325 protein-coding genes, 3 tRNA genes and 1 other RNA gene (2 of these 329 cut by a window edge) are annotated in these 461373 nt (G+C 61.3%); 194 read left to right on the forward strand and 135 right to left on the reverse strand.

Annotated features, from left to right (window positions below):
• A protein-coding gene (locus R3F07_01500; protein ID MEZ5275037.1) for a prolyl oligopeptidase family serine peptidase crosses the window boundary here: on the reverse strand, positions 1-354 show its 5' portion. It extends 1467 nt beyond the left edge of the window; 354 of the gene's 1821 nt are visible here — the first part of the coding sequence; it begins with the start codon at positions 352-354; its stop codon lies beyond the left edge, outside the window.
• 288 nt (positions 355-642) lie between these two features.
• Positions 643-2547: a prolyl oligopeptidase family serine peptidase gene (locus R3F07_01505; GenBank protein MEZ5275038.1), complete on the reverse strand. Its 1905-nt coding sequence runs from the start codon at positions 2545-2547 to the stop codon at positions 643-645.
• A 103-nt stretch (positions 2548-2650) separates the two neighbouring features.
• Here R3F07_01505 and R3F07_01510 point away from each other — a divergent pair, with 103 nt between their 5' ends.
• From R3F07_01510 to R3F07_01535, 6 genes are all read left to right on the forward strand, one after another.
• Positions 2651-3508 (forward strand): histone deacetylase, encoded by an 858-nt coding sequence (locus R3F07_01510; protein ID MEZ5275039.1) that lies wholly within the window; start codon positions 2651-2653, stop codon positions 3506-3508.
• A gap of 86 nt (positions 3509-3594) precedes the next feature.
• Positions 3595-4728 (forward strand): HRDC domain-containing protein, encoded by a 1134-nt coding sequence (locus R3F07_01515; GenBank protein MEZ5275040.1) that lies wholly within the window; start codon positions 3595-3597, stop codon positions 4726-4728.
• A 117-nt stretch (positions 4729-4845) separates the two neighbouring features.
• Positions 4846-5583, forward strand: coding sequence for a hypothetical protein (locus R3F07_01520; protein ID MEZ5275041.1), 738 nt, complete (start codon positions 4846-4848; stop codon positions 5581-5583).
• A 113-nt stretch (positions 5584-5696) separates the two neighbouring features.
• Positions 5697-5957, forward strand: coding sequence for a hypothetical protein (locus tag R3F07_01525; GenBank protein ID MEZ5275042.1), 261 nt, complete (start codon positions 5697-5699; stop codon positions 5955-5957).
• Positions 5958-5973: 16 nt separating this feature from the next.
• On the forward strand, positions 5974-7623 hold the full coding sequence (locus tag R3F07_01530; protein ID MEZ5275043.1) for a fatty acid CoA ligase family protein: 1650 nt from the start codon (positions 5974-5976) through the stop codon (positions 7621-7623).
• Positions 7624-7761: 138 nt separating this feature from the next.
• Positions 7762-8856 carry a Gfo/Idh/MocA family oxidoreductase gene (locus tag R3F07_01535; protein MEZ5275044.1) on the forward strand — a complete coding sequence of 365 codons (1095 nt, stop codon included), beginning with the start codon at positions 7762-7764 and terminating at the stop codon, positions 8854-8856.
• A gap of 81 nt (positions 8857-8937) precedes the next feature.
• On the opposite strand, the gene R3F07_01540 is transcribed toward R3F07_01535, so the two are convergent.
• On the reverse strand, positions 8938-10323 hold the full coding sequence (locus R3F07_01540; protein ID MEZ5275045.1) for a hypothetical protein: 1386 nt from the start codon (positions 10321-10323) through the stop codon (positions 8938-8940).
• A gap of 108 nt (positions 10324-10431) precedes the next feature.
• Between R3F07_01540 and R3F07_01545 the strand changes: the two genes are divergently transcribed.
• Complete coding sequence (locus tag R3F07_01545; GenBank protein MEZ5275046.1) at positions 10432-11460, forward strand: NAD-dependent epimerase/dehydratase family protein; 1029 nt, start codon at positions 10432-10434, stop codon at positions 11458-11460.
• A 35-nt stretch (positions 11461-11495) separates the two neighbouring features.
• On the opposite strand, the gene rarD is transcribed toward R3F07_01545, so the two are convergent.
• Entirely contained in the window at positions 11496-12398 is a 903-nt protein-coding gene (gene rarD, locus R3F07_01550) for an EamA family transporter RarD (protein ID MEZ5275047.1), read from the reverse strand.
• A 121-nt stretch (positions 12399-12519) separates the two neighbouring features.
• Between rarD and R3F07_01555 the strand changes: the two genes are divergently transcribed.
• Positions 12520-12897, forward strand: coding sequence for a hypothetical protein (locus R3F07_01555; GenBank protein ID MEZ5275048.1), 378 nt, complete (start codon positions 12520-12522; stop codon positions 12895-12897).
• Positions 12898-12973: 76 nt separating this feature from the next.
• Here the strand turns inward: R3F07_01555 and R3F07_01560 are convergent, their stop codons facing one another.
• A complete protein-coding gene (locus R3F07_01560) occupies positions 12974-13798 on the reverse strand; it encodes an RNA methyltransferase (protein MEZ5275049.1) in 825 nt (274 codons plus the stop codon).
• A gap of 88 nt (positions 13799-13886) precedes the next feature.
• Here R3F07_01560 and R3F07_01565 point away from each other — a divergent pair, with 88 nt between their 5' ends.
• The 6 genes from R3F07_01565 to R3F07_01590 all read left to right on the forward strand — a co-directional run bounded on the left by R3F07_01565 (position 13887) and on the right by R3F07_01590 (position 22268).
• The gene (locus R3F07_01565) at positions 13887-15128 is read left to right on the forward strand and encodes a class I SAM-dependent RNA methyltransferase (GenBank protein ID MEZ5275050.1); all 1242 of its coding nucleotides are present in this window, start codon (positions 13887-13889) and stop codon (positions 15126-15128) included.
• 126 nt (positions 15129-15254) lie between these two features.
• Positions 15255-16040, forward strand: a complete 786-nt coding sequence (locus R3F07_01570; GenBank protein MEZ5275051.1) for a PIG-L family deacetylase — start codon at positions 15255-15257, stop codon at positions 16038-16040.
• Between the two features lie 35 nt (positions 16041-16075).
• Positions 16076-17014: a glucosamine-6-phosphate isomerase gene (locus R3F07_01575; GenBank protein ID MEZ5275052.1), complete on the forward strand. Its 939-nt coding sequence runs from the start codon at positions 16076-16078 to the stop codon at positions 17012-17014.
• 46 nt (positions 17015-17060) lie between these two features.
• Positions 17061-18092 carry a Gfo/Idh/MocA family oxidoreductase gene (locus tag R3F07_01580; protein ID MEZ5275053.1) on the forward strand — a complete coding sequence of 344 codons (1032 nt, stop codon included), beginning with the start codon at positions 17061-17063 and terminating at the stop codon, positions 18090-18092.
• Positions 18089-18940: a sugar phosphate isomerase/epimerase family protein gene (locus R3F07_01585; GenBank protein ID MEZ5275054.1), complete on the forward strand. Its 852-nt coding sequence runs from the start codon at positions 18089-18091 to the stop codon at positions 18938-18940. Before R3F07_01580 ends, R3F07_01585 begins: the two co-directional genes overlap by 4 nt.
• 238 nt (positions 18941-19178) lie before the next feature.
• Positions 19179-22268, forward strand: a complete 3090-nt coding sequence (locus R3F07_01590; GenBank protein ID MEZ5275055.1) for a glycoside hydrolase family 2 TIM barrel-domain containing protein — start codon at positions 19179-19181, stop codon at positions 22266-22268.
• Between the two features lie 221 nt (positions 22269-22489).
• On the opposite strand, the gene R3F07_01595 is transcribed toward R3F07_01590, so the two are convergent.
• Positions 22490-24112, reverse strand: a complete 1623-nt coding sequence (locus tag R3F07_01595; protein MEZ5275056.1) for a sulfatase — start codon at positions 24110-24112, stop codon at positions 22490-22492.
• A gap of 27 nt (positions 24113-24139) precedes the next feature.
• On the opposite strand from R3F07_01595, the gene R3F07_01600 reads away from it, so the two are divergent.
• On the forward strand, positions 24140-26263 hold the full coding sequence (locus tag R3F07_01600) for a hypothetical protein (protein MEZ5275057.1): 2124 nt from the start codon (positions 24140-24142) through the stop codon (positions 26261-26263).
• Positions 26264-26494: 231 nt separating this feature from the next.
• Here R3F07_01600 and R3F07_01605 read toward each other — a convergent pair whose 3' ends face one another.
• Together R3F07_01605 and R3F07_01610 are read right to left on the reverse strand one after the other, a co-directional pair.
• The gene (locus tag R3F07_01605; protein MEZ5275058.1) at positions 26495-28240 is read right to left on the reverse strand and encodes an alkaline phosphatase D family protein; all 1746 of its coding nucleotides are present in this window, start codon (positions 28238-28240) and stop codon (positions 26495-26497) included.
• Entirely contained in the window at positions 28237-29712 is a 1476-nt protein-coding gene (locus tag R3F07_01610) for a metallophosphoesterase (GenBank protein MEZ5275059.1), read from the reverse strand. The genes R3F07_01605 and R3F07_01610 overlap by 4 nt, the downstream gene beginning before the upstream one ends.
• Before the next feature lie 161 nt (positions 29713-29873).
• On the opposite strand from R3F07_01610, the gene R3F07_01615 reads away from it, so the two are divergent.
• Positions 29874-31181 (forward strand): enolase C-terminal domain-like protein, encoded by a 1308-nt coding sequence (locus tag R3F07_01615; protein MEZ5275060.1) that lies wholly within the window; start codon positions 29874-29876, stop codon positions 31179-31181.
• Positions 31182-31205: 24 nt separating this feature from the next.
• Here the strand turns inward: R3F07_01615 and R3F07_01620 are convergent, their stop codons facing one another.
• From R3F07_01620 to R3F07_01645, 6 genes are all read right to left on the reverse strand, one after another.
• A complete protein-coding gene (locus R3F07_01620) occupies positions 31206-33224 on the reverse strand; it encodes a hypothetical protein (protein MEZ5275061.1) in 2019 nt (672 codons plus the stop codon).
• A gap of 80 nt (positions 33225-33304) precedes the next feature.
• Positions 33305-35242, reverse strand: a complete 1938-nt coding sequence (locus tag R3F07_01625) for a DUF1565 domain-containing protein (GenBank protein ID MEZ5275062.1) — start codon at positions 35240-35242, stop codon at positions 33305-33307.
• A gap of 161 nt (positions 35243-35403) precedes the next feature.
• On the reverse strand, positions 35404-37389 hold the full coding sequence (locus tag R3F07_01630) for a M56 family metallopeptidase (GenBank protein MEZ5275063.1): 1986 nt from the start codon (positions 37387-37389) through the stop codon (positions 35404-35406).
• A 9-nt stretch (positions 37390-37398) separates the two neighbouring features.
• Positions 37399-37863, reverse strand: coding sequence for a BlaI/MecI/CopY family transcriptional regulator (locus R3F07_01635; protein MEZ5275064.1), 465 nt, complete (start codon positions 37861-37863; stop codon positions 37399-37401).
• Complete coding sequence (locus tag R3F07_01640; GenBank protein ID MEZ5275065.1) at positions 37860-39446, reverse strand: TolC family protein; 1587 nt, start codon at positions 39444-39446, stop codon at positions 37860-37862. The genes R3F07_01635 and R3F07_01640 overlap by 4 nt, the downstream gene beginning before the upstream one ends.
• 110 nt (positions 39447-39556) lie before the next feature.
• Positions 39557-40915, reverse strand: coding sequence for a sulfatase-like hydrolase/transferase (locus R3F07_01645; protein ID MEZ5275066.1), 1359 nt, complete (start codon positions 40913-40915; stop codon positions 39557-39559).
• 70 nt (positions 40916-40985) lie between these two features.
• Between R3F07_01645 and R3F07_01650 the strand changes: the two genes are divergently transcribed.
• From R3F07_01650 to R3F07_01670, 5 genes are read left to right on the forward strand one after another with little or no spacing between them, the layout of a single operon-like run.
• Positions 40986-44309, forward strand: coding sequence for an ABC transporter substrate-binding protein (locus R3F07_01650; GenBank protein ID MEZ5275067.1), 3324 nt, complete (start codon positions 40986-40988; stop codon positions 44307-44309).
• The gene (locus R3F07_01655; GenBank protein ID MEZ5275068.1) at positions 44309-46099 is read left to right on the forward strand and encodes a hypothetical protein; all 1791 of its coding nucleotides are present in this window, start codon (positions 44309-44311) and stop codon (positions 46097-46099) included. The genes R3F07_01650 and R3F07_01655 overlap by 1 nt, the downstream gene beginning before the upstream one ends.
• On the forward strand, positions 46096-49425 hold the full coding sequence (locus tag R3F07_01660; GenBank protein MEZ5275069.1) for an ABC transporter substrate-binding protein: 3330 nt from the start codon (positions 46096-46098) through the stop codon (positions 49423-49425). The genes R3F07_01655 and R3F07_01660 overlap by 4 nt, the downstream gene beginning before the upstream one ends.
• Positions 49422-50582 carry an ABC transporter permease gene (locus R3F07_01665; protein MEZ5275070.1) on the forward strand — a complete coding sequence of 387 codons (1161 nt, stop codon included), beginning with the start codon at positions 49422-49424 and terminating at the stop codon, positions 50580-50582. Before R3F07_01660 ends, R3F07_01665 begins: the two co-directional genes overlap by 4 nt.
• A 19-nt stretch (positions 50583-50601) precedes the next feature.
• The gene (locus tag R3F07_01670; GenBank protein MEZ5275071.1) at positions 50602-51414 is read left to right on the forward strand and encodes a hypothetical protein; all 813 of its coding nucleotides are present in this window, start codon (positions 50602-50604) and stop codon (positions 51412-51414) included.
• A gap of 545 nt (positions 51415-51959) precedes the next feature.
• On the opposite strand, the gene R3F07_01675 is transcribed toward R3F07_01670, so the two are convergent.
• The 9 genes from R3F07_01675 to R3F07_01715 all read right to left on the reverse strand — a co-directional run bounded on the left by R3F07_01675 (position 51960) and on the right by R3F07_01715 (position 63296).
• The gene (locus R3F07_01675; GenBank protein MEZ5275072.1) at positions 51960-52871 is read right to left on the reverse strand and encodes an HNH endonuclease signature motif containing protein; all 912 of its coding nucleotides are present in this window, start codon (positions 52869-52871) and stop codon (positions 51960-51962) included.
• Positions 52868-54034 carry a DNA cytosine methyltransferase gene (locus R3F07_01680; protein MEZ5275073.1) on the reverse strand — a complete coding sequence of 389 codons (1167 nt, stop codon included), beginning with the start codon at positions 54032-54034 and terminating at the stop codon, positions 52868-52870. Before R3F07_01680 ends, R3F07_01675 begins: the two co-directional genes overlap by 4 nt.
• A gap of 895 nt (positions 54035-54929) precedes the next feature.
• Positions 54930-56846, reverse strand: coding sequence for a hypothetical protein (locus R3F07_01685; protein ID MEZ5275074.1), 1917 nt, complete (start codon positions 56844-56846; stop codon positions 54930-54932).
• Between the two features lie 161 nt (positions 56847-57007).
• Positions 57008-58171: an enolase C-terminal domain-like protein gene (locus R3F07_01690; GenBank protein MEZ5275075.1), complete on the reverse strand. Its 1164-nt coding sequence runs from the start codon at positions 58169-58171 to the stop codon at positions 57008-57010.
• A gap of 9 nt (positions 58172-58180) precedes the next feature.
• Positions 58181-59632 (reverse strand): aldehyde dehydrogenase family protein, encoded by a 1452-nt coding sequence (locus R3F07_01695; protein MEZ5275076.1) that lies wholly within the window; start codon positions 59630-59632, stop codon positions 58181-58183.
• A complete protein-coding gene (locus R3F07_01700; GenBank protein MEZ5275077.1) occupies positions 59629-60441 on the reverse strand; it encodes an SGNH/GDSL hydrolase family protein in 813 nt (270 codons plus the stop codon). Before R3F07_01700 ends, R3F07_01695 begins: the two co-directional genes overlap by 4 nt.
• 60 nt (positions 60442-60501) lie before the next feature.
• Complete coding sequence (locus R3F07_01705; protein MEZ5275078.1) at positions 60502-61374, reverse strand: carbon-nitrogen hydrolase family protein; 873 nt, start codon at positions 61372-61374, stop codon at positions 60502-60504.
• A gap of 31 nt (positions 61375-61405) precedes the next feature.
• The gene (locus R3F07_01710) at positions 61406-62194 is read right to left on the reverse strand and encodes a carbon-nitrogen hydrolase family protein (protein ID MEZ5275079.1); all 789 of its coding nucleotides are present in this window, start codon (positions 62192-62194) and stop codon (positions 61406-61408) included.
• A gap of 46 nt (positions 62195-62240) precedes the next feature.
• On the reverse strand, positions 62241-63296 hold the full coding sequence (locus tag R3F07_01715) for a hypothetical protein (GenBank protein MEZ5275080.1): 1056 nt from the start codon (positions 63294-63296) through the stop codon (positions 62241-62243).
• Between the two features lie 222 nt (positions 63297-63518).
• Here R3F07_01715 and R3F07_01720 point away from each other — a divergent pair, with 222 nt between their 5' ends.
• The 10 genes from R3F07_01720 to R3F07_01765 all read left to right on the forward strand — a co-directional run bounded on the left by R3F07_01720 (position 63519) and on the right by R3F07_01765 (position 76046).
• Positions 63519-64481: a sugar phosphate isomerase/epimerase family protein gene (locus tag R3F07_01720; protein ID MEZ5275081.1), complete on the forward strand. Its 963-nt coding sequence runs from the start codon at positions 63519-63521 to the stop codon at positions 64479-64481.
• Entirely contained in the window at positions 64478-65815 is a 1338-nt protein-coding gene (locus R3F07_01725) for an arylsulfatase (GenBank protein MEZ5275082.1), read from the forward strand. The genes R3F07_01720 and R3F07_01725 overlap by 4 nt, the downstream gene beginning before the upstream one ends.
• A 14-nt stretch (positions 65816-65829) precedes the next feature.
• Complete coding sequence (locus tag R3F07_01730) at positions 65830-67593, forward strand: hypothetical protein (GenBank protein MEZ5275083.1); 1764 nt, start codon at positions 65830-65832, stop codon at positions 67591-67593.
• A gap of 2 nt (positions 67594-67595) precedes the next feature.
• A complete protein-coding gene (locus tag R3F07_01735) occupies positions 67596-69020 on the forward strand; it encodes a sulfatase-like hydrolase/transferase (protein MEZ5275084.1) in 1425 nt (474 codons plus the stop codon).
• Between the two features lies 1 nt (position 69021).
• Positions 69022-70110, forward strand: a complete 1089-nt coding sequence (locus R3F07_01740; GenBank protein ID MEZ5275085.1) for a metallophosphoesterase — start codon at positions 69022-69024, stop codon at positions 70108-70110.
• Entirely contained in the window at positions 70085-71617 is a 1533-nt protein-coding gene (locus R3F07_01745) for a sulfatase-like hydrolase/transferase (protein ID MEZ5275086.1), read from the forward strand. Before R3F07_01740 ends, R3F07_01745 begins: the two co-directional genes overlap by 26 nt.
• Complete coding sequence (locus tag R3F07_01750) at positions 71614-72513, forward strand: dihydrodipicolinate synthase family protein (protein MEZ5275087.1); 900 nt, start codon at positions 71614-71616, stop codon at positions 72511-72513. The genes R3F07_01745 and R3F07_01750 overlap by 4 nt, the downstream gene beginning before the upstream one ends.
• Before the next feature lie 11 nt (positions 72514-72524).
• On the forward strand, positions 72525-73661 hold the full coding sequence (locus R3F07_01755; protein ID MEZ5275088.1) for a hypothetical protein: 1137 nt from the start codon (positions 72525-72527) through the stop codon (positions 73659-73661).
• A complete protein-coding gene (locus R3F07_01760) occupies positions 73658-74998 on the forward strand; it encodes a hypothetical protein (GenBank protein MEZ5275089.1) in 1341 nt (446 codons plus the stop codon). Before R3F07_01755 ends, R3F07_01760 begins: the two co-directional genes overlap by 4 nt.
• Before the next feature lie 136 nt (positions 74999-75134).
• Positions 75135-76046: an NAD(P)-dependent oxidoreductase gene (locus R3F07_01765; protein MEZ5275090.1), complete on the forward strand. Its 912-nt coding sequence runs from the start codon at positions 75135-75137 to the stop codon at positions 76044-76046.
• Positions 76047-76122: 76 nt separating this feature from the next.
• Here R3F07_01765 and R3F07_01770 read toward each other — a convergent pair whose 3' ends face one another.
• From R3F07_01770 to R3F07_01785, 4 genes are all read right to left on the reverse strand, one after another.
• Positions 76123-76893, reverse strand: a complete 771-nt coding sequence (locus R3F07_01770; GenBank protein MEZ5275091.1) for an SDR family oxidoreductase — start codon at positions 76891-76893, stop codon at positions 76123-76125.
• Between the two features lie 41 nt (positions 76894-76934).
• Positions 76935-78941, reverse strand: a complete 2007-nt coding sequence (tkt, locus tag R3F07_01775) for a transketolase (protein MEZ5275092.1) — start codon at positions 78939-78941, stop codon at positions 76935-76937.
• A gap of 121 nt (positions 78942-79062) precedes the next feature.
• The gene (locus R3F07_01780) at positions 79063-80427 is read right to left on the reverse strand and encodes a hypothetical protein (GenBank protein MEZ5275093.1); all 1365 of its coding nucleotides are present in this window, start codon (positions 80425-80427) and stop codon (positions 79063-79065) included.
• A gap of 158 nt (positions 80428-80585) precedes the next feature.
• Entirely contained in the window at positions 80586-82286 is a 1701-nt protein-coding gene (locus R3F07_01785) for a hypothetical protein (GenBank protein ID MEZ5275094.1), read from the reverse strand.
• A 53-nt stretch (positions 82287-82339) separates the two neighbouring features.
• Here R3F07_01785 and R3F07_01790 point away from each other — a divergent pair, with 53 nt between their 5' ends.
• Entirely contained in the window at positions 82340-83905 is a 1566-nt protein-coding gene (locus R3F07_01790) for a metallophosphoesterase (protein MEZ5275095.1), read from the forward strand.
• A gap of 27 nt (positions 83906-83932) precedes the next feature.
• Here the strand turns inward: R3F07_01790 and R3F07_01795 are convergent, their stop codons facing one another.
• Complete coding sequence (locus R3F07_01795) at positions 83933-84745, reverse strand: FadR/GntR family transcriptional regulator (protein ID MEZ5275096.1); 813 nt, start codon at positions 84743-84745, stop codon at positions 83933-83935.
• A gap of 237 nt (positions 84746-84982) precedes the next feature.
• On the opposite strand from R3F07_01795, the gene R3F07_01800 reads away from it, so the two are divergent.
• The 5 genes from R3F07_01800 (at position 84983) to R3F07_01820 (ending at position 91392) form a co-directional block, all read left to right on the forward strand.
• On the forward strand, positions 84983-86317 hold the full coding sequence (locus R3F07_01800) for a divalent metal cation transporter (protein MEZ5275097.1): 1335 nt from the start codon (positions 84983-84985) through the stop codon (positions 86315-86317).
• A 196-nt stretch (positions 86318-86513) separates the two neighbouring features.
• Entirely contained in the window at positions 86514-89885 is a 3372-nt protein-coding gene (locus R3F07_01805; GenBank protein MEZ5275098.1) for a TonB-dependent receptor, read from the forward strand.
• Between the two features lie 207 nt (positions 89886-90092).
• Positions 90093-90791, forward strand: a complete 699-nt coding sequence (locus R3F07_01810; GenBank protein ID MEZ5275099.1) for a thioredoxin domain-containing protein — start codon at positions 90093-90095, stop codon at positions 90789-90791.
• Positions 90788-90967 (forward strand): hypothetical protein, encoded by a 180-nt coding sequence (locus tag R3F07_01815; protein ID MEZ5275100.1) that lies wholly within the window; start codon positions 90788-90790, stop codon positions 90965-90967. Before R3F07_01810 ends, R3F07_01815 begins: the two co-directional genes overlap by 4 nt.
• A complete protein-coding gene (locus R3F07_01820) occupies positions 90964-91392 on the forward strand; it encodes a MauE/DoxX family redox-associated membrane protein (GenBank protein ID MEZ5275101.1) in 429 nt (142 codons plus the stop codon). The genes R3F07_01815 and R3F07_01820 overlap by 4 nt, the downstream gene beginning before the upstream one ends.
• A gap of 55 nt (positions 91393-91447) precedes the next feature.
• Here the strand turns inward: R3F07_01820 and R3F07_01825 are convergent, their stop codons facing one another.
• A complete protein-coding gene (locus R3F07_01825) occupies positions 91448-93247 on the reverse strand; it encodes a VCBS repeat-containing protein (protein MEZ5275102.1) in 1800 nt (599 codons plus the stop codon).
• Between the two features lie 2 nt (positions 93248-93249).
• The gene (locus tag R3F07_01830) at positions 93250-94308 is read right to left on the reverse strand and encodes a VCBS repeat-containing protein (protein ID MEZ5275103.1); all 1059 of its coding nucleotides are present in this window, start codon (positions 94306-94308) and stop codon (positions 93250-93252) included.
• 202 nt (positions 94309-94510) lie between these two features.
• Here R3F07_01830 and R3F07_01835 point away from each other — a divergent pair, with 202 nt between their 5' ends.
• The 3 genes from R3F07_01835 (at position 94511) to R3F07_01845 (ending at position 98290) form a co-directional block, all read left to right on the forward strand.
• Positions 94511-95416: a dihydrodipicolinate synthase family protein gene (locus R3F07_01835; protein MEZ5275104.1), complete on the forward strand. Its 906-nt coding sequence runs from the start codon at positions 94511-94513 to the stop codon at positions 95414-95416.
• 87 nt (positions 95417-95503) lie between these two features.
• Positions 95504-97018: an alkaline phosphatase D family protein gene (locus R3F07_01840; protein ID MEZ5275105.1), complete on the forward strand. Its 1515-nt coding sequence runs from the start codon at positions 95504-95506 to the stop codon at positions 97016-97018.
• 27 nt (positions 97019-97045) lie between these two features.
• Positions 97046-98290, forward strand: a complete 1245-nt coding sequence (locus R3F07_01845) for a mandelate racemase/muconate lactonizing enzyme family protein (protein MEZ5275106.1) — start codon at positions 97046-97048, stop codon at positions 98288-98290.
• A 67-nt stretch (positions 98291-98357) separates the two neighbouring features.
• On the opposite strand, the gene R3F07_01850 is transcribed toward R3F07_01845, so the two are convergent.
• Complete coding sequence (locus tag R3F07_01850; GenBank protein MEZ5275107.1) at positions 98358-101219, reverse strand: VCBS repeat-containing protein; 2862 nt, start codon at positions 101217-101219, stop codon at positions 98358-98360.
• Between the two features lie 105 nt (positions 101220-101324).
• On the reverse strand, positions 101325-102416 hold the full coding sequence (locus R3F07_01855) for a sialidase family protein (GenBank protein MEZ5275108.1): 1092 nt from the start codon (positions 102414-102416) through the stop codon (positions 101325-101327).
• A gap of 390 nt (positions 102417-102806) precedes the next feature.
• Between R3F07_01855 and R3F07_01860 the strand changes: the two genes are divergently transcribed.
• The 3 genes from R3F07_01860 to R3F07_01870 are packed head-to-tail and all read left to right on the forward strand — an operon-like array spanning position 102807 to position 108805.
• Positions 102807-105656, forward strand: a complete 2850-nt coding sequence (locus R3F07_01860) for a VCBS repeat-containing protein (GenBank protein MEZ5275109.1) — start codon at positions 102807-102809, stop codon at positions 105654-105656.
• 55 nt (positions 105657-105711) lie between these two features.
• Positions 105712-107358: a right-handed parallel beta-helix repeat-containing protein gene (locus tag R3F07_01865; protein MEZ5275110.1), complete on the forward strand. Its 1647-nt coding sequence runs from the start codon at positions 105712-105714 to the stop codon at positions 107356-107358.
• Between the two features lie 58 nt (positions 107359-107416).
• Positions 107417-108805: a four-carbon acid sugar kinase family protein gene (locus R3F07_01870; protein ID MEZ5275111.1), complete on the forward strand. Its 1389-nt coding sequence runs from the start codon at positions 107417-107419 to the stop codon at positions 108803-108805.
• A 160-nt stretch (positions 108806-108965) separates the two neighbouring features.
• On the opposite strand, the gene R3F07_01875 is transcribed toward R3F07_01870, so the two are convergent.
• From R3F07_01875 to R3F07_01885, 3 genes are read right to left on the reverse strand one after another with little or no spacing between them, the layout of a single operon-like run.
• On the reverse strand, positions 108966-110918 hold the full coding sequence (locus tag R3F07_01875) for a hypothetical protein (GenBank protein ID MEZ5275112.1): 1953 nt from the start codon (positions 110916-110918) through the stop codon (positions 108966-108968).
• A gap of 2 nt (positions 110919-110920) precedes the next feature.
• Positions 110921-111901, reverse strand: coding sequence for an amidohydrolase family protein (locus tag R3F07_01880; protein ID MEZ5275113.1), 981 nt, complete (start codon positions 111899-111901; stop codon positions 110921-110923).
• A gap of 10 nt (positions 111902-111911) precedes the next feature.
• The gene (locus R3F07_01885; protein MEZ5275114.1) at positions 111912-113285 is read right to left on the reverse strand and encodes a right-handed parallel beta-helix repeat-containing protein; all 1374 of its coding nucleotides are present in this window, start codon (positions 113283-113285) and stop codon (positions 111912-111914) included.
• A gap of 439 nt (positions 113286-113724) precedes the next feature.
• Here R3F07_01885 and R3F07_01890 point away from each other — a divergent pair, with 439 nt between their 5' ends.
• The 5 genes from R3F07_01890 to R3F07_01910 are packed head-to-tail and all read left to right on the forward strand — an operon-like array spanning position 113725 to position 121310.
• Positions 113725-115239, forward strand: a complete 1515-nt coding sequence (locus tag R3F07_01890; GenBank protein ID MEZ5275115.1) for a sodium/solute symporter — start codon at positions 113725-113727, stop codon at positions 115237-115239.
• The gene (locus R3F07_01895; GenBank protein MEZ5275116.1) at positions 115236-116201 is read left to right on the forward strand and encodes a dihydrodipicolinate synthase family protein; all 966 of its coding nucleotides are present in this window, start codon (positions 115236-115238) and stop codon (positions 116199-116201) included. The genes R3F07_01890 and R3F07_01895 overlap by 4 nt, the downstream gene beginning before the upstream one ends.
• Positions 116202-116221: 20 nt before the next feature.
• On the forward strand, positions 116222-117316 hold the full coding sequence (locus R3F07_01900) for a Gfo/Idh/MocA family oxidoreductase (GenBank protein MEZ5275117.1): 1095 nt from the start codon (positions 116222-116224) through the stop codon (positions 117314-117316).
• Positions 117317-117336: 20 nt separating this feature from the next.
• A complete protein-coding gene (locus R3F07_01905) occupies positions 117337-118803 on the forward strand; it encodes a Gfo/Idh/MocA family oxidoreductase (protein ID MEZ5275118.1) in 1467 nt (488 codons plus the stop codon).
• Positions 118804-118859: 56 nt separating this feature from the next.
• Positions 118860-121310, forward strand: coding sequence for a LamG-like jellyroll fold domain-containing protein (locus tag R3F07_01910; GenBank protein ID MEZ5275119.1), 2451 nt, complete (start codon positions 118860-118862; stop codon positions 121308-121310).
• Between the two features lie 332 nt (positions 121311-121642).
• Here the strand turns inward: R3F07_01910 and R3F07_01915 are convergent, their stop codons facing one another.
• On the reverse strand, positions 121643-123349 hold the full coding sequence (locus tag R3F07_01915) for a hypothetical protein (protein MEZ5275120.1): 1707 nt from the start codon (positions 123347-123349) through the stop codon (positions 121643-121645).
• Between the two features lie 252 nt (positions 123350-123601).
• Between R3F07_01915 and R3F07_01920 the strand changes: the two genes are divergently transcribed.
• The 5 genes from R3F07_01920 to R3F07_01940 all read left to right on the forward strand — a co-directional run bounded on the left by R3F07_01920 (position 123602) and on the right by R3F07_01940 (position 133239).
• Positions 123602-126142, forward strand: coding sequence for a LamG domain-containing protein (locus tag R3F07_01920; GenBank protein ID MEZ5275121.1), 2541 nt, complete (start codon positions 123602-123604; stop codon positions 126140-126142).
• Positions 126143-126330: 188 nt separating this feature from the next.
• Positions 126331-128814 (forward strand): PA14 domain-containing protein, encoded by a 2484-nt coding sequence (locus R3F07_01925; GenBank protein MEZ5275122.1) that lies wholly within the window; start codon positions 126331-126333, stop codon positions 128812-128814.
• Between the two features lie 13 nt (positions 128815-128827).
• Positions 128828-130237: a hypothetical protein gene (locus R3F07_01930; protein MEZ5275123.1), complete on the forward strand. Its 1410-nt coding sequence runs from the start codon at positions 128828-128830 to the stop codon at positions 130235-130237.
• A 146-nt stretch (positions 130238-130383) separates the two neighbouring features.
• The gene (locus tag R3F07_01935) at positions 130384-131616 is read left to right on the forward strand and encodes a hypothetical protein (protein MEZ5275124.1); all 1233 of its coding nucleotides are present in this window, start codon (positions 130384-130386) and stop codon (positions 131614-131616) included.
• Positions 131617-131802: 186 nt separating this feature from the next.
• Entirely contained in the window at positions 131803-133239 is a 1437-nt protein-coding gene (locus R3F07_01940) for a hypothetical protein (protein MEZ5275125.1), read from the forward strand.
• Between the two features lie 31 nt (positions 133240-133270).
• Here R3F07_01940 and R3F07_01945 read toward each other — a convergent pair whose 3' ends face one another.
• The 13 genes from R3F07_01945 to R3F07_02005 all read right to left on the reverse strand — a co-directional run bounded on the left by R3F07_01945 (position 133271) and on the right by R3F07_02005 (position 151455).
• Positions 133271-134533, reverse strand: coding sequence for an SGNH/GDSL hydrolase family protein (locus tag R3F07_01945; GenBank protein ID MEZ5275126.1), 1263 nt, complete (start codon positions 134531-134533; stop codon positions 133271-133273).
• Positions 134534-134537: 4 nt separating this feature from the next.
• Positions 134538-136106, reverse strand: coding sequence for a hypothetical protein (locus R3F07_01950; GenBank protein ID MEZ5275127.1), 1569 nt, complete (start codon positions 136104-136106; stop codon positions 134538-134540).
• A gap of 40 nt (positions 136107-136146) precedes the next feature.
• Positions 136147-137010, reverse strand: coding sequence for a fumarylacetoacetate hydrolase family protein (locus R3F07_01955; GenBank protein ID MEZ5275128.1), 864 nt, complete (start codon positions 137008-137010; stop codon positions 136147-136149).
• A 146-nt stretch (positions 137011-137156) separates the two neighbouring features.
• Positions 137157-140006 carry a TonB-dependent receptor gene (locus tag R3F07_01960; protein MEZ5275129.1) on the reverse strand — a complete coding sequence of 950 codons (2850 nt, stop codon included), beginning with the start codon at positions 140004-140006 and terminating at the stop codon, positions 137157-137159.
• Between the two features lie 349 nt (positions 140007-140355).
• Positions 140356-141618 carry a four-carbon acid sugar kinase family protein gene (locus R3F07_01965; GenBank protein ID MEZ5275130.1) on the reverse strand — a complete coding sequence of 421 codons (1263 nt, stop codon included), beginning with the start codon at positions 141616-141618 and terminating at the stop codon, positions 140356-140358.
• A 200-nt stretch (positions 141619-141818) separates the two neighbouring features.
• A complete protein-coding gene (locus tag R3F07_01970) occupies positions 141819-142736 on the reverse strand; it encodes a dihydrodipicolinate synthase family protein (GenBank protein ID MEZ5275131.1) in 918 nt (305 codons plus the stop codon).
• Between the two features lie 129 nt (positions 142737-142865).
• Positions 142866-144011, reverse strand: coding sequence for an iron-containing alcohol dehydrogenase (locus R3F07_01975; GenBank protein ID MEZ5275132.1), 1146 nt, complete (start codon positions 144009-144011; stop codon positions 142866-142868).
• On the reverse strand, positions 144008-145381 hold the full coding sequence (locus R3F07_01980; protein ID MEZ5275133.1) for a sulfatase: 1374 nt from the start codon (positions 145379-145381) through the stop codon (positions 144008-144010). The genes R3F07_01975 and R3F07_01980 overlap by 4 nt, the downstream gene beginning before the upstream one ends.
• Before the next feature lie 17 nt (positions 145382-145398).
• Positions 145399-146988, reverse strand: a complete 1590-nt coding sequence (locus tag R3F07_01985; protein MEZ5275134.1) for a sodium/solute symporter — start codon at positions 146986-146988, stop codon at positions 145399-145401.
• Between the two features lie 33 nt (positions 146989-147021).
• Positions 147022-148008, reverse strand: a complete 987-nt coding sequence (locus R3F07_01990) for an aldolase/citrate lyase family protein (GenBank protein ID MEZ5275135.1) — start codon at positions 148006-148008, stop codon at positions 147022-147024.
• Positions 148005-149723: a right-handed parallel beta-helix repeat-containing protein gene (locus R3F07_01995; protein ID MEZ5275136.1), complete on the reverse strand. Its 1719-nt coding sequence runs from the start codon at positions 149721-149723 to the stop codon at positions 148005-148007. The genes R3F07_01990 and R3F07_01995 overlap by 4 nt, the downstream gene beginning before the upstream one ends.
• A 49-nt stretch (positions 149724-149772) precedes the next feature.
• Positions 149773-150870 (reverse strand): LacI family DNA-binding transcriptional regulator, encoded by a 1098-nt coding sequence (locus tag R3F07_02000; protein MEZ5275137.1) that lies wholly within the window; start codon positions 150868-150870, stop codon positions 149773-149775.
• A gap of 294 nt (positions 150871-151164) precedes the next feature.
• A complete protein-coding gene (locus R3F07_02005; GenBank protein ID MEZ5275138.1) occupies positions 151165-151455 on the reverse strand; it encodes a glutaredoxin family protein in 291 nt (96 codons plus the stop codon).
• A 303-nt stretch (positions 151456-151758) separates the two neighbouring features.
• Between R3F07_02005 and R3F07_02010 the strand changes: the two genes are divergently transcribed.
• On the forward strand, positions 151759-152568 hold the full coding sequence (locus R3F07_02010) for a YbaY family lipoprotein (protein MEZ5275139.1): 810 nt from the start codon (positions 151759-151761) through the stop codon (positions 152566-152568).
• A gap of 61 nt (positions 152569-152629) precedes the next feature.
• On the opposite strand, the gene R3F07_02015 is transcribed toward R3F07_02010, so the two are convergent.
• The 3 genes from R3F07_02015 to R3F07_02025 form a co-directional block, all read right to left on the reverse strand.
• Entirely contained in the window at positions 152630-156340 is a 3711-nt protein-coding gene (locus R3F07_02015) for a carbohydrate binding domain-containing protein (protein ID MEZ5275140.1), read from the reverse strand.
• Positions 156341-156425: 85 nt separating this feature from the next.
• Positions 156426-158288, reverse strand: a complete 1863-nt coding sequence (locus tag R3F07_02020) for an endo-1,4-beta-xylanase (GenBank protein MEZ5275141.1) — start codon at positions 158286-158288, stop codon at positions 156426-156428.
• A gap of 53 nt (positions 158289-158341) precedes the next feature.
• A complete protein-coding gene (locus tag R3F07_02025; protein MEZ5275142.1) occupies positions 158342-161290 on the reverse strand; it encodes an endo-1,4-beta-xylanase in 2949 nt (982 codons plus the stop codon).
• A 302-nt stretch (positions 161291-161592) separates the two neighbouring features.
• On the opposite strand from R3F07_02025, the gene R3F07_02030 reads away from it, so the two are divergent.
• Positions 161593-162063 (forward strand): GNAT family N-acetyltransferase, encoded by a 471-nt coding sequence (locus tag R3F07_02030; protein MEZ5275143.1) that lies wholly within the window; start codon positions 161593-161595, stop codon positions 162061-162063.
• 106 nt (positions 162064-162169) lie between these two features.
• On the opposite strand, the gene R3F07_02035 is transcribed toward R3F07_02030, so the two are convergent.
• The 4 genes from R3F07_02035 to R3F07_02050 form a co-directional block, all read right to left on the reverse strand.
• Positions 162170-162937 carry an SDR family oxidoreductase gene (locus R3F07_02035; GenBank protein MEZ5275144.1) on the reverse strand — a complete coding sequence of 256 codons (768 nt, stop codon included), beginning with the start codon at positions 162935-162937 and terminating at the stop codon, positions 162170-162172.
• Positions 162938-163136: 199 nt separating this feature from the next.
• Positions 163137-163871: an SDR family oxidoreductase gene (locus R3F07_02040; protein MEZ5275145.1), complete on the reverse strand. Its 735-nt coding sequence runs from the start codon at positions 163869-163871 to the stop codon at positions 163137-163139.
• Positions 163864-164901 carry a galactitol-1-phosphate 5-dehydrogenase gene (locus R3F07_02045; GenBank protein MEZ5275146.1) on the reverse strand — a complete coding sequence of 346 codons (1038 nt, stop codon included), beginning with the start codon at positions 164899-164901 and terminating at the stop codon, positions 163864-163866. Before R3F07_02045 ends, R3F07_02040 begins: the two co-directional genes overlap by 8 nt.
• 179 nt (positions 164902-165080) lie before the next feature.
• Positions 165081-165164: transfer RNA gene (locus tag R3F07_02050), tRNA-Leu, on the reverse strand.
• Positions 165165-165331: 167 nt separating this feature from the next.
• On the opposite strand from R3F07_02050, the gene nadD reads away from it, so the two are divergent.
• Together nadD and rsfS are read left to right on the forward strand one after the other, a co-directional pair.
• On the forward strand, positions 165332-165919 hold the full coding sequence (nadD, locus tag R3F07_02055; GenBank protein MEZ5275147.1) for a nicotinate-nucleotide adenylyltransferase: 588 nt from the start codon (positions 165332-165334) through the stop codon (positions 165917-165919).
• A 22-nt stretch (positions 165920-165941) separates the two neighbouring features.
• Positions 165942-166508, forward strand: a complete 567-nt coding sequence (gene rsfS, locus R3F07_02060) for a ribosome silencing factor (GenBank protein ID MEZ5275148.1) — start codon at positions 165942-165944, stop codon at positions 166506-166508.
• 113 nt (positions 166509-166621) lie between these two features.
• Here rsfS and R3F07_02065 read toward each other — a convergent pair whose 3' ends face one another.
• Positions 166622-167593 (reverse strand): DUF481 domain-containing protein, encoded by a 972-nt coding sequence (locus tag R3F07_02065; GenBank protein MEZ5275149.1) that lies wholly within the window; start codon positions 167591-167593, stop codon positions 166622-166624.
• A gap of 242 nt (positions 167594-167835) precedes the next feature.
• Between R3F07_02065 and R3F07_02070 the strand changes: the two genes are divergently transcribed.
• From R3F07_02070 to R3F07_02105, 8 genes are all read left to right on the forward strand, one after another.
• Positions 167836-168180 carry a prepilin-type N-terminal cleavage/methylation domain-containing protein gene (locus R3F07_02070; GenBank protein MEZ5275150.1) on the forward strand — a complete coding sequence of 115 codons (345 nt, stop codon included), beginning with the start codon at positions 167836-167838 and terminating at the stop codon, positions 168178-168180.
• Positions 168181-168303: 123 nt separating this feature from the next.
• A complete protein-coding gene (locus R3F07_02075) occupies positions 168304-170106 on the forward strand; it encodes a glycosyltransferase family 39 protein (protein ID MEZ5275151.1) in 1803 nt (600 codons plus the stop codon).
• A 5-nt stretch (positions 170107-170111) separates the two neighbouring features.
• A complete protein-coding gene (locus R3F07_02080) occupies positions 170112-170864 on the forward strand; it encodes a methyltransferase domain-containing protein (GenBank protein ID MEZ5275152.1) in 753 nt (250 codons plus the stop codon).
• Positions 170865-170947: 83 nt separating this feature from the next.
• The gene (locus R3F07_02085) at positions 170948-172375 is read left to right on the forward strand and encodes a glycosyltransferase (GenBank protein MEZ5275153.1); all 1428 of its coding nucleotides are present in this window, start codon (positions 170948-170950) and stop codon (positions 172373-172375) included.
• A gap of 189 nt (positions 172376-172564) precedes the next feature.
• On the forward strand, positions 172565-173296 hold the full coding sequence (locus tag R3F07_02090) for an ABC transporter permease (protein ID MEZ5275154.1): 732 nt from the start codon (positions 172565-172567) through the stop codon (positions 173294-173296).
• Positions 173297-173309: 13 nt separating this feature from the next.
• Positions 173310-174587, forward strand: coding sequence for a polysaccharide ABC transporter ATP-binding protein (locus tag R3F07_02095; GenBank protein ID MEZ5275155.1), 1278 nt, complete (start codon positions 173310-173312; stop codon positions 174585-174587).
• Entirely contained in the window at positions 174571-175584 is a 1014-nt protein-coding gene (locus tag R3F07_02100) for a sulfotransferase (GenBank protein MEZ5275156.1), read from the forward strand. The genes R3F07_02095 and R3F07_02100 overlap by 17 nt, the downstream gene beginning before the upstream one ends.
• 662 nt (positions 175585-176246) lie before the next feature.
• On the forward strand, positions 176247-176885 hold the full coding sequence (locus R3F07_02105) for a glycosyltransferase (protein MEZ5275157.1): 639 nt from the start codon (positions 176247-176249) through the stop codon (positions 176883-176885).
• Here the strand turns inward: R3F07_02105 and R3F07_02110 are convergent.
• The 4 genes from R3F07_02110 to R3F07_02125 are packed head-to-tail and all read right to left on the reverse strand — an operon-like array spanning position 176876 to position 180978.
• Complete coding sequence (locus R3F07_02110) at positions 176876-177997, reverse strand: glycosyltransferase family 1 protein (GenBank protein ID MEZ5275158.1); 1122 nt, start codon at positions 177995-177997, stop codon at positions 176876-176878. The two genes, R3F07_02105 and R3F07_02110, sit on opposite strands and share 10 nt — an antisense overlap.
• Positions 177994-178830 carry a class I SAM-dependent methyltransferase gene (locus R3F07_02115; protein ID MEZ5275159.1) on the reverse strand — a complete coding sequence of 279 codons (837 nt, stop codon included), beginning with the start codon at positions 178828-178830 and terminating at the stop codon, positions 177994-177996. Before R3F07_02115 ends, R3F07_02110 begins: the two co-directional genes overlap by 4 nt.
• Positions 178823-180034 carry a hypothetical protein gene (locus R3F07_02120; GenBank protein MEZ5275160.1) on the reverse strand — a complete coding sequence of 404 codons (1212 nt, stop codon included), beginning with the start codon at positions 180032-180034 and terminating at the stop codon, positions 178823-178825. The genes R3F07_02115 and R3F07_02120 overlap by 8 nt, the downstream gene beginning before the upstream one ends.
• Positions 180031-180978: a hypothetical protein gene (locus R3F07_02125; protein MEZ5275161.1), complete on the reverse strand. Its 948-nt coding sequence runs from the start codon at positions 180976-180978 to the stop codon at positions 180031-180033. Before R3F07_02125 ends, R3F07_02120 begins: the two co-directional genes overlap by 4 nt.
• A 161-nt stretch (positions 180979-181139) precedes the next feature.
• Between R3F07_02125 and R3F07_02130 the strand changes: the two genes are divergently transcribed.
• From R3F07_02130 to R3F07_02140, 3 genes are all read left to right on the forward strand, one after another.
• The gene (locus tag R3F07_02130; protein ID MEZ5275162.1) at positions 181140-181961 is read left to right on the forward strand and encodes a glycosyltransferase; all 822 of its coding nucleotides are present in this window, start codon (positions 181140-181142) and stop codon (positions 181959-181961) included.
• 146 nt (positions 181962-182107) lie between these two features.
• Positions 182108-183022 (forward strand): glycosyltransferase family 1 protein, encoded by a 915-nt coding sequence (locus R3F07_02135; GenBank protein MEZ5275163.1) that lies wholly within the window; start codon positions 182108-182110, stop codon positions 183020-183022.
• Complete coding sequence (locus R3F07_02140) at positions 183019-183927, forward strand: glycosyltransferase family 2 protein (protein MEZ5275164.1); 909 nt, start codon at positions 183019-183021, stop codon at positions 183925-183927. Before R3F07_02135 ends, R3F07_02140 begins: the two co-directional genes overlap by 4 nt.
• On the opposite strand, the gene R3F07_02145 is transcribed toward R3F07_02140, so the two are convergent.
• Both R3F07_02145 and R3F07_02150 read right to left on the reverse strand, forming a co-directional pair.
• Positions 183809-185371: a sugar transferase gene (locus R3F07_02145; protein MEZ5275165.1), complete on the reverse strand. Its 1563-nt coding sequence runs from the start codon at positions 185369-185371 to the stop codon at positions 183809-183811. The genes R3F07_02140 and R3F07_02145 overlap by 119 nt on opposite strands.
• Positions 185368-187788, reverse strand: a complete 2421-nt coding sequence (locus tag R3F07_02150) for an O-antigen ligase family protein (GenBank protein MEZ5275166.1) — start codon at positions 187786-187788, stop codon at positions 185368-185370. Before R3F07_02150 ends, R3F07_02145 begins: the two co-directional genes overlap by 4 nt.
• 700 nt (positions 187789-188488) lie before the next feature.
• Between R3F07_02150 and xseA the strand changes: the two genes are divergently transcribed.
• Entirely contained in the window at positions 188489-189928 is a 1440-nt protein-coding gene (xseA, locus tag R3F07_02155) for an exodeoxyribonuclease VII large subunit (protein MEZ5275167.1), read from the forward strand.
• Positions 189929-190166: 238 nt separating this feature from the next.
• Here the strand turns inward: xseA and R3F07_02160 are convergent, their stop codons facing one another.
• The 6 genes from R3F07_02160 to R3F07_02185 form a co-directional block, all read right to left on the reverse strand.
• Positions 190167-191333 (reverse strand): Gfo/Idh/MocA family oxidoreductase, encoded by a 1167-nt coding sequence (locus R3F07_02160; protein MEZ5275168.1) that lies wholly within the window; start codon positions 191331-191333, stop codon positions 190167-190169.
• A gap of 769 nt (positions 191334-192102) precedes the next feature.
• The gene (locus tag R3F07_02165; GenBank protein MEZ5275169.1) at positions 192103-193185 is read right to left on the reverse strand and encodes a Gfo/Idh/MocA family oxidoreductase; all 1083 of its coding nucleotides are present in this window, start codon (positions 193183-193185) and stop codon (positions 192103-192105) included.
• Between the two features lie 110 nt (positions 193186-193295).
• Positions 193296-194339, reverse strand: a complete 1044-nt coding sequence (locus R3F07_02170; protein MEZ5275170.1) for a sugar phosphate isomerase/epimerase family protein — start codon at positions 194337-194339, stop codon at positions 193296-193298.
• Between the two features lie 159 nt (positions 194340-194498).
• Positions 194499-195833 (reverse strand): DUF1343 domain-containing protein, encoded by a 1335-nt coding sequence (locus tag R3F07_02175; protein MEZ5275171.1) that lies wholly within the window; start codon positions 195831-195833, stop codon positions 194499-194501.
• On the reverse strand, positions 195830-196342 hold the full coding sequence (locus R3F07_02180; protein ID MEZ5275172.1) for a DUF2062 domain-containing protein: 513 nt from the start codon (positions 196340-196342) through the stop codon (positions 195830-195832). The genes R3F07_02175 and R3F07_02180 overlap by 4 nt, the downstream gene beginning before the upstream one ends.
• A 67-nt stretch (positions 196343-196409) precedes the next feature.
• Positions 196410-197558, reverse strand: coding sequence for a glycerate kinase (locus R3F07_02185; GenBank protein MEZ5275173.1), 1149 nt, complete (start codon positions 197556-197558; stop codon positions 196410-196412).
• A gap of 144 nt (positions 197559-197702) precedes the next feature.
• Here R3F07_02185 and R3F07_02190 point away from each other — a divergent pair, with 144 nt between their 5' ends.
• Complete coding sequence (locus tag R3F07_02190; protein MEZ5275174.1) at positions 197703-199004, forward strand: DUF4038 domain-containing protein; 1302 nt, start codon at positions 197703-197705, stop codon at positions 199002-199004.
• 61 nt (positions 199005-199065) lie between these two features.
• Here R3F07_02190 and R3F07_02195 read toward each other — a convergent pair whose 3' ends face one another.
• Positions 199066-199866 (reverse strand): hypothetical protein, encoded by an 801-nt coding sequence (locus R3F07_02195; GenBank protein ID MEZ5275175.1) that lies wholly within the window; start codon positions 199864-199866, stop codon positions 199066-199068.
• Between the two features lie 311 nt (positions 199867-200177).
• On the opposite strand from R3F07_02195, the gene R3F07_02200 reads away from it, so the two are divergent.
• On the forward strand, positions 200178-201368 hold the full coding sequence (locus R3F07_02200) for a hypothetical protein (protein ID MEZ5275176.1): 1191 nt from the start codon (positions 200178-200180) through the stop codon (positions 201366-201368).
• A 27-nt stretch (positions 201369-201395) separates the two neighbouring features.
• On the opposite strand, the gene R3F07_02205 is transcribed toward R3F07_02200, so the two are convergent.
• From R3F07_02205 to R3F07_02215, 3 genes are all read right to left on the reverse strand, one after another.
• A complete protein-coding gene (locus R3F07_02205) occupies positions 201396-202088 on the reverse strand; it encodes a hypothetical protein (GenBank protein MEZ5275177.1) in 693 nt (230 codons plus the stop codon).
• A gap of 130 nt (positions 202089-202218) precedes the next feature.
• Positions 202219-204252 carry a sulfatase-like hydrolase/transferase gene (locus tag R3F07_02210; protein ID MEZ5275178.1) on the reverse strand — a complete coding sequence of 678 codons (2034 nt, stop codon included), beginning with the start codon at positions 204250-204252 and terminating at the stop codon, positions 202219-202221.
• A gap of 170 nt (positions 204253-204422) precedes the next feature.
• Positions 204423-205979 (reverse strand): NAD(P)/FAD-dependent oxidoreductase, encoded by a 1557-nt coding sequence (locus tag R3F07_02215; protein MEZ5275179.1) that lies wholly within the window; start codon positions 205977-205979, stop codon positions 204423-204425.
• Positions 205980-206109: 130 nt separating this feature from the next.
• Here R3F07_02215 and R3F07_02220 point away from each other — a divergent pair, with 130 nt between their 5' ends.
• Both R3F07_02220 and R3F07_02225 read left to right on the forward strand, forming a co-directional pair.
• On the forward strand, positions 206110-207222 hold the full coding sequence (locus R3F07_02220) for an ATP-binding protein (protein MEZ5275180.1): 1113 nt from the start codon (positions 206110-206112) through the stop codon (positions 207220-207222).
• A gap of 58 nt (positions 207223-207280) precedes the next feature.
• Complete coding sequence (locus R3F07_02225; GenBank protein MEZ5275181.1) at positions 207281-208093, forward strand: phytanoyl-CoA dioxygenase family protein; 813 nt, start codon at positions 207281-207283, stop codon at positions 208091-208093.
• Here R3F07_02225 and R3F07_02230 read toward each other — a convergent pair whose 3' ends face one another.
• Complete coding sequence (locus R3F07_02230) at positions 208094-209569, reverse strand: sulfatase (protein ID MEZ5275182.1); 1476 nt, start codon at positions 209567-209569, stop codon at positions 208094-208096.
• Positions 209570-209783: 214 nt separating this feature from the next.
• Here R3F07_02230 and R3F07_02235 point away from each other — a divergent pair, with 214 nt between their 5' ends.
• From R3F07_02235 to nagB, 3 genes are all read left to right on the forward strand, one after another.
• The gene (locus R3F07_02235; protein ID MEZ5275183.1) at positions 209784-209948 is read left to right on the forward strand and encodes a hypothetical protein; all 165 of its coding nucleotides are present in this window, start codon (positions 209784-209786) and stop codon (positions 209946-209948) included.
• Between the two features lie 7 nt (positions 209949-209955).
• Positions 209956-212664: a choice-of-anchor I family protein gene (locus R3F07_02240; GenBank protein ID MEZ5275184.1), complete on the forward strand. Its 2709-nt coding sequence runs from the start codon at positions 209956-209958 to the stop codon at positions 212662-212664.
• A 119-nt stretch (positions 212665-212783) separates the two neighbouring features.
• Complete coding sequence (nagB, locus tag R3F07_02245) at positions 212784-214748, forward strand: glucosamine-6-phosphate deaminase (protein ID MEZ5275185.1); 1965 nt, start codon at positions 212784-212786, stop codon at positions 214746-214748.
• An 8-nt stretch (positions 214749-214756) separates the two neighbouring features.
• Here nagB and R3F07_02250 read toward each other — a convergent pair whose 3' ends face one another.
• Together R3F07_02250 and R3F07_02255 are read right to left on the reverse strand one after the other, a co-directional pair.
• Positions 214757-217153: a hypothetical protein gene (locus tag R3F07_02250; GenBank protein ID MEZ5275186.1), complete on the reverse strand. Its 2397-nt coding sequence runs from the start codon at positions 217151-217153 to the stop codon at positions 214757-214759.
• Positions 217140-217841: a protein-L-isoaspartate(D-aspartate) O-methyltransferase gene (locus R3F07_02255; protein MEZ5275187.1), complete on the reverse strand. Its 702-nt coding sequence runs from the start codon at positions 217839-217841 to the stop codon at positions 217140-217142. Before R3F07_02255 ends, R3F07_02250 begins: the two co-directional genes overlap by 14 nt.
• A 142-nt stretch (positions 217842-217983) precedes the next feature.
• Here R3F07_02255 and R3F07_02260 point away from each other — a divergent pair, with 142 nt between their 5' ends.
• Positions 217984-218841, forward strand: a complete 858-nt coding sequence (locus R3F07_02260) for a sugar phosphate isomerase/epimerase family protein (GenBank protein MEZ5275188.1) — start codon at positions 217984-217986, stop codon at positions 218839-218841.
• Between the two features lie 341 nt (positions 218842-219182).
• On the opposite strand, the gene R3F07_02265 is transcribed toward R3F07_02260, so the two are convergent.
• Complete coding sequence (locus R3F07_02265; protein MEZ5275189.1) at positions 219183-219950, reverse strand: glycerophosphodiester phosphodiesterase family protein; 768 nt, start codon at positions 219948-219950, stop codon at positions 219183-219185.
• Positions 219951-220082: 132 nt separating this feature from the next.
• Here R3F07_02265 and R3F07_02270 point away from each other — a divergent pair, with 132 nt between their 5' ends.
• The 4 genes from R3F07_02270 (at position 220083) to R3F07_02285 (ending at position 224681) form a co-directional block, all read left to right on the forward strand.
• A complete protein-coding gene (locus R3F07_02270) occupies positions 220083-221528 on the forward strand; it encodes an RNase adapter RapZ (GenBank protein ID MEZ5275190.1) in 1446 nt (481 codons plus the stop codon).
• 5 nt (positions 221529-221533) lie between these two features.
• Positions 221534-222232, forward strand: coding sequence for a nucleotidyltransferase family protein (locus R3F07_02275; protein MEZ5275191.1), 699 nt, complete (start codon positions 221534-221536; stop codon positions 222230-222232).
• Between the two features lie 109 nt (positions 222233-222341).
• Positions 222342-223604 carry a glutaminase gene (locus R3F07_02280; GenBank protein ID MEZ5275192.1) on the forward strand — a complete coding sequence of 421 codons (1263 nt, stop codon included), beginning with the start codon at positions 222342-222344 and terminating at the stop codon, positions 223602-223604.
• A gap of 279 nt (positions 223605-223883) precedes the next feature.
• Complete coding sequence (locus tag R3F07_02285) at positions 223884-224681, forward strand: M55 family metallopeptidase (protein ID MEZ5275193.1); 798 nt, start codon at positions 223884-223886, stop codon at positions 224679-224681.
• Between the two features lie 304 nt (positions 224682-224985).
• Here the strand turns inward: R3F07_02285 and R3F07_02290 are convergent, their stop codons facing one another.
• Entirely contained in the window at positions 224986-229665 is a 4680-nt protein-coding gene (locus tag R3F07_02290; GenBank protein MEZ5275194.1) for a hypothetical protein, read from the reverse strand.
• A gap of 343 nt (positions 229666-230008) precedes the next feature.
• Here R3F07_02290 and R3F07_02295 point away from each other — a divergent pair, with 343 nt between their 5' ends.
• The 8 genes from R3F07_02295 (at position 230009) to mazF (ending at position 240553) form a co-directional block, all read left to right on the forward strand.
• A complete protein-coding gene (locus R3F07_02295; protein ID MEZ5275195.1) occupies positions 230009-233767 on the forward strand; it encodes an ATP-binding protein in 3759 nt (1252 codons plus the stop codon).
• A gap of 80 nt (positions 233768-233847) precedes the next feature.
• Positions 233848-237729: an ATP-binding protein gene (locus R3F07_02300; GenBank protein MEZ5275196.1), complete on the forward strand. Its 3882-nt coding sequence runs from the start codon at positions 233848-233850 to the stop codon at positions 237727-237729.
• Between the two features lie 108 nt (positions 237730-237837).
• Positions 237838-238842 (forward strand): response regulator transcription factor, encoded by a 1005-nt coding sequence (locus R3F07_02305; protein MEZ5275197.1) that lies wholly within the window; start codon positions 237838-237840, stop codon positions 238840-238842.
• A gap of 67 nt (positions 238843-238909) precedes the next feature.
• Positions 238910-239194 (forward strand): hypothetical protein, encoded by a 285-nt coding sequence (locus R3F07_02310; protein ID MEZ5275198.1) that lies wholly within the window; start codon positions 238910-238912, stop codon positions 239192-239194.
• On the forward strand, positions 239191-239625 hold the full coding sequence (locus R3F07_02315) for a TA system VapC family ribonuclease toxin (protein ID MEZ5275199.1): 435 nt from the start codon (positions 239191-239193) through the stop codon (positions 239623-239625). The genes R3F07_02310 and R3F07_02315 overlap by 4 nt, the downstream gene beginning before the upstream one ends.
• A gap of 202 nt (positions 239626-239827) precedes the next feature.
• A tRNA-Glu gene (locus tag R3F07_02320) sits at positions 239828-239902 on the forward strand.
• A gap of 55 nt (positions 239903-239957) precedes the next feature.
• On the forward strand, positions 239958-240200 hold the full coding sequence (locus tag R3F07_02325) for an AbrB/MazE/SpoVT family DNA-binding domain-containing protein (protein MEZ5275200.1): 243 nt from the start codon (positions 239958-239960) through the stop codon (positions 240198-240200).
• Positions 240201-240208: 8 nt separating this feature from the next.
• A complete protein-coding gene (gene mazF / locus R3F07_02330; GenBank protein ID MEZ5275201.1) occupies positions 240209-240553 on the forward strand; it encodes an endoribonuclease MazF in 345 nt (114 codons plus the stop codon).
• A gap of 57 nt (positions 240554-240610) precedes the next feature.
• On the opposite strand, the gene R3F07_02335 is transcribed toward mazF, so the two are convergent.
• The gene (locus tag R3F07_02335) at positions 240611-241975 is read right to left on the reverse strand and encodes a transglutaminase-like domain-containing protein (protein MEZ5275202.1); all 1365 of its coding nucleotides are present in this window, start codon (positions 241973-241975) and stop codon (positions 240611-240613) included.
• Positions 241976-242270: 295 nt separating this feature from the next.
• Between R3F07_02335 and R3F07_02340 the strand changes: the two genes are divergently transcribed.
• From R3F07_02340 to rpiA, 8 genes are all read left to right on the forward strand, one after another.
• Complete coding sequence (locus R3F07_02340) at positions 242271-244037, forward strand: hypothetical protein (protein ID MEZ5275203.1); 1767 nt, start codon at positions 242271-242273, stop codon at positions 244035-244037.
• An 18-nt stretch (positions 244038-244055) separates the two neighbouring features.
• Complete coding sequence (locus tag R3F07_02345) at positions 244056-245114, forward strand: isocitrate/isopropylmalate family dehydrogenase (protein ID MEZ5275204.1); 1059 nt, start codon at positions 244056-244058, stop codon at positions 245112-245114.
• Positions 245115-245362: 248 nt separating this feature from the next.
• Positions 245363-245986, forward strand: coding sequence for a lipid-binding SYLF domain-containing protein (locus tag R3F07_02350; protein ID MEZ5275205.1), 624 nt, complete (start codon positions 245363-245365; stop codon positions 245984-245986).
• Between the two features lie 224 nt (positions 245987-246210).
• Positions 246211-247296, forward strand: a complete 1086-nt coding sequence (locus R3F07_02355; GenBank protein MEZ5275206.1) for a uroporphyrinogen decarboxylase family protein — start codon at positions 246211-246213, stop codon at positions 247294-247296.
• Between the two features lie 192 nt (positions 247297-247488).
• Positions 247489-248205 carry an N-formylglutamate amidohydrolase gene (locus R3F07_02360; GenBank protein ID MEZ5275207.1) on the forward strand — a complete coding sequence of 239 codons (717 nt, stop codon included), beginning with the start codon at positions 247489-247491 and terminating at the stop codon, positions 248203-248205.
• 494 nt (positions 248206-248699) lie between these two features.
• Positions 248700-250769: an isoamylase gene (locus R3F07_02365; protein ID MEZ5275208.1), complete on the forward strand. Its 2070-nt coding sequence runs from the start codon at positions 248700-248702 to the stop codon at positions 250767-250769.
• Between the two features lie 71 nt (positions 250770-250840).
• The gene (gene pgi, locus R3F07_02370) at positions 250841-252484 is read left to right on the forward strand and encodes a glucose-6-phosphate isomerase (protein MEZ5275209.1); all 1644 of its coding nucleotides are present in this window, start codon (positions 250841-250843) and stop codon (positions 252482-252484) included.
• 16 nt (positions 252485-252500) lie between these two features.
• Positions 252501-253217, forward strand: coding sequence for a ribose-5-phosphate isomerase RpiA (gene rpiA, locus R3F07_02375; protein ID MEZ5275210.1), 717 nt, complete (start codon positions 252501-252503; stop codon positions 253215-253217).
• 348 nt (positions 253218-253565) lie between these two features.
• Here the strand turns inward: rpiA and R3F07_02380 are convergent, their stop codons facing one another.
• Complete coding sequence (locus R3F07_02380; GenBank protein MEZ5275211.1) at positions 253566-254186, reverse strand: hypothetical protein; 621 nt, start codon at positions 254184-254186, stop codon at positions 253566-253568.
• Between the two features lie 365 nt (positions 254187-254551).
• Here R3F07_02380 and R3F07_02385 point away from each other — a divergent pair, with 365 nt between their 5' ends.
• The 7 genes from R3F07_02385 (at position 254552) to R3F07_02415 (ending at position 261642) form a co-directional block, all read left to right on the forward strand.
• On the forward strand, positions 254552-255082 hold the full coding sequence (locus R3F07_02385) for a DUF3302 domain-containing protein (GenBank protein ID MEZ5275212.1): 531 nt from the start codon (positions 254552-254554) through the stop codon (positions 255080-255082).
• A 3-nt stretch (positions 255083-255085) separates the two neighbouring features.
• The gene (locus R3F07_02390) at positions 255086-256267 is read left to right on the forward strand and encodes a biotin/lipoyl-binding protein (GenBank protein ID MEZ5275213.1); all 1182 of its coding nucleotides are present in this window, start codon (positions 255086-255088) and stop codon (positions 256265-256267) included.
• A 9-nt stretch (positions 256268-256276) separates the two neighbouring features.
• Entirely contained in the window at positions 256277-257683 is a 1407-nt protein-coding gene (locus R3F07_02395; protein MEZ5275214.1) for an efflux transporter outer membrane subunit, read from the forward strand.
• Between the two features lie 64 nt (positions 257684-257747).
• Positions 257748-258566, forward strand: a complete 819-nt coding sequence (gene ppk2, locus R3F07_02400; GenBank protein MEZ5275215.1) for a polyphosphate kinase 2 — start codon at positions 257748-257750, stop codon at positions 258564-258566.
• 29 nt (positions 258567-258595) lie between these two features.
• Complete coding sequence (locus R3F07_02405; protein MEZ5275216.1) at positions 258596-259258, forward strand: VIT1/CCC1 transporter family protein; 663 nt, start codon at positions 258596-258598, stop codon at positions 259256-259258.
• 6 nt (positions 259259-259264) lie between these two features.
• The gene (locus tag R3F07_02410) at positions 259265-260386 is read left to right on the forward strand and encodes a BamA/TamA family outer membrane protein (protein ID MEZ5275217.1); all 1122 of its coding nucleotides are present in this window, start codon (positions 259265-259267) and stop codon (positions 260384-260386) included.
• 23 nt (positions 260387-260409) lie between these two features.
• Positions 260410-261642 (forward strand): cation:proton antiporter, encoded by a 1233-nt coding sequence (locus R3F07_02415; protein MEZ5275218.1) that lies wholly within the window; start codon positions 260410-260412, stop codon positions 261640-261642.
• A 411-nt stretch (positions 261643-262053) separates the two neighbouring features.
• Here R3F07_02415 and R3F07_02420 read toward each other — a convergent pair whose 3' ends face one another.
• Both R3F07_02420 and R3F07_02425 read right to left on the reverse strand, forming a co-directional pair.
• The gene (locus R3F07_02420) at positions 262054-264507 is read right to left on the reverse strand and encodes an arylsulfatase (GenBank protein MEZ5275219.1); all 2454 of its coding nucleotides are present in this window, start codon (positions 264505-264507) and stop codon (positions 262054-262056) included.
• A 183-nt stretch (positions 264508-264690) separates the two neighbouring features.
• On the reverse strand, positions 264691-264948 hold the full coding sequence (locus R3F07_02425; protein ID MEZ5275220.1) for a hypothetical protein: 258 nt from the start codon (positions 264946-264948) through the stop codon (positions 264691-264693).
• A gap of 177 nt (positions 264949-265125) precedes the next feature.
• Here R3F07_02425 and R3F07_02430 point away from each other — a divergent pair, with 177 nt between their 5' ends.
• A complete protein-coding gene (locus tag R3F07_02430) occupies positions 265126-266112 on the forward strand; it encodes an SDR family oxidoreductase (GenBank protein MEZ5275221.1) in 987 nt (328 codons plus the stop codon).
• A 199-nt stretch (positions 266113-266311) separates the two neighbouring features.
• The gene (locus tag R3F07_02435; GenBank protein MEZ5275222.1) at positions 266312-267529 is read left to right on the forward strand and encodes a DUF4872 domain-containing protein; all 1218 of its coding nucleotides are present in this window, start codon (positions 266312-266314) and stop codon (positions 267527-267529) included.
• A gap of 247 nt (positions 267530-267776) precedes the next feature.
• Here R3F07_02435 and R3F07_02440 read toward each other — a convergent pair whose 3' ends face one another.
• Positions 267777-268619: a 3-methyladenine DNA glycosylase gene (locus tag R3F07_02440; protein ID MEZ5275223.1), complete on the reverse strand. Its 843-nt coding sequence runs from the start codon at positions 268617-268619 to the stop codon at positions 267777-267779.
• Positions 268620-268845: 226 nt separating this feature from the next.
• Between R3F07_02440 and R3F07_02445 the strand changes: the two genes are divergently transcribed.
• The gene (locus R3F07_02445) at positions 268846-269421 is read left to right on the forward strand and encodes a methyltransferase domain-containing protein (protein ID MEZ5275224.1); all 576 of its coding nucleotides are present in this window, start codon (positions 268846-268848) and stop codon (positions 269419-269421) included.
• Positions 269422-269783: 362 nt separating this feature from the next.
• Here the strand turns inward: R3F07_02445 and rsmG are convergent, their stop codons facing one another.
• Positions 269784-270449, reverse strand: coding sequence for a 16S rRNA (guanine(527)-N(7))-methyltransferase RsmG (gene rsmG, locus R3F07_02450; protein ID MEZ5275225.1), 666 nt, complete (start codon positions 270447-270449; stop codon positions 269784-269786).
• A 333-nt stretch (positions 270450-270782) separates the two neighbouring features.
• On the opposite strand from rsmG, the gene R3F07_02455 reads away from it, so the two are divergent.
• The 3 genes from R3F07_02455 to R3F07_02465 all read left to right on the forward strand — a co-directional run bounded on the left by R3F07_02455 (position 270783) and on the right by R3F07_02465 (position 275486).
• The gene (locus R3F07_02455) at positions 270783-273347 is read left to right on the forward strand and encodes a GH116 family glycosyl hydrolase (GenBank protein ID MEZ5275226.1); all 2565 of its coding nucleotides are present in this window, start codon (positions 270783-270785) and stop codon (positions 273345-273347) included.
• Positions 273348-273673: 326 nt separating this feature from the next.
• A complete protein-coding gene (locus R3F07_02460) occupies positions 273674-274768 on the forward strand; it encodes a glycoside hydrolase family 172 protein (GenBank protein MEZ5275227.1) in 1095 nt (364 codons plus the stop codon).
• Positions 274769-274952: 184 nt separating this feature from the next.
• The gene (locus tag R3F07_02465) at positions 274953-275486 is read left to right on the forward strand and encodes a hypothetical protein (GenBank protein ID MEZ5275228.1); all 534 of its coding nucleotides are present in this window, start codon (positions 274953-274955) and stop codon (positions 275484-275486) included.
• A 534-nt stretch (positions 275487-276020) separates the two neighbouring features.
• Here the strand turns inward: R3F07_02465 and R3F07_02470 are convergent.
• The 5 genes from R3F07_02470 to R3F07_02490 all read right to left on the reverse strand — a co-directional run bounded on the left by R3F07_02470 (position 276021) and on the right by R3F07_02490 (position 285651).
• Complete coding sequence (locus R3F07_02470; protein MEZ5275229.1) at positions 276021-278027, reverse strand: hypothetical protein; 2007 nt, start codon at positions 278025-278027, stop codon at positions 276021-276023.
• Positions 278028-278133: 106 nt separating this feature from the next.
• Complete coding sequence (locus R3F07_02475; GenBank protein ID MEZ5275230.1) at positions 278134-279243, reverse strand: peptidylprolyl isomerase; 1110 nt, start codon at positions 279241-279243, stop codon at positions 278134-278136.
• 43 nt (positions 279244-279286) lie between these two features.
• Complete coding sequence (locus R3F07_02480) at positions 279287-281986, reverse strand: bifunctional YncE family protein/alkaline phosphatase family protein (protein ID MEZ5275231.1); 2700 nt, start codon at positions 281984-281986, stop codon at positions 279287-279289.
• 308 nt (positions 281987-282294) lie between these two features.
• Positions 282295-284562: an MFS transporter gene (locus tag R3F07_02485; protein MEZ5275232.1), complete on the reverse strand. Its 2268-nt coding sequence runs from the start codon at positions 284560-284562 to the stop codon at positions 282295-282297.
• Positions 284563-284658: 96 nt separating this feature from the next.
• On the reverse strand, positions 284659-285651 hold the full coding sequence (locus tag R3F07_02490; GenBank protein MEZ5275233.1) for an aldo/keto reductase: 993 nt from the start codon (positions 285649-285651) through the stop codon (positions 284659-284661).
• Between the two features lie 111 nt (positions 285652-285762).
• On the opposite strand from R3F07_02490, the gene R3F07_02495 reads away from it, so the two are divergent.
• Positions 285763-286221: a hotdog fold thioesterase gene (locus tag R3F07_02495; protein MEZ5275234.1), complete on the forward strand. Its 459-nt coding sequence runs from the start codon at positions 285763-285765 to the stop codon at positions 286219-286221.
• A 200-nt stretch (positions 286222-286421) separates the two neighbouring features.
• Here R3F07_02495 and R3F07_02500 read toward each other — a convergent pair whose 3' ends face one another.
• From R3F07_02500 to R3F07_02510, 3 genes are all read right to left on the reverse strand, one after another.
• Positions 286422-288083 carry a Na/Pi cotransporter family protein gene (locus R3F07_02500; protein MEZ5275235.1) on the reverse strand — a complete coding sequence of 554 codons (1662 nt, stop codon included), beginning with the start codon at positions 288081-288083 and terminating at the stop codon, positions 286422-286424.
• Positions 288084-288256: 173 nt separating this feature from the next.
• Positions 288257-291703 (reverse strand): hypothetical protein, encoded by a 3447-nt coding sequence (locus R3F07_02505; protein ID MEZ5275236.1) that lies wholly within the window; start codon positions 291701-291703, stop codon positions 288257-288259.
• A 249-nt stretch (positions 291704-291952) separates the two neighbouring features.
• Positions 291953-292852 carry an aldo/keto reductase gene (locus R3F07_02510; protein MEZ5275237.1) on the reverse strand — a complete coding sequence of 300 codons (900 nt, stop codon included), beginning with the start codon at positions 292850-292852 and terminating at the stop codon, positions 291953-291955.
• 225 nt (positions 292853-293077) lie between these two features.
• On the opposite strand from R3F07_02510, the gene R3F07_02515 reads away from it, so the two are divergent.
• From R3F07_02515 to R3F07_02560, 10 genes are all read left to right on the forward strand, one after another.
• Positions 293078-294487, forward strand: coding sequence for an outer membrane protein transport protein (locus R3F07_02515; protein MEZ5275238.1), 1410 nt, complete (start codon positions 293078-293080; stop codon positions 294485-294487).
• A gap of 32 nt (positions 294488-294519) precedes the next feature.
• Complete coding sequence (locus R3F07_02520) at positions 294520-295749, forward strand: FAD/NAD(P)-binding oxidoreductase (GenBank protein ID MEZ5275239.1); 1230 nt, start codon at positions 294520-294522, stop codon at positions 295747-295749.
• 2 nt (positions 295750-295751) lie between these two features.
• Positions 295752-296450, forward strand: coding sequence for a DUF1641 domain-containing protein (locus R3F07_02525; GenBank protein ID MEZ5275240.1), 699 nt, complete (start codon positions 295752-295754; stop codon positions 296448-296450).
• 45 nt (positions 296451-296495) lie between these two features.
• Positions 296496-296813, forward strand: a complete 318-nt coding sequence (locus tag R3F07_02530) for a TusE/DsrC/DsvC family sulfur relay protein (GenBank protein ID MEZ5275241.1) — start codon at positions 296496-296498, stop codon at positions 296811-296813.
• A gap of 49 nt (positions 296814-296862) precedes the next feature.
• Positions 296863-297372, forward strand: coding sequence for a DsrE/DsrF/DrsH-like family protein (locus R3F07_02535; protein ID MEZ5275242.1), 510 nt, complete (start codon positions 296863-296865; stop codon positions 297370-297372).
• Positions 297373-297776: 404 nt separating this feature from the next.
• Entirely contained in the window at positions 297777-298553 is a 777-nt protein-coding gene (locus R3F07_02540; GenBank protein ID MEZ5275243.1) for a cytochrome c3 family protein, read from the forward strand.
• Positions 298554-298584: 31 nt separating this feature from the next.
• Positions 298585-300681 (forward strand): hypothetical protein, encoded by a 2097-nt coding sequence (locus R3F07_02545; protein ID MEZ5275244.1) that lies wholly within the window; start codon positions 298585-298587, stop codon positions 300679-300681.
• Positions 300682-300723: 42 nt separating this feature from the next.
• Positions 300724-301065: a c-type cytochrome gene (locus tag R3F07_02550; GenBank protein ID MEZ5275245.1), complete on the forward strand. Its 342-nt coding sequence runs from the start codon at positions 300724-300726 to the stop codon at positions 301063-301065.
• A gap of 82 nt (positions 301066-301147) precedes the next feature.
• The gene (locus R3F07_02555; GenBank protein ID MEZ5275246.1) at positions 301148-302623 is read left to right on the forward strand and encodes a NapC/NirT family cytochrome c; all 1476 of its coding nucleotides are present in this window, start codon (positions 301148-301150) and stop codon (positions 302621-302623) included.
• 65 nt (positions 302624-302688) lie between these two features.
• Positions 302689-303045: a cyclic nucleotide-binding domain-containing protein gene (locus tag R3F07_02560; protein ID MEZ5275247.1), complete on the forward strand. Its 357-nt coding sequence runs from the start codon at positions 302689-302691 to the stop codon at positions 303043-303045.
• A 54-nt stretch (positions 303046-303099) separates the two neighbouring features.
• Here the strand turns inward: R3F07_02560 and R3F07_02565 are convergent, their stop codons facing one another.
• Positions 303100-306819, reverse strand: coding sequence for a tetratricopeptide repeat protein (locus tag R3F07_02565; protein MEZ5275248.1), 3720 nt, complete (start codon positions 306817-306819; stop codon positions 303100-303102).
• Between the two features lie 309 nt (positions 306820-307128).
• Here R3F07_02565 and R3F07_02570 point away from each other — a divergent pair, with 309 nt between their 5' ends.
• Both R3F07_02570 and R3F07_02575 read left to right on the forward strand, forming a co-directional pair.
• Positions 307129-314139, forward strand: a complete 7011-nt coding sequence (locus tag R3F07_02570; protein ID MEZ5275249.1) for a DUF5011 domain-containing protein — start codon at positions 307129-307131, stop codon at positions 314137-314139.
• A 173-nt stretch (positions 314140-314312) separates the two neighbouring features.
• Positions 314313-314663, forward strand: a complete 351-nt coding sequence (locus R3F07_02575; protein MEZ5275250.1) for a DUF3307 domain-containing protein — start codon at positions 314313-314315, stop codon at positions 314661-314663.
• A 13-nt stretch (positions 314664-314676) separates the two neighbouring features.
• Here R3F07_02575 and R3F07_02580 read toward each other — a convergent pair whose 3' ends face one another.
• Positions 314677-315492 carry a phytanoyl-CoA dioxygenase family protein gene (locus tag R3F07_02580; GenBank protein MEZ5275251.1) on the reverse strand — a complete coding sequence of 272 codons (816 nt, stop codon included), beginning with the start codon at positions 315490-315492 and terminating at the stop codon, positions 314677-314679.
• Positions 315493-315617: 125 nt separating this feature from the next.
• On the opposite strand from R3F07_02580, the gene R3F07_02585 reads away from it, so the two are divergent.
• The 5 genes from R3F07_02585 (at position 315618) to R3F07_02605 (ending at position 324416) form a co-directional block, all read left to right on the forward strand.
• On the forward strand, positions 315618-316454 hold the full coding sequence (locus tag R3F07_02585; GenBank protein MEZ5275252.1) for a DUF1080 domain-containing protein: 837 nt from the start codon (positions 315618-315620) through the stop codon (positions 316452-316454).
• Between the two features lie 60 nt (positions 316455-316514).
• Positions 316515-318809, forward strand: a complete 2295-nt coding sequence (locus tag R3F07_02590; protein MEZ5275253.1) for a cation:proton antiporter — start codon at positions 316515-316517, stop codon at positions 318807-318809.
• Positions 318810-319035: 226 nt separating this feature from the next.
• The gene (locus R3F07_02595) at positions 319036-322788 is read left to right on the forward strand and encodes a PAS domain S-box protein (protein ID MEZ5275254.1); all 3753 of its coding nucleotides are present in this window, start codon (positions 319036-319038) and stop codon (positions 322786-322788) included.
• Complete coding sequence (locus R3F07_02600; protein MEZ5275255.1) at positions 322785-323159, forward strand: Hpt domain-containing protein; 375 nt, start codon at positions 322785-322787, stop codon at positions 323157-323159. Before R3F07_02595 ends, R3F07_02600 begins: the two co-directional genes overlap by 4 nt.
• A gap of 42 nt (positions 323160-323201) precedes the next feature.
• Positions 323202-324416 carry a response regulator gene (locus tag R3F07_02605; GenBank protein ID MEZ5275256.1) on the forward strand — a complete coding sequence of 405 codons (1215 nt, stop codon included), beginning with the start codon at positions 323202-323204 and terminating at the stop codon, positions 324414-324416.
• 103 nt (positions 324417-324519) lie between these two features.
• On the opposite strand, the gene recQ is transcribed toward R3F07_02605, so the two are convergent.
• On the reverse strand, positions 324520-326352 hold the full coding sequence (gene recQ / locus R3F07_02610; GenBank protein ID MEZ5275257.1) for a DNA helicase RecQ: 1833 nt from the start codon (positions 326350-326352) through the stop codon (positions 324520-324522).
• 255 nt (positions 326353-326607) lie between these two features.
• Here recQ and R3F07_02615 point away from each other — a divergent pair, with 255 nt between their 5' ends.
• The 12 genes from R3F07_02615 to R3F07_02670 all read left to right on the forward strand — a co-directional run bounded on the left by R3F07_02615 (position 326608) and on the right by R3F07_02670 (position 341419).
• The gene (locus R3F07_02615) at positions 326608-327681 is read left to right on the forward strand and encodes a Gfo/Idh/MocA family oxidoreductase (protein ID MEZ5275258.1); all 1074 of its coding nucleotides are present in this window, start codon (positions 326608-326610) and stop codon (positions 327679-327681) included.
• 156 nt (positions 327682-327837) lie between these two features.
• Positions 327838-328950 carry a Gfo/Idh/MocA family oxidoreductase gene (locus R3F07_02620; GenBank protein ID MEZ5275259.1) on the forward strand — a complete coding sequence of 371 codons (1113 nt, stop codon included), beginning with the start codon at positions 327838-327840 and terminating at the stop codon, positions 328948-328950.
• A 76-nt stretch (positions 328951-329026) separates the two neighbouring features.
• Positions 329027-329566 carry a hypothetical protein gene (locus tag R3F07_02625; protein MEZ5275260.1) on the forward strand — a complete coding sequence of 180 codons (540 nt, stop codon included), beginning with the start codon at positions 329027-329029 and terminating at the stop codon, positions 329564-329566.
• Positions 329563-331215, forward strand: coding sequence for a GxGYxYP family putative glycoside hydrolase (locus R3F07_02630; GenBank protein ID MEZ5275261.1), 1653 nt, complete (start codon positions 329563-329565; stop codon positions 331213-331215). Before R3F07_02625 ends, R3F07_02630 begins: the two co-directional genes overlap by 4 nt.
• A 111-nt stretch (positions 331216-331326) precedes the next feature.
• Positions 331327-332367, forward strand: a complete 1041-nt coding sequence (locus R3F07_02635) for an SAM-dependent methyltransferase (protein MEZ5275262.1) — start codon at positions 331327-331329, stop codon at positions 332365-332367.
• A 251-nt stretch (positions 332368-332618) separates the two neighbouring features.
• Positions 332619-333401, forward strand: a complete 783-nt coding sequence (locus R3F07_02640) for an RNA methyltransferase (GenBank protein MEZ5275263.1) — start codon at positions 332619-332621, stop codon at positions 333399-333401.
• Complete coding sequence (locus tag R3F07_02645) at positions 333394-334779, forward strand: sigma-54 dependent transcriptional regulator (GenBank protein ID MEZ5275264.1); 1386 nt, start codon at positions 333394-333396, stop codon at positions 334777-334779. The genes R3F07_02640 and R3F07_02645 overlap by 8 nt, the downstream gene beginning before the upstream one ends.
• Before the next feature lie 343 nt (positions 334780-335122).
• Positions 335123-335584 carry a hypothetical protein gene (locus tag R3F07_02650; GenBank protein MEZ5275265.1) on the forward strand — a complete coding sequence of 154 codons (462 nt, stop codon included), beginning with the start codon at positions 335123-335125 and terminating at the stop codon, positions 335582-335584.
• 188 nt (positions 335585-335772) lie between these two features.
• On the forward strand, positions 335773-336210 hold the full coding sequence (locus tag R3F07_02655; protein MEZ5275266.1) for a hypothetical protein: 438 nt from the start codon (positions 335773-335775) through the stop codon (positions 336208-336210).
• 183 nt (positions 336211-336393) lie between these two features.
• Positions 336394-337689, forward strand: a complete 1296-nt coding sequence (locus tag R3F07_02660) for a hypothetical protein (protein ID MEZ5275267.1) — start codon at positions 336394-336396, stop codon at positions 337687-337689.
• Between the two features lie 45 nt (positions 337690-337734).
• Positions 337735-339165: a HAMP domain-containing sensor histidine kinase gene (locus tag R3F07_02665; protein ID MEZ5275268.1), complete on the forward strand. Its 1431-nt coding sequence runs from the start codon at positions 337735-337737 to the stop codon at positions 339163-339165.
• 34 nt (positions 339166-339199) lie between these two features.
• Entirely contained in the window at positions 339200-341419 is a 2220-nt protein-coding gene (locus R3F07_02670) for a PQQ-binding-like beta-propeller repeat protein (GenBank protein ID MEZ5275269.1), read from the forward strand.
• Positions 341420-341560: 141 nt separating this feature from the next.
• Here R3F07_02670 and R3F07_02675 read toward each other — a convergent pair whose 3' ends face one another.
• Both R3F07_02675 and rodA read right to left on the reverse strand, forming a co-directional pair.
• Positions 341561-343303 (reverse strand): Rne/Rng family ribonuclease, encoded by a 1743-nt coding sequence (locus R3F07_02675; protein ID MEZ5275270.1) that lies wholly within the window; start codon positions 343301-343303, stop codon positions 341561-341563.
• Between the two features lie 108 nt (positions 343304-343411).
• The gene (gene rodA, locus R3F07_02680) at positions 343412-344638 is read right to left on the reverse strand and encodes a rod shape-determining protein RodA (protein MEZ5275271.1); all 1227 of its coding nucleotides are present in this window, start codon (positions 344636-344638) and stop codon (positions 343412-343414) included.
• Between the two features lie 340 nt (positions 344639-344978).
• Between rodA and rny the strand changes: the two genes are divergently transcribed.
• Together rny and queF are read left to right on the forward strand one after the other, a co-directional pair.
• Positions 344979-346562 carry a ribonuclease Y gene (rny, locus tag R3F07_02685; protein MEZ5275272.1) on the forward strand — a complete coding sequence of 528 codons (1584 nt, stop codon included), beginning with the start codon at positions 344979-344981 and terminating at the stop codon, positions 346560-346562.
• A gap of 128 nt (positions 346563-346690) precedes the next feature.
• Entirely contained in the window at positions 346691-347038 is a 348-nt protein-coding gene (queF, locus tag R3F07_02690) for a preQ(1) synthase (protein ID MEZ5275273.1), read from the forward strand.
• A gap of 92 nt (positions 347039-347130) precedes the next feature.
• Here queF and hisN read toward each other — a convergent pair whose 3' ends face one another.
• Positions 347131-347895 (reverse strand): histidinol-phosphatase, encoded by a 765-nt coding sequence (gene hisN / locus R3F07_02695; protein ID MEZ5275274.1) that lies wholly within the window; start codon positions 347893-347895, stop codon positions 347131-347133.
• A 142-nt stretch (positions 347896-348037) separates the two neighbouring features.
• On the opposite strand from hisN, the gene R3F07_02700 reads away from it, so the two are divergent.
• Together R3F07_02700 and R3F07_02705 are read left to right on the forward strand one after the other, a co-directional pair.
• Complete coding sequence (locus R3F07_02700) at positions 348038-348703, forward strand: 3'-5' exonuclease (protein MEZ5275275.1); 666 nt, start codon at positions 348038-348040, stop codon at positions 348701-348703.
• Between the two features lie 113 nt (positions 348704-348816).
• Entirely contained in the window at positions 348817-349683 is an 867-nt protein-coding gene (locus R3F07_02705; GenBank protein ID MEZ5275276.1) for an SMP-30/gluconolactonase/LRE family protein, read from the forward strand.
• Between the two features lie 207 nt (positions 349684-349890).
• Here R3F07_02705 and R3F07_02710 read toward each other — a convergent pair whose 3' ends face one another.
• The 3 genes from R3F07_02710 to gyrB form a co-directional block, all read right to left on the reverse strand.
• Entirely contained in the window at positions 349891-350541 is a 651-nt protein-coding gene (locus tag R3F07_02710) for an HAD-IA family hydrolase (protein MEZ5275277.1), read from the reverse strand.
• 87 nt (positions 350542-350628) lie between these two features.
• The gene (gene gyrA, locus R3F07_02715) at positions 350629-353064 is read right to left on the reverse strand and encodes a DNA gyrase subunit A (GenBank protein MEZ5275278.1); all 2436 of its coding nucleotides are present in this window, start codon (positions 353062-353064) and stop codon (positions 350629-350631) included.
• A gap of 91 nt (positions 353065-353155) precedes the next feature.
• Positions 353156-355669: a DNA topoisomerase (ATP-hydrolyzing) subunit B gene (gene gyrB, locus R3F07_02720; GenBank protein MEZ5275279.1), complete on the reverse strand. Its 2514-nt coding sequence runs from the start codon at positions 355667-355669 to the stop codon at positions 353156-353158.
• Positions 355670-355797: 128 nt separating this feature from the next.
• On the opposite strand from gyrB, the gene R3F07_02725 reads away from it, so the two are divergent.
• From R3F07_02725 to rnpB, 3 genes are all read left to right on the forward strand, one after another.
• On the forward strand, positions 355798-356211 hold the full coding sequence (locus tag R3F07_02725) for an Rrf2 family transcriptional regulator (protein ID MEZ5275280.1): 414 nt from the start codon (positions 355798-355800) through the stop codon (positions 356209-356211).
• Between the two features lie 316 nt (positions 356212-356527).
• The gene (locus R3F07_02730) at positions 356528-357244 is read left to right on the forward strand and encodes a C4-type zinc ribbon domain-containing protein (protein ID MEZ5275281.1); all 717 of its coding nucleotides are present in this window, start codon (positions 356528-356530) and stop codon (positions 357242-357244) included.
• 4 nt (positions 357245-357248) lie between these two features.
• Positions 357249-357662, forward strand: an RNA gene (gene rnpB / locus R3F07_02735) — RNase P RNA component class A.
• A 263-nt stretch (positions 357663-357925) separates the two neighbouring features.
• On the opposite strand, the gene R3F07_02740 is transcribed toward rnpB, so the two are convergent.
• From R3F07_02740 to R3F07_02760, 5 genes are all read right to left on the reverse strand, one after another.
• Positions 357926-359236 (reverse strand): hypothetical protein, encoded by a 1311-nt coding sequence (locus tag R3F07_02740; GenBank protein ID MEZ5275282.1) that lies wholly within the window; start codon positions 359234-359236, stop codon positions 357926-357928.
• A 34-nt stretch (positions 359237-359270) separates the two neighbouring features.
• Positions 359271-359825 carry a prepilin-type N-terminal cleavage/methylation domain-containing protein gene (locus R3F07_02745; protein MEZ5275283.1) on the reverse strand — a complete coding sequence of 185 codons (555 nt, stop codon included), beginning with the start codon at positions 359823-359825 and terminating at the stop codon, positions 359271-359273.
• Positions 359822-360259 (reverse strand): type II secretion system protein, encoded by a 438-nt coding sequence (locus R3F07_02750; protein MEZ5275284.1) that lies wholly within the window; start codon positions 360257-360259, stop codon positions 359822-359824. The genes R3F07_02745 and R3F07_02750 overlap by 4 nt, the downstream gene beginning before the upstream one ends.
• Before the next feature lie 545 nt (positions 360260-360804).
• The gene (locus R3F07_02755; GenBank protein ID MEZ5275285.1) at positions 360805-362664 is read right to left on the reverse strand and encodes an ABC transporter ATP-binding protein; all 1860 of its coding nucleotides are present in this window, start codon (positions 362662-362664) and stop codon (positions 360805-360807) included.
• Positions 362665-362711: 47 nt separating this feature from the next.
• The gene (locus R3F07_02760; GenBank protein MEZ5275286.1) at positions 362712-364622 is read right to left on the reverse strand and encodes an ABC transporter ATP-binding protein; all 1911 of its coding nucleotides are present in this window, start codon (positions 364620-364622) and stop codon (positions 362712-362714) included.
• A gap of 571 nt (positions 364623-365193) precedes the next feature.
• Between R3F07_02760 and gluQRS the strand changes: the two genes are divergently transcribed.
• Both gluQRS and R3F07_02770 read left to right on the forward strand, forming a co-directional pair.
• Positions 365194-366045, forward strand: a complete 852-nt coding sequence (gluQRS, locus tag R3F07_02765) for a tRNA glutamyl-Q(34) synthetase GluQRS (GenBank protein ID MEZ5275287.1) — start codon at positions 365194-365196, stop codon at positions 366043-366045.
• A 174-nt stretch (positions 366046-366219) separates the two neighbouring features.
• Entirely contained in the window at positions 366220-367221 is a 1002-nt protein-coding gene (locus tag R3F07_02770) for a vitamin K epoxide reductase family protein (protein ID MEZ5275288.1), read from the forward strand.
• Between the two features lie 93 nt (positions 367222-367314).
• On the opposite strand, the gene R3F07_02775 is transcribed toward R3F07_02770, so the two are convergent.
• A complete protein-coding gene (locus tag R3F07_02775) occupies positions 367315-368484 on the reverse strand; it encodes an amidohydrolase family protein (protein MEZ5275289.1) in 1170 nt (389 codons plus the stop codon).
• 141 nt (positions 368485-368625) lie between these two features.
• Here R3F07_02775 and R3F07_02780 point away from each other — a divergent pair, with 141 nt between their 5' ends.
• Complete coding sequence (locus R3F07_02780; GenBank protein MEZ5275290.1) at positions 368626-368988, forward strand: hypothetical protein; 363 nt, start codon at positions 368626-368628, stop codon at positions 368986-368988.
• Positions 368989-368994: 6 nt separating this feature from the next.
• Here the strand turns inward: R3F07_02780 and R3F07_02785 are convergent, their stop codons facing one another.
• Positions 368995-369969 carry a carbon-nitrogen hydrolase family protein gene (locus R3F07_02785; GenBank protein ID MEZ5275291.1) on the reverse strand — a complete coding sequence of 325 codons (975 nt, stop codon included), beginning with the start codon at positions 369967-369969 and terminating at the stop codon, positions 368995-368997.
• Between the two features lie 229 nt (positions 369970-370198).
• Complete coding sequence (locus R3F07_02790) at positions 370199-371827, reverse strand: peptide ABC transporter substrate-binding protein (GenBank protein MEZ5275292.1); 1629 nt, start codon at positions 371825-371827, stop codon at positions 370199-370201.
• Between the two features lie 260 nt (positions 371828-372087).
• On the opposite strand from R3F07_02790, the gene R3F07_02795 reads away from it, so the two are divergent.
• Positions 372088-373893 (forward strand): carbohydrate porin, encoded by a 1806-nt coding sequence (locus tag R3F07_02795; GenBank protein ID MEZ5275293.1) that lies wholly within the window; start codon positions 372088-372090, stop codon positions 373891-373893.
• Between the two features lie 184 nt (positions 373894-374077).
• On the forward strand, positions 374078-374761 hold the full coding sequence (locus R3F07_02800) for a DapH/DapD/GlmU-related protein (protein MEZ5275294.1): 684 nt from the start codon (positions 374078-374080) through the stop codon (positions 374759-374761).
• Positions 374762-374794: 33 nt separating this feature from the next.
• Here the strand turns inward: R3F07_02800 and R3F07_02805 are convergent, their stop codons facing one another.
• The 3 genes from R3F07_02805 to R3F07_02815 all read right to left on the reverse strand — a co-directional run bounded on the left by R3F07_02805 (position 374795) and on the right by R3F07_02815 (position 376933).
• Positions 374795-375124: a cytochrome c gene (locus R3F07_02805; GenBank protein ID MEZ5275295.1), complete on the reverse strand. Its 330-nt coding sequence runs from the start codon at positions 375122-375124 to the stop codon at positions 374795-374797.
• Between the two features lie 160 nt (positions 375125-375284).
• A complete protein-coding gene (locus R3F07_02810) occupies positions 375285-375701 on the reverse strand; it encodes a DUF4242 domain-containing protein (GenBank protein ID MEZ5275296.1) in 417 nt (138 codons plus the stop codon).
• A gap of 266 nt (positions 375702-375967) precedes the next feature.
• On the reverse strand, positions 375968-376933 hold the full coding sequence (locus R3F07_02815) for a helix-turn-helix domain-containing protein (GenBank protein ID MEZ5275297.1): 966 nt from the start codon (positions 376931-376933) through the stop codon (positions 375968-375970).
• Between the two features lie 123 nt (positions 376934-377056).
• On the opposite strand from R3F07_02815, the gene R3F07_02820 reads away from it, so the two are divergent.
• Both R3F07_02820 and R3F07_02825 read left to right on the forward strand, forming a co-directional pair.
• Positions 377057-377419 carry a hypothetical protein gene (locus R3F07_02820; GenBank protein MEZ5275298.1) on the forward strand — a complete coding sequence of 121 codons (363 nt, stop codon included), beginning with the start codon at positions 377057-377059 and terminating at the stop codon, positions 377417-377419.
• A 375-nt stretch (positions 377420-377794) separates the two neighbouring features.
• Positions 377795-378292: a DUF3795 domain-containing protein gene (locus R3F07_02825; GenBank protein MEZ5275299.1), complete on the forward strand. Its 498-nt coding sequence runs from the start codon at positions 377795-377797 to the stop codon at positions 378290-378292.
• A 46-nt stretch (positions 378293-378338) separates the two neighbouring features.
• Here R3F07_02825 and R3F07_02830 read toward each other — a convergent pair whose 3' ends face one another.
• The 3 genes from R3F07_02830 to R3F07_02840 form a co-directional block, all read right to left on the reverse strand.
• Positions 378339-378731 carry a type II toxin-antitoxin system VapC family toxin gene (locus R3F07_02830; GenBank protein ID MEZ5275300.1) on the reverse strand — a complete coding sequence of 131 codons (393 nt, stop codon included), beginning with the start codon at positions 378729-378731 and terminating at the stop codon, positions 378339-378341.
• Complete coding sequence (locus tag R3F07_02835) at positions 378722-378949, reverse strand: hypothetical protein (GenBank protein MEZ5275301.1); 228 nt, start codon at positions 378947-378949, stop codon at positions 378722-378724. Before R3F07_02835 ends, R3F07_02830 begins: the two co-directional genes overlap by 10 nt.
• Positions 378950-379099: 150 nt before the next feature.
• Positions 379100-380392 (reverse strand): alpha-L-fucosidase, encoded by a 1293-nt coding sequence (locus tag R3F07_02840; GenBank protein ID MEZ5275302.1) that lies wholly within the window; start codon positions 380390-380392, stop codon positions 379100-379102.
• A gap of 137 nt (positions 380393-380529) precedes the next feature.
• Here R3F07_02840 and R3F07_02845 point away from each other — a divergent pair, with 137 nt between their 5' ends.
• The gene (locus R3F07_02845; protein ID MEZ5275303.1) at positions 380530-380985 is read left to right on the forward strand and encodes a YhcH/YjgK/YiaL family protein; all 456 of its coding nucleotides are present in this window, start codon (positions 380530-380532) and stop codon (positions 380983-380985) included.
• A gap of 168 nt (positions 380986-381153) precedes the next feature.
• Here the strand turns inward: R3F07_02845 and R3F07_02850 are convergent.
• Positions 381154-381243, reverse strand: a tRNA-Ser gene (locus R3F07_02850).
• A 438-nt stretch (positions 381244-381681) separates the two neighbouring features.
• Between R3F07_02850 and nuoB the strand changes: the two genes are divergently transcribed.
• From nuoB to R3F07_02930, 16 genes are all read left to right on the forward strand, one after another.
• On the forward strand, positions 381682-382191 hold the full coding sequence (gene nuoB / locus R3F07_02855; protein ID MEZ5275304.1) for an NADH-quinone oxidoreductase subunit NuoB: 510 nt from the start codon (positions 381682-381684) through the stop codon (positions 382189-382191).
• 4 nt (positions 382192-382195) lie between these two features.
• Positions 382196-382816 (forward strand): NADH-quinone oxidoreductase subunit C, encoded by a 621-nt coding sequence (locus R3F07_02860; GenBank protein ID MEZ5275305.1) that lies wholly within the window; start codon positions 382196-382198, stop codon positions 382814-382816.
• A gap of 18 nt (positions 382817-382834) precedes the next feature.
• On the forward strand, positions 382835-384067 hold the full coding sequence (gene nuoD / locus R3F07_02865; GenBank protein MEZ5275306.1) for an NADH dehydrogenase (quinone) subunit D: 1233 nt from the start codon (positions 382835-382837) through the stop codon (positions 384065-384067).
• 26 nt (positions 384068-384093) lie between these two features.
• On the forward strand, positions 384094-384606 hold the full coding sequence (locus R3F07_02870; GenBank protein MEZ5275307.1) for an NAD(P)H-dependent oxidoreductase subunit E: 513 nt from the start codon (positions 384094-384096) through the stop codon (positions 384604-384606).
• A 5-nt stretch (positions 384607-384611) separates the two neighbouring features.
• Entirely contained in the window at positions 384612-385961 is a 1350-nt protein-coding gene (gene nuoF, locus R3F07_02875) for an NADH-quinone oxidoreductase subunit NuoF (protein ID MEZ5275308.1), read from the forward strand.
• Positions 385958-387655 carry a 2Fe-2S iron-sulfur cluster-binding protein gene (locus R3F07_02880; GenBank protein MEZ5275309.1) on the forward strand — a complete coding sequence of 566 codons (1698 nt, stop codon included), beginning with the start codon at positions 385958-385960 and terminating at the stop codon, positions 387653-387655. The genes nuoF and R3F07_02880 overlap by 4 nt, the downstream gene beginning before the upstream one ends.
• A gap of 1 nt (position 387656) precedes the next feature.
• Positions 387657-388787: a complex I subunit 1 family protein gene (locus R3F07_02885; GenBank protein ID MEZ5275310.1), complete on the forward strand. Its 1131-nt coding sequence runs from the start codon at positions 387657-387659 to the stop codon at positions 388785-388787.
• A gap of 297 nt (positions 388788-389084) precedes the next feature.
• Complete coding sequence (locus tag R3F07_02890; GenBank protein MEZ5275311.1) at positions 389085-389618, forward strand: NADH-quinone oxidoreductase subunit I; 534 nt, start codon at positions 389085-389087, stop codon at positions 389616-389618.
• A 9-nt stretch (positions 389619-389627) separates the two neighbouring features.
• Complete coding sequence (locus R3F07_02895; protein ID MEZ5275312.1) at positions 389628-390140, forward strand: NADH-quinone oxidoreductase subunit J; 513 nt, start codon at positions 389628-389630, stop codon at positions 390138-390140.
• Positions 390141-390151: 11 nt separating this feature from the next.
• Entirely contained in the window at positions 390152-390457 is a 306-nt protein-coding gene (gene nuoK, locus R3F07_02900) for an NADH-quinone oxidoreductase subunit NuoK (protein ID MEZ5275313.1), read from the forward strand.
• A 46-nt stretch (positions 390458-390503) separates the two neighbouring features.
• A complete protein-coding gene (gene nuoL / locus R3F07_02905; protein ID MEZ5275314.1) occupies positions 390504-392378 on the forward strand; it encodes an NADH-quinone oxidoreductase subunit L in 1875 nt (624 codons plus the stop codon).
• 2 nt (positions 392379-392380) lie between these two features.
• The gene (locus R3F07_02910) at positions 392381-393919 is read left to right on the forward strand and encodes an NADH-quinone oxidoreductase subunit M (GenBank protein ID MEZ5275315.1); all 1539 of its coding nucleotides are present in this window, start codon (positions 392381-392383) and stop codon (positions 393917-393919) included.
• Positions 393920-393947: 28 nt separating this feature from the next.
• Positions 393948-395471, forward strand: a complete 1524-nt coding sequence (locus R3F07_02915; GenBank protein MEZ5275316.1) for an NADH-quinone oxidoreductase subunit N — start codon at positions 393948-393950, stop codon at positions 395469-395471.
• A 181-nt stretch (positions 395472-395652) separates the two neighbouring features.
• On the forward strand, positions 395653-396447 hold the full coding sequence (locus R3F07_02920) for a thymidylate synthase (GenBank protein ID MEZ5275317.1): 795 nt from the start codon (positions 395653-395655) through the stop codon (positions 396445-396447).
• A 174-nt stretch (positions 396448-396621) separates the two neighbouring features.
• Complete coding sequence (locus R3F07_02925) at positions 396622-397125, forward strand: dihydrofolate reductase (GenBank protein ID MEZ5275318.1); 504 nt, start codon at positions 396622-396624, stop codon at positions 397123-397125.
• A gap of 46 nt (positions 397126-397171) precedes the next feature.
• Positions 397172-397726, forward strand: coding sequence for a hypothetical protein (locus R3F07_02930; GenBank protein ID MEZ5275319.1), 555 nt, complete (start codon positions 397172-397174; stop codon positions 397724-397726).
• Between the two features lie 215 nt (positions 397727-397941).
• On the opposite strand, the gene R3F07_02935 is transcribed toward R3F07_02930, so the two are convergent.
• The 4 genes from R3F07_02935 to R3F07_02950 all read right to left on the reverse strand — a co-directional run bounded on the left by R3F07_02935 (position 397942) and on the right by R3F07_02950 (position 402284).
• Positions 397942-399975, reverse strand: coding sequence for an alkaline phosphatase (locus tag R3F07_02935; protein ID MEZ5275320.1), 2034 nt, complete (start codon positions 399973-399975; stop codon positions 397942-397944).
• 41 nt (positions 399976-400016) lie between these two features.
• Positions 400017-400703: a hypothetical protein gene (locus R3F07_02940; protein ID MEZ5275321.1), complete on the reverse strand. Its 687-nt coding sequence runs from the start codon at positions 400701-400703 to the stop codon at positions 400017-400019.
• A 444-nt stretch (positions 400704-401147) separates the two neighbouring features.
• Positions 401148-401462 carry a hypothetical protein gene (locus R3F07_02945; GenBank protein MEZ5275322.1) on the reverse strand — a complete coding sequence of 105 codons (315 nt, stop codon included), beginning with the start codon at positions 401460-401462 and terminating at the stop codon, positions 401148-401150.
• Between the two features lie 18 nt (positions 401463-401480).
• Positions 401481-402284 (reverse strand): AraC family transcriptional regulator, encoded by an 804-nt coding sequence (locus tag R3F07_02950; protein MEZ5275323.1) that lies wholly within the window; start codon positions 402282-402284, stop codon positions 401481-401483.
• A 70-nt stretch (positions 402285-402354) separates the two neighbouring features.
• Here R3F07_02950 and R3F07_02955 point away from each other — a divergent pair, with 70 nt between their 5' ends.
• Positions 402355-403344 (forward strand): phytanoyl-CoA dioxygenase family protein, encoded by a 990-nt coding sequence (locus R3F07_02955; GenBank protein MEZ5275324.1) that lies wholly within the window; start codon positions 402355-402357, stop codon positions 403342-403344.
• 491 nt (positions 403345-403835) lie between these two features.
• On the opposite strand, the gene R3F07_02960 is transcribed toward R3F07_02955, so the two are convergent.
• Positions 403836-405788 (reverse strand): ComEC/Rec2 family competence protein, encoded by a 1953-nt coding sequence (locus R3F07_02960; protein MEZ5275325.1) that lies wholly within the window; start codon positions 405786-405788, stop codon positions 403836-403838.
• A 140-nt stretch (positions 405789-405928) separates the two neighbouring features.
• Here R3F07_02960 and R3F07_02965 point away from each other — a divergent pair, with 140 nt between their 5' ends.
• From R3F07_02965 to R3F07_02995, 7 genes are all read left to right on the forward strand, one after another.
• Entirely contained in the window at positions 405929-407275 is a 1347-nt protein-coding gene (locus R3F07_02965) for a replication-associated recombination protein A (protein MEZ5275326.1), read from the forward strand.
• A gap of 316 nt (positions 407276-407591) precedes the next feature.
• On the forward strand, positions 407592-411266 hold the full coding sequence (locus tag R3F07_02970) for a TonB-dependent receptor (protein ID MEZ5275327.1): 3675 nt from the start codon (positions 407592-407594) through the stop codon (positions 411264-411266).
• A gap of 213 nt (positions 411267-411479) precedes the next feature.
• A complete protein-coding gene (locus tag R3F07_02975; protein ID MEZ5275328.1) occupies positions 411480-413516 on the forward strand; it encodes a hypothetical protein in 2037 nt (678 codons plus the stop codon).
• Positions 413513-414745, forward strand: coding sequence for a Gfo/Idh/MocA family oxidoreductase (locus tag R3F07_02980; protein ID MEZ5275329.1), 1233 nt, complete (start codon positions 413513-413515; stop codon positions 414743-414745). The genes R3F07_02975 and R3F07_02980 overlap by 4 nt, the downstream gene beginning before the upstream one ends.
• Positions 414746-414755: 10 nt before the next feature.
• Positions 414756-417527 carry a twin-arginine translocation signal domain-containing protein gene (locus R3F07_02985; protein MEZ5275330.1) on the forward strand — a complete coding sequence of 924 codons (2772 nt, stop codon included), beginning with the start codon at positions 414756-414758 and terminating at the stop codon, positions 417525-417527.
• Between the two features lie 28 nt (positions 417528-417555).
• Entirely contained in the window at positions 417556-418992 is a 1437-nt protein-coding gene (locus R3F07_02990; protein ID MEZ5275331.1) for a hypothetical protein, read from the forward strand.
• 1 nt (position 418993) lies between these two features.
• Positions 418994-419170: a hypothetical protein gene (locus tag R3F07_02995; GenBank protein ID MEZ5275332.1), complete on the forward strand. Its 177-nt coding sequence runs from the start codon at positions 418994-418996 to the stop codon at positions 419168-419170.
• On the opposite strand, the gene R3F07_03000 is transcribed toward R3F07_02995, so the two are convergent.
• A complete protein-coding gene (locus tag R3F07_03000; protein MEZ5275333.1) occupies positions 419167-420240 on the reverse strand; it encodes a LacI family DNA-binding transcriptional regulator in 1074 nt (357 codons plus the stop codon). The two genes, R3F07_02995 and R3F07_03000, sit on opposite strands and share 4 nt — an antisense overlap.
• A gap of 106 nt (positions 420241-420346) precedes the next feature.
• On the opposite strand from R3F07_03000, the gene R3F07_03005 reads away from it, so the two are divergent.
• The 9 genes from R3F07_03005 to R3F07_03045 all read left to right on the forward strand — a co-directional run bounded on the left by R3F07_03005 (position 420347) and on the right by R3F07_03045 (position 439971).
• On the forward strand, positions 420347-423250 hold the full coding sequence (locus R3F07_03005) for a glycosyl hydrolase (GenBank protein ID MEZ5275334.1): 2904 nt from the start codon (positions 420347-420349) through the stop codon (positions 423248-423250).
• A gap of 18 nt (positions 423251-423268) precedes the next feature.
• Positions 423269-424960: a beta-xylosidase gene (locus R3F07_03010; protein ID MEZ5275335.1), complete on the forward strand. Its 1692-nt coding sequence runs from the start codon at positions 423269-423271 to the stop codon at positions 424958-424960.
• Positions 424961-425321: 361 nt separating this feature from the next.
• Positions 425322-427535, forward strand: a complete 2214-nt coding sequence (gnpA, locus tag R3F07_03015) for a 1,3-beta-galactosyl-N-acetylhexosamine phosphorylase (protein MEZ5275336.1) — start codon at positions 425322-425324, stop codon at positions 427533-427535.
• A gap of 154 nt (positions 427536-427689) precedes the next feature.
• Positions 427690-429297 (forward strand): hypothetical protein, encoded by a 1608-nt coding sequence (locus R3F07_03020; protein ID MEZ5275337.1) that lies wholly within the window; start codon positions 427690-427692, stop codon positions 429295-429297.
• 482 nt (positions 429298-429779) lie between these two features.
• Positions 429780-431126, forward strand: a complete 1347-nt coding sequence (locus R3F07_03025) for a hypothetical protein (GenBank protein MEZ5275338.1) — start codon at positions 429780-429782, stop codon at positions 431124-431126.
• An 85-nt stretch (positions 431127-431211) separates the two neighbouring features.
• A complete protein-coding gene (locus tag R3F07_03030; GenBank protein MEZ5275339.1) occupies positions 431212-432642 on the forward strand; it encodes an arabinose isomerase in 1431 nt (476 codons plus the stop codon).
• A 50-nt stretch (positions 432643-432692) separates the two neighbouring features.
• Entirely contained in the window at positions 432693-436772 is a 4080-nt protein-coding gene (locus tag R3F07_03035; protein ID MEZ5275340.1) for a DUF1961 family protein, read from the forward strand.
• A 167-nt stretch (positions 436773-436939) separates the two neighbouring features.
• On the forward strand, positions 436940-438268 hold the full coding sequence (locus tag R3F07_03040) for a rhamnogalacturonan acetylesterase (GenBank protein ID MEZ5275341.1): 1329 nt from the start codon (positions 436940-436942) through the stop codon (positions 438266-438268).
• A 20-nt stretch (positions 438269-438288) separates the two neighbouring features.
• On the forward strand, positions 438289-439971 hold the full coding sequence (locus R3F07_03045; GenBank protein MEZ5275342.1) for a rhamnogalacturonan acetylesterase: 1683 nt from the start codon (positions 438289-438291) through the stop codon (positions 439969-439971).
• 100 nt (positions 439972-440071) lie between these two features.
• Here the strand turns inward: R3F07_03045 and R3F07_03050 are convergent, their stop codons facing one another.
• Positions 440072-441604, reverse strand: a complete 1533-nt coding sequence (locus R3F07_03050) for an alpha-N-arabinofuranosidase (protein ID MEZ5275343.1) — start codon at positions 441602-441604, stop codon at positions 440072-440074.
• A 269-nt stretch (positions 441605-441873) separates the two neighbouring features.
• Between R3F07_03050 and R3F07_03055 the strand changes: the two genes are divergently transcribed.
• On the forward strand, positions 441874-442317 hold the full coding sequence (locus tag R3F07_03055) for a hypothetical protein (GenBank protein ID MEZ5275344.1): 444 nt from the start codon (positions 441874-441876) through the stop codon (positions 442315-442317).
• Here R3F07_03055 and R3F07_03060 read toward each other — a convergent pair.
• The 5 genes from R3F07_03060 to R3F07_03080 are packed head-to-tail and all read right to left on the reverse strand — an operon-like array spanning position 442262 to position 448103.
• Complete coding sequence (locus R3F07_03060) at positions 442262-443164, reverse strand: transglutaminase family protein (protein MEZ5275345.1); 903 nt, start codon at positions 443162-443164, stop codon at positions 442262-442264. The two genes, R3F07_03055 and R3F07_03060, sit on opposite strands and share 56 nt — an antisense overlap.
• 8 nt (positions 443165-443172) lie before the next feature.
• Positions 443173-445671: a circularly permuted type 2 ATP-grasp protein gene (locus R3F07_03065; GenBank protein ID MEZ5275346.1), complete on the reverse strand. Its 2499-nt coding sequence runs from the start codon at positions 445669-445671 to the stop codon at positions 443173-443175.
• Position 445672: 1 nt separating this feature from the next.
• Positions 445673-446881 (reverse strand): ABC transporter permease, encoded by a 1209-nt coding sequence (locus R3F07_03070; GenBank protein MEZ5275347.1) that lies wholly within the window; start codon positions 446879-446881, stop codon positions 445673-445675.
• Positions 446878-447651 carry an ATP-binding cassette domain-containing protein gene (locus R3F07_03075; protein MEZ5275348.1) on the reverse strand — a complete coding sequence of 258 codons (774 nt, stop codon included), beginning with the start codon at positions 447649-447651 and terminating at the stop codon, positions 446878-446880. Before R3F07_03075 ends, R3F07_03070 begins: the two co-directional genes overlap by 4 nt.
• Positions 447648-448103 (reverse strand): ABA4-like family protein, encoded by a 456-nt coding sequence (locus R3F07_03080; protein ID MEZ5275349.1) that lies wholly within the window; start codon positions 448101-448103, stop codon positions 447648-447650. The genes R3F07_03075 and R3F07_03080 overlap by 4 nt, the downstream gene beginning before the upstream one ends.
• A gap of 183 nt (positions 448104-448286) precedes the next feature.
• Here R3F07_03080 and R3F07_03085 point away from each other — a divergent pair, with 183 nt between their 5' ends.
• The 5 genes from R3F07_03085 to R3F07_03105 all read left to right on the forward strand — a co-directional run bounded on the left by R3F07_03085 (position 448287) and on the right by R3F07_03105 (position 451711).
• Positions 448287-448484, forward strand: coding sequence for a hypothetical protein (locus R3F07_03085; protein MEZ5275350.1), 198 nt, complete (start codon positions 448287-448289; stop codon positions 448482-448484).
• Between the two features lie 107 nt (positions 448485-448591).
• On the forward strand, positions 448592-449074 hold the full coding sequence (ribH, locus tag R3F07_03090; GenBank protein MEZ5275351.1) for a 6,7-dimethyl-8-ribityllumazine synthase: 483 nt from the start codon (positions 448592-448594) through the stop codon (positions 449072-449074).
• Positions 449071-449514: a transcription antitermination factor NusB gene (gene nusB, locus R3F07_03095; protein ID MEZ5275352.1), complete on the forward strand. Its 444-nt coding sequence runs from the start codon at positions 449071-449073 to the stop codon at positions 449512-449514. Before ribH ends, nusB begins: the two co-directional genes overlap by 4 nt.
• 31 nt (positions 449515-449545) lie before the next feature.
• Positions 449546-450463 (forward strand): signal recognition particle-docking protein FtsY, encoded by a 918-nt coding sequence (ftsY, locus tag R3F07_03100; protein MEZ5275353.1) that lies wholly within the window; start codon positions 449546-449548, stop codon positions 450461-450463.
• A gap of 24 nt (positions 450464-450487) precedes the next feature.
• The gene (locus R3F07_03105) at positions 450488-451711 is read left to right on the forward strand and encodes a sulfatase-like hydrolase/transferase (GenBank protein ID MEZ5275354.1); all 1224 of its coding nucleotides are present in this window, start codon (positions 450488-450490) and stop codon (positions 451709-451711) included.
• A gap of 72 nt (positions 451712-451783) precedes the next feature.
• On the opposite strand, the gene R3F07_03110 is transcribed toward R3F07_03105, so the two are convergent.
• The 7 genes in view from R3F07_03110 to R3F07_03140 are tightly spaced (at most 49 nt apart) and all read right to left on the reverse strand, a layout consistent with a single transcriptional unit that may run on beyond the window.
• Positions 451784-454504, reverse strand: a complete 2721-nt coding sequence (locus tag R3F07_03110) for an AsmA-like C-terminal region-containing protein (protein MEZ5275355.1) — start codon at positions 454502-454504, stop codon at positions 451784-451786.
• 35 nt (positions 454505-454539) lie between these two features.
• Complete coding sequence (locus tag R3F07_03115; GenBank protein MEZ5275356.1) at positions 454540-456636, reverse strand: DUF4340 domain-containing protein; 2097 nt, start codon at positions 456634-456636, stop codon at positions 454540-454542.
• Positions 456637-456641: 5 nt separating this feature from the next.
• Complete coding sequence (locus R3F07_03120) at positions 456642-458120, reverse strand: GldG family protein (GenBank protein ID MEZ5275357.1); 1479 nt, start codon at positions 458118-458120, stop codon at positions 456642-456644.
• A gap of 6 nt (positions 458121-458126) precedes the next feature.
• Positions 458127-458888 (reverse strand): ABC transporter permease subunit, encoded by a 762-nt coding sequence (locus R3F07_03125; protein ID MEZ5275358.1) that lies wholly within the window; start codon positions 458886-458888, stop codon positions 458127-458129.
• A gap of 3 nt (positions 458889-458891) precedes the next feature.
• Entirely contained in the window at positions 458892-459938 is a 1047-nt protein-coding gene (locus tag R3F07_03130; GenBank protein ID MEZ5275359.1) for an ABC transporter ATP-binding protein, read from the reverse strand.
• A gap of 49 nt (positions 459939-459987) precedes the next feature.
• Positions 459988-460818 carry a type III pantothenate kinase gene (locus tag R3F07_03135; protein ID MEZ5275360.1) on the reverse strand — a complete coding sequence of 277 codons (831 nt, stop codon included), beginning with the start codon at positions 460816-460818 and terminating at the stop codon, positions 459988-459990.
• Positions 460815-461373: the 3' portion of a biotin--[acetyl-CoA-carboxylase] ligase gene (locus R3F07_03140; protein MEZ5275361.1), read on the reverse strand. Its footprint extends 440 nt past the window's final position; 559 of the gene's 999 nt are visible here — the last part of the coding sequence; the start codon falls outside the window, past its right edge — the gene reads right to left on this strand; the stop codon is at positions 460815-460817. Before R3F07_03140 ends, R3F07_03135 begins: the two co-directional genes overlap by 4 nt.

The raw sequence follows: 461373 nt of genomic DNA on the forward strand, positions 1-461373 counted from the left end.
CATCAGGTTGGTGCGGCCCTCAAAATCGGTGACGCGGAATTTGTCCGAGTCCCGTCGGGCAACGAAAGAATCAACCATCCCCCGCGATGGCCGGGCGGAGGTGAAATACAGCCATTCGTTGCTGGTCCAGAAATACGAGTTCACGTAGGCGTTGCCGCCTTTGAGCGTCCACGAGTGAGTCTCACCGTTATCCAGATCGCGGGCGTAGAGGGCTCGTCTGTGCTCCGGGTTCTCGGCGATCAGGGCTATATAGCGCCCGTCCGGTGACAGAGTGAAATTGTCGGCTTTCGATTCCTTGAAGAGAGTCTCTACCGCAATCGGATCGGCGAAAGCCGGGCCGAATAGGACCAGCATGGCGACTCCGCGAAGAATACGTTGAAGTGGTGGGAGGGCAGTGACAGACCGTAGCCTCATCCTGGACGGGAAACAGCCGTGGCGGTCGTCCAGGAGGGTTCCGCGCCTCTTTTCCGGACTCTTCTGTGTCCGGGCACGCCTATCCCGCTGAATCGGGCTTATCGTCCCGGGTCTCGCATCTGCTTTGCCTGGGTAGGTTGCTTCCCCTTGTTCCGGCGGTGACACCACCGAAAGCGTCGGGCCCGGGACGAGTGCCAAGAGTGATCGGGAGAGGAACATCGACGTTTTTCAGAGGTTCTTTTTTAGGAAGGCTTCGATCGCCCGGTAGTAGCCGAATTGGACATCCTCGTCGAAGAAACCATGGCCTTCCCAGGATTTTGAGAAGACCTCGGGCTCATTTCCGGCCTTCTTCAAGGCCGCGATCATCAATTTCGATTGCTCGGGCTTTACCCGCCGATCATCGCGGCCATAAGCAATGAAGACGGGTGCCTTGATCTGAGCGGCCCGGTAAAGTGGAGAGACCTGCTCCAGATGTTCCCGGTAGTCTTCACCCCAGATGTCTTGGTAATAGTCAAAGACGTAGTTGGAGAGATCGCCCTTCTTCTCGTCGACATGGCGGGGCCAGTCGTAGACGCCGACATTGCCGATCGCGCATTTGTAGAGGTCCGGTTTGAAGGCAACCCCGTAAAGGGCGGCATATCCTCCGAAACTCCCGCCCATGATGCCGACACGGTTGGCGTCGGTGTGCCCCTGGGCAATCGCCCAGCGGACGCCGTCCTCCAAGTCATTGTTCATCCCTTCCAGGTCACCCTTGAGTCTCTCGCTGATCGGGAAACCAAACCCGGTGGAGCCGCGGAAGTTGATCTGGAGGACCGCGTACCCCCGATTGGCGAGAAACTGAACCTCGGGATCAAATCCCCAGGTATCACGGGCCCAGGGACCGCCGTGAACCATGACAACGGTGGGATACGGCGGACTTCCGGAGATCGGCCGGGTCAGGTAGCCCCGGATACTGAGGGCATCGCGGGTGACGAATTGGATGGACTCGGTCGGGGCCATCGTCCCCGGATCGATCTGTGGCCGAGTCGGCCACAGATCGGTGATCCGACGTTGCCCATAGTCGAGCATGCGATAGATCGACGGTTGCCGGTCGCTGTAGCATTGGAAGAGGAACCGGCCGGCTTTCAGATTGGCACTGACGATCCGGTTGATGGTATCCGGATTGTGGTGATCGCAGATCGCCTGAATCTGCTGCATTTCCGGTGAGAACCAGACCGTCTTTTCGTGATCTGCCTGGTAACGGAACCCCAGGGGAACCTTCCTTTCCACATCGAGGATCACTTGAGCGGAGGTGTGCAGATCGTAATCGGGATCCTCATAGATCAACGTTCCGGGTTGTTCTCTATCGAGCTCATACCGATAGAGACCCGAATGATCCTTGCCGAAATAATGGGAGAGAAGAATGGTTTCTCCGCTCGGTCCAAAACTGAGCAGATTGACATCGTGCGGAAAGTCCAGGGAACTCCAACCATTGTGGAGTTGGGAACGGAGACGAAACTGGTATTCTCCCTTTTCGAAAGTCTGAATGAGTCGAACCCGCCCAGACAGGTCGGTCATGGTGTTCAGAGGCAGGCCGTCATTGTAAGTCCAGACGGTTTCAATCGGGTATCCGTTGACAGAATCGATTTCGACCAGAGAAGACTTGAAAGGGGTGATCTCACCATCACCAATGCGTCGGAGGACGAGGACCGAATCGCGCCCCATCAGAGGATCAACCACAATGTTGACCGCTTCAAAATCAAGTTGGTTGATGGTGTCTCTGTCACGCTGCACCGAATAAAGACCGCGGAAGTAGTACTGATAACGGCTGACCCGGTAAACGAGTCTCTCATTGCTGATCCAAGAGTATTCAGCGACTTCGTTGCCTCCTCCGTCAATCGTCCATGACTGGGTGGCGCCGGTTTCAAGATTCCGGGCGTAGAGGCACTTCTTTCCCTTCGGGTTGCGGCCAATCAAGGCGATATACTGCCCGTCCGGCGAGAGGCTGAAAGCGGCTGCCTGAGACTCTCTGAAAAGGTCCTCGACGGGAATGCGACTTCCGGAGACAGGAATCCAGCCCAACGGAAGAAGACAGCTCAGAATCAGAAGACGGCAGAGTCGGGAGGGATTGGTCGAAACGGATCGGCTTGACATCGAAGGGGGGTGCTTTCGGGCAAGCCTACCGAGTGATCTCAAGTAGGACACGTCTTTTTCTGTTCAAGGGCAGGTATTTCTGGCTCAATGCGGGTTCTCGAACATGGTCTTCTTTTATCACCCAGAGTGCGCGGGCTATGCCATGCGGGGTCATCCCGAGCGCCCGGAGCGGGTCACCCAGACGGCTTCGCTCCTCGAGGAGACGGTCAAACCGGCCGATTGGCGCCGGCCGGAACTCATCCCGGAATCGGAGTTGCTTCTGGCCCACTCAAGGCGGCATTGGGAGCGGATTCATGAAGCCCGGCCGTTCGATGCCGACACGCCTCATTACGAGGGCATCGCCGATATTGCCCGGCGTTCGGCCGGTGCCGCGGTATCGGCCATGCGCACCGCCCTGGCCGGTAACCTTGTCTTCTCGCTGATGCGCCCCCCGGGACACCATGCGACGGGGGATCAGGCCATGGGATTCTGTTACCTGAGCAACGTGGCCATCGCGGCCCTCGTCGCCCGGGCCGAAGGGGTGGGGCGGGTGGCCATCTGGGATTTTGACGCCCATCACGGGAATGGAACCGAGGCCATCGTGCAGGGTGTCGAAGGGATCCGCTTCGCTTCGGTCCATCAGCTTCCGGGCTATCCGGGAACCGGCGCGGAAACATTTGCCAACTGTTTCAACTTCCCGGTGGCGCCGGAGACTCCCGCCACGACGCATATGGCGATTCTCAGGAAATCGTGGGAGGCGGTTCTTGCCTTCGAGCCGGATCTTCTGCTGGTATCGGCCGGATTTGATGCCTACCGCAACGATCCCATCACTCAGATGACTCTGGATAAGAACGACTTCGGTATCCTGGGCCAATGGTTGGCCGAGGCCCATCTGCCAACCGCGGCCATCCTCGAGGGAGGCTACAGCTCCGAACTCCCCCTCCTTATTTCGGAGTTTCTGGAAGGGTGGATCCACGGATGATCCGCCGGTTCTTCCGAGCGCTAAATGCAGCATTGGCAAATCAGTCGGGATCTGGACATATAGCCGACGTGTCTCCGACTGCGTCCATGCCCGACTTCGTCTTCATCGATCAACAGGCCGATCTCAAGGTTCTCCTGAATGACCTCGCCAAGGTCCGGGAAGTCCCGATCGATACGGAAGCGGACAATCTTCATCACTACGAAACCCGCGTCTGCCTGATTCAGCTACGGGCCGGCGACAACGATTACCTGGTCGATCCGCTCTCAGGCATCGACCTCCATCCTCTCTGGACGGCCCTGAAGGACAAGGTCCTCATCATGCACGGGAGCGATTTTGATCTCCGTCTCCTTTGGGAACTGGATCGGTTTCAGCCGGCCCAGGTCTTCGATACCATGCTGGCGGCCCAGTTGATCGGGATGAAGCGGATCGGGCTCTCCTCGCTTCTTGAGGAATGCCTGGGTGTGCACCACCCGAAAGACAGCCAGAAAAGCGATTGGTCGAAACGACCGCTGACCGACAAAATGCTCAGCTACGCGGTCGGCGATGTCGCTCACCTGCCGGCTCTGAAGAAGATCATCGAAGACCGGTTGCGCCAGCTTGGTCGGCTGGATTGGCATCGGCAGAAATGTGATTGGCAGATCGAGGCCGCCAAGTCCGGATTTCCGAAGCAGGATGAGTTTGCCTGGAAGGTGGGCCCCCACCATCGGCTGCCGCCGAAGGCCCTGGTGGCCCTGTATGAACTCTGGCATTGGCGGGATGGAGAGGCGCGGCGTCTGGATCGTCCTCCGTTCAAGGTCATGAGCAACGATTACCTGATCAAGCTCTCCAACGCGGTGGCGGATGGCACCATCGGCAAGGTCTACGAGGGACTTCCTGCTGGTTTCAAACGTGGTCGGGCCAAGGGTCTGAAAGAAGCCCTGAAGCGCGGTGAACGCCGCGACCCCAAGTCCCTCCCGCGCCGTCCCCGCAATTCCAGCGACCGACAGCCGCTCTCCCATGAGGAGCTGCGCCGGCAGGACGCCCTGAAGGCCTGCCGCGACAAGGAAGCGAACCGGATCGGGATCGATCCCACCCTGATCGCGAGTCGTTTTCAGCTGGCCCAGCTGGCCCGGGACCCCGGTTCCACCTCCGGAGTGCTTCTGGGATGGCAGGCAGATCTCCTTAAGCCTGCGCTGGATGCTCTTCTCGCCGAGGTGGGCAGTGCGGAGCTGGAGTCGTAGGCTCTGAGAGGTCCGGACCCGGACTCGCGGTCCGCCGGACCAGTCCGATGGAACTTGGGTTGCCTTCGGCCGGTCGATGAGTATGCGTCTTATTCCCAGCCCGTTGCTGTCTGCGTGATGATCTCATCCTTCCTGCGCTTCGCTCTCCCCATCTTCGTCCTCCTCATGGGGCGGAACGTGGCGGACGCGGGAATCGCGGAGGATCTCGTTGTCCTTCACCTTGATGCCATCGGTGGGCGCGCGGTAGTGGATGATCTCAAGGCGGTTCACAAGAAGGGATACAACCAGTTCGGGGAACGCCGGATTCCCATCGAGATCTGGAGCGCCTATCCCGACCTCATTCGAATCGAGACCCGCCTGAGCGAGACGACCACCCTCATACAGGGGTTCAACGGGCATGAGGCCTGGCAGGTGCGCGTCGTCGATGGACAGGTCCGGCCCGAATCGATGTCGCCCGACGAGGAACGGCAGTTTGTGGATGAGGCCTGGTTTCGGGGACCCCTCGTGGATGCCGAGTTGCGGGGCTTCGAGCTCGACTACAGCGGGATCTCCACCATCGGCCAGGACCGGGGTTTTCTCATCCGGGTCAATCGGAACGGCGAATTGTGGTGTGAGGTTCTCCTCGCTGACGATACCTACCAGATCGCCGCCAAGCGGCTCGAACCGGTCATCCGGGGACGAAAAGTCAAGGTTCTCCAGCAATACAGCGATTTCCAGCCGGTGGCCGGCGTCTGGTTGCCCCACAGGGTTGAGATGGTCCAGGATGAACACCTCTCGGTCATCACTGTCTATGAGTCGATGGACGGGAACCCCGAACTGGGCGAGGGATTCTTTGAAGCCCCCGGGAAGCGTTGAACCGCTTCTCTTCCGGGTCTTTCAGACCAAAAATGGGGCTTGATCGGTCCGGGCATTCGGGTTGATCTATGAAGGTGGTTTCTGTGGTAGAAACCCTCCTGCACCCTGTCGCCATGAAGATCTTCCGTGCCCTCTCTCTCCTCCTGCTCACCACAACCTTCGCCTGGATCGGGAGCGGATGTACGACCCATACGGCAAATGGCAAGTCGTCCACGATCCTGCTCGGCGGTCTCTATGAATCGAGGGAAGGGGCATTCGAGAAGCAATCCCACAATTCGTTCCCGATCAACGGTGAGCGTGAGTCACCGTCCAGCCGGTTGACCGGGAACAAGGTTTCCATCCTGTGGGGACTGGTTACCTACGTCGATCAGTAGGCCGGCTACGGATCCTATGGTCGTCGGCAGACCCGCCAATGTGGCGCGGTATCTCCCGGATGGTGCGGTCCGTCAGCCCCACTCTCCGGCCTTGCTCGTTCCCAGGGGACGCCGGCCGGACGGGTCGATTCATTACCTGGCCCTCACCCGAGCCGAGCTGAACGCGGAGGCCGATGCCTGGGCCCAGCGCCTGACTGAGGCCGGGGTCCGACCCGGCATGCGGATCCTTCTCATGGTAAGGCCGGGACTTTCCCTGATTTCGATCTGCTTCGCCCTTTTCAAGGCGGGCGCCGTCCCGGTGGTCATCGATCCGGGGATGGGGCTGCAGGGCTTTCTCCGCTGTGTCGAACGTTCGCAACCAGAGGCGGTCGTCGGGACCACTCTCGCGATCGTCGTCTCGCGGGTTTTTGCCCGAATGTTCCGTTCCGTGAAGATTCGTTCCCGGGTCGGGCACGACCAGCCGATCGCCGGTCGGGAGCCGCTGTCACCGTTTCCCATTGCCCCGACGACCGATCGGGACCTGGCGGCGGTGCTCTTCACTTCGGGCTCCACCGGTCCGGCCAAGGGGGTCTGCTATGAGCACGGCATGTTTGAGGCCCAGGTCACCGCCGTCCGCGAAACCTACGGCATTTGCCCGGGAGAGATCGATCTTCCCATGCTCCCCATCTTTGCCCTTTTCAACCCGGCGCTGGAAATGACCACCGTCGTCCCGGAGATCAATCCAAGCCGGCCGGCCACGGTCGATCCGGCGGCGATCGTGCAGGCGATCCGCCAATGCGCGGTCACCAACAGTTTCGGGTCCCCGGTCCTCTGGAAGAAGATCGCCGATCACTGCATCCGGATGGGCGAAACCCTGCCCTCCCTGAAACGGATTCTCATGGCCGGGGCCCCCGTACCGCCCGATCTGATGCGGGATTTTCGCAAGATCGCCCCCAACGGGCATACCCACTCGCCTTACGGCGCGACCGAGGTGCTGCCGGTCGCCAGCATCCGGGACACCGCTGTCCTGGAGGAGACCGCAGCGCGCACCCGGTCCGGCGCAGGCACTTGTGTGGGTCGGCCACTGCCCGGAGTCGAGGTCAGGATCATCCGGTCGACTCCCACCGTGCTGGCGTCCATCGACGACGTCGTCAGCCTGCCGGCCGGAGAGATCGGCGAGATTCTCGTGACCGGGCCGACCGTCACCCGCAGTTATGACCATCTGCCCGAGGCCACCGCCCGGGCCAAGGTTCGGGACGGGGACCGCGTCTGGCATCGGATGGGTGACCTCGGGTATCTCGATACCGAGGGCCGACTCTGGTTCTGCGGTCGTCAGGCCGAAGCCGTCCAGACCGTGGACGCGATCTTCCATACCGATTGCTGTGAAGCGGTCTTCAACGCACATCGCGAGGTCCGGCGCACCGCCCTGATCGGATGGAAGGACAAAGGCTCAGTCGTCCCGGCCATCGTGATTGAGCCCGTTCGGGGCACGGTGATCGGAAACCGTCGCGCCGAGCAACGCCTGGTCGAAGAGCTTGCCGAACTGGGCCGGTCCCAAACCCATACCGCCTCGATCCGCCGTTTCTTCTTCCACCCGGGATTTCCGGTCGACGTCAGGCATAACGCCAAGATCCACCGGCTCCAACTGGCCTCCCATTTCGCAGGGAAGAAACCGATGGAGGCGTGATCCGGATCGCCTCGCTGGCTCATCCGGACGTTCCTCTTTTCCATTCTCCAGACCCGGAAGAGCCCGATCAAGGCGCTCAACGGGTTAAGGGGACAAAGGGTTTGACGAGAGTGTTTGATTCCCAACTGACTGACGATCATGCATTCCAGGGTGAAAGTCGGACTCGTCGGGTGCGGAGCGATCGCCCCGGCCTATATGGAGAATCTCGGTGGGAACCTTTCATCGGGTTTGGAGGTGGTGGCCTGTTCGGACCTGAATCACGAGCTGGCGGTCAAGCTGGCCGAGAAATACGGGATTGCGAAAGCCTGCCCGACCGAAGTCCTCCTGGCCGATCCGGAGATCGACCTGGTCCTCAATCTCACCCCCGCCCCGGCTCATCTGGCGGTCAGCACGATGATTCTGCAGGCGGGAAAACACCTCTTTTCGGAAAAGCCGCTCTGTTTGGATCTCGGCGATGCGGCCCGCCTCCTTGACCTGGCCCGAAGCCGCGGCCTCTCGGTTGGGGGAGCGGCCGATACCTTCCTCGGCGCGGGACTGCAAATGGCCCGGCGGCTGATTGAAGACGGGCGTATTGGTGAACCGGTCGCCTGCACCACCCTGGTATCCATTCCGATGAGACAGAATCGGCGCTACCATCAGGTCTTCAAGGGAACCGTTCTCGATCTCGGGCCCTATTATGTGACCGCGCTGGTCCATCTCTTTGGTCCCGTCCGGCGCGTCGTCGGGCTCGCGCCGGTGCGTTCGCCGACAAAAATCGATGCGGCCTCGGGAGAGACTTTTGAACTGGAACGCGCTTCCACCGCCGCCGCAGTCCTGGAATTCGAGTCGGGGGTGACCTCGACCTTTCTCGCCTCGGAGGACGTGCATGGCTACTTTCCCCGGGTCGAGGTCTTTGCCACGACGGGTCGAATGACCTTGAGCGATGCCAATGCCTATTCCGGACCAATCAAGGTGGAGACCCACTCGGGGTCGGAAACCATTGAACCAGGACCCGGAGATGGTTATGTCTCGCCCAAGCGGGGCCTAGGAGTGGCCGAGATGGCCGCCGCCTTGAAGGCCGGTCGGGAACCCCTCGCCAACGGGGATCTTATGCTCCACACCCTCGAAATCCTTCTCGCCATTCACCGGGCCTCGGAAACTCGCACCTGTACGGAGATCGCCAGCCGCGCGAAGCAACCTCGTCTCTTGGCGCAAGGGGAGATTGTCGTTGTGCCCGCCGGGCCGGATCAGTGAGGCAAAGCCTCGTTGAAAGGCAGACCTGGGATTCGGATCAGGCCTGTCTGAATTGGTTCGGTGCCGGGCGAGCCGGCCCTTTCAGCCCCGGGGTTTCGGAAGGGCAATCCGGGGTGGAAAGGGCAAACCCTGCAATTTCTCCATCAAAGCGCGGGTTCGGCCTTCGTGACGGGTGGATGATTCGGTCACCCACTTCTTGAAGCCGGGATTGGTCCTCAGCGCCTCCGAGGTTCGGCTTCCTGCTTGATTGATGGCGTCGACGGAACCGGTAATGCCGCCGGCAAGGTGACCGCCGCTGCCGGTCGTCATGCTGTCGAAGCCCGCTTTGCTCTTCTCCCTGTTGGCCGAGACCAGGCCGGTCGCCATCTGACCGGCGCCCTTGATCAATGAACCGGTCGCATGGACGGCACCCTTGGCCATTGAGGTCGCCGTGCCAACCGCTCCGACCAGCACCTCCCTGCCTGAGGTCAAGGTGGAGTTCAAGAGTCGGCCGATACCTCCCGTCATTCGTGTGGCGACGCTGGCCAGGACTTCGGGCAACTCAAACACGGGCGCATCGATCGGGCCCTGGACCCGGAATGGATAGGCACTCCTGTTCGAGGTGGTGACCGTTCCGGTCACCTGAATAACCCCTGCGGATGTGGCGAAGTCCACATCGAGATCGAAGCCTTCCCCGCCCAACAGTTTGTCGGTGTTGTCGGGAATGGCCGGCACAAACGTTTCATAGAGGCACCCCGTGATCCGAACGGCTCCCAGTAGGACGGGGATCCCGGTGGCCAACGGGCCGAAACGTGAGGCAACCGCGATCCGTGCACCTTCGACCTCCGGTTGGACGATCTCGCAGTGAATCTCCAGAGACCCGATCGAGTTGTCGGGATAGGGACCGACGATGAGATCGTTGATCTCAAGCGTCCCCCGGTCAATGGTCAGCAGGAAATCGGGAACTCCAAGCGAACGATCCCGGCGGACAATGCTGATGCCGTCCGCCTCAATCCGGTCAACCTTCATGGCAAATGGGTTGGCCGGTTCTTCCGGCGTGGCGGGCGAGACCGGATCCGATGTCTTCTTTCTTTTGGCGGTGAGCGACTCGATCCAGACGCTGAGGTTTGTCCGACCGTCTGCCAGAGTCGTGACGTCGACGGTGAGGTCGTTCACCCGCAGTTCCTTCAAGTGGCGATCGGGAAAGATGGCGCCCCTCCAGCCGGCGATGTCGATCCGGGCCACCGAAACCATCGGCTCGGCGCCGAATCCATCGGGTTGACCCAAGCGAAGACCGGTCACTGAACAGGTGTCTCCAGATACGGAAAGATCCAGGGCACCGATCTGCACGGGAACCTTCAGCTGTTGCTCAAGGACCTTCGAGACGATCCACTCCGCGTTGGCGCGGAGAGCCAGAAAACCGGCCAGAAGCAGCATCAGGACAGATGCCCCACCGATCAGTAACCATCTGGTCCTCCTCGGTTTCATGGCTTTCGGTATCCGGCCAAATGTCGGCCTGATTCCCGCCACTGGCAAGCGCATGGAGAGTCTCATCCGGGGTTGCGAAGCGATGCGCCGCAACCATGCTGGCCGCCAATGCCGGATCCTTCACCACCTTTCGACAGCACTGTCCTCGTGACGGGTGCCAGCGGTTTTGTCGGCGGCGCTCTGGCCAATCGACTCCTCGACCAGGGACGAAAGGTCCGGGTCGTCTGCCGTTCACCGGTCCCGGCATTGCAGGCAAGGGGTGCCGAATGGGTGCGGGCGGATCTGGCTGATCCGGCTGCGATTCGCGGATCCTGCCAGGGGATGGGGACGGTCTTTCATGTCGGGGCCAAGGTGGGGATCTGGGGCCGGTTGGCCGATTTCCAGTCGATCAATGTCGAAGGAACCCAGGCCCTGATCAATGGATGTCGGGATTTCGAGGTGCCGCGCCTCGTCTTCACCAGTTCGCCCAGTGTCGTCTTCAACGGTCAACCGTTGCAGGGTGCCGACGAGTCGCTCCCCTATGGTAGGAGGATTCCCGCCCACTACGCCGCGACCAAGGCCCTCGCCGAAGCAGCTGTCCTCAAAGCGGACGACCCGGGCGGATTGCGGACCATCGCCCTCCGACCGCACCTGGTCTGGGGTCCCGGTGACACCAATCTTGTTCCAAGAGTGATCGAGAGAGCCCGGGCGGGTCGGCTCCGCATCGTTGGAGATGGGAAGAATCGGGTTGATCTGACCCATATCAACAACGTGGTTGAGGCCCACCTTCAGGCGGAACGTCGCCTCTTCGAAACTCCGGACCGTGTCGGGGGCCGTGCCTACTTTATCACCAATGATGAACCGGTCGTCCTCTGGGACTGGATCAGTCAATTGCTCGAACAGTTGAACATCCCCCCGATCCGCAAACAGATCAGCTACCGATCCGCCCGTCGCCTCGGAGCGGCCTGCGAAGGCCTCTGGTCGACCCTCCGATTGCCCGGTGAACCGCCCATGACCCGTTTCGTTGCTTCCGAACTGGCCAAAGACCATTGGTTCTCCATCGGACGTGCCCGGGCCGATCTGGGATACGTTCCGGGCGTCTCGATGGCGGAGGGACTGGAGCAATTGCTCGTCAATCTCTCGAACCGGTCCCTTTGACCCGACCCGCCGGAAGCTTGACCGGGAGACTTCGCCTACTCCGGCACAACCGGAATCGGCCTCCTCCGCTCGAACCAGAGGCCGTTCCACGAGTAAATGGCGAGGGCGGTCCAGATGAAGACGAAGCCTGCCAGCTGTGTCATGGTGAACGGTTCGTGATAGATCCACAGGCCGATGACGAATTTTACCGTGGGCGCGAGATACTGAAACAGGCCGATCGAGGTCAGGGTGATCCGCCCGGAACAGTAGCCGAAGAGGACGAGCGGGATCGCCGTGATCACCCCCGTGCCGACCAGAAGGAGGTCCACCCGGGTCGATTCGTGCAGGAATACGCCTTCGCCGCGGACCTGAAGAATGAGCAGCCCGATGAAGGCAATCGGCAGGAGGGCATTCATCTCGATCGCCGCCCCGCTGAGGGCACCGACCGACGCCCGCTTCCGAAGCAATCCGTAGAAGCCAAAGGAAAAGGCGATGACCAGCGGGACCCAGGGCAGGCCACCCGTCTGGAAGGCGAAGAAACCCACTCCGATCACCGCAAAGCCGACCGCGATCCATTGAGGGAGGTTCAACCGTTCCTTCAGGAAGATCATCCCGAGAGCCACATTGACAAGGGGGACCAGGAAATAGCCGAGGCTGGCCTCGAGAATCCGTTCATGAAAGACCGCCCAGACATAGGTCAGCCAGTTGGTCGCCAACAGGACGGCACGGATCGCGTGGGAGGCGAAAATCGGAGCGGACCGGAATTCCGCCCGGAGCAGCCCGAGCCGGCCGGTTGACGCCAGGATTCCCGTCAACAGGAGCGCCGTCCAGAACCAGCGGTGGGCAATCACCTCAAACGCCGGTTCGGCCGCCAGTTGCTTCCAGTAGATGGGCAGAAATCCCCAGAGCAGAAAAGCCGAAGCGGCCGCAACCCCCCCTTTGACATTCTCAGGACGCATCAATCCCGCGCACTCTGATTCCCCCGCATCTCCCAAGCAAGCCGGATGGCACAACCCGACCGTTTGTAACATAATGCGTTACAAACCAGCCCCGGCGGTTTAGGTATCAGGAATGCCGGATATGATTCCTCTCCCTGCCAGGTTCACCCTCTACTCCGATCTCATCGAAATGCTGGCCGAGGCGGCCGTTGACCACGCAAAGCGAGTCGCCGCCAACCGGAAGTTTGCCCGTAGGAAAGGGATCGGAGACGCGCGGAAACCGGGACCGGATACGCCCTTGTGGAATGCCCTCGTCCTGTGGGTTCAGCCCCATCTGGCCAAGCGCGGTGCCAAGAGCAATCTGGCCCGGGTTCTGGGTCTGCCCCGCCAACGGATCTATGACTATTTCACCCGCCGGACGATGATGCCGGACAGTGAAGGCATCCTCCACATCCTGCTGTGGCTGGCCGCTCAGGAGTCGACCCTCAAGCCCGGACGACATGCCCAACCAGTGAGCTGAACCGGTCGGCGGGACCCGAACGCCGACGGATCCCTGCGGGTTTGTAACGTATTATGTTACAAACCCGCAGGGAAGATCAGGTGGAGGGAGCGGCGGTGCGTTGGCGGACAGCTTCGAAGAGGGTGATGAGGGTGGCCATGGCGACGTTGAGGGAGTCGGCCTGGCCGGCCATGGGGATTCGCAACGGAAGATCGCAGGCTTCGAGCCAGGTTCTGCTGAGTCCGAATTGTTCACTGCCCATGACGACGGCGAGGGGTCCGGTCAGATCGGCTGCGGTGTAGAGGGTATCGGTATGGGGCGTGGTCGCCGCGGTCCGGATGCCCCGGCTCCGGAGCCAGGCGATGACTTCCTCGGACGAGGCCACAGCGACGTCGACCGCGAAGAGGACGCCGGTCGAGGACCGCACGACATTGGGGTTGAAGAGGTCGGTCACGGGATCGCAGACGATGACGGCGTCCACCCCGGCGGCATCGGCGCTGCGCAGGATGGTGCCCAGGTTTCCCGGTTTTTCGATCGATTCAACGACGAGAAGGAAGGGCGGCCGGCCCAATTCGAGATCGTCGAGGGCGTTCTGCCATTGGTCCACGATGGCGAGAAGGCCTTCCGGGCGGTCGCGGTAGGCGACCTTGGCAAAGACGGGCCTGGTCAGTTCAAAGAGGCGGGCCCCGGCGGTTTCCGCCGCTTGGATCAGTTCACGTTCGTTGGTGCCGAGAAACCATTCGGGTGCGTAATAGAGCTCCCGGATGGGCACCTTCTTCTCCAGCGCCCGGCTGATGGCCCGGTAGCCTTCGACCGGGAAGACCCTTTGTTCGTCACGGGGACGACGATCCCGCAGCCGGACCAGATTCTTGATCCGCGGATTCTGCAGACTGGTGATGATCTCGACCGCCATGCCGGTCATGGTGGAGGCCGTGGCGCGGAAGGAAAGACCGAATCGTTGTGGCTGTCCGGAAGATTGACCCCGGGCGTCGGCGCGTTCTTCTGGGAGGGTGCGCCGCCGTAAACCCTTCAATGCCTTCCCTTTCGATTACCATGCGGAGATCGAAGTGGAAATCCGGAGTCTGACCAATGAAGGCCAGGGCCTCGGGCGGATTCAGTTGCCCGGAAACGAACCGGAACGGGCGGGGTGGGTCGTCCTGGTGCCCTTCGCCTTGCCGGGCGACCGGGTAAGGGCGCGGGTCTGGCGCAACCAGAAGAATTTCTCCGAGGCCGACCTGATCGAGGTTCTGGAACCTTCGGTCAACCGGATCGAGCCGCCCTGCCCGGTCTTCGGGAGGTGTGGCGGTTGTCAGTACCAGAATCTCGAATACTCAAGCCAGCTTGAATGGAAACGCCGACAGGTGGGCGAGTTGCTCCGACATCTGGCCCGGATCGAGGTGGAGGTGGATCCGGTCATCCCCTCGCCGAAAGCCTACGGTTACCGGTCGAAGATCACCCCGCATTTCGAGCGTCCGAAGCCGGGCGAGGAACTGGCCATCGGTTTTCGGCCCGAGGGCCATTTCCGAGGGGTGGTCGACGTATCGCGGTGCCTCCTGGCGACGGACGCGATCAATGAACGGTTGGTGACACTCCGGCAGGAAGTGGAGGCTCAGCGGGAAAGCTATGCCCGCGGGGCCACCCTGCTACTTCGGGATGCCCGGGAAGGCGTGACCACGGACCCCAAGGCGATCATCCACGAGAAGATCGGCGATCTGATCCTGCATTTTCCGGCCGGGGAGTTTTTTCAGAACAATCCTTTCATCCTGGAGGCGTTCACCGCCCATGTCCGTTCGGAGGCGGCCGCGGGCGGCCGACGCTGCCTGATCGACGCGTATTGCGGGAGCGGGCTGTTCTGCCTGACCGCGGCCCGGTCTTTTGAGCAGGCGACCGGCATCGAAATCAGTGAACTCTCGATCCGTTGGGCCCGGGAGAATGCCGAGGCCAACGGAATCACCAATTGCCATTTCGAAGTCGGGGATGCGGCCGGGATTTTTGGCACGGTGACCTATCCCCCCGGGGAAACCACGGTGGTCATTGATCCGCCTCGGAAGGGCTCGACTCCGGAGTTTCTGGAGCAGTTGATCGCCTACGGTCCGGGAACGGTGGTGTATGTTTCCTGCAATCCGGCCACCCAGGCCCGGGATCTGGTCCGGCTTCATCAGGCGGGTTACGGGGTCGAACGAGTTCAGCCCTTTGATCTGTTCCCTCAGACCCGGCATCTCGAGTGTGTCGTCACCCTCCGACGACGATAGCCAGAGAGGGGCATGGATGGATCGAGGCGGGATGCATTCGGGCCTTCGGGACTGCCTTCGACCCATCACGGGTATTGTCTTTGCGCGGACGATCGACCAAGGTCGGATCCGTGGCCCCGTTGACCGATGCCTTCCTGCCTAGCCATTTTCGCCCATCCCGATGACCTGGAATTCGTGGGTGCCGGCACCTTGCTTCTTCTGGGTGAGGCGGGGTGGGATCTTCACGTCACCCACCTCTGCAATGGCAACTGCGGTTCCATCGAACGTGACGCGGAAACCATAGCGGGGATTCGGCTGGCTGAGGCCAAGGCCGCTGCCCGCCTGCTGGGGGCCCGACATTATCCTCCGATTGCGAACGACCTGGAACTCGCCTACACGACACCGATGCTCCGCCGGGTGGCTTCGATTGTCCGGGAGGCTAGCGCCGACATTGTCCTGACTCATGCCCCATCCGACTATATGGAGGACCATATGATGGCGTGTCGGTTGGCGGTCTCGGCGGCGTTCGCGCGCGGCGCGCCCAACTTCGAGACGGATCCCCCGAGGGCGGGTTACACCCATGACGTCACCATCTACCACGCGATGCCGCACGGCCTGAGGGATCCGTTGAGGAAACGGGTGGTGGCGGAGGCGTATGTGGACACGACCTCGGTGCAGGAAAGGAAGGCGGAAGCGCTGGCGTTGCACCGGAGCCAGCGGGAGTGGCTGGATGTTTCCCAGGGGATGGACTCCTACGTGGAATCGATGCACGAGATGGCCCGCGAAGTCGGTCGGATGTCCGGCAGTTTTGCCTATGCGGAAGGATGGCGCCGCCATCTTCACCTGGGTTTCAGCGCCAGGGAGATCGATCCGCTGCGGACGATCCTGGGGGAACGTTACCGGATCAACCCGGCTTATGAAGCGGCGCTCTGAGGCGGGCGCCCGGTAGCAGAAAACCAAACCCGATCATGCCACGAAAACTCAGCCACCTCGCACCGGACTGGTGGGACTACACGACCCTTGAGGACGAACTGATCAACGATGCCGCCCGCATGAAGGAGCGCGGTCTGAGGCAATTGTCACGTCCGGGCTTCAAGGTTGTCCTCTACGACACACTCGAGGAGTTCTACCTTGCCGAGGCACTGGAGTACGTCAGCGCCTGGAAGGCAGCGACGGCCGACAATCCGGTCGGCATCTGTGGTCCGATCGGCCCGACCGAGCAACTGCCCCTGGTGGCGCGGCTGGTCAATGAGCTCGGTCTTTCCCTCAAGCACGCTCATTTCTGGGGAATGGACGAGTGGTTTGACGAGACGACCGGACGCGAGGTGCCCGTCACGCATCCGCTGTCCTTTGAGCGGGCGGATCGCGAACTCTGTTTCAACCGCATCGACAGGAGGCTGCGGATGCCGGAGTCCCACCTTCATTTTCCCAAAGCGGACGTGGCCGCCTACCGAGCCTCCTGGAATACCGGGGTGCGCTGCGCGGTCATGCAGGGCGGGCAGGGTGAGATCAAGCATTGGGCCTTCAATGATCCCCTGCCGCGACGGGGCCGTTACCGGAACCGACCGCCGACCCCGGCCGAATACCGCAGGCTGGAGACCCGGGTGGTGGACCTTCATCCGGCCACGCTCTCCCAGAACGCCAGGACCTCGGGGGGAGGCAACATCACGATGGTTCCGAAGAAAGCGATTTCGGTGGGTCCGCGCGAAACCTGGATGGCGGAGAAAGTCTCCATCTGGCACGCCGGCGTGCATGACAACCCGCTCGGGCAGCGCCTGACCGCGCTGATGATCTCGAAAGGCATCGCGGATTCGGCCGTTCCCATGTCTCTGCTTGCCGATCATCCAAACGTTCAGTTCAACTATTACCGCGGTGGTCTGGGATCCTGTTCGGTCGAGATGCATTGAGGGGAGGGGTTCCGAGTCCGGTCAACCTGCAGTCGTTTCAAAAGTCATGAAAAAAGGGATACTTGTTGGTTTCGGGTTCATGGGTGGCATGCACGCCCAGATTTACAGGAATCTGCGGGAAGCGGAGATCGTGGCCGTGGTGGATACGGATGCGGCGACGGCCCGGGCCAAGATCGAAAAGCTTGGCCTGAAAGCCGGACACTTCCTCTCCCTCGGTGAAGCGCTCGCCGCGGTGGAGGCGGACTTTGTCGACGTCTGTCTGCCGACTCATCTTCACGCCGGCGCCGTCCTTGAGGCGGTCGCGGCGGGGAAACACGTCTTCTGCGAAAAGCCGCTTGCCATGAGCGTGACCGAGGGCGAGAGCATGGTCAGGGCCGCCGAAACGGCCGGGATCATCATGATGGCCGGTCATTGCATCCGCTTCTGGCCGGAATACGTCGCGCTCAAAAGACTGATCGATTCCGGCGAGGCCGGTCGGCTGCTCAGCCTGACTCTCCAGCGGCGGTCTGCCCGTCCCGGCTACACGGTGGACAACTGGATCAATGACGCCTCACTTTCCGGCGGCGCGGCGCTCGACCTGCACATCCATGATACGGATTTTGTCCTCCACCTGCTCGGGCTGCCCCGTTCCGTGGTTTCGCAGGGAACGTGCGACCACGGCGGGTGGAGCCATATTTTCACCCGTTACGATTTCCCGGATGGACCCGAGGTCCGGGTGGAGGGGGGGTGGAATTACCCGCCCAAGTGGGGATTCCAGATGGCTTTCCAGGCGATTTTTGAGAACGGCGCCATGGAATACGATTCCAATACCGTTCCGACCACCCGGGTCACCCTGGCCGAGGCTGCGACCAGGCCGGCCGAGCTGGCCAAGGCGGAAGCGGGATCCTCGACCCTGGGCGAGGGAAATGTTTCGGATCTCGGAGGTTATTTCTTTGAATTGACCCATTTCATCGAATGCCTCGAGGAGGGCCAGGCTCCGCGCACCAGCACCGGTCGGGATGCGTTTGACTCACTTCGGGTCACCCTCGCGGAAATCGAGTCGGCCGAATCCGGTCAGCCCACGGTCATCCAATCATGAAGAAATCCATCAATATCTGGTCCTTCCCGGCGGAGTGGAGCCTGGAACGGAAAGTGAAGACAGCCGCGGAAGCAGGCTTTGCCGGTTTCGAGCCGGACCTGACCGAGGACGGCCCGCTCAATCTGAAATCGACCGCCGGGGAAGTCCGCGAAGCGGGCCGGCTCATTCGAAGTCATGGCCTCGAGGTGTCTGCTCTCGCGACCGGACTTTATTGGGGGGCGAATGGGGCCAGTGACAAGCCTGCCGTCCGCAGGTCGGCCGCCCGGATCCTGCGCAAGCAGATTGAGACCGCTGCGAGGCTGGAGACGGATGCCATCCTGGTCATCCCCGGGGCGGTCGGGGCCGACTTCATCCCGAATTGCGAAGTGGTGCCCTATGATCTGGCCTGGGCGCGGGCGATCGAATTGATCGGCGAGGCACTCCCGCTGGCGCGCCGCTATGGGATCTCCCTCTCGATCGAGAACGTGTGGAACAAATTCCTGCTTTCCCCCCTCGAGATGGTCTCCTTCATCGACGGATTCAACGATCCCTGTGTGGGTGCCTATTTCGATGTGGGCAATGCGCTGGCGACCGGCTACCCGGAGCAGTGGATCCGGATACTGGGTCCGCGGATCCGCCGTATCCATTTCAAGGATTACCGCCGTGCGGTCGGTTCGGTGGACGGCTTTGTCGACCTGCTCTCTGGTGACGTGGATTGGCCTGCGGTAATGACTGCCCTGAAGTCGATCGAGTATGGAGGATGGATTGCGGCGGAGATGATTCCTCCGGTTCCCTTCTACAAGCATTGTCCCGAAACCCTGATCGAGAACACGTCGCGGGCTCTGGACGGCATCTTCGCCCTCGCCTAGGACGCAGGTCGGGAAGGTCGGGGCGTGGCTCGTCCGCGCCCATCGGCAACGCACTCCGGTCCGGGTGACCGGGGCGTGGAAGGCGCACAGGAGGTGCACCCCCGCCTGGGACCGGACCGGGTTGGTCCTGACAGGCTCCAGGGTTACGGCGAGGATTTGCCCTCCTGCCCGGCAAACGGCCGGGTTGGGGGTGTCTGCCGTCTTGCCTTGGAACGGAACGGCTTCACCCTTTTGGGGTATGGACACCCGCTTTTGGGAAGACCCCGGATTCACGGGATTCAACCGGGTCCCGGCCCGCACCACCTTCACTTCCTTTCCGGATCTTGAGACGGCGCTTTCCGGATCAGAGGACTCCGCTTTCGTGCGGTCGCTGAACGGGACCTGGCGTTTCAAACTGGCCGCCCGGCCGGAGGCGTCACCCGACGGATTCGCCGAGCCCGGCCTGGATGACGCCTCTTGGGATGAAGTCGACGTGCCCGGTCTCTGGACCATGCAGGGGTACGACATACCGATTTACACGAACATCCGGATGCCCTTTGATGCGGAACCGCCGAAAGTCCCCGCGGCGTCCAACCCCACCGGTCATTACCGGACCACCTTCAATCAACCCCGGGGCTGGAAGAACCGGCGAACCATCCTGCACATTGGCGGCATCGAGAGCGTGGTCGAAGTCTGGTTGAACGGGCACAGGATCGGGATGAGCAAGGACTCCCGCCTGCCGGCGGAATTCGACCTGAGCGACCGTCTCGTCTCCGGGGTCAATACCCTGGCGCTGCGGATCATCCGCTGGTCGGACGGCAGTTACCTTGAGGACCAGGATCATTGGTGGCAGGCCGGAATCCATCGCGGGATCAAGTTGGTCTCGATCGGGCGGCCGGGCCTCCAGGACCTGGTCGTCCGGCCCGAACTGAATGACGATTTCTCGATCGGCACCCTTGGAATCGAGGTCGATGTGTCCGGTCTCGACGGGTTGGAACCCGGCTGGCGGGTGGAGGCGGTCCTGCTCGGACCGGATGGGAAGGGAGTCTGGAAGGAACCGCTGCGGGCGGAGGTCATTCCCTTTGATCCGGGGGAGATGCACGGCGGTCGACCGCTCGTTCGGTTGACGGGGGAGGTCCGCAAGCCGCGGCTCTGGTCGGCGGAAGTCCCCGAGCTCTACCGGTTGGGGATCAGCTTGATCCGGCCGGACGGCTCCCTCGCTGAGGCGGCTTCGATCCGGTCCGGGTTCCGGCGGCTGGAGGTCAGTGACCGGCAGTTGCTGATCAATGGCCGGCCGGTCCTGATCAAGGGGGTGAATCGACACGATCACGATGACCGCACCGGCAAGGTGATCAGCCGTGAGTCGATGCGGGCCGACGTCCTCCTGATGAAGCGGTTCAATTTCAACGCGGTGCGGACCAGTCACTACCCCAATGATCCCCACTTCTATGACCTCTGCGATGAATACGGGCTCTATGTGATCGATGAGGCCAATATTGAGGCCCACCATCACTACAACCGCCTCTGCCAGGATCCGGCCTGGGCGGCCGCCTTCCTCGATCGGGGATCGCGGATGGTCTTGCGGGACCGGAACCACCCATCGATCATCGCCTGGTCCCTCGGCAATGAGAGCGGTTACGGGCCGAATCACGACGCCCTGGCCGCCTGGATCCGGGGGGCGGACCCCTCCCGTCCGGTCCACTATGAGGGGGCGATCAATGATTGGATGGGCAAGGGTTGGAATGCCGGTCATGCGGCGACCGACCTGGTCTGCCCGATGTACCCACGTATTGAGGACATGATCAGGTGGGCGAAGGAAGCCTCCGATTCCCGGCCATTCATCATGTGCGAGTATGCGCACTCCATGGGCAACAGTACGGGCAACCTGAAGGAATACTGGGAGGCGATCGAGACCCATCGGGGTCTGCAGGGGGGGTTCATCTGGGATTGGGTTGACCAGGGACTCATCCGCAAGGACGAATCCGGACGCGACTATTGGGCCTTTGGCGGCGATTTCGGCGATGAGCCCAATGACCGGAATTTCTGCATCAATGGGTTGATCTGGCCGGATCGACAGCCCCACCCGGCCATGTTCGAATTCAAGAAGATCGTGCAGCCGGTCCGGTTCCGGGCCGAGGACCCGGCAAAGGGCCGGATCGTGGTGACCAATCGCCATGACTTCACGGACCTGCGGGGCATGACCCTGCTCTGGGAGTTGATCGTTGATGGTCGGGTTGTCCGGAAGGGCCGGCTGCCGGGTCTGCCGCTTGAACCCGGTGCCTCCCGGACAGTCGAGGTGCCTTATGCGGCGGGCAAGGAAATGCCGGAGGGCGAAGCTCTGATCACGGTGACGGCGGTTCTTTCCCAGAAGACCGCCTGGGCGGAAGCCGGACATGAAGTCGCCTGGGAGCAGTTTCCGGTGCCGGGGCGCCGCCGCCGCTCCCGCAGTCTGCTGAAGGGCCGGGCGAATCTTCTGGTCGAGGATTCCGGCAATACGATAACGGTGCGCGACGGAGATCGTGAGATCACTCTGGACCGCAGGAAGGCCGGCATTTCCCGGATGCTTGCGGGTGGAGAGGTCCGGGTGGAGTCGGGGCCGGTGCTCAACCTCTGGCGGGCGCCGACCGACAATGACGGAATCAAGCTGAAACCGAGGGATGCCCGCAAGATGCTCGGGCAGTGGCTCGAAGCGGGCATCGATCGTCTCAGAACCGGAGAGTCGTCACTGACCATCGGTTCGACCTCGAAACGGCGGGTGGTCCTGATCGCGGAGAGGACCTATCGGACGCGTCGCCTGGACGCTCCGGTCGTGCATCGCTGCGAGATGATCGTTCGGCCCGGCGGTCGTATTGAATTTCGGAATACAGTGGTCGTTCCGGAGAGCTGGCCGGAGCTGCCCCGGATCGGGGTGGTCATGACGCTGAGGCAGACTCTGCAGCGGTTGTCCTGGTATGGACGAGGGCCACACGAGTCTTATATCGACCGGAAGGAGGGCGCCCGGGTCGGGCTGTATGAGGGAACGGTCGACGGACAGTACGTGCCCTATATCCTGCCTCAGGAACACGGCAACAAGACGGACGTGCGGTGGCTTCGGCTCGTCGATGGAGAAGGGGGAGGCCTCCGGGTGATCGGACGCCCGTTGCTGGAGGCGGGAGTCTCGCGCTTCAGTGCGGCGGATCTGACGAAGGCCGCCCATACCTGCGAGTTGGCGCCCCGGCCCTCCATTTTTCTGACGCTAGACATGAAGCAGCGCGGGCTTGGAGGGGCGAGTTGCGGGCCGGACACCCTGCCGGAGTATCGGATACTGCCGGGAATCCATCGTTTTGCTTTCTCGGTGGAGCTGGTGTGAGCTCGGAGCGATCCGGCCGCTGCCGCAAAACGAGTCGTGTTTCATGCGGAAAGAGACCGGGCCGCTCTCTTTGGGTTGTAGCCGCGGCAGTCTCTTGCCGCGCATCCACGTCGCGTACGCCCCAAGAGATCCGGCTTCGCTGGAGCTGTGGCGCGACACTCGGGGGCGCCTCCACCCGAAGAGCCTCGATCCGCCGCCGCGATGGGGCGAGGCACCACGCCTCAACTTACCGTCACCTCGAGTGCCGCTTCCGCGCTGGGTTTGAAGCCGATGCGGTGGGCGACGGCCCGCAGGGTGGTCGTGCCGGATTCCAGTCGGACGGGCCCGGTGTAGAGCTGCCAGCGAGAATGCTCTTCCGTCCCGGTTGTCCACGCGATGGATCCACCCTGGGTGGCGCAGTGGAGCTGGAGGTGAAGGGGGCCCCGGGTCTCCAATCGGTCAGTGGCGGTTTCCATTCCCGGCCGGTCGGGTCCGATCGGGATGAAGACCGGCGTGGCGGTGACGGGTTGGGTGCCTCCCGGCCACCAGCGGCGGACCATTTCCGCTTCGGAAAGATCCCCCATGTCCTTCACCTTGCGCTGCCACTTCTTCATGACCTCGCGCATCTCCTCAAGTTCGGCCCGATGGGAGGGATTGAGAGCGAGATTGTTGAGTTCGAAAGGGTCTGCTTCGGTATCATAGAGTTCCTCGACCGGCCTCCGGTTCTGCAGGAGCAGCTTTTGTGGGCCCTCGAGCCGGTCCTCGCCGTGAAGCCGCCAGATCTCCTGCATGATCGGGTGTCGGTTCCGGTAGGGAATCCAGAGCAGATAGGGTTGTTCGGGACGGAAATTGCAGATGTACTTGAACCGTCGGTTGCGAACGGCGCGGACCATGTCGTAGGCCTCGTCGAAGCGGTCGCGAGTGGCGTAGACGTAACGGCGGGGATCGCGGCGCTGGGGGCCCAGAAAGGCCCGGCCCTGCATGTGGGCGGGAACGGACAGGCCGGCCACCGAGAGCATGGTCGGTCCCAGATCCAGCAGGCTGACCAACTGGTCGCGTTGACTTCCGGCCTTCAGTTGTCCGGGCCAGCGGATGATCATGGGGATGCGGATACCGGCATCGTAGAGCCAGCGCTTGCCGCGGGGGAGTCCCTCGCCGTGATCGCTCCAGAGAACCACGATGGTGGACTCGGCTAGACCATCCTCCTCGAGCTGATCAAGCAGTTGCCCGACAATGGTATCGGACCGGGCAATATGGTCGTAGTGACGGGCCAGGGCGAGTCGGGTGACCGGGGTATCCGGCAGGTAAGGCGGGAGACTCACGGATTCCGGGTCGGTCTCGATCGTCTCGTCATCCCTGGGCCACATGCCGCTCTCATGGGTCAAGGTCGGGTTGAATACGGCGAAGAAGGGCTGGCCGGGCCTGCGGTGACGCCAATGGGCGTTGGGGTTGCACTCATCCCAGGCGGTCACCGGTGGTTCAAACTGGTAGTCGGTTTTGTGGTTGTTGGTGCAATAATAGCCGGCGGCGCGCAGGTATTCCGGGAACGCCTTGACGAAATGCGGGGGAACCGCCTCGTAAGGGGTCGGCAATTCGGGAGTCGCCGGATGGGTGTGGGCGGTCCGCATATGGTGACTGCCGATGGAGACGGCATACATGCCGGTGATGACGGCGGATCGGCTGGGTGCGCAGACCCCGGCGGTGGAAAAGGCATTGGGGAAACGGCACCCTTCGGCGGCCAGCTGGTCGATATTCGGGGTTCGAGCCAGGGAATCTCCATAGCAGCCGAATCGGGGACTGGTGTCTTCAAGTGAGATCCAGAGGATATTGATTGGTTTGGATCCGTTTTCGCCTGATGCTGTCATGATTGTTTTCGAGAATGCGGAAGAGCGATGGGTAGAACAAAACTATTTCTTTCCTTGGGTCGGTTCCGGGCTCCGGGATTGGTTGCCTGCCTGCTCGGAGTGACCGTGTTGGCAGGGTGCGGGCGCAAAGACGGAGAGGTGGACTCGACAGGGCCTGTCTTCGCCGCGTGGGAGTCGGCAGAGGTGGCTTCGGCGACGGTGCAGGCTCCGTTCTCCAAGGAGGCTTTTCGAGCCGAACTGGTGCGTGTGCTTTCTCTCGGGTCAATGGTGGCCCGCCATGCCGGCATGGCGGAGGCGGCCGTCGCAGTGCCGACGGATTCGCTGGAAGCGGCCATGGATGTGGTCATGGACATGGAGGTCGCATTCCGTGATCTCGATCTGCCCATCCTCCTCCTCCTCCGTTGGGTGGAGAGCGAACCGGGATCGGCTGTCCAGTGGATGGCCCGGCAGCCGCAGACCGACCGGTTTGTCCTGGTCATCGAGAATGTCTTCTTCAATTGGACGCTCAATGATCCGGAAAAGGCGCTCGCACTGGCCCAGGTCCACGGCGATCGGGGTTTTCGTTACGTGGCCGTCACTTCCTCGATCAGTGCCTTGGGACGAATCGATCCTGAAGCAGCCCGGCTCCAAACCGGGAGGTTGGCCGCCCTGCTTCAGAAGGCGCCACGGATGGATCCGATTGCCTTGATCACGCGTCGCGATCCGGATGCCGCCTGGCGGCAGATTCAGCAGGACTGGGCCGGCGGGAACAAGGACTTTCGGTCGTGGCAATCCTTCTTCGACGTGCTGGCTGAGACAGACCCCCGGCGGGCGGTGGCCCTTCTCTCGGAGCTTCCGGACGAGGGCCTTGCGAACATGGCGGCTATTGCGGCTTATGGGTCGTGGGCGAATAAGGATCCCTGGGCGGCGCTCGAAGCGGCTGGACGGATTTCGGATCAGGGCCGGGTTTATGCCGTCGTCATGCAGGTGATCGAGACAGCCTCGAAGACGGACCCGCAGAGGGGGTTGGACATGGCCAGCTCGATTGAGGATCCGGGTCAACGGCGCCAGGCGATCTTGCGGGCGGTCCGGAGTCTGGATGCCGTTGATCCCGCGTCGGCGCTCGCCGCGATTGCGGGACTCACGGACGTGATATCGCGGCAGGCCGCCTATGAGCAGTTCCTTCCCACCATGGCCGCCTCCGATCCCGACGGGACCATTGCGTGGATCCAGTCCAACCTCGACGGTCAGGTTCAGGCACGAACCCTTGTGGCGGTGCTGGCCAACGAATCGACCCGCGATCCGGAGAGTGCCGCCCGTCGGATCGACCAGGTGCCCCCGGGTCAATACCGGACGAATGCCATCGGTCAGGTGGTCCGGGTCTGGGCGGAGAAAGACCCTCTGGGGGCGTTCAGGTGGGCCTCCGGCCTGGATTCCGAAAGCGACCGGAACCAGGCCCTCTCATCGCTGGCACCGGTGATGACCCGCAAGGACGTCGATCAGGCGATGGTCCTCGCGTCAGAAATGCCACCCGGACAGTCGAGGGATATGTTTGAGCATCAGGTGGCGATGCAGCTGGCCCTGGAAGACCCCGAAACCGCCCTGGACTGGACCAATCGGATCGTCACGCCCAACACCCGCCGCCAGGCCACCGGCAATGTCCTCTACCAGTGGGCCCAGCAGGATCCGCAGAGTGCGTTTCTGCATGCCATGGCGGAGGCGGATCCTGAAGCGAGGGACAACTACGTCTCGCGGGTTGCCTCCGCCTGGGCCAACCAGGATCCGGAAGCGGCGGTCGAGACCCTCGCAGCCTTCAGCGATCGGGGAATCGAGCCGCATCTTTTCTCAGGGGCGCTTTCCCAGTGGATACACAGTGACGAAGCCCGGGCCTCGGATTGGTTGAAGTCGGAAGCACCGCCCGGCGTGAAGGATCAGGGACTGGCCATGCTGGTCGGCACCCGTCTCCAGCACAATGCTCCGGCCGCGGTGGCCGATGCCCTCCAGATCGGAAGCGAGGCGCAGCGCCGGCAGGCTCTCCGGCAGATCCTTGCCTGGTCGCAGCATTTTGATCCGGCTTTCGGCCAGTCACTCCTCCAGGATGGCTCCCGCCTCCCCGCCGCGGATCGGGCCGATCTGCAGCGGGAATTCGGCGACCGTCTCGGCGGCGGCTGAAAGAAACCGTAGCATGCTGGAATGGCGGTTGGTTTAGGGTGTTGGTCGTTGTTTTGTCTCGGACAATCGTTGCGGCTGGCCGGGGACGTCCAGCCCTGCTACCATGCATGCTCCGTTTTCAGCCGTCGAAGAGCAAACAGAGCTTTGTTGGCTCATTGCGCCTTGGCGCTAACCAAGCGCTATTCCAGCATGCTACCGTTTGTTTTGCGCGCGAAAACCCTACGTAGTATGCTACGGTTGGTTTGAGTCGGTTCCGGCTTGATCCTGCAGGGCGCTCAGGGGCACGCTGGAGGTGAAGATCTTCTCGCCGTCGATCGTCCAGAATTCATTCGTCACGGTTGGATCTTCAAGGGTCGTGTCAAAACGGAGCAGGCCGAAGGTGTTCTTGTCGCTGTAGCTGAAGATGGCCTCGGGGATGGGTTCGTGGGTATGGATATTGGTCAGCTTGCCGCTGCCGAATTCGTAGAACCTGTAGCCGAGGGGCCGATCGATCACCCAGGCGTCGGACCGGTGGCGGTCGGAAGAAATCAGGACGATGCCGGAAATGCCCCGCTCATGGATGAAGTCGAAGATTTCGTCCCGTTCGGCCTTGAATCCGCTCCAGGTATCGAAACTGCCCTCCTTGGAGAGATCGGACCAGGCGACGGGCGAGGCGAGGACCTTGAAGGTGGCGGTCGAGCCGGCCAGGGCGTCGAGCAGCCACGCCTTTTGGACCGGCCCGAGCATGGTGCGCTCCGGGGCGTAGGGATTGGTCCGGTAGCTGCGTCCGTCCAGCATGAAGAACTCGACATCCCCGATGGTGAAGCGGAACCAGACGCCCGGGAAAGCGGAGTCGCCGCTGGCCGGGTTGTTCCAGTTGCGTTTGAAGAACTCAAGATTGGGCAGTTTCCAGTCGGGACGGTCCGGATAGGGGCCCAGCCAGAGATCATCCATTCCGGCATCGTGATCGTCCCAAATTGCGTAAGTGCTTACAGAACTCACGAGGCGGCGGAATTCCGGCCGGGACTGGCGCCGGAAGTAGGTGTACCGATGAAAGGCCCCGGGTGTCTCCGGGAGGTCAAGATAGACATTGTCGCCGAGCAGGAGCAGGGCATCCGGTCTGCGCTCAAGAATGGTGTCCCAGACCGGTTCAAAGACGGGGGTATAGCCCGCGCATCCGCCGAAGGCCACGGTGAGGGAGCCGCGGGTGCCGGTTTCGGGTGCCGTCCGGAAAGTGCCTTCCCCGGGAAAGGAGGCTTCAAGGCCGTCGACAAAGACCCGGTAGTGGTAGACGGTGGCGGCCTCCAGGCCGGTCAGGATACCGACGCCGCTCTGATCCTGTGGATCGGTCGTCTCGAAGGTTGTGCTCACGGCGTCTCCGCGGCGGCTGAGAGGGACGGCATCCACCCGGACCCGGGCCGGGTTTGCGGTGCGGACCCAGATCTGGACGGAATGGGGGGTCATCGCGCCGAGCATGGGGCCATGGACCAGTTGGATGCCCATTTCGCGTTTCAGCCCGATGAATTCGGGATGGGCGTAGAGGGGAGCAAGCAGATCGCGCGGACCGGCGATGAACCGGGCAAAGGGCAGTCCGCAATTGAGCGCGCCCCGCAAGGCGGCGATCATCTCATCGGTCTGGCCCAGCTGGCCGAGCGCCACAACCAGATTGAACCAGGATTCCTGATCGGTCGGGTCGATGGCGAGACGTTCCCGGCACCACTGGGCGGCATCTTCCGGATGGCCTTCAAGGGTCGCGAGGATCTGGCGTTGTCCGCGCCGTTTGTAGAAGAGTTCGGCCGGTTGCTCGCCGAACATGCGACGATTCCAGGGATTCTCACTCCCGAAGTAGGGGAAAGGGTTGCCGGGTTCGTAGGCTTCCGGTGGGGCGGACATCCCTTGTTCGCCTTCGGTCTGTGCGAACGTTCCGAGGAGCAGGATTTGCGTAGCGGCAAGGACCGCGATCAGTCTGCGGCTGTTGGCGTTCGGTGGTCTCTTCATGGCTTTGATGCGGCGGACGCCTGACGAATGATCTCATCGAGGCTGATGCCGCCCTTGATTCCGGGTTCAAGATACCTCGTAACGGCTTCGGTGAACGAGGTGGCGACCGGGTGGGCTGGGGGTGCGGTCTCGGGCAGGTTCAGGTTCCATTCCCCGGCATTCTTTTGTGCCCGGTCAAGCAGACGGAGAAACCGGGTATCCCATTCGAGCTTCGGCAGGACGACCCGATAGGTCCGGTCCGGATCCAGGTCCGTCGAGACGCGGGGACCCTCTGGTCCCTTGTCGATCGAAGCGCGAAATCCGGACCATGAGGTCTGGTACCAATCACTCTGCTCCAGGCCCCGGAGATAGGACTCGATGGTCGAACCGAGGAGTCGGGTCTCAACAACCTCGTGGGCGCGTTCGCCGCCGGTGCGGAAAACGGCGTTGACGTCGATCAGACCGATGGGAAGTGAGTCGCGAATGATCTGACCGGGTGCGCAGAAGGCGATTTCGGCTCCGGTCGCCGAACGGAGTGCCGCCGCCCCGAGATCGGCCAGTTGGCGGTAGTCGAAAGTCTGGTCGGTCCAGGCCACGAGACGGCGGGCTTCCGGAGTCAGTCGGGTCTCGGTTTCGCGTATCCACTCGAGCATGCCAATATCGCAGGGCACCGAGTCATGCTCCATTGCGACGAGACGGCTCTCGGCCTGGACGATTTCCTTTGTGTCGAGGTCGATGACGAGCTCGACCCGGCCGACGTATTCCGCGTAGCTCCCGGCCTGGACGATGCGGGCGCCGGTCTCCGGAACCACGACGGCTTCGTGGAGTGCCTCATGGGAATGGCCGGAGACGAAGAGATCAATCAGGGGGGCCAGGCGGGAAAGCGCGGCGCAGGCTTGGGCACCGTCGTGACAGACTGCGATGGTCAGATCGACCAGGGGTTCGAGTCGTTCCGCCTCCTTGGACATGGCGATTCCGGTTTCTTCGTCGTCGAGGCAGTTTTCATTGCGCGGAACGATCATGCCGATCACTCCGACCTTGACCCCGTCGATGTCGAAGATGGCGGAGGGTTGAAAGCTGGTGGTGCCGTCGTCCTCGAGGAGATTGATGCAGAGCATCTGCATGGGATGGGCCAGGGAGGCAAAGCGCCGCAGTTGGGGCAGACCGAAGTCGTGATCGTGATTGCCGGGTGCGCCTGCGTGGTAGCCGATGCGTCCGAGGGCTTCGTAGACGATCTCGCAATCGGTGGCAAAGGCCACGAGATCCCCTTTCTCCGCCACATCACCGGCATCGACGACGAGGACATCGGGCCGGAGGGAGCGTTCCTGCCGGATATAACCGGAGACAAAGGGCAACCCGCCGCTGCCGTCGTAGTCGTCACGCAGATGGGCGTGAAGGTCATTGGTGTGGAGGATAACCAGGGTATCGGTTCGGGCCGGGGCCGAAGAGATGAGGAGCAGTGTGAGAACAAGGGCGGTGGAGACTCGGGGCATGGGTGTGAGATTTCCTCGTAGTGCTGATGAAATAAGCATGAAAATAGAATAACCTTGATGAAAAGACCGGGGCGGGGTTGATTCGATCCAGCGCTGATGGAGTCTTTCCAGGCCTTACAGTCAACACCCGTTCCCCCTGCGAACTCAATCGGAATTTCACGATGAAACGTCGTCACTTTCTCGGACTTGGCCTGGCCACCGGTGCCGGTGTGGGGTTGAACCGCCTCCTGGGCGAATCGCCCACGGTGGGTCATCACTACGAAGCCGCCCAACCGCTCAACCTGAAGATCACCGATCTCCGGACCTTTGTGGTGGATGCCCGCAACGACGAGAATTTCGTCTACGTGAAGCTTTACACCAACCAGGGTCTGGTCGGGCTGGGGGAGGGCACTCTGACCGGCAAGGCCAGGACGGTGGAGGCGGCCATTCAGGAACACAAACGCTACCTGGTGGGCAAGGATCCGTCCGAGATCGAGCGCCATTGGCAGGGGATGTTCCGGGGGCCGCGTTACCGCGGCGGCGCGGTCATGATGTCGGCCATCAGCGCGATCGACATCGCGCTTTGGGACATCCTCGGGCAGGCGCTCGGGCAGCCGATCTGGCAGCTGCTCGGGGGGCGGGTGCGGGACAAAGTCTGGGTTTATCCGCATGAATGGTCGGGTAACATGCTGACGAGGTTCCACTATCCCCCGGGCGCCTCCATTCCGGAGAAGCCGTCCTATCCCGAGATGTTCCTGAGGCGGAAGGAACAGGGCTGGACGGCCTGCAAGGCCACCTTCATGGAGGTGGAGGACAACCGGGTGGAGCCCTCGAAGATGGTGCGTTCGGGCTTGGAGAATCTGAAGAAGGTCCGGGAGGCGGTCGGTCCGGATTTCGCCATCCTGATCGATCTGCACGGAAAGCCGACCACGGCGATGGCCATCGACTTCTGCCGGCGGTCCGAGGAATACAGTCCCTACTTTGTGGAGGAGGCCACGCAGCTCGAAGACCTGGGCGAACTGGCCCTGCTGCGCTCCCAGACTGCGGTGCCCCTGGCCACGGGAGAGCGGCACCTTTCAAAGTACGATTTCAGCGAAATCTGTGCGCGGTATCTCGTCAACGTGATCAATCCGGATGTCGTGCACTGCGGCGGCATCACGGAAATGCGCAAGATCGCCGCCCTGGCCGAGGCTTTCCGGATCGATGTGTCGCCCCACAACCCCCAGAGCGAAGTGTCGACCATGGCCAGCCTGCACGTCTGCATGGCGACGCCCAATGCCAATCTGCTGGAGATCGGTTCGGGTCAGTCCCCTTATTTCGAGGATCTCTTTTACGGAGGCGGCGTTGTCTTTGAGAATGGATTTGCGTTGCCCCCGACCCGACCGGGCCTGGGACTCGAGCTCGATGAAGCGGTCGCGGCGCGATCCCCGTATCAGCCGAAGGACTGGCAGGCCCACGAGTGGCCGGACGGTTCGTTCGGGGATCGATGAGGACCGCGACGGTTGGGCCGCCGGTCAGAAGGCTTCGGTCGTCACGTCGTCAATCAGGTAGATCGAGGCTGCCGTCTTGGTGTCCGCTCCGGGCAGATCGGCATCATATACCCCGGGCGCGCCGGGTTCGCCCTTGTCCATGATGGATTGACGCACGTCCATCCGCCACGCTCCGGTCCGGAAGACGAGGCGGTCGATCGACTCGGGGTTATCCTCGAGGTCGAGATCGGAGTGAATGACGACCCCGTCGACCGAGACGGAATAGCGTTCCTCCCCGCAATCCAGTTCGAGGTCGATCCGGTGCCAGCGGCCCGTTTCGATGGAGGTGCGTTCCACCTCCGTCCCGGCCACGTCGAAGCCCAGCTGGCCGGGTGACCACCAAAGCCGCAGCGGTCGGCCTCCCCGTGCGGTCTGGGCCTCAAATTCGAGTCCGTTCAGACCGAATTGCGCCTGCATCACGCGAAAGCTGATCCGGACGCGTTGGCTGGAGGGGATGACGTGCTCGGCCTTGGCATAGTCGTAGGGTTCCTCATCCCGGAGCTCGAGGACCTGGTTCTGCCTGTCCCAGGGATCCGACACCAGGGACAAGGGCGCCCACTTCGGGACATAGAGATTCCAGGATTCGAGATCGGCCAGGGTTTTTGCCGATTCGAAGGTCTCGTTCAGGTGTTCCGGCTGGATCCCTGTGATGGGCGTGCGGATACGGGCGATCCAGAGGTCCTCCTTGTTGCCGCTGTAGGTGACCCAGAGGTGGTCTCCTGGAGGATTGCCGTTGCCCGGGATGATGCCGCGGATGTATTGCGGCCCGACGGCCTTGTTGACCCCGCGGTAACGCATGGGCGGGACCTCGGTATGGACGGTGAGGAGGTTGTCAAAGGCGTAGCCGTCGTCGCCGGTGACAACGACGAGCGGGAAGCGGTTGCGGTTGGTCGCGCTGTGCGAGTAGACGAGGGCGTAGCGGCCGTCGTCGGTCTGTTGACCCCAGATCTTGGCCGCACTTTCGGGAAACGGATGGCGGCCCTTGGTCCAGGTCAGGCCGTTGTCCGGACTCAGGGCGGCCAGGCCGCTCTTGAAGAGGCCGACCGTCACGCCGTCTGGCCGGGTGTAGAAACTGAAGGCCTTGGGTTCGATATAGTTGACGTCTTCCTCGTAGTTCGGCCCGAAGGTCAGGTCCGATGTCCTCAGGTTGATGGGAACCCGAAAGGTGAAGAACCCGTCATCACCACGGTCGTCCTCCCACCATTGCAGGGTGACGAGTTTGTCGGCCAGCAGGGCCTCGCAGGCTTCGACCAGTCCGGGATCATCACTCTCGGTGTAGAAGGGGAAGGGCGTGTTCGATTCGTCCCAGCCCGCATGCCGGTTGTAGCGGACAAAGAAGATCGGTCCGAGGCTGCCGTCGGGGTAGACCTCGCGGATGACCCGTCCGAGCCCCTGCCCGCGATTGGGACCCCAGCGGACGTTCGGGCAGTAGCTGTAGAATCCGGAGGTGAGCAGCCGGCCGCTCGGGGCCACGTAGAATCCCATCCGCTGATGCATGATCGACTCCGTGCCCGCCGGCTGGACCGGAAGGTCGCGATCCCCGAAATAGCGGGGCGGGGGTAGGATCTCCGGAAGGCGCACCACCGGAAAGGCCACACCGGGATTCTCCCAGTTGTATCCGTCAATAGAAGACAGGAAGCCGGTGCGGCCCGGCCGCCCGTGCTCCTCGACCAGGTTGGAGACATAGTTCATCCAGAACCGTCCCTGCCACCAGGCCAGCATGGGCGCGTGGTTGTAGGTCCAGCCGACCGCGCCCCCTTCGGGTGCCAGGGTGCGGTTGGCCCGGAAGGCCTGGATCTTGTGCACGCCCACGGCCGGGGCAAAGCCTCCGTCGTACCTGCGTTTGTCGCCGGTTTCGGACCCGGTATAGATGACGGGATGATCGGCGATCTCGGAGATGGGCGGTGGAGTGGCACCGGCGGCTCCGGCGGGAATCACCGGCAGCAAGGCGATCAGGACAAGAGCGAAGCGGCGGGACGGGTTTGGGCTTTTGTGAGTATTCATGGTGAATGGTTGAGGTTGGCTCCGGTCGAGGTTGAGGAGGATCTGCGAATGGAAGAGCCGGTGACTCCTTCGGGAGTGGACTAATCCGGCCCGGACGTCCCTGACTCCTCGGGCACATATTCATCGGCTCCAAAATCGATGGTCGGGGTGTAGCGGGGTTGTCCGTCGAAGTCGTCGGCCGCATAGTCCTGATAGAGGCCGTTGTTGATGGCAGGGGATTCGGGCGAGAGGTGAAAGGTCTTGATCACCTCGAGTTGCCCGCCGGCCGTCAGCTCGAGGGGTCCCCAGGCACGGATCCAGTCGGTGCCATTGTCGATGATCAGACTCCAGACAGCGGCCTGTTGCTGGCGGAATTGGGGACGATTTTCGGTCACGCCGTCCTCGGCGGTCATCTGGTCCGGATTATCTCCCGATCCGGCAGTTTCCACTTCGTCTTCCACGGCCGGATCAAGGCAGGCGAGCAGTCGGAAGACTCTCCCTTTGAGTGAGCCGGCTGCGAGCGGGGTTTCCGATTTGACCTGGATCCGGGTCTGGTGAAGGCCCGCAGCCGGGTCGGTCCGCACCACCTCAACAAACACTTCATCCCGGCGGAAGGCGGGATCCATGTCGTACCAACCGTATGCGCGATCATGGCCGCCCTCGACGATATTGTAGTGAACGTCTCCCCCCGACTCGAGAAAGAGTTCGTCGGGCCGGTTTCCCCAGAATATGTTGTTCCGGAGAAGGATCGGTTTGAGGTAGGGGTTTTTCATGTTGTAGTGGTGGACGGCTCCTCCGCCTTTTCCGACGGCCCGGTTCTCCACCACCGTGTTGTTGACCGCTCGAATCCATCCGTGAGAACCACCGAAGGCCCCGGCTTGAGAGTGGGCGGCATTATAGGCGAAGACGTTGTTCTCGAGTTCGACCGCCGCATCATCGTGGTGGACGGCGCCGCCCGACCCGTCGACCTGGTTGCCGAAGAAGAGGTTGTACTTCACCTTGGGATGGGAGAATTTCTGCGAGTCGAGAGCTCCTCCGTCATCGCCGGCATAATTGTTGAGGAAGACGTTCCACCGGATCTCCGGCCAGGAAAAGTACTCGCAGAAGATCGCGCCTCCGTCGCTGCCGCCCTGCGCCTGGTTGCCGGCGAAGAGGTTGTGGATGATGGCGGCCCGGGAGGAATTCAGCAGGCCGATGGCTCCCCCGTTGGAGGACCGGGTGATCGCGTCATCGTTGGTGCCGCAGATATTCTCCCAAAAGACATTGTAGCCGATCTTGGGAATGCAGTCGTCGCGTGCGGAGATGGCGGCGCCGTAGCCGACACCGGTGCTGTTGCGGATGAAAAGGTTGTTCAGGATCGCGGGGTTCGCATAGTTGACCAGGGCGATGGCACCGCCGTCATGGCCGCGTTGTCGACGGCGGTTCTTGTCGTGGCTGTAGTCCGCGGGCTCCGCCGCATGGTTTCCGAGGAAGACGTTGTTGGTGACTGTCGGCGAGGATTCGTGGCAGTAGAGTCCGGCGCCATGATCCGCCACCTTTCCGTGAGCGACCACGAAACCGTCGATGGTCGAATCATCCGCCCCGATGAGCACGCGGCGACTGCCGCCGCCATCAAGGACGGTCGGGTTGAGATGAATATCACGCTCCCAGGTCTCCGGGTTGAAGCCACCGTATAGGTGAATGCCCGCCTGCAGGGTGTAAGGTGTCTCGGAATAGGTGCCCTCGGCCACAAAGATGCCGACCGATCCAACCGATTCGAGAAGGGTCGAGGCCCGGCTGATTGCCTTTGCCAGGCCGGCCAGCGGGGCCGTGGCGGAACCGTCGCCGGTCGCGTCGTCGCCGGTTCCGGCGGAGACATGCAGAACGACGGCAAAGGCGTTGGCCGAAACGGCGCGGGTGGTCGGGCCCAGCTGGTCCAGGTGCCAGCCATGAGGGGCGCTCGTCCAGGCATTCCGGTCTTCAGGAGGGTCGGCCGGGGCATGGGTCGCCAGGATGAGACCGGCGAGCGAGGAGATGGCAACGCGGGGTAGGATTTGCATGGATACAGGAAAGACGATCCGTGGAGCCGCCTAAAGGCGAAAACGCCGAAGAGGCGGACTTTTGGTGACGATCACGGCCGGTTTTGTGGTCCGCGGTCGGCAAAATGCTTTGTTTCATGAACTAAACAGGGAGTCGGAAAAATCGACTCCGCTCTCACTGATCAGATCCCGCCCGAAATCAGCGTTCCGTCCGGGTCAAAAACCAGGCGTTGACGCTCTCCGTCGATCCGCGTGTCGATTTCATAGGTCTGCTGACCTTGAACGGTCACGCACCGCACCCGACGGAGTTCGATCGGTTTACCGGAATCGATGAGAATTCTCGCGATTGCCTCGGGAACACGATCGGCCGCGATCTCCTCGCTCCGTTCAACGAGAACGCCGTCGGGTTGGATTTCCAGTTCCAGATCACCTTGTGCCGTGTCCGCATCCACCGAATACACGAGATCGCCGTTGCGTTCGCGGCGTCGGACATCGTCGAGTTTCGCGTCTGCCAACTCCCGTGCGATGGTGGCCTGAACAGGATCCGGGGCTTCGGTCAGGTTGATCTTGCCCAGCTGGATATCTCCGGACCATCGGGTCGGCCCGGACAGAACCAGCCCGTTGAGCCAGATCTCACCCTCCCGTCGCGCCAGTTCCACCACCACGTCGTGGCCGTCGCTCGAGAGCGTGACGGGTGGAAGCTTCGCCCCGGACGTGGATCCCCGCCGGGCCGTCACCTGATCGGCCAGCATGACCCGCCCGTCAATCACCAGGTCAAACCGTCCGGTCGATCGGGTCTGATCCGCGCCTCCATTGAAGCTGTAGAGTTCCAACAGGTAGTCGCCGGCATCGAGGCCCTTGAGCTTGATCCGGATCGCGTCGTCATCACGCTCCCGCATGCCGTCTCGGAGCAATGATCCCCAGCGGATCGATTCCTCAAGGGCTCCGTTATCCCTCCAGGCCGGTCCGCGGTCGATCTCGATCTCAAACTTGAGATCGAAGCCGCAGGAATAATCCTGATCCCGGTCGTCGGACCAGCGTTCCCACCCGGGTTCGACCCGTTGATCGTCCGGACCGAAGTCGATCTTCAGTTCGGTGCGGGCTGATGGCGCCGTCCCGGCGCCCGCCTCGACCGATTCGAAGCCGAACAATCCGACGGCGATGGCACCCGCTCCCCAGGCAGCCAGGGCGAGCACACCTGTTTTCCGCGCATTCAGTTCGTCGCGCCTGAGCAAACGTCCGATCCGATTTCCGATCTCCGTTCGAGTTGCCGCGAGGCCCGCGAGTGGCGTCCTGCTGCCATGCGCATTGAGACGGTTGACCAGGACGGAATAGAGGGCCTCCGCATAGTGTCTGGCTTCGGAAGGACTCCCGGCTACCGCGTCGTCGCAGGCCTTTTCCATTTCGTGTCGCCATTGCCGGTGAGCCCACCAGATGGCCGGGTGAAACCAGAAGATCGCCTCGGCCATCGACCAGGCCACCATGCTGAGGTGGTCGAGATGACGGATGTGGACAAGTTCGTGCCTGAGGATCCAGCGCATCCTGGACGGGATCGTGTGTTCAACCAGTTCAACCGGCAGAAGGAGGAAGGGCCGCAGGCCGCAGGTCACCAGCGGACCAACCGCCCGGGTGTTGACGATCAGAGTCGGCGGGAATTTGAGTCCGCATCGACTGACTTCCTCTCGGTAAAGCCGGGCGAGATCTGGCGGCGGGCGAATCGAGGATGATCGGACCTTGCGGATCTGGATCCGCCCATAGAGATGCCAGGTCAAGACGGCGAGCAGACCGGAGAGCCAGATCGGGAGAATCGGGAACGACCCGGAATCAAGGCGCCGGGCTTGGTCGGGAGTGAAGGTTGAGAGGGGCGCCGGGGCGGGCTCGGCCCCAAGGGATTCGGCCAGCGGCTCAAGCCCGGCGGGTCTTGCCGTGATCAGTCCCGGCTCGGGCCGGCCGGAGGATGTTGTCAACCTGTCCGGAATGGACAGTGCGAACGGGCTGCCGGAGAGCGGGATGAAGACGAGGCAGGCCTTCAGCGGGACCAGCAGCCAGAGCCAGCCGCAGAGGCGGGCGCGCTTTTTCCCGGCGAGCCGGGTCAGGCCGGTCACCACCAAAGCAACCAGGGTCACCTCGACGCAGACCCGGACAAGCTGGTGCTCCAACCCACTCATACGTCTATCCTATAGTCCCGAATGCGGTCGATGGCCAGCTTTCCCGGTCAAGTCTGAGCCGGGTCCAGACTGGTCCAGGAGCCGACGGATCTCGTCGAGTTCGGCCTGATCGACCTCGCCACTGCGCAGCAGATGGGCGAACATCGAAGCCGAGGACCCTTCGAAAAACTGTTTCCGGACCCGGCGCAGCAGGCGATCCGCGACTTTCTCCCGTTTCAGAACAAACTTGTAGGATTTGGCCTTCGAGTGTCGATCAACCCGGCGAACGACGCCTTTGTCGCACATGCGGTCGAGCATGGTGATGACAGTCGTGTGCGCGAGTGGACGCGACCTGGCCAGGTGTTCCCGAACCTGGGCGACGGTGGATTCGCCCTGCTCCCAGAGAACCAGCATGATTTCGGTTTCCAACTCGGTCAGACCGGCGGCACTCCTCCGGGGGGGAGTGGCCAGGGCCTTGTGCCGATTGTTCTTCATGGGTTCCTGACCTCCTGCTCACTCGAATCTTTCCGGCCGGCCGGGTCTCCCAGATTGCTCAACCGGGCCAGTTCATCTTCAAGTTGAGCGTAATAGGCTCCTGAGGCCACATCCAGGTCGACGATGACCTCAAAGAAATCGTCCAGGGTGTCCAGGAGATCCTGCTCCGTACTGAACAACTCACCCCGGGCGCGAAGGACATTGTCCAGCGATTCGTCCGATTCGAGATAGGCACTCCGTTTCTCCTCGAAGACCGCCCTCCGCGAGTCCCGACTCAGCTTCAGCTCCCGGACCACTCCGCGCAGATTGGTGGCCTGACCGAACCGCCGGTCAATTTCATTCTCCAGTTGACGTTCACGGTACTTGGCCAGGGCCGTGAACTTCCGCTCTTCCGCCTGGGCGCGCCGCAACGACAACATGAGCAGCTTGGGATCATTGCGTTCAATCGAGAAGGCGATGCCCGCCTGATAGGCTCGCTGGCGCGACGGATTGTCTCCGTGTGAATCGAAATCGTAGGAGCCGAAGATGTGACCGATGATGTCCCACTTCCCCCGTTCGGCCAGGCTGATCTTCAATCGGGCATTGTCCCGGGCGGTCTTCATCACCTGCATCTCCACGTCATTGCCCAAAGCCTGCTCGAGGACTTCGGCCGGACTGCTTGCGAGATACTGGCCTCCGTGGAATCGATCGGAGTAGAGATCCAGGACCTCGATCTTTTCCAGAGGAAGGGCGTTCAGGCCGATGCGGTCGAGCAGTTCGATCCGCTTGGCGGCGATATCGCCTTTCCTCTCCACCAATCTCGACTGATAGGCCTGCAGCTGGTCCCGCATCTGGCTCAGATCCCTCTCCGGTTTCAACCCTTGCGATTCGCCGAGCAACGCCTCGATGTCATCGTAGGCACTCTGGGCGACGGACTGAACGGCGAGCAGGCTCTGAAGCTCGAAATAGGTCTGGTGGCTTTCGGAGATGGTATCGCGGACGGTCTCGATGAAATCGAGCCATGAGCCCAGCATCTCGCTCTCTTCGAAACTTCGTTCGGTCACACGTTCCAGCCGGGTGAAAGAACTGAAGAGGGGAAACCGCCCGGCAAACTCGACAAATGGATTCCGGTTGGTCTGGTCCTGGTCCCAGGTCGAGCGATAGCCCGTGCTTCCTCCAATGCGAGTGCCGTCGAAGAACTCCTTCTCCATGCCGACGGCCACCCGCCCGACATCCTCGTATTCTTCCCTGCGATCGCCGGCGATGATCTCGCTCTCGAGATCACGAGTGATCCCGGATTCCAGAATGAGTGGCCGGAATTGACTCACATTCCGTTCGTATCGAAGAAACTGGAATTCGGATGCGTCCACGTCATAGCGGGCGGCCGTGACCTTGAGGTTGTGCTCGAAGGTCAGTCGCACGATGGTATCCAGACCGACGATCGGCAATTCCTCGGGTGCCTCCGGGAGCTGAACCTCGTCGGCGAAGACCACTGCCGGGATGAGCAGAAGTCCGGTAGCGATCCACGACGCCAGGATGGAGCGGGGTCCGTCGTGCGGACACCGGATCGGCACCTCTGGCCGGCGGGGTGAGTGTTTGTTCATGGCTTTCCCTTCTTCTACAATTGTAGAAGAAAGGAGGGACGGATGTCAACCCGCCGTTCGGGGCCGGCAGGGGGATTCCCGTCCGGACCGGTTGATGCCGTTTCCGGACTTCAGGGTTCGGTCTCGGGGTTGTCCACGTCGGGTCCGGTGACATCGGGGCGGGCGCTGGCGCCGTCCCTCGAGCGCTGCATTTGTATCCACTCCTTGAGACGCCGGACCGTTTCCGGTTCTCGTTCGGCGAGATTGGTGGTTTCACCGGGATCGGCTTCGAGGTCGAAGAGTTCGACGGGGATGCCGCCTGGATTCTCCCGCAGGATCAGTTTCCACCGGCCATTGCGCGCGGCGAACTGGTTGCCCCGCAGATTCCAGTAGAGGGACCGGTCGGTCAGTTCGGGAGGCCGGACCCGGGAGTCGGTGGCGAGGAGCGGCCAGATATTCCGACCGTCCCATTGGGGATCGGCCTTCGGCGGGCTGTCGGTCAGCGCGCAGACGGTCGGCATCCAGTCGGCCACGGAAACGGGAAGGCTCATCCGGCCGGGAGTGAGGCGTCCGGCCCAATTGACCAGGGTGGGGGTGCGGATGCCTCCCTCATAGAGCTGGGCCTTCTGTCCCCGCCAGGGCAGGTTGCTGCCGAGTCTCGGCGACGGTGGCTGAAACCCCGGGTACTTGGCGGTGGAGGAAGCCGGGACTCCGGGGGTCGCTCCATTGTCGGAGGTAAAGAAGATCAGGGTGTTCTCCCGCAGGCAGAGTCGTTCGAGGGTCTCCACCAGGCGACCGATGGCGGCATCCATGTGGCTGGCGTAGGCGGCGTAGGTCCGGTAGGAACGATCACGTTCGGGGTCATCATCGAAGTGGTCTGCGGCATAGCGGTCGAGCCATTCCTGGGGAGCCTTGACCGGGAAGTGCACGGCGGTGAAGGGCACGTAGGCGAACCAGGGATTCGTGCGTTGTCCGATCCATTCGATGGCTGCGTCGGTGATCAGGTCGGTGATATGGCCGTGGTCTTCGACGAAGGTGCCGTCGCGATGCCAGGTGACGCTGTACTGGCCCTTTTTGTAGCGGTGATTGTAGGGATCCACACCGCCGGCGAGGCTTCCGTAGGCGGTATCGAAGCCGAACTGGTTCGGTCCATACTCCGGTTTCGAACCGAGGTGCCATTTGCCGAAGAGACCGGTCTCATAGCCATGGTCCCGCAGAGCGCCGGCGAGGGTCGAATACCCGTCGGGGAATACGGGAGCGTTGGAGGGCTGGGTGGCGTGGGTTCCGAAGCGTCCCGGGTATCTTCCGGTGAGCAGCGAGGCCCGGGTGGGCGTGCAGACCGGGCAGACGTAGTGCTGGTCGAGTTCGAGGCCGGTTGCGGCGAGCCGGTCGAGGTTGGGTGTGCGAATGGCGGATCCGTGCCAGCCGACATCCCCCCATCCCAGGTCGTCGGCAACGAGAAAGAGGATATTCGGCCTTTCAGTTTTCATCGGGAAAGCCATGCTGATTCCGAAACCCTCCTGAGGCAAGCACCCTGCGCTCATGGCACCCCGCATTCCGATGCGTATTCCGAAACCGGCACTGACACGCCTATTCACTGTTTTCCTGATTGTCCTTGGCCTGGTCTGGCTCTGGGGGCGGTTGCTCCAGCCCGGGAATGCCCTTCCGGAAACCCTGAGCGATCAGGAGAAGGCGGTGCTCGAAGCCGAGCGTCAGCCCCGGCTGGATCCGGATCGCGACGATCGGATCGTTCGCGATGTCGATTACTCCGAGGGGGCGGCCGCTGACTGGTTTCCCAGGAATGAAGCGCCGGTTCTGAAAGAACTGGTTGCTTCCGGGGTCCTGCCGCCGGTGGCCGAAAGGGTGGGTTCGGAACCCCTTGTTCTTGAGGGGCCTGACGGGATCGGGAAGTATGGTGGCTATTGGGCGGACGCCGTCACCTGGGAGTCGGAAGTCTTTGACCGCCTTTACCGGCATATCGCCGGAGTCACCCTTCTGCGCTGGTCGCCCTCGGGCTACCCGATCGTGCCTCACGTCGCGCGGGACTACGAGGCATCCGATGACTTGCGGGTGTGGACGTTTCACCTGCGAAGGGGGATGCGCTGGTCGGATGGTTACCCCTTTACCACGGCAGACATCGACTATTGGTACCGCTGGGAGCTTCTTTATTTCCAGGAGATGGGCGATCCGGTGAACATGCTGGGCTACCGGGTGTTGCGGTCGGCGGACGGGATGGGGCGGCTCGAAGTGATCGATGACCTGACCTTTCGATTTGTCTTTCCCAACCCGGCTCCCTTTTTTCCCGAGATTCTCGCCAGCACCTCGCTCAAGGAGATCTTCGCCCCGCGCCATTATCTCGAGAGGTTTCATCCGGAGCTGGGTGACGCCGAGCTGATTGACGGCATCATGAAGCGGCGCGGGCTCAATACCCGTACCCAGGTCTACCGTGAAATCCGGCGGGACGACAACCCGGAGCACCCGCGGCTCAATCCCTGGCTTTACCGGCGCTACAAGACGAACTCGCCCCAGGTGTTTGTCCGCAATCCCTATTTCTGGGCCGTGGATCCCGAAGGCAACCAATTGCCCTATATCGACCGGATCACCTTGGACATCGACACCCCGGAACTGTTCGCGCTGAAGACGGCGGCCGGTGGTTACCCGGCCGTGTTCGAGACGGAAAACCTGCGGCTGTCCAACTACGGGCTCTACATGAACTCGCGCGATTCGGGCAACTTCGACGTCCGGCATTTCTATTCCGGGCAGCGCAGTCTCTGGACCATCATCTTCAACCTCAACCTGGTGCATGCGGACGATGACAAGCTGGGGGCCCAGAAGGCAGTGCTGCTCAATCGTCGCGAATTCCGCCGGGCTCTTTCCCTGGCCATCAACCGCGAGGCCATCATCAAGGCCGAGTTCCTTGGCATGGGCGAGCCGGCCCAGGCCGATCCGGGACTGGATTCGCCGTTCCACAATGAAGACCTTTATCGCTCGGCGATTGAGTATGATCCGGAGGAGGCCAATCGCCTCCTGGACGAAGTCGGACTGACCGGGCGGGATGCCGATGGCTTTCGAACCCTCCCCGATGGATCGCCCATGGTCTGGTTCATCCCATACCGATCGAATACCCTCCCCGGTCCGTTTCAATTTGTCATCGACGACTGGGCGGCCGTCGGCATCCGGGCCATTGCCCGGCAGGTCTCGGATGGCCTGATCAGTGCCCAGCGCATGGCGGCCAACTACGAGATCTACATCCATTCGGCGTACGTCGACTTTGTTCCCATCTGGGATCCGACGCCCTTTGTCCCGTTTTCCGGAGGCGGATTGCATGCTCCGCTCTGGGCCATCTGGTTTGAATCGCGATTTCGCGCGAGTCACCATATGGCGGCCCCCGAGGTCGAGCCGCCTCCCGAAGGACATTTCATCCGCAGGATCTTCGACAATTACCTGAAGGCGATGACCGCCCCGTCGCGGGAGGAAGGCCTGCGGTATTTCCAGGAGATTCTGGAAACGACCTCAGAGGAACTCTTCATGGTCTCGATCGCCTCGCCTCCGCCGGCCATCGCCGTGATCCGCAATGACTTCATGAATGTTCCCCGGCAGGGCATACGCGGCAATTTCCTGCACACGCCCCTGAACATGGGATCCGAAACCTTCTTTTTTGAGAAGCCGACGGATTCGGCGGGAGCCATCGCGCAGCTGAAGAGCGACCTGGTGAAGCCATCCTCCTCCCCCGTTCTGTCCGCGGTGGAATCCGGAGTTTCGGAATCCCATCGCCTGGGCGGTTTTCTGCGGTTTGTCAGCCTCGGCATTGTGCTCCTGGGAGCCGTCATGGTCGGGGTGCGGCACCCCTACGTCGGCCGGCGTCTTCTCATGTTCATACCGGTTCTCCTGGTCATCTCGGCGGCGACCTTCGTCATCATCCAGATCGCCCCGGGCAACATCATCGAGACGCGCCTGCTGGCACTGGAACAGAGCGGCACGCCGGTCGACCGGGATGAGATCGAGCGGATCAAGTCGCAATTCCATCTCGATGAGCATCCTGTCCATCGGTATCTGCGTTGGATCGGGGCCGTCTGGTTCACCAGTTTCTCCAGTGAGGACAAGGGCCTGTTGCAGGGCGACCTCGGCGTGTCATTGACTGATCCCCGGCGCCCGCAACCGGTCAACGAACTGGTCGGCGACCGCATCCTCTTCACCGTGCTGATATCGCTCGGGACGATCCTCTTCACCTGGTCGCTCGCCCTCCCCATCGGCATTTTTTCAGCGGTCCGCCAGTATTCGATCGCCGACTACGCACTGACCTTTCTCGGGTTCATCGGCATGAGCATTCCCGGCTTCCTCCTGGCGCTCCTCATCATGTACTGGGGCGGGCGCTTTTTCGGCCTGGACCTGACCGGACTGTTCTCGCCCGAGTTTGAAGCCCAACCGGAATGGACCTGGGGCAAGGTCGCCGACCTGATGCGGCACATCTGGGTGCCTCTCGTCGTTCTCGGGGTTCAGGGCACCGCCTCCATGATCCGCATCATGCGGGGCAACCTCCTCGATGAATTGCGCAAGCCCTACGTGACCACGGCCCGGGCCAAAGGGGTTCGTCCATTCCGTCTCATTGCCAAGTATCCGGTCCGGGTGGCGCTCAACCCCTTTGTTTCGACCATTGGCAGTCTCTTTCCCGAGTTGATTTCGGGTGGGGCCATCGTAGCCGTGGTCCTGGGGCTGCCCACCGTCGGGCCGATGCTGCTCGGGGCGCTTCTGAGTGAGGATATCTACATGGCGGGTTCGATGCTGGTGGTGCTCAGCCTGCTGGGCGTGTTGGGGACGCTGGTCAGCGATCTCCTGTTGATGTGGCTGGATCCGCGGATCCGAATGGAAGGAGGAACACGGTGATGAATGATTCGACTCCCCCGACACTGGTCTTTTCCGATCTGTCGGCATGCCGGCCGGAAACGAGATTGTCTCGCGAGCGGAAACCCGGGTGCTGGCGACTGGTGGATTACGCCACTGACGATGGCATCAAAGGGACGATGATCTTTGCCTATCCCAATGAGGGAACCCGGGAGGTGACCCTGCCGATCGATGTGCGGGGACGCTATCGGGTCCATGTCGGTATCAACTACCAGCGGGTTCCCGGCGGTGATTTTCTCCACCATTCTCCGTGGCCCATTTACGGGCAGGTCCAGTTGAAGCTCGAAGGCGACCCCGGATTCACGCGGTTTGCCCTTGAGGTTGGATGGAAGGTGGATTCGGGGTGGAAGCTGAAGGGTGGGATGGAAGGGGAGGTCGGCGGCAGCGGGGTCGGCAAGAGCATGCAGATCTACCTCAGCATCCAGGAGAGCTTCTGGCGGATCAAGGACTTCACAGGACCCACCCGGCTGACCATCGCCGGGATGGAACCGCCCTACTCCGATGAAGCGGGATCCCGTCTTGCCAACCTGGCCTACCTGAAACTGGTCCCCATCGGGGAGGACGAGGGAGATGCCTGGGACCGGCTCCGGCCACGACCGGATACCCGCAGGCTGGCCATCACCTGGTGCAGTGGAATGCTGACCGGTCACGCAATCGGTTCCGCCATGTACCATCCCACTTCGATGGACTGGTTCCGGGATGAAATCGCTCCCTTCGTCGACACCGATGTGGGTGTCTTCGCCTTCGAATGCATCCGGGGGAATCTCTGTGCCTATCCCACCCGTATCGGCGATTTTGATCCGCCGGCAAACCACTGGGAGCCTTCATGGATCGATCCGTTGGCTGCTTTTCGGGATCTGGCGCGGCATCACGGAATGCGGATCTTCGCCGCCCTGCGCATGATGGGCCGCGGCTTGCCCATGGTTGATGCGCCGATCGGAAGGGCCAGTTTCGTGGTCGCTCATCCGGAATGGGCCCGGCGGGACCGTGATGGCACACCCACCAACAATGTGAGCCTGGCGTTTCCGGAAGTGCGCCGGCACTGGCTGAGCCTGCTTCGCGAGACCCTCGACTACGGAATCGACGGAGTGATGGTCTATTTCCATCGTGGGCAGCCCTTCGCCCTCTTTGAGGCACCCGTGGTGGAAGCGTTCCAGCGGGAATTCGGAATGGACCCGCGGGAGTTGCCGATGGACGACGAACGGCTGCTGCGCCACTGGTCGACATATGTGACGCAGTTCCTGCGCGATGTCCGGAAACTCGTGGATGAAAAGCCCGGGCGACAGCTTGCCGTATCCGTGTATGGCCGACCCTACAAATTCGACGCGGTCGAGAACTTCGATCCGATCCGCTACAATTGTGACGTTGATACGTGGATACGGAAAGGATTGATCGACTACCTCATGCCGACCCCTACGGTCGAACCCGGTCTGGTCCGGCGCTGGCGGGAACTCGCCGGTGACCGACTGCACATCTGGCCCGATCTTCAGCCGCGGGTGATGCCGGGCGCGGTATCCGTTCCCATGATGAGGGAGATGTACGAGGCGGGCGCCGACGGGGAGCCATGTGGGATGGCGAGCGCCGACCGCCCCATGCCAGCCACTGGGCGATCATGCGCCACCTGGGTCATCGCGATGAGCTGGACCTGCTGGAGGAGCTTTCCCGCGGATTGCACCGTCGCGTCCCCCTCAGCAAACTGGCGGGGTATTCAGCGGCCTTTTCCTACAAGGATGGCTAGACGTTTTCAGTCACCCCGGGCGTGCCTGCCATGACAACCCTGCGGCATCCGTTTCTCAGGGTTCTGGTGGTGGCCGCCGGCTTGGGCATGGCCTTGTGGGGGTGGGGGAGGTTCACCCGGCCCCCGGACTTCCGGGCCGATGTCCGATCAAGCAAAGAGATTGAGGAGTTGGCGACGATCCGGGCGTCTTATCTGGATCCGGCCAAGGCCCATCATCCGGTTGTGGAAGTGGATTATGGAGAAGGCCGTCACGCGGATTGGTATCCCAAGGCGGAGGCTCCGGTTCTGGCGGAATTGGTGAGTGAGGGAGCGCTTCCTCCGGTTGACGAGCGGACGGGACCCGAGCCGCTGGTCCTGCGCGGTCCCGACGGGATCGGAAGGTATGGCGGAGACTGGGCCGATGCCGTGACCTGGGATTCGCAGGTCTGGGACCGGATGAACCGCTACAACGCCGGAGTCACCCTGGTTCGGTGGTCACCCAACGGCTACCCGATCCTTCCGCATGTCGCCCGATCCTGGGAATCATCTCCCGATCTCAAGACCTGGACGTTTCATCTCCGGCGCGGGATGAGATGGTCGGACGGTCATCCGTTTACAGGCGGGGACTTCGTCTATTGGTACCGTTGGGAGGTTCTTTATTTCCAACGTCTGGGCTACGCCCTCAATGATGAGGGCTACCGATTGCTCAGAAGCGGAAATGAGTTCGGCAGAGTCGAGAGCGTCGACGACCTGACCGTGCAGTTCATCTTCCCCCATCCCAACCCGTTCTTTCTGGAGATGGTGGCGGGAACCTCGGTCAAGGAACTGTTTGCCCCGCGGCACTATCTCGAGCGGTTTCATCCGGAACTCGGCGACAGGGAACTCATCGCGGAGATCATGACACGCCGGAAGTTCTCGGAGGCCCCGCAGGTCTATCTCGAGGTCAAGCGGGAAGACAACCCGGAGCATCCGCGGATCAACCCCTGGATCTACCGCCGTTACTCGCCGTATCCGCCGCACCGATTCGTGCGAAATCCGTATTACTGGGCGGTCGACCCGAAAGGAAACCAGCTTCCCTACATCGATCAGATTACCGAGGACGTGATGACGCGGGAGCTCCTCTCCCTCAAAGCTTCATCCGGGGGATTCGGAGCCATCTTTGAATCCGACGACCTCGATCTGTCCAACTACGCCCTCTACATGGAGGCACGCGGTCCGCACGGGTTCGACGTCCGCCATTTCATGTCCGGATTGAGCAGCCTCTGGTCGATCGGGATCAATCAGGACCTTCACCACGCCGGAGATGACGAAGCGGGCAGACAGAAACGGGAGCTGCTCAAGAACAGGGATTTCCGGCAGGCCCTCTCGATCGCGATCAACCGGAACGCGATCATCAGGGCGGAGTTCCACGGATTCGGGGAACCGGCACAGATCTCTCCGGGTCCGGGCTCCCCGTTTCACCATGAGGGCCTCTACCGCAGCTTTACCGAGTACGATCCGGACAGAGCAAACCGGCTGCTTGATGGGATCGGTCTGACCGGTCGTGACGCCGACGGTTACCGGACGCTTCCGGATGGCTCACCGATGGTCTGGTCGATCCTCCATCCGGAGAACGTGGCACCCGGGCCCTTCCAGTTCGTCATCGACGATTGGGCGGCGGTCGGGATTCGCGCAATCGAGCGTTACGTGAACCGGGGTCTCCTCTTCACCTTGCGCATGTCGGCGACCTTCGAATTCCTGGCGTCGCCCAGCTATGCCGATTTTGTTCCGGTCATCGATCCCAAGAGCTATGTTCCGGTTGATCGATTCTCGGTCTTTGCCCCGGTCGCGGGAACCTGGTATGAGGGTCAGCTCCGGCTGGGGGCCCCCTACACCGGGGTCCCGGTCGAACGGCCGCCCGTCGGCGGTCTGTTTGATCGGGTGATCCAGCTCTACGACCAGGCCATGACCGCACCTACACGGTCGGAGGGCATGATGAGGTTTCGGCAGATCTTCGACCTGGCCGCCGAAAACACCTGGACGATATCCGTCGCTTCGGCGCCTCCGGGCATTGCGGTCATCTCCGACGGATTCCGCAACGTACCCGAGCACGGATTGCGGGGAAACATTTTCCACACTCCGCTCAATCTCGGATCCGAAGCCTTTTTTCTGGCCGAGCCTGCCATGTCGCGGAGTTCCCTCGCACAGCTGAAGCGGGATCTTGCGGCACCCGGATCGTTCAGCTTACTCGGCCTTTCAGGGGTGGATCCGGTTTCGAGAGGGGCGCAGGGATTGAACCGACTTCTTCAGTGGGTGATCGGGCTTCTCGGGTTGGTCGGCCTGGTCATGGTCTGCGTGCGCCACCCGTTTGTCGGCAGGCGTCTCCTGCTGTTTCTGCCGATGCTACTGGTCATCTCCTTCATGACCTTCACCATCATCCAGATCCCGCCCGGCAACATCATCGAGACGCGACTGCTTTCTCTCGAGCAAAGCGGCACCACGGTGAGTCAGCAGGAAATCGACCGGATTCGGGCGCAATTCCACCTCGGTGATGGATTCCTCACCCGTTATCTGCGGTGGATCGGGATTCCCTGGTTCGTCAGCTTTGCCGAGAACGATCGCGGACTGCTGCAGGGTGACCTGGGTGTCTCCCTCAGCGACCCCCTGCACCCCCGGCCGGTCAATGAGCTGGTGGGTGACCGGATACTCTTTACCGTCCTCCTCTCGGCGGGAACGATCCTGTTCACCTGGACGCTGGCGTTGCCCATCGGCATCCTTTCCGCAGTCCGCCAGTATTCGCCTCTCGACTACGCATTGACCTTTGTCGGTTTCGTGGGAATGAGCGTGCCCGGGTTCCTGCTCTCGCTGCTCATCATGTACTGGGGCGGGCGGTTTCTCGGGATCGATCTGACGGGTCTGTTCTCGCCGGCTTACGAGAGCCAGGCCGGCTGGACCTGGGGAAAGGTCCTCGACCTGCTGAAGCATATCTGGGTGCCGTTGCTCGTCCTGGGGGTGGAAGGAACGGCCGTCATGATCCGGGTGATGCGGGGCAATCTGCTCGATGAGCTCAACAAGCCCTACGTGGTGACCGCGCGGGCCAAGGGACTCCGTCCGTTCAAGCTTGTCCTGAAGTACCCGGTCCGTATGGCGGTCAACCCGTTCGTGTCCGGGGTCGGGAGCCTGCTCCCGGAGTTGATCTCCGGGGGGGCTATCGTCTCCGTCGTCCTCGGGCTGCCGACCGTCGGTCCGCTCATGTTGGGTGCCTTCCTCAATGAAGACATCTACCTGGCCGGTTCGATGCTTGTCGTGCTCAGTCTCCTCGGCATCATGGGAACCCTGATCAGTGACCTGCTCCTCATGTGGCTCGATCCCCGAATCCGAATGGCAGGTGTTTCGTCATGAATGACCGCTCCCCAATGGTCCAGGCCGATCCGGGTGTCGCCGATGCGGCCCGGGAGTTTGCGCAATTGTCCCAATGGCAGCTCATCTGGAGACGGTTTTCGCGGCACCGGATCGGTCGACTGGCCCTCGATGTGCTGATCTGCTTCTATGTCGTGGCGTGCTTCGCCGAGTTTTTTGCGCCGCTCCATCCACAGAGTCGGGATCTTGACCATCTGTTCTGTCCGCCCCAACTGCCCCGGTTCAGTTTTTCCCAAGGCCTGCACGCTCCGTTGATGATGCGTGAGCAGGATCCGGTCACCCTCCAGAACCGCTACCACGAGGATCCGGAGCGGGTTTTGCCGCTGAAAATCCTGGCGGCCGGAACGCCCTACAGACTCCTGGGATTGATTCCCTGGGACCGTCATCTGCTGGGCCTGGATCGCGCGGCCTATCGTGCGGAGTACGGAACGGACTCGCCGCTTCCCTCGATCCATTTCCTCGGCGCTGACAAATACGGAAGGGATATCCTCACCCGCGTGATCTACGGATCCCGGATCAGCCTTTCGATCGGCCTGATATCCATCGCCATCACCCTCATGCTGGGCATCACGGTTGGCGGAGTCTCGGGCTATCTCGGAGGCGGGGTGGACAATGTGATCCAGCGGGGCATCGAGATCCTCAACAGCTTCCCGCGACTGCCGCTCTGGCTGGCGCTCGGGGCGATCATGCCTCGGGAGTGGTCCGCCCTGGCCGTCTATTTTGCCATCACCATCGTCCTCAGTCTGCTGGGCTGGACTCAGTTGGCGCGGGTGGTTCGCGGCAAGATCCTCTCGCTGAGGGAGGAGGACTACGCGGTGGCCGCCCGGCTGCTTGGCGCGAGCCACCGGCGGGTGCTTATCCGGCACCTTCTTCCGGGATTCACCAGCCATATCATCGTGGTCATCACCCTCGCCGTTCCAGGCATGATTCTCGGTGAGACAGCCCTCAGTTTTCTCGGACTCGGCCTGCGCCCGCCCATCGTCAGCTGGGGGGTGATGTTGCAGGATTGCATGAATGTCCAGGTCATCGCCACCGCGCCCTGGCTCCTCACCCCGGTCATCAGCATCATCGTCACGGTGATGTCCTTCAATTTCCTCGGCGATGCCCTCAGGGACGCCGCCGATCCCTACAGTCGCTGAACCACAACCCAGGCCTGTCATGATCCGTCGCCGGTTACCCCTACCTTTTGCCCTCCTGTTCGTCAGCGGGGTCCTGTCATTGGCCGAAGGGCGGCAGCATCAGGAAATCAGGCGTTACCAGGCGCCCGAAGCGCGTCAGGGGGTCGCGGTGGACGAGGTCTTCTTTTACGTGGTTAACAATTCCGCCATCGGCAAATACCGGCGGGATACGGGTGAAAGGGTCGCGGAATGGTCCTGTCCGGAAGGGGAACCGATGATCCACTTCAATGACGGGATGCTTTTTGAGGGTCGGCTCTACCTGTCGCACTCCAACTATCCCGGCGTGCCCTCCACCAGTTCGATCGAGATCTTCGATGCGGAGACCCTGGAGCCTGTCGACTCGATCAGCCTGGGCCATGGCTTCGGTTCCTTCACGTGGCTGGACCGGTGGAATGGTGAATGGTTCGCCTGCTTCGCTTTCTACGGCAACCGGGCGGCGGAGCCCGCACGGGATCCATCCTGGACCCAGATCATCCGTTTCGACGAGCGGTTCCGAAGACTGGAAGGCTGGGTCTTCCCGGACGGCCTGATCGAGAAATTCGCCAACTACAGCTGTTCGGGCGGGGCCTTCGGACCGGACGGGCGCATGTATGTGACCGGTCACGACGAGAAGGAACTCTACGTCGTTGAGTTCCCGGAGGCCGGTTCGATCCTCAAGTGGGTCGATACCATCCCAATCGAGGCCGAGGGCCAGGCGCTCTGCTTTGACCCGGCAGATCCCTGGGTTCTCTGGACAATACTCAAGCGCAACAAGGAAGTTATCGTGGGCCGGATCGACCCTCCGGTCGACTGATCTGGTTGGGGGATAGCGGAGGGAATGGTAGAATATGGCAGATCGGATTTCAGCTAAGCAGCGGAGCCGTAATATGGCACGGGTTCGCGGCATGAACACTAAGCCCGAATTGGCGGTTCGATCTCTACTCCATCGGATGGGATTTCGGTTTCGGGTAGGTGTAAGCAGCCTGCCTGGGTCTCCGGACATCGTCCTTCCAAGGTATCGGACCGTGATATTCGTTCATGGATGCTTCTGGCACCGTCATCAGGGGTGCAAAAGAGCGTCCATGCCTTCGGCGAACCGTTCAGCTTGGACTCGGAAATTCACGGCCACCGTTGAGCGGGATCAATTTGCTCGCGAGCGACTTATCGCATTGGGTTGGAGAGTTCTGACTGTCTGGGAGTGCGACCTCCTGAAGGATTTGAAGGCAGCCGTGATCGAGTTAGGTCGAGCCTTGGATTCCAGTAGAGACCTTAATCCGGATTATCTGCCATCAAACAAAAGAGTATTAGAGACTGCGGAAGAGAGAATGCGTCTCGAATGTAACCGCAGAGAACAACAGATTACTTCGCGTGCTCGAGGTCGTGGCAGACGTTGCAGAGTGTGATAAGATTCTCGGTCTCATTGGCGCCGCCTTTGGCATGATGTTCGATATGGTGGAGTTCAAGATGCCTTGGATCGTCACGGGTCCACTGCTTCCTTGTCCACCTGCATTTCTGGCATTCGTAACCGTCTCTCACGAGCGCCGCTCGCCGCATCGGATCGGGGATTCTCCTGTCGTGGGGCGGCGTTTGTCGATCCTGCTCGAGGAGATAAAGCCCCGAGCGCAATTCTGGTCTACCGTTCCAATAGCTGCTGATAGGCCAGCCTTCTTCCGTCCTGAGTTCCCGAACTCGTCGAGCCCATTCGGTCTTGTTTTTCGCGACGTAGCGAAGTTCTTCGCCTGAGACCGGTTTCCCAATATTCATCCGCAGGTATTCGAGAATCTTGTTCCGAACGCTGAGCTTCTTGTTTCGGATTTCCTTGGCGACTTTCCATCTGAATGCTGCTTCTCGGTCCTGCTCAGTCGAGACCATGATGTAGTCGTCGGCATGAATGTTGTCTTCGGAATCGAGGACCGACGAATCCAAGTCCCCTTCTTTGATCATCTCGCGAGCTGCAGTTCCACTGACAATTGACCAGCCGAATTCTACCCGCAGTTCCCTTACCCGGCGTGCCCACTCACTGATCCCGGCAACGATTGCCAGTTCGTTTTGGGATAAGACTGTCATCGGGTAACGGCGGAAATAGTAAAGAAGCCGATCACGGGCGGCAGAGCGAACTTCATGGGGTAGGAGAGCGCTGCCGATTTCATTGAGCTTATTCCAGATCGGGATCAGGGCTCGCACCTGATCTCGGAGGTCCGTATCGACGACTGTCTCGAAGCGGTTGAGAAGGCCGATGACCTCTTCGCGCAATTTCTCTACCTTTTTCATGGGATCTTGCCGTTCTTCATGACCTCATAGGCCGCTCGGGTCTCTGCGACATAAGAGGGAGTTGTCCTTCCTTCGAGGCAAGAGGTGACCTGCCGCGCGATCGCTTTTGCCATTCTTGGCGGCACCGCGTTTCCAATCTGGCGAGCGATCTCGATTTTTGAGCCGCGAAAGGCGAAATTGTCTGGAAACGACTGAATCCTGGCGGCTTCGCGATGGGTGATCGGTCGATCTTGATCGGGATGCAGATATCGACCTTTCTCCGGTTTGAAGAATTCCGTCCGAATCGTGACCGAAGGCCGGTCCCACCAAAGGCGACCCATCAAATCCGTGCCGCCGGAGGTCTTTCTTATCCAACATCCAGGAGTAAGGTCCGGCCTGTTCTTCTGGAGATCAAAGCGATTGCCTCCTGCTGGGATGGCACGATAGCGCTTGACGCTAACCGGAGTGGGGTTCCTTCCGAAATGGAGATCGAGCGGTGGATGGTCTGGCCGAATCTCGGTACCTAAGGGAGGCGGTAAATCTGCGATCACGTCATGAACCGTGCTCCAACTCTTGAGGGTCCTTTTTCCGAAGAAATCTGATTGCTGTCGGAGCTGCGAAACCAGCTTAGGGTCGCAGTGAGTGGGTCGTGGTAGAGAAATTGGATTGGCGCGACTCGCCATGATGATGGTGCGGTAACGCATTTCGGCCACTCCATAATCAGCTGCGAGAAGGACTCTGGCTTCGACATGCTCGAACCCGAAGTCATGGAGCGTGTCCTTGATTTGCAGAAACTCAGGTGAAGTGAGGAGCTGACGGACATTTTCCATCACGATGACCTGAGCTTCGCTCGCTTCGACCACTCTCATAAACTGATACCAGAGAGCTCGGCGTGGGTCATCGAGACGCTGTTTGTTCAGAAGAGAAAAGCCCTGGCATGGAGGACCGCCTATAACGACATCGGCTTTCGGAAAGGAAAACCCCGGATCATCGACCAGGTTAACGATGTCACCCGGAAAGCTGTGCTTCCCTGAACAGTCGAAGTTCGCACGGTAAGAGTCGATTGCGTCGGAGTTCCAATCGTTCGCGAAGACTGAAATGTACTTCCCCGTCTCGGCGAAACCTTGGGTCATCCCGCCGCAGCCGCAAAAAAGATCGATTAGTCTGTATTTTCCGTAAACCACTCTTGATTGTCGGGCTACATGCATGCGTCTCCAGTCTCCTGCCGTCAATCTCTGCCGAATGCGAATTTCGGAATCTTGCAACCCCGGTTCGGAAGCCCGTTGGGTGTCAACGAATTGAGGTGTCGACCGCTATTTCGAGTGGCAATGTCCGAAGGTTGATAGAGATCTTGTGTCGTGGGTCGAAGCGAATCTCTGGGGGAATCGCGTGCGGATCGTATTCAAACAAACCGTATTATGCTAGAATGGCGCTCAGTTAAGGGTGCTTATCGTTGTTAGGTCTCGGACAACCGTTGCGGCTGGTCGGGCCTCCGGCTCGTCGAGCCTACGCCTCGGAGAGGACGTCCAGCCCTGCTGCCTTGTGTTGGCCTATCCAGTCGATCGCACGATCCCAGCCAAGCATTTGAGCCGGTTGGGGTAAGCGACCTCCCAGCTGACGGCACACCGTTGTCTGCGCCTTGTGGACTTCCAAACCGAACTTGATCACGTCTGCCGTCTCGACTGACAGCCGACACCTGTGTATATCCGTTCTTCGTTTTGACATAACAGTCGGCAGGTTGACGCATTTTGCGTCGCCTGTCGGCTACATGTCATCTACCACGGATGCTCCGATTTCAGGTGGTAGGGCGCGGGCCTCCGGACCCGCCGTTGAAAAGCAGTCAACACCTCGTTGATTGATCCGATTCTTTCGCCAACAAAGCGCCATTCTAGCATAGTTCGGTTTGTTGACTCGCATCCTGCGGTTTGTTTTGGATGCGGGGTTTCCGCCCCGGCCCTGTTGCAGCCACGTCCCACTCTGCGCCGCCGGAAGATGGAAGACATGCTGCCCGGACGGCCTGCCTGCCTGCCCGACCGTTGCTCCTGATCCCCGGGGTCTTCCCCCGCGGCGGAAGCCCCTTCAGCGTTCAATCCTGACAAACACGGCCGACTCGAGGTTGGTCAGGGCGAATGAGGCCCGGTAGAGGCCCGGTGTTTCCGTGCTCTCCATGATGGTCGTCGTCCCGAGGAGGGTGAGATCCGTTGTAAAGGTGCCGCCCGGGTTGGTGTCCTGCGTCAGTCGCCAGCCGGCCACACCGGGTTTCGACTCGAAGTCGATCGTGACCGTTTCGTCCGCATAGTGGACATCGGTGATCGTGACGTCGGTGGGAGCGGTGAAGAACTCCGAGACCCGGCCGAGGGCGTAGAAAGTCTCCTCGCCGTTGATCGACTCAACCACGAAGTAGATGGCGGCGTCCGCCTGATCGAGGGACGGAAAGCTCCGGTAGTCGGATCCGTCGAGGAGATCGAGGTCCCGGGAGATCAAGCTGATGCCAAACTCGATCGTCCGGTTGCCCTCGGAGATCCGGGTTTCGATTTCGGCGAGGTCGAAAGCTGTTCCGGTGGGCAGGCTGGCCCCCAGGACATCATTGATCAGAGCCCAGTCGTCCTCTTCGGGAACTGTGTCGTCGCTGAACCGGACCTCCAAGGGATCGGTCGATCCCTCGGTGCTGGTTTCAATGCCGTCACCCAGGAGCGTGCCGAAGAATTTTGAGCCGCCGAAGAGAAAGCTGCCGGGGCCGTCCGTTACCGATCCGGCGTCAGTCGCGCCGATGGTGAACCGGCCGCTCATGGTCGCATCGATGGCAACTCCCGAGTAGGTGGCTGTCCCGATTGCGTCTTCTTTCAGGAGAAGCGGTCCCGAGAATTCCAGGGTCGTGGTCGACGGAACAACGACCGTCACCGGTGTGACTTCGACCCGCCAGGCTTCCACCTTGAAAGCCGGACTGGTCCCACGGCCGACAATGACGCTGCCGTCGTCGGAGATCCCGGTTGCCGCATCGAGAACCCATCCTTCGAGGTTCAGGCCATGGGCGGCTTCGAGTTCCTCTTTCAGGCTGCGCATCCCGTTCACCTCGTCCCAGATGAACGCTTCGTATCCGGTATCGACGTTGAGTGACGAAGTCTGTCCGACCACAGTTTGGCCATCGGCAGTCACATCGTAAGCCTGGCTGAAGGCTCCTGCTCCGTCCCGGAGTGAGCCGAGGCCGACCATTCCGCTTTCGCCGGACCAGCGAAAGGCTTCTTGGGCCCCTTGTGCACGGGTGCCGTTACCGACTATGACAGAACCATCAGGTGTCGTCTTCTTTGCTATGCCGCCAAGGAAGCCTTCGCCCAACTCAAGTCCAACCAATTCATCGCTCGTCCATCGGATCGGGATCTCCGCCTGAAAGATGTAACTGGACCCAACCACGATACTCCCGTCGAACGAAGCGGCCTGTGCGTTGCTTTGGGTGACGCCTCCCGGAAGGTCACCGATCGATACCATGCCGTCTTCGCTTGTCCACCTGAACCCGATCGATTGGTTGAGTGGGCTGCCGCTTCCGACGATAACTGTCCCATCGTTGGAAACACCGCTGGCGGTGCTCGCAAAGTTGCCGCCGTCAAAATCTCCCAATCCGACGATTCCGGTCTCGCTGGTCCAACGGAAGGCCTCCTGTTCGAAAGAAACGGGATTAACGATGATCCCCACGATGACGGAACCATCTCCTGAGACGGCGTTCGCATGAGTATTGTTGCCGGTGAGGGATCCCAGGCTCACCATGCCCGTTTCTTCCGTCCAGCGGAACGCTTCGATGACCACACTGCCGATGGATCCGCCGGCCGCGCTCCGACCGACAACCACTTTGCCGTCCGCCGAGACGTCCGAAGCCCAACTTGATTCGATGTCGGGATCGTCGGACAGGTATCCGAGAGGGGTGAAGGTTCCGCCAGTCAAGGCGGTGGCAAAGCAGGCCGCTATCGATCCTGCTGCGATGACGAGGGGTATTCTGTTCATGTGCTTGGGGGCTTCCCGGCCGTCTATCGATTCACGATGATGGACTCAGTCCAGCGGAGCCGATTGTAGACGCCCCAAGCTGGGCTGGCGTTTTCTTCGGGTATTCTGGTCGAAGATCCGGGTGTGTGGCAACCGGAAACCTGCCGATTGCCACCCGCCGCTCAGATGAGCGTCTGGAAGATCCCGAGAAGATCCGGCTTTGTCTCCCAGCCGATACCCGGGACAGTCGGGATGTTGGCGGTTCCATCGATCACCCTGACCTCGTCGCCGAATCCTCCGAACGGGGCAAAAACGCCCGGGTAGGCCTCGGTGCCCCCCAGACCGAGTCCAGAGGCGACGTGGAGGTTGAAGAGATTGCCGCCGTGGGGAAAGCAGCAGGCCGGATTCCACCCGAACGCTTTCATCTCGACCATCATCCCGAGGTACTCCGGAAGCCCGTAGGAAAGGCCGGGATCCATCTGCAGGATGTCGCGGCCGGGCCTGAGTCCGGCATGGCGGAGAAGATTGCGCACATCCTGCCTGGAGAAGAGGTTTTCACCGGTTGCCATCGGGTGGGGGTAAACTTCACCGAGCGCCCGTTGCAGTTCGAAATCGAGCGGGTCGCCCGCCTCTTCGTACCAGCGAAGCCCATACGGTGCCATGGCGGCCCCCCGGGCCATGGCCTCGTCAAGGCCGAAGCGGCCGTTGGCGTCGACGGCCACCCGACCGGGATCACCGGTGACTTCAATGGCCGTTTCGACCCGCTGGAGATCCTCCCCGATTTCGGCGCCGCCGATCTTGATCTTGACCGCTTTGAATCCGTCCCGCAGGTAGCCGGTCAGTTCGGCTTTCAGCGATTCGAGACCGCCGTCGGCATGATAGTAGCCCCCTGCGGCGTAGACCTCGACCTCCGTCGCCGGGGGCCGGTCGGAAAAGCGTCCGGCCAGGAGCGATGCGAGCGGCCGGCCGGCCACCTTGGCGGCCAGATCCCAGGCCGCCATGTCGACCGCGCCGACCGCGACGCTGCGCTCGCCATGGCCGCCGGGTTTTTCGTTCCGACGGAGGATGGCCTGCATCCGGACCGGATCGGGTTGACCTGCGTTGTCGCAATAGTCCCCGGGGTCGGCGTCCAGGATGCGCGGGGCAAAGCGCTCGAGAATCATCTCCGTCTGGGCGTAGCGGCCGATCGAACCGAACCCGTAACCGACAACCGGGGCCGCCGATCCCTTTCTTTCCGCGACGAGGGCAACCACGGATCCGGTCATGCCGGCGAAGTTGACCAGGGCGTTGCTGATTTCCGCCCGGAGGGGAACCGTCCGTGCAAGAATCCTGGTGATCCGGGTCATGACGGGATTTCAGTCATTGAGATAGACGGCCCGCGGACGGGCGAAGAAGCTCGCAGAATAATGACCGCACTCCGGGATGCCTCGACCCGAGTCACGCCAGGCCGAGACAGGCAGGTCCGAAGTCCGGAAGGCGGTGTGCAGATTGTGATGAACAATGCCAGCCTCGACTCCGCGGATAAACCGCCCGGCCTTTTTCGGGCTGGATGTGAAGACCGAGGCCGACAGCCCGAATCGCCCAAGGTTGGCCAGTCGGAACGCGTCGGCTTCGTCCTTGGCCGGGGTCACCGGAAGGACCGGCACGAAGAGTTCTTCGTGGAAGACGGCCATCGTCTCCAGGACATCGGCCAGGACGGTCGGGGTGACATAGTTGCCGGACCGGCCCCGGGTCGTCGGAAGCGGGGCGGCGCCACCGCAGACAAGGCGGGCCCCCGCGGCGACCGCCTCCCGGATGGACCGGCGGGCAAAGCGGACGCGTTGAGCGGAGATGACCGGTCCGACCCGGGTGCTTTTGAGATCACCCGGTCCCGTCCTCAGGGCCCGGACAGCCCTGCCCAAGTTGTCACAAAACAGTTCATACACAGAGCGCTCGACGATGACCCGGCCGGTTCCGGTACACCACTGGCCGGCGCAGCTGAAGCCGCCGGTCAGAGCGGCCTCGACCGCCGCGTCCAGATCGGCATCGGCCAGCACGACGAGGCTGTTCTTGCCCCCCATTTCGAGTTGCAGGCGCACGTCCCGGCCCGCGGTCTGTTCGGCCAGCCGGAGCCCGACCCGGTTTGAACCGGTGAAGGAGATGAGACGCAGGGCCGGGTGTCCTGTCAGGGTCGGGCCAACTCCGGCGCCGGTCCCGAGCACCAGGTGGATCACCCCGGGGGGGAATGGAATGGACTGAAGGATCCGGACCAGGCCCACCGCCGGGCCGGGCGTCAGTTCGGAGGGCTTCAGGACGACGGTATTTCCGAACGCCAGGGCCGGAAGGATCTTCCGCACGATGGTGGCCAGCGGGAAATTCCATGGGGTGATCAGGAGGGTGACTCCGACCGGTTCATGAATCAGGGCCTTCTTCGGATTCCCGGATGACCCGGGTGACCGGAGCAGATCGTTTCGGACCTGGTCGAGCAGATACCGTCCGTCGGCAAGAGCCGCCCTGATCTCCGCCCCTGATTCCTCCAATGTCTTGCCGTTCTCCCGTGTGATCATTCGGGCAAGGGGTCCGGCCTGTCCTTCCAGCCGTTTCAGGAATTCGCGTAGAAGCCCGAGTCGGGTCTTCGGGCCTTTCGACGACCAGTGGGCGGCCGCCCGGGCCGCTCCGTCCATGGCTCTCCGGGCCTGGGACCGGGTGGCCGGCGACCAGCGAGCGGCGATCCGGTCCGTCCGTCCGGGGTTTCGCCGTTCGTGAACCCGCCGGCCGGGCTGTTGCCAGACGCCGTCGATTGAACTGGTCAGGATGGGCTGGCTCATTGGTCTTTGCGGTCCGCCCATTTGGCGGGATGGTCCGGGTGGAAGTCGCGGATGAGCTTGTCTTCCCAGCGGCAGTCGGCGCCGGGTTTCCACGGCTGGTAGCGCCAGGGACTCTTTCCGACGCGACGACGGTCCCTTTGCGCTTTCAGGCTCAACCCGCTGCAATTCGTGGCCAGGACTTCGAAGATCCGGTTCGCGATGATCCGGTGTCCCAGATCGTTGGCGTGGATATCGCCCTTACCCGACGGTGTGCAGATCAACCATTCCGCGGCTGCTTGTGCGGCATAGACGTCGGCAAAAAGCACGTCATGGGCGCGGGCAGTCCGGCGCAGGATCTGGTTGAAGCGGGCCTGAACCCGCAGCCCGCCTCGATCCCAGGCCGAGCCATCCTCGGTTCCGCCGGTCCGGTGTCGAAGTCCGGCTTCCGGACAGAAATAGGTGCTGAGCAGGACGATGACGGCCCCGGTCCGTTTCCTGACGTCGCCGACCATCGTGTTCAGGTCCCGCTCGAAGGCGGCGGCGGGCGTGCCCCCCCGCAGGTCGTTGTAGCCGTAGCTGATGATGACAAGATCAGGCTTCGGATCGATGACGTGCTTTTCATAGCGTTCGAGGCCGATTGGTCGTCGGCCCCGGAACTCAGCGTAGATCGGGCAGCTTGGCGAAAGGATGTCGCCTCCGATCCCGTGATTGAGCAGGGTCACCGGCTTGTCCTGAAACTGGTCGATCAAGCCCTTTACGACGGGGGCCCAGCCCCATTCTTCCCGTGTTGCTGAAATACCCGAGGTGTGGCTTTCTCCAATGGTGACCATCTTCCGGAATGGCCTTGAACGGTGATCGCGTTTCATTCGGTGATTTTCCAGGTGTTCCGACTATTTGATGACGGTGACGTGACGCAGACCCTCGCGCCACCAACGGTCAAGAGGGCTGAGCTCGAGGGAGCGGAGGGCATTCTCAGCGGTCGCTTCCGGCAGGTGCAGGTCAGCGATGAGGACCTCCTCCCCGAACTGGGAGGCTTCGCGAAGGACGGTTCCGTTTGGATCAACAATCCGGCTTTGGCCGTGGGAGGCGGTCAGGTCGGCGTTGGCCGGGGCGTTGGCATGAACGACAAAAACGCTGTTCTCGGCAGCCCGGGCCTGGACCTGAGCACGGTAGGGGTTCATCTTCCACTCCTTCTTCAGTGAGGCTTCATGGGACAGGTAGAAAACGACACGCGCTCCGGCCAGAACCGGCAGTCGGGTGAGTTCCGGGTAACGGGAGTCGTGACAGATCACCACGCAACAACGGGCCCGGCCAATCGGAAGAACCGGAGACGGCATGGTTCCGGGAGTGCAGTTCCAGGCCCGGTCCTGACCGACAAGGTGCACCTTGAGATGTCGGGCCACGAGCCGCCCGGTCCGATCGATAACGATGACGGAATTGTGAATCCGCCCGCGGGAACGCCAGGGAATTCCGATCAGGGCGTGGATCCGGAGTTTCCGGCAGGTTTCCGCGAGCTCGAGCTCGGTCCGGCGCAGTTCCCGGAGGGTCGGCCGAAGGATGGCTTCGGCGTCGTACCCGGTGACCGCGCATTCAGGGAAGGCCGCGACCTGCACGCGCTGGGAGGCGCATTCGGCGAGGATGGTCTGAATCTGCCGGACGTTGCGTTCGTAATCATCGGTGGACCGAAGCTGAACGGCCGCCACCCTGAGATCGGACGGTCGGCGGACCGGCGAGGCCGGGGAGTTTCTGGTTTTCTTGGCCATTCCGTTGGATGGTTGAAATCCTATACAGGGATCAGAGCCGATAGATGTCGGGGCGGCGCTGGTTGAGGAAGGAGTTTTTGTCTGCCCGGAGTTTGCGCACGTTGGACAGATTGACCTCGCAGACGGAAAAGGGGGGAACCGCGTAGGTTTCATTGATCAGGATCTCTCCCTTGGCATCGGTGACCAGTGACTGGCGGGGGTGGGTGAAGACGATGGGGATCTCGCTTTCGAAAGAACGGGTCCGCATGACCCAGCTGTTCTTTTCGTCGTGTTGTCCGTAGGTCGGATTGAAAATCACCTCCGCGCCTTTCAGGGCCAGGGTGCGGATCGTTTCGGGCCACCGCCGGTCGGCGCAGATGACAATACCGAAGGTTCCAAAATCGGCTCGAAAGACCATCAATTCGCGACCGACCACGAATTTCCGGTCATGTCCCCGGCAGTGGGTCTTGTCGTAGTGCCCGACAAATCGACCCTCACGATTGTAGACCACCGCGGCATTGGCCGCACCTCCGGGAACCTGCATGGTGCAACCGAGCACGACCCAGGCGCGGTTCTGCCTCGCCCAGGCTGAGACGGCCCGGCCGATTTCGGAGGTCTTCGGGTCGATCGCGTAGCTCGTGATGTTCCTTCGGTTGACGTCCGGCCGGGTCACCACGTATCCATCGAGGAAGCATTCCGGTGTCACCACGACATCCGGATGCTGGGGGGCGATCTGCCCGAGAATCTCGAGCAGGCGCGCGCCGTTTGCGCCGATGTCGCCTTTCTTTGGATACGCACGGACCTGGGCGACTCGGATCTTGAACATTTCGGAATGGCGCATGAAGGGGGTGGGTTTGAAGGCCGGGCCTCAATGAACGGGAAATCGATCAGGTCTCGATGGTGTAGACGCGCACCTCGTCAACCCCGTGGGCGGCCACGTAAAGGACCGCCTTGTGGTCACCCTGGGGCAGCACCGCGATTTGGGTCGGGCCGATGCCTTCGGCGATGAGTGCATAGTCCGGATCGACGCCGCCGTCCGGAGTGGGGCGGTAGAGGCGCAGTTCCCGGTGGTCGCGCCGGCTGCCCGCGAGGAGAGCGGGGCCGCCCAGCAGATCTCCCGCCCAGACGATGTGACCCATGGAAAGGTCGTCGTGGATGACCTTCTTTTCCCATCCGCCGGACCCATTCTTGTGCAGGGCCAGGACATGACCGTGGAACGGGCTGATGGAGAATATCTCCGGGACTCCGTCTCCATCCCAGTCAAAGGCGATCGCATCGCTGGTTTCCGCGGCATCGACGGGTTCGGTCTTCCATTCTCCATCGGGATCATCGGGTATGGGCAGAAAGGTCAGTCCTTCCATGCAGGAGAGAAGGAAACCATCGCGATGGTCCTTCCCCAGCCGGGCCCGGTCCATACCGTGGTTCTTGTTCATCCCGGTGACGATCTGGCGGAAGGGCCATGGTTGCGTCGGATCGTCCGGGACCCGGGCCAGGTGGATGCCCCCGGGCTGGGTCCAATCCTCCTTGAATGCCTTGGCCGCGCAGAGCGTGGAAGCGAGCAGGTAGTTGACCCCGTTCTTCTCAAATACCGTGACCCGGTGGGTGTAGGGCAGGTCGCCGATCAGGGTCGGTTCCGGCTTCTCCCCGCGGTCCAGCGGGTAGAGCATGAGGCTCGCGCCGGCGGCGTCGAAACCGGGCTTGAAGAGCGTTGAGCTTGCCAGAAAACGTCGGCCCCCCTGGGTCACCGGCCAGGTGCTGATGAAGCCGCCCGGGGTTTCCGCCAGGACGATCGGTTCGAAATCGGGCGGTCTGAAGAGAAGCAGGCGATCATCGCCTTCACTTCCGGCGACGAAGGCAGGGAGCCCTTCAGCCGAGTCGTCGGCGAGAACAGCGATGCTGTAACCGCGGGGCAGCGTCGCGAGAGTCTGATGGGAGATTTTCATGATTCGGTTTGGGCCGGGTCGGGGTTTCTGTCCGGAGCCCGGGGGGATTCAGTCGACGGATACAGGCCGGATGATCCGGCCGGCTTGAATGTGAAGAATTGAAATATTCATGAAGTAACGCAATCTCTCAAATGAAATAATTGCCCGTTGCCTTAATCGAAAGATGCCTTCTAATCAAGCGACGCAGAACCCCTGTCTCCATCCCCCGCGTTACCTTGTTTCATGAAACAAAAAAAGAACTCTCCAACTCACCCCCGAGCCGGTTTTGCCGCAGTGGCCACGCCCGGGGTGATGATTTCCAATGCCTGGCCGCAATCGCGCCTCGAGGAGGGAGCGACGGTTGCCGCGACGCGTCAGGTGCTGGAGCGTCACCCTTTCTTCGAAGCCTTCCAGACGGTGGACATTCCTTATGCCGGCGAGCGGCGTGCGTTCCGGAAGTTGATCGGCGACCAGGGCCACTCGCACACCTATACCCTGACCCGGATCTTCGCCGAGCAGAACCTCAATCCGTCGTCACTCGATGCCGAAATCCGCAGAAAGACCTGGGAAGCGGTGATCCGGCAGATGGACGATGCGGTTGAAGCCGGTGCCCAATCGATCACCGTGGTCAGCGGATCAAGACCGGAGGACCCGTCCGAGCGGATGGGGGCCCTGGCCGGCCTTGAAGAGACCATGACGAAGATCTGCGAGGCCGCGGCTCGACGTGGAGACCTCTACGTCGTGATCGAGCCATTGGACTATGAGGCGCACAAGCGGGCTACCCTGGGATCGACGGAAGAAGCGCTGGAGCTGTGCCGAAGGCTGGCGGGAGCCGATCTCCGTCTGAACCTCTGCATTGATACCGCCCATCTCATCCTGAACAGGGAGGACGTGGCCGGGGCGGTGGAAAAAGCACGACCACGGATGGTTGATTTTCATTTCTGCAATGCGGTCACGGATCGCGCCCATACCCTGTTCGGGGACCGTCACCTACCCTTCGGGGAGCCCGGGGTGGTCGATGTGAACCGGATTGCCGAATTGATGGTCGCCTTCGCGCGTTCCGGATTCCTGTCCGAGATCAGTCGCCCGAGGGTCTTCTGTGAAGTGATGACCACGAGTTCGATGCAGCCGATGGAAGTGGTGGCTCACTGTCACGATACCCTGGAACAGGCCTGGTCACGGGCAAGTGAGATTGTCTCAGGATGAAGCCGTTCCTGTTTTCCCTGATCGTCCTGGCCGTTGGCCTCACCGGCCATTCCCGGTCGCCGAATATCATCTTCATCATGGCCGACGATCTCGGTTATGGCGACCTCGGCTGCTACGGCGGGACGATGATCAAAACGCCGAACATCGACCGGTTGGCGCGGGAAGGAACACGTTTCACCGAGGCCTACTCCGGATCACCGGTCTGTGCACCGGCACGTTGTGTCCTCATTACCGGCGTCCACACGGGCCATGCCCGGATTCGAGACAACAACCCCATCGTCGGCGGGCAGATTGAAGCTTTCGGTGAGGGCGGGGTCCGGTTGTCCCTGACGGGAGAGGAGGCCTCGATCGCGGCAGCTTTGCGCGAGGCGGGTTACCGCACGGGCGCAGCGGGCAAATGGGGTCTGAGCGAGCCGGATACACCGGGAACGCCGAACCGGATGGGCTTTGATGAGTGGCTCGGCTACCTCAACCAGAACCACGCCGCCTACTACTACACGGATTACCTATGGAGGAACGAAGAAAGGATGGAGATTCCCGGCAATGACGGGGTGAAGGGAACGGTCTACAGCAACGACCTCTTCCGGGATTTTGCCCTCGATTTCATCCGCCAGAATCGCGACCGGCCGTTCTTTCTCTACCTTCCGGTGACGATTCCCCATAACCGCATGGAGGTCCCCGATCTCGGAAGCTATGAAGGCAACGGATGGCCTGAACCCTGGCAGGCCTATGCGGCGATGGTCACGCGGCTCGACAACTATGTGGGTCAGATCATGGCGAAGCTGGACGAACTCGATCTGGCGGGTGATACCCTGGTCATCTTCACCTCGGACAACGGTCCCCTTCGCGGGGACCGGACCACCTTTCTGAATTCGGCGGGTGGTCTCAGGGGTTCGAAGGCGACGGTTTACGAGGGCGGCCTGCGGGTGCCGCTGATCGCCCGCTGGCCCGGTGTCGTTCCTGCCGATGAGGCCAGGGACGGTCCGTGGATGTTTGTCGATGTCTTTCCCACCCTGCTGGCGGTGGCTGGGGCCGAAGTGCCGGGCGGTCTTGATGGGATCAGCGTCCTGCCGCTGCTGACCGGCGAACCGCAGGACCTTTCGGAACGCGCCCTTTACTGGGAGTTCCCGAAGGATCGGCTCTGGCAGGCGGTCCGGTTGGGCCCGTGGAAAGCGGTCCGGCAAGGAACGGACCAACCCCTCGAACTTTACAACCTTGAGGACGATCCCGCGGAGACGCATGACGTCGCCTCCGAATACCCGGAGACCGCCTCATCCCTGGCTGCGGTCATGGATGCCAGCCATACACCTGATCCCCATTGGCCGGTGGATTGACGGCCCATCCCTGAATGACCGAGAACGGCATCCTTCTGACCGATCTGTCGCGCTGTGAACCGGGCGGCGCCCTTAGTCGTCAGCGGAAACAGGGACACTGGAGGCTTGTCGACTACGAGACCGTGGACGGGGTGAGGGGACAGATGGTCTTTGCGGATCCGGAATTGGGCGCGCCCGAACTGACCCTGCGGCTCGGCCTGACCGGGCCTCACCGGGTCTTTCTCGGGATCAACTATTCGAAGTCTTCCTACGGCGACCGGCTGCATTACCTGGAATGGTCGCTCTACGGTCAGCTTGAGGTCCGCCTCAGTGATGACCCGGGCTTCACCCGCGTGGCGGCGGAACAGGGCGCCCTCGACGAGGGGGAAGCCACCGGCAAAATGGGCAAGGGCAAGCTGATCAACCGATCCATCCAGGAAAGCTACTGGAAAACGGCCGACCTGACGGGACAGGACCTGGTCTTCCGTCTGCCGGGGCCCCCATACAATCGGGAGGAGCTTCGGGATATCGCGAACCTGACCTGGGTGCGGCTCGAACCCCTGACCCGGGACGAAATTGAACGCTGGAACCAGTGGCAACCGACCGGGCAGACCCATTGCGGGGCCTTCATCTACTGCAGCGGAATCCTGACCGGGCATATCCGGGGCACCTTTGATTTCCACCCGACATCCGAAGACTGGTTCGCCCACGAAATCCAGCCCTGCCTCGACTCCGATCTGTCGGTTTTTATCTTCGAGGCCGTCCGCGGACACCTCTGCGCCTACCGCACCCGTATCGGTGATGTCGGGACAGAAGACAATTCCTGGCCGGAGGGCTGGATCGATCCGCTCGATGCCTTTTCCCGGGCCTGCCGCCGACATGGCCTGAAGATCATGGCCAGCCTGCGCATGATCGGGGCCAACTACCCGATGCAACGGTACCCCATTTCGTGGTCGCGTCACTTTTTTGCCCATCCGGAGTGGGTCAAGCGGGACCGGGAGGGCAACCCGACGACCAGCCTCAGCCTGGCCTTCCCGGAAGTCAGGCGCTATTGGCTTTCCCTGCTCCGGGAAACACTGGAACGGGACATCGACGGGGTCGTTCTTTATTTCCATCGATTTCATCCTTTCGTCCTCTACGAAGAGCCGGTCGTGGCCGCGTTCCGCGACAGATATGGGGAGGATCCCCGACAGCTCCCCGAGGACGATCCGCGCTGGATCGGGCATTGTGCCGGCTATGTCACGCAGTTCGTCAGGGAGGCCCGCCAGCTGGTCAATGAATTCTCCGGCCGGACACTTGGCGTCACGTTCTTCGGTTGTCCGACCCGCTACGATCGTCGGTTCAAGGATGAAAAAGATTTCGGCTCGACCAGGCACCAGCCGATCCCCGGCGGCTTCGACCCGGTTGTCTACACCTGCGATGTCAAGACCTGGGTCCGGGAGGGGCTGGTCGACTCTGTCTACCCGATGGGGCATGTGGATCCGGAGTTGATCAGCGCGTTGCGGGCGATCGGCGGAGCCGGCCTCTCCATCTGGCCGGACCTGATGCCCCGGGCTCAGCCGGGCGCCGCCTTTGTCCGCCTGGCGCGAAGCTACTACGAGGCGGGCGCCGATGGCTATTGCCTCAACGACGCAGAACGCCGGACGCCCCGGCTTTCGGAATGGGCCGTGCAGAGGCGACTCGGGCACCGAGATCGGCTCAACCAGCTGGAGGAGGAGGCACCGACCCTCTACCGACGTCACGAGCTGAAGACATTGATGGGCTACGCCACGCGGTATTCATTCAACAACTTCGGATAACCATGGCCGACCGATCTCCCAATATCCTTCTCCTTTGGACCGACCAGCAGCGAAATGACACCCTTCCCTGCCATGGCAATGAGTGTATCCGGGCCCCGAACCTGAAGCGCCTTGGTGAGGAGAGTTTCGTTTTCCGGCAGGCTTATTGCACGCAACCGGTCTGCACGCCTTCGCGTGCGTCGATCCTGACCGGTCTCTGGCCGCACACCCACGGGTGTGTGACCAACAATATCGCGCTCCGTCGTGACACGGCGACTTTGGCGGAGATGCTTCCTTCGGATTACGAATGTGCGTATTACGGGAAGTGGCATCTCGGCGATGAGCTGTCGGCCCAGCATGGGTTCTCCGATTGGCGCAGCATCGAGGACGGCATCTATCGGGACTATTATTCCAATCCCGACGACCTCAAACGGCGGAGCAGTTACCATGAGTTCCTCCTGAGGGAAGGATTCCCGCCGGACACGGCCGACGCGGAGGGCGCCACCCTCTATTCGCGTACCTTCGCGGCCGCCATGGCGGAGTCCTTCACCAAGGCTTCCTATCTGGCCGGCGAAGCCGAGAGGTTCCTGCAGAATCGCGGCAAGGGTGACCGCCCGTTCCTGCTCAGCGTCAATTTCCTCGAACCCCATCCGCCGCTGTTCGGTCCCCTCAACCGGCTTCACGATCCGGCGGAGGTCCCGGCCGGTCCCGCTTTCGGCCGGGAACCGGCCGAACGGTCAATGCATGTTCGACGGGTTCTGGCGACCATGCATGAAAAGGGGTTCAAGAACCATCCGCTGGAGTCTGAGTGGGACTGGCGCAGGCTGAAGGCCAATTACTACGGCCAGGTCGCGCTGGTCGATCGGGCCCTCGGGCGTATCCGCGCGGCACTTGAGGCGTCGGGTGAGGCGGAGAACACAATCATCATCTACACCTCCGATCATGGGGAGATGTTGGGTGACCATGGGCTTACCCAGAAGAGCGTCTTTTTTGAGGAAGCGGTCCGTATCCCCTGGATGATCCACGTTCCCTGGCTATCGAAGAGACAGATCATGGTGACGGGACCGGTCAGCCAGATCGATCTGGGGCCGACGGTTCTCGACTTGGCCGGAGTCGAGTGCCCGGATCATCTTCAGGGAACGACGCGGGCCGGGATGCTGCGTGATGCAGTGGAGGGTGGGCCTGCGCGGATTGACGGCTCAGTGGTGGTCAGCTGGAATGATCCGGACTACCTGGAAGAAGAGGGCCGAAGCCTGGTCACACCGGATGGATGGAAACTCAATCTCTACCATGATGACCGGCCGGAGTTGTTCAACCTGAACGAGGACCCGGCCGAGCTGAACAACCGGGCGGGCGAGACTTCCACGGAAGGACGATTTCGGCAGATGGCTGCGGATCTGAAGAAATGGCAAGCGAGATTCAATGACAGGCTTGAGTTGAGGGTTTGAGATGAAAGTTCCACGACTGATTGCGGCCCGGACATGGCTGGCTTTTCCAGTGTCGGTCCTCCTTTTCCTGGTGTCGCCTGGCTTCGGCGCCGAGCCCGATCCGGGTGATCCCACCGCTGAACCGTTCCAGCTTTCGGTCGACCCGGCGCAGGGCGAGTTCACCCTGATCGTGGTGCCGGACACTCAGCGCTATGCCGCCTACTTTCCGGAGATTCTCCTGAGGCAGTTTGAATGGATTCGCGATTCACTGGACTTGCTGAACGTCAAGTATGTCATCCATCTCGGCGACCTCGTCGAGGAGGGTCACGAAGACGAATGGCGGGTGGTCGACCAGGCCTTTTCCATGCTTGACGGACGGATTCCCTACCTGGTGGTTCCCGGCAATCATGACCTGGACCGGGCGCCGGCCAGACAGGGCCTGCGGGCCTCCACCCGGTTCAATGCGGTCTTTTCTCCGAAACGTTTTGCCGGAAGGCCCTGGTATGGTGGTTCGTATGGCGTGACCGGTGACAACAGCTTTGGCTACTTCAAGGCGGCGGATCGTGAGTTCCTTGTTCTCGGTCTGGAATACGGGCCCTCCGACGAAACCCTGCAGTGGGCGGATTCCCTGGTGAGCAACCACGAACAGCGGGTTATCCTGGCCACCCATTGTTACATGTATGATGACGACACCAGGCTGGGTGAGGGCGACCAATGGAATCCCCACAAGGTCAACGAGTACTGGAACGACGGCGAGCAGATCTGGCAGAAGCTGGTCGCCGGCAGGGAGAATATCGTCATGGTTCTCTCGGGCCACGTCAAGGGAGACGGAACCGGTCTGCTGGTGTCGGAAAACAACGAAGGCGGCCCGGTGGTCCAGATGCTCTCCAACTACCAGTTTCTGTCCCACGGCGGACAGGGCTTTCTTCGCATCCTCAAGTTCAATCCCGCCGATGACACCCTCGATGTCCACACCTACTCTCCCTGGCTTGACCAGTGGCGCGATGAGGAGGACCAGCGGTTCAGCCTGCCTGTCCCGGGCATCCTGGGTGAGGAGTCGGCCCCAACCCCTGAAATGATCGATCATGAAAACACCACAGACCCGTCGTGAATTCCTGCAGAAGGCCACCCTTGGGACCGCCACCCTGGCTGCGGCTGCCCGGTTGTCGGGCCAGTCCTCCGAAGCCGCGCGACCGGCCGTATCCGAACGCCCGGTACGGCCCAATCTGCTCTTTCTCTGGACCGACCAGCATCGCGGCGACGCCGTTCCCTGGGCCGGCGACCGGGTGCTGAACGCCCCCAACCTCAAGGCCCTCGGCGAACGCAGCTTCTGTTTCCAGCGGACCTATTGCACCCAACCGGTCTGCACGCCGTCCCGGGGATCGATCATGACCGGTCTGCTGCCGCACAACCATGGTTCCTACACCAACAATATCCGCCTGGATCCGGCCGTGCGCACAATCGCCGAGTACCTTCCGGACGACACCCGCACGGCCTATTATGGTAAATGGCATCTTGGCGACGAAGCCTTCGCCCAGCACGGATTCGATGAGTGGAAGAGCATCGAGGACAATTACCGGCAGTATTACACGGATCCGTCGAAGATGACGACGCCGAGTGACTACCACCGGTTTCTCGTCAGCCGGGGTTTCCCTCCCAGCGAGATCGACGAAGATTCAAACCAGCCGGTCTTTCCCCGTTCCATGGCGGCGGCCATGCGGGAGAAATACACCAAGGTCTCTTTTCTTGCGAATGAAGGGGAACAGTTCATCCGGAGCCAAAAGAGCGGTAAACCGTGGATACTCAGCGTGAATACCCTGGAGCCGCACCCGCCGACCTACGGGCCGCTCAATGAATTGCACGACCCCGCCGCGATGGCAACCGGCCCCGCCTTCAACCAACCGCCGGGTCCCGGCGCGTCCCGGCTTCACCGCGAGACCTACACCGCGTTCCGGAAGAAGGGATACAAGAATCACCCAATCGACACGGATGATGATTTCCGGCGCCTCAAGGCGAACTACTACGGCCTCATCACGATGGTCGACAACGCCTACGGCCGGATCCTGAAGGCCCTTGAGGAGTCCGGCCAGGCCGACAACACCATCGTCGTTTACACCTCCGATCACGGCGAGATGCTGGGCGATCACGGACTGATGCAGAAGAGCGTCTTTTACGAGGCGGCGGTGACCGTTCCGCTGGCCATTCATGTTCCGTGGCTTTCGCGGGAGAGGATCGATTTCAATGGTCCCTTCAGCCAGATCGACCTGGTGCCCACCCTGCTCGAATTGATGGGTCAGGAAGTACCGGATGGACTCGATGGAGTTTCGCGGGCCGGCTGCCTGGCCGATCCATCGAGTTGGAAGGATGAGGACATCGTGGTCGAATGGAATGACGGAAGTGATCCGACGATCAGCGGGCGCAGCCTCGTCACGGCGGATGGCTGGAAGCTCAATCTCTATAATGGCGACGGGCCGGAGCTCTATGACCTGAAGGCCGATCCGGGGGAATTGACGAATCTTGCTTCGGAGCCGGCCCAGAAGGAGCGGCTTCGCCGGTTGAGTCGGAAAATCCTTACCTGGCAGGCGGGCCATGGCGACAAATTGGAGCTGATGGCATGACCCGGGTTGACGGAATCATCGCGGTTCCGGCTACGCCGTTTACGGATGACAATCGGATCGATGAGGCATCCCTGCGCCGTTATGCCCGTCGGGTTCTGGGCCAGGGTGCCGTTGGGTTCCTGGCTCCGGCAGTGGCCGGCGAGGTCGATACCCTGACCGAAGCCGAACGCGAGCAGATCGTCTCCATTCTGATTGAAGAGGCGGCGGGGCGGGTCCCGGTGATCGGTGGCGCCACCGATCATGACCCGGAAGCCCGGCTTCGTCACGTCCGGAGATTTATCGAGATGGGTTGCACGGGTGTCCTCGCCTATATCAAGTATGAGAACGATGCCTCCTACGAAGCGGCCGTCCGGGATCTCGACCGGCTTTCGCCGGGCTTCCTCATGATTCAGGATCTTGATCTCGGCGTGGCCCCGCTCCCGGTGGCATTGATCGCCCGGCTGCACCGGGAGGTTCCCTGTTTCAAGTGGATCAAGGTCGAGACGGCAGACCGCTGTCGAAAGATCAGCGCGATCCATCAGGCGACCGGAGGATCGCTGGCGGTCGGCACGGCCGGTCCGGACCTGATCGAGCTGCTCGACCGGGGGGCCCGGGCCTACCTTTCGACCTACACCACGGGTGTCTATCGGGCGATCTGGCAGGCCTATCGAAGGAATGATCGTGAAGGGGCGGTGAGCCTTTACCGACGATTGCTGCCCTGTCTCACCTTCATGGCCACCCATCAGAACATCCAGTGGCGCTTCACCAAGGCTCTGCTTCAGACGGATGGTGTTTTTTCCACGACCCGCATCCGCACTTCGGCACCTGAATCCGATGCGATTGAACAACAGTTGATCGGTGAACTGGCCCGGTATGCCCGGGATCTGGCCGCCGAAGTCACCGCATCCGGTTCCTGAACCCAATTACGATGAAGACACTCTCTGCCGCCTGCTCCCGCCGGACTTCCGATCACCGCAAACCGGTCGCTTCAATGCTCTGGAACTGGCGGGTACTCGGGCTGACCTGTCTGCTTGGCTGGTTTCCAACGGTGTCGGGCGCCGCCTCGCCGGGGGTGGATGAACATACCTTGGCGCTCTGGCTGTTCGACGAACCCACCTACCCGAATGTCATTCTGACCGACGCCGGTCCCCACGGTTACGATTTGCGTCTCCAGTCGGCCTATGGTGAATGGGCTGTCCGTGCTGAGGGCAAGGGTGAGCCTCCAGCGAGACCGCTCCATGTGGACGGCCGATACGGACTGCTTCCCGGGAAATTCGGCCGCGCCCTCTACGTTCCGGATCCCTCGATCGCCCGGGTCATCTGGCCGGACAATCGTCAGCGCTACAGCTCGGCTTCCATGCTCGGGGAAGTCGACCAGGTGCCCGAACGCCTCAACCTGGGCTATTTCGACTGGACGATTGAGTTCTGGTTCAAGGCGGAAGGTGCCCAGCCGATCGAGGCCACCGTCTTTGAGGTCCGCAACGAGCAGGACTACCCGCGCGGTCTGCCCATGCAGAACGCCCTGCGCCTCGAACCGGGCCGATCGAGCTTCCGTCTGGTCAGCGAAACCACGATGTCGACCGCGGCGGCGAACGGGGAACCGGCCAATACCTTCCGCTTCGAATTGACGGTCCCGACCGATGCCGACCTCCTGAACGACGGCTCCTGGCATCATCTTGCGTTTTGCTTCAGCGCCCCCGATCGTCAGTTGCGGCACTTCCTCGACGGCAGCCTACAGCCATTGCCCGGAAAAGGCGGCTTCCTGCCGATGATCGGGGTCCTGAAAGAGTTGACCATCGGGACCTACCAGCAGGGATGGCTCGATGAGTACCGGATTTCGGATACGGCCCGTTATGCCGGCGGGTTCGAGCCCCCGGAAGTTTCTCGAGCCGTTTCGGGGCAGTCGCGCGTCCGGTCAACCAACCCGACGGCCCGCCGCTTCTCTTCGGGTCGAACAAAGACCTGGACGTCCCGGTCGATCTCGGTTCCCGCAAGCACCTGTTCATCGATGGAGCCCTGGTCGAATCCTCGACCAACCTTGCGTTTCGTCCACAGCCACCGGTGACGATGGAGGAGACCGATTTTCGCAACACCAGACCCTGGGAGCCCAACCCGCGTTTTGGCTCAACCATTCCCGACATCAGCACCATCTGGGATGAGGGTGACGAGTTGCGCATGATCTACACCAATGGAGGCATGTGGGGCGGGAAACCCCATGTGGTCTGCCTGGCGACATCCGCGGACGGTCTGCACTGGGAAAAGCCCGACCTGTTCCTTCATGACTGGAACGGTGAACTCCCCACCAATATCGTCATCCCGAATGCCGGTCAGGGGGCCTTGATCAAGGATCCCAACCCTCTGGCTCCGTCCAGTGAACGATACAAAATGCTCCAATGGACCTATTACCGGGGATACTATCTCTACACCTCGCCGGACGGGGTTCGTTTTCAACGCAACGAAACGGTCGGCCTCCCGTTCGACACCGACGGCAGCACGACGTTCTTCTGGGACGATCAACGCGGATTTTACCATGCCTTTTTCCGCGCGATTTCCGAAGATGCGAGGATCAAGCGCCGAACCGGTCATGTGGTGATCCCCGACCTGTTTGAGCCGTGGCCCTTCACCCCGGTGGAGTGGCCCTGGATCGATGACCTGGTGCTGGCGCGCCCGGCCCGCGGTGAAATCCCGGTCATTGAAACCGGTGGCCAGGTATACCGATTCAAGGCTCACAAGTATGCCTGGGCACCGGACGTGTATCTGGCCTTCCCCTGGCGCTATGTCGGCGAGACGAATATCCGGCCGGGCAGCTTCCTCATGGTCAGCCGGGACGGGACGGACTGGACCCGCTACGAGGAACCCTATTATTTCCCGGGAGGCTGGGAACTGGACGGCCGGGAGGTGCTCGAGGCCTTGACCGAACACGGCCTGATTCGACGGGGCGACGAAATCTGGCAGTACGGGACGGTGCGTTTCACCGAGCATGGGGGTGCTCTGTATGGTGGGGTCGAATACGACGGGGGGATTCACGACCGCCTGCTTCGCCTGGCTCAGCGCCTCGATGGCTTTGTCGCGGTCCAGCCGATGGACCCGGCGGCCGGGCCTGGCCGGTTGGTGACCCGTCCTTTCACCTTCAGCGGAGAACGCCTCGAGCTGAACCTGGACGCCTCGGGCGGATCGGTCCGGGTCGGGCTGGAGGAATCCGACGGAACGCCGATTCCCGGATTCGGGTTGGACGAATGCCTGCCCCTGGAGGGCGACGGGACCGCCGAAACGGTGAGCTGGCGATCCGGCGCGGCCCTGGGAAACCTGGCCGGTCGTCCGGTCCGGTTGAAGATCGAGATCCGGAACGCCCGCCTCTTTGCCTTTCAGTTCCGCGAAGGAATCCCGGCTCAATCAGACTGAATGAGGTCTCCTTTAATGCGGGTTGATCGAGGCACCGGCTGCCGACGGACCCCGGCTGTGGCCGGTCGTCCGGAACCGTTTTGATGGAGTGAGTGTTTGCCACTTCCAGAAAGGCCGTTGATAAAGAGGGTGAATCATGCAGGTAACGGTCATCGGTCTTGGCTCAATCGGTATGGGAATCGCGACTTCGCTGCTCCGCGACGAACATGACGTTGTCGGTGTCGATATCGTCTCGGCGCGGCGCGGGGAGATTGAGCGGATGGGGGGGCGCTTTGAGGCGGGAATCCGACAGGCCTGCCGGAAGGCGGAGGTTGTTATTTCGGTTGTGGTCGACGCGCTGCAGACCGAATCGGTGATCTTTGGCGAGGATGGGGCCGCGCAGGGCATGCCACCGGATTCGGTGCTTTTGTCTTGCGCCACGTTGCCTCCGGAAAAGACCCGTGACTTTGCCCGGCGCCTGGAGGTGACCGGGCGCCACTATCTGGATGCGCCGACCAGCGGCGGACCGGCCAAGGCGCAGTCGGGCGAAATGACGATCATGGCCTCGGGCTCTGCGACGGCTTTTGAGAAGGCGGGCCCCGTCCTGGAATCGATGGCATCGAAGGTCTACCGATTGAGCGATGAACCCGGTGTCGGCTCGGCCATGAAGCTGATCAACCAGCATCTGGCCGGCGTCCATATCGCGGTCGCCTGTGAAGCGATGGCCCTGGCGATTCGATTGGGACTGGATCCCAGGCAGGTCTACGAGGTCATATCGAATGCGGCGGGTTCGTCATGGATGTTCGAAAACAGGGTTCCGCATATACTGGAGGGCGACTATTCTCCGAAGAGCGCGACGTCCATCTTCACGAAGGATCTCGGAATCGTCATGGATACCGCCCGTGCGAACCATTTTCCCGTCCCCATGGCGGGCACGGGTCTGCAGATGTTCGAGATGGCCGCCGCCGCGGGCATGCAGGGGGATGATGATACCTCGATCATCCGGGTATTCGCGAAGCTGACCGGGATTTCCCTGCCCGAAGCCGGTAAGCCGGACGACGGGGGATGATCGCGGAGGTTGTCTCCTGGTGTGGTGTCAGAGAAATACTGAGTCCCAAAGCCGGAGCGATTTCTCTGACACGACACTAGACGCAGGCTGTCATACCGCCGTCGACATAGAGCATGTGCCCGTTGACGTAGCTGGAAGCGTCGGAAGCGAGGAAGATGGCGGCCCCTTTCAGTTCGTCGGGGTCGCCCCAGCGGTTGGCGGGCGTCCTCGCGCAGAGCCAGGCATTGAATTTCTCATCTTCGACCAGGGGACGGGTGAGTTCGGTCGAGAAGTATCCGGGACCGATGCCATTGACCTGGATATTGTATTTGCCGTATTCGGTGGCCATTCCCTTGGTCAGCATCTTCACCCCGCCCTTGGTGGCGGTGTAGGGGACAATGGTCGGCCGCCCCAGTTCGCTCTGGACTGAACCGATATTGATGATCTTGCCCGATCGTCGGGCCATCATGCCGCGCACTACGTGCTTGGAAACATAGTACATGGAGCTGAGGTTGATCCTCAGGATACGTTCCCAGTCGGCATCGTCAAATTCGTGCATGGGGGCCCTGAGCTGTATCCCGGCGTTGTTGATGAGCACGTCGATCGGGCCGATGCCGGCTTCGATCCCGGCAATGCTCCGTGCGCAGGCTTCGGGGTCGCCGATGTCGAAGGCCCGTCCGTGAGCGGCGAAGCCATCCGCCTTCATCTGCTGCACCGCCGCCTCGAGAGTCGAAGCGTTGGTTCCGTTGAGCACGACAGTGGCGCCGGCCTCGGCCATGGCCCGGGCAAAAACGTTGCCCAGCCCCCGGCTGGAACCGGTGACGAGTGCGATTCTGTCATTCAGGGAGAAGAGTCCGCTGCGGTTCATGGTTCGATCTGATATCTTCCAAGGGTGAGTCCGCACATGGGTCAGGTCCGGTTGAGTGCCTGTTTGATCCGGGCGTAGATCTTCTCGTCCGTAAAGCCGTAGTGATCGGCCAGGACCCCGGGAGGCGCCGATGCGCCGAAGGTGTCCACGGAAACAGTCAGACCATCCGGGCCCACGTACTTCTGCCAGCCGAGCGAAGCTCCGGCCTCGATACTGACCCGCAGGCGAAAGCTCCCCTGCATCACTTCTTTGCGGTAAGCCGGGTCCTGGCGCTCGAAGAGTTCCCAGCTGGGCATCGAAACGACGCGGACCTTGATCTTGTCGGTCTCGAGTTTCTTCGCGGCTCCAACCGCCTGGTGGATCTCTGAACCGGTGGCCAGAATGAGGATTTCGGCATCTGGTCCCGCTTCACCATAAAGCACATAGGCGCCACGGGAGACGCCGGTCCGGGCGTGCCTTGCGGTGCAGGCGCTGACGGTGCTCTTCACCGGCTGGCGGGTGAAGCAAAGGGCGACAGGGCCGTCGGTTATCCGGAGGGCTGCGGCCCAGGCCATCTTGACCTCGTTCTCATCGCCGGGGCGAATCAAGGTCAGGTTCGGCATCAGGCGCAGGGACATCAGGTGTTCAACCGGCTGGTGGGTGGGCCCGTCTTCCGCCAGGAAAATGGAATCGTGGGAATAGACGAAGATGACGGGCTGCTTCATCAGGGCGGCCAGGCGCATGGCGTTCCGCATATAGTCGGAGAAGGTGAGGAAGGTGCCCACCGCGGGTCTCAGGAAACCGTGCAGGGTCATGCCGTAGGCGGCGGCTGCCATGCCGAACTCGCGCACCCCGAATTTGATCTGCTGGGGTCGCCACTTCCCTTTGGCCGCGATGTCCGAACCCAGTAACCAGGTGAAATCGCAACTGGACACGTCGGCTGATCCGCTGATGACCCATGGCAGAAGGGAACAGACCTTGTTGATGGCATACTCGTTGGCCTTTCGAGTGGGAAGGTCCTTTGGGATGTCGAGTCCCCACATCTGCGCCTCCCAGTCTTCCGGAAGTCTCTTTTCTCGATGAATCCGCCACAGGGCCGCTTTGTCCGGATCGGCGGCGACGGAGGCCGCGAACCGGGCATTCCATTCCTCTTCCAGTGCTGCCCAGAGCGGCAGACAGGCCTCGCAGGTCGCCCGAACATCCTCGGGGACGGTGAAAGGCGGTTCGGTCCAGCCGATGGCCTTCTTGATTCCCTCAATCTCGTCCAGGCCGAGCGGGCCGCCATGGGCTTTGAGGGTTCCCTGTTTGGCGGGGGCGAAGCGACCAATGACGGTGTGGACGATGATGAAGACCGGTTTTGCGGTCTCTGCCCGGGCGGTGGCGCAGGCCTCCTCGATCTGATTCCAATCGTATCCGTCTATGTCCAGCACCCGAAAGCCATAAGCTTCGTAGCGTTTGGCCGTGTCCTCGAGGATCACTTCGTCGATCGGTCCGTCCAGGCAGACCCTGTTGGCGTCGTAAAGCACCACGAGGTTGTCGAGACCGAGGGTCCCGGCCAGGCTGCTTGCTTCGGAACTGATGCCTTCCATGATGCACCCGTCGCCGGCGAGGACCCATACCTTGGAGTCGAACAGGCCGGTGCCAAAGCGATCCGCCATCATCTTCTGGGCGATCGCCATGCCGACCCCGCAGGCGACGCCTTGCCCAAGCGGGCCGGTGGTGGTTTCCACTCCCGGAGTCTCTCCGACTTCCGGGTGTCCAGGCGTCCTGGAGTGCAATTGCCGAAACGCCCTGATGTCGTCCATGGACAGGTCGTAACCGCAGAGGTGCAGTAGGGAGTAAAGGAGCATGGACCCATGCCCGGCCGATAGCACGAAGCGGTCCCGGCCCGGCCAATCCGGGTTCGCGGGATTGTGCCGCAGAACCTTCAGAAAGAGAAAGGCGCCAAGCTCGGCTGCCCCCAGCGGCAGGCCCGGGTGGCCGGACTGGGCCTTTTCGATCGCGTCTGCACTCAAAGCCCTGATGGTATGGGCCACTCTCTGGAGTTCTGCTTTTTCCGTGTCAGTCATCGGCTCTGCCCGTATCCGGGTCTTGGGTGCGTCTGCGGTTGGCCCGTCCGGTCCGGACAAGGCGGAAGATGGTTTTCTGAGATCGTCAACGTCTCGGGATTTGCGGGGTGGGGAGGTGGTCTCATCTCAGGTCGAAGCCATAGAGGCATGTGTCGGTGAGTTCGTACTCAAGGCGAACGGCCTTTCCGGTCAGCGAGGAGAGGGGTTCCTTCCAGTTGGCGGGAATCGCGATCGAATCCCCCGAGAGTTCGGTCCAGCCGAATCCGGGCAGAGGTTCGAAATCCCGGTCAAGCAACCGGACCCGGAGCCCGCCGACCACCCGGGCGTTGACCGTCAGTGAGGATCCGTTGAGGAGCAGCGGCCTGGTCACGAGGCGGCCCGGGTTGAGATCGGCCTCACGGGCGACGTAGCGGTCGCGAGGCATGATGGCCAGTCCGATCTGTCGTTCATCGAAGCGGGCCACCTTGTGTCCCCGTGCGTAGCCGCCGTAGTAGACGAAGGTTTCGTCGCCGACCACGATCTGCTCGTCGCCCCAGGCCATGGCGTGATCCCATCGACCCGGCACGGGATCATTCGGGATGAAGGGCTGATCGTCGCGCTGCCAGCGGACGCCGTCGCGGGTCCATGCCAGCACGGTGTAGCCCAGGCCGGCGGCCTTGCGGTCCATCTCGCCCATCTCGGCGGCCGTCATTCCCGGGGTTGCGTTCAGGTCGTCGCGCAGCACCTTGACCAGACCGATCAAGAGGTCGCCCCGGGTGATGACACCTGACATCGAGTAGAACTGGGTTTCCCCGCGCTCGATCGGCGCCCCTATCTTCGGAGTGATGATCGGCCACATCGGCTCCCAGTTGAGGAGATCCGGGCTGACGCTCTGGTGCGGGATGCGCAGTCGGGATTCCCCTCCGGGCGGTCGGACAAGGACCGAGCCGATGGCCAGAAACCGCCGTCGGATCGGATCCCAGTGCAGGGAGTTGATATCGTGGTTGTGTTTCCAGACTGAATCGGTGGTCAGCATCCGCCATTCGAGACCGTCGGGTGAAAGGGCGATCTTCATGCCGTCGTTTTCATAGAACGCGAAGAGGTAACGTTCATCTGCCGGCAGGAAGTCACGCCCCCGGTCAAGGACGCTGACTCCGAAGCGAATCCGATGAGGATCGGCCAGGACGCGGTGCGGACGGATCCAGTTGATCCCGTCCGGTGAGTCCATGGTGGCGAGGTGTGACTGGTTGCTGTTTTCCGGGGTTCCATACCAGATGCGGAAGCGCCCGGTTTCCGGATCGCGCAGAACGCTCATGTAGGGCTGGAAATTGTCATCACCGCCTGCACCGCCGGTGATCACGGGCTCGGGCAGCTTCGCCGGGTGATTGACCGTGCGGGTCAGGAATGACTGGTCGGCGATGAGATGGTCGTCGATGAAGAGATGCGGACCGGGTCCGGCGGTGATCGGGGTGTCCATGGTTGCGGCGGCGCAAGGGTTCAGGATCATCGGGAGGACGCAAAGGACCCCAAAGGCGGCGACCGACGGGAGGGACAGAAATCGCGATGAAGGAAACGGCGACATGATGAGGTTTGGCCGGTTGGCGGTCGCAGGTCGGGCCGGGGCGATCAGGTTTCGGGCTGTTCGGGGTTTTGAATGTGTATGGTCTACTGGAACTGAAGGCCGAAGATCTTGCCGCGATCGATTCGGAACTTGATGACGAGGGTCTCGCCCGGGGCGGTCTTGACGTCGGTTTCCCCATGCCAGGAGAGCGTCTGCCAGAAAGCATCGCCCTGGATCGGGTCACTGTCGCTGAAGGCGCGTCCCGGAATGGGACGATCATCCGCGGTGCTGAGTTCGACCCGGACGCCACCGGCCCTTTCGGTCAGGGCATTGATCTGGATGGTTCGGCCTGGAGGCAGAATGCCGACCGTGGCGAACTCGCCGATTTCCTCGGCTTCGACCGCCACGATGCGTCCCTTGGGCCAGATGGCATAGCCGGCGTAGAGCTCCATGGTGCCCCGTGGGTACTTGTGCGGCAGGTTGTAGCCCTTGTAGGGCAGGGCGAAATCCCCGTTGGGAAGTTCGATCAGACTCGGGAAGGAGAAGATACAACCGCCATCCCATTCCCCGAATGGGGCGGTATCCAGAACGGCCCCTCCGGGAAGACGGTTCCAGATCCTTCCATCGTGACTGGACCAGAGCCCGATGGAAGTGGAATCGTCGCGGGTGTCCCAGACGGTGGGAAACATGAGATGAATATCCGGAGCTCCGGGCATCGTGGTGTGGATGCTGGTGTAGAACGATTCGGACGGCAGAGTCTCGCCGGGGACCGGCACGATCACCGGCTCAGAAACCTCGAACTCTCCGAAGACCCCACTTTCCATCCTCCCGATGACCCGGCGACCGGAACCGTGGAATTCCCCGGCCCAGGTCATCTTGCGACGGTCACCGGTCCATTTCGGGGAGCGGGCACCCACCATCCAGGTGCGGGTGTAGATCACATACTTTCCGAGGTCCGGATCGTAGTATCCGGTTTCCATTCCGTCGGAATGTTCGAAGGTGAAGGGCTCGGGCAGGGTCGTCCAGTGCAGTCCATCGGGAGAAACGGATCCGCGGATACAGTAGTAGGCCTCGGTTTCGTCCCAGTCGCCGCGCAGGATGCGTGTCTCCCAGCGATCCGGGTGCTTCTCCACGAACGCCTTGAATTCGTCAAAGTGCTTCTTTGTGCCTCCCACCGCCTTGTAGCGCTCCTCCGGCGGTCCGGCCGGATCAATGAAGACGGTGCCGTTGGGACCGCCTTGCAGCAGGTTGTTCTCGAGACTGCCGTTGAACTCGCGCTGGCGCAGGATGGGCCGTTCCCAGTTGATGCCGTCCACCGACTCGAAATAGCAGTCCCCGCCCGGCACGCTCTTGCCCCAGGCCCGGTAGAGATCGCCGTCCCTGATGACCGTCTTGAAGATTACGTAGTGTTCTTCCCAGGGTTTTTCGCGCTGGATGATCGGCCCCATGCGGGTGGCCGGTTGGGCGACAATGCTGATCCCGTAGGGTGAAGACGGACGGCTGATCTGGGCATCCCGCGGGCCGTAGGTCGGATTCTCGGACCTTTCCTCCGCGGTGTAGACACTCTCTCCATCGGAATTGAGCCAGTCGAGGACACCGGGACGGATATGGAAATAATCGGTGAAGTAGAGTCGAGTGCCGGCGAGTTCGTAAGGCTCGCCCCAGAATGTCTTGTCGGCGGTGGATTCTTCCAGAAAGGTCCGGGTCGCCTCGTCGGCGAAGAGATGCCCGATGCCCGGGCCCAGGCCCAGGAAGACCAGCACGGGCAGGGACGGAAGCCGGAGGACAGGGATGTATCTTGACATGGTTGAACGGGGTTCGCTATCCAGACATAAACCCTGCTCATATGATGAGTACAATGACAAGTTCATTTTTTACACCGCGGGCTCAGTCCTTTTCCCGGCACCCCGGATCCGGACCGGCCGGGCGGAGCGGGAAGTGGGGCGGAAGGGGCCTGGCGATTCTCACCTTGGTCGCCACTCTGGTGCCCGGAAACCTGGTCGGCGCAAACCGGGCGGACCTTGTGATTCTGCACACGAACGATGTGCACGACCATGTCCGCCCGGGTTATAATGGATCGGGAGGCCTGCCCTATGTCTCGGGTTACGTGCATGCGGTGCGCGAAGAAGAGACCAACGTGCTCGTGCTCGACGCGGGAGATGTGACGGAAAAGGGGGATCAGGTTGCGCACGTGGTTGGGGGAGAATTGACTTACCGGGCCATGCGCCGCGTCGGTTATGACGCGGTGACCATCGGGAACCATGACAATGACGCAGGCCTGGATGTCTTGCGCCGTTATGAAGAGGCCCTCGGGCAGTCGCTTCTGTGCCTGAACCGGGTCGACGGGACCGGCGAAAGCCTCTTCCCCGGTTCGCGGGTCTTGAAGATCGGTGAGGTCCGGGTGGGTATCATCGGATTGATGGTACCGCAGGACTCCGGCACGCTTGACCAAGCCGCTTCCGGGCGCGCGTTGGCCGCTGAGAGTGAGCGTTTGCGGGGGACGGTGGATCTGTTGATCGCGCTCTGCCATGAATCGGCCGAAGAATGTCGTCAATGGTCCCTGGAAGCACCGGAGATCGATTTGTTTGTGACGGGGCACTCGCATCATCCGCTGGAAGCGCCGGTGCAGGTTTCCGAGACCGGAGCCTGGATGGTGCAGGCCGGCTTCTATGCGAGCGCCGTCGGCCGGGTGGACCTGGAGGTGGATCTGGACAAAGGAGGCATCGCCGCCATCGATGGCCGCCTGGTCGAGATGCGGCACGAAGCGATACCTGTCGACCGCGCAATGATGGACTGGGTCGCGGAAGAAGAGAAGACCCATTGCCCGGAAGCGAGTGAGTTCCTCTTCGACAACAGCGAGCTGCTGTCGGGTGAAGCGCTTGCCTGGCTCGGAGCCGAAGCGCTGAGGCGGGCGGCCGGCACGGAGATCGCCTTTTGCCACGAGGGCCAGGTTATTCGGGATCGCCTGCCATTGGGACCCGTTGACGTGAACGCCGTATTCCTGACCGGGGGGTTCCGGGCTGATGAGAATCTACTCTTCCGGTTGACCGGTCGGGAGGTCGAATCCTACATCAAGGCACTGGCCGCCGAAGGTCGGGAACCCACGCGTTGGTCGGGATTCACCGCCCGGACGGTGAAAGGAGTGTTCGGGGATCTGTCGGTGGTCTCGGATCTGGAGCCCGATCGGGCCTATTCGGTGATCATGCCCGAGATTGAGTGGCGCACCCGGTTCATGCGAATGGTGCGGCGTCATCGCGAGCGGGGTGTGGCCGGCCCATTGGCAGATGTCGCGGTTGATCCGCTGGAAAGTCAGGTGACCTTCACCGATGCCATGACGGTTTTTCTGGCCCGGATAGCGGGCAACGGCTGGTCCCTTCAGGGCGTAGCCGACGAAATCAGGAATGGGATTGGGCCTGGAGGGTGAGGCGCCCCGGGAGTCCGGAGCCCTGACTCACCGGCCGGCAACGGCGGGCGACTTTCTGCGGCCCTTGATCGAGGGCGAAATCCTGGCTGCCGGTGGTGATTGTCCGGAAGGGGTATCGCCGACCGGAACTCCCGTCGTTTCGTCTGAGGTTGTAACGATGCCCTTCAGACAGGGCTGCAGATGTTCACGGGCTTTCTGGGCGGCCAGCAGGGGATCGCGCGATTTGATCGCCTCGAGGAGAGCCTGATTCCTCTTGTGGGCGCTGGCCCGGTCCTTCTCCGAGTTGGCATAGGCCATGATGAAGGACCGGATATGGGGTCCGAGCGCCTCATGCATGAGCAGAAGGAAGCTGTTGTTCGCCAGAATGGCCACCTCGTGATGGAAGGTGTAGTCGTGATTCGCGAAGTCTTCGGGGTGCTTGATCGCCTTCTTTCCGGACCGGATGATCGCCTCGAGCCTGTCGAAGTCCTTCTCGGTCGCGTTCTTGCTGGCCAGGGCAGAAATCTCGGATTCGAGGAGACCCCGGGCTTCGACCAGTTCGCGCAGCCGCTCGGAATTCTGATGCGGGAAAAAGGCAATGAGGACATCGCGCAGTGCCGTCTTGCTCACCTTTTCCACCACCCGGCTTCCCTTGCCATGGCGAATCCGGATCAGGCCGAGGGCCTGGAGACGGGCCAGTGCCTCCCGCAAAGGCAGCCGGCTCACGCCGAGGCTGTCCTGCAATTCACGCTCGCTGGGCAGTTTCTGGCCCGGTTCCAGTTCACCGCTGACGATCATGGCCTTGAGATGGCCTTCGATGGCATCGACGATACTGACGGATTTGATTGATTCGTTTGTCACAGTGCAGGGAAGGCGTCTTCGGGTGATCTTGAGCGGGATCGGATATGGAAAATCATCTGACCAGTCGACTCAATAGAGAAGGTGGGTTTTGGGACATTACGATGACTCGGCCGATCCGCAAGGCCCGGTGCGTGATGGTGGGGAATCGGTCCACTCATAATATGAGTTGACAAAGATGATGAAGGGTCAAGCATCGAGTTGAAATCCGGCCAGACCCGACTTTGGCAGTCATTTCCGATGTCCCCACCCCCCCCAGTCTCATCGACGGTTCCGCCTCTTGACGGGTCGCCCCCTCCCGCTGAAATCCCGAGAAGCTTCTGGCAGTATGTCCGGTCTTTCGGCCCCGGTTTCATCGCCGTTCTGACCTGGTTGGGGGCCGGAGACATTGTCTCGGCGGGTGTGGCCGGCGGCAACTACGGTTATGCCCTTGCCTGGGCCATGGTGCTGGCCCTCGCGGTCCGCTACGCCTTCGTCTCGATGATCGCCCGCTTCCAGTTATGCAATCCGCGCGGGGAGGGGGTCCTGGATGGACTGGTGCGTTTCCATCGCTATTACGGTCCTTTTCTCTTCGTTGCCGTCCTTTTCTGGGGCCACCTGAGCACTTCCTATATGCTGGCGGGAGTGGGTGAAATCTCCGCGAAGATCTTCGGATTTGGCGGCAATTACCTGTGGCAGATCTTCTGGGTGGCAATCGTTGTATCGATCATCTTCCGCCCGGCCTACCACCGGGCTGAGCTCCTGTTCAAGTTTCTGCTGGCCCTGCTCGCAGCGTCGTTTCTCGGCTGTGCCATCTGGGTCGGTCTCGAACCGGTTTCGTTGCTCAAGGGCGTCTTTGCCTTTGATGTGCCGGCCGACACCGGGCCGTTCGGCGCCTTGGTGGTTGCCTTGGGCATGATTGGAGCGGTCGGGGGATCCCTGGTGAACCTGGTCTATCCTTACTTCCTCGAACAGAAGGGGTGGAAAGGGCCCGAGTATCGACGGGTTCAGCGATATGACTTCCTCCTGGCCATCATCGTCCTGGTGGTCTTCAACCTGGCCGTCTGGACTCTGGGCGCCGAACTCGTCTTCAAGACGGGCGGCAGTATCTCATCGATTGATGACATGGCCGTTCTGCTCGGGGGAGTGCTGGGTGAGCCCGGTCGCATCCTGTTTCTGCTGGGCGTGTTCGCCGCGGTCTTCACTTCCATCCTCGGGGCAGGTCTGGGCCTAGCCTACCTGGGCAGCCATGCCTGGTATCGCTGGCGCTCCGGGCACCTCGATCCTCTCAACATCGATTTCCGAAACTCGAAGGTCTACCGCTATATCGTCCTCTGGATCATCGTATCGCCGTTGATCTGGGGTGGAAAGGCGGAGTTCATTTCGTTGACGCTCATCGCGAATACCTTCACAGTGGTTCTGATTCCGGCGATTTCCGGCGGACTCTGGTGGATCACGGCCCGGGCGGATTTCATCGGGGCGGAAAACAGGAATCGCTGGTGGGAAAACGCGATCATGGCCTCGGTCTTTCTCCTCGCCTTGTATGGCATGGTCGGGGCGGCCCGTTCCATCATCACTCAAATCGGCAACCTTTGATTCGAGACGACGACGCAACCCTACTTGCCCTGGCGTTCTCCATGGAAAAACGATCAACCGGTGAATTCGCCCATTCCATCTCCGGCCTCAACTCCGGCGGTCGGCCCTTTCGGAAGATGCCCCCCTTCATCCATCGTCCGCATATCCAACAACCCTGGGGCGTGAAGCCCTGAAAAACCTGAACGACACCAGTACTATGAATACTCGAAGCATACGGCACATGTTTGTGCTCGGTCTTCTGGCTCTGAGCACGAGTCTCAGCTCCCGCGCCGGAGACATCATCGGCTACGTCAAAGACGCGAACACGGGCAGAAACCTGCCCGGTGTGAATGTCAAGATACCCGGCACCAACCGGAATACGACAACCGACCGCGAAGGCCGTTTCCGGTTCGGCGACCTGGATGCGGGCAACTATGCGGTCCAGGCCGAATTCATGGGTTACGACCAGGTTTCGAAGACCATTGCCGTTCCCGGCATCGGCACGGTCAACCTGGACATCACGGTTGGAGAGGAAGTGGTCGAGCTCGAGGCCGTCGAGGTCGAGGGTTACCGCGAAGGCCGGTCTCTTGCTCTACAGCAGAAACGGACCGCCGAGAACATCCGGGACATCCTTTCTTCCGACTCGGTCGGTCAGATGCCTGACCGCAACGTAGCCGACGCCCTCGTGCGTTTGCCCGGTGTCGCCGTTCAGATGGACAACGGTGAGGGCCGCTTTGTCTCGATTCGGGGTATTGCTCCGGACCTCAACAACGTCACCGTGAACGGGGCGACCGTCGCCAATCCCGGCGTCGACGGCCGGGCCGGACGCGCCATGCCCCTGGATGTCATCGGATCGGCTCAGATTTCCCAGCTCGAGGTGATCAAGACCAACACGCCTGACATGGACGCACAGGGCCTGGGGGGAACGGTCGAAATCAAGACAGTGAGCGCCTTCGACCGGGAAAAGGGATGGTTCACCGGGTCACTGGAAGGTGCCTACAACGAGCAGCCCGATCGTTACGGCTACAGCGGACAGGTCCAATGGGCGGACCGGATCGGAGCCGACAAGAAGTGGGGCATTGCCATCGGGGCGTCCTACGAATTCCGACCCTTCAAGAACGACTCCATCATGCTTCGCTGGGACAGGGACGACTTCCTCACCGACTACAACAACGACGGTGTCTTCGAGGGTGAAGCCGAGGACTACCCCTATGCGGTCGACCTTTCGATCGATCCCGAGGAGGGAGAACGCACACGGGTTGGACTCAATACGCGGATCGAATTCCGTCCAGACGAGAACACGGAGTTTTACCTCAACGGCATTTGGAATCAGTTTTCGGAAAAGGTGGACAAGCTCGAGGTCGTCCTTGGCGGCGACAGGCTCGATTACGATGAGGATCAGGACTACCTGACCGACGGTGGCTCCCGGGATGACCGGCTGGAACCTTTCCTGACTTCCCCCACCACGCTATGGTTCCCCTCCACGGATGCCATTGACCAGCGCATCGGCCTCGAAGATCGGGAACAGACCCTGATCAATCTGACCCTGGGCGGCAGGAAGAGATGGAACAGCTTCACCCTGTCCGGCGAACTCACCTACAGCAATGCCAAGGAGAATCTGAAGCAGGAAGGACAGATCCAATTCCGCGGCCGCTCCGGAAATGACGCCAGCATGGTCATGCGCGACGGAGATGCGGTGATCAACGATTTCAATGGAACGGCGCTTCCATTCTTCCTCGATCCCGAAGGAGACGGCCTGCGCTATGACGAAGACAACCAGCGCCTCGCCGAAATCGACGGACCGACGGGCGGTGACCCCGTCCCGGTTCTCTTCGACATGTCCGGCGAACTGCCCAATCTGACCCTTCCGCGTCAGGTGGCCGTCGATGGCTCGCGCTGGGCTCACCGTCGGAACCGCATCGACTCCTCGCTGGTTGAGGAGAATACCTATATCCCGAGAGTCGACCTGCAGTGGGATACCGACAGTTTCCTGGGAACCGAAAACTCCGGTTTTCTCAAGGGAGGCATCAAGTATTTCAGCCGGAACCGGACAATTGATGATAATTCCTTCCGTCCCAATTTCTGCGATGAGTCGGTGGATCTGCAGGAATGCCTCGATCGAGGGGACATCCTCTTCCGGAGAGGCAACCCCATCCGGCCATCAGCCGCGGCGTTCCCGGGCCTGGTTGTGCCCGGTCAGGAGGTTCTGGGGCAGTACAACTCGGTTTCTCAGCTCTCGTTTGAGCCCGCCTGGGACAGTTCGATGGGCGGCTTCGACCCAAGGAACAACAACACCCTTTACCCCTGGGCCTTTGATTCGGTGGAGAGTTCCGAAAACAACATTGAGGATGATTACGATCTCGATGAAAAGATCACGGCCCTCTACCTGATGTTCTCCACTGATCTCGGAGAAAAGTTCACCCTGATTGGTGGTGTCCGCTACGAAAAGACGGACGTGGATATCGCGGCCAATACCTGGATCCGTTTCGATGACTTCGGCGAAGATATCGAGCCCCCGTGTGCCAATTATGATCCCAATGCGGACTCGAATTTCTGTCTGGAGTCTTCGGAATCGAACTTTGATTACACGGACTTCTTCCCGAGTATTCAGGGGATCTACCGGTTCAACAATAACCTGCAGCTCCGCGCCGCCTTCACCACGACAACCGGTCGTCCAAACTTCGAGGACGCCGCGCCCATCACCCGCATGGAAACCGAACTCGCGGAAGCCCGGCAGTATGACGATGAAGGTGCGCTTGTGGAGGTGGGTGAGATCGAGGCTCGGGCCCGCATACGCAACCCTGAACTCCAGCCCTATTACTCGAAGAATTTCGACGTATCCATCGAGTATTTCACCGATTGGGGCGGCGCTTTTTCCGTGGCTGCGTTCTACAAGGACATCGCGGATCCAATCTTCTCGTTTTCCACGGATGATCGCTACGACACCGAGTTGGACATCAGCAATCCGGATTTTGCCAACAACTTCACGGTGGCGGATGCCGTCGCGGTGGTCGAGGACTCCTGCAACTGCGATGTGAGCAGCAGTTTTCTGCCCCAGGACGACGCGGTGGCGCGCCTGAGGATGGAAGGCTGGGACAATGCGGAGGGCGGCAAGGTCTCCGGCATCGAGCTCTCGGCCGGAATGCCGCTCTTCTTCCTGCCGGACTTCCTCGACGGATTGGGGGTCGACGCCAACGTGTCCTTCATCGACTCGGAAATCGATATCCTGGAACGACAGGATGATGAGGAGAAGACACCGTTCTTCCAGCAGCCCTCGACCATTGCGAATGTGGCCCTCTGGTACCAGAGGAGCGGATGGCAGGCCCGTATCGCGTGGCGCTACCAGGACGAGAGCTTCAACGAAGTCAGCGATCCCAATGACAACTTCGGCGACCTCTACAAGGCGCCCCGCAGCCAGTTCGACGCGCAGGCCAGCTACCGTTTCAACGAGAACTGGACCGCTTACGTCAATGTGAAGAACCTCACCAACGAGAGAGATGTCCGTTGGTTTGGCAATACCTCCAGCCGAATAAACAAGGTTGAGGAATTCGGCCGGACCTGGCGCCTGGGCGTGCGCTGGAACTACTAGCCTGACGACCGGGTCTCACTGTTTGCCCAATGGCCCTTCCCGTTTGTTCGGGAAGGGCCTTTTTTCGCCGCGAAAGATGCAGGCGCCCGGACACGAACAGACGTTGGGATCAAGGTGCGGAGCCTCTCCCGCCTTTTGTCTGCGTTTCGGGTACCTCGCCCCCGACCTTGACCCTCGACTCTATCGATTTATGGGTAGGTCCTGACCATGGCTACGCTTCGTTTCATCCGGAAGGCCGCCGTTATCGGCTTCACTTTGCTCTTGTCGATCGGGTTCTCCGAATCAACTCCTTCCGACACGCAGTCGGCCATCGAGACCCTTGATTCCAACACGATCGAAGATTTCGACTTCGGCATTCCAACCGTCCACAGTCTTGGCAGCGCTGATGCCCCCCTGGTCCTGATCGAGTTCTCTGATTACCATTGTGCGCATTGTTCCCTGTTTCACGAAATGGTTTTTCCCAATGTCCTGAGCCAGTACATCGACACCGGAAAGGTCTTTTACGTGGCCCTGCACTTTCCCAGCAAGAAATACCCCATCGCGTCAACGGCGGCCGAAGCGGCCTATTGCGCCGGCGAGCAGGGACGGTTTTGGGAGATGCGTGAGCTCCTCTTTGCGAACAGTCTCTTCCTGAGTGAGGACGAGATCACCGAAATCGCGAGGGGTCTCGCCATCCACATGGGGGACTATGAGGATTGCATGCGCTCCGGTGCCTATCGAGAGCTTGTGGCAGCGGAGAAACGCTGCGGCCAGAACTCGGGCGTGACCGTCACCCCCAGTTTCATCCTCGCTCAGAAGCAGGGGCAACATGCGGACAACGGGCGGGTGATCAAAGGACTGCTCAAATGGTCCAAATTCGAAGCGGAGATCCTGGAAATGCTGAAAATCGCGGACGAGAATCCTTGAACCGCACGGACATGACGTCGTTGCCCAAAGGCACCTCTCCCGGTTTCCTCGCTCGAAGAAGCGTCCAGCTCGCCATCATCCTCGCGGTTGGAGTCGCGCTTGGCCTGATCTTCAACGCCCTGAACCCCGACGGGATTCCCCTGGTCAAGCAAAGGCCCGTCCTGCACCAGCCATGAACTGCAAGGTCGTGTTCCTACTACGGTGTCTGCTCGGAGGAATTTTCATCTGGGCCGGTCTGGTCAAGGTGGGAGGGCCGATGGACTTCCTGGTTTCAATCTATGGCTATGACCTGGGCCTGCCGGAAACACCGGTCCGAATTACCGTGGTCGTTCTGCCCTGGATTGAGATCCTTTCGGGAATCGCCATTGTTACGGGGATCTGGCAGCAGGCAGGCCTGATCCTGTCGGCGCTGATGCTGGCCGCTTTCCTGGCCTTCACCGGCCAGGCCTGGCTGAGAGGACTCGATATATCCTGTGGCTGCTTCGGGAGTTTGCTCGAGGAAGAATCCATTCTGGGAAGTGTGCAGTTCGCCTTTCTCAGGAATCTCGTGCTCATGGCCATCACCGTGACCCTTCTGGTCCGGGGACGCGGCCAGCGCTGAAGGGAGGCCCTCTCTTCCGATCCCGGTGCCCGGGTTGCCTGGAGCCGACCGGTTCCTATTCGAAGTGGAGCGTGACCCTTGAAAGAACAGGCGATGGTCCGGCATTCGGGCTCAGGAGCCTCGCCCGGTACTGAATCCAACCGCCTTCCAGTGGATTGTCGATCGGACCGGGTTCGGTCCACCAGGTATAGGCTCCGTCAGGACCCATCCACGGAGAGGTCGCCAGTCCCGCTTCGGAGGTTGCGGTTCGTATCTGAAACTGCACGCCTGTGCCGAAAGGCGACTCCGCCTCCCAGTCGATCGAGGATGGCTTTTCCCGATCGGGCAGGTGATGACCTGAAGAGATATAGTCTTCATAAAACCCGCGGTCGTAGCTGTTGCCCGGATCGCGCAGGTTGAGTCCTGAGGGACCGCGACTGGGAATGTCGAAGCGGCGATCATCCGAATAGCCATTCGGTCCACCCCAGAATAGCATCGAATCCGTGCTGTGCCGGTGTGGTTCGGCCACGAGGGTGGAACCGGACCGACGGTGGTTGGCGAAGAAGAGATCGAGCCATCCATCGCGGTCAAAATCCAGGGCAACCGAACCGGAGGATCCATAGCTGAGCAGCTCGGTTCGTGGTCGGGTGGAGAAGCCGTCCTGATTTCCCCAGTAGATCAACGAGGGTCGATTGCCGGAGACCTCGCCCCCATAGGCCATCAGGACGAGGTCGAGCCACCCGTCGCGATCGAGGTCTGCGATCGTGTTCTGGTAGGCCACATAGGAGGCTACCGTCGCCCGGCGGTCGTTGCTGAAGCCTTCAGCCCCGCCATAATAGATGAAGGAGGAGGTCTCCGTGCCGTCGGCCGGACCGCGTTGCGGGAGGAGAAGATCGAGCCAGCCATCGCGGTTGAGATCGGCCGCCTGGATGTACATGAGTTGATCGGGGCGACCGAGTTCGAAGGTCCGGTGCCGGCCGGTGTCGAACCCCTCCGCTGAACCGTACCAGATGGAGAAAGTGCCGTTCTCCTCCTGCGCGGCAACGTCGAGCCAACCATCCTTGTCGAGGTCGGCCAGCAACGGTCCCCGAGTCTTTTCCTTCCGGGAGGGGATGATGGATCGGTTTTCGCGGCGAAAGCCATCAGCGGATCCCCAATGGATCGGTATCCCATTGGTCTCGGGGTATTCAGGGTCAAAGGTGGTTCCGCCGGTCAGCATGTCGAGGAAGCCATCCTTGTTGATATCAGCGATGCGAACACCACCATAGGATGATTCCGAGGTGATCTCACTGGTCCGTTGAAAACCACGGTCACTGCCCCAGTGCACGGTGATGCCGCTCTGCTCGTGCGCGACGCCCTGGATGAAATTTTCGCGGGTGAGGATGAGGTCGACATATCCGTCGTCATCGAGATCCGCCTGGCCGATGCCGAATATCTGGTGGGTGGGAAAAGAGACCGCCGGCCTGGCGGCGAAGGAGCGGGTGCCGTCGCCCCAGTAAAGATCGGTCTGGGAAGCCCCGTCGCGAAAACCGCCCTCATCGTTGAAGAAGACGACATCTGGTGCGCCGTCATTGTTCAGGTCGCCGACGGTGTTGGCCACTGAGCCGGCAGTGGGCAGTTGCGAGTGATTGCCGAAGCGGAAGCGGCCCTCCTCATTCCAGTAGATGTAGGAAAAGATGCTGCGCTGATTGGTGACATTGGCGTTGCTGAAAACCAGTTCGGGATAGCCATCCTCGTTCAGGTCGCGAGCGCTGACCCAGCTGGCCCCCAGGGTCGGCAGTCTGAGGACGTCGTTGTGGCTGAGGCGGCCGAGTGTCGAGTAGAAGACGAGGGAATCCGTCCAGGTGGCACCGCCCTCGCTCTGGTAGTTGGCCACAATCAGATCGTCGTTCCGTCCCGGTCCACATCCGCGGCACAGAGCCTGCGGGGCATTTGCACAGCGAGTTCAAGGGAATCGTCCCTGGAAAACCGACCATCGCGGGCATACAGGATGGTCACTGTCTCCGGCCTGCCGATCGCGAGATCCCGAGCGCCGTCGGCATCGAAATCACCGAGGGCGAGGACATCGCCGGCCATCTCGAGATGTGCCTTTGCCACGCCCGTGGCAAAGGCGCCGTCAACCGATCTCAGCAGATGGATTCTTTCCGAGGTCTGGACGATCAGGTCGTCCTTTTCGTCGCCATCGAGATCGGCGGTGAGAACGAAGCGGGCAGGTTCGCCATCGAGCGGCAGTGTCAGACGATGGGCCGGATCGAAGCCCTCGGGGGAATTCCAATAGATCAGGCTGACTTTTCCCTTGGAGTCTCCCTTCGGATCCATCCATTCGCAGGCGATGGCAAGATCCGCCCAGCCGTCACCGTTGAAGTCGCCGGAAGTGATCATCCGGCCGGAAAAGGCGGGGAGGGCGGTTCGCTGGTGGGCTGAAAAACCGGTTGGCGTGCCCCAATAGATCCAGGAACTGACTTCCTTGACGTGGCTGTCGGCAGCGTTGGACACGATCAGGTCGTTCAGTCCATCCTTGTTCAAGTCGGCCACCAGGCCCGAACTGGACCCGCCTCCCGGCAGTTCGATGCGGGTGCGGGCGTCGACTTCACCGTGCCGATTGATATAGAGATAGGTGTTTTCCTTTTCTGTCTGGGAGTGACCGGATGGCACAACCAGATCGACGAAGCCATCCTGGTTCAAATCCCAGCGGCTGATCATCTGGATCCGGCCCCGGGCGGAGACATACAGGTTGCTGCCGCCGTCGAGAAACGTGCCATCACTGAAGCCTTCAAAAGTTTCCTCGGTCCAGGTGGAGGCCGCCCGGATCTCCGGTGTCAGGTTGAGCAGGCAGAGGGAGAGCGCAAAGAGTCCTGCTTCGAAGGGTCGACGGCAGAAGGGACGATTGGACGGACGGTAGGTCCTATGGTCGTTTTCGGGGCAGGAATTTTTCATGGGGCGGGATGGACCGGAAAGAGAAGGGGCGGCCTGTCGGCGGGCACTGGGGATGCGCGTGATGGGTGCCCATTTAGCACTCGACAGGGTTTACTGAGAATGTACTGATATGATGAGTTGAGTCGCAATGGCAAACCCGTTTTCCAATTCCCGGCCGTCATCCGATGCCTCTCCAATCCAGGCAGCCAGGCCTCGGGGAATCGTGACTGCGTTGATCACTCCGATGACGGCAGACCACGGTCTGGACAGACCTGCCCTTGAAGGTCTGCTCGAACGACAGATTCAATCCGGTGTCCACGGTATCTTCGTGCTGGGATCGGTGGGCGAAGGTCCCCTTCTGACGGAAACCATGTCGGCCGAGGTGGCCCGCTGCACAACCGAGGTGATTGGCGGGCGTTGCCCGGTCCTCGGGGGCGCCATCGACAATTCGGTGGAGCGGTGCCTGCGACGGTTGGATGCCCTGGCTGAAGCGGGAGTGGATATCGGGGTGCTGACCCTGCCCTGCTACGGCTGGCCTCACCGGGTGGCGGAGAGTGTCTCGTTCTTCAGCGACGTGGCGAAGCGCTCACCATTGCCCATCATGGCTTACGACCTGCCCAAAGTGGTCGGGTGGCGGATGCCCATCGAACTGATCGAAGCTCTCTTCGAGATCAGGAACCTGATCGGACTGAAGTGCACCCACGCAGACGCTCCTGCGATGCTGGAGGCGTGTTCATCGCCCAGGAGACCGGCCGGCTTTGCGTTCCTTCCCGGGAATTCAGCGCTGGTTCTGCCCATGCTCCAGGCGGGGGCCGACGGTCTGGTCTGCACTCCGTCAAACGTTTTTCCGGAGCCCTTTGTGGAGCTCTACCGGGCCTTCGAAGAGCAGCGGCTGGATGCGGCCCAGGCGATCGCGGATCATGTCCTGCCCGGATTGGTGGAACTCTTGGGTATTCTGCCCAATGGAGCGGGCAGCATCAAGGCGGTGCTGGAGGTTCAGGGGCTCGCCTGGAGGTACACCGCCCCTCCGTGGCCGCAGGCTTCCGGGAAGGAGATGGAGGTGGCGAAGAAGATTCTCGAAAAGATCAACCGTTCACTGAAAATCGGCGAGGGATTGCCAGTGGAATGAGACGGGGGGCGCCTCCTGGAGAGTTTCCTGACCCGCGCCCCCGGATCCCAGCTTAAGTTTTCAACCCAGCCTCAGGAAAGCAGACACATGCATGACTTGAACACCAATCCGCGCCGGGCGATTCTTACCGCCCTGCTTTTGAGTCTGTTGCCGTTGACCTTGAAGGCGGCGGCTCCCTACTTTGCCACAGGGGCGCGAGTAGGCGAGGTTTCCCAGGATTCCGCCATCATCTGGAGCCGGCTGACCGCCGAGAAGGACCGGCGGTGGGATGGCGTGGTTCCGATGCCCCTGATGAGCCCCACACGGGTCATTTCTGAATCGCCGGATATCCCGGCCTCCGAATGGGAAGGCGCCGTGCCGGGCATCGCCGGGGAGATCCGGGTGGCGTTTTCGGTGAACCCCGTTTGCGGCGAAGAGGCTCAGCGTACTGATTGGGTGAAGGTCGATGAAGGCACCGACTTTTCCCACAGCTTTCACCTGCGCGGATTGCAGAGTGGAACGCGCTATTATTATGTGATCGAAGGTCGTTTGACCGTGGATGCCCCGGTTTCCCGGAGTGAGGTGGGGACTTTCGGGACAGCGCCCGATCCGGATGAATGGGAGGATGTCTGGTTCTCGGTCATGACCTGCCAGCTCTACTACCAGCGCGACGATCGCAACGGGTTTCGTCTTTACCGCTCATTGGCCCACCTGAGCCCGATCTTTCTCGATTACCCCGACTTCATGGTGCGGACCGGCGACAACGTTTATTACGACAGGGATAATCCGCGGGGCAGCACCGTCGATCTCTGCCGCTTGCATTGGCAGCGGATGTTCTCCCTGCCCCTGTTGCTGGACTTCCTGCGCCAGGTACCAAGTTATTGGCAGAAGGACGACCACGACGCTTTCTTTGATGATTCCTATCCGGGATTGAAGGCCCCGTGGATCGAGCCGTTGACCTATGAGGACGGGGCACGTATCTTTCGGGAACAGACGCCGGTCGGGGACGATCTTTACCGAACCTACCGATGGGGCAGGGGTATCCAGATCTGGCTGACGGAAAACCGTGATTTTCGAACGCCGGACACCATGCCTGACGGGCCGGACAAGACGATCTGGGGACGGGAACAGAAGGAATGGCTGAAGCGGACGCTTCTCGAGAGCGATGCCCCCTTCAAGATCATTGTCAGTCCGACTGCGCTGGTCGGTCCCGACAACCGCGACCAGGCCGACAATCACGCCAACGAAGCCTTCCGACGCGAGGGCGACGAGTTTCGCCAGTGGGCGTACGCCAATGGCCTGACGAAGAATCTGTTCATCCTGGCCGGCGACCGTCACTGGCAGTACGCCTCGACGGATCCCAAGACGGGTCTGCGCGAGTTTGCCTGCGGTCCGGCTTCCGATGAGATGGTTCTCAACGGCCCGGGATACGACTCCAATTATCACTCTTTCTACCGATCGGGCGGCGGCTTCATCACGGTCAGCTTCCGTAAAGGAACCAAGAAGGTATTGGCGAATCCGCAGCGGGTGGTGGTCGAGGATGGCGCCCCGATCCTGACCATCCGGATCCATGATGTGGACGGCAAGGTGGTCCATGAGGTTCGCGAGGTCGCGACTCTCTAGAAGAGGTTCGCCAACCAGAAAAAACACATGATCAGTCGCCGACAGTTCTTACAGGGATCCGGTTTGCTGGCCGCTGGCGCGCTCGCCGGGCCGATCCGCGCAGCCGGTTCCGTCCTGGCCGCTCCATCCGGCAAGGTCGGTTCGATGAAGATCGCCTCTGTCAAGACGGCGGCCATCGACATCAAGTACAAGACGCACCTGGTCAAGGTGACGACCGACTCCGGTCTGTTCGGAATCGGCGAGGCCTATCCCAAGGCCGAAGTCGCCGATGACATCGCGCTGATGGGCCGGAAGATTATCGGCGAGGATCCGCTCAATGTGGAATCGCTCGTCTTCAGTCTGACCCAGCAGTTCTGGTCACGGGGGTCGCGGACCGGTTCGCTCTGCGGCGCCATCGCGGGCATTGAGACTGCCCTTTATGACCTGGCCGGCAAGATTCTGGGCATTCCGGTCTATGTCTTGCTCGGAGGCACCTACCACGACAGGATTCTGCTCTACAACGACGCAGATTCGCCTGACAGCAAGACCTTCGATGCCCAGGCCTGGGCGGCGACCGCCCTCGCCTCAAAGGAGGCGGGATTCCGGGCGGTCAAACACAGCCTGCCGAAGTACGACAGCTCCATCAACGGCACCATCACGCCGGGCACCCTGCGCAAGTGGGTCCGTATTCTTGAGGCGACGGTGGACGCATTGGGAGACGATACCCGGATTGGCGTCGACCTTCACTGGAAGTATCAGTCGGTTGATGTCCTGCGTTTCACGCATATGATCCGCGACTTGAATATCTGGTTTCTCGAGGATCCCATTCAGCCTGAGGATATCGAGGGACACCGTCGGATCAAGGAGAAGAGCGTGGTCCCGATCCTTACCGGGGAAAACCTCTACCACCGCCAGGGGTTCAGGCAGTTGATTGAGACGCAGGCCTGCGACATGGTGCACATAGACGCGCAGAAGTCGGGTGGTCTGTTGGAGATGAAGAAGATCGCAGACTGGGCCGACCTCTATTCCATGCCCATGATCTGTCACAACGGTGCGACTCCGGTCGGAACAATCGCATCGGCCCATGCCTGCAGGGCCATCAAGTCATTCGTGGCTTTGGAGGCGGATACGGCCGAGGGCGACAAGGCTCACTGGCCGGACCTGATCCACCATGAAGGCCCGCTCTTCAGGGACGGCTACCTCGAGGTTTCCGACCGACCCGGTCTCGGGATCGAATTGAATGAGGACGTCTGCCGCGAACACCTGGCGGACGATCGTGGTTTCTTCGAATAGACGTGGGTTCTCCCGGGGCGATCGCCATCCCCGTTCCCGCGTGAGATGGCCGGGACGAGCTAAAGGCCTATTCGAAAGTAATGCTGACTTCCGTGAGGTAGGGGGTCGGACCGGCATTGGGCGTCCTGAGACGGGCGCGGTATTGGATCCATCTTCCTTTCAGTTCCGGCAGGGCGGACGGGTTCTGGGTGAACCAGCTGCCTCGTCCCGAGGCACCGAACCAGGGGACTCGCTCGAGATCTTCCCGAGTGTCGGCGAGTCGGATCTGGAACACCACGGATGTGTTGTGGGGTGTATCTGCGTTCCAGGCAATCGTCGCGGGTTGCTCGCCGTCGGGAACCGGAAAAGCGGAGGATAGATAGTCCTCATACAACCCCCGGTCATAGCTGTTTCCCGGATCCCGGAGATTGAGTCCGCTGACCCCGACCGCCTCCACTTCCCAGCGCCGGTCGGCCCGGAATCCGTCTGCACCTCCCCAATAGAGCATGGCCGGAATGGTGTGCCGGTCCGGAATCGGTTCATCGAGGGATCCGGCTTTTCGATGATTCGAAACGAGCAGGTCGATCCAGCCATCGCCGTCGTAGTCGACCGCCTCGCTCCCGGATGCGCCGTAGGTCTCGACCTGCAGCGGCTCCCTGGTCCTGAAGCCGGCCGGGCTGCCCCAGTAAACCAGTGACGGTTGATTGCCTTTCACGGTTGCCGCGTAGCTGGACAGGAAGAGATCGAGCCAGCCGTCCTGGTCGAAGTCGGCGATGCTGTTGTCGTAGGGCGTGGTGGACGGCAGGAGCTCGCGCCGGTCGTTGGAGAATCCTTCCGCTCCGCCATAGTAGACATAGGAATTGATTTCGGCTCCATGCCGGGGACCCCGATGGGGAAGAAGCAGGTCGATCCAGCCGTCGCCGTTGAGATCGGCTCCCTTGATGTACATGAGCTGTTCATCATCGGCAAAGCGGAGGGTGGTCTCGCGGTCGGCCGAGAAACCGTTTTCGTCACCCCACCAGGTCGTGAATGTTCCCCATGCCAGTTGCCCGGTGATATCCAGCCACCCGTCTTTGTTCAGGTCCATCAGGAGGGGCCCCCGGATTTTCTCCTGGTCAAAGGGAATGATCGATCGACGGTCGTGCCGGTATCCCTCGCGAGATCCCCAGAAGATGGGGATGCCGTGGACACCGGGTGAAGATGGGTCGATGCCGGCGCCTCCCGATACGATATCGAGATAACCGTCACGATTGAGGTCGGCCAGGCGCACGCCGCCGTAGGCGGATCCGAGCGAAAGATTGGTTGGCGCTTCGAAGCCGGATTCACCACCCCATTGAATGGCGATACCGCTCTGTTCATGATCGACGCCCGAGATGAACCGGTCCTCGCAGAAAAGCAGATCAACCGCTCCATCATCGTCCAGATCCGCGTGGCCATACCCGAAGACGTGATGGGTCTGGAATTCGGTTCGCCTGGTGATCGAGAAATTGCGGGTTCCGTCGCCCCAATAGACAGGGGATTTCTGGGGTCCGTCGCGAAAACCACCCTCGTATTGCAGGAAAACAATATCGTCCCATCCGTCGTTGTTCACGTCGCCGAGGGCGTTGGCCACGGATCCTTCAGTCCGCAGCTGGGAGTGGTTCCCGAAGCGATAGGAACCTCCCTCGTTCCAGAAAATATAGGAGAGGAGGGTCAGCTCGTTGGTGACGCGGCCGTTGCTGATGACGATCTCTGGCCGCCCGTCACCATTCAGGTCGCCCGCACTGACGCCGCTGGCGCCGAGCGTCGGCAGGCTGAGCGGTTCCCGGGTGGTGAAGTCGCCGCCGTCGGAATAGTAAACATGGGAATCGGTCCACGTTGCTCCGCCCGGGGTCGCAAAGTCCGCGATGACCACGTCGTCCCGGCCATCGCCGTCGACATCGGCGAAGATGGCCTCCTTGGGCCGGGAGGCATCAAGGAAGACCGCGTCCGAGGGCTCAAAGCGGCCTTCGCGACCGTAGAGGAGGGCGACCCGGTCAACCAGGCAGATCAGCAGATCGAGGTCCCCGTCCCCGTCCGCATCACCGAGCGCCACGCTCTGCCCGGCAAAGGGCATGGCCTGCCGCCCCGCCGAATTGGCAAACGCATCCTTCGATGACAAGAGCGTCCAGGTCATGCCGGCGGCGATCATCACAAGATCATCGCGTCCGTCGTGATCGAGGTCGGCGGCGGCGACGTCAAGGGCTCCTTCGTCAGCAAAGCTCAGGGGAAGCAGGTTCTTGCCGCTGAATCCTTCCGGCGAATTCCAGTAGATGAAGCTCATCCGGGGTCCATGGGGGATGGGGTCACCGCCGTCCTGCCATTCACCACCCGCCTGCCATTCGCAGGCCGCAGCGAGATCCAGCCACCCGTCTCCGTCGAAGTCGCCCGCGGCCACGCCGCGGTTCCGGTAGGCGGGGAGTTTGACCCGGTGTCCCGCATCGTAGCCGGTCTCGGTGCCGTAGAAGATCCATGTATCCAGATCATGGTAGTGATTGTCGGCATAGTTGGCGATGACCAGGTCGTTGCGCCCATCCTGGTCAAAATCGGCCACCAGGCCGTCCAGTGCGTAGTTGCCCGGCAACTCGATGCGGGTCCGTCCGTCGATATCGCCGCCCCTGTTCAGATAAACGAATGTCCGTTCATGCTCGGTATGGCCGTGGCCGGAAGGAAGGACCAGGTCGGGGTGGCCGTCATTGTTCAGGTCCCAGCGGTTGATCATCTGGATACGACCGCGGGCCGAGACGTAGAGATTGCTGCCGGCGTCGAGGAATTCACCGTCGCGGAAATCCTGAAAGGTGTTCTCGGTCCAGACCGTGCCGGCGAGTCCGGATGTGACCCACCACAGGGCAAGGCCGCCCGGTCCGAGCAGGGCGGGCCAGCTTGCGGTTGAAGCCCGTAGGTGGGCGGGGTGGTGGCGGCGGTGGATCATGGCGATCGACAGGGTCCGGGTGGGCGGGGATGAGAGATGGATGATTGGCTGGAGTTTCCTGAGGGAATGACGCCGGCCCGGATCCGTCGAATGTTCAACAGGGTCTCAGGTCCGGCGGGCCGTGAAGAAGGTACCCTTGACCACCGTGTGACCGTCTTCCTTGACCTCGTTGAAGACGACAAATCGCCCGGGACCCGCGTGAGCGAGATATCCGTAGGCGTCGGACGGACCGAACTGGAAGGGTCCCTCCCAGGTGGCTCCGTTGTCGACGGAAAAGATCAGCCAGCTTCCAGGCCGGTTGTAAGTGCAGACAGTGACCCCGTTTTCGAGCAGGAGAAGATCGGGGCCGACACCCCGATCGGCGATTTGAGCCGGAGGCGACCAGGTCTGCCCAAGATCCCCGGAGCGTGCGCAATAGAGCGGGGTGGGGAAGAGTGTTCCTGCCCCCGGATTTCGTCCGCCCGACCGCATCACACAAAGAAGGTCGCCGTTGGGTGCCTCAATCAGATCTGCCTCCCTGAATCCTTCCTGGGTGATGGCGGGACCGACCCGCAATGGAAGCGTGTCCTCAGTCTCGTAGCCGAGCTCGGCACGGGGATGCCCTGAAGGTACACCCCGGACGAGCATGCGGTCATAGGCCACCAGGACCGGATTCCCCCAGGTGCGACCATGGTCGGCCGAAAAGACAACGATGGTCCGGTACTTGAGTTGGCCGAGTTCGGGCGGATAGCCGTCACAGAGCATGGTGTCGCCCCGGTAGTTGCCATACATCGATGCGATCAGGCGGCCGTCATTGAGCTTGAGGATCCCGTGATGAAAGAGGAAGCCGTCGATGATTGCGCCGCCGCCCAGAACGGTGGGAGCGGCCTCCGGGACATCGATCACCGGGGTCTCCTTCTGGAAAGTCACCCCATTGTCCAGAGAACGTCGCAAGCCGCCCGAGAAGAGATCATCCTCGCGCCGTCTTGTATTCCTCTCCAGTGCGATGACTTCGCCGTCACCCAGGTCGATCGCGACCTTCTCGCTCGGGCCTTCCGGACCGATCTGCCAGGTTTGCCCCAGGTCCGTTGACCAACTGCAATTGCCCTTCGTTCCCACCACGATGGTTCCATTGTTGAACTGGAAAGCCAGCGAACTCTCGATTCCCGGAATGCTGACAGAACCCTCCTGTTCAACGATCAGGCCACTGGCTTCCATGGCGGCAGTTGGGGCTGCCCGGCCGATGGGGCCGAGTGAGAGAACGAGTACCCAGGTGAAACGGGTCAGTCGAGCCGCCGCGTAGCCGGAAAAGGTCCCCGGGCTGGACGGATTTGGGTTGCCTGAATGCACAACAACTCATCATATAAGTACAATACCTGAGGCAAGCGTAATTGATCGGATGGAATGGACAATTCCCGGGACCCCGGCAGGCGTTGGATCCGCATCGCCGCTGCCTGGCCATGAGGCCGTCCGTCCGAACTCGGAGCCCCACCGGTCCACCGACGCCGCCGGAAAGGCAAAGATGGCTTGACTCATTGGAAATCCGAAGGGTAACACATCATATAAGTTTAATGAGTTTATAGTCATCTTCCGCTCATTGCTTTCTTCATGACCGGCGACCGCCCACTCCTGATCCTCCTTTCCCTGGCCTGTTGTCTTCTGAATCCGGCAGGGGCGCAGGAATCCGAATCCTGGAAAGAGTCCGGATTCGAAGCCTTTGCGGACGGGACCTTCTCTGACGGCGGTGCCAACACTTACGTTTCGGCCTCCGGTCGTCTGCAGCTCGTCAACCGTTGGGATGTGAATGGGGACGGTTTCATCGATCTGCTTTGCCCGAACTCGCATCCCCTTCTCGAGATGCTCGACATGTCGATCTACTGGGGGAACGGCAGGGATTTCAGCATTCGCCGGCACAGCTATGTCCCGGCTGACGGGCCGATGTGGGTGGCCCCCGGCGACCTCGATCTCGACGGCTCGATTGATCTGGTGGTCGCCAACTATTCCAATGGCACCTGGACCAGCATGGATTCGGCCATTTACTGGGGTGGTGAAAGGGATCCTTCTGCGATGGATGTTGCCGACTGGGTGAGCCCGCCGTTCCGCGGCAAATCCATGCTCCCGACAAAGAACGCCCAGGGGGTGATTCAGGCGGACCTGAACCGCGATGGGTACCCGGAGATCGTTTTTGCCATGTCCGCCGGTTTCTGGGAATATCGGGGCACGGGTCCGGTCCCGGGATCGCGCATCTACTGGAACCGCCAGGGACGGTTTGCGCGCGACGACTTTACGCCGTTCGACACGCAAGGTGCGACCGACGTCGCGGCTGCGGACATCAACGGTGACGGCTGGCCGGATCTGGCGTTTTCCAACGGTCTGGGGATAGAGTCCTACATCTACTTCGGTGGCGCTGACGGTTTCTCGGAGCAGCGACGGGTCGGTCTGTTAACCGCGGGCGCCCAGGCCACCTGCCTGGCGGATATTGATGGCGATGGTGACGTTGATGTCTTGTTCGCGAACGAATCCGGACCGGTATCGACCGCCTACCTGAACGTGTCCGGCGACTTTTCGCCCGACCACCGCGTGGATTTTCAAACCCACTATGCGAAGGATGTCGTGGTGGCGGATTTCAACCGCGATGGCGCGGCGGATGTTTTCTTCACCAACCACCTGTTTGCCGAGGAGGGAAAAGAGCGGTTCGGCACGCGTATGACGACTTCGTTCCTCTATTTCGGCGGAGCAGACGGCTTTGATCCGGTTCGCCGGCAGGAGCTCCAGACGATTGGGGCCTGGGGGGCGAGTGCCGCGGATTTGAATGAGGATGGCTGGGTCGATCTGCTGGTCTGCAATTTCCAGGAACACTACTCGTTTGAGGTCCCCTCGTTCATTTATTGGAACGGTCCTGACGGCTTTCAGACGAACCTCAGAACCCCTCTCTACGAGCATGGCGCCCAGGGCAATGCCATCGCCGATTTCGATGGCGACGGGCATCCGGATGTCCTGATCACATCGATGATGGGGCGGTCCCGGGGCGACTATGATCCCTCTTACCTCTATTTCGGAAATGCCCGGGGCGAATACTCGACGACGGACCGGATTCTCCTTCCGGGTCGCGAGCCCTATGAGCAGGCCATGGCCGACATCGACGATGATGGCCGGGTGGACATTGTCCTCCTCAACCAGGGAGAGGTCACGCGTTACGAAAACGAGGCGTTCATCTACTGGAATCAGGAAAACCAGTTTGATCCCTGGCGGGTTTCGGGGCTGCCGGCCCATGCCGGGGTGGGGGTGGAGATCGCGGACCTGGATCGGGACGGCTATCTGGACGTGATCATTGCCAACAACAAGCCTTATGCCTCCTCCCGGGATGAAGACGGCAGGGAGACACCTTCGCTCGGCTCGTTCATCTATTGGGGCGCGCCCGGAGGTTTTGTGGTGACCGACCGGTTGGAACTGCCGATCTGGCAATGCCGGTCACCGTCGATCGCGGATCTGAACGGAGATGGACACCTGGACCTGGTCTTTGCCGGAGAGGGAGCGTCCATCTTCTGGGGTGACGGCTCGCGACGCTACGGCAATGAGCGCCGCCAGTTTCTCGAGGGCACCCTCGGCACCGCCAACCATCAGACCGAAGTGGCCGACCTGAACCGGGATGGCTTTCTCGACATCATTTTCGCCGGAAGCAAGGTCCTGATCTACCATGGGGATGCGGGGTCCGTCTATTCGCAGGACGATCACGTCGAGTTGGCCATCGACTCGAAGACGATGACGGTGGCGGATGTCGATCAGGATGGATGGCTCGACTTGGTCTGCCCTCTTTACAAGCAGGGGGGAAGTCGATCGCTGGATTCGAGCGTCCTGCTCGGCGGACCGACGGGCTTCGATCTCAACCGCCGAATCACCCTGCCCACGGACGGTGCCACCGGCAGCCTGGTCAGCGATTTCAATTCCGACGGCTACCAGGACATCTTCTTCTTCTGTCACCGGACGGATGGAGACGCGAACACGCCGGGGCAGTATGCCGACCACCAGACCGATTCACGTCTGTATTGGGGAAGTGCGGAAGGCTTCAGTGCCGGGAAATACCTGCGTATTCCCACGGTGGGCGTCCATTACGACATGGGCATGGACATCGGCCGGATCAACGATCGGCGTTTCCAGTGGGAATACACATCGTCCGCTTATGAGGCCGGAGATGCGGTCTGGAAGCGCCTGCTCTGGGAGGCGGAAACACCCGGGCAAACCCGGATCCGTTTCCAGGTTCGATCGGCACCGACCGCGGAGGCGTTGGCCGCGGCGGAGTGGCGTGGACCGGACGGTCCGGACAGTTTCTACGACAGGACCGGGGCTGAACTGCCGGCCCCGGATGCCGGGCGCTGGATCCAGTATAGGGTAATTCTGGATACGGCAAACGGTGCCGCCTCGCCGGTGCTGACCTCGGTAGAGGTCGAATTTCGCTAGTGGCGCCGGCTGGCGCCCAAATCCCGTTCCTCGAACCGAACCCCCTGAAGAAGCCATGAAACTCACCTTTGATTCAATCCGCCGATTCATTTCTCTTCCGGCAGCCATGATGGTGTGGATGGCCTGCCTGCCCGTGAATCCTGCCTTCGGCCGTCCGGTGGGCGACATGTCGCGGGTTGGCCCGCGCACGGAAGCCGTGGCGATCGGGAACTTCGCCAGAGTCTACTACGTTTCCGCCTCCACCGGAAGCGACGCCAAGGGGGATGGATCTGTCGAACGACCCTGGGCTTCCGTTTCGGGGGCACTCGCGGCGGTGGAGGATGCGACCATGGATTCCCCGGTCGCCCTGCTCGTGGCCGCCGGCGAGTACCGTGGCCGGACCCTGGTCTGCCGGTCCTTTGTCAGCCTTTACGGCGGATTTTCGCCCGTTACCTGGGACCGCGACATATTCGAATTCGAAACGATCCTGGACGGTCAGCAGGCCCGTCGGGTTCTGGTCGGTGCCAACGGATGTCAGGTGGATGGATTCGTGATCCGGAACGGCCGCGCGGACGGACCGGGCGGGGGCTTTTTCTGCGACAATACCTCGCCTCTCATTTCGAACAATCAGTTTCTGGGCAATCACACCCTGTCTCCTCCGAACGTCCGTGCGGACCGGATCCATCAGGAGGGTAACCGGGGTGGCGCATTGGCGGCCTGGTATGACGCGGCTCCCGTTGTCCGGAACAACCTCTTCTCGGGAAACTGGACGGAATTCGGAGATGGCGGCGCTGTCGCCGTCTATGGATGGTCGCGGTTGGAGGGACGCCCGCAGCCGCTGATCAAGGACAATGTCTTTGTGGGGAACCGCTCCGGAACGAAGGACTTCTATCGGACCCGCAGCAGCAGCGGCGGGGCCATTGTCTGCAGTCATGAGTCGGATCCGGAGATTCGCAACAACGTCATCGCCATGAACCGGGCGATGGGACGCAGCGATGCCGGTGGCGTCTACGTGGAATACTATTCCGCTCCCCGGATCCTCGGAAACTGGATTGTCGGCAATGAAGGTGATGACGATGGAGGCGGCATCTACTCGATGCGGGACGGAGAACCTCTGATCGAGGGCAATTTGATCGCGGGCAACTGGACAACCGGTGGAGGGGTCGGTGGTGTTCGCCTGAGCAAGGAGGGTCGGATGCGCCTGATCGGCAATATCATCGTGCGGAACCAGTCGGGCGGGGGCGTCTCCCTTGTCGACGGACACGCCCTGGTGGAAGGAAACCTGATCGCGGAGAACCGGGGGGGGGCCGGCCTGGTCTACCGCCAGACATTCGTCCACTACCAGCCGTCCGTGATTCGAGCCAATCACGTATCGGGGAATGAGTCGGGTGAGATTTCAATCGAACCTCACGCCGGTCTATCACCGATCGTGGAAGGCAATACCGAAGAGCCCGTCGCGACGGATATCGAGGCTCCGGGCATTGAATTTCCGATCCAGGGTGCGGTTTATGACGAACGCCTCCACCAGACCGAGTTCGTGGTCGATGAGGCCTTACCCGCTGCGGGATTGGTCGGCCGGGCGATGCGGGTGGGTGACCGGTGGAGCGTGATCTGTTCGTCTTCCGGAAACACCCTGCGGGTCTGGGGCGAAATCACCGGTGAACGGGACGACCGCGGCGGCGGGACCCTCGCCGTCTTGCCGGATTATTCGCTGGAGCGCTGACGGGATGCTCGACGGAGGTGTCCAATGATCACAGGATACCTCCCGATACCTCAAGCAGATGGCTCATCTTCCCTTGCCTGCTCCGGCCGGTCGTGCGGCCGGCGACGACTTCGACGCGGTCTGTCGGTTGATCCGTGAAGAATCGCGCAAGATCGTGGTCTTGGACGATGATCCCACCGGGACGCAAACCATTCATGGACTTGAAGTGCTGACGGAGTGGTCGGTTCCCGCACTCGAGCGGGGACTGAAGGATGTGCGCCCCGGATTCTTCATCCTGACGAATTCGCGCGCATTGAGCGAACCCGCAGCGGTTGCCCTCAACGCCGGGATTGCCGACAACCTTCGGAAGGCGGCCGTCACTTCTGGAGTCGACTTCTCCATCATCAGCCGAAGCGATTCGACCCTGCGTGGGCATTTCGCGGCCGAGATCAACGTCTTGGCGGAAAGATCCATCGAACCGGTCGATGGCATTGTGGTCATCCCGGCCTTCTTTGAGGGCGGCCGGTATACCATCGAAAACGTCCATTACGTTGCCCAGGGCGATGTCCTGATCCCGGCCGCCGAGACCGAGTTCGCCCGGGATGTCACCTTCGGTTTTCGCCATTCGGATCTGACCCGATGGATCGAGGAGAAGACCAGGGGTGTGGTGAAGGCCGGCCAGGTTCGGTCGATTTCCCTGGAGACACTGCGAACGGCCGGGGCGGAGGGTGTCCGGGCCCGGTTGGCTCTCGTCCATGGGACCGGGCTGATCATCGTCAACGCGGAGAATTACCGGGACATGGAGGCTTTCGTTCACGGGTTGTTGCTGGCTGAGCGCGACGGGAAGCGCTTCCTCTTCAGGACCGCGGCGAGCTTCGTCCGTATTCGTGCTGGAATCACGGAACAGCCGCTGTTGGCCGCGGGAGAGATCAGGGACGGAAGTGGAAATGGAGGATTGGTGGTCGTCGGATCCTATGTGAAGAAGACCTCGGAACAGCTGGAACAGGCGTTGTCGTTGCCCCGAGTGGAGCCGATTGAACTGGTCGTGGACCGATTGATCGATCGCCGGCAGGGCGATCTTGAGATCGCAAGGGTCGCGGCAGCAGCCGGCGAGGCCATCGGCCGTGGTGTGACCGCCCTGGTCTTTACCAGTCGGTCGGAGAAAAGTGCGCTGGGTCGGGCAGGATCACTTGAGGTGGCCCAGGTGGTCTCGAACGCATTGGTCGGTGTCCTGCGCTCGGTCCGATTGCGCCCTTCGTTTGTCTTGGCCAAGGGAGGCATCACCTCCAGTGATCTCGCGGTCAAGGGATTGGGGGTCCGCAGTGCGCTGGTTCTGGGTCAGGTCGCCGCCGGTGTTCCCGTCTGGCAGATCGGCGAGGAGAGCCTTTATCCGGGACTCAAATACATCATCTTCCCGGGAAATGTGGGCTCCCGTGATTCCCTTCGCAAGTTGCTGACGGACCTTTAGCCACCTTAGCGGATCAACACACACCCAAAGATGGAAGGCTTGGTGACCCTGCGGCTGCTCGGGAGAATTGTCCGCGTACAGGAGAAACGGAGTCCGAGCACTCCAAACGCATCGTGGCCTGTCAGCTCAAGGCTGGAAACCGGCCGTCAGCCGGGAGATCTCAGCGCGGACGGATGACGACGTCGTCGATCAGGTAGCGGCTGCGGGGGGCGCGGGTTCCCGCGCCGGGAAGGTCCTCCTGGTCGAGGCCGGGATTGCCGGGGTAACCATCCCGGAGGGCGGCCCGCACATCCATCCGCCAGGGTCCGGTTCGGAGCACGAGTCGCTGCAGCGTCTCGACGGACCCGTTGAAAGAGATCGCTTCCGGAAGAGAACGTCCGTCGACCGTGCAGCGGTACTCACCGGCTTCACAGTCGAGGTCCAGCTCGATCGTGATCCAGCGCTGGGTTTCGATCCGGGTTGGACTGGCTTCGACCGTTCCGTGATCGAACATCAACCATGCCGGGTCCAGACGAAGACGCACGGGGCGTTCGCTGCGGGCTCCCTGGACTTCGATTTCCAGAGCGCCGTGTCCGATCTCGGCGAGAAAGACCCGAAAGGAGGCTCTCAGGCGGACCGATTCGGGGAAGAACCGCTCGACCTTGGCATAGTCCCACGGTTCATCGTCGATCAACTCAAGGCAGCGGTTGGAAGGATCGAGAGGATCGCCGACGATCGAGGCCGGCGCCCACTGCGGCAGGTAGAGGTTCCAATCCGTCAGGTCGCGGATTGAGCCCACACTGTCGAAAGCCTCATCAACCGGATCTTCCACCCGGTCCGTGACCGGCACCCGGACGCGGGCGACCCAGATGTCCTCCTTGTTCACGCTGTAGGTCACCCAGAGATTGCCGTCGGGTGCTTCGCCGTTGCCCGGGATGATCCCGCGGACATACTGCGGTCCCTGATTCTTGTGAATGCCCTGGTAACGCATCGGCGGGACTTCCGGGTGGACAGCCAGGAGGTGGTCGAAGGACCGTCCGTCGTTCCCGGTGACGATGGAGAGCGGATAGCGACTGCGACCGGAGGCGCTGTGGTCGTAAACCAGGGCATAGGTGCCATCACTCAGGCGCTGACCCCAGACCTTGGCGTTGATCTCGGGAAGATTGTGTCGGCCCCATTGCCAGGTCCGGCCCCTGTCGGCGGTCAGGCCGGCGAATCCTCCTTTCCACAAGCCGACGGTCATCCCGTCGGCGCGCTCATAAAAGCTGAGGGCCTTGGCTTCGATCCCGTCGGGGAACTCAGGGAAGAATCCATCCTTCTGTCGGTCGTCCTCCCACCACTGCAGGGTCATCAGCCGGTCCGCCAGCAGGGCATCACAGGCCTCGATGAAACCGGTGTCCGGACTCGAGGTGTAGAAAGGGAACGGCAGGTCCGATTCCTTCCAGCCCGCCTCCCGGTTGAGACGGATGAAATGAACGGGGCCAACCGATCCATCGGGGCCGACTTCGCGAACGACCCGCCCCAAGCCCTGCCCTCGATTGGGTCCGTAACGCGGCGTTGGTGAGTACCCGTAGAATCCTGACATGAGAAGCCGGCCGTTTGGAGCCACGTACCAGCCCATGCGCTGGTGCATGATGCCGGGAAAACCCGCCGGGATGGGCTCGAGTTGCTCTCCGTCAAAATAGCGTGGCGGGGGCTGGAAGGCCTGGAGGTGCAGAACGGGGAAGGCGACCTCGGGCCGTGTCCAGTGGTATCCGTCCAGAGATGACAGAAAGTCGGTCCGGCCGGGCACCCCGTGTTCTTCCTTCAGGTTGGTCACGTATTCGACCCAGAAGCGGCCCTGCCAGTGGGCCAGCATCGGGGCGTGGTTGTAAGTCCAACCGACGAGGTCGCCGGTCGCTTCGGGAGGGGCCATCCGGTTGGCCCTCACCGCCTGGATGCGATGGACGCCCACGGCATGACGAAGGTTGCCGTGATAGACGTCGCGGTCGGTGTTCTCGGTGCCCATATACTCGGCGATGAGGGGTCCGGACAGATCGAGTTTGGGCGGCACGGCGTCGGCCGGAGACAGGAGGACGGACAGAGCGAGGAATGCGGCGGCCGGCGGAGGAAAGGCTCGGGATTGGGTTTTCATTTTCAATCAAAGAGGCGTTGGGCGTTTTCGAAGAGGATGGCTCGAAGCTCGGCCGGTTTGAGCCGGAGGGACTCGAGGGTGTCGAGAACGAGCGAGGGCTGGACCCAGGGGTAGTCGCTTCCGAAGACCAGTTGTCCGGGGCCGACCAGATCCAGCATCAGGCGGATGGCCGAGGGCTGGGGCGAGACGATGTCAAAGGTCACCTGCCGCAGGTAATCGACGGGTCGCTTCTTCAAGTGGCGCGGACCGCGTTTGAGCACCGTCATCTGATGCTCGATCCGGCCAATGAGAAAGGGGAGGGCACCGCCGAGGTGAGGACAAACCAGCCTGAGACCGGGATGGCGGTCGAGCACTCCGGAGAGGATGAGGCGGAGCAGGGCCACCGTGTCCTCGAACATATTGCCCACTGCGGCGATCATTTCCAGATCGGCCAACGGATCAACCCAGACCGGCTTGGCCGGGTGGATGAAGAGGGGGAGTCCAAGGCTTTCCAGACGGGCGAAAATCGACTCGAAGCGAGGATCATCGGGTAACCGGCCCTTCAGGTTTGAATAAAGGAGGAACCCCTTCAATCCGAGTTCGTCAACCGCGTGGTCGATTTCGCGCAGGCTTGGCTCCACGGCCGGCAGCGGGAGAACGCCCAGTCCGATGAGGCGGTCGGGATGGCGCTCAACCGACCGGGCGATGAAGGTGTTCGTCTCGCGGGCGACCTTGGGTGCGTCGCGGCCGAACCATTCGGGTCCGGGGTCGTTGGGACTCAGGGCGGTCCGGGTGATGCCGGCTGCATCCATCGTGGCGACCAGCCGGTCGAGCCGTTTGTGTGACGGGCTGAGACGCCGTCTCCAGGCGCCCATCACGAGAGTCTCTCCGTTGCCTTCCCGAATGAGGCGGGGGTCGGTTGTCCGGCTGCGAAGGCGGGTCAGCGTCTTCGGTGGGAAGAGGTGGCACTGGCAGTCGATGATGGTGGTATTCTTCCTCAACACGGTGGTTGGCTCACGGGGTGACCGGCAGATTCGAGACGCCCTCCTCACCGGGATGGAAGATATTGTTGGCCATCCGGACGTTTTCGGCACGCCACGCATCATCGAACCAGATCGCCCATTTGTAGCGGGGCGGGGGGCGGACGGCATGGTCGTTTTCCAGAACAAGGTCGCGGCCTCGGTCGTAGATCATGTTGCCCTCAATGATCAGGTCGATCAGGCGGGGGTTGGATTCGAGCGGGCCGGTTCCGATCTTGATCCCGACGGGAGAGGTCTCGGAAGGATCCGCATTCCAGAGCCGCCAGCTCTCCTGGTCGTAGCCCTGATCGGTGATGAGGTTATGGGCGATGATGATGCCGCGCTCCACGTTCTCGTCGCGGACCTCTCCGTGCCTTCCGGTTGAACCGGCTTCCCAGGATTCGCTTCCGGGACGCAGCAGGATTCCGTACTTTCCCGGCTTGTGGAAGACGTTGTTGGAAATGATGACCCCGCGGGCACCGTGGAACGCTTTCATCCCCATGTAGCAGTTGGTGACATGGTTGTTGGTGACGATCATGAAATCGCCGTGGAGGTCCATGCCTTGGGCGGCGTTCTCGATGTAGTTTCCATCGAGCAGGGTAAAGGCGGTCCGGGTGGCGTCATTGACAAGGATGCCCCCGCCCTGGTGCCAGATGAAGACAAAGCCGTCGGCCGAAACCCCATAGGAGGCGAGTTCCCCGAGTTCATCGGCCCGTTCGACGACCTGCCCGAGTTCATACTTTTCCATCACCTCCCGGGTCGGCAGCAGTTCGGTCTCGATGACGCGGTTTCGGATGATCCGGGCTCCGCGGCACCCGACGATCCAGATGCCGTGACCGTTGATGGCATTGAAGGCGTAGCGATAGAGGTCGTTCGTCATCCGGTTGTCCACCGCGACCGTCTTGAAATCGACGACCGAGCAGGACTCCACCGTGACGTAGTCGGATTCACGTATCTCCACCGCGGCCTGTGCAGCCCGGTTTCCGAGAACCGAGATGTTTCGGAGCACGAGGTGGTCGGCCCGTTGGGCCCGGATCGCTCTCTGGTCTTTGCCCAGTTTCGGCTGCGACCGTTTCAGGGTGATCCCCTCGATTTGGACGCGGGTGGCATCCCGGATCTGCAGGATATCCGCATCGTCGTTGGTCTGGATGACCGTGCCCTGGCCGATGAGTCCGGAATCGGCACTGGAAATGACCAGAGGCGCGTCGATCAAGTAGAGCCCCGGCGGCAGATGGACCGGCTGGCCCGGATGGGCGTCGAGGGCTCTCTGGATCGAGGAACCGTCGTTGGGGACGATCTCGGTGGTCGAGGCTGGGGCAGGCGAGGCTGCGAAGACCAGGGCGAGCAAGGGAAGCCAGGTACGTTTCATGGGAAATCAGGTTCGGAGGAGGACTTGGGGACCATCCGGCTGCTTGTTTGAAATAGCGATCTATTTCAAATTTGATCCGATGATATATTCGCGGAAGTGGCAAGACCTATCTTACCCCTGTTGCCAGGGGATGGCATCGTGTCCGTAGATTGTGGAAACCGTTCGGAGCGGATTCCGATATCCGGCAGGTATTTCTTTATAGTCTGTATATCAGCATCTTAATCACAAGAGAGAACCGGCTCGACTGCCCGCCGGGAAGTTTCCAGTTCCGGGATGGTTTGCGGTCTACCCAAGGTCGTCTTCTTCATGAAATAAATCGAATGAACTAAATTCGAGCTTGTCACGATCCGTCAGGATCTCAGTCTTGGAGGTGGGCACGACGCGCCTGCCTGACGCATTCTGTGTCGGCATCCCTGTCCGCAAGACACTTTCAACCCCGATGTCTGCCGGTATCCTGAAACCTCTCGATTGGTTTGTGGTCTTCCTTTACCTCGGCGTGATCGTCTGGCTGGGGGCCCGTTTTGCGCGTCGGCAGGTGAGTTCGGGTCACTATTTCCTCGGGAGCGGGCGCCTCCCGGGGTGGGCGGTCGGCATGTCGATGTTCGCCACCATCATTTCGAGCTGGGCGTTTCTCGCGCTTCCCGGAAAGGCATTTGGCAGCGACCTGCAGTACCTGATGGCGGTGGCCGCAGTGCCCGTGGTGACCTGGATCTCGGTGCGGTGGATCATCCCGATCTTTCGGGGAAAGATCCGGCTCAGCGCCTACGAATACCTGGAGACACGTTTTGGCCGGATCGCCCGGGCCTATGGCAACCTGGCCTTCCTCATTGTGCATTTCGGCAAGATGGCGGCCATCCTCTACCTGCTCTGTCTGGCCCTGGCGGAGATGACGGGATGGAGCATTTTCCTCCTGATCGCCCTGATCGGGGCCGCCACCGTGGCCTACACCTTTGTCGGCGGGATTGAGGGGGTGGTCTGGACGGATGTGGTCCAGGGCGGATTGCTCCTCTTTGGAGGTCTTCTCAGTATCGGGTTCATTTTCCTGCAGGCACCGGGCGGAGCGGGGGCCGTGCTCGAGACCGCCTGGGAGGGGGGCAAGTTCCGGCTGGCGGCCGGTGGCTTTGAGTGGAACCGGCTCGGAGCGGTTGTCCTGGTCTGTTTCGGATTCAATTTCTATCTGCAGAAGTATGTGGCCGACCAGACGGTGGTTCAGCGTTATCTGGTCGCGGGCTCGGCCCGCGGTGCCGCCGGTGCGCTCTGGATGTCCTCCTGGGTCATTCTCTTTGTCTGGATCCTTTTCATGGGATTGGGGGCGTTGCTCTGGTCGTTTTACGAACTCAGGCCCGACCTTCTTCCGGAGGTCACGCGTTCGACGCCGGACAAGGTCTATCCCTTCTTCATCGGTCATCAACTCCCGGCCGGGATATCCGGGTTGGTCCTCTCGGGGCTGGTTGCCGCGACCATGTCCACCCTCTCGTCGGACCTGAACAGCCTGAGCGCCGTGGTCCTGGATGACTACTGCCGGAAACTCAAACCGGGAGGGAGCGACAGGCGGGACCTGGTCACCTCCCGATCGATTGTCGTCCTGGCGGGTGTGCTCGGGGTGGCACTGGCGATGGGTATGACCCGCATCCATTCGATGGCGGATGCGGCCCTGAATTTCGTCTCGATTGTCGGTGGCGGTGTCCTCGGGATGTTTCTCCTTGGATTGACCGTCCCCAAGTGCACCGCGCGCAATCTTCACTGGGGTCTGATCGCCGGTCTCCTGGTGATCCTCTGGGGATTCTTCGGGCGGTCCGGTCCGTCGACGCCGTCCTGGCTGCCGGTCTTTCCCCTGCACCCGCTGTGGATCGGTCTCCTGGGCAACGCGGTGGTTTATACCGTCGGTCTGCTGGCGACCCTTCTTTTCGGGAGCGGGCGATCCGAGCCTTCCCTGACAAGCGAACGATCATGAATGAAACGATGAACACCTACCATGAGCACCCCTGGATGGGGGTTTTTGCGGCGACGCTCTGCCCATTCCTCGCAGATGAGCGGATTGATGAAGAGGGCTTGCGTGCCTATTATGCCTGGCTGTGTGGAATTCCGGGACTCAAGGGCCTGGTCTGCAACGGCCATACGGGTGAGATCATGGCTCTCCGGCCCGAGGAGCGGGTTCGCGTCACGACCATTCTGGCCGAGGAGGTCCGCAAATCCGGGCGGCCGCTCAAGGTGATCTCGGGGATCGCCGCGGAGGGAAGTCTGGTCGCGGTGGAACACGCCCGGGCGGCCCGTGAGGCCGGGGCGGACGCGATCCTCCTGATGCCGCCCCATTACCAGCTTCGGTTCGGCCGGCCGGCTTCGACTGCGATCGGTTTTGTTGAGGATGTGGCCGAGGCGGCCGACATCGACATTGTCATTCACCAATACCCGTCCTGGACCAAGGTCGGCTATTCGCTCAGTGAGATGCTGGAGATGGTCAAGCTGCCCCGGGTCGTCTGCATCAAGATGGGCACCCGTGACATGGCCCGCTGGCTTTACGACTACGAGCAGCTGAAGGCGGCCGCCCCACGCGTGACCATCATCACCTGCCACGACGAGTATCTCCTGCCAACCCTCCTGGAAGCCGGCGATGGCGCCCTGATCGGGTTTGCCGGATTCGCTCCCGAACTGATGGTTGCCCTGGTTGATGCCTGCGTGGCCGGCGACCTGAAAGCGGCCAAGCAGGCGCAGCAGACGGTCGCTCCCCTGGCACGATTGATCTACAACTTCGGGGAGCCCGGGTGCTCGGCTCATCAACGGATGAAGGTCGCCCTCTGGTTGATGGGCCGGATCTCCAGTCCTGTTTTCCGGAGGCCGACCCGCCCCTTGAGCAGGGACCAGGTCGACCGGATCCGCGACGACCTTCATGCCATCGGCTGCCCGACGGTCCGCTGAAAGTTGCAGGTTTTCCTCCCATGCCCCCACCCATCGACCGTCGCTCCTTCATCCGATCCGCCTCGGTGGCGGCGCTGGCCGTGGCCGGTGCCGGACGACTCTCCGGAGCGACGTTGCCCGCCCGCCCGATTCGCGTGGCCCAGATCGGCACGGACCATTCCCATGCCGGAGCCAAGTGGCGGACCCTGCAGGATCTTCCGGAGTTCTTCGACCCGGTCGGGATCTTTGAGCCCGTTCAGGTCAATCGCGAGGGGGCCATGGAGGATGGGGACTTCGAGGGGGCTCGCTGGCTTTCGGAGGAGGAGCTGTTCACGGGTGGGGGAGTGGACGCTGTTCTGATTGAGACAGATCTTCCCGGCCTGGTCCATTGGGCCGATCGCGCCCTGGCACAGGGTTGGCATGTTCACATCGACAAACCGCCGGGTCGCGATCTGGCCGGTCTGGCCGGGCTCCAGGAAAAGGCCCTTGAGATGCACCGCACTCTCCAGATGGGCTACATGTTCCGCTACCATCCCGCCTTCACCTTCTGTCTCCAGGCTGTACGAAGCGGATGGCTGGGGAAAATCCACGCCATACACGGGGACATCGGAAAGGCAATCGGTGCGGAGCGCCGCCCGGGACTGGCTGAAAGCTACGGAGGGTCCATGATGCTGTTGGGGTGTCATCTTCTCGATCTGGCAGTGGCCATTCTCGGACGACCGGAAAACGTCCGCTTTTTCCGTCGAAACTCGCATCCCGAACACGATGCTTTCATGGACAACGAAACGGCGGTTTTGGAATATTCCGATGCGGTGGCCACCATCCGCAGCCTTCTCTTCGAAGTGGGTGGAGGCGACCGGCGTCAATTTGTCGTTTTGGGCGAAAAAGGGACAGTTGAGATCCGGCCCCTGGAGCCGGCCAGGCTCCGCTTGGTCCTTGCTGAACCGGCCGGAGCGTATCCGGCCGGCGAGCACGCGGTCCCGATCGCATCCGTGAATGGCCGCTACCGGACTCAGCTCGAAGACTTTGCCCGGATGGCACGAGGCGCCCCCACCATCCTCACCGGCTTTTCCCCGCAACATGACCGGCTCGTCCAGGAAGTGCTGGCGCAGGCGTCGGGCCTCCCTTTCCGATAACCCCAACTCCGGCTGATATCATGCAGAACCTCTCGCGAAGGACTTTCCTCAAGTCGGCCACTGCCCTGGGGGCGCTCTCTCTCGGCCTTGGCCGCCGATCGGCCTGGAGCCAGCCGGGCGGATCAAACGAGGCCATCCGGATCGCCGTCATCGGCCTTGGCCGCAAGGGCTCGAATCATCTTCAGAATGTGCTGACCACGCCGGGAGTGCGGCTGGCCGCCCTCTGCGATGTCGATCCGGTCGTGCTGGCCCGTGCCCGGGAGGCGCTGCCGTCGTCGGCTTCCGGTGTCTTCCTGACGACCGACGCCCGACAGGTGCTCGAACGCAAGGACGTGGATGCCTTGCTCATTGCCACGACCGATCACTGGCATGCCCTTCTCACCGTCTGGGCCTGCCAGGCCGGTAAGGATGTTTATGTGGAAAAACCGCTGTCCCAGACGGTGCGGGAAGGGCGAAGAATGGTCGAGGCCGCCCGGAAGTACGGTCGAATCGTGCAGCACGGGACCCAGGCCCGTTCGGACATCGCGAATCCCGAAGTGGTGGCCTACCTGAGGGAAGGAAACCTGGGGGCGATCCAGTTTGTCCACGCAGTCTTTTTAAAGCCGAGGGACGATATCGGGCACCCGCTGCCCTGGTATCCGGACTGGCTGGATTACGATCTCTATTGCGGTCCCGCCCCGGTCCGTCCGCTGGTGCGCCGCGAGCTGCATTACGACTGGCACTGGTTCTGGGACACCGGCAACGGGGACGCGACCAATATCGGGGTCCATGTCTTCGACCTGGCGCGCTGGATGGCCGGACATTCGGAGCAGCCCCGCCGGATTCTCAGCCTGGGCGGCCGATTCGCCATCGGGGACAGCGCCGAGACTCCCAACACCCTCCTGACCGTCTTCGATTATGCGGACATACCGGTCTTTCACGAGATACGTGGCCTGCCGGCTTCACCGGGAGATGAGACGATGGACCACGTGCGCGGACTGCGCAGCGGCGTGATGGTGCAGTGTGAGCACGGCTACTTTGCCGGACGCAACGGAGGCTGGGTCTATGACAACGCCGGAAAACGGATCAGGGGTTTTCCGGGTGACGGGGGGGCGGGCCACCTGTCCAATTTCCTCGGAGCCGTGCGCAGTCGCCGGGAGGGGGAACTGGCCGCGTCCATACAAACCGGGTACACCTCGACCACGCCCTGCATCCTGAGCACCCTCTCGCAACGGGTGGGCAGACCCGCGATGCCCGATTCCATTCGGGCCGAATTGGCATCCTTTCCCTATGCGGCCGGGCGCCTGGATTCGATCGAGAAGCACCTTGGGCGGCACGGAGTCGATCTGCGGTCCAACCCGCTGACTCTGGGCCGATGGCTCGAGGTTTCCCCTCTGGATGGAACGATCGAGGCGGTCGGTGGCGGGGACGACGGGGACGCGGCTCTTGTCCATCATCTCTTTGACGGCATTTCCCGCCCCGGCTATGAATTGCCTGACCTGACCTGAACGAAATCTCTCCTTTTCAGACTCTGCAGCCTGTCTCCTCAATCAGACCACACCAAATGAAACAAACCCATCTTATCTGTCGCTTGGCGTGCGTGCTCGCCGCCGTCACTCTTGTCCCTTGCGCACGCTCGGCTGAGACGGTCGCCTTCTGGGCATTCGATGAACCGGTCGGCATGTACCCGAGCAGTGTCCTCTCCGACCAGGGGCCGGAGGAATTCACCCTGGCTCTGGGATTGGGCGGCAGCGTGGTGCCGGGCCGTTTCGGCAATGCCCTAGCGCCGCTCCCGCAGCTGGTTCCGGAACTGCCGGAGGGCAGCGTCCTTTTCGGCCTGACCCAGCTGCCGACTCCGCCGGACCGGACGGTTCCGCCCATGAGCTGGATGAATGCGCGGTTCGCCGCTCTGATGACGCGCGGTGAGAGACACCTGCGTCAGGAGTTTGAATACGCCAATGTCACACAAACCGGCGTCAATCTCGGCGATTTCGACTGGACGGTTGAATTCTGGCTTTACCCTCAATCCTGGGGCGGGACCGATCGGGACGGAGTGGTCTTTGAGATTGGCGAGGGCCCGCGGGGAGAGAACGATCGGCTGACCGCCCTCATCCTGCGGGGAGACCGGACCGGATTTGTCCTGCTCAATCAACCCACGGACACGGAAGTCGTTCTGCCTTCGGACGCGGCCAGTCTCCGGGAGCCCGGACGGTGGATTCACCTGGCCTTTGTTTACGATGCCGGGCGCCGCCAGATGTCCCATTTCGTCAACGGCCGACTGCAGGAACGAGTCCCGGGGGTCAGGCTGAAGAGCCTGGCCGAAGGCGAGGAGGCCTACTTCAGTCTGCTGCGCGATGGTCTCTGGAACCAGCCGTTGCCGGGATCGATCGACGAGTTGCGCTTTTCCCGCGGATTGCGCTATGGCGACGATTTCCAACCTCCGGGAAGCCTGGTCGGGAATGCCGCCTGTGGCCAACCGGAGCTGGAGGCGTCAATTATCCGGCCTCTGCTTTTCGGAAGCTCGGATCAATCGGATAACGGGGTGCTCGACCTGGGCAACCGGAAGCACCTCCTGATTGACGATGCCCTCTTCTCCGAGTCCCGGAATGTGGAATTTCGTCCGAATCCGCCCGAGAAGGTGGAACTGGTCTATGAAGTGAAGGGTGCCTTCCGCAAACACCTCACCGTGATCGAAGATGAAGACGGTCTGATCCGAATCTACAATCCGATCGGTCAGGAGGACCGGTTGGGGGTGCGGACCTCGCGCGATGGCGTTCACTTCGACATTCCCGAGATTTCAACTATCGAACCGGACTTCCCCAATATCGTGACGACGGATTCGGTCGGGACGCCCTCCGTATTCATTGACCCCCTGGCACCGCCCGCCGAGCGCTGGAAGCTGGTCAGCGGGACGAACGAACAGGGCATCTTTCTCTTCACTTCTCCGGATGGGTATGCCTGGACCAAGTGCCCGACCGCGGCGCTTTCGTCGTGGTCCGGCTCCCAGTCCAATATGTTCTATGACGACCAGAAGGGCGCCTACGTCGGCTACCACCGCACCGACATCGGGGAGACCGTTCATTCACGGACGGAGCGGCGCTTTGTCATGACCGAGGTGAAGTCTTTGGCACCGCCCTGGCCCTTCCAGGCGCTCACCCAGGCCGACTACGACCGGGTGGGGGAATCGACCCGCCTGGATCGCAACCGGCCCTGGTTTCTCGACAATGGTCCGCTGACCCCCGGAGGCATAGGCATCGAATACCCGACGGTTTTCGCGCTCCGCGATGGCTTCGACCCGGATTCGACCGACATCTATGTGCCGAAGGCAGTCAAGTACCCATGGGCTCCGGACACCTATCTCGCCTTTCCGTGCGTCTACTACCACTACGAGGAGGGTCCGGCCGGGCGACGGGCACTGGGGACCGAGGAACAAGCGCGCGGATCCGGACCATTGGAGATCCAGTTGATGTCGAGCCGCAACGGTGTTGACTGGAGCCGGCATCCGCGGCCGGTCTGGCTCAATGTCGGCCGGACCGACGGTCTTGACATCCACCAGAACTACATCGCACACGGAATGGTGCGACGCGGCGACGAGATCTGGATGTACTCCTACAACACCGAGGAATACCATTCGGGCCGCAAGTCGCGACCGGACGGGCGTCGCGGCGTCTTCCGGACGGTCAACCGGTTGGACCGGTTTGTCGCGGCCGAGGCCCCCTACGATGAGGAAGGCCTGCTGATGAGTCGTCCCCTGATTTTTGATGGAAGGCGCCTGAGTCTGAACGTGGATACCGGGGCGACCGGATTTCTGCAGGTCGGGCTGGTCGCGGGTGATGGCCGCCCCCTCGAGGGCTACGGGTTGGACGATTGTATCTATGTCAACGGGAACGATCTCGACGCCACGGTGCAATGGCTGGACCGGGGCTCCGACCTTTCGGCTCTGGCCGGCCAACCCGTGCGGTTGATCATCCGGATGCGGGGCGCCCGTCTGTTCGCGCTGCAGTTTGCGGATTGAGTCTGACGGGAGAACTCGGCTGCAGGTGGAAACAAACCGTAGCATGCTATGGTTTGTTTCGGCATTGAAAACCCTACGTAGTATGCTACGTTTTGTTTGGCGTCCGGAATGATTGCTTCGGACTGGCGACGGGCTCCAGGTTGTCCCGGGTTCCCAAGGAACCTCGAGTTGTAGCCGCGGCAGTCTCTTGCCGCGAATCGACGTCGGAACGCCCCAAGAGACTGGGGCGACTACATCGAAGAAACTGACGAGCAGAAGAAGCAATTCATGAGCCGAAGGATCGATCTGACCTGGTAATGTCCGAGAAAACTACGTATTGCTCGGGACCGACCTCACCCGTCGTGAAACGACTCCCGGGCGGAGAAACCGCCGAGCATGGCCAGGTCGACCTTCCGGTACCATCCGGGGGCCTCGGCCATGAGCCGGTCAAGCTGGTCGCGGTGACCGAGGCGGCGGACGGCCGCCCACTCGCTGATCCGCTGGGGGCGGCGTTCGCCGTCCCAGAGACAGAACCCGTCGGCTCCGGCCTCGTAGTACTTGCCTGCCAGCCGCGCGTACATTTCCGCCGGCTGGGTCCGGGGCATCAGATCGGGCCAGATATGAAGCCGGTCACCGCCCAGTTCACGCCACTGTCGGATGAATTCGGGACTGATCTTCGGCGAGGGCATCAGGTAGTCGACCAGGCCTTCCCGAATCCAGTCTTCGACCGCGCAGCCGTAACGGATCGGATGGTAGGGATTGGCATCCCGGTCGTACTTGTGCGGTTCCCCGTAAAAGGTGACGGCCAGCTCCCGATTCGGGCGTTCGTCGAGCAGGAGCCGGACTTCACGAACGAATTGAGTGACGTAGCCGGCCTGGTGGGCGAGGAAGCGCGGATCATTCTCCGGCAGCTCCCGGGGGTCGATGCCATGTTTTTTGCGGAAGGAGTCCACAACCGGCTCTTCATAGAGGACAAAGGGATTGGCCCGGTTGAGGTGCAGTTGGATTCCATCGGTCCCGTATTCGAGGGTCTCCCGAAGCAGGGAGAGCCAATAGGCGCGCACCTCGGGATAGGCCAGGCTGAGGCCGGTCAGGGGGCGGCCGTGGCGGTCCTGCTTGGCAAACTGCGGCATCTGATGGAAGTGTTTGGCCCGGGCGATGGGGGCCCGGTTCATCGGGTACTGCACGCTGATCATCCGGAGACTGGCGAAGATCTTCAGGCCGTTTTCATGGGAGAGCCGGGTCAGCACTTCAAGGGGATCGACCCAATCATCCTCCCATTGGTCCGCCTCTGTCCCGAGGTAGCCGATTTTCGTCCGATAACTGGCGTAGCTTCCCCGCAGGGCCTCAAAGACGAGGATGCCGAAGTCCGAATCGATGAGCGGGGTGATCTCCTCGCGAAACCATTCCTCGCTGGTGGGATGATAGGTTCTCGTGCCCGCCGTATGGCCGGTCAGCTGACCGGTGCAGAAGAGCTGGGCCAGGCATCTGGTCGTGGCCGTCGGGGCCTCGCGCTTCCAGGATTCGATCTCGCCATCGGTGAGGGGGACCAGCTTCACGTAGGCGAGGTTGGAAAATCCCAGCCATTCCGGTCCGTTGTAGGGCGGACCGGGTTGGCGAAAGTGGATTGATCGCCCGGTCAGGTCGGCCGTCTTCCAGTAGGCCTCCTGGATCGACTTGTAGATCTCGTTGACGATCCCCATCTTCGGCGGGAGGTGACCGGCGTGCTGGCGCATGTTTTCCGCCCCGACCCGCGAGTATCCGAAATCACCGTCCAGCTTGACCGCGAGTTCCCCATAAGGTGACCAGTCGACATGCTGGGGCTTGGTGTAGTTGATCCCGAGATAGATCCGGTAGGGGCCTTTCAGCTCGAGAGGCAGGGTCAGGGTGCCGCTGTCGTGATCGGGGAAAGCGGTGACCATCACGCCGGAAGCCCCGTCGACGGTTTCATAGTCGGTCAATTGCCAGCGCCCGTCTTCGAACGTGCGGGTCAATCGGGCCTTAGGGGTGCAGTTCGTGAGGTCGCTGAGAAGGATGGCGGCAGGCTTGGAGGGAGACATGATTGGAGATTCCGAGGAGGCAGGTGGACGACCAGAAGGGGGGTCAGAGCGAAACGAGGTGATGAAATAGTGATGAAATACCTTTTAGCTTGATGAAAAGATCAAGCCTGTCTTGAGTCCGACTGCTCCATTCCACTGAGACTTTCAGCAAACTTCAATCCCCAACCGCTCAGGCCCGTTCCCGTCAATTTCACGGTGAAACGGAGGCGTTATCCTGGATCTTCCGTTCACCTTCACCGCATTTGTCAAACAATGAATCCTCTCCGTTTTCCTTCTTCTCGCGACCTCCGGCCGCTTCCCCTGCTCACGGCTTTGGCGTTGGCATCGGTTTTTCCCGCGGGTCGGCTCCAGGCTGATTCCGAGACAGTCGCTCTCTGGGGATTTGATGAGACTCTCGGAATGTATCCCAGTCATACACTCGACACGGTGGAGGGCCTGAATGCTCCGCTGACGATGGGCTTGGGGGCCAGGCTGATTCCGGGCCGGTATGGGAATGCGCTCAGCATCGAGGACCAGGAACCGGTTGATGAATCGCTCCGTCGGCTGGAAGAGCTCTTCCGGCATGAGACCGGTCAGAAGGGCCCACTGGATCCTTCCAAGCTGCCGGAGGAGGCGACCGAATTCGGACTCATTTCGTTCGATCCGGCGAAGGGACGGACGGTCCCTCCGCTTTCCTGGAGCGGAGCCGGCTTTGCCGCCCTGATGACCGGCGGGGAATACCATTTGCGCAAGGAGGTTGGTTATCTCAATCCAACAGCCGGGGACCTGAACCTGGGGGATTTTGACTGGACGGTGGAATTGTGGTTCCAGCCCCGTGGACCTACCGGTGAGTCCGGGGTCATCCTGGAGATCGGAACGGGTCCGCGCGGCGAGAACGATGTGGTGACCCGTCTCGAGTTGAATGGGGCCGGAGACGGATTCACCCTGGTCAATCAGCCCTCTGCCACCGAGTTGGCCATTGCCAGTGACGGGCAGGCTCTTTCCGCCGCGGACGGCAGCTGGATTCACCTCGCCTTTGTCCATGATGCCCGGGCGAATCGGGTGACCCATTACGTGAATGGTCGGAAGCAGGCGGCGCCGGCCCGCGCCGAACTCAAGGCGCTCCCATCCGGGGAAGAGGCCTATCTTTCAGTCGGGCGCGACGGGCTCTGGAATCATCCGTTGCCCGGGGCGATTGATGAGCTGCGGATTTCCCGGGGCCGGGTTTATGAAAAGGACTTCGTCCCGCCCGGCAGCCTGGTGCCTTCCTATCCGGAGCCGGAACTGCTGGCCGGCCCGGCGCCGCTCTTCGGCAAGGGTGCCGAAGCCCACGCGGTCATTCCGCTGGGAGGGCGCAAGCACCTCTTTATTGATGCCGCCTTTGTCGCGGACCAGGAAAACCTCACCTGGGTGCCCAACCCGCCGCGCAAAGCGGAGCGGGTGATGGAAGGAATCGTTCCCCCGTTCCGCAAGCACCTCACTTTTGTGGAAGATGAGGACGGGCGCATCCGCATGTTCAACGGCCTGGCCGATGATTATCTCGGTGTGCGGATCTCCGATGACGGAATCCATTTCGAGATCCCCGACACGGGAATCCATCACAAGGGTCATCCCAATATTGTCATCGCGGAGTCCGTGGGCATGGGTTCACCTTTCATCGACCCGAACGGCCCGCCCGAACACCGCTGGAAATACCTGAGCGGTTATGATTCGAGAGGAACCTACCTTTACACCTCACCGGATGGCTGGAAGTGGAAGCGGGTCCGGACAGCCGCGCTCTCCTTCCGCTCGGGCTCGCAGACGAGTTTTTTCTACGACGACCAGCGCCAGCGCTATGTCGCCTATCAGCGAACCGGCTTTCGTCAGTCGGCCGGGGGCGCCACCCAGCGGGAATTCGTCATGACCACCGCAACGGACCCGTATCATCCCTGGCCCTTCACCCCGCAGAGCGCGGAGGAGATCTGGGAGATTGCCAAGACGACAAGGTTGCGGCCGATTCAGCCTTGGTGGCTGGACAATGGTCCCCTCACTCCGGGTGATTTCGGGATCGAGTACCCCTCCGTATTCTTTCCCATCGACGGCTTCGATCCGGTGGGGAGCGGTGTCTACGTGCCCAAGGCCCACAAGTATCCGTGGGCGCCCGACACCTACCTGGCCTTTCCGGTCATGTATTTTGACTATGAAGAGGAGAACGGTCCTCCGCAGCGCCATGTCCTGATGGATCCGGCGCGGTTGCTGGGTTCGGGAACAGTGGAAACCCAGCTTGCGGTCAGCCGTGACGGCGAGAGCTGGAAGCGATTTCCCCGGCCGGCCTATGTGGGCCTGGGCGACCACGGGGACCGCGAAATCCACCAGGCGTATATGGCCGAGGGCATGATCCGTCGCGGCCATGAGATCTGGCAGTATTATTATGGAACCGAGATCTACCACTCCACTTATGTGAAGGAGGACGGCTCCTCCTCGGTCTTCCGCGTGGTGCAGGAACTCGATCGGTTTGTCGCAGTGGAGTCGCCCTACGACCATTACGGGTATCTCACGACCAGGCCTTTCACCTTCGAAGGCAACCGTCTGTCCGTGAACGTGGACACGGATTCCCTCGGCTATGTCCAGGTCGGTTTCATCGATGAGGACGGCCGGCCGATCCCGGGTTTCAACCTCGATGACTGCATCTACCTGAATGGGGATTTCTTCGACAAGAATGTCGAGTGGTTGCACGGGGGATCCGATGTTTCGGCCCTGCAGGGACGGACGGTGCAGCTGGTCTTCCGGATGCGCGGCTCGCGGCTCTTCGGCATGCAGTTTCTGACCCAATGATCGAGATTCGGAAATCCCGCCGCGACCCGACGGTGGCCCTTCGACACAGGGAAGTGGCTGCAGAGAAGATGTGATCCTTGTCGCAACGTCGCTGTGTCGACGTTCCTGAAAAACCCATGTTCCATAACATTCGCGGCAGAGTCCGCATCCGAAGAAGAGTGCTCGGAATCGCCTCCACCCTCTTGTTGATGACCTCAGCCCAATCCCAGGAATCACTCACTGTAGTATCCGGCACCCTCCCCAATGGCGTCGCCCCGGAGAGGATGGTGGAAACGTGGATGCGGGAACGGATCAAGGCTGCCTACGGAGACTGGCAGGCGGATTTCCTTCGCCTGCAGAAAGAGGGTGGCTGGGAGGCGCATCATCGTGTTCTCAGGGAGGCCCTGCTCGAATCCATCGGCGGTCTCCCGGAACGGACCCCGCTCAACGCCCGGGTGACCGGGACGGTGGAACGACCGGGATTCAGGGTTGAGAAGATCCTTCTGGAGTCGCAACCCGGGTTCCACGTGACGGCCAACCTCTATCTGCCGGACAGCGAACGGTTCGCTCCACCCTATGCAGGGGTTCTCGTTCCCTGCGGCCATGCGATCGAGGCCAAGGCCCACCACGAGTACCAATCGATGGGGGCTCTCCTGGCACTGAATGGTTTCGTCGGCCTCGTCTTCGATCCATTGGACCAGAGCGAGCGGATGCAGTTTCAGAGAGAAGACGGCAGTCGGCCCTATTACGGAACCCACATGCACATGCAGGAAGGGGTGGCCGCCATCCTGCTGGGCGAGGGTCTGATCCGGACCTTCATCTGGGATGGCATGCGGGCCCTTGATTACCTGGAGAGCAGGCCGGAGGTCGACCCGGACCGTCTGGCGGTCACCGGGAACAGCGGTGGCGGCACCCAGACCTCGTTCCTCTTCGCCCTGGATGAGCGGTTGAAAGTCGCCGCTCCGAGTTGCTACGTCCATCTCCTGAACCGCCAGCTGTATGATTCGATGGGCGATGCCGAGCAGATGATCTACGCCCAGTTGGCCATCGGTCTGGAGCACCCGTCGTTCTACCTGATGCGCGCGCCCGCTCCGGTCAAGATCCTGGCCTCGACTCATGATTTCTTCCCGATCGATGCGGTCTGGGAGGGCTTCCGCTTCATCAAGCGCCGCTACACGGATCTCGGGTATTCGGAGCGGGCCGACATCCTCGAAAACAACGAGGGCCACAACTACGACCGGACTCAGCGCGAGGCCGCCATCCGCTGGATCAATCTCTGGCTGAACGCGGACAACTCGGCGATCGTGGAACCGGAATTGGCACTCTTTTCGGAACAGGAATTGCGGGTCACCCCGACCGGTCAGGTCCTGGACCTGGACGGGGCCCGTTCGGTCTTCGATCTCTTCCGGGAAAAGCTGGAAGCCCTGCGGCCGGAGCGCGACCGGACCTGGAACGAGAGCTCCCCGGCCGATCAGAGAAAGGCCGTGCGCGCGGTTGTCGGTATCCGGGAAATGGCGGACCTGCCCCTGCCGGAGGTGCATGACCTGGGATCGACCGATCACGGCGACTACACCCGGCGTCGGATCCTTCTGGAAACGGAGGAGGGCCTTTTCCTTCCGGTGGTGGAACTTGTCCCGCGCCATCCGTCCGCTCAGCCTCCGCTGATCGTGGTGGGCCCGGACGGCGCCGCGCGTTCGGTTGAGACGGGTTCGCTACTCGAGCATGAGGCCCGACTGGGTCGCCGGATTGTGGCCGTCGATATACGGGGAACCGGGGAGACCCGGCAGACCGGTCAAAACCTTCAGGGCGACTTTTTTGGCTTCGACCAGGAGGACGTTTATGGTGCCTATCTCCTGGGCGAATCCTTCCTCGGCCTGCGGGTCGAGGACATCCTGCGGGCGGTCCGTTACGTCGCCGCCGGGGGTGAAGGCGCAGCGGCCGCCGTCGATCTTCAAGCCGAAGGACAGATCGGTGTGGCCGCTCTGCACGCGGCGTTTCTTGAGCCCGACCTCATCGGACGGACGACGATTCGTGGTTCAATCGAATCCTGGGAGGACATTCTTGTGCGGGAGCGTTCGTTTCATCAACTGGCCAATACGGTCCAGGGTGTCCTGCGGGTCTATGATCTTCCCTTTCTGAAAGAAGGATTGGGCGACCGGGTAAGCCTCGTTCTGCCGGTCGACAGCCTGGGGTTCGTCGATCTGCCGGAAGGTGCGCCGTTGCCGGAAGGCTACACCGATCCGGTTGAACCCGGTCTGGTCGGCACCTTCTACGGCAACGCGCAATTCCTGAATCCACAAGGTGAATACGCAATCGAGCGACTCTCGCTTCACTATGACAACGCGGTGGACCGGCGGGGCAACGATTGGGCCGGTATCTGGGAGGGTTTCCTGGTGGGGCCGGTCGACGGCCGGGTCGCCTTTGAGGTCGAATCGGACCAGGTGACCACCTTGATCATTGACGGCAGGACCCTGATCGGGCCGGAGGATCTCCCCGGAGCGGCCACGGCCGAACTCGGGATGGAGGCGGGCAAGCCCTATCCGATCGAGGTACGATTCCAGCTGCCTTCAGGCGGTCTCGGGTTTTTTGACATCCGGTGGTCCTGGGAGGGGCGGCCGCCGGAAGTCATCGGACGGAGTGCCCTGCGTCATTCGGAAGCTCAGGCCGCCGGGATCCGCAAGGCCTGGAGGTGATCCCCTGAAGAACATGATTTTCCGCAATCTCCTTGGCGGTATCGTCCTGTTGACCCTGGTTGTTCCCGTCGATGCGGTTGAGATCAGGCTCGTGGTCGAGGAAACCATTGAAACGGTTCCGTCGCCGCACAACGGGGCCTCACCGCTCTGGTGCTACGGATCGACCATCCTGGTTCGGGATGGCAGCGAACTCTACCTCTCTCTTCTGAGGCCCGATGAGGGTTACCCGCCCTACTGCAATGCCCACTGGGAATTGTGGCGCCGGGATAGCGGGGTCTGGTCGGAGCTACATCGGGGTGGTGAAGCGCGGGAAAGAGAGCCCTGTCCCATCGGGCTGCTGGCCAAGGGGGAAGTGGTGCTGTCCATTCAGCCGGCGATCATGCCCAAGCCGTTTCAGGACGGTCACGGCGATGTGCCCTGGGTGTGCCAGCCCGGCCTGTTCACCATCAACACCGGGGAGAGCGGGCATGAGGACCGCGTCTACACCGACCTCCATCCGGTTTTTCCGGTCGGAGCCCGCTTCAGTCAGCACTCCTACCGGGGGCTGGGAGTCGATCGCGCAAACCGCGAGTTGCTCCTGATGGTGATTGAGCAGACCGACGAGCATTATCAACCGACTTGGTTGGATCGAAACGGTCAGTGGCATCCGCTTCCTCTGCTGGAATTCCCCATCCGCTCCTGTTACCCTCAGGTCGCCCTGAAGGACGGGGCGGCCCACGTGCTTGCCATCGGCGATATCGTGGAGCCGGTCGAAGCGTGGCGGCGGGCAAAGTTCGAGGTCCTCAATCGGGAATGGGATTACGCCTTCCGCCGACTCTTCTACAGTTGGTCGTCGGATCTGGAAACCAACGGATTTGTTGAACCGATCGAAATCGACTCGGTTGACGAAACGGCCGGTTCCATGCGCAATCTGGACCTCTTCATCGACGGGAACGGTCGGGCGCATCTCCTCTATTTGAAACAGAACCATCAATACGCCTTCATGCGCGACCGGTTCTTTCCCGGCCAGCCCATGACGGTATCAATCGAATATGCGGTGGTCGATCAGGGGCAGGTAATCCTGCGACAGACACTTTTCAGTGGCTCGGCTGAAGAGGGTGGGGCGACCGATCAGGATTCGATGAAACTCCACCTTGGACGCTTCCATCCGCTGCCGGATGGGCACCTCGGTGTTGTCACTTCCGGCAGCTGGCGTGGCGGCGAGAGCCGGGTTGAGTCCGGTCTCTTCCTTTCCCTGCTGTCGGATGAGGGGACAGTTGAACAAACGATCCGATTGCCGGCCAAGCGACCGTTCACCGGCGCCTTTTTCACGAACACGCCACGGAGCGGTTCTGATGCCGGCCGTCACCTCGACCTGATCGGTGCATTCAGTGAGGCCGACTCCCACGAAATGCGCTACCTGGGCTACGAGTTGACGAAATGAGAACACACTTTGCCCTGTGTGCCCTGTCCTTGGTCCCGTCCATTGGCCTTGGGATGAGCGTAACCGTGTTGAGGGAGGACGTCATTGATCCCGGGATTCCGGTTTTTGGGAACGGGTCCGGGCCATCATGGAATTTCGGTTCCCCGATGATCGTCCGACAGAAGGACGAAGTCTGGTTTTCGCTTTCCCGGCCGGTGGAGGGTGTTCCGCCCTATGCGAACACCATCTGGCAGGTTTACCGGCGAACCGGCGATGGCTGGGAGGTGATCCTGGAGGAGGCCACTGCTGCTGAACGGGAACCTTGCCCTCTTGTCCGACTGAACAGCATCGCTCTCGCGATCTTCATCAACCCGAAGGTCAGCTTCCGCCAATTCCGTCCTGAGAATGAAGCGATCCTCTGGAATTCCCGGCCCCATCTTCTCGCCTTTCCGTCGACCCGGCGGGACCCGGAGACGTTCGCCCTGGATCCGGTTTTTGCGGGGGACCCGGTTCTCCGAGAGCACACCTACCGCGCCATTGCGGTCAATCCCGGGAAGAGTGAGGTCTTTGTCCTGGTCCAGGATCCAGACTCCGAACTCTACCATCCGAGCTACCTGGATCCGGAAGGGCGGTGGCATCCGCTGACGCCGCTCGGCTTCCCTTTGCGCAGCCTCTATGCCAGCGTGCATGTGCGCGACTGTCGCGTACATGTCTTCGCGGTGAGTGACATAGCGGAACCGGTGGACGAATGGCGCGAGGCGAAATTCCGGGTCCGTCAGGTCCACCACGACTATGCCTTTCGCCGGCTCTACCACACCTGGAGTCCGGACATTCTGGAGCAGGGCCTGAGGGAACCTCTCCTGATTGAATCGGTCGATGAGCAGCCCGGAAGTCTGCGTCACCTTGACCTGCTGGTCGATGGGCAGGGAACCGCCCACCTGCTCTATCTCAGGCGTGACTTCCAGTACCCGTATCTGCGTGACGAGTTCTTTCCCGGTCAGCCGATGGAGGCCTCCATTGTTTATGCACAGATCCGGGAGGGAGAGCAGGTCATCCGTGAAATCCTACTTGAGGGTCTGATGGATCCCGATCTGGCGGAGGCGGCGGATCAGGTGGAGCCGACCTGGGGCCGCCTGCATCAGTTGGCGGACGGCACGATTGTCATGATCTATACCGAACGGGTGGCCGGGAGGAACCGGACGGGACTGTTGTCAATCGGTCCAGACGGTCTTCCAGGAGATCAGGTGGAGATTGACCTTCAGCACCCCATGGGCTCGGTGTTTTTCACCAACACCGAGCGCGGCGGCAGTTTGCCTTCGAACCGGATCGACCTGCTGGAAATGACCTGGGAAAAGACCCACCACGAAGTCCGCTACGCGGAGATTGAAGTGAATCCCTGAATGGCACCAAGATGCTGAGTAAGCGTCAGTTCCGATCGTTCGTATTGGTGTAGCCGCCCCAGTCTCTTGGGGCGCCGACTCGTCACGACAAACCCGGCAAGGGACTGCCGGGGCTACAACTCAGATGACTCCTGCACACTCCTCAACTTTGTGCCTTTGAAGTGACCCCCTGAACCCTTCGCTGCCATGCCCTTGAACCGGAATCCGATCTATCTTTTGCCACTCTTTTGTCTTCTGATCTGCGCGCCACTTTCTGGCAGTGGACCCGATCTGACGATCGCTGACTTCGAAGAGAATGATTATGGAAACTGGCTTGTGGAGGGTGAGGCTTTTGCCTTGGGTCCGGCCGGAACGGATACCGAGGATGCCGATGGTGTTTCCGGCTTTGAGGGCGTCGGGTTCGCGAACAGTAATCTGGGCGGATACGCCCTCGAAGGCACCCTGACCTCGCCCGAGTTCACGATCGAACGACCCTTTGTGAATTTCCTCATCGCCGGAGGACAGGCGGGTCCTCTTTATCTGGCGTTGCTCTTTGGTGAGACTGAGGTCCGCACAGCCGCCCCGACCGACGTTCATCGCCTGCAATGGAACAGCTGGGATGTGTCTCCTTGGCTGGGACAGAGGGCACGGATTCGCCTGATCGATGACCGAAGCGGACATGAGGAGGGCTATCTCTTTGTCGACAGCATCTTTCAGAGCGACGAGGCGAGAGCCGACATTTCGAAAACGCGGTCGCTCCGTGAGGTCATCCTGAGCGGATCGCACAATCTGCAGCCGGATCTCCTGCCGAGTCTGGGCGTTCGGCGGGAGGTCAATCAGATCCTGTTGACCGGGTCATTTCCGGAATTGCCGGGATCCGATTTCGATGCCTGGTGTTACGAGACGGACGGATCGACTTTCCTGGGTGCGGAAGCGGGCATCGACGGCGCAGTCGTTCTGATCCATCGGTTCGAGGGACCGGGTTTCAGGTTCCGGCTCCGGACCGAAGTGACTCCTTTTCCGGGAGAGGTAGCCATCCGCGCAACTCCGGTGGCGGATCCCACGGAGCGAGAAAACCTGCCCGACGTCCTGCCGATACCCAACCTGTGTTTCCAGCTGCGAAGTGCGGCGCGATTCCGCAGCGATCGTTCGGGGGAAGATGGTAAAGGATACCCGGGATTCGTTGAACGATGCTTCATCTTCACGGAGCAGGGCCGCACCTTCCTCGATCAGACGGAACGACGGAAAATCCCGGCTCGCCCGGCATCCGATCCGGAAAACAATCCTCCGTGGGTTCAGAACTACGTCGGCGTCTGGCGGGAACGTCCGGAACCGAAGCCCGACGCCTGGGCGGATACGAGTTCCGACCGGTATGTGGTGCCGGTCATTGGGACGGTATCACGAGACGGGTCGTTTCTGATTGCCCTGGCGGACGATTCGGCGGACCTGATGTGCCAGGCCTGGCATGATTGCCTACACACTCGGCCCAAATGGTTGCCGGTCGACGCTCCGGCCGCTGAACAAGCCTGGACGATGAGGATCTACCTTATGCCCAACGATCCGGAAGCCCTTATGGACCGGGTTCATGAGGATTTTCCAGGTATCGACGCGTTGGCGACGAAGCGAATCACCTCGAAGCCCTGAACGTGCGGCCCGAACCGGGGGAGTGCCCGGGCTATTTCAGAATGCCCGGGTCCTCTCGGTAGGCCGGTGGTTTCGGGTCCAGCACTTGCACCAGCACGTCTTTGACCGCCCGGGCGCAGAAGGCATTCCCCCTCGGGTTGTAGTGGCCCATGAAGAATCTCTTCAGGTATTGACGGAGCTCGATCTTGTAGTTGGCCGCGTGGTCCTCGAGGTGTGCCTCATGGAGGTCGATGACGGGGTTGGACCGCGCTTTCAGGAAATCGACGAATGGCTGATCCCAACGGATTCCGCTCTCGACTCCCTCCGCGATGCGATCGGCCGGATACGAAAGCACGTAGATCAGTTTTTTGCCGTGGGAAGAGGCGAAGGCATCGATTTTTCCGACCAGCCACCGGGTTGAGAAGAGGGCCGCCTCCCGGTGCAGGGCATCGGCGGCCGCTTCAAGGGTGGGAAAATCGTCCGAGCGGGTGACGATACCGTGGGTGGTGGCGAGCTCGCGTAGCTCGCGGTAGGCTTCGCGGGGATTGGCGGTGGAGGCGTTCAGATGAGCCAGTTCGATGCCCAGAGCAAAGTCATCCTTGAAGTGCTCGTGGACCCAGTCGAGGTCGCAGAGATTGAAGAGGCTCTCCTCGGTCGGGCAGGGGTTGGGCTTTTCAGCCAGAGTGCCCTCGGCAGGGTTGACTGCGAGGTGAGGCAGGGTGGGCTCGATGAAGCGTTCGTGCTTGCGGGCACGGATATTGCGCCACGCGTCAAGATTCCTGAAGTGGTCGTCGTCGTAGATGTTGAAGATGATGACGTCGGCCGGGGTCCGCGCTTCCTCTTTCTGCAGACGCAGCCAGGCCTGGTAGACCGACCACCCGCCGATCCCGAAATTCCGGACGGGTTCCTGCAGATGGGCGGCGAGGACCTCCTGCCAGGTTTCCCCGTCGCTGACCTGGTGGCATTGGGTGAAGCTGTCGCCGTAGGTGTTGATCCTGCAGGGACGGTCGGCGTAGTTCACCCGGATGCGGGGTCCGTCGTCCGGTTCGTAGGTGTAGACGGAAATCGAATTGTCGACCCCGTCGCGGAATCTGGCGTCCGGGAGGAGCCAGCCGAATGCGGAACTGTAGCGGGCGAAGGGGAAGGCTTCACCCTGCAGCCAACTTTCGACCTCCTCGCGGGTATAGAGGATGGATTTGAGGTAGTCTCGTGCGTTCATGGGGGTGTCTCCGGGGTTTCCGGTGAGCCGATGGGCGAGCATTCCGCCCAGTCCGGCGGCGGCAAGCTGTCCGATGAATTGGCGGCGGGTGGTCATGGGCTCAGGGCATGAAGCGCATGAGGAGCAGGTTGCGTCCGGCCGGGTCTTGAGGGTCCTTTTCGTCGCGAACGTTCGGGTTGCGGAATCCCACGACCACGATCCGACCCTCGCGGTCGACGATGAATCCCACCGGCTTGTCCTCGCCCCTTTCTCCGAGACTCCAATTCTGCAGGGTCACGCCCGAAGGAGAAAGGCGGGTCAGAACGGCTTGACGGTAGAAATCGACCGGCATGATCGATTGAAGCGGCAAAGGTCGCGAGGTGGATTGACTGAGCCAGATGAGGTCGCCGCCGGCACGTAGTTCTGCGATCCGCAGCGCCTGGTCGTCGCCGTCGCCTCCTTCCAGGACAAGGCCGTTCTGACCGAATGAACGGTCAAGGCGACCATCCGTATCCAGCTTCAGAAGAACCCGGTCGAAAGTCGATTCGGTTGGTTGTGGCCGGGCAAATTCCAGGTCCCAGGATGCGGTGCGCCCGGTCACGAGGTAGCCGTCCCCGACCGGCAGGACATCGTAGATCTTCTCCTGCCAGCTCCCGCCGATGAACGAAATGCCATGATCCGCCCAATCGGTCATTGGCCGGCCCGAATCGTCGAAGCGGAACACCCATCCATCCATCTTGTGTTGTTTGACATCTTCGCCCGTGTTGTCTCCGTCCGCAGAACTGTTGCCGGGCGAGCGGACCAGAGCGTCTCCCAACCTGAAGTCCGCACCGAGATGGTAGCCGGCTCCGACGAACCCGCCCCTCGGGTCGGACACCAATGACCAGACGAATTCGTTGGGACTGCGCCGGCCCATTTCCGGACCCGGGTTGGACCCGATTCTCAAGATACCCCGATCTCCGAACGAAGCCCGGTAATCGCCATGCATATCGACGGCGAAGATCATGGCGTCCCGTCCTCCGGCCCTGCCGATGGTGGCCCGCTGGTCAAGGTCACCATCGTTCGAGCGGGTCATCGCGGCGACGACGAACCCGTCCGGAGTCTGGACCAGCCGCTCGCCCGGCTCGGAGTAGTTGTGGAGATGCACGACCACCTCGTCGTCGTCGCCACCTCCGTAGAAGCGGAATCCTCCCGTGCCGAAAGCGGGGTCCGGCTCTCCTTCATCGGTCAACCGGGCCAGGACGACATCAATCTTTCCATGATGAACCGGGCCCCCGAATTCGCCGTCGCCCGCCTCGACGATTCCGACGACCAGAAAACCTCGGGGTTCGCCATCCTCGCCTTCGACCTCGATCAGATCGATCGCCAAATCCGTTCCGGAACCGCCCCAGGTCCAGATTCCGTCGTGACCGAAATGGGAATCGAGCGAAAGATCGGGCCGGAACTTGAACACCGCGAGGTCGCGGTCGCGGCCGGGAGTCGTCACGCATCCGGCCACGATGTAACTCCCGTCCCGGGTCTGTCGAAGATTGTAGCCGGCGTCTTCGCCGGGTCGGTCCGGGCTGATGACTTCGAGACCGGGCGGATTGAGAATCCAGGGAGCGTCGTTGGCGAACAGTGCGGAAGAGATCAGGCCCCCGCAGACGATGACTCGGGTCAGCAAGCAGCCCTGTGGTGTCCTCGCAGTCACGGAACAGGCCACGGATCGGCCATCCCGGCCACCTTGGCCTTCATTGGATGACAGTGGTGAAGGCACCGACACCTTCGATGGACAGGTTGACCCGGTCGCCGGCGCGCACGGGATAGGACTTGTTGGTGCCGGAGAAAATGATGTCGCCGGGCCTGAGGGTCATGACCTTGGAAAGGTCGCTGACGATCTTCTCGGGGGAGTAGATAAGGGAGGAGGTATTGGTCCGGTCGATCGTTGCGCGCGCGGGGTCTGCGGAGAGAACCTCGATCGTCTTGGCGTGGTCGCGCCAGTCGATGCCCGTGCGGATGAAAGGACCGAAGGGGGCGAAGCCGTCACCGCCCTTCAGGGCCGGGGCGAGGACGGTTTCCGTGCGGTCCGTTGAATCGCCGGTCAGGGTCTGGAAGGAACTGACCTGGCCGACGACATCATTGCCCATGGTGTACCCGAAAATTGCCGACGCAGCTTCGCCGGGAGAGGCGTTTTTCACGGTCCGGCCGATGACGATGACCAGCTCCACCTCGACCTTGAGCTCGTCGAGGTAGTCGGGCAGGACGAGAGGCGCGTCGGGTGCGGCGGCGGCTCCCGGCGGCTTGACGAACCAACGGACGGCCGGCGGCTCATTGCCTTCAGGCCAGGCATTGCGGTAGGATTGAGCGAGGCCGGCAATGAGCTGCGGCTCGCTGGGCGCGAGCAGGCGCACATCGTCGAGGGCGTAAGTGGTGCCGGTGGATTCACCTCCCGCCCAGGGCGCCGCTGAGAGTTCCTGAACCGCAGGACCATCAACCCGGCCATAGTTGATCGCACCGTGGTGCTCGAAGCGGCAGTAGGTATCGGCCTGGAGTGGCAGGGTCATGGCGAAGAGAATAAGACTGATCGTGAGTCGGAGTGACCGGTGGATGTGCATGAGTAACGGTGAGGTGGGTTCCGATGCTGTCAGATTTTCCGGGATGAGCAAGAACCGGAAATGCGCTGACGGGTGGACTCCCAATAAAGACGCCCCGACGAGTGAGTCGGGGCGTCGTGATTCAAACGAGGGTGTGTGCGGATCCCCTAGAAGAGGAAGCGAATACCCCCGCGGATATTGGTTCCGTAGTATTCGGACCGTTTCATGAGCATGGAGTCCGGACCGAACGACTGGTCATTGGTGGCATCGAAGATATTCTGCCAGTTGGCGTAGACCGTGAAGTTCTCGTTGATCTTGTAGCTGGCCTGAATGTCGGTGTATTCACGCGGCTTAGCCCACTCGTCCGAGCCCGCACTGCTGGAAAGGACCCGAAGGCTCTCATCCTGATAGTTCCAGGCAATGCGGAAGGAGAACCCGTACTTCTGGAAGTAGAAGGCCAGATTGTAGATCCGGGAGGGTTGACGGAAGAAGGGAAGGTCATCGCTTTCCCGGTCAATCACGTCGACGCTTGAATTGATGAAGGTGGCGTTGGCGTCGACCCCGAATCCATCGAGGAAGCTGTTGCTGACGAAGGTGCTGAAGGGCAGGACGGCATTGAGTTCCAGCCCTGAGACCGTCGCCGAATCGGCATTCCGGTAGGAGGTGATGCTGAGCCTCTCCATCGGGATGCCGTTGTAGACGACGTTGTCCTGTTCATCGGAGAACTGGTAGATCGGGTTGTCGATCGCCTTGTAGAAGAGACCGGCCGAGAGCATGGCTCCGGACTGGAAGTAGTACTCGTAAGCCAGGTCAAAGTTCATCGATTCATACGGCCCGAGTTCCGGATTGCCGATCTCCAGGCTGCCGGCATTCGGGTAGGCGGGATCGAGGATCTCATCCGGAGGCAGTGCGTCCCACTCGAGCACGGCGATCGGCGAGGCCTTCTCGTACTGCGGCCGACCGATCGTGCCGGTAAAGGCAAAGCGCAGAACGGAGTTCGGGGTGACCGCATAGCGGAACTGAAGGTTCGGCAGGACATTGTCGTAGTCGAACTCGCCTTCGTTCGGCACCACTTTGCCCCCATCCGGACCCTCCTGGAACTCGAAGGCCTTCAGGGTCGCGTTGGTTTTCTCATAACGCACTCCGTAGATCATCGAGAGCTGCTCGGAGAAATCGACCGTGCCCATCAAGTAGAGGCCGATGATGTCCTCGTCCACATCGTAGTCATCCTCGATTGAGTTCGACGCGGACTCGATCGGGTCGATGGTGAAATCGCTCCGATTGGAATTGAGGTAGACGAAGGCCTTGTCGACATCGAGATTGGACGGGTAGGTGTAGCGGCCGTCATTGATCGAGAAGCCCGGGCCCGGAGGCGAGATGGTCGCCATGTTCAGGCTGCTGTTGACCGGGCGGACCGAGTTGTCATTGACGAATCGATTCCGGGTCGTGTACTTGGCGCCCGCCTTGAAGGTGCCGGGGTAGCCGCCGATATTGTCGTACTGCCATTCAAAATCCACCCGGGGTGACCAGGTTGTCTCCTCGACCAGGGAATCTTCCTCGCGGAAGCGCCGGAGGGGGTATCTCTCGGGCTCGCCGCTGGTGTAGCGGTTCTGGTCGTTGTAGGCCGGCCAGAATCCGCCGAACTCGAACTCAAAGGGCGGCGGGTTGCCCCCTGAGGCGTTGTAGTCGAGATTTCCCGTCCGAAACTGGACGGACTTGATGAAGGGCACATCTTCCTGGGAAAAGGAGTAGGTGATGTCGCCGCTGACCTTCAGATTGTCGAAGCGCTTCATCATGCCGCCGCTGACATTGAGCATGGTCTGGTCGACCTCGCGGCTGAAGTCGCGCTGCTCGAAACGCATGCGGTTGATTTGGACCAGGGTGGGGGAAATCCTTACCGGATCACGACGCGCCTCCATGATGAACTCCTGCTGGCGGTACTCGTCGTTGAACTGGTTGTAGATGCCCCGCAGGTATACCTGGGTCATGTCATCCGGCCGGAACTCAAAGTTGTAATTGATGCCGTAGCGGGTGCGCGTTCCGGAGCGGGGCTGGAGTTCGAATTGCCTCGGGTAGGGACCACTACTATCCGAACCCCAGTTCATCTGCAGTTCTTCCGAGGCGTAGGGCCGGTCGGAATAATTGGCCGACAGGGCGATGCCGATGGTCCCGTCGTTGAAGGTGTCGCCATAGGTGACGTCCGTGTCGACGATGGTGCTGTCGGCCACGCTGTTCTGGCCGACTTCCACCTTGCCGAAGATGAACCGCTTGTCGCGGTCGAATCCGCTGGCACTCTTGATGTTGACCGTGCCGCCGAGGGCATTGGCATCCATGTCGGGGGTGACGGATTTGATCACTTCGATCTGGCTGACCTGGCCGGAGCCGACCACGTCCAGCGGGGTCGCGCGGCCCTCACGTCCGCCGACACTGGGGGGAGCCAGGGTATTGCCGTCGAGGGTCACGTTGTTGAAGGTCGGCTCGATGCCCCGGATGCTGACGAAGCGGCCTTCACCGGCTTCTACATCGATATTGACGCCGGGCACGCGGGCGAGGGCTTCAGCGACGTTGCGATCAGGGAGCGAGCCCACCGAGTCGGAGGAAATCAGGTCCATCACGTTTCCCGCAGTGCGCTTCTGCTGAAGGGCGAGCGAACGACCCTCGCGGTAGCCCTCAACATCGAATTCGGCCAGTTGGATGACCTCCGAACCCAGGGTGATGTCGGCGGTGGTTGTTCCGACATTGGGAACGCTGACCGTCTGACTGACCGGGTCATAGCCGATGAATTCCGCGGAGACGTTGTAGTTGCCCGCCGGCAGATTTCCGATCCGGAAACGGCCTTCGCGGTCGGTGGTGGCGGTCCGGTTTGTCCCGGTCACTTTGACGTCAACGCCAGGAAGGTAGCCGTCGGTATTGGCGTCCTTGACGCGTCCGACGATATCGCCCGCGTAACTTGGCAGGCATGTGGCCAGTGCCAGAACGCCGAGCGCAAACAGGCGAGAGGTGCTTCGTGTGTTCATAGAGGTGGAGTTTTTGTTCAGGGTTCAGCGGGCCTGAGGCCCTTGGGAGAGAGAGGATCTGGGTAGACAACGGATCCGCGACCAAACAGCAATGAGGGGTAAACTCGGTGTTCTCGGGAAGGGAGGGAGTTTTGGTTGAGAAAGCGTCCGATTCAGACCAGGAATTCCGAATCGGTGGTTGATACTCAATGATGAAATTCGACCGAGTCAATAGCTGAAATTTGCCTGTTCAGTCTCTTTCAAACATCTATTTCATGAAATTAATGATTTCACACTTGTAGCCCGTTTGTTGTGAGCAGCTAACGCAGATGTTTCCGATCAATCGGATATGAATACTGCCGGGCTGCCATCAACCTGTCAGGTAATCGTAACACGAAACCAGCGTATCGGGTCCTCCGAATCCGCCCGGCTTGGTGACCAAGGTGAACGGACCGGCGTCTTCGGTTGCTTCCGTTGAGCGTTCCGCAGTGGAGACGGCGACTCCGGGTTCGAGGCTCCCGGCCAGATCGAGGTGATCAAATCCGGCTGCCTCGCAGATAGTCCGTGCGGTTTCCCCTCCGGTGACAAACAGTCGACCGGGAAACCTCCGGTTTTCGTCTGGTTCTGCCAGGTTACGGTAGAATCGCTGAATGGCCGCCGCGCTATCCTGACGCGGACCCGAGGTGGAACCGGGAACGACGGCGACCGGTTTCCGCTCAAGCCGGGCATAGAAATCACCGATCGTGCGGGACCAGGATGCCGGCTGCTCCGGGTCGAACGACAGCATTTCGATGGACCGGTTTTTCTGGAGGAGGGCGAGTTGATCGCGGGTTCGGGGATGGGCGCTTCCCATGAGAAAACCGATGCCCCGGTGCGTCGATGGGACGGGAGGTGATGTCTGGGTTGATGAAGATGAAGGCGCCATTGCGTCCGGGTGGCGCATCGCCCCGGCCAGGGCACCGGACCCACAGAGAAGAACCGGGCGGTCGATGGTTTCTCCGGTCCGGACAATCGCAGCGAGGTCGGCATGGGAAGACGCGTCGAAACCGAGCACGCGTGCGCCGTCCTGGAGAGCCTGGTTCACCCAGATGGACAGATCCGCCTGCGACGAGCGGACGATTGAAAGCGGGCAGAGACGCAGCCGGTTCCTGAGTTCGGGTGGGAAATGAGCCTCCAGGCGTGCATCGGTGATCGGGAAGGCGGGGTCGCGATTGAACGGAGTCTGCTCAACGGAGACATTGTCGACGAAGAGTCGACCGTCCCGGACGGTCCGCCCGACTGCAGGATTGGCCGGACAGAAAAGAACGATGCTTTCGGGATGGGCATCGAGCACTCCGCGGATTTCCTCGCCAATCCATCCCCGCAGGGTCGAGTCGATCTTCTTGTAGATGAGACGATCCTTCCGCTCGCGGATCGCGGTCACACTATGGCGGACGATTCCATAGGCCTGGACCGGTCCGGTCGGTCGGGTGTTGAGATCGTATCCGATGATATGCCCGGCGGTTCCACCGACCGGCGTATCCGGATCCAGGACCAACCGGACGCGGTTCCCCCGGTCGTGGAAGAGACCGCCGACCTCAAGGGCACCGCTCAGGTCATCCGCGATGAAGCAGCGTTGAGGTGGGGATTTCATGGTGGACCCAAGAGTGGCCAGGATGGGTGGGTGGTTTCCCTGGTGAATCGCGCCGGATGTGTCGCGTCCGGACATTGCTGAACCGGGAGTCGAAGAAGATGTCGTGATGCCGCTGTGTCGGCGTTCCCTTCCGGCCGGAGGACACTTCGACACAGCGAAGTGGCACCATCCGGACGGAGAGAATTCATCGGGTGAATCCTCTAGAGCAGGCCCTGCCCCTTCATTCTGGCGCGGACGGTCTCCAGCTCTGTCGGCAAAAGCGGCAGGAGCGGCGGCAGGACGGCGCCTGAGCCGAACCCGAGAAGGTGCATGGCGCCCTTCAAGTGGGGGAGGATCCGACCGAGGTTCTTCTCCTTTCCGTAGATGCCGGTGACCTCGTCCATCTGTCCCTGGAGTTGGCGGGCTTTCTCGAAATCGCCATCGAGAGCGGCATCCGAGAGTTGCCGGCAGAGCCGGGGAACCAGGTTGCCGGCGCTGGGGACAAAGCCGAGAGCGCCCGCTTCCATTGTGCGGGCGCTGTGGAGGGCGGCGCCGCAGAGCACCGCGAAATCCGGACGATCCCGGAACATGCCGGCCAGCCTGGTCAAACGGTCGAGGTTCGGCTCCGAGTCCTTGATCCCGACAATACGTGGGTGGTGGCTGAGTCTTTCGACCGTATCGAGCGGAATGGAGTGATGGGTGGTGCTTGGTATGTTGTAGATGAAGAGCGGACCATCAATCTGGTCGGCGAGGGCGAGGTAATGGGCTTCGAGTTCTTCCGCCCCGACCTGATAATAGGAAGGAGGATGGGCGACGACGGCGTCGGCCCCGGCCTCCAGGGCGTGCCTCCCGTAGGCGATGGAAGTCGCCCGGCAATTGTCGCCAATCCCGATGAAGGCACCCGCGCGTCCCTTCAGGGAACGGCAGGCGACTTCGGTAATGCGCCGGCGGTTTTCGGGCGGCATCGAGGCGGCCTCTCCGGTCGTTCCGAGGACGAGAACGCCCCGGCAACCGCCGTTGACGATATGGTCAAGGACGCTCTGGAGGCCGACCTCGTCGGGTTGCCCGTCGGGGAGCAGGGGAGTGGCCAGGGGAACGACGACGGCGCCGCGGAGTGCCTTTGGATCGGTGCGGTTCATGGGTCCTTTCTTGTATCGATGGAGCCACTTCGCTGTGTCGAAGTGCCCGGGTCGTGGGAAGCGGACTGATCGGCGCGGCGACACAGCGCCGTTGCTGCAGGACAATGGAAACGCTTTCTGAGCCGTTCGTCACCAGGCCGCGCGGAAAATGGATTCGGCATCATCGCGGGTCATCGGTCTGGGGTTGTTCTTCAGGAGACGGGTCACCTTCATCGACTCATCGGCGAGGTGGGGCAGATCCGATTCCTTGACCCCGACTTCGCGGAGATGTTGGGGCAGGCCGCAGGCGACGGACAGCTCGACCAGCCGATCGATGCCGGCCGAAGCGGTGGCGTGGTCCGAGCCCTGATCGGTCACGCCGAGGGTCCGGGCGATCGTGGCGTAACGGTCGGGCGCCGCCTCGAGGTTGAAGCGGAAGACATGGGGGAGGAGAAGGGTGTTGGAGACGCCATGGGGGACATGAAACTCGCCGCCCAGGGGGTAGGACAGGGCATGAACGGCGGCCGTATTCACCGGACCAAGACAGAGTCCGCCATAGAGGCTGCCGAGAGAGAGGGAGCCGCGGGCCTCGAGATCCTGTCCGTCCTTGACCGCCCGCAGCAGATTCGGGGCAATCCGGCGGATGCCCTCGAGGGCATAGAGGTCGACCGTCGGGTGCGCGTGAAGGTTGGCGTAGGCCTCCATGCAATGAACCATGGCGTCGAGTCCGGTTGCGGCCGTGATGGCCGGCGGAACGCTGACGGTGAGCAACGGGTCGATGATCGCAGTGTCGGGCACAAGGAAGGGACTGACCACGCCCTTCTTCAGGCGATCGGACGGATCGAGAAGAATGGCGTTCGGGGAGACCTCGCTGCCGGTGCCCGAGGTGGTCGGAATGCAGATGAGGCCGGCGCTGCGGCCCTTGAGCAGTCCGATACCGAAAGCCTCCTCCACTGCTGCTGAACCCGTCCGGAAGGCAGCGACCAGCTTGGCCACATCGAGAACGCTGCCACCGCCCAGGCCGACCACCGTATCGAAGTCAAAGGTCCGGCCGGCTTCAAGAACCTGCTTGAAGAGTCCGATATCGGGCTCGATCTCAATCCCGGAAAAGATCTCGGCGGCAATGTCTTGGGCCCGCAGATCGGCGACCAGGCTTCTTGCCTGTTCGAGGAGAAAGCCGGTCGTCACGACGAAAACCCGCCTGCCGCCGACCAGATCGACCTCGGCCGGGGTCTGTTTGAATGTATCCGATCCGAAAAGGATGCGCCTGGGTTGCTGGAGGATGATGGGATTCACGATTCGTAGGGGCTGACCGGATCACCCGGCGGAGGGGGTGGTTTGGCCTGGATCAGGTCGGGATCAAAGTTCGGATTGGGGACCATGGCTTGGGCGCCGACCTTTCTCCGCCATTCCTCCAGCCGCTGCCGGAGATCGGCGCAGACCTCGGGCAACCGCAGGGCAAGGTTGTTGGTTTCGTAGGGGTCGGTGCCCAGGTCGAAGAGTTCCCACCTGGGTTGCTCGGGCCTCGTCCCGATACTGCCCTCGAACCACTCGATGAGCTTGTAGCGGCCGTGACGAACGGCCCCGCAGGGCGCAAGGCCCTGATGGTGGTAGTGAGGAAAATGCCAGAAGAGGTCCCTGGGCTCCGGAGGTTGGTCTTGCTTGAAAACAGGTGAGAGGCTCTGCCCATCATCGGGGCTGGCCGGCAGGGATACTCCGGCCAGCTCGGCGAGAGTGGGCAGGAGGTCGGTATTCGCCGTGGGGAAGTTGAGCCAGCGGGCCTTGGGTTTGGAACCCGGCAGACGGATGATCAGTGGGACACGGATGCCCCCTTCGTAGAGGTCGGCCTTGGCTCCACGGAGCGGCTTGTGCTCCATTGATTTCCCGAAGGCTCCGTGATCGGCGGTGAAGACCACGATGGTGCTGTCGGCGTGTCCGCTGGCCTCGAGAGCATCGACCACACGTCCGATGGAGGTGTCGAGGTGGGAGACCATCGCGGCGAGAACTGGGCGATTGCAGTCTTTCTCCGAGCCCGGCTTGGCCGTGAAGTGCTCGATCAGGGCCCTGGGTGCCATTTCAGGACGGTGGATGGCATTGTGGGCGAGAACGCAGAGAAAGGGGGCTTCGTCTTTCTCGGCCAGATACCGGCAGACCTTGTCGGTCAGTTCGTCGATATGGTGCGGATCGGCCTCCGGATCGGCATCGGGTTTCGGCTTGCGGGTGTAGACCACCCGGTCAAATCCGTGGGATTCCGGGTCGGTCGGTCGCCCCGGTCGGTAATTGTAGTCGACCGCGAGATGCCATTTGCCGAAGTGGGCCGTTCGGTAACCGGCCCTCTTGAAATGGTCGCCCATGGTATCTTCCTCCGCCGGGAGAAAAGGGGTCCACTTCGGTGTCGAGAGCCGGGCATTGGCCGGCTCGGTTCCCGGGATATAGTTGGTCAGGTGGAGCCGGGCGGGATGCTTTCCGGTGTAGAGACCGGCTCGGGAGGGCGAGCAGACCGGGGCGGTCCCGTAGGCCTGGTTGAAGGCGATCCCCTGCTCGGCGAGCCGGTCGAGATGAGGGGTCTCGTAGAAGGTGTTGCCGTAGCAACCAAGCTGATGGACACCCATGTCATCGATCAGGATGATAAGGATGTTGGGTCGGTCTGATCTGTCATTCGGCATGGCGATGCTCGGCCTGATCACTCACTCAGCGGTGACTTGGGGATTTCACCTTCCAGGCGCCTGACATGGAGTTCCCGGATGGTCAGTTGGGCGACGTTCTCCGGCAGGTATCCACCGAAAATCCGGCTGACGAGGTAGCCGGTGATGAAGAGAACAAAGTGCCCGAAGACGCCGATCAGGATGGTGTTCATCTCCCAGTTGAAGCCGAAGTCCACAATACGGCTTCCATCACTGCCGGACTTGGAGAGGAGGGCCCAGGTGGTGAAGAGGACACAGGCCGCGATGCCGGCATAGGCACCGGTCCGGGTGGCTTTTCGGGTCAGGAAGCCGAGGCAGAAGAGGCCGAGGGTGCCCCCCGAGATGATGGTGGCGATGGTGATCGCGCGTTGCATGAGGGGCTCGGAACCGTCCTTGGGCAGCAGAAGGATCGCGATGGTGGAGGCGAGCAGACCGCCGGCCACCACCATGAACCGTCCGAAAATGAGCCGGATTTTGTCGGAAGCTTTCGGGAGGATGTTGCCGAAGTAGTCGGTGGTCAGGACAGTGGCGATGCTGTTCAGATCGGCGCTGACCGAGGACATGGCGGCGGCGAGGATGGCGGCGAGGATGAGGCCGAGCACGCCGCTCGGAATGTAGTGGGAAAGAAAATACGGCATGACCTCGTCCGGCTTGACCGGGCCGGCGTCTCCCGGGAGAAGGTCGAAGAAGCCGTAGAAGCTGGCGCCGATGAACATGAAGGTGAAAAAGATCGGCAGGCAGGAAAGCGCGCCGAGAAAGGCGCCCCGGCTGGCCGCCTTGTCGGACTTGGCGATGAGGTAGTGCTGGACGATGTGCTGGTCGGTGACGTAGCGCCGGCTCCACTGGATGAAATAGGCGAAGAAGAAGATCCAGATGGTGGTGGTTTCCTTGTCAAAGAGCATGCGCCAGGAGAATTCCCATGATCCGAAGGAATATTTCCCGGCTTCCCAGGAACTCCGGATGATGCCCATGGGATCGCCGATTTCCGGGGCGAAGAGGACGCGACCGAGGATGAGGAGGGCTCCGCTCGAGAGGATGATGCCCTGGGCCACGTTGGTCCAGGCCACCGCCGTGATCCCGCCGATCATGGTATAGACCAAGGTGAAAATCCCGATCCCGAGGATGACGTAGATGGGCTTCCAGCCGGTGAAGACGTAGAGCGCGATCCCGGTCGTCACCAGGGTCACTCCGAGGTCGAAGACCCGGTCGGCCAGGAATCCGAATGAGGTGTAGATGCGGCTGGCCAGACCAAAGCGTTGGCCGACGTATTCGTAGGCGCTCATCTGGACGACCCGGCGGTAGAAGGGAACGATCCAGACCGACACGATGATCAGGACGATCGGCAGAAGCATATGGGGCAGGAAGAGGATCATGCCCTTTCCGTAGGCTGTCCCGGGATGCCCGACGAAGGTTCCGCTTCCCACAATGGTCGCCATCAGGGTGAAGGTGACCGCCCAGGCCGGGATGGATCGATCGGCTGTGAAGAACTTGCGCGTCGTGCGCATGCCGCGGGACACGTAGAGACCGATCCCGGCGATGCCGACCAGGTAGATCAGGACGATGAGGATATCGAGGACGCTGAGTTTCATGGGGTGTTGGGTCTGTGGTGCCTGCGAGGCAGTCTATTTCCAGGGCATTGTCCGCCCGGTTTGGCGGCGCCCGATTTCTGCGGCCTCCTCCTTGCCGCCGGCGCCGATCATGACACCCCATTCGAGGCGTTCGATCACGTTGTCAGGGAGGATATTGTCGAGAAACACCACTCCGGCTGCGTTGGCGGCCGCCAGGACCCGCTCGCTGGCCGCGATGACTTCGGGCGGCAGGGGAGGATCGGCCCGCCCTTCCAGATAGCCGTAGGAAAGACCCATGTCACGGGGTCCGGATTCGGCGAAGGCCAGACCGGGCACCCTAAGGGTGGATTCGCAGTTGCGGAGGGCGTGGGGGTCTTCGATTTTGACCCCGAGCAGGATCTCGCCGTCCGGGTTGAGCGGCCATGGGTCGGCGCGTCGGAAATAGTCCTCTTTGTCGATGCCCCAGATTCCGGACGCAAAAAGATGGCTGCCCATGCCGCGCAGCCCTTCGTCCAGGCCATCGCCGACACCTTCCTTGTGGAACGGATAGCGGGCGGTGCGGACGAACTCGCGCACGGCTTCGGGATCACGGGCGCGGCAGAGATGAATACCGTGAATCCCGGTGGCCAGTGCCTGCTGGATCATCCACCCGTTCGCCTTCACGTTCTCCTCGTCGAGTCCGAGGACCGGGAGGGTGACGATGACGGCCGGGGTGCGGTGACCGCTGGGAGTCGGTCCTCCCTCGACCAGTCCCAGCATGAAGGAACGGAGAAGCGCGAAATCGAGGGGCGCATGTTCCATGTCATACATGATGATGTCCGCCCAGGTCTTCGAGAGGGACTTGCCCAGGGCATGGGCTTCTTCCAGGTTGCGCGGCTCGTCGCCTCCCCTGACTCCGTAGGTGTAGTAGACCGGCTGACCGGCTTCGAGGAGTTCAATCGCCTTGTTGATCCTCTTGGGGCCGGTGTATTCGCCGCTCTCGGCCGCCAGCATCGGGCCGACGAGGAGGGCGGCGAGGAGCATCGATGGAAGCTTCTTCATGGCTGGGTCGGGTTGCGGTGTTGTCGTGATGGTGCGCCCGCCCCGATTCCCGGAGGTGCATCCTGCCGGGGGGTGAAGGTACGGAGAATCTCGAATTCGTCGTAACCGGTCGTGCTGATCCGAAGACGTCCCCATAGCACCAGTTGCGAGGGCGTGGCCGACTTGACGACCGACCACCGGCCTTTGTCGACGGAGACGATGCGGTTGGTGAAGTCGACGCCTTCAGGCAGAGGTTCTTTCAGATCGAGAACGGTGGTGAGCGACGAAGAATCGAAATGGTCGGTGGTGATCTCGCCGGCTACGCTATCATTTTCGAAGATGTCTTCGACCGGCCGGTTGCCCGTGCCCGGAACGTCGGCGTCGACCCTGTTGTCAATGAAGGTGGCATTGGCCTCCATGGGGCCGGCCGGTCCCAGGAGTATGTTTCCCGTAAATACGCTGGGACCGAGGGTCTCCTTGTCCTCGACAAAGCGCCAATCCTGCCAGACCGTGTTGCGGGTGGCGATGACTTCGGATCGCTGGAGGTAGAGCCCGCCGGCGTTGCCGGCCACGATATTGTCGGTCAGCCGGACACGGGATTCCATGGTGATCCGGGTGGCGCCCGAGTTGCGGGACGAATTGGAGTTGCCCGCCAGGATGTTCCGTTCGACGATCACCTCGAATTCGTCCGCCGGAGGGTAGGGATCGAGGGGGGTGTCATACCGGTGCTCCTGCCCGCCGATGAAGAGTCCACCGGCGTCGTCACCGGAAACATTGCCGACCACGATATTGTCGGAGATGAGCGGCGCGGACCAGAGTGCGACGAAGACCCCTCCGGCATCGTTGCTGGCCAGCGCTTCGTTGTTGATGACCAAGTTGCCGACAAACTCCCCGTCGGACCAGTCGAAGAACGAAACGGCACCGCCATCGCTGCTCCGCATGGGGTCGTCGAGACCGGCCCGATTGTTCGCGAAGACATTGTGAGTGATGCGCGGATGGGCGGCACGGTCCACCGACAGGGCACCGCCCCGTCCACATTCGGTCGTGTTCTGAAAAAAGACGCAGTTCTCAATGCGGGCCCGGGAACCGTTCAGGATCATGACGGCCCCCCCGTCATTGCCGGTTTCATGAATGAGGGCGGGATCCCAGTTTTCGGGAATCAGCGTGCGGTTGGCGCGGAAAACACAGTTGGTGATCACGGGCGAGGTGGCGTCGCAGAGGAGCGCGGCCCCCTTGCCCCGAACCCGGCCCCGGATCAGATGGAAGCCGTCGAGCCGGGCATGGTCGGCGCCGAGCAGGATACGCCGCTGGTCTTCTCCATCCAGGATGCTGGGTGTCCCCCAGATGTCCCGCTCACCACCCGGAGTCGCATACCCGCCAAACAGGTCAACATGGGCTTTCAGCACAAAAGTTGGTTGGGTGTAGACGCCCTGGCTGACGAAGATCGCCACCCGTTTGTCAGCCGAGGGGGCACCCGCCTTTTCGAGTGCCGCCACGATCGAAGCCACCGGATTCTTCATCGAGCCGTCACCGGTGATGTCTGTTCCGTGGGCTCCGTCCACATGGATGATCCTGTCATACAGGGTCTGATCAACCGGCTGCGAATCGGGACCGGGACGTGCGGATTCGGATCTTAGGGACGGGACAAAGAGGGCGAGGGCTATCAACGTGACCGAGGCGGTCTTCGAAAATCGTTGCCGGAGTGCGGATCCGGGCAGGCGCGCGTGGTTGGCCATGGGGACTGGGTTTATGGGTTTCGGAGGAGACGGTTCCGACGGGGAGGGATCAGGAGGACAGGCTGAGGACCGACGCGCCTTCGACCAGTCGAGGTTCTACCAGGATGCGGGTCGGGATATCGTCGATCGGGTGGTCAAGTCGCCAGCGGATCTGGTCGACCGCTCGCCGCCCGATGGCTTCGGCCCGGACGTCGATCGTGGTCAGGGCTGGTGAAAGACCCAGGACGAGCGGTCGTTCATGATTGAAAGAGAGGATGCTCAGATCTTCGCCCACCCTGAGTCCCTTCTGTTGCATGGCGGCGTAGATCTGCACCGCGATGCTGTCGGCCGGCGTGAGCACCGCGGTGGGTCGCTTGGATTTGGGCAGAGCGAGGAGAGCCTCGAGCAGAGGGAGGACGTCGGTCGGTCGGGTGATGGCCGGAAGAGGCCAGTGGACCTCGCCCTCAATGTTTTTTTCAAACATCTGAACCGTCATTCCCAGCCGGGTCGCCACGGCGGTGAATGAGGCTTTCAGGTTTTCGGCGCGGGTCTGACCGGCCCGGGGGTGCATGAAGGCAACCCGCTGGTGACCCTTGCGGTGGAGGTATTCGGCGGCCATCCGGCCCCCGGCATTGTTATCGCAGCCGACCAGATCCCCCTTCGCTCCTTCGGGACGCCCGAGCAACCAGACATGAGGCAGGCGTTCGATTTTCTCGAGGAGTGCAGACGAGGCGCAGGTGCGGAGATCTCCGAGCAGGGGACTCTTGATGATGAGGCCGTCCACCTGGTTCCGTTCCAGAAAAGCGGGTATGCGCTGAGCGTCCGGGATGTTCGAGAGCATCAGGTTCACATTGACGGAAGTCACCGCCAGCTCGACTCCGTGAATGGCTTCGGAAATGACCGGGAGATGGGCGAGCGAGTCGTCCATCCCGAGGAGGATGACGCCGATATTGTTTCGCCGCCGCATCGACTGACCATTGCTTGAGGAAGGCTTCTGACGCCGACGGAGCGGGCGATAATTGAGGCGGTCGATCGACTCCTGGACGCGCTTGCGGATTTTGGGACCGACGGCATTGGGCGTGTTCAGGACCCGGGACACGGTTCCGACCGCGACTTGGGCATCGGCGGCGACATCGAGAATGGTGGGCTTCGGGTGGGTCTTTTCCACTATGCGGATCAGTTGAAATCAAGTGAACGAAGTGGCAAGCGAAATTTGAAAATAACCCATGAAATCGTTATTTCATCCAGAAGGATTTTCACCCGCCCCCGTCCAGCCCCTCCGACAGCCTTTGAATCGTGAACAGGAAGAAACGGAGAGATTCGAACTGAGACGTTCACCTTTCCTGAGTCCCTGCTTCCCCGGGTTGTCGCCTCGTCGGGACGGCTTCAGGCAGTCCGCTCCGATCTCCAGGGCCGGGGTGGGAGGGCTCCTGCCTGGAGTCGGCCGGCAGCGACCGGTTCCTCAATAATCGTCTTCGTCGACCATGGTCAGGCCGAGGGCTTCCTTGACATCCGGTCGCTGATCGAGCTCGTCCACGAATTCTTCGACGTCAAAATCGGCCACGACGAAGTCGCCGAATTCGAAGGTTGGGGTATTGGTTTGATCGCTGACGGAAATCATCCGCTGGTAGGCGGAGGCACTTTCGTTGACGTCCTGAACGTCGACCTCAATTCCCTGTTCGGAGAAAAAGGAAAGCGCTTCGCGGCACCAGGGGCAGCCGTCTTTGATGAAGAGAATGGGTCGAGGTTTCATGGAAGGAAGGCGGCCGCCGGGGCAGCCGCCGGGACTTTGGTTTGTCTTCCGGAAATATGGCCCGAATCGGTGGTGGGAGCAACCCTGGTCTTGCGGGTTGTGGACGATTCTGACCGACTGTCTGAACCGGCCCGGCCATCGCTTCGTGGAATGGGAACTCCACCGCCGAAATCACGTTCACCCGACTCTGGCTTCATTGGTGGACGGTGGCTCGACGGGCCTGCGGACGTGCCCTGGTGCGTCCCACTGAGGGAGCGTGGTTTGCTTGATAAGTCTGCATGAATAGGCAATTGAAGACCCTGCATGAATAAGACACCTTTCCGACACCTTGCGTTGCTCCCGGCGGCGTTTCTCACGGTTTTTCTGGCGGCTTGCGGCGGAGGGCGTTCGGCAAAGGCGACAACTCCGGCTTCGGAGGAAGCCACGGCCATGCTTGAAAATACGGACTGGATTCTGGTCGAATTGAACGGGAAGCCGTTCGAAGCGGGAACGTCTCTGAAGACACCCACGCTCCGCTTCGATGACGAGACCGGGATGGTTGCCGGCAACAGTGGGGTGAACCAGTACGGGGGCAGCTACACGGTCAGGGGCGATTCAATCGAGTTTGGACCGATGCGATCGACCATGATGGCCGGTCCTCCTGAGGCGATGGACCTGGAGCAGGCGTTTCTGGCGGCACTCGTCGGGCAGACCGGGTGGCGGATCGCCGACGGGCGGCTTGAATTCTCGGAAGGCGAATCAGTTGCCGCAGCGTTTGTGGTGGCTCCTTCCGCAGCAAAGGCCGTGGTTTCCGGTACGGTCGTTTACCGGGAGAGAATGATGCTGCGCCCCGGGTCGGTGCTCGAGGTGACTCTCGAGGACGTTTCCCTGGCGGATGTGCCGGCCAGGCAGATCGCAACCTATCGAAAAGAGGACCCGGGAAGTCCGCCCTTTCCCTTCGAGCTGCTCTACGACCCGGGCACGATCGACGAGCGACACACCTACGCGGTGCGGGCCCGGATCACCGTGGAGGAACAGTTGCGATTCACCTCGGACACCACCTATCCGGTGATCACCCGGGGTCACGGGAATAAGGTCGAGATCCTCGTCAAGGGGGTTCCCACGGCTGACTAGCCTGGGAGTCTGAGGGAACTCAGGCGGCGCCACGCACCATCCGGTTCTACAGCGAGTCGGTTCAGAGTCCGTAGACCTCGACGAGGGCGACGCCGGTTTCCCCGGGATGACCGGAAACCTTGGCGGTAAAGACACCGGGTTCCAGCCAGAGCAGGAGGGCGGCATCAAGGCCGTCGGCCGGGAGGGGAAAACCGCCGGCCGTCGTCGTAGCTTCCTGGATACGTAGAGGATCCGGATTGGACGCCCAGTTGTCATTGGTCGCGATGAGGAGGGCTTTGCCGTTTTCCTGCTTGAAAAGGTCGAGGACCGGGTCGTCGAGGACTCCCCGGACCCCGAATGTTCCGAGTCCGGGTCCGATCCCGCGAATAAGGATCTTCTTCGGAACTTCACCCTTGATCACGAACCCTCCGATCAGGATGGAGGCGCCGGTTTCCACCCGGCCGCGGGTGGAGAGATTCGCCAGGCGGGTATCGGTCACCCCGGTGTCAGCCGTGGCATCGTAGATCTCGACGAGGGAGACGCCGGACGTCCCCCCGACTCCGGAAATCCTGGCGGTGTAGACGCCCTGCTCAAGGATGACCGTCATGGCGGCGTCCGCGTCTGCCGTCAGGGTGAAAGCGCCGGTCCGTTGGGTGGGCTCGGCAACTTCGGACGGGATCCAGTTGTCGTTCGACTGCATGACGACCTTGGGATCCGCCTGATCGAACAGATCGAGTCTCGGATCCGTCAACAGATCCGCCAGATTGAACTGGGCCATGCTCGGCCCCACTGCACGGAGGAGCAGATCGCGGGAGCCCGTTCCTTCGACCACGAAGCCGGCGATCATCACGTTTTCACCGCCTGCAACCCGACCGCGGGTTGCGATATTGCTGAGGACTTCAAGTTTGGAAGGCAGACTGCGGACATCCACCTGGACGACCCGGGTCGATAGGGTGCCCGCCTGATTGGTCACGGTGGCCTGATAGTCGCCCGCATCGGCGGAACCGGCACCGGGAAGGGTCAGGGTTGGTCCCGTTCCGATTTGCGCCCCATTGTGAAACCAGGTGACGGCGGGTTCTGGATATCCGGAAACCTCGGAGGACAATTCGATTGTCTCCCCGAGGGCCACGGTCAGTGACTGTGGCTGCGTCGTGATCCGTGGGGCGACCGGCTGACCGGGACTGATTACGATTTCGTGCCAGAGGGTGTTTGATGCAGAGTCGATCTCGATCGTCGCTTTTTCATCGGCCCCGGTGACGACCCTTTCGTCGATGCGGTTGCCGCTCGAGTCGAGGCTGAATAGCCGCACCCGGTCGGGTGTGACCGGAAGGGTGAGGGTCAGCGGCACCATCTCCACGAGGGTCGGTGCACGTCCCCAATTGCGCCCGACGGAGGTCCTGGATGCGTCCTTCCAGATCATGCCGGTATTCTCGATCAAGCCGGTGGTGACGAGCAGGGCCCGGCCGCCGGCCGGGTCGTCGAAGCGTTCACCCTCCACCAAGGTGAGGCCGACCGTGGCCCAGTCCTGCGCAGTCGTTCCCGGGACTATGGTCACATTGCCAAGGGCAAAGGACCGCCCGTCGATGAAACCAATGACCGCTTTGCTGCGATCGGTATTGACCGTGACGACCCCGCGGTTGCCGCGGCTGGTGTCCCAGACGAGTTCCCCGGTATCGGACTCAAGGATGTTGCCGGAAGGCGCGTCGGGTGGCGCGGACAATCCGGTGGCGTCCCCGCCCACGTCCAGGCTTAGTCGACTGACGGCGGCCAGTTCGGCCGGCACCCCGAGGCTGGATCCGTCCCCGACCCTCCAGGCCGATCCCCTGGTGGTCACCATCTCGATTTCGCTCTCAGGGGTAAGTGGCATGGTGTACGCTTTGCGGGCCGGGCGGACATCGAAGCGCCGAAATAGAGCGGCTGCCAGCAGGGTATTGACCATCTTGGTCGGGTGATGGGCCTGATCAAAGAAGCCGGCGACGTACTCGTCCTGGCCGGTGCCATAATCGAAGAGCCAGATCCCATCCCAGTCCTGGAGCGCGCCATACGCGGCAATAAGCAGCGGGGTTTCCGAGGAATAGGTATTGGGCGACGGGTGCTGGTACTCGGTCACGGTGTGGGGTTTCCCTTTGACCCGTTGACGGGCGAGGCCGCCAATGGTGCTGCCGCCCGGGCTGTTGACCATGGAGACGTTGTTGATCGTCCAATTGTCGGCATCCCAGGGGATTCCCGGAAACTCGGGGTGCTGCCAGTAGGCGTGGGAGTCAACCACGTCGAGCCGGGCCTGCACGTTGGGAGGGCTGTTTGAGATGATGGTCCCGAAGACGAGACCCTGGTAGCCGATCGTCTCCTTGATGTGGTGGCGCATTTCCTCCCAGTAACGGTTCTCCAGATCGACGAGGAAGCGCACCCAGTCGCGCCGGGCCGCGAGGGTATCACCACCCTCCGGGGAGGCGAGGGGGATGGAGGCGATATTGCCCGCCTCGAGGGTGACACCTTCGGGAAGACCGCCTATTTCGCCTCCCTCGGTCCATCTGACATCGGCCAGCCAGACCGTGACCAGCTGGTTGCCGAAGTTGTTGAAATTGAGACGGGCGTTGCCTTCGTCGATCGTCGATTCAAAGACGGAGGTGAACTGCTGCCACTGATCGTTCAGTTCGGCCGTCAGGCTGAACCCGAGACCGGCGTAGTCCGTATGGGCCCGTTGAATACCCACTCCCAGATTGACGGGCTGATCGGACCTGGCCCAGAAACTCACCGTGTAGATCTTTCCTGCCTCGAGCGATTTGTTGCTCTGGTTGATCTGGACATGCCAGCCCGCGCCCCCGGGCCGGGTGACGACGACCTTGAGCGAAGGCTGGCCGTTGAAGTCGCTGGTCGTCGTCGCGGTGCGTTGAGCGACGTCATGGACCTCGAGGTTCCATGGAGAGGTCCCGGAGGCAAAGTCGCCGTTGATCAGCTTGTTGGCCCCCAGGGGTTCGCTGCGATGTCCCCAGGATCCGAGGAGATCGGCGGTTGAGGAAAAACGGGCCTGGAGCCAGGTGTTCCATCGGGTGTTCAGTTCGGTGCGAAACACCTCCGGCATGGAATCGAGAAGGCCCCCGAACCAGTTCTGGATGGCGCCGTTTTCATTGAGGATCTCCACGAATGCGACGGCGGGATCATCGGCGAGGCGCAGGCCGGTGTGGGGGTTGGTCGAGCCGAGCAGTTTGGTCGCGTATTCCTTCTGCAGGTCCACCATTGTGTCGTTGAAGAAACTCAGGACCTGCTTGTCCTTCCACTCCATCTGGTCGATCTCGGCGGGCAGTCCGTCGGCCGCCCGATGATCGTGTGAGACGAGCAGATTGATATTGGAATAGACCCCGTTCTTCTTCAGCTCGCTGATGAAGTAATGGAGTCTGTCCAGGCGGTCGGGATGAAGATTCCGGGTGGTGGTCTGGGCATAATCGATCAGCGTCGGGCTGCCCCAATTGGCGTCCATATGGTGGAAACGGACGTTGTTGATTCCGAACCGGGCGAGACGGGCGGCGACTTTTTCGGCGACGGCATGTGCCGGGAAGGCGTCGCTGGCTCCGATATTGACTCCGAGAAAACGGATGCGTTCACCGCCGACGTCGAAATGTCCCTTGCCATCGACGGTCACCCAGCCCGATTCGCCGGCCGGGTCATCCTGCCAGCCGGCGAGACTGGTGACCCCGGGAGAGGCATCGTCCCAGGCAATCTGAAAAGGTTTGAGGACGGCCCACGCGGGGTGGGCGACGAGGGTGAGGGCGGTGAGAAGGAGAGGGATTTTCATTGGGTCGATGGTAGGAGAGGCTTTACGCCTCGATCCTTCATTCAATCGAGGCGTAAAGCCTCTCCTACGGTTCATCTCTGACCTATCACTCGGCTGGCAGCACCACCGTGATCTCGCCACTTTCCCTGGTCAGCTCAAACTCCGCTTCCGCGGTCTGGTTTCCCAAGGTCACGGTGACGCGATGGCGGCCGAGAAAGCCGCGGCCGGCGAACTTCCCGTCACTTCCGGTCAGACCGGTTTCCGAAGTCCACCAGCGGTTGAAGACGAGGTCGCGGTAGGCGAGAAGATTGGGCTTTTCCGACCAATCGAAGCGGTAGAACGCGCTTTTTGGCAGCCAATGGGCACCTTCCCAGAAACCCCAGTTCTGAATACTCACCACGTTGGGATGGCTGAAGACCATGGTCATGAAATCGCGGGTATAGTCGGCCTGGAAATCCTCATCCGAGGAGTTGAGGTCGAATTCCGTGATCATGATCTTGAGATCCGGGAAGGCGGTCGCAAAGCGATCGAGGACTTTCCACAGCTGCACGGGTTCGGTGGGTGCCTCGCCGATGTGACCCTGCATGCCTATCCCGGTGACGGGTGCTCCGTTTTCGATCAGGTAGTGGACGGTGTCTTCGAGGTGCTGCTGGTGTTCGGCGTTGCGGCCCCGGTCGCTGAGGATGGCATAATCATTGATATAGAGTTCGGCGGTCGGCAGATTGGCCCGGGCGCGGTTGAACCAGTCAATCATGATGCCCTTCCCATAGATATCCATGAGATCATGGTTGTCGTACGGTTCGTTGAGGACATCCCACTCGTTGATGAAGGGCTTTGTGGCCCGGGTGATTTCATCAATGTGGTCGAGAACCCTTTCCGGGACCGAGGGATCCCTATCGGGAAGCAGGTCGTTGATCAGCCTTGGCAGATTCCGTTTGCCCGGCCAGACAAGGACATGGCCGCGCAGGTAAAGACCGTGATTCGACATCCAGGCCAGTGCGTCGAGAGTCTGGGCCTGCGAATAGTTTCCGACCCTGGCCCACTCACCGACCCAGGCTCCCCATTTGGTGTCATTCTCCGGGCCGGAGGCATTGAAGAGCTCGAGCAGTTTCTCCCGGTAGATCCGGTCGTCTTCGGTCGTGCCCATGATCCGGGCGGCCTGTGCCACCGAGGCGAACCTGAAGGCATGTCGGAGCATCTCGACCCGGACGGCGGCGCCTTCGACCGCGTCTCCGTTTGAATCCAATAAGCGAATACGAAAATCCCCCTTGCGGTAAGCCTCGATCCGGGCGTCCGCCTCCGCTCTCCAGGGCGCATCGGGCTCGGATCCGGCATAGGTGACCCGGGTCCGGGGCAGTTCGGAGATCGATCGGTGATCGCCGTAGTGGATGAGTTCGACTCCGCCGATCTCCATGGTCATCGGTTTGCCGGTCTGTCCGAAGCTCAGGAAGAGGAAAACCTGTCCGGCCGGGTAGTCGTCATTGAAGCTGAAGGGCAGGAAGAACTCGCGCCACTCATCACCGGCGGAAACGGCCGTATTGATAGACTTGGAGAATCTCGGGCCCGGACCCTCGACATAGACGTTGACCGAGACAAGCCCGCTTTCGTCGTCGGATCGGATCTTGCGCAACTGGAAACGGACGAGGGCGACGTCCCCTTTCCGGACCGGCATCTCGCCGACCGCACCGATATTGGCATCGTAGAAGCGTTTGCCGGGGTTGAATACCTCGATGCGGAAGGCCCGGTCAAACGGGCGGTCCGCAACGGGTACTACGGAGCGGCGGGCGATCGTCTCTCCACCGGAGGTTGGCCTCTCCCGGAAGGTCATGCTGTCGATCGGGTCGGAGGATCCGATCAGGGAAACACCACCCGAAGGCAGAGGGGTGGGTTGAGCCGCCTCCTGTGCTTCTGAACGGATGCCGAATGCGACAATCGTCGCGAGGATCAGGGTGGTTTTCAATGGGGTCATGGTGCGCATAGCGTTTTTGATGTCTTGAGGGTGCAGAATGGTTCGCCCGGAACTCAATCGACGGCATACACCTCGACCAGTCCGACCCCGGTTCCGCCGTCGGCTCCCGCCATCCGGGCGGTGTAGACGCCGGGCTCAAGCCAGACGAGGAGAGCCGAATCCCAACTCCCCTTATCGAGGGCGAAGGCACCGACGGAGGAACCGGCGGTCGCGAGTGCGTCGGGGTCCGGCGCCAGTGACCAGTCGTCATTCCGGGCAACCGTTTCCTCGGTCTGGTCGGGCAGTTTCTTCAAGAGAGTGAGCTCTGGGTCCACCAGAGTCCCGGGCACCCCGAATGCGGCCAGGCCCGGACCGACCCCCCGGATCAGGACCTGTTTGGGGGCATCGCCCGTCACGACAAATCCGGCGATCAATACCCGGGCGCCGGTGCCGACTTCCCCCCGGGTGGAGATATTGGTGACGTCGCTCAGCGGGAGGGCTGCGGAGGTTCCGTCGGCGTCGTAGACCTCGACGAGGGAAACCCCGGTCAGGTTGTCCCTGCCGGAGACCTTGGCGGTATAGGCGCCCGGACCTAGATTGACGTGAATGACGGCATCGCGGGCGCCGGAAGGCAGTTGAAACGCGCCGACCCGGGTCGACGTCTCACGGATCGTCTCCGGGTCCTGGCCGTCTTCCCAGGCTTCGTTCCGGCTGACCGTTACTTCGCCCTGAGGAGTCCGCTTGATGAGCTCCACTACCGGATCAGCCAGGGCATTGCCGACGCCGAAATCGCCGAGGGTCGGGCCAACCGCCCGCAGCAGGATTTCCTTGGGTTCGGTTCCGGCCAGGACAAAACCCGCAATCATGATCTTGGCATTGGTCAGGACCTGGCCCCGGGTGGAGATATTGCTGAGGCGGTCGCCGTCGTAGGGAGGGGGTTTGACCGCAAGAAGCGTCTGTCGGCTCGAAACGGTGCCGGACCCGTCGGTCACGTCGACCCAATAGATCCCGGCGTCGCCCTCCGATACAGCCGTAATCTCGAGCAGAGGGTCGTCTTCACCGACCGGGGTGCCGTCATGAAACCACTGATAGGTCGCATCCGGATCATGGGCCTCGACGTTGAACCGGGCGGTTCCGCCGGGTTCCGCCCGTTGGCTCTGTGGTTGCCTTGAGATGGGAGGAGGGGAGGACTGCGGCGGGGTGTCGAGGCGGACCTTGATCCCGCCGGCGCCGGGGGCGAAATCGATCTCGAGTTCGGAGGTGAAGCCGTCGTGTTCAACGGTGACACGGTGGCGCCCGAAAAAGGTGCGACCGGTGAAGAGGCCGTTGCTGTTGGAGGTTCCCGCGAGATTGGTCCACCATTGGTTGAAAACGAGATCCCGATAGACGGCGGCAAAGGGTTTCTCCGTCCAGTCCAGGTTGAACATGGCGGAACCGGGGCGCCAATGCCGTCCTTCCCAGAACCCCCAGAACTGCAGGCCTTCCATCTGCGGGTGGCTGAAGACCAGGGTCATGAAATCCCGGGTATAGTCGGTCTGGTATTCGCGGTCTTCCGTGCCGATGTCGAACTCGGTGATCTTGAATTTGAGTTCGGGAAAGGCGGTCGAGTAGCGCTGAAGTACTTCCCAGAGTTTGGTGGGCTCGGTCGGAGCGTCGCCGAAGTGACCCTGGAATCCGATGCCGGTGATCGGTGCCCCGTTGTCCACCAGGTACTGAACGACATCTTCCAGGCGCTGCTGGTGGGCGGTGTCGCGGCCGCGTGAGCTGAGAATGGAGTAGTCGTTGATATAGAGGTCGGCCTCCGGCAGATTCATCCGTGCCTGTTCGAACCAGTCGACCATCACGTGGTCCCCGTAGAAATCCATCAGGATCCGGTTGTCGTAGGGTTCGTTGAGCACGTCCCATTCCTGGACGAAATCCCTGGTGGCCTGGGTGATGTCATCGATGTGGTCGAGGACACGTTGGGGCACGGATGGGTCACGGGAGGGAAGCAGGTCCTTGATGCTGTTGGGCAGATTGTTCTCGCCGGGCCAGACGAGAACATGTCCCCGGACAAACAGATCGTTCTCCTGGATCCACCGCAATGCCTGAAGGGTCTGTGCCTGGTTGAAGGAGGATCCCCAGTCCCCTTCCCATGGCGGCCACTTCAGGTCGTTTTCCGTTCCGACCGAGTTGAAGTACTCGAGGATTGTTTCACGGTAAATGTCGGCGTCGGACCCCGTTGCGGTCAGGAGTTCAGCCGTTACGGCGGTGCTGAAGCTGAACCTGTGCCGCAGCATGTCGACTGAGACCGCCGCGTCCGGAACAGGATTCCCGTCCGCGTCGATGACTTTGATCGTCAGGTCCCCCTTGCGGTATTGTTCGATCCTGGCAGCGGCCTCGGCCCGCCACGGCGCGTCTGCCTCCCGGCCCGGGTAGGTGATCGCCGTGCGGGGCATTTCGTTGAGGGTCCTGGTCTTGGCGTAGTTGAGCAATTCGATCCCGGCTATCTCCATCGTCATGGTCTTGCCGGTCTGACCGAAGCCGAGGTTCAGGCTGAGAGTGCCGCTCGGGTAATCGTTGTTGAACGTGAATGGCAGGAAGATCTCGGTCCACTCCTCACCGGCCGAGATGGCTGTGCTCAGCGATTTCGAGTAGTTGAAGGAGGCATTTCCCTCGACGTAGACCTGCATGGTGACAAGCCCCGTCTCGTCATCAGAGCTGATCTTGCGGACGAAGGCATGGAAAAGGGCGACGTCATCTTTGGCCACGGCAGCGGTGGATCCCTGGGTCAGGGCGGAATCCCAGAAATTGGTCCCGGGGTGGGTCACCTCGATCCGCAGGGCGCGGGAAAAGGACTGGCCATCCACCTCGACCACGGACCGCGCGGCGATCGGTTGACCGCCGCTGCTGCCCGTCCGAAAGGACATGGCATCGACCGGGTCGGCGCTGCCGATGACAGAGATTCCGTTCTCCGGAACGGATTGAGCGATAAGGGCGGAGGCGAATCCCGTGACGAGGAGAGCGGCAAATAAACTTCGCATTAGTGGCAGAAAGGGGCGCATGGCTAAGGAATCATGGAAGCTTATGGGCCGAAAGGCGGTTTCTCAAGTTATCGTACGTTCAAACGCAAGACTATCCATGGACGGCCGGAGCCGGGGTTCATTTGGCGGATGCTCTCCGGGAATGGTGGATCCCCGGGGATCGTTCCGCTGTGATTGTCCGGTAAACATCGACCGGTCGGGAGACATGGGATTGACGAGGTGGGATCGACGAAGCAGAAGGATCTCTGCCATCGCCTTCTGATGCCGCCCGTTCGACCCAACCCTCAAACCGCCCGCCGATCGTGACCACTTTCTTCGACGCCGCACTCAAGGTCGGAGAGGTCGTCAACGGGATCGAGGTATCGTTGCTCCTGACCTCGGTGAGTCCGGAGGATCCCGAGAGGGATTGGGTTCCCTGTTATCACTTTGCCATCACCCGGAGCAAGGATCTGGCGGAAGTGGGACGGATCTCACTGCGGATTGGGAACACCGAATCGATCCGACTATATGCCGGTCATATCGGCTATTCCATTCACGAGGTGTATCGGGGACACAAGTATTCCGGCAAAGCGGCCCTGCTGCTCAGGGCCTTGGCCTTGAGGCACAATCTCGACCGGTTGTGGATCACGACCAACCCGGAGAACTGGCCCTCGCGAAAGATCTGCGAATGGATTGGGGCAACCTACGTGGATACCGTCGACGTTCCGCCGGATCACGAGATCCACAAGATGGGTGAGCTCCGCAAGTGCCGCTACCTCTGGAAGGTCGGTTGAGGGAGCAGGCCGAGGCGAAGGTCTCGGGTGGCTTCCGGTGTTCGTGATACCGCATGAGGTTTGTTTTCTCCTGTTCAAAATCATATTGCCGGCCCCGCACCGATGGTCACCAGCAGGTGAATCCCCCGTCTATGACGAGGTCATGGCCGGTGATGAAGCTCGCCGCGGGCGACGCGAGAAAGACGACGGCTCCACAGATTTCCCGCGGCTCGGCCAGGCGTCCCATCGGGGTGTCCCGACGCCAGTCGTCATGATACTGCTTCACCGCCAGGGTCATCTCCGTCCCGGTATACCCGGGGCTGATCGAGTTGACCGTGATCTGCCGGGGCGCCCACTCGGTCGCGAGGGAGCGGGTCAGCTGGATGACGCCGGCCTTGGAGGCGTTGTAGGCGCACTGGGGCTGCGGGTGATTGACGATCTGCCCGGACATCGAGGCCGTATTGATGATCCGGCCCCCCGTGCCCTGGCTGAGCATGATGCGTCCGGCAGCGCGGGAACCATAGAAGACGGCATTGAGATTCACGCTCATGACCGCTGCCCATTGTTCATCGGTCATCTCTTCGGCGGGTGCGTGGTTGCAGATGCCGGCGTTGTTGAAAGCGATGTCCAGTCTCCCGAGGGTGCGGGCGACTTCGGCAAACGCCGTATTGACGGCCGCACTATCCGTCACGTCACAGGTGAGTGGGAGTGAGCGGCGCCCCAGTGCAAGAATCTCGTCCGCGGTCGATCCGGCGGTTTCAGCGTCCAGGTCAATGCAGGCGACGTCGGCGCCGGCCTGGGCGAGCGCGAGAGCGCAGGTGCGACCGATGCCGCGACCGGCTCCGGTCACCAGGGCGACTTTCCCGTCGAGTCGAAAGGTATCCAGAATGTTCATGTTGGAGGAAGGTTCCCCGGCACTCTATACGAATCCGGGCGAATCAGGAATCGAGAACTTGGGGTTCTTCGGATAATTCAACGATGACCGTCTCCGATCATCCAGGCTCTTTTCAAGAGGCTCACCTTTGTGTGCCCTTTTCTGAAGCCGCGTTGCTTTGCCGGCGCGTTGTCCTCAGGAGGCGCGAAACGGAACGGGATCAGGTTGTTTTGGGAAACCTTGGCCGCATCACAATCTGTTCAACCACGGCACGGGCAGGCAGGTTGAGGACGAGGGAAGCGCACTCGGCGAGGTCCTCTGGCTGGAGCATCTGCTCGCGGGCCTCGACGGGAGGTGGATGTGCGCGTTTGTCGAGGAGCGGGGTATTGATGTCGCCGGGGAAGATCGCGCAGGCGCGTATCCCGTGGACCTGCTCTTCCTGATTGATGGACTGGATGAGCGCCCCCTGTCCGAACTTGGAGGCGACGTAGGCGGTGCCGGCCTTGGGGTTGGCGGCCAGGCCGACGTCGGAGACGATATTGATGACGGTTCCGCTGCCTTGGCTGCGCATCCGGGGCAGGAACTCGCGAATGGTCAGAAAGCTGCCGTTCAGGTTGGTCCGGATGACGCGCTCAAAGTCGGCTGCCGAAAGAACCTCGAGCGAACGATTCGGGATGTTCTCGCCGGCGGCGTTGATCACGGCGTCGACCCTTTGGAAATCCCCCAGGATCTGTCCGGCCGCGATGGCCACGGAGGCGGCATCGCCGACATCACAGGTATAGGCACGAATCCGATTTGTGCTCTTGCGGCAGAGGCCGATGGTTTCACCGAGCCGGGTTTGGGTCCGGCCGATCAGGGCCAGGTCCCAGCCCTCGTCGGCAAGGCGGACTGCGATGGCGCGGCCGACCCCGCTTCCGGAGCCGGTGATGACGGCGGTTCTGGCTTGTTCAGGCATTGGGGGAAAGGATGACTTTGAGGTGACCGGGCTCGTGGCGGTAGAGACGGTCGAAAAAGCCGGGACCATCCTCAAGCCGGCCCCGGTCCGTGATCAGCGAGGCGACCGAGACGGTGCCTTCGGCGATCATCCTGACCGCTTCCGGGAACTCCCCGGCACAGGCGCAGGATCCGAAGAGGGTGATTTCCCGGGTGACGACCTGCTGCAGCGGAAACTCGGTGGTGGCGGAGAGATTGCCGATCAGCCCGACCCGGCCTCCTTTGCGGACGGAGCCGATCGCCGTTCTGAGTGGGTTGGTGTGTCCGACCGCTTCGAAGGCACATTCGGCGCCCTTTCCGTCAGTGAGCGCAAGAATCGCCTCGACCGTTCCTCCGTCTGCGGGATTGAGCACGTGGGAAGCCCCCAGAGATCGAGCCAGCTCGAGACGGTCACGATCGAGGTCCACGGCGATGACCCTGGAGCAACCGACCGCGCGGGCGACCTGAATCACCAACAGACCGATCATGCCTGCGCCGACCACCACGGCGGTGGATCCGGGCTTGGGGTCGACCAGACGAACGGCATGCAGGGAGACCGCAAGGGGCTCAGCAAAGGCCGCCTGCTCGAAGGGAAGATGGTCGGGGAGGGCGACCAGCACCGAGGCGGGCACGGTGACGAACCGGGCAAAGGCTCCCTCCTTGCGGAACTCGGGGCAGGAGACCCCCAGGACCTGCCGGCTTTCGCAGAGATTCGTATGCCCGCTCGTGCAGTAGGGGCAACGACCGCAGAAGAGCATCGAGTCCATGGTCACGCGATCGCCGACGGCCCAACCGGTGGTTCCCTTTCCGAGGGCTGCGATGGTCCCCGCACATTCGTGCCCCATGATGATCGGGGGCAGGCGGCGACCGGAATTGCCGTCGTAACCATGGATGTCGCTGCCGCAGATCCCGCAGGCGGCGACCTCAATCAGCACCTCGCCCGGACCGGGCACCGGCTCCGGGACTTCGGTGACGACGAGTTTCTTGTATTCGGTCAGGACAAGGGCTTTCACGGTTGAAAATGGTGACGGGAAGCCGGGGAAATGGGAAGAGTGGATGTGGTGTCATGACTCATGAGCGGGAGTCCGGCCTGCAGGACACAGCGCCTTCTTCTCTACCTGGTGTCATCTTGCCGAAGAATCCGGATCTGATTCCTGACCGCCGACCTCGGATCTCTTGCGGAATCTGTCCCTGCCCGGAGGGGGACTCGAACCCCCACGACCTTGCGGTCAGCGGATTTTAAGTCCGCTGCGTCTACCGATTCCGCCATCCGGGCTTTGTTGGTACGGGACCAGCGTTGATCATGCATGGATGATTTGCCGGGACAAGCGCACATCTGCGTGTCAGGCACCTCCTCAGTGTTTGCCATTGACCGCATCCCTGGGAGGTATTCGCTCTCGGGAATCATTGATTCCAACCTGAATACTGACGCTTTGACCGACCATGTCTGAGGAGAAAATCGGATTGATGGGCGGCAGCTTCGACCCGGTTCACCTCGGGCACCTGATCGCGGCGCAGGACGCAATGGAGGCGGTCGGGCTCGATCGGGTTCTCTTCATCCCGGCGGCGCGGTCGCCGCTGAAGGATCGCTCTCCGGTGGCTTCCGACAAGGATCGGCTTGCCCTGCTCGAGCGGGCGCTGGAAGGCGAAAGTCGATTCGGACTTTCCACCCTGGAATACGACCGGGGAGGGATCAGTTTCACCATCGATACCGTTGAGGAGCTTCGAAGACTGCTTCCGGAAACTCGTTTCTACTGGATCATCGGAGCTGATCAGGCGGCCAGCCTGAAGGATTGGCATCGGGTTGATGACCTGGTGCGGCAGCTGGAATTCATCATCCTGGCCCGACCGGGGTTTGTCTGGGATTCCGGCGGCATGCCCGAGGGCACCCGGTTTCACGCGGTCCAAGCCCACACGTTTTCGGTCAGCTCCAGTGAGGTCAGGGAAAGGATCCGGGAGGGGCGGTCCGTTCGATTTCTCCTGCCCGAAGGGGTTGCAACCTTGATCAAGAACCTCCATCTGTATCGCTGAAAGATGAAGTCCGTCATGTATTATGCCTCTTAAGAAGATCGAAATCGCTCCGGAAAAACGGAAACTGCTCAAGCTCTGCACAGACGTGCTTGACGACAGGAAAGCGGGGAACCTGCTGGTTCTGGATGTCCGGGAGAAATCGAGCATTACGGACTTCTTCATCATCGCGACAGCGACCTCGGATCCCCACATGCGGGCGATGCGCAACGAGCTCGACAAGGCGCTCAAGGAGGCGCGGGTCCAGGTGATTGGTGTCGACGCGGAAGCGGGCAGCGGATGGACGGTCATCGACGCGTTCGATGTGATGGTTCACCTCTTCACCGAGGAGACCCGCAATCATTATCGTCTGGAGACGCTCTGGAAGGATGCGGCCCTCGTGGATCCGGCGGCCCTGGAACCGGTGGCGGTCAAGAAGACCGCGACGAAATCCCCAAGGAAGGCCCCGGTTAAGAAGGCTGCGGCCAATAGGAAAACAGCAGTGAAAAAGACTCCCGCAAAAAAGGCGGCCGTCGGTAAACCCGTGACCGCAAAGAAGACTCCAGCGAGGAAAACAGCAGCCACGAAGAAGACGGCCGGAAAGAAGGCCTGAGGGTCAGATGTCGTTGCAGGAGGTCGGAGCGGCCAAGGCTCAGCCGCGGCCTTTTGAATGGGAGCTGACTTCGGACCGTCCGGGGGTCATCCGCGGCAGAACCGCGAATCACTTCAGAACAGGTATCCCAGCGAAGTGATGATGCGCTGGCTCAGTCGATTCTCGACGCTGAGCGAATTGTCGAACTCGTATTCGTAGCGCATCGACAGGCTGACCGTCTGGCTGATCTTGCCGATCAGAGCTGCGTTGAGCCGGAGCGTGTAATTGTCGGGATCCTCGGGCTCGATCAGGATACTGGCGTCCTGGGTGACCTTGAAGACATCGTTGATCGCATAGTCCATGTCCTGAAAGGCATCGACCATGTAGTTCCAGACAGGCGGATCTCCGTTTTCGTCTCGATATCGGGCCGTGGCGCCACCGCCCATCGACACGCTCAGCGTGTCCAGGTTGTAGATCTTCCGGCCGACGCCCACACCCTGTGAGAAGTCGTGGTGGATGTCCTTGATCTGGTCAAAACTGTAGGCCGTCAAGGCCTGGGTGAAAACCCGTGGCGACATGTCACGACGCCACCGGAAGCTGGAATCGAAGAGGTCGGTGGACTTTTCGGATTTGGTCTCGCCATAGAGGCGCCGTGCGTAGAGGCGGTACTGATCCTCCCTTATGTTCCGTTGGGCGGTGAATCGTCCGGATACGTCCATCTTGTCCTTTCTCCCTGATTGAAGGGTCATTCCGAACTCAATGTTCTTCTTCCAGGGAGGAGGCGGAGGGTGCAGTCGGTCGGTCGACTCGTCGGTCGATTGTGTGGCCGGCTCCGGATTCTGGGGAGTGGGTGTGGCCTCTGCAACCTGCGGGTCAGCGCTTTCAACGGTCGCCTCCTGTGCGGAGGCGTCGGTCCCTTCGATGACGGCGTCCGTGGCGGGGATCAGGAGGTGGCCGAGCACATCCGATTCGAAATGAATCACGCCATCCTCAACCCGGGATACGTTGCCGGTGAGGAAGTCGCCGTTCTTGAGCACCAGACGGGTCTCCGCGGCCAATTGGGCGGCAAAGAAGACAGCGAGAAAAAGACTCAGGCGAAATCGCATGGGTGCCGATGGTTTCAATTCATGAATAACACAGCCGATGCCGTGCCGGAAACGATACTTTTGAGTCATGGAACTCGGTCGGAATGTCAACTTCCTCCAGTCGAATAGGTCTTTTCCTCCATGAATCGGATTCCATTTACGAACCTTTAACCTCAAGGCGGCTTGAGGGCCCCCTCAAGGAACCGATTACAGGGGGGAGCAACTAGTGCTCAAAACACACAACATCAAAATACTCGAGTATTATGCATAATAGAAACACATCCAAGAAGGGCTTTACCCTCGTTGAGATCATGATCGTGGTCGTGATCATCGGACTCCTGGCTGCGATGGCCATCCCGGCCTTCCAGAAGGTTCGCAAGACCTCCCAGGACAAGACGATCCTGAACAACCTTCGCCAGTTGAGTGCTGCTGCCCAGCAGTACTTCCTGGAGGCGGGTGTGACATCGGTCAGCAGTGCCAATCTCGTTGGCACCCAGACCGACAAGTACATCAAGTCGATCAATGCGGTCCGCAACGAGACCTATCCGGGCACGCTCAATGCAACGGATACCCGTATCTCGGCTGACGGTGTGAACTACGAGCTCTAGCTCCAAGTTTAGACTTCAGTCTCAATTCAAGACCGCCCAATGTCGTTGGGCGGTCTTTTTCTTTCTATGGGATTCCTACCACAACGATGGCCTTACCGGGTCTTGCTTCTCTTGTCCGCCGTTTTGGCGATATGGATTGGGTTTTTCTCCCTGTCGCCAGAGGAGGCCGTCACTGTTATTCGCAAAGGCGGCTATTGGGTGATGGCGGCAACGGTCGGTCTGTTCGCCCTCTCGGTTGTCCAGTATCTGCGGGCGGTTCGGCTGGGCGAAGCGACTGAATCGATGGACTGGATCCGATGGCTTATGGTCATCGCGGCCGGCATCCTGTTGCAGATACACGAACCGCATGGATTCAAGATCATCATGGATGAGCTGGTTCTAGAGGCCACGTCGATGAGCATGCACATGGATCGGGAAGTCTTCTGTCCCTTGCAGATTCATAATTTTGACGGTGCCGATCTGGTCTTCGGTGGCGTCATTGACAAACGCCCTTATTTCTTCGCGTTCCTGTTGTCGGGGTTGCACGATCTTACGGGCTATCGGCCGGAGAATGCCTTTTTCCTGAACGCGGTCCTGACCGTTGTACTCCTCGGTCTGGTCGGTGCTTTGACCGCTCGTCTGACCAATCGGTACGGAGGACGTTTGGCGGTCCTGCTCCTGGCGGGCTTGCCCCTCCTCGCCATCAATGCCACGGGGGGAGGATTCGAGATCCTGAATCTCTGCATGATCACAATCACCATGCTGGCGGCAGTCAGTTACCTTCAGCGCAACGATGCGGCTTCGCTGAACTTCCTGCTGATGTCGGGAATCCTGTTGGCTCAGACCCGTTATGAATCCGTTCTATTCATTGTCCCTGTTGGGTTGATCATCGCCATTGGGTGGCTTCGGATGCGATCCATCAAGCTGACCGTGCCCATCCTGTGTGCGCCCCTTCTTCTGGTGCCGTATCCGCTGCTTAACTCGATCTTTCAGGCCTACAAGACCTTCTGGCAACTCCCGGCTCATCTGGAGAGCCCGTTCAGTCTGGAATTCCTACCGGGCAATTTGTCGCACGCGGTTGCCTTCCTCTTCGAGTTCACGCCGCTTCAGTCGAACTCAATCCTGCTTTCTTTCACCGGCGTGGTCGCACTGGTGTTCTTCGGGCTCTTTTTCTTGCGCCGGGCCTTGCATTTACATGACCTCCCGGCCGCCCATCTGGTCCTGCTCCTTTTTGGAGTGGTGATTCTGGCCAACTTCCTTCTCCTGATGTGTTATCACTGGGGACAGATCGATCAGTATGAAGTATCGCGTCTGGCATTACCTCTCATGCTGTTGATGGCCTTGACGGTTCCGTTCGTACTGATGGATTTCAAACCTTCGCAAACGGTCTGGAGCGGATTCGTCTCTGTGAGTGCGGTCTTCTTCTTCTTCGTGGCGCTCCCGATTTCGGCTCGATCCTATCCGACCGAGCGATACCTGGCCTATCGCGAAACGGACTGGTTCTTGGACTTTATTCGGGAGCACAAGGACGAAGGCGCTTATTTTGTGATTCCCTCTCCACTTCCGGCGGTGATTCTGCGAGAAGCGACCTGTTCAAACACGAACTTCAAGATTCGTGCCCCTGAGATCGATTATCATCTCAAGCGGGGAACTTATTCCAGAGTCTATGTCTTTCAGCACTTTGCCGAGAATCTCGTCACGGGTGAATTGGTCGAGACGGAAAACAGCTTGATCGGAGATGAATACGAATTGGAGCTCCTCGAGGAGCGCAAGTTCGGTATCGGTTGGCGGTCGCGCATCAGCCTCCTGACTCGGGTAATACCGAAACCAAGGGACGAAGATGACGTCGACGAACTCCGAATGATCAGGCGTGAAGTGAATCTTCGAAACATGGACGACAGCGAAGAAAGCCGCATTCGGCGGGACTTCGTGGATATGCTCCCCTGAGACTTATGTCGGATGTCACTTACGATTTGGGCCTCCTTGAGGGCAGTCTGGCGAAATGGAATCAATCTTCTGGCCTTCGGTTGGTCTACCGATCGATTTTTGCGGACATGATGGCGGCTGCTGGGTCAGGTGCAGTACTCGATATCGGATCAGGGGCGGGTTTCCTCAAGATCGACCGCCCGAACGTGACGACCAGTGATGTGGTCAAGACACCCTTTGTGGATTGCGCGGTATCTGCCTACGAGATTCAGGCCTTGGGGCGTCAGTGGGATGCCATTGTCGCCATGGATGTTCTGCATCACTTGAGGAAACCATTGAACTTCCTCGAAAGTGCGTCCGGGTCGCTCAATCCGGGCGGCCGTATAGTCTTGGTTGAACCGGCCGCCACCGGGTTTGGACGGCTGTTCTACCGCTGGTTTCATCATGAACCCTGTCAGCCGGAACGGTTGCAAGCGCCCTATCGTTTCGAAGCGGATGACGCTGAGGGCAATTTCGCCAATATGGGTATGGGGTGTGCGTTGTTTCGGCGGGACCGGGTCGGAGTAGGAGAGTGCTTGAAGGCCATGGGCCTCAAGTTCATTTCAGTGCGTTATCGGGATGTTCTGGCGTATCCGTCCACCGGCGGTCTCGCCCATCGGCAGATTCTTCCGACCTGGGTGCTCAAGGGATTGCTTGGCTTGGAGCGGATTCTACCCCAGTGGGTTCTGAGTCGTATCGGTCTGCGGATGATTGTCGTGCTTGAGAGGGTAATGCCGTGATTTCCAGCCGGGACGGACTTAAGTAGATCTACCTAAAGCCGTTTATAGATGCGGGAATCGGTCGATTCCCAGGTTTGGTTACCATGGCTTCGATCTACGCATCTGATTTACAGGGTCACTTTGATTGGGTGGCCGATAACGACGAGACTCCTCGGCGGATCCAGACGGGCTTCCATGCCCAGATGGTGGAGTTTCACCGTCAGCATATTCCTGAGGGCCAAAAGGTTCTGGAGTGGGGTTGTGGGCCGGGTGACCTCCTGCGGGCTCTTGCTCCCGGACGTGGCGTGGGGATCGACTTGAGCCCCAGGATGGTATCGCGGGCGCGGGCCAACTATCCCGACAGGAACCTCGAGTTTCGCCATGGTGACATTCTGCGATCAGAGGTTGCGGAAGGATTCGATCATATTGTCCTCAACTACCTGATCGGCTATCTGCCGGATATCCAGCTGGCGCTGGAGAAGCTTAAGGCCTCCTCCTACCCCAGAACCCGCCTGCACATCACTTCCCTCAACACACTCTGGCGCTTTCCTCTCAAGTGGGCCGAGAGATTCGGTTTCGTGGTCAGGCAACCCCAGAGCAACTGGCTCTCCATGCAGGATCTGGTCAATCTGCTCGAAATATCGGGCTGGGAGGTCATCCGAACCGGAACCGAACAGATCATCCCGTTCAGAATCCCGATCCTGACTCCTTTCCTCAACCGATTCCTGGTCAAGTTGCCCTTCTTCCGGCATTTCGGGATGACCCTGCACCTGATCGCCCGGCCACGGATTCCGCCCAGGATTGACCACAGCCCGAGTTGCACCGTGGTGGTCCCGGCACGGAATGAATCAGGAAATATCCTGGCCGCCCTGCAGCGGATTCCACGACTTGGGTTGGGCACGGAAATCATCTTTGTCGAAGGAAACAGCACCGACGATACTTGGGAAACGATCCAGCGGGAGGTCGCCGCCTATGAGGGACACCATGAGGTCAAGGCCATCCGGCAGCCCGGCAAGGGCAAGTGGGATGCCGTCTTTGCCGGGTTTGAGATCGCCTCGGGTGAGGTTCTCGTCATTCAGGACGCCGATCTGACCGCCCCGCCGGAGGATCTTCCCAAGTTCTACGAAGCGGTGGCAAGCGGAATGACGGAGTTCGCCAACGGGTCGCGGCTTGTTTACCCGATGGAGTCCAAGGCCATGCGATTCCTCAACCTTCTCGGCAACAAGGGCTTCGCCCTCGCGCTGAGCTACGTGCTCGGCCAGAACGTCAAGGACAGCCTCTGTGGCACCAAGATGCTCCTGAGGAAGGATTATCACCGGATCCTCGAGCGGATGAAGGTCTTTGGGGATTTTGATCCATTCGGAGATTTCAACCTCCTCTTCGGAGCCTCGCTTCTCGATCTCAAGATCCGCGACATTCCGGTCAAGTACCGGGATCGCACCTACGGCGAGACCAACATCTCCCGGTTCTCGCACGGCTGGATGCTGATCAAGATGGTCTGGTTCGGGCTCTGGAAACTGAAATGGGTCTAGGGTCGTATCCCGTCTGCCATGAGCGAGCGAGAGGAGAGCACAGTTTCGAGAATCCTGGAACGAAGAGAGAAACCTGCAGGCAGACCAGACGGAGCCGCAGCCTCATTGCGCCGAATCCGGATAACTCCAGACGATCGACTTACTGTCCTGAACCTTTGTGAGATCTGGGATTATCGCGACGTGCTCATCATGTTGGTTCTGCGCGACCTGCGCCTGCGGTACCGGCAGACAGCCCTCGGTGTGATCTGGGTCCTGCTGCAGCCTCTGGCTGCAGCAGCTATTTTTGCCTTGATCTTCGGTCGGTTCGCGCGCCTGCCCAGTGATGGCCAACCCTACGTTGTCTTTGCCCTGGCCGGCCTTGTTTCCTGGACATTGCTCAGTGGTGTCCTGCAGAGAGCTGGGAACAGCCTTGTTTCCGAAAGCCGGCTGATCACCAAGGTGTACTTTCCACGGTTGATCGTACCCCTTTCGGCCGGGCTGTCGGCGGTTCTGGATTTCGTCCTGGCCTTCTCATTTCTGATAGGGGTGGCTGCGTTCCATGGTATCCTGCCCGGCTTCGGTCTTCTGCTTTCCCCTATGGTGTTGCTGGTCGAATTGTTGCTTGCCGTTGGGGTCGGCCTTTGGCTGTCCGCGCTCAATGTCCGGTATCGAGATGTCACACACGCCCTCCCTTTCTTCATCCAGGTTTGGCTCTACGCGTCACCCGTTGTCTACAGCCTGTCCATTGTGCCGGCAGATTGGCATTGGCTTTTCCTTTTCAACCCGATGGCGGGAATCATCGAGAGTCTGAGAGCTACCGTGTTCGGCACCGGGATACCGTGGCCCGCCTTGGCCATCAGCACCGGTTGGGCCTTGGTCTTCCTGGTGTCGGGATCCTTGTATTTCCGTTCAGTCGAGAGGAGCTTCGCGGACGCTCTCTAGGGGAACGACATTGATGCCGACAGCCGTCATCAGAACCGAAGGTCTTTCGAAGCGCTACCGGGTCAAGGGGCCACGCAATGGATATGCCTACCGTACGATGCGGGAGGACCTCATTAGTTTGCCCGGTCGTCTTCTCCGGCGCAATCGACTGGCGGAGCATGTTGATGACTTCTGGGCCCTGCGCGACGTAGACCTGCAGATCTCCGCAGGAGAGGTTTTGGGCGTTATTGGCCGTAACGGGGCGGGCAAGAGCACCCTGCTCAAGATCCTCAGCCGGGTGACTTCACCGACTTCAGGACACGCGGAGATCGCCGGCCGGGTAGGATCATTGCTTGAGGTCGGCACGGGCTTTCATCCAGAGTTGACGGGTCGGGAAAATATCTTTCTCAGCGGAGCGCTTCTGGGTATGACACGAAGGGAAATCCGCGCACATTTCGATGAGATCGTCGATTTCTCCGGGGTCGAACGTTTCCTCGACACTCCGTGCAAACAATATTCGAGCGGCATGTACCTCCGTTTGGCTTTTGCCGTGGCGGCATTTCTTCGGGCAGAAGTCCTCCTGATTGATGAAATCCTTGCTGTCGGCGACACTGGGTTTCAACGCAAGTGCCTCGGCAAGATGGATGAGATCGCCCGAACTGGCCGAACGATCGTACTGATCAGTCATGATCTGGCCGCTATCGAGCGCCTGTCCACGCGATGCGCCGTCCTACACGAGGGCCGGTTGCAGTTTGAAGGCGACCCCCGTTCAGGAATTCAGACTTACCTTCAACTGTGCGAGGAGGAGGATGCCCGAACCGTTCACATCGATGCCAAGCGGCTTGAGAGCCTTCAGGGCGACGGTGTCCGGGTGACGGAAGTCCGAATCGGATCAGATCAGGATGGGATCAGTCGGATTCCTCGCACCGGGTGTGGGTTCAATCTTGACGTTTCTTACGAGACCGATGATTCGTATGCTGGCTGGTCGGCGGGCCTGACCTGTATCTTTCGCTCCCTCCTCGGTACCGAGATTCTCCGCCTAAGCACCCAGCCCATCAGTGGCTTTGAGTTGGGTCGATTGGCCCGGGCTGGAACGGTTCAGCTCAGGGTGCCCAGCCTGCCCTTTACGGCGGGGCGAATCCTTTTGGACATTGGCCTGACTCGACCGGGTTATGAGTTTGTGGCGATGGTGCCATCAGTCGTGTCCTTCACTGTTAATCTTCACGATTTTTATGAAAGCGGGGTGAGCATCGATCAGGGAAAAGGCCTGATTGTAACCACTCACCAATGGCGTCATGAACGGCGTGATTGAAGACTCTTCTTCGGATGGTAACCTAGTGTTCCTGATCTCCCAGCCCAGATCCGGATCGACGCTGCTCCAGAGGATGCTCTCCCGGCATCCGGAGATTCACTCAAGATCGGAAACCTGGATCATGCTTCGCTCACTTTTTGGTTTCGACCAGGCAGTCACCGGGACGATCGCCCCATACAACGCCCGGATTGAGCACCAGGCCATGCGCGACTTCGTGGAAGATCTGCCTGGGGGAAAGGCAGACTATTTCCGAGCCTGCCGAAGGATGTATGGCGAACTCTATCGAGCCGCCCTGGAAAAGTCCGGATGCGCCATCTTCCTCGACAAGACGCCCCGGTATTACGAGATCATTCCCGACCTCTTGAAGGTCTTTCCCGAAGCGAAAGTCATCCTACTTTTCCGCAATCCGTTGGCAGTGTTCCGTTCTGTCTGGCGGACTTTCGGCGCGGGTCAGTGGTCGCAGATGCAGCAGTTTCGTCGTGATCTGATGGAGGCTCCGACTAAACTGGTCACCGCTCGGGATAAGGGTGGGCCTCAGGTCTTCAGTCTGCGTTACGAAGACCTCGTCCGCCGGCCCTCCGACTCCCTTGATGATCTGTGCGAATTCCTGGGTCTGGTGAAGCACACCTGCATGCTGGACCATGGCACGGATGGACTGGAACGCTGGACCCTTGGGGATCCGCAGACAATCTATGAGCGCAAGGGGGCCGATCCTGATCATGCGGATCGCTGGGTTGCCGATCTGGCCAATCCACAGTTCTGGCGTGCCTGTAGCGAATATCTGGATATACTGGGTTCGGCCCTGACTGGACGCATGGGTTATGACTATGAATCCCTCCGGTCTCAGTTGCACATGGCGCGTCCCGGTTGGTGGCGCAGGCGGATGACGGTGTCCTTGGATTGCTTGATGGAGGAGGAGACCATGCGTCCAGACAGGAACTTTGGACGGCGGGTCAAGTGCGAGTTGGCGTCGCGAGCTTGGGGGGTGGATCGGTGATCGGTCGAAAGGCCGAGTCCGCAGGGGCTGTGGTCGCCGTGGTGGACCTGCAATGGCTCGGCAGCCTGCCTAGTTATCATATTGCTGTGGTGGAGTGTCTGCTCGCTATGGGATGTCGGGTCGTCTCGTTTTCGCCCGCACCCGAGGAAGTTTGTAACCGGCCTGGTGTGAGTTCTTGGGAGAGAACCCGATTGGTCGGTCTGAAAGTCGGGGCTGCCCGGATCACCGGTGCCACCGGGGCAAAGCCTGTTGGAGGATCCAATTGCTTTCGAAGTCATTTCCGGCGGTGGGCCCCGGCTTGGATGCTCAAGCGACGTGACCGATCCCTGGCCCTCAAGGGTTGGAGATCGGTCAGGGAGGAGATCTCAGCCTTTCGATGGGAGGATGGGCATCCGATTGAACACGTGATTTTTCCTTACCTAGACCATCCCGTACTCTCGTTGTTGACAGAACACGCGGTGGAGCTGCCTGACCTTGATCGCACTTGGTCTGGACTTTGGGTGCACCCGGATTCGGGACCGGAGGCGCAAATGGTGTGGGGATCCATCATTCGACAGCTTAAGAGAGTTCGGAACTTCAAGGGCCTTTGGGCCTTGGACACTACTATGGTCGACAGCTTGGTATCAATCGCTTCAGACCTTTGGTTGGGTCTGATGCCCGATATGACCTCCGAAGAGTTCCCGGAAGCCAAGGGGTCTCTCGAAGCTGAGATTGGCCGGATTGCAGAAGAAGGTCCGGTGATTCTGTTGATAGGTGAGCTGTCTCCTCGGAAAGGGATCTATGAGATGCTTGCGGCTGCTCGCAAAGCTAAAGCGTTGAGTCTCGATCTGCAGTTCGTTGTGGCGGGTCCGCTTGACCATTCCTCCTGTGGCGAGGAGGATTACCCCAATCTGGTTTCTGCTTTCAAGAACACTCCCGACAATGTCCATTTCCGACCCGGATGGATCGAGACGGATCGCGAGTTCAATGGCGCGATCCGGGGCTGTTCTGTTCTATGGGGCGCCTACCGTGGGTTCCCTTTCAGCAGCAATCTGCTGACCAAGGCAGCCCTTGCTAATCGCCCGATCCTAGTCAGTTCGGGCGGTTTGATGGAAAAGCGGGTCAGGGAGTTCAAGCTGGGATTGGTGGTCGATCCAGAGGACTCGAGGGCAGTAATCGAATCCTTGGTGGAATTGGCTCGGACACCAAGAGAATCTAAAGGGTTCGAAACGGGATGTCGCGAATACGCGCACCGCAATTCTCGCCGAAGACTACGCGATGTTCTCAAGGAAACCCTTCCTGTGTCTAGTGTTCATTGCTGATTGTCCCTCAGTTCCGAAGCAACGTCGCGATAGACCTTCAGGGTCTTTGTTGCGCAGTTTGACCAATTGAATAGACGCACTCTATTTCGGCCTCTGCTAACGAATTCTTCCCGTGTATGCGGTGAGTTGTCCAAACAGTCGATCGCTTTTCGCAGTGAATCACCGTCGTCCTCAGGATCGAAATAGACGGCGGCGTTGCCGCCCACTTCAGGCAGGCTGCTCCGGTCTGAGCAGACGACCGGACATCCCTGCGCCATCGCCTCAAGGATCGGAAGACCGAATCCTTCGTAGAGTGAGGGGTAAACAAGGGCCTCGGCATGGGCATAGGTCGCGGCCAGTATCGAGTCATCGCCGGCCAAGGATACGACTCGACTGGCTATGCCCAGGGATTTTAGGAGGATGCGCTCGTCCTGTTTGAACGGGCCGCCTCCGAAGACCGCTAGGCGCCGCGATTCGAGCATGCGGTACCGGGCGAGAGCCCGGATCAGAAAAGTGAAGTTCTTGTAGCCGGACCGCTGGCCCACGAAGAGCAGGTAGTCGCCGTCGATGGGGGACGGGTCGATGGAGGTGATCGTTGGATTCACTCCCAGGTGCACAACGGATGCGATCGAGGGTTCGATGCCAAGAATCCGGATGGCATCCTGACGGGTATTCTCGGAATCGCAGAGCAGGTGGTCGCTGGTCTGAGCGACCGTGGTCAGTTTCTGCCTGACGACCGCGCCCCCTGGGAAACTCTCCGGATAGAGATAATAGGTCAGGTCGTGAATCGTGGCGACCGTTGCATGCGGCCCGGGGTAGACGGCAGCACCGCGATGATAAGTACGGTGCACGATGTCGGGCCGGATTCGGGAGATTGCCCTTCTCATCAGTATTGCGTTCAACCGTCGGCGGATTTCTCCGGTCTTTGGCCAGGCCGGGAAATAACGACCGCTGGCCCATTCGGGCAGATGGGTCTTCAGCCAATGGTTGCGATGCCATCCGGCCGCAAGGTGCACCTCGATCTCGTCGGCCTTGGCCAGTCGGCTCGCCAATTCGATGATATAGCGCGAAACGCCCCCATAGCTCTGGTCGCTGAAGGCCTCGAAATCGTAGAGAATACGAAGGGGTTTCACGGTTTTGAAGCGAAAAACGAATAGAGGCGACCGGGCCTCGGTCGGCGCAGTCGACGCCAGACGAGGGCGCGGATCCAGGGGATTGCGGCCAACCTCGCACCCATCTCACCGAAACGGGACCGCAGGATCTTTCGGGGGAAGTCCGCGATCTCCTCGACTGTATTGGCGGCGGGAGCGGTATTGATGGGGGACGCCCAGGGGTCGATGCTCTTTTCAAGCGTCAGTCCGGCGGAGACGATCGCCTGCTCGTAGGCATCCAGAGTATAGGCGCCTTCACCTCCGGTCAGTTGATGCACGGGATGATGAGCGAGGAATTCCGCCATCTGCTGCGCATCGTCCACCACGTGTTCCCGGCAGGCCAGGAATCGACCGCCGGACCGAAGGACCCGGGCGCACTCCCGCAGGGTTTGACCGAGGTTGGTCGTGTGATGCAGCACCTGCCGTGTATAGATGAGATCGACCGAGGCATTCGGGAGGGGAATCGCTTCGCCGAACCCTTGGTGAATCTCGACCGGCAGTCCGGCGCAGGTGATTTCGATCGCGCCGCGACCGATTTCCTTGCTCGGATCGGGCTCGACGGCATGAACGCAGCGGGCGCCTTGCAGGGCAAATGCCCGGCTCGCCATGCCGTTCCCCGCCCCGAGATCCATCACCACCGCACCCTCGACAGCCGGTCCCAGGACCTTGAGAACGGCGGCGAATTCTCCCGAACCGGCAAAGCGTTCGGCAGCCTGCCCGAGGTCTGTGTCGAGGTAGGTATCGTGAACAAGAGCGGCCCGGTCCGGATCGGATCTCAGGAGCCTGACCGCATCTTCCGTGCTGAGTTTATTCACAGGTTGAGGAAAACTGGATACTTCCCTGACTTTCCGCGAGAACGGATTCGAGTCCCCGCCGGACCGACGCCGAGTAGGATTCGGTTGAGTAGCGGCGGCGGACAAGGGCACCGATACGGTCGGCTTCTGCATTCATCCATTGGACGCTTCGCCGGGCCACGGATTCCATGCCGGACTCGATAGCTTCGAGGTCGGCTCCGGCAAGCCGGTGAACCTCATCCGGCTCGAACCCGCATTCTTCCGTCACCAATGGGACCAGACCGGCGGCCACGCCGCTGAGGACGCTCCCTGCGTTGGCTTCAGAACAGGAGGGCAACACCATCACGCAGCACCGTGCCGCCACGCGACGAAATCGCTCCGAGTCGAGGGGAAGAAAACCGTGCGGTATGATGTTTCTGCGTCCAAACAGTTGCGACCTGAAGAGGCGGCAGAAATCCGGCTCTTCGTGGAACGCACTGCAGACATGGAGAACCCAGTCGTCGCGTCCCGCCACTACGGCAAGAAGCCGCTCCAACCCCTTGTGAACCTGGCCGCCGCTGGAGAGAAACAGAAAATCGGTCGCGCTGCTCTTCGTGTGGTCGATATTCGGCACCGGGTAGGCGAAGTTGCGGATGAAGTGGACTGGAGGAAGTTGGAATTCCCGGTAGGTCTCCAAGTTGGCTCGACTGCCGATGAAGAAGAAACCGTTGCAGGCTGCCAGGTCCTTCTGAGTGAATACGGGCACCTGCCGGCGAGGCTTAAGGCGGACTCCCGTCGCCCGTTCGACTTCGGCGATTCTTCCGGCTTCAGCCCGATTGGAGAATGCGGGATTTGAACCCGTGATATAGGCGATGCGTCGGGTATCTGGCCGGCAGGCTTGTTCGTATGCTGGTGTAAGACCCGGGTGCAGATCGATCACCAGGTCGTAGCTGGCCGTGGGCGGCATACGAGGACATCCCGGATCAATCACATCAACGGCAAACCCGTATTCTCCCGCAAGGCGGGCCAGTTCGCGCGCCTGCCATCGATTCTGGTGCTTTACGTCGACGTCCCTGCGCAGGAAGGGGTCGGTCAGGTGAACCAGAAGGCAACGCCTTCGGGCGCCTTGCCCCGCAACCTCATGGAGAAACCTACCGGTTCCGTGCTTGGGCCGTCGCGCAAGGCTGTGGCGAAACCGTCGCCGCAGGTAGGCCAGATAGAGACGGGTGTGCTGTATCTCGGTCACAGTGGTTTGAGGAGGTCCCTGACCCTGCGGGTCCATCTGGCCCGCATCCAGTCCCGGACCAGGCGATGCCGCTTGCTGACGAATCGATCGTAGGCCGGATCCGGCTTGATCGATTCGGGATGGTGCAGCGGAAACGGCAGGGGATAGGTAGGCAGGTTGTTGTTGCGATCGTCACCGCGCCCTCGAGTCCCTGAGGTTCCGATATTCCTCACCTGATTCAAACGGGGCACAACACTGAGCATGCGATTACGGACCAGATGGAAGACCCAGGGGATGTCCCATGTGTCAACGGGACCTTCGCGGTAAAGATCAAACATCTCCCGGTGAATCAGGCGGCTGCGTCGGTCTTCCCAGTAGGTTTCGAGTTCGTCGACCGATACCATATCCCTCCATGCCTTCATGGTGGGGTCGTAGCCGGTTAATGCCCGACGCCAGGTCGCCCAGCCCCAGATGGAATGGTGACGGGTAAAAAAATAGGAACCGGTGGCTGGCGCATCCTTGAGCCGATAGTTGGTTCCCGCGATCATTCCAATCCGCTGATCACCGCTGAATCGCTCGAGCAATTCCTGACAGAAGGGGAAGAAGGAAGTTTCGGGCAGGCAGTCATCCTCGAGAATGATGGCACGATCGACCTGCCCGAATACCCAGGCCAAGCCCGAGGCGATGCGCTCCCCGCAGCCCAGGTTGGTGTCCGCGAATTTTCGTTGAACACGACAGGGCCAGTCGATCCCTTCTTCGAGTAGATTTCTGACCTCGAGGCACCGGGCGGCATCATCGGGTTGATCGGCCCGGGGTCCATCGGCAACCAGGAATACATCCGCCGGACGAACCATACGGAGGACTTCCAAAACCCGGCGGGTGTAGTCCGGCCGATTGAACACGAAAAGGGCCACGGCCACGGCCAGGCGATCATTCGGGGACGTATTGTCTGGAAATGGGTTCATGTCTTGCGGCACGATCTCGGCCGCACGGTTCTGCATTCATTGATCGGGTCTGTACAGGTCATCTTGACTGTTTGCAGAATCGGAGCGAGGCATACTTCCAGAGAAACTAAATCGGCGTCGTTTGTCCAGTGACTCGCCGATACCGTCGATATGTCACTCAGATGCCGGAATCGCCCCAGGTCATAGTCATCACTCCGACACTCGGCCGATCCCCGTGGCTTGACCAGGCCGTGGAGTCAGTCGCTGCTCGCCAGTCAGGGCGGTGGGGTCTCGTTCACCTTCTGGTGGCGCCGGCCGACCAAGTAGGTGCGCTTGCCGACCGATACCCGGGCACTACGGTCATGGCCGAGGAGAGAGAAGGGGGTGGGTTGTATGGCGCGGTTAACTACGGCGCTCACCGGACCAAAGGCTGGCGTTGGCTGACCTACCTCAATGATGATGATCTGCTCCGGGAGGGTTTTGACCGGCTTCTTGGCGCAACCGATCAGGAAGCAGCGGATATCATCTATGGACGGGTGTCTTATATCGATGCCGACGGACGCAATCTCGGTGCCTTTCCCGTAGAGCGTCGGCCTCGGCGGATTCTCTCCCTCATGATCGCCGGTATACCTCCCTTCACCCAGCAGGGAACCCTTGTCGGCCGAGATTGTTTTGAGAACCTCGGTGGGTTCGACACGGACTTTCAGTTGGCGGCCGACCATGACTTCTGGGTGCGGGCTGTGTTGAGGGGGGCCTCCTTTCGTTTTGTCCCGTCCGAGGTCGGATCGTTTCGACTCAGGCCCGGGCAATTGTCTGCCGATCAGGAGACGGTGCGGAAAGAACTTGGGTCGATCCATGCCCGTTATTTCCCACCCGAGAACCGATTGACCCGTCTTCGCATCCGGACTGCCTTTCGGATCCGGCATGCCCATTCGATCCTTGGGCGACGCATTCGAACAGGTCATTGGACCACGGGAAAATCAGTCTGGAGGGTGCCGGAGTGAAGCCGGTTACATTGATTCATCCGCTGGGTTCCAGTTCTCCGACGGGAATGGGGGTGGCGGCAGCGGGACTGTCAGGTCTGTTGGTGCCCGAACTGGCGGCGGAATCGTTGGGCCTGAACCGTTGTTTCAGGTGGATCAATGACCGGATGATTGGAGGTCCATTTCGGCTGATCGCACGAATGGCGCTTGCCCAGGCGGCACCAATGACGGAACTGGGACAGAAGTGGATGGTCTTTTCGTCCCATCACGCTCCTCTTTGGACAACTGGCCGGCATATCGTGATCGTCTACGACCTGATTGCCTTGAGGTTTGGGGAACAGGCAAGGATGCAGAATGCGTTTTATCGCCATCTGCTTCCCCGGGTCCTGAGGTCTGCGACTCGAATTGTGACCATCTCAGGTGCGGTTCGGGATGAATTGAAGACGGTCTTTCCGTTTCTGGCGGATCGCTTGATCGATGTGATACCGGCCTGGTCTGAAAGCCTCGAGGTGAAGGAATGCATATCTGCGCCGGTGTTATCGCGGAAGAGTCATGTCCTGGTTGTGGGCGCTCGATACCCGCACAAGAATCTTTCACTGGTGCTCGATGCCATGTCCCAATTCTCCAGGACCGGCTCGGGTCAGCGTCTCGTAGTGGCGGGGATCCGCAAGGAACTCTGGAATCAACGGGCATCCTGGCGCATTCTTGAGGAGCAGGGATTGTTGACCGCTCTGGATTTCCCGACGGATTCGGAGATGGATGAACTCTACCGGAAGGCTCATTGCCTGGTCTATCCCTCTCTGGCGGAAGGGCAGGGCCTCCCGCCACTCGAGGCCCTGAAGCGAGGCTGTCCCGTCGTCTGCAGCGACATCCCGGTTCTCAAGGAAACCTGTGGCCAGGCGTCTTTCTTCGTGGATCCTCATGACAGTCGGGCTCTGGCGGGGCTCCTGTCAGAAATCTGTACGGGACAACGAAAGGTCGAAATCGAGGAGATGACGTGTCAGGCTCCTGAAGTCCTGAAGCGATTCAGTAATGGCGTGCTCACCCGGAAGTGGCGGGCCCTTCTGGATTCCTTGCCATGACTGATCAGGAAATACAGAGGGCGATTCTGTCGGTCATTATCGTCGCTTGGAAGTCCCGGGGCGAGATTGGCTCCTGTCTTGATTCCATTCCGCGAACCTTGGGTGGTCGACCAGTGGAGCTTCTGGTGGTCGATAACAGCCTGAATGCAGACGGAACCAGCACGTTAATCGACCGGGAATACCCCCAGGTCAGGCTGATTCAGCCGGAGCAGAACCTCGGATTCGGAGCCGGCAACAACCTCGGTTTCCAACAGTCATCGGGCGAAGTGATCCTGGTGCTGAATCCGGACACGGTGGTGAATGCGAATGCCCTGTTTCATTGCCTGGATCGTTTGCTGGAGGAACCGGCAATCGGATTGATCTCGCCGAAGCTGGTGCAGGCTGATGGAATCATGGATCTGGCCTGCCGCCGCAAGGTCCCTTCATTTTGGGACGGGTTCTGCCGGGCGAGCGGGTTGGCGGGATGTTTTCCGAAGTCGAGATTCCTCGCCGGCTACAACCTGACCTACCTAGATCCGGATGGCACCTATGACGTCGGTGCCATCAATGGAGCGTTCATGATGGGACGGCGGGAGGCTTTCGAGAAGGTGGGTCTTTTCGACGAGGACTTTTTCATGTATGGTGATGACCTCGATCTCTGTTACCGCTTCACCCAGGCCGGCTATCGGGTGGTCTATGATGGGCGGGTCTCCATCACCCATCTGAAGGGAACCAGTGTCGCCAAAGACTATGAACGGATGTCGAGGGCGATTTTCGACGCCAACAAGGCCTTCTACCTGAAGCACTTCAATCCACGAAAGAGTCGGCTTGTAGAGCTGAAATATGACCTCGCTTTTGGTGCCTGGAAGCTGGTCTCCCGACTGCGGGCAGGACTGTCGGGGTATCGACGGGTGAAGCCGCTTTAGCTGTATTGGCCGTGAACGAATCATCCCGCCACCGCAGGAAGGTCATCATCAGGATCTGGAGGTCGAGGATGGGAGTCCAGTTTTCGATGTAAGTGATGTCGTACTGGATACGCTGGGTCAGGTCGGTTTCCCCCCTGAGTCCGTGGACCTGGGCCCATCCGGTTATGCCGGGTTTCACCAGGTGACGGGGCATGTAGTGGGGTATTTCCTCGGCCAGGCGGTCCACGTGGTAGGGCCGCTCGGGCCGGGGTCCGACCAGGCTCATCTCGCCCTTCAAGACGTTCCAGAATTGGGGCAACTCGTCGAGATTCCAACGTCGCATGAAGCGGCCGATCCGAAGCAGGCGTTGGTCTTCGGATAGGGTGCTCTGGATCTGGTTGTCGGCCTTCTCCGCGTCGACCTGCATGCTGCGGAGCTTGCAGATCTGGAATTTCCGGTGGTGCGCCCCGACTCTTTCCTGGTGGAAGAAGACCGGTCCTTTGGATTCCCTGCGAATCAGCCAGGCCAGACAGGCCATGATCGGAGCGGAAACGACAAGCCCGATGGATGCTCCGGCCAGATCCATCATCCGTTTGAGGATCCGGCCGGACAACCGGGTGACCGCGAATTCCTCAATCCCGAGGACCGGGGTTCGCCCGACCGTCTGAAGCCGCAGGTTGGAAACGAAGATCTCAAAGGCGTCCGGAACCACCTTCCATTCCACGTAGTGGCGTTCGCAGACTTCCATCAGCCTGAGGGTTTCACCCTCCGCCCGATCCAGCCGAACCGCCAGGACAATGTCGATGCGATGCTGCCGGAGGATCCGGGGAAGATCGTCAACCGACCCAAGAATGGGAATTCCGGGTACTGCTGTCGGGAAAGCCTCGCTGATTTCCGGTTCTGTGACGGTCCCGACCACAGTGAAGGGATGGACGGTATCGCGGGAGATTTCTTCGACCAGATCGACGGCCCGGTCGTTGCAGCCGAGGATGGCCACGCGGCGTTGGATCTGGTCGCGTAGTCGGGTTCGGGTCAGGACCGAGAAGAACGCCGACCGCCAGGCGAAGAGGGCTGCGAGAATGGTCAGGTAGGATAGGGCGACAAAGAGGCGACTGATTGGCGGGTCGAACTTGAGAGCCAGCGACACACCCAGGTAGGCGAAGAGCCAGAAGGTGGTGCCCTTGAAGAGCAGGGCGAGACTGCGGTATTTGCGCAGGAGGAGCCGGGAGTCGTAGAGATCGAGGTAGGCAAAGCTGGCCATCAGGAGAGCGACACCTACTGCCATCAGAGGAAGGTAGAGTTGGAAGGTGGCGTTGGGAACCTGGATCCCGAGACTGCCCAGCGGGGTATGGAAGCGCAGAAAGTAGCCCGCGGCTATTCCCGTGAACGAGGCCACGGAATCACCGGCCGCACTTATCAGGGGCAGGATGACCTGGCGGAGTTGGTTTGGCTTGCCGCGACTCATTCGGAGGTGCCTCCGTTTTCGCTGACCATCCGGACGAGGGTGGTGGCCGGAAGATAACCTTTGGCTTGGAACAGCCCCGGGAAGAAATCCCCGACCACGGCGTTCTCCTGGACCACATACGCATCAACCGGCAATGGGACATCAAGATTGCGCATGAGGATGCCATAACCCGGTCGTTCCCGCCGCGTCTGGCGCAACAGGGGCTCTTCCTTTCCGCCGGGATCGTTGAGGATGGCTTTCGCGTCCGGTCCGGTCCGATCGAAGAGCGCCGCATAAGCATCGACCGTCTCGATTGGAATTGGGGTCTGCCGCCGCTTGACCAGGTAGTCCTCGATGGCGGGCCCGCGCGAGGCGTCATCCATTCCTGCAAACATCAGTGCGTTTGCCGATCGAGACGAGAGAAGCGGCCCCGGAGATCCTTCAGTCGCGAGATCTCGAAGCAGGGTCGCGGTTTCGTGCATGATGGATCGGATCCGGGCTTCGATCGTTCCTGAATTGGTCGCGGAGTTGTCAAGCATCCCGGCGGCACGTTCGATGGCGGGAAGACGAAGGGGGGCGAAGCTGGGGATGTCCCAGAAAGGGGCCGTTGCGAATCTGGGATCGTTGACGATTTCGAGGGCGAATCCCGTCAGGGCCGCATCCCGGTCCCCTTGCTCAAAATCCGCCAATCCGCATCCAAGATAAACCCCGCCCTTGTCCGGAACGAGCTTGGCCGCGCGTCGGAAATGATGCTCGGCCGCCACCGGATCGGTTGGCAGGAGCAGCCACCCCCGATTGAAATGCGCGATCTCCTGGTCATCATCAAGGTCGAGAGACTGGCCAAGGAAGTCGGCGGCTTCCGCTTTGAGTGCTGCAACGGTCTCCGGACTTCCTCCGCGGTAGGCAAATCGAAGCAGGCCGATTGCGGCCGAAGTCGGGTAGAAGGCATTGCCCGGCGACCAGCGCATCGCAGCACTGACGTCTTCGACATATCCCCCGGTGTCTCCCCGCTCCAGCCTGTCGACTGCTGAGGAAAAGGCGTGTCGGCTTATCGTGGCATGGACCGATGTCCAGAGGACTGGGATCAGGATGCCGATCGAAGCGATCAGGGCCAGATGATGCCGGTTTCGCAGCAGGAGCCGGTCGCCCCCAATCGACACTCTTGGTTCCATTCGAGTCACCCCGAAGATCACCCCGAGATTGATCGCGAGAAGCGCGGCGAAGACCGGGACATCCAGTTGAAAGTCCGTCAGGGAAAAGGCCAGATAACCCGCAGTGGACGTTGCCGCAGAGGCCAGGAGCTTTTCGTTCGCTGTTTGCAGTCCGCCGGCCCAACCCTTTCGAAAAACCTTCGAGAGTCTTCGGAGAGCGACCAAACCGATCCCGGCTGTGAGGACGATACCGATCAATCCCAGATCAGCCCAGATTTGCACCGGAAGGGAATGCAGTTGAAGGGCCGATTCCACCCCGCCCTCCAGGCGGCTGCGGTAAAGTGGATAGGTCAGGGGCGTGACTCCCGGTCCCTGGCCGATGATCGGATGAGCCGAACCCATGAGCCACCCTGCCTTGACCATGTTCCATCTCTGCTCGTCCCCGGAGTTCAGTTGACCGGTTTGATTCCAGTCCTGGATGAGCGTGCGCACTCTTGGTTGGCTGAAGGTGGCGATACCCAGTCCGATTCCGGCCACCGCGACCAGCCCGATCAGGGTTCGTGGCCGGATCGATCCCCGAAGACTCGCCAGGGCGAGAAGCGCCGCCACGATCGCAGCAACTCCAATGAGGGCGCCGCGACTTCCCGAAGTGAAGAGCACGAATCCGGCCAGAGCTGACGCGCCCAGCCACAAGACGCGTTTACGGCCGTGCTCGCCAATGGAGAGGCCGACCATCCAGGGCAACAGAAGCAGGGCAAGACCTGCGGTATAGTTGCTGTGCCCCAGAGGAGTCTGGTTGCGCACATCGAAAAGATTGAAGGCAAGAATCTCTTCCCCAGCCAATGAGTTGACGGAACTGACTCTCCGGGCGTGCGCCGCCACATCCCCGAGATACCAACCCGCCAGACTGACCAGGCAGAAGGCGATCCCGAACCAGCCGATCCACCTCTGCAGACAGTGGGTCTTCTCATCGGAACTTCCGGAAGTGACGTAGGCAGCGGCGCAGAAAACAGTGGCCAGCATTCCCAGGGCGATTAGGCAGACCTCCAGGCTCTGCGCGGCGAAGCGACTGAACATGGCCGATATCACCAGGGTGGCTGCCAGCAGGGCGAAAAGCAGCTCGGCGTCAGCACCGAGACGGGTCGACTTTCCGAATCGGTGCAAGAAAAGGAGAGCGATCGGTGCAAGGGCCAGCAGTGACGTCATCAGGGACCATGGCCACTGATAGATCCGGGTGGCACCGCTCGGCGACAGAGCCAGGACGATGAAGAGGAGAACCGCGGCCATTCCAATCCAGCGGACGATCCAGGCGTGAGCGGTACGTTCGCGAACACGCCGACCCACAATCGGAGAGATTCCACCGACCGCCACCTGTGATTCCAGAGTTGCCACTTCCTGCCTATGTTCTTCGGCCTTTGGCTGCTGAAACTGAACCGGTGGGTGCGATTTTTACTCCATGGGGCCTGAGGGATTTCCCTCATGGCTTTCTGTGAACATTTGGAGAAAACGAAGAATCGACGAACGGAAGGGATGCGGGTCGATCCGAATCTCTCGGTTTCCTCTGTGACCTCCTGTGGAACCACCGAAGAATCCGGATGCCCGACGAAACCGGAATGGTTCGATCTCCCTTATTGTGGCCCCAAAACCTTAGCCCAAACCATGCGGTCGATCAGGTCGACCTGAAGCAGCTTGTTGAGCGCATCGGACTTGCGTCATTCGCTCGAAATGCGTTCGGGTATTCCTCGGAATTCCTCAGCCCGCTGCATCTCAATATCTCACTCCATCTCTCAACTTCCGACTGCATGGTTCCGGCCTGGCCCTTGCGTCATCCTGATCCCTTTTGTCACCTTACGTTCCTTGGGCTCTTGTGGTCATGTCGCTTCGCTCGGCACGTGTTCGTCCTCCGCATCTTAAACCTTCCGTGTCCCCCATTCCTTCGTTACCTCCGTTCCTTCGAGTTATTCCCTCTCTTCCCGCCTGCCCGCCCATGACCACGACCGACGCCAGTCTCCGCGACATCCTTTCTGTTTCCGACCTCAATCTGAGGGTCAAAACCGTCCTGCAGCAATCCATCCCTCCGGCCTGGGTCCGCGGGGAAGTCTCCAATCTACGCAAGCAGTCGAGCGGTCACCTCTATTTCTCCCTCAAGGATGACAGAAGCCAGGTCTCGGCCGTCGCCTTTCGTGGCAATGCCATCCGCTTGGGACTCGATCTGCGGGACGGCATGCAGGTTATCGTCTACGGCGAACTCAGTGTCTATGAACCGCGGGGCGCCTATCAGTTGATTGTCCGGGCGGCGATTGAAGACGGGGTCGGCCGTCTCCAGATGGAGTTCGAACGGTTGAAAAAGCAACTTGCCGATGAGGGACTATTCGATGCCACCAGGAAGAAACCCCTGCCGACGCTCCCGCTGACCGTCGGATTCGTCACTTCACCGACCGGTGCCGCCGTTCAGGATTTTCTCAGGATCCTGCGCCGTCGCGAGTGGTCGGGAAGGGTGGTGGTGATACCGGTCAAGGTTCAGGGCGCCGGCGCCGGGGCGGAGATCGTCGAAGCACTGAATCTTGCTTCGCAACTCTGGATGACGCCCGACGGCAAGCTGGTCCGATCGGCTGCGGATGCGCCCGCAGCCGGATCCCATCGCTTCTTTGAACTCGTGGTGGTGGGCCGGGGCGGGGGCAGCATCGAGGACCTCTGGGCCTTCAATGAGGAAGCGGTGGCACGAGCCGTTGCCGCCTGCCCGATTCCCCTCATCTCGGCGGTCGGTCACGAGATCGATTTCACCTTGTCCGACTTTGCCGCCGATGTCCGGGCGGAGACGCCCTCGGCCGCGGCTGAATTGATTTCGTCGGGCTACCTTGAGATGGTTGAGCGCCTGAGTGCGGCGGGTGAATTCGTGGAAGAGGAGCTGGACCAGCGGCTACGGTCCCTTCGGGATCAGGTGAAGATCGTCGGCACCTCGCTGGAACTGCATTCCCCGGTCAATGCTCTCGAACGTGGATTCCTCAGGATCGACGATTTGCGCAACCGACTGGCGGGATCCATTCGCGAGAACATGCAAGGACTGCGCGAGCGTCTCCAGCGCGACCGGTCGCGCCTGGCCGAGGTCACTCCTGCCCCTCGAATCCATCTCCTGAAGCATCGGTTTGATACCTTGGGTCCCCGTCTCGAACGCGCCCTCGAAGTCAATCGTCAATTGAGAAACCGCCGATTGGAGCAGCTGGGCAAACACCTGATTTCGCTGGGCCCGGAATCCGTCCTCAAGCGCGGTTTTGCCATGGTCCGGGGAGCCAAGGGCAGGCTGGTTTCCCGGGCAGGGGAACTCACGGGTGGCGATCAGGTGGTGACCTGTTTCGCCGACGGCGAAGTGCCCATGGTGGTGGAAAGCCCCGCCACCACGAGCCCGAGCTTGGCCTCCGGCTCGTAGAGAGAGTGGCTGATCAGAGACGCGAGCGCATTTGTCTGTAGTCGCGGCAGTCTCTTGCCGCGCTTTCATGCCACTCCGCCCCAAGGGACTGGGGCGGCTACACTCTGAGAGCTTGTAGGGGCGTGCCTTGTGCGCGCCCTTCAGGGGCCTGATCAAGAGAATCTCGCCATCGCGGAAAGGCGCGCACAAGGCAAGCCTCCTACGGTGGAGGATTCGGGTTGAGCTTCGGTGCCGGGCGTCAGCCGACCATCTTTGTCCACTTCGCCTTCGATTTCGATGACTTCACCGCGGTGGCGATGAAGGCCATCCCGATGACACCGTCTTCAATGGTCGGGAAATCGTAGGATTTCTTCAGTTTCCGCCCCGAGATCTCGTCTTCGATGGCTTCAGCCGCGGCCAGGTAGACGTTGGCGAACGCTTCAATAAAGGCCTCCTGATGTCCGAACGGGAGCCGGCTGTATTTCTGGGCGATGGGCGAGAGGTAGCTGTTGCCGCGCCGCTTGATCGTTCGTGGCTGGTTGACCTCCTTCACGATCAATTCGTTGGGATGCTCCTGGTACCATTCGATTGAGCATTTCGTCCCGTAGACCCGGATGTTCAGGTTGTTCTCGTCGCCGTTGGATATCTGTGACGCGTAAAGAATGCCCTTGGCGCCCCCTTTGTAGCGGACGAGGATATTGCCGTCATCGTCGAGCTGACGTCCGGGGATGAAGGTCGACAGTTCCGCACACATCTCCTCGATCTCCAGCCCCGTGATGAAGCGGGCCAGGTTCTCCGCGTGCGTTCCGATATCCCCCATGCAGTTCGAGGCACCGGCCACATTCGGGTCCATCCGCCAATTGGCGATCTTGGCATCACCCTTGTCGCCAAGAGCGGTGATGGCATAGCCCTGGGGGTATTCAACCACGACTTTCAGGACCTTCCCGAGCTGGCCCGTGCGAATCATCTGCCGGGCCTCCTTGACCATGGGATAGCCGGTGTAGTTGTGGGTCAGGGCAAAGACCTTGCCCGATTTCTCCACCACCTTCTTGAGCGCCTTGGCTTCGGCCAGATTGAAGGCCAGTGGCTTGTCGCAGATCACATTGATCCCGGCTTCGAGGAATGTCTTGGCGATCGGGAAATGGGTGTTGTTGCGGGTGACGATGGAGACGAAGTCAATCCGCTCGCCCTTCGGAAGGGCGGCCTCGGCCGCCGCCATCGCCTCATAGGTGTCGTAAACCCGGGCCGGATCGAGAAAGAGATCGGCTCCGGATTCCTTGGAGACCTCGGGCCGGGAGGAGAAACATCCCGCAACCAGCTCGATGCGGCCGTCAAGATTGGCTGCCATGCGGTGGACGCCACCGATGAATGATCCGCGGCCGCCGCCGACCATGCCCATGCGAATTTTGCGATTCAGTTTTGCCATAGGGTTGTTTTATCCACGAAGGACACGAAGGGTCACGAAGAAATGGTTGGGGTTTTGAGTGATGGTTTTGGCCCACCAATTTGCACGAATTGTCACGAATGAAAACCCGTTGAATCGGAACCTGCAGGGTATGTTATCCCCGAAGGGCCACGAAGGTCACGAAGAAATGGTTGGGGATTGAGTGCTTGTTTTCGCGCAGAGACGCTGGGACGCCGAGGGATCCTGTTCTTTGGATAGGCCGGTTTTCTTGGAGAATTCCGAAGGTCGCTGAGCATGGCCGGAACCGATCCGGGATGGGAATCTCTTTCCATCAACCGTTCCTCAGCGTCTCTGCAGCTCAAGCGAAGCGGGCGCGAGTTACGTCAGGAGTCCGTCTCGCGCAGAGACTCTGGGGCGCCGAGGGGTGTTTGAGAACTGCAAAGAACGAAAGAACCAAAGACTTGGGTCGGGTTGATCAGGTTGAGAGGGGCTGCGAAGAATCCGGCCCTTCTGTGAATGGCGCATAGTCAAGGGTGCTTGTCGTTGTTTTGTCTCGGACAACCGTTGCGGCTGGCCGGGGACGTCCAACCCTACCACGGATGCTCTGATTTCGGTTGGTAGGGCGAGGGCCTCCGGACCCGCCGTCGAAGAGCAGTCAACACCTCGTTGGCCGATCCGACTCTTTCGCTGACTAAGCGCCATTCGCCCTTCGATTCTTTGGTTCTTTGGAGTTCTCCTGTCCGGTTTGGTAGGATGCGATGGTGACTACGGTTCGCCGTCCTCCGACTCCCTACCGGCACCGCACCGGCTTGCCGGTCCTTGCGGATTCATAGGTCGCGTCGATGATCTTCATCAGGGACAGGGCTTCGTCGGGCGTGTTCAGCGGCTTCTCCTTGCCCTCGATGGCGAGGACAAAGTTCATCGCCGACCGGACCCGGCCCATGGTCTCGTCCTGCGGGACGATGATCTGACGATTGACCGACCGGCCATGTTCCTGGACGTAGAGTTCGCAGGTATCGATTCCGGTCTCGTCGAGGCCGTCGCTTCCGAAAAGGCGCTGGACCATGCCGCCGGCTCCGGTGCCCTGGAAGACGACCGAGACCTCCTCGCGCTTGATCATCTCGGCCCAGGAGTTCTGCAGGGAGATCACCTGGCCTGTCTTGAACCTGACGAATCCGTGAACGGCGTTCTCGACATCGGTCACCCCCTTGGCCACATCCGGTATGCCCCAGGGGCCTTTGAAGGACTTGTCCGTGATGAACTCGGAAAAGGTCTGGGCCATCACGTATTCAGGTTCTGGATATCCCATGAAATACATGGCCAGGTCCAGCATGTGGAGGAGGTCGATGAGCGGGCCTCCGCCGCTGAGGGCCTTGTTCGTGAACCAGCCTCCGAAGCCGGGAATCCCCGTCCGGCGGATCCATTTGGCCTGGGCGGAATTGATCCGGCCGACCGTCCCGTTCCGGATATAGTCCATCATGGCGTAGGACTCCGGCCGGGCCCGGTTGTTGAAGTTGAACATCAGTTGACGCCGGGCCGTCTTGGCTGCCGCGATCAGGGTCTTGACCTCCCTGGCATTGAGGGCGGGCGGCTTCTCGCAGAAAACGTGCTTGCCCGCCTTGAGGGCCTTCAGGGCCAACGGAGCGTGGAATTTGTTGGGCACGATTATGGAGACGCCGTCGATCTTCGCCTCTTTCAACATGACCTCCGGGTCGGTGAAAACCTGGGGAATGCCGTTGGCATCAGCCGCCCGCCGGACGGCCGCTTCACTCACGTCGGCGATGGCGACGACTTCAGCGCCCGCCGCGCGGAATCCTTCCAGATGATAGCGCAGCATGCCGCCCGCGCCGATTACTCCGATTTTCTTGGCCATAGCCTGTTTTGGATTTTTCTGATGTAGCCGCGGCAGTCTCTTGCCGCGATCGATTCGATGGAAACGCCCCAAGAGACTGGGGCGGCTACCGGAAGACCGATGTGTCGTCCCTATTTCTTTCCCTTGTCGAAGGCGGCGTCGAAAGCCCGGGAACTTGACGGAAAATCGACACTGCGGACAAACGCGGCGGCTTCCGTGGCGCCGTGGACACGGTCCATCCGGATATCCTCCCACTCGACGGAGAGAGGACCGGCATACTTGATGTCGTTGAGGGCGACGATGATCTCCTCGAAGTCGATGTCTCCGTGCCCGAGAGAGCGGAAATCCCAGTAACGGCGTGCGTCACCGAAATCGGTATGCCCCCCAAAGACACCAACGGATCCGTCTCCGTGTCCCCACCAGACATCCTTCATGTGGACATGGTAGATCCGATCGGCAAAGGTCCGGAGGAACCGGACGTAGTCGACGCCCTGGTAGCCGAGGTGGGACGGATCGTAGTTGAAGCCGAACCGCCGGTGACCCTTGAGCGCCTTGAGCGCGCGCTCCGATGAAGCGATGTCGAATCCGATTTCGGTGGGGTGCACCTCAAGGGCGAAATTGACGTTCTCCTTTTCAAAGGCGTCCAGGATCGGGATGAACCGCTTCGCAAAATCCTCGAAGCCTTTCTCCAGGTAGGCCTGGTCGGTCGGCGGGAAAGCGTAAAGAGCGTGCCAGATCGAAGATCCGGTGAAGCCGTTGACGACGGCCGGAAAGTCGTCCTGCTTCCCGCGGCCGGGCTTGGCGTTGATGAAGTTGCGGCAGGCCTTGGCGGTCAGGGCGAGTTTCCTGGCGGCCCGTTTGCGAACCCCCTCGGGTTTTCCGTCGCCCCAGACATCGGCCGGCAGGATGGCCTTGTGGCGCTCGTCGATGACGTCGCAGACGGCCTGCCCGACCAGGTGGTTGGAAACCGCGAAGGCGGTCAGCCCATGGTCGAGCAGCAGCTCCCAACGCTCCTTGCAGTAGGTCTTGCTGCGAGCGGCCTTGTCGACCTCGAAGTGATCGCCCCAGCACGCGAGTTCGAGGCCGTCGTATCCCATTTCCTTGGCCATCGGGGCGAGTTCGGCCAGGGGAAGATCCGCCCATTGTCCGGTGAAAAGTGTAACTGGTCGTGGCATTTTCGTTCCTTTATTGGTGGTTCACTTGAAGGATCTGATTGAAGCGTTTCAACCTCTTGAGACGCAACCCATTTTGCACCCCGGCAGGACGCTTTGGCGGAATCATGATAGAGCGCAGTCCGCTTGTCCGGGATCGATTTCCCGGTCGGGCCGCCCGGATCAGCGGTACAACCAGAAGGCCCGGCTCTTTTCCTGGAAACTGCGGGCGGCCGCTTCCCAGGCTGTCACGAAGCCCGTGACGTCGACCGCCGCGCCGGATGCGATCAGACTCTCCCACCAGGCCGTCGATCCGACATGCTTGTTGAAGAGGTTGGCCTGCGAGGACGTGGCCTGCCGAAAGGGGTTGGGCGGATTCAGTTCACAGGCGATCTGCATCATCCAGAAACTCAACTCGGTCGGCCGCCAGATCGTCGCGTCAACCACCTCCACGTAGAGTCCCAGCCCCTGCTGTCCCTGGGTGTTGGTGAAGGCCCTTCGGGTAAAGCGGATGCCCGGGATCTGGCGTTGCCGGAGAGCCTTCTCCACCACCTCGATCGGTTGATCGCGGAAGGTGAGGATGCGGAAAGGATAATTGCCACCGACTCCGTGACGGAAACCACCGAGCTGGGCGCCCAGTCCTGTCATGGCATAGCCGACCACCGCCTCGTAGGTTGGAATATTGGGCGAGGTTGGCGTCCAGACCAATCCGGTGTCCGGCCAGGTCATGCTCCGGCTCCACCCGCGCATCGGGACCACCGTGATCCGCCCCCTTGTCCGGTCGGCCTCGGCGATGTTGAGCACGCCGGGAACACTGGCGGAGATGCGGGCGAGCTCTCCGATCGTCAGCCCATGTACGTAGGGTATCTGGAAGGCACCGACGTAGCTCAGCCACTCCTTGTCCATGGGCGGACCATTAACCTTCCAGCCGCCGAGCGGGTTTGGCCGGTCGAGCACAATCACTTCGACCCCGTTCTCGAAACAGGCCTCGATGGCATAACGCATGCAACTGATATAGGTGTAGGACCGGACCCCCAGATCCTGAAGGTCGATGACGAGGGCATCGATCCGGGAAAGCATCTCCGGAGACGGCTTCCGGTAGCGTCCGTAGAGCGAATAGACCGGCAGGTTGGTCTTCGGGTCGATCTGGTCGTCGATCGGCTGATCGGCCTTTTCGTTGCCGTAGATTCCGTGCTCGGGCCCGAAGAGGGCCACCAGATTGTTACCCGGATCCCGACGGATGATATCAATCGTGCTCATCCCGAAACGGTTTCTTCCCGCAGGGTGGGTGAGGAGTCCGACCCTTTTGCCCTTCAGGATTGCGAACTGTTGCTGCTCGAGGACGTCGATGCCCAGTAGGACTCCGCCGGGCTGCGGTGCGGTCACGGGTTGGATGGGCCGAGTCGGCGTGGTGGCGAGACGCGCAGAGCCGGAGGCGGAAACGGCCGAGAGACAGACCAGCAGGTGAAGGCAGATGACTGTCAGTCGGCGATTGTCCAGGAAAAGGGAGGGGGTCACGACTTGGCAGAATCCGGTTTTTGGCCGGAAGCGGAAGGTTTATTTTCAGGAACGTCGGCCGGTGGTTTGATCAGGATCTGCTTCTCGTAGAGAATGAAGCGGTAGACGAGATCGAGGACCAACCCGGTGGCGAGACCGCAGACGATGCCGCCGAGCACAAGTGCATAGGCCGCTGCCCCGACCCGTGAGCCGTGGGGATGCAAGCCGGTGGATTGAATCAGCCACTCGCCGACTTTCAAGGTGGTCAGGTAGAGCGGGGCGATCGTCACCGGGTTGGTGATGAACTGGATCGCGATCATGACCGGCAGATTGGCCCGGAAGGCGACGGCCGCGAGCAGGGCGAGGGGAATCTGAAACCCGTAGGTCGGCAGGAAGGCCATGACCGCGCCGGCGTAGCAGGCGACGGAAACTTCGGCCTGACGAAATGACCAGAGGTAGGGTCTCTTGCGGGCTTGGGCGGAGAAGAGCTTGAGAATGGGATACCGATGGATGTTTGTCCTCCGCGGCAAGGGACGAAGGAAACGCTTGAAACGCCTCCGTCGTTCCCGCCGTCTGTCGTGGTCGGAATGCGGCATCTCAAACGACCCGGTTGACGGTGGAAACGAGATTGCCGGCCGCTTCCTTCAGCGCGACGTTCAAGGGCAGATCGACCGGGGAAATGGCGTGGAGTCCTGCCTCGCTCCGCAGCCCATCCTCGATGCTTCCGGCAAAAACGAGGGTCCGTTTTCCGCGTGCCAGAGCCTGTGCCACAACCTCCCCGGGACCTTTGCCCTCGAGCGAACTGTGGTCGAATCGTCCTTCTCCCGTGATGACCATGTCCGCCTTCTCAATCCGATCCTTCAGCCGAAGCCAGGCGGTCATCAAATCGGCACCCGAGACCAGCCGCGCCCCGGTCGCGGCCATAAGCCCGAAGGATATACCACCCGCGGCCCCAGCCCCGGGTTGCGCCTGGAGCGACCTTCGGCATCCCAGATGATCACAGAGGAGATCCGCCATCCGTTTCATCCCGGCTTCCATATTGGGCAGGTCGGCCGCAGTCAGGCCCTTCTGGGGGCCGAAAACGGCCGAAGCTCCGCGCTCGCCGAGAAGGGGGTTGTCGACGTCGCAGGCAATCCAGATGAGGGGCAGGTCCGATGCGAGGGCTCCCTCAATCCGGTCGATCCGCTTCCAATTCCCGGGAGTGGGCGAGGTGACCGGGCGACCGTCGGCTTGAAGGAACTTCAATCCCAAGCCGGAAAGGGCGCCGAAGCCGAGATCGTTGGTGGCACTGCCGCCGACTCCGAGGAGAATCCCGACCGCTCCCGACTCGGCTGCGGCCCGGATCAGTTCTCCGGTTCCGACGGTAATTGTTTTCCAAGGGTTCCGCTTTTCGCCGGGAACGAGGGCGAGACCGTTGACCGAAGCCATCTCGATCAGGGCAAGCCGACCGGAATCGGGCAATCCGGGCAGGAGCGTCCTGGCTTCTGCGGGAAGGTTATCGATCTCGATCAGACCGTATTCGCCTTGGCGTGATTCCAGAAAGGGCCCGGACGCAGTGACTTTCCGCAATTCACCCTGGGCCGAGTGCGTCAGGATACGGCCAAAGCCGTCACCACCATCGGTCAGAGGAGCCGAATCTATGGACCAATCCGGGTGCCTGTTCCGGATGGCACCGGCGGTCAGGCGGCACGCCTCGTCGGCATTCATCGAGTCCTTGAACTTGTCGAAAGCGATCAGCACACGCACAGCGTCCGATCATCCGGCCTGGGCAGATCAGATCGAGCCAATTCGAAATTCCTGCAGATTCCGGTGAAAAAGCTCGTGTGAAACACCTGCGAAACCCTCTGATTTTGGGTTGTGAAGGCGTTTATTCTGACGATCGTTGGTTCTATGACTCTTTCAGTCCCAACCGACGGGGAGGAGACTCGGTTTGACGTCCATGGCCGGGTTCAGGTTTCGGATAACCGGCGTCACCTGCAGCATGAGGACGGCACCCCGTTCTTCTGGCTGGCGGACACCGCTTGGAATGGGCCGCTCCTCGCCAGTGAGGAAGACTGGGACCTCTACCTCAAGGACCGCGCGACCAAAGGGTTTACCGCGATTCAGTTCGTCGCGCACGCTCCCTGGCGCGCCGCAGAAAAGGACGCGGACGGCCGGACCGCCTGGCTCGGGCGGACGGATCCCACCATCAATCCGGCGTTCTACGACCGTGTTGAGAAATTCGTCAAAGCAATCAACGACCACAACATGCTGGCGGCGCCGATCCTCATGTGGACCTGCACCCCGGACGATCCCGGCCAGTATCTCAGTGAAGAAGCCATCATTCCGATTGTCCGGTATGAGATCGAGCGTCTCAAGAAATACCAGGTGCTTTGGATTCTGGCCGGTGACGGCAACTACGTCGACGAACTCGGAGCCAAATGGCGCCGGATCGGTCGGCAGATATTCCCGCCCACCCGCGACAAGACCCCGGTCGCCATGCACCTCTGCGGGATGAACCTTCCCTACAAGGAACTCTCGACCGAACCCTGGCTGGATATCTGGGGCTACCAGAGCGGACACGGCGATGACAATGCAACCCTCGCGTGGATCCATTCGGGCCCGGTTGCCTTCTCTTGGCCTGAGGATACCCGGCGGGCTTTCATCAATTTCGAGCCGCCCTACGAGGGCCATCGCGCCTACCAATCCGGCGAACCGCACTCGGACTTCAGCGTTCGACGGGCGGCCTACTGGAGCCTGCTCAATGCGCCGACTGCGGGCGTGACCTACGGGGCCCAGGGCATCTGGAGTTGGCAGACCGAGGCGGGGGAACCACTCAATCACGAGGGCACGGGCATCGCCCCGCCCTGGCATGAGGCCCTGCAGCTTCCGGGCAGCAGCCAGATGGGCATTCTGGCCGGCATCTTCAATGAAATCCGTTGGTGGCAACTTCGGCCCAACGGTGATCTCCTGCGGGACCAGCCGGGAATGCTCGATCCCAGGGCCTACATTTCAACAGCACAGACTCCGAACGAATCCGCCGTTGTGCTCTACCTGCCGCTCGGTGGTCGGGTCGCGCTGAACTCCACCCTGGCAAACCGGACCGGGACACGGTTCGACCCCCGAAAAGGTGACCGGCAGCTGGTCACCGTCGATGCCAATGCCGACCTCGATACGCCGGCGGATCAGGACTGGGTGGTTGTTTTGGATTAATGGGGTCAGGCCGCTTCTTATATTTGATTCAAAATCATATACAAAAAGCGGCCTGACCCCATTAGGATTCGTCCGGATCGACGGTCCGGTGCTCGTGGTTCTTCAGGTGCTCCTCACAATAGCACGCCGCACCCGCGCATTGGGAGCAGTAGCGGAAGTCTTCCGTCGGGTGGGTCAGATCGGTCTTGCCGCAGACCAGGCAGGTATGCCGGGGCTGGGATGCCAGACGCGCTCTTTCCTTTCGGACCGTCTGCTGGCGCTTCCCCCGCTGAACATACTGAATCAGGTCACGCCCGAAAAAGAGCAGGAAATTCAAGACAGAGGCCGCCACCGAAAGCCTCACGGACATGGGCCCGACTACGAACTGGAAAACGTAAAACACCCATGCCACCAACGCCAGCCACTTGATCTTGATCGGGAGGATGAAGAAGAGGGCGAGTTCGAAGTTCGGATTGAGCCAGGCGAAGGCAAGGAAGACCGAACCGGCCAGAAAGGCATTTGAAGCCCACCCGTAGGGCGTGACAAACGCCGCCAGCACCGTCGCCAGCCAGCCGATGAGCAGAAAGAGGTTGTAGCGGGCGGTGCCCCAATAGTGCTCGAGGGCGTTGCCCATGATATAGAAGATGTACCAGGCAAAGGCGATGAAGACGGGATGGGCGTTAGGGGGCACGAAAAGAAAAGTGACCACCCGCCAGATCTCACCTTTGAGGACCAGTGCCGGCAGGAGGGCGATATTGCCCAGACTGTACTGTCCGACAAAGGAAGCGCCGAATGCAAAGACCTGCCCGATGATCAGGTAGAGCGTGATGTTCGGGATGGCGATGGGCCGGATGAGCTTTTCCAGGCGGTCGAGAGGCGACATGGTTCGGTCAGGATGCAATAGGCGGGTGAAAGCCAGAAAGCAAAGACGAGAAGCCTGGTCTTGAAAAGGATCAATGCCCCGTTTCCCCGGAGGTTCCCCCGCGACCGGCCCCACGTTTGCCCGTCCGGCAACCACGGCCAATTTGTAACATAATACGTTACAAATTAGAAATCCTCTTCTGTCCAATGGCCATTTTGTAACGTATTACGTTACAAAAGAGGGCAGGGTGATCAGGCATCTTGCCGGTTCTTGCGCTTGATGTGGGGATCTGGTTGGTTCGTGGGGTGCCGGGCATGCCATTCATTGTTTGGATGATTTCGATCTTTGGATTCGTGGGGATTTCCGTGATCCCGGTCGGAGCCGATTGCCTGAAGCCGGTTCTGAACTCGGTCTTTCCACCGGAGCTTCCTTTAGGGGTGGAGAGGGAGCTGGCGTCGGTCACGTTGTTTGGTGAAGACCTCGGATTTGATCCCGTCTGGCAGAATCCGGGCGAATCGTCCCGATGTCATTCCCAGGTCTGGGTTCGCCGGAAGGACGGGCGTGAGGACTCGTGGGTCGTGGCGGCCGAGGACGCCGGGTTGGAAGCGGAGGGTGTGGTGCTCGGTGAAGGGAGTCAGGGCTGGGTTCGCGTCGATTTTCACAATTCGGACTGGTGGGAATCACCAGGGTCTCTCGAGTTTGTCGTGATTCGGGGATCCCTGAGGACTGACGGCACCTTGCTGGAGACCGGTCGATCTGACGTTCGCGAGATCCCGATTGTTGGATCCATCTCCTACCGTTTGACGGTCGATTCAGTGACCCCCCCCGCCGTCCCTCCGGGCAGCCCGCCGACGATCGTGACTTTGAAGGGCCTGTTCACATGGGAGACCGAGGTCTGGATGGACGGCAGGATCATCCCGGATGCCAGCGTTCACCCCGGGCACGGGACGGTCCGGGTGAAGCTGTCGGCCGATCAGTTGACGCGACCGGGTCGGGTTACCTTTCTCCTGCGGGATAGCGCGGGAGCCGTTTCCCAGGGAATCCCATTTCACATTGAGGAACCGACCCGGATCACGAAAATCAGTCCCAAGGAATTGAAGACTTCGCGGGTTGGGCAGACGGTGAAGGTCAGGTTTGAGGGAGCTGAACCGGAGCGTGCGGAATTCCGGTTTCAACCCGAGGTCCGCCAGGCACCCACTGCCACGGCTCCTCAGCTGGAGGACTTCTCGGAAGGGTTTTCCAAGGGCAAGCAGGTTCGGTCTGAATCGGTGGAGGCAGGTTCCATCCTGACGGTATGGCGTTCAGTCGAGTTTGTGGTTCGGAAAAATGAAGTCCGATTCCCAGTCGATTCCGAGTATCTCCCGGCGCCGGGTGCACTGATCATCCGCCTTTCCGGACGGACCGGCGAACAGGCCGCCGTCATCCCGGTAGTCGGTGAGGGAGCAACAATCCTGCTGACGCCGACTCCTTCGGGTGGCCCTCCCGAGATGGATCACAGGTTCTCCGATCGGCCGAAGTACTGATCGTCTTGGCGAGTCGGCTCCGGTTCCCTATGGGTGGGGTGTGAAGATCTCGAGGCCGGTCGAGCGGAGGGCCAGGGCTGGGTCCTCGACGGTGCCGTAATGCGGGTTCCTCCCCAGTGAAAGCTCATCGGCGGTGGAGACACCGTCCTGATCCGGATCGTCGGCCGGTCCATGAACGATGGTGGCGAACCAGCTCAGCTCCAGATCGTCGTCGAGAGCATCCGCGTCGCGATCGCGGATGAAGCGCTCGGCAGTGAGGCGGAAAAAGCGCGGTTGATCGTTCGAAAGTCCGTCGATTTCGATCCAAGCGAACGGAGATGGGTCGCTGGAGACCGTGCGAGCCGAAGGATCGTCTACCGGATTCCATTCCTCCAGATCCTCGGAAGACTCCAGGAGGCAGGACGCATCATCCGCGACCATTCCGTTTCGGTAGCGAACGAAGACTCGATTGCCGACCTGCTCGAGTTCGATGGGAGTCCCCGCCGGTTCCCGGGGTGAAAGGCCGAGAGCGTAACGGAGAAGATTGGGCAGACCGTCGTGCTGGAGTTCCCGGGAATCATCGGAGGTTCCGTTGCGGAGTTCATCGGATGAAAAGTGGGCGATTTTCCACTCGACGAGATTCGTGGGAGGCTCGTCATCTTGTCCACTCTGGGCCGTCAGAAGGGAGCCCGTCCAACCCACGCTCAGGGCGATGAGACAGGTGCGGGTGACCGGGATCATGAGAGCAGGATTTCCCCGAGGTGATCCGGGTCAACCGAAAGATCCACGGTTGCAACCCGTTCAGGGAGATAGTGATGGCGGAGTCAGGGATTTTCCCGAATGCCGGGAAGGGGGCGGTTGGGGCTTCCGGCTAATTGGAACTCAAAGTCGCGACGTTTCCCGGCTGGTCCGCTATCGCTCCCGGCGTGGCGAATTCCGAAATCTCCTGCGGAGTGAGGGCGTTGTAGAGTCCGTTGTGAAACATATAGCTGGCCGTCTGGTAAAAGCTGACCGCCTCGTTGGTTCCGTATTCCGTCGGGTCCTTGGGAATCTGAGCGAAGCTCTTCATGTCGATCGAGAAAGCGACGTTTTCACGCATCGGTTTGAGGACCGTGAGTTCGCCTGCTTCAAGGTGTCCGAGCTTCTGGTAGTTTCCGACCAGAGCATGGGCTTCCGCCGGATCGACCCTCCGAACATCGTGACCGAAGAACCGACTGGGATAGCTCCAGTTGAGCAGGCCGAGCAGGGTCGGCGCATAGTCCATCTGGCTGCTCAACGTGGTGATGTGTCCGGGGGCGATCTGGCCGCCCGGCGCGTAGATGATCAGTGGAATATGGTAGTTCCTGAGCGGTACGTCGGTGCGCCCGGCGCTGGATCCGCAATGGTCGGCGACAATGACGAACACCGTATCCTTGAACCAGGGCTTGGCTGACGCTTCACGGATGAACCGATCGATTGCGAAATCCGTGTATTTCACGCCGCCCGCACGTCCCGAGGCCTTGGAGGGAAGATCGATCCTGCCGTCCGGGTAGGTGAAGGGGCGATGGTTGGACGTGGTCATGACGAAGAAGTGGAAGGGTTTCCCGGATTCGTGGACGGTATCCGCCTCCCGCATCGTCCAGCGGAAGAGGTCTTCGTCGCAGGCGCCCCAGACATTGGCAAAGGTTATATCGCCGTCAGCCACATCGCTGCGGTCAATCACCCGGTAGCCATTGTGGGCGAAAAAGTAATTCATATTGTCGAAGTAACCGTGTCCGCTGTAGATGAACGCGTTCTCGTAACCTCGGGTGCGCAGGATGGATCCAAGGCTGAACAGATTTTCGTTGTGCGGCCGCTTGACGATCGACCGACCCGGGGTGGGCGGAAGTGAGAGGGTCAGGGCTTCCATCCCGCGAACCGTCCGGGTCCCGGTGGCGTAGAAATTGTCGAAGAGAAGACTCTTCGAAGCGAGCTCGTCGAGATGAGGCGTCCAGTCGGACTCCGGATTGAAGATCCCCAAGAATTCGGCACTGAGGCTTTCGACCGTGATCTGGATGATGTTGGGATGTAGCTCCGGCCCGGGATTCACGATGGATCGCAGGGAATCTTCGGATTCCGGATTGGTCAGAACGGATCCGTCCTCCACCAATTCCTCCCTGAGGTTGGCAAAAGCGGAGACCTGGGGAAGGGTTGTATAAAACTCACCATATGGAAGTTCGTTGCTGAAATAGGCCGCAAAGAGCGCCCATGTCCCGTTCTGCGCGAGCTCCCGGTTGAAGTTGTTGTGGAACCGTGGAAGCCAATGGGAGGAAAGGATGAGCCCGAAAGACAGCGCCGTGGCAAAGCAGAGGATTCCGGTGGACAGCCGCTTGCGAATCGATGAGTGCTCGCTCTGCAACCAGATTGCCGGAAGTCCGGTCCGGTGAATCAACCAGAAGCTCAGGGCCGAGCCGGAAACGATGCCGGTGAGGATCAGCGGCATCGGGTAGGATTCCCAGATATTGCCGAGGACTTCGCTGGTGTAGGCCAGGTAGTCGACCGCGATGAAGTTGAAGCGGACGCCGAACTCGTCCCAGAAGAACCACTCGCAGATCGCCCCAAAGGCCATCAGGTTGAGCATGGCGAAGACCAGGACGAAGAACCCGAGGCGGATCCACCGGTTGTGGAAGGCATTCGCCGGAAGAATGGTCAGGATGACAATCAGTGGCAGGGACAACCAGGCAGCGGCCCCGAGATCATAGAGGAGACCCCATCCGAAGGCGGCGATGAGACTGAGATCCCAGGTCACGTCGTGTCTGGCCAACTCGAGGAGGGCCAGCCGAGTCGCGAGAGAGAGAATCAGCGAGATGCCGAGGAAGAGAATGAGGGCGCCGAAGCGGCCACTCAGCCATCTCGACACGGTTTTCCGGGCGGGGGGCGGTGTCATGCTTGAAATTGCCTTAGACTCGTTGGGAGCACGATTCGTTGAAGAGTATCTGGTGAAATCTCTCGATCTCCCCGGACAATGGGACTCCTCCAGCCGGCTATTGATCGAATTCGCGAGAGTGGTGGTTTACCAGCCCGCGATGACTGCGGCAGGGAGACCTTCCTTGTCGGTCATGGCTCCACGTTTTTGGAAATTCCGAGGTCCTTGAGGATCTCGTGAGCGGCATTGTGGCCGGGCATGCCGGTCACCTCACCGCCGGGATGCTGGCTGGAACCACCGAGATAGAGTCCTTTGATCGGGGTCCGGTAGCCGGCCAGTTCCGGCAGGGGGCGGTTGAACATGAGCTGTTCGGGATTGTGCTGGATATGCCAGATGCAGCCGTCGGTCAGGCCGACCTCCCGTTCCAGATCGAGCGGTGTCCGGAGCTTGTGGTGGAGAATCGATTTTCGGAAATTCGGGGCGTATTCCGTGATCTGGTCGATCAGTCGGTCGGCAACCGCTTCCCGGTGGTCATCCCAGGAACCTTTCGCCAGGCGGGCTGGTGCGGGGTAGACATAGAGCGAGGCGGTGTGGCCTCCATTCGGCGCGAGGGAGGGGTCGCGCATGGAAGGGACATTGAAGCTGAGCATCGGGCGGGCGGCGGGACGTCCGGCCTCCAGATCGGCATAGGCACGGGTCACGCCGTCCCGGGACATTTCGAGCTGAACCGAGCCGCAGTGGGGCAGATCGGGGTCGCCATCCCACCCGGTCCATTGGGGCAGTTCGCTGATCGCAGCCAGCAACTTCAGGCAGCTGACATGCGAGTTGAGACCTTCGATCCGTTTCCGAATCGAAGGGTCAATGGCATCGGGAGCGAGGAGCTTGAGGAGGGCCGTCTTGACATCGGTCGCCGCGAGGACGACCGGCGACTCGACGGCCTGCCCGTCGGTCAGCTCCAGCCCGGACACGACTCCGTGGCGGGTGGTGATGCGTTTCACCGGCGCCGAAGCGTGGATATCGACCCCGGCGTCCTCGGCGGCGAGTCGGATCCGGGCGGCGAGCTCCCCCATCCCGCCCCGGACGAAGCCATTCAGGGGGCGTTCCCCGGATTCGGTATCGGGCTGGGTGATGGCGTTGTAGACGAAGATGAAGCCGATGGGGTCCCGGGTCACCGCGGAGAATTCGAGCGCATGGCGCTCGCGGAGTCGCTGAGTGGGCAGGAAATGATCCTGCAGATCCCAGAGGTGCCGGGTCAGGGCCATCTCGAGCGGTTCTTCGGCCGGTGTCCCGCGGGCGGCAGAGCGCAACTCGCTCAGGCTGGGGGGTGGGCGAAGCCGGAACGGAGCCGCCAGGGTGAACAGACTCTGCTTGAAGGCCTCGTAGCGGTCGAGACCGGCTCTCTCCTCCGCTGAGAGCTTCGACCGGGCCGATCGGTGGTTCGGAAGATCGAGGGCCGGCGTCGTGTCGTAGGTGCCGTCGGGGCGCAGGATGATGACATCATCGCGGGGCACGACCTCAAGTCCACGTTCGCGCAGCTGCAGGTCCCGCATCACCCTGGGAGAAAACGCATGGAGGAGGTGGGCACAGGTTGAGAAGCGGAAGCCGGGCCAGAGTTCTTCCGTCTGCATGGCACCACCGGTGTGGGACCGGCTCTCGAAGACATCCACCCGGAACCCGGCGCGGGCGAGGTAGGTGGCGGCGACGAGGCCGTTGTGTCCGGCTCCGATGATGGCGATGTCGGTCTTCATGGGAAGGAGGGGATTGTGGGGGTTGTCGGCAGAGAGTCGAGGCATCCGTTTTCCCGGGAAGGGCCGGCCCGGGACAGGGTGATATTCTACTTGTGTATGATACAACATTGCATCATACACTTGGGTCAGAATGAATCCGTTCCGTTATGGTGAAGTGGTGACCGGGGAGGACTTCTGTCCGAGGCCCGATGTATCGAAACGTCTGCGCGAGCACCTTGAGGCCGGCCACAAGGTCGTCGTCCTGGGCGAGCGTCGCACCGGCAAGACCTCCCTGATTCATGAAACCGTCCGCAAGATGCGCGGGACCCGCCTGGTTTACGCCCAGATGTGGGCGGTCAACAGCATTGAAGATATTGCTTCCCGTCTGCTCCGGGCTCTCTCAACCACCCAGTTCAAGGAGAGTTCCTTCATTGAGCGGGTGGCGCGCACCCTGGCCCATCTGCGACCGAGGATCGACTTTGATCCGAACACCGGCCAGCCCAGCGTCACGGTGACTCCGGGCACCCGGCTCGAGCCATCGGGATTGCACGGGGTCTTCGATTTCATTGAGGAACTCTCCCGCCAGCACCCGCTCGTCATGGCACTCGACGAGTTTCAGGACGTGGCCCGATTGGACGATGCGTCTTCGATTCTCGGTGAGATCCGGGGGCGGATCCAGACCCAGAGCCGGGTTCCCTATGTCTTTGCCGGAAGTATCCGGCATGAGATGGACCGGATCTTCCGGGATCCCGCCAGCCCGTTCTACAAGTCGCTGCGGGTCATTGAGCTGGAAGGTCTGGACCGGTATGTCTTCCAGAGGTTTCTCGACCGACGGTTCAGCCGGGGCAACCGTCAGGTGGATCGGGCGGTCTATGACCGCATTTTCGAGATTTCCCAGGACAGCCCGAGCGACGTGCAGCAGTTTTGCGCGGCCATTTGGGAGACCTCGAAGGAGGGCGACAGGATCGACGAGGACCGTCTTTCCGAGGTCCTGACCTATGTTTTCGCGACTGAACGCAAGGGTTACGAAGCCCAGATCAAGCCCCTGACCGGGATCCAGGTCCAGTGTCTGAAAGCCCTGGCCCGGGTCGGAGGCCGGCATCCCCAATCGAAGGCGTTCCTGCAGGAAGCCGGCATTGATCTGCCGGCGACCGCCCGGCGAGCGGTCACCCGGCTGGTCGATCTGGAGATCATAGCGGGCTCGGATCAGGACCATCGCTTTCTCGACCCCTTTCTCAAGCAATGGGTCCTGAGGGAACTGTGAACCGAGGGTCCTCATTCGGCTCGACTCGGGCCGGGTAGCCCGCTTTATCGGTCAGATCATGGCCCCGCCCCTCGATCTTGATACTCCCTACGCCTTGTCCGATGCGCAGATCGCCCGCTTCCGGGCGGATGGGTTCATCAAGCTGAAGAATGTCCTCAGTCCGGAAGTGCTCGCCTTCTACGGTGAAGAAATCACCGCCAAGGTGCATGAGCTGAACGTGGACACCACTCCGCTGGAAAAGCGGACGACCTACGGGAAGGCCTTTCTTCAGGTCATGAATATCTGGAGACACAGTGCGCTTGTCGACACCTTTGTCCGCAGCCGGCGGCTGGCAAGGATCGCTACGGAGTTGCTCGGAACGAAAGGGGTCCGGATGTACCATGACCAGGCCCTCTACAAGGAGGCGGGCGGCGGCTACACCCCGTGGCATGTGGACCAGTATTACTGGCCGCTCAGCAACCAGAACACGGTGACCGCCTGGATCCCGCTCGATGCGGTGCCGAAGGAGAATGGACCGCTCGAATTCTCGAAGGGCAGCCAGAAGATCCTCTTTGGCCGGGAGTTCGCAATCAGCGACGAGAGCGAGGTGGAGATTGAGAAGAATCTGCGTCGATCGCAGCTGCCCGTGATCAGCGAGCCGTTCGATCTGGGCGAAGTGAGTTTCCATTATGGATACACCTTCCACCGGGCAGGTCCCAATACCAGCACACGGCCCCGTCGGGTCATGACCATCATCTACATGGATTCGGAGATGCGCCTGGTCGCGCCGAAGAACGAGAACCAGCAGGCCGACTGGGATAATTGGTGTCCCGGGGCGAAGATCGGCGAGGTCATCGACACCGGGTTGAACCCGGTCCTCTACGCCCGCTGATCAGGTTTTGGATTCCCAGGTAACGCCGGGCGGGGCTTCGTATTCCGGCTGGAGACGACGCGGTTCGCCCGGGCGTTCGACCTCCCAGCGTCCGCCCCAGGAGGGAGCCCACGACTCGGGAAGGTGTCGTGAGAGTCGTTCCACCACCGCATCCATCCCGGGTCGACCGATCAGGTTGGTGAGTTCGTGGGGATCGGCCAGCCGGTCGTAGAGTTCTTCGGTTCCATCAAGGTAGCGGATATAGCGGTAGTGTTCATCACGGATGGAGGCGTTTCCCTTGCCGTAGATGGAGAGAGAGGGGCGGTCCCATTCTGCACCGGGTTCGTTGAGCAGTGGGGCGAAACTGCGCCCGTCAAGTGCGTGATCAACCGGCCCCAGCCGGCAGAGCTCCCGCAGGGTCGGATAGAGGTCGACCAGTCCGACTGTGCGCTCACTGATGGCGGGCGCAACTCCCGGGGCGCGGACCAGGAGGGGCACGTAGTCCGAGAGTTCCCAGAGCGTCGCCTTTTCCCAACGCATCTTCTCGCCGCAATGATAACCATTGTCGGAGAAGACGATGACTATGGTGTTGTCCGCATGGGGCGAGCGGTTGATCGCTTCGATCACGCGTCCGACATTCCAATCGGCGAACGAGCTGTTGGCGCAGTAGCCCCAGAGGTACTTGCGCCAGAGGTTCTCGTCGATCTCGCCGTCGACCCGCGCCTTCTTCAGACCGTCGGTCAGGAGCCGGCCCTGCTCGGGAACGTCGTCGAGATCATCGGATTTCCAACCATCCGGCAAAGGTAGTGTGTCCGGATCGTAGAGGTCGAAGAAGCGGCTGGGTGCGGTATAGGGCTGATGGGGCCGCCAGAGACCGTAGAAAAGGAAAAACGGCCGATCGTGAGCTTCCTCGATGAACTCGATGGCGGCGTCGGCGTTGACCACGTCGGGGAAATCACTGTCGGGACCCTGCCAACGCTGCACTCCCGGTGCGATGATCGGATGACTGACGTCGGGATGCGGGCCGAAGCCACCTTTGGCAATCGGTCGATTGTCGAACATGGCCTCCTCGCGTCCCTCCTGGAGAGGTGAGTGGAAGATCTTGCCGCGCCCCCAGGTGGTGTAGCCGTTGGCCTTGAAGTATTCAGGGATTGACTGGGCATGTTCGAGCACCGATCCGGGCTTGTTCCAGATGTCGGCGCCGTTCAGGTAGGCGCCGGTGTGGTGGGCATTCATCCCGCTGAGGAAGGATGCCCGGGAAGGATTGCAGACGGGGACCCCGCAGGCGGCATTGACGAAGTTGACGGATTCTTCCTTCAGCCGGTCCAGATGGGGCATCCGAATGGCCGGATACTGCCCGCGGGAGCCGTAGCCGTTCATGTCGTCATAGACAATGATGACGACATTGGGCCGCGGATCTTCGACCGCATCCGATGAATATGGAAGCCCGCCGACAAAAGAAACGATGAGCACGAGCGGAAGAGAGGGGAGCTTCATAACCGGGGCGGTTGCTGACACGAGTGCTTTGACAGGATACCACGAATGGGCTCTGGGGGAACAGGGTCAGGATCCACCTTGAATGTGCCCAAACGCACGTTGCTTGGAAGTGAAATTGTGACAGCTCCGTAACGGCGTAGCGAGATCTTAACTGGCGGAGCGTCCATTACAATTGCAGAGGATACAGAAGCCCGGATGGGATTCAGACCTACCCATGACAAATCGAATATTCAGCATCATCGGGCTGGCGGGATTAGTCGCTTCGGCGCATCCGTCGGCGGCCACTCTCTGGCAACGGACCGTCAATTTGGAACGGATCAGCACGATTCAGACCGGTGTCTACAACGCCGACGGCGGCAGCGCCGAAATCGGCGCATGATCCCTGGTTGCAACGGCTCTTCATCGTCAGCGCCGACCAGGGGGCGGTCAACGTGGTCGGCGTCCGCAATCCGAACGCTCCGGTTCATCTCTTCGACATCGACGTGTCGAAATGGGGCTCGCCCAACAGCGTGGCGGTCTGGAACGGCATCGTGGCGGTCGCAGTCGAAGCACCCTTCAAGCAGGATCCCGGCAAGGTCGTCTTCTTCAATTCATTCGGTCAGTACCAATCCGAGGTGACGGTCGGCGCGCTGCCGGACATGGTCACGATCACCCCGGACGGCAAGTACGCCCTGGTGGCCAACGAGGGTGAACCAAGCGGTTATGAGGACGGAGATGTCGATCCGGAAGGTTCGGTCAGCATTATCCGGCTGAACCGCCCTTGGCAGATGCACAAGCTGAAGCAGAATGCGGTCAAGACGGCAGGATTCGCCGCCTTCAATGGGGCCACCCTCGACGATTCCGTGCGGATCTTTGGTCCCGGCGCAACGGTGGCTCAGGACCTGGAGCCCGAGTATATAGCGGTCTCGGCAGACTCCAAGACTGCTTATGTGACTCTCCAGGAAAACAACGCGGTGGCCATCGTCGACATCCGGTCGGCTAAAGTGAAGGGCATCAAGGGGCTTGGTTTCAAGGACCACAGTCTGACGGATTCCGCCCTCGAGACCTTTGCCTTTCCTTCGAGCCAACTGCCTTCGATCGGGACAACCGTCGGAGGACAGAAGATCGACTTGGGCGGCTTCTCCGGCCTCTTCTTCGAAGGGATGACTCCGGATGGCAAATACAAGTTCATCACCAATACAGACCGGGGGCCGAACGGTGATCCGACCGGTTCGCTCCGTCCGTTCCTTCTCCCGGAATTCGCACCGGAACTGGTCCGGTTCATCCTTGATCGCGACTCCGGCGAAATTGCCGTGACCGAGCAGATACCTCTGCAGCGGGCGCCGGGTATGCCCTTGACAGGACTTCCGAATGTGGAGGTTGCCGGGGGCAACGGCAATACCCCGCACAATGACGAAATCGGAGTCGACCTCTATGGGAACGTGATCCCGAACGACCCCCTCGGCGGTGACTTCGAAGGCGTGGTCATCGGCGAGGACGGCACCTTCTGGATGTGCGACGAGTATCGCCCGGCCATCTACAATTTTGATGGGAATGGTGTCCTGATCCAGCGCTATGTGCCGATGGGCGCCGGTGCCGCGGCCGGACTGGCGGATGGAACCTTCGGGACGGAAGTCCTCCCGGAGATCTTGGGCAACCGTCGCCAGAACCGTGGCTTCGAGGCCATAGCCGTCTATGACGGGAAGGTTTATGCCTTCGTGCAGAGCCCGCTGCGCAATCCGGTCACGACCTCGAACGGGGCCCTCAACGGGCGGAAGAACGTCCGGGTGGTTGAGCTGGATCCTGTGTCGATGGAGACCCGGATGTTCATCTACACCCTGGACAATCCGAACGACCCGGCCATGGGCAGCCGTCCGGACAAGATCGGCGACGCGGCATCCCTCGGTAACGGCGATTTCCTCGTGGTCGAGCGCGATGACGATCGGGTGCCGCGTGATGATCCCTCGGGCATTGAAAAGAAGATCTACCGGATCAATTTCTTCGGCGCGACCGACATCACTGACGAAGAAGCGGACTTCCTGGTCGACACCGGCAAGACAGTCGATGAAGCAACGGTGGAGGAGTTGGTCGCGGGCGGAATCAACCCGGTCTACAAGATCCTGCACGTCGACCTGAACGAGGTCGGCTACAATACGGTGGAGAAGGTTGAAGGTCTGGCCGTGGTCGATCCCTGGACCATCGCGGTGATCAACGACAACGATTTCCAGGTGGCGGCCATCGACATCGATGAGTCGACGGGAACGTTCACCTTGTCGGACGGTTATGTTCCGGAGCAGACCGTCCTCGGCATCATCGATGTTCAGCTGAACGGGCTCGATGCAAGCGACAGGGATGACGGCATCAATATCCGTCAATGGCCGGTCTTCGGCATGTATCAGCCGGATGGAATCGATACCTTCAAGGTCGGCGGGAAGACCTACCTGATCACGGCCAATGAAGGCGACGCGCGCGAATACGACGGATACGCGGAGGAGGAGCGCGCAAAGGACATCGAACTGGACCCGTCAGTCTTCCCCCTGGCCAAGGTGCTGCAAAAGAACGAGAACCTCGGTCGATTGACCATCACCACCGCCAACGGTGACAACGACGGTGACGGCGACTACGATCAGCTCTATGCCTTCGGCGCCCGGTCCTTCTCGATTTGGGACGACAAGGGCAATCTGGTCTACGACAGCAAGGATGCGGTCGAGCAGATCATCGCGAATGACCCGGCCTTTGCGCCCTACTTCAACTCGAACAACGATGAGAATGACTCGTTCGAAAGCCGGAGCGACAACAAGGGCCCCGAACCGGAGTCGGTCGTGGTCGGCACGGTCGGTCTCAAGCCCTATGCTTTTGTAGGTCTGGAGCGGATCGGCGGGATCATGGTATTTGACCTGAGCGATCCCTCTGCGCCGGAGTTTGTCCAATACATCAATCCGCGGGACTTTGATCCTGATCTGGAAGGAACTGCCATCGGGGATCTTGGTCCCGAGGGTCTGGTCTTCATCCCGGCCTGGCAGAGTCCGATCTGGCGGCCGCTGCTTGGTGTGGCCAACGAGATCAGCGGTACCGTTACCCTTTACCGCATTGATGCGATCTGGGGTCGACGTTAAATCTTGGGCCTGAAGAGGGGTTCGCTGCCCGGGGCCTGCGTCGTTCGCGACGCAGGCCCCTTTTTTCGGCCACGTTTCCACTTGTGAAGCAGCCGGACCGGCCGCAGAAAGGAGGTGCCGTGAACGATTCAGAATTGCAGGCAAAACCGCGGACCCCGCGCGCAGTCGTGTCCAGCGAAAGTGAGCAGCTTGAGCGGATCAGGACCTGCGTCTTTCCCGACGCCGGGAGCGGGTCCGTCGATGTCGCCCACCAAATGGCCCGGTTGATCCGGGAGCGCGGCGACGCAGGCCGGACCACCGTGCTGGGGCTGGCCACCGGCTCCTCCCCCATCCGGGTCTATGAGGAACTCTGCCGCCTCCATCGGGAGGAAGGCCTCTCCTTTGCGCGGGTGGTCACCTTCAATCTGGACGAATACTACCCGATGGATCCGGATGAATTGCAGAGCTACGTGCGCTTCATGCACGAACACCTCTTCGACCACATCGATATCCGGCCGGAGAATATCCACATTCCGGACGGGCGCCTGGACCGGGCCGATGTCTATGATTATTGCCAGGACTACGAACGCCTGATTGCCGAAGCCGGCGGGATCGACCTGCAGCTCCTGGGTATCGGCCGTACCGGCCATATCGGCTTTAATGAACCGGGCTCGACCCGGGAGTCGCGCACCCGGATGGTCACCCTGGATCGCTTGACCCGGATGGACGCGGCGGCTGATTTCTTCGGAGAATCCAATGTGCCCCGGCGTGCCATCACCATGGGGGTGGGGACGATTATGGAGGCCCGCGAGCTGATCCTCCTGGCCTGGGGCGAGGCCAAGGCCGCGGTCGTCCAGAAGGCCGTGGAGGGACCCGTCACGGAATCCATCACCGCGAGTTTTCTCCAATCTCATCCGGACGTCAGCTTTGTCCTCGACTCCGCGGCCGCTTCGGAACTGACCCGCTTCCGCCGTCCCTGGCTGGTCACCCAATGCGAATGGTCCAACCGGATGACCCGCCGCGCCGTCGTCTGGCTGAGTCATTCGCTGGGCAAGCCCATCCTGAAGCTGACCGATGCCGATTACTCCGAGCACGGGGCGGGGGATCTGGTGACCGAGCAGGGTCCGGCCTACACCATCAATATCCGGGTCTTCAATGAGCTGCAGCATACCATCTCGGGGTGGCCCGGCGGGAAGCCTCATGCCGACGACAGCAATCGACCGGAGCGGGCACTTCCCTTTCCCAAGAAGGCCCTCGTCCTCGTCCCGGAGCCGGCCGGCGACGTCATCGGCATGGGGGGAACGATCCGCCGCCTGGTCGAACAGGGGCATGAGGTGCATGTTGCCTACCTGACCTCGGGCGGCAAGCTGGTCTCGGATCCGGAGGCCCGGCGCTTTGTCGATTTCATCCTCGGGATCGGTGGTCTGATGGGCGATGCCAACGAGGCTTTGCGGGGCTTTGCGTCGCAGGCAAGACGGGATCTCGACGGCAAGCGCCCCGGGGTGGTCGATTCGACGGCCGTCCGCCGGATCAAGGGACTCATCCGGCAAGGTGAGGCCAGGGCGGCGATCAGACTCTGTGGGGTCGACGATGCGAACATCGATTTCCTCGAGCTGCCGTTCTACGACACCGGGCGCAGCCGCAACAATCCCCTTTCCGCTGAAGACATCGACCCGCTGATCGCTTTGCTGGAAACCATCCAGCCCCAGCAGGTCTTCGTCCCGGGTGACCTGCAGAACCCCGGTTCAACCCGGCGGATGAGCTTTGAGGCCATTGAGAACGCCATGAAATCGCTGGCCTGCCGGAAGGCGTCCTGGCTGAACGATTGCTGGTTCTGGGTTTATCCGGAGGGTTGGCGGGAATGGGATCTGGACGAGATCGACATGGCGGTTCCAGTCAGTCCGGATGAACTCGATCGCAAGAGCGAGGCGATCTACCAGCACCAGTCGCAGAAGAGCCCGACGCCCAGCGGGGCGCGAGGTTCGGGTGAATTCTGGCAGCGGGCCGAGGCGGTCAACCGGGCCCTGGCCGAACGTTACGATCGGTGCGGGCTCGCCGAATACGAGGGGATCGAGGTCTTTCGTCGCTGGAAGCCCTTTGAGTGAAGGTCGGGTCACCTCGCCCGGGTTTGGCGGGTAAGGATGCAGCCGCTGACTCCCGCCAGTCCGTAGGCGAATGCGGCGGTCAGGAAAAGGGCAAGAGTGCCGTGGGTAACCGAGAGAAGGGCGGCGACCGGGGCGCCGATGACCGATAGAAAGCCGTTGACTGCCCAGGTCCACGGCAGGAGGGCGCGGTGGGCACCTCCGAGCTGGGCGATCAGTCTCGGAAAGGGCATTCCCATGATGAATCCCGCCACCGAAGCGGCCGAGGCGAAGACGACAAGATTCAGAAACGGAGTCGGCAGGATCCATCGGGCGGCGAGGGGTGCCATGGCAGTGAAGAAAACTGCCAGAATGACAGCGGGTCCGGCGGGTCCGAATCCCACGTGAACCCGTCTTTGCCCGAACCAACTGCCTGCGCCGGCGGCCAGCAGGATGGTGGCGAGGATGGCGGAAGCGGCGAGTATGGGATTGCCGGTGAAGAAGACCGCCCGGTGGATCAGGCCGATTTCCGCGAGGATGAAGCCGAGCCCCAACCCGGCCGCACAGCCGAACGCTGAAGCCGTCACCCGGGCGGGAGCCCGAGGCGCGTGGCGGCCGATCCAGGGAATCGCAATCAATATCGAGCCCAGGAGGAAGAGCTGCACCAGGGAGATGAGGACGATGGGCAGCCCCAGTTCGAGATAGGCGAGACTGCGCAGGTCGACGGTGCTCAGGAGTCTCGGGATCTGGCGGATCCGTATGAACTGGGAAAAGTAGGGGCAGTCATCGGAGGGCGGGCCCAGTCGAAACAGTCCGCCCTGCGCCCGGTCGCTTGAGGGCTGATCAAAGAGTCGCTGGAGGCGGTCGAGGTCGGTGGGGTCAGCGAAGGAATGAAACGGCGCGGGCGACTTTTGCAGGATCGGTTCGGCTGCCATCAGGTCGAACCCGTGGAGCGCCGCGAAGGATTCGGCGGTGGCCAGATCCCCGGGGCTGAAACCTCCGCGCCGGGCCAGGAGGGTGAGGGTCGACCAGGTGCGCAGGCCCAGCAGGAGATTGGATGTTTCCGATTCTCCGGCCCGGGCGATTCCCGCCTGCATCGTATTGAGCAGGCGGGGTGCGGATCGCATGGGATGATCAATCGGCACGGTGGCGATCAGGATGCCTCCGTCCTTGAGTAGCGACCATGCAGTGGCGATGGCCTCGCTCGTGAAGAGTGGTTGTTCACTCAAGGCACCCAGCCCCACCGAGCCGGACGGGGAACCCGGAGAGGGGAACCGGATCAGGGCGGCCCGGCCCGTTGCGGATTCGAGGTAGGCCCTTGGTTCCGATAGGACGAGGTTCGCATTTCCGATGAATCGATCGGGAAGTCCAACCAGCCGCGGGTGCCGGAAGACCAGGGTGACGTCCGCCCCCTCCGTCTTCGACCAGGCAGAACCCGCCAGGGTTGTCTCCGGTTCGAGGATCCAGACAGGTCCGGGTTCCACCAGTTTTTCGAGCACCCCCTCCGGGGTGTGCGACCAGAGCGATCCGATCTCCGAATCGGTCCGGACGAGGGAGAGAATCGCATCGCCGTTGACGAGGACAGCCTCCACCGGTGGCAGAGTGCCCGGGTAGTTGAGGTCGAGCGGTGTACTCAGCCTGAGAGCGGGAGATCGAAGCCTCTGGTAGACACCGTGGGCACTCGGGGCCGTTTCGAGAATGGTGGCCTCGGGCAGGGACATCATCCTTGAAATGTCCTTGTAAGGAGAGACAGGCAGCGGGAAGGGCCGGACCGTGAGAAACACACCAAGCAGGAGGATCGCGCAGGTCCGGATCCGAGCGCTGCGTCCGGCTTGTCCAAGAGTGACCAGACTGCCGATCGCAGCCAGAGAGGCGGGGACGATCAAAGCCTGAATCGGTGTCAGGAAGTTGAGAAGGGCGGGCGTGATCAAGGCGCCCAGGGCGGATGCCGAGAGATTGATTCCGTAATTGATGCCGGCCCGGCTGGGCGTTCGGAGCAGAATTGTCGCAATGACCAGCGCGCCGGAGGTGAAGGGCAGGAGAAGTAGGCCCTGAATGGCAATCGGTCCGGTCCAGGTCGCGGAGTCGGAGAAGATGCCATAGAGATCGATCTGAAAAGGACCCGCCCCGGCCAGGGCAACCACTCCCAGCATGGAGGTTGCACTGAAAGCGGCCAGTGTCGAAAGGGCGCTGCGTTCGGCCAACCTCCGCCCCAAGGCCCGGACCGTCAGCAGCGTCCCGCTGAGGCCGAAACCCAGAAGGGCGAACGAGATGACGAGGTAGGCAAAATGGTACCAGACAACGGCCGCCAGCAACTGCATCAGGATGACCTGGTAACAGAGAACGGCGGCGGAAATGCAGGCCAGGGCCAGGCTGTCAGGCGCAGACCGGATGAACGAAACCGGGCGTTCGCCTTCAGCTTCCTCCATTCCGGACAAAGGGGACGAATCGAACCGGAAGCAGCCGCTGGGTCCTGGTCCTGCCGTCTTCCCGGGAGACACGGACCAGGTATTGGGTCCCGAGGGGAGGACCGACCGGGATGATCAGAACCCCGTCATTCGCCAGTTGAGATAGCAGTGGGGGAGGGATGGCTTCGGCCGCCGCGGTTACGATGATCGCATCAAACGGCGCGGCTTCTTCCCAACCGTAGTAGCCGTCACCGGATCGGAGCACGACCCTTCCGTAGCCTGCGTCCCTGAGGGCCTCTGCCGCCCGCCTGGCCAGTGCTCCGATGATCTCGATCGAGTATACTTTGACTCCGGCCTCAGCCAGAACCGCAGCCTGGTAGCCCGATCCGGTTCCGATCTCCAGTACCTTCATTCCCGAACGCGGGCCGATCAATTCGGTCATATAGGCCACGATATAGGGCTGGGAGATTGTCTGCCCGAACCCGATGGGCAAGGGGCGGTCCTCGTAGGCGTGGTCACGCAGACTCTCGGGGACGAATGCATGACGTGGTGTATTCCGCATGGCGGAAATCACTACCGGATCCTCAATGCCTCTGCGCACGATCTGGTCGCGAACCATCACGGCCCGCTCAGCCATGCTCTCGGCGGCATCCGGCGCTCCCCGGCACGGGATAGCCGTCGCGGCCAGGACAAGAAGCAACCGCCACATGACGGCAGGAGCCTACCTCACAAACGGGGTGACCGCAAGTCGGCGCAAGGGCTTGTTCCCGCACAGAAACCCGGATTTTCATCGACATTTTCCCGGCATCAGCGTCCGCTGGACAAGGCTCGCCCGCACCGGGCGTTTGGAAATGAAATTCGGAGCCCATTCCTATCTCTTCACGCCCAGATGGGACGATTCCCAGCTTGGTATCCTGGATCATGCCAAGGATCTTGATCTCGATTTCTTTGAAATCGGCATCGGAGACGACGTGGTCTTCTCGCATCGCAAGACCCGGCTGGCCGCGGAGAAACTCGGCCTGGAACTGGTGGTGAGTCCGGGCGGGCTCTGGCCGGTCCATTGCGACCTCTCCCTGGATGACAAGGCCTCGCGCCAGGCCGGTCTGGCCTGGCACTGCAAGGCGATCGACCGCGCAGCCCGGGTCGGCGCAACCGCCTATGCCGGGGCGCTCTATGGGCATCCCGGGACCGTTCTGAAACGACGTCCGCCATTGGGGCAATACCAGAGAACGGCCGAAGAGTTGCATCAACTTGCTGAATACGGACGGAAGAAGGATGTCGCCGTGGTCATCGAGCCGATGAGCCACTTCCGGACGCACATGGTGAACACGCCGGAACAGGTGATGCGTCTCGTCCGCCTGGCGGACCACCCGAATCTGCGGGTATCGCTCGACACTTACCACCTGATCACCGAGATCACCGATTTTCACGAGGCCATTCTGACGGTCAGGGACGCCCTTTGGGGAATGCACATGTGTGAGAATAATCGGGGCGTCCCGGGGCCCGGACTGGTGCCCTGGTCCTCGGTTTTCAAGGGATTGAGGGAAATAAGCTTCGACGGCTACATCCTCTTCGAGGCCTACAATTCCTCGATCGGTGATTTTGCCTTCGAGCGGGCCATGTTTCACAACGTCTGCCCGGATCCCGCCGTCTTTGTCCAGGATGGGATGAGGTTTATCAGGAAGGGCCTGAGAGGACAGGAGGCCTGAGGGGCCTGAGGGGACTCGGATGGCTTGCCGGTTTCGGCCCAGGATGGGCCTGACCGTGGTGCGTGCCGTCTGGAATCGGCGATCGGCGGTCAGTGATCAAGCCTGTCGACAAGGAGGAGCGGCTGAAAACAAACCGTAGTGTAGACTGTGGGGTTTTTGCCTCGGAAACAAAACGTAGCAGACTGGAATCGCACTTGGTTGGCAAAGGTTGAGGGAAGCATGCCGGGCCTCGGCTGTGCTTCCCGACACCATCGAGATGGGCCGGGGCGGGTCGATGGCGCGCCCGGCGCGCCGTTCTGCCTCAACGATCAACCCCCTTGACCAAGCGCCATTCCGGCAGACTACGGTTTGTTCAGGGCGTCCCGCAGGCCCTGCCTCAACCAAGCGGCCCGGTCGGAGGTTATTCCGTCAATGCCGACCCGGATCAGTCGGCGCGCAAGAAACCGGTCATTGATCGTCCAGGCGTAAACCTTGAGCCCATGGGACTGGAGGGCGGGAATAATGGCCAGATCGCTTTCCGCATCCAGGCCCGCGTTGATGGCAGCCAGGCCGTCGGCTCTTGTGATCCGGGCCAGGCGGGACGCCTCCTTGGCCGGATCCTGATCAGGCCGCCTCTTCAGATCGACGATCCAGCAGGCGTCGCAACGCGGCATGGCCACGGCCGCCGCCAGAAGCACCGGTCGCCGGAACGCGATCAGGGAGACCTGACCGTTTCGGATCCGACTCCGCCGGATCGCCTTCTGAATCGGGGGCACCGCCTCCGTGCCGACTTTGATCTCAAGAAAAAGACGGCCGCTTTCCGGCACGGTGTCGAGGACCTCTTCGAGGGTGGGGATCTTCTGCCCGGTCCAGGCGGCACCGCGGCGTCGACCGAAATCGAGGGTTCTCAAATCGGCGAACGATCGACGGCTGACCGTCCAGTCCCGCCCGGCCATGTGGCCGGTGGTGGCATTGTGGATGACGACGGGAATCCGGTCGCAGGTCACCCGCACATCGATCTCGACGGCGGGAACGCCGCGTTCCCAGGCCAGGTTGACCGAAGCCAGGGTGTTTTCCGGCGCGTCATGAGATTCGCCCCGATGGGCGATGATAAGCGGGTTGCGGGTCATTCCTCAGAATCCACCGGTTGAAGTCGAAATCAAGTCAGTCCTGTAACCTACCTTTTAGGTTCTCATCGGGAAATCGTCATTCCCGACCTTCTCCCTTGCCCCGGTCGGCCGGTTGGGGATGCTGGGCGGGTGGTGACTGACGCTGACAGGGAACTGATACTGCCACTTTTCTTCAGAACGGCGGGCTCCGAGCCCGACCGGGTAGAGGTGTTGCGGGCTCATGGGTCTTCCCGGCGTCTTTATCGGCTGTTTAAAGGGGCACGCACCGCCATCGGGGTGGTCAATGACGACCTCGCGGAGAACCGGGCCTTCCTTTCATTTTCCCGGCATTTCCGTTCCGAGGGTCTTCCCGTCCCGGAGATTTTCGACGAGCACGGGGATGGAATGGCCTACCTCGAGGAGGATCTCGGGGACGAGACTCTCTTTGACGCGCTGGCGGGTTGGCGACCTGCGACGGGAGAGGCCATTCCAGAGCCGATGACTGCCGCCTACGAAGCCGTGGTGCGGGAACTGCCGCGATTCCAGGTTACCGGCGGCCGGGGCATTGATTACTCGGTCTGTTATCCGCGGGCGGCTTTCGACCGGCAGTCGATGTTCTGGGACCTCAATTACTTCAAGTACTACTTTCTGAAACTGGCGCAGGTGCCGTTTCACGAGCAGCATCTCGAGAATGATTTCGAGCGCCTGACCGACTGGCTGCTCGAGGCGCCATCCGGGTTCTTTCTCTATCGTGATTTCCAGTCCCGGAATATCATGCTCCGGGACGGCAGGCCCTGGTTCATCGACTATCAGGGAGGTCGCCGCGGTGCCCTGCAGTATGACCTGGCCTCGCTCCTCTTTGATGCGAAGGCGGATCTCCCGCTGGAATTCCGCACCCACCTCAAGGCGGTCTATCTGGAGGCACTCAAGACGGTCGATCCCGGCCTGGTCGTGGGCTTCGACGGATGGTTTGAGGGTTTCGTCCTGATGCGGATTCTCCAGGCCATGGGGGCCTACGGGTTCCGGGGGTTCTACGAGCGCAAGAGTCATTTCCTGCAGAGCGTCCCCTTCGCCATCCGCAACCTTGAGTGGCTCCTTGCCCACAGCCGGTTTCCGGTGGAGCTCCCGGAATTGATCGGGGCGCTCAAGCGGATCGTGGGATCGACCCGCCTGCGCGAGATCGCCTCCGTTCCGATGCCCCTGACGGTTCATGTCCAGAGCTTCTCCTACCGCAAAGGGATGCCGGTCGATCAGTCGGGCCACGGCGGCGGTTTTGTACTCGATTGCCGCTCGCTTCCCAATCCGGGGCGTGAGGAGAGGTTTCAACAATTGACCGGTGAGGATCCCGAGACGATCGACTGGCTGGAGAAGCAGGAGGATGTCCACGGCTTCCTCACCCGGGTCCGGGACATGATCACCCAGGTCGTGCAGACGTATCAGCAACGCAACTTCACCTACCTTTCGGTGGCTTTCGGTTGCACCGGCGGTCAGCACCGTTCGGTTTACTGTGCGGCCTCCCTGGCGCGCTCCCTTGCCCGAATCCCGGGAATCCAGGTGGAGCTGGAACACCGTGACAAACCGGCCTTCCCAAAGCCGTGAAAGCGATGGTCTTTGCCGCGGGCCTGGGCACAAGGCTCGGTCCGTTGACTTCAGATCGCCCCAAGGCGCTGGTTGAGGTGGATGGCCGGCCCCTCATCGACCATGTGCTCGGACGCCTGGCCGAAGCCGGCTTTACCGAGGTCATCGTCAACCTGCACCACTTCGCCGATCAGGTGGAGGCCTGGCTGACGACTCGTGACAGCGGGCCGGCCGTGGCGATCTCCCGCGAGGAGGTTCTGCTCGATACGGGCGGTGGCCTCAAAAAGGCCGCCTGGTTCTTCGCCGGGGAGAAACATTTCCTGATCCACAACGTCGATGTGCTCAGCGATATCGACCTCGGGAATCTCTACCGGTCGCATGAGAGCGGTGGACCACTGGCCACCCTCGCGGTCATGCGGAGGAAGGCCTCGCGCTATCTGTTGATCGATGAAACGGGCCGGGTTTGCGGGCGTCGGCGCGGCGAGGACGGGACGCCCGATCTGCGGCGCGCCGCCGAGGGGTCCCTGGAAGTGGTCGGTTTTTGCGGCATCCAGATCGGAACGGCGGAGTTGCTGGAGCGGCTGCCCCCGGTCGGTCGGTATTCAATCACCGATGTCTACCTCGACCTGATCGGGGAAGGGGCGGATATCCGCGCGGCTTCCGTGGACGGCTCACGCTGGCGCGATTGCGGCAGGCCTGAAGATCTCGAATCCTGGAAAGACTGAACCGCGGGGAGCAGTCGACGACCCGTTTGTAACATAATACGTTACAAATTGCCTTTGGGCGGTAGCCGGCCACACCCCTTGAGAAAGTGCGTCGGAGACGGCGTATCCGATCCTTGAGACCTACTTCATGCAGTGTGCCCTCCTTGTCGATTACCGCGCCCTTTCGGTGATGGGCGCCACCCTGGCCAATGGGGGGATCAACCCGATTGCCAATGAAAGGGTTTTGAGCCGGGTCACGGTGGAGAAGGTCACCAGCGTGATGAGCACCTGTGGGATGTACGACTATTCCGGCAATTGGGCCTTCGAGGTAGGTATCCCGGCCAAGAGCGGCGTCGGGGGCGGTATCATCGGCGTCCTTCCCGGTCAGCTGAGCATTGCTGTATTCTCTCCGCTCCTCGACGAGAACTACAACAGCATACGGGGCATCGCGACCTTCCGTGATCTCACCCATCGTTTCGGCCTGCACCTGCTGAACCGTCCTTCGTTGACGAACTATGTGATCCGGCGTTCGTATACCCTGAGCGAGTTTCATTCGAGCCGGTTTCGCCCGCGGGAGGCGGAAAAGGTTCTGCGAAAGGAGGGCCGCCGGGTTCGCATCTTTGAACTGCAGGGCGACCTCCATTTCAGCGCTCTCGAGCGGCTCCTCCATGCCTACCTGCAGACTTTTGAGGAGAATGAACGCATGATCATCGACCTGACCCGGATTGGGAGCATCGATGAAGCGACCCGCGCGATACTCTTCCGTTTTGCCAGCCAGGTCTTCGAGTCGGGCAAGCGGCTCGCCCTGGTGGATCCGCGGGGGATCTTTTCTTTGGAGGAACGGCGCAGCCTGGTCCCGATGGCCTTCGTCTACAACGACTGCAACGACACCCTGGAGGATGCGGAGGAGAACCTGCTCGCGCAGTTCGGGGCACGGCTGGATGCATCCCTCCGGGTGCCACTCGAGGAAATGGAGCTCCTTCGCGGACTGGATCCGGACGCCCTGGCTGCGATGCGGGGATTTGCGGTCGAACGCGAATTCGAGGACGGAGCCCGCATCATTGAGCAGGGAACACCGCCCGACGAAATCTTCTTCCTGGCCCGGGGGATCGTGGGGATTGTCCTGCGCCGGGATGCCCCGCTGACCTTCAAGCAGGTCTCGAGCTTCAGTCCGGGCATGAGTTTCGGAGAATTGTCCTTCCTGCAGGACCATCCTCGCACGGCCGACGTGGTCGCACTCGGTCCGGTCACGGTCCATGCGGTGTCCAGAACGGCGATCGAGGCTTTCCGGACGGACCATCCCTCGGGCTACCAGACCATCCTGCTCAACATCATCCAGTCCATGTCGGAGCGCCTCCTGAGGGCGAACCAGGAAGTGGTGGAACTCAAATAGGTGCCGCTTGGACAAGATGTCACGCGACCAAGGCAGTTTGTAACATAATACGTTACAAAACGGGTTTCGCGGCCGGAGGCCTGCGGGGTCTTTCAGTTCTGTTCCCGGGAGCAATCCGCCCGGGGGACAGTTTGTAACGTATTATGTTACAAACTGCCGTGGCGCTGGGGTCGATGGAAGGGCAGTTCGGGGGGGACGGGGAATCCACGGGGAATCCACGGAGGATCGATGGGGGGATCCCGTTGACTTCGGGGGTGGGGGATTCATTTCTGGGGAACCATGAAGAAGATTTTTGTCGGAACGGATATGGAGGGATGTGCCGGGGTGGTTTCGTTTCAGGACCAATCTTATCCGACCGGGCGGTATTATGATCAGGGCAAGCGGATCGTGACCGCGGAGATCAATGCGGCGGTCGACGGGATGTTGGAGACCGGAGTGGAGGATATCCTGGTCTGGGACGGGCACGGTGCCGGGGCGATCTGGTTCGAGGACCTGCATTCGGCGGCGAAGTTGCTGCACGGCCGTCCTTCACCGACCCGGGCGGTGCTGGACTCCGTGGTGTCGGATTACGAGGCCTGTGTGATGCTCGGGCAGCACGCCATGGCCGGGATACAGATGAGCAATCAGAATCACACCCAGAGCAGCCAGACCATCGACTACTACAAACTGAACGGACAGCTGATCGGGGAAATTGCCCAGTTTGCCCTTTATATGGGGGATCTGGGACTGCCCCTGATATTCCTCTGTGGCGAAGAGGCTGCCTGCCGGGAGGCGGAGGCCCTGGTTCCCGGCATCGTGACCGCCTCCGTGAAAAAGGGGCTGGGCCGGGGCTCGGCCATCTCTGTATCGGCCCGGGAAGCACACCGGCGGATTCGCGAAGGGATACGCAAGGCGGTGGAAAACCATCGCGATCATCCGATCGCGCCTCTGGTCTGGGACGGCCCTTTCGTCCTGGAGAAACGTTTCTTTCATACGGACAATGCCGACGCGGCAGCGGGTCAGGCCGGGGCGGAGCGGGTGGACGGGCAGACCGTCCGTTTTCGCAGCGACCGGATCCGGGATATCATCTACCGTTAGGTGGATGGGCAGGGGGAGGGACGGAAGAACGGAGGAAAGTCCAGGCTCTTTTGGCGCTGTAGCAGCGGCGCTCTGTCGCCGGTCTCGCTGTCTCTGAAGACACCGCGACAGAGCGCGGTGGCTACAGTTTGGGGAACACCGCGCCAGGGCGCTGTGGCTTCGGTTTGGGGAACACTGCGACAGAGCGGGTGGCTACAGTCATTCGACAACCTGGGGTAGGGCGCGGTGGCGACATTCCGGGCTGCAAAAAGGGCCGGCCCTCGAGGGAAGGCCGGCCCGGATTTTTGCGTTGCCGTTTGGCAGCCTACGGTTGAACCACCTCGTAGACTTCGACCAGGGCGACGCCGGAGGTTCCGCCCACTCCCGAGACTTTGATGGTGTAGCGCCCGGCATCGAGGGTGACGAGGGCGGCGGCGTCCTTGCTGCCGTCGACGAGATTGAAGGCGCCCACCCGGGTGGCCGCTTCGTTGAGCTCGGACAGGTTGGCCGCTTTTTGCCAATCATCGTTGGTCGCGACGGCGAGCTTGTCCTGGAAGACGGTCAGGGTCGGGTCTTCGAGGAAGCCATTGACATTGAACCCGGCCAGGGTGGGGCCGATGGCGCGGATGAGGTACTGTTTGGTTTCATCGCCATCGACCACGAAGCCGGGGATGAGGACATCGGCGCCGACCCCGACCTGGGCCCGGCCTGATATGTTGACCAGCCGGCTGCCCTCGGCGTTGCCGTCGGCATCGTAGACCTCGACCAGCGAGACCCCGGTGGTGGCGCCTACTCCGGACACCTTCACGGTGTAGGCCCCGGGGACGAGGGTGACGAGGGCGGACGCGTCCTTGCTGCCCGATGGCAGATCAAAGGCACCGGTGGTGACGAAGGAGGCGAGCATATCGTTCAGGTTGGCCGCGGTCTCCCAGTTGTCATTGGTCCCGATGATCTCCTTGTTGCTGTTGAGCACCTGGAGAATGGGATCCTGAAGGAAGCCGGTTACGCCGAAGTCAGCCAGCTTGGGTCCGATTGCCCGGATGAGGAGCTTCTTGGGCACCTCGCCTTCGATGACGAAACCGGGAATGAGGATGTCGGCTCCCGTCCCGACCTGGGCGCGGGTTGAGATATTGCCCAGCCAGGTGGAGATGGCCTGGATGGCCGCATAGATCGCCTCGACCGCGCTGTCCGAAGACACGGTCAGGGTGGTGATGGCCGAGTTGGGATCGGTCACCCCGGCCCCTTCCCAGCGCACGAACTTGTAGCCTTCGGGGATGGCGGCGGCGATCTGGATCGTCTCGCCGTTGATATAGGTGCCGGAACCGGTCCCGCCCACCACCTGAATGATGTAGGGGACAACGGCTCGGTATACGGGCTGGATCTCGGTGTCGGAGCTGAGAATCAGGGTGGTGATGGGCGAATCCGGGTCGCTGACTCCGGTGCCCTTCCAGCCATCGAAGACATACTGGCCGATCTTCGCAGGGGCCTCCAGGGTGACGGTGGATCCTATGTCGTAGCTGCGCTCGAAAGATCCTTCTCCGTTCTGTCGTTGGTTCAGGTCCTCCTTGCTGACCTTGACCAGCGGCTGGGCGCCCTCCTCATCTCCGACGATCTTGAGCTTCTTGATCTGGTCGTTGGTCCGGGAGAAGGAGTAGACCAACTCCACCCGCATGCGGGTGATCCTGGTATCGGCGCCGAACCGGCTGTTCGTCTGCTTGGTCAGGATGAGGTCGGCTTTGGCGGCGGGACGCGAGTAGAGCAGGAGGTTCTCGGTCGAAGTCGACTTCGAGCCGGTGGAGAGAAGGGACTTGAGAAGCGACTCTTCGGCCGGATCGAGGATGATGGGATCGAGCATGCCGTCGAAGGGATCGAAGCGGGTGCCCCACTCGATCTTGTTGCGTGTCTCTTCATTGTAGTGACGAAAGAGATACGTTTCGCCTTCTTTCTGGAGCGAGGACACTCCGGAGTGCTGGAAGATGATGTCAGAGTAGAAGATGTCGTCCTTGTCTCCGACGTAATCCACATCGAGGTCTATGACCTGGAGGTCATAGATACGCAGGTTCTCCTGATCGGGCAGGAAGAGTCCCTCGTCGTAGAGGTTGAGGGCGGTTGGCTGCCCGGTGTTCAGCTGGTCGAGAACTTTCTGGGAGAGGGAGATCCGGACCGGGGCGGAGAGGGCTGGCCGGTTCGAGTTGTACTCGTCGAGGATGCTGAAGACGACCGAGGAGATCTGGTCCTCATAGACCGCCTGAAGCGACTCGAATTGTTCCGGGGTCAGGTCGGAGGTCTTGTCGGCCGGATCGGTGTAGGTGGCCAGTTCCTGGAACTTGTCGAAGATCTTGGTCAGGTCGAGTTCCGCGTCGTAGGGCTTGAGCATCCGGTATTCGTAGGCGCGGGCCATGAAGTAGTGGTACTTGAGCAGGCGGTCCCGGGCCCGCTGGTTCATCGCGTCGAGGTAGCTGAGGGTCTCCGCGTCAAGAACCAGGCTGTTGTCCTGGATATTGCGGTTGAGGACGTCGACGATGATCAGGTTCTTTGAGATGGCCAGGGTCAGATTGACGACCTGCTGCATGGTCTGGGCGAGTTCGACCGCGAACTCGACCTTTTGTTTGTTCAGTTTCTTGATCTTCGCGATCTGCTCCTTGTAGGCGGGCTCGTCGGCGAGGAGGCGTTGCAGTTCGGCCTCGACTTCGGGGGTCGGACTCTGGGAGTTGCGGATCTGGTTCAGGCTTTCACCCAGGACGTCCATGATGGGGCCCTGGAGTTCGCGCATCTTCTGTTGCTGGATCTTGTTCTGCTCCGCCTCGAGGTCCTCGAGATCGAGTTCGCCGGCCTCGATTTTCTGGGCATTGGCCTTTTCCGTCATTTTGTAATTCACGAAATCGCCGGCCACGTTGGTCCCGATGATCAGGGCATTTTCTTCCAGCGGCGCGTCCGGATCGGCATCGGCAATCTGGGAGAGGGTGCTACCGGCCAGACCGACGTAGGGCTGACCGACCGGGAAGATCTCGGCCACCGCGCCGAGGGCTTTGGCGGTCTTCTTGAGAAGGGCGATGTTCTTGGCCTTGTCGATCAGGTCGTTCTTGATTGATTCGATGTCGATTTTGGCCTGGTCGATCCCTGTCTGGACGGTCTGGGCCTTGAACTCGAGTCCGGGCACGGTGGCAACCACTTGGGTGTATTCGTCGCGATCGGCCTTCAGCTCCTCCTTGAGCTGTTCACGCATCGCGGTCATCGCCTCGATCTTGTCGGCGATGGTCTCGGCTTTGTCCCCCAGCCAGTAATTGAGGTACATGACGCGCAGGGCGCGGGGGATTTCGTTTTCAAAGGCGAGCTTGTTCACCTCGAAGGAAAGCATGGGCACCCAGCCGGCCGGGTTGCCGAAGTAGTCGAGGTTGTTGCCGATGCGGTGTTGGAGGGCGCGCAGCTCATCGAGGATCTGGGTCAGGCCGTTGCGGGTGTTCTCCTCGAGATCGGCCCAGGCATCGGTCGCCATGGCGAGTTCGAGCAGTTCGATGTAGTCGTCGAGGTTGGTCCGGACGAAGTCGAAGTGCTGGTTGAGGTAGGCCTGCTTAAGGTGGATGAGTACCTTCTCCATGGCCGGAGGGCTCAACCAACGCAGATCTCCGGAAAGGAAGGTGGAGTCGCCGTCGCTGCCGGTCGGTCGGTCGGAATCGCGCCCGTAGGCACCCGCGCCGTTGCTGGAATAGTGGCTCTTGCTGTCGTACTGCTTTTCCGAGGTGAAATAGCGTTTGTAGGCAGTACGTGGGGAGCCGCCGGTTCCACCGGCGACGTAGGCGGCCTTCTCGCCCTGGACACTGCCCTTGCTCTGGATGGCCCACGTGTAATCACCGTTGCTGACAATGGCGCCGCCGTTGCCGGCGCGTCCGGGGCGGCCGCCGGGTGTGGCCGGCTTGCCGTTTTCGGGCCAGCCCGGGTCGCCGCTGGAGGGCAGACTCTTCGAGGTATCCTTTCCGAGAAAGCTGGACTTGTAGTAGACGTAAACCGTGCCTGTGCCCGACGAATCCTTCCACGACCATTCGGTCAGCAATCCATTGCTGATCTTGCTGTAGGTGCTGCGGCCTTTGCCGTCGGCCCCCTTGGCGCCGCGGCCGGCCTTCTGGCCTTTGCCGCCGTCGAGGATGAAGCGGGCCGCGGAGCCTTCGGCGGTGACCGCGTCGGTGAAGAGGGTGAGGGTGCCACCGTCGTGGCCGTCGATACCGTTGTTGTACTGAGCTGCCTCGCCGCTCCAGTCCTTGGGCTTGGTGGAAATGGAAGAAAGGGCCGCGCCTTCCTTGTCTTCGAAGCGGACCTCAGTGGCGTAAATCGCCAGCTGGGTCTGCGGCAGAGAAAGAGCACCGCGGACGATGAGGGTCTCGGCATGGATGGTCATGGACTGAATGTCCTCATTCGCGTGATAACCCCAGAGTTCGTTGGGGTGGTTTTCCTCGAAGACCACGGTCTTTCCGACGATGACGATGTTTCGCAGGGAGGTGCGGGTGCCGGCATTGAAAACGAAATTCCCGGTGACAACCTCTGTCTCGACATCGAGGAACTCGTTGCTCTCGGGATCCGGAATGTCGCCTTTGGGTTTCAGTCCGAAGACAGAGGTTTCCGGGGGGAGCGGACGGAGCGGGGTGAAAGTGACGGATTGGGCGACGGACGAGCCGTTCTTGTCGCCGGCAAAGGAAACCTGAAAGGACTCCGCGTCGGCCGCATTTGGGATATAGGTGAAGAGGCCGGTTTCCGGATCGAAGGTGCGGCTGCCGAGGATGCCGTCGTCGGGGTTGAAAGTGGCGGTGATGGTCGGACCCTCGCCGAGGATGTCGGCCTTGACCTCGAAGCGGATGCGGGCGAGGTCGCTGTACCAGACCCGCTGGGGCGGGATCTCGCCGATCTGGAAGACGACATTGTCGGAAGTCTGCGCGTGGGAGGGCGGGGCGAAGAGGAGGATCAGGGTGATCAGTCCCCAGAGGGCTCGAAGGCCAAGGCGTTGATTTTTCATCGTATTCGGGATTGGTGGTTCACAAGCGACCACCAGCATACCGGATATCCGCGGATCTCCCCATACTCCGATGGGAGTAGGGGTTCTGGAGGCAGGTTTTCTTGCGGACCGGTCCTACTCCGTTGGGATTATTGTTTCGGGGCTTCGGTCTTGCTAGGCTGGCCGGTGTGCTGCAGAAATCCGGATCCGTTTCATGATGAGTGCCTCTGACGACAGGCTTCGGCCGCAACCGAACGCCTGTCGGGGCGGGGGAGGAGGTTCCCTTCGATGGATTTTGGCGGGGGCTTGCGTTTGGGCGATACCCGGGCTCTTCGGGGATTCCGGCTGGAATCCTGATCTGGAGATGGGGCGGCCGATGGTGCAGGCCTTCAACGCCCGGGACTACGATGGCCATGATCAAGTCTTTGCCTCGGCCTTCGACAGTCGCGGGATTTTTTACGCGACCAACTCAGGCGGGGTCCTCGAATACGACGGATCTCATTGGCGCCGCATCCCGGTTCCGGGGACCACTTTTCTCTATGGTCTTTCGGTCGGAGCGGACGATGTCGTCTATGTGGGTGGAATCGGCCAGATCGGACTGATTCGCGACGGTGCGTCGGGAGAAAAGGTATTCGTCTCTCTCATCGATCGACTCCCGCCCGAGGAATTGCCCTTCACTGAGGAGATCTGGGAGGTCAATGCGACCGATCAGGGGGTCTTCTTCGGAGGGGACACCAAGGTCTTTCGGTGGAGGGAGGGGCGTCTCGAAGTTTTCGCGCCGGAGACCGACAGCGTGATCTTCGATTTCTGGTCCGGGTCGCGCCACTATGTCCAAGGCATGGGCCACGGACTCTTCCGGATCGCGGGAGACCGCCTCGAGCCGGTCAGTGATCACCCGTTGTTTCGGGAGAAAACCCTCTGTGCGATGCTGGATTGGGAGGACGGCGCCGTCCTCGTCGCCACGAAATCGGACGGGCTCCACCTCTTGAGTGCTGCCGGATTGGAGCGATTCGAGACGGAGGTCGACGCTTTTCTTCGGGAGAATGTCCTGAACAAGGTGATACTGCTTTCGTCCGGTCACCTTGCCTTGGGAACGTTCAATGGCGGGGTGGCTGTGGTGGACCGCGAGGGGCGCTTCATCCGGCTGTTGGATGAGTCCACCGGACTTCCCAATCAAACGATGGTGCACCTGACGGAGGATCGGGAGGGGGGGCTCTGGTGTTCGCTCGGCAGCGGCCTGGCCCGCATCAACCTGCAGTCCCCCGTCACCTTCTTCGATCGGTCGAACGGACTGCGCAGTGTGCTTGTCTGGTGCATGGAGCGGCATGACGGCGTGCTCCATCTTGGGACCAACAGCGGGTTGTTCCGCTTGAAGCGTCCGATGGAGAAACCGGGGAGGGCGGTCTTCGAATTGGTCCCCGACATGCAGGGCGAGGTCACCGCGATGATTCCGTGGGAGGACGGGTTGCTCGTGGCGATAGGAGAGGAAGTTGTCTTCCTCGAGGGTGAGACCGTGAAGCCGATCGCGTCCTACGCCATGCTCGTTTATTCGATGATCCGATCCGAACGGCATCCTGATCGGGTTCTGGTCGGGCACAAGGGACTCAGCTCCATCCGGAGAGTCGGCGGTGAGTGGATCGACGAAGACGGACCTTCCGGGGTGGATGGACAGGTCCGGTCGATTCTGGAGGCGGCCGACGGGACGATCTGGCTGGGAACGGCCGGCCAGGATGCCTTCCGGGTGACAGGAGTCGATGCGGCCGGTGACGATCCCTGGTCCAATGCGGTTGTGACCCGATACGGCGAGGAGGCCGGGATTTTCGACGGGGGCTGGGTCACGGTTTTCCGGAAAAACAACCGGGTCTTCTTCGCCGTCGATGACACCTTCCTTGCTTGGGATGAGGCGACTGATCGATTCACGGCGGTCGTGGATCCGGATCCCCCGATCAAGCCGGAGGGGCCGTGGGTTTGGGATCAGCGGGCTGTTGACGCCCTCGGGAATGCATGGGGGACCGTTTACCGGCCGGGTGAGGAAAGCAACGCTTTCACGGTGAACAGCGGCCGGCAGTTTCAGCGTCCGGACGGGACCACGGTCTGGGAAACGGTGCCGGCGCGGCTCTTCGATCCGATCGGAATGCCGCGGGTGTTTTTCCTCGAAGAATCGGGCGGAGGGAAGGTCCTCTGGGTCGGCGGATTTCAGGGCCTGTTGCGCTGGGATGTCGGAGCGGATCCCCGGGGGGTGGCGGCGGGTCCGCTCTCTGTCCGTCTGCGTCGGGCGGCGATCAACGAATCCCTCACCCTCTATCAGGGTGCCCGGGTGATGCCTTCGGGCACGGAAGTTGACTTCACCAACAAGGCTCTGCGATTTGAGTTCGCGGCGCCCGTCCATGCCGAGGGATTGCGGCCCGTCATCGAGTCGCGGCTGGAAGGGTATGAAGACGGTTGGGTGCCCGCCGGTCCAGAGCGGGTTCGCGAATTCACGAATCTTCCGGAAGGAGACTACGTATTCCGAGTACGGGCCGGGAACGAGATCGGTCAGGAGGCGGAGGCGGAGCCGTTCGCGTTCCGGGTGCGGCCTCCGTGGTACCGGACCTGGTGGAGTTATGCCGCCTATGGACTCCTGGGCTTGGGGGTCTTGTGGGCAGTTGTCCGGTGGCGGCTGGCCAGCAGTCGGCGCGAGAACGAGCGATTGGAACGGGTCATCGCGGAGCGGACGGCGGATCTCAAGGTGGCTCGTGACCAGGCCGACGAGGCCAATCAGGCCAAGAGCATGTTCCTCGCCAATATGAGCCATGAACTGCGGACGCCATTGAACGGGATCCTCGGGTATGCGCAGATCATGGAGGCGGATTTGCGTCTCGATGAACGCAACCGGGAGCGGGTCAAGGTAGTGCGCAGCAGTGGGGATCATCTGCTCAAGCTGATCAACGAGGTGCTCGATCTGTCCAAGGTTGAGGCCGGACAGATGGAGTTGTATGCGCAGGCCTTTGATCTGCGCGTCCTGGTCGAACGGACGAGCCGTCTTTTTCAACCGCGGGTGAGGGAGAAGGGCCTGGTGTTTGAGGTCGGTGTCTCTGAGACGCTGCCCTCGCGGGTCCGGGGGGATGAGCAGAAGATCGGACAGGTCCTCTTCAATCTCCTCGGCAACGCGGTCAAGTTCACCGACAGCGGGCAGGTCACCTTGGCTGTCGATCGGGTTGACGGACGGATCCGGTTTGAGGTTGCCGATACCGGAACGGGCATCTCCGCGGATCGGCAGGCCGAGGTTTTCCAGCCGTTTCAGCAGGTCGTGGCGGCGGCCGAGCGCAATGAAGGCACCGGTCTTGGGCTGACCATCAGTCATCGCATGGTGGCCCTGATGGGGGGGGACCTGCAGTTGGAAAGCCAACCGGGCAAGGGCAGCCGATTCTGGTTCGAGATTCCCCTGCCGGAGGCCTCCGGACCGGATGGCGACGCAATCGATGAACCGGTTGGGCGGATCGTCGGCTATGACGGCCCGCGCCGGCGGATTCTCGTCGCGGACGACATCGCCACCAACCGGGCTGTCCTCGTTCAGCTCCTAGAGCCGCTCGGATTTGAGGTGGCGGAGGTCGGGGACGGAGAGCAGGCGCTGGCCGTTCTCGAAGCCGGATCGGCGGACCTGACTTTTCTCGATCTGCGGATGCATCCGATGGATGGATTCGAAGTGCTCCGGCGGATACAGGAGTCGGAGGCCGCGGGATTGGAGGCCGGTCGTGTGGTCGCCTATTCGGCCAGTGCGTTCGGATTCACCCGTCAGGATGCCGTGCGGGCCGGTTTCTCCGACATCCTGACCAAGCCGTTTGCGACGGCCGATCTGCTCGCGGTTCTTGAGCGCAATCTCGGACTCACCTGGAGGCATGGGGCCGAAGCGGGGGCGGCAGGTGGACCCCCCGGGGTTCCCGGGCAAGCGGTCGACCTGGGGACCCTGCTGGATCTCGCTAAAAAGGGCGATGTCCGCGCCGTCAAACGCAGATTGATCGACGCAGGGGCGAAGGCGCCGGAAGCGCCGTCCCTGCTCAAGGAGCTGCTCGGATTGGCCGGCAACTACGAGATGGAGAAGATGAGGGACCGCCTGCGCAAAGCCCTGGAGATGCGGGAATGACGACCGGGAGAACAGATCCCTTGAGTGATGTCCCCTCCGGCCTTGCCGGGCTGGGGAGGGTGTTTCCGTGCTTGCCCGCAATGCGTGTTCCCAGACGGGTCGCCTGCGGGTTCCGGTGGGTGGGCCTCCTGGGATTGGCTGTGTGGATGGCCGTTCCCCTGGTTGGTGCTGCGGATGGGCGTTTCGAAATGGGGCGCTACCCGGTGGAGCATTTCGGCATGCGCGACTACCTGGAGCACAACCAGGTCTGGAACGCGGTGGAAGATCGGGATGGGACCCTGTATTTCGCGAATCGTGGGGTGGTGTTGGAGTTTGATGGAGAGACCTGGCGTTCGATTCCCGTGCCCGGCGGGCTCTTTGTCCGGGGGCTGGCCATCGATGCCGACGACCGGATCTGGGTCGGAGCGGAGGGCGAAATCGGCTATCTGGCGACCAATGCATCGGGCGAGAAGGAGTATGTCTCCCTCGTGCCGGAATTGCCGGAGGAAGAGCGCACCTTTGCGATTGTCTGGGATGCCTTTGTGGCGGAGGACGGCATCTACTTCAATACGGCGCATACGGTCTACCGATGGGCGGATGGTCAGTTCACCATCTGGCACCGGGACTCACCGCGGGCCCTTCTCTGCTTTGTCATTGATGGCCGGCTGAATGTCTTTGAGCGGGGAGTCGGGTGGTCGGTCATCGAGGGGGGTGAGTGGAACCTGGTCTCGGACGATCCTTTCTTTGTAAAGACCGGTATCTGTGTCGCCGCCCGGATGAATGACGGTGCGGTCTTCCTGGCGACCGCGGCGACCGGACTCTACCGCTACCTTGACGGTCGGGTCGAACCGGTGAACGGACCGGCCGATGAGTGGGCCCGGGCCGCCGACGTCTACACGGGGCGGCGGTTGGCGGATGATTCCGTCGCTCTGGTTGGGCTCCTGGGAGGCGTTGCCATCATCCGTCCGGATGGATCCATCGAGGCGGCCTTTGATCTCGAGTCGGGTCTGCTCGATCAGTCGGGCAAGAATGTGCTCGAGGCCCGGGACGGCACGCTCTGGGTCTCGACCAACAACGGGATCGAACACATCCAGCGGGGAGCGATCACCCTCTTCGACAAACTCCGTGGCCTCCCCCACACAACGATCGAATCGGTTGTCCGGCATGAGGGTCGGCTTCATGTCGCGACCAACCTGGGACTCTATGTCATGGGTCGGGATCCGGCAACCGGCGAGCCGAACGGTCGGTTTGAGCCGGTGGGGGAGGCAAACAGCCGGATCATGGCGCTGTTCAGCCATCCCAGCGGCCTTCTGGTCACCCTGCGACGACGGGTCTACCTGTTCAATGATGACGGCTTCAATCCGATCACCCCGGAATTGACCACCATCCATGCCCTGGCCCCGGACCAGCGGGTCCCGGGGCGGGTCTTCATCGGCCACAATAGCGGACTGACGCCGATCCGGTATGTCGACGGCGCCTGGGTGACCGAGCCGACGATCGAGGGATTGGTCGCCAACGTCCGCACGATGGTGCGGACGCCGGATGGTATCCTTTGGGTGGGTACGCCGGGCACCGGCCTTTACCGGATCAGCTTCGCTCCGCAGGATGTGGAATCGCTGGCCCATCCGGTCATCCGGCGGTTCACGGGCGGAAACGGACTGCCGGAAGACCCGGGCTGGACGAGCGCTCACCTGACCGACGAGGGCGAGGTCTTCTTCCGGACGAACGAAGGACTCTACACCTTTGACGAAGAGACGGACCGGTTTGAGCGCTTTACCCGGTTTGGTCGCCGTTTCGGCGACGGCAGTCATATGGTCAGCCGGATGGACTGGGACTCGTCCGGCCGGCTCTGGGCCTCGGTTGAAGACCTGGGCCAGGCGGCCACCCTGGGCTGGGGCAAAGGGGTGGTTGGTTTTGCGACTCCCGACGGGAAGGGCGACTACGATTGGCGGACGCTGCCGCCCAGCCTGTTTTCCCCGATTGCCAGCATACAGGAGATCAAGGTGGAGGAACAGGAGGACCGGCGGACGGTCTGGGTCGGCGCTGATGCGGGGCTGATCCGGATCGACCTGGACCGGTTTTCGCCTCCGGTTTCGGAACTGAATGTTCGTACGCGGAAGGTGGAGACATCAGCGGGCGACCGGATCTGGGGCGGGCACGACGTCACCGGCTGGAAGCGACCTGAGCTGAAGTTCCGCGACCGCGGACTTCGCTTCGATTATGCGTCCCCCACCCACGGGATTGGTCGATCGGTCGTTTACCGGACCCGCTTGGAGGGTTTTGAAGACGACTGGTCGGCACCCACCACGGAGACGTATCGGGTCTACACCAATCTGAGCGAAGGTTCCTATCAATTCCGCATCCGGGCGACCGATGGATGGGCGCGGTCGGGGGAATCACCACCCTTTGCCTTTGTGATCCTGCCTCCCTGGTACCGCACAGTCCCGGCCTATCTCGGCTATCTTCTGTTGGCCGGCTTCGGGGTCTATGGGATAGTCCGATGGCGGGTCAGGGTGCTGCGACGTGAGAACGAACGCCTCGAGGAGGTGGTGGACGAACGGACCGCCCAGTTGCGGGCCAATGAGGAGCAATTGCGGGTGGCCAAAGAGGATGCCGAGCGGGCCAACCAGGCCAAAAGTGTTTTTCTGGCCAATATGAGTCATGAACTGCGGACGCCCCTCAACGGAATTCTCGGCTATGCCCAGGTCATGCAGAACGACGCCCTCCTGGATGATCGCAATCGGGAGCGGGTTCGCGTCCTGCGGAGCAGCGGGGATCACCTGCTGAAACTGATCAACGAAGTGCTCGATCTCTCCAAGGTGGAAGCCGGCCGGATGGAACTGAACATCCAGCCGTTTGACCTTGGGAACCTCATCGACCGGGTGGGACTGCTCTTCCGGCCAAAGATGGTCGAAAAGGGACTCTTGTTTGATGTCCTCCTGGATCCGAGTGCGCGGGTGCGGGTGAACGGGGATGAGCAGAAGATCGGGCAGATTCTCTTCAATCTGCTCGGCAACGCGGTCAAGTTCACGGATTCGGGCCGGGTTGAGTTGAGGGTGAGCCCGGTCGCAGGCGGGATGCGCTTTGAGGTGACCGACACCGGCACCGGGATATCGGTCGAAAGGCAGGCGGAAGTCTTTCAGCCCTTCCAGCAGGTGGTGGCTGCTTCGGAACGGAATGAGGGAACGGGGCTGGGTTTGACCATCAGTCACCGGATGGTGGACCTGATGGGCGGGACGCTCGAGTTGGAGAGTCATCCCGGAAGGGGCAGTCGATTCTGGTTTGAGATTCCCCTGCCGGTGGCGGTTGAGTCCCGCACCGGCGTGACACGTGAGGCCGGGCGCATCATCGGCTACGAAGGCCGCCGCCGGCGCATTCTGGTGGCGGACGACGTGGCCACCAATCGTGAGGTGCTCCGGCAGCATCTGGAGCCGCTTGGATTTGAGATGCTCAGTGCCTCGGGAGGTGAGGAGGCCCTGGTGATGCTCAAGGAGCATCTCCCCGACCTGACCTTTCTCGATCTGCGGATGCGTCCGATGGATGGATTCGAAGTGCTGCAGCGGGCACGGGCCGCGGCGGAGGCAATGCCCTGTGTGGTCGCCTATTCCGCGAGTGCCTTCGACTTCACGCGCAACGACGCGCTGCGAGCCGGCTTCACCGATATCCTGACCAAACCGTATGGCGAGGAGGAACTCTATGCGGTCCTTCAGCGGAATCTCGGGTTGACCTGGATAAGGGAAGCCGTTGCGACAGAGACGAAGACGGTCCGGAGGGCGGTCGATGTGGACCTGAAGCGATTGCTTGCCCTGGCGCAGCGCGGGGACATCCGGGCCGTTCGCCGGGTGCTGGATGAGGCGGGAGCGGGCGATGTCGGTGCTCCGGCCCGCCTGGCCGAACTCTTTCGACTGGCGGGAAACTACGAAATGGAGAAGATCCGCAGGCGCCTGCGGGAAACGATCGAAGAGGAGGGAGAATCCGAATGAACATCAGGGGAAGAATATCCGCGTCCCGAATGCCTCAGTCCGGTGACCTCGCCGCCGGCTACCGCCTGACCGGACTTCGGATCCGTCCGGAACCGATGGAGGTGTCCGGTGGCTGACTCGAAGGTGTTCAAGCCCGGAGCGATCCTGGTGGTGGACGATGTCCCGGCCAACCTGAGCGTGCTTCTCGACTTTCTGGGAGACGCCGGCTTTGAGGTTCTGGTGGCGGAGAGCGGTCAGGGGGCACTGGATCAGATTGGTTACTCACGGCCGGACATCATCCTGCTTGATGTGATGATGCCGGGGCTCGATGGATTCGAAGTCTGCCGGCGGCTGAAGGCGGATGCCGGATTCCGGGACATCCCGGTCATTTTCATGACCGCCCTGACTGAGACGGTCGACAAGGTAAAGGGCTTTGAGGCGGGTGCGGTCGACTTCGTGAGCAAACCAGTCCAGCCGGAGGAGGTTCTGGCGCGGGTCCAGGCGCATCTGGAGATCCGCCACCTGCAGCGGGTGTTGGAAGAGAAGAACCGGGAATTGGAGCATGAGATCCTGCTGCGGCTTGAGGCGGAGGACCAACTTCAGCAATCCCTCGACCAGGCGGTCATCGTGGCGACCCGGGACCACCGGATCCAGTTCTGCACACGCCATGCCTGGGATCTGTTGTCGCGCTACTTCAGCGCGAAGATCCTCGTCACCTTGCCCGAGGCGATCGAAACCTGGATCGCCGGAGGCGTGCGACCGGAGGGGAGTGCCGGCACAGGTGGCGCCAAGGACGGTCCCCTGGTGATAACCCGCGACCGAGGCACACTGACCGTCCGACTCTTTTCGGAAGGTGATTCGAGCCAGACCGTCATGCTTCTCCTGGATGAGAAGGTGGAGATCAATGATCCCAAGCCGCTCGAGCAACTGGGACTGACCCCGCGCGAGGCGGAGGTCCTGTTCTGGATGACCCAGGGCAAATCGAGCCCGGAAATTGCGGTCATCCTTGAAGCGGCACCCAACACGGTGAAGAAGCATGTCCAGAATATCTTCCAGAAGCTGGGGGTCGAGAATCGGACGGCGGCCGCGCTGCGGGCTCTTGAGGTCATCGGCTTGCCCGATCCGGGGATCTGAGGGAAGAGGCATCGCCGCAGGCTTATAGCATCTTGACATCAAAATATTTTGATGATTTGATGCTTCCGTGAGAACTACGGTCACGCTGGACAACGACCTGGCGGAGCGGTTACGTCAATTGGCCCATCGCTCCCGCCTGCCGTTCAAGCGGGTCTTGAATGAGGCCCTTCGCCGTGGTCTGCCGGGCGGGCCGGCGGAGGAAGAAGAGCCTCCTTTCGTGGTCAAAGCCGGAGCAATGAAGCTGAAAACGGGCTTGGATCCAATGCGTCTCGCGCGAATGGAGACGGATCTGGACGTCGAGGAGTTCAAGAGCCGGCGGGGGCGGGGGCGTGGGAGGAGATCGGGCAGATGATTCTGCCTGACGCGAACCTTCTGCTCTACGCCTACGATCGTTCGAGTCCTTATCACGCCAAGGCGCGCCCCTGGTGGGAGTCGTGTCTTTCGGGTCGGAATCCGGTGTATCTGTGCCCGATGGTCCTTTCGGCTTTCGTCCGTCTGGCCACCCATCCGCGGGTTTATGAAAACCCCATGACCATCGCTGAGGCATCAGGCCATGTCTCGTCCTGGCTCGGTCGAAAAGTCAGTCAATATGTGGCGCTGGAAAAATCCGATCTCCTGAAATCGTTGGAACTCCTGGAAGTAATCGGGTTGGGAGGTGACCTCACGACAGATGCCCAGATTGCCGCTATCGCCCTGCGGTTGCGGGCCAGCGTTCATACCTCCGACAGCGACTTCAAGCGTTTTGCAGGCCTGAAAGTAGTCAACCCGCTATCCTCGCGCTGAGGGGGACGGGGTTCTTGTCGTTTTCGGAACGATTCGTTCGGGGGCCCTTTCTGATCCAAATTCCTCTGCGTTCCCGGGGGAAACGTGCCTCCCTTGAGGTCATTGACCTGCCCACGAAAAGTTTCAGGGATCAGGTTGGCGGGGCCCTGCAACTTTTTCTTGATTGGCCGGAAGGAATCCGGCAACGTCTCCGGTCCCGTAGGCCCCCATCGTCTAACGGTTAGGACGTAAGATTCTCATTCTTAAAATCGGAGTTCGATTCTCCGTGGGGGTGCCAACGGAGGGCTGTTCGGTGGCCTTGACTGGATATCCGATGTAGATACAGTGGGCGAATGAAAACCAAGGTGGCCCGTTGGGGAAACAGCCTGGCTTTGCGGCTCCCGAAGAAGATGGCTGTGAGTCAGGGATTATCCGAGGGATCCGATGTGGAGGTTGTTGAGAGCGGGGATGGTCTGGTGCTCCGTCCGATTGTGTCGAAGACTTATCGGTTGAGCGATCTGCTTGCGGCCGTGAATGAGGACAATCGGCACGATGAGTATCAGACGGGTCCTGCCAAAGGTGGGGAAGTCTGGTGAGTGGATTCGTGCCAGCTCCGGGTCAGCTTGTCTGGCTCGAGTTCGATCCCCAGGCGGGTCATGAGCAGGCGGGTCGGCGCCCCGCGATTGTCCTTTCGAGCAGGGAATACAATCGTAAGACGGGACTCGCGCTGTTTTGTCCGATCACGTCGAGGGTCAAAGGCTATCCGTTCGAGGTGGGCGTGACGTTCGCGAGCATCCGGGGCGTCATCCTCGCGGATCAGGTCAAGAGCCTCAACTGGCGGACCCGACGTGCGGAGTTGATCGGTCGGGTGGAGGAAGGTGTCCTTCAGGAGGTCCTCGGAAAGCTGACTGTGACTCTCGGTGAAGCCGGCGAAATCACACAATCCTGAGAAAGAAACCTGACCTTTAGGGTGTCCCGAAGGTCGGGATCGCCCTGCGGATCGCTCTCAGCGCAGACTGAGAATCAGAACGACACCGGATACCACGAGCAGGCCGAAGAGAGACTGGCGGAGGCGGTAGACGGTGTTTCCTCTTGTCGGACGGTTGGAGTAGGCGAGATCGGGATACCAGAGATAGCGCCTGAGATTTGTCCAGGTGAAGGTCCAGCTCCGGAAGAGCATCCCGTAGCGACTGCGGATGTCCTCCACATTGGGGGGGCGCCGGTACTTGATGATGGTGTGCGGGGTGAACTGTCTTCGGGCGGTGTCGTTGACGAGGCTGAAGGGGACATCGATGGCCGTGTCCGGTGGTGCCTCGATCGGGAGATCGTGCCAGTGCCATTGCTTGAAGATCCGGGCGGTGACGCCTTCAAAGGCGCCATATTGGCAGAGCTGAAAGACATCGGCGGTATTCAGGGCAAGGCCGTTGCGGTCAAGAACGCCAACGATGGCCCGTTGCGGATCGGTATAGATCCAGCGGTTCTGCTCTTGAAGGAACGATTCGGTCCATGAGTGGCCGTCGTAAACAAAACGATTCTTCTGGACCGTGCCGCAGTAGACGAAGCGGGTTGGGACTCCGGCCCGGGTGGCGAAGAAGGCGAAGATCTGGGCGTTCTGGGTGCACCAGCCTTTTCCGGTGCCCGCGCACATTTCCTTGAAGATGGCGAAGGGATCCATCCAGCGGAAGGCATCCTTGGGCACACCGCCCGCCTCGACGAGACGGTTCCGCATGAAGTGGACGATCTTCTCCATCCGGACCAGTTCGGGATCGTCGTCCTGAACACCGATTTCCTCGCGGACGACGCGGTCCGCTTCGGCCAGGGCCGATTGTCCGATGTAGTCGTAATCATCCGTCCAATCGGCGACGGCATGCCGGGTGAACTTCCCCGCGGGAATCGTGCTGCGAACCTGAATGAGGTCGTGAGGGAAGTGCAGGCCCCGGTCGCGGTAGAACTCCTGCGCGATGGGTGTGAGGTGCAGGGTGATGTCGGGACCGATCCCGGAGGGCAAGGGGCGCAGGGTGAATTCCTGCCGGAAGTCGGTCGGAAGGGCGCCGGGTTGGCCGTTGAAGCGGGGAGCATCTAGGGTGATGAACGGAGCGTCGCCCGGGACGGTGTCGATCACTCCGCCCCGGTGCAGGACCTGCCACTGGGACGGATGCCTGTTCCAGCAGATCCGCGGGTAAAGGCGATCGGATTGAATCCGCCAATCCCGAAGGGTCGGCACATCCAAGGGAATATTGATCCGGGAATAATCGGCTGCGCGATGGTTGGATTCCCACTCACGCCGGAGAAAAACGACGAGGTTGGCGGCAAGAATCAGAACAAAGACGAGTGCGGAGACGGTGGCGGGATGCAGGAGGCAATCGTGCATGGTCGAGTGGGGGCGGTTTGACGGTGGCGTATTCGGTTGCGTCAGGCCAGAGGCAATGAGGGCTTCCCGATCGAAATCGGAGGCCCGGGTCTGGGCTGGGTCGGAGCTGGATCCTGACCTGGGCGGGTTTCAGTGTGAGCCTTTTCGGACTGCTATCGTTCGATGGCAGCGGTAACCGACGGAAAAGCCCAACCCTGTGATCCTGTCCGGTGAAGGCGGGTTTGGAAAGCTTGACCCGGCGGTTGATAATTATCAATTCAGGTGAGGGCTCAATTCTCCGGCGCCCGACTGCCCCATGTTGACCTATTACGATCACGCGGCCCTTGCGCTCTACTTTGCCTTCATGGTCCTGATCGGCTTCGCCTTCCGGAGCTTCGTCAAGAATACGAGCGACTATTTCCGTGGAGGCGGCCGCATGTTCTGGTGGATGACGGGCAGTTCCGCCTTCATGACGACTTTCAGTGCCTGGACCTTTACAGGGGCAGCCAGCAGCGCCTACCTGAACGGGCCCCTGGTCCTGGTGATCTTCATGGGGAATGTGGCCGGATACCTGGTCAATTATTCCTTCTTTGCGGCCCGCTTTCGGCAGTTGCGGATCATCACGCCGATTCAGGCGATGCGGGACCGGTTCGGGCCGGTCAGTGAGCAGTTTTTCACCTGGGCGTATGTGCCGACCAACGTCCTGCAGGGTGGGATCTGGCTGGGTGGGCTTTCCATCTTCTGTTCGGCGGTTTTCGGTCTTTCCCTCGACGTCACCATCATTGTGACCGGAGTGGTCGTTCTGCTTGTATCGTTGCTCGGCGGGAGTTGGGCGGTGGTGGCGAGCGACTTCATGCAGGTCCTGGTCCTGCTGCCGATTTCCATCGTCCTGGCGGTCTATGCGTTGGTTGAGATCGGAGGACCGTCGGAGTTGATCGCGCTCTTTCCAGCCGACAGCCTGCTGGGCAACGACATCCACTACAGCACGATCGTGGCCTTCTGGATCTGCGCCGTCCTGGTGCAGAAGCTTCTCACGACGAACAACCTCATTGACTCCTATCGTTACCTGACGGCGCGCGATACGGCCAACGCGCGGAAGGGCGCCCTGTTGGCCGCCGTCCTCTTCCTGATCGGCCCGATCATCTGGTTCATTCCGCCGATGGTGGCTTCGGTCCGCCATCCGGACCTGGCCTCGGAGTTCCCTCAACTGGGCAACCGAACGAGCGAGGCGGCGTATGTGGTGATGGGGATGGATCTCCTGCCAATGGGCATGATCGGTGTGCTGGTGGCCGCGATATTCGCGGCGACCATGTCCTCGATGGACAGTGGTCTGAATCGCAATGCGGGAATCCTGGTCAAGAATTTCTATCAACCGCTGATCCGTCCCGGGGCGACCGACGGCGAATTGCTCTTTGCGGGAAAAGGCGTGACCATTCTGCTGGGCAGCCTGATCATCCTGGCGGCGCTCTGGCAGACCAGTTTCAAGGAACTCGGGCTGTTTGATATCCTGCTGCAGTTTGTGGCCCTGATCAGCCTGCCGCTCAATGTCCCCATGTTCTGGGGAGCGGTGATGAAGCGCACTCCGGACTGGTCGGGGTGGTCGACCACCGTGGTGGGATTCGGTCTTTCGGTCCTCTTGAAATTCTACTTCAACGCGTCCTGGCTCAATGTCTTTCTCGATCTGGATCCGGCGTTGTCAGTGCGGGAATCCAATGACTACCTCTTTATCGTGGCAGTTTTTGTGAACACCCTGATTCCGTCTCTCTGGTTCCTTGGAACCCGGTTTTTCTACCGGGAACCGACCGGCCGGCGGAAAGAGGGCGTGGACCGGATGTTTGTCAACATGCGCACCCCGGTGGTTGCCGAAGAAACGGAGGTCCGGGAGACGGATGTCAGCCAGAGCCGCCTGCTGGGTCGGTTCTCCATCGCTTACGGTCTTTTCCTCAGTGCGTTCGCCCTGATTCCCAACAGCCTGACCGGCCGCCTCGCCTTTCTCTTTTGCGGCGGGGTTCTCATCGTCATCGGGGTGGCCCTCAAGGCCGCCTCGCAACGGGCCCTTCGCCGGCAGGGCAGGACGGGCTGAGTCGATTTTCCCTATCCAATGAACTCCTACAAGATTGCCCTATATCCGGGCGACGGCATCGGCGTCGAGGTGACTGACGCGGCGGTGGCCGTGCTCGACGCCGTCAGTCGCAAGCGGGGCGGTTTCGATCTGGGCTTCACCCGTTTCGAATGGGGAACGGCCTATCACGAGAAGCACGGATGCGTCGCTCCGTCCGATTATCTGGATACACTGCGGGGATTCGACGCGGTCTTTCTCGGTGCGGTCGGCTGGCCGGCGAAGCTGCCGGACAACGTAACCCTGCAGCCGCTCATCACCATGCGGCAGACCTTTGACCAGTGGGCCTGTGTGCGTCCGGCCCGCACCTTCAAGGGAGTGCCGACGCCGCTCAAGACGACCGCTCCGATCGATCTTGTGGTCGTGCGCGAGAATTCCGAAGGGGAGTATGTGAACAATGGGGGGCGTTTCCGCCAGGGTTTTCCCGATGAATTCGCGGTACAGACCGCGCTGCATACGCGGCGGGGTATTGAGCGGGCCCTGCGCTTCGGGTTCGATCTGGCCGCCAAACGGCGCCAGCGGCTGACCATGGTGACCAAGTCCAACGCCCAGCGCTATGGTTTTACGCTCTGGGACGACATCCTCGAGGAGCTCAAGCCGCAGTATCCGGAGATCGATACGGACAAGCAGCACATCGATGCGATCTCGATGAACTTTGTGCGCCGTCCGGAGTTCTTCGACGTGGTGGTGGGGTCGAATCTGTTCGGTGACATCCTGACCGACCTGTCCGGCGCGATCACGGGCAGCCTGGGGCTCAATCCCTCGGCAAATCTGAATCCGGAACGAAATGCGCCTTCACTTTTCGAACCCGTCCACGGATCGGCTCCGGATATTGCCGGCAAGGGAATCGCAAATCCCGCCGGTGCGATCCTGGCTGCCGGCATGATGCTCGATTGGTTGGGGGAGGGCAAGGCGGCCGCGGAGATCGCCCGTGCGGTGGAGGAAGTCCTGGCGTCGGGAGGCTTGACGGCTGATCTGGGCGGCCATCTCGGGACCGAAGACTTTACGGCAAAGGTGGTTGAGGCGCTTCAGGAGCCGTAAAGTCCTTCCGGGAAGCCGATTCCCGTCCTCGAGGCGGATGTGATTCCCCGCCAGAATTAACCGCCGGTCGGACTTGAAAATCCCCCGACTTGGAAATAACCCAGGATTTGTGGTGGCGACAAGCCACCGATACTTCAGAACGACATCGCAAAGAAAGGCGTTCCCGAGGTTGATCGAGGTCTCCGGTTGTTTGGGGCCCGCTCGTCCGGAAGGCGTCCACCAGACAAAAACATTATAATCCGTCCATCATGAATCGTCATCTCATCGCACTCGTCACCGCCGGAGCGCTTGTTCTCTCCGGACTGAATGCCTTTGCGGGAAGCAACTCGATTGCCGCGCTCAAGAAAGCCTCCAAGGATATTCCCAAGGAGAAGGATCAGCTTAATGTCCAATCAGCCCTCCTGGAGTTCGAGAATGTGAGACAGATGGGGGCCTATTTTGACAACTGCTACGCGGTGGCGATTTTCCCGACGATCGGGAAAGGCGGCATGGGGATCGGCGGCGCGCATGGAACGGGCTGGGTCTTTGCCAAGGGTGACTACACCGGTGAAGCGAAGATGACTCAGGTATCGATCGGCTGGCAACTTGGTGGCCAGGCCTTCAGCCAGATCATTTTCTTTGAGGACGAACGCGCCTACAGAACCTTCATCAGTGGCGAGTTCGAGTTCGGAGCCCAGGCCTCGGCGGTGGCGCTGACGGCGGGTGCCAATGCCTCGGCCAGCACGGCCGGCGGTTCCAATGCCGGAGCCGGATCGAACCAGGCCAAGGAAGACTATACCGGGGGGATGGCCATCTTCACCGTCGCCAAGGGCGGGTTGATGTATGAGGCGTCACTCGGGGGGCAGAAGTTCAGCTTCAAGGCCGTTAAGTAGGCGACGGACGGGGTTGTTCACTCCCTTGGAAGCCCGCAGGAAAGGAGTGGGCTTTGTTCGTGACAGACCGCGGGTGCCGGGCCGGTTTCCCGGGCCCGCGTGATCTTGGGGGAGGGGTTGAGAGGAGTGGGGCGGCCTTTCGGGAGTCAACGGCGGTCGATTAGACTCGTCAATGGGGGTGGATCCGGCCGTGCTTGTATCCCGGTGAAAGCTGCATTCCTGAAATGAGCGGGACGAAGACCTCACTGACGAGTCGGGAGCGGGTCAACCGGGCGCTCTCCCGACAGGATCACGATCGTGTGCCGCGGCGCGATGGCCCATGGCCGGAGACTCTGGACCGCTGGAGAAGCGAGGGTTTCAGCGGGGACTTTGACCAGTGGTTGGGCAGTGATATCAGCAACGTCTCCTGGAGTTGGCCCAAACCGTTTCCGGGACAGGAGACGCTCATCAGCGAGGACGCCGAAACCCAGGTCATCCGCGACGCGATGGGCAAGACCCAGCGCACCTGGAAACACAAGTTCGGCACACCTGAGCACATCTCGTTCGACTGTGACAGCCGGGAAAAGTGGACACAGATCTACAAGCCGGCACTGCTTTCCCATCAGGTTCATCTGGATGTGAAGTCGGCCCGGGAGGCCTTCGACCATGCCCGGAGTCAGGATAAATGGACCTACCTGGCCAGCATCGAGTCGTTTGAAGCGATACGCCAGCTGATGGGTGACGAGGTCACGTTGATGACGATGGCGGAAGATCCGGATTGGATCCGCGACCTTTCGATCACCTATACCGACCTCGTGCTGCGGGATTATGATGCCGTGCTGGAAGCCGGTGCCAGACCGGATGGTATCTGGGTATTCGGCGACATCGCCTACAGCCGTGGTCCGTTCTTTTCGCCGCAGATGTACCGGGAGCTGATCTGGCCGGACCACAAGCGTATGGGGGACTGGGCGCATGACCGTGGAATGAAATTCATTTACCACACGGATGGTGACGTTCGGCCGTTGATTCCCTCCCTGATCGAGACGGGAGCCGATTGCCTCCAGCCGCTCGAGGCTAAGGCGGGAATGGATATCCGGGAACTGGTTCCTCAGTACGGCGATCGTCTTTCCTTCTTTGGCAACATCGACATGACGGTGGCCAACACCAACGATCTCGACCTGGTCGAGCACGAGGTGCGCTCGAAGCTGGAAGCCGGCATGTCCATCAAGGGTTATCTATATCATTCGGATCACTCGGTGCCCCCGGGGGTCAGTTGGGCGACCTATCGGTTCATCGTCGAATTGCTCGATCGGTACGGGAATTACCATTAATGGTGGGGTGAGGCAGATGAAAGCGAACGGTAACTCGCGGCACTGGCGGTCGCGCAGGCCTGTCCCGAGAGGAAACGCACGCACAGGGAGCACGACCCTCCGTCTGGAGTCGACCGGAAGGCGGTTCTTTGGTTCGACGGGCTCGCCTTCCCGGCGCAATAGCGGGGTGGGGTCTCAGGAGGTGATTCCGACATGAGCTGTCGCCCGGAAGGCCCCGATTTCCTGCTATTGACCTGCGAGCACGCCTGCAACCGGATTCCCGCAGCCTATGCGGACCGTTTTCACGGGGCCGATGATGTGCTGGCCACGCACCGGGGCTGGGATCCAGGCGCGCTGACGTTGGCCCGTTTTCTCTCCCGCCGGCTGAATCGGCCGCTTCACGCGGTCAGTTGGAGCCGCCTCTTGATCGAAGCCAACCGGTCCCCGCACAACCCGGGCATCTGGTCGCGGTTCATGAAGGACCTGCCCAGGGAGGAGCGCGAGACCATCCTCGAACGCTGGTGGTGGCCACACCGCAATGAAGTCGCGCGGGCCGTGACCGACGCCATCGGAAGCGGACACCGGGTGGTGCACGTGGCGGTGCACAGTTTTACGCCGGAACTGGAGGGCCAGGTGCGAAATGCCGAGGTCGCGTTTCTTTATGACAGTCGACGTCGGAGGGAGTCTGATTTCTGCCACCGGTGGGCCGGAGTCCTGCGTCGGTTGAACCATAAGTTGCGGATCCGTTACAACTACCCCTATCGCGGCAGTTCGGACGGCTTGACCACCTGGCTGCGCCGCCGCCACCCGGAAGGGCGTTACCTTGGCATCGAGCTCGAAATCAACCAGGCGCTGGTTGAGGCCAGGGGCTGGCCGCAGTTTCAGAAAGACCTGGCCGTGAGCCTGGGTGAGGCTGTGCAGGGGACGTAACATCGATTCGCCCGAGGGCTGTTATGCACTTTCAGGCTGGATGACCCTGTACGAACAGCCCACCAAGGCGTCAGATGCGAAGAAATGTAGCAACGCCGCTGTGTCGGCGTTCTCGAGGCAAGGGAACACTCCGACACAGCGAAGTGGCTACAACAGACCAGCAATGACTTGCGAAAGTGACCATGAATCCAAAGTGCATAACAGCCTCTAGGGCCTCCGGTGAACCGCCCTTCGAAGGGATCGAGATGGAGGGTCGGATTCCGCCTCGACCGCGGAGGCTGAGTTGAATGGAGCAACGCCGCATTGTCGGCGTTTGGTCAGGTTGTGGGGACACTTCGACACAGCGAATTGGCGACATTGCAGATTGGACGAACACCCCGTTGTGCTCTTCGTCCGTCCCCCCATGGAATTGCATTTGTCAATGGATTGCTCAGGCATCATCAGATGGATGTGCGTTTTCCAATGTGCGTGAATGACCTGAAAGGGGAGTCCCGGTGAGCCGCCCGAGGGATTTGCATACCATCGAGGGCTGGGAGCGGGTGGAGGGCTGTTCCTCGCCGCTGGGCGCGACTTGGGTGGAGTCGGAAGCGGCCTGGAACTTCGCAGTCTTTTCGCGCCATGCGACCGCAATGACCCTCCTGCTTTACGGTCGGGAGGATCCGGTTCGCCCGGTCTTCGAACTCCGGCTCGATCCCATTGTCAACAAGAGCAGCCGGATCTGGCATTGCTTCGTCAAGCTGGCCGATGCACCCGAAGCGGTCCATTACGCCTGGCGGGCGGAGGGGCCGTTCGATCCAGTCCATGGTCACCTCTTTCGTCCCGAGAAGATCCTTCTCGATCCTTATGCAGCCGAGGTGTATTTCCCGCCGGATTTTTCGCGTCAGGCAGGCTGCGGAAATGGTGGTAACGACGGTCAGGCGGTCCTCGGTGTCCTGCCTCGGGCATCCGAACCCTTTGACTGGCCGGACGTGTCCCCGCCCCGCCACACCCACGATGCGATTGTCTATGAACTGCACGTGAAAGGTTTTACGGCTCTCGCCAATTCGGGCGTCCCGGCCGGGAAGCGCGGCACGTTCCTGGGGGTGATCGAAAAGATCCCCTACCTGAAGGAACTCGGCATCACCGTGGTGGAGCTCCTGCCGGTGCATCAGTTTGACCCGCAGGAGGGCAATTACTGGGGATACATGACCTTGAACTTCTTTGCCCCGCACCTCGGCTACGCGGTGAAGGAACCGGTCCTTGAATTCCGGGAAATGGTGGCCGCCCTTCACGAGGCAGGGATCGAGGTCTGGCTCGACGTGGTTTACAATCACACTGCGGAGGGTGATCCGAGCGGCCCGACCTATTCATTGCGCGGACTGGACAACAGCAGCTACTACCTGGTCTCACCTGACGGGCACCATCTCAATGACAGCGGTTGCGGCAATACCACCCGTTGTGCCCACCCCTCGATGCGTCTGCTGGTGTTGCGCAGCCTGCAGTATTGGGCGGAGCAGATGGGGGTGGACGGTTTTCGCTTCGATCTGGCCTCGGTCTTCGCCCGCGATCTGCATGGGAATGTGGATACAGACCAGCCGGCCATGGTGCATGAGATCGGTGCCCTGGGGGCGCGGCTCGATGTGCGTCTGGTCGCCGAGGCTTGGGATATCGGGACCTACCTGCTCGGGCGGAGTTTTCCGGGACTGACCTGGCGGCAGTGGAACGGGCAGTTCCGTGACGACATCCGGGCGTTCGTCCGGGGAGATCCGGGCAAGGTGAGTTCGCTGATGACCCGTCTCTATGGGAGTGACGATCTGTTTCCCGACCAGCCCGGCGACGTCTACCATGCCTACCAGTCAGTGAATTTCATCACGGCCCACGACGGGTTCTGTCTGTATGACCTGGTGGCTTATGACCATAAGCACAATCACGCGAACGGACACGGCAACACCGACGGTTCGGTGGATAACCGGAGCTGGAACTGCGGCTGGGAAGGCGACGACGGGGCTCCGGATGAGGTCCTGGCCCTGCGCCGTCAGCAGGTGAAGAATTTCTTCACCCTGCTTATGTTGGCCAACGGCACGCCCATGTTTTGTGCGGGCGATGAATTCCTCAGGACCCAGCGGGGAAACAACAACCCCTACAACCAGGACAATGAAACCACCTGGCTTGACTGGAGCCGGCTGGAGAAGAACCGGGACATCTTCCGTTTCTTTCAGCAGATGATCGCGTTTCGCAAGTCCCGCCGCATGCTCGGGCGAAGCCGTTATTGGCGGGAGGATATCGCCTGGTTTGGCGCCGAAGGCGGGGTGGATTTCTCCGATCAATCCCGCTGCCTGGCTTGGCGTCTGCGCGGCGATCGGTTCGACGAGGGCGACCTTTACGTGATGATCAACGCCCACCATGAGCCCCGGAATTTCCGGGTGCAGGAGGGTGATGCGAGTGACTGGTCTTGGGTGGTCGACACGAGCCGGCCAAGTCCTGAGGACATTGCCGCGCCGGGAGAGGAGCAGCCGGTGGAGTCGCTTGATCTGGCCGTTGCGGCGCGCTCGGTTGTCGTGCTTTCCCGAAGAGCGACGAATTGAAACGCCGCGGGTCGAAATCCTTGCCGTGCGGTCAAAGTCGGGGTAGGCAGAATGCACACCATCCCAAAGACATGAGATCCACAATTCCCCCGTTGACCCGACGCCCGGCCTGGAAAGCCCTGCGCGCCCACTTCAAGAAAATCGAGAAGCTGCATTTGCGGGAGTTGTTCGCCGCGGACCCGAAACGGGGCCAACGCCTGGTCGCCGAGGGAGTGGGTCTGTTCCTGGACTATTCCAAGAACCGCGTCACTGATGAAACCCTCAAGCTGCTGGTGCGGCTGGCCGCGGAGTCGGGCCTGGAGGCAAGGCGCGACGCGATGTTTCAGGGGGAGAAGATCAACCAGACTGAAGGTCGCGCCGTGCTTCACGTGGCTCTGCGCGCACCGCGGGGGTCCACCATCCGGGTTGATGGGCGGAACGTGGTTCCGGAGGTTCATGAGGTGCTCGACCGGATGTCGGCCTTCTCGGATCGCGTCCGGAGCGGTGCGTGGAAGGGGCACACCGGCAGGCGGATCCGGAACATCGTGAACATCGGAATCGGAGGCTCGGACCTGGGTCCGGTCATGGCCTATGAGGCGCTCAAGCACTACAGCGAGCGCGGGCTCACCTTCCGTTTTGTTTCCAACGTGGACGGAGCGGATTTTGTCGAGACCACCCATGACCTCAAACCGGCCGAGACCCTTTTCATCGTCTCGTCGAAGACCTTCACCACCCTGGAGACGATGACCAACGCCGAGAGCGCCCGCGAATGGCTGGTCCGGGGCATGGGTGGCAAGGCTCATGCGGTGAGCAAGCACTTTGTCGCCGTGTCCACCAATGCCGACAAGGTGTCGGCCTTCGGGATCGACACATCCAATATGTTCGGCTTCTGGGACTGGGTCGGCGGGCGCTATTCGATGGATTCCGCGATCGGTCTGTCGAGCATGCTGGCCATCGGCCCGGACCATTTTCTGAAGATGCTGGCGGGATTCCATGCGATGGATGAGCACTTCCGCACCGCGCCGCTTGAGAAGAACCTGCCGGTGCTGATGGGGCTGTTGTCGGTCTGGTACAGCAATTTCTTCGGAGCGGAGACGATTGCTGTGTTGCCCTACGAGAACGATCTGAAGCGCTTTCCGGCCTATCTCCAGCAATTGACGATGGAGAGCAACGGGAAGTCCGTGACCCTGGATGGCGCCCGGGTCACCTACGAGACGAGTCCCATCTTCTGGGGTGAACCGGGAACCAACGGACAACACTCCTTCTACCAGTTGATTCACCAGGGCACCCGGATGATCCCCTGCGACTTCATTGCCTTCGGTCATGCCCTTGCTCCGTTGGGTCGGCACCACGATATTCTCATGGCCAATGTCTTTGCCCAGGCCGAGGCTCTGGCCTTCGGCAAGACGGCGGAGGAAGTCAGGGCCGAAGGTGTGCCTGAGGAGCTGGTGCCTCACAAGACGTTTGAGGGCAACCGTCCCTCGAACACCCTTCTGGCCGATCGGCTCACGCCGGAGGTCCTCGGCAAGCTGATTGCCCTCTACGAGCACAGCGTCTTTACCCAGGGCGCGATCTGGAATATCAATCCCTTCGATCAATGGGGTGTCGAGCTGGGCAAAGCGCTGGCTCAGCGCATCCTCCCGGAACTCGAGAGCGAGACTGCATCCAGGCTCAGGCACGACAGCTCCACCAACAACCTGATCCGCCGCTACCGGAAGATGAAGGGTGGAAAATGAAGGTCCGGAAACGCGCATGAAACCATCATCAACATCCGCGAATGCGGCGGCGGCCTTCAAGGAGGCGGCGGCCGTGCGTGCGGTGGATTTCGTCAAGTCCGGTATGAAGGTCGGGCTGGGCACGGGCAGCACGGCGGTTTTCGCCACCCGCCGTATCGGTGCCCTGTTGAAGTCGGGCGAACTGCGGGACATCATTGCCTTTGCGACCTCGAAGGCGACCGCCGAGGAGGCGAATCGCCTCGGGATTCCCATGATGGACGATGATCTGCCCGAAGATCTTGAACTGACGATCGACGGTGCGGATGAGGTCGATCCCGCAATGGACGTGATCAAAGGCGGCGGGGGTGCACTCCTGCGCGAGAAGATCGTGGCCCAGGTCAGCCGCCGGGTGATCATCGTGGTGGATGAATCCAAGCCCTCACCGCGCCTGGGCACGCACTGGCCGGTCCCGGTCGAGGTGATCACTTTCGGATGGATGTCCCAGGCCCGTTTTCTCGAAACCCTGGGCGCGCGATGGGAGATCCGGAAAGGCAACGACGGCCATCCGTTCGTGACCGACTCCGGAAATCGAATACTCGATTGTCATTTCGGTCCGATCGCCGATGCGCGGCATCTGGCCTCGCTTTTGAATGCCCGGGCCGGCATCGTCGAGCACGGGCTCTTCATCGGGCTGGCCACCGATCTGATTGTGGCCGGGGCGCAGGGCATCCACCATCGATCGCGGGAAGGGTGAGAGCTGGAATGACGGCAGCGCGCAACCGTTGGGCGCGCCGCAAAGGACGAAGGGCAGAGGATGAAGGGCCGAGTCTTTTTGTGTAGAGAGAGGCTCGGTGCCTCGATGAGATGGATAATCGAGGCATAAAGCCTCTCCTACCCGTGCGCATAGCGCCCGGAATGGAAAAATGGGTAATCGAGGCGTAAAGCCTCTCCTACCCGTGCGCATTGCGCCCGGAATGGGAAAATGGATAATCGAGGCATAAAGGCTCTCCTACCCGTGTGCATTGCGCCGAGAATGGAAAAGCCCGGAGTCACGCGAACGTGAACCCGGGCTTGTGAATCCCGATTGAGTGGAGTGGGCCGCTTATTCCGTGGCTGCGGCCGGGAGCTCAACTTTGACCAGACCGATGGCAAGAGCCTCGGTGTAGGTCACGACGACGGACTGGCCAATCCTCAGCTTGGGAAGATTGGACACATCGCGGACCTGAATCACGTTGAGGCCGCCAAGCGGACCCATCAGGGTCACCGTTTCGGTCGGGCGGTCGAGTCCCTCGATCGTGCAGACAGCCTTGATCATGCGAAGGGCGCCGGCACCTGGAGCCTGGTCCGCTTCGGTGCGTCCCGCATCCTCGGCAACCTGAAGCGGGTTTGCCATCTCGTCGGCGGTCGGCTCACGGAGCTCGAAGGCGAGGGAGAGGTAGTAGTCGGCTTCGACCGAATCCCCGACGGCGATCTCGTTGAGACGCTCGACTTCCGGCCCCGCCACGATGGAGATCTCCTTGCCGAGTTCGTCCTTCAGGGTGACCTCTCGGGTCTCGTAGTCGATGGCGGCAACCTTGGCCACCATCGAGACGAGAACGACGTCCTCGCGGGTCGGCACTGCCTCGTCCTCGGCCATGGCGAAAGTGTTGACCGAGGTCATGGAGGCAACCGCCACGGCCAGGGCGGCGGCGAGAATTCTGATAGTGTTTTTTGTGGTATTCATGATGAACAGTAAGGAGTTCAGGAGAACCTGATTGAACGGGTGATGACAAGCTTGATCGGGACTGGACCTTGGTACAGTCCGAATCGATTGGGTCGTATGCACCGAGACCAATATGCAAATATTGTCTCACGAAATTCATTTCTTCTGACATGGGCATCGCATCGGAACCCGAGTCCACGGGTTCGCATTTGTGGCAAGTCGAATCGTGAAATCCAGCGGTCATGGACGGTTCCGTTTGTCGACGATCTGATGACCCGAATGAGGACTATGGTCCGGCCATTTCCGGCTCGCAGTTCGCCCGGGAATCTGTCTTCTCGATCTTCCTGGCTCGTAGATCGCGTGACGGCCATCGACACAGTACTACCATGATTGCAGTCATAAATCCCAAAACCCTTCCCCCGCGGTTACGATCCAGCCCGACTCGATGGCGGCTCGCGACCGTTCTTCTCGCTCTCCCGCTCTGGGCCTCGCAGGCGCACGCCTCGATTTTCAAAGGAGAGGCGCTCGACAAAGTTGCAGACATCCTGTCGTGGGTCGTTCTGATCGTGGCGCCCGTCGTCGGGCTGGCCGTCTTCTGGATCGTTCACATTCTGCCCGAGAAGATCGCCGAGAAGAGAAAACACCCTCAGGCAAAGGCGATTCAAACCCTTTGTCTCCTATCGCTGGTCTTCGGCGGTCTGCTCTGGCCCATCGCATGGCTCTGGGCCTACAGCAAACCGGTTCTCTACAAGATGGCCTACGGCACCGACAAGGTGCCCCACGGCGAAGGGGACCATGGCGACGGCGCGCAGGCCGACGAGGAAGAGACGGCCGAAGTCGATCGCCTCCGTCAGCGCATTGCCGAGCTCGAGTCCAAATTGAGCGGCAAGGGCGCAACCGAAGGAGGAAAGGCCTGAACCATGGAAATCCTATTGCTCGGTATTTACTCGTTCTTCGTCTGGCTGATCTTCTTCAAGTTCAAGTGGCTCCCCTGGAATATCATCAGCCAGGTAATCGTCATCACCCTCCCGATCGTCGCCATCGCGATGTTGATACTCCTGCTCAACATCGCCGCGCCTTCGTCGCACGACATCCGGGTCGTCAACTACGTCGTCCCCATCAATACGCCAGTCCGCGGCCTGGTCACCGAGGTGCCCATCGAGCCGAACCGCCCGATCAAGAAAGGGGATGTTCTCTTCAAGATCGACCCCGCTCCGTATGAGATCGAGGTGAAGAGCTACGAGGCCCAACTCAAACAGCTTCAGATTCAACTGGTTACCGCCCAGGCAAGCGCGCGCAACATGGAGGAGACGCTCAAAGGCGCGATCGGCCAGAAAGACGTCATCAATTCGAGACTTGATCTGGCCCAGCTTCGGTTGAAGCAGTTCAAGGAGCTGGCCGATTCCGGTGCCGGCAACAAATTCGATTACCAGAAGGCCCAGGCCGATGTGCTGGACCTTGAAGGCCAACTCGCCTCGGTCGGGGCAACTGAGGCCCAGGCCCGCGAGAAGCTTTCGGCCAGGTCCGACGACGGCGAACAGGATGAGGTTGCCAACGTGCGGGCCCAGATCGCCCGTGCGGAAGCGCAGCTGGCGGACGCCCGATGGAGTCTCAGCCAGACCACCTACTACGCGCCGGCCGATGGCCGCGTCGTCGCCCTGACCCTGCGGCCCGGCGCGATGGCCGTTCCCCTGCCCATGGCGCCGGCCATGAACTTCATCGAGGACGAGGGCTGGATTCTCGCCATCTACCACCAGAACGAGGTCCGCAAGGTCGCACCCGGTCAGGAGGCGGAGGTCGCCTTTGCCATGTATCCGGGCAAAATCGTCAAGTGCACCGTGGACTCCATCATGTGGGCCACCGCACAGGGGCAACTGCCCATCGGCTCGATGAACGGAACGGGCGGCGTCGCGCCCATCCCGCCCAATTCCCTCGCGGTTCGTCTTCTGCCGGCCGGCAGGGACGAAGAGCTCTTTCTCGCGGCAGGGGCACACGGCGCCGGTGCCATCTACACCGACAGCGGTCATATGATTCACATTATCCGCAAGGTTATGGTGCGGATCACTGCCAAGCTCAATTGGCTCATCCTCAAGTTGCATTGAGACCCGCCCATGCACACGCTCTCCAAAGCATTCGGCATCCTTCTCGGGGCTGCCCTTCTGGCCGGTTGCGCCACCAAGGCTCCGCCTGAACTGACCGAGATTCAGCAACAGGCCGGAGTCGTCGGCGACCTGGAGCCGACCAGTGAGTGGAAAGAAACAGTGGCTTCCGGGCCGATCGCCGACAACTGGTTGGCGACGTTCAAGGACCAGCAACTCGATGCCCTGATCACCGAGGCGATGGCCAAGAATCCGGATCTGCGCATTGCGTCCACCAAGGTGGAACAGGCGGTTCAATACGTCGAGCTCTCCAAAGCCGCCCTTCGGCCGTCACTGAGTATCTTCGGCATCGGCGGCCTCAACCTGGGGGGGGGCGACATCAGTTCACCGCTCCAGGGCGGCTCGTTCCGCGCGTCCTGGGAACCCGATCTGTGGGGCCGCTTGCGCTATGGACGAAATGCCACCGAGGCCAGCTATGCCTCGGTCCAGGCCGATTATGAGTTCGCCCGCCAGTCGCTCGCCGCCATGGTGGCGAAGGGATGGTTTACCGCCAGTGAAACCTGGCAACAGCAGACGATCGCGGACGATCTGGTTGCCGCTGCCGAAAAGCTGCTGGAACTCGCGGACGAGCGTTACCGAATCGGCGCCGGCAATGAACAGGATGTGGCGCTCGCACAGGCCAACCTCGGGAGCTATCGCGACAATGCGCGCCAGGTGCGACTTGCCCATCAGCAGGCACAGCGTTCCCTCGAATTGCTCCTTGGACGTTATCCGGCGGCCGAACTCTCAGTCCGTCCGGATCTCGTCGAACTGCCACCGGATATTCCCGCCGGGTTGCCGTTGGAGATGTTGGAGCGCCGGCCGGACATGGTCGCGGCCGAACGGAGAGTCGCCGCTGCCTTCAATCGGGTGGGTGAGGCCAGGGCCGCCCGGTTGCCGCGCATCATCCTGAACGCGAATGCCTCTTATATTTCCAGTGAAATCCTCGAGCTTCAGCCGGATTATGAGAACCCGTCCTTCGGCGCCGGCGCCACACTCATTGCCCCCATTTATGACGGCGGCCAGCTCAAGACACAGGTGACCATCCGCACGCTCGAGCAGAAGGAGGCGGTCGCCCACTACGCCCGGCAGGCGTTGGAGGCACTTGGTGAGGTCGAAAACATCCTGGCGACCAGCCGGTCCCTCGCGGACCGGGAGAAGATCCTTACCCGCGTTCTGGCCGAAAACGAACGCGCGCTTGCCATGGCCCAGACCAGCTACCGGATCGGCTCAGGCGATCTGCGCGCCGTGCAACAGCAAAAGCTCAACGTTCAGGCGGCACGTCTCGCCCTTCTGCGGGTCCGGAGCGAGCAGCTCAGTCAACGCGTCAATCTGCACCTCGTCCTGGGTGGAAGCTTCGAGCCGGTCACCGACGTTTAGGCCAACGCGACCACCACGCAGAACGGTGTGATGACCCAATGAGCCGAATCCCGGTTTCATCTCCATGATCAAGACCCTGAAGGCCGCGAAATCCGACAAACCCGAAAAGCTCAAGAACAAGGAGTACACCAGTAAGCTGCGTGAGCTTCAGGGCGAGCTCTGCCATCTGCAGGAGTGGGTCAAACACAAGGGACTGCGGGCCATAATCGTCTTCGAAGGACGCGATGGCGCCGGCAAGGGAGGGACGATCAAAGCCATCACCGAACGGGTCAGTCCCCGCGTTTTTCGGGTCATCGCGCTGCCGGCTCCTTCGGACCGGGAGAAGTCGCAGATGTACATCCAGCGCTACATCAAACATTTTCCAGCCGCGGGCGAAGTCGTCATTTTCGACCGGAGTTGGTACAACCGCGCCGGAGTCGAAAAGGTGATGGGGTTCTGCACCAAAGAACAACACAAGGAGTTTCTCCGCATCTGTCCGTTCATCGAGGGACAGATTGTCAAATCCGGAATCATCCTGCTCAAGTACTGGCTGGAAGTGAGTGACAAGGAACAGGCGCGCCGGTTCGTGGCCCGGGTGACGGATCCGGTGCGCCAGTGGAAACTCAGTCCGATGGACCTCCCTTCGCGCAGCAAGTGGTACGAATATTCACGGGCCCGCGACGAGATGCTGGAGGCGACCGACACGGAGGAAAACCCCTGGTTCATCCTGCGCTCGGATGACAAGAAACGCGCCCGGCTCAACTGCATCACCCATCTGCTCGGGCAGATTCCCTACAAGAAGGTGCCTCGGGAGAAGATCAGGATTCCCGATCGCTCCAGGAAACATGCCTATGACGACAAGGCATCGTTGAAGGGGCGAAGGTTTGTTGAGGAAAGGTTCTGACCAAGATACTGGGTACCTTTGAGCCCGCCATGGCCACAACACCGGTCTCTTCCTCCAAGCGCGCCCTCGACCCGAATGAACGCATTTCCGAAGTTCTCTTCGGATTGATCATGGTGCTGACCTTCACCGGCTCGCTCAGCGTGGCGGATGCGGGCGGTGATGATGTGCGAGTCATGCTGATCGGTGCGTTGGGCTGCAACTTCGCCTGGGGCATCATTGACGGCATCTTTTACCTGATGGGCAGCTTGGCCGAAAAGGGCAGCAACCTCATGACCTATCGGGCGGTGAGAAGTGAGCCGGATCCCCGGAAGGCCCGCGATCGGCTTGCGCAGGCCATGCCTTCGGTCATTGCATCCGTCCTCACGCCGGCGGAGCTGGATGGGGTGCACCAGCGGCTGCGTGACCTGCCTGAGCCTCCGGCGCGGGCCCGATTGGCGCAGGACGACTGGCGTGGGGCGGTGACCGTCTTCATCCTGGTGGTTCTATCCACCTTTCCCGTCGCGATCCCCTTCATTTTCATGGACGAAATCCTTCCGGCCATGCGTGTTTCCAACGCGATTGCCATTGTGATGCTGTTCGGCACCGGGTTTGCCTATGCCCGCATCGTGGGCGGCAATCCGTGGCTGCTGGGGTTCGCCATGGTGATACTAGGCAGTATTCTTGTCAGCATGACCATTTTCCTGGGAGGCTGATTGGTGATGCGCGACGTCAGTCTGGTATTGTTGGCCTTGGTCCTGGGCAGCCCGACGGCGATGGCGCAGGAAGTCGCGAAGGAAACTGCCGAACCGCTGGGTTCGAGTCTGATGGACGACGGGTGGCTCGACCTGAGCGGTTTCCTCGACAAGAAGTTCGGGTTTCTGCCGCTGGCGGTCCCGATCACCGAGCCGGCGGTCGGCTACGGGATCGGCGGAGGTGTCGCCTTCCTCGACAAGCCGTTCGGCGAGGCGCGGAAGGAATTCTCCCGCCCCAATGCCACCTTCGCCGGGGGCTTTGCGTCAGAGAATGATTCCTGGGGATTGATCGTGGGCGATATGCGCCAGTGGGAGGACGGCCGATTGCAGACCCTGGCCGGAACGGTTCATGCATCGGTCAATCTCGACTTCTACGGTATCGGTTCGGACGATACATTGGGAGAGGAGCCCAGGAGTTACAATCTTGAGCCGACCGGAGGGATGGTCCAGGGGAAATACCGCCTAGGTGAGTCACGGGTCTTTGCCGGGTTCGGTTATGCCCTGGCCTCGATCGCCGTTTCTTTCGACTCTCCCGGGGGCGCGCCCGGTCTGCCCGGTGATTCGGGAACCTCGAATGTGGGCGGACTCAGTCCTTCGCTCACCTACGATACGCGGGACAATATCTTCACCCCGATCAAAGGGACCTACCTTGAGGCGAGCCTGGGGCTCTTCACCGAGTGGCTCGGTTCGGACGGCGATTTCCGGCGGTCGAACCTCATCGCGATGCACTACCTGCCTCTCCGGGACAAGTGGACGTTGGGGCTGCGGGGGCAGATCACCACCAGTTCGGAAGAGACCCCGTTCTACCTGCGGCCGTTCGTCTACCTGCGCGGGGTGCCGGCCATGCGGTATCAGGGAGAAGACATGGCACAGCTTGAGGCGGAGTTGTGCTGGCAATTCTGGGAGCGCTACAGCCTGGTCGGGTTTGCCGGCACCGGAGCCGCCTGGAACGAATGGACGAAGTTCGAACGCAGACAATCGGTGGTGGCGGGTGGGGGCGGCTTTCGCTACGAGATCGCCCGGGAATATGGGATTCACGCAGGATTGGACGTGGCGTTCGGCCCCGAGAACACAGCCATCTATATTTAAGTCGGAAGAGCCTGGATGCGGCCATGAACCTGATCCTCATCTTTCTCGTCCTCCTCTTTGTGCACAGTCTCGTGTCGGGACGGCTGGAGCGGACGATTGTGACCACCCCGATTGCCTTCGCGGTGGTTGGGATGCTGACGTACTTTATCCTCCCGTCTCCTCTTGACTTCAGGGCGGACCACGAGGTCTTCCTCACCGTGGCCGAGATCGGGCTTGTCCTGCTGCTCTTCACTGATGCCAGCCGCACCGGTCTGCGGGAATTGATGCGGATCGGGGCGTTGCCCGGTCGCCTTCTGAGTGTCGGGATGCTGCTGACCATCGTGCTGGGGGCCATTGCCGCAAAGCTGGTTTTTCCGGCTCTCACGATTTGGGAAGCCGGCATTCTTGCCGCCATTCTCGCACCGACCGATGCCGGCCTGGGGCAGGTCATCGTGAACAGTCCGCGAGTACCGTTGAAGATCCGGGAGGCGCTCAATGTGGAAGCGGGTCTCAATGACGGACTTTCCGTTCCTTTTCTCCTTTTCTTCATCGCCCTCGCGGATCCTTCCGCCGACGGCAGCCAGACCCGGCTGGTGCACTTTGTGGTGGAGCAGCTTGGTTACGGATTCCTGGTCGGTGCGGGCATTGGCCTGGTAGGCGGAGGATTGTTGGGACGGGCTCACCGCCGGAAATGGATCGCCCATGGATGGTTGCAGCTCGGGGTCGTGGTCCTGCCGGTCATGTGTCTTCTCGTTTCCGAGCGGGTGGACGCAAGCCCCTTCATAGCGGCTTTCGTGGCGGGTCTCGCCGTGCAGGTCGGATTCAAGGATGCGTCGAAGCACAGTGTCGAGTTCACCGAGCAATGGGGTCAGGTCTTCAATCTCGCGGTCTTTTTTCTCTTCGGATTGCTGGCCGCGCATGCCTTGCCGGAGTTGACCTGGATGCACGCCCTCTATGCCGTCCTCAGCCTCACCGTGGTGCGAATGCTCCCCGTGGCAGTCGCGCTGATCCGGACCCGTCTGAGCCGTTCAACCGTCCTTTTCATGGGCTGGTTCGGACCACGGGGCCTGGCCTCCATCGTGCTCGGGCTGGTCTATCTGGGCCAGGAGATGCACCAAACCGGAGAGGGAACCATCCGTCTGGCGGTGATGCTGACGGTCCTTTGCAGCATCCTGGCCCACGGCGCCACCGCCTTGCCGGGGACGAAGCTCTACGCTCGGAAGGTGACCACGCTGTCGTCCGACGCCCCCGAGCTTGGCGGGGTCAAAGACGAATAGAGCTCCGAGGTTCCGGAGCTTCTTCCCAGGGTGGAACCGCGACATGACACGCCTCTTGCCCACCTGAATTCCGCGATGCAGCGGCGGTGCCCAGGAATCCACCGGTTTGCGGAAGGTTCGTCGCTGCGGAGAAGGCAAGAAGGGGAAATGGGCAAAAGGTCAGTCAGAGCTCGAAATCACCCTTTCCGAGCTATCGATCCATGGCGGGCCAGACGGGATTTACCGTGTGAAGAATCGGAATCGGTTCACTCATCTGTCACGGGCGTGGGCTGCCTGAGGCAAGGGGAGACACTTTCACGAGGTCATCCCGACAACATTTGTTGAGTCCGGGAACGGACCGATCGGAAAGGCACGAACCCGCGACAGCAGACTGCCTTCCCGATCCTGGAAAAAGCTTGTTTCGGTAGCCGACTATTCGGCCATAGCCCGTTGAATTCGGGACCTATTCATGGCTAGATCGGCTTCCGCTTTGATCGCCTCTCCGATCGGCATGACCTCAAGCTCCACCTTGAGTATCCTGCCGGTGAAGGCATTGTTGCGTTCCTCATAATCGGTCGTGACCGGCGTGGCGTCGTCCATGCCAACGCCTGCCGTCTCGTCCGCCGAGAAGATGGCCATCTGTGTGCGCTCGATGCGGCCGCTGGCGACCTGCTCGCCGTTGACGAGAATGCTGGCGATACCGCCCTTGCCGACTCCGCCGCCGTCGTAGTCGAAATTCATGCGTATGGTCGCCTTGCCTGCGGCCAATGCCGTGGGGGCCGCGACCTTGTATTCCTGGAGTCCGAGGAAGTTGTAGCAATAGGTCGGCTTGCCGTCCTTGAGATAGAGGCTCCAGCCGCCGAAGCGCCCGGCTTGGGCGATGACGACGCCATTGGCGCCGCCGGCGGGGATCTCCAGGTCGGCCGTGATGGAGTGTGAGCGATTCTTCAGATTGAGGAAAACGTTTTCGCTCATGCCACCCATGCCCTCGGAGAGGGTGAGCGAGGTTCGGTCCCCCATAAGGTCGGGCCGACCCGCTGTCTCCGCGACGATGCGTTCGAGCAGGCGGTCGTCGATGGGTAACACGCGATACTTCGAAGCTTCCTTCATGAAGATGTCTTGCAGTTCCTTGAGCTTGGCCGGATTGGTTTCGGCGAGGTTGTCGGTCAAGCTGAAGTCGGCGCTCGTGTCGTAGAGTTCCCACACGTCATCCTGCAGCTTCCTCCGGGGCACTTTCTCCCACGGTGCGCGGTGGACGGTGCCGGCAAACCAGCCGTCATGGTAGATGGCTCGGTTGCCGAAGATTTCGAAATACTGAGTCGTGCGGGTGCTCTTCGTGTCAGGCTGGGCGAAGGAGTAAATCATGCTCACGCCTTCCATGGGAGACTGGACGGTACCGTTGACGCTCTTGGGCTCGGGCAGGCTGGCGGCTTCGAGCACGGTGGGGGCGACGTCGATGACGTGATGCCACTGCGAGCGCACCTGGTTGGTGGCTTTGATACCCTTGGGCCACGAGACGATCATGCCATTGCGCGTGCCGCCGTAGTTGGAGGGCATCTGCTTGGTCCACATGAAGGGCGTATCGCCGGCGACGGCCCAGCCCGCAGCCATGTGCGGGTAAGTCGTCGGTCCGCCCCATTCGTCGTAGTGCTTGAGCATTTCCTGCACGGTTTCCTGCACGTTGTTAAAGTAAGTCATCTCGCTGAACATGCCGTCCATGCCACCCTCGGCACTTGTGCCGTTGTCGCCGAGGATGTAGAAGATGAGGGTGTTCTCCAGCTGGCCGGTCTCGCCGACGGCGTCGAAGAGGCGGCCGATCTCGTCATCCGCGTATTCCCCGAACGCGGAATAGACCTCCATCTGCCGGGCAAAGAGCTTCTGCTCGTCGGCGTTCAGTTGGTCCCAATCCTTGATGGCCACGGGTTTGTTGGCCAACTTCGTGCCCTTTGGCACCACGCCCAGCTCGATCTGCCGCGCCAGCGTTTCCTCGCGCAGCTTGTCCCATCCCTGGTCAAAACGACCCTTGTTCTTCGCGATCCATTCCTGTGGCACATGATGCGGCGCATGGGTCGCACCCGGTGCGAAGTAGATGAAGAAGGGCTTGTCCGGCGTGAGCGCCTTTTGGAACTTCATCCAAGAGATGGCCTGGTCGGTCATGTCGGTCATGAAGTTGTAGCCGGGGTAGTGCGGCGTGGGGATGCGGGCCATGCCGTCGTAGAGCGTTGGATTCCACTGGTCAGTCTCGCCGCCGAAGAAGCCGTAGAACTTGTCAAAGCCTGAGCGCGTGGGCCAGCGGTCGGTTGGGCCGGAGACGCTCACCTCCCAGGGTGCCGTCTCGTGGTTCTTTCCAAAGAAGGCGGTACTGTAGCCATTCAGGCGCAGCATTTCCGCGAGCGGCGCCACGGCGCCGGGTCGCTGCCCGGTATTGCCCGGAAAGCCCGTGGCCGTCTCCGTGATGCTGCCCATGTTGTTCATGTGGTGATTGCGGCCCGAGAGCAGGGCTGTCCGCGTGGGCGAGCAGAGCGCGGTGGTGTGGAACTGGTTGTAGCGCAGGCCCTGCTTCGCAAGGCGCTCGGCCGACGGCATGCGCACCGGCCCGCCGAAGGCGCTCGGCATGCCAAAGCCCATGTCATCCACGAGCACGATGAGGACATTCGGCGCACCGGCCGGTGCCTTGATCTCGAAGCGCGGCGGAGTGACGGCGTCGCGGGCGTCGAGAACGGTGCTGCGCGGGTAGTCCGGCTCTGCGATTGGCAACGAGGTCCGATTGAGCTGATACGGTGTGGGCGCTGCCGGTGTCTGCCCGTCAGCCCCAAATCCTGCGAGGGTGAACGCGGCGTAAATGAGGGCCGCGAGAGATGCGTTGAGGGGTTTTCTCGTATTCATGGGCATGGTATTGGCGGGTCTGTGAGATCCGAGGTGGTCCGTGGAACCCCGATGATACACCCATCGCCTGTGTCCATGTCGACAACCATCTCGAAGCCCATGCTCCGAACGGGGCGCAATCAGCTTCAATTGGGCGGGTGGGAAGTCCGCCGCGACGCAGGCAGCGCAAGCCGGGGAGTCGGATCAGCTCGCAGTCGGCCGGGTGACGTGCAGACCGGTGGGCGAGATGTTGGCGATGGCGAGTTCGTTCCTGGCTTCCCGGGCGCTGATGAACTGCTTCACGTCATCGTTCAGCCATTCGTCATGCAGTCCACGTTCTTCCGCCACGTGGGCGACCAGTCGCCGGGCAACGTCGGGTGGATGGACGATGGCATCAACATCCTTCGTAGCCATTCGTGCTTCGTAGGCGGGCAGCATGAGGGCACCACCAGAGAGAGTCATTTCCAGGCGCACTCCCTCGTTCGCAACCAGTTGGGACAGTCGGCCGAGGGCGCTCTCAGTTTCCCTACGGGTCAATATCTCCAGTGGAAAATTCCAGAATGAAACTTCACAGTGCATCAATGGTGACTGGGTAACTCCATATCGACATTACATTTCGGGCAGTTCACGATCACGACCATGAAAGTCCTCTTCATTGGCGGCACCGGGGTCATCAGCTCGGCCTGCGCACCCCTGGCTCTCGAGCGTGGGATCGACCTCTGGCTGCTCAATCGCGGGCAGAGTCACCGTCCGGAACCGGCCGGGGCCCATGTGGTTCATGGCGACATCCGGAACCCGGATTCCGTCCGCAAAGCGCTGGGGGCCGGGAAGTTCGATGTCATTGTCGACTGGATCGCCTTCACCCCGGAGCACATCGAGACCGACCTGGCCCTTTTCCGGGACCGGACGAAACAGTTTGTCTTCATCAGTTCCGCATCCGCCTACCAGACTCCGCCGGCCCGGCTTCCGGTGACGGAGGACACCCCATTGGAGAATCCCTTCTGGAAGTATTCCCGGGACAAGATCGCCTGCGAGAACCGGCTGATGGAAGCCCACCGCAAGGAAGGATTTCCCGTCACGATTGTGCGGCCGTCCCACACTTACGACCGGACCATGATTCCCCTGAGCGGCCGCTATTCGCCGATCGCGCGCATGAAGGCGGGCAAACCGATCGTTGTCCATGGCGACGGGTCATCGCTCTGGACCCTGACCCATCACACCGATTTCGCCCGGGGATTCGTCGGTCTGCTCGGTCATTCCGGGGCGATCGGCGAAGCCTTTCACATCACGGCCGACTTCTACCTGACCTGGGATCAGATCGCCCGGGAACTGGCCCGCGCGCTCGGGGTCGAGGCCCGGATCGTCCACGTGCCCTCGGATACGATTGCCGCCCATGACCCGTCCCTGGGCGCGGGGCTGCTCGGCGACAAGACCCACAGCATGATCTTCGACAACTCCAAGGTAAAGCGGCTCGTCCCCGATTTCCGGTGTCGCATCCCGTTTTCCCACGGCGCCGATGAGATCATCGCCTGGCACGAGGCAGATCCGGCGCGACAGTCGTTCGACCCGGAATTCGACGCCCTGACCGATCGCCTGATCGCGGCTCAGGAAAAAGCCCGGCCGTAACCAGGACCGTGCACTCCCCAGGTGCGGGATCGCGGCCTGTGGAAAGGCGCGCCCGACGGGAACGGACGGCCGATCTGCAAGTGTCTCTGAGCGGAGCCGCACTGACAGCCTTCAAGACACAGATCGATGGGAAAGTGCCCGAATGGATGCTTGCCGCTCGCCCCAGGTTGGCCAGACTGGAGGGGAATCGCCGTCACCTATGCCCACTCATCCGTCTTATCCGGTTGGAGGATTCCATCCGGATTCCGCCGTGCTTTGCCAAGCGCTTGAAGCGATTGGCGTGAAGAGCCCGCATACCCACAAACCTTTGACTGAATCCCTCGTCTTCGGGTTAGCCGGAGGTGTCGGGGCCGGGTATTCGTTCTGTCCCTCGATTTCAAACCGGTCCCTGAGTGGAGTGGCGGTGGTCGGGCGCCACCTGGCCCAGGCTACGAACACGGCCTGGTTTGAGGGGCCGCTGAAGCGACTTGAGCTGGAGTATGAGGTGACCCGGGCGACCACGCCGGGACAGGCGCTGAAGAACCTGAAGGCCCAGTTGAAGATGGGTGGGCCGGTTATTGTGCTTTGCGGGCGGGACGCGCTTCCCTGGTTCGGGGAGGCGAACGATGGAGGCGATCTTTTCATGTATTCGCTTCTCGTCCACGAGATCGTCGCCTCGGACGAAGTCGCTCTGGTCAGTGATTGGGCCGGGGCCATACATCGTCTGCCCCTGAAGATCCTGGCCAAGTCCCGGGGGCGGATCGCCAGCCAGAAGTACGCGACGATCCGGATCGAGCCCAGGGAGCAAACCGATCTCGGTCCGGCTGTTCTCGAGGGTGTGGCCGCCTGTGTCCAGGGACTTGAAAACCCCAGGGTGAAAACCTATTCCTTCGAAGGATGGGAGCTCTGGTCCAGGATGATGGGACCGGGAAAGAGCAAGAAGGCCTGGCCGGTTGTCTTCCCGGATGGGACGATCTTTCGGGCTCTGCGCGATGTCTTCTGTTCGATCGAAACGGTTGGAACGGGTGGAGGGCTCTTCCGGCCGGTTTTCTCACGCTTCATGCATGAGGCGAGTTTCATCACTGGACAGCGGGCGTTCTCGGAGGTCGCTTCGAGTTACCGGCGCCTGGGGGAAGGTTGGAGTGCTTTGGCTGAGTTTTCCCTGCCCGACCGGGTGGAGATCTTCCGCGAAACCAAGAATCTGCTGCGGAAGCGTCGGCGGGCCTATGAGCGGGAAGGGCCGTGCGAGGAGTACCTGGAATGCACAGCGGAGTTGAACAAACTCGATATCTCGGTGGTGGAAGACTTTCCGCTCGATCCGGAGGAAACATCGGAATTGCTCGCTGTTTTGTGCACTGAGCTGGGGCGACTCGTAGTCGAGGAACGGGCCGCTGTCCGGGAACTTGCCGCGGCCGGTGGGGTGGAAGTCGGGGCGTAGGGTCGGGTTGTCCACGAAGGACACGAAGGTTCACGAAGAGGGATTGGGGAGAGGGGATTCACACCCGCTTCGCTCAAGGTAACGAAGGTAACGAAGGTAACGAAGGGCGGAAGGGAATGGAAGTCGGGGTTTCGGGAGGGTGTGGGAAGGACACGAAGAGCGGGAGGGGATGCAGTGGTGCGTTCGCGGTTCTCAGCCAATCGGAGACTTGTCACATTGCCTACAACCGGTTTCTTCCTGCACCCTTTTATGCCAGGACTGCGTCGCAGACGTCGATCAGGCGCCTGCGCAGGGGGAGGGCCTGCTCGGCGAAGGCGCGCTGGTGGGTCTCGTAGGCCAGGCGGCCCCCCGGGGTTTCAATCCTGATGGGTTCGTAATCGTATTGGGAAAGATCATACGGGCTGGCCCGCATGTCGATTTCCCGGATCCGGAAGGCCAGGGCGAGGGTGTCGAGGAGCAGCTCGGATGACGACCAGGGCAGCAGTTTGCCGGTCCACTTGAAGAGGTCCATGTTGACATGGAGGCAGCCCCGCTGCTCGTGGACGATGCGGTCGTCGGGGCCGGGCTGGATCCGGTTGAGCGGCCGTGCCTCCGGGGTGAAGAAGCGGAAAGCGTCGAAGTGGGAGCAGCAGATCGGACCGGTCTCGACCACCCGGGCGATCTCCTCTTCTGAAAGACGGAGGGGGACGGCTGCGTGGCGCCGGTCCGGACTCCGGTAGACCATGGCCCATTCGTGCAGGCCGAAGCAGGCGTATTGGGGCGGGCGTGAGACGCAGGCCTGGAGCAGGGACCGGATCCAGCGGACAGCTTCAAGGCGGCCGGGTGCGTTCGAGCCGGGGAGGGCGGCGACCCCGTCGTGGGTTTGCTGATAGCCCCTACGCTGGAGGAAGCGTTCAGTGCCGGGACCCTGGAGGACGACCCCGATCCCGGGATGCCACTGACGGAGCCGGCCGGGGCGGATCGAGTAGTAGTCGAAAAGGAAGTCGTGAACCGGATGGATTTCGTGGCGGGCCCGCCGGCGCTGGTGGGCACCGATGAGGGCCCCGACGCGTTCGAGATGGGCTTGTTCGCGTGCCTGCCACTCATTCATTGCGAGAGAAAGGGTTAGTCCGGAATGGCAATGATAAGGGGTATTCAGGGGGGATCACGAGATGTAGCCGCGGCAGTCTCTTGCCGCGAATCCACGTTAACACGCCCCAAGAGACTGGGGCCACTACACCAGACAAATGCACGAACAAGAACTGCAAGTCCCGACCCCTTTGGCCGGGGTTGCTATTTGGGGACAGGTTCATTCCCTTGGCGCGATGGATTCACGCATGTCAGGCGCTGATTGGGATGGCCGCTACCGGGAAGGCACGACCCCTTGGGACAAGGGTTTCGGCGCGCCGCCCCTGGCGGAGTTTCTTGATCGCCATCCCGTGGCCGGCCGGGTGCTCGTGCCGGGTTGCGGGCGTGGACACGATGTCCGGTTGCTGGCGGCGCACGGGGCACAACCACTGGGAGTCGACATCTCGGGACTGGCCGTTGAACAGGCCCGGGCGTTCCCGAAAGCGGGCTTGGAGGAATACAGGGTGGACGATTTTCTTGCTGCCGGATTTGGGGCCAACGGATTTGAGTGGGTCTTCGAGCATACCTGTTTCTGCGCGATCCATCCCAATGAACGGCCGGCCTATGTCGAGGCGGTTCGCAAGTCCCTGAAACCGGGCGGGCATTTTCTGGCGATCTTCTATGTCAACATCGAGAATACGGAGGGCCCGCCGTTTCCGATCAGCGAGGCCGGGATCGACCGGCTCTTCCATCCTCTCTTTGAAACGCTTGAGTCGTGGATGCCCGGCCGATCCTACCCGGAGCGGTCCGGCCGGGAGTCGATGCGCCTGATGCGGAAGAAGTGAGGGAAGGGGCGAAGTCTTCAGGGCTTCGGAAGGAATTTTCGAGATGTAGCCGCGGCAGTCTCTTGCCGCGGAACCACGGCGGATTCCAGTTAAGGGCTATCCAGGAAGGACACGAAGTTTCAGGAAGTGGGATTGGGAAAGGGGATTCACACCCTCTTCGCTTAAGGTAACGAAGGTAACAAAAGGTGTTCGAGGCTTTGGGTTTGAAGGTCTTGTGAAGAACACTCAGCTCCAAACGGACGGACAGATTGGACCGGTTCAGAGCCGAAGAACCGACTGAACCTGATCCCATACAGATTTCTCCTTCGTTCCTTTCGTTACCTTAAGCGAAGAGGGTGTGAGATCTCATTTCAAAACCCAAATCATGAATCGTGGCGGATATGGAGGAGAAACTTTTCCTGGAAGAAGGGATTCGGGGAGATTTCGGAGAGGATGTAGACATGGTCGGGTTGGTGGCCGGAGGATGCAAGTTCCTCGCGCCAGGCGGTGCCCTTGAAGTAGAGCCAACCGTTGGCGACCGATCCGGCCTGGCCGGGCCGGATGAGGTGGCGGGTCCACTCCAGAAAGCGGGGCAGGGCGGTGACGGCCCGGCCGAGGACGTAATCGAAGCGGCCCTTCATCGTCTCGGCCCGGACCTGGCGGGCGGTGAGATTGGACAGGCCGAGTTCACCGGCCATGGCCTGAACGGCGCGGATCTTCTTGCCGACCGAATCGACGAGGGTGAATTCCACCTCAGGGAAAACAATGGCCAGGGGGATGCCGGGAAGACCGCCGCCGGTGCCGACATCGAGGACCCTGGCACCCGCAGAAAAGGTGACGAAGCGGGTGAGGGCGAGGGCGTGAAGGAGATGGTGGTCGACCAGGTGATCGATATCCTGCCGGGAGATTAGGTTGATCCGGCTGTTCCATTCGCGCATGAGGGTTTCCCACTGTGCGAAGCGGGCGATCGCCGAGGACGGGAGTTCGGGAAAGGTCTCGGTGACGGCATGCATGCAGGCAGGATCGGAGTCGCCGGCTTCGGCGGACACAATCTTTTTAGAAGGGGTCGGGCTTTGTCGTTTTCTTGCGGGGAGGGGATTCACACTCGCTTCGCTTAAGGTGACGAAGGTAACGAAGAGCGGACGAGGACGGTGTTCGTTTCGGGATCTTGTTGCAGTGGTGGCTCCAGATGAACATTGCAGGCAGCTGTAGGAGAGGCTTCACGCCTCGAATAGCTGTTGGATCGAGGGATAAACCCTCTCCTACACTTTGATCAAACTGTTGGATCGAGGCATAGTGCCTCTCTCCCCGCCGGCGCCAATCTGGTCTGCCCCTTCCTATTGTCGGTTGACCTCGGAAGTCCGTCCGATAAGCCTGCCCTGATGCGCGAGCGCGTCTTTTCGGGCGGGAACCTCCTCCAGATCTCCATGCCGATCGGGGGCATCGGGGCGGGTTGCATCGGCTTCAACGGGATCGGGGGGCTCCAGGATTTTTCCATCCGCAACCATCCGGAGCGATCGGCGCTGCCGGACGGTCATGGTTTCTCCCAATCCGCCTTCGCCCTGTTACGGGTCGGCGGTGACCATCCGGTGACCCGATTGGTCGAGGGGCCCTTTCCGCCGGAGAAGATCTATGCCCAGGGTCTGAAGGCGCAGGGCTTTCGGGAGAGCGGACACGAGGGCCTGCCGCGCTTTCGGAAGTGTCGCTTTTTCGGCGCCTATCCCTTCGGCCGGGTGGAGTTGGGCGATCCGTCGATTCCGCTCGAAGTGACGGTCGAGGCCTTTAATCCCTTCATTCCCGGCGATGCGGTGGCCTCGGGCCTGCCCTGTGCGATCCTCGAATACCGTTTTTCCAATTCGACCCCGGAGCCGGTTCCGCTGGAGTTCTCCTATCATCTCTCCCATCCGGTCTTTCCGGATGGGAAGGGCGCGGAGGAAGCCGCCCCGAATACGGTGATTGATGAGCGGGGAGTCAGCTTTGCCTCGGCCGGCGATCCGTCGTCCGCCCGTTTCGGGAGCGCCACGCTTTCCGTGGTCGGGCAGGCAGCCTCGGTCAAGGCATCGTGGTTCCGGGGCGGCTGGTTCGACGGGATCTCGGTGCTTTGGCGCGAGGTGAGTGAGGGCCGTTTTGAGGCCAATGACGGGTCCTTCGATGCGGGAACCGGATCCCCGTCGGGGGCCATCGAGGGGTCGTCGGGCCGTCTCGGTGGTTCGGTCATGGTCCGGGCTCTGCTTCAGCCGGGTAAATCCCTGACTGTCCCGGTGGTGGTCTGCTGGCATTTTCCCAATGTCGACTATGTCTATCCGGCACCCGAGAGCCGTCCGGAATCCTCCTGTTGCGAAGAGCCGACGGCCTGGCATCCCTTCTACACCTCGATCTGGAAAGACGCCCGCGCGGTCGAAGAGTATGTGCAGGTCCACTACGCCGACCTGAAGGCTCGGACGGAAGCATTCCGTGATGCGTTGTTTTCATCAACTCTTCCGCCGGCCGTGCTCGATGCCATCTCGGCCAATCTGGGCATCCTGAAGTCGCCGACGGTATTGCGTCAGGCCAACGGAAACATCTGGGGATGGGAGGGGTGTTTTGCCGAGAAGGGCTGTTGTCATGGGTCCTGCGACCATGTCTGGAACTACGCCCAGGCGATGCCCCATCTCTTTCCCGATCTCGAGCGCACCCTGCGCCACCAGGAACTGGAGCGTTCGATGGATGAACGGGGACACGTGGATTTCCGATCCTCCCTGCCGGACGGGCCGACCTCCCATCGGTTTCGGGCGGCGGCCGACGGGCAGCTCGGCGGCATCCTCAAGGTCTATCGGGACTGGCAGATCAGCGGCGACACCGCCTGGTTGGCCGGCCTCTATCCACGGGTCAAGCGGAGCCTCGACTACTGCATCGAGACCTGGGATCCGGAGTTCAAGGGCATCCTGAGCGAACCCCATCACAACACCTATGACATCGAGTTCTGGGGGCCCGACGGGATGTGCAATACGATCTATTGGGCAGCCCTGGTGGCCATGGAGAAAATGGCCGAGGCGTTGGGGCGGACGGAAGAGGCCCGGCCTTACCAGGACCTGGCCCGGCTCTGTGCGGCCAATCTGCGGATCGCCCTGTTCAACGGCGAGTATTTCATCCAGCGGGTGGAATGGGAGAACCTGCGGGATTCCGCCATCCGGGACGCACTGGCGAAGGAAGGAGAACGCGAAACGCCGGCGCAGGCCCTGCTGCGGGTGGAAGGCCCGAAGTACCAGTATGGGAGCGGCTGTCTGTCCGACGGGGTCATCGGACTCTGGATGGCCCGGCTCTACGGCCTGGACACATCGCCTCTTCAGGACGAAGCCCGGTCCCACCTGCAGGCCATTCACCGCTACAATTTCAGAAAGGATTTGTCCGAGCACGCCAATACCCAGCGGCCCGGCTTTGCGATGGGCCCTGAGGGCGGGCTGCTGGTCTGCAGCTGGCCCAAAGGGGGAAAACCCACCCTGCCGTTCCCCTATTCGGACGAAGTCTGGACGGGCATGGAATATGAGGTGGCCTCCTACCTGATTGCTGAAGGCATGGTCGAGCAGGGACTCGAAATCGTCGAGGCGGCGCGGGCGCGTTACGATGGCCGGGCCCGGAATCCCTGGGATGAATATGAATGCGGCAGCTACTACACGCGTGCCATGTCCAGCTATGCCCTGCTCCAGGCCTACTCGGGTTTTCGTTACTCGGCCGTATCCAAGACCCTCTGGTTCGATCCAAAGGCAGCCGTCCGCCCGTTCGCCTGCTTCTTTGCCACGGCTTCGGGCTACGGGGTGATCCGTCTGACCGCCAAGAGCCTGACCGTTTCGATGCGGGAGGGGCGGCTGGAAATCGACCGGGTCCGGCTCGGGGCGGAGGGGGCCGAGCAGGTCTATGACTGGGAGGTAAAGGTGCCGGCGGGGAAGACCCGGCGGTTGATGCTTTGAGAACGCTGTCGTTGCTTGTGAAGGGATCGGGAAAACACAAAGAATGGAAGAAGCGAAGAAACAAATGCGGCAGGACAGAATACTCTTTTTCGCTCTGATGCCTGTAGCCACTTCGTTGGGTCGAAGTGTCCTCATGCCCAAGGGGAACGCCGACACAGCGGCGTTGCTACAGATCTCCCGGTGCTTCGGGGTGGCGCGCCCGGCGGTCACGCCCACCCGCAATGGTGGAATGAAAAGGTAGGGACGGACCGCCGGGCCGTCCGGCGAAGCTCATCCAAATTCATCTTTCACAGCCCTCTTTTGAACCTGAACATTATCCCTAGATTATGAATACATCCTTCAACGGTCTCGGCCTTCACCTCGGCAATCTCTCCCGGCTCTCGCGAGCGGAAACGCGGTCCATCAGCTCGGAAAACCGGACCGGTGCCAAGGGTGGCGGCGGCCAGGCCACCGAGGGCGACGGCGCCCTGGCGGCCCGGGGTCTGGGACAGGGCTGGAAGGTGTCGCCGTGTGATCACATCAAGCCGGGTGAAACCTTCACCGTGGCGGACATCGAGGGGAGCGGGGCCATCCAGCAGATCTGGATGACGCCGACGGGCCAGTGGCGCTTCTCCATTCTTCGTATCTACTGGGACGACCAGGAACAGCCCTCGGTCGAGTGCCCGATCGGGGATTTCTTCGCCTCAGGCTGGGGGCGCTATGCCCAGATCTCCTCTCTGGCGGTCTGCGTCAATCCAGGCAGTGCCTTCAACTGCTACTGGGAGATGCCGTTCCGCAAACGGTGCCGGATCACCGTGACGAATATCGGCGACGAGGCCATGACCCTGTTCTTCCAGGTCAACTACACCCTGACCGAGGTGCCGGAGGATGCGGCTTATTTTCATGCCCAGTTCCGTCGGGTGAATCCGCTGCCCTACGGGGAGGTCTTCACGATTCTGGACGGGGTGAGGGGACAGGGCCACTACGTCGGGACAGCCATGTGTTGGGGTGTGAACAACACGGGTTGGTGGGGTGAAGGGGAGATCAAGTTTTTCCTCGATGGGGATGATCCCTTTCCGACGATCTGCGGGACCGGGACGGAGGACTATTTCTGCGGCTCCTACAACTTCGACGTCGGGAAGGAAAAGGGCGGTTACCGGGAATTCACCACGCCTTATGCCGGGCTGCCCCTGGTCATCCGGCCGGACGGGATCTACGATTCCCAGCAGCGCTTCGGGCTTTACCGCTGGCATGTGATGGACCCGATCCGCTTCCGCAGTGATTTGCGGGTGACCATTCAGGCACTGGGTTGGCGGAAGGCGAAGGATCGGCGTTACCTGCCGCTGCAGGACGACATCGCTTCCGTGGCCTATTGGTACCAGACTCTGCCGACCGCGCCATTTCCAGCGTTGCCCGAACGCGACCGGCTGGAGGTGATATGAGGAGTCATGGATCATCGGCTCGTCGATGTCGCTCGCAGGAAGGCGAATTCCAAACTTGTAGTCGCGGCAGTCTCTTGCCGCGAATCCAGGTCGGAACGCCCCAAGAGACTGGGGCGACTACACAAGACGAACAGACCCTCGGAGGGTCCTATCCTGACTGCTGCCATCTCTGACGGAATTGATCATGGATGAGTGGGCTAGGTGGATTGAACGGTACAATGCCGGGGGTGGTCCTGAGGCGGAGGGGTTTGTCCGTCCGCAATGGCCCGAGATCCTCCTGACGACTGAGAATCTCGAACGGTTGATCGAGGGGGTCCTCGCCGAACGGGTCGACTGGCCCGGGCTGGTCTTTGACGGTGAGCCCCCGCCGGATGAGGTCCTTGAGGCGATTGAGATGATGATCCGCGTGCCGGACCTGCAGGTGCGTTACCGTCCGGAGGGCTGCAGCCTCAGGTCGAAGGTGGAGATCCTTCTGCGATTGGAGAGCCCGGAAGAGGAGGACGAAGCCTTCGAGGAACTGATCCGGGTGGAGAGCGAGATCTGTTTGTCTTTCACCGAGCGTTTCGGGGTGAGTCCGGTCATCGACGTGATGGGCGGGGAGGTCGTGCTGGTCTCGACCGGCGCGAGGACGGAGCTGGCGCCGGCGACCGAGATCCTCGACCCGGAATGGGCGGTCGAGTGGGGTTTGAACGGTTGTGATCCGGATCTGATGGATTGAAACCAAACGTAGCTACGTTTGGTTTGATGAGTCAAAACAAACCGTAGGATGCAACGTAGGGTTTTCAGCTGCAAAACAAAACGTAGCAGGCTGGAATGGCATATAGTTGGCAAGAGCCGGGGGAAACACCTCGGGCCTGGGTTGTTCTTACCGACACCATCGAGACGGGCCGGGACGGGTCGACGGCGGGTCCGGAGGCCCCGCCCTACCACCTGAAAACGGAGCATGCATGGCAGGGCTGGACGTCCCCGGCCAGCCGCAACGGTTGTCCGAGACAAAACAACGATCAACACCCTTAACTGTGCGCCATTCCAGTAAACTACGTAGGGTTGTGATCAGGGAGCCAGACCAGGCCGGCTCGGAGGGTCACCGGGTTCAGGGAATTGCGGACCGAAGCGCGGATTGTCGCCGCGGCATCTCTTTTGAGCCTGTCGAACCCCGTCTCTAGCCACGATTTCACGCCGCAACGCCCCGAGAGGCCGGAGCCGCACCACCTTCCAGCAGAACCCGCTGAAGATCCAACTCGGAGGCTACTCAAGGCGTTGGGCTTCCCGTCGGCGGATAGAGGGGCAGGTCGATAAAGACAAGACCGATGTCTCGTCCGAGATGGCTTCGGGTGGGGACCGGGCTCCCGTCGTAAAAGAGGGCAAGGCGGTCGCCTGCTGGAACCACCGAGGGCATGCCGATGGGACCTTTCGCCCAGGTGCTGGTGGTCGCATCGATGACGAGAGCCTTGTCCTCCTGCTTGAACTGAAATGGATCCCGGCTCCAGTAGACCCAGACGCCGTCGGTGGCTTCGAAGCCGTCAGGTTCGATGCCCACATGGTTGGTGAAGAGAAACCAGATCCCGTTGGCGGGTTCGAAATAGACTGAAGCGTTTTCAATCTGTTCTTCAGGTGGGAGGAGCGCGGTGGTGGCGATGGACCAGGCGGCATTGAGGTCTGTGGTCGAGGCGAGACCGAGTGTTCGCTGAAGCGGATCGTAGGGTGTCTCCCGGTGGCCGGCCGTGAAGTATTGATAGAAGGCGTCGCCGATCTGAATGACCGGTCCCGGGCTGTAAGGGAGGGGTTCGATTTCCGCGTGTTTGATCCATGGACCCATGATCGAAGGGCTGGTGGCCTTGCGGGTCAGATAGGGTGACCGGGGGACGCTGGCCGGGGCGGGCGATTTGCCGGATGCCGCGAGGTAGAACATGTGCCAGATTGAGCCGTCGAAGATTGTCCAGGGCGAACAGACACAACCGGCATCGTCGGAACCGGGTGGGCCGGCCTTCATGATCGGGCCCTGTTTGCCCCAATTGACGAAGTCGGTGCTGACGGCCCGGCAAGCGAGCCAGCCATCGGCTGCACAGCCGTCGTAGTGCATGACAAACTGACCTTCCACTTCGGTGACGATGGCCTCGCGGGCGCCATTCTCGTCGCTTCCCCCGGGGCCATCGCCGTGGGTGAGGATGCGACCATGTTCGGTTGTCCGCAGTGTCCAGAGGGTGGAGGGTCGTCGATCGGGGTAGTTTCGGGGAAAGCTCCGGAAAAACTGTGCTTCGGGAGGTTCCAGGGATCGGGCCGGCGTTCCGGTCCATTGGAAGGTCCCGGTGGCGCTTCCGTGCTCTGTTGCGATCTCGATTCCATTGGCGGCAATCGTGCCCCAGCGGTAGGAGAAGCTGCCGGATCCCGGTGTCGCGAAGGAGAGGATACACTCCTCGATGAATGACCGGCCTTCCCTATCGATGGTCACGAGGTTCCGGATGCGGGCGGTGTTGGCTCCGGTCTTCTCGTAGCGCGGAGCCATCGCCCACCCCCGCGAATCGCCGACGCCCGCACGGCCGTGCCGGATGTCTCCGGTTCTGGTCGGTGCCCACGGGAGAGTCAGGGTTGTCTGTAAAGTGCCCTGTCCCCCGGCGGGTTCCCAGTCGATGGCCTGCTCAAAGACGAGGCGGAGGGATGATCCGTATATTTCGTCGATGCAACCGGTTGGGGCGAGACCGTCAAGGGTCGGCCGGTAATCGGGATCATTCCCACGCTGGACGCGTAGAGCCGGTGGAAATGGATCGGTCGATTCCGGAACGGCGTAGATTTCGTTCAGGCCGATCCCTATCCGGGCCGACGTGCTGGAGAGTCGGAAAGTATAGAGTCCGGATTCGAGGCGCAGGTAAAGACCGGCGTCGCCTGGCGCCTTGAGGTCAAAGGCGCCGACGGACCTCATGATCTCATTGAGGAAGGCAATGGGCGCCTCCTCCACGAGGTATCCGTCAGCTTCGGGATCAACTATAGCGAGGCGCCAGTCCCGATTCGTCGCGATGATGACTCCCGATCGATCGAAGAGGGTCAGGACCGGATCTTGCAGCGGGTTTTCAACCCCCAGGAAGGCGAGGGAGGGGCCAACCCCCCGGATAAGGACATTGAGCGGCGTATCGATGACGAAGCCACCGATGAGGGAATCCGTCTTCGAGCCGGCCTGGCCGCGTGTGGAGATATTGACAAGGCTCCATCGGTCGACTGCCGGGAGAGGCGATTCTGGAGCCGGATGGCCAGCGGGAATCAACAGGGTGAAGCGGGCCAGTCGGAAGGATCGCCAGATCCGGGCCAGGCAGGTACGAGAGTTCAGCCGGATGGGTGGCCGGACGTATGGGATCCGGCTTGCAGTGGGTTCAGGGCATCGAGCTGGCGGTGTGTGAATCACGGAGATCGGCATCGACGATCGGGAGGAGGCCGCTGAGGACGGTCATGAGGGCGCGGAACTCGCTCTGGGGGGCGCCGGTGTCGAGGAGTTCATAGCCAGGCTTCAGGATGAGCTGCTTGGCGGCGTGGAGAGGGGAATGATCGGCCGGCGAGGCGGCGTCCGGGTCGGGCTCGGGAAGGTTGCCAATCTGGTTTTCGCCGATCCAGAGTTTGAGGGCTCGCGGAGTCAGGGTGAGGGCAAGGAGGGCACCGTCGTCCCGGACTCCATACTTGTCGATAAGGGTATTCCAGTTCGCCGACACCGCCTCGGCCGGGCCGAGCTCGTCCATCAGGATGGCGATGACCGGCCGACCGGTGACGAGGGCATGGGCGTAGAGTTTCTGATTGATCCAGGCGACCCGGGCATCGGGCAGTTCGATGGTCGACTGATTGATCAGGTATTGGGCCCGCGGCATTACCGGGGTCGTTTCCTTGAGCCGGTCGAATGTGGCCGCATCCGCCACGAAGGCTTCCGCTTCGGGGCCCTGACGGATGATTCTTACCGACTCGATGGTGTCACCGACTTCGATGGACTTGACGTTCTCGAGGCCGGAGACGACCTCGCCGAAGACGGTGTGGAGGTAGTCGAGGTGAGGGGTGGGATCAAGGGTGATGAAGAATTGGGATCCGTTTGAATTGGGTCCGGAGTTCGCCATGGAGACGATTCCGGCGCGGTCGTGACGGAGTGTCGGGTCGAGTTCGTCCTGAAAGGCATAGCCGGGCCCGCCGGTACCGTTACCAAGGGGATCACCACCCTGGATGATGAAACCCGGGACGACGCGATGAAAGGTGAGGCCGTCGTAAAACGGGTTGCCGGGCGCGGACTGGTTGAGGGTGCCCTCGGCCAGGCCGACGAAGTTGGCGACAGTCAGGGGCACCCGGTCGGCAAAGAGACGAAGGGTGATGGGACCTCGAGGGGTCGTGAGGGTGGCGTAGAGGCCGGGGGGCAGCGGGGCGGATTCAATAACCGGCTCTTCGGTCTGGCCAGGGGCGATGGCGGCGAAGAGCAGGGTGGAAATGAGGAGCGCGATGCGTTTCATGGACATGATGTTTCGATGAAGGAGAATCGATAGGTAGGTCGGATCAGTCGTCGTCATCATTGAGGACGGTGACCGCCCACGTGGGATAGGGTTCCGCCGATCCCTTCATGGCGGTCCAGAGGATGCGGTTCATGAGGTCCTCGGGGCATTGATCGACCTGTTCCAGCGGCAGGTGCGCCGAGGCAATGGCGTTCCTGCGGAGAACGGGGTCGGCGATCGTTTCGGGATCCGGATTCATCTGATCGAGGGGCACCCGGTTTTCGAGGACTGAGAAGGGCGTGAAATCAGGTACCTCGGTGAAACAATCGAACATGGGTGTGGCGCTCGCGTCCATCTGGTTCATCGGGGGCAGGCCGAGGATCAATTCCATCGTCCGCAAGAGGCTGGTCTGGTTGTACTGGGTGCTCACGGTGACCCCGCGCTTCGTGTAGGGACTGACCAGGTAGGCGGTCGTCCGGTATCCGCTGACATGATCCCACCCGTTCTGGGGATCGTCCTCGATGGCGAAGATACAGGTCTCTTTCCAGAAACGGCTGTGACTGAGGGCTTCGACAATCCGGCCAAAGGCCAGATCGTTGTCGGCGACCTGTGCGGCGGGCGTGGGTTTGCCGGTCTGCGTCCCTGAGGTGTGGTCGTTCGGCAGACAGATGATGGTCAGGTGCGGAAGGTTGCCGTCGCTTTCGAATTGCTTCAGTTCCCGGATGAACTCGGCCGCCCGGAAAACGTCGGGAATGTCCATGTCCCAACCGACGGTGCGGGTATTGATGTGACCCCGGAGGGATTCGATGGCGGGCCGGCTGGAGATCTCGATCTCGGGGTTCCCGGCCTGGAAATCAGCCCAATGGGCGGCGAAATCGAGCGGATCGGTGCGGTCGGGATCGCGCCAGCGTTTCTCGGTGATGGCGAACTCTCCGTAACTGCGGACGGTGAGATGGTGGGCCAATGCGTTGTCCCAGATGAACCCGCTGGGTGCGTAGGCCAGGGCGTCGACATCGTCGTCCTCCATTCCGTCGGGATAGCTGCGGGGAAATCCGGCGAAGCTTTTCTCCATGTAGTCGGTGGCGAATGCCGTATCTGCCCACTGGTGACCGTCGGCGCTGAGGATGCCTGAGCAGTAAGTGTTGTCGAGGAGCACGAAATCGCGGGCGAGCTGATGCTGGTTGGGCGTGATTGACTCGGGAAAGATGCAGAGTTCGGGATCGCCGTTGCCCTCTTGAATGTCGCCCAGGACCTGGTCGTAGGTGCGGTTCTCCTTGATGATGTAGACGACGTGTCGGAAAACGCTCGGCTCGCCGACGCGTTCCGGAACCGGTCGGGCGGGTTGGTCGGGACGAGCCGGGAGGCGGGCGGCCTGCAGGGCGGGTTCGCGGTAATTGTGGACGACGATCCGGGTTAGGGATTGCAGCTCCCCGGGGTCGGGGACTTTCAGGAGTGAAACTGAACCGTGATACTGGCGGGTGTTGAACTCGGGTCTGCCACTGCCCTCGCGGGGACGGCCGGGCCCCAGCCCCTTGATGTTGGCGACATAGAGTGAATCGCGACGGGCGTCGTGGATGATGGCACCGGGAAACCATCCGACTGGTATCAGGCCTTCGAGTTCGGACCGGCCCGGATCAAAACGGATGACCGCAACGGCGTTCTGGGTGCCATTGCAGACATAGAGGCTCCGGCCGTCCCGGCTGAACGCGAGGGCGTTCGGACTCGCGCCAAAGAGTTCGGCGGGGGTCAGCTTGCTCCAGATCGTCTGGACGATCCGGTCGGCCCGGATGTCGATTACGCTCAATGTGTCGCTGCCTGCGTTTGCCACCACGACGTGACGTTCATCCGGGGATACCGCGAGGGCGGACGCGTGCAGGCCGGTGACGATCTCGCCCACCACCCGGTTCTTCCTCAGGTCGACAATGGAGACCGATCCTTCGCTCGCGATATGGCGGACCGGATCCACCCGCACGAGGGTTCCCCGACCTGCCGGACCGGTGGTGCTGTCGGGTTCGGGACGACGCCCGCCCCAATTGCTGACGTAGGCTTTTTGACCCGCGAGGACGACGTCGTAGGGAGCAAAGCCGACATCCCACGTGCGCAGGACCCTGCCGGTCCTGGAGTCGAGCTCGGCCAGCCGGTTCGACAGATTCAGAGCCACATAGAGGCGTTTGCCGTTCCTGGACAGGGCGAGCCCGGAGGGGATCTCGGCCTCGCGGCGGGGTGCGTTGGCGGGCGGAAGCACGATGGAGAACAAGCCGGTCACCTGATGGTCCCGGCCCACCGCAAAGACCTTGATGCTGCCCGCGACATTGGAGAGATAGATGCGGCGGCCGTCGGGCGAGAAGATCAACCCGGTGTAGCTCAACTGTCCTTCGGTGTCCGGTTCGAGCAGATGGCTCGAGACGGCCGCCTCGGCGGAATCTGCCAGGTCGGAGGGGAGGGGCACTGTCTGGAGGAGATCTCCAGTGACCGGATTGATGACAACGAGTTCGGGGGTCTTGCCGGCGGTGACCAGGAGATGTCCGTCGGGACTCAGGGCGAGAGCCTGCGGTCGCATGTCCGGCAATTCCACCTGCAGGCCGACCGGGGTCAGGATCTGGTTGACCGGTGTGACGATGTGATCCTCCCGCCATCGACCGACGGGTTCTTCGGATGAGAGGATGCGAGCGTCGGGAGGAGCTGCTGCTCCGAGAAGCAAGGCGGTCTCGCAGAGAGCCGCGGCGATCAGGACTCGGAACAGGAAGACAGCAGGGGACTTCATGCAGGGCTCAGGGTAGGGATTGGCGTGCACGCGCTCAATGATGAAAGCATGGCAGGGGTTTCAGTCCCTGCAGGAACGGGAAAGCACTGCACAGAAGTGGAATTGAGGGTTTTTTCGGGAATCGGGTCCGTGTCGCAACGCCGCTGTGTCGGCGTTCCTGAAATGCGGGATGACGCGTCGACACAGCGAAGTGGCTGCATCGTGAAGGACGGAGAGAACGGTTTGCTTCCCGAGGTGCAAGACACGTTTTGGGAGCGGGACCTTCCGAAGCGAAGACGTCAGCTCATGATGACAGGGCACTCCATGCACTACCCCGTCTTGCGCAGGGGGGCGAAGAGGGCGATGGCGGCGGCGAGGGCGCAGCTCGGGGTCCACTTGGGCGTCCGGTCGACGACGGTTGAGAGGGCGTTGAAGAGATCCCGGTCACTCTCGGGCCGGAAGCCGGTCTCAGTCCGCAAGGCCAGTCGAACGGCTGACAGGTCGCGTGCAAGAACGGATTCGAGCATCGGGCCGCGGGCGCGGGCCCAGCCGGCCGGCTGCTCATCGGCGTGGATGGCGATGGCCTGGCTCAGGGTGATCCGGGTATTGGCCCGCAGCACCCATTCGATCGGCGAATGCATCCATTCGCCGGAGGCGGCGACCAGCTCAAAGCGTTCGTTGCGGGTGCCGAGCTCGTCGATGCCGGTAAAGATCCGGACCGCATTTGCGCGGGCGTTCAGGTAGATGAGCCCGCGAATGGCGGATGATTTGATGTGAAGGGAGACGCCCGGTTCGTCCAGCATCGAAAGGAGGTCGGGGATGGCTTCCGGGTCGCCGATTCGCCCGAGGGCACGGGCGGCCATGGCACGGATCCGATTGGGAAACTCCGGAGAGAGTGCGCTGCGCAGGACCGGAACGGCCGAGCGGTACTTCAGCTCCCCAAGGGCCCAGGCGACATGGTCGAAGAGGTGTTGGCGTTCGGGGTCCTCGAGGATCTCGAGGAGGGCGGGTCCGGCTTCATTGGAATGGCTCAGCCCGAGGCTGCGGACGGCCTCGGTCTTCACATCGTAGGAAGGGTCGGTCGTCAGCTCGATGAGAGTCCGGATCGCCAGGGGATTGGCGGATTGCCCGAGCCAGCGGGCGAGATTGGTCCGGCGGGTCTCGTCGTCATCGTAGAGCTTGCGTTGGGCGAAGAGAGTCCGGACCGGGTTGTTCCAGAGTGAGCCGAAGAAGTCGTTGGTCTCGAAGTTCGGATGCGTATTGGGCAACCGGCGGACGAGAATCATGATGATGATCTTGAAGACGGGGACGGCGACCACCATCCATGCCTTGACCCAGTCGAAATAGAGAATCCCGTTGGCGAATTCCTTTGTCCCGCGGGGAAGGGCGAATGATTCGAGATAGAATCCGCTGAAGACGGCGACACCCGCGGCGACGAGACCGGCGATGACGCCGTAGATATTGAGGGATTCCAGGGCATCGCGTCGCCGGACATGGTGCTGTTCGACCGTGGTGGTGGCGATGCCGGTACCGGAGGCCACGCCGCCGCTCATGAAGCCCATGAAGAGCAACGCGATGGCCGTAACCGTTTCCTGCAGGTTCATGTCGAGCAGGCTGAATGACTGGGAGGGGTCAAACGGAGCGAGCAGGAGGTAGACCGGAGCGCCGAGGATGCTCATCAGAAGCAGACCCGAGAGCATGGGTCGGAAACCCAGGGTGTCGGCGATCTTGCCCCAGATGAGAAAGGAGATGGCCGACCCGATGGTCGAACTGAGGAGGTAGAACGAAACCAGCTGTGCGGGCACATGAAGCAGGGTGCGCAGGTAGACGGCCATCAGGGGCAGCGCGGAGAGCTGCATGAAGATCGAGATGAGCAGGGGCAGGCGGAGCAGGGGGGAGGTCCGCAGGGTGATGATGAAGCGCTTGTAGCCGCCGAGGGAACGGCGGCCGGAGCCGGAACCGCGATCGGCCCGGTCGGGAATCCGGAAGGCCCAGAAGAGCGTGTTCAGTTGTCCGAGGACGGAAAGGCCGAGCAGGAATTTGTAGTCGAGGGCGGTCATCTCGCTGGTGATGACGAGGGAGAAGACAAAGAGGGTGATGGCGTTGACCGTGGTGAACGAGAAACGCATCCGGGCGAAGAACTGGCCGCGGTCGCTGTCGGTGGTGATGTCCCGCATCAGTGATCCCCAAACCGTTCCGGCTCCGAATTGCTGGGCGACGGTGAAGACGAGAAGGAGGGTGAGGAGCAGGCCGAAGCTCATCCACGCGGTCGGGATGACCAGCATGGCGATGAGCACGCCGAGTCTGACAATAGCGGTGAATCCGAGGAGCCGGCCACGTCCGAATCTTCGCACCCAGTCGAGGATGAAGAACCGCAGGAAGGCGACGAGGGGAATGACGCCGATGATGGCGGCAATCCGTGTCGGCTCGAACCCGAGAACATCGGAGGCGTAGAGTTGCAGGTATTGCCCGACAACGATGACGTTGACCACCTGCTGGAACAGGTTGTGAAGAAGGGCATTGCGCTGTCCGGCCCGCCGTTCCCTGTCGGTCAGGGTGCCGGACGGCGCCGTGCCCGTGTCTTGTTCCTTTTTCACGTCCCTTCATCCTCGGCACAGGTGCCGAGGTGAGGCAAGCGGGTAAGTGGACGCGGGGGCGCCTCAACAGAGTGAGGCGACTACAGGACACCTTTGTCAGCGGGTGCGGGATTCGCTCTGCCAGAGGTCCGGATTGCGGCCCATGGCCTCTTTGAGCGGCTCGGAGGCGGCATCGAGCGCGCTCAGGACATCTTCGCCCAGAGGGTCGGCGGCGGCTGCGGCGTTTCGGCGGACCTGGCTCCCGTTGCGTCCGCCCACCAGAACAGAGGTGACCTGTCCGCGGTCGAGGAGCCAGCGGATGGCGACGTCGCCCATCGGGCGGTTGATTTCCTCGCAGATGGTGCGGATGCGCTCGACCGTCTCGAAGGTGAGGGCCTCATGTCCCGCCTCGCCGTGGCGGGCGTTGCCATTGGTCGACGAGTAGTGCCGTATCGATTGTCTTCCCACGGGAACGTCTTCGAGGGAGCGGACTTTGCCGGTCAACAGGCCCTGGAGAAAGGGCGAATAGGCGAGGATGCCCAGGCCGGCCTTTTGCGAAGCGGGGATGACCTCGTATTCGGTGGCCCGGAAGAGCAGGCTGTAGGCAATCTGATTGGTGGTGGCGCGGCCACCGGCGGCCAGGTAATCGGCCAGTTGCGAGGGACCGAAATTGGACACGCCATAGTCACGGATCTTGCCCTCGGACACGAGCTGCTCGAGGGTGGCAACGGCTGCTCCGACTGGAAAGGTGGTGGCGGGCCAATGCATCTGATAGAAATCGATCCGGTCGGTCTTGAGATTGGTGAGCGAGCGTTCGCAGGCCTCCCGGAGCAGGGCGGGTTCGAAATGGCCGGGTGAGACCTTGGTCGCAATGAAGGCCTCGTCGCGCCGATTGCCCAGACCCTGGGCGAGGACCTGTTCCGACTTGCCCCGGCCGTAGACTTCGGCGGTATCGAAGAAGGTGATGCCGCAGTCGAGGGCGGCCTGAACGGCTTCGCAGGAATCGCGGTCCTCCTGCTCCCCCCAATTGGCGCCGCCGCCGATGGCCCAGCAGCCGAATCCGATTTCCGTCACCTTGAGAGCGCTTTTTCCGAGGTTGTTCTGTTTCACGCCTGGATTTCACCGGGGTGGCGGATCCGGTGCAAGGGCGTTTTGGCGGAAGGTTGCCGATGAAGGGAGGAGGCGGGATCCGCGCTGGTCATTCTGCGGGCAATCTGCACGATGGGCGGGGTGGAATTCTCGATTGAAGACGCTGGGTTTCCCCTCAAACCAAAGACGGCGGAGGACCTCCGCGCCATGTGGGCGGGGACGGCCCTGGAAGCCTTCGGCCTGGTCCTGAAGGAGGCCGGCGAGGATACCCTTGTCCTGGAAATGCCGATACGACGGGACTTTCTGCAGCCGGCGGGTCTTCTCCATGGCGGGATCAGCCTGTTCCTGGCCGAGTCGGCGGCGAGTCTCCAGGCCTGCATCGGGATCGATCTGCGTGAGCGGCAGCCGGTCGGGGTAGAGATCAACGGGAGCCACCTGCGTTCCGTCCGGGACGGCACCCTGGTGGCGAAGGCGAGGGTTCTCCGCCGGTCGGTCAACCTGATCGTTCACGAGGTGATGATCGGCCATCTTGAGACCGGCCGCGAACTGTGCGCCTGCCGGGTGACAAATTTCTACCGGAAGACGGATTGACAGGAGACCGGCTCGGAAGGAGTCAACGCGGAATAGACCGCACTGAAGACTGTTCGCGAGGGATCACGAAGTGTAGTGGCGGCAGTCTCTTGCCGCAAATCCACACTGAAACGCCCCAAGAGACTGGGGCGGCGACACCTGATAAAGAAACGAATAATCGAAGCTTGGGCATCGGCTCAACTTTGCCCTGACCGCGCCTTTTACCGTCTCTGGCGGAGGGTCTGGAGGATGTTGAGCGCGTGGTTGCCGATCTTCTCCATATTGTTGATCACATCGATGTAGAGGACCTCGCCCTTGACTTGGGTCGCCTCCTGCATGCGGCGGATGGAGGTCTTGCGGAGCTGCTTGCGTGACTGGTCGATCATGCCCTCGAGCTGATAGGCGATCTCCATGTCGGCTGCCGTGATGTCCCGCTTGAGGGCGTTGCGGTAAAACTCCATGAACTGGATGACCGCCTTGGCCATGGTGGAAATCTCGGCCCGGGCTTCGGCCGGGAGGTCGTAGCGTTTCCGGTAGTCGCGCCGGGCGGACAGGGCAAGTCGGTAGCAGCAGTCGCAGATATCCTCGAATTCGGCCACGAGGCGCAGGAGGACGCTGACCTCGGCGAGGCTGCGATCGCCGATATTTCCAGTCGTGCAGTGGAGGAGGTCGTTGGTCAGCTCCACGGCCATCTTGTCGCTCTGTTCCTCCAGGGCGCGCATTTCCTTGAATTTCTGCCCCAGGTCCTTGTCGGGGTTTTCGAAAAGCTCAACGAAGCCCTGGAACATGGTCTGGGTCAGCGCGGCCATCTTCTGGACCTCCATCTCGGACTCGGCGAGGTTGAGTTCCCCGGTTTCCGGGATGAAGCCACCGAGGTGAGCGGCCCGCTCGGAGGGGCGTCCGGGCTTCCCGCGGTCGCGGACGAACCGCTGGACCAATGCGGCGAATTGCGGCACGAAGCCGACCACGAGGCAGATATTGCAGAAGTTGAAGAGCGAATGGAAGAGCGCCATCCGGATCGGAATCAAGGTCGGATCGGACGCTGTTCCCGGCAGGATCCAATCAACGAAGTGAATGAACGGATTGAAAAGGACGAGCATCCAGAGGACGCCCACGATATTGAAGAGGAAGTGGGCGCGGGCGGCCTGGCGGGCGGGGAGGCTGGTGCCGATGGCGGCGAGGTTGGCGGTGATGGTGGTGCCGACGTTTTCACCGAGAATGATGGCGGCGGCGCTCGGGAAGTCGATCCAACCCTTGTAGGCGAGGGTCAGGGTGATGGCGCCGGCGACGGAGGAGGATTGGACGACCACCGTCAGGACGGTCCCGATGATGAAAAAGAAAAGGACTGAGAAGATGCCCCGGCCGGTGTAGTGCTGGAGGAAGGAAAGGACCTCCGGGTTGTTGCGGATATCGGGGACGGCGTCCTTGAGGAAGAGGAGGCCGAGAAAGAGAAGACCGAAGCCGATGAAGACTTCGCCGGTGTTGCGGACCTGCGACTTCCTGAAGAAAATCATGGGCAGTCCGACGCCGATGATGGGCAGGGCGATCGAGGTCAGGCTGAACTTGAAACCGAGGTAGGAGACGATCCAGAAGGTGGTGGTCGTCCCGAGATTGGCCCCCATGATGAGGCCGATCGACTCGGTCAGGGTGATCAGCTGGGCGTTGACGAAGCTGACGATCATCACCGTGGTGGCCGAGGAGGACTGGACCAGGCTGGTGATGAGAAGCCCGGTGGTGATACCCGCGAACCGGTTCTGGGTCATCGACCGCATGAGGCCGCGGAGTCGATCTCCTGAGACCTTTTGGATTCCCTCGCTCATCACCTTCATACCGAAGAGGAAGACGCCGAGGCTGCCCAGGATTTCGAATAGGGTTACAATCATGTTAAATTTTCGGGGAGAGGGGCATCGAATGGACTCGATTCGGTCGAGGCAAACAGAAAGGACGTCAGGGGTCCGCGCGATCGCAAGAGCGCCCGGTCAAGGTTCATCGGGTAAGGCCATGCCACCACCCGGGGCATCTCCCCAAGACGTCCGTTCCGCCGCGGACCCTGTGCTCAGCGGGTGGCCGGATCGAGGCCGATCGTCCCGACCATCTTCCCCGCGTAATCGGAGGTCTGGTGGTCCTCGACCCGGGAGCGGGCCTCTTCCAGCAGTTGATCGATTCCCATCCGTTCGATCGACTCCCGGTAGATGCGGTTCTTCCGGAAAGCCTCGAGTCGCCGGACGAAACCGTTGGCCTGTTCGAGATCGAACGCCTGCCGGGCCGCGAGTCGCTTCTGGTACCAATCGCTGTTGTAAAGGGACTCGCGGGTGAAAAGGGCCCGGACGGCGGGATCGTCGACTTTCTTTCCTTCCCAGTGACCTTCAGCCATGATGTGCAGGAGGGCCTTGAGCGGCGGGCAGGCGAGTTCGATCGTGCCATCCTCAAGATAGAGGAGGGCGGCGTTTTTCTGGGCGTTGACGATATTGTCGATCCCCTCGACGAAGACCTCGAGATCCTGGATTTCGGGTCGCAGCATCTCCTCCGGGAGGACGCAGCCCGGATTGCTGAAGATCCGCCCGAAAAATGCCCTGACGAAGGTATCGGTGATCCGGTAACCGAGGCGACTGGCGAGAATGGTCCGGCCCTGTTGTTCAAAATCGCGGCAGGGCTCCAGGCAGCCTTCCTGGATAAGGTAGGCGGCTGAACGCTCCCGGGCCGTCATCCGGGACCAGACTTCGGGCACGAGGAGGCTGATGTCGTGATCGACCCGGCAATGGGGTCCGATATAGCCGGCCCCGGTGGTGAAGCCTTCGTAGCCGGTGACAAGGTAAGAGACCAGAGCGTTGTTGAGGTCGATGATGGCCGGGAGGGCGTTGAAAGGGCCCTTGGTCAGGGCACCCTCGGAGCCGGCTCCGGTGGTGGAAGGGGATTTCCCGGTCAGGCTGGCCACGAAGTCCATGAAGAGCTCGGGAAGCTCCTGGTAGTGGATGGGACTGTAGACGGCGAGGGCCTTGATCCCGTTGGCGTGGTCGGGCGGGTTGTTTCGCCGGCCGGGAAGGACGGCGTTGACCGGGGCGGAGATGGGGTCGTCCTTGGTGAGGCGGCGGTAGAGGCGGATGCCGACGCGGGCGAGGTAGGTGCCACGGGGATCGAGCAGGTCAAGCCGGGTCTGCAGGTAGCGCGGGTTCTTGCTGGGTTTGCCGCCGACCAGTCGCGGATGGGCGGGGCTGGCCACATAGTCGGGCTTCTCTTCGGCGACGAATTCGCGAATGACGCGCTGCATGGGCTCCGTGAACTGGTCGAAGCGGATGGCGTCCTCCACCAGTTCGACCGCTTCCTCGCGATTGATGGGCTGGTAGTTGGAGAAGAAGTTGCCGGGCTGGGCAAAATCCTGCTCCGTCTGCTTGTCGTAGCCGCGGTGGATGGCCTCGTCAGGACGCTGGAAAAGGCGGTACTCGCAATTGGTCACGAATTTCCAGGCATCGCGGTCGAGGTCGGGCCGGAGTCCGCTGATCAACCGGGACGGGACGACAACGGAGGCGGAGATGTCGTCCTCCATCTGGATTTTGAAGGCCGGGAAGAAATCCTTGCGCAGGCGGAAGGTCCGCCACGAACCGTCCTGGTGGAAACCGACCCGAAGGTATTGGGTGACCAGTTTCAGATTGCGGTATTTGAGCTCATGGCCGGGCATCCCGTTGATGCTGTCGACCATGAAACGCCGACCCCAGTTGGCCTCCCAGTCGGGCTTGTAGAGTCGCTTCACGAGCAGCACCAGGTCCCGGATGGTATCGGGGATGGCGCGGAGCCAATCGTTGTAGTCCTCGGTGTAGTCAGGGCTTGGAGTCAGCAGCTTGACCACGGAACCGAGGGAGCGTTTCGGGCTGAGGATGGGCCGTCCGTCCGGCCGGTTGCGTTCCGGGTCGGCGAAGCGGTTGCGGTAGTCGCGGTTGATGATGGTCTCGACCTGGTCGAAGTCCTGTTTGATGTCGCGGACGATGACCGGCCCGGTGATCATGGCATCGGCGATGGACTTGGAGATCTCGGATTTTCCACCTCCGGAGACCGTGCAGGGCTTGTGGCAGAAGGTGCCCTCGGCGGTCGTTCCGATCAGGCGCCAACGTCGGCCCTCGGCGGGCTTGACCATGGCCACCTTGTAGCCCGAGGGCAGGACATAGGTCCTGGTGGGCAGGAGCTTCAAGCTGTGTTCGACCCCCTGGCGGGTCCAGGTGATGCGCTGCGTGTCGAGTCCGAAGCGGACATCGGCCGGCAGGTAGACGATATCCGGGTAGTTCCGGTCGGTCGCGTAGCCTTCGGGATGGACCTCCATGAGATCCCTGCAGCGCTCCACGGCCTCCTCAAAGGTATGGTCGACGATGGTCAGGTATTCGCTCAGGCTGAACTCCTCGCCCAGATCGTAGCTGGGAAAGGCGAGGGCGCCTCCGGCGTGTTCCTCCTCGCAGAGACCGTAAAGGTTGGCGGCGTAACTGATCTGGGTTTTGACCTCCTTCTTGCAGTATCCGAAATAATTGTCGGCGATGAGGGTGACCATGACACCGCTCTGGTCCCGGCAGGTCACCTTGAAGGCGCCTCCTTCGTTGTAGCGCTCATCGGGGTCACTCCAGCACATCCCGTCGCGGATCTGGCGTTCGGTGGCATCGTCGCGGTGGGGCAGTCCGAGTTCCTTCTTGGTCAGGCGAACCAGATGAGGCGCGAGGATGACGCATCCCGTCTGGCCGGACCAGTGCCTGAGGTCGAGGCCGGCATCGTTTTCCGGCAGGAAGGGATCTCCGGCGTTGCCGAAGATGGATTCGACGAAATCCAGATTGCTGACAAGATTGCCGGGTGCGAAGAAGCGGATCTCGGTGGACTTCTCTTCGGTGAATCCCGGAACTTCCGGACAGATCACCGGCCGGAGCAGAAGCGAAGCGAAGAGGTGGGCCTGGTCTTCCTGGGTGGAAGTGAAGGGCAGGGCGAGAATCTCCTGCGGGGGCCGGAGGGCGTGGCGCAGCAGGTTGAGAAAGGTGAGACGGGGCACGGCCTTCTTGTCGGCCGGAACGGGCAGGCCGCCCTCGGTCACGTGAAAGACTCCCTGGGTCGTCCGGCGGTCGCTGGCCGGATTGTGAAGCACGCCCTGCTTGACCCGGGTGGATTCGACAATCGGCGACTGGAAGGTGTCCTTGTCCGGCGGCAGGGAAAGGATCCGGGCGAGCCCGTGGCGTTCGAGGACCATGGTGCCGGTGGGGACGAGGATTTCGTCGGGCTCCACCAGATCGGCCAGGTAGCGGTGCAGGAACTCCTGAATGCGCTGGTCGGCCGGGCAGAGATAATCGCGCAGGATCCGGTTCTTCTCGCGGAAATTGGCGAGGAGGGAGGCTCCAAGCTCAAGGTAGGGGTAGTCCTCGGCCCGGCCCCAGATGGGCGCGCCGCGTGCGGCCAGTTTGAGATTGATGAATTCGCGAAGTCGCGCCTCGTCGTGTGCGCTCGGGTTTTCGTTGCCAAATCCCAGTCCGTTTTTCAAGTCAGCCGCCATAGTCTGCCCAAGGTAGGAGCAGGCCTCGGGCCAGCAATTGAAAAATGATGGAGAGGCGGCTTCTAGCGGTCCTGAGTTGAGCCGATTCGTCGGCTCATAGCCGGCATTTATTGTTCGTTCCGTTGTCGGGTGTAGCCGCCCCAGTCTCCTGGGGCGTTTCAACGTGGGTTTGCGGCAAGGGACTGCCGCCACTACAACTCGTGATTCCTTCTGAACGTCGCGGATCTTTTGACCGCGCTAGACCTGGCCGACCCAGTCGTCGGCGGCGGTCACGCGCCAGCGCTCCCGGATCGCTTCATACTGTTCCGGAGCGAGGGGTCGATGGGCTGCGATGGCCGCATTCTGTTGCCAGCGACCGGGCTTGGTCGTGCCGACGATGGCGGTGTGAACGCCCGGGGTGGAGAGGGTGAAGCGCAGGGCGACATCGACGCCGGTGGCCACGTCGCCGGTCAGGAAGGGGTAATCGAGGTCTTTCAGCCGCCGGAAATACGGGCGGGCATAGGGATCGGCGTCGCGTTCCGAGGCGTATTGCCAGGCGGCGTTGGCGATCGGGCGCTTCGCGATGACTCCCATGGCCCGTTCCATGGCGAGCGGCAGGACGTGGTCGAGAACCTGCTGGTCGGCGATGTTCACGGAGGTCTCGAGGACGTCGAAGAGACCGCTCGCCACCGCGGTGTAGGCATCCTGTCCATCCCCGCTGTAGCCGACGAAACGGGTCAGGCCCTTGCGCTGCAGGTCCTGGAGGACGGCGGTGGCATCACCGCGCTCAAGGATGTCCCGCCCGCAGCTGTGGAGCATGACGAGATCGACGCGGTCGGTCTTCAGCCTCTTGAGGCTTCGCTCGACCGAGCGGAGGATCAGGTCGGGATCCCAATCCTCGCCCTCGAGTCCGGACGCGTGGCCGCATTTGGTGAAAAGAAGGAATTCGTCGCGCCGGTGCCCGACGGCCTGGCCGATCTTTTCTTCGCTGTCGGCGTAGCAGGCGGCGGTGTCGATGACATTGAGGCCGGCATCGAGGGCGGAATTGAGGAGGGGGGTGACCTCGTCCTGCGGGACGGCACGAAAACCGATCTCGGCTCCTCCGAACCCGAGAACGCTGACCTCCATCCCGGTCGCACCCATGCATCTCTTTTCCATAGACGGACCATAGTAGGCTCCGTGCCCGATGGTGCAACGGATCTTTCTCGAGAGGTGCCTTTTGCGGGTATCGGGTCTGGATCAGTCTATAACCAATCCTAATATATTCATGAATGCAAATATAGTTTAATTAATGCATGCGGTTCTACAAAATATGCGCAGAAATGCACAGGATCCGATGCGATGATGGGATTTCAGACAGAACGAACCCCGACCTTGAATCTGATGAAAGCACGACAGACCCTTCCCATCCTTACCATACTGGCTGCAGCCGCCTCGGCGTCGACGGCCTTCGCCACCAATGGCATGAACCTGGAGGGTTACGGCCCGCAAGCCACCGCCATGGGTGGTGCTTCGTTGGCCTTCGACAACGGGACGGCGGCGGTGATGAACAATCCGGCCACCCTCTCGCTCATGGAGGAGGCCAATCGCCTGGATCTGGCCATCGGGATGCTCGGACCGGACATCACTGCGACGAACAACATCATCGGCCAGAGTGCGGATTCCCAGAGCACCGCGTTCTGGATGCCGGCCATGGGTTATGCCCATCGGGCCGGTGACATGGTTTTCGGCTTCGGTGTCTTCGGGCAGGGCGGAATGGGTTGCGAATACCTGCCGGATTCCTGGCGCGGGCTCGGCTTCGGGCTGGAGAACCGCACGGAGGTGTCGATCGGCCGGGCCATCGTACCGTTTGCGACGAAGGTGACCGACAAGCTCCACCTGGCGGCCTCGGTCGATTTCGTCTGGGCCGGGATGGATCTGAAGATGGCCATGGGTGGCGCCCAGTTCTTTGATCTGATCGATCCGACCCAGCAGGTCTTCGGGCGGGCCGGCGGCACGCTGGTGCAGAGCCTCGGCCAGATCCTCCAGGGAATGCCCCCTGGCACCTCGGTCGACTATGCCTACTTCGATTTTTCCAACAGCAGCGATTTCACCGGCGAGGCCAAGGGTTATGGCTGGGCGGGCAAGCTCGGGGTGGTCTACGAAGCGTCGTCCGATCTCACCCTCGGCCTGACCTATCATTCCAAGACCAGTCTCTCGGATCTCGATACGTCGAATGGCCAGGTCAGTTTCCAGCTGGATATCCCGGGGATGGGCAAGTTCCCCCAGACCCTGAACGGTGAGATTTCGGTGATCGATTTCGAGTGGCCTTCCATGCTGGCCGGTGGCGTGGCCTATCGCCCGACCCCCAGGATCCTGCTCGCGCTCGATCTCAAACAGGTCTTCTGGTCGAGTGTCATGGACAATTTCAATATGCGCTTTGTCTCTTCGGATGACGCCTCGAATGGACAACTCGCCGGGCAGGACCTCAATGCCCAGCTTTACCAGGACTGGAGTGACCAGACTGTCTTCGCCCTTGGCGGCGCCTTCAAGATCACCGACCAGTGGACGGTCCGGGCGGGCTACAACTACGGGTCGGATCCGGTCCCCAGCCAGTATCTGAACTGTCTCTTCCCGGCCATCGTGCAATCCCACATCACGGGCGGCATCGGGTATGCCTGGAATGCAAGTTCGAGCATCGATTTCTCGGTGGTTTACGGCCTGAACACGACCGATACGAGCGGCTACAACGTGACGATCGATCACAGTCAGCTGAACTTCCAGTTTATGTACAGCTACCGCTTCGGCAAGTAGGGGGCACCAGGAACAAGAAAGGACGACCGGAAATGAAGAAGCTACTCATCCTCGGAGGCGGAACCGCGGGGACCATCATGGCCAACAAGCTGGTGCCGGTGCTTGATCCGGCCCAGTGGCAGATCACGGTCGTCGACAAGTCCAAGGAGCACCATTACCAGCCGGGTTATCTCTTCATCCCCTTCGGGATCTACAACCCGCGTGATGTGATCAAGCCGAAGGGAGACTACCTGCCTCCGGGAGTCGAGGTCATCTATGAAGACGTCGAGGTGATCGAACCGGACCAGAACCGGATCAAACTGGCCGGGGGGCGGGTGGTCGGCTATGATCTGCTCATCCTCGCCACCGGTGCCCATATCAGCCCGGCGGAAACCGAAGGGATGCTCGGTGAGCAATGGCATAAGTCGATCTTCGATTTCTACACCCTGGAAGGGGCGAGCGCCCTCGCCCGGTTCTTCAAGTCATGGGAAGGCGGTCGCCTGGTCATCAACGTGGTCGAGATGCCGATCAAGTGCCCGGTGGCCCCGCTGGAGTTCGCGTTTCTGGCGGACTGGTTCTTCACTGAGCAGGGCATCCGCGACAAGGTGGAGATCGAGTATGTGACCCCGCTGCCGGGTGCCTTCACCAAGCCGAAAGCCTCCCAGCTGTTGGGCGATTTTCTGGACCGCAAGAATATCCACCTGACTCCCGATTATGCAGTCGGCCGGGTCGAGGCGGGGGCGAAGAAAATCGTTTCCTGGGACGAGCGCGAAATCGCCTACGACGTCCTCGTCACAGTGCCGACGAACAAGGGCGACGATCTGATCGAGCGCTCGGGGATGGGTGACGAGCTGAATTTCGTGCCGACGGACAAGCAGACCCTGCGCTCGATCAAGTATGAGAATGTCTTCGCGCTGGGAGATGCCACCGATCTGCCCAGTTCCAAGGCCGGATCGGTCGCGCATTTCCAGGCCGACATCCTTTTCGAGAACATTCTGGCAACGATGGATGGACGGCCCCTGCGGGCGCATTTCGACGGTCATGCCAACTGCTTCATCGAGTCCGGATTCGGAAAGGGCCTGTTGATCGACTTCAACTACGACACGGAGCCCCTGCCCGGGAAATTTCCCCTGCCGGGCGTGGGGCCCTTCTCGCTGCTTGAGGAAACCAAGATGAACCACTACGGTAAGATGATGTTCCGGTGGGTTTACTGGAACCTTCTCCTGCGTGGGGCCGAACTGCCGATCGAGTCCCATATGTCGATGGCTGGAAAGCGGGTCTGATCATGGACGACGCGAAACTCAGTGAGCAATTGGCCGTTCTGGACCGGAAGCTCGACCTGATCTCCGGAGAGATGGAAGCGCTCCGGCGCTACCGGCTCGAACTCGAGGATCTCAAGGAGGACCTGACCCGGGTGGCCAGGGACGTTTTCCAGACCGCGATCGAGGAGATGGAAGAGGTCGCTCCGTTTGTTCACAGCGGCGACTTCGTTCACCTCGCCCGCAAGCTTCTCCGCAATACCCGCAACGTGGCGACGCTGACCACCCAGGTGGAAAGCGCGATGGATTTCACCCGCGATGCGACCCCTCTGGGCAAGGAACTCTTCAATGATCTCTTGAACCGACTGGATGAACTCGACCGCAAGGGCTATTTTGAGTTCATCCGTGAGCTCTTCAACGTGGCCGACCGGGTGGTGACGACCTACTCGGTGGAAGACGTCCGCCTCCTGGCCGACAACGTGGTCGCGATCCTCGAGACGGTCAAGGGGCTGACCCAGCCCGAGATGCTCCAGTCGATCAACAACGCGATGGTCGTCTACCGGAAGCTTGATTTTGACTCCGTCGAGGAGATTTCCCTCTGGAAGGCCTTCCGGGAGATCAATCGTCCGGAAATGCGCCGGGCTCTCGGTTTCCTCATGACCTTCATGCGCAATCTTAGTGAACACCCGACCCTGAGTTCCTCTGGGAAGGATGCGGTCGGCTGAACCTCGGACAATCCCTCAACCCTCAATCCCAAGACACTGACACCCATGGCAACCAAGACAATTGCAGGCAAAGAAATCGATTTCGACGACGACAACTTCATGACGGACCACACCCAGTGGGACGAATCGGTGGCGGCGGTTCTCGCCGCCGAGGAAGGCATCGCGGCGCTGACCGACCGGCACATGGCGGTCATTAAGTTCATGCGCAAGGAGTTCCAGGAGAAGGGCACGGGACCCTCAATTCGCCGTCTGACCAAGGAGAGCGGGGTTCCGACCAAGGAACTCTACGAACTTTTCCCGGGGGGACCCGCCAAGAAGGCCGCCCGGATCGCGGGGATCAAGAAGCCCCAGGGCTGCATCTGATTCCCTGAACCATCTCTACCGACCCGTAGACCATAGAGAGGATTTCATCATGACCGCTCCGACCAAGACCGCCGACAAGATCACCAAAGTATCCATCATCGTATCCAAAGGATCACTCGACGGGATCTACCCGGGCCTGATCATGGCCAACGGGGCCCGGATGGAGGGCATCGAGGCCAACCTCTTCTTCACCTTCTTCGGCCTCTACGCCGTGATGAAGAACTTTCAGGACAAGATCCGCATTGCCACGGTGGGCAATCCCGCCATGCGGGTGCCGTCGGCGACCGGGATGCCTCTGCCGACCATTCTCGGCCTGATACCGGGGATGTCGGCTTTCGCGACCCACATGATGAACAAGGAGATGGACAAGCTGGACATCCCGCCGATCGGCGAGTTCATCGAGATGATCAGCGATGCGGGCGGTCACCTCTACGCCTGCAAGGCGACGGTCGACATGTTCCACCTCAAGGCGGACGATTTTGTGCCCCAGATGGAGAAAGTCCTCACGGTGGGGGATTTCTACGAACTGGCTGCCGGCGGCGAGATCATCTTCACCTGAGGCCCGTTGGTTCGGCTATTACGCTGCGCAACAGGCGCTCTGGAGGCGCAGGCCAGGCCTGCGCCCGCGGAGGGTGGTCCGGAGATGAACCGCCGGCTGCCTGAGCGACCCGGATTCCGGGAAAAACCCATTACCCGAATTAATAGGGAACAAATTCTGGATTGGCAGAAGATGACTTGAGCTGGCCAAAATCTGCGGAGTCCTGCATTAGTGATTCTGATACTGTTTTCGACGTTGAAGAACCCCCGGGAATTTCCCGGAATCTCCCCCAGAACCCTAAACGACCTACCCAGACGAAAACCGCACCCACATACTGGCGCGCAGTCCTCACTTCGAATCCCGCCCCGTCATGCGGAGGGATCCGACGGACCAATCCGTCTGCGACCACTATTTAGGAAATCGCCATGATCGCACTGAAGAAACGTACCCTCCGTCGAATCGCATTCGTTGCCGTCTCGGCATGGATCCTCGCGGTGATCTCTTGCACCACCGTAAGCCGGGTGGTTCTCTCTCCGCCAGCGGTGGCGGGGGCGAGCTTCGTCGGCTCCACCGAGTGTGCGGATTGTCATGGCGACCTGGTCGAAGGCTTTGCCGATTCGACCCATTCGAAGCTCATGGTGGCGAGCGTGGCGAACGAGACGGGCTGCGAGAGCTGCCACGGCCCCGGCAGTCTGCATGTACAGTCCGGTGGTTCGCCGCTCAAGATCGTCAATCCGGGTCGTTCGAGCAACGTCTGCTTCGAGTGCCATCTCGACAAGCAGGGTGAGTTCCGGCTTGAGCATTCGCATCCGGTGCTGGACGGAAAGGTGTCCTGTTCGGATTGCCACGACCCGCACAAGGGTCCGGCCGTTGCCTTCGGCGGGATGAACCTGGCCTCGATCAACGACAGTTGCGTTGAGTGCCATCAGGCGCAGCGCGGTCCCTACGTCTTCGAGCATGAGGCGGCCCGCGAAGGCTGCACCGTCTGCCACTCGCCGCACGGGTCGGTCAATGCCAAGATGCTGAAGTCCCGCAATGCCACCCTCTGTCTGCAGTGCCACTTCCAGGAGCAGACCGCAGACGGCGCCGTTCAAATCGGTGGCCGCGACCACCGCAGTTTCCTGCCCCGCGGGACCTGCTGGACTGCCGGCTGTCATGAGGCAGTCCACGGTTCCCACGTCAACTCCTCCCTCCGATTCTAGTCCCTAACCGCTCGAAGAGATCCATCCTGTCATGAAAGATCTTCCCAGATCCGAAACACGCAACCGCCGGTTGCGCGTCCTTACCCTGACTGCGGTCGTCCTCGGGTTGACCGCCACTGTTTCCGCCCAGGTGATCCCTGCCGACATCCAGTGGTTTGAGCCGAACGACCAGGAGAACTGGGTCTCGGTTTCCGCCGGGATCGCCTTCACCGATGGCGATCAGGCCAGCTACCAGGCCCGCCACCAGGTGAATGCCGACGGTTTTGGCGGCATCGAGGAGTTGCACCAGGTCTTCAATTCGGACGGTGGTGTGCTCAAGCTCGAGGCCCGCCTGCTGGCCGGGAACAACGATTTCAAGGCGATCCTCGATTACCAGGACGAAAGCGGCTGGAGCCTCCGGGGCGGATTCCGTCATTACCAGGTCTGGTATGATGCCAGTGGCGGCTACCTCCCTCCGCCGGCCGATCAATTCATCCAGTTCTTCGACGACTCGATGACGGTCGATCGCGGCACCTTCTGGGTCGAGTTCGAAATGGCCCCGGAACAGGGCTTGGGCGCCTTCCTGCGTTATGCCCACACCTACCGCGATGGGCAGAAGGGAACCACCTCGTGGAGCGCCACGAATCTGACCGGCGGTCTCGGCCAACGGGGCATTTCGCCCAACTTCTATGATCTGGATGAGACCCGCGACACGATCGAGGGCGAGATCAACTACACGGTGGACGAGACCAAGTTCGGTCTCGGCCTCCGCTACGAGACCTCTGATTATGACAACCGGCGGCAGATCCGTCGCGACCCGGGTGATACAGCCGACCGCTACCTGACTCACAAGGAGACCAACGAGACGGACCTCTTTTCCATGCACGGGTATGTCGACACCGCCTTCAATGAACAATGGCGCCTGTCGGTCGGCGGGATCTACACGGACATGAACGCCACCTTCGGCGGCGATCGGATCTGGGGTTCCAGCTACGACCCGATCTTCGATCCAGGCTTTCAGCGGCAGAATCGGGACGAGGGCTTCCTCGATCTCGAGGCAGACACCGGCATGGAGCAGTATGTGGGCAACGCCAACCTAGTCTTCTCTCCCAACAAAGACTGGCGGGTCGTCGGCTCTCTGAGGATGGAGAAGGTTGATACGGATGCGATGTCGGACTTCATCGAGACCAACTACCTCAACGGCAATGCTTCCGCGGACGAACTGGCCGGCATGAGCGACAAGCAGTTCGACGAGATCGGTGAAGAGATCGAAGTGCAGTTTGGCGGCCTCAAGTCGGTCATCATGTACGCATCCGCCCAATGGACGCAGGGAGACGGAGATCTTCGCGAGTCGATCATTGAGGTGGAGGATGGCGCCGTTGATCTCGAGCGCGATACCGGCTGGGACCGCAATACCGACAAATATTCCATTGGCGCGAACTGGCATCCGACGGCGACGTTCGGAATTGCCGGCGAGTTTTATCATAAGGTCCGCACTAATGATTATGATACGACTCAAGATTCCACGCCTCCGAGCGGCGGCGACCGCTTCCCCGCGTTTATCACTTACCAGAGTTTCACCACGGATGACATCAATGTCCGCGTGACCTGGCGACCGGATCCGAAGGTCACCGTAGTGGCCCGGATCGATGACCAGCAGACCTCGATCGATTCGCAGGAAGAGGGGCTGCCCCGGGTCGAGAGCGGTGACCTGAAGACCCGCATCTACAGCGGAGCGGTCACCTTCCTTCCGCAGGGCTGGCTCATGCTTCAGGCCAACATCAACTACGTGACCGACGAAGTGAACACCGGTCTGAGCGGTTCGGCGCTGAATATCGTCAACAACGCGACCAACGACTACTGGATCGGCACGATTTCCGCCATCATGGCGGTTGACGACAATACGGACGTGCAGGTGAACTACACCGCCTACGAGGCAGACAACTACATCGACAATTCGGCCTACACGGTGCCTTACGGAGTCGGCGAAAAGGAAAAGATGATCGGTGCCTCGATAACTCATCGTTTCTCCGAGCAGATGATGGTCTCCGCCAACTACACCTACGCGGACTTCAGTAGTGTCACGGTCGGCGGTTACAACGACTACACGGCCCACACGCTTTACGGGCGGGTCATGTATAGATTTTGACATCTGCGGTGTCTGCCATTTGAATCCGGTTATTCCATTGCTATGAAAAAGATACCTTTATTCGTTTTTTCAGCCGCGGTTCTGGGCTGGCTCGCCGGCCCGGCATTGGCCGAGGATATTGCCGAGACCTGGGCACGTCAGTGCCAGAAGTGCCATGCCGAGGACGGCTCGGGTGACACCAAGATGGGCAAGAAGCTGGGTCTGAAGGACTACCGGGACCCGGCGGTTCAGGCCGAGATGACCGATGAGGAGATCATCCGGATCACCAAGGAAGGGGTGACCGATGACAGCGGCAAGCAGGTGATGAAGGCCTATGCCGAGATCCTCACCGAGGAGCAGATCACCGAGATGTTGGCCCTCATCCGCAGCATGGCCAAGAGCTGAGCGGCAATTTCTTCTGCCGCTGCACCAATAGATTTGTCGCGGGACCGTCCCAATTCATAAGGCGGTCCCGCCTTTTTGTACCATGAGCGAACAAGAGCCGAGATACTGGAAGATAGGGAACATCTTCTTCCGGAACTACCCAAGCCTGCTTGGGTTCATCATCATGATCAGTGCGGCGTTTGCCTTTGCGCTGCTCTTCCTGATCGATCTCCTGGCCGCTCACGCCAATCCCTACATGGGGATTCTGGCCTATATCGTTGCGCCGGCCTTCTTCTTCACCGGGGTCGGCTTCCTTGGATTCGGCTGGTGGCTTCACCGTCGGAATCTCGCCCGCCACGTGGGCGATCAGTCTTTGCAGCTGACGATTGACCTGAGCCGTCCGAAGGACCGGCGGCGCCTGGTCGTCTTTGTCAGTTGCACGATTCTCTTTCTCCTGATCAGTGCGATCGGCAGTCACCGCACCTACAAATACACGGAATCGAATGAATTCTGCGGGCTGGTCTGCCACACCGTGATGGAACCGGAATACACGACCTACCAGCTTTCTCCCCACGCGCGGGTGGCGTGTGTCGATTGCCATATCGGTTCCGGAACGACCTGGTATGTCAAATCGAAGATCAGCGGCGCTTATCAGGTTTACTCCGTGCTTTTCGACAAGTACCACCGGCCGATCGAAACGCCGGTGGCCAACCTGCGACCGGCGCGGGAAACCTGTCAGGAATGTCACTGGCCGGAAAAGTTCTCCGGAAATCTGGACAGGTCCTACGAACATTTTCTGTCCGACGACGACAACACACCCTACACGGTGAGGATGTCGCTGAAAGTCGGCGGCGGCAATGCCGAGTTCGGCCCGGTCGAAGGGATCCACTGGCACGTGGCGAACAAGGTCGAGTATATCGCCACCGACCCCAAGCGTCAGGAGATCCCCTGGATCCGGGTGACCCGGGATGACGGAACCCAGAGCATCTTCGCCACCGAGGACTACATGGAAGCCCCTCCGGCAGGTGAGATCCGGATGATGGATTGCATCGATTGCCACAACCGGCCGGCGCATATATTTCAGAGCCCGAACGAGCTGGTCGAGGCGGCGATGGTCCAGGGACGGATCTCGCGGACCCTGCCGGCGATCAAGGATCGGGCGGCGGTGGCCCTGACCGGTTCCTATGAGACGGTCGAGGAGGCCGGGGCGGGTATCGTTGAAGCGATGGTCAAGTACTACGGCGACGACCCTCTGGTGCAGCCAACGGCGGACGAGCTGTTCCGGCTCTACCGCGGCCATTTCTTCCCGGCGATGGATTCGAGCTGGGAGGAATACCCCGACAACATCGGGCACAAGGACTGGCCGGGTTGTTTCCGGTGTCATGACGACCTGCACGAGAACGGAGAGGGCCAGGTTCTCCGTGCCTCAAGCTGCAATACCTGCCACACCATCCTGGCCCAGGGGCAGGGTGAGGAGTTGCGGCAGCTGGCACCGGCCGGGCTGGAATTCTTCCATCCCGACGGCGAGGATGTCAGTGGTTGGCTCTGCAGCGACTGCCACACCGGCGCACGCCAGTAGTCCGGCTTGCGGATTGGTTTTTCGCTCGCCAGACGGCGGTGGCCTTCTAGAGTCCGCGTCATCCCATGACGACGATCAATATCTTCCAGAACGCCAAGGAGTCCGAGAAATTTGCCGACGGTTCGATCATCTTCAGCAAGGGTGATCCGGGTGATTGCATGTTCGGAGTGGTCGAAGGGGAAGTGGAGATCGTCCTGAATGACAAAGTGATCGATACCCTCTCGTCGGGCGCGATCCTGGGAGAGATGGGCCTGATCGACCACAGCCCGCGGGCGGCCAGCGCACGGGTGAAAGGCTCGGCGAAATTGGTCAGGATCGACGAGCGTCGGTTCAATTTCCTGGTGCAGCAGACCCCGTTTTTTGCGCTTCAGGTCATGCGGATCATCACCGCCCGTCTGCGCAAGCTGATGGCGGCCGAGTGATTCGGCGGCCCCGGGTCAGGGGTTTGCCACTGTATCGAGTCCCCTGGATTGCCGTTAGCCGTCCCCGGGTTCGCCAAAGGCAGCCATGGCCCGGTCGAGGACCTTTCCGAGGGACAGCGCGCGTCCCTCCTGATCCGCCGCTTCGAGTTCATTTCCGGTCAGGGCGGCGTAGGCCGGGCCGAGGGTATCGGATAATTTTTTCGCGTCGGCCTGGCTGACCGGAGATTTGATATCCTTGCGCAGTTGGTCTGCGGCCGCGGCCAGAACGACGGCCTCCCGGGATTGGCTGCGACGGGCCGAAAGCATGGCGAAGGCTTCGAGCAGGAACGCGAGCGCCCTCTTGTCGCCGAGTTCGCGATTGATGAGAAGGCTTTCCCGGAGGGCGCGGGAAGCGGCGGTGTCGTCGCCCGCATCGAGAGCGACTTCGGCCAGACTGTTCAGCGAATTGGCGGTGGCCCAGCGGTCGCCGACCGCCCGGTTGAGCTGGAGGCTTTTTTCGATCACATCGCTCGCCTTGCCGTACTCGCCGCGGCTGCGATAGAGCATGCCCATATTGTTGTAGGAATTGGCCAGGGCCCAGCGGTCATTGAGTTCCTGCCGGATATGCAGTGCCTGGTCGTAGAGTTCCTCGCACGTCTCCAGATTGCCCTTCATCCGCTCGAGGATGCCCAGATTGTTGATCAGGTCGGCCGCCTTGCGTCGGTCGCCGGTCAGCTCCCGCAGAATCAGGCTGTCGCTGTAAAGGCGCGAGGCGTCAGCGAGGTTGCCGGTCTGGGCGGCGAGGGTGCCCTGGCTCTGCAGGTTCTGACCGAGGTTGACCTGGTCTCCGGCCTTTTCCAGCCCGACCGCAGCCCGCTGCAGCCACTTGATGGCTTCTGCATAATCGCCGCGCTTCCGCAGCAACTCCCCGATGGCTGATTCGGCATGGGCGATCCGCCCGGGGTCGCCGGCCGCTCGGGCCAACTCCAGTGCCCGATCGTAGTGCTTTCTGGCGCGACCCCAGTCGCCGGTTGTTTCCAGAACGCTTCCCAAGTCGATCAGCAGAGATGTCTTTTCGTCATCGTCGGACAGGGGGATCAGGCGTTCGTAGTAATCAACGGCGGCCTCATTGGAATAGGAGTGCCGGGCAGCGTCGCCGGCCTGGCGGAAGTAAATCCGTTTCTTTTCCGTGTTGTCACTGCGCCCGAAGTGATAAGCCAGCAATTCAAGCAGATTGGATCGCCGCCGTTTGGCCATGTCCTCGAGGAAGAAGCCGGCGGCTTCATGGATGCGGCTCTTGAAGGCGTGGGGCAGGCTGTCGTAGGCCACTTCCTGGATGACGATATGCTTGAAGAAATAGGCCAGCTCAGCGGTGCCTTCCTCCTTCTCAATCAGGTCATGGCGCTCGATACTGCGGAGGTCTTCCTCGACCTTGGGCATTCCGATGGAGTTCGGATGCACGCCGGCCAGCATGGAGGCGTAGAAGAGACGGCCGATCACGCTGGCGATCTTGACCGATACCTGTGCATCCCGGGTGAGCTGGTCGATACGGCTGAGCACGAGGCTGTGCATGCTGTTCGGCAGGTCGATTTCGTCCAGCGGGACATTCGAGACACCGTCGAGGACATTCCCCTCCAGGTAGTTGATCAACTCCTCGATGAAGAATGGATTTCCCCCGGATTTGCGGACAATCAGTTCGATCAGTTCGGTTGAACGCTCGAGCCGGCGATCTCCGGATTTCCGATTGTCCAGGCGCAGTTCGACCAGCTGTCTCGCCTCGTCCTCGCTGAAATCGCCGAGTTCGATCCGGGTATGGTAGTCGAGGGTTTCCTCGTCCGCGGTCAGGATGGTGCCGTCCGCTCCGGGCCGGTGGACGACAAACAAAGCCAGGGGTATCCGGACGGCTGCCTGGGCCAGAGCGATCAGGACTTCGCGCGATGCGGCATCGATCCAGTGGGCATCTTCGAGGACAATCACGAGCGGTTGGGCCGCCGCCCGGCATCGAATGCAGGTGATCAGAAGACTGATGAGTGAGGAACGTCTCAGCTTGGCGTCGAAGGTGCGGGTCAGCTCCGAATCCGGTAGTTCCAGGTTGAGGATCGGACCAAGCAGCGGCGCCCGCTCGCCGAGTCCGGGCTCGATCGATTCAAGCTGGGCGGCCAGGTGCCCCGGGATCGCCCTGGCCTCCAGGTCGGAACGGATTCCGAAAAACTCGCGCCAAATGGACCACCAGACGGAGAAGGTGCCGGTGCGCGCGAAGGCCTGGCATTCCCCGGCATAGCCGAGGAAGTTCATCCTGTCGGCCAGTTGGACAACCTCGGCGATCAGCCGGGATTTCCCGACACCCGCATCCGCCTCGATCGAGATCAGCTGTCCCCTCCCGCCGGCCGCTGCTTCGAGCTTCCCTTGGATCGCGGCCATCTCGTCTTTGCGACCGATCATGGGCAGGCGGTAACGCGCGGTCTTGAAGGCGGCGGTTGTCTGTTCCCGGCGTTTCTGGAGTTCGAAGATCTGGATGGGCTCGCTCTTTCCCTTGACGCGGATTCTGGGCAACTCCGGCAGGAAGAATGACTCGAGATGCCGGCGTGCGGCCGATTCGCTGACCAGGATCTGGCCGGGTCTGGCGTTCTGCATCAGGCGGGCTGAGAGGTTGACGTCATCGCCGAGAACACCGTAGGTCCTGCGGGAAAGGCCACCGTAGGCTCCGGTTCGCATGGTTCCACGGGTCACGCCGACTTGAACGTCGCCGACAATCTCCCTCAGGTGCGGTGGCGAGTCGCGCACCTCAAGGGCGGCCATGAGTGCACGTGCGGTGTCGTCTTCGTGGGCGGTGGGCGCACCGAAAGCGAAATAGGCAAAGCTCCCCTTGTCGCCGATGGTCAGCTGAACAAGGGTGCCGCCCAGGCGTTCGATGATCGCCTGCATCCAACGGACGTAGGCGTCGAGCTTTTCCGGTGCGGCGGGATCCGCCTCGAACTGGATGCCGGTGAAGCGGACGAAAACGGATGCGGCAGGACGGAGCTCGGTCAGGAATTCGCCCTGGGCGGAGACGATCCGCTGAAAGACCTCCTGGATCAGCCAGGGGCGGAGCGTTTCAACGCCCAGTCTGCCCCGGTCGCGGTCCGTCCGGGATGACGGAATCGGTGGATCGATCAACCGGTCGACCACCGCGATGGGTTGCCCCATCTCCGAAGGTCTTCGCTCGCGGATCGACAGAAGTCCTCCCAGGCTGGCGACAGTCCGGTCGTCGCAGACGACGTCGCCACGCTCGGCCCCGTGTTCGGCGTCGGCAAGGCTCTCGAGCACCCGTCCGGCAATCAGGTCGAAGAGCTGGATCGCGGGGTCGCCCACCACGAAGCGGCGGACCCGCCCGGTGGCGACGGCGACTTTCATGGCGAGGGCGTGTTGGGCACCGTCCGGCAGGGTGATGGCTTTGAAGGCGTCCATGGCCGCCTGCATCCCGAAGGCCGAGGCGAGAGCGCGCCGGCCGTCGTCGCCACCGAACCAGCAGGTGATGGCGTCGCCGGCAAATCCAATTACGCTCCCGCCGAAGGCATCCACCTGGCGGATCAAGGCATCGTAAACACGGTTGAGGTGATTGGTCAGCTCCTCGCCGCCCCGGCGCGGACCGTAGCGACTGACCACGGCCTCGGTCAGGGGAGTGAAACCCGAAATATCGGCGAAGAGGGCCGCTCCATCAGAAAACTCCGAAAACTCCGTCCCGTTGCAGAGTGCATCGACTCGGTCAATCGGGAGGTAGGCGGCCAGATTTTCCAGGATTTCGGGGGACGGCATCGAATCGGGCTATTAGGTGTCCGAGCCGGCTCTGAGGGTCAACCGAGAAGGACAGATCCGTCTGACTGTTGATCAGATACTTTCATCCTTCGCTGGTTTGATGGAGAGAAAGATGAATACCCCACCCGTTAGGCGGGTTGTCGATTGAGCCGACTTCGAGCGGGAGCTATGGCAATAGGTGCGCAGTCGTTTGGTGATTGCTTAGCCCTCAGGCTTCGGATGGGGTTCTTCCCGATCGTCGATCTTGCTAATCTATGGTATAAACAATGCTGTTTTCGGTGGTGGTGTCGGTCGACTCGAACCTATTTCATGAACTTCATTTCCCGCCGTCTCGGTCCTCTCTTCATTCCGGTCATCCTGTTTTGCTCGGCAGTCACACTCGAGGGCTCCGTCCTGACCGTCACCTCGCTAAAGGATAAGAACAGCGGCGGCACTCTGCGCTCGGCCCTCAAATCTGCGGATGACGGCGACATCATCCAATTTGCTCCATCCCTTTTTACCTCGGGCCCCCAGACCATCCGGCTGTCGAGCGGTCTCTCGATTAATGAATCCGTCTCGATCATCGGGCCGGGTGCCGACCTTCTGGCGATCGACGGACAGGGCAGCTCGCAGGTCTTCAGCATAACCGCGAATTGTGAATCCGGCGATGATGGAACGGCGGTGCTTCTGTCCGGTTTGACAGTCCGTGGCGGTCTTTCCAGCGGCGGCGGTGGCGTTTTGGTTTCCAAGAACAGCCGGCTCATCGTGGTCAGCTGCCGCTTTGAGGCCAACCAGACCAAGTCCAATGGTGGAGGCTCGTCCTATGGTGGTGCCATCTACAACCGTGGGGAGATTCTTGTCGATCTTTCCACCTTCGATGGGAATCTCGCGGGTCTCGCCTCGATCCCCGGCAATCCCGGTGGTGCCGGTGGCGGATTGTACAACGAAGGCGACGCCGTGGTGACGCGGAGTCTTTTCGTCGGCAACCAGGCCGCATCGGGTGGCGGATTGGCCAGCGGTGGCGGCACCTTGATGGTCGAGAGCAGTACCTTCAGCGGCAACTCCGACCAGTCCGCGGCTGGTGGCCTGTTCTTGGGTGGTGGTACGACCGAATTGATCAACCTGACGGTTGTTGGAAACACGAGCATTCTTGGAACCGGCGGTGTCCGGGTCGCTTCCGGCGGTTTGGCCGAGGTCCGCAATTCGATTCTTGCCGACAACGGGAGTCTGGATGTCGGAACGGCTTTCGGTGGCTCGTTTGTCTCACTGGGCTACAATATCCTGAAGGTGGCTCCTTCGATCACGGCTCTGCCGTCGGACAAGGTCGGGGTCGATCCGAAGCTCGGGCCACTCGCCGACAACGGCGGCGCGTCCTGGACCCACGCGCCTCTGGCGGGCAGTCCGGCCCTCAATGGAGGCGATCCGGTCTTCAACCACTTTCTTCAGCTGACCGATCAACGGGGCGAAGGTTTTCCGCGTGTTCTTGGATCGGCGGTTGATGTCGGCGCCTATGAAGAACCCAACACGGCTCCCACCATCAGTTGTCCCAGTGGAACGGTCGAGTGCGGTGTCGATCTGATTGTCGTGACCGTAGAGGATGCGGATGCCGATCTTCTGACCGTCATCTGGAGAATCGGGGGTTCTGTCATTCAGACCGATGAGGGAGTGTCATCGGGTGAGAGTGTCTTCCTGGCCGAGACTCCTGCCGACGAATCGGTTATTGATGTCGAGGTATCCGACGGGTCCCTTTCCTCGAGCTGCACAATTGCTGTGGCGGTCCTGGACCGGACTCCGCCGGACCTTTCGCTGAACTATCGCAAGGAAGAGAATGGCGGCCTTGATCCCATCCTGGTGGAATGTGGATCCGCCTTTGTCGATCCGGGAGCGACGGCTTCTGATGTCTGTAACGGCGACATTATTCCGGTGGTCACCGGATCCGTCAATACCCGGACTACAGGCACCTATATCCTCACTTATACGGCCACCGATCTGACCGGGAATTCGACCTCAAAATCTCGCAGCGTGAAGGTTGTCGACACGACCCCGCCGGTCCTGATGGTGCCCGATCTCTCCCCGAGCTTTGATGCGACAGCAGAGTGCTTGTATGCGCTGGACCTGTCCAGTCTGGGAGCGGGGGTAGAGGATATCTGCGATCCATCGCCGACAATCATATACTCCCGCCTGACCGCTTCAGGATACGAGCTTCTGAATGAGGCGAGCGTGGATCTGGACACGGGTCTGCATACTATTCGGATCGATGCAGTGGATGCCTCGCTGAACGAGGCGATCCCAGTCGATGTTGTTGTGACGATTCGCGACGTGACCGCTCCGGTCGTGACCGTGAACGGCGACGCTGAGATGGTCACCAGCTGTGGTGACACGTTCGTCGATCCGGGAGCTTTGGCCACTGACGGTTGCGACGGTTTGTTCGCGGCGACCAGCTCTGGACTGATCGGTGTCTCCGGTGCCGGTTCTTACGAGGTCGTCTATACCGCAATTGATTCTGCCGGCAATGCGGCGGTCCCTGTCAAGCGAGTAGTGAATGTGCTTCCATCGGTCAGCTTTGTCGTTTCGACGAACCTGACGGTGAACACCGACCCGGGCGATTGCGCCACGCTTATCGACCTGTCCCAGCTGGTAGAAATCGGAGGCACCTGCGTTTCCGATGCCAGTCTCGAGGTGACAATTCTTCTCCCGGATGGCGCCACCGAGACGCTGGACGCGCTGGAAGCCTTCGCGTTCCCGAAAGGGACCTCCACGATCGTGGTGAGGGCCTTTTACTTGCCCTATGGACCGGATCCGGTCGGGACGAGTGAATCGTTTTCGATCACGGTTGAGGATCCCTACCTGAACTGTGCAGGGAACATCGCCTGGCCGGTGGCACTCGATCTGGAATTCAGCGAGGTTGCGAGTCTATCCTCTGGGAGCCAGCTGCAGGCCTTCCTGGAGCAGTTTCTCAGCAGCCAGGGCGAGCGGCGGTGGATCCGAATCCGCAACGTGCCCGCCGGGGCGCGTTTGACGGTGGCCCTCTCCAACCCCGCGGGTGTGAATTACGATCTCACGGTCTATCGTGACATCCAGGAAGCCTACGACGAGCTTCTGGCCCTCCTGAACGGCGGGTCGGACGAGGACAAGGTTTCGGCGGTGCTGGGAGCCCAATTCTCGCCGGAGGCCTTCGCTCCGGATGCCTTCGCGCCCGACGCCTTCGCCCCGGATGCGTTCGCGCCGGATGCCTTCGCGCCGGATGCCTTTGCGCCCGACGCCTTCGCTCCGGATGCCTTTGCTCCGGATGCCTTCGCGCCCGACGCCTTCGCGCCGGATGCCTTCGCGCCCGACGCCTTTGCCCCGGATGCCTTCGCTCCCGATGCCTTCGCGCCCGACGCCTTTGCGCCCGACGCTTTTGCCGCGGCCCAGAACCGGGTGCTCGCCTCGTTCTCGGCCTACGATGGGCCGACCGACGGGGTGCGCGTGACCAATTTCGAGGAGACGACGGATTATTACGTTCGGGTCAGCGGTCGCAATGGCGCTTTCTCGACCGCCTCGACCTTCAGCCTGCTGATCGAAGTCGAGACGGATATCTGTGAAGGGGTCGTGTCGGATGGTGCGCTCGATCCGGCCTTCACCGGAACGGTACCGTCCGGATTGTCCGATCCGACGAGTTTGATTCTCTGGGATTCCGGCCGCATGGCCGACTATGCCGCCGATGCCGGCGAGTTGCTCGCGCTGGAAGGACGGCTGGACAATCTGGCGGCGGCAGCCGGTGGGGTTGTGGTGGATGTCTCCACCTTCGCCAACGTCAATGCGCTCAACGAGCAGGCAGACACCGGCGTCAACGTCAACTGCCCCTACGCCAAGAACCTGGTGGCTGAGGCAATCCGGAATATTGCGGCGGCCTACCGCATTAAGTATTCAAGTATTGGTGACATAACGATTGTCGGCAACGACGACGTCATTCCGTTCTTCCGGCGAAGTGACGATGCCAACCTCGCCAACGAGGCCCAGTATTTCCCGCCGGTCCTGAATTCGACCCATTCCCAGTCGGCGCTGCGCACGGGTCGGGTCTTGGAGCAGGATTCCTACGGTTCGGAATGCCGGGTCGTTCTATCGACCGGCGAGTACAACCTGCCGGGTGCACCGGTCGGCCGGCTGGTTGAGGAAGCCGGCGATGTGATCCGGACGATTGATACCTACCTTCCCGTCTTCAGTGGATCGACTCCGGGGGTGCTCCCGGCGCCGGCCGGTGGCTACCGGGCCCTTTCGGTGGCCTACGATTTCATGGCGGACGCCGGTGAGGCGATTGCCGACGAATTCAGGGACGGTCTTAATCTCGGTGGTGGCGACACGGTCAACACCCTGATCTCCGACCCCAGCCTGGCGCCTTCGGAGTCATGGACGGCGGGCGAACTTTCTGGCGCCTTTTACAAGTCGGATAGACTGAACCTGATCTTCATCGGAGCACATGGAAGTACGGCGAGTGCTCTTGCTGCAGACTACACCTCACGGTTTACCGCGGCTGAACTCGAGGCGGCGACAGTGGACATCACTTATGCCATCGCGGCCAGTCAAGCCTGCCACTTGGGATACAACACAGTGGACCCCGATGCGGTCCCATCGGTCACCCTGCGGCCCGACTGGGCCCAGGCCTTCGCCCGCAAGGGGGCGATCTTCCTCGCCGGCACGGGCTACCAGTATGGTGAGACCCAACTCCTGGAATATGGAGAGCGGCTCTACCTGGAGTTTTGGCGGCAACTGCGGACAGGCTCAGCGCCGGTCAGCGTGGGTCAGGCCATGGTCAATGCCAAGCTCGCCTACCTGGCCAAGACACCGAATATGCGGGGTATTCACGAGAAGACTCTGCTGGTGGGATTGACGCTTTATGGTTTGCCCATGGTCAGGATCAACCTGCCGGGTGGGCGTCTCCCGGCAGCCGGAGGTTCCGGAGGCGGGTTGGCCGTAGCTTCCCTTGGAGGATCCTTTGGTCTGGCGACTGCCGACTTGGAGGTGACACCTGAGCTGACGAGGAAGACGTTGACCCTCGATGTAGTCGGTCAGAGTCGCACGGTCGATGCGTCCTATTACCTCGGCAGCGATGGTGCGGTCTCTCTGGTGGCGGAGCCGATTCGTCCGCTGGAGTCGGAAGCGGTTGGCGCGGCAAGTGGTGCCCTTCTTCGCGGAGTGGTCCTCCGTTCAGCCACTTATGTGGATGAGACGCCCTTTCTGCCCTTGACCGGTGCGCCGGCGACGGAGATCCGGGGTGTGGCGGCCCCCTTCAAATCGGAAGTCTTCTACCCGATCATCCCCTGGGCGACCAATCAGATCGGAGAACTCTGCGGCGGTAACGCTGGCGGCACGGTCCTCAATGCCTTCCCGGCCCAGTTCCGTTCGGATCTGGTCGATCCGGCAGTGGAGGCAGGATTGCTGCGCAAGTATACCGGAATGTCATTTGGGCTCTTCTACAGTGACAGCCCGAGCGGAGAGAATCCGGCCCAGTTCCTGACTCCGGCCCCCGCCGTCAATGGGGTGGCGGCCGAGTTGTCGGCGGACGGCAGCGAGATTGTGATTGAAGCCGTGATCGAGACATCGGCTGCGGTCGGGATTCACGAGGTCCTGGCGACCTATACCGGCGAACCAGGTTCCCCATGGCATGGCGCTTGGCACTCGGTGTACCTTTCGCCGACTTCGTCCCCGCTCTTCTTCCCGGGTTCGGTCAATGCCGACGGCATCATCCGCACCTGGACCGCATCGATTCCGGTGTCGGGCTATGCAGCCGATTTCCGCTTCATCATCCAGACCGTGGGGAATAATGGCCCGGCCCTGCAGTCGACCAACTTCGGCCGATACTACCGGGTGGGCGGGGATCTCCCGACAGGTGAAACGGCGACCGCTGTCACGATTGTCACAGCACCGGCAACCGGTGCCTACGGGACGACGATTCTGGTCGAGGCGGATGTCCGTTCCGGAGGCGATCTCCTGGGTGACGGCGAGCGGGTCGATTTCCGACTGGGTCCGATTGCCCGGTCCGTGCTCACCGTTGGCGGACGAGCCAGCGCCGAGCTGACACTCTACGCGGCGCCACAGGACTACGCACTGGAAGTTTCCTATCGCGGCTCCAGCGATTACGCGCCGTCGAGCGCCACACAGCCCTTTGCCGTGGTCAAACAGGATTCGACCATGGAGTTCGACGGGGTTCCGGAATATTCCCGGCCGTCGGATTGGTTTGTCAGACTCCAGACCACTGATGGCAAACCGCTGAAGGAGAAGTCCGTAGTCTTCGTGATCGAGAACATGGATACGGCGGAGTCGTTCATTGTCTCGGAGATCACCGACGGTGCGGGACGGGCGGCTCCCGGTTCGATCAGTCTGGAGAACGGTGAGTATGCGGTCGCGGCCTATTTTGCCGCACCGGAGATTCCTTCGACGGAGATCAGCCTGGTCGATCCGCTCTACAATGCCTCGACCACGGTCGGTGTGTTCGCGGTGACCCTGGAGACCACCTACAGCGCCGAATCCGGACGCCTGACCTACGATGATGTGCGGGCCGAAGTGTCCGAGGACGCAGATCGGGGACTGAGTTCCCTGGTTCTTTCCGGCGTGGTCGGGTTGGCCGATGCATCGATTGATCCGAGCAGTCTCCTGTCTGATCCCCATGCCAGTCAGATCCTGGCGAATCTTCTCGTCCGGGTCGCCGGAGAGAGCCTCGTCGACTCCCAGTTTGCCCTCGATGTTTCGTCGAGTTGTGGTGGTCTGTGGCAGGGCAGCTGGGCCGCCGAAGGGTTCACTGCTCAGCTTGAGATCCAATGGGGCGGCGAAGTGACGTTTGATTCCCGGTTGACCAATCCGGTCGGCCCCACCATCCGCTCGGACGAAATGGAGCACGGTGGCTCGGAGATCGAGTTCAAGGCGGCCAGCGGGGACTATACGGTCACCTTTACCGATGGTAAATCGGTCGTGCGTGTCACGGTGAGGGACGGGCGGGTCAAGAGTGTGAGCGGTCTCGGTTATGGCAATTGCGTCTACCGGTCGAAGCGACGGGAGATCGAGTTCAGACTTCCGTATGCGCTTGCGGATGGGCAGGTCATTGCGATCAATGGCTGCCACTACGATGACGTCGTGGTGACGGCAGGAGCCAATCTTCTGACGAAGGAGGGCCGGTTCAACCTTGAGGTCACCCTGCCTCCGGGAACGGGTCCGCTCTACAGCGAGACACCGGCCATCCTGGAAGCGATCATCACGGTCGGCGCGGGAAGCGGGGAAACACCTGCAACGGGTGGTGTGACGGTCGGCGATGCGACCAACCCGTGGAGCGAGGAATCCGCTCCCCTCTACCGGGCCTTGAACTGAGGTTGGTATTGGGCTTTTTCGCCGGACGAAGCAGGGATGCCTGCAGGGTGACATTTTGGTTGCCGAAGGGGCGGAAATTTGGGCAATGTCCGTCCCTTCATGATCCGTCGTCTCCACAGGAGTTGCCCAATGGTTGATGCTTTCGCATCAACTGATTTTTAGGGGATACCTTCATGTTGACGCCCTTTGAGCGTGCCCTGGTGGCGCACCTGATTGGCGATTGGCTGCTCCAGAACGACTGGATGGCCCGTAACAAAATGCATCTGCGCCATCCGGCCGCCTGGATCCACGCCGGGATCCACGTGGTTTTATTGACCCTGGCTCTGGACTGGGTGTCCGGCCTGGTGCTGGGGGTCGTTCACCTCCTGGTCGACACGCGCATTCCCCAGTGCTGGTGGAGCCGGGTTTTCCGTCAGACGACGGAAGGGGAGATGGGCCTGCAGGTGCAGATATGGGGGGACCAGGTCCTGCATATCGCGTCGCTCGCCCTCTGGCTGGTCCTGCGACCGCACCTGGGGATCTGATCGATCGATCGGGTCAGTGCAGCCCGCCCTTCCACTCCTCGCCGCAGGCTCCGCCGCTTTCGTTGGGAATGAGGGAGGCTTCGCTCCCATCCAGCCGCAGGACCGGGAAATAGCCCTTGTGCAACTTCTCAGTCTGGTGGGTGACGTAGTGGCAGATAAAGGACCGCCGGAACCGGGTCTTCGAGCGATTGGGTCCGGATCCGTGGATCAGGCTGCCGTTGAAGAAGAGGGTGTCGCCCGCCTTCATCACGACAGGCACTGCCTTGAGGCCCTCGGGAACCGGCACAAAGTGGGTGGTGAAGGATTCCTTTTCGTCGGCGGTGTCCGGGCATACAATGGCATGATCCTGGGAGCCCGGGACTACGTAGAGGGTTCCGTTTTCAAGATCGCAGTCGTCGACCGCAGTCCACGCGGCGACGCAGGTGCCGGGCTCGGCCAGAAGGTAAAAATTGTCCTGATGAAGGGCCTGTCCCCGGGACCCCGGAGGCTTGAAATAATACATCGACTGCACGGCATAAGGTGCTTCGCCGAGCATGGCGGTCAGACAGGTCGCCACCCGCTCGTCGAGCAGGTAGCGGCGGCCCACCTCGTTGAAGCGGTGCGGGTGCATGATCCGGGGGTATTCCTTGAGCGGATCGCCGCCGGATTGCTCGCGGGGCACGGGTTCGAAGTAGCCGGGTTGACCGCCGGCCTGATGCATCCGGTCGAATTCCGTCGCGAGCGTTTCGAGGTCTTCCGGTCCGAACAGACCACGGGCAACGGCGAATCCTTCCGTCGTGAATTGGCGGCGCAGCTCGGACAGATCAGGGTTCGAGGCAACTGAGGGCATGGGGTGATAGGGTGGATAAGTTGAGTGAATGGCAACAATGGCCGGAGCGAATGCGTTGTATTTTTCCATCCGGTTTGTAATGAATTGTGGGTGTCACCTATAGGTTCTTTTCGTCAATCTCAACCATGTCTCATCCGACCTTTCAGATCTTCACCATCCGTTTCTCGGCGGCGGCCGCCATCCTCCTGACGGCCCCGTCTCTGTCTGCTCTCGAGGTTCCCGGTCATACGGACACCCCAATGGTGGTCGATGCGCCCGAGTATCATGTGCACGACCCCGCCCGGCCACAGCCTGTGGTCGTCGCGCCGGGACAGACCGATCCCGCCACCTGCCTGATGGCGCCGCCATCGGATGCCATTGTGCTCTTTGACGGGACGAATATGGATGCCTGGACAGGCGGGCCCTGGATTCTGGGCGATGGCTACATGGAGGTCCCCCCGAGGACTGAGGATGAGTCGGGCAAGAAAGTCGCGAAAGACCTGAAGACGAAACAGTCATTCGGAGACATCCAGCTGCACCTCGAATGGCGGACCCCGGCGGAAGTGGTGGGAGAGAGCCAGGGCCGGGGCAACAGCGGGGTTTTTCTGATGGATCGTTACGAAGTGCAGATCCTCGACAGCTACGACAACATCACCTATGCCGACGGCTCGGCCGGGGCGGTCTACGGGGCCCGTCCGCCCCTGGTCAACGCCTCGCGCGGGCCGGGCGAGTGGCAGACCTACGACATCATCTGGAGGGTGCCGCTCTTTGACGGTGAGAAGCTGATTCGGCCGGCGACGGTGACGGTCCTGCACAATGGGGTTCTCATTCAGGATCACTACACCTTGGCGGGAAGGACGGAGAACAGGAAGGCGGCTGTCTACACCCCGCATGAGCCGACAGGCCCGATCCGTCTGCAGGATCACAACAACCCGATGCGTTTCCGGAACATCTGGGTCCGGCCGCTTGAGCCCGAATCATGAAATGAGTCGACCGGGCCGGGATGGTCGGCCAGGTTCTTGTGGCAGGGAGGGACAACAGGATTGCATCAAGGTATCATACAGGATCTGGGCTGGTTGATGGTGTCGGCGGCGCTCGCCGCCATCATCTTTCAGCGGCTGCGCCAGCCCGTCATCCTGGGTTACATTCTGGCCGGTATCCTCCTCGGGCCGGGGTCCTTTTTTCCGTCGCCGCTGCATGATCTGACCAATATCAATGCGCTGGCGGAACTGGGGGTGCTCTTCCTGATGTTCTATATCGGGCTGGAGTTCAACCCGGATCGGCTGCGGGCGGTTTTTGCGCCGGCGCTTCTCGCGCTGATCCTGCAGACCGCCCTGATGATGTTTATCGCGATGGAAGCCGGTCAGGCTTTGGGGTGGGGACCGGTCCAGAGCCTGTTCTTTGGCGGGATTCTTTCGATCAGTTCCTCGATGGTCACCATCAAGCTGATCCGCGACAAGAGGCAGTTGAACCGACCCTACGCCGAACTGACCGTTGGCATCCTCATCTTTGAGGACATCCTGGCGATCATCGTTCTGGTCGTGTTGACCGGTGTTGCCGTCAACGGGACCTTTGCCTGGGATGCGGTCGGAAAGGTCACCTTCTTGATCGGGATCTTCGTGGTGGCGGCCTACGTGGTCGGGCGCCTGCTGGCACCCCGGGTCCTCGATGTGCTCCACCGGTTCGGGACGAGTGAAACCATCGTTCTCTTCACAATCGGACTGATTCTCGGCGTCAGCCTGCTGGCGGCGCGGATGGAGTTTTCCATGGCCCTCGGTGGTTTCGTGGCCGGCGCCATCCTTTCGAAAAGCTCCCTCGCCCATGAGATCGAGAACCTGACCGAGCCCTTGCGCAATTTCTTCTCGGCGCTTTTCTTTGTATCGGTCGGCACCTTTGTCGATCTCCGGGAACTGGGCGAGCAGTGGCTGCCCATTGTGATTCTGACCGTGCTGATGATGGGGGGGAAGTTCATCTCCTGCTGGATGGGGCTCGTCCTGGCCGGCCAGAAACCGGCGGTATCCACCCGGGCCTCACTGGCCAAGGTCCAGATCGGCGAATTCAGCTTTGTCATCGCCACCCTCGGTCTGAGCTACGGGGTGGTGGATTCCGGCCTGAAGGCGATCGCCTACGGGGTGGCCATTCTGAGTATTTCCTTGACGCCGGCGGCCAACCTCCTCCAGGGCATGCTCAATTCCCATGTGGAAAAGAGGGTCCCCGGCGGATTGAAGCGTGGATTGGCGGCCTATCTGAGCTGGATCGAGACGGCCCGTCTGGCCGCCGGCCAAAGCGGTCTGGTCAAGCTGGTGGTCCGTCCATTCAGCCGGATCGTGATCAGTTTCCTGCTTCTCAATGCCGTGGTCATCCTCGCCTCCATCCTGATCGACCGTCTGCCTGTCCCCGAGCGGTTCGCCGAATGGGAGATTCTGATCAAGCGGGGATCCTGGGGGGTGGCCGCCCTCATCTGTCTGCCCCTGCTGGTCGACATCATCCGCAATCTGAATGTGATGGTCGCGCTGATTTCCGAGGTGGCCTTCTCCCGGCGCTCCGGGGCGATGGTCGGCCGGTTCATGCGGGACCTGATCCAGGGGGTATTCTTCACCCTGGTCCTCTTCATCTTCAGCCTGGTCTTCCTGGCGGCCTGCGGCCGCTACTTTCCGACTTCGACCACCCTGGTTGGGTTCGTCCTCGTCTGCCTCGGTCTCGCCATTCTCTTCTGGCGGCGGGTGGTCCGAGTCCACAGCCGATTCGAATATGCGGTCATTCACGGGATGGAGGGTCAGTCACGGGCTTCGGTCAGGCCGACGATGGAGGAGTCGATCCGGAGGGTCTCGGCCGTCAATCCCTGGCCGGTCAGGATCGAGGAAATGATGCTTTCCAAAGACAACTGGGCCTGTGGTCGTCGCATTCGCGACATGAACCTGCCCGGTGAAACCGGCGCCACCATCGTGGCGATCGAGCGTTCCCGTCGCCTCTTGCTCGATGTGCGGCCGGATATGGCCCTGGCCGCAGATGACCGGATTTGTCTGTTGGGGGAACGGGAGCAGATCGAGTCGGCCCGGGCTTATCTGACCCGACCGGTCGAGCTTGAGGAAGTCGAGCCCCTGGCCCGCCACTTTGACAAGGTCTTGATCGGCCCGACCTGCGATCTGGTCGGACAGTCCCTGATCGAGGCGGATCTCCGCAGACGCATGTCGGTGACGGTGGTGGGGATCCAACGGGGTGATCGCAAGATCATCGGTCCGGCAGGCGGAGAGGTGATCCACGCCGGCGATCTGCTTCTCGTCATGGGCCGGGCGGACGATCTGGCTGCATTCAAGGTTCAGGTCTTCGAATCCTGAGAGCGGGTCCGGGTAGGCAATTCGGCCTAAAAAGCGGCTGAGTAGTTCATCTTTCCCGGGTGGTGCCGATGATCTGAGACGAGTGCTTAGACCAGCGGCCCAATGACCGGAACAGATACGATTTCTCCCGATGCCTGCGAGACCTTCGCGATGGTGGTTCCCGCCACTGCGAACGGGTGCGTTCTGGAGGTATGCAAACTTCTGTTTGTCAGGAGCTTGAAAATCCATGCCCCCGACTGATTCATCTTCCCTGCGCCGCCTTCATCCGCGGTTGAGACGTCAGATCGAGTCGGTCTACGGCGATACCCTGCCGGCCGATTCGACCTTCCAGCGCCTCCTTGAAGTCATCGACGCGACCTATACCAATGACGGGAAAGAGGCTTCGAGTCCATCGACCGCACCCGCCTTTTCCGGTGGTTTTCCAATCCAGGTCGATTCCGAATCCGGACGGGCGGGCAGGCAGATGCTCGACCATATCCTGGAGCACACTCATGAGAGTGTCATGGTCACGGACGCAGATCTGGAGCCTCCGGGCCCGCGGATTCTCTACGTCAATCGGGCCTTCTCCCAGTTGACCGGCTATGACTCGGACGAAGCCATCGGGCAGTCGCCGCGCTTTTTGCAGGGACCGGGAAGCGACCCCAGGATCCTGGCGGAGATCAAAGCGGCGTTGAAGGAAGGCCGGTCTTTTTCCACGGAGCTGATCAATTACCATAAAGACGGATCTGAGGTGACGGTGCGACTCTCGCTCAGACCGCTCATGGATGAATCCGGTGAAGTCACCCACTGGATCGCTGTGCATCAGGACATTTCCGAACACCGGCGGGTCAGCGAGGCTCTGCGGGAAAGCGAGCAGCGCTACCGGTCGGTGGTGGATACCATCAAGGAGGTCGTCTTTCAGACCGACCGGGCCGGCCGGTGGGTTTTCCTGAATCCGGCCTGGGAGGATATCACGGGTTTTTCCGTCAAGGAGACACTCGGTTCGATGATGGTTAATTTCGTCCACCCGGGTGATCGCTCTCGCAATGAAGGCCTGCTTCGTCCGATCTTGGACGAAGGACGGGATTTCTGTCACCACGAGTTTCGTTGTCTGACAAAGGGAGGCGAATTCCGCAGTCTTGAATTGTATGCCCGGGCCACCCTCGGGCCGGATGGGAAGATCATGGGCCTCTCCGGTCGCCTGACCGATGTGAGCGAACGCCGGATATCCGAGCTCAAGCTAAGGGAATCGGAGGAGAAGTTCCGGGTCATGTTTGTGACTTCGCCCCTCGGGATGGTTCTGAGCGAAATCGACGGGGCTTTCATCGACGCCAACCAGGCCTTTCTAAACATCATCGGGTATCGGGCGGTCGAAATGGAGAATCTCAGTCTCTGGCAGATCACGCCGCCGGACTTCTTTCTCCAGGAAGAGGCCCACCTGAAGAAGCTCGAGCAATCCGGCCGGTTCGGACCCTACGAAAAGGAGTATTTCCACAAGAGCGGGCGACGTGTCTCCGTCGTGGTCAATGGCATGATCGTGAAGGGGCCGGAAGGCCGGCGACAGATCTGGACCTTTGTTGAGGATATCACGGACCGCAAGGCGGCCGAAAGGGCGCTTGCCCTGAGCGAGCAGCGATTCCGCGATGTCAGTCATGCGGCGGGCGAGTTCATCTTCGAGGTCGATCTCGAGGGCCGTTTCATTTTTGTCAGCGACCGGGTGGCCGATGTCCTCGAATACACGCCGGAGGAGATGCGTTGTCGCACGCTATTTGAGATCCTTGAGGATGAGGATGCTGCTGCTTTCCGTCAGCGATTCCGGAATTCGACGCGGAACCGTCTAACCTTCAGCAGTGTCGAGCATCGCGGCCGCACCCGCAACGGAAGCCTGATCTGGTTGAGTCTGAGCGGGGTTCCGGTCACCGATGAGAACGGCCGGGTCACCAGTTTCCGCGGTGCGGGACTCGACGTTACCTCCCGCAAGGAGAGTGAATCCGCCCTCCGGGCCAGCGAGGAGCGTTTCAAGCTCCTGGTCGACTCGAGTGAGGACGGCTTCTGGGATTCGAATTTCGCGACCGGTGAGGTCTTTTTCGCTCCGCGCTGGAAGGCGATTCTCGGCTACGAGGACGACGAACTGCCCAATTCGACTGAGACCTTTTCGCGTCTCATCCATCCGGAAGATCTCCCCAAGGTCCGGGCCACCATGGAGCGCTTTCTTCCGGCGGGGAATCATCCGTTCGCCATCGAATTCCGAATGCTCCACAAGGAGGGCGGGGTTCGCTGGATCCGCTCGACGGGTATCGGAATTCGTGATACCCAAGGCCGGATCCTCCGCACCCTCGGCTTCCATACGGACATCTCCGAACGACGGAAGGCGGAGGAGGAGATCCGGGAAGCCAAGGCGGCGGCCGAGGCGGCCAACCGGACGAAGTCGGATTTTCTCGCCACCATGAGTCACGAGATTCGCACCCCGATGAACGGTATCATCGGGATGACCGGATTGCTGCTCGACACCGAGTTGACCAGCGACCAGCGGGAATTCGCTGAGACGGTCCGGGTGAGCAGCGAAAGCCTGCTTTCGATCATCAACGACATCCTCGATTTCTCCAAGATCGAGTCGGGCAAGATTGAATTGGAGGCCGAACCCCTCGATCTGGTCGGGTGCATCGAGGAGGCGCTCGATGTGATCGCCCCGGTGGCGACCAAGAAGGGCCTCGAACTCTCCTATTTTGTCCAGGACGACGTGCCCTTGAGCGTGATCGGCGATGTGACCCGTCTGCGCCAGCTCCTGGTCAATCTGGTGGGCAATTCGGCGAAATTCACCCACGAGGGCGAGATTTTCGTGGAAGTCCGGCGGGAATCGGAACCCCTGATGGAGGCGAACCGGGCCACCCTGCATTTTTCCGTTCGCGACACCGGCATCGGCATTCCGCAGGACAAAGTGGGTCGGCTTTTCCAGCCGTTCACACAGGTGGATGCCTCCACCACCCGGCACTATGGCGGCACCGGCCTCGGGCTGGCCATCTGTCGGAAGCTGGCCAACGTCATGGGTGGCGAGATCTGGGTCGACAGTGTCGAGGGTCTGGGGTCGACCTTCCATTTCACGGCCCGGCTCGGCGTGGCCGAAACCCCGGCCGCCCCGGCGGCACCTCTGACCAACCTGAAAGGCCAGCGGGCGCTGGTCGTCGACGACAACGCGACCAATCGGCGGGTTCTCCGCCTGCAGCTGGAGCGGTTCGGAATGGTGGCGGTCGAAGCGGAGTCGGGCCGGGAGGTGATCGAGATCCTGAAGCGGGGCGTCCGCTTCGATATCGGCTTGATTGACTTTCGCATGCCGGAAATGGACGGGATCGAACTCGGTCGGGAAATCCGCGCCCTGCGGACACCTGAAGAGATGTCCCTGATCTTTCTCCCTTCCATTTCCCGCTCCGACGACCAGGTGCGCGACGCACGTGCTCTTTTCCAGGGAATCCTCTCAAAACCCATCCACCAGTCGCAGCTCAGCTCCATGCTGGTCGAAGTCTTCGGCCAGAAGCAAAAAGGAAACACGGGGGCACAGGTGGAACAGCCGGCGAAGATCGACAACACCCTTTCGACGGTTCATCCGCTGCGGATCCTTCTGGCCGAAGACCATCTGGTGAACCAGAAGGTGGCCCTGCGGGTCCTGCGCCAGATGGGTTACCGGGCTGACGTGGCCGGGAACGGTCTGGAGGCCCTCGATGCCCTCCGTCGGGCGGACTACGATGTGGTCCTGATGGATGTTCAGATGCCGGAAATGGATGGGCTGGAAGCATCCACCCGCATCCGGGAGGAATGGGGCGAAAGGCCACGGCCGATCATCATCGCGATGACCGCCAATGCGATGGAGGGGGACCGTGAACGCTGCCTGAAGGCAGGAATGGACTTATACCTGAGCAAACCGATCCGAATGAATGAACTGGAGGAGTCACTGATCGAAGCCCACGGGCTCAGGGCGAACCAGCGCAAGGAGACTGCACAATGACGAACCAATCAACGATCAACTGGAATCAACTGTCGATGATCCTTGGGGAAGAGGGTGATCCGATCGATGAGGAGATGGCGGAACTGTTCCGCGATTTCATCGAGGATGCCAGTCGGCGGCTCGACACGCTCGGGGCACTTGATCCGGTCTCCGACCCGCAGGGCGTCGCCCATGAGGCCCACAAGATCCGCGGTGCCGGTCTCAGTTTCGGATTCGAGCGGTTTGCGGCGATCCTGCAGACGATCGAGGTCCGGGTCCTGCAACTGTCGCCGGAGGAGATCGATCGATTGATGGTTTCGGCCCGTGAGGCCTTTTCACGTTCGAAAGCGGAGATCGGCCAACGCTACACTTATCTCGCCACGGTCGGCTGACTCCCCCGTATCTCTCGGTCCGAACCTTCGCCCCCCAGCCACGTGAAAACACCAAAGCGGATTCTTTTTGTCGACGGCGACGAAACTCAATCGCAGCTGCTGGCACGTCAGGTGAACGCCTTGGATCTGGATTGGGATACCCTCTTTCTCAACTCCAGTGAAGAGGCCCTGGCGGTCCTCGAAGCGGAATCGTTTGATGTGGTCGTGGCGGATCTGCATCTGCCCTCCGATAACGAAGGCGGCTTCCTTGCTGAAGTGATGACACGGCATCCCAAGATCGCGCGCCTCATCGTGTCGGATCCGGTTGACCAGGCCCTGGCCATGGGGGCGGCGGGTGTCGTTCATCAATATGTGCCAAAGCCCTGTGAGGTCGCCGTGCTCAAGGGTGCCATCAGTCGCGCCAGCGATCTGGAGGCGAGCATCCGCCGCGACCGAATCATGGAAATCGTCGCCCGGATGGATCGATTGCCGAGCCTGCCATCCCTCTACATCAAAGTGGTGGAGAAACTGAAGGATCCCGAGGTATCCCTGGAAGATGTCGGGGAAATCATCGGTCACGATATCGCCATGACCGCGAAGATCCTCAAGCTGGTCAATTCCGCCTTCTTCGGTCTTCGGCGCCAGATCTCCAGCCCGGTCGAAGCGGTCAACTACCTGGGGCTCGACACGGTCAAGGGGCTGGTCCTTTCCATACACGCCTTCGCCCAATTCGATCCCAACGCCCTCGGGGGTCTCGCCCTTGAGGCGGTCTGGAACCACAGCATGCAGACAGCGGTCTGCTGCAAGATGATCACGGGGATCGAGGGCCTGAAAGGCCGGATGCGGGACGAGTCTTTCGTGGCGGGCATGCTGCACGATACCGGCAAGCTGGTGCTGGCTTCAAATGAGCCGGAACGCTACGCTCGGGCTCTCGAAACGGCGCCCGAGATCGGCATCGCCAGGGCGGAAGAGGCTGTCTTCGGAGTCAATCACGCCGATATCGGGGGTCATCTCTTCGCCCTGTGGGGTCTGCCGGTTCCAGTGGTTGATGCGGTTGAATTCCATCACGATCCGCAGAATTCGCCGGAAACCGATTTTTCCACCCTTACCCTGGTCCACGCGGCCAACGCCATCGTCACCCGTCACCATGAAGAGGTCAGCACCCCCGGGTCGAACCGGGTGGATGATGCTTACCTTGAGCAACTCGGATTGCGTGATCGTTATGCGCAATGGGCGGCGGCCTATGCCGAGAGCCTTGATGGCAGCGTGGTGGTCTGAGAGTGGGCAGGGTGGGTAGGAGAGGCTTTATGCCTCGATCGGTTGCACGAGTTTCTCCGCGAAGACTGAGCCCGAAGGTCGGGTGCGGTCCCCATGTCTGCAATCAATCGTCGTTGAAGGCGACGCGGCTGTTCGACTCAAGGTAGGTTGCGATGGAATCCGCGAAGAGTTGGCCGAACTCGGCAAGTTTGCGGGAACCCAGACCGGTGATCGACTCCATCTCGGCGAGGCTCACCGGGTAGGTCCGGGCCATCTCGCGCAGGGTGACGTCGCCAAAAATCACATACGCCGGGACGTGACGCTGGTCGGCGATCTTCTTGCGGAATTTCCTGAGGTGCTCAAAGAGGATCTCGTCACAGTCGATCGCACCGGCCCGTCGCCGCCGGGCGCGACCGGAGGGTCGGGCCATCGGCTTAACCAGGGTGATGGGGCGGCGGCTGCGCAGTGCGTCCCGGCCGGCCTCGGTCAGCTGAATGGTGGCGAACCTGCCCTCGTCCACCGACAGGAGGCCCTGGCGCATCAGGTCCCGGCCGACGCCGGACCATTCGGATCGGTTCAGTTCGCGGCCGATCCCGTAGGTGGTCAGTTGATCGTGTTTCCAGCGGCGGATCTTCTCGGTTTCAGCTCCGGTCAGGATCTCGATCAGGTGGTTCATGCCGACGGCAAAGCCGCTCTTCTGTTGGACCCGGTAGGCACAGGAGAGGAGCTTCTGGGCCTCCACCGTGCCGTCGTAGCTCTCCCGGGGGGTCTGGCAATTGTCACAGGCGCCGCAGTTCTCCCTGGCAAAGGCCTCGCCGAAGTATTGAAGCAACTCGACCCGGCGGCAGCCCGCGCTCTCGGCGTAGTTGAGCATGGTGCGCAGCTGGCGCTGGGCGATTTGCTGCTCGTCCGGGTTGGACATCTCCTTGATGAAGTGGGTCTGCTTGGCGGCGTCACCCGCCGAATAGAGCAGGAGGCACTCGCTGGGCAGTCCATCCCGTCCGGCCCTCCCGGTTTCCTGGTAATACCCCTCGAGGTTCTTCGGGAGATCGTGATGGATGACCCAGCGCACGTTGGGCTTGTCGATACCCATGCCGAAGGCGATGGTCGCGCAAATGATGCGGACATCGTCCCGCAGAAACGCCTCCTGGTTGGCCGCCCGTTCCGTGGCGGTGAGTCCCGCATGATAAGGCCGCGCCTCCCAGCCCCGTTCGGAGAGTGAGGCGGCCGTGCGGTCCGCCGCGGCCCGGGTGGCACAGTAGACGATTCCGCTTTCCCCCTCCCGGCCTTTGAGGTGTTTCAGGATCTGGTTGAGGGGGCGTTCCTTCGGCAGGACCCGGTAGGACAGGTTGGGACGATTGAAGGAGGCGATGAAGATCCGGGGGTCGCGGAGGCGGAGGCGTTCGACCACGTCATTCCGGACCCGTCGGGTGGCGGTCGCGGTCAGGGCGATGACCGGGACCGCCGGGAAACGGTCCCGCAGGACGGCCAGTTGCCGGTACTCTGGTCGGAAATCGTGACCCCATTCACTGATGCAGTGGGCCTCGTCGATGGCAAAGCAGGTGGTCTTCCAGGCCTCGAGATTGTCCAACCAGTCCGGGAGCATGAGGCGTTCGGGCGAGACGTAGAGCAGCTTGTATTCCCCGCGGTGCAGGCCGGCGAGGCGGGATCGGGCCTCCCTGGCCCCGAGTGAGGAGTTGAGGAAGGTCGCCTCGACTCCGGCGGCCTGCAGCTGATCCACCTGGTCCTTCATCAGGGCGATCAGTGGCGATACCACCACGGTCAGGCCGGGTCGGAGCAGGGCCGGCAATTGGAAACAGAGCGACTTGCCGCCGCCGGTCGGCAGGAGGGCAAAGACATCCTGTCCGAGAAGGGAGGCGTCGATGATCTCCCGTTGATGGGGGCGAAAGGAACCGAAGCCGAAAGCCGACTTCAGGGTCTGGGTGAGTGCATCCAAGGGACTCCATGGCAATCCCGTGCGGCTTCCGGTTCAAGAGGGAAGTGTATCGGGGACTCCTCGAGAGCTCCCGGGCGGCCTGCACGGAAGATGTCCGGCATGGGAATCGAACGGCGGTGTCAGATTGAGGCAGGGAGGGGCTTGATCTTCGCGAAGGAACGGCATGAGATGGTTCCGATGACCGGCACCGCCGGGCGAGGGTTTGCCGTTCCGGGCGATCAGGCGGCTCAAGTCAGGCCACGCCGGTTTCCCATCATGAAAAAGTGGACGTTCGTCGGCATCAATTTCGATCACATGCACATCGGGGACCTGCTTCGTCTGGTCCGCGAACACCCGGAGGCGGAAATCGCCGGGGTCTGCGATGAAGATCCCGTCCGGATGGGCGGGGTCATTGAGAAACTCGGGATTCCGCCCGACCGGGTCTTCACCGACTACCGGGCCTGCCTGGAAAAAGCCAGACCGGATGTGGCCATCCTCTGTCCCGCGACCGGACTGCATGCGGACTGGACGGAAAAGGTGGCGCCCTTCGGCTGCCATGTTCTGGTTGAGAAACCCTTTGCCGCGACATTGGAGGAAGCCGATCGGATGATTGCCGCTCTGCGGGCGACCGGCCGGCGCCTGGCCATCAATTGGCCGCTGCGCTGGTATCCCTCTCACATGACCACCCATCGGTTGATCGTTGAAGGCGTGATTGGCGAGGTTGAGGAAGTGCACTACTACGATGGCAACCGCGGACCGCTCTTTCACCGTGAGGACAAGGAGGCGCGCCTGCCCACGCCGGAAGAAAAGCGTTCCACCTGGTGGTACCGCAAGGAAACCGGAGGCGGATCCCTCATGGATTATCTGGGCTACGGGGTGACGCTCGGGACATGGTTTCATGGCAATCGGAAACCGATCGAAGTGACCACGACGGTCGACCGCCCCGAGGGAGTCGAGGTCGATGAACACAGCATCACGGTGGCGCGCTACGCCTGCGGACTCTCCAAGTTTGAGACCCGTTGGGGCACCTTCTCCGATCCCTGGGTCCTGCAACCCCAACCCAAGTGCGGCTTCGTCATCAAGGGCACCGCCGGCACGATCAGCAGCTACGACTACGACCGGACGGTCCGGGTGCAGACCAACGCCCATCCGGAGGGCGAAGATGTGCCGGTTGACCGGATCGAGCCGCCGATGCAGAATCCCATCCAGTACCTGATCCATTGCCTGAAAACCGGGCATCCGGTCGAGGGGCCGCTTTCCCCGGAAATATGCCGGATCGGCCAGCAGATCGTCGACTCGGCCGCCCGGAGCGCCGCCGAGAAGCGGACGGTCCCGCTGATCGACCGCTGATCCCCACACCTGTGAGCAAGGAGATTGGAAGCCGAGTTGTAGCCGCGGCAGTCTCTTGCCGCGAATCGCCGTCGATACGCCTCGAGCGACTGAAGCGACTACACCGTGAGGACGAACGAATCGAAAACAGCCGGTTCTGACCGCTGACCTGTACTTATGTGCAAGACACAAGACGACGGCTATGACTTCACCCGCGAAGGCGAATCCGGCGCCATGCAGGCCCCCGTCCTGGACTACCGTCCGTCCGTCCCGAAAGCCTACCGGCCTGCCATCGGCCTGATCGGCTGCGGCGGCATCACCGAACAGCACCTCCGGGCGTATCAACAATATGGATATAGAGTGGCGGCCTTCTGCGACCTTGACCTGTCGCGGGCTCAAGCCCGGCGCGATGCCTTTTATCCGGATGCGGTGGCCACGGTCGATCCCGATGAGGTTCTCAGGCATCCGGAGATCGAAGTGGTCGATATCGCGACCCATCCGTCGGTCCGTCTCGGGCTGATCGAGAAGGCCCTCCTCGCGGGCCGCCATGTCCTCAGTCAGAAGCCATTTGTCCTCGACCTGGCCGACGGGGCACGCCTGGCCGACCTGGCCGAATCGAGGAGGCTCAAGCTGGCCGTCAACCAGAACGGCCGTTGGGCCCCGCACTTCAGCTATATCCGCGAGGCCGTCCGGGCGGGGGTGATCGGCGACCTTTCCTGCGTGGACTGCGCGGTCCATTGGGACCACAACTGGACTGCCGGGACTCCGTTTGACGATATCCACCATCTCATCCTTTACGATTTCTCCATCCACTGGTTCGACTTCATCCAGACCCTCTTCGGGGAGGTCCGGGCGGAGAAGGTCTTTGCCTCTGTGGCCCACTCCCGCCGTCAGCGGTCGGTGCCACCACTCATGGCCCAGGTCGTCATGGACTTCCCGGGGGCCCAGGCGGTGGCCGTCTTCAACGGCAATTGTCTGCAGGGCGCGTCGGATCGGACCCTGGTCTGTGGAACCCGGGGGACCCTGATCAGTGATGGTCCCGGCCTGATGGAGCAGGCAGTGACCCTGGTCACCGAGGCCGGGCGGGCGTCGCCGGAGCTGGAAGGGCATTGGTTCCCTGACGGGATGGGCGGCACGATGGGTGAGCTGCTTTGCGCAATCGAGGAGGATCGGGAACCCGCTCATTCGGCCCGCAACAACCTGAAAAGCCTGGAACTCGCTTTCGCCGCCATCGCCAGCGCCGACCGCGGTGAACCGGTCCGGGTGGGAACGGTGAGAGCCCTGAAGTAACCATCCGGTTACCGGCGAACGTTTCCGGAGCGTTCCGGTTGGCCATTTCCCTGTGAATCGTTATCAGTTCCTTTCCATGACGAGAAACTCAATGGCCGGGTTGGTGCTTGGCTTTCTGATTCTGCCGATCGGGCTCCTTGCGGCGGATCCCGGGTTCAACGGGCGCTGGCGCCTGGATACCGCCCGGAGCACGGCTCTGGATGGATGGACCGCGATGGACCTGGTCGTTTCGCTGGAGGGGGACGAAGTCGTCCTGGCGCATGATATGCGCTGGCGGTCCACCCGGGTGGAGGCGGTCAACCGGGTCAACACCGCCCACCCGGTCGAACTGCGGGATTTCTTCAGGATCGAGCAGCGGCATATGGCCGTCTATCGACCAAAGGAAAGCCTCACACCGGTGACCGCAACCTGGCTCGACGATGGCCGGACCCTGCGGGTCGAAGCGATGACCGAGGTCGAGGTTTCCCAGGGAACAACGCACATCCGGATATACTCCGAGTATCGCCTGCAGGAGGGGAATGAAACACTGACCCTGATCGAGCTTCATTCCACCCGGGATCGTCCCCTCGTTTACGTCTTCAAGAAACTTGCCCCCGACGACACTTCACGGCCATGAGCATCCGCCATCTGTCATCTTCATTGTTGATTCTCGTTTCGACCCTCGGGGCGGGTCAGTCGGTGGCGACGCCGGCCGAATCTCCGGGTCGTGAAGCCTGGGTCATGCGTTTCGATCTCGACTGGGCGGTGGCGGGAGGACTCCCGGAGAAGGCCCTGCTGGTCAGTCTGCAGGGCCTGGCCAACCGGGATCGGCCCAATCTCTATATTGTCCATCCGCCGGATTTCCAGTGGGAGATCACCGAGCCACTCTACGAGTTTTATCAGCGCAAGCACGGCGTGGCCTTTATCGAGATCCCGAATGCGGACGAGGCCCTGCTGCAGTTCAAGTCGGCCGCCAGGGGTTACGTCGTCTGGGACACCGGGGTCGGGGCCAGCCTGAATGTCGCCTTCACCATCGCGGGTCTGGAGGATGCGGTCGTGGTCACGGAGGCACTCATTCCCCTGGTGGAGAAACACGGACTCAAGCGGGTCGATGATCTCCGCGGCCGCTACACCGGAATGACCGATGCGGCCATTTATGCCGATGCCATCGAGCGTTACTGGAGCCGGTGCAGTCGCGACAAGATCATGCTGATGGGCGGGCACCGCGGTCGGGTCATGCAGCCCGCCATGGCCGACTGGGGAATCCGGGAAAGGATGTTCTTCCACGATCTTTCGGCGGATCCGGAAGAGGCCGATGAGCTGGCCCTCAACCGCCGTCTGCTCGGGGATCTCGATCCGATGTCGATTGTCTTCGGCTGGCATCCCTACGGCAAGGACACCGAGGAACAGTCGACCACGCTCCTGTCTTCCTATGGCCTGAAGATGGAGGGACTCCACAACCTGCCGAACCTGAGCTTCAATTGCCAGTTCACCTTCACCCCGGGATTCAAATTCACCAATAACCACAGCGTCGACCGTGATGCCGTCCTCCAGGCGGAGGAAAAGATCTACCTTTCGTTTGTTCAATCCGACAGCATCGGGATCGGGGTCTGGACCAAGCCCGGGCGTGGCAAGATTCCCTTTGCCTGGCAGGTCACCATGAACTGGACGGATTTCTCACCGGCGGCCCTGGAGTATTTCCATGAATCCGCGACTCCGAATGACTACTTCATCGGCGGATTGTCGGGTCCGGGCTATATGTATCCCAATCACATCCCGCCGGAGATTTTCCCCAAGTTGATGGCCCAGGCCCGCGATAAGATGGCCCTGCTTGACGAGCGGGTCATGGAGATCATGGACAATTCGGCGGCGGACGGAAACCTCGGCAATGCGGATCTTCCCAAGGAGACGGTGGACCGCTACTATGAGGCTTTTCCCGATGTCCTGGGCTTCATCAATGGCTATGGTCCGGCCCGAACCCGGGATCTGCGGGACACCCGACCCTTGATCTCCTATGACTACTATATCGATCCGCGGCGTCCACGTGAGGAAGTGGCGGCCGATCTGAATGAGTTGATCGCTCTGAACAGGGTGCGCCCCTATTTCCTTCTCGTGCATGTGCGGGAGTCGAATGATGTGAACAGTCTGGTTGAAATCATCGACCAACTGCACGGACCGACCGAGGTCGTTCCGCTCGACCGATTCCTCAAGCTGGCTGCGAGTCGGAAGACCTACCAGACCCGCTATCAGCAACCCGACGACCCGAAGCATTTCAAGGGCTATTGAGCCGGGCGAACCACGAGCATTGAGTTGTAGCCACGGCAGTCTCTTGACGTGTTATGGATGGAAATGCGCCCCAAGAGACTGGGGCGCCTACACCAGACCTCCGCCATCTCCATGCACCTCCATACCTGCCAGCCCGGCTACGAGGCCGCCCTCGTAGATGAATTTGATGGGCTCGGCATTCGGGTTGCGTCGAATGGCCCGGGATGGGTTCTGACCGAAGGTGATTCGCTTCCGGCCGAGCTCGTCTTCCGGCACAGGACGCTGGTGGATGCGGTTGAGATCGCCGGAGGATCGGTCAATGCGCTGGCCGGTGGCCTCGCGGACTGGTTTCTCGAGTCCTGCCGGAACGAGCGCTTTGAGGGGCCCTGGCCCCTGGTCATGGATGCGGCTGGCGATGAGAAGGGGTTGCGTCGGCGGGCCACTTCGGTCGGCAGGCAATTGCTCTCCCTGATCCGCCGCAAGACCTCCCGGGTGGCCCGTCTGGCGATCGAAGGTTCGGGGACGGCGGGTGGACGTGGTCTCCATGCCTTCTTCATCGACTTCGACCGTATCCGGGCAGCCCGCGAGGTGATTGCGGGCGGGCAGCGCCGGATGGCGGACGACCCGGATGCCCCGTCCCGCTCCTACCTCAAGGTCGAGGAGGCCTACGGCATCCTGGGCGAATCACCGCAGACCGAACAGGTCGTGGTCGATCTGGGCGCGGCACCTGGCGGCTGGAGTTTCAGCGCCGCGCAGCGGGGCGCCCGGGTCATCGCGGTGGACAACGGCCCGCTCAAGGCCGGGGCGGCCGATCATCCCCGGATCACCCACCGGCGGGAGGATGCCTTTGGCTTCGAGGTGAACGGCGACCCGGTCGACTGGCTTTTCTGTGATCTGGTCGAGGATCCGTATCATGTGCTGGAGGACATCCTCGAGCGCTGGGTCAAACAACGTTGGTGCCGTGCGTTCGTGGTCAATCTGAAGTGCGGACGAACCGATGTGTCCCACCTGTTGGCCCGCCTGAAGGCTCCGACCGGAATCCTGGCTGAAGGATGTGAAACGCTGCGCGTCCGGCACCTCTTCCATGATCGGGACGAAATCACCCTGGTGGGTCGGGTGAAGGATGGAGGGAAAAAGGAAGAACACGAAGAACGGAAGAAGGTGGGAAGTTGAATCCGATGTTGGTGTAGCAACACCGCTGCGTCGGCGTTTCCGAAAGCAGGCAGAACACTTCGACACAGCGAAGTGGCTGCATTGGACCGGAATTGCGGCAACTCCACTGTGCGGCGTTCCCGGGGGACAGGACCGACACGCTTCAGCCTCCCGGATTTCTGTACTTCCGTCTCCGTTGGGATGCCTGTAGTCTGGTTCCTCATGGCATCTTCCCTCTGTGAACCGGCCTTTCTCGCGACCTGCTTTGCTTCATGAACAGAAAACTCGAAGTAGCCGTCTGCGGATACAAGTCGGTGGCAGCCGTGTTTGCGCGTCATCCGGAGAGCGTCCTGCGCTTTTTCTACCTGGAGTCCGCTGCCAAGCAGGCCGGGCCGTTCTGCCGCGAGCTGGCCCGGGCGCGCAAACCCTACCGGATGGTGCCCGCGGATGAGTTGGAGCGGATCGGGGGAACCGGGCATCATGGGGGGCTTGTCGCGATCACGGCCCGGTCGATTCCCGCACGGGTGGAACCCGAGGATCTCGACGTCTGGGCGCGCGTGGGCAAACCGGTTCTGGTCCTCGATCGGGTTTCCAATCATCACAACCTCGGTGCGCTTGTGCGGTCGGCCGCCTTTTTCGGCATTCAGCATGTCGTCCTGGGCGAACACCGCGACCAGGCCATGCCCGGCGAATCGACCTATCGAGTGGCGGAAGGAGGGATGGAATATGTCACCTTCTATCTTTCGAGGAACCTGCCGGTGGTCCTCGAGGCGGCACGGTCGAAATTCCTGACCGTCGCCACGGTGGTCCGGGGCCGGTCTTCGAGCCCGGGAGCCGTCCCTCGGCGGCGGGGTCGACCCTGGATGCTGGTCCTTGGCAATGAAGAGACCGGGATCAGCCATGCGGTCACCGCCGCCTGCGAGTTTCACGTTTCCATCCCGGGTTCCGGACAGATTGAATCCCTGAATGTCTCTGCCACCGGCGCGATCATGATGGCCTGGGCCAGCATGCCGGCGGAGTCCGAGGCAGCGCATCGGAGCATAGGTCATGGCTGAGCGAAAACCATTCGCCTCCCTCAGTCTCCTCGTGATCGAGGATGAGCCCCTCTGGCGACGCCGGTGTGCGGCCTTCCTCGAATCCGAGGGGGCGGATGTGACGGCAGTGGGCACGGTCGGTGAGGCACGCAACGCGCTCGCATCCCTGGATTTCGACGGAGTCCTTCTTGATGTGAACCTGCCGGACGGGCTGGGCACCGATCTGCTTCGGGAAGGAGCCATCCCTCCCAGTGCCGTCGCCCTTGTCATGACCGCCGAAGGGGGGGTTGCCGGTGCGGTCGAGGCCATCCGCCTGGGCGCCTCGGATTATCTGACCAAGCCGTTTGATCTGGAGGAAGTGCCGGTCCGCTTCCTCAGGGCCCGCCGCGAACGGCGGGCGGCCCGGGCCGATGAACACAAGCGGGAGCAGGCGCTGGTCGAATCGGGTTTTTATTTCGGGCAAAGCCTCCGGCCGGTCGAGTCCATGATTGAGAAGATCGTGGCGGCGGACCGGCGTTTGAGCCGTTTTCTCGCTCCGGTCCTGATCGAGGGGGAAACCGGAACGGGCAAGAGCACCCTGGCGCGGCTGATTCACAATCGCGGGCCGCGGAGCAAGGGTCCGCTGATCGAGGTCAATTGTTCGGCCCTGCCCGAAAGCCTGGCGGAGTCCGAACTCTTTGGTCACGAACGCGGCGCATTCACCGATGCCAAGGAAGCCCGCATCGGGCTGATGGAGGCGGCCGATGGAGGATCACTGTTCCTTGATGAATTGCCGAGCCTGTCCGCCTCTCTTCAAGCCAAGATCCTGACCGCAATCGAGGATCATGCCATTCGGCGGGTCGGCAGCAACCGGACGGTCGAAGTCGATGTCCGGATTATCGCCGCAACAAATCTCGACCTGCGGAAGGCGGTGGCCGAAGGGTCGTTTCGAGAGGATCTCTTTCATCGCCTGGATCTGTTCCGGCTGCGGATTCCGCCCCTGCGGGAAAGGGGAGCGGAGATCGTGGAACTGGCCCGCCAATTGATCGAACGGATGGCGAAGCAATACGGCCTGCCGGTTCCGGGCCTCACCCCGGTGGGGGCGCAGAGATTGATGGACTTTCCCTGGCCCGGTAACGTCCGTGAACTTTCCCATGAAGTGGAACGGGCACTCGTTTTCGAGGACGCGGGTGACCTCGAATTCGCATCTTTGCAGAAGACGGGCGCCGCGGCTGGAAATTCCCCGGGCTGGCTGAATGGGGATTTCGTTTTTCCGGAAAGCGGTTTTGATCTCGAAGTCGCCATCAATCTCCTGGTCGAACGCGCCCTGAAGCAGAGCGATGGAAACATCTCGGCCGCCGCCCGTCTGCTCGGGGTTTCCCGTGATTATGTCCGGTATCGGTTGAAGGCCAAGGGGTAGGGGGCGGGGTGTCGAACCTTCTCTCTCGAGTAGGAGAGGCTTTACGCCTCGATCCAACGAATCAGGGACGAATGATCGAGGCGTAAAGCCTCTCCTGCAAGAGAACTGAGTTTCGGCAATTCTCTGCGGATCAGCTTTGCGTTCCGCCCTTCCGACGATTGGGGAATATTCCCCACCCAAACCCTGGATTTGGATGATTTCACCCGATTCCGACCTGGAATATTTATCGCCTCTGTTTCTTAACATATTCATAATCATGTAATTGAAAATTCCTCTTCCCTTTGGCATGCCCTGTGCAGTGAGAAAGGCAGATCCACTTATGGATTGGAAAGGAGAGACGAGGATGAAAAACACAATCAAGGCAATCGGACTGAGCACAGTGGTTGGGATCGCGATGCCGCTTTTCGGAGAGGGGCAGGGTGGCAATGGAACCCAGACCCAGACCCAGGAGCAGGTCCAGACCCAGACTCAGGTTCAGCTGCAGAACACAACTCCGGAAGAGATCCAGCAGCGCACTCAGGAGCGGATGTTGACGCAGGCCGGCACCCAGGCGGGCGACCTCATGCAGCTCCGTCTCCGGTATCGTGAGCAGACCATGCTTCTGCTGAAGGAGCGCGAGCAGCTGATCCAGCAGTACCGGAATGCCTCGGAAGAGGAACAGGCGCAGATTCGCGAACGCCTCAGAACCCAGCAACAGGCGATCGCTGAGGCGCATCGGGAAATGCGGGCGCAGATCCGCCAGCAGGTCAGGGAAATCCGCGCTCAGCACCAAGAGCAGAACCGGAATCAGAACCAGGGAGGATGAAGCCCCGCAGGTAAACCCGGGACGGGTGGGATCCAGGTCTCATCCGTCTCTTCCCGGGCACAGGTTTCAACAGCCCTGACCAAGACCATTTCAACAATTCACGATGCCTCCGGTCGTTGACCACGCAGGCGCCGACCGGGAGGCATCATCTCCAGCCAAAAACAGAAAACAAAAAGTACACCATGAACATGAAACGAAATAGACTCGTCACCGCCCTGCTATCCATCGCCGCCCTTGGCCTGACCTCGGTTGGCCTGCAGGCCCAGGACGCCACTGTCGATATGACCCAGCTCCGCGAACGCCTCCAGATGGGCAAGACGATGGAGCGCCCCGAGCTGACTCCGGAATTGCAGGCTCTGGTGGACCAGTTCCGTGCCACCCGTGCCGAGATGATCGCCGCCTATCGGGAAAACCGAGCCGAGACCAAGGCCCTTATCGACGAACTTCGGGCCAAGTGCGCGAGTGAGGGGTGGACGGAAGAGCAAAAGGCGGAATTCCGCGCGCAGTTGAAGACACTCGTCGAAACCCACCAGGGCGAGGTCCGCGCGTTTCGTCACCAGCTCCGCGATGAAATGCGGGCCATCCGCGAGCAGATCCGTGAACAGCAGGGCACGGTTGAGGGTTGAGCAACTGGTGAATTCTTTGGGCTCGGTCGCGTCAGCGGCCCGAGCCTCGAGGGGCAGGGTGGGTTCCCGAGGCGGAGCCCACCCTGATTGGTTTCCTCTCCCGCCTTTTCTCCGTTTGAAGACGAAACATTTCAACCATTTGAGCGTCTTGAGAACAAGGACGATTGGGCCGATTGTTCAGACATGTTGAATCCCGAAACAGAACCGAGGCATGCGACCCGACCATCGGGCTTCCGGTCGGCAGTTCTGCTGGGTGCCCTGCTGGGTGGCGGACTGTTGACGGCCGATGAAACCGGGAAGACCAGGGTCTTGTCCGAGTGGTCCGACCTGAAGGGGGTTGAGGGTTTCGAGGATCTGGAAGGGATTGAGGACCCCATGGCCATCAATGATCTCGAGAGCATCGAGGACCTTGAGCAATTGGATCGGTTGATCGGCCTTGATGGTCTCGATCTGGAAATCCCGACCTGGGAACATGAGATCACCCTTTTCGGTTCACTCGGATACAAGGACAATATCCTTCTGCAACCGACCGATCCGGAGGCGAGCGGGTTCTTTCGTTCGGAGGTGGAGTTCTTCCTCTGGCAGCTGCCCACCGGAAGCACGGAATTTTCCGTCATGTTCGACGCCACCGATGTGCGCTACTTTTCCGCGGATGAGACTGATGGCGAACAGATGGCCTTTCTCCACGGGAACTGGAGCTGGTTGACCGCCAGGTGGTCCAAGCTTTCGGCGGTCGGCCAGTTGATCTATCAGGATCAGGTTCTCGATATGTCGGCCAATGAGCTGGAGCCGTTTATCGGCCAGGTTCAGGTCTTCAGCGGCTCACTCGATCCCGAATGGGAGTTGAGCGTGACCCGCAATCTGAATCTTTCTGTTTCCGGACTGGTGCGGGCGGACCGGTTTCGTGAGGGTCCCGACGATTTTGATGACCTCGGCTTCCGGGTCGGGGCCGGTTACCAACTCGCCCGCTGGGCGGACCTGGAGGTGCGCTTCACCGCTCTGACCCGCGACTACGCGACCCGCGTCCAGTACACGGCCGGAGGTCGGCCGCTTCTCGGCACCCGATTGTCGATCGATCAACGCGATGCGGAAGTGCGCCTTCAATTGGGCTCAGGATCGGATGGGGGGTGGAAACTGCGGACCAAATTCGGTCATCTGCAGTATCGGGACAATGGATCGGGCTACTTCGACTACGACCGCGCCACCCTCGGCCTGGAACTGGGCTGGTCGCCCGGACCTTGGGTGTTTACCCTCCGCGGTGACTACCATCGCTATGATTACCTTTCCCAGACTGTCTGGACGGGTGAATTGGAAAACCGCCTCAAGGAGGATCTCTACGGCTCGGTCCGATTGGAACGGAGTCTGTCCGAATCGCTCCGCTGGCACCTGGAGGGTGAATGGGAGAACAGTTGGACGAATGACATCTACGGGGATTATCATGCTGTCGCCGCCTACTCGGGCGTGTCCTGGTCGTTTTGACGCAGGCCGCCGTAATCCGGAACCCACTCAATCGAGAATCGATCCATGGCCGCCCGTCTGACCACTCATCCCTCCCGAGGCCACGGCCTGCCCGTCCTCATGGTGGCGATGACCCTGATGATCTTCGGTGTGGTGGTCGCCGGGGTGACAGTCGGTCTGCGTCGCCAGATCCGCAATCAGATCCTCCACCGGGAAAGTGAGGCCCTCTATTCCGCCACCATGCTCCAGCGTGACCTCCTCGGAGAGAGTGGGAAATCAGCGGAGGTCGGGGGTGATGATTTTGGTCTCTTTCCCATCGTGCTGCGGACCTCACGGATGCGCGGAGTGGTGGCGGTCCGGGTGTTCGACGCCGGAGGGGGCTTCTTTGATTCGGTGCCGGTCGCGGTGGAGGATGAGGATCTGTCGCCTTCCATGGTTGACCGGATTGCCGCAACCGGTCCGGTCGCGGTCTTTCACGAGGACTTCGATCTGAATGCGCTCTTTCTCGAAGGATCCGCAGGAGAAGGACTTGCTGTATCCAAGGTGCCTTTACTCGAGGTGATCATACCCCTGGATCGGAGCGCTGACGACCTGCGCGCGGGATTGGCCCAGTACTGGATCGACGGGGTCTCGATCAAGGCCGAGTTTGACCGGCTGGACCGCAGTCTCGTCTGGCAGGCCGGTTTGGCCTTTGCCTCGGGAGCGGTTCTTTCCCTCGCGGGATTGGGGTGGGCTTTTTTTCGTCTGGAGCGGGCCAATCGGTTGCTCAAGCGCCGGACCTCCGAATTGGCCCGGGCCAACGCGGAGCTGCTGCTGGCCGCCAAGACGAGTGCGATCGGCTCGGTCACCTCACACCTCATCCACGGGTTGAAGAATCCCCTGGCGGGTCTTGAGAGCCTGGTCGTGCCAACTGGAAACGGGGCGGGCAGTGTTTCGGCGGAAAGCCTGCGGGAGGCGGTTGCCGCGGCCCGGCGCCTGCGTGGCATGGTCGATGAGGTGGTCACGATTCTCGGAGAGGAGAAGTCCACGGCTTATTACGAGCTCCAGGTCTCCGAGGTGCTCGAACTGGTCGCCAAACGGGTGCGGGCCCGGGCAGAGGGTAAGGGCGTGCGGTTCGAATACCGTGGCGGAGAGAAAGGAGTGCTCTCCAACCGGGAGGCAAATCTTGTCGGGCTGATTCTGGTCAACCTGATCGAAAATGCCATCGAGGCCTCGCAACCGGGAGGGCGGGTCACGCTCGAAGCCCTGGTCTACGACTGTGAGATCGAATTCCTGGTCGAGGATGAAGGGTCCGGACTTCCGGCGTCGGTGCGCGAGAATCTCTTTCAGCCGGTTCGGTCGACCAAGGAGGGTGGGAGCGGGATCGGCCTGGCCCTCAGTCATCAGCTGGCCGCGAGTCTCTGTGGCCGTCTTGAATGGGAGAAGGGTGTCGCGCCGATCGTCACCCGGTTCAAACTGGTTGTCCCGGTCGCGATCCATGCGGTCGTCAAGCACTGAGCATCGTATCGAAATGACGAGGTGCAACCGGCTGATGCGACTGTGGAAGGGATGGGCCCTGGGCCTTGGCCTTCTCCATCTCCTTCCCCTTGGTGCATGGGGACAGGTGGATGGAAGCCTGCGTTGGACCTACCAGTGGGTGACGGGAACCGTCTTTCTTTCCTCGCCGGCCCTGGCGCCGGATGGGACCGTTTATATCGGAACCGAATCCCCGAGCCCGACCCAATCGATGCTTTTCGCCCTCAATCCGGCGACCGGCACCCGGAAGTGGATGGTCAATCTGCCCGACTGGATCGACAGCAGTCCGGCGGTCGGGCCTGACGGGACCGTCTATGTTGGTTGCTGGGACGGAAAGCTCTATGCGGTGCGATCAAGCGGCTCGATCTCGTGGGCGTATCAGACAGACAACTACATCTACTCGTCTCCGGCGGTGGGTCTGGACGGAACCGTCTATGTGGGATCGGGCGACGGCGACCTTCACGCCATCAATCCGAACGGGACCCTGAAATGGGTCTTCCCGACGCAGGACTGGGTCGATTCCTCACCGGCGGTCGGAGCGGACGGGACGGTCTATGTGGGGTCGTGGGACAATTCGATCTATGCCATCGATTCGGACGGGGTGTTGAAATGGTCCCACGCTACCGGGGGGCCGGTCCTCAGCTCTCCGGCCATCGATGCGGCCGGCAACATCATGGTCGGCTCGGACGACGGGTCGCTCTACGCGCTCGAACCGTCGGGGGTGCTTCGCTGGACCTACCAGACCGGGGACTCGATCCAGTCCTCGCCGGCCATTGGTCCGGACGGGGCGGTTTTTTTCGGATCCTTCGACGGATATCTCTACGCGCTCAACCCCGAAGGGACCCTGCGCTGGCGTTACGCGATCGCCGGGAGTATTGCCTCGAGTCCGGCCGTGCGGGCCGATGGATCGGTGGTCTTCGGCGGGAGCGACGCCGCCATCACCTGCCTGAATCCGGACGGATCCCTTCGCTGGAGACATCTGACGGGCGACTGGGTCGATTCCTCACCGGCCATCGGCGATGACGGAACGATCTATGCGGGGTCCTTTGACAACTACGTGTATGCGCTTCATGGGGACCAGGCGCTGGCGGAGAGTTCGTGGCCGAAGTTTGGCCGCGACCAACCCAACCGGGCGGCCATCCCGGTCGGAACTCCGACGATCGTGGTGCAGCCCTTTTCGCTGGTGGTGGCACCGGGCGATCGGGTGGTTCTGCAGGTTGTGGCGTCGGACTGGCCGACCGCCACCTATGGCTGGACCTTTGAGGGGGCGGTGATCCCCGGTGCCGATGGTCCCGTTCTCGATCTGGGTGCAGCCGAAATGGCCGACGCGGGAACCTACCGGGTCAGGGTTTCCAACGCGGCCGGCGAAGGCTGGAGTGATCCCGCCGAGGTCCAGGTCCTCGAGGGGGTGGAGAGCCGCCTTTCCAATATCTCGACCCGGGGGAGTGTCATCGAGACCAGCCAGCGCATGTTTCCGGGATTTGTGATTCGGGGAACCGGCAGTCTTCCGACTTTGGTCCGTGGACTCGGTCCGACCCTGACCGATTTCGGGGTCAGTGGGTTCAATCCCGATCCCCTGCTTGACCTGGTCGGATCGACGGGAATCCTGCGTTCGAATCAACGTTGGGAGGATGCGCCCAATCTGGTTGAGCTCAAATGGGCGAGCGGAGCGGTGGGCGCCTATCCCCTGATTCCGGGAAGTCTGGATGCAGCCATTCTCATGAGCCTGACCGACGGCCTCTATACCGCCAAGGTTTCTGGAGCGGATGGTGCAGCGGGGATTTCCCTGGCCGAAGTCTACGGGGTGGCGGAACCTCTGGTGGAGGCAAGGCTGATGAATATCTCGACCCGGGGTCCGGTCGGCACAGGGGCCTCCGCCATGATCGCGGGATTCGTGATCGAGGGAACGGCCGCCCAGGGTGTCCTCATCCGGGGGGTGGGTCCGTCCCTGGCCGGTTTCGGAGTGACCGGTCTTCTCGAGAATCCCAGGATCATCCTTTTCCGGACGGTCAATGGCGCAAGCGTGCTCATCAATGAGAACGATGATTGGGAGGAGGCACCGAATCTGGATGCCCTCAACGAGGTCACCGGCGTGGTCGGTGCTTTTGCCTTCGAGCCCGGGACGGCTGATGCCGCCATTTTCACCGTCCTCCCGCCCGGCAACTACACGGCCGTCGTTCGTGGAGTGGACGATGGAGAGGGCGCCGGCCTGGTCGAAGTCTACCGTCTTCCCTGAAGTCCGGTGGATGGCCTGTCGGGCGGGCGCTCGCGCCGTGCCGCGCCGAAGGACCGGGAACGGCGCGGACCAAGGTCCGCGCCCTACCTGAAGCGCTGCCAAAGCCACCAATCCGAAGGCATCATCCACACCAGTCTCGCCTCAGCCGAGATCCTCGCCGGTTTCCGCGTTGAGGATCTTGTAATTCTCGACGTGGTAGGTCGGGTCGGCCCGGAAGGTGAGGTGGACGTTGTAGTTGCGTTCCAGACTGACCAGGAGGTCGGCGTCCTCGCTGCGCAGGCGTTCGATCACGTTGGGATGAACGAGGATGCGCAGGGAGAGCTCCTTCTCCGGATCCCGGGCCCGGATGCGGCGGACTTCGCTGGCCAGCTTGCGCTGGAGTTCGACGCTGATCGAGGTGGCGGATTTGACGATCCCCCGGCCTCGGCAATAGGGGCAGTCGGCATACAGACCGGATGAGACGCTCTCCTGCTGCCGTTGGCGGGTCATCTGCATGATACCCAGCGGCGAGATGGGCAGGATGTGGGTCTTTGCCTTGTCGTCCGCCATCGCCTCCTTCATCCGGCTGAGGATGGAGTTGCGGTGACGGCGCTGCTTCATGTCGATGAAATCGATGATGATGAGTCCGCCGATATTCCGCAGCCGGATCTGGCGGGCGATCTCGGTGGCTGCTTCGCAGTTGACCTGGAAAATGGTGTCCTTCTCGTCTCCGGAACGGGTCTTGTGGGCACCGGTATTGACGTCGATGGCGATGAGCGCCTCGGTCTCGTCGATGACGATCTGACCGCCGGAGGGCAGGTTGACGTGGCGGAGGAAGGTCTGCTCGATCTGGCGCTCGATGTTGAAGCGCTCGAAAATCGGGATGTTGTCCTTGTAGTAGGTGACCTTGTTCTTCGAACGGGAGGATATCTCCGAGACCAGCTCGACCATCCGCTGCTGGTCCTCCTTGTTGTCGATGAGGACTCGATCCACCTCCTCGGTCAGGAAGTCTCGCACGGTGCGCTCGACCAGGTCGGGCTCCTGGTAAAGGCAGGCGGGCGCCCTCTCAGTGTCCATCTTCCGCGAGATCTCGTCCCATTTCTTGAGAAGGATGTGGAGGTCGCGAACGAAGTAACGGGCCTTTTTGCCCTCGCCGGCGGTGCGGACGATGATTCCCATGCCCTCGGGAATGGTCAGGCTCTGGATGATCTTCTTGAGGCGGGCCCGTTCCTTGTTGTCTTCGATCTTGCGGGAGATACCGCATTGATCGGAGTAGGGCATCAGGACGATGAATCGTCCGGGCAGCGAAAGGTTGGTCGTGGTCCGGGGTCCTTTTGTGCCGATCGGTCCCTTGGTCACCTGGATGACGATCTCGGTTCCGACCGGGTAGGAACTCGGGATGTCCTTGATCGTGATCTTCTCGTTCTTGCGCTTCTGGGTCGATTTGTTCACCCGGACCACCTCGATGGAGGAGTCGGCGGCGGATGGAAGAATGTCCCAGTAATGGAGGAAGGCGTTCTTGGGCAGGCCGACATCAACGAAGGCGGCCTTCAGCCCGGGATCCAGGTTCTTGATCCGGCCCTTGTAGATGCCGCCGACGACCCGGTCGCCGCCGGAGGCGCGCTCGATATCGAACTTGTCGAGGATGCCGTCGACGAGCAGGCCGACCCGCTTCTCGAGCGGTTCGGAATTGATGATGAGTTCGCGGAATTCCTTCTTCTCCTTGCGGAGGGAGTCGACGAGTTTGGCGATGAGCGGCTTTTTTTTGGCCCGGTCGCGGGCGGCCTGTCTCAGCTTGCCATTATCGACTCGTACTTCCCGGTTTTCCCGTGGAGGTGATTTGAGTTCCTCGTCGTAGCGTTCGGCGTTGTCTTGATTGGTGTTGGGTGATCCCTGTTGTGTCATGGTCTGGCTGTTCCCTGGACATTGGGGAGGCCATTCGTCAGTGCGACGTGAGAGTCCTGGCCGAGCGCGCCGGGTGATCTGAAAGGGGATCTGAACGCAACGATGCGCTCAGAAATCCTTGCGGAACCGGTAAACACTCTGGACCAGACCCTGCAGGATGCAGCAACTGAGTAAGAATGAGCCTCCATAACTTAAGAAGGGAAGCGGCAGACCTGTTATGGGGATCAATCCAATTGTCATCGCGATATTCACGAAGACATGTACGGCAAAGATAACAGTTACTCCCAGAGCGAGTAGCATGCCGAAGCGATCGCGGGCCATCCCGGCAATACGGATACCGTTGCCGAGAATCAGACCGAAGAGGCCCAGAACAGTGACGCTTCCCAAAAAACCTTTTTCCTCCGCCAGCACGGAGAAAATAAAATCGTTGTGGGCAACCCCCCGGGGAAGGTAACCCAGTTTGGCTTGTGTGCCCTCTGTCCAGCCTTTGCCGCTCAGTCCGCCGGAACCGACGGAGATAAGCGACTGGCGCAGGTTCCAGCCGATCCCCATGGGTTCGATCTGGTCGGGCGCCACGAAGGACAGAATACGATTCCGCTGGTAATCGTGGAGAGGCAGAATGGAATGCGGCTCATAGGCCCCCTTGTCGTTGGTGTACGACAGGTTGTTCGTCTCCATGAACCGATTATAACTGTAGATGTCCACTGCGACCACGCTCAAAAGGAGCAGGAAAAGGGCGATGGCAGTGACAAAAAAACGTTTCGCCAGATTGGAGACGAAAAGGAGCGAGAAAATCATCGGGGGGAGCACGAGCGCCGATCCGAGATCGGGCTGAAGCAAGATCAAGAACATCGGAATGGAAACCGCAAGCGCCATTTTGCCAAGGACTTGAAGCGATTCTCGGATGGATCCGATCTCCGAACGGGCGAGGATGCTGGCGGCCATGATGAGGACCCCGAACTTGGCGGTTTCGACCGGCTGGAAGAGAAAAACACCGAGATCGATCCACCGCTGGGAGCCGCCTCGGGCCACCCCGAGTGGAGAGATCACGATGAGCAGCAGCAATACCGCCAGCGCCCATACCCAGTGGGAGTAGGTCAGGAAAATCTTGTAGTCCACCCGGGAGACGGCGAGGTAGGCGACCGCTCCCAGGCCGATCCAGATCAACTGGGAGACATACTGGGTCCGCCCGGTATACACCTGGGCGCTGTAAATAAAGAAGACCCCGATCACGCAGAGCAGGAGCATGGCCAGCGGGGTAATGGGATCGAACCGGCTGCGGGAAGCGAGTCGGACCAGGTCGGAAAAACGGTGCTGGCTCTGAGTGTTGGACAAAGGACGGTTTCAGGAAAACTGGACGGGAAACTGGGGCAACATAGGTGCTTCGGGGTCTGAAGCAAATCCAACTGTGGTCAAACAAACAGTGGCGTCCCATGCGGAAAGGATCCCAGCCGAACCCATGCAGTCGATCAGGTCGATTTGAGGCAACCTGTTGAGCGCATCGAACTTGCGTCACTCGCTCGAAGTACCTTCGGGTATTCCTCGGAATTCCTCAGCCCACTGCATCTCAGCATCTTGCCCCATCTCTCAACCTCCGGCTGCATGGTTCCGGCTCCGGGAGTCGGCCTTGGGAAAAAGTTGATCTCCGTCCTTCCGATACTCTATCTTGTGCCGTTTGAGTGCTGAACCGACACTGCACCTCTCCGTCTTGATCCTTGGCCAGCTGGGCACAGCCAGCCTGGTTCTGATTGGTGCAGGGCTGATCGGAGCAGTCGTCGGGTCCTTTCTGGCCTGGTACGGGTGCCGGGAATCCCGGAGGCGGGCGGAACGCACGGCCAGGGAAATTATCGAATCAGCCCGGAGAAAGGGTGCGCTGATCGCCGACGAATTCCGCAGCCAGGCCGAGATCGAGATCGAACGACGGAGGGCCGAATTGCGCAATGAGACCGAGCGGCAGGAGATGGAGATCGAAGCGGCTCTGGCGGAGATCCGGTCCCATGAGGAATCCATTGGGTCGCTTGATCACCAGCTGACCCTGCGCGAGCGGCAGCTCGAACAACAGAGTGCCGCCGTGGAGGAGGATCGTGAAGCTGTGGCCAAGATGTCGCGCGACCTGCGTCGGACGATGGAGAATCTCGCCAATCTCGATGTCAACGAGATCAAGGAGGGGCTTCGGGAGGAGGTCAGACGCGAGTGCGCCGACGAGCTGCATGAGCTTCGCCGGGACGTCCTCGAACGGTCGGAACGGGACCTTCAGCGGGAAGCCCGGGGAATCCTCATTTCTGCCATGCAGCGGCTGACCAGCAAGCCGACCAACGACATCACGGCCACCATCGTCCAGTTGCCCAACGATGACATGAAGGGGCGGATCATCGGCCGCGAGGGGCGCAATATCAAGTGCTTCGAGGCGGCCACAGGCACGACCCTGCTCATTGATGAATCTCCGCAGATGGTCCTCATTTCATCGTTTGACCCGGTCCGGCGTCAGGTCGCCAAGATCGCTCTTGAACGATTGATCGAGGATGGCCGGATCCACCCGGCCAGCATCGAAGAAGGTGTGCGGGAAGCGCATTCGGAGGTGGCCGGACTGGTTGAAGAGGCAGGCGAGGACGCGATACGGACGCTCAAACTCGCGTCGGTCCATCCGGAGGTCATCCAGCTCGTCGGCAAACTCAAGTTTCGCCACTCCTTCACCCAGAACGCCCTCGACCATTCGATCGAAGTGGCCCGTCTCTGTTCGCTTATTGCCTCGGAGTTGGGTCTGGACCCTGCCATCGCCAAACGAGCCGGACTTTTCCATGATCTCGGTAAGGCGATTGATGCGGAGTATGAAGGGAGCCACGCGCTGATCGGAGCGGAATTCCTCAAGCGGTTGGGAGAGGACCCCGTGGTGGTCAACGCCGTCGCCGCCCACCACGAGGAGGTCAAACCGGAATCACTCTACGCCGGGCTGGTCATTCTCGCCGACACCATTTCGGCCGTCCGTCCGGGGGCACGGGCTGAGCTGATGTCTTCCTATATCGAACGACTGGAGCGTCTGGAGAAACTGGCTCTCTCAATCGAAGGGGTTCAGGGCGCCTATGCCATCCAGGCGGGACGGGAGATCCGCGCGGTCGTCCATCCCACCACCGTAACGGATGAACAGGCCTCCGCCATCGCCCGGACCCTCCGGCGCAGGATTGAGGACGAACTCCAGTATCCCAGCACGATCAAGGTGACCGTCATCCGCGAACAGCGCTTCATCGAGACCGCCAAATAAGGGGCTGATCGAAGGGGTCATTGCTTGACTCTTGACAAACTCGGTCCCGAGTTTGTCAAGAGTCAAGCAATGACCCCTTTTTGGCCCTTTACGCTTTTCTTTCGTTCGCTCCGGGATATGAGAGAGGCATGAGTGATCGAGGCATCCTGGATACCTTTCCCAATCCTGCTCCCGGGCGCGACTATGTGATCGAACACACCTCGCCCGAGTTCACCTCCATGTGTCCGAAAACCGGGCAGCCGGATTTCGCGGAAATGACCGTGACCTATGTGGCGGACCAGCTCTGTGTCGAGTTGAAGGCTCTGAAGCTCTACTTCAATGCCTACCGCAATGAGGGGATATTCTATGAGGCGGTGACCAACCGGATTCTCGAGGATCTCGTGGCGGTGCTCCAGCCGCGCCGCCTGACTGTAACTTCCCGCTGGAAGCCGCGCGGCGGCCTGATCTCCACCATCACGGCGGACTACGTGAAATAGGGAACAAGGGGTCAGAACAAGGGGGTCATTGCTTGACTCTTGACAAAAGCGTCCCCGCTTTTGTCAAGAGTCAAGCAATGACCCCCTCGGCTTCAATTGAGCAGGCCGATCACTTCGGGGTGAAGGTCGGGGGAGGCGGCCACGATGGAACTCCCGGTCACGGGGTCTCCGCCCTGCCAGTCGGTGATGATCCCGCCTGCGCCCTCGATGACAGGGATGAGGGCGAGTTTGTCCCAATCGTTGACAATCGGGTCCAGCATGATGTCAGCGAAGCCCGCTGCGACCAGCAGGTATCCGTAGCAGTCTCCCCAGGTGCGGGCGAGGGAGATGGCGGAACAGAGACGGTCAAAGCCAGCCTCATCCTGGTGTCGTCCCACACTGAGGAAACTGGTCAGCAGGAGACTGGCCGAGGACAATGGGAGGCCCCGGCGGACCTTGACCGCCCGGCCGTTCAACGTCGTTGTGCTGCCGTTTCCGAGGCAAATCTGGCGGAGGATGGGCTGGTGAATGAGTCCAAGGATGGGCCGTCCCTGATGCAGGAGGGCGATCAGGGTGCCGAAAAGCGGACAACCGGTGATGAAGGACTTGGTGCCGTCGATCGGATCGATCACCCAGGTGTATTCGGCATCGGCGCGCTCCGCACCGAATTCCTCGCCGAGGATGCCGTGATCGGGAAACCGGCGGGCGATCCGTTCGCGGATAACACTCTCGGCATTGCGGTCCGCCTGTGTGACCGGGGTGGCGTCGGCCTTTGCGTCAACGGAGATGGAAGGGTTGCCGAAGAAGGGGCGGATGATCTCGCCTGCCGCCTCGGCCAATTCAATGGCAAATGATTGGAAGTCAGGAGTCGGGCTCACGGCGGATGTCGAGTTGGGAGGATGAAGGTCAGGGATTTGGAGAATCGTTCCGAATCTGCCTGGTTTCGGCGTGAGATCAATGCGGGAGAGCACTTGATCGAATTGCCTCGCGATGGGCGCCATGAGGGTTTGGATGGTGGGAATGGATTGGACGGCCGTGCCGGTGCACATGATTGATTTCGAGGGCTGCACCCGTTCCGGGATCGTGGAATACGGGGTGGTGACCCTCCACCGCGGGGAGATTGCGGCGATCGAGGGTCGGCTCTGCGCCTCGACCGGGCCGATCTGGTCGGAAGATACCCGGGTCCACGGCCTCCGGGACGAGGAACTGAGTGGTCTCGAGCCTTTTTCCTGCGAATGGGAACGTTTTGCCTGTCTGCGGGAAACCGGTGTCCTCGCCGCGCACTTTGCGGCGACGGAGCGACGTCTCTTGCGTGCCGTCTGGCCGTATCCGCGCACGTCTCCCGATTTCCTCAATACTGGCGAGCGGCGAACGGACTGGGGCCCGTGGATTGATACGGGGCGTCTCGTCATCGGTCTTCGCCCGGATCTGGCCAGGGCCGGTTTGGAGGAAGTCATCCATGCCCTGGGTCTCTTCGCCGAACTGGAGGCGCGGGGGCGGGAACTGTGCCCGAAGGGTCGGGCCCATTTTCATTGTGCGCTCTTTGACGCTCTGGCGGCCGCCCTGGTTCTGCGGACCCTGGGCGTTGACGGTTCGGGTCAGGCGCTCTCGCTCCAGAAGATGGTGGAAGAGAGCACGGCGGATGGAGAGAAACGGGAGGTACTGAGGCAGGGACGGCTCTTTTGAGACGGGGTCAGGCCGCTTTTTATCCATGGATTCGAATTCATAGATAAAAAGCGGCCTGACCCCGTCATCGTTTTCACTGGCCAACGTGCGTTGCCCTATTGGATGCTGAGAGCATGGAAAAGGCGCGGGTGGTTTTGGAATGTGGTGCGCGATTGGGGGAGGGTGCTCTCTGGGACGCGCGTGAGGACTGCCTCTGGTGGGTCGACATAACGGCGGGCCGGGTCCATCGCTTTGATCCCCGATCGGGCCTGAACCGGACCTGTGAGGTCGGACAGATGGTGGGGACCGTGGTCGTTCGCGAAGCCGGCGGGCTTCTCGTGGCGGTGGAAGAGGGCATCGCCACCCTGGACTTCGACACGGGTCGAATGGAGTTGGTCGCGCGGCCCGAGTCGGACAAGCCGACCAATCGTTTCAATGACGGCAAATGCGATCCGGGCGGTCGATTCTGGGCGGGAACCATGTCCAAGCAGTCTGAGCGCGCGGCCGGGTGCCTTTATTGCTATGATTCATCCGGCCAGATCCGGGCACTGGTTTCCGGGGTGACCTGTTCCAACGGGATCGCCTGGAGTCACGATCATCGGACGATGTATTATATTGATACGCCGGTCCGGGAAGTCTGGGCCTTCGACTATGACCTGACGACAGGCGGGATCGCCCATCGTCGCACGGTTGTCTCCGTGCCGCCGGAACTCGGTTTCCCGGACGGAATGACCATCGATGCGGAAGGAAAGCTCTGGGTCGCGCATTGGGGTGGATGGGCGGTCCATCGCTGGGACCCGGCAACCGGGGGCAGGCTGGATTCGATCGAGGTGCCGGTTGAGTGTGTGACCTCCTGCGCCTTCGGGGGGCCGGATCTGAAGACGCTCTACATCACGACTGCCGGTGGGGACAAGGCCGACCCGAAGCAACCCGCGGCCGGGCATCTTTTTGCCTTTGAGCCGGGAGTAGCGGGAGTGAAGTCGTTCCGGTTTGCCGGTTGAGTCAAGAGACGGGGTCAGGCCCGAATGGCACCAAGATAAGCAGATTCTTTGGCTCAGAACTGGCATTTCTTGTTGGTGTATTTGTCTGGTGTAGTTGCCCCAGTCTCTTGGGGCGTGTCAACGTGGATACGCGGCAAGAGACTGCCGCGGCTACATCTCGTGATCTCTCCTGAATACCCCTTACCTTATGCTATTCCGGCTGACCCCTTATGAGTCGAAATCGAATTCTTCGAGGGAGGAGATGACCCGGGTGGCCCCGGTGAAGTCCTGGGTCCGGGTGGTGGCGTTGGGGATGACGACACATTGGATGCCGGCGGCCCGGGCGGCGGTCAGGCCGTTGTGGGAATCCTCGAACACGGCGGCCCGTTCGGCCGGGATCCGCAGGGTATCGAGGACGGCGAGGTAGAGGTCGGGCCAGGGTTTGGCGCGGGCGACATCGTCGCGGCAGCGGATGAGGTCAAAGTGTTGAAACAGTTCCCGTTCCTTGAGGTGCCGGTCGACCCAGCTGTGGCTGGAACTGGAGGCGACCGCCGCCTTCATGCCCCGGGCTTTGGCCTCGAAGAGACGTTCAATCACCCCGGGAAGGACCGGCGACTGCTCGATCTGTTCGCGGTGGATCTGTTCGAAGCGCTCTTTCAGATCATCGGGTGGGAGGGGCGAACTGCCGTATTGAGAAAGGTCATGCCAGGGGTCAAAGGGATGATCGGCCCGACCGATCATTTCCTGGAAAATGTCGGCAGGAAACGGTCGTTGGCAGAGGGCGTAGGTTTCCCTCCATGCATCGAGGATGGCCGACTCGGTATCGATGATGAGCCCGTCAAAATCGAAGATGACGAGTTGGAGACGGGAAGAGGACATGGAGTAGATCTAGGTCTGAACGGAAGACTGGAGGGGATTGTGCCTCGAATCGAGGCGTAGAGCCTCTCCTACCGCTTATCCTCCTCTTCAGGCTTCCTCCTCGTCGACTTCGACGATCTTGGCGAGGCCGATCAGCTTGTCCTTCGGGGCAAGGTTGACCAGACGCACACCCTGGGTCACCCGACCGATGATGCGGATATCGCGGACCGGACAGCGGACGGTCTGGCCACTCTTGGTCAGGAGCATGATCTCGTCTTCATCACGAACGGAGAGTGCCCCGGCGACGGCGCCGCCCTCCTTGATATTCATGGCCTTGATTCCGCTGCCGCCGCGGCTCTGGCGGCGGTAGTCGTCGAAACTGGAACGCTTGCCGATGCCGGACTCGTTGGCCACAAGCAGGGTCGCCTCCGGGTCGACGATTTCGATCGCCTCGACATAATCGCCTTCGTGCTTGAAGCGGACGCCGGTCACTCCCTGAGTGGCCCGGCCCTGGTCGCGCAGGTCGGACTCGTGGAACCGGATCGACTGCCCCAGGCGGGTAATGAGCACGACGTCATTGTCGCCATTGGTCAGGCGGACACCCATCAGGTTGTCGCCCTCGATGATGCGGATGCCGATGATGCCTCCCTTGCGGGGGTTTGAGTAATCGGCAAGGCTGGTCTTCTTGGTGATGCCCCGGCGGGTGGCCATGACGAGGTGCTGGTCCGCGCTGAAGTCCTTCACGCAGATCATGGCGGCGATTGCTTCGTCCTTCTGCATGGCGAGCAGATTGGCGACCGAGCGGCCCTTGGTCGTCCGTCCGCCCTCGGGGATCTCATAGACCTTCTCCACGTAGACTCGGCCATTGTTCATGAAGAACAGGATATAGTCGTGGGTGCTGGCGGTGAAGAGATGTTCGACGAAATCCTCCTCATACGTATCTGTTCCAATGATACCCTTGCCCCCGCGTTTCTGGGACCGGTATTCGTCGGCGCTGGTTCGCTTGATGAAGCCCTGGCGGGAAACCGTGATGATGCAGCCCTCGTTGGCGATGACATCCTCCATCCGGAATTCGCCTTCAGCCGGGACGATCTCGGTCCGTCGCGGCTGGGAATACCTGGGCTTGAGCTCGAGCAGCTCATCCTTGATCAGGCCGAGCAGTTTGGCCTCGCTTTCGAGAATGCTGCGCAGTTCGCCGATCAGCTGCATCAGCTCCATGTATTCCTTCTCGATCTTCTCGCGTTCGAGTCCGGTCAGCTGGTAGAGGCGCAGGTCGAGAATGGCGTTGGTCTGGCGGAGGGAAAGCGGGTAGCGCGCCATCAATCGATCCCGGGCCTCGTCGCGGTTGGCGGAGGCGCGGATGATCCGGACGAAGTCGTCGAGGTTGTCGAGGGCGATTTTGTAGCCCTCGAGGATATGGGCGCGGTCCTCGGCCTGGCGGAGGCGGTGCTGGGTCCGGCGGTAGACGACCTCCCGGCGGTGATCGACGTAGCAGGTGATCATCTCCTTGATGTTCATCTGCTTGGGCCGCCGGTTGTCGAGAGCGAGGAGGATGACGCCGAAGGAACTCTCCATCGCGGTCATCTTGTAGAGTTTGTTGATGATGACGCGCGGGACTTCACCGCGCTTCAGTTCGATGACAATCCGGGTATTCTCGTCGGATTCATCACGCAGGTCGCTGATCCCCTCGAGGGATTTGTCCGAGACCAGCTGGGCGATCTTGGTGACGAGGGAGGCGCGGTTCACATTGTAGGGGATCTCGGTGATGATGATCATCTCCTTCCCGCTCTTGGTCTCCTCGACGAGGACGCGCCCCTTGATCCGGACGATGCCCCGTCCGGTTCGCAGGTAGGACTCGATGCCGGTGCGTCCGGCTATGATCCCGCCGGTGGGAAAATCGGGCCCGGGCAGCAGTCCGATGATCTCATCGATGCTGATATTCGGATTGTCGATGGTGGCGCAGATGGCATCGATCAATTCGTCGAGATTGTGGGGCGGGATATTGGTGGCCATGCCGACTGCGATGCCGGTGGACCCGTTCATGAGCAGGTTGGGCAGGGCGGCGGGCAGGACGGAGGGCTCGGTGGTGGACTCCTTGTAGTTCGGAACGAAGTCCACGGTATCCTCGTCGATGTTCTTGAGGAGTTCCTCCGCCATGGCGGAAAGCCGGGCCTCGGTGTAGCGGTAGGCGGCCGGGGGATCGCCGTCGACCGATCCGAAATTGCCTTGGGGCTCGATCAGCGGGTAGCGCATGACCCAGTTCTGGGCGAGGCGGACGAGGGTGTCGTAGACGGAGGAGTCCCCGTGCGGGTGATAGTTCTTGAGGACTTCACCGACGACGCCGGCGCACTTGTCGAAGGCCCGGTTGTGGAGCAGGCCCTCGCGGAGCATGGCGTAGAGGATGCGGCGCTGGACGGGCTTCAAGCCGTCGCGGGCATCGGGGAGGGCGCGGGCGACGATGACCGACATCGAATAATCGATGTAGGCCGTCTGCATGATGTCGGTGATGTTGACCTGGGAGATCTTGTCGGAAACGGGATCCATTTACTTGGTTGAGGGAAGGAAACTGCAGAAGAGGTTGAAGCGGGGGTCGAGGCGTGAAGCCCCTCCTGCAGGTCGAACCTCTGAAGGGATTTCAGATGTCGAGATAAGAGACATTGAGTGCGTTGTCTTCGATGAAGGCGCGTCGTGGCGGGACCTCATCGCCCATCAGGATGGTGAACAACTCATCGGCGCGGGCCGCGTCGGCGATATTGACGCGAAGGAGGCGGCGTTTGGCTGGATCCATGGTGGTCTCGAAAAGCTGCTTGGGGTTCATCTCGCCGAGTCCCTTGTAGCGCTGGATGCTCAGCCCGCGGCGGCCGCTGGCGCGGATCTCCCGGAGGACATCGAGGATGGTCTTGAGTTCGATCCGCGTCTCGCTCTTCTGGTCCTGGTTTTCGATCAGGGTGTAGCGGACCTCGTCGGTCGGGGTGAACTGCTGCACATCCATCCCGATGCCGGCCATGGTGAGGAGGAGCTTGGAGATCTCATTGCCCTCAAAAATCTCATGGATGGAAAGGCGGCGGCTGGCGCCTCCGCCCGCGGTGGGAACGTCGATCTGCTCGGACTGGTCTTCCTCCATGCCCATGCGCTGGACAAAGGCGGAGCGTGCCAGGTCATCCATCAGGTACTCGTGGGTCTCCTGGTTGCCCTCGCGAACCCGGGCGATGTATCTAGGAAGTTGATACGTTCCGTTCTTGTGCTGGTCGAGGTAGGATTCGAGGGTGGCTCCGTAGCGGGTGACGCCGCGGCCGAGACGTTCAAGTTGGGCAAGTGCCTCGACGATGGTATCGATCTGGCTGCCGGTGAAGACGTGATTGTCCCGCATCCGGGTGAGGACGACGTCTTCGGAGCCGAGTTCGAGCAGGATCCGGTTGAGCTCCTCGTCGTTCTCGACGTACTGTTCGCGGCGCTTGCGCTTGATTTTGTAGAGAGGGGGCTGGGCGATGTAGACATAGCCGTTTTCGATCAGCCCGTGCATCTGGCGGTAGAGGAAGGTGAGCAGGAGGGTGCGGATATGGGAGCCGTCGACGTCGGCGTCCGTCATGATGATGATCTTGTGGTAGCGGGCCTTGCTGGCATCGAAGGCGCCTTCGCCCTCATGGTTGCCGATCCCGGTGCCGACGGCGGTGATCATGGTCCGGATTTCCTCATTGGCGAGGACCTTGTCGATCCGGGCCTTCTCGGAATTGATCAGTTTGCCGCGCAGGGGCAGGATGGCCTGGGTGCGGCGGTCGCGTCCCTGCTTGGCCGAGCCGCCGGCGGAGTCGCCCTCGACGATGTAAAGCTCGGTCAGGGCCGGATCGCGCTCGGAACAGTCCGCGAGTTTGCCGGGCAGGCCCCCTCCGTAGAGGGCGCCCTTGCGCACGGTCTCGCGGGCCTTGCGGGCGGCTTCGCGGGCACGCGCCGAATTGAGGCATTTGTCGATGATCCGCCTGGCGATCGGGGGATTGGTCTCGAAGAAGAACTTCAGTTTGTCGCCGACCACGCGCTGGACGATCCCGTCGACCTCGCCATTGGAGAGTTTCGTCTTGGTCTGTCCCTCGAAGCGGGGTTCGGGCACCTTGACCGAGATGACGGCGATGAGGCCTTCGCGGGCATCGTCGCCGGTGATGGCGGGATCCTTGTCCTTGAGCAGGTTGTTCGTCTTGGCGTAGGTATTGACCACGCGGGTCAGTGCCGTGCGGAAGCCGGAAAGGTGGGTGCCGCCCTCGGTGTTGAAGATGGAGTTGGCGTAGGCGTAGATCTGCTCGTTGTAGCTGTCATTGAACTGCATCGAGACATCGACAACGGTGGCCGGAAGGTCCGGATTTTCCTCGTTCGACTGGGAATCGGAAAAGGTGATCGGGTCCGGATGAAGGGTGGATTTGGCCCGGTTGAGAAAGCGGACGTATTCGGCGATGCCTTCGTCGAACTTGAAGTTCTCGGTCTTCTCGTTGCGTTCGTCGGCGAGACGGATGCTGATGCCGGGATTGAGGAAGGCCAGTTCCCGGAGACGTTTGGCGAGGAGTTCGTATTCGAAGGTCAGGGTGGTCTGGAAGATCTCCGGATCCGGCTTGAAGGTGATCTTGGTGCCGGTCTTGCGGGTGTCACCGACCTGGGCCAGCTTGGAGACGGTTATACCCCGCTCGAAGCGCATGTGGTGGATCTTGCCCTCCCGGCGGACCTCCGCCTCAAACCATTCGGAGACGGCGTTGACGCACTTGGCGCCGACGCCGTGAAGGCCACCGGAGACCTGGTAGGCGCCTTTGCCGAACTTGCCGCCGGCGTGGAGGTTGGTCAGGACGAGTTCCAGGGCGGGAATCCCGTAGGTCGGGTGGATATCGACGGGGATGCCCCGTCCGTCGTCCTCGACGGAGCAGGATCCGTCCAGGTGGATGGAAACGGTGATGAGGGAGCAGTAGCCGGCGAGTGCTTCGTCGATCGAATTGTCGACCACTTCAAAAACGCAATGGTGGAGACCACGTTCATTGGTGTCTCCAATATACATGTCGGGGCGTTTGCGCACCCCTTCGAGTCCTTCAAGCTTCTGGATTTTCGAGGCGTTGTAGTCGGCGGTTCCCTGTTCGTGAAAGGATTTGATCGGGTCGTCTTGTTCGGAAGGCATACAGTCAATTGGGCAATGGGACATTCTCATCGAAATCCACGGACCCGGACAACCTTTTTTTGGTCAGCCGGGTTGTTTTGACTTTTTAGGGTTGGCAACCCAAGATATGGTCGTAACACATTGATTCCGTGAAGCTTTCGGTCAAAGTCGAATACGCCTGTCGCGTGCTGGCCCGAATGGCGGCGCATTACGGCTCGCGGGAATTGCTGCATATCGAGGAATTGGCGGAATCCGAGGCGGTTCCCGCCAACTACCTGGTGCAGATTCTGGGGGAGCTGCGCAACGGGGGATTGATCGTCAGCCGCCGGGGAAAACAGGGCGGGTATTCCTTGGCTCGATCGCCTGAATCCATCACCATTTTCGACATCGTCGTGGTCATTGAGGGGGACCTTATCGAGATCAACAGCAAGCCGGCGGGTCTGTCCGGCGGGCGGGTGGCGGAGGTCTGGGACGAGATCCGGAGAACTCTGGAGAAGAAAGCCCGGAGTTTCACTCTCGACACGCTCGTGACCGAGGGCGGCGAGCGGATGTACCATATCTGAGGGGGTATAGTCGCGAGAGTTGTCAGTTCTTCGAAGGTCCGCTCAGGCGAACGGTTTGGTGAGACCACCGCTGCCGTCTGCTGCCCTCCGTTACCTCTCTTCTCTCCTGTTCAAATTCTCCAAGACCAGAGCAACCGCCGGGGAAATGACTTTGGATTCTTCGGTTGTTTTACAGGAGCAAACAGAGGAGAAGGAGTGTCCGGGATGGAGAAGATCTCATCTGCCGCATCCGGGAGGAGTGGCAACGTTGGAAAATCCGCCCTATCTGACCTCCGGTTCCGATCCGGCCTTGACGGTTCCGGCCTCCGATCGCTGAATGCGCGGTATGGTGCCCCAATGGCTGGAAAAGTTGCTGATTCTGCAGGACCGGGACGCTCATCGGGCGTTGCTTGAGAAGCAGCTCGATGCCGTCCCGAGGGAGCGTGAGGCGGCAGAGCGCAAGATCGCCGGGCATCGGGCGGCGATCGAAGCGGCCCAGCACCGCGTCCGGGAGCTCGAACTGGAGCGCAGCCGGCTCGAACAGGAGATCGCCTCGGTTGAGGAGCAGGTCCGCAAGTACCGCAACCAGCAGATTCAGGTCAAGAAGAACGAGGAGTATCAGGCCCTGACCCACGAAATTGCCGCGACCGAGGCCAGGATCTCGGAGCTGGAAGGTGCGGAGATCCAGGTTCTCTACGATCTGGACACGGTCCGTGCGAAGTCGGCTGAAGTGGTGGCCACGGAGAAGACGGAGATCGCCTTCCAGGAGAAGCAGATCGCCCGAATGGCCGAGCGGGAGGTGCAGCTCAAGGTTGAGTTGGAGTCGGCTCGTGCCGCCGTCGAGGCGGCCCGGAGTGAGGTTCCCCTCAAGAGCATCAGTGTCTATGATCGCCTGGCTTCCTCGCTGGCCCTGCCGGTCATCGTGCCTCTCGAGGGGCAGAAATGCACCGGCTGTCATCTGAGGGTCTCGGCCGGGGTCGATGCCGAGGTCCGCGGCGGTGGCGAATTGACGGCTTGCGATAACTGCACGCGCATCCTATATTCGGAGGCTTAGTCGGTCTCGGAGCCGGGTATCCGCTTGGTCGGTTCTCTGAAACGCCGTGCTTCGGCACGCTTTTCGGGGTCCGCCTGAGAGGAAAGTCCGGACACCACAGGGCAGGATTCCCCGTGAAAGCGGGGGCACCTTCGGTCAAGCGGAGGTGACGGAAAGTGTCACAGAAAATACACCGCCATCGATTTCGGTCGGGGGTAAGGTTGAAATGGTGGGGTAAGAGCCCACCGCCGGACGAGTGATCGGACGGGCAGGAAAAACCCAATCCGGTGCAAGACAGAATAGGGGACAGGGCGGCCCGCTCAATTGTCCCGGGTTAGTCGCATGCGCTTCGGCGCGGCTCCGCTTGCGGGGCAGATAAATGGATGCCCAGGCTCCTTCGGGAGCCGGACAGAATCCGGCTTACAGGCTCCGGGACCGACGCCTGTTTCCGAATCAGGAATGGAGAATCTTGAGTGAAGATTGAGGAGTCGGGAAAGCTTCTCAGCTCTCGATTCCTGGCTTGTCACTCCAGAGGTGGCACTCTGTTGGGGCGAACCTGGCGTGTGCCTTCGGACTCAATGAGGCTACCCGACGCCAATAGCCGGTGCCCTTGCAGGTCGTCGAGAGGCGTTCACGCCCACCCTCTACGATCGAGCCACGCGGCAGGCCGGACGGGCAGGATTCAAAAAAGCCTGCATCTTTTCAAAGCGAGACCAGTTGTGCCGCTCCGTTGAGTTCGCGCCAGCCGCCGACGGTATAGACTCCGGAGGATCCCAGCTTGGAGAGCGCTTCATCGTAGTGGAACTCAAAGTTGCCGTTGATGAAGGCGGTCTTGACCACGGCAGCGCCAACGAAGACGCCGGAGCTGCCGCCGCCCTTGAGTTCCAGGTCGGCGTTGGGGGCAAAGATGGCGGCGTGAGCGGCCCCGTTGCCGTGCAGTTTGATCGTCTGTGAGGTGGGGTTGGTGCCGTAGAGGATGAGCTTTTCCGAGAGACCGGTCAGGTTCATGACCCCGTTGCCACCGATGTCGACGTCTCCGGCCACGTAAACCGTGAGTGAGGAAGTGGCGCCAACGACGAAATCGCCCTTTATATCGATATCGCCACTGACCACGAGGGTGACGTCTCCGGCGAATTGGGTGACCTGACCGTTATTGTTCGAGATGGAAGTTGCCTTGATGGTGGTCGCGCTGCCCAGAGTCCCGAGGGTTATGTTTCCACTGACATTGGTGTAAATCGCGGTGAAGGATCCCGGAGCGGTGACCGAATCAAAGCTCGCGGTGAAATCCGTTCGAATCCGGTTGGTATCCACGTCAACGCCGCTTGGGGTGTCCGCTCCATGGATTTTACCATTTGAACCGACGGTGGGGGCGGAACCACCGGTGGCCACATAGCCCCAGATCTCCGCGTTGGAAATGGAAACCGCATCGGAGGTCACGAGCACGCTTCCGACCGATCCGTTGTCCTTCCGCTTGGCGAAATCGTAGAGCCCTCCGGTCGAGGCGGCGGGATCGGAGGAATCAAAGCTGTCGACGTAGGCATTGCCGCCCTTGAATTCGACGGTGTCCTTGGCGACGATGCCATTGGCGAAGAAGGACTTCCTGCTCACCGTGATCTCGACCTGCTTGCGCAGGGCGGGACCGGAGTTGAGGTTGGCCAGTCCCTCGGAAACGATTCGGGGAGACGGATCAGTGGCGTAGTCGAAGACCCGGACCCGGATCTGCCCGGTGTTGCCCGAGCCGAGGTTGATGCCCGAGATCGTCCGGTTCATGTGACCGCTGTTCGCGGTCCACCCGGTCCAATCCGAATTGTTCAAGGCGAAGAGGGCTTCCTCGAGACCGGCTTCCGCCAGGTTCAGACAACTGTTCGAATAAAACGACCGGGTGGAAAGCTGATAGGATCCCATTGCCATCTTCACATAGGATCCAAGGAAGATAGCCAACCCGAGGGTCAGGATCATGGTGACGAGGAGAACCGAACCGCGGCGGCTGTCGCCTGAATGATGAGATCTCATGGGCTGCTCTTGGGGTGACGGAAACGGACCTGGGTTAATTGCTGGCCACCTTGTTTCGCATGATGAAGCGCGCGGAGATGACGTTATTGGTTGCGCGGAACTTCCCTCCTCCGGAGCGGACGGTGCGGGCGTCGAGCTGGATCTGCTTGGTCTCAAGGTTGTTGGTCGCGGCATTGTGAAGAAGATTGAAGCGCTTCAGGGTCAGGGCCTCGACCCCGGTCAAGAGGGTTTCCTCATCGGCTGTTCCGTAGGCGCGGTAGAAGGCGCGATCAGCCGGGACGTAGGTGTAGCTCACGGTGTAGGTGGATCCGGCACCATCCGGGACGGTCAGGGTAAGCCCGGCTGTGCTGAATCCGGAAATGTCGGAGGAGGCACGGATTTCCCGGCTGAAAGTCTCGACGGCGTAGCGGCTTTCCTGGTCGAGGGTCGAGTAGTCGTTCAGGCTGACGCAGCTCTTCGCGATAAAGACAAAGGACGACATGACGGCGCCCATGACCATGGAGCCGATGACGATGGCGATGAGGATTTCGGTCAGGGTGAATCCACCCTTCTGACTGTGTTTGTCGCGCCTGGTGCAATTCGTGATCATAGCTTGGTGTAGTAGTAGTCGTTCAGGCCGTCCTTGCCCATGTAGGTCGTGTAGCGGCGGGAATGAACCTGGCCGGAGGTGGCCGTCCATTGGACATTGACAATGATGGCTTTGGTATTGGCCCTCAAGCTGGTCAAAATGCGATTGCCGGTGAAGCGGTTGAGCGAGGCATTGTTCAGATCAGAGTCGATGGTGATGGCCTCATTGGAGGGGAGGGCGGAGATCTGGGCCCAGTTCATCAGACGAAGGGTCTCGATTTCGCTTTGAATGATCTGGGCAGCCAGGGTGTTGAAGCGCGCGTTCTCCAGCAGGCGGTAGCCGACGGTCATGGCGCCGATGGAGCTGAGGAAGACCATCCCCAGTACGACCGACGCCACGAGGACTTCAACCAGAGTGAATCCTTCCTTTGTGTTCAGACGTGAACGGTGCGGCATGGGTCCTGTTTCGGCTGTGGGTTTGTTCTCTTCAGGTTCGATCCCGTTGGATGGCGGCGATTCAGAGGTGTATCACGGGCTTGGCCTCAGGCTCTACCGAACGTGGATGAGTAACACCCTCCAGTCCGGTGAGGGAAAGGCGCAGGGCCGGGACCGCCGGGCGCGCCGTTCTGACAGTCGATGGTGGACTCGACGATCGATCCCCTCAACTGAGCGCCATTCCGGAATACTGCGGTTGGTTCCTTCCTTTACTACGTAGTATACCAGAATGGCGCTTAGTTAGCGCCATGGCGCAATGAGCCAACAAAGCTCTGTTTGCTCTTCGACGGCGGGTCCGGAGGCCCCGCCCTACCACCTGGAAACGGAGCATGCATAGCAGGGCTGGACGTCCTCTCCGAGGCGTAGGCTCGACGAGCCGGAGGCCCGGCCAGCCGCAACGGTTGTCCGAGACATAACAACGATCAACACCCTTAACTGTGCGCCATTCCAGTATACTACGTATTGTGCTACGTATTGTTTTCCACGCCATTGGCCGAGCCTCCGGCTCAGCGCACCTCGAGGACCTCTTCCTCCTGCTCCCGGCGGAACTGGTTGGTGTAGAGTTCGTAGTAATGGCCGCGGTTGGCGATCAGTTCCTCGTGGCGTCCGCTCTCCTCGATCCGCCCCTGGTTGATCACGAGGATGCGGTCGGCCGCCCGGATGGTGGAGAGGCGGTGGGCGATGACGAAGCTGATCCGGCCCGAGAACATGGTCTTGAGGCTTTCCTGGATAAGTTGCTCAGTCGCGGTGTCGATCGACGAAGTGGCCTCGTCCATGATGAAGATCTGGGGATCCGCCAGGAGGGCCCGGGCGAAGGAGATGAGCTGCTTCTGACCGGTGGAAAGGCGGTTGCCGCCTTCCCCCACGTCGGTATAGTAGCCGTACTCAAGTTCGCTGATGAATCCGTCGGCATTGACCAGCCGGGCCGCTTCCTCGACTTCCTCGCGGGTGGCTTCCAGCCGGCCGTAGCGGATGTTCTCGAGCACGCTGCCGCTGAAAAGGTGGGGGGTCTGGAGGACGATGCCCAGCCTGCTCTGGAGCCAGGCGAGGCTGCGTTGGCGGTAGTCGATCCCGTTGATGAGGATTTCACCGGCGGTCGGTTCGTAAAAGCGGCTGGCCAGGTTGACGATGGTGCTTTTGCCGCCGCCGCTCTGGCCGACGAGGGCGATCATCTGTCCGGCCTTGACCGTGAGGTTGAAGTCGCGAAGCACCATCTGGCCGCTCTCATAGGCGAAATCGACGTGGCTGAAGCGGATTTCGTCGACCCGGTCGGGCAGACCGTCGATCGCGACGCCGGGAGTCCTGTCTCCGTGGCCGGTTGCTTCGATCCGGGCGAGGACCTCCGGCGAATCCTTGATCGCCGGGACGGTGTCGAGCAGGCTGATGACCCGCTCGCCCGCCGCCTGGGCGCCCTGGAGGTTGACGAGGACGCGGGCCACCTGGTTGATCGGGTTGAAGAACTGTCCGGCGTAGAAGATGAAGGCGACGAGCGTGCCGACGGTGATGGATCCAACCATGACGCCGATGCCTCCCTGCCAGAGAACGAGTCCGGCCGCGATGCTCCCGAGGGTGAGCACGATGGGCAGGTAGACGGCTGACTGGAGGGAATTGCGGACGGAGGCATCGAACATGCCGCTGGTCAGAAGCTTGAACTCGGACAGGTTCTCGGCTTCGCGCACCAAGGTCTTCGATGTCCGCATGCCCTGGATGCTCTCATTGAAGGAGCCGGTGATGAGCGAGTTGAATTTTCGGGTTTCCCGGGCGCTCAGGAGCAGGCGTTTCTGGAAGAAAGCGCTGATCACGACAAGGGGAGGGAGGACGGAAAGCAGGAGCAATCCGAGCTTCCAGTTCATGACGAGGAGGATGATCGAGATGAAGACGATCAGGCAGGTGGCCCAGATGAAATCGAGGAAGCCCCAGGCGATGATACGGGCAAGCTTGTCGCAGTCCGAAGTCATCCTCGAGATCAGCCAGCCGATCGGGCGGGTGTCGTAGTAGGCGAATTCCAGTTCCTGGAGGCGCTCGAAACTGGCCCGGCGGATGTCGTGGGCGACACGATTGGAGATCTGGCCGGCCATGTTGATGAAGATGAAGACGCCGCTCGCCAGCCCGACGGTGAGACCGAGGTAGATGCCGCCGTAGAGCCAGAGGCGGACACCCGGCCCGTTGGCGACGACCTCGTCGATGGCGGCGCGGGTGACCTGAACGAAGCTGGCATCGATCGCCGCAAGGATCACGGCGGAGATTCCGAGCAGAGTGAGCTGGGGCTTGTAGTGAAGGGCGTGGGAAAAGACGCGCCTCCAGAGTCCGAAGTCGAGTCGGCTGTGGAACGCGTCTTCCTGGGGGACTTGATTGGCGGTGGTCATGAACGGAACGAAGAATTCGGATTGGGGAGTGTTGAACCGTCTGCGGCCTAGACCGTATGGGTGAGTTCCCTCTGGAAGTCGGATTCGAGGCTGCTCTGAATGCGCCAGAGGCGTTGGTAGAGTCCGTCCTGAACGATGAGATCTTCGTGGCGGCCTTCCTGAATGACCCGGCCGGCTTCGAGAACGATGATCCGGTCGGCGTGCGCGAGGGTCGAAAGGCGGTGGGCGATCACGATGGTCGTCTTCTGGCCATGGCGGCCCTGCAGGGCATTGAGGATGGTGGACTCGGTTTCGCTGTCGACCGCGCTGAGGGCATCGTCGAGGACGAGAATGGGCGGATCGCGGACGATGGCCCGCGCCAGGGCGACCCGTTGACGCTGACCGCCGGATAGGGTGATCCCGCGTTCGCCGATCTGGGTTTCGTATCCATGATCGAAGGACAGGATGGTCTCATGGATATGTGCCATCTGGGCAGCCTCCATGATATCGGCCCGGCTGGCCGACTTGCTTCCGAGACGGATGTTCTCCTCGAGGGTCTTGGAGTAGAGGAAGGGCTCCTGCATGACGACGCCGAACTGGGACCGGATCCACTTGCGGTCGTATTCGGTCAGCTCGACCCCATCGATCCGGACTGAGCCCCGGGTGTAGTCATAGAGGCGCAGAAGCAGGTGGATGATGGTGGATTTTCCCGAGCCTGAAGGTCCGAGGATGGCGAGGGATTCGCCGGGTTCGACGCGGAGGGAGACTCCGTTGAGGGCATGGTGGGGTCTTTCCGATGAGTCGCCGGCCTGGGCGGTGCGGTGCGAGAACCAGAGATCGTCGATCTCGATGCGACCTTGAATCATGCGCGCCGAGATGGAATGGGATTGCCCGCCGGCAGATTCATGGGGAACGGCGAGGATGTCGCGGGTGCGACCGATCGCCACCACGGTCTTGCCCAGGTCGGTCAGGATCCGGCCCATCTGGCGGACCGGCCAGAGGAAAAGGTCGAGGAAGGCGACGAAGGCAAAGAGGGTGCCCACGCTGAGGGTGCCTTGTCCGATGAAGTAAATGCCGGTGATGATGACGAGTCCGTACTGGGACAGCGTGATCAGGTCCGAGGCCGACCAGTAGATCGACATGATCCTGACCATGCGCAGACTCTGGTCGCGATAGCCGGCATTGGGTTCGGCGAACTTGCGGATCTCATGATCCTGTCGGGCAAAGGCGCGGACGACCCGAATGCCGGTCAGGTTTTCCTGGACCACGGTGGTCACCTTGGCTTCGGCCTGATCCACATCGAGAAAGAGGTGCTTCACCCTGTTGAAATAGGTGTAGCCGAAAGTCACCATCGGGAGGATGAGGGCGAAGGAGATGGCGGTCATCCGGCCGTCAAGGTAGAGCATGACCGGAATGGCCGTCAGCATGAGGATGAGCGCGTGGCTGACTTCCACCACCTGGGTCGAGAAGGCCATCCGGAGGGTCTCCACGTCGGAGGTGCACCGTTGGACAAGGTCTCCGGTGTCGGCGGTGTCGTGGTAGGAGGCCGGGAGGTGGTGGAGATGGTCGTAGAGCTGGTCTTTTAGCTGGCGGGCAATGCCGTCGGAGGCGAGAGCGGCACCTTTGCCTTTCAGGTAGGAGAAGAGGCCGGCGATGACGGTCAGGGCGACCATGGCGATGGCGGGCAGCCAAAGGTTTTCGCGGACGACCTCCACTCCGCCGAAGGCGTCGAGGATGCGGGCGGTCAAGCCCCCGGCTACGGGGGTCTTTTCATGGGCGGCGGTCCCGATGGCGTAGTCAATAGTCGCCCGGCCAACCAGAGGAACGAGGTAGGTGACGACGGTCCCCGCGAGCAGGGCGAGAATGGCGCCGGCATAGAGCAGGCGGAATCCTGACATGAGCTGCCAGAGCAGGTGGAATTGTCGCCAGCCTTTCTGGTCGGACCGGGCGGGGCCGGTCTTTTGGGGCTCGGAATTCATGATGGTGAAGTAAGTTTGAAGTCGGAATCGGTCGGGAGAAGGAGGGAATGGCCTGAAAAGCAAAAAGGCCCGCTGAGTGTTCAGCGGGCCAAGGGTGAAAGTTGGGTTGACAGGCCGGCCCGCTGGTCAAAACGCGGGCAGCTCTCGTGGCTTAAATACGAATGGCTGCGTCCGCGCACATCCCCGTCGCAGGGATGCTGGTTTTATTGAAGTAGGCGCGGCAAATCATACGGAAACCTCCGTTTCTTCATCAGGTTACAAACCCGGATATGAAAAAGGGCAAGAGCGAATTTCTCGGTTGACGGATTGAAGGCGGGCGCAGGCGTCGGATTAGGTGGGCGAATAGACGCGGCCGGAAAGGTGGGGTGTTCAGGAGAGGTAGTGGCGGCAGTCTCTTGCCGGAATTCCACGTTGAATCGCCCCAAGAGACTGGGGCGGCTACACTTGGGAAATTGAGCGACGGAGAATTGCCCGGTCAGAGCTGAAAAAACAGCTTATCTTGGGACCACTCCGGGGAGCCCCCTTTTTCTTGTTTCCGCGGATTCGGCTCTCGGTTATGGGCATAGCCACGATGGCGAATCCCGCGTACAGAGGGCGACTGGCGCCGACCCCGACGGGGCGGCTGCACCTGGGTCATGCCCTGACCTTCCGGACCGCCTATGAGCGATGCCGGGAGCGGAGCGGGATCCTGATCTACCGCAACGAGGATCTCGATCCCGATCGTTGTCGACCCGAGTTCGTGAAGGCGGCGTTGGAGGATCTTCGCTGGTTGGGCATCGAGTTTGATGAGGGGCCGCTCAATCAGAGCGAGCGGATCCCGAGCTACCGTAACGCCTGGTCAATCCTGCGGGAGAGAGGATACCTCTATCCCTGCCGTTGTTCGCGGCGGGATCTGCGGGAGGCGGCCCAGGCGCCTCACGACGGCGGTGGTGAACCGATCTACCCGGGCACCTGCCGTCCGGGAGCCGGGGACGGATCCTTGGACTGGCCGCCGGCTCCCGGCGAAGGGGAGGTCTGCTGGCGTTTTCGAGTGACGGACGGGGAAGAGGTCGGTTTCCTTGATGGGCGGCTGGGGCGGCAGGCCTTCCGGGCGGGGCGGGACTTCGGCGATTTTGTGGTCTGGCGGCGGGACGGAATCCCGGCGTACGAACTGGCGGTGGTGGTGGATGATGCCGCCATGAGCGTGACCGAAGTTGTGCGGGGGGCTGACCTGCTCCTCTCGACCGCCCGGCAATGCCTCCTCTACCGGGCCCTCGGCCTCGGGGAACCGGCCTTTTTTCATACGGCACTGGTGGGCGGCGCGGATGGTCGCCGGCTGGCCAAGCGTGATCAGGCGGCCTCGATCGGGAGCCTGCGGCTGAGCGGTCTGGGTCCTGATGAGGTTCTTGCCATGGCTCGGAAGAACGTGATCATGGTCCGGTGAACGCACAAATGAGTTCATTCGTTGAACTTGGCGAATCAACCGATTCTGGGCGAATCGGTAGGAGAGGCTTTACGCCTCGATTGACAGTCGGATCGAGGCGTAAAGCCTCTCCTACGCAAGCAAGGGGGAGAATCGGTCCTGGAACAAGTTTTCTGGAACATATGCCGAGATTCGATGGGGGACGCTGATTCATCAGTCGGGTATTCGTTTCGCGGCTTGGCCGGTGCCCTCGTCTGTGGGGCCGGGGCGGGATTGGCGGGGTATTCCGTGCTGGTCAAGCTGGCGGCGGTCCCGTGTTTCTCGGCTTCGTGCGGTGCCGTCATCAACAGTGAATACGGGGATCTGTTCGGGTTCCCGGTGGGGTTGATCGGTCTGGTCCTCTGGGGGGCGTTTCCCTGGGTGCCGCGAGTTGGTCAACTGGGGCTGAAGGTCGCCCTGGTGGTTGGATCGATCATCTTCATCCTGATCCAGGCGTTTCTTCTCAAGCAGTTCTGCCCGATTTGCCTGGCCCATGCCGCGGCCTGTTTCCTGGTGGCCGCGCTGCCGATTCCGGGGCGCCTCACATCGGCCACGGTTTTTCTCGGATTGGGGCTCGCCCTCGCGGCAGCGGTGGGTGCCGACGCATGGAATCGACGGCAATTGCTCGACCGGATCGGTGAACGCGGGAGCGGTCCGGCAGAGGTCGTCTCTCCTGGTCGGATTCCCGGTCTGCCCTGGCTCGGATCGGAGGAACTGGAGGACGTCCGACTGGTTGTCAGTCTGTCGTGTGGACAGTGTCAACGCATCCTGGAAGATTTGCTCTCCGGCGGCGCCTTTGATCGACCGACGGCTCCGCTGCTTTTCCTCTCGGAGGATGGCAATGAGGAAGTCACCCGGGTGGCTCTGGCTGCGGTGCTTTCGGTTCCGGAATCGGCGCGTCCGGATGGATTTGCCCGGGTTCTCGGCATTCTGCTGGTGGATCCTTCCATCCTCGCCCGCGACGATGGGGAAACGGCCGGTTTTCTTTTGTCAGCGGAGTTTCCCGGTCTGGAGGCCCACCTTGCCGAAGCCGCTGATCTGCTGGCCGCGCATGCGGAAATCCTCCACCGTCTCGGGATCGTAGGCACCCCCGCCCTGGTTGTCGGCGGCCGGCCCGCCGCTTTTGAGCGGTCGTTGGTGGCGGGGGATCGGCTTTAGCAGGACTCATGGGTAGGAGTGGCTTTGTGCCTCGATCAACCTTCGCATCGAGGCGTAAAGCCTCTCCTACAGATTCGCCTATCGTAGACCCCTCTACCCTCTTGGCGTCCGCTCGACCTGAGCGGGCATCGAGATCGGGAATGCGTTACCGTTCAACCAGGTGGCCCGGAGCCGCGGTTGAGGCTCGACCTGGAAGAGGCAGAAACTCGCGGCGGATCCCACCTCCAGCCGATGGGAGAGGCCGAGCCAGTCCGCCGGTCGGGTGGACATGGCGGTCCACATTTCGGACCAGGGAAGGCCGGTCAGCCGGGCGGCCCGGAAGACGGTCTCAAAGGGAGTCAGGGTGGAACCTGCAAGCCGACCGGAATCGGGCATCCGGGCGATGCCGTCTTCCCCGATGTCGATTTCCAGATGGCAGATGGTGTAGCGGCCGGGAGGGGCACCGGCTCCGGTCATGGCGTCGGTGATCAGGATGAGGCGGTCGCCGAGGGCCCGGCAGATGACCGAGAGCGCGTGGGGCGGGATATGGTGTCCGTCGGGTATGACCGAAGCCATCAGTCCGGGCCTCGAGAGCGTGTGGAAGATCACGTTCTCGAATTTGGCATTGGGATCCGGGGTCGCGTTGCCAAGGTGGGTCCAGAGGTCGGCCCCGGCCCGGATGGCCTCGTCGAGGGTCTTGCCCATCGCGCTGGAATGGCCGATGGCGATTCGGATGCCGCCGGCCGTAGCCGCCCGGATGAAAGGCAGGGCGGCCTCCATGGCGCATTCGGGCGCGAGTGTGACCATGCGGACGGACTGGCCGGAGATTTCCTGCCAGCGTTCCAGGAGGTCTGTGTCCGGTGGTGTCATCCAATCGGGATGGTGGGCACCTCTGTATCCAGGATCAGGATTCAGGAACGGGCCTTCCATGTGAAAGCCGACGCAGTTTCTGACCGAGGTCCGGTTGATGGCCTCGGTCAGACCCGCGAGGAGGCCGTCGGCCGCCGATCTCTCGTTGGTGATCAGGGTGGCGAGGAAGTGAGTGCAGCCGTGGTTGAGCAGGGCGCGGCAGGCCTTGTCCCAGGCCCGGGCGTCAGTCAGCGGGCGGTTGAAGTCGACTCCGGCAAATCCGTTGACCTGGATATCGACAAGCCCCGGTGCGATCCAGGGGAGTGAGGTATCCTGGTCGATGGCCGGGCGGATCTCCGCGATGGTCCCGTCTGCAACGACGACATCGATCGGCTCAGCGGTCAGGTAGTGGCGGGCCTGCAGGGTGGAAGTCATGTAGAGGAGAGGGAAGGGATGGGAAGAAAGGATGGAAGAAAGCGGGGGAAATGGGAAGAGTGGAAGGGGGTGGGACGGGAAGAGGTCGGAATCGGTTCGGCTTGGCAATTTTCGTGCGGATGGTTCACCCTGTCGAACATCATGGCCAAAGCAAAACCACCGATCGTCATTGAACCCGAGGCCGTCTATGCCATCACCCTGCACATCAAGGGCGAGAACCTTTCCCGGATCGTGGACGGCCTTCCAGGCGGGCTCACCGTGGAACAGTCGATACTTTTTCGTCTCTTCCGCGAGACGGTCTCAGGCAGCCTGAATGCAAAGCATTTTCTGGAATGGCACGAGGCCTTTGAAGCCGCCTTGTCGGGCATTCAGCCGGTCAAGGTGAAGAAGGCCCAGCGCCTGGAGCCGATTCCCCCGTTGGCGCCGGACCGTCCGGCTGACCCGGAAAAAACCGCGAAGAAGGTGGTCGGATCGGGACGAAGGAAGGCCGCGAAGAAGAAGTAAGGCGGGTCAGCGGTGCTGCGGCCGATCCCGATAGGGAGGATCCTGGGCCTCGGGTTCCCGACCGTCCCGGAGGGCGGCGTAGGTCTTCCGGTGCCGTTCGCGGTAATCATCCAGGCGCTCCAGTCCGTGGAGCCTGACCAGTTCAGCCACCGGCAGATCCGGGTCGTTGCTCTGAATGAAGAGGAGGGCTTCTTCCTGGCAGGCACGGCAGCTCACCCGGTCTCCATAAGTGGCCCGGAGTTCGTCCGCAATCTTCGGGTGGAAGTCGAGGTGGCAAACCACCGTGTCCAGATCGATCATGGCCAGGGCAGTGTGTTGTGATTCGCAGGTCTGCGCGATGACCTCACCCATCGGATCGATGATGCGGGAGCGATGGCCGCGTGAGGACGAGATGACCGGGCATTTCAGCTGATAGGCCATGTGGTCAAGGGAGCGGCCCCCGTCGTAGGCCGACGGCCAGAAGACCAGTTCCGCCCCTTTTGCGGCCAGTTGCAGCCAGGTCTCCGGGAAGATCAGGTCAAAGCAGATCTGAATGCCGATCCGACCAAAATCGAGATCAAAGACCGGGAGATCCGCCGGGCCTGGATGGACACCGTTTTCCAGGGTCCGGTAGTCGTGGCTGGAAGTGACCGGCTGCGCCTTGTGGTAGGCCCCGACAATTTGACCTCTGCGATCAAGGATGACGGCCGAGTTCAGGAAGCGGGGGCCGTCCCGCGAGAAGAGCGGGCAGATGACATGGGCGTTGGCCCGGCGGGCCAGGTCGGCGCAGACCTCGGTGGTCGGCCCCGGGATGGTCTCGGCGAGGTCGTTGAGTGAGCCTCCTTCGTAGGGCCAGGTGAAGGTTTCCGGCAGGCAGATCAGATCGGGTCGGGAGGAAACGAGGGCCTCGGCTTTCCGGAGCAGGCGATCCCGGTTCTCGTCGGCCGAGGCAACGACGTCGTAGTTCTGGCAGACGGTGGCGATGCGGACTTTTCTGGGCATGATCGGGGCGGGCCGAGCCCGCGAAGTTGGTGGGTGGAAGATGGGAGGTGGGGTCGGAGGACAGGAAGAACGGAAGAATGGAAGATCAAACCACCGGATCCGGATCGATGTGACAGCTTTATGATTTCCTTCAGCGCGAACCTGTCCCGGCCCATCAGATGGTGTCGGGAGCGCTTTCTTCCCTTATTTTGTTTTCCCTCTCTCCGCAGGTCGCTCAGAATCGCCGGATTTATTCGGCATCGAGATAAACGTATTTGTAGGGGTGATTGTCGAGGATGGTCGGGTTCCATCCCTTGACGGCGGGATCGAGCAGGTAGGCATTGGTGTAGAAATAGATCGGGAGCATGGGAGCCTCCTCAATCAGCACTGCTTCCATCTTTTGGAAGATGGCGAAGCGTTCATCGGGATCGCGGGTGCGGGCGGATTCCCGAAGCATCCGATCGTATTCCGGATTGGACCACCCGGTCCGGTTGTTTCCGTTGCCTGTCTCGAACATGTCGAGGAAGGTATTCGGATCGGCGTAGTCCCCGATCCAGACGCTGATCGCGAGGTCGAAGTCGAGGTTGTTCATCGAGTCCAGGTAGACCTTCCACTCCTGGTTGACCAGGATGATGTCGATCCCCAGGGCGGACCGCCACATTTCCTGGATGGCTTCCGCGATGACCTTACCATTTTCCGAGGTCGGGTAGAGCATTTCGATCCGGGGAAGACCTTTCCCGCCCGGAAAGCCGGCCTCGGCCAGAAGCCTACGGGCATCGTCCGCCGTACCTTCGAAGCGGGCCGTTGCGGTGTAGCCACCGGTGTTGGGCGGGGTCAGGTTGTAGGCCGGGATTTTGCCGGTCTTGTTGACGTAGGTGGTGAGGTGCTCCCGGTTGATGGTGAGGGCAAGCGCTTTGCGGACGCGGGGGTCGGCCAACTTGTCCCGGGTCACGTTCGCGCGGATGTACATGGTTCCCAGAAACGGATCGATCCGCAGCAGTTCGGGATAGTCCCGCTTGTAGACATCGACCTTGGAGAGCGGGATGCCGTTGGTCTTGTGGAGTTGCCCCGAGCGGAACATCCGTTCCTCGGTCTCACCACTATCGACCGGGTGGAAGTGGATGGCGTTGAGGCGGACTTTGTCCCGGTCCCAGTAGGTCTCGGATTTCTCCACCTCGACCACCTGGTTGGGGATCCACTTTGTGATGACAAAGGGGCCGTTCCCGACAAAGTTTCCCGGCCTCGTCCAATGGCTGCCCTTGCGATCGAGGCCTCCAAACTTCTCCACGGTCGGGATATGCACGGGGTACCAGGAGTAGTGGTTGAGCAGGTTGAGGAAGTAGGGGATGGGCTGGGCCAGTTTGATCTCGACCGTCAGCGGGTCGATCTCGCGAAACCCGACGGTTGAGAAATCGGCGGTGTCTCCCCGGTGGAAGGCCTCGGCCCCTTCTGCCACGTAGAGCATATAAGCGTATTCGGATCCCATTGACGGGGTGAGCATGCGTTGCCAGGAACGGACGAAATCATGGGCGGTGACCGGGTCGCCGTTGGACCAGCGGGCGTTGTCCCGGAGATGAAAGGTGTAGGTCAAACCATCAGGTGAAACCTCCCAGTGGGTGGCCACCCCGGGCACCGGATGCAGGTCGATCGGGTCCTCGCTGACCAGACCCTCGGTGAGGGCGGTGATGACATTGTGTTCGGTCTTGCCGGTGACGGCGTGGGGGTCGATGTCGACGAGTTCGGCACCGTTCCCGAGATGAAGAATCTGCAGGCGATTGCCCGCCTCAACGGTGGTCTCCCGCTTGCCGCATCCCGGGGTGAGAAGCAGAAGCGCGGTGGCGGCCGAGGTGGCCAGGGTCTGACGATCAAGGAATCGCATGTTGCAGGAACGGTTGCAGGGAGCCTGCAGAAGTGCAAGCGAACGGCCTCTGATCCTGTGTGCTTGGTTCGGCCTGATCCAGGCGAGAGCCGATGCGGGTTTTGACGTCGATGGGAACACGGCCAGGCCGAGCGATGGCTGGGCTGTGAATACCATACATACCCGGGAGAGCTTCCTGCGTCCTGACGGGATGAAAAAGCTCACTATTCAATACGGCACCGGGCGTCCCTCACCGTCAATTCGGGTAATTTTCTGAGACATTGGTCTTCGAGAGCGGAATCGACCGGGTGGACGACGGGGAGACCGGGTTGAGCGGTTCCCTGATCAAACTGACCATCGCACCGCAGCTTTCGATCGGGCGCGGTTTCAACAGTCGCCCGGTCCTGCGCCTCTACCTGACCTGGGCCGCCTGGAGTGATGATTTTGTGGGTCACGTCGGTGGCTTGGATTACACCAACAGCAGCGATGGACTGACCCTGGGCATGCAGATGGAGACCTGGTGGTTGGCGGGCGGAGCCGGTAGGGGTTCGCAGAGTCGCTCCGAACCGTTTCGAGGCATTGGCTCACAAACCGGGATTGTCATTGCCGGGGCCGCCCGGTGTCATCCGCATATGATGAAGATGGCGGCGCAGACATTCGGCATCACGGTTGCCGAGGGCATAGAAGGTCGATCGCTGACCCGGCAGAAGGTGGGCAAGGTCGTCGGACCACTGAAGACCACCGTCTTTCTTTTCGAAGACGGCGAGACCCGGATCTGCCTGATCACGTCCCATTTCCTGACTCATTTCTACCGCTTCAGCAATCTCTACCGGAAACGGATCGCCGAGGCGCTCGGCCTGCCTTTTGCGCAGGTGTTGAGCTTCTCTTCCCACAATCACTGCGCGGTCAAGATGGTCCACGATCAGTATGGTTTCGGTCGGGCCGAGCGCGACCTCTGGCTTGAGGAGAAGGACCTGACGGATGAGGGACTTGAGCTGCTGAGGCGATCGATTGATGAAATCTGTCGCTTACCCGCCCGTCTGGAACCGGTCACGGTGAAGTGGGCGGTCGGACACGAGCGTCGCATTTCGCACAACCGCAAGGGCCATCGGGTGGATGGTACGACCTATTTCATGCGGGAGGAAGATCGGCTGAAACTGGGCGCGGACTTCAACGGCGACATCGACGACGACGCCCCGGTGGTCGGTTTCTTTGGGACCGACGGGCGACCCCGCGCCTTCCTGACCTGGTTCACCGGCCACCCGGTAACGGCTTATGATCCGGAGCACCTCGTGGTTTTTGGCGAGTTTCCCCAAGTGGCCTGTGATCGTCTCTCCGAAGCTTTTGGCTGCGTGCCGGTCGGTTTCCTTCAGGGTTGTGCGGGGGATGTCAGCGTGAAGGGTTTGTATGGACAGAAACCGCTCGAGGAGAGCATCGCCGATGCCACCCGCTATGGTGAATGCCTCGGGGAGACCTTCATCGAGGCGGCCGGGCGATTGAAGGACTCGATGTCGGACGCAATCGGGCTGCTGAGCCGGGTGGTGGAGTTGCCCTACGCCGGGTTGCCGCCGTTGGAGACGCTGGAGGCGCGGATCACGGAGACCGATGTTTTTCTTGAGCGTTGTGCGGCGGGCGATCCGGATACGCGGACGGTCTGGGGCTTGAATTTCCCCGAGCGGATGTCGCCGACCTACCGGGCCGCCGCGGTCAAGCCACTGAACGCCTGGGCAAAATGGGCCCGGGGTCTGACGGCCGGGGAGTCGAAGGAACGGGTTCCGACCCACGCGGAATTCGAAGTCAACGTCCTGAGACTTGGAGACGTGGGAATCGCGGGGCTGTCCTGCGAACCCTTTGATGCGATCGGCCGGCAGATCAAAAGGGCGGCGCCGCTGCCCCTCGTTCTGCCGGGCGGATACATGCATGACACCTCCCTGGCCTATGTGCCGGATTCCGGCAACAACGGCGATCTCGAATACATGAGTGCGTTCTATCGCTACACCACGACCATGTTGCCCTACGCCCAGCCTGCCGGCGATCGCCTGGCGGAGGCGGCGTTGGCTATGCTGACTGAACTTGGCTCGGGATGATTTGGAGCACAGTCGATGTCACGAGTCAGCGTAGGCTGTAGCCGCGGCAGTCCCTTGCCGCGAATCCACCTCGAATCGCCCCAAGAGGCTGGGGCGGCTACACCAGATTACTGGTGGTTTCGGACGCTCCCTCCAGGCGATCCGCAGCGTTGCCTCTCGATCGTCGGAAGACTATCGTCGTTTCATGTCCTCTACAATTGACCCTCTTTCGTTTCCCAATGCCCGGATCGGTGAGGGTACGGTGATTGAGCCGAATGTGCAGGTGGGTTTCCGCTACCATCCGGATTGCGGACGAACGGTGATCGGCCCCGCAAGTATCATTCGGATGGGTACGATAATCTACGGTGATGTCGTGGTGGGGCGTTTCTTCCAGAGCGGGCATTATGCGGTCATCCGCGCCCGGGTGACGGCGGGGGATCACTTCGCCCTGGGGCACCATTCCGTCCTGGAGGGACTGATCGGGATCGGCGATGGCGTTCGGATCATGGCGCGGGTTTATGTCCCGACCCGCACGCGGATCGGGAACCACGTCTTCATTGGACCGGGCTGCACCTTCCTCAATGACAAGCGGCCGGCGCGGTTGCCGGAAATGAGGACGCCGGTTGGGGCAACGGTGGAGGATGAGGTCATGATCGGCGGAGGGTGCACCATCCTTCCCGGGGTGAGGATCGGAAAGCAGAGTTTTATCGCAGCCGGAACGGTCGTGTCAAAGGACGTGCCGGCGCACAGTCTGGCCATTGGCAACCCAATGCAGATCAAGCCGCTTTCGGAGGATATCGACCGGCCCAATCTTCGATCCATGATGGAGGCGGAGCTGGACCTCTGGCATCCCCAGGGACCGGACCCTGCGGACGTATCGTGGGTGTGAGACGGTTCTTTCCGGGATCGTCCCAGCCGGAAGCTATTGCTTCAGGCCCCTAACGTAGTGGACCAGGGCCGTGATTTCTTCATCGGTCAGGCCCTCGATTGGCTTCATCAGGGTCTTCCCGCTTTCGTCCTTGATCCCTTCCTTGATGGCCTTGAAGGCCGCCTCATCGGTAAACTCGGCCTGAACCTCGGCTTTCGTCAGGTCGCCGAGTTTCAGTTTCTTCCCCATCTTGGTGTCGCCGTTGCCGTTGGCCCCGTGGCATTTCTGACAGGATTCGGTCCAGACGGCGGCAGAATCGGCCGCATAACCGCCAACGGCAAATCCAAGGGAGAACAGAAGCGATAGGGGCAGGAGTTTCTTCATGCTCTCATCATATCAGCCTGGGATTCGGGAATACAATCTCCGACTTGAGCGATCACCCTCGATCAGGCGCGGGGTCAGCCTGATCTGTCCTTGACCGATCCGACGGGTGACCCGGGGTTCCCCGACCGAGGGATCCCTCACGGACAGTTGCTCGAGAACTTCACTCCTCGGCTGTAGCCGGGGAGATGATGTGGGCGACTTCGCTGACCGAGTTGGCCGGAAATCCACCCTTCTTTGCGTGCTCGACCACCAATTCCTTGTTCGCCGCGGTGTAGATGCAGTAGATCTTGTCCCCCGTGACGTAGCTGTGCAGCCATTGGATTTTGGGACCCATCTCATGCAGCACCCCGCAGGAAGTCTGCGAAATGGCCTTCAGTTGGTCAGCCGTCAGATTTCCCGCTCCGGGAATGCCGCGCTCAATCACGTAGAGGTGCTGACCGGCCGGCACATCCCCGAGGCTGACCGCCCCTGAGCTTTCGGTCGTCTGTTTGGCCTCCTGTCCTCCTGCGAGGGCATTGGCGATGGCGAGCATCGACAGGCAAAGAATGGAGGTGGGGATGATTCTTCGGTTCTTCATGATGGGTCGTGGATGACAGAGTTGTCAGGTTAACCGGAGCCGGTGCCTCCTTCGCATTCCAAACGGAATCCGACTGAGGCAGGGGTAGTGGATCGGGCCATAGTCTACCCGATTCTCCCGCCAATGACCAAGGCCATCGAGCGGAAATATCCGGCCACTTGAGTCCGGGTCGATTCTGGTCGAAGCGGCCCGCCGGTTCGTGCTCCCGACCGGGTGGGGTGACCGTACCGGGCTTCATGACCGGATCTGGATATCCGGGGGCGGACTCAGATCGACGGGTTGCGCCGGGTCTGGCCCGGAGATTGGCCGATCTGTCGGCGGTAGAGATTGCGAAGCTGGCGGCCGTCGGCATACCCGCAGGCCCTGGCCACATCCTCGACTTTCAGGTTCCCATCGTTCAGGAGAGATCGGGCACGTTCGAGGCGCAGTCGGATGAGATACTCGCCGACGGAGAGGGAAAGGCTTTTGCGGAAGCGGCGGGAGAGGGTTCGGGGACTCGCTCCCACCACCCTGGCCAGGACCTCCAGTTTCGGGGGGTGGTCAAGGTGTTCGATCAGGACGTTCTGGGTGCGGTGCACCAGATCGTCCTGATGATTGCGGAATTGAAGGTAGATGCTCTCCTGTTCGAAAGCTGCGGTGCGGCGCACGTAGACCACAAGTCGGTGGGCGATTTCGAAGGCCAGTCTTGACCCGTGCCGTTTCCCGATCAGGTGAATGGCCAGGTCAATACCGGAGGCGACCCCCGCGCTGGTCAGCAGGCGGTCTTCCTCGACAAAGACGACGCCGTGCTTCACCCGGGTGAGCGGATAGAGTTCCTGGAGGGCTTTCGTATCGGCCCAGTGGGTGGTGCAGGCAAGGCCGTCGAGGATGCCGGCCTCGGCCAGGAAGAAAGCGCCGGTGCAGACCGAACAGATTGTTGCGCCGCTCTGTCGGCATTGCCGCAGCCATTCGAACAACGTGGCGTGTTCCCTGCGGAACGCCGGTGTGATGATGTGATCTCCCTGATATCCGGCGACGAAAAGCGTGTCTTCCGGCTCGAGCCGGATATCCTGGTAGGGCCTCAGGTTTGAGAACACCAGATTTCCTCCGATCGGCACGGATTTCGTCAGGGCGCAGACTTCGATCCGATAGGGATGACCGAGGCGTTCCGCCATCTGGAAAACCTGAAATGGACCGATCAGATCCAGGCCGGTCAGCGTTGGAGGGGCGAAGAAGACGATACGGGGATTCATCGATTGAACGGCGCGTCTCCCGATCCGGGCATGAAGCGCTCAGGCGTGAATGGCACTAAGTTAGGGGGTATTCAGGAGGGATCACGAGATGTAGCCGCGGCAGTCTCTTGCCGCGTATCCACGATGACACGCCCCAAGAGACCGGGGCGACTACACCAGACAAATACACCAACAAGAAATGCCAGTTCTGAGCCAAAGAATCTGCTTATCTTAGGGCGAATCGACATTCAAATTGCGCTGCTGGTGAGAAGAGAAGCGGAAGCAGCGCAAGGCGGTGGCACGGAAGGCGTGCTGGAAGCACGTGTCCGTGCCACCAACGCCGCGACCTTCCGCTTCGCTCTCATCCTTCGGACGGGTCTGCGGAAGCGCTCAGCCGCGTTCCTTTTGCGACAGAAGCCCTTCAAGGGATTCTCGCCGCAAAAGCGCCTTGCTGAGGCCCTCCCGCAGTTCCCGCCAGCGCACAATTTGAATGTCGATTCGCCCTAGTGCCATTCCGGTCAGCCGTCATTGCTTTCCAGGCCTGGGTCTGGCGTCGGATCCTGCCTTGGAGTGTGGGGAGGGTGCAATACTTTCGTTTGGCGGACGGCGCCTGCCTCAACCGGATGCGGAAGGTCTGGCGGCACACCCGATCCGGGTGCAGCGCAGGGCCTGGATCGGCCCGGGTCGATCCCATCGGGTTGGTGCGGGATTGCCGGGATCCAGGGCCGCGAAGGCCTAATGGTCGTTATGACCGAAACTTCTAGTGATGCTCTCAAATGCATCAGTCTTGTTGTGGGTGGGGTCGTCTGACAAAATCCAGACAGGAACGGCTCGCTGCCGGAATTTCCCGCTTCACCCCCCCAAAAAAAGGAAAGGAGAACAATGAAGAACGACGGCCAGATGATCCAATCCCGTCGCGAATTCCTCGCCGCCACTTCGAAGCTTGGAGTGGCCTGTGGTTTCACCTGCCTTTGTCCCATGTCCCGGCTTGCCGCCCAGGACAGCTACAGTGCTGTTCCGGACCCCAAGAAGCTGAATTACTGCGCCTATGTCTGCTCGAAGGATTGCGTGATGAAAGTGGCCGGCGAATCCGGTGATCTGGAGCTGAAGCGCGCGGCCTACAAGGAATGGAAAATCAAGGAACGCTACGGACTGGAATTTGATCCGGACCAGATCTTCTGCAAAGGGTGCAAGACCGAGGAGGCCAACGCCGGAGCCGCGGTCGGGAATTGTCCGGTCCGCAAGTGCGCAATGGAGCGGGGGCTCAACGGCTGCATCGAGTGCTGGGAACTGGAGACCTGTGATCAGCAACTCTGGAAGGAGTCTCCGTCCTTCCACGCCCGGGTCATTCGAATGCAGGAACGGTATCGGTCTTATTGACGGGCAATTCCCAGGGAGTTCCTCTGCTGCGAAGTCCAGGCCGGTGTCACTCATGCAGGGTGATCCCATGGGCGGCGAGTTTTCGATCATAGCTGACCACTTCGCTGCGGGTGCGGTTGGCCTGCGCAATGATGATCCGGTCGAAGGGATCGCTGAGATGTTCGGGCAGACTGACTGCAGCGTCGAAGTCTTCGGCTTCAACGGGCAGGACAAGGCATTCGTAGCGGGAGATGGCCTCGTCCCAGAATTCCCGGGCTGAATTGAACGGCTCAACTTTCAGTTGTTCCTTTTTCGCCTTCAAGGCGACTTCAAACAGACTGCAGGCGGAGACGTAGAGAGAGTCCGACGATGCGATCAGCTTCAGGGTATTGCGCGTCAGTTTCTTCTGAGCAAGGCCCGAGAGGGAAAGCAGGGCGCAGGTATCCAGGATCAGATCCATCCCTCGATATCCTTGGCATCAACGGGAGCGGTCGCCACCTCGGTGGTCACTGTTGCCCGAACCCCGTCCAGCGGCCGGACATTTCGCTGTCTCCGTTGGTGTGGGACGAGGTCAAACCAGGGCTTTCCGTTCTTTGAAACGATAATCCGCTGTCCGGCGTGGGCCAGATCTCCGAACTTGCTCAGGTTGCTCTTCACCTCCCGGATGGGTGCTTTCATCAGGCAAAAATGTAGTCACCGTGACTACAATGTCAAGGATGGATCAGGCCGGAGATCTCACGCTCGGCCGGTTCGGGCTTCCAGAAACGGACGAGTGCTCGTCGCCTGGATCGCAGTCGGACAAAATGGCGGGCCACAAGGCAGGTGACTTCAGGGGTTCTGGGTCACGGTGTCGCCGGCTCCGGTATAGAGATCGAGCGGCTCTTCGAATTCCAGCTTCACCGCGGTGGCGAGGGGATCGATCCGTTCGGAGGGCAGATCGACCCAGGTCACGCCGGGAAGTCCAGCCCAGGCGGCTCCACCCACCTGGCGACACTCGATCGGGTCGGGATGACCGAGGACGGTGGCGCGCTTCACGGGATTGCGGATGCCCTTGATCGGGATGGGACCCTGGGGCCGGTCGAAGGTGATGAGGTAGAGTGTGCGGCGGTCGGGGGAGAGGGTGGTCAGGGCGGGCACGTGACCGGCAGGGATACCGGCTTCGGTTCCGAAGATGGCCTCACCGTTGGTCCTCAACCAGCCGCCCATTGCTTCGAGCACGGCGACGGATTGTTCGGGGATGGAGCCGTCGACCTTGGGTCCGATATCGAGGAGGAGGGATCCGCCAAGGGAGGCGCATTCCGCCAGCATCCACAGGCATTGGCGGGGCGATTTGAAATTGTCGTCCTTGAGCTGGAACCCCCAGGAATCGTTGATCGTGACGCAGAACTCCCAGGTGCCTTCAGGTCGGGTCACCGGGATGGCTTGTTCCGGCGTGCTGTAATCGCCGTAGCCGCCCATCCGGCTGTTCAGGACGACGTTCGGTGCCCATGCATGGAGTTGATCGCGCAATTCCTTGAATCGCCATTGTTCACTGTCCCGCTCCCAATCACCGTCGAACCAGAGCAGATCCGGCCGGTAGTTCTGACAGAGCTCCTGCAATTGGGCGCGGTGGAATTTCAGGAAGCGTTCCCAGGCGGCAGGATCCTCCTTGCCCTGGGGATAGCCGAAGCGATTCGTGTGCCGTTTGGCGTGATCGTGGGGTTGTTTGCCTTTGGGCAGGACAGAGGCGTAATCCGGATGGGACCAGTCGAGATGGGAAAAGTAGATGCCGACCTTCAGGCCTTGCTTCCTGAGGGCTTCGCAATAGGGGCCGATCAGGTCCCGACCGGCCGGGGCACCTTCGACCGCGTTGAGGGGACTCTGGGCGGTCGGCCAGAGGGCGAATCCGTCATGGTGCTTGGCAGTGAGGACTGAGTATTGTGCTCCTGCTCGCGCAAAAAGCTCCGCCCATTTTCCCGGGTCGTAGGCGGCGGCCGTGAATTCCTTCGCGCCGGCCATGTAGTCGTCGTAATCGACCTCGCCATTGAAGAACGGCCAGGACTCGGCCCAGCGGCCGTGGGAATAGATGCCCCAATGAATGAAGATCCCGAACCGGGCGTGTTTGAACCAGGGTTGGAGCATGAAGGTTCACTTACCCGATTTTCGTCCTGGAGGCACGCCGGATTCTCTCGAGGCCGTTTGGTTTCCGCCGTTCAACTCCGATTCTCATTGATCTTAGGACTCGCGACGGGTTCCCGTCTGCCCCATAAGTCGTCGTCATGATCTTCGACACCCTTGACCAATTGGACCGTTACCGCGGACTGGGGTCCCGGTTTGCCAAGGCATTTGACTTCCTGAAGACCCTTGACGGGAACGCACCGGATGGCCGGATCGACCTAGATGGAGATGACCTCTTCATTCTTGTCCAGAGCTACGAGACCCAGCCGGAAGAACGGAAGGAATTCGAATCGCACCGGATCTATGCGGACATCCAGGTGGTCCTTTCCGGTGAAGAGACCCTGCTTTATGCTCCTCTGGAGGCACTCACGGCGGTCGATCCCTACAACGAAGAGAAAGACTTTCAGCTCTATCCGATGCGCGGCGGGGTGACCCGTCTTGAGGCTGGTCCCGGCGCGGTGGCCCTCTTCTTCCCTCCGGATGGGCATGTGCCCGGCTGCGCCTCACCGGCCGGTCCAATGGCGGTGAAGAAGGCGGTGGTCAAGGTCCGGCTCTGAAAGTGGCGGAGAGGGAGGGATTGGATTGGCGCGTCGCACCAAGGGCTTTGCCCCGACCTGCGGTCGTCCCATCTTCGCTTTCGCTCCGTCGAACCCCGAGGGTGTAGGTCGCATTCGCGACAGAGATGTCGCCTTTCAGGCTCGGAACTCATCCCTCCAGGACCAATTTGGCGGAGAGGGAGGGATTCGAACCCTCGGTACGGTTTCCCGTACACATGATTTCCAATCATGCACATTCGGCCACTCTGTCACCTCTCCTGAGCCAAAAGGGTCGTTCTGAACGGAGATCGGCGGAGACGCAAGCCCTGCATGATTGAAAATCCCATGATTGGGAGCCTCGCCTGAGGGCGTCGGCATTGTCGCCTGCGTGGCAGGCTCGGAACCAATCATGCGCATTCGGCCACTCTGTCACCTCTCCTGAGCCAAAGGGGTCGTTCTGAACGGAGATCGGTGGAGACGCAAGCCCTGCATGATTGAAAATCCTATGATTGGGAGCCTCGCCTGAGGCGTCGGCGTTGTCGCCTGCAAGGCAGGGGCAGCCGCGCGGGTCAACGCATTCGAGACATTGGATCCGGAACGAGTCCACCGATCGAGCGCATTAAGGGCACATATTAGGAAATGCCGCTTGCCTGCCTCTGGGCGAGGGCCTTAACGTTTCGCAAATTTGTGCACCTTCAAACGGGGCCGTTCCGACTCATGGTTTCAGCGAATCAGGAATTCAACTATAACAGCAAGATCGAGGGCGAGGTCATCATCAGCAAGGCTTCGGCGGTCGTGAACTGGATCCGCTCGAACTCGATGTGGCCGATGCCGATGGGACTGGCCTGCTGCGCGATCGAGTTGATGGCGGCCGGGGCCTCCCGTTTCGACATCAGCCGCTTCGGCATGGAGGTCATGCGATTTTCGCCCCGGCAGTCCGACGTCATGATCGTCGCCGGCACCGTCACCTACAAGATGGCGACGGCGGTCCGTCGGATCTACGATCAGATGGCCGAGCCCCGCTGGGTCGTGGCGATGGGCGCCTGCGCCTCCTCAGGCGGCATGTACCGCTCCTATGCGGTCCTTCAGGGTGTGGACCGGATCCTGCCGGTCGATGTTTACATCAGCGGCTGTCCCCCCCGGCCCGAGGCACTCCTCGATGCCCTCATGAAACTGCAGAGCCAGGTCCGCAAGGAGCCTTCGGTCAGCAATCTTATTCGCGCCTGACCGCATGACAACCGCCGACCTCCTGCCCGAGCTTTCAGCCCAGTTTCCGGAGATCACCGAACGTGCGAGCCTCGACTGGCCCGCCTTCAACGTGCCGGCCTCCATCCTTATCCCGGCGATGACCCATCTGCGCGACGCGCACGGGTTCGACATGCTGGTCGATGTGACCGCAATCGACTGGGAGAAGGAGACGCCCCGCTTTTCCGCGGTCTACCACCTGCTCTCGACGAAGAAGCACGTTTACCTACGGGTGGTCACGCCTTGTGAGGAAGTCAACGACGAGCCTCGGGTCCCGAGCCTGGTTTCCGTCTGGCCGGCCGCCGGGTGGCACGAGCGGGAGACCTATGACATGTTCGGGGTCATTTTTGAGGGACACGGCGACCTCCGCCGTATCCTGATGTGGGAAGGCTATCCCTATTTCCCTTTGCGCAAGGAGTTCCCCCTCGCGGGCATCGAGACCGAGCTGCCCGACGCCGAGGTGGCCGAGGAGACTGGGGTCAAGGTGAAGTCGGCCCCGATGATGGGCGGCCCGTTCGTCGCGCCTCAGGAGAACGTGGTGAGTCGACGTGAACCCCGGGCCCGCGACGAGAGCTGGACCGAAGGGAAGGAGAAACCGCAGCGTTGAAGCGCGCTGGAGACTGACATGGCCGACAATTACACATTTACCGATGGGGCCTCACGTGCCGCCCGGGCCGTCGAGGAGATGGAGACGGAGAAGATGTCCATCAACATGGGGCCGTCCCATCCGAGCACCCACGGGGTCCTCCGGCTGCAGCTTGAGCTCAATGGCGAGACGGTGGTGAAGTGCGACCCCGTGGTCGGCTACCTGCACCGCGGCGATGAGAAGATCGCCGAGAACATGACCTACAACCAGTTCGTTCCCTACACGGACCGGTTGGACTACCTCGCCCCTCTGGCCAATAATGTCGCCTACGCGATGACGGTGGAGAAGCTCGCCAAGCTCGAGCTGCCTCCTCGCGGCCAGGCCATCCGCGCCCTCATCTGTGAACTGGCCCGGATCTCCTCCCATCTCCTCGGGATCGGCGTCTATGGCATGGACACCGGGGCGATGACCATTTTCCTCTACACGTTTGAGGAGCGCGAGAAGCTCTACCTGCTCTTTGAAGAGCTGACCGGGGCCCGCTTCACGACCAGTTACACCCGGATTGGCGGGATGTCCCGCGACATGCCGGAGGGGTGGACCGATCGGGTGCTCAAGTTCTGCGACGGTGTCCTTCCGGTCGTCGACCTGGTTGACAAGCTTCTGACCCGCAACCGGATCTTCCTCGACCGGACCGACGGCATCGGCGTGATCTCGCAGGAGGATGCCATCGCTTACGGTCTGACGGGACCCAATCTGCGGGCCACGGGCGTGGATTTCGACCTGCGCAAGACCAATCCCTACCTCGGCTACGAGAACTACGAGTTCGATGTCCCGGTCGGGACAAAGGGCGATTGCTACGATCGCTACCTTGTGCGCCTGGAGGAGGTCCGCCAGAGTGTGCGGCTGGTTCGGCAGATCATCGCGAAGATGCCGGACGGCCCCTGGTATGCGGAGCATGCCCGCAAGGTCTTTGCCCCGCGGAAGGAAAAGATCCTCACTTCGATGGAGGAGCTGATCCAGAACTTCATGCTGGTGACCGAGGGTCCGCAGATGCCGGCCGGTGAAGTGTATTTTGAGGCCGAGAACCCGAAGGGCGCCCTTGGCTTTTACATCGTAAGCAAGGGCGGCGGCGTGCCCTACCGCCTGAAGATCCGCTCTCCTTCCTTCTGCTCTCTCAATATCATGCCGAAAGTGGGCGTGGGCTGTCTGGTGGCGGATCTGTCGGCCATCCTGGGAAGCTTGGATTTCGTGATGGGCGAATGTGACCGTTGAGCGACGAGCGAACTGCAACGACCGGAATGAACCTCAAACCCGAAACCATCGAGACCATCGAGAAGCTCATCCCGCGCTACCCGCAGAAGCGGAGCGCGGTCATGCCCCTGCTTCACCATATCCAGTCGGATCAGGGAGTGATCTCCAATCAGGCGGTCGAATGGGTCGCGGCCAAGCTCGAGCTGCAGCCGATCAACGTCCTCGAGGTCGTCACCTTTTTCCCCTACTACCGCCAGAAGAAGCTCGGCAACTGCCATGTGCGGGTCTGCCAGACCCTTTCCTGTGCGCTGAAGGGCGCCTACCGGGTGGCGGAAAACCTGGAGAAGGCGCTCGAATGCAAGATCGGAACGACCCGCGCGGACGGTAAAGTGACTTTGGAATACGCGGAGTGCCTGGCCAGTTGCGGTTCCGGACCGGTCGCCCTGATCGACGAGGATCTTTTTGAGAACATCAAGGCCGCCGAACTGGACGGCCTGATCGAGGAAATCAACCGGCGGTCCGAAATCGGCGACCGTGCGGTGAAGAAGGAGGAGCGCTGATTGTCATGGCTGTGACCGAGACCCGGATTCTTCTCAAGCACGCCGATGAGCCCGGCTATTCGCCGGCGATCCGCAGCTATCTTCAGGTTGGCGGTTACGAGTCCCTGAAGAAGGCCCTGACCCTGAAGCCGGAAGAGATCCGGTTGGAGGTCAAGGCATCCGGCCTGCGCGGCCGCGGAGGGGCGGGCTTCCCCTGCGGGGTGAAGTGGCACGACCTGGTCGACCGCAAGAGCGGCAAACCGATCTACCTGATCTGCAATGCCGACGAATCCGAACCCGGCACCTTCAAGGATCGCCAGCTCATCCACAAGGATCCGCATCAGCTGATCGAGGGCATGATGATCTCCTGCTTCGCCAACGACGTGAAGCTGGCCTTCATCTATATCCGCGAGGAGATGCCGCTCGGCGCGAAGATTCTCGAGAAGGCCATCGAGGAGGCCCGGGAAAAGGGATTTGTCGGGGACAATATCCTGGGCTCCGGTTACTCCTGCGACATCATTGTCCACCGAGGAGCGGGCGCCTATATCTGCGGTGAGGAGACCGGCCTGATCGAATCGCTGGAGGGCAAGCGTGCCTACCCGCGGATGAAGCCGCCGTTTTTCCCGGCCGCCCTCGGCCTCTACAATTGCCCGACCATCGTCAACAACGTGGAGACCCTCTGCAATATCGTGCATATCGTGCGGATGGGGGCGGAGGAATACACGAAGATCGGCCGGCCGAAGAACTCCGGCACCCGGATCTGGTGCGTCAGCGGCCACGTCCAGCGCCCCGGCTACTACGAGGTCGGCGCGATCACGATGGGTGAGCTGCTCAACGACCTTTGCGGTGGTCCGCTCCCCGGACGGAAGTTCAAGGCGGTCGTTCCCGGCGGCGGATCGATGAAGATCCTGCGGGCCGACGAACGCTTCAAGTCGAAGGGGCCCGACGGCAAGGAAACCGAATACGGGCTCAATGACATCCCGCTGGACTTCGACGGGATCATGGCGGCCGGTTCCATGTCCGGCTCGGGCGGGGTCATGGTGATGGACGACTCGGTCGACATCCTCGAGGCGCTGGCCAACCTGACGGCCTTTTACGCCCACGAGAGCTGCGGGCAGTGCACACCCTGCCGGGAGGGCTCCCTCTGGGCCAAGAAGATCACCGCCCGGATGTGCAGCGGGGACGCTCGTAGTGGAGATTTAGATACACTTTACACCATGGCCGGAAACATCGGCGGAAGGACGGTCTGCCCGATGGGCTTTTCCACCACCTGGCCGGTCCAGAGCTATATCGACAAATTCCGGGACGAGATCGAGGAGCGCGCCCGTGAGAACCGCTGCGGCATGAGCCGGGAAGAGAGACTGATCCAGAAATGAGCGAGACCAAGCAGAATGACGGATTGATCAGCGTGTTCGTTGACGGCACGGAGGTCCGCTGTGCGCCCGGCACGAACATGATCGACGCGGCCGCCATGGCCGGCCGGGAGGTGCCGCATTATTGCTACCACCCGAAGCTGAGCGTGTCGGGCAATTGCCGGATGTGCCTGGTCCAGCTGGGACTGCCCGGACGGGACCGGGACACGGGCAAGCCGATGCTCGATGCGGAGGGCAACCCGGTCATTTCCTGGTTTCCGGGGCCGGCCATTGCCTGCGGCACCAAGGCCTCTCCGGGAATGCATATCCGCACCGATACCGACATGGTGCGGGAATGCCGCGAGGGCGTCATGGAATTCCTCCTGCTCAATCACCCGCTGGACTGCCCGATCTGTGACCAGGCTGGCGAGTGTCGCCTGCAGGAGTTTTCCACCAATTACGGCACGGGCTACAGCCGCTTTCTCGAGGAAAAGAACGTCAAGCCGAAGCGGACCGTCCTCGGCCCCCGGGTAATCCTCGATGATGAGCGCTGCATTCTCTGTTCGCGCTGCATCCGGTTCAGCAAGGAAGTGGCCGGGGACGATGTCCTCGGCTTTGTCGACCGCGGCAGCTACACCACGCTGACCTGCTACCCGGGCAAGAAGCTGGAGAACAACTACTCGCTCAACACGGTCGACATCTGCCCGGTGGGTGCCCTGACCAGCACGGATTTCCGTTTCAAGATGCGGGTCTGGTTTCTCAAGGCCACCCCGCAGATCGACACCGAGAGCAGCGTGGGCTGCAACACCCAGGTCTGGGCCCGGGAGGGCAAGATCTACCGGATCACGCCCCGTCGCAATGATGCGGTCAACGACACCTGGATGCCGGACAGCGGCCGGATCCTCTACAAGTCGGTTGAGGCGGAGGATCGTCTGACCGGCTGCCGCGTCGATGGCCAGTCCGTCGCCGCCGATGTGGCCGTGGCCGAAGCCGGGAGGCTTCTGGCGGAAGGTTCGGTGGCGGTGGTCGGTTCCGGTCGTTCCAGTGTCGAGGAACAGTTCCTTCTCAAGCAATTGGCCGACGCGCTGCAAGCGGCGCCCGCCCACCTGGTCTCCCGGGTCGGGGAGGGTGACGGCATCCTGCTTTCCCGTGACCGGAATCCCAATGTGCGCGGGGCGCTGGTGACCGGATTGATCGATTCCCTGCCGGATGCCCGGCTGGATACGCTGGGCGAAGCGATCGATTCCGGAGCGGTCAGGACCGTTCTTACCGTGGGGGAAGACCTGGTGGCGGCAGGAATCACCGAGGCGCAGTTGAAGAAGGTCCGGGTGATCGCCCTCGCCACCCACGAGAACCCGATGGTGGCCGCGGCCCGGGTGGTTCTGGCCGGTCTCACCGTCTTTGAGAAGAGCGGGTCCTTCGTCAACCAGCAGTTCCGGTTGCAGAAGTTCCTCCGGGCCGTCCCGGCTCCGGCCGGACCGGTCGATGATCTCGTCATCCTGGGGACCCTCCTGGCCCAGCGGACCGGTGAACGTGCCGCCTCGACCGTGGACGGCGTCTGGAGTGCCCTGAGCCGGGTCGTTCCCCAGCTTTCCGGGATAACCTTCGAAGGGATCGCCGATACCGGCAATCCCCTCGATGGATCGGCCTTCGATCACCTGTCTTTCGTTGAGGAGGAAACCCTCCACTACAAACCCGCCTCGCTGGCCACCGCCTGATATGATAGACTGGATTTCCCTTCTGATCTCTGTCGGCAAAGCGCTCCTCGTCGTTTCGATCCTGATGGGGCTCTGCCTCTACGCGGTGCTGGGCGAACGCAAGGTTTCGAGCTGGATCCAGGGGCGGGTCGGACCGAACCGCACGAGCCTCCCCATCATCCTGGCAATCCCCTTCATCGGTCCCTTCCTGACGCGTCTCGGACTTTTCCAGCCGCTGGCCGACGGCGGAAAGTTTCTCTTCAAGGAGGAAATGATACCGGGACATGTGAACAAGGTCTACTTTGTTCTGGCCCCGATGCTCGCCCTGATCCCGGCCCTCGTCACAATCACCGTCGTCCCCTTTGGCCGGATGGTTGATGCGACCGGTGCGGTCGTGCCGATGATTCTCGCCAACCTCGACATCGGCATCCTCTTCATCTTCGCGGTGTCCTCACTCGGCGTCTACAGCATTATCCTGGCCGGATGGGCGGCGAACAGCAAATACCCGTTCCTGGGAGGCATCCGTGCTTCGGCCCAGATGATTTCGTACGAGCTGGCCCTGACTCTTTCGGTCCTCCCGGTTTTCCTCTGGATCAACGCCCCCGGCTCTGAAGGATCCCTGAGTCTGTTCCGGGTGGTTGTGGCGCAGGACAACCTCTGGTTTGTCCTCTGGCAGCCGGTTTCCGCTCTCGTCTTCATGATCAGTCTTTTTGCCGAGACCAACCGCCTGCCCTTCGACATGCCGGAGTCGGAAACGGATCTGGTCGGCGGTTACCATACGGAATACAGCGCCTTCAAGTTCGGCCTCTTCTTCACCGCGGAATACGCCCACATGATCGTGGGCTCGGCCGTTTTCACCCTGCTCTTCCTCGGAGGCTGGCACCCGCTGCCCTTCGTCACCCTCGAGGATCTGACCCTCTGGACCGGGCTCGATGTCTCGACCGGGGCGCTCGGTGCCACGCTTTCCGTCCTGATCCTTCTCCTGAAGGTGATTGGCTGTCTCTTCTTCTTCATGTGGGTTCGCTGGACCGTTCCCCGCTTCCGCTACGACCAGGTCATGCGCATCGGATGGACCGCCCTGCTCCCGCTCGCCATCGCCAATCTCGTCGCCTACGCCGTCATCATCGCCCTGCTCGACCGGGGGGGCTTCTGATCATGCGAACGAACCAACAGTCCGGAGCGCTCCAGACAAGGGAGACTATCCTGACCCGCACCAGAGGATGGTCTTGTCAGCCAACTCCCGAGGGTGTAGCCACGGCAGTCTCTTGCCGTGTTCAATCGTGTATTCGCCCCAAGAGACTGGGGCGGCTACAAGAGACGGAGAGATTCGATCCCATTCCGCATCAGCATGGACCAAGGTCCAGCCCTACAGGAGGGATCGTTTTCCCTTTTGTGTCGGCGATCAAGGGAGCCAAAGGCATGACCCCGTGCACCCATCATTTTTCACGACATGGCCAAAGTAATTGAACGCAAGCCCCTGACCCTGGCCGAACGCACCTACCTCCCGCAGATAGTCAGCGGGCTGATGACGACCTTTGGCCAGCTCTTCAAGCCGAGCGTCACTCTGGAATACCCGGAGCAGAAGCCGCCCATCCCTCCCGGATACCGTGGCGTGCCGACGCTGGTCAAGGACCCCGATGGTCGGGAGAAATGCGTTTCCTGCCAGCTCTGCGAATTCGTCTGTCCGCCCAAGGCGATCCGCATCACGCCCGGCGAGATCACCGAGGGGCCCTACCAGCACGTGGAGAAGGCGCCGCAGGAGTTCGAGATCAACATGCTGCGGTGCATTTACTGCGGACTCTGTCAGGAAGTCTGCCCGGAGGAGGCCATCTTCCTGCAGGAGGAATACACTCTTTCCGGGTTCACCCGGGGCGAGTTCATCAACAACAAGGCCAAGCTTTATGAGCTGGGCGGAACCCTGCCGGACAAACACTTCAAGTGGGAGAAGAAACGCCAGGCGGCGGCCCACGGCAATGCGCACTGAGGGATTCGCATGACTGACATCCTTTTTTATTTCTTCGCCGTCCTCGCGATCGTCTGCGCCCTGCTGGTGGTCTTCAGCCGGAATGCGGTCAATGCGGCCATGTTCCTGATCGTCAGCTTTCTTTCGATGGCGGCGCTCTTTGTTCTTCTCGGCGCCTACTTCCTGGCTGTCCTGCAGGTCCTCGTCTATGCCGGCGCGGTCGTCGTCCTCTTCCTTTTCATCATCATGCTGCTCGATGTGAAAGGGGGGAAGAGGCATTCCTTCCGCCCGGTGACGGCTCTGGCCAGCGCCCTCGCCCTTGCCCTGATGGTCGGGGCCACCGTTCTCTTTTTCTCGCCGAGAAACCTCCCGTCTTCCGATGCCCCTGTCGTGGCGGCGGGCAGTTCCCTGAAGGCCTACGGCGAGCAATTGTTCACCACCTATCTCCTGCCCATGCAGGTGACGGGTTTCCTTCTTCTTGTGGCGATGATCGGGGTCATTGTCCTGAGCAAGCAGGTCCGGCCGGTCGGCCGCGGCGATTGAGCTTATTTGCTATGTCAGTAGGACTGGAAGATTACCTGGCGGTCAGTGGACTGCTTTTCGCAATCGGCTTCTTCGGCGTTCTCCTGCGCCGCAACACCCTGATCCTCTACATGAGCCTGGAGTTGATGCTCAACGCCTCGACCCTCGCCCTGGTGGCGTTCTCGCGCTTCAACGGCACGATGGACGGCAACGTCTTCGTCTTCTTCATCATCACGGTTGCTGCGGCCGAGGTGGCCGTCGGTCTGGCCATCATCGTCGCCCTCTTCCGCAAACGGCAGACCGTCCAGGTGGAACAACACAACGCGCTCCGCAACTGACCGTCGACATCCGCCGACCCGCATCCAACCCGAGGCCAAGATCTTCATGCAGCCGGAAACCCTCCTCCTGATCACCCTCTTTTCCCCCCTGGCGGCCGCGGCCGCAAACGCCCTTCTGCTGCGGCGTCGCGGAGCGGCGGCGGCCACCCTGAGCGTGGTCGCGGCGGGCATCAGCCTCGCCGCCGGGCTCACCGTCATCCTCGGGTCCGAGCCCTTTGCCGTGTCGGCCTCCTGGCTGACCATGGGCAACTTCTCCCTCGAACTCGGGTTTCTTTTCAACCCCCTTTCGGCGCTCATGCTCTTCGTGGTCGTCTTCGTCGGTTTCTTCATTCACGTATTCAGTCTCGGATACATGAAGGAGGATCCGGACCGGGGGCGTTTCTTCGGGGGGATGTCTCTGTTCATGTTTTCCATGATCGGGCTGACCCTGGCGGACAACCTGATCCTCCTCTTCATCTTCTGGGAGCTGGTCGGGTTGAGTTCCTATCTCCTGATCAGTTTCTATTTCGAACGCCCCTCGGCCGTGGCCGCAGGCAACAAGGCCTTCATCGTGAATCGGGTGGGGGACTTCGGGTTTCTCCTCGGCATTCTCTGGGCCTGGTGGGCCTACGGCACGGTCAACCTGACGGAACTGACCCATCTGGTCGGCGCCGATCCCCAGATCCTCGTCACCGGCATCGGCCTGCTCATCTTCTGCGGGGCGGTCGGCAAATCCGGTCAGATCCCTCTCCATGTCTGGTTGCCGGACGCGATGGAGGGTCCAACCCCGGTTTCCGCGCTCATCCATGCGGCCACCATGGTCGCCGCGGGCATCTACCTGCTCTGCCGGGCCGGGGCCATCATGACGGGCGATGCCCTCAACGTGATCATCTGGATCGGAGCGGCCACCGCGCTTTATGCCGGCTTCTGTGCCCTGCCCCAGAAGGACATCAAGAAGATCCTCGCCTATTCCACCGTCTCCCAACTCGGCTACATGGTGGCGGCGTTCGGCCTGGGCTCGAAACTGGCCCTGACCGGCGGTGATGCCCATGCGGTCCACGGCGCGGTCAACGGCGGTGTCGCCGCGGCCATGTTTCACCTGACCACGCATGCCTTCTTCAAGGCGCTTCTCTTCCTCGGGGCCGGCTCGATCATTCATGCCTGCCATCACGAGCAGAACATTTTCAATATGGGCGGGTTGGCCCGGAAGATGCCGATCACCTTCGTGACCTTCACCCTCGGCCTCCTCGCCCTGGTGGGTATCCCGCCCCTCGCGGGCTTTTTCAGCAAGGACGCCATCCTCGCCCTCGCCCTGGAAAACGGGGGACCGGTCTTCTGGGTCCTGGCCTTCGGCGCCCTCCTGACCGCCGCCTACATGACCCGCCTCTGGGTGGTCGCCTTTTTCGGGCCCCCCAAGACGGGTAACGCCGAGCACGCCAGGGAGAACGGTCTTGTCATGACGCTTCCCCTGATGGTTCTGGCGGTCGGGGCGGTCCTCGGCGGTTTTCGGGGTTTCTACCCGGCGGCCTTTTCCGACATACTCGGCGCGGTGCCGCACCCGGAGGATCCCACTTTCATCATCGGGGTTTCGGTTGCGGCGGGTCTCATCGGCATCCTCGGAGCCTTCTTCTTTTACCGGCCGGGTGCCCAGCAGGATCATCTGCAGCGTTCGGCGCCGGCGGTCTACGGATTCCTCTCGGCCAAGCTCTGGTTTGATGAGATCTATCTCTGGTATGTGGCCAAGGTGCAGCAGCGACTGGCTCATCTGCTGGCGTTTCTCGAGCAGGTCTTTGTCTCCGGGCTCATGGTCAGGGGGGCCGCGGGCCTGACCGGTCTTGTCGGTCTCGGTGCCAGAGCCCTTCATACCGGCTCCATCCACGGTTACGTATACTGGTTTTTCTTCGGACTGGTCGCCCTCTGGCTCCTCTCCGTTGGTCTATAGTCATGAACGACCCTGGCTCACTCCTTCTCCTTGCCTCGATCGGCGTGCCTTTTCTCGCCGGCATCATTCTGCTCGTGGGCGGCAGGCTTCCGCTCCCGGTGGTCCGTCTGATCGCCTGGGTCGGATTCGGCCTGCCCATGGTCGCCGCCTTTGTCCTCTGGGCCAACTATGCCCCGGAGACGGCGGGCGGGTATGACTTTGTCTCCCGCTATGCGACCGGATTGCAGGCCCTCGGAATCAGCCTGCATCTCGGCCTGAACGGAGTGGCCCTTCCGCTCTTTGTCCTGGCGGCGGTCGTCGGACTGGCGGCCGGGATTTATGCCGCCAATTCCGGAGCCGAGCGCCTTTCCCAATACCTGGCTCTCCTCCTCATCATGCAGGCGGGCCTGATGGGGGTGTTTGCCTCCATCGACGTCTTCTTCTTCTACCTCTTTCATGAGCTCGCGCTCATCCCGACCTTCATCATGGTCGGCGTATGGGGTGGACGTGACCGGCACTACGCGGCCATGAAGATGACGATCTACCTGACGCTCGGGGCGATGCTTTCCCTGGCCGGACTGATCGTCCTATACGTCAAGAGCGGGGCGGTCTCCTTTGATCTGATCGCCTTGCGCGATGCGCTGGCCGCTCGCCCCCTGGCCGATTCGGTCCAGGAAAACGCCTTCGGTCTTCTGCTTTTCGGATTCGGCATCCTCGTCTCCCTCTTCCCCTTCCATACTTGGGCTCCCCTCGGCTACGGGGCCGCCCCGTCCTCGGCCGCGATGCTCCATGCGGGCGTCCTCAAGAAATTCGGACTCTACGGACTTATTCAGATCGCCCTTCCCTTGATGCCGGTCGGGGCCCATCACTGGGCCGGGTTGCTGGCCTGGCTCGCCCTCGGCAATGTCATCCTCATCGGCCTGATCACCCTCGCGCAGCGGGATTTGAAACAGATGATCGGGTACAGTTCGGTCATGCACATGGGGTATGCCTTTCTCGGTCTGGCCGCCTTTTCGGTTCTCGGAGCGGGCGGGGTGATCCTCATGATGGTCGCCCACGGCCTGACCGTGGCCTTGCTCTTCCTCCTGGCCACCTGCGTCTATCATCGAAGCCAGACCTTCGATATGACCGAAATGGGCGGCCTTGTGAAAAAGGCGCCGGTCCTGGCGGCTTTCTTCACCTTCGCGGTTCTGGCCAGCATCGGGGTGCCTGGCCCGGGTCTGGCCAATTTCTGGGGCGAACTGCTCATCTTCCTCGCCGTCTGGGACTACCGGGCACTGGCCGCAGTCCTGCTGGTCTTCGGGATCATCCTCTCGGCCGTCTATGGCCTGCGGGCTGTCGGAAGGATCTTCCTGGGCACTCCGACCGAGGCCTTTCGCAAGACGATGGACGGCGAGATCAGGGATATGACCTGGGGCGAACGCCTGCCGGCCCTCCTTCTCATCGTGGTGCTTCTCGGCATCGGAATCTGGCCCCGTTCGCTGACCGACTCGGCCAATGCCAGCCTGAAGGACGCGTTCGCCGTCCCCGCCACCCGGCTGGTGGAAACCACCCGACCCTGAATCGACGATCATTTCAATGCCTCCCGCAATGGATTCCACCTTATTGATCGAGATCGCCCGGACCAATCAATGGGCGGCCATCTACCCGGAGCTTGTTCTCGGCGGCCTGGCTCTCGGCCTGCTCGCTCTTGAGCTTCTCCTGCCCCGTTCGCTCCATCGGATGATACCGCGGATCGCGGTCTGGGTTCAGGTTCTTCTGCTCGTCTATATCCTGCTCTTTGACTGGACCAACCGCTTCATCGGGATGGAGACTTTCGACGGCATGTTGCTTCACTCCGGTGCCGGGCAGATCATGCGGGTCTTCTTCATCCTCTGTTCCATCCTGGTCTGCTACCTCGGCCAGGTGGCCCTGGAGAGGCAGACGATGCCCCGGATCGAGTTCTTTCACATCGTCCTGGTGGTCTCGGCGGCCATGATGCTGCTGGCCCAGAGCAATCATTTCGTGATGCTCTTCGTGGCACTCGAGACGATCACGGTCGGTTTCTACGTCCTCGTCAGCTACTTCCGGCAGAATCCGGTCACCCTCGAGGCAGGCCTCAAGTACCTCGTTCTCGGTGCGCTCAGCTCGGCCATCCTGCTCTTCGGCATCGTTCTGCTCTACGGAGTCGGCGGATCGCCGGACCTCCCGGGCTCCAGCGCCACCTCGATGCACTTTGAGTCGCTCCGGATCTTCCTCGAGCAGAACAGCGACAATTCCCTGGCCATCGCGGGGGTTCTCCTGGTCGTGGCCGGCATCGCCTTCAAGGTCGGACTATTCCCGTTCCAGATCTGGATCCCGGATGTCTACCAGGGAGCCCCGACCCCGGTGACCGCCTTCCTCGCGGTCGGCTCGAAGGGTGCCGGTGTGGCCATCCTCGTCACCCTGGTCACCCGGGTTTTTCTGCCGATGCAGGGCATCCTGCTTCCGGTTCTCGGTGCCCTGGCCGCGGCCACCATCCTTTTCGGCAACCTTGCGGCACTGACCCAGCGCAATACAAAGCGGCTGATGGGCCTCTCCGGGATCTCCCATGCCGGATTCATCCTGGTCGGGATCATTGCCTCGGTCAGTGTCTCCTGGGCGGGTGGCGCGGTCATCTTCTACCTGTTCGGCTACCTTTTCGCCTCTTTTGCGGTCTTTGCGGTGATCACCCATCTGGCCGGTCAGGACGACACGGCCCAGGACCTGGATCACTACCTCGATCTGGCGAAGGACCAGCCATTTCTCGGGGCGGTCCTGGCCATCGGCCTTGGCTCTTTGGCCGGCATCCCTCCGCTGGCCGGTTTCATCGGCAAGGCGCTCATTTTTGTGGCCGCCTTTCAGGCCGGTCTCTATGGATTGCTGGCCGTCGCGATCGCCGGTGTGATCATCTCGATCTACTATTACTTCGGGTGGATCAAGGCGGCTTTCTTCGACACCTGGCAGCTGCCGGGCCAGGAGAAACCGGACTCCCCGGCGGCCTCGGTCGTTATCAGTCCCTACGCCCGTCTGGCCATGGTCGGCCTGACCGCCGCGACGGTCATCCTGGGGCTTTTCCAGGGCTCGTTCGGCAACTGGCTGTTGACGGCCTGGTAGGCCGCTCATTTCCAGAAACGGTGGGCTCCCAAATACGGCATTTCATCGACCCGGACAGCGCGCCCGGTACGAGGTGCGCGGCCCGGGATGGATCTGTAGGAGAGGCTTTATGCCTCGATCAATTGCCAAATCGAGGCATAAAGCCTCTCCTACGGGGGAGGAATGTGAGTTTCCCGACGGTATGAAAGAGTATCACCGACTGTTGCGCCTCGTCCTCGATGAGGGACGCTTGAAGACGGACCGAACCGGTACCGGCACCCGGGCCGTTTTCGGCGCACAGGCCCGTTTCCCGTTGGCCGATGGGTTTCCCATGGTCACGACGAAGAAGCTTCATGTGCGTTCGATCTTTCATGAGCTGCTCTGGTTCCTCAAGGGGGAGACAAATCTGCGTTACCTGCACGAGAACAAGGTGACGATCTGGGACGAATGGGCGGATGAGAACGGAGACCTCGGGCGTGTTTACGGGGCGCAATGGCGCGATTGGCGCAAACCGGATGGTGGGCGTGTCGATCAGATCGCCCAGGTGGTTGAGCAGATCCGCCGCAATCCGGATAGCCGGCGTCACCTGGTCTGCGCGTGGAATCCGGGAGAGATCGATCAGATGGCCCTGCCGCCCTGCCACGCCCTCTTCCAGTTCTTTGTTCAGGACGGCGAACTGAGCCTTCAGCTCTACCAGAGAAGCGCGGACATCTTTCTGGGCGTGCCTTTCAATATCGCGTCCTATGCCCTTCTCCTGCTGATGGTGGCACAGGTCTGCGGACTCAAGCCGGGAGCCTTTGTCCACACCTTCGGCGACCTCCACCTCTATTCGAATCACGTCGAGCAGGCAAAGCTACAGCTCTCGCGCGATTGCCGAAAGCTTCCTGACGTAAAGTTAAACCCGGATGTCCGGGAAATCGATGCCTTCCGCTACGAGGACATCGAAGTCATCGGCTATGATCCCCACCCGGCGATCAAGGCCCCGATCGCGGTTTGAGATGCGACTGTGGATGAGTCCGATCACCGACATGGCCGGCACGCCGGGGAGGTTGTGCCCAACCTGTAGGAGAGGCTTTACGCCTCGATCAAACCGCCGCTTTGCCATCGAATCGAGGCGTAAAGCCTCTCCTACAAGGGAATTCGGAGCTCTGGGCGGAGCGAGTTTTCTAGAATGAAGCTTTCTCCGACAAACCTTTACGGCGTCCGGGTCATCGCAATTGCGGCGATGGCCGAAAACCGGGTGATCGGAAGCGGAAACCGACTGCCCTGGCATGTTCCGGGGGATTTCCAGTGGTTCAAGAGCCGCACGCTGGGCAAGACGCTTCTGATGGGGCGAAAGACTTTCGAATCGCTCGGCAGGCCGTTGCCGAAGCGGCGAACGATTGTGCTCTCACGGTCGGGTTTTGTGGCGGAGGGCATCACGGTGATCGCCTCCCTCGATCAACTTGCCGGGCTCCTGACCGAGCCGGAGCTTTGGGTTTGTGGTGGGGCGGAGATCTATTCGATGACCCTGCCGCGCTGGGATGAGCTCCTGCTCAGTGTCATCTCGGGGGAGTATCCGGGAGATGCCTTTTTCCCGGCCTTTGAGGATTCCATGACTGGAGGTGCGATCATCCACGAAGGCGAGGGATTCGTGGTCCGGCGTTACCTCGGGAAAAGGGGCCAGGCGCGGTAAGGCTTGCGGTTGGGCCGCTTCGGGTGCACCCTGATCCCTGCTTCGAATGCTCAGGAGACGCCACAGCTGGTTGATCTTCAGCCTCAGTTTTGCGCTGTTGGCCGCGTCGGCTTGGGCGGGTCGCCCGGTCAATTACAGCCGGAAGAACCCGGCGGGTAAACAGGTCTCGCGACCGGAAACAACCATGGATCCGACGGGACGGGTCATTCATTCAACGGAGACCCTCAACCGGAAAATGCTTGATTCGAAGATGGCTCGGGCGAACCGGGAGCAGGCACCGATCGCCGTGACCGAGGCCAACCGCAAGCGGGTCAATGTCTATGGGAAGAAGGAGATTCCGATGGTGGAAACGCGCCTCCTGACGAAACCCGGGGACGAGGTCGTCATTACGCGAATGAGCGAAGAGGAGTTCCAGGCGATCGTGAAAAAGTACCAGCAGAACATGAAGGAGCCGGTGGAGACACGAAAGAGCGGGATTGAGGTCGGTGAGGAAGGCGTTTCGCTCGACGAGATCAACAAGTACTCGGATCCGTCGCGTGGGCTGGAAAAGCAGGGGATTCCGGTCGAGAAGGCGGGGGGCGGCGAGGAAACCAGGGACTGAGTCGGGACTCCTCTGGCGGGGGGATGCCCTGGGCGGCTGGTGCGCAGCCAGACGATGCGATCGAAGTTCCTCAATGGATGGTTTGAGGCCGCTCGATCGAATTCGTAAAAAACAGAGCCCGTCGCTCGATGAGCAGACGGGCTCCGTCAATTCGAACTGACGGTTTTCAACTCAACGGTTCTTCGAGCCTTCCACCGTCGTTGTGTTGAAAACGGTCAATGATGGTCGCGACTGTCCCAGTCCCAGTCTTTGCCTTTGTCATGGTCCTTTTTCCAGTCCTTGCCTTCGTCGCAGCCTTCGAGGGCGGCGGCCATCGCCTTGAAGAAGACAGTGGTGTTGTCCATCACTCCGTGGAACCGCTCGGCCCCGCACCCGAGGGCGGAGAGGGGAATGTCGGAGGCGGTGTGGACGGCGGTCGACCCGCCCACCTGTCCGGTGACGAGGAAGCCGTCGCGATTCATGGGCCCGCTCGGATAGAGGTTGAGCGGGGCGGATCCGTTCAGGGGCTGCTGGCTGTCCCGGAGGGGTTGCGGGTTGGTGATCCAGTCCTCGTAGCGGTCGGCATTGGCGGCATAGCCGATGAGCATGCGGTAGTCGACATCGGTTGTCTCAGGATAGCCGTCAGCGGCGATGGTGTAGCGGGGGAAACCGGCCGCATCATAGGTTCCTACCAGGTTGTTGCGCAGGGCTGTGAGCGAGCCATCGGAGGCGGCCTCTTCCAAGCCTGCCTGGGTGGTCCGGGAACCGCCGATGATATTGACTCCGGCACACTCGTGGTCAGCGGTGATGATGACGAGGGTATCCTCGTTCCGCAGGGCGAAGCGGCGGGCAACGTCGATGGCACGGTCGAATTCGATGGTGTCGAGGATCCAGCGCTCGGTATCCATGTTGTGGGCCTGTTTGTCGATCGAGGCGGCTTCGACCATGAGAACGAAGCCATTCCTGTTCTTGGAAAGCACTTTCAGCGCAGCCCGGGTCATCTCGTCGAGCATCGGCTGGTCGGGGAAGCCGTAGTCCTGAACGACCGTGCTGCCGCCGAGTCCATCTTCCACTCCCCGCTGTCCATTGATCTTGTCGAGTGCGACATTCATGTTCGAGTAGGCGAAGAGTCCGAGGAGCTTCTTGGTATTGCCGGGAATGGCCATCAGGTCGGACCGGTTGGCGGCGTATTTGAAACCGGCTGACTGGAAGTCACCCAAGAGGTCACGTGATTCATTCAGTTCCCCGGTCGGCACTCCCCAGGCATTGGCGACATCCGTCGGGAGAACGTAGTCATTCGAATTGGAGCGGGCACTTCCGATCTCGCCCTTGGGGAGAAACCACTTCCGGCCGCCGCCCATCAGCACGGACAGCCCGCTGATACCGCGCTCATCGAGATATTGATCGCAGATGCCGGTGCCGGCGCCCCGGTTTGAGGTATGGGAACCGAAAGCGCCCGGGGTGGCGTCAAAGACGTCTGATGTGGTCACGATGCCGAGTGACGCCCCCCTGATTCTCTTCAGGTATTCACCGATGTTTTCCACACGGGGATTGTCAAACGCATCGACGGTATCGTCGGGGAAGACGCCCTGCTGGTTGTTATTGGATTTGTTGCCGGTCGAATAGCAGGCGGCTCCGGGGGCGGAGTCGGTCACGATCGAGTTGAGGGAATGGGTGTTGATCAGGGCCACCTGGGGGAACATGTCCATCGCGAGCTGGGCGTCGGCCTTGCCCTGGGTGACACCGTTCAGCATGATCCGGGCAGCAGTCCGATGGGCGATGCCCATGCCGTCTCCGATCATGAAGATGATGTTCTTGGCTTTTCCGCCTTTGCCCTGGAGTTCGACAACCTCGAAGTTCCCGGTGCCCTTGCCGGTGGCGTTGTCGCTCTGCTTGGCAACCACGGTCAGCTTGTGGATGCCCGGCTTCTTGACCGAGGTGGCACGGAGTGAGGCGCTGACCGTATTGGTCGGAAGACCGGACGCTGTGGCAGGGGTCAGAGTCACCGGGCCGGAGACTTCCCTTCCGTCGAGGTAGAACCTGACGCTCTTGATGGTCTCGCCTTCATCCGGGGCGATGGTGGCCTGAAGGTCGAATCTCTGACCGGGCAGAAAACGGGAGGTGATGGGCTCGTCCGGGATCCCGTAGCTGAACAGGGCACTTGGTGGAGTCAGGCGGAGAACCTCGGGGGCTGCGTCCAGAACGGCGCACGGAACGACGAACGCGGCGGTAGCCGCGGCGATGAGCTGCAATGTGTTTTTTGTATTCATAGGATAGGAATTGTGGCGAAAGTTGCGATACATGGGCTGATTCAGCCGTCCGCGGATGCGCCGGGTTCCGAATTCAGCGGACTCATTCCGGGGGTACGGGCCGTATTGAGGGCGGGCTTTGGATCGAGGCGCAGTCGTGCGGCGGTGATACGGCCGTCCGGGTCCTCGTGGTTGCCCAGTTCAAGTGTGCCCGTCAGCAGGAGAAGCCCCGGCGTAAAGGGAACGGGTCCGGAGACCTCTGCCGGATCAAGGGTCACGGCGATCGTGGTGGCGGGCAGATCCTCGGCGAATCCATACTCATGGGTGAAGAGGGAGAAGGCGAAAGGGGCCAGCAGCAGGCGGCCGGGTAGGGGTTGATCTTCCCGGACCATGAAACCCAGCATCCGCACCCGCTTTCCCTCGAGGGAGCGGGTCTTCTCGGTGAATTCGAGTCCGGTCGGCCCGATTGGCATTTCGAACAGCTCGCGGAACTGCAATTCGGTCACTCCCTCCGGCAGGGGAGGGAGCCGTGAGGTCTCTCCGGCCGCAACGTCCGCCGATGTGTAGTCGGCCGGCTCCGTGTAGACCCGACCGAGGGTCTCGGCTTCTTCGTGGAGGTGGGCATGCGCGTCCGAGTGATCAATCGTTGCTGCGTGCTCGCCGCTCGACAGGGCCGGCGAGGTCGCTCCGAGTAGAAGAAGCACGAGGACGTGATATGATCCGAAGCGCAGAGTTGGTTTTGTGGGCATGCGGCAGTCTGGGATACCGGAGGATCTTCCCGGGGTTGAAGTCGCGTGTTGTTATCCATGCCCCTTCTGTATCGAAATGAACGATACAAATTGGGCCTGCCGTGTTTTACCACAGGATCAGTCGAACGCCTAATTACGTTTCGGTGTCAATTGTGGCAACCGGATGACTCGTGTGACGAATCAGCGTCTGAGGCTGGATGGGTGCCGTGATTTGCGGCAGGAGGCTGGAAGGCGATTCGAAGCCCGAAGCAGTCTGGGTTGCCCATTGAGCCGAGGGGTTTGGACGAGCGGTACCTGCGGTTGTCAGGTTGTGGTCGGGCTAGCTGGACCGGGGGGGACTGGCCGGGGTCGGGGGTTCTGAATCCCAAGGTCTTGTCTCAGCCGTGCTCAGGGGAGGCACTGCACCTTCCGATCCGGCAAGGATCGGTCGCCGTCGGGCCCCTCTCAGTCGGCTGGGGAGGATTCACCTCCGATGGCGCATTCGATCCGGCGCCCTTCCCGGGAGGACCGGTAGATGGTGTCGATCAATTCCCGGGTATCGACGGTTGATTGGGGCGTGTTGCGGCACCGGTGGGAGCCCGAGCGCGCGGCATTCATCCAGTCTCGAATGGCTCTGCAGGCACGGGAACCGTGGTACCCGGGCATTGTGTCTGCGGGAAGATCAAACGTCTCGTCCATCGCACTCCATTGAGGCTGCGGTCCGTGAATCTCCAGCTCCTGCAGTCCCGGATGTGCTTTCCCGCCGGCCGTGCGGGTCATGGCCGTCCATCCGAAGCGTCAACCCGGTCCGAACCGGGTCGGACCCTGTCGGCGGATGGCGGTGGGCGAATGCCGGGTCATTGCCCGGATGGTCCGGTTGAAGCTGTGGGAATCGCCCAACCCGGAAGCCGTCGCGATCGTCCGAAGGGAGAGGTCGGTATTTCTGAGCAGGTGAATGGCGCGCTCGGAGCGTCGCCTCCGGATTGCGGTGATGATGTTGTGCCCGAGGTGCCGGTGGAAAAGCCGGTTCAGCTGATTCTGGGAGAGTCCGACCTCACGGGCGAGATCCGGGATCCGGATGGGATCGGACAGATGGCTCTCGATCCAGGCGAGGGCCTTCGCCACCGCCGGAGGCAGAAACGGGGTGTCGCCCGGCGCGGCCTGCACGGTGTCGGCCAGGTCCCAGAGGAGGTCCCAAACGCGGATGGCCGCATGCTCCGGCGATGCGCCCCTTAGCCTGACGGCCTCGAGGAATTTCCCCTGGAACCCGGGTGGCACCCTCCCGGGGCTGAAGTAAAGGGGGAGGACACACAGTCGGGTATCCGCGGTGGGAAGCACAAAATGGGCAAACTGATGGGTCGACGGGCCGGCGTAGCGATAATGGAGCTCCATGTCTGGCGGAAGCAGGGTGACGGATCCGGGTTGTATGGAAAAATGCTGACGGTCTGCCCGCAATTCGGCCGCGTAGGTGTAGTAGTGCAGGCACCAGATGCCCGGGAGCCGGTAGGTCTCAATCGGCCGGGTGCCGTGGTGGGCCGTCCCGATCTGGAGGAGGGTCGGTTTTTCCCAGAGAGGGATCAGACATTGATTGGCTCGGGCCATGGTGAAAAATGATCAATAATGAGGAATTCCTCCCATTGGCAATGCAACCTTACTGTGGTAAGATCGTGTTATGTTGCTCAGTAACGGAACTTTTGCCCCGGAACAGGTCGATTTCTTTCACCGCGAGGGTTACTTCATCGCCGACAACGTTTTTGATCCGTCGGACCTCGAGCCCCTGCGCCGGGATCTGGACGCGGCGATCGACCAGAAGATCGAGGAACTCCGGAGAGACGGCAAACTGACGGATGTCCATGCCGGACTTCCGCTCGAACAGCGGCTGACCCGGGTCTATCGCGACGACGCGGCCAATGGTGAAGCCGTCATGCGGCATCTTGAAGGTCAGGGCGGGGGAGGATTCAAGGGGCGTTCCATGTACGACCTGATCACCCATCCCAAGCTGCTCCGGGCGGTGGCGGGCCTGGTCGGTCCGGAAATCGTGGCCTCGTCGGTCTACCGGATCCGTCCGAAGGTCCCGGGGGTGGGCCGGGGCATCGTGCCCTGGCACCAGGATTCCGGCTATTTCTCCCCGACCTGCGACCGGCATCTTATCCTGACCTGCTGGATCCCGCTGGTGGACGCGACGGTTGAGAACGGCTGCATGGAGATTCTGCCCCGGGCCCACAAGGAAGGTATCATCGAGCATCATTCGGGCGGGAATGCCGGGTTCCTCGTGATCAAGGACGAGGATCTGCCGCAGGGCCGGCCGGAGAAGGTCGTCGCGGAAACGCCGAAGGGCGGCGTGGTCTTCATGACCAACATGACGCCGCATTGCTCGACTCCCAATTTTTCGGATACAATCCGCTGGAGTGTCGATCTGCGGTTCCAGTCGGCCGAGGCGCCGAACAACGCCACCCTCTGGCCGGGCGAGGATGCCGGACAGGCCGAGGAGAACATCCGCATCGCCTGCTACCCGCCGGAGGCGGATTTCGTTGTCCGGAGCGAGGAGAACCCGGAGGCCGTGACCGATTTCGAGCACTACGTGGAGCGCCGGGCCCACTTCGAGTCGATCGAAGGACGGAAGGGTCCGCGAAAGTGGACCCCGGTCGCGAGCGGCGATTGATGCGGGAGCGGTGCGCCCGGCGCCATTACCGGCCTTGCAGGCCCAAGGATGGGTTCTTTGCAGGCGCGCCCGGCGGTCACGCCCTGCCTGGGAGGCCTGATGGACAGGGACGGACCGCCGGGCCGTCCTCTGAAGCCAACTGGTGTAGTCGCCCCAGTCTCTTGGGGCGTGTCGACGTGGATTTGCGGGAAGAGACTGGTTCGACCGAGTCACCACAGGTGTCGCGGCTCTATAACTTGGAATTCCTTCGGGACGCGGTTGGACTGGCGCCAGATTTGCAGGCCCAGGGATGGGTTCTTTGCAGGCGCGCCCGGCGGTCACGCCCTGCCTGGGAGGCCTGATGGACAGGGACGGACCGCCGGGCCGTCCTCCGAAGCATCGGGGGTGGTACCTATCGGGTGACGGAACCGGAGGAGTCAAACCAACCGTAGTGGGCTACGTATGGTTTGAGACGCCAAAACAAGCCGTAGCATGCTACGTATTGTTTCGGGTCAGGCCTTGCCCTGGCGGATCCTCTCCTTCCTGGCCTCGCGGTCTTCCTCGAGACGGGCGCGTTCGGAGACAATCTGCTTTTCGATCAGCTCGACTTCCTCCCATTTGCGGGCGGACTGGGCCTGGACGAGGGTGGATTTCAGGAAGATCTCACGTTCGGCGATCTTGCCCTTGTAGATGGTGTCGACCTCGGCGAGGCGTTTTTTCATCTCCTCGGTCATCGGCTTGGAATCCCCGTCGTCGGAGGCGTTGAGGCGTTCCATGGCAAGTTCGTAAGCGCTCTTCATGAAAGTGGATTCTTGGGATCTTCCGCCAAAGGTCACCCCAAATATGAGGAAGAGTCCGAGGGCGAGAAATGGGGTGAAAAAGCCGCCGGGCAGGCGTTTCCATCCCCAGGCATAGCCAAAGAGGAGGAGGGTGATGAGAAGTAGCAGCATGGAGGCTCCCAGCCCGTCGAGGCGGAGGGCGGCGGGCCAGAACATGCCGGGCAGGAGGATACCGACCCGGATGAGCCCCTCCATGGCCCAGAGGGCCACGAGGGCGGCGTGATTGAAAAGCACGCTGAGAACGGAGAGTCCGATCATCCCCGCGAGCATGGAGGCGCAGCCCGCCACGATGGTGAGTGAGGCCCCCGGAACGAGGATGACGTTGCCGATGACGGCTCCCGGTGACCAGATGTTGAAGGCGGCGATGGCGACCGGAGTGGAGACGAGAGTGGCGGCCAGACTGACCGCAAGCGCGGAGAGGCTTCCCCGGCCAATCCAGGTCAGAAACCGCGTCCAGCGGGTCTGCTCGTCCGGGAGTCGCATGGCGAAGGGTTTCCAGGATGCGGTCCACCGGCGACCCAGGGGCACGCCGAGCAGGAGGATGCTCAGGACAACCCCGTAGGACAGCTGAAAACTGGTGGCGAAAAGCTGGTGCGGATCGACCAGCAGAATGACGAGGGCGGAGACCGCGAGCGCCGAGATCAGGTTGCCCGGGCGCTCGAAGACCCGGGCGGCCCAGACAAAGAAAGCCATGGCGAAGGCTCGGACGGCCGAGGGGCTTCCGCCCGTGGCGTCGACGAAGATGAAGAGAATGGCCAGGCCGAGGGCCGCGCCGATCCGTGGGGGAATCCGCAGGAAGCCGAAGAGGCTGTAGAGGGTGATGGCGATGACGCCGATATGGAGTCCGCTGATCGCGAAGAGATGAAGGGTGCCGCTGTGCAGGAAGAGTTCGCGCTGGTTTTCGGAAAGCTCCGACTTGCGGCCGAGGAGCATGGCGACGTAGACGCCGGCCAGGGGGTGGGAATCGGGCAGACCTTGCCTCAGAACTGACTCGAGATGCCCGGCAACGCGGGTGGTCATTCTGCGGAAGGCTCCCGGTTCAGCCACGAGGGTGGTGGCCTCCACCCGGTTGAACTCGAAGTAGACGCCGGCATCCCGCAGGTATTGGCCGAAGCCATCATCCGGATCCGGATCGAGGGCATGAATGAGACCACGTCCCTCGAGAACCTGTCCCCGAGCCACCCCGGGCATCCCGGGGGCTGATCGGAACCGAAAAGCGATGCGTTGTCCCTCCAACTCGGCGAGGTGGGGTGCGGTTTCGCGAATCCGCGCGAGGCCGGAGAGCGGGGACGAACCGTCCGGGCGGGCGAAGAGCCGGTCGATCTTCAGGGTTGCGGTCATTTCGCGCTCCGGGAGCTCGGTCCAGCGCGCGGGGTGGGCATCGCGGATCGAGAAGGCAACCAGCCCGATGAGGAAGGCGGCGGCGGGGAGGGCCGTGGACCAGAGGCGGGTGATCGCGTGGGTTTGCGAGCCTGATGTCATCAATGCCACCACCGCGATCGCGAGTGCGGCAGGGAGCAGCCCCATCGTGGCAGTTTCGGGAAAGAGCCGGGCGAGGACGATCCCGGCGGTGATGGGCAGGAGGAGCCAGAGGATCGGCGCCCGGTCTCGATCGTCGCGGATCATGGTTCGACTCGAAGAAGCGTCGGTCGGAACTGGTTTTGAACGGTGATCATGTGCAGGTCTGAATCCGATTTCCACCGTTCGATTCCGAGGGGTGTGATTTTTCGCTCCCTTCGGGCGGAAGATGGGGTATGTTCAGCGCGATGATGGCTGATCAGAATGAATTTTCGCTGGATTTGGGCGAGGCCAAACCACCGGTGCCTTCATTGGACGAAGGACGGTCCGGGCGTCCGCTGGCCGCCCGGATGCGGCCGCGCGGCTTGAGTGAAGTGGTCGGCCAGAAGCACATCCTCAAGGCCGGCAGCCTGCTTCCGCGGTTGATCCGCAGTGACCGGTTCGGGAGTTTGCTTTTTTACGGACCACCGGGTTGCGGCAAGACGAGCCTGGCCGAGGCGATTGCGGCGGAGACCGGCAGCCGCTTTGTCCGGGTCAACGCCGTCATGTCAAATGTAGCCGAGCTGCGTGGAATACTTGGACTGGCCCGGCAGCGCCCCGAGTTTCGGACCATCCTCTTCATCGATGAGATTCACCGCTTCAACAAGGCCCAGCAGGATCTGCTGCTGCCCGATGTGGAGGAGGGCAATATCCGGCTGATCGGGGCGACGACGCACAACCCGGGTTTTTACGTCAATCCGCCGCTCCTCAGTCGCAGTCATCTTTTTCGCCTTGAACCGCTCGCGGAGGATGACGTGCTTTCGGTTCTCCGTGCTGCGCTGGAGGATTCCGCGCGGGGTCTGGGTGAGCATGGTTGCGCGGCGGATGATGCGGTTCTGCGGGATCTGGCCCAGCTCTGTGACGGGGACCTGCGCCGTGCGCTCAATGCGCTCGAGGTGCTCGTGCTCAGTCTGCAGGCCGGGGCGGTCATCACTTCGGAAGAATTGAAGGTTTTCGCGCAGGAGCGGCAGATCCGCTACGACGCCGATGAAGACGAGCACTACGATACGATATCCGCCTTCATCAAGAGCGTCCGGGGCGGGGATCCTGACGCCGCCCTCTACTGGATGGCCAAGATGCTGGAAGGGGGGGAGGACCCGCGGTTCATCGCCCGGCGGCTGGTGATTCTCGCGTCGGAGGATGTCGGACTGGCGGATGCGCGTGCCCTGCCGATCGCAGTGGCCGCCCACCAGGCCTGCGATTTCGTCGGCCTGCCGGAGTGCCGCTACAATCTGGCCCATGCCACGGTTTTCCTGGCGACTTCACCGAAGAGCAATTCGGCCAATCTCGCCCTGGCTGCCGCGACGGATGCGATCAGGAATGAACCGGTTCAGCAGGTTCCCGTCCACCTTCGCGACACCGGGGGCCAGGCCTCCAAACGCATGGGGCATGGCGAGGGTTACCTCTACAGCCACGACTACAGGGAAGCGGTCTCCGGTCAGGACTACATGACCGATCCGAAGACCTTTTATCGGCCGGTTTCATCGGGAGAGGAAGCGGCGATCGTGGAGCGCCTGGCGCGTTGGCGGGAACTCCGGAAGAAAGCTCGAGCCTGAGGGGTCGAACCTTCGGTCTCCGGTTGCCGGGGCCGGGTGTTTCCGGTTTGGTCCTCCCTTCGATCTTACTGTTCGAATTCGGACACTCTCGACCGTCCGTGGGTGTTTGTGTTGCCTTGCTCCACAGCGAAACCCCTTCGCTCGATTTCTACCCGTCGAACGTGAACGAACCCTCGAGATTTCCCTCTCACCTCCGGACCTCCGCAGCAGCTGCTGCAGTCGTCGGGAAGTCGTCGCGTTCGGTGATCCTGTAGAGCCGAGTGATCGAAACCCGATAGCGAATGGAACCTGACAGAACCCTCACCCCTACCACCCTATGAAAACAAGAAGCCTCCGAAATCTTCCGATTCGATGGACCCTGGCGTCCCTCGTTTCGTTTGCCGCTGCGCTCAGTCTCAATGCCCAGCAGGCCGCGCCCGCGGCTCCCGCCCCAGCCGAAGAGCCGATCATCGAGCTTTCGCCTTTCGAGGTCGATGCGTCCGGAAACAGTGGATACTATGCGGCCAATACGCTGATGGGCAGCCGCATGAATACCAAGGTTTCCGACCTGGCCGCATCCATTACGGTGGTCACCCTGGAGCAGATGGAAGACACGGGTTCGATCGATATGAACGACGTCTTTCGCTACGAGGCCAACACCGAAGGCGCGGAGACCTACACACCCGCGGTGCAGTCCCTGCGCAACGACGGTGTGGTCGACCTCAATTCCGGCTTCACCCATGGCGCTGACGGGCAGTCCCAGACGGTCGCCATCGCCAACCGCGTACGGGGCATCGGCCAGCCGACGACAACCCTGAACTACTATCCGTCGAACGCCCAGGTGCCTTTTGATGCGTACAACATCCAGTCGGTCGAGATCAACCGCGGACCGAACTCCATGCTTTTCGGCATGGGCAGCCCCGCCGGTATTGTCAACCAGACCAATTCGATGGGGACGATCAATAAGGACAGCACCCGGGTGGGGGTTCGATTTGACGATCGCGGTTCCTACCGCGGCAGCCTCTCCTTCAACCGGACACTGATCCAGGACAAGCTCGCTGTTTTTGGCGCGGCCCTCTACGACAACCGGCAGTTCGAGCGGAAACCGTCCTACGACAAGACGACGCGGTTTTACGGCGCGGCCACCTACAAGCCGCTCTCCAAGACCAAGATCAGCGCCGGCTTCGAGTGGTATGACAACGACAACCGGCGTCCCAACACCCTGACCCCCCGCGATGCCGTCACCCCGTGGCGCCAAGGCGGAGGCTGGGGCTACGATCCCTCCACCGGGACGCTCACCCAGTCGTCGACCGGGAAGACGGCCGGTCCGCTGGCCCTGCGCAGCGGCTCGCCGCGGATCGAGGAGACCCGCGCCTACATCGAGTCCCTCCCCAATTATAACGCAGACCTCTGGAACGGAGACCGGACCAAGTACAACGGGGTGAACATTTACGGCGGCGTCGCCTTGACCGATGCCAATTCGGTGCTTCAGACCCCCGGCATGTGGCTGGGCAACGATTCCCGTCCGAAGATACGGATCGCGGACGGCAACACCCTGGATTACCTTTTTTACCGCGCTGACCGGTATCGACTGGGTTACGGCACAGCAGCGAATCCGGCGGCGAATGCGCCGCAATGGGGTTCGGACGCCGAGATCTTCGCCGATCCGGTCCGGGATGCGGCCTACAACACTTCCTACTCCCAATCGGGTCTGTTCTACGCGGCCGGCAACGGTATCGGCAGCTACCGGTATCCGGGCGTCACCGATCAGTCGATCTACGACTGGACCTCGGTCAATCTGCTCGAGATGAATTTCGGAGATAAGGAAAACAAGACCTTCAACATCGAGTTTGAGCAGGAGCTCCTCCCGGAGGTGAATCTGAGTGCGGGCTGGTTTCGGCAGGACTTTGCGTCGACGACCAATTACACCGTGTCCCAGCTGAATGTGGCCACATTGTTTGTCGACACCAACACCCACACGCCGCAGGGGGAGGTCAACCCCTACTTCGGCCAGCCTTACCTGGAGAGCCCGACCGATCCCGATCAGTTCGTGATCGAGAACAGCCATGACAGCGGACGCGTCATGCTGGCCTGGACGCCCGACTTCACGGAGAATGACGGATGGTCCAAGTGGTTGGGCCGCCATCAGATCCTGGGTCTGCTCTCGACCGACCGGGACACCGGGAGCTTCTGGCGGAAGCGCTGGTACATCACGAGCAGCGAGGAAGGCGCCAAGAATGTGGTCAACCTGACCAAGAACCCGAACAACAATGCCGACGGCAGTCCGACGGGCTACAACCTTGAGAACCGCAGCGTGCAGCGTATCTATTATGTGGGTTCAGCAGGGGGGACACCCGACGGCTCGGTCAAGCAGAGTTCGGGTGAGTGGAACAACATGAGCTTCACCGGCCAGTTGCCCTACTTCAACTGGGACTCCCGCACCTGGGAGCCGCTGCAGTACACGACCGAATACATCGACCATTCGGCCCACACCGGCCGGTCCCAGCGCCAGGTCGACTCCTACAGCGCCGGCATCACCAGCCATTGGTGGGATGACCGCATCGTGACCACGTTCGGCATCCGCCGGGACGACTACAAGGCACGGGCGACCACGAACGGTGCGATCCTGGATCAGGACGGCAACCAGGTGGCACCGGGCATGACCAACCAGGAGAAGTGGGTCAACGGTTACTACCAGACCGAGACCATCTTCAACCGTTGGAATCGGTGGGACGAACTCAGTGGGGATACCAGCACGATCGGCGCGGTCATCCGTCCGTTCGAACGCTGGGACGCCATCGACAACGAGTTCATCAGCAGTCTCGGTTTCAGCTACAACCGGTCCGACAACTTCAATCCTCCAACGGCGGCGCAGGTCGATGTGTTCGGCACCCCCTTGCCCAAGCCGACGGGTGAGGGCGAGGACTACGGCATCCAGTTCTCCCTGTTCCAGAACAAACTGTTTGCCCGTTTCAACTGGTTCAAGATGACCAATGACAACGAGCGGACCAACCCGGGCACCTCGATCAGCCGCATGAACGGCAACGTGGACACCGACACGTTCCGCAACTGGGCGCGCACGATTGCCAAAATCAACATGGGGATGGATCCGATTGATTCGGCGACCTTCAATGCGACCCTTTCGGAGGCCGACGAGCAGGCCGTGCGGGCCGCGACCGAGGTCATCTGGCAACAGCCCTACACGTATTACGAGGACATTGGCTCGGTCTACGCCACCCGGTCCGCCGAGGCCGAGGGCATGGAGGTGCAGATCACCTACAACCCGACCTCCAACTGGACCATGAAGTTCACCGGGGGCAAGCAGGAGACGGTATATGCGAACGTGATGAAGGAGTTCGACGCCTGGTTCGACCATCGCGACCCGGTCTGGTCGGGCGCCCGCGCCGCAAACTACCTCAAGCCGGAGTACCAAAGCCTGGCCACCTACACAAACGACGCCGGTCGGGCAGTGAACCTGGTCGATTTCTGGAACAGCTATGGCTATGCCTCGACGGTGACCGGTGAGGACCCGAATTATCCCAACGTGCAGGCCTACTGGGATGACATCGTCAACCCGCAGGTGGCGATCGCGAAGGAACTCGAGGGTCAGGCCTCGCCCGGGCAGCGCCGGTATCACTATACCTACCTGACGAGCTACAACTTCACCGAGGGCGCGCTCGAAGGGTTCGGAGTCGGCGGCGCGGTTCGGTGGGAGGACAAGGCCATCATCGGCTATTACGGCAGGCCGAACCCGGGCACCGGCTCGGACGACCTGGTGCTGGCCGACGTCGACAGGCCCATCTGGGATGACGCCCGGACCTACGTGGACTTCTGGGTCAGCTACACCACCCGCTTTGGCGACGGAAGCCGGCTGAAACTTCAGCTGAACGTGGTCGACGTCTTCGAGAGCGGCGGCCTCCAGCCCGTGTCGGTCAACTACGATGGGTCGGAGTCCGCCTTCCGCATCGTCGATCCGCGTCAGTTCATCCTCAGTGCCACTTTTGATTTCTAGCCTTCGTCAGGAGTCAGAACAGTCGTGCATTAGTGTCGTATCGAGACCTCCCCCGCAGGGGCGGGGGAGGCTCTTTCCAGATCGCCCGCAGCGATTGGAAACCAGCCGATGAGGTTACACTGGGCGGGTTTGGCAATTGTGCCTATCGCAGCGGAGGGTCTCCGGAACTGTTTCGGAGAGATTTGGAGACAGTCCTGAACATCCATTAGTGCCATGAGCGGGATCCACTTTCTCGATAGTGTCGCCATCGTCGCCTACCTCGCGGTGGTCGTTTATCTGGGGAAGCGCGCATCCCACGGACAGCAGAGCGAGGAAGGGTATTTCCTGGCCGGACGGAAGCTGGGGAAAGCCTATCAGTTCTTTCTGAATTTCGGAAATGCGACGGATGCCAACGGTGCGGTAAGCACTGCGAGCCTGGTTTATCAGAAGGGTGTGTCCGGGGTCTGGCTGGCCCTGCAGACGCTGTTCATGAACCCCTACTACTGGTTCATGAACGTCTGGTTTCGACGGGTCCGCCTGGTGACGGTGGCGGATCTGTTTGAGGACCGCTTCGGTACCAAGGCACTGGCGCGTTTCTATGCGATCTTCCAGATCTGCGCGACGGTCATTGTCACGATCGGCTTCGGCAACCTGGTGGCCTACAAAGTGACGGCCTCGCTCATTGTGAAGCCGGAGTCGGCCTGGACCGAGACGGAACGCCTTTCGGTCGAGGGTTACCGGGAATTCAATACCCTGAGCGGACAGTACAAGTCGGGTGTGATCTCCAATGAGGGGGCGGTCCGGCTCGGTGTGCTGGAGGAGCAAAGGAAGCGGGGGGAACTGCGCAGCTTTGTCTCTTATCTCGATTCCCCTGTTGGCAAGTGGGGCTACTATATCACCTATTCGCTGATCATCGGGGGCTATATCGTGATGGGCGGACTGGCCGCGGCCGCCGTCAATGAAGCCTTTCAGGGTGTCCTCATCATCGTCTTCTCGGTCCTGCTCATCCCCGGTGGATTGGCGGCAATCGGGGGTTGGGATGCGCTGAAGGAGAAGGTGCCGGAGGCGAGCTTTCAATTGTTGAGCGCGGGGGGCATCGGTTTCTGGGAACTGGTCGGCATCTTCTTCATCAGCATTGTCCAGATCCACGGCATCATCGGCAACATGGGTGTGGCGGGATCGGCGAAGAACGAGTTCGCCGCAAGGTTCGGAGCAGTTTCCGGGACTTACGCCAAACGTATCATGATCATCCTCTGGGCGTTCGTCGGCTTGATCGCGATTGCCCTCTACCGGGGCGAAGCGACCCTGTCCGATCCTGACTCGGCCTGGGGGACGATGGCGCTGCAGCTTCTGCGTCCGGGGTTTCTTGGTCTGATGATGGCCGGACTGCTGGCCGCCAATATGTCGACGATCGCCGCCCAGACCATGGCGATCTCGGCACTCTTCACCCGTAACGTATTCAAGTATCTCTTTCCCGGGACGACGGAGCGCGGGTCGGTTCTGGCCGGCCGGATTTCCATCGTGGTCATCCTTTCGATCGGGGTGATCGCGGCGGCTTCGATGGATGATGTTTATGCGGTTGTCCAATTGCTGCTCACGGTCAATGTCCCGTTTGGCGCGGCGGTGGTGCTGATCTTCTTTTGGCGGCGGCTGTCCGGGGCGGCCGTCTGGTCGGCTGTCCTGGTTTGTGCGGTGCTCAATATCATGATTCCGGCGTGGCTTCCGTCGATGGTTCCGTCCGTCGGCCAATCCCCGGCGCTCACCGGGGAAGTGACGCTGAAGGACGGACGGACCAGTGCAGTCTTTTTCGACTCGGTCGTCCGATCGGATCCGAACGATCCCGGAAGTCCGCGCCTTGGCCAGGGCCGTTTCCATCTTGAACTGGTAGTCCTGGACCGGATCGGCCTCGATGTGGCCGGACTTTCCCCGAGCGGCCGCAATGCCGCCCGCTTCTTCTACGACGGAGCCCTCCCGTTTGTCATCCTGATCCTGGTCAGCTATTTCACGAAACCGCCGCCGCTCGACAGGACGGATCAATTCTTTGGCAAGATGAAGACGCCGGTCGGGGCCGACCCGGAGCTCGAGGCCGCGGCGATGGCCGAGACCCGGGCTGACCCCCATCGGTTCGACCAGGCCAAGCTTTTTCCGGGATCCTCCTGGGAATTCACCCGTTGGAACCTTGTGGATGCGGTTGGTTTCGCCGCCTGCCTGGCCCTCTCCTTCAGCATCCTCGGGCTGTTCTGGCTTTTCCTCCGGCTCGCCTCCTCATGAACTCAACATCGAACTCAATCCCGAGGGTGGGCCTGGTCGGAGTATCGGGATACGCGGGTATCCATCTGGCGCTTCTGCGCGATGCCCAGGACGCAGGGCGGGCGGAGTTCGCCGCCGCCGTGGTCATCAATCCCGACGAGGAAGTGGCCATCGTCCGGGATCTGCTCAAACGCGGCGTCAAGGTGTATTCAACATTCGATGACTTTGTGGTGTCCGAAAAGGGACGGCTGGACCTCTGCTTTGTGCCCACCGGGATCCGCTGGCACGCTCCGATGACGGTGGCCGCGCTGCGGGCGGGCATGAACGTGCTGGTGGAAAAGCCGCTCGCCGGCTGCGTGCAGGACGCCGACGCGATTCTTGATGCGGAAAGGGAAACCGGACGGTTCGTCGCGGTCGGTTTCCAGGACATGTATGTGGAGACGACCGCCTGGTTGAAGGAGCGTTTGCTTGAGAGAGCGGTCGGCGAGTTGGCGGCGATCCGCTTCATCGGTTTGTGGCCGCGTTCCAATGCCTATTTTGCGCGCAATCAATGGGCGGGCCGGCTGTTCACTGACGACGTAGCCATCTTCGATTCACCCTTCAACAATGCGTTGGCCCATTTTGTCCATCTGGCGCTTTTCCTGGCGGGCGAGGAGCAGTGTTCCACGGCATCGGCCCGCCTGGTGGATGCCGAGCTTTTCCGGGCACATGCGATTGAGAGCTTTGACACCGGGGTGATCCGGGCCCGGTCGCCTGGTGGAATCGACTTCTGGTTTGGCGCGAGCCATGCCTGCACCGTGGAGCGTGAGCCCGAGATTCATATCCTCGGATCAGAGGGCCGGGCGGTCTGGCTCTATGATGAAACGTGCACCATCACCCGTTTTGATGGCGCGGTGGAGAAAAGGCCGGTTCCGACCGCGGAGGCGGCGAGGAGGAGGATGGTTCAATCGGTCTTCCGCAGGCTGACCGATCCGTCGGTTTTCATCGCCACCGCGAAGTCGGCCAGAGCACATACCGTTCTCATCGATGAAACCCATCGTTTGTCCTCAATCAGGACGGTGGATCCTTCGCGGATCGACCTGGTTCGCGTGGGCGGGACGGAGTCGGGGGAGATGATACGCGCCATCCGTGACCTTCCCGATGCGCTCGATCGCGCCTTCATCAATGGATCGACACTCTGCAGTGAGAATTTCAGTCTGGATGAACTCGTTCCAAGAAACGATCCGGAGAGCCGCCTCCAGACGTCATGAGGACCCCATTATGCCATCACCCCTCTCTGATCGCCAGAACCTTACCCGTCGTGATTTCGTGAAAGCCGCCGCCCTCACTGCCGCCGCCCTGCCATTTGCCACCTCTGCACGATCGGCCGGGGAAGCCCGGGATGGCGCCAAATCCCCGGTCGGAAGCCCGGCCCCGGTCCGCTGGCTGGATGGTTCATTTCCGGCGGCCCTGACGGGAGCCACTTGGGGCATGCCCTGGCCTCGGGGACAGCATGGACCGGACGCAACCTTCGCCTTGAGGTCGAGCGAGGGCGAGAGTGTGCCGGTTCAGAGCTGGCCCACGGCTTTCTGGCCCGATGGATCGCTGAAATGGACGGCCCACGCGATTCCGGCCGAGGTTGCCGCATCGGACCGCTACGAGATGGGGACCGGAGTCCCGGCGGTTCCGGCCCGACCCCTGACCGCGGTTGAATCGGCCGACGAGATCCGGATCAACACAGGCGTCATCGATGCACGGATCGCGAAGCAGGGTGACGTGATCATTTCCGAAATCAGCCGGGACGGGGTTGTCATCGGCCGGAACGGGCGTCTGGTCTGCCTGCTGCAGGATCGCAGTGAGCCCGGGGTGACGCGCGAGCAGGCCTTTGCCGGTCGGATCGAGGCGGTGACCCTGGAGCAGGATGGTCCGATTCGGGCGGTGGTCCGGATCGAAGGGCGGCACGCCAAGGCAGACCGGGCATGGCTTCCCTTTGTGGTGCGGCTGTATTTTTACGCCGGTGGCGAATCTGTCCGCGTGATGCACACGATTATTTTCGATGGCGACCAGAACAGCGATTTCATTACCGGACTGGGCCTTCGCTTCACCGTTCCCCTGGCCGCCGATCTGCACGATCGGCATGTGCGTTTTACCGGGCAGGAAGACGGTTTGTTCGGCGAGGCGATCCGGGGAATCACGGGGTTGCGACGGGATCCGGGCGAAGCAATCCGGCAGGCGCAGGTGGCGGGCCGGGCCACGCCGCCGTTGGAGGAATGGGATCAGCGGGTGGCCACCCGGATGTCCTATATCCCGGCCTACGATGACTGGACGCTGGTCCAGCCCAACGCGGACGGTTTCCAGATTCGAAAACGAACCAAAGAAGGTTATACCTGGTTGACCCCGGCTCAGGGGCAGCGGGCCGGGGGATTCGGCTATCTGGGGACGCCGGGGGGTGGCCTTGGTTTCGGGATCCGCAACTTCTGGCAGAGCTATCCCGCCCAGTTTGACATCCGTGGAGCGACGAGGGAGGCGGCCGAGGTCACTCTGTGGCTCTGGGCTCCGGATGCCCCGGCCATGGATCTTCGCTCCTACCATGATGGTCTGGGTCAGGATACCTACGAGAAGCAGTACAATGGCGGCCTGGAAATAACCTACGAAGATTACGAACCGGGTTTTGATACGCCGGAAGGGGTGGCCCGGACCAGTGAGATGCAGGTCTGGGTGCTGTCCGCGACTCCCTCGCGCGAACGCCTGGTCGAACTGGGCGCGACTCTGAGGGCCCCGCCGATCGTCACGACCACTCCGGAATACCTTCAGGCCTGCGGCGTGTTCGGGAATATCTGGTGCCCGGTCGACCGGTCCACGCCTGCCAGGGCCGCGATCGAGGATCGGTTGGACTCCAATTTCGAATACTACCGCGACCAGCAGGAACAGCGGCGCTGGTATGGCTTCTGGAACTACGGTGATGTCATGCACACCTACGACAGCGACCGGCACGAATGGCGTTACGATGTCGGAGGGTTTGCCTGGGACAATTCCGAGCTTTCGACGGACATCTGGCTTTGGCTGCATTTTCTGCGCAGCGGCCGGGCCGACGTCTTCCGTTTCGCCGAGGCCATGACCCGGCATACCGGGGAGGTCGATGTGCATCATCGCGGCCGATTCGCGCCGCTCGGCTCGCGGCACAATGTCCTGCATTGGGGGTGCAGCGCAAAGCAGTTGCGGATCAGCACGGCAATCAACCGGCGTTACTATTATTTCCTGACGGGAGATGAACGCTTCGGTGATCTCATGCGGGCGCAGGTCGAAGCGGGTCACGCCCTTCTGCGAGTTCCGCCGGGACGGAAGCTGGCGTCGGCAGTCACGGCAGGCGACCTGGACCGGGGGGAGACAACCGGCGCCGAACAGGTCGGATTGAGCTTCGGCACGGATTGGGGCTCGCTGGCCGGCGCGTGGCTGACGGAGTGGGAACGGACCGGAAGTGCGTTGATGCGCGATCGACTGGAGGCGGGCATGCGGACGATCGGCGCCCAGCCCAAGGGATTCTTCAGCGTGGGCGTGACGATGAATCTCAATACGGGTGCCTTCGCGATCACGGACAGCCAGGAAGTGGGACTGTCTCACCTCAACGCGGTATTTGGTCTGGTCGAAGTGTGCGCCGAGCTCAACCAGTTGCTCGACGTGCCGGAGTTTCGTCGGGCCTGGCTGGATTATTGCGAACTCTACAGCGCCGCTCCGGAGGAGCAGGAACGTCGGCTCGGGGTGGAGCTCAGGGGTAATGGCTTGCGGCAGGGTCACTCGAGACTGACAGCCTACGCCGCGGCGGCTTCCGGAGATCCGGAGTTGGCGGGTCGCGCCTGGGAGGAGTTCCTTGACCGGGGCCGCAGGATACCTTCGACGGAGCCTCTGCCCAGGATCCGCATCTCGGGACCGCAGGTTCTCCGACCGGTGGAGGAGGCCCGCTGGGTGTCCACCAATGACACCGCCCAATGGGGTCTGGCCGCTATCGAATGTCTTGCCCTGATCGGGGAGAATCTCGAGAGTTCGATTCACTGACCCGGCACAGGCGTCTGTACCCTGACCCATGGCTGAACAACCCCAGGACACTGCGGACCTGCAGGTGAGCGAGTATGAGCGCGAGCCGGTGCCGGCGAGCGGCTGGCTGGGCTTCAAGAGTTTCATCGGCCAGTATGCGGGCGAGCATACGGCGGGAACCGAATTGATGCTGGGGCCGCTCTTTGTGGCGGCGGGGGTGAGCGCCTTCGACCTGGTGTTCGGATTGCTGCTGGGCAACCTGCTGGCCGTGTTGAGCTGGACCCTGATCACGGCACCAATCGCGACCCGGGCAAGACTGACGCTCTATTACCAATTGGAGAAAATCTGCGGGCGAAAACTGGTGGTCGTCTACAATCTGGCCAATGGGATCATGTTCTGCTTCCTCGCGGGTTCGATGGTCACCGTTTCCGCGACGGCGGTGGGGGTCTGGTTCCATTTCCCGATGCCGGGCCTGAATGACCTGTATCCAAACAGTGTCGGCTGGGTTGTCGCAGTGCTGTGCGTCGGGACAGTCATTGCAGTGATCGCCGCCTACGGCTACGCTTGGGTGGCGCGGATTGCCAACTATGCGGCCCCGTGGATGGTCCTGGTCTTCATTGGATTCGGACTGATCGGACTCAAGGAATTTCTGACCGAGACAAACACGCAGATCCATTCGATCGGGGATTTCATCCAGCTCTTCCAATCCTCCATCTGGAAAGGCGGTGACCCGTTGCCGGGCCAGGTGAAGTTCACGTTTCTGCACGTGATGTTCTTCGCCTGGTTCTGCAATATGGCGATGCACATCGGGATGTCCGATCTTTCGGTTTTTCGCTACGCGAAGAAATCCTGGTATGGAATCGCGACCGCCTCGGGCATGTATCTCGGCCATTTCCTGGCCTGGATGGCGGCTTCGATTCTCTTTGCGCTGCAATTGCACCGGAATCCGGCCGATACCTCGGTCCTGCCGGGACCCTTGGCCTATGGAGCCGCGGGGGTGGCGGGATTGATCTGTGTGATCGTCGCCGGCTGGACAACAGCCAACCCGACCATCTACCGTGCCGGTCTGGCCTTTCAAGCCATCGTGCCGAAGATTTCCCGGTTCAAGGTGACGTTCGCGACCGGGATGCTGGCGGCGGTTGCCGGACTCTTTCCGGCCATTGCGATGAAGCTCCTGGGGTTTGTGGCTCTTTACGGTTTGATCCTCATGCCGATGGGCGCGGTGGTCTTCGTGGATTTCTGGATGGCGCGACGATTCGGCTTCCGACCGTTCTATGCCGAAGCCAACGGAGTGGGCATCAACTGGGCGGCGGCCGCTGCCTGGCTGGTCACCCTCGGGGTTTGCCTCTGGCTGGTTCAGGCGGGATACACCCAGATCTATTTTGTCAGCCTGCCCGGCTGGTTCATTGCGGCTGTCCTCTACATTGTGATGAGCCGACTGTTACAGAAATCTCCGCAGACCGGTGGAGCGACGGTCTCCCGTTGATATGAGACGAATCCTGCAGATTGCCTCGGTTATCGCGCTGGCGGGGACCATTATCCCCGCAGCCGTCTACCTCGGCGGCGGTCTCGAATTGCCCGTGGTGAAAGGGTGGATGCTTGCGTCGACTGTTCTCTGGTTTGCCACCGTCCCGTTCTGGATGGGCCGCGAACCCGGCAATTAGCCGGATTTCCGGGTCCTTCGACCGCGTGCGCATTTGACGGGTTCGACCGATCGGACGGTGGGCCCGTCCACCCACTCCGGGGGAATCATGGTGATGGAGGGAATCCTCGGGGGGCCGTACTCGTTGTGGAAGAGTTGGGCGGTCAGTAGCTCGATGGCCCTCGAGCCGATCAGACGCGGATGAAAATCCAGACCCGCACAGGGCACCAGGTTGACGTTCAGATTGAGGGCACAAAAGCCGTGGGTCTCGGGAACGGAGGCGCCGCAGCGTTCCATCCAGGGAATGACCGAGGCGCTGTGACAGATGACGACATCGGGTTTTTCTTCTTTGAACCAACGGGTGAACGAGGTGGGATCAATGCCTTCAGAGATCAGGGGTGGAACGCTGACCGAGCCCGAATGGTGCTCTTCGCAGACCCGGAAGGCGGCTTCCCATCGGTAAAGCAAGCGTTCGTCGTGTTTGCCATCCATGACCAAGCCGAGGCGGCGGTATCCGAGGGATCTCAGTCGCGGAATCAGATTCATCATGGCCAGGTAGTGGTCCGCGCACACAGCGTGAAGCGCGGGCTCCTTCATGACATAGTCGGTGTAAACGGCGGCGAAATGGCTCAGATCAATTCCCTTCAGGTCGGGCAATTCCCTGACGGGAAGCAGGAGCAGTCCGCGTATCCCCCTTGATCTCAGGATGGTGTCGAGTCGCGAGAGTGAGATCTCGCCTCTCCGCAGATCAAAGAGGTCCGCCTTGAACCCGAGTTCTTCGGCCCGTTCACGGGCTCCGGTCGCCAATTCCCGATGGTAACGTTCCGATGATTCCGGCCTTCCTTCGGGGCCATCAAGATCGACGATGGCGAGCATCCCCCGGAAGGTGCTCATGCGTGCCCGGCGCATTTCCGACATCATGGCACCGGCCAAGGGGTTGCGGTGATAGCCGATGGCCTCGGCCTCGGCCAGGATCCGCTGACGGGTGGCGGGCTTTACCCGGGGACTGTCACGGAGAGCTTCCGACACAGTGGTATGGGAGATCCCGAGCTTCTTTGCGATCTGTCGCAATGAGGGGGTACAATCGGACATGCTGGGGTGGGTTTACGGTAAGATTTTGCCCGGGTGGCCTCCACGGGCAAGGCATTTCAGCGTTGCGTATCCATCGGACCCCAAGGAACCTCCAACCGGTTTGCTGATGAGCTTTCTTCCGCTCCTGGAATCGTCTCTCCTGCGTTCCACCATCCCCATGCTTCTCCTGGCGGCGGTCCACCCGGGCACACGTGCCGCCGATCTGGAGTGGCCGGAGATCACGGCGGAGACGAAACCCTGGTCGCGGTGGTGGTGGTTGGGCAACATCGGCCGGCCGGAGGATTTTTCTTCGGAAATGGAGAAGTATGCCGCGGTCGGGTTGGGTGGGTTGGAGATCACGCCGATTTATGGGGTGCGCGGTTACGAGTCCCGTTTTGTCCCTTACCTTTCGGCGGACTGGATGAAGCAGTTGGGGCATGTGCTGGAGGAAGGAAAGCGGCTTGATCTCGGGATTGATATGGCGACCGGAACCGGCTGGCCCTTCGGTGGCCCCTGGATCGGACCGGACACAGCCGGCCGTTACCTGGTCCATCGGGTTTATCCGGTGGGCGGTTCGGGCCGACTGGAAGAACCGGTCGTCTTTGAGCAGGAACCCGTGCTTCGGTTTGCCGGCCCTCTCAGGGTGGTCCTCAGCGAATTGCGGGATCCGGTTTCCTCGAATGACAATCTGCAGGCCCTTGCCCTCGACCAGGTGCGGTTCCCCAGGAGGATTCCGCTCGTTGCCTTGATCGGATTTTCATCCGGTCGTGATCCGATTGATCTGACCGGACGGGTGGATCCGGACGGTCGACTCGATTGGGAGGCCCCACCCGCATCCGAGGGGTGGACTCTCCATGCCCTGTTCCAGGGGTGGCACGGCAAGCAGGTGGAGAGAGCCGGTCCCGGGGGAGAAGGTGACGTGGTCGATCACTTTTCGGGAGATGCGCTGAAGAGCTATCTTGGACATTTCGATCAGGCGTTTGCCGGGCGTCCACTCGATGGCCTGAGGGCGTTTTTCAACGATTCCTATGAAGTGGATGATGCCGACGGAGAGGCGGATTTCACGCCATCTTTTCTGGAAGCGTTTGAGATGCGCCGTGGTTACGACCTGAGGTGGCACCTGCCTGCACTTTCGGGCGGGGGGGATGGCGATGAGGCGGCACGAGTGTTGAGCGACTATCGGGAGACGATTTCGGATCTGCTGCTCGAGGAATTCACCCGGACCTGGGGTGGCTGGGCAAGGGCCATGGGGAAGATCATTCGCAATCAGGCTCATGGCTCACCCGGAAATCTGCTCGATCTCTATGCGGCCAGCGACATCCCGGAGCAGGAGGGCAGTGATGTGCTCTCGATCAAAATGGCGTCGTCGGCCGCGCATGTCACGGGCAAGCGTCTGGCTTCAGCCGAGGCGGCGACCTGGATCAATGAGCATTTTTCCGGTACACTCGGCGAGGTGAAGGAAGCGGTGGATCAGTTCTTCCTCGGTGGCATCAATCACATCGTTTATCATGGCACGGCCTTTTCACCGCCGGACGAACCCTGGCCGGGATTTCATTTCTACGCGTCGATCGAGCTCAATCCCTCGAATCCGATCTGGCGTGATTTTCCGGTCCTCAACCGCTACGTCGCACGGGTGCAGTCGTTTCTGCAGACCGGGCGGCCGGACGAGGACGTGCTTCTCTATTACCCGATCCACGATCGCTGGGCCCAGGTTGGGGATGGAACGCTGCCCCATTTTCATGGGCGCGAGAACGAGGGAATGACGCAATGGCGCGAGGTTTCGGGCCGGCTCCATCAGGCGGGCCTGGGGTTTGACTTCGTTTCCGATCGCCAACTCGGAGGGGTGACCCTTGCCGACGGACTCCTGCGAACCGAAGGCGGAGCGGACTACCGGGCAATCGTTCTGCCTGAAACCCGGCTGATGCCCCTGGAGACCCTGCAAAGGGTTCTGGGTCTGGTGGCTCAGGGTGCGACGGCCGTCGTGCAGGGATCGTTGCCGGTGGATGTTCCGGGTTGGTCCCGCCTGGAGGAGCGGCGGGCCGCGTTCGAGGCCCTCGTCGGAAACCTCAAACAGAACGGATCCATCGCCGATGGGGTTGAGATCCTGCCCTGGGGCAGGGGACGTCTGCTCATCGGGGATGATCCCGTGGCCATGCTGGAAGCCGCAGGGGTGAGGCGCGAAACCTTGGTCGACGTGGGGTTTTCAATGATACGTCGCCGGACTGAGGCGGGGCATGATTTGTTTCTCGTCAATCGGAGCGTCGAAACGCTCGACGGCTGGTTCCCGCTTGCCGACGCGTTTCACGATGCGGCCCTCTACGATCCGATGAGCGGAATGTCCGGGCGTGGGGCCACCCGGACCGGACGGGATATGAAGGGGGAAATCTTCCTGCAGGTGCCGCCCGGTGCCTCGATCATCATTCGGACGAGTGACCGGGCGATTGAAGGACCGGCGTTTCCATATTGGCGGAAAGGCGGGGAGGGCGTGGCGATCGGCGGGGAATGGTCGATCGATTTTGTGGCCGGTGGCCCGGATCTGCCCGAGTCGGTCGTCCTGCAGGAGCCCGGATTCTGGACGGAACGGGGCTGGGAACGGGCGGCAGTCTTCTCCGGAACCGCCGTCTACCGGACAGGATTCGTCCGGCCGGAGAATCCGGCGGACGGATGGATGCTCAATCTACCGGAAGTGGCCGATTCCTGCCGGGTTCGGCTGAACGGCCGCGAAATCGCCGCCTTGATTCATCCGCCCTGGCGGGTGATCCTGACGGCGGATGAATTGCTGGAGAGTAACGATCTCGAAATCGAAGTCACCAATCTGGCTGCCAATCGGATTGCCGACCTCGATCGACGGAGTGTGCTCTGGAAGAGATTCTACAATGTCAATATGCCCGCGCGCTTCAGGGAGAACCGCGGCCCGGACGGACTCTTCACCGCGGCCGCCTGGCCGGTCCGGCCATCGGGCCTGGCCGGCCCGGTCACCCTGACGCCGATGGAGGCCCTGAAATCCCTCGAACCAATGCCTACCCGTTGAAATCCCATCTCCCAGACCATGCCTGTATTCAGAATCTTGATTGCGGTCCTGATGATCCCGGCCGCCGGTCCTGCCATGATTGACGCCGAGGGAAGCTTTTCCGTGGACATCCGGGTTGACGCGTCGGCCTCGCTCGGTCCCTTGCGCGAGATCTGGCGGTTCTTCGGAGCGGATGAACCCAATTACGCCTACATGAAGGATGGTGAGAAGCTGCTGGCTGAACTGGGAAGTCTTCGCCCGGGAGGGATCTTCTTTCGGGCCCACAACATGCTCAATACCGGACCCGGGGAGGCGGCCTTCAAGTGGGGCAGCACGAACGCCTATACCGAGGATGAAGAGGGTAATCCCGTCTACGATTGGACGATCACCGACCTGATTTTTGACACCTATCTGGAGCGTGGGGTCCGGCCGTTTGTCGAAGTCGGTTTCATGCCGGAGGCGATGTCGATCGCCCCGCAGCCCTACCGGCACGAGTGGCGTCCCGGCTTCGCCTATTCCAATGTCTTTACGGGTTGGCGGATGCCGCCCGGAGACTATGGGAGATGGTCCGAACTGGTCTATCTGTGGGCAAGGCACTGCGTTGAGCGTTACGGGGCAGCGGAAGTGGAGCAGTGGTATTGGGAGACCTGGAATGAAGCGAACAATCAGCCCGATGGATACTGGGGCGGTTCGGCCGAGGATTTCTACAAGCTGCACGACATCACGATGGCCGCAGTCCGCCGCGCGGTGCCCAACGCCCGGGTCGGCGGACCCCATTCTGCCGGACATGGCGGAGAATTCACCATGAATTTCCTTGAGCATTGCCTGCGGGGAAGGAACTTCGCAACGGGCGAGATCGGCACGCCGCTCGATTTCGTTGCTTTTCACGCCAAGGGCGGGCCCACGATGGTCGACGGTCACGTGCGGATGGGTATCGCCAGTCAGCTGCGCACCATCGACCGGGGTTTTGAAATGGTGGCGTCGTATCCCGAGTTGCGCGCCACCCCGATCGTCATCGGCGAATCCGACCCCGAAGGCTGTGCGGCCTGCCAGGGCCCTCAACTTGCCTATCGCAACGGCACGATGTACTCGAGTTATACCGCGGCTTCGTTTGCCCGTAAGCATGATCTGGCGGACAAGCACGGCGTGGCCTTTGCCGGCGCCCTGACCTGGGCCTTCACATTCGAAAATCAACCCTACTTCGCGGGGTTTCGGCAGTTGGCCAGCAACGGGGTGCCGATGGCGGTGCTCAATGTCTTCCGGATGTACGCGCTCATGCAGGGAGAACGGGTGGCCACGAGAAGCAGTGGACAGATCCCGCTGGATCTCATGCTCACGGAGGGTGTCCGCGGCGATCCCGATGTCTCGGCGCTGGCCAGCCTTGATGCCAGCTCCGGGAGACTGGCCGTGATGGTTTGGCATTACCACGATGATGATGTTTCCGGTCCGGACGCTCAGGTCGGGCTGCAGATTGCCGGCCTGCCGATTGAGAATCGCGAAGCGCGACTCACGCATTATCGGATCGATGAAACGCACTCCAACGCCTATGGGGAATGGCTGCGCATGGGGTCGCCGGTTGCGCCCGACGAGGAGCAGTACAGCAGGCTTCTTGAGGCTGGGAAGCTGGCAAAACTGGATTCCGTTCCGGACGTCATGCCGGTCGTTGAAGGCACGATCACGCTTGAGTTCCTGCTTCCCCGCCAGGGCGTTTCCCTGATTGTCCTCGAGTAGCGGTTGTCTTGCCTTGGATGAGCGTTAGTTTCGATCATCGGTTTTGGGGTGGTCGCCTCAGTCTCTTGGGGCGTTCCGACCGAGATTGATGTCTGGAATGGAGTCATCGTCCGGTTGGGCGGACGGCATGGGAACCCGACCCCTCTCAACTCGATGGCATTGGCTTTGATGAGTGCCTTGCGAGCCGCTGGAATTGAGCAGAAAACGACCGGATCGAACTGTAATCCTCTCGGAGCTCTCGCCGACCCCACCAGGGAAGGTCTGAATCGGACCGAGCATTGGTCTCGAATCCCGGAGTCGGTGGATTCGATGTCGGTGTTCAATTGGTCCATGACTCCAACCGGCGAATTCACCGATCCAGATGACCTCCAAGACCCCTGAACTGATCTCCGGATCCTTCACCCTGCCGGGCGAGGCCGGCTATGAAGAACTCACCCTCCGACTCGCGAAGAAGTGGGGTGCCGACACCATCCGCGACAGCGACGGCACCCGGCTTTCACCTGCGATCACCCGATCGGGCCACGCGATCTACTCGACGGTCTGCCTGGTGCGGTCGATCCAGCCCTGGGCGCGCGAACATCAGGATCAGCTCCAGCAGAACTTCCTCATGAGTCGTCCCGTGGTCGCCACCAGGTCCAGCACCACGATCCGGCTCCTCGATGGCTTTTTTGAAGAGCAGTTCGTGGTCAATTCCCAGGACAGTCCGAAGCAGTGGTGGCAGGTCTTCGATCGGACGACCGGCACCGAGGTTCCGAAGTCGGGGTGGTCGTTCCATCCGGGCAGGGGTACCGTGACCATCCGCAACACCCGCCTCGGACACCAGTACACGGTGAATTTCCTCGCCTTCCGCATCTGGGAGGAGATCTCGATGTACAATCACATCACGAACAATTGGGGCGACCGCGAGCACCTCGCCGCAGTCGATCCGATGCAACCCGCCGTGCAGAAGGCTCTGCTTGTCTATCTCGAAGGATGGCTGGAGGGACATCCGGAAACGTCCGTCGTGCGGTTCACCTCGCTCTTCTACAATTTCTCCTGGTTCTGGGGCTCCGACCAGGACCGTTTGCGTGATGTCTATTCCGACTGGGGCGATTACGCGATGACGGTGAGCCCGAAGGCGTTGCGGACCTTCGAGAAACAGTATGGCTACCGGCTGGTTTCGGAGGATTTCGTCAACGGCGGCCTCTTCAATTCCACGCACAATCCGCCTTCCCTCCGCTACCGTGACTACATGGAATTCATCCATGATTTCGTCATCGGTTTTGGCCGCCAGTGCGTGGACCTCGTCCACCAGCACGGCAAGAAGGCCTACGTCTTCTATGATGACCACTGGATCGGGGTGGAGCCCAACAGCCCGCGTTTCCGGGAGTTCGGCTTCGACGGCCTGATCAAATGCGTCTTCAACGCCTTCGAGGTCCGTCTCTGCGCCCACGCCGGCGGAGCCGCCACCCGTGAGTTGCGCCTCCATCCCTATCTCTTTCCGACCGGTTTGAAGGGTGAACCGACCTTCAAGGAAGGTGGTGATCCCACCCTGGATGCGAAGAACTTCTGGATCGATGCCCGCCGGGGAATCCTGCGGGCGCCGATCGACCGAATCGGTCTGGGCGGTTATCTTTCCCTGGTGGAAGGGTATCCAGAGTTTCAGGACACAATAGAGGGCCTGGCGAACGAATTCCGCCTGCTCAAGTCGTTTCATGCCGGCGGAAAGCCGTGGACGGCGCCGTTCAGGGTCGCGGTCCTCACCGCCTGGGGCAACCTCCGGGCCTGGATCTGTTCCGGCCATTTCTTCCACGGGCTGGAGCTGAATGAGGTCCTGGAATCGCTGGCCGGCCTGCCTCTGGAGGTCGAGTTCATCAGTTTTGACGACCTGATCGCCAAAGGGGTACCCCGCGGGGTCGGGGTCGTGATCAATGCCGGGCGGGCGGGCAGCGCCTGGTCGGGCGGACACCACTGGGACGACCCGGAGATTGAGGCGATTCTCACTCGCTGGGTGCAGAAGGGCGGTGGATTTGTCGGCATCGGTGAACCGAGCGCCGCGCCGCAACCCGGAAGACTCTTCCGGCTGGCGCAGGTTCTGGGCGTCGATCGTGACCGCGGGGAACGGCTGGCCAACGGGAAGTACCGTTTTGACCCGCCGGACGGCGCGGGTGGCCGGCACTTCATGACGACGGATCTCGCGACGACCCGTGATCTGGATTTCGGCAGGGATGTGGACAGGGTCTTTGCCCTGGGTCCCGAAACCGAGGTTCTGGCGGAAATGAATGGTTCACCGCGCCTGGCCGCCCATGCCTTCGGAAAGGGTCGCAGCGTCTACTTCAGCGGGTTCAGGTTTTCCCACGAAAACACCCGGCTGCTTCATCGTTCCCTCTACTGGGCTTCCGGGCAGGAGTCGAGGTGGGCGGATTGGAACGTGTCCAACGTCCGGACCGAGTGCGCCTGGTTTCCGCAGGCGGGGCGACTGGTGGTGATCAACAATTCCGGAACGAAGGAGACCACCACGGTGATGCCGGGCGGCGGAAGGCGACCGCGAACTGTGAAGCTTCAAGCCCACGGAATTGCGATCCTTGAACCGTAGAACGGGCATGGGGCATCTCCTGCGGTGTTCACGGTGGTTTGGTCGGGCCAGGGAATCGGTCGTGCCGAACGCTTGGGAGCTGTGACAGTGATTGATGTTTCGCCGGTTGCTCTGTCAGGATGGCGTGCGGGTCGTCCGTTCGCGCCGCACATTCATGATCACTGAACTCCCTGAGCTTCCCACCCGCGTCTTCATTGAGCACGAAGATTCCCGGCTTCAGGCCGCGGATCGTCAGGGTTTTCGTTTCACGACAGGGCGTGGTCGGGTTGAGATCGGCGCCGGCTTGCCGGACCGGGATGTCCGGGTCACGTGTCCGGAGGGACCACTGAGTCGGGTGGTTCTCCGCTGGGAGACCCGGTTCCCCGCAGATACCTTGTTTCTGGGGGATCATTGGGAGAGGGGCTACGGCGATCTGCAATGGCGCTTCCTTCAGCCTGAACGGATCATGCCTTGGTACTTTGCCGCCCATCAGGCTGCCAGTGGGCGCACCTTCGTGGCCGGTGTGAAGACTCAGCCGGCGGCATTCTGCTTCTGGACGGTCGATGGTTCCGGCGTTTCTCTCTGGCTCGATTTCCGCAATGGCGGCAATCCTTCAGTTCCCGGCGATCGGGAGATCGCCGCCTGCACGATCGTCTCACTCGCCGGGGATCGGGATGAGTCGCCGATGATGAGCCTCACTCGTTTCTGTCGCCTGCTCTGCCCGGCGCCGCGTCTGCCCCGGGGACCGGTCTGTGGCAACAACAACTGGTACTATGCTTACGGACGGGATTTTGATGCGAATGCCATGCGGCGCGACGCGGCGTTCCTGGCCGAACTTGCGGAGGATCACCCGACCCGACCCTATTGTGTCACCGACGCCGGATGGACGCCGGGAACCGTCTGCCCGGGTGGCCCCTGGCGGAACGGCGATGCGCAGCGATTTCCCGATATGCCGGGTCTCGCCGCCGACATGAAGAACCTGGGCATCCGTCCGGGTATATGGATACGTCCGACCGCGTTGATGACGGTCGATGATCCGCGCCGGCTCCGCCCCGGACCGTGCTCGGTTGAGGAAAAGCCGCTTGATCTCACGCTACCGGAAAACCTTGCCCTGATTCACGATGATGTCGCCCGGGTTCGCTCCTGGGGTTACGAGCTGATCAAGCATGATTTCTCGACCTTCGATCTTTTCGGGCGATGGGGCTTTGAGATGGGTGCCGAACTGACCGATGCCGGCTGGAGTTTTGCCGATCGCACCTTGACCAACGCGGAGATCATTCTCCGTCTCTATCGGACCCTGCGCGAAGCTGCCGGTGATGCGGTTCTCCTCGGTTGCAATACCGTCGGGCACCTCGGCGCCGGACTTTTCGAGGTCCAGCGCACCGGCGATGACACCTCCGGCCACACGTGGGAAAGGACCCGCCGCATGGGTATCAACACGCTGGCTTTCCGGATGGCACAGCATGGTACATTCTTCGCCAGCGATGCCGATTGCGCGGCCCATACCGAAAAGACCCCGTGGGAATTTGACCGCCAGTTCCTTGAGCTGGTTTCCCGCAGCGGAACGCCCCTGTTCATCTCCTGCGATCCCCGGGGCATCCGGTGCGAGCAGAAAGCCGCCTTCCGCTCCGCCATGAAGACCGCCCTTTCGGGGGGAGATCCTGGAGGGTGCGAACCTCTGGACTGGCTGCACACCACGGCTCCACGGGTCTGGAGGATTGGGCACGAAACCGTGACCTTCCGCTGGGAGGAATCCACCGGAGCGTTGCCTCAGCGGATCTGACGGTTCCGTCCCCGGATCGTCTGTCGACCGGCGAATTCCGGGCGGGACAATCTGACGGTATGATTTCGCCGTCGTTGCGGGATTCAGGGGAGATGGTCTGATCGAAGGGCTGCAGTTGCGTCAGTTGTGGCTATGAACCCCATGTTCCGGAATACTGCGAGATCGGGCTGCCCCTGTCGGAGACTGACGGGGTGGACCGGACCTCTCACCCATCGCTGACCATGCCCGCCCTGAGCCGAATAACGCGTTTCCTGCACTCCCTCCTTCAGGGCGCAGCGGATGTCGGAAACCGCTTGTTTCGTGCTGCGGGCGGTGCCGGATTTCGAGGTATTCCGCCTTGCGGGTTTCGCCGATGGAACCGTCTCCGTGGCGGAGGCTGCGGAACCACGAGCAAGGTCGACCGTCCGGAGCGAGCCTTCCAGCAATCACTTGAACAGCCGGCTAAAAATGCGGTGGCCCCCAACATTCCTGACCGACATCTTATGAATACGCGAATTCGATGGAACTTCATGCTCATGGCGGCAGTGGCGTCAGCCCTGTTCCCGACGGCCAATGCTCAGATCGGACGTCGGTTGCCCTCGGAGAAGAAGGTGATCACCGACCCGGTGACGGGAGTTGAGCTTGCCTTTCTCACCAGCGCCCCGGCGGGGGACTCCAAGATCTACCAGACGCACCCGCAGTGGACTTCAGATGGGGAGTGGCTGGTTTTCCGTTCCGATCGGATACCGGGTGAGGCCCTAGCGGTCAACGAGGAGACGGGTGACATGGTGCAGGTCACCGAAGGCGGCTACTTCGGCATGCTGACTCTCGCCCACCGGACTCCGAGGCTCTATGTCATGCGCGACCCGGCGCTCCCCGCCACCGAACAACCGCGCTACGGCCAGAACGAGTCGGACAAGGCAATCGTGGAGATCGACCTGGAGAAGCTTTTTGCCGACAGCGCTGCCGGCCATCTTTCCACCGCCGACGCCTATCAACGGGTCTGCGGCATCGTCCCGGGTTCCATGGGTGCGGGCGGCGACATGACCATCGACGCGAACGGCGAGGTCATGTATTTCCGAATCGGACGGGAAGAGGCCGCGAAGAACATCGATCCTTCGATCGAGATCATGGAGAATTTCGGGCCGCGCAATATGGGCGCGGGTCCGACCGGCATCGCCAGCATGGACCTGGCGACCGGCGAAATCCAGATCGTCGGTGTCATGCCATTTCAGCTTGGACATATCCAATCCAACCCCTGGATCTCAGGCGAATTGGTCTTCTGCTGGGAAACGGGTGGCAAGTCGCCGCAGCGAACCTGGACCATGCGGGTGGGAGGCAAACCCGAACCCCTCTATCCCGAGGCCGACCACGAATGGGTGACTCACGAGGCGGTCATCGCCCCGGATGAGGTGGCCTTCGCCATCATGGGGCACCGCAAAGTGGGAACCGATGACGAATGGGGCCCTTCGGGCACCCGGGAGAAACCCACCGGTCTCGGCATCATCAATCTGCGGACCCACGAAGTGCGAATTGCCGGACAGACCCGGAGCGGAAGCGGGCTCTGGCATGTCCATGGCTCGGCTGACGGGCGCTGGGCGACCGGCGATGATTTCGATCGAAATCTCTACCTCATCGATCGAAGGACGGATGAGATGATCTTGCTGACAGCGGGCCACAAACCCACTGCCCGCGACCATGTCCATCCGACCTTCAGTCCCGACGGGACCAGGATCGAGATCCAGTCGGCCATGCTGTCGGAAGATGGCCGCTCGATGAACATCTGTATCGTCTATCTCCCGGATTCATTGCTGAATCGGGACTACAGCAGCGTCGTGAGGACGGATTGAGTGATGGTGGCTTGGTCCGGGCGGATTCCCAACGGAAGTCTGGTCACGAAACCGGCGCGGCGGTAGTTTTTCTGGAGGAATTCTCATGCACAAATCACGCAAACTGAGGATCGGCCTTTTTGGCATTGGCCTCGAGGCCTACTGGCCTCAATTCGAAGGTCTGGAGAGCCGGCTCAAAGACTATCTCGCCCGGGTTGCCGTTCGGCTCCAGCGGCCCGGAGTCGAGGTGGTGAATATCGGGCTGATCGACACGCCCGAGAAGGGATTGGAGGCGGGGCATCAGTTCCGTCAGTCCGATGTGGATCTGATCTTCCTGCACGTCACCACCTATGCGCTTTCATCCACCGTGCTGCCGGTTGTCCGGCGCGCCAAGGTGCCGGTCATCGTGCTCAATCTGTCTCCGGACCGGGCGATTGATTACGAGAATTTCAACCGTCTTGGCGACCGGACCCGGATGACCGGTGAATGGCTGTCGTTTTGTTCCGCCTGCTCGGTACCCGAAATCGCCAACGTCTTCAACCGGGCGCGCATCCCGTTCCATCAGGTCACGGGTTGTCTGGATGAGGAGAAGGTCTGGGAGGAAGTCGGTGCGTGGGTGGAGGCCGCCCGGGTGGCTCATGTCATGGAGCACAATCGACTGGGGGTCATGGGACATTACTATTGCGGGATGCTGGACATCTACTCCGACCTGACCCAGCAATGCGCCGGCTTTGGAGGACACATGGAACTCCTGGAGGTGGATGAACTCGCAGCCCTGCGGGAAAAGGTGACCGAGCGCGAGATTCGATCACGTGTGGCCGAGTTTCGGACCGCATTCGATATCCAGTCCAACTGTCCGGAAACCGAGTTGGAGCGGGCCGCGCGGACCTCGGTGGCCCTGGACCGACTGGTCGACCAGCACAATCTGGGTTCGCTCGCTTATTTCTACAGCGGAACGGGCAATCCGGCCAACGAGGACGCCATCAGTTCGATCATCCTCGGCACCTCGCTTCTGACCGCCCGGGGTATTCCCGTGGCGGGCGAGCTGGAGATCAAGAATGCCCAGGCCATGAAAATCATGGACGCGTTTGGAGTGGGCGGGTCCTTTTCGGAGTTTTATGGTGTCGACTGGAACGATGACATCTTCCTGATGGGTCACGACGGTCCGGGGCATATCGCGATTGCCGAAGGCAGGACGAAGGTGCGGCCGCTCGAGGTCTATCATGGCAAGGTCGGTCGGGGCCTGTCCGTTGAGATGTCGGTCCGGCACGGACCGGTGACCCTTCTGTCGGTTGTGCAGAAGGTGGACGGCACCCTTGAACTGCTGGTGGCGGAAGGGGAATCCGTGGCCGGCCCGATTCTCGAAATCGGCAATACCAACAGCCGTTACCGTTTCGCCTGCGGGGCCCGGGAGTTCATGGAGTCTTGGAACGCCCGCGGACCGGCTCACCACTGCGCCATCGGGGTGGGGCATATCGGCCATGAACTCGCCAATCTCGCCGCTCTGCTTGGGCTGGGATACCACAAGGTCACCTGAAGGGGCATCATGGATCAGCGGGACACCTCCATCGGGCTGAGGACAAGGTCATGAAGCGCGGATTCTGCATGATCGCCGCGGCAATCCTGACTGGCGAAGCGTGCCTCGGTAACGTTCTCGACACCTATACTCCGGACGCCCTGAAGGCGGAGATCGCTGCAAAGCCAAAGGAGGTCCTGTTCGATTTCGAGTCCGAACTGACCGCACCGAAGACAGCCTCAACCGCGGACTTCGTCGAAGTAAGGGTTGAGCTCGATGAGGAGAAGGCAAAAGTCGGGCGAGGTGCGCTCAGGCTTCGCACGGACGATGCTGCGGATGGAAAAATCGGCGGAAGCCCGGTGCTCGAGGTTCAGTTGGATCCTCCGGTGGATCTGTCAAAATACCAGGCCCTGACTTTCTGGTTTTATGTTCCCCCCGACAAGACAGACTTCTTCTTCGGCCGTTATGATATCCGGGTTCAACTGGATGACACTCCGCTGATGAGGACCTGGCCCGCGGTCAAGGCTGGATGGAATTGGTATGTCTTCGATTTCGGTGGCCTGGAATCGTTGCCCGAGGTGAAAAGCCTGCGGGTCCGGATCGGCAATTTCCTCGATGGGTATGGCCAGGCAGATCTGCGTTTCGACCAGTTTGAGCTGACCCCGATGGATAAGCCCGATTTGGGCGCAGCCTCGTGGTCCGCCCGATACGGGGCATTGGCCCTGCTGGCGGAGCGGGAGGGGATCGATGCCTTGGGGACAGTGCTCGACGCCTGTGCGGATGAGTCCATCGTCGTGCGGTCTCTAGCGGTCAAGCTGGCTTCAGGGCTCGTTCCGGAAAACACGGGCAAGGCCCTGCCCGCGCTGAAGAAGATACTGAACAGTCCGCGGTGGCGTCCAAGGCTGGCCGCCATGCAGATCCTGTCGAATATCCAGGCGGAGCCGGGATTGGGTGCGGCGGCCATCTTCGATCACGCCCTCCTCGACGACAACTTCTATGTGCGTGATCTCGCGTATCGGCAGTTGCGGGCGAATGGGGAATCCGAAGCCGATATCGCGAACCGCCTCGTTCGTCTCCCTGGCCAGGAAGGCCCGGATGCGCTACCGGCAATTCGAATGCTCAGCGAGATCGGCCCGGCAGCACGGCCCGCTCTCCCGGGCTTGCTGGCGACCCTGAGGGATGCGGATCGACCGCACCTCGTCCGATGCTGGGCTCTGCGTGCGGTCTGGGAGATTGATGAAACCCTCCTTGCTCCGACTGACTGGGCCCTCGCCCTTTCGCTCAACCCGGGAGAGGTACACTATCACCTACTGAACCGGGCGATGGATCGTCTTGAGCAGGCAGCGTCCGCGGCGGTTCCTGCCCTGGGGGATTGCCTGATCTCGGAAAATCCTGAAGTCCGGGCGCGGGCGTGCGTGGTTCTCGGACGGATTGGTCCTCCCGCGGCTGGGGCCGTGGAGGCCCTGGAGCGTCTTCTGGGGGATGTCTGGTATGTCGCCTGGGAGGCCGCTCAGGCGCTCGAGCTCATAGGCCTAGGTCATGTGGTCGGCGCATCACCCTCGCCGCAGATCGATTTCACCCCGCCGCACGGCGTTGCGGTTGGGGAGACCGCGACGACCACCACCCTTGGAAACGGAAGAGTGGAGCTTGTCTTCAGGAATGGGGATCCGAGCCCGGGACCCTTCATCGTGAGACGCCCGGGCGGGAAGAATCTCTTCGAGGCGGATTGGCTCGATACCATTCTTGCCTTCAAATACAGCAAGGCTCCGAACATGATCGAGAGGCAATGGCTGCAACGCCTCTTCGGTTCGCCCTTCAGTCGCCAGGTATCGACCGGCGTATACCGGAAGACGCCCGACCTCGTCGACTACATGATCCGGTTCGCCGGCGATGAAACAGCCCCGATCGAGTTCGATTACCACTTTGTCGTGATGAGCGGCGAGAGCGGGTTCTACACCTATATCATTGCGCGGAACGTGAGTGGCAAGGACATGCCGGGAAGCGAAAAGCAGGGCGCCCAGGTCGGGGTCGGTCGTTTCAACTTCCTCGTGGCGCTCTCCCAGGACACCTTTGACCACGTCATCAATCATGATAAGCTCAAGGGTCCGGCATCCTTCACCAGAGAAGCCCAGGAGCCCATCCTGGAGGGGTATCCCGATATCTACCAGAGCACCTATCGTCTGCCGGGCGGCGACATCGCGGCCAAGCATGAGTGGGAGAGCTATGAACTGTTCAGTCCGGTGACCGGCTATGCAGGGAAGGGCGACGGTGTCTGGCTGATTATTCCGAGTTTCGATTTTTACGGGGATTCCATGCCGCGCTTCATCAAGCGTCCCTGCTATGGACTCCTCTTCATTCCCCATCTTCAGGGAAAGTACTATATCGAAACCGGGACGAGGATCACGGCGGATTGGCAGAAGATCTACGGCCCCATGTATTTCTATCTGAATGAAGGTGAGAATACCGAAGAGATGTGGGTCGATGCCAAAAGGGAGGCGCAGCGTCAGGTCGGCCAGTGGCCGTATCCATGGTTGAACGATGATCTGTATCAGCAGCGTGGATCCGTAACCGGATGGCTGGAGGTTGCAGGCGGCACCTCGCCGGAAGGAGCTTATGTCATCCTGTCCAATCCCGTCGAGGCGGGGGATCCCGATCAACATGGAATCTGGATGCGCAACGTGGGTCCCTACAGCTACTGGGCGCAGGTTGGAAGTGACGGTTCGTTCGAGATAACCGATGTACATCCCGGCAACTACACCTTGTATGCGTTTCAACCCGGGGTCTACGGTGAGGCCAGGCCCCGTTCGGTCCAGGTTACCGCTGACGAGGTGACGACCATGGATCCGATCAAGATCGACCCCGTGAGCAACGGTACGCTTCTTTGGCGGATCGGGGTTCCCGACGGTACGGCCATGGAATTCAAGAACGGCCGGAACTACCACCAATGGGACAACTACATCCGCTATCGGAAAGATTTCCCCAATGAGGTGAACTACATCGTCGGTGAAAGCGACTGGTCGAAGGACTGGAATTACATCCACCCGGCCATCGTGCAGGGTGAGGACAGGGCAACCTCCTGGACGATCTCGTTCACTCTGGAGTCGATCCCGGATGCGGAGTGCCTGCTTTCAATCATGTGCAGTGGGCGCAGCGCCAGGGCGCAACTCATTCTCAACGGTGAGAAGCTCGGTGACCTGAATGTCAACATCGGGACCCATCATGTGAGGACGTCGCCGATCGGAGAGACCGTATGCCGAGAATACCGGGTTGATCCGGCAAGGCTGAAGCAGGGGCGCAACAGGCTGGAGATCAGCTTTTCCAAGGGAACGGGCCATGAAGACGACCTGCATTTCCAGCAATGGACGAGCTGGCTCTGCTACGACTTCATACAAATGGAAGTCAACGAAGAGGCGACGAGAATGCAGGCGGAGGGGCGAAGGGCCTACGACGAAGCCGACTCCGGGGCTTGGCGGGAGTCCTTCTCGGATCCCTGTACGGGCGACTGGTCGGAGAAGTGGTTTCTGGATGGCGAGGTCGGAACAGTTCGTAACGGTCCGGATGGGATGGTGCTGGAAGCTGGGCCGGAGTTCGGCAATGATGCCCATCACATGGTGCTCTGGACGAAGGCCTCCTTCGAGGGAGACCTGAAGATCGAATATGACTACACCCGCCTCGACGATGAGACCCGTGGCGTGAACATCCTCTACATTGAGGCAACGGGGAGCGGGGAAGAACCCTATGCCAGGGATATCTCGCAATGGAGCGAACTGCGCCGAATTCCCGCCATGCGCATGTATTTCGATCACATGGAGGCCTACCATATCAGCTATGCCGCCTTCCCCTATAAGGAGGACCCTCGCGACTATATCCGGGGGAGGCGCTATTTGCCGAATGGAACGGGACTCGAAGGCTCCGACCTGGTGCCGGATTATTACCCTGTGGGCTTGTTCGAGCCTGGAGTTCCCCACAAGATAGCGGTGATCAAGAAGGACCGGGAGCTCTTCATGCGGATCGAAAATCCGGATCAGGTCTATTTCTGTCACATGACAAACACCGATCTGCCGCCGGTTACTGCGGGTCGGATCGGATTGCGCCACATGTTTACCCGGTCGTCCTGTTACAGGGATTTCCGCATCAGTCTTCCGGAATGAAGCTCAAACAGTTGTTTTCCAAGAGAAACTGTCCGCCGGGTTCCCCAGACCGTTCCGCTTGCGGACGCCTTGATCTGACGGTATGATTTCTGGAGGATTGAGGAGAATACGGTAACGGGTTGGATGGGTCCACCTCTGTCGCGGTAATCCGCATCGGTCTGTACGCCATGAAATCCTCTCATTGCCTCCTGGTCGCTCTTTCCGGCGTTTGTGCATCGGTCTGGGCTTTGGGCGGTGATTGCGATCCGGTCGTCCGGCGATTCGACTTCGGGACCATCGCGGCCGATGGGGGTTGGGTGGCGGTCACGCCGGAAAGCCGGTTCTCCGATGAGATGGGCTTCGGTTTTGACCTCGGTTCGATGGTGTCCGCAGTGAATCGCGGCGGCACCGACATGCTCAAGGGGGATTTCATAGAGAGCGATGCCCCCTTTTATTTCTCGGTGAGCGTTCCTGAGGGCAATTATCGGGTCACGCTTTTTTTCGGTGACCGTGAGGGAGAATCCGGCAATTCGGTGAAGGCGGAGTCCAGGCGGTTGATGATCGAAGACCTGGCAACCGGATCCGGAGAGATCGTCGAACGCGTGATCACGGTCAATGTGCGCAACAGTTCGGTTCCGCCGCCGGAGCCCAATGCACCCGGCGGCTCGGCGGTCGTCCTCAATGAGCGCGAACTCGGGGTTTTGCATTGGGACGACAAGCTGACCCTGGAGTTCAATGGGACGGATCCGAAGGTGTGCGGACTGGTGGTCGAACCGGTTGATTTGCCGACGGTTTTTCTGGTGGGCGATTCGACCGTGACGGATCAGCCTCGGGAACCCGGGGCGAGCTGGGGGCAGATGCTCCCGCGTTTCCTGAAGCCCGACGTGGTGGTGGCCAACCATGCCGAGTCGGGCGAGACTCTGAAATCTTTCATTTCCGGACTCAGGCTGGCCAAGGTCCTCAGCCGGATGAAGGCGGGCGATTACCTCTTCATCCAGTTTGGTCACAACGACCAGAAGAAACAGTGGCCCCAGACCTATGTTGAGGCCCGCACCACCTACAAGGATTACCTCAAGGCATACGTCGACGAGGCCCGCCTGCGTGGAGCGACCCCGGTATTGGTGACTTCGATGCAGCGTCGGCAGTTTGATGCCGAAGACCGGATCCGCAACTCCCACGGGGCTTACCCAGAGGCGGTGCGTGAGGTCGCCCGCGAGGAATCCGTTGCCCTGATCGATCTGGAGCAGATGAGCATCGTCTTCTATGAGGCGCTCGGGCCTGAACGCGCGCCGTTGGCCTTTGCCGGGGACGGACGTGATGTGACCCACCACAGCAATTATGGCGCTTTTGAACTGGCCAAGTGCGTCATCGAGGGAATCCGCGAGGCCGGTCTGCCTCTCGCAGAAAGTATCGTCGACGATTTCGCCGGATTCGATCCGGCCTTTCCGGACCCGGTGAGTTCGATCCATCTCCCTGTCAGTCCCACCGAACCCTACGGGAAACCCCGGGGAGATTGAGAATGAAGGATTTTCAACCCATGACATTGTCCTCCGAGAACAGAGACCGTTTTCGTCCGACCGAGCCCATCACGAGGGGCACCTTCCTGAAGTGGATGCGCCGGTGGGCTTCGATTGTTGCCGGCGTCATTTCGGGGATGGCACCGATTTCCGTATACGGGCAAGTATCTCCGGCTCCCGATCTGACGGCCGACCCGGCGGCACGATCCACGGAGTTGGATCCAACCCTTCCGACTCTGTTCATCGCGGGCGATTCGACGGCAGCTCGTGGATCGGGAGAGGACCAGATGGGATGGGCCGCGCCGTTTGCCGATTACTTCGATGCCGCAAAGGTCAACGTGGTCAATCGGGCCAGGGGTGGTCGGAGCAGTCGGACCTTCATCACCGAAGGGTTGTGGGACGGATTGGTGGCCGAGATCCGATCCGGGGACATCGTCCTGATCCAATTCGGGCACAATGACGGGGGGCCGGTCAATGATGAGCGGCGGGCCCGCGGATCGCTTCCGGGTCTGGGTGAAGAGACTGAGGCGATCGACAACCTTGTGACCGGCAAACATGAAGTCGTTCACACTTTCGGTTGGTACCTGCGCCGGATGATCGCCGATGTCAGGGCGAAGGATGCCACCCCGATCGTTCTTTCCCTGACAGTCCGGAATATCTGGAAGGATGGCCGCGTGGAGCGCGGATCCGGACAGTTTGGACCCTGGTCCTATGAGGTCGCCAGGGATGCCGGCGTGCCCTTCATCGATGTGACCAATTTTGTTGCCGATTCATTTGATGCGGACGGGGAGGACAGGGTCAGCGGAATGTATCCGCGTGATCATACGCACTTCAATGCGGAAGGGGCGGAACGGCATGCGGCAGCGGTTGTTGCGCTGCTCAAGGGTTTGCGCCCGGACCCGGTGGACGGCTTTCTGTCGGAAAAGGGAAAGTCGGTCGCGGCGGATCCGCTCTCGTGGTTGAACCTGCCCATGCCGGCGGATCGGCGTCTGCCCACGCTCTTCCTGATCGGGGATTCCACCGTGCGCAACGGTCGTGGCGATGGTGCGGGTGGTCAGTGGGGCTGGGGCGACTATCTGGGTCCGCTCTTCGACGAGGAAAAGATCAATGTCGTCAATCGCGCCGTGGGTGGCTTGAGCAGCCGCACCTACCTCACACAGGGGCACTGGGCCCGCGTTCTCGGCATGCTCAAGGCGGGTGATTTCGTCATGATGCAGTTCGGCCACAACGACAACGGGCCGCTCAACGATGATCGGAGAGCCCGCGGCACGATCAAGGGGGTGGGCGAGGAAACCGAGGAAATCGACAACCTTCTCACCGGGAAGCATGAAGTCGTTCACACCTACGGCTGGTACCTCCGGCAGTATGTGGCGGACGCCCGGCAAAGGGAGGCGACCCCGATCATCTGTTCACTCGTGCCCCGCAAATCCTGGAAGGACGGGCGGGTGGTGCGGAACAGGGACAGCTATGCCGGATGGGCGGCGGAAGTGGCCGATTCTGAAGATGCTTCCTTTGTGGACCTCAATGAAATCGTCGCCTCGCATTATGAGGAGATCGGCCCAGAGAGGGTGGAAGACCTCTTTGCCGACGAGCACACCCATACGAGCGAAACGGGCGCCGTGGTCAACGCGGCGGCCGTGGTGACGGGTCTGCGGTCACTGCCGGAGAATCCGCTCGAGGCCTTCCTTCAGATCGAACCGTAGGAGAGGCTTTATGCCTCGATCTGGAGCTGCCTGAAGGGGAATCGAGGCGTAAAGCCTCTCCTACCCAACCTGTCAAAAAAGGCGTATCCGATCTCCCGGATCAGAGCTCGAGCAAAACGACGCTCTTGGCCGGAAGGGTGACGGTGAGATGAGTTCCGGTTGTATCGATGGTCGCTCCGTCGAATATCTCAGGCCGGATGGCATCGGGATTCTCGAAGGTATTGTGCGTGTTTATTGAGTCGGCAGTCAGGATGCGACCGGTGACCGATGTGGGCTTCAGGCCGTTGATGCGGCAGGCGATCGTGATGGTCTTGGCCGGATCGGTGTTGACCAGCGAGAGGTGGGTGACTCCGGAGGCATCCCGTGAGGCGGAGGCACTGACTGCGGGAATGGAGTCATCGCCGTAACCGTAGTCCGGTGTCTGCAATTCGACCGGCAGGTGGGTTGCATCCTGATGGACCTTGTACATTTCGAAAACGTGATAGGTGGGCGTCAGAATCATCTTCTCGCCGTCGGTCAGGATCATGGCCTGGAGGACATTGGCGGTCTGCGCGATGTTTGCCATGGAAACACGGTCGGCGTGCTCCTGAAAGATGTGAAAGTTCAGCCCGGCCACGATGGCGTCCCTCAGGGTGTTCTGCTGGTAGAGGAATCCAGGATTGGTGCCGGGTTCCACATCGTACCAGGTGCCCCATTCATCGACCACCATGCCAACCTTCTTTTCGGGATCCTTTTCGTCCATGAGGGCGCCATGGTCCCGGATCAATTCTTCCATTCGAAGAGTGGACTTGAGGGTGGAGAACCACTCGTCTTCGGCGAACTCGGTGGCCGAACCCTTCTTGGACCAATTGCCGGTGGGCAGGGTGTAGTAATGCAGGGAGAGGCCGTTCATCTGCTGGATCGGGATCCGGTCCATAAGGACGCGGGTCCAGTTCAGGTCGAATGAGTTGGCTCCTCCCGCGACCCGTTGGATCGGGTTCTTCCGGTCGTAGTTCTTCACGAACGTGTTGTAGCGGCGATAGAGGTCGGCGTAGTACTCCGGACGCATGTTTCCTCCGCAGCCCCAGCTTTCATTGCCCACTCCGAAAAACCGCACGGTCCACGGTTTGTCGCGGCCGTTCCTGCGGCGGAGATTGACGATTGGGGAATCTGCGTCGGACGTCAGGTACTCCACCCATTCCATCATTTCCTGGACCGATCCGCTGCCGACGTTGCCACAGATATAGGCATCGCAGCCCAGCATCTCCACGAGATCCATGAACTCGTGGGTTCCAAAGTGGTTGTTTTCAACCACCTGTCCCCAATGCGTGTTGATCATGGAGGGCCGGTCTTCCCGAGGGCCGATGCCGTCCTTCCAGTGGTATTCATCGGCAAAACAACCGCCCGGCCACCGCAGGACCGGAATATTCAGCTTCCGGAGGGCGTCCACGACGTCGTTGCGGATGCCACGGGTATTGGGGATTGCCGAGTCCTCACCGACCCAGAATCCTTCGTAGATGCAGTGTCCGAGGTGTTCGGCGAAGTGGCCGTAGATGTTTCGGTTGATTACCGGGCCGGGTTGATCGGCATTCAGGATCAGGGAGGCCTCCGGGGCCGGTTGGGCTTGTGTGACAATGGGGGTTGATGCGGTCATGGTAAGAAATAGGAGTCGGATTATTGGTTTCATCGGCGGAAGGGGTAACGATCAGCGGAACCGGGGGGACGATCGATGGGCGAGTCTTTGTTCAAACCGGTCTTTAGGCAATCCCGGAACGACCCCTCGGCGGGGAAATCCTCCATCGTGGGACGGGAGTGGCGATGGGCCGGTCCTTCAACAGGAAAGGAGTGAAAAACCTGTAAAAGCCTCCCCGGTTTCTGGCTGGCCCCGGCGGGAGGACGATGGCAGACTTGAGCGACACCATTATGAAGAAGCTTCTAGCATTCAGTCTTCTGTTTTTCCTGTCCCTGGCTTCGGCGGAATCCGAGGATCCGGTGCCCGAGCTGGGCGGGACTCTGATCAAACGACCCGACGATACCTTTCTGCAGTTGCTGATGGAAGGGAACCGCATCCACATCTATTTCTTCGACAAGGAAAAAAAGCCGATTTCCCCCGACGTCGATCGGATCACCATACGGATCCGTTCGGTTCGCGACAAGCCGCGGTTCACCGTAGCCGTTCCGTTTGAGGGGATCAATGGATTGCGCGCCCCTTTCTTCGTGAAGCCGCCGCATATCTTCATCGCCTACCTGAACCTGATGCGCGACGGCGTGGAGGAACCGATCGAGACCTACGTGGTGAATGTCGGGAATGCTACGGTAGGTCCGGATGCGGCCGGGATGCTGCCTGACGGGTCATCACAACCTTGACTTCCAGCCGGTGGCTGGTGGTTCCCTTGAAGACGCCGCGGGTGGGAGAAGTGTCGAAGAAATCCCGGCCGGCGGCCACGGTGACGTGGCGTTCACCGGCCGTGCAGTTGTTCGTCGGATCGACCGGAAACCAGTAACCCCCGGGCAGGCCGATCTCGACCCAGGCGTGGCTTTCGCTGGCCCCGCGAAGAGGCAGGTCCGGTCGCTCGGAAGCCCGTCGTTCCCGCTCGGTTTCGATATAGCCGCAGACATAGCGGGCCGGGATTTCCGCTGATCGGAGAATGGCGATCATGACATGGGCAAAGTCCTGACAGACCCCCTCGCGATTGCGGAGGACGTCGCCGACCTGGGTGTCGATCGAGGTGCTCCCCGCCTTGTAGGTGAAGGTCCGGTTGATCCAGTCCAGGAGCCTGACAATGGATCTGCCCAGATCGTTGGCGGGACGGAAGAAACGATTGGCCAGCCGATTCACCTGACGGTCGAGAATGATGGCCCGACTGGATCCAAGAAAATCGTAGAGTCCGATCCCCCGGCTCCGGTGAATCTGACGGGCTTCCGAGACCGAGATCGCGAGGGCTTCCGGGGCCGGCTCGGCGGCGAGGGTCTCGACCTCGCTCTCGCTGATCAGGAGGAGTGAGGCATGCCGGTGGATGACGGAAAAGTGTTCAACCGTGTTCCCGTAGAAGTCCGTGTAGTGACTGACGTTGGTCTCCGGGTCGACGGTGAGGCTGCGACGGATGAGTCGTTGCTTGTCGTTGGTCTGTGGATGCAGGCGCAACTCCATGAACGACTCGGAGGCGGTCGGGTCGTAGGTGTAGCGGGTGGTGTGTTTGATCCTGAACCGCATGTCTGTCGCTATTCGATGAACGGCGTCCCGTTCGAGGCGGGCTGGACGCGGGCGTGGTGGCTGAAGAAATGGTCCTGCAGGCTTTCCCCCAGTTCGTTGAGCTGGTCACGCAGGATCTCCAAGGTGGCCGAGAGGGTCGTCGACCTGGCCCTGGCTTCCAGCTTCGGGGTGATGTCTCCGGCCAGACGTGGACTGTTCGAGCGCTGTTCGAAAGTCGACTCGAGGTTGAGCTGTTCGAGGAGCCGGAGGCAGGCTGCGGCCAGATGAAAGGGCTGCTGTTCGCGGCCGGCCGGGCCAAGGGCCGCTTCGAGGCAACCTGCGATCTGGTCGACGCAGAACCGGATGCTCTTGGGTGCGGCCGGATGGGTGAGGAAGAGCTCGGCCACGAAGAGGGGTTCACTTCGCGCCTGGTAGGTCCGCCGGTAGGCGTCCTGGGAGGAGAGGATGCGCACGAGAGCGGTCAGGTCCGACTCCTCGTGGCGATTGTCGAGGGCCGCCGACTCGGCCTCACTCAGGCCGTGGCGGAGCCCGGAGCAGGTCATGATCGCCCGCTCGAGGTGGACACCGATCAGGAGGAAGTGCCAACCGGAATCATGGAGCATGGTGCGTTCCGCCGTGCCGAAGAAGGCGGGAAAGCCCTGCAACGCCTCACCGATTGCCTCCATGGCGAGGTTTCGTCTCCGTCGCGGATGGGATCGGGCACTTGCGGCCAGATCCTCGACCTGCTCATTCAGCCGGCTGATCACGCTCCAGGTCTCGGGGCTGAAAAAGTCGCGCATCAGGCGCATGTTTTCACGGGTCGCCCGGATGGACGATGCGAGGGAATTGGGATTGGCCGGGTCGAGAACCATGGACCAGGCCACGGGACCGGTCAGGCGCTCGATTGCGGTCGAGGCGTCGCTGTCGAGGTGGCCGGTAGCCTCGAGGATTCCCATCCAGACCGGGAACCAACGCGTGCGTTCGGTCCGGGCAAGCTCCTCGAGTCCGACGTCTTCGACGATCGAGAGCATGCGGGCGCAGGCTTCGCCGCGTTCGGCGTATCGGCCCGTCCAGTAGAGACGCTCGGCCGCGGCCGAACCAAGGACATGGGGGCGGGCCCGGATCTGACGAAGCTCCATCTGTTCCGGTCGATCCGTTTCGTACGATCGATCGACGATGACATCAACCGTCCGACCGATCTGCCAGGGAGGCGGAGCCATCGACTGGGTGATCGGGATGAGACGTCCCAGCCCGCCTGGCATGATCTCGATGCGACCATGGCGGCAAACCGCGAAGCAGCTGAGCACGGTGCCGACCTCGCCGATCCCGTATCCCCGCGGATTGGGGTGGGGGACGGGATCCAATGGGGGTCGGGCGATGAATTGATGCGGTGCTCGGAAGACTTCCTTGAGATAACGTCTGACCCGTGCGGGCGGGCTTCCCGGCTCCAGCGCTGGTGGGTCGGACGGTCCGGCATGAACAGGCGCGATCAGCAGTTCACTGGTGGAATCCACCACGTGGTCGAGATGGTCGATTTCGCCGCAGTACCAGACGGGTTCACCGGGGAGGAGGAGATTCTCGTTGAGGAAGTGCCGGCTGAGGCGTCCAAGATAAGCGGAAAGGGCCCCGTTTTCGATGACCCCGGCGCCGACCGGATTGGCCACGGAGACAGTTCCGGCCCGCAGGCAGCCGAGCAGGCCGGGCACACCGGCCGCAAAGCGGGGCGTGTCGAAGGCGACCGGATCGATGTGGGCGTCGTTGAGGCGTCGATAGATGACATCGACCTGTTCGAGGCCGTCGATGGTCTTGAAGCAGACCTTGTTGTCGACGACGAGGAGATCGTCTCCCTGGACCAGCGGCAATCCCATCTTGCGGGCGACGAAACTGTGCTCGAAATAGGCGGGATCCTCAGGACCGGAGGTCAGGACGACGATGTGAGGCGTCTCTGTCGGTCTGGGCGAAAGGGCCTTCAGGGTCTCCAGCAATTGAATCGGGTAGTCGATGACCCGTTCGTAATCGGAGATTCCTGCGTAGAGATCGGGCGCTTCCTGGGTGAGCAGCCGTCGGTTCTGGACGGCGAAGGACATTCCGAGCGGGGTGTTGGTATAGTTGGCGAGAACGACCCAGCCCCGCGTCCGGGAGCGATAGAGATCAAAACGGAAGACAGAGATCTCACGATTGGCTGAAGCGGGCAGGTCGACGCAGGCCCGGCGAAAGAATGGATCCCGCAGAATCAGTTCCGGCGGAAGAATTCGATGGTGGAGGACTTCCCGGGGACCGTAGATATCGGCGAAGAGGGCATTGAGAAGCCTGACCCTTTGCCGGATGGCCTGGGTCAGGATCGACCATTCCCCCGCATCGAGCAGCACGGGGACCGGCTCGATGCCCCAGGAATGGATCAATTGCTGCCGCCGGGAGGCCTTGGGCGGTGCGAAGGCGAGCCCCATGTCGTCGACGGAGCGTTCCAGTCGCCGGCGGATCTCCCGCCATTGCGCGGGGGGAAGCAGTCTCAGGTACTCGTCGAGCACGTCAGATCCTGAAAAGGATGGACTCCTTCTGGAAGAGCGCGACGACCAGTCTCAGGGCGAGTCCGGCGTAGACAAGGGAGGAAATCGTGGCCAGGGCGATAAAGTCGGGCCGGATCATGTCGGACAGGACCTGTTTCATGACCATCGCGGTGTTGAGGATGGGAACGAGGCTGAGAAACTGGCCGCCCTCGGCGGGCAGGACGAAGGAGAGCATGGCGGGCAGGATCACCACGATCATGAAGGGGAAGATATAGGCCTGGGCCTCCTTGGGATTGCGGGCGAAGGCCGAAATGACGAGGAGCAGGGCGGAGGTGGTCAGGGTGAGAGGAATGATCGCAAGGAGCATGGCGGCAACCGAAGCGTAGGAAATGGCAATCCCGATCGGAATGAGGTCGGCTGTCAATCGGACACCAATCTCCAGCGTGGCGATGAGGCCGGCAATGGCGCAGAGACCGGCAAGAACGCTGACCACGCAGACCGTCCCGAGCTTGCCCACGATGATTTCCTTTCGCGAGGCTGGTGAGACGAGGAGCGTTTCCAGGGTTCCCTTCTCCTTCTCGCCGGCGATCAGATCGAGGGCGCTCGTCACCCCGCCCATGGACGCGGTCAGAATGACGACGTAAGGCAGGATGATGCCGAGGATGAAGCCTCCGGTCGCCTTTTCCGTGGCCAGGTTCTGATCCTCGATGCGGGTGGGCTCGAGGAAACCGGCTTTCAGGTCGTGATCGGTCAGGCGGGACGCCAGCACGCCTTTCCTGAATTGGTTGAGCGCCTGGTGGAGCCGCCCACGGGCAATGGAGGATTTTTCGTTCGACGCGTCGTAGAAGAGGTCGATCTTGACCGTCCCCTCGGATTCCAGGTTGGTTCCGGCCGAATCGGGGATGACCAGGGCGGCGCGGATGACCCGGCTCCGGACGGCGTCCTCAACCCCGGTGTTCGGGTCGAGGTCAATTACGCGCAGGGTGGGATCGGACTCGATTTCTTCGAGCAGGGCCGGGAGCTGCAGGGACCCGATGGCGGCCACATCGAGAACCTCGGCCTGGTCGCGGGTGGTCTTCTGTCCGACAAAGAAGCCCATGACTGCAAGAAGAAGCGGTGTGATCAGGAGAGGCGAGACGATGACGGAGAGGAGGACTCGGCGATCACGAAAGGTCTCCTTCATCTCCTTGAAGAAGACGATGCGGGCACGTGAGGGATTGGGCTCTTTCATGGTTGAAGAGCCCCGGGAGCGGGTTGCCCGGAGCCCGCCTCGGCCCCGACGACGCTCAGGAATACCGCCTCAAGCGCCTGGCGCCCCGTGCGGTCCCGGAGTTCCGCGAGGGTTCCCTGCCCGGCCAGGCGTCCGTTGTGGATGATGGCGATTTCATCGCAAAGACGCTCAACCTCGCTCATGACGTGCGTGGAGAAAAGGACGGTGCGGCCGTCGTCGCGGCAGCGTTCGATGAACTGCATGATGGTTCGGGAAGACATGATATCGAGCCCGCTGGTCGGCTCGTCGAAGATCATGACGGGCGGGGCGTGGACGATGGAGCGGGCGATGGAAACCCGCTGGCGTTGCCCGGTGGAGAGCTGATCGCAGCGTCCCTTGGCAAAGGTTTCCATCTCCAGGAGACCGATCAACTCATCGATTCGCTCCTGAAGAGCCCGGCCCGACATGCCGTTGAGTTGACCGAAGTAGGCAAGCATCTCCCGCACGGTCAGGCGGCCGTAGAGGCCGGTGGTCCCGGAAAGAAAGCCGATACGCGAACGGACCCGTTCGGGTTCCCCGATCAGATCAAAGCCGTCGACCCGTCCACCGCCCGAGGTCGGTTCAATCAGAGTCGCCAGGAGCCGAAGGGTGGTGGTCTTGCCGGCACCATTGGCGCCGAGGAGTCCGAAAATCCGGCCGGGTCGGCAGGTGAAGGATATGCCGTCGACCGCGCGGATCTCTCCCCGGCGGCGGTCGCGAAAGACCTTGGTCAGGTTGTTCAGCTCAATCATGGGCGGTCTGTCTTCTGGACGGGCCGCCTCAACGACCGCCGGATCCCGTAAATCATCAGGGCGATCGGGGCGAGGAACCAGCAGATGAACAGTTCGGCAGGTATGTGGAAGCCCCGCCGGCGGGCGTCTTCATAGAGGCGCATGCCGACAAAGAGGTCGGTGATCATGAGGTGGGACCAGAGCACGAGGAAGGCAATCGGATGAATGACAAAACGCCGCACCTCCCTCATGGAAGCCCGTTCGGGAGTATGAGGCAGACCGTAGGTGAAGAGAAGGTAGACGAAGTAGAGATAGACAACTCCAAGCAAGGCGGGAAGCACGAAGGGCGAGGCGAGGCGGCGGGTGATCCGGTTGTCGGGCAGGAGAATGAGCATGATCCAGACCGGGCCCGGAATCAGGCTGATGATCCAGAACGCCTCGTTGAATTGGCGGGCGCCGAGGTTATCAAGCATCCATTGCGACATGATTCTGGTCTTTTATCGGTTCCGACAGGGTCGAAACTGAGGCCTGGGCGTCGATGATCAAGCGCTTCCTTCAATCGGATCGATTGCGGAAGCGCAACCTTGGGGGATGATTGCCGGGGAAGCCTGCTGAATAGCGTTGTCGGCACGGAAGCGTCGCTTCATGCTTCCACCATGTCATCACAGAAGCTGCCGATTCCCGTTATGGTTCTGTTTGCCTTGTTTTTCTGGCTCTCGGCCATTGTGCTGAATGTCGTGGCAGCGAGGGTTGAGAATGGCGAGATTGTCCGGATTTTTGCCCTCGTGGATGCCGTGGCGGCGGCCGTCATCACCGTCGTGATTCTGGTTCGGACGATGAAGGGCTCGCGCTGACCCCGGTCCGTCGACCGGGACCGGAACCGGCGGGGGGAGGAAAAGAGGTTGTCGTCCATCGGGGATTGACACAACGTCACTCTCCCACGTTCAAGTGGGCTCCTGGAATGAGTCTGAAAACACCACCAACCTCCGTTCTTGACGGATCCGGTATCCGGGTCGCCATCGTCGCAGCGCGCTTCAATCAGGATCTGGTTGACCGGCTCCTTGAGCGTACCCTGAAAGGATTGGCTGAAGCGGGAGTCGCCGAAGAGGGGATCGAGTTGGTCCGCGTTCCGGGGTCCAACGAAGTTCCGGTCGCCGTCCAGTACCTGGCGATGAGCGACCGGTTTGATGCCTGCATCGGGCTGGGCCTGATCATCCGGGGCGAGACCCTGCACTATGAGATCATCGCCCATGGAAGCAGCCGGGCTCTTCAGGAGGTCGCCCTCAACACCGGTGTCCCGGTCATCAACGGGATCATCGTGGCCGAGAATGAGGGCCAGGCGGTCGAACGCTGCGGGGGCAAATTCGACCGCGGCCGGGAGTTTGCCATGGCTGCGGTGGAAATGGGCGCGCTCGCTAGGAAATTCGCCGGGAATCGATCATGAGCCAGTTCGCCCAGCGCAAGGATGGGCGCCGCGCCGCCGTCCAGTACCTCTATGCCTGGTCGATCAATTCGCCGGGAGATCTGAACGAGGACCTGACCTATTTCTTCGAGGGACTCGGGCAGCCACGCGACCACTACGCTTTCGGAGAGGAGTTGATCCACGGTTGTATTGAACATTTGGATACAATAGACCTTAAGATCCGCGAATTGGCCAGGAATTGGGATTTTTCCCGGATCGCCAAGATGGACCTGGCCATCCTCCGGGTGGCGATTTTTGAGATGCTCTTCCGCAAGGATATCCCGCCGGTCGTTTCGATCAATGAGGCGATCGATCTGGGCAAGGAGTTCTCCAGCGTCGATTCGAAACGGTTCATCAACGGACTCCTCGATCGGGTCAAGGAGCAGTTGCCCCGTCCCTCCCGCGAGGCGGTCAACGAATAGGCGGGCTGCTCCCCGTTGCCTGTGCCCGGACATGCTTTCGCTCTTTCGGAAATTCAAGGACGGACTGGCCCGCTCGACCCGGGATCTGCTTGACAGGACGGGCGGGCTCTTCCGGCTGAAGAAGCTGGATGCCTCCTCGATCGATACCCTCGAAGAGGCGCTCTACTCGGCCGACTTCGGAGTGGAGACGACGGACGAGATCATTGCAGAGATCCGTTCAGCCTATCGGAAGGACCGTGATCTGCACGGTCGGGATGTGGCGGAGATCGGCGCCCGGGTTCTGACCCGGGTCCTCGAGGGTTCGGAGGGGGCCATGGTTCCCGCCGAATCGGGGCCGACGGTGGTCTGCATGGTCGGTGTCAACGGATCGGGCAAGACGACGACCGCGGCGAAGCTTGGCTACGACCTCAAGGTAGACGGACAGAGGATTCTTCTGGCGGCCTGCGATACCTTTCGGGCGGCGGCCACCGAGCAGTTGAAGAGCTGGGCGGATCGTCTGCAACTGGACATCGTGGCCGGTCAACATGGCGCAGATGCCGCCGCCGTCGCTTTTGACGCCTGGCAGGCGGCCCGGAGTCGCGGATGCGACACCCTGATCGTGGATACCGCGGGCCGGCTTCATACCAAGACGAACCTGATGGAGGAGCTGGCCAAGATCAAACGTGTCCTCCAGAAGCAGGATCCCAGGGCGCCCCATTACTCCCTTCTGGTCGTCGATGCCAACCTGGGCGGCAATTCGATCGAGCAGGCCCGGATTTTCCACAAGAGTTTCGGACTCGATGGCCTGATCGTCACGAAACTTGACGGGACCAGCCGGGGCGGCGCACTCGTGGGAATCTACCGGGAGCTCGGTCTGCCCATCTTCTTCACCGGTCTGGGTGAACAGCCGGAGGACCTCCAGCCCTTCTCGATCCACCATTACGTCAATGCCATCTTCGGACTCGAGTAGAAGGGGTCAGGCCGCTTTTTATATATGATTCGCTCCGAATCATATATAAAAAGCGGCCTGACCCCTTCGGTGGATGTCTTCTGGATCCTGACCACCCAGTGGAGGGGGCAGTCGATCGGATGGGCCGGTGATCCCAATACCCGGACGCCGCACCTCGACCGGGCAGCCCGGGCGGGAGTGATCATCGAGCAGGCGGTGGCCAACCATCCCTTCGGCCCCTTCTCACGGGCATCCATCCTGACCGGTCGACCGACCGATGAAGTGGGGGTCAGTGATTACTTCGATCCTTTGCCGGCTGACTGTCCGACCGTGGCTCACGCCTTTTCCCGTGCCGGTTACGAGACCGCCTGGTTTGGCAAGTGGCACCTCGGTCCGAAGCTGAGGGGTCCGCCTCCGGTTGGTGAGGTGCATGCCCGGCAGCCGATCCCTCCTGATCGACGCGGCGGCTTCGGGTGGTGGGAAGGATTTGAGGGCGGCTTTCTGAATCGTGATCCCTGGCTGCACGGTTCCGGGTGGAGGGAGCCGACCCAGGTTCGGGGTTACCAGTCGGACATCCTGGTTGACCGGCTCCTCCGCTATCTTGAGGCCCGGACCAGTGAGTCACCCCTCTTCTCGGTGCTCAGCCTGGAACCGCCCCATCCGCCTTACGATGGGCTTCCGGACGACATCATCATCCCTGATCCCGCTGGCATCATTCTGAGAGAAAACGTGCCGGTCGGCGGAGAGGTTGAGCAGCGTGCCCGGCGCGAATACGCGGCCTATTGCGGACAGATCGAGGCAACAGATCGTGCCCTGGGCCGGCTCCTCGATCGACTGGAAGACCGGGACCGGCCCTATCTGCTGGTATTCACCTCGGTTCATGGGGATATGCACGGATCCCTCGGGCTCTTTCGAAAGGGGTGGCCGCATGAAGAGTCGATCCGGGTCCCGCTCCTTTTCCTGAGCCCGGGACGCCTGAAGCCGGCCCAACGGGCCGATGGCGTATTCGGCCTGATCGACCTCGGGGCCACCAGTCTGGGACTGATCGGGTCCCAGGGTGCTCCGGAGGTGGGGGGCAGGGATCAATCGGGTTGGCTCCGCGGGGAATGTGCAGGTCCCACCGAGACGTTCATCCGCATGCCTTCGGTTCCGCCTTTCCCGCCCAATTGCCCGAAAGCTTGGTCAGGCATCCGGGGGATGGGTCGAACGACCGTCTGGAACAGCGACGGGTCGCCCTGGCTGGATCTGGATCAACGGGGTCAGTCTTGATCAACGGGGTCAGGCCGCTTTTATCTATGGTCTGATTCGAATCAGATCATAGATAAAAGCGGCCTGACCCCTTCAGGGATTTGCGAAGGGTCGGGTGTTTTCCGATCCGCCGATTGAAATGCCCATTTTCGGGTTGCTCAAGGTGCCGGTCATCTTGACTTCGAATACGTAGGAAAAGGGATTGAGAACCGTATCCAGAAGGGAGAAGACCGGCATCCTGCCTCGGTCGAAAGGGTAGAACCGGGCTTGGAAGTCGACCCCTCCGGTTGGGATGTCGTAGCTTCCGGCGCCCTTGATGGCAGCCAAAGGTCCGTTGATCCCGAGGTTCGGGAAGTAGACCTCGTTGCGATCGACCCGGAAATCGGTGTGTGCCTCGGTGAAGCGGAGGGTGCTGAAACGGAACATGGTCGACTGGAGGGCGGCGGAGAGGACCCCGAAAAGGTGGATTCTACCGAGTTCCGCTTCCGTGATGTCGAGTCGGCCCTCTCCAAGGTAGCTGCTGAAATCCCCGAGTTCGCCCTCGGCTTGGAGGGATAGATTGAGAATGCCGCCCGGATTGCGGTCCTCGAACCGCTTTTCGGGGTTCTCGTCCCTGGCCGGCTCATTGCGGTCGAGAAAGTCGCCGAACCGGGTGATCGCTTCCTGAAAACCGGCCCCGTTGAGTGAAGCATCGAAAGTGAGGCGGCCCTCGTCCACCAGGGCGTTACCCGTTAGGGTCCCCCCGGCATAGCCAGCCCGGATCGAGGGGAGTTCGACCCTCTTGTTCAGGATGCGGACATTTTCGGCCCGGAGGCTGTCGAGCGGGAATTCCTCGTAGACGAAGGAATGCTCGGTCTCGATATCCAGGTCGATGTCGGTATTCCAGACCTCGCCCGTCCGGAGGATGGATCCGCGAAAATCCACTTCAGGTGGAATCTCGTATCCATAGGGAGCGAGCATCTCGATTCCGCCTGGGCCGAAGATGGCCGCGGCTTTCTTCAGGTCGATGGTGGAGTGGGCGGTAAAGTGCTGTTCGATCGGGAGTCGTTGACCCGCTTCGTAGAGGAGTTGGAACTCCCCTTCGATCCGGCCTTCGGGCCTTTGACCGATGGCGTCGAAGATATCGAAATAGTGGGGGCGGATGAAAATCTTCGTCCGCAGATGATCGAAGCGGGTGCTCTTCAGGGCCAGATCGTCCGCGGCCACCTCGCCGGTGACGAGGGTCTGCCGGATCCCGAACCAATTGCCATGGATGCTCAGGTCGCAGACGCCACCCTGGGCCGGCACCTCAAAGTCTTTCCAGAAGGCTTCCCACCAAGGTCCGAACCAGCCAGAAATCGCAATGGGGCGCATGGAACCGCGAATGAGGAAACGGTAATCACGGGTGGCAAAGGTGTCGGAGTAGCTCATGGACGCACGGGTTTGTCCCTGTCGGATCTCGATCGAATCGACATTGACACCGGTCGGGGTCACTCGGCCGCGGGCGTAGGCCGTGTCAAGAAGAACTCCCCGGGCCAACAGGTCGGCTGCCATGACTTCAAAGCGGGCCTCCGTCCACTTCCAGCCCGGCCCGAGGTCGACCCCGGCGCGGTAGACAGGCCTCCCGGAAAGATCGGCGTAGTAGGTGATGTCGGAACCGATGACCGCGCTTCCGAGATGGAGCCAGTCCGCCCCGGCACGCCCGGAAATCGCGAGGGTCGCCCGGCCCTGGGCGAGATCCACCCATCCGTTGAGGTCGACGGCTTCCTGTCCGAGACGGGTCGAGCCGTAGAAGGCGATGGGGCTGCCTGGAACGGGCTGGGTCGAGAGGATGGTGTCATGGAGGGTCGCCCCGTGGCCGCTGACCCGGCCGAGCGTGATTTCCAGCTGCGAAGGATAAGGCTTCCCGCGAGTGGGCAGGCCATCCCAGACCGCGTGGAACGAGGCGGAATCAGCCTGGGCCAGTCCTGGCTTCTCCGCCTGGTCGACGGTCCCCTCGGCCCGAATGGACCGGATGATTCCCCGGTGGGTGGTCAGGCCGATCGAGGCCTTGAGTTTCCGGAGCGCGATTCCGTCGGGGGTGCGGTAGCCGTCGGCCATCAGATCGACCAAGGCTTCGTAGCCCTCCTCGCGATTGGGGGCGAAATGAATCCGGATGGTCGGGTTCTCGAATTCCGTAATCATATCCTGGATACGAAGTATCCCGGGGATCTGCCCGATGAGCTGGGCGATGACGGTCCCTAGACCCGGGCGGGGACCGGCGGCGGGCCTGGATTCGGGCAGCTGGAGGGAGCCGGTGGCGTAGGCCCGGACCTGGCCGGCGTTGAAGCTGAGCTGGTCGATGACGACCCCGCCGCCGGCCAGCCGGGCGGAGCCGGAGAGGTTGCTGAGGACCTCGCCGGCCCGGCCCGAGGGGGACAGAACGGAGGGTGCGAGAAGCCGACCGTTGGAGATCTTGATGTCCGAGGCTTGGATGCGGCCGAAGAGCAGGGAGTAGAGGTCAATCCGGACAAGGGCCTGATCGATCAGGGCGAGCGGTTCCTCGTATGAGCTGGAGAAGAGCTGGATACCCTTCAGAAGGATCCGTCCTCCGGAATCGAACTCGACCGTCTCGATGCGCTGGCCGAGACCCTCGGCGGCGAGGTTGGCCTCGAGCGCCATGATGACAAACCGGGGGACAGGGACGGAACTGGAGAATATCGTGAACAGGAGCGATCCGGCGGCGACCAGAAGGATGCCGTTGACCAGGTAGGCAACGAGGAAACCGCAGTGGGATAGGGTGCGACCGCAAGTCCACCAGAAAACGTGCTTTCCGGGTCGCTTCTCCTGTGGCATGAAGGGAACCTCTTGTCCGCTGCGCCTGCGGGGCCTCAGGAATTCCCCTCGGTCGGATCGTCCGGCAGCGGTGTTTCCATCGATTGGTCCGGCGGGGTCGCATCCGGGACTGCGGTGTCCCCGGCCTCCCGGTCCGGTGCGGTCGGCGCCGCGACCGGGGATCCTTCAACTGGTTCAGCCGGTTTCCCATCGGCTGGCGGCGGTTCGGTCTCCGGAGGTTCACCGGGATCGTGGCGGTCGAAGACGAGAACGCCGAAGGCGTCGGCAAATCCCTGCTCGGCTTCAAAGAGAAGCCCGAGGTCGGGTGCTCCGGCCAGGAGGGTGGATCCACCGCTGACTTCGGCGAGATAGAGGCGGTAGGGGGTGGAGGACCCGGCGGACCCGCCGGCCAGGACGATGGTTGCCTCGAGCAGGTAGGTCCACGGGCGTTGCTCTCCGCCGATCAGGACGTAGGGCGTGAATTCGCTGGCCACGAAGACCTTCGAGCGGAGATTGCGCAGACTCATGACGAGGGCTTCGGCGGCAGAGCGGGTCTCCTGCGGCAGGGTGGCCAGGCTGGCCGCCCAGCTGGCCTCCGGGGAGGTTAGGGCGGCGGCAAAGGCGACGTCATTGGTCCCGAAGCGGCTGATCTTCAAGGCAGTGATCCGGGCACCTTCCGGAAGATTGAGGAGGGATCGGTCGCGGTAGCTGACCGGTCGACTTCTGAGGTCGCGCAGGATATCGCTGCGGATCAGGTAGACAAAGGGGGCGCCTTCCTTCTTGGCGTAGAGGTGGTCGGTGTCGGTTCCCTCAAAGGCGCCCAGCAGGAGGGCCTCGGTAATGGATTCCGGGGCGGGTGCCCCCGCTGTTTCCTTACCGGAAGACCGGGCCGGTCGCGCCCGGACTTCGACCGTCCAGAGGGGGACCGACAATCCAAACCGTTCAAGGTCGGCGGCCGAGGGGGCGTCGCTGACAAAGCCGGATTCGGGTATGGCCTGAACCCAGAGAAGGGAGTCAACGAGTCGCTGGATGGTTTCCTGATCACCCGGAAGCGTCCGGAGGATCTGGTCGGTTCCCCGTGAAACGACCTGCCAGACACCATTCTCAAGTTTTTGCAGGGTGACCGGCTCGTCGCTTCCGCGAGTGATGACAATCGATTGCAGGCGATCGGCCTCGAGGGATAGCAGTCGGCGCTCGCGCAGGGCCACCTGGGCGGTTCGCAGAGTATTCAGGAACGGAATCTCAACGGTGAAGACCGTCGGATTATCCTCCTTCTTGGCGTAGAATTCATCGACTCCTCCATCCGGAACCGGATTGCCGACAAGAACGGATTGGCGGGTAGTGCCGCCTTCCACGGTCAGACGCAGGTCGGGATTGACGAGACCGAGGAGATTGAGGTCTCCGCTTCCTTCTCCAACGAAGGATTTGACCTTCAGATCGACAATCTGTCCGAGAGTGGTCTCGACGGCCGCCCGGTCGGCCCGGGCCAGGATCGGAGTCTCGAAGATCCAGGCATCCGCGCGCCGGGTCAGACGGATCCGGAGGTTGCCGGCCGAGCGGATCTGCAGGTTCCACGATTGAATCTCGAAGACCGGGGTGGAGAAGACGGCGTTGCTGCGAAGGTTTTCGAAGCTGATGCTCAGGCTGTCGAGGAGGGATCGGTTGACGACGTGGATCCGTTCTCCATCGGGCGCGAGCATGTAGAGGCGGTTGCCGATATCGGTGACCCTTCCGACCTTGAGGTCCCGGGTCTGTCCGGCCGCCGTACGGTAGGTCAGGATGATTTCCGGAGGATCAAGCCCGAAATCGGCGAGGCTCTGTCCGCTGCTCCGGATATCGGCCACGGGAAAGCTGGTCTCCCGTTCGAGGAACTGAAGCTGGCTGAGGATGCGGTTGATGGCGAAGGGGTTGGCCGGCCAATGGACCGGGCGGGTCAGTTCCCAGGAACCGTTGACTTTCTCCAGTTCGGGACCGCTCCCTCCATTCGGGGTGGTGATGCGCAGGTAACCGATTTCGGCGGCCTCGGCCCCGAGGATCTGGAGGCGATTCTCGTCGAAGCGTCGCTCCGCATCCCACTCCGGCTCGATATAGACAATGAAAAGGCCGAGGGTGGCCACGAGGAGGAGCAGAAAGAGTGTGATCTTTGTGCGCATGGGAATCAGTTGCGGCGCCGCAGCAGGACAATGACACCGAAGAGAGCAACGAGAAGCGGAGGGGCCAGTTGAATCCCGAGTCGGGTGTAGGTCAATTGCTGCTGGCTGATCATCAGCTGCAGCTTCTCGGTATTGCGAATCGGTATGTTGAGCAGTTCCTCCCGTCCAAGTGCCCAGGTGATGGTGTTGAGGACCAGAGTGAGGTTGCCGAATGAGCCGATGCGATTGTTGGAAAGCAGGTCGGCGGTGCCCAGAACGATGAGACGGCCTCCGGGCAGACTGATGCCGAGACGGGAATCCACCCTTCGTTCGGCGACCGCGCCAAGCTTGATCGGTCCCCGCAGGTCGACGTTCGGGTCGAAGGCAATCGTGTTCTGGCCGAAATAATTGCGTTCTCCCCAGGAGGCGTCCGAGGTGGCGAGCAGCTCGGTCACGGTCAGGGAGTCGTCGAGCGGCCGTCCGGGGTCGGCTCGAACCGAACGGGCCGGGCCGGAAAGGACGGGGATCTTGTTTTCAACCAGAACCTGGGTGGCCGGATGCTCGGCCAGCCGTCGGACGAGGAGATCGCCTCCTTCGACGCGGTAATTGGGATCCGCTTCGATGACGAGGACGTCGTCGGCCAGTATGCCCCATTCAAAGAAGAGATCATCGAGCCCGTGGGGCTTGCCCGGATCGAGAATCACGAAGACCCGTCCGGCTCCGGCCGAGAGATACTGGCGGAGGGCCTGTTGTTCCACCGGCTGGAGGGCGGTCTGGGGTGAGACAATGCAGACAAGGGCGGCGTCCTCGGGCACCTGGCGGCTGGTGGCCAGTTCGATCTCGCGCATCTCGTAGTTGCGGACCCGGAGAGCGGCCTCGAGCTGGGACATGCCCCGCAGGGGGGAGACATCGTTCAGGCGCATCTCTCCGTGGCCGGTCAGGAAGTAGAGGATGGGTCGTTGATTACTGGATACGTCAAGAATGGCCGCCATGAAGGCCTTTTCGCCCTGGAAGAGGCTCGGTTTCCGATCCTCGGTCTTGTAAAGGTCGTTCGGAAACACCGCCTTGCGCTTTTCCCCGGCGAGGAAGAGGACCATGTTGGGTTCCTCAATTCCGAGGATTTCGGCCCGGCGGCGTTGTTGGTAGACGTTGAGGAATTCGACATCAATGCTGGCCGCCGGGTTGTTGCGGGTGGCGTAGGAAAACTCGCGGAGGACGGCGCGGACCTCGCGGTACATGCGCTCCATTTCGGGTTCGCCTTCCTCGTCGATCAGGGTGACGACCACCCGGACCGGTTCCTTGAGTTGCTTGAGGTAGGAAAGGGTCTCGGCAGAGAGGGAATAAACGCGCCCGCGGGTCAGGTCGGTGCGTTCGAAGTATTTCATCCCGAGGAAATTGAGACCGGCGAAGAGGATGATGATCAGGACGGACTGGAGCAGCAGGTTGACCAGCCGGGCAATGCGGTTGGCCTGGAACGACTCCATGGAATCCCGGTGCAGGTGCATGATCGGTCAGGCTCGCGATGAGCGGGTTTCCACTGCGACCACGGCGAAGAAGAGCAGGAGGACGGTCCCGGTCAGGTAGAGCACGAAGGGCCGGCTGTCGATCAGTCCGGCGGTGAAGTCCTCGCTGTGCTGAAAGACCTGGACGTAGTCGACGATCTGATCGAGCAGGGCCGACTTGATTTCGTCGTGGCGGGTGATCTCGATGCTGTAGCGGCCGATCACGAGGGTGAGAAAGACCAGGGCGAAGCCGAGGATGCCTGCGACCAGTTGGCTGCGCGTCAGGGCGCTGGCCAGGATTCCAAGGGCGATGAAGAGGGCGCCGCTGATCGCGATGAAGGTGTAGCCTCCGATGATCGGGCCGGGGTCGAGCAGTCGCGGCTCCTTCGCGAAAGTGTAGAGCACATACTGAAAGCTCAGGGTGGACCCCCAAAGGGCCATGTAGAAAAAGTAGGCGGCGAGAAACTTGGCGAGGACGATCTCGACCGAATTGACCGCCGTGGTCATGAGGGTTTCGATCGTTCCGAGCCGGCGTTCTTCGGCAATGCTCTTCATGGTGAAGAGAGGGACGAGGAAGAAGGCGGGCAGCCAGAAGAGCCGGATGAAGTCAGTCGACGGGGCGGTATCAGTCTGGGTGCGGATGAATTCCGCGAGGAGATCCTGGAAGATGAACCCCATGATCACGAGAAAGAGGAACGCGGCGATGTAGGTGCTGGGGCTGATCAGCAGGACCCGAAGCTCATGGCGAAGGAGGGTGAATAGAGTGCGCATGGTTCAGCTCCCGGTCTTCGTTCCGCTGCGGCGGGGTTCGACCGGATCATCGTGGGAAGGATCACCGTTGCGTTCCGGCAGGAGAGTATCCCAGCTCCGGCGGGTGGCGGCGAGAAAGACCTCCTCGAGTGTCGCCTTGCGTCGGTTGAGGGAGCGCAGCCGGAAGGCGGGATGCTGACCGAGCCGCTGGAGCAGGGTTTCGCCCCAGTCCTCAACGCCGTCTGCCCGGACCCGGGCGAGAAAGAAACCGTCGCGCCCGGGAGGTTCGTGGGATTCGAGGGCGAGGGAATTGTGCAGGCTGGCGAGTTCGGCCTGGAAGGCGGCGGGCTGTCCCTGGATCTCCACCTCGTAAATGGTCCGGTCGATGAATTTCTGCCGGAGCTGTTCAGGGCTGCCCTGGGCCACGATACGGCCTCCGTTGATGATCAGCACCCGGTCACAGGTCATCTCGATCTCCGGAAGAATATGGCTGGAGATCATCATGCTCATGCGGCCGCGAATGCTCTCGATCAATTCGCGGATCATGACGATCTGGTGTGGGTCGAGGCCGATGGTCGGTTCGTCCATGATGATCAGGTCGGGCTCGGCCAGGATGGCATCGGCGATTCCGACCCGTTGGCGGAAGCCCTTGGAGAGCCGGCCGATGATCCGCTTCTGTGCGCGTTTCAGATCGCAGAGTTCGAGCACCGCGTCGATCCGCTCGCGTCGACGCCGACCGTTCAGACCCTTGAGGCGTGCCCGCCAGCTGAGGTATTCACGGACACGGATATCCTCGGGCAGGGGGTTGTTCTCCGGCATGTAGCCGATTCGGCGCTTGGCTTCAGTGGGCCGTGCCGCGACCGGGATGCCACAGACCCGGACCACGCCGGAGGTGGCGGGTTGGAATCCGGTGAGGATCTTCATGGTGGTGCTCTTGCCCGCGCCATTGGGGCCGAGCAGTCCCACGATTTCACCGCGCCGGACCCAGAACGAGACATCGCTCACGGCCATCTTCCGGCCGTAGCGTTTGCAGAGGTGTTCGACTTCGACGGTCAGTTCGGATGATTCCACTTGAAGAGGTGACGGTAAGGGAAGGGCTTGCGGCAGTGAAACCTAAATCTCACGGGCTTTCGGGCGTCCATGAGCACTCATCGGGTGGAATCCGCGATTCTGAGGCAGGGTTCAACAGAAAAGCCCGGTGAAGCCCGCGGAGGGTCAGATCGGGAACGTGGATGGGCGCAGGAGTGGTCAGGCTGATCAGCAGATGGGCGGTTCCTCCGGTGACGATGACCTTGGGGTGTTTCATGCCCCGTGCGGCCAGATCGCGGCGGAGGGCCGCGATGAAGGCCTCGATCATGCCTCGGAAACCGAGGGCGCATCCGAGCTGCATGGCCTCGATCGTGCTTTTGCCGATCGCACCGACCGGATGGTCGTCGTTCTCAAGCATTGGCAGGAGAACCGTTCGGTCATGCAGGTAGTGTCGCATGAGACCGACACCCGGAGCAATGATTCCACCCTCAAATCCTCCGTCCGGGGTGATGACATCGCAGGTGACGGCGGTGCCGGCATCGACAATGATCGCGGGCGCGCCGTGCAGGAATTGAGCACCCGCGGCATTGGCCAGTCGGTCCGGCCCGATCGTTTCCGGAGCCGGGTAGGTGAGGGGCAATCCCAGCCCGGCCCTGTGGGTCAGGAGAAAACGGGGAAGTCCGGGTCGGATGGCGGCGAACGTCCGAAGAAGGTGAGGGTTCAGATCCGGCACAACCGAGCAACAGGCCAGACCCTCGATCGTCTCGGAATCCGGACCGGGGTGCTCAAGCAGCCGGGTCAGTGGATTCCGGTCGGATTCGAGTGCGCGCGAGGGCATCGAGTCCACCTTCAGGCTGCCATCGTCGACGACACATCCGAAATGGGTGTGGGTATTGCCGATGTCTACACAGAGCAGATTCATCGGGTCGACGGGGCCGCCGCGGCCAGAGTGGCGTCTCCGGCCAGGAAGGCACGCCGGGTGCCATCCGGAAACTCGAGCTCAAGGGCGCCCTGGGCATTGATTCCGCGGGCGACTCCCTGAAAACGCTCTTCGCCCTGTCGGAGGGTGACCGACCGGCCGCAGAGCAGGTCAAATCGTTCCCACAACTGGAAGAAGGTGTCCGAGTGTTGGTTGGCAATGAACGTATCGTAGGCCTTTACGATCCGGCCCAGCAGGGCAGCCGTCATTCGATTGATGTCGATTGATTGGCCGAGAACCTGTGAGAGGGAAATGGCGGTGGCCGCGAGGTCGGCCGGCCAGTCTGTCGGGCCGATATTGACATTCAGGCCGAGTCCGAAGACGACATCGCGGATCTGGTCGGAGTCGATGCGTGCCTCGGTCAGCATGCCTCCCAGTTTTCTTCCGTCGAAGAGGATATCATTGGGCCATTTCACGGAAGGGGCGAATCGGCCGAAGTTGCGGAGGGCTTCGCAGACGTTCACTCCCATCCACAGGGTGAAGGTCTGCATGCGGATT

It is taken from the genome of Opitutaceae bacterium (genome assembly GCA_041395105.1).
Taxonomy (GTDB): domain Bacteria; phylum Verrucomicrobiota; class Verrucomicrobiia; order Opitutales; family Opitutaceae; genus B12-G4.

Excerpts from the sequence above, each read along its gene's own strand:
- R3F07_01505 (MEZ5275038.1), bottom strand. The coding sequence starts at position 2,547 with ATGTCAAGCCGATCCGTTTCGACCAATCCCTCCCGACTCTGCCGTCTT.
- R3F07_01510 (MEZ5275039.1), top strand. The coding sequence starts at position 2,651 with ATGGTCTTCTTTTATCACCCAGAGTGCGCGGGCTATGCCATGCGGGGT.
- R3F07_01515 (MEZ5275040.1), top strand. The coding sequence starts at position 3,595 with ATGCCCGACTTCGTCTTCATCGATCAACAGGCCGATCTCAAGGTTCTC.
- R3F07_01520 (MEZ5275041.1), top strand. The coding sequence starts at position 4,846 with ATGATCTCATCCTTCCTGCGCTTCGCTCTCCCCATCTTCGTCCTCCTC.
- R3F07_01525 (MEZ5275042.1), top strand. The coding sequence starts at position 5,697 with ATGAAGATCTTCCGTGCCCTCTCTCTCCTCCTGCTCACCACAACCTTC.
- R3F07_01530 (MEZ5275043.1), top strand. The coding sequence starts at position 5,974 with ATGGTCGTCGGCAGACCCGCCAATGTGGCGCGGTATCTCCCGGATGGT.
- R3F07_01535 (MEZ5275044.1), top strand. The coding sequence starts at position 7,762 with ATGCATTCCAGGGTGAAAGTCGGACTCGTCGGGTGCGGAGCGATCGCC.
- R3F07_01540 (MEZ5275045.1), bottom strand. The coding sequence starts at position 10,323 with ATGAAACCGAGGAGGACCAGATGGTTACTGATCGGTGGGGCATCTGTC.
- R3F07_01545 (MEZ5275046.1), top strand. The coding sequence starts at position 10,432 with ATGCCGGATCCTTCACCACCTTTCGACAGCACTGTCCTCGTGACGGGT.
- rarD (MEZ5275047.1), bottom strand. The coding sequence starts at position 12,398 with ATGCGTCCTGAGAATGTCAAAGGGGGGGTTGCGGCCGCTTCGGCTTTT.
- R3F07_01555 (MEZ5275048.1), top strand. The coding sequence starts at position 12,520 with ATGATTCCTCTCCCTGCCAGGTTCACCCTCTACTCCGATCTCATCGAA.
- R3F07_01560 (MEZ5275049.1), bottom strand. The coding sequence starts at position 13,798 with ATGACCGGCATGGCGGTCGAGATCATCACCAGTCTGCAGAATCCGCGG.
- R3F07_01570 (MEZ5275051.1), top strand. The coding sequence starts at position 15,255 with ATGCCTTCCTGCCTAGCCATTTTCGCCCATCCCGATGACCTGGAATTC.
- R3F07_01575 (MEZ5275052.1), top strand. The coding sequence starts at position 16,076 with ATGCCACGAAAACTCAGCCACCTCGCACCGGACTGGTGGGACTACACG.
- R3F07_01580 (MEZ5275053.1), top strand. The coding sequence starts at position 17,061 with ATGAAAAAAGGGATACTTGTTGGTTTCGGGTTCATGGGTGGCATGCAC.
- R3F07_01585 (MEZ5275054.1), top strand. The coding sequence starts at position 18,089 with ATGAAGAAATCCATCAATATCTGGTCCTTCCCGGCGGAGTGGAGCCTG.
- R3F07_01590 (MEZ5275055.1), top strand. The coding sequence starts at position 19,179 with ATGGACACCCGCTTTTGGGAAGACCCCGGATTCACGGGATTCAACCGG.
- R3F07_01595 (MEZ5275056.1), bottom strand. The coding sequence starts at position 24,112 with ATGACAGCATCAGGCGAAAACGGATCCAAACCAATCAATATCCTCTGG.
- R3F07_01600 (MEZ5275057.1), top strand. The coding sequence starts at position 24,140 with ATGGGTAGAACAAAACTATTTCTTTCCTTGGGTCGGTTCCGGGCTCCG.
- R3F07_01605 (MEZ5275058.1), bottom strand. The coding sequence starts at position 28,240 with ATGAAGAGACCACCGAACGCCAACAGCCGCAGACTGATCGCGGTCCTT.
- R3F07_01610 (MEZ5275059.1), bottom strand. The coding sequence starts at position 29,712 with ATGCCCCGAGTCTCCACCGCCCTTGTTCTCACACTGCTCCTCATCTCT.
- R3F07_01615 (MEZ5275060.1), top strand. The coding sequence starts at position 29,874 with ATGAAACGTCGTCACTTTCTCGGACTTGGCCTGGCCACCGGTGCCGGT.
- R3F07_01620 (MEZ5275061.1), bottom strand. The coding sequence starts at position 33,224 with ATGAATACTCACAAAAGCCCAAACCCGTCCCGCCGCTTCGCTCTTGTC.
- R3F07_01625 (MEZ5275062.1), bottom strand. The coding sequence starts at position 35,242 with ATGCAAATCCTACCCCGCGTTGCCATCTCCTCGCTCGCCGGTCTCATC.
- R3F07_01630 (MEZ5275063.1), bottom strand. The coding sequence starts at position 37,389 with ATGAGTGGGTTGGAGCACCAGCTTGTCCGGGTCTGCGTCGAGGTGACC.
- R3F07_01635 (MEZ5275064.1), bottom strand. The coding sequence starts at position 37,863 with ATGAAGAACAATCGGCACAAGGCCCTGGCCACTCCCCCCCGGAGGAGT.
- R3F07_01640 (MEZ5275065.1), bottom strand. The coding sequence starts at position 39,446 with ATGAACAAACACTCACCCCGCCGGCCAGAGGTGCCGATCCGGTGTCCG.
- R3F07_01645 (MEZ5275066.1), bottom strand. The coding sequence starts at position 40,915 with ATGAAAACTGAAAGGCCGAATATCCTCTTTCTCGTTGCCGACGACCTG.
- R3F07_01650 (MEZ5275067.1), top strand. The coding sequence starts at position 40,986 with ATGCGTATTCCGAAACCGGCACTGACACGCCTATTCACTGTTTTCCTG.
- R3F07_01655 (MEZ5275068.1), top strand. The coding sequence starts at position 44,309 with ATGAATGATTCGACTCCCCCGACACTGGTCTTTTCCGATCTGTCGGCA.
- R3F07_01660 (MEZ5275069.1), top strand. The coding sequence starts at position 46,096 with ATGACAACCCTGCGGCATCCGTTTCTCAGGGTTCTGGTGGTGGCCGCC.
- R3F07_01665 (MEZ5275070.1), top strand. The coding sequence starts at position 49,422 with ATGAATGACCGCTCCCCAATGGTCCAGGCCGATCCGGGTGTCGCCGAT.
- R3F07_01670 (MEZ5275071.1), top strand. The coding sequence starts at position 50,602 with ATGATCCGTCGCCGGTTACCCCTACCTTTTGCCCTCCTGTTCGTCAGC.
- R3F07_01675 (MEZ5275072.1), bottom strand. The coding sequence starts at position 52,871 with ATGAAAAAGGTAGAGAAATTGCGCGAAGAGGTCATCGGCCTTCTCAAC.
- R3F07_01685 (MEZ5275074.1), bottom strand. The coding sequence starts at position 56,846 with ATGAACAGAATACCCCTCGTCATCGCAGCAGGATCGATAGCGGCCTGC.
- R3F07_01690 (MEZ5275075.1), bottom strand. The coding sequence starts at position 58,171 with ATGACCCGGATCACCAGGATTCTTGCACGGACGGTTCCCCTCCGGGCG.
- R3F07_01695 (MEZ5275076.1), bottom strand. The coding sequence starts at position 59,632 with ATGAGCCAGCCCATCCTGACCAGTTCAATCGACGGCGTCTGGCAACAG.
- R3F07_01700 (MEZ5275077.1), bottom strand. The coding sequence starts at position 60,441 with ATGGTCACCATTGGAGAAAGCCACACCTCGGGTATTTCAGCAACACGG.
- R3F07_01705 (MEZ5275078.1), bottom strand. The coding sequence starts at position 61,374 with ATGGCCAAGAAAACCAGAAACTCCCCGGCCTCGCCGGTCCGCCGACCG.
- R3F07_01710 (MEZ5275079.1), bottom strand. The coding sequence starts at position 62,194 with ATGCGCCATTCCGAAATGTTCAAGATCCGAGTCGCCCAGGTCCGTGCG.
- R3F07_01715 (MEZ5275080.1), bottom strand. The coding sequence starts at position 63,296 with ATGAAAATCTCCCATCAGACTCTCGCGACGCTGCCCCGCGGTTACAGC.
- R3F07_01720 (MEZ5275081.1), top strand. The coding sequence starts at position 63,519 with ATGAAACAAAAAAAGAACTCTCCAACTCACCCCCGAGCCGGTTTTGCC.
- R3F07_01725 (MEZ5275082.1), top strand. The coding sequence starts at position 64,478 with ATGAAGCCGTTCCTGTTTTCCCTGATCGTCCTGGCCGTTGGCCTCACC.
- R3F07_01730 (MEZ5275083.1), top strand. The coding sequence starts at position 65,830 with ATGACCGAGAACGGCATCCTTCTGACCGATCTGTCGCGCTGTGAACCG.
- R3F07_01735 (MEZ5275084.1), top strand. The coding sequence starts at position 67,596 with ATGGCCGACCGATCTCCCAATATCCTTCTCCTTTGGACCGACCAGCAG.
- R3F07_01740 (MEZ5275085.1), top strand. The coding sequence starts at position 69,022 with ATGAAAGTTCCACGACTGATTGCGGCCCGGACATGGCTGGCTTTTCCA.
- R3F07_01745 (MEZ5275086.1), top strand. The coding sequence starts at position 70,085 with ATGAAAACACCACAGACCCGTCGTGAATTCCTGCAGAAGGCCACCCTT.
- R3F07_01750 (MEZ5275087.1), top strand. The coding sequence starts at position 71,614 with ATGACCCGGGTTGACGGAATCATCGCGGTTCCGGCTACGCCGTTTACG.
- R3F07_01755 (MEZ5275088.1), top strand. The coding sequence starts at position 72,525 with ATGAAGACACTCTCTGCCGCCTGCTCCCGCCGGACTTCCGATCACCGC.
- R3F07_01765 (MEZ5275090.1), top strand. The coding sequence starts at position 75,135 with ATGCAGGTAACGGTCATCGGTCTTGGCTCAATCGGTATGGGAATCGCG.
- R3F07_01770 (MEZ5275091.1), bottom strand. The coding sequence starts at position 76,893 with ATGAACCGCAGCGGACTCTTCTCCCTGAATGACAGAATCGCACTCGTC.
- tkt (MEZ5275092.1), bottom strand. The coding sequence starts at position 78,941 with ATGACTGACACGGAAAAAGCAGAACTCCAGAGAGTGGCCCATACCATC.
- R3F07_01780 (MEZ5275093.1), bottom strand. The coding sequence starts at position 80,427 with ATGATCCTGAACCCTTGCGCCGCCGCAACCATGGACACCCCGATCACC.
- R3F07_01785 (MEZ5275094.1), bottom strand. The coding sequence starts at position 82,286 with ATGTCAAGATACATCCCTGTCCTCCGGCTTCCGTCCCTGCCCGTGCTG.
- R3F07_01790 (MEZ5275095.1), top strand. The coding sequence starts at position 82,340 with ATGACAAGTTCATTTTTTACACCGCGGGCTCAGTCCTTTTCCCGGCAC.
- R3F07_01800 (MEZ5275097.1), top strand. The coding sequence starts at position 84,983 with ATGTCCCCACCCCCCCCAGTCTCATCGACGGTTCCGCCTCTTGACGGG.
- R3F07_01805 (MEZ5275098.1), top strand. The coding sequence starts at position 86,514 with ATGAATACTCGAAGCATACGGCACATGTTTGTGCTCGGTCTTCTGGCT.
- R3F07_01810 (MEZ5275099.1), top strand. The coding sequence starts at position 90,093 with ATGGCTACGCTTCGTTTCATCCGGAAGGCCGCCGTTATCGGCTTCACT.
- R3F07_01820 (MEZ5275101.1), top strand. The coding sequence starts at position 90,964 with ATGAACTGCAAGGTCGTGTTCCTACTACGGTGTCTGCTCGGAGGAATT.
- R3F07_01830 (MEZ5275103.1), bottom strand. The coding sequence starts at position 94,308 with ATGAAAAATTCCTGCCCCGAAAACGACCATAGGACCTACCGTCCGTCC.
- R3F07_01840 (MEZ5275105.1), top strand. The coding sequence starts at position 95,504 with ATGCATGACTTGAACACCAATCCGCGCCGGGCGATTCTTACCGCCCTG.
- R3F07_01845 (MEZ5275106.1), top strand. The coding sequence starts at position 97,046 with ATGATCAGTCGCCGACAGTTCTTACAGGGATCCGGTTTGCTGGCCGCT.
- R3F07_01850 (MEZ5275107.1), bottom strand. The coding sequence starts at position 101,219 with ATGATCCACCGCCGCCACCACCCCGCCCACCTACGGGCTTCAACCGCA.
- R3F07_01855 (MEZ5275108.1), bottom strand. The coding sequence starts at position 102,416 with ATGGAAGCCAGTGGCCTGATCGTTGAACAGGAGGGTTCTGTCAGCATT.
- R3F07_01860 (MEZ5275109.1), top strand. The coding sequence starts at position 102,807 with ATGACCGGCGACCGCCCACTCCTGATCCTCCTTTCCCTGGCCTGTTGT.
- R3F07_01865 (MEZ5275110.1), top strand. The coding sequence starts at position 105,712 with ATGAAACTCACCTTTGATTCAATCCGCCGATTCATTTCTCTTCCGGCA.
- R3F07_01870 (MEZ5275111.1), top strand. The coding sequence starts at position 107,417 with ATGGCTCATCTTCCCTTGCCTGCTCCGGCCGGTCGTGCGGCCGGCGAC.
- R3F07_01875 (MEZ5275112.1), bottom strand. The coding sequence starts at position 110,918 with ATGAAAACCCAATCCCGAGCCTTTCCTCCGCCGGCCGCCGCATTCCTC.
- R3F07_01885 (MEZ5275114.1), bottom strand. The coding sequence starts at position 113,285 with ATGAAACGTACCTGGCTTCCCTTGCTCGCCCTGGTCTTCGCAGCCTCG.
- R3F07_01890 (MEZ5275115.1), top strand. The coding sequence starts at position 113,725 with ATGTCTGCCGGTATCCTGAAACCTCTCGATTGGTTTGTGGTCTTCCTT.
- R3F07_01895 (MEZ5275116.1), top strand. The coding sequence starts at position 115,236 with ATGAATGAAACGATGAACACCTACCATGAGCACCCCTGGATGGGGGTT.
- R3F07_01900 (MEZ5275117.1), top strand. The coding sequence starts at position 116,222 with ATGCCCCCACCCATCGACCGTCGCTCCTTCATCCGATCCGCCTCGGTG.
- R3F07_01905 (MEZ5275118.1), top strand. The coding sequence starts at position 117,337 with ATGCAGAACCTCTCGCGAAGGACTTTCCTCAAGTCGGCCACTGCCCTG.
- R3F07_01910 (MEZ5275119.1), top strand. The coding sequence starts at position 118,860 with ATGAAACAAACCCATCTTATCTGTCGCTTGGCGTGCGTGCTCGCCGCC.
- R3F07_01915 (MEZ5275120.1), bottom strand. The coding sequence starts at position 123,349 with ATGTCTCCCTCCAAGCCTGCCGCCATCCTTCTCAGCGACCTCACGAAC.
- R3F07_01920 (MEZ5275121.1), top strand. The coding sequence starts at position 123,602 with ATGAATCCTCTCCGTTTTCCTTCTTCTCGCGACCTCCGGCCGCTTCCC.
- R3F07_01925 (MEZ5275122.1), top strand. The coding sequence starts at position 126,331 with ATGACCTCAGCCCAATCCCAGGAATCACTCACTGTAGTATCCGGCACC.
- R3F07_01930 (MEZ5275123.1), top strand. The coding sequence starts at position 128,828 with ATGATTTTCCGCAATCTCCTTGGCGGTATCGTCCTGTTGACCCTGGTT.
- R3F07_01935 (MEZ5275124.1), top strand. The coding sequence starts at position 130,384 with ATGATCGTCCGACAGAAGGACGAAGTCTGGTTTTCGCTTTCCCGGCCG.
- R3F07_01940 (MEZ5275125.1), top strand. The coding sequence starts at position 131,803 with ATGCCCTTGAACCGGAATCCGATCTATCTTTTGCCACTCTTTTGTCTT.
- R3F07_01945 (MEZ5275126.1), bottom strand. The coding sequence starts at position 134,533 with ATGACCACCCGCCGCCAATTCATCGGACAGCTTGCCGCCGCCGGACTG.
- R3F07_01955 (MEZ5275128.1), bottom strand. The coding sequence starts at position 137,010 with ATGCACATCCACCGGTCACTCCGACTCACGATCAGTCTTATTCTCTTC.
- R3F07_01960 (MEZ5275129.1), bottom strand. The coding sequence starts at position 140,006 with ATGAACACACGAAGCACCTCTCGCCTGTTTGCGCTCGGCGTTCTGGCA.
- R3F07_01965 (MEZ5275130.1), bottom strand. The coding sequence starts at position 141,618 with ATGAAATCCCCACCTCAACGCTGCTTCATCGCGGATGACCTGAGCGGT.
- R3F07_01970 (MEZ5275131.1), bottom strand. The coding sequence starts at position 142,736 with ATGAACCGCACCGATCCAAAGGCACTCCGCGGCGCCGTCGTCGTTCCC.
- R3F07_01980 (MEZ5275133.1), bottom strand. The coding sequence starts at position 145,381 with ATGCCGAATGACAGATCAGACCGACCCAACATCCTTATCATCCTGATC.
- R3F07_01985 (MEZ5275134.1), bottom strand. The coding sequence starts at position 146,988 with ATGAAACTCAGCGTCCTCGATATCCTCATCGTCCTGATCTACCTGGTC.
- R3F07_01990 (MEZ5275135.1), bottom strand. The coding sequence starts at position 148,008 with ATGAAGAAGCTTCCATCGATGCTCCTCGCCGCCCTCCTCGTCGGCCCG.
- R3F07_01995 (MEZ5275136.1), bottom strand. The coding sequence starts at position 149,723 with ATGGCCAACCACGCGCGCCTGCCCGGATCCGCACTCCGGCAACGATTT.
- R3F07_02005 (MEZ5275138.1), bottom strand. The coding sequence starts at position 151,455 with ATGAAACCTCGACCCATTCTCTTCATCAAAGACGGCTGCCCCTGGTGC.
- R3F07_02010 (MEZ5275139.1), top strand. The coding sequence starts at position 151,759 with ATGAATAAGACACCTTTCCGACACCTTGCGTTGCTCCCGGCGGCGTTT.
- R3F07_02015 (MEZ5275140.1), bottom strand. The coding sequence starts at position 156,340 with ATGAAAATCCCTCTCCTTCTCACCGCCCTCACCCTCGTCGCCCACCCC.
- R3F07_02020 (MEZ5275141.1), bottom strand. The coding sequence starts at position 158,288 with ATGACCCCATTGAAAACCACCCTGATCCTCGCGACGATTGTCGCATTC.
- R3F07_02025 (MEZ5275142.1), bottom strand. The coding sequence starts at position 161,290 with ATGCGAAGTTTATTTGCCGCTCTCCTCGTCACGGGATTCGCCTCCGCC.
- R3F07_02035 (MEZ5275144.1), bottom strand. The coding sequence starts at position 162,937 with ATGAACATTCTGGATACCTTTCGACTCGACGGGAAAGTCGCCCTGGTG.
- R3F07_02040 (MEZ5275145.1), bottom strand. The coding sequence starts at position 163,871 with ATGCCTGAACAAGCCAGAACCGCCGTCATCACCGGCTCCGGAAGCGGG.
- nadD (MEZ5275147.1), top strand. The coding sequence starts at position 165,332 with ATGTCTGAGGAGAAAATCGGATTGATGGGCGGCAGCTTCGACCCGGTT.
- rsfS (MEZ5275148.1), top strand. The coding sequence starts at position 165,942 with ATGCCTCTTAAGAAGATCGAAATCGCTCCGGAAAAACGGAAACTGCTC.
- R3F07_02065 (MEZ5275149.1), bottom strand. The coding sequence starts at position 167,593 with ATGCGATTTCGCCTGAGTCTTTTTCTCGCTGTCTTCTTTGCCGCCCAA.
- R3F07_02070 (MEZ5275150.1), top strand. The coding sequence starts at position 167,836 with ATGCATAATAGAAACACATCCAAGAAGGGCTTTACCCTCGTTGAGATC.
- R3F07_02080 (MEZ5275152.1), top strand. The coding sequence starts at position 170,112 with ATGTCGGATGTCACTTACGATTTGGGCCTCCTTGAGGGCAGTCTGGCG.
- R3F07_02085 (MEZ5275153.1), top strand. The coding sequence starts at position 170,948 with ATGGCTTCGATCTACGCATCTGATTTACAGGGTCACTTTGATTGGGTG.
- R3F07_02090 (MEZ5275154.1), top strand. The coding sequence starts at position 172,565 with ATGTTGGTTCTGCGCGACCTGCGCCTGCGGTACCGGCAGACAGCCCTC.
- R3F07_02095 (MEZ5275155.1), top strand. The coding sequence starts at position 173,310 with ATGCCGACAGCCGTCATCAGAACCGAAGGTCTTTCGAAGCGCTACCGG.
- R3F07_02100 (MEZ5275156.1), top strand. The coding sequence starts at position 174,571 with ATGAACGGCGTGATTGAAGACTCTTCTTCGGATGGTAACCTAGTGTTC.
- R3F07_02105 (MEZ5275157.1), top strand. The coding sequence starts at position 176,247 with ATGACCTCCGAAGAGTTCCCGGAAGCCAAGGGGTCTCTCGAAGCTGAG.
- R3F07_02125 (MEZ5275161.1), bottom strand. The coding sequence starts at position 180,978 with ATGAACCCATTTCCAGACAATACGTCCCCGAATGATCGCCTGGCCGTG.
- R3F07_02130 (MEZ5275162.1), top strand. The coding sequence starts at position 181,140 with ATGCCGGAATCGCCCCAGGTCATAGTCATCACTCCGACACTCGGCCGA.
- R3F07_02135 (MEZ5275163.1), top strand. The coding sequence starts at position 182,108 with ATGATTGGAGGTCCATTTCGGCTGATCGCACGAATGGCGCTTGCCCAG.
- R3F07_02140 (MEZ5275164.1), top strand. The coding sequence starts at position 183,019 with ATGACTGATCAGGAAATACAGAGGGCGATTCTGTCGGTCATTATCGTC.
- R3F07_02145 (MEZ5275165.1), bottom strand. The coding sequence starts at position 185,371 with ATGAGTCGCGGCAAGCCAAACCAACTCCGCCAGGTCATCCTGCCCCTG.
- R3F07_02150 (MEZ5275166.1), bottom strand. The coding sequence starts at position 187,788 with ATGGCCGCGGTTCTCCTCTTCATCGTCCTGGCTCTGTCGCCGAGCGGT.
- xseA (MEZ5275167.1), top strand. The coding sequence starts at position 188,489 with ATGACCACGACCGACGCCAGTCTCCGCGACATCCTTTCTGTTTCCGAC.
- R3F07_02160 (MEZ5275168.1), bottom strand. The coding sequence starts at position 191,333 with ATGGCAAAACTGAATCGCAAAATTCGCATGGGCATGGTCGGCGGCGGC.
- R3F07_02165 (MEZ5275169.1), bottom strand. The coding sequence starts at position 193,185 with ATGGCCAAGAAAATCGGAGTAATCGGCGCGGGCGGCATGCTGCGCTAT.
- R3F07_02170 (MEZ5275170.1), bottom strand. The coding sequence starts at position 194,339 with ATGCCACGACCAGTTACACTTTTCACCGGACAATGGGCGGATCTTCCC.
- R3F07_02190 (MEZ5275174.1), top strand. The coding sequence starts at position 197,703 with ATGACTCTTTCAGTCCCAACCGACGGGGAGGAGACTCGGTTTGACGTC.
- R3F07_02195 (MEZ5275175.1), bottom strand. The coding sequence starts at position 199,866 with ATGTCGCCTCTCGACCGCCTGGAAAAGCTCATCCGGCCCATCGCCATC.
- R3F07_02200 (MEZ5275176.1), top strand. The coding sequence starts at position 200,178 with ATGATTTCGATCTTTGGATTCGTGGGGATTTCCGTGATCCCGGTCGGA.
- R3F07_02205 (MEZ5275177.1), bottom strand. The coding sequence starts at position 202,088 with ATGATCCCGGTCACCCGCACCTGTCTCATCGCCCTGAGCGTGGGTTGG.
- R3F07_02210 (MEZ5275178.1), bottom strand. The coding sequence starts at position 204,252 with ATGACACCGCCCCCCGCCCGGAAAACCGTGTCGAGATGGCTGAGTGGC.
- R3F07_02215 (MEZ5275179.1), bottom strand. The coding sequence starts at position 205,979 with ATGAAGACCGACATCGCCATCATCGGAGCCGGACACAACGGCCTCGTC.
- R3F07_02220 (MEZ5275180.1), top strand. The coding sequence starts at position 206,110 with ATGAATCCGTTCCGTTATGGTGAAGTGGTGACCGGGGAGGACTTCTGT.
- R3F07_02225 (MEZ5275181.1), top strand. The coding sequence starts at position 207,281 with ATGGCCCCGCCCCTCGATCTTGATACTCCCTACGCCTTGTCCGATGCG.
- R3F07_02230 (MEZ5275182.1), bottom strand. The coding sequence starts at position 209,569 with ATGAAGCTCCCCTCTCTTCCGCTCGTGCTCATCGTTTCTTTTGTCGGC.
- R3F07_02235 (MEZ5275183.1), top strand. The coding sequence starts at position 209,784 with ATGACAAATCGAATATTCAGCATCATCGGGCTGGCGGGATTAGTCGCT.
- R3F07_02250 (MEZ5275186.1), bottom strand. The coding sequence starts at position 217,153 with ATGGAGGAAGCTGAAGGCGAACGCCCGGTTTCGTTCATCCGGTCTGCG.
- R3F07_02255 (MEZ5275187.1), bottom strand. The coding sequence starts at position 217,841 with ATGTGGCGGTTGCTTCTTGTCCTGGCCGCGACGGCTATCCCGTGCCGG.
- R3F07_02260 (MEZ5275188.1), top strand. The coding sequence starts at position 217,984 with ATGAAATTCGGAGCCCATTCCTATCTCTTCACGCCCAGATGGGACGAT.
- R3F07_02265 (MEZ5275189.1), bottom strand. The coding sequence starts at position 219,950 with ATGACCCGCAACCCGCTTATCATCGCCCATCGGGGCGAATCTCATGAC.
- R3F07_02275 (MEZ5275191.1), top strand. The coding sequence starts at position 221,534 with ATGGTCTTTGCCGCGGGCCTGGGCACAAGGCTCGGTCCGTTGACTTCA.
- R3F07_02285 (MEZ5275193.1), top strand. The coding sequence starts at position 223,884 with ATGAAGAAGATTTTTGTCGGAACGGATATGGAGGGATGTGCCGGGGTG.
- R3F07_02290 (MEZ5275194.1), bottom strand. The coding sequence starts at position 229,665 with ATGAAAAATCAACGCCTTGGCCTTCGAGCCCTCTGGGGACTGATCACC.
- R3F07_02295 (MEZ5275195.1), top strand. The coding sequence starts at position 230,009 with ATGGGGCGGCCGATGGTGCAGGCCTTCAACGCCCGGGACTACGATGGC.
- R3F07_02300 (MEZ5275196.1), top strand. The coding sequence starts at position 233,848 with ATGCGTGTTCCCAGACGGGTCGCCTGCGGGTTCCGGTGGGTGGGCCTC.
- R3F07_02315 (MEZ5275199.1), top strand. The coding sequence starts at position 239,191 with ATGATTCTGCCTGACGCGAACCTTCTGCTCTACGCCTACGATCGTTCG.
- R3F07_02325 (MEZ5275200.1), top strand. The coding sequence starts at position 239,958 with ATGAAAACCAAGGTGGCCCGTTGGGGAAACAGCCTGGCTTTGCGGCTC.
- R3F07_02335 (MEZ5275202.1), bottom strand. The coding sequence starts at position 241,975 with ATGCACGATTGCCTCCTGCATCCCGCCACCGTCTCCGCACTCGTCTTT.
- R3F07_02340 (MEZ5275203.1), top strand. The coding sequence starts at position 242,271 with ATGTTGACCTATTACGATCACGCGGCCCTTGCGCTCTACTTTGCCTTC.
- R3F07_02345 (MEZ5275204.1), top strand. The coding sequence starts at position 244,056 with ATGAACTCCTACAAGATTGCCCTATATCCGGGCGACGGCATCGGCGTC.
- R3F07_02350 (MEZ5275205.1), top strand. The coding sequence starts at position 245,363 with ATGAATCGTCATCTCATCGCACTCGTCACCGCCGGAGCGCTTGTTCTC.
- R3F07_02355 (MEZ5275206.1), top strand. The coding sequence starts at position 246,211 with ATGAGCGGGACGAAGACCTCACTGACGAGTCGGGAGCGGGTCAACCGG.
- R3F07_02360 (MEZ5275207.1), top strand. The coding sequence starts at position 247,489 with ATGAGCTGTCGCCCGGAAGGCCCCGATTTCCTGCTATTGACCTGCGAG.
- pgi (MEZ5275209.1), top strand. The coding sequence starts at position 250,841 with ATGAGATCCACAATTCCCCCGTTGACCCGACGCCCGGCCTGGAAAGCC.
- rpiA (MEZ5275210.1), top strand. The coding sequence starts at position 252,501 with ATGAAACCATCATCAACATCCGCGAATGCGGCGGCGGCCTTCAAGGAG.
- R3F07_02380 (MEZ5275211.1), bottom strand. The coding sequence starts at position 254,186 with ATGAATACCACAAAAAACACTATCAGAATTCTCGCCGCCGCCCTGGCC.
- R3F07_02385 (MEZ5275212.1), top strand. The coding sequence starts at position 254,552 with ATGATTGCAGTCATAAATCCCAAAACCCTTCCCCCGCGGTTACGATCC.
- R3F07_02390 (MEZ5275213.1), top strand. The coding sequence starts at position 255,086 with ATGGAAATCCTATTGCTCGGTATTTACTCGTTCTTCGTCTGGCTGATC.
- R3F07_02395 (MEZ5275214.1), top strand. The coding sequence starts at position 256,277 with ATGCACACGCTCTCCAAAGCATTCGGCATCCTTCTCGGGGCTGCCCTT.
- ppk2 (MEZ5275215.1), top strand. The coding sequence starts at position 257,748 with ATGATCAAGACCCTGAAGGCCGCGAAATCCGACAAACCCGAAAAGCTC.
- R3F07_02405 (MEZ5275216.1), top strand. The coding sequence starts at position 258,596 with ATGGCCACAACACCGGTCTCTTCCTCCAAGCGCGCCCTCGACCCGAAT.
- R3F07_02410 (MEZ5275217.1), top strand. The coding sequence starts at position 259,265 with ATGCGCGACGTCAGTCTGGTATTGTTGGCCTTGGTCCTGGGCAGCCCG.
- R3F07_02415 (MEZ5275218.1), top strand. The coding sequence starts at position 260,410 with ATGAACCTGATCCTCATCTTTCTCGTCCTCCTCTTTGTGCACAGTCTC.
- R3F07_02420 (MEZ5275219.1), bottom strand. The coding sequence starts at position 264,507 with ATGAATACGAGAAAACCCCTCAACGCATCTCTCGCGGCCCTCATTTAC.
- R3F07_02425 (MEZ5275220.1), bottom strand. The coding sequence starts at position 264,948 with ATGACTCTCTCTGGTGGTGCCCTCATGCTGCCCGCCTACGAAGCACGA.
- R3F07_02430 (MEZ5275221.1), top strand. The coding sequence starts at position 265,126 with ATGAAAGTCCTCTTCATTGGCGGCACCGGGGTCATCAGCTCGGCCTGC.
- R3F07_02435 (MEZ5275222.1), top strand. The coding sequence starts at position 266,312 with ATGCCCACTCATCCGTCTTATCCGGTTGGAGGATTCCATCCGGATTCC.
- R3F07_02440 (MEZ5275223.1), bottom strand. The coding sequence starts at position 268,619 with ATGAATGAGTGGCAGGCACGCGAACAAGCCCATCTCGAACGCGTCGGG.
- R3F07_02445 (MEZ5275224.1), top strand. The coding sequence starts at position 268,846 with ATGTCAGGCGCTGATTGGGATGGCCGCTACCGGGAAGGCACGACCCCT.
- R3F07_02455 (MEZ5275226.1), top strand. The coding sequence starts at position 270,783 with ATGCGCGAGCGCGTCTTTTCGGGCGGGAACCTCCTCCAGATCTCCATG.
- R3F07_02460 (MEZ5275227.1), top strand. The coding sequence starts at position 273,674 with ATGAATACATCCTTCAACGGTCTCGGCCTTCACCTCGGCAATCTCTCC.
- R3F07_02465 (MEZ5275228.1), top strand. The coding sequence starts at position 274,953 with ATGGATGAGTGGGCTAGGTGGATTGAACGGTACAATGCCGGGGGTGGT.
- R3F07_02475 (MEZ5275230.1), bottom strand. The coding sequence starts at position 279,243 with ATGAAACGCATCGCGCTCCTCATTTCCACCCTGCTCTTCGCCGCCATC.
- R3F07_02480 (MEZ5275231.1), bottom strand. The coding sequence starts at position 281,986 with ATGAAGTCCCCTGCTGTCTTCCTGTTCCGAGTCCTGATCGCCGCGGCT.
- R3F07_02495 (MEZ5275234.1), top strand. The coding sequence starts at position 285,763 with ATGGGCGGGGTGGAATTCTCGATTGAAGACGCTGGGTTTCCCCTCAAA.
- R3F07_02500 (MEZ5275235.1), bottom strand. The coding sequence starts at position 288,083 with ATGATTGTAACCCTATTCGAAATCCTGGGCAGCCTCGGCGTCTTCCTC.
- R3F07_02510 (MEZ5275237.1), bottom strand. The coding sequence starts at position 292,852 with ATGGAAAAGAGATGCATGGGTGCGACCGGGATGGAGGTCAGCGTTCTC.
- R3F07_02515 (MEZ5275238.1), top strand. The coding sequence starts at position 293,078 with ATGAAAGCACGACAGACCCTTCCCATCCTTACCATACTGGCTGCAGCC.
- R3F07_02520 (MEZ5275239.1), top strand. The coding sequence starts at position 294,520 with ATGAAGAAGCTACTCATCCTCGGAGGCGGAACCGCGGGGACCATCATG.
- R3F07_02525 (MEZ5275240.1), top strand. The coding sequence starts at position 295,752 with ATGGACGACGCGAAACTCAGTGAGCAATTGGCCGTTCTGGACCGGAAG.
- R3F07_02530 (MEZ5275241.1), top strand. The coding sequence starts at position 296,496 with ATGGCAACCAAGACAATTGCAGGCAAAGAAATCGATTTCGACGACGAC.
- R3F07_02535 (MEZ5275242.1), top strand. The coding sequence starts at position 296,863 with ATGACCGCTCCGACCAAGACCGCCGACAAGATCACCAAAGTATCCATC.
- R3F07_02540 (MEZ5275243.1), top strand. The coding sequence starts at position 297,777 with ATGATCGCACTGAAGAAACGTACCCTCCGTCGAATCGCATTCGTTGCC.
- R3F07_02545 (MEZ5275244.1), top strand. The coding sequence starts at position 298,585 with ATGAAAGATCTTCCCAGATCCGAAACACGCAACCGCCGGTTGCGCGTC.
- R3F07_02550 (MEZ5275245.1), top strand. The coding sequence starts at position 300,724 with ATGAAAAAGATACCTTTATTCGTTTTTTCAGCCGCGGTTCTGGGCTGG.
- R3F07_02555 (MEZ5275246.1), top strand. The coding sequence starts at position 301,148 with ATGAGCGAACAAGAGCCGAGATACTGGAAGATAGGGAACATCTTCTTC.
- R3F07_02560 (MEZ5275247.1), top strand. The coding sequence starts at position 302,689 with ATGACGACGATCAATATCTTCCAGAACGCCAAGGAGTCCGAGAAATTT.
- R3F07_02565 (MEZ5275248.1), bottom strand. The coding sequence starts at position 306,819 with ATGCCGTCCCCCGAAATCCTGGAAAATCTGGCCGCCTACCTCCCGATT.
- R3F07_02570 (MEZ5275249.1), top strand. The coding sequence starts at position 307,129 with ATGAACTTCATTTCCCGCCGTCTCGGTCCTCTCTTCATTCCGGTCATC.
- R3F07_02575 (MEZ5275250.1), top strand. The coding sequence starts at position 314,313 with ATGTTGACGCCCTTTGAGCGTGCCCTGGTGGCGCACCTGATTGGCGAT.
- R3F07_02580 (MEZ5275251.1), bottom strand. The coding sequence starts at position 315,492 with ATGCCCTCAGTTGCCTCGAACCCTGATCTGTCCGAGCTGCGCCGCCAA.
- R3F07_02585 (MEZ5275252.1), top strand. The coding sequence starts at position 315,618 with ATGTCTCATCCGACCTTTCAGATCTTCACCATCCGTTTCTCGGCGGCG.
- R3F07_02595 (MEZ5275254.1), top strand. The coding sequence starts at position 319,036 with ATGCCCCCGACTGATTCATCTTCCCTGCGCCGCCTTCATCCGCGGTTG.
- R3F07_02600 (MEZ5275255.1), top strand. The coding sequence starts at position 322,785 with ATGACGAACCAATCAACGATCAACTGGAATCAACTGTCGATGATCCTT.
- R3F07_02615 (MEZ5275258.1), top strand. The coding sequence starts at position 326,608 with ATGAAAAAGTGGACGTTCGTCGGCATCAATTTCGATCACATGCACATC.
- R3F07_02620 (MEZ5275259.1), top strand. The coding sequence starts at position 327,838 with ATGTGCAAGACACAAGACGACGGCTATGACTTCACCCGCGAAGGCGAA.
- R3F07_02625 (MEZ5275260.1), top strand. The coding sequence starts at position 329,027 with ATGACGAGAAACTCAATGGCCGGGTTGGTGCTTGGCTTTCTGATTCTG.
- R3F07_02630 (MEZ5275261.1), top strand. The coding sequence starts at position 329,563 with ATGAGCATCCGCCATCTGTCATCTTCATTGTTGATTCTCGTTTCGACC.
- R3F07_02635 (MEZ5275262.1), top strand. The coding sequence starts at position 331,327 with ATGCACCTCCATACCTGCCAGCCCGGCTACGAGGCCGCCCTCGTAGAT.
- R3F07_02640 (MEZ5275263.1), top strand. The coding sequence starts at position 332,619 with ATGAACAGAAAACTCGAAGTAGCCGTCTGCGGATACAAGTCGGTGGCA.
- R3F07_02645 (MEZ5275264.1), top strand. The coding sequence starts at position 333,394 with ATGGCTGAGCGAAAACCATTCGCCTCCCTCAGTCTCCTCGTGATCGAG.
- R3F07_02650 (MEZ5275265.1), top strand. The coding sequence starts at position 335,123 with ATGAAAAACACAATCAAGGCAATCGGACTGAGCACAGTGGTTGGGATC.
- R3F07_02655 (MEZ5275266.1), top strand. The coding sequence starts at position 335,773 with ATGAAACGAAATAGACTCGTCACCGCCCTGCTATCCATCGCCGCCCTT.
- R3F07_02660 (MEZ5275267.1), top strand. The coding sequence starts at position 336,394 with ATGTTGAATCCCGAAACAGAACCGAGGCATGCGACCCGACCATCGGGC.
- R3F07_02665 (MEZ5275268.1), top strand. The coding sequence starts at position 337,735 with ATGGCCGCCCGTCTGACCACTCATCCCTCCCGAGGCCACGGCCTGCCC.
- R3F07_02670 (MEZ5275269.1), top strand. The coding sequence starts at position 339,200 with ATGCGACTGTGGAAGGGATGGGCCCTGGGCCTTGGCCTTCTCCATCTC.
- R3F07_02675 (MEZ5275270.1), bottom strand. The coding sequence starts at position 343,303 with ATGACACAACAGGGATCACCCAACACCAATCAAGACAACGCCGAACGC.
- queF (MEZ5275273.1), top strand. The coding sequence starts at position 346,691 with ATGAGTGATCGAGGCATCCTGGATACCTTTCCCAATCCTGCTCCCGGG.
- R3F07_02700 (MEZ5275275.1), top strand. The coding sequence starts at position 348,038 with ATGGATTGGACGGCCGTGCCGGTGCACATGATTGATTTCGAGGGCTGC.
- R3F07_02705 (MEZ5275276.1), top strand. The coding sequence starts at position 348,817 with ATGGAAAAGGCGCGGGTGGTTTTGGAATGTGGTGCGCGATTGGGGGAG.
- R3F07_02710 (MEZ5275277.1), bottom strand. The coding sequence starts at position 350,541 with ATGTCCTCTTCCCGTCTCCAACTCGTCATCTTCGATTTTGACGGGCTC.
- gyrA (MEZ5275278.1), bottom strand. The coding sequence starts at position 353,064 with ATGGATCCCGTTTCCGACAAGATCTCCCAGGTCAACATCACCGACATC.
- gyrB (MEZ5275279.1), bottom strand. The coding sequence starts at position 355,669 with ATGCCTTCCGAACAAGACGACCCGATCAAATCCTTTCACGAACAGGGA.
- R3F07_02730 (MEZ5275281.1), top strand. The coding sequence starts at position 356,528 with ATGCGCGGTATGGTGCCCCAATGGCTGGAAAAGTTGCTGATTCTGCAG.
- R3F07_02740 (MEZ5275282.1), bottom strand. The coding sequence starts at position 359,236 with ATGAGATCTCATCATTCAGGCGACAGCCGCCGCGGTTCGGTTCTCCTC.
- R3F07_02745 (MEZ5275283.1), bottom strand. The coding sequence starts at position 359,825 with ATGATCACGAATTGCACCAGGCGCGACAAACACAGTCAGAAGGGTGGA.
- R3F07_02750 (MEZ5275284.1), bottom strand. The coding sequence starts at position 360,259 with ATGCCGCACCGTTCACGTCTGAACACAAAGGAAGGATTCACTCTGGTT.
- R3F07_02755 (MEZ5275285.1), bottom strand. The coding sequence starts at position 362,664 with ATGACCACCGCCAATCAAGTCCCCCAGGAAGACGCGTTCCACAGCCGA.
- R3F07_02760 (MEZ5275286.1), bottom strand. The coding sequence starts at position 364,622 with ATGAATTCCGAGCCCCAAAAGACCGGCCCCGCCCGGTCCGACCAGAAA.
- gluQRS (MEZ5275287.1), top strand. The coding sequence starts at position 365,194 with ATGGCGAATCCCGCGTACAGAGGGCGACTGGCGCCGACCCCGACGGGG.
- R3F07_02770 (MEZ5275288.1), top strand. The coding sequence starts at position 366,220 with ATGGGGGACGCTGATTCATCAGTCGGGTATTCGTTTCGCGGCTTGGCC.
- R3F07_02775 (MEZ5275289.1), bottom strand. The coding sequence starts at position 368,484 with ATGACTTCCACCCTGCAGGCCCGCCACTACCTGACCGCTGAGCCGATC.
- R3F07_02780 (MEZ5275290.1), top strand. The coding sequence starts at position 368,626 with ATGGCCAAAGCAAAACCACCGATCGTCATTGAACCCGAGGCCGTCTAT.
- R3F07_02785 (MEZ5275291.1), bottom strand. The coding sequence starts at position 369,969 with ATGCCCAGAAAAGTCCGCATCGCCACCGTCTGCCAGAACTACGACGTC.
- R3F07_02790 (MEZ5275292.1), bottom strand. The coding sequence starts at position 371,827 with ATGCGATTCCTTGATCGTCAGACCCTGGCCACCTCGGCCGCCACCGCG.
- R3F07_02800 (MEZ5275294.1), top strand. The coding sequence starts at position 374,078 with ATGTCCTCTACAATTGACCCTCTTTCGTTTCCCAATGCCCGGATCGGT.
- R3F07_02805 (MEZ5275295.1), bottom strand. The coding sequence starts at position 375,124 with ATGAAGAAACTCCTGCCCCTATCGCTTCTGTTCTCCCTTGGATTTGCC.
- R3F07_02810 (MEZ5275296.1), bottom strand. The coding sequence starts at position 375,701 with ATGAAGAACCGAAGAATCATCCCCACCTCCATTCTTTGCCTGTCGATG.
- R3F07_02815 (MEZ5275297.1), bottom strand. The coding sequence starts at position 376,933 with ATGAATCCCCGTATCGTCTTCTTCGCCCCTCCAACGCTGACCGGCCTG.
- R3F07_02820 (MEZ5275298.1), top strand. The coding sequence starts at position 377,057 with ATGACACGCCCCAAGAGACCGGGGCGACTACACCAGACAAATACACCA.
- R3F07_02825 (MEZ5275299.1), top strand. The coding sequence starts at position 377,795 with ATGAAGAACGACGGCCAGATGATCCAATCCCGTCGCGAATTCCTCGCC.
- R3F07_02830 (MEZ5275300.1), bottom strand. The coding sequence starts at position 378,731 with ATGGATCTGATCCTGGATACCTGCGCCCTGCTTTCCCTCTCGGGCCTT.
- R3F07_02835 (MEZ5275301.1), bottom strand. The coding sequence starts at position 378,949 with ATGAAAGCACCCATCCGGGAGGTGAAGAGCAACCTGAGCAAGTTCGGA.
- R3F07_02840 (MEZ5275302.1), bottom strand. The coding sequence starts at position 380,392 with ATGCTCCAACCCTGGTTCAAACACGCCCGGTTCGGGATCTTCATTCAT.
- R3F07_02845 (MEZ5275303.1), top strand. The coding sequence starts at position 380,530 with ATGATCTTCGACACCCTTGACCAATTGGACCGTTACCGCGGACTGGGG.
- nuoB (MEZ5275304.1), top strand. The coding sequence starts at position 381,682 with ATGGTTTCAGCGAATCAGGAATTCAACTATAACAGCAAGATCGAGGGC.
- R3F07_02860 (MEZ5275305.1), top strand. The coding sequence starts at position 382,196 with ATGACAACCGCCGACCTCCTGCCCGAGCTTTCAGCCCAGTTTCCGGAG.
- nuoD (MEZ5275306.1), top strand. The coding sequence starts at position 382,835 with ATGGCCGACAATTACACATTTACCGATGGGGCCTCACGTGCCGCCCGG.
- R3F07_02870 (MEZ5275307.1), top strand. The coding sequence starts at position 384,094 with ATGAACCTCAAACCCGAAACCATCGAGACCATCGAGAAGCTCATCCCG.
- nuoF (MEZ5275308.1), top strand. The coding sequence starts at position 384,612 with ATGGCTGTGACCGAGACCCGGATTCTTCTCAAGCACGCCGATGAGCCC.
- R3F07_02880 (MEZ5275309.1), top strand. The coding sequence starts at position 385,958 with ATGAGCGAGACCAAGCAGAATGACGGATTGATCAGCGTGTTCGTTGAC.
- R3F07_02885 (MEZ5275310.1), top strand. The coding sequence starts at position 387,657 with ATGATAGACTGGATTTCCCTTCTGATCTCTGTCGGCAAAGCGCTCCTC.
- R3F07_02890 (MEZ5275311.1), top strand. The coding sequence starts at position 389,085 with ATGGCCAAAGTAATTGAACGCAAGCCCCTGACCCTGGCCGAACGCACC.
- R3F07_02895 (MEZ5275312.1), top strand. The coding sequence starts at position 389,628 with ATGACTGACATCCTTTTTTATTTCTTCGCCGTCCTCGCGATCGTCTGC.
- nuoK (MEZ5275313.1), top strand. The coding sequence starts at position 390,152 with ATGTCAGTAGGACTGGAAGATTACCTGGCGGTCAGTGGACTGCTTTTC.
- nuoL (MEZ5275314.1), top strand. The coding sequence starts at position 390,504 with ATGCAGCCGGAAACCCTCCTCCTGATCACCCTCTTTTCCCCCCTGGCG.
- R3F07_02910 (MEZ5275315.1), top strand. The coding sequence starts at position 392,381 with ATGAACGACCCTGGCTCACTCCTTCTCCTTGCCTCGATCGGCGTGCCT.
- R3F07_02915 (MEZ5275316.1), top strand. The coding sequence starts at position 393,948 with ATGGATTCCACCTTATTGATCGAGATCGCCCGGACCAATCAATGGGCG.
- R3F07_02920 (MEZ5275317.1), top strand. The coding sequence starts at position 395,653 with ATGAAAGAGTATCACCGACTGTTGCGCCTCGTCCTCGATGAGGGACGC.
- R3F07_02925 (MEZ5275318.1), top strand. The coding sequence starts at position 396,622 with ATGAAGCTTTCTCCGACAAACCTTTACGGCGTCCGGGTCATCGCAATT.
- R3F07_02930 (MEZ5275319.1), top strand. The coding sequence starts at position 397,172 with ATGCTCAGGAGACGCCACAGCTGGTTGATCTTCAGCCTCAGTTTTGCG.
- R3F07_02935 (MEZ5275320.1), bottom strand. The coding sequence starts at position 399,975 with ATGAATACAAAAAACACATTGCAGCTCATCGCCGCGGCTACCGCCGCG.
- R3F07_02940 (MEZ5275321.1), bottom strand. The coding sequence starts at position 400,703 with ATGCCCACAAAACCAACTCTGCGCTTCGGATCATATCACGTCCTCGTG.
- R3F07_02945 (MEZ5275322.1), bottom strand. The coding sequence starts at position 401,462 with ATGACCCGCACGGCCGGCGGGAAAGCACATCCGGGACTGCAGGAGCTG.
- R3F07_02950 (MEZ5275323.1), bottom strand. The coding sequence starts at position 402,284 with ATGGCCCGAGCCAATCAATGTCTGATCCCTCTCTGGGAAAAACCGACC.
- R3F07_02955 (MEZ5275324.1), top strand. The coding sequence starts at position 402,355 with ATGTTGCTCAGTAACGGAACTTTTGCCCCGGAACAGGTCGATTTCTTT.
- R3F07_02960 (MEZ5275325.1), bottom strand. The coding sequence starts at position 405,788 with ATGATCCGCGACGATCGAGACCGGGCGCCGATCCTCTGGCTCCTCCTG.
- R3F07_02965 (MEZ5275326.1), top strand. The coding sequence starts at position 405,929 with ATGATGGCTGATCAGAATGAATTTTCGCTGGATTTGGGCGAGGCCAAA.
- R3F07_02970 (MEZ5275327.1), top strand. The coding sequence starts at position 407,592 with ATGAAAACAAGAAGCCTCCGAAATCTTCCGATTCGATGGACCCTGGCG.
- R3F07_02975 (MEZ5275328.1), top strand. The coding sequence starts at position 411,480 with ATGAGCGGGATCCACTTTCTCGATAGTGTCGCCATCGTCGCCTACCTC.
- R3F07_02980 (MEZ5275329.1), top strand. The coding sequence starts at position 413,513 with ATGAACTCAACATCGAACTCAATCCCGAGGGTGGGCCTGGTCGGAGTA.
- R3F07_02985 (MEZ5275330.1), top strand. The coding sequence starts at position 414,756 with ATGCCATCACCCCTCTCTGATCGCCAGAACCTTACCCGTCGTGATTTC.
- R3F07_02990 (MEZ5275331.1), top strand. The coding sequence starts at position 417,556 with ATGGCTGAACAACCCCAGGACACTGCGGACCTGCAGGTGAGCGAGTAT.
- R3F07_02995 (MEZ5275332.1), top strand. The coding sequence starts at position 418,994 with ATGAGACGAATCCTGCAGATTGCCTCGGTTATCGCGCTGGCGGGGACC.
- R3F07_03000 (MEZ5275333.1), bottom strand. The coding sequence starts at position 420,240 with ATGTCCGATTGTACCCCCTCATTGCGACAGATCGCAAAGAAGCTCGGG.
- R3F07_03005 (MEZ5275334.1), top strand. The coding sequence starts at position 420,347 with ATGAGCTTTCTTCCGCTCCTGGAATCGTCTCTCCTGCGTTCCACCATC.
- R3F07_03010 (MEZ5275335.1), top strand. The coding sequence starts at position 423,269 with ATGCCTGTATTCAGAATCTTGATTGCGGTCCTGATGATCCCGGCCGCC.
- gnpA (MEZ5275336.1), top strand. The coding sequence starts at position 425,322 with ATGACCTCCAAGACCCCTGAACTGATCTCCGGATCCTTCACCCTGCCG.
- R3F07_03020 (MEZ5275337.1), top strand. The coding sequence starts at position 427,690 with ATGATCACTGAACTCCCTGAGCTTCCCACCCGCGTCTTCATTGAGCAC.
- R3F07_03025 (MEZ5275338.1), top strand. The coding sequence starts at position 429,780 with ATGAATACGCGAATTCGATGGAACTTCATGCTCATGGCGGCAGTGGCG.
- R3F07_03030 (MEZ5275339.1), top strand. The coding sequence starts at position 431,212 with ATGCACAAATCACGCAAACTGAGGATCGGCCTTTTTGGCATTGGCCTC.
- R3F07_03035 (MEZ5275340.1), top strand. The coding sequence starts at position 432,693 with ATGAAGCGCGGATTCTGCATGATCGCCGCGGCAATCCTGACTGGCGAA.
- R3F07_03040 (MEZ5275341.1), top strand. The coding sequence starts at position 436,940 with ATGAAATCCTCTCATTGCCTCCTGGTCGCTCTTTCCGGCGTTTGTGCA.
- R3F07_03045 (MEZ5275342.1), top strand. The coding sequence starts at position 438,289 with ATGACATTGTCCTCCGAGAACAGAGACCGTTTTCGTCCGACCGAGCCC.
- R3F07_03050 (MEZ5275343.1), bottom strand. The coding sequence starts at position 441,604 with ATGACCGCATCAACCCCCATTGTCACACAAGCCCAACCGGCCCCGGAG.
- R3F07_03055 (MEZ5275344.1), top strand. The coding sequence starts at position 441,874 with ATGAAGAAGCTTCTAGCATTCAGTCTTCTGTTTTTCCTGTCCCTGGCT.
- R3F07_03060 (MEZ5275345.1), bottom strand. The coding sequence starts at position 443,164 with ATGCGGTTCAGGATCAAACACACCACCCGCTACACCTACGACCCGACC.
- R3F07_03070 (MEZ5275347.1), bottom strand. The coding sequence starts at position 446,881 with ATGAAAGAGCCCAATCCCTCACGTGCCCGCATCGTCTTCTTCAAGGAG.
- R3F07_03075 (MEZ5275348.1), bottom strand. The coding sequence starts at position 447,651 with ATGATTGAGCTGAACAACCTGACCAAGGTCTTTCGCGACCGCCGCCGG.
- R3F07_03080 (MEZ5275349.1), bottom strand. The coding sequence starts at position 448,103 with ATGCTTGATAACCTCGGCGCCCGCCAATTCAACGAGGCGTTCTGGATC.
- R3F07_03085 (MEZ5275350.1), top strand. The coding sequence starts at position 448,287 with ATGTCATCACAGAAGCTGCCGATTCCCGTTATGGTTCTGTTTGCCTTG.
- ribH (MEZ5275351.1), top strand. The coding sequence starts at position 448,592 with ATGAGTCTGAAAACACCACCAACCTCCGTTCTTGACGGATCCGGTATC.
- nusB (MEZ5275352.1), top strand. The coding sequence starts at position 449,071 with ATGAGCCAGTTCGCCCAGCGCAAGGATGGGCGCCGCGCCGCCGTCCAG.
- ftsY (MEZ5275353.1), top strand. The coding sequence starts at position 449,546 with ATGCTTTCGCTCTTTCGGAAATTCAAGGACGGACTGGCCCGCTCGACC.
- R3F07_03105 (MEZ5275354.1), top strand. The coding sequence starts at position 450,488 with ATGATTCGCTCCGAATCATATATAAAAAGCGGCCTGACCCCTTCGGTG.
- R3F07_03110 (MEZ5275355.1), bottom strand. The coding sequence starts at position 454,504 with ATGCCACAGGAGAAGCGACCCGGAAAGCACGTTTTCTGGTGGACTTGC.
- R3F07_03115 (MEZ5275356.1), bottom strand. The coding sequence starts at position 456,636 with ATGCGCACAAAGATCACACTCTTTCTGCTCCTCCTCGTGGCCACCCTC.
- R3F07_03120 (MEZ5275357.1), bottom strand. The coding sequence starts at position 458,120 with ATGCACCTGCACCGGGATTCCATGGAGTCGTTCCAGGCCAACCGCATT.
- R3F07_03125 (MEZ5275358.1), bottom strand. The coding sequence starts at position 458,888 with ATGCGCACTCTATTCACCCTCCTTCGCCATGAGCTTCGGGTCCTGCTG.
- R3F07_03135 (MEZ5275360.1), bottom strand. The coding sequence starts at position 460,818 with ATGAATCTGCTCTGTGTAGACATCGGCAATACCCACACCCATTTCGGA.